General features: G+C 39.5%; 455 protein-coding genes, 2 tRNA genes, 1 other RNA gene, 27 pseudogenes, 1 CRISPR repeat array and 2 riboswitches (2 of these 488 cut by a window edge). Of the genes and pseudogenes, 123 read left to right on the top strand and 362 right to left on the bottom strand.

What is annotated here, in order from left to right:
- The 7 genes and pseudogenes from mef(A) to aroA form a co-directional block, all read right to left on the bottom strand.
- Window positions 1-959 carry the 5' portion of a macrolide efflux MFS transporter Mef(A) gene (gene mef(A), locus D2A30_04280; protein ULL20870.1) on the bottom strand. The gene continues 259 nt to the left of window position 1, outside the view, so the window shows 959 of its 1,218 coding nt (coding positions 1-959); it begins with the start codon at window positions 957-959; its stop codon lies off the left edge, out of view.
- Between the two features lie 535 nt (window positions 960-1,494).
- Window positions 1,495-2,129: pseudogene (locus tag D2A30_04275) on the bottom strand (WYL domain-containing protein).
- Window positions 2,130-2,537: 408 nt separating this feature from the next.
- Window positions 2,538-3,896 (bottom strand): 23S rRNA (uracil(1939)-C(5))-methyltransferase RlmD, encoded by a 1,359-nt coding sequence (gene rlmD, locus D2A30_04270; GenBank protein ULL20869.1) that lies wholly within the window; start codon window positions 3,894-3,896, stop codon window positions 2,538-2,540.
- Window positions 3,897-3,960: 64 nt separating this feature from the next.
- Window positions 3,961-5,280 carry a LytR family transcriptional regulator gene (locus D2A30_04265; GenBank protein ID ULL20868.1) on the bottom strand — a complete coding sequence of 440 codons (1,320 nt, stop codon included), beginning with the start codon at window positions 5,278-5,280 and terminating at the stop codon, window positions 3,961-3,963.
- Window positions 5,281-5,295: 15 nt separating this feature from the next.
- The gene (locus tag D2A30_04260) at window positions 5,296-6,123 is read right to left on the bottom strand and encodes a prephenate dehydratase (GenBank protein ULL20867.1); all 828 of its coding nucleotides are present in this window, start codon (window positions 6,121-6,123) and stop codon (window positions 5,296-5,298) included.
- A complete protein-coding gene (locus D2A30_04255; GenBank protein ULL20866.1) occupies window positions 6,114-6,605 on the bottom strand; it encodes a shikimate kinase in 492 nt (163 codons plus the stop codon). Before D2A30_04255 ends, D2A30_04260 begins: the two co-directional genes overlap by 10 nt.
- 8 nt (window positions 6,606-6,613) lie before the next feature.
- Window positions 6,614-7,894 carry a 3-phosphoshikimate 1-carboxyvinyltransferase gene (gene aroA, locus D2A30_04250; GenBank protein ULL20865.1) on the bottom strand — a complete coding sequence of 427 codons (1,281 nt, stop codon included), beginning with the start codon at window positions 7,892-7,894 and terminating at the stop codon, window positions 6,614-6,616.
- A 341-nt stretch (window positions 7,895-8,235) separates the two neighbouring features.
- Here aroA and D2A30_04245 point away from each other — a divergent pair, with 341 nt between their 5' ends.
- From D2A30_04245 to D2A30_04230, 4 genes are read left to right on the top strand one after another with little or no spacing between them, the layout of a single operon-like run.
- Window positions 8,236-9,273, top strand: a complete 1,038-nt coding sequence (locus D2A30_04245; GenBank protein ULL20864.1) for a 3-deoxy-7-phosphoheptulonate synthase — start codon at window positions 8,236-8,238, stop codon at window positions 9,271-9,273.
- Between the two features lie 9 nt (window positions 9,274-9,282).
- The gene (locus D2A30_04240) at window positions 9,283-10,308 is read left to right on the top strand and encodes a 3-deoxy-7-phosphoheptulonate synthase (protein ULL20863.1); all 1,026 of its coding nucleotides are present in this window, start codon (window positions 9,283-9,285) and stop codon (window positions 10,306-10,308) included.
- Window positions 10,309-10,355: 47 nt separating this feature from the next.
- Entirely contained in the window at window positions 10,356-11,225 is an 870-nt protein-coding gene (locus D2A30_04235) for a shikimate dehydrogenase (protein ULL20862.1), read from the top strand.
- A 12-nt stretch (window positions 11,226-11,237) separates the two neighbouring features.
- Complete coding sequence (locus tag D2A30_04230; GenBank protein ULL20861.1) at window positions 11,238-12,302, top strand: 3-dehydroquinate synthase; 1,065 nt, start codon at window positions 11,238-11,240, stop codon at window positions 12,300-12,302.
- 54 nt (window positions 12,303-12,356) lie between these two features.
- Here D2A30_04230 and D2A30_04225 read toward each other — a convergent pair whose 3' ends face one another.
- The 9 genes from D2A30_04225 to D2A30_04185 all read right to left on the bottom strand — a co-directional run bounded on the left by D2A30_04225 (window position 12,357) and on the right by D2A30_04185 (window position 20,979).
- Window positions 12,357-13,157, bottom strand: a complete 801-nt coding sequence (locus D2A30_04225) for an ATP-binding cassette domain-containing protein (protein ID ULL20860.1) — start codon at window positions 13,155-13,157, stop codon at window positions 12,357-12,359.
- A gap of 9 nt (window positions 13,158-13,166) precedes the next feature.
- The gene (locus D2A30_04220) at window positions 13,167-14,060 is read right to left on the bottom strand and encodes an ABC transporter permease (GenBank protein ID ULL20859.1); all 894 of its coding nucleotides are present in this window, start codon (window positions 14,058-14,060) and stop codon (window positions 13,167-13,169) included.
- A 47-nt stretch (window positions 14,061-14,107) separates the two neighbouring features.
- Entirely contained in the window at window positions 14,108-15,085 is a 978-nt protein-coding gene (locus D2A30_04215; protein ID ULL21984.1) for an ABC transporter substrate-binding protein, read from the bottom strand.
- A gap of 27 nt (window positions 15,086-15,112) precedes the next feature.
- Window positions 15,113-16,075 (bottom strand): ABC transporter substrate-binding protein, encoded by a 963-nt coding sequence (locus D2A30_04210; GenBank protein ULL20858.1) that lies wholly within the window; start codon window positions 16,073-16,075, stop codon window positions 15,113-15,115.
- Window positions 16,076-16,512: 437 nt separating this feature from the next.
- On the bottom strand, window positions 16,513-16,854 hold the full coding sequence (locus D2A30_04205; protein ID ULL20857.1) for a YlbF/YmcA family competence regulator: 342 nt from the start codon (window positions 16,852-16,854) through the stop codon (window positions 16,513-16,515).
- 10 nt (window positions 16,855-16,864) lie between these two features.
- Window positions 16,865-17,968, bottom strand: coding sequence for a prephenate dehydrogenase (locus tag D2A30_04200; protein ID ULL20856.1), 1,104 nt, complete (start codon window positions 17,966-17,968; stop codon window positions 16,865-16,867).
- A gap of 8 nt (window positions 17,969-17,976) precedes the next feature.
- On the bottom strand, window positions 17,977-19,143 hold the full coding sequence (aroC, locus tag D2A30_04195; protein ULL20855.1) for a chorismate synthase: 1,167 nt from the start codon (window positions 19,141-19,143) through the stop codon (window positions 17,977-17,979).
- 1 nt (window position 19,144) lies between these two features.
- The gene (locus D2A30_04190; GenBank protein ULL20854.1) at window positions 19,145-19,819 is read right to left on the bottom strand and encodes a type I 3-dehydroquinate dehydratase; all 675 of its coding nucleotides are present in this window, start codon (window positions 19,817-19,819) and stop codon (window positions 19,145-19,147) included.
- On the bottom strand, window positions 19,816-20,979 hold the full coding sequence (locus D2A30_04185; GenBank protein ULL20853.1) for a class I SAM-dependent rRNA methyltransferase: 1,164 nt from the start codon (window positions 20,977-20,979) through the stop codon (window positions 19,816-19,818). Before D2A30_04185 ends, D2A30_04190 begins: the two co-directional genes overlap by 4 nt.
- Before the next feature lie 122 nt (window positions 20,980-21,101).
- On the opposite strand from D2A30_04185, the gene D2A30_04180 reads away from it, so the two are divergent.
- Entirely contained in the window at window positions 21,102-23,288 is a 2,187-nt protein-coding gene (locus D2A30_04180) for an LTA synthase family protein (protein ID ULL20852.1), read from the top strand.
- Window positions 23,289-23,830: 542 nt separating this feature from the next.
- Here the strand turns inward: D2A30_04180 and D2A30_04175 are convergent.
- From D2A30_04175 to D2A30_04155, 5 genes are all read right to left on the bottom strand, one after another.
- Window positions 23,831-24,190, bottom strand: a complete 360-nt coding sequence (locus D2A30_04175) for a 50S ribosomal protein L20 (protein ULL20851.1) — start codon at window positions 24,188-24,190, stop codon at window positions 23,831-23,833.
- Between the two features lie 39 nt (window positions 24,191-24,229).
- Window positions 24,230-24,430 (bottom strand): 50S ribosomal protein L35, encoded by a 201-nt coding sequence (locus D2A30_04170; protein ID ULL20850.1) that lies wholly within the window; start codon window positions 24,428-24,430, stop codon window positions 24,230-24,232.
- 27 nt (window positions 24,431-24,457) lie between these two features.
- Entirely contained in the window at window positions 24,458-24,964 is a 507-nt protein-coding gene (locus D2A30_04165; protein ID ULL20849.1) for a translation initiation factor IF-3, read from the bottom strand.
- Between the two features lie 195 nt (window positions 24,965-25,159).
- Window positions 25,160-25,837, bottom strand: a complete 678-nt coding sequence (locus D2A30_04160) for a (d)CMP kinase (protein ULL20848.1) — start codon at window positions 25,835-25,837, stop codon at window positions 25,160-25,162.
- Window positions 25,838-25,845: 8 nt separating this feature from the next.
- The gene (locus D2A30_04155) at window positions 25,846-26,325 is read right to left on the bottom strand and encodes a LysM domain-containing protein (GenBank protein ULL20847.1); all 480 of its coding nucleotides are present in this window, start codon (window positions 26,323-26,325) and stop codon (window positions 25,846-25,848) included.
- Between the two features lie 50 nt (window positions 26,326-26,375).
- On the opposite strand from D2A30_04155, the gene D2A30_04150 reads away from it, so the two are divergent.
- Window positions 26,376-26,570 (top strand): ferredoxin, encoded by a 195-nt coding sequence (locus tag D2A30_04150; protein ULL20846.1) that lies wholly within the window; start codon window positions 26,376-26,378, stop codon window positions 26,568-26,570.
- Here the strand turns inward: D2A30_04150 and D2A30_04145 are convergent.
- The 18 genes and pseudogenes from D2A30_04145 to D2A30_04060 form a co-directional block, all read right to left on the bottom strand.
- Window positions 26,562-27,047 (bottom strand): hypothetical protein, encoded by a 486-nt coding sequence (locus D2A30_04145; GenBank protein ULL20845.1) that lies wholly within the window; start codon window positions 27,045-27,047, stop codon window positions 26,562-26,564. The genes D2A30_04150 and D2A30_04145 overlap by 9 nt on opposite strands.
- Window positions 27,048-27,207: 160 nt before the next feature.
- Window positions 27,208-27,864, bottom strand: a complete 657-nt coding sequence (gene phoU / locus D2A30_04140; GenBank protein ULL20844.1) for a phosphate transport system regulatory protein PhoU — start codon at window positions 27,862-27,864, stop codon at window positions 27,208-27,210.
- Between the two features lie 45 nt (window positions 27,865-27,909).
- Window positions 27,910-28,668, bottom strand: a complete 759-nt coding sequence (gene pstB / locus D2A30_04135; GenBank protein ULL20843.1) for a phosphate ABC transporter ATP-binding protein — start codon at window positions 28,666-28,668, stop codon at window positions 27,910-27,912.
- Between the two features lie 11 nt (window positions 28,669-28,679).
- Entirely contained in the window at window positions 28,680-29,483 is an 804-nt protein-coding gene (gene pstB, locus D2A30_04130; GenBank protein ID ULL20842.1) for a phosphate ABC transporter ATP-binding protein, read from the bottom strand.
- 24 nt (window positions 29,484-29,507) lie between these two features.
- Entirely contained in the window at window positions 29,508-30,395 is an 888-nt protein-coding gene (gene pstA, locus D2A30_04125; protein ID ULL20841.1) for a phosphate ABC transporter permease PstA, read from the bottom strand.
- A complete protein-coding gene (pstC, locus tag D2A30_04120; protein ULL20840.1) occupies window positions 30,385-31,302 on the bottom strand; it encodes a phosphate ABC transporter permease subunit PstC in 918 nt (305 codons plus the stop codon). The genes pstA and pstC overlap by 11 nt, the downstream gene beginning before the upstream one ends.
- A gap of 2 nt (window positions 31,303-31,304) precedes the next feature.
- Window positions 31,305-32,174 (bottom strand): phosphate ABC transporter substrate-binding protein PstS family protein, encoded by an 870-nt coding sequence (gene pstS, locus D2A30_04115; GenBank protein ID ULL20839.1) that lies wholly within the window; start codon window positions 32,172-32,174, stop codon window positions 31,305-31,307.
- Between the two features lie 137 nt (window positions 32,175-32,311).
- Window positions 32,312-33,612 (bottom strand): annotated as a pseudogene (locus D2A30_04110) (23S rRNA methyltransferase).
- Window positions 33,612-34,370, bottom strand: a complete 759-nt coding sequence (locus tag D2A30_04105; protein ID ULL20838.1) for an inositol monophosphatase family protein — start codon at window positions 34,368-34,370, stop codon at window positions 33,612-33,614. The pseudogene D2A30_04110 and the gene D2A30_04105 overlap by 1 nt, the downstream one beginning before the upstream one ends.
- Window positions 34,360-34,638 (bottom strand): UPF0223 family protein, encoded by a 279-nt coding sequence (locus tag D2A30_04100; protein ID ULL20837.1) that lies wholly within the window; start codon window positions 34,636-34,638, stop codon window positions 34,360-34,362. The genes D2A30_04105 and D2A30_04100 overlap by 11 nt, the downstream gene beginning before the upstream one ends.
- Before the next feature lie 4 nt (window positions 34,639-34,642).
- Window positions 34,643-35,044 carry a Spx/MgsR family RNA polymerase-binding regulatory protein gene (locus D2A30_04095; protein ULL20836.1) on the bottom strand — a complete coding sequence of 134 codons (402 nt, stop codon included), beginning with the start codon at window positions 35,042-35,044 and terminating at the stop codon, window positions 34,643-34,645.
- Between the two features lie 155 nt (window positions 35,045-35,199).
- Window positions 35,200-36,120 carry a bifunctional riboflavin kinase/FAD synthetase gene (locus tag D2A30_04090; GenBank protein ULL20835.1) on the bottom strand — a complete coding sequence of 307 codons (921 nt, stop codon included), beginning with the start codon at window positions 36,118-36,120 and terminating at the stop codon, window positions 35,200-35,202.
- Window positions 36,121-36,154: 34 nt separating this feature from the next.
- Window positions 36,155-37,033, bottom strand: coding sequence for a tRNA pseudouridine(55) synthase TruB (gene truB, locus D2A30_04085; GenBank protein ULL20834.1), 879 nt, complete (start codon window positions 37,031-37,033; stop codon window positions 36,155-36,157).
- Window positions 37,034-37,082: 49 nt separating this feature from the next.
- A pseudogene (locus tag D2A30_04080) lies at window positions 37,083-37,291 on the bottom strand (hypothetical protein).
- Window positions 37,292-37,423: 132 nt separating this feature from the next.
- Window positions 37,424-38,749 (bottom strand): DUF438 domain-containing protein, encoded by a 1,326-nt coding sequence (locus tag D2A30_04075; GenBank protein ULL20833.1) that lies wholly within the window; start codon window positions 38,747-38,749, stop codon window positions 37,424-37,426.
- The gene (locus D2A30_04070; GenBank protein ID ULL20832.1) at window positions 38,746-38,979 is read right to left on the bottom strand and encodes a DUF1858 domain-containing protein; all 234 of its coding nucleotides are present in this window, start codon (window positions 38,977-38,979) and stop codon (window positions 38,746-38,748) included. The genes D2A30_04075 and D2A30_04070 overlap by 4 nt, the downstream gene beginning before the upstream one ends.
- A complete protein-coding gene (locus D2A30_04065) occupies window positions 38,976-40,238 on the bottom strand; it encodes a DUF2130 domain-containing protein (GenBank protein ID ULL20831.1) in 1,263 nt (420 codons plus the stop codon). Before D2A30_04065 ends, D2A30_04070 begins: the two co-directional genes overlap by 4 nt.
- Window positions 40,239-40,253: 15 nt before the next feature.
- Complete coding sequence (locus tag D2A30_04060; GenBank protein ID ULL20830.1) at window positions 40,254-40,724, bottom strand: ATPase; 471 nt, start codon at window positions 40,722-40,724, stop codon at window positions 40,254-40,256.
- A gap of 417 nt (window positions 40,725-41,141) precedes the next feature.
- On the opposite strand from D2A30_04060, the gene D2A30_04055 reads away from it, so the two are divergent.
- The 3 genes from D2A30_04055 to D2A30_04045 all read left to right on the top strand — a co-directional run bounded on the left by D2A30_04055 (window position 41,142) and on the right by D2A30_04045 (window position 43,720).
- Window positions 41,142-41,957, top strand: coding sequence for an HAD family phosphatase (locus D2A30_04055; protein ID ULL20829.1), 816 nt, complete (start codon window positions 41,142-41,144; stop codon window positions 41,955-41,957).
- Window positions 41,958-41,966: 9 nt separating this feature from the next.
- Complete coding sequence (gene pepT / locus D2A30_04050) at window positions 41,967-43,187, top strand: peptidase T (protein ULL20828.1); 1,221 nt, start codon at window positions 41,967-41,969, stop codon at window positions 43,185-43,187.
- Between the two features lie 134 nt (window positions 43,188-43,321).
- Window positions 43,322-43,720, top strand: coding sequence for a hypothetical protein (locus D2A30_04045; protein ULL20827.1), 399 nt, complete (start codon window positions 43,322-43,324; stop codon window positions 43,718-43,720).
- Between the two features lie 258 nt (window positions 43,721-43,978).
- On the opposite strand, the gene D2A30_04040 is transcribed toward D2A30_04045, so the two are convergent.
- From D2A30_04040 to D2A30_04030, 3 genes are all read right to left on the bottom strand, one after another.
- Entirely contained in the window at window positions 43,979-44,893 is a 915-nt protein-coding gene (locus tag D2A30_04040) for a transporter (protein ID ULL20826.1), read from the bottom strand.
- A gap of 187 nt (window positions 44,894-45,080) precedes the next feature.
- A complete protein-coding gene (locus D2A30_04035; GenBank protein ID ULL20825.1) occupies window positions 45,081-45,440 on the bottom strand; it encodes a DUF1304 domain-containing protein in 360 nt (119 codons plus the stop codon).
- A gap of 19 nt (window positions 45,441-45,459) precedes the next feature.
- Window positions 45,460-45,885 carry a MarR family transcriptional regulator gene (locus tag D2A30_04030; GenBank protein ULL20824.1) on the bottom strand — a complete coding sequence of 142 codons (426 nt, stop codon included), beginning with the start codon at window positions 45,883-45,885 and terminating at the stop codon, window positions 45,460-45,462.
- Window positions 45,886-46,040: 155 nt separating this feature from the next.
- Between D2A30_04030 and D2A30_04025 the strand changes: the two genes are divergently transcribed.
- From D2A30_04025 to D2A30_04015, 3 genes are read left to right on the top strand one after another with little or no spacing between them, the layout of a single operon-like run.
- Window positions 46,041-46,799: a threonine/serine exporter gene (locus D2A30_04025; protein ULL20823.1), complete on the top strand. Its 759-nt coding sequence runs from the start codon at window positions 46,041-46,043 to the stop codon at window positions 46,797-46,799.
- 3 nt (window positions 46,800-46,802) lie between these two features.
- Window positions 46,803-47,255, top strand: a complete 453-nt coding sequence (locus tag D2A30_04020; protein ULL20822.1) for a threonine/serine exporter family protein — start codon at window positions 46,803-46,805, stop codon at window positions 47,253-47,255.
- Between the two features lie 56 nt (window positions 47,256-47,311).
- The gene (locus D2A30_04015; GenBank protein ULL20821.1) at window positions 47,312-48,505 is read left to right on the top strand and encodes a cation transporter; all 1,194 of its coding nucleotides are present in this window, start codon (window positions 47,312-47,314) and stop codon (window positions 48,503-48,505) included.
- A gap of 60 nt (window positions 48,506-48,565) precedes the next feature.
- Here D2A30_04015 and D2A30_04010 read toward each other — a convergent pair whose 3' ends face one another.
- From D2A30_04010 to D2A30_03985, 6 genes are all read right to left on the bottom strand, one after another.
- The gene (locus D2A30_04010; GenBank protein ULL21983.1) at window positions 48,566-49,402 is read right to left on the bottom strand and encodes a glutamine ABC transporter substrate-binding protein; all 837 of its coding nucleotides are present in this window, start codon (window positions 49,400-49,402) and stop codon (window positions 48,566-48,568) included.
- A 13-nt stretch (window positions 49,403-49,415) separates the two neighbouring features.
- Window positions 49,416-50,048, bottom strand: a complete 633-nt coding sequence (locus D2A30_04005; protein ID ULL20820.1) for an amino acid ABC transporter ATP-binding protein — start codon at window positions 50,046-50,048, stop codon at window positions 49,416-49,418.
- A 9-nt stretch (window positions 50,049-50,057) separates the two neighbouring features.
- On the bottom strand, window positions 50,058-50,699 hold the full coding sequence (locus tag D2A30_04000; GenBank protein ID ULL20819.1) for an amino acid ABC transporter permease: 642 nt from the start codon (window positions 50,697-50,699) through the stop codon (window positions 50,058-50,060).
- Window positions 50,700-51,011: 312 nt separating this feature from the next.
- Window positions 51,012-52,823, bottom strand: a complete 1,812-nt coding sequence (gene glmS, locus D2A30_03995; protein ULL20818.1) for a glutamine--fructose-6-phosphate transaminase (isomerizing) — start codon at window positions 52,821-52,823, stop codon at window positions 51,012-51,014.
- A gap of 166 nt (window positions 52,824-52,989) precedes the next feature.
- Complete coding sequence (gene lepB / locus D2A30_03990; protein ID ULL20817.1) at window positions 52,990-53,538, bottom strand: signal peptidase I; 549 nt, start codon at window positions 53,536-53,538, stop codon at window positions 52,990-52,992.
- Window positions 53,539-53,572: 34 nt separating this feature from the next.
- Window positions 53,573-54,199, bottom strand: coding sequence for an esterase (locus D2A30_03985; protein ID ULL20816.1), 627 nt, complete (start codon window positions 54,197-54,199; stop codon window positions 53,573-53,575).
- Window positions 54,200-54,283: 84 nt separating this feature from the next.
- Between D2A30_03985 and D2A30_03980 the strand changes: the two genes are divergently transcribed.
- Window positions 54,284-55,399 (top strand): FAD-binding oxidoreductase, encoded by a 1,116-nt coding sequence (locus D2A30_03980; GenBank protein ULL20815.1) that lies wholly within the window; start codon window positions 54,284-54,286, stop codon window positions 55,397-55,399.
- Between the two features lie 132 nt (window positions 55,400-55,531).
- On the opposite strand, the gene pyk is transcribed toward D2A30_03980, so the two are convergent.
- The 3 genes from pyk to D2A30_03965 all read right to left on the bottom strand — a co-directional run bounded on the left by pyk (window position 55,532) and on the right by D2A30_03965 (window position 61,311).
- On the bottom strand, window positions 55,532-57,037 hold the full coding sequence (pyk, locus tag D2A30_03975; GenBank protein ID ULL20814.1) for a pyruvate kinase: 1,506 nt from the start codon (window positions 57,035-57,037) through the stop codon (window positions 55,532-55,534).
- A 70-nt stretch (window positions 57,038-57,107) separates the two neighbouring features.
- On the bottom strand, window positions 57,108-58,118 hold the full coding sequence (gene pfkA / locus D2A30_03970) for a 6-phosphofructokinase (protein ID ULL20813.1): 1,011 nt from the start codon (window positions 58,116-58,118) through the stop codon (window positions 57,108-57,110).
- Window positions 58,119-58,200: 82 nt separating this feature from the next.
- Window positions 58,201-61,311: a DNA polymerase III subunit alpha gene (locus D2A30_03965; protein ID ULL20812.1), complete on the bottom strand. Its 3,111-nt coding sequence runs from the start codon at window positions 61,309-61,311 to the stop codon at window positions 58,201-58,203.
- A 263-nt stretch (window positions 61,312-61,574) separates the two neighbouring features.
- Here D2A30_03965 and D2A30_03960 point away from each other — a divergent pair, with 263 nt between their 5' ends.
- From D2A30_03960 to D2A30_03950, 3 genes are read left to right on the top strand one after another with little or no spacing between them, the layout of a single operon-like run.
- Entirely contained in the window at window positions 61,575-61,949 is a 375-nt protein-coding gene (locus tag D2A30_03960) for a GntR family transcriptional regulator (GenBank protein ULL20811.1), read from the top strand.
- Complete coding sequence (locus D2A30_03955) at window positions 61,942-62,667, top strand: ABC transporter ATP-binding protein (GenBank protein ID ULL20810.1); 726 nt, start codon at window positions 61,942-61,944, stop codon at window positions 62,665-62,667. Before D2A30_03960 ends, D2A30_03955 begins: the two co-directional genes overlap by 8 nt.
- Window positions 62,667-63,449, top strand: a complete 783-nt coding sequence (locus D2A30_03950) for an ABC transporter permease (protein ULL20809.1) — start codon at window positions 62,667-62,669, stop codon at window positions 63,447-63,449. The genes D2A30_03955 and D2A30_03950 overlap by 1 nt, the downstream gene beginning before the upstream one ends.
- A gap of 33 nt (window positions 63,450-63,482) precedes the next feature.
- On the opposite strand, the gene D2A30_03945 is transcribed toward D2A30_03950, so the two are convergent.
- The 3 genes from D2A30_03945 to ssrA form a co-directional block, all read right to left on the bottom strand.
- On the bottom strand, window positions 63,483-64,514 hold the full coding sequence (locus tag D2A30_03945) for an adenosine deaminase (protein ULL20808.1): 1,032 nt from the start codon (window positions 64,512-64,514) through the stop codon (window positions 63,483-63,485).
- A gap of 145 nt (window positions 64,515-64,659) precedes the next feature.
- A tRNA-Ser gene (locus tag D2A30_03940) sits at window positions 64,660-64,747 on the bottom strand.
- 2 nt (window positions 64,748-64,749) lie between these two features.
- Window positions 64,750-65,097: a transfer-messenger RNA gene (gene ssrA, locus D2A30_03935) on the bottom strand.
- Between the two features lie 108 nt (window positions 65,098-65,205).
- Between ssrA and D2A30_03930 the strand changes: the two genes are divergently transcribed.
- The gene (locus D2A30_03930) at window positions 65,206-65,799 is read left to right on the top strand and encodes a TVP38/TMEM64 family protein (GenBank protein ULL20807.1); all 594 of its coding nucleotides are present in this window, start codon (window positions 65,206-65,208) and stop codon (window positions 65,797-65,799) included.
- A gap of 57 nt (window positions 65,800-65,856) precedes the next feature.
- Here the strand turns inward: D2A30_03930 and aguB are convergent, their stop codons facing one another.
- The 7 genes from aguB to D2A30_03895 all read right to left on the bottom strand — a co-directional run bounded on the left by aguB (window position 65,857) and on the right by D2A30_03895 (window position 73,430).
- A complete protein-coding gene (gene aguB, locus D2A30_03925) occupies window positions 65,857-66,732 on the bottom strand; it encodes an N-carbamoylputrescine amidase (protein ULL20806.1) in 876 nt (291 codons plus the stop codon).
- Between the two features lie 50 nt (window positions 66,733-66,782).
- A complete protein-coding gene (aguA, locus tag D2A30_03920) occupies window positions 66,783-67,886 on the bottom strand; it encodes an agmatine deiminase (protein ULL20805.1) in 1,104 nt (367 codons plus the stop codon).
- Window positions 67,883-69,010 carry a carboxynorspermidine decarboxylase gene (gene nspC, locus D2A30_03915; GenBank protein ID ULL20804.1) on the bottom strand — a complete coding sequence of 376 codons (1,128 nt, stop codon included), beginning with the start codon at window positions 69,008-69,010 and terminating at the stop codon, window positions 67,883-67,885. Before nspC ends, aguA begins: the two co-directional genes overlap by 4 nt.
- Window positions 69,011-70,270 carry a saccharopine dehydrogenase family protein gene (locus D2A30_03910; GenBank protein ID ULL20803.1) on the bottom strand — a complete coding sequence of 420 codons (1,260 nt, stop codon included), beginning with the start codon at window positions 70,268-70,270 and terminating at the stop codon, window positions 69,011-69,013.
- Window positions 70,267-71,127 (bottom strand): polyamine aminopropyltransferase, encoded by an 861-nt coding sequence (locus tag D2A30_03905; protein ID ULL20802.1) that lies wholly within the window; start codon window positions 71,125-71,127, stop codon window positions 70,267-70,269. Before D2A30_03905 ends, D2A30_03910 begins: the two co-directional genes overlap by 4 nt.
- Before the next feature lie 2 nt (window positions 71,128-71,129).
- A complete protein-coding gene (locus tag D2A30_03900; GenBank protein ID ULL20801.1) occupies window positions 71,130-72,578 on the bottom strand; it encodes an aminotransferase class I/II-fold pyridoxal phosphate-dependent enzyme in 1,449 nt (482 codons plus the stop codon).
- A gap of 528 nt (window positions 72,579-73,106) precedes the next feature.
- The gene (locus tag D2A30_03895; GenBank protein ID ULL20800.1) at window positions 73,107-73,430 is read right to left on the bottom strand and encodes a metal-sulfur cluster assembly factor; all 324 of its coding nucleotides are present in this window, start codon (window positions 73,428-73,430) and stop codon (window positions 73,107-73,109) included.
- Window positions 73,431-73,680: 250 nt separating this feature from the next.
- Here D2A30_03895 and D2A30_03890 point away from each other — a divergent pair, with 250 nt between their 5' ends.
- A complete protein-coding gene (locus D2A30_03890) occupies window positions 73,681-73,779 on the top strand; it encodes a hypothetical protein (GenBank protein ID ULL20799.1) in 99 nt (32 codons plus the stop codon).
- Between the two features lie 372 nt (window positions 73,780-74,151).
- Here the strand turns inward: D2A30_03890 and rpoD are convergent, their stop codons facing one another.
- Both rpoD and D2A30_03880 read right to left on the bottom strand, forming a co-directional pair.
- Complete coding sequence (gene rpoD, locus D2A30_03885; protein ID ULL20798.1) at window positions 74,152-75,270, bottom strand: RNA polymerase sigma factor RpoD; 1,119 nt, start codon at window positions 75,268-75,270, stop codon at window positions 74,152-74,154.
- Between the two features lie 2 nt (window positions 75,271-75,272).
- Window positions 75,273-77,060: a DNA primase gene (locus D2A30_03880; protein ID ULL20797.1), complete on the bottom strand. Its 1,788-nt coding sequence runs from the start codon at window positions 77,058-77,060 to the stop codon at window positions 75,273-75,275.
- A gap of 161 nt (window positions 77,061-77,221) precedes the next feature.
- On the opposite strand from D2A30_03880, the gene mscL reads away from it, so the two are divergent.
- Window positions 77,222-77,587, top strand: a complete 366-nt coding sequence (gene mscL, locus D2A30_03875; protein ID ULL20796.1) for a large conductance mechanosensitive channel protein MscL — start codon at window positions 77,222-77,224, stop codon at window positions 77,585-77,587.
- Window positions 77,588-77,688: 101 nt separating this feature from the next.
- Here mscL and galE read toward each other — a convergent pair whose 3' ends face one another.
- From galE to D2A30_03840, 7 genes are all read right to left on the bottom strand, one after another.
- Complete coding sequence (galE, locus tag D2A30_03870; GenBank protein ID ULL20795.1) at window positions 77,689-78,702, bottom strand: UDP-glucose 4-epimerase GalE; 1,014 nt, start codon at window positions 78,700-78,702, stop codon at window positions 77,689-77,691.
- A gap of 114 nt (window positions 78,703-78,816) precedes the next feature.
- Complete coding sequence (locus D2A30_03865; protein ULL20794.1) at window positions 78,817-78,993, bottom strand: 30S ribosomal protein S21; 177 nt, start codon at window positions 78,991-78,993, stop codon at window positions 78,817-78,819.
- A gap of 100 nt (window positions 78,994-79,093) precedes the next feature.
- Window positions 79,094-79,726: a TIGR01906 family membrane protein gene (locus tag D2A30_03860; GenBank protein ULL20793.1), complete on the bottom strand. Its 633-nt coding sequence runs from the start codon at window positions 79,724-79,726 to the stop codon at window positions 79,094-79,096.
- On the bottom strand, window positions 79,716-80,489 hold the full coding sequence (locus D2A30_03855; GenBank protein ULL20792.1) for a TIGR01457 family HAD-type hydrolase: 774 nt from the start codon (window positions 80,487-80,489) through the stop codon (window positions 79,716-79,718). Before D2A30_03855 ends, D2A30_03860 begins: the two co-directional genes overlap by 11 nt.
- 9 nt (window positions 80,490-80,498) lie before the next feature.
- Complete coding sequence (locus tag D2A30_03850; protein ID ULL20791.1) at window positions 80,499-81,116, bottom strand: NUDIX domain-containing protein; 618 nt, start codon at window positions 81,114-81,116, stop codon at window positions 80,499-80,501.
- The gene (locus D2A30_03845) at window positions 81,103-81,843 is read right to left on the bottom strand and encodes an acyl-[acyl-carrier-protein] thioesterase (GenBank protein ULL20790.1); all 741 of its coding nucleotides are present in this window, start codon (window positions 81,841-81,843) and stop codon (window positions 81,103-81,105) included. The genes D2A30_03850 and D2A30_03845 overlap by 14 nt, the downstream gene beginning before the upstream one ends.
- Window positions 81,844-81,856: 13 nt before the next feature.
- Window positions 81,857-82,996 (bottom strand): oxygen-independent coproporphyrinogen III oxidase, encoded by a 1,140-nt coding sequence (locus tag D2A30_03840; protein ID ULL20789.1) that lies wholly within the window; start codon window positions 82,994-82,996, stop codon window positions 81,857-81,859.
- Window positions 82,997-83,095: 99 nt separating this feature from the next.
- On the opposite strand from D2A30_03840, the gene D2A30_03835 reads away from it, so the two are divergent.
- Window positions 83,096-83,668 carry a teicoplanin resistance protein VanZ gene (locus tag D2A30_03835; protein ID ULL20788.1) on the top strand — a complete coding sequence of 191 codons (573 nt, stop codon included), beginning with the start codon at window positions 83,096-83,098 and terminating at the stop codon, window positions 83,666-83,668.
- A 237-nt stretch (window positions 83,669-83,905) separates the two neighbouring features.
- Here D2A30_03835 and glgP read toward each other — a convergent pair.
- The 15 genes and pseudogenes from glgP to cas3 form a co-directional block, all read right to left on the bottom strand.
- Window positions 83,906-86,173: pseudogene (gene glgP, locus D2A30_03830) on the bottom strand (glycogen/starch/alpha-glucan family phosphorylase).
- Window positions 86,174-86,350: 177 nt separating this feature from the next.
- Window positions 86,351-87,067: a purine-nucleoside phosphorylase gene (gene deoD, locus D2A30_03825; protein ULL20787.1), complete on the bottom strand. Its 717-nt coding sequence runs from the start codon at window positions 87,065-87,067 to the stop codon at window positions 86,351-86,353.
- Window positions 87,068-87,176: 109 nt separating this feature from the next.
- Window positions 87,177-87,986, bottom strand: a complete 810-nt coding sequence (locus D2A30_03820; protein ULL20786.1) for a purine-nucleoside phosphorylase — start codon at window positions 87,984-87,986, stop codon at window positions 87,177-87,179.
- A gap of 96 nt (window positions 87,987-88,082) precedes the next feature.
- Window positions 88,083-88,487 carry an arsenate reductase (glutaredoxin) gene (gene arsC / locus D2A30_03815; protein ID ULL20785.1) on the bottom strand — a complete coding sequence of 135 codons (405 nt, stop codon included), beginning with the start codon at window positions 88,485-88,487 and terminating at the stop codon, window positions 88,083-88,085.
- Window positions 88,487-89,698: a phosphopentomutase gene (locus tag D2A30_03810; GenBank protein ID ULL20784.1), complete on the bottom strand. Its 1,212-nt coding sequence runs from the start codon at window positions 89,696-89,698 to the stop codon at window positions 88,487-88,489. Before D2A30_03810 ends, arsC begins: the two co-directional genes overlap by 1 nt.
- A 311-nt stretch (window positions 89,699-90,009) precedes the next feature.
- Window positions 90,010-90,681, bottom strand: coding sequence for a ribose-5-phosphate isomerase RpiA (gene rpiA, locus D2A30_03805; protein ULL20783.1), 672 nt, complete (start codon window positions 90,679-90,681; stop codon window positions 90,010-90,012).
- Window positions 90,682-90,851: 170 nt separating this feature from the next.
- Window positions 90,852-91,766: an IS3 family transposase gene (locus D2A30_03800; protein ID ULL20782.1), complete on the bottom strand. Its 915-nt coding sequence runs from the start codon at window positions 91,764-91,766 to the stop codon at window positions 90,852-90,854.
- Window positions 91,763-92,050: a transposase gene (locus D2A30_03795; protein ID ULL20781.1), complete on the bottom strand. Its 288-nt coding sequence runs from the start codon at window positions 92,048-92,050 to the stop codon at window positions 91,763-91,765. The genes D2A30_03800 and D2A30_03795 overlap by 4 nt, the downstream gene beginning before the upstream one ends.
- Before the next feature lie 162 nt (window positions 92,051-92,212).
- Window positions 92,213-94,282: a CRISPR direct-repeat array (repeat unit 32 nt; unit sequence ATTTCAATCCACGCACCCGTGTAGGGTGCGAC).
- 145 nt (window positions 94,283-94,427) lie between these two features.
- Window positions 94,428-94,721, bottom strand: a complete 294-nt coding sequence (cas2, locus tag D2A30_03790) for a CRISPR-associated endonuclease Cas2 (protein ID ULL20780.1) — start codon at window positions 94,719-94,721, stop codon at window positions 94,428-94,430.
- Between the two features lie 10 nt (window positions 94,722-94,731).
- Window positions 94,732-95,757, bottom strand: coding sequence for a type I-C CRISPR-associated endonuclease Cas1 (cas1c, locus tag D2A30_03785; protein ULL20779.1), 1,026 nt, complete (start codon window positions 95,755-95,757; stop codon window positions 94,732-94,734).
- On the bottom strand, window positions 95,754-96,425 hold the full coding sequence (gene cas4 / locus D2A30_03780) for a CRISPR-associated protein Cas4 (GenBank protein ID ULL20778.1): 672 nt from the start codon (window positions 96,423-96,425) through the stop codon (window positions 95,754-95,756). Before cas4 ends, cas1c begins: the two co-directional genes overlap by 4 nt.
- Before the next feature lies 1 nt (window position 96,426).
- The gene (gene cas7c / locus D2A30_03775; protein ULL20777.1) at window positions 96,427-97,278 is read right to left on the bottom strand and encodes a type I-C CRISPR-associated protein Cas7/Csd2; all 852 of its coding nucleotides are present in this window, start codon (window positions 97,276-97,278) and stop codon (window positions 96,427-96,429) included.
- Between the two features lie 3 nt (window positions 97,279-97,281).
- Window positions 97,282-99,174, bottom strand: a complete 1,893-nt coding sequence (gene cas8c / locus D2A30_03770; GenBank protein ULL20776.1) for a type I-C CRISPR-associated protein Cas8c/Csd1 — start codon at window positions 99,172-99,174, stop codon at window positions 97,282-97,284.
- Complete coding sequence (gene cas5c, locus D2A30_03765) at window positions 99,174-99,911, bottom strand: type I-C CRISPR-associated protein Cas5 (GenBank protein ID ULL21982.1); 738 nt, start codon at window positions 99,909-99,911, stop codon at window positions 99,174-99,176. The genes cas8c and cas5c overlap by 1 nt, the downstream gene beginning before the upstream one ends.
- Before the next feature lie 465 nt (window positions 99,912-100,376).
- On the bottom strand, window positions 100,377-102,812 hold the full coding sequence (gene cas3, locus D2A30_03760) for a CRISPR-associated helicase Cas3' (protein ID ULL20775.1): 2,436 nt from the start codon (window positions 102,810-102,812) through the stop codon (window positions 100,377-100,379).
- Between the two features lie 148 nt (window positions 102,813-102,960).
- On the opposite strand from cas3, the gene mnmE reads away from it, so the two are divergent.
- Window positions 102,961-104,334, top strand: coding sequence for a tRNA uridine-5-carboxymethylaminomethyl(34) synthesis GTPase MnmE (mnmE, locus tag D2A30_03755; GenBank protein ULL20774.1), 1,374 nt, complete (start codon window positions 102,961-102,963; stop codon window positions 104,332-104,334).
- A gap of 125 nt (window positions 104,335-104,459) precedes the next feature.
- Entirely contained in the window at window positions 104,460-104,849 is a 390-nt protein-coding gene (locus tag D2A30_03750) for a hypothetical protein (protein ID ULL20773.1), read from the top strand.
- 71 nt (window positions 104,850-104,920) lie between these two features.
- Here the strand turns inward: D2A30_03750 and D2A30_03745 are convergent, their stop codons facing one another.
- The 9 genes from D2A30_03745 to D2A30_03705 all read right to left on the bottom strand — a co-directional run bounded on the left by D2A30_03745 (window position 104,921) and on the right by D2A30_03705 (window position 112,280).
- Entirely contained in the window at window positions 104,921-105,502 is a 582-nt protein-coding gene (locus tag D2A30_03745; GenBank protein ULL20772.1) for a LemA family protein, read from the bottom strand.
- Between the two features lie 70 nt (window positions 105,503-105,572).
- Window positions 105,573-106,355 (bottom strand): TPM domain-containing protein, encoded by a 783-nt coding sequence (locus D2A30_03740; GenBank protein ULL20771.1) that lies wholly within the window; start codon window positions 106,353-106,355, stop codon window positions 105,573-105,575.
- A gap of 67 nt (window positions 106,356-106,422) precedes the next feature.
- Window positions 106,423-107,004 (bottom strand): uracil-DNA glycosylase family protein, encoded by a 582-nt coding sequence (locus D2A30_03735; GenBank protein ULL20770.1) that lies wholly within the window; start codon window positions 107,002-107,004, stop codon window positions 106,423-106,425.
- A gap of 36 nt (window positions 107,005-107,040) precedes the next feature.
- Complete coding sequence (locus tag D2A30_03730) at window positions 107,041-107,253, bottom strand: hypothetical protein (protein ULL20769.1); 213 nt, start codon at window positions 107,251-107,253, stop codon at window positions 107,041-107,043.
- A 409-nt stretch (window positions 107,254-107,662) separates the two neighbouring features.
- Window positions 107,663-108,631 carry a sugar phosphate isomerase/epimerase gene (locus D2A30_03725; GenBank protein ULL20768.1) on the bottom strand — a complete coding sequence of 323 codons (969 nt, stop codon included), beginning with the start codon at window positions 108,629-108,631 and terminating at the stop codon, window positions 107,663-107,665.
- Window positions 108,632-108,700: 69 nt separating this feature from the next.
- The gene (locus D2A30_03720) at window positions 108,701-109,729 is read right to left on the bottom strand and encodes a gfo/Idh/MocA family oxidoreductase (GenBank protein ID ULL20767.1); all 1,029 of its coding nucleotides are present in this window, start codon (window positions 109,727-109,729) and stop codon (window positions 108,701-108,703) included.
- Between the two features lies 1 nt (window position 109,730).
- Window positions 109,731-110,468, bottom strand: coding sequence for a sugar phosphate isomerase/epimerase (locus D2A30_03715; GenBank protein ULL20766.1), 738 nt, complete (start codon window positions 110,466-110,468; stop codon window positions 109,731-109,733).
- 4 nt (window positions 110,469-110,472) lie between these two features.
- On the bottom strand, window positions 110,473-111,195 hold the full coding sequence (locus tag D2A30_03710) for a trehalose utilization protein ThuA (GenBank protein ULL20765.1): 723 nt from the start codon (window positions 111,193-111,195) through the stop codon (window positions 110,473-110,475).
- A 53-nt stretch (window positions 111,196-111,248) separates the two neighbouring features.
- Window positions 111,249-112,280, bottom strand: a complete 1,032-nt coding sequence (locus tag D2A30_03705) for a gfo/Idh/MocA family oxidoreductase (GenBank protein ULL20764.1) — start codon at window positions 112,278-112,280, stop codon at window positions 111,249-111,251.
- Between the two features lie 153 nt (window positions 112,281-112,433).
- Here D2A30_03705 and D2A30_03700 point away from each other — a divergent pair, with 153 nt between their 5' ends.
- The gene (locus tag D2A30_03700) at window positions 112,434-113,198 is read left to right on the top strand and encodes an AraC family transcriptional regulator (GenBank protein ULL20763.1); all 765 of its coding nucleotides are present in this window, start codon (window positions 112,434-112,436) and stop codon (window positions 113,196-113,198) included.
- Window positions 113,199-113,267: 69 nt separating this feature from the next.
- Here the strand turns inward: D2A30_03700 and D2A30_03695 are convergent.
- The 11 genes and pseudogenes from D2A30_03695 to D2A30_03645 all read right to left on the bottom strand — a co-directional run bounded on the left by D2A30_03695 (window position 113,268) and on the right by D2A30_03645 (window position 123,437).
- Window positions 113,268-113,423, bottom strand: a pseudogene (locus D2A30_03695) (carbohydrate ABC transporter permease).
- Between the two features lie 381 nt (window positions 113,424-113,804).
- The gene (pepV, locus tag D2A30_03690; protein ID ULL20762.1) at window positions 113,805-115,205 is read right to left on the bottom strand and encodes a dipeptidase PepV; all 1,401 of its coding nucleotides are present in this window, start codon (window positions 115,203-115,205) and stop codon (window positions 113,805-113,807) included.
- 97 nt (window positions 115,206-115,302) lie between these two features.
- Window positions 115,303-116,067 carry an iron export ABC transporter permease subunit FetB gene (fetB, locus tag D2A30_03685; GenBank protein ULL20761.1) on the bottom strand — a complete coding sequence of 255 codons (765 nt, stop codon included), beginning with the start codon at window positions 116,065-116,067 and terminating at the stop codon, window positions 115,303-115,305.
- Window positions 116,064-116,714, bottom strand: coding sequence for an ATP-binding cassette domain-containing protein (locus D2A30_03680; GenBank protein ULL20760.1), 651 nt, complete (start codon window positions 116,712-116,714; stop codon window positions 116,064-116,066). Before D2A30_03680 ends, fetB begins: the two co-directional genes overlap by 4 nt.
- On the bottom strand, window positions 116,704-117,132 hold the full coding sequence (locus D2A30_03675; GenBank protein ULL20759.1) for a cupin domain-containing protein: 429 nt from the start codon (window positions 117,130-117,132) through the stop codon (window positions 116,704-116,706). The genes D2A30_03680 and D2A30_03675 overlap by 11 nt, the downstream gene beginning before the upstream one ends.
- A 148-nt stretch (window positions 117,133-117,280) precedes the next feature.
- Window positions 117,281-117,661 (bottom strand): DUF4825 domain-containing protein, encoded by a 381-nt coding sequence (locus tag D2A30_03670; GenBank protein ID ULL20758.1) that lies wholly within the window; start codon window positions 117,659-117,661, stop codon window positions 117,281-117,283.
- A 147-nt stretch (window positions 117,662-117,808) separates the two neighbouring features.
- A complete protein-coding gene (locus D2A30_03665; GenBank protein ID ULL20757.1) occupies window positions 117,809-118,585 on the bottom strand; it encodes a class I SAM-dependent methyltransferase in 777 nt (258 codons plus the stop codon).
- Between the two features lie 342 nt (window positions 118,586-118,927).
- Entirely contained in the window at window positions 118,928-120,472 is a 1,545-nt protein-coding gene (locus D2A30_03660) for an ABC transporter ATP-binding protein (GenBank protein ID ULL20756.1), read from the bottom strand.
- A gap of 50 nt (window positions 120,473-120,522) precedes the next feature.
- Window positions 120,523-121,875 carry a phosphoglucosamine mutase gene (locus D2A30_03655; GenBank protein ULL20755.1) on the bottom strand — a complete coding sequence of 451 codons (1,353 nt, stop codon included), beginning with the start codon at window positions 121,873-121,875 and terminating at the stop codon, window positions 120,523-120,525.
- Between the two features lie 13 nt (window positions 121,876-121,888).
- The gene (locus tag D2A30_03650) at window positions 121,889-122,593 is read right to left on the bottom strand and encodes a hypothetical protein (GenBank protein ID ULL20754.1); all 705 of its coding nucleotides are present in this window, start codon (window positions 122,591-122,593) and stop codon (window positions 121,889-121,891) included.
- Entirely contained in the window at window positions 122,586-123,437 is an 852-nt protein-coding gene (locus D2A30_03645; GenBank protein ID ULL20753.1) for a TIGR00159 family protein, read from the bottom strand. Before D2A30_03645 ends, D2A30_03650 begins: the two co-directional genes overlap by 8 nt.
- A gap of 172 nt (window positions 123,438-123,609) precedes the next feature.
- Between D2A30_03645 and D2A30_03640 the strand changes: the two genes are divergently transcribed.
- On the top strand, window positions 123,610-124,953 hold the full coding sequence (locus D2A30_03640; protein ID ULL20752.1) for a Mur ligase family protein: 1,344 nt from the start codon (window positions 123,610-123,612) through the stop codon (window positions 124,951-124,953).
- Complete coding sequence (locus tag D2A30_03635) at window positions 124,953-125,738, top strand: glutamine amidotransferase (protein ULL20751.1); 786 nt, start codon at window positions 124,953-124,955, stop codon at window positions 125,736-125,738. Before D2A30_03640 ends, D2A30_03635 begins: the two co-directional genes overlap by 1 nt.
- 74 nt (window positions 125,739-125,812) lie before the next feature.
- Here the strand turns inward: D2A30_03635 and D2A30_03630 are convergent.
- From D2A30_03630 to D2A30_03575, 12 genes and pseudogenes are all read right to left on the bottom strand, one after another.
- Window positions 125,813-125,902, bottom strand: a pseudogene (locus D2A30_03630) (hypothetical protein).
- A gap of 775 nt (window positions 125,903-126,677) precedes the next feature.
- Window positions 126,678-126,992, bottom strand: a complete 315-nt coding sequence (hisE, locus tag D2A30_03625) for a phosphoribosyl-ATP diphosphatase (GenBank protein ID ULL20750.1) — start codon at window positions 126,990-126,992, stop codon at window positions 126,678-126,680.
- Between the two features lie 14 nt (window positions 126,993-127,006).
- Window positions 127,007-127,321, bottom strand: coding sequence for a phosphoribosyl-AMP cyclohydrolase (locus D2A30_03620; protein ULL20749.1), 315 nt, complete (start codon window positions 127,319-127,321; stop codon window positions 127,007-127,009).
- On the bottom strand, window positions 127,321-128,079 hold the full coding sequence (gene hisF, locus D2A30_03615) for an imidazole glycerol phosphate synthase subunit HisF (GenBank protein ID ULL20748.1): 759 nt from the start codon (window positions 128,077-128,079) through the stop codon (window positions 127,321-127,323). The genes D2A30_03620 and hisF overlap by 1 nt, the downstream gene beginning before the upstream one ends.
- Before the next feature lies 1 nt (window position 128,080).
- Window positions 128,081-128,800: a 1-(5-phosphoribosyl)-5-[(5-phosphoribosylamino)methylideneamino]imidazole-4-carboxamide isomerase gene (gene hisA / locus D2A30_03610; protein ID ULL20747.1), complete on the bottom strand. Its 720-nt coding sequence runs from the start codon at window positions 128,798-128,800 to the stop codon at window positions 128,081-128,083.
- The gene (gene hisH, locus D2A30_03605; GenBank protein ID ULL20746.1) at window positions 128,797-129,423 is read right to left on the bottom strand and encodes an imidazole glycerol phosphate synthase subunit HisH; all 627 of its coding nucleotides are present in this window, start codon (window positions 129,421-129,423) and stop codon (window positions 128,797-128,799) included. Before hisH ends, hisA begins: the two co-directional genes overlap by 4 nt.
- Before the next feature lies 1 nt (window position 129,424).
- A complete protein-coding gene (gene hisB, locus D2A30_03600) occupies window positions 129,425-130,009 on the bottom strand; it encodes an imidazoleglycerol-phosphate dehydratase HisB (protein ID ULL20745.1) in 585 nt (194 codons plus the stop codon).
- Window positions 130,006-130,653 carry a phosphoserine phosphatase SerB gene (gene serB, locus D2A30_03595; protein ID ULL20744.1) on the bottom strand — a complete coding sequence of 216 codons (648 nt, stop codon included), beginning with the start codon at window positions 130,651-130,653 and terminating at the stop codon, window positions 130,006-130,008. The genes hisB and serB overlap by 4 nt, the downstream gene beginning before the upstream one ends.
- Window positions 130,640-131,923 (bottom strand): histidinol dehydrogenase, encoded by a 1,284-nt coding sequence (gene hisD / locus D2A30_03590; GenBank protein ID ULL20743.1) that lies wholly within the window; start codon window positions 131,921-131,923, stop codon window positions 130,640-130,642. The genes serB and hisD overlap by 14 nt, the downstream gene beginning before the upstream one ends.
- A complete protein-coding gene (locus tag D2A30_03585) occupies window positions 131,920-132,567 on the bottom strand; it encodes an ATP phosphoribosyltransferase (protein ULL20742.1) in 648 nt (215 codons plus the stop codon). Before D2A30_03585 ends, hisD begins: the two co-directional genes overlap by 4 nt.
- Before the next feature lies 1 nt (window position 132,568).
- Entirely contained in the window at window positions 132,569-133,543 is a 975-nt protein-coding gene (locus D2A30_03580) for an ATP phosphoribosyltransferase regulatory subunit (protein ULL20741.1), read from the bottom strand.
- Window positions 133,509-134,591, bottom strand: a complete 1,083-nt coding sequence (locus D2A30_03575; protein ID ULL20740.1) for a histidinol-phosphate transaminase — start codon at window positions 134,589-134,591, stop codon at window positions 133,509-133,511. The genes D2A30_03580 and D2A30_03575 overlap by 35 nt, the downstream gene beginning before the upstream one ends.
- 407 nt (window positions 134,592-134,998) lie before the next feature.
- On the opposite strand from D2A30_03575, the gene D2A30_03570 reads away from it, so the two are divergent.
- The gene (locus D2A30_03570) at window positions 134,999-135,742 is read left to right on the top strand and encodes a hypothetical protein (protein ULL20739.1); all 744 of its coding nucleotides are present in this window, start codon (window positions 134,999-135,001) and stop codon (window positions 135,740-135,742) included.
- Between the two features lie 64 nt (window positions 135,743-135,806).
- On the opposite strand, the gene ezrA is transcribed toward D2A30_03570, so the two are convergent.
- The 7 genes from ezrA to D2A30_03535 form a co-directional block, all read right to left on the bottom strand.
- A complete protein-coding gene (gene ezrA / locus D2A30_03565) occupies window positions 135,807-137,531 on the bottom strand; it encodes a septation ring formation regulator EzrA (GenBank protein ULL20738.1) in 1,725 nt (574 codons plus the stop codon).
- Window positions 137,532-137,619: 88 nt separating this feature from the next.
- A complete protein-coding gene (gyrB, locus tag D2A30_03560; GenBank protein ULL20737.1) occupies window positions 137,620-139,572 on the bottom strand; it encodes a DNA topoisomerase (ATP-hydrolyzing) subunit B in 1,953 nt (650 codons plus the stop codon).
- 122 nt (window positions 139,573-139,694) lie between these two features.
- Window positions 139,695-140,237, bottom strand: a complete 543-nt coding sequence (locus D2A30_03555) for a DJ-1/PfpI family protein (protein ID ULL20736.1) — start codon at window positions 140,235-140,237, stop codon at window positions 139,695-139,697.
- Window positions 140,238-140,244: 7 nt separating this feature from the next.
- Window positions 140,245-141,483, bottom strand: coding sequence for an FtsW/RodA/SpoVE family cell cycle protein (locus tag D2A30_03550; GenBank protein ID ULL20735.1), 1,239 nt, complete (start codon window positions 141,481-141,483; stop codon window positions 140,245-140,247).
- Between the two features lie 332 nt (window positions 141,484-141,815).
- A complete protein-coding gene (locus D2A30_03545; protein ID ULL20734.1) occupies window positions 141,816-142,058 on the bottom strand; it encodes a type B 50S ribosomal protein L31 in 243 nt (80 codons plus the stop codon).
- Window positions 142,059-142,197: 139 nt separating this feature from the next.
- The gene (locus D2A30_03540) at window positions 142,198-143,226 is read right to left on the bottom strand and encodes an FAD:protein FMN transferase (GenBank protein ID ULL20733.1); all 1,029 of its coding nucleotides are present in this window, start codon (window positions 143,224-143,226) and stop codon (window positions 142,198-142,200) included.
- Window positions 143,213-144,157: a bifunctional oligoribonuclease/PAP phosphatase NrnA gene (locus tag D2A30_03535; GenBank protein ID ULL20732.1), complete on the bottom strand. Its 945-nt coding sequence runs from the start codon at window positions 144,155-144,157 to the stop codon at window positions 143,213-143,215. The genes D2A30_03540 and D2A30_03535 overlap by 14 nt, the downstream gene beginning before the upstream one ends.
- Window positions 144,158-144,251: 94 nt before the next feature.
- On the opposite strand from D2A30_03535, the gene D2A30_03530 reads away from it, so the two are divergent.
- From D2A30_03530 to D2A30_03515, 4 genes are all read left to right on the top strand, one after another.
- The gene (locus D2A30_03530; protein ID ULL20731.1) at window positions 144,252-144,713 is read left to right on the top strand and encodes a flavodoxin; all 462 of its coding nucleotides are present in this window, start codon (window positions 144,252-144,254) and stop codon (window positions 144,711-144,713) included.
- Window positions 144,714-144,850: 137 nt separating this feature from the next.
- The gene (locus D2A30_03525) at window positions 144,851-145,120 is read left to right on the top strand and encodes a 30S ribosomal protein S14 (protein ULL20730.1); all 270 of its coding nucleotides are present in this window, start codon (window positions 144,851-144,853) and stop codon (window positions 145,118-145,120) included.
- 81 nt (window positions 145,121-145,201) lie between these two features.
- The gene (locus tag D2A30_03520; GenBank protein ID ULL20729.1) at window positions 145,202-145,477 is read left to right on the top strand and encodes a chorismate mutase; all 276 of its coding nucleotides are present in this window, start codon (window positions 145,202-145,204) and stop codon (window positions 145,475-145,477) included.
- Window positions 145,470-146,654: a voltage-gated chloride channel protein gene (locus D2A30_03515; protein ULL20728.1), complete on the top strand. Its 1,185-nt coding sequence runs from the start codon at window positions 145,470-145,472 to the stop codon at window positions 146,652-146,654. Before D2A30_03520 ends, D2A30_03515 begins: the two co-directional genes overlap by 8 nt.
- 159 nt (window positions 146,655-146,813) lie before the next feature.
- On the opposite strand, the gene D2A30_03510 is transcribed toward D2A30_03515, so the two are convergent.
- Window positions 146,814-147,035: a hypothetical protein gene (locus D2A30_03510; GenBank protein ULL20727.1), complete on the bottom strand. Its 222-nt coding sequence runs from the start codon at window positions 147,033-147,035 to the stop codon at window positions 146,814-146,816.
- Between the two features lie 8 nt (window positions 147,036-147,043).
- Here D2A30_03510 and D2A30_03505 point away from each other — a divergent pair.
- Window positions 147,044-147,871, top strand: a pseudogene (locus D2A30_03505) (site-specific integrase).
- Window positions 147,872-147,908: 37 nt separating this feature from the next.
- On the opposite strand, the gene D2A30_03500 reads toward D2A30_03505, so the two are convergent.
- From D2A30_03500 to D2A30_03455, 10 genes are all read right to left on the bottom strand, one after another.
- A tRNA-Arg gene (locus D2A30_03500) sits at window positions 147,909-147,980 on the bottom strand.
- 53 nt (window positions 147,981-148,033) lie between these two features.
- Window positions 148,034-148,708: a hydrolase gene (locus D2A30_03495; GenBank protein ID ULL21981.1), complete on the bottom strand. Its 675-nt coding sequence runs from the start codon at window positions 148,706-148,708 to the stop codon at window positions 148,034-148,036.
- A gap of 23 nt (window positions 148,709-148,731) precedes the next feature.
- Window positions 148,732-150,477, bottom strand: coding sequence for an ABC transporter ATP-binding protein (locus D2A30_03490; protein ID ULL20726.1), 1,746 nt, complete (start codon window positions 150,475-150,477; stop codon window positions 148,732-148,734).
- A complete protein-coding gene (locus tag D2A30_03485; GenBank protein ULL20725.1) occupies window positions 150,467-152,206 on the bottom strand; it encodes an ATP-binding cassette domain-containing protein in 1,740 nt (579 codons plus the stop codon). The genes D2A30_03490 and D2A30_03485 overlap by 11 nt, the downstream gene beginning before the upstream one ends.
- 272 nt (window positions 152,207-152,478) lie before the next feature.
- On the bottom strand, window positions 152,479-152,826 hold the full coding sequence (locus tag D2A30_03480; GenBank protein ULL20724.1) for a 50S ribosomal protein L19: 348 nt from the start codon (window positions 152,824-152,826) through the stop codon (window positions 152,479-152,481).
- A gap of 201 nt (window positions 152,827-153,027) precedes the next feature.
- The gene (locus D2A30_03475; GenBank protein ID ULL20723.1) at window positions 153,028-153,633 is read right to left on the bottom strand and encodes a superoxide dismutase; all 606 of its coding nucleotides are present in this window, start codon (window positions 153,631-153,633) and stop codon (window positions 153,028-153,030) included.
- Between the two features lie 76 nt (window positions 153,634-153,709).
- The gene (locus D2A30_03470) at window positions 153,710-154,741 is read right to left on the bottom strand and encodes a DNA polymerase III subunit delta (protein ID ULL20722.1); all 1,032 of its coding nucleotides are present in this window, start codon (window positions 154,739-154,741) and stop codon (window positions 153,710-153,712) included.
- Window positions 154,742-154,804: 63 nt separating this feature from the next.
- Window positions 154,805-157,042, bottom strand: coding sequence for a DNA internalization-related competence protein ComEC/Rec2 (locus D2A30_03465; protein ULL20721.1), 2,238 nt, complete (start codon window positions 157,040-157,042; stop codon window positions 154,805-154,807).
- Window positions 157,026-157,703 (bottom strand): ComEA family DNA-binding protein, encoded by a 678-nt coding sequence (locus D2A30_03460; GenBank protein ID ULL20720.1) that lies wholly within the window; start codon window positions 157,701-157,703, stop codon window positions 157,026-157,028. Before D2A30_03460 ends, D2A30_03465 begins: the two co-directional genes overlap by 17 nt.
- A 65-nt stretch (window positions 157,704-157,768) precedes the next feature.
- Window positions 157,769-158,512 carry a 1-acyl-sn-glycerol-3-phosphate acyltransferase gene (locus D2A30_03455; GenBank protein ULL20719.1) on the bottom strand — a complete coding sequence of 248 codons (744 nt, stop codon included), beginning with the start codon at window positions 158,510-158,512 and terminating at the stop codon, window positions 157,769-157,771.
- A 91-nt stretch (window positions 158,513-158,603) separates the two neighbouring features.
- On the opposite strand from D2A30_03455, the gene D2A30_03450 reads away from it, so the two are divergent.
- Window positions 158,604-159,353: a tRNA1(Val) (adenine(37)-N6)-methyltransferase gene (locus D2A30_03450; GenBank protein ULL20718.1), complete on the top strand. Its 750-nt coding sequence runs from the start codon at window positions 158,604-158,606 to the stop codon at window positions 159,351-159,353.
- The gene (locus D2A30_03445) at window positions 159,343-159,615 is read left to right on the top strand and encodes a GIY-YIG nuclease family protein (protein ULL20717.1); all 273 of its coding nucleotides are present in this window, start codon (window positions 159,343-159,345) and stop codon (window positions 159,613-159,615) included. Before D2A30_03450 ends, D2A30_03445 begins: the two co-directional genes overlap by 11 nt.
- 17 nt (window positions 159,616-159,632) lie before the next feature.
- On the opposite strand, the gene D2A30_03440 is transcribed toward D2A30_03445, so the two are convergent.
- The 15 genes from D2A30_03440 to D2A30_03370 all read right to left on the bottom strand — a co-directional run bounded on the left by D2A30_03440 (window position 159,633) and on the right by D2A30_03370 (window position 175,776).
- Window positions 159,633-160,244 (bottom strand): FMN-dependent NADH-azoreductase, encoded by a 612-nt coding sequence (locus tag D2A30_03440; protein ULL20716.1) that lies wholly within the window; start codon window positions 160,242-160,244, stop codon window positions 159,633-159,635.
- A 120-nt stretch (window positions 160,245-160,364) separates the two neighbouring features.
- Window positions 160,365-160,772, bottom strand: a complete 408-nt coding sequence (locus D2A30_03435; protein ULL20715.1) for an N-acetyltransferase — start codon at window positions 160,770-160,772, stop codon at window positions 160,365-160,367.
- Window positions 160,773-160,901: 129 nt separating this feature from the next.
- Entirely contained in the window at window positions 160,902-162,482 is a 1,581-nt protein-coding gene (locus D2A30_03430) for a DEAD/DEAH box helicase (GenBank protein ID ULL20714.1), read from the bottom strand.
- 285 nt (window positions 162,483-162,767) lie between these two features.
- On the bottom strand, window positions 162,768-163,151 hold the full coding sequence (locus tag D2A30_03425) for a PH domain-containing protein (GenBank protein ID ULL20713.1): 384 nt from the start codon (window positions 163,149-163,151) through the stop codon (window positions 162,768-162,770).
- A gap of 276 nt (window positions 163,152-163,427) precedes the next feature.
- Window positions 163,428-164,972 (bottom strand): peptide chain release factor 3, encoded by a 1,545-nt coding sequence (locus tag D2A30_03420; protein ID ULL20712.1) that lies wholly within the window; start codon window positions 164,970-164,972, stop codon window positions 163,428-163,430.
- 169 nt (window positions 164,973-165,141) lie between these two features.
- Window positions 165,142-166,506, bottom strand: coding sequence for a UDP-N-acetylmuramoyl-tripeptide--D-alanyl-D-alanine ligase (locus D2A30_03415; GenBank protein ULL20711.1), 1,365 nt, complete (start codon window positions 166,504-166,506; stop codon window positions 165,142-165,144).
- A 54-nt stretch (window positions 166,507-166,560) separates the two neighbouring features.
- The gene (locus tag D2A30_03410) at window positions 166,561-167,229 is read right to left on the bottom strand and encodes an ABC transporter ATP-binding protein (protein ID ULL20710.1); all 669 of its coding nucleotides are present in this window, start codon (window positions 167,227-167,229) and stop codon (window positions 166,561-166,563) included.
- Between the two features lie 9 nt (window positions 167,230-167,238).
- Window positions 167,239-168,315 carry an ABC transporter permease gene (locus D2A30_03405; protein ULL20709.1) on the bottom strand — a complete coding sequence of 359 codons (1,077 nt, stop codon included), beginning with the start codon at window positions 168,313-168,315 and terminating at the stop codon, window positions 167,239-167,241.
- 1 nt (window position 168,316) lies between these two features.
- Window positions 168,317-168,697: an OsmC family peroxiredoxin gene (locus D2A30_03400; GenBank protein ID ULL20708.1), complete on the bottom strand. Its 381-nt coding sequence runs from the start codon at window positions 168,695-168,697 to the stop codon at window positions 168,317-168,319.
- Between the two features lie 112 nt (window positions 168,698-168,809).
- Window positions 168,810-169,856, bottom strand: a complete 1,047-nt coding sequence (locus tag D2A30_03395) for a D-alanine--D-alanine ligase (GenBank protein ID ULL20707.1) — start codon at window positions 169,854-169,856, stop codon at window positions 168,810-168,812.
- A 108-nt stretch (window positions 169,857-169,964) separates the two neighbouring features.
- Entirely contained in the window at window positions 169,965-170,561 is a 597-nt protein-coding gene (gene recR, locus D2A30_03390) for a recombination protein RecR (GenBank protein ID ULL20706.1), read from the bottom strand.
- 8 nt (window positions 170,562-170,569) lie between these two features.
- Entirely contained in the window at window positions 170,570-172,642 is a 2,073-nt protein-coding gene (locus D2A30_03385) for a penicillin-binding protein 2 (GenBank protein ULL20705.1), read from the bottom strand.
- 277 nt (window positions 172,643-172,919) lie between these two features.
- A complete protein-coding gene (locus tag D2A30_03380; GenBank protein ULL20704.1) occupies window positions 172,920-173,723 on the bottom strand; it encodes an MBL fold metallo-hydrolase in 804 nt (267 codons plus the stop codon).
- A 6-nt stretch (window positions 173,724-173,729) separates the two neighbouring features.
- A complete protein-coding gene (gene vicK / locus D2A30_03375; protein ID ULL20703.1) occupies window positions 173,730-175,079 on the bottom strand; it encodes a cell wall metabolism sensor histidine kinase VicK in 1,350 nt (449 codons plus the stop codon).
- Window positions 175,072-175,776, bottom strand: a complete 705-nt coding sequence (locus D2A30_03370; protein ID ULL20702.1) for a DNA-binding response regulator — start codon at window positions 175,774-175,776, stop codon at window positions 175,072-175,074. Before D2A30_03370 ends, vicK begins: the two co-directional genes overlap by 8 nt.
- A 190-nt stretch (window positions 175,777-175,966) precedes the next feature.
- Here D2A30_03370 and D2A30_03365 point away from each other — a divergent pair, with 190 nt between their 5' ends.
- The 4 genes from D2A30_03365 to D2A30_03350 are packed head-to-tail and all read left to right on the top strand — an operon-like array spanning window position 175,967 to window position 178,964.
- Window positions 175,967-176,728, top strand: coding sequence for an amino acid ABC transporter ATP-binding protein (locus D2A30_03365; protein ULL20701.1), 762 nt, complete (start codon window positions 175,967-175,969; stop codon window positions 176,726-176,728).
- Window positions 176,729-176,737: 9 nt separating this feature from the next.
- Complete coding sequence (locus D2A30_03360) at window positions 176,738-177,577, top strand: glutamine ABC transporter substrate-binding protein (protein ULL20700.1); 840 nt, start codon at window positions 176,738-176,740, stop codon at window positions 177,575-177,577.
- 14 nt (window positions 177,578-177,591) lie between these two features.
- Window positions 177,592-178,290 carry an amino acid ABC transporter permease gene (locus tag D2A30_03355; GenBank protein ULL20699.1) on the top strand — a complete coding sequence of 233 codons (699 nt, stop codon included), beginning with the start codon at window positions 177,592-177,594 and terminating at the stop codon, window positions 178,288-178,290.
- Between the two features lie 14 nt (window positions 178,291-178,304).
- Window positions 178,305-178,964 (top strand): amino acid ABC transporter permease, encoded by a 660-nt coding sequence (locus D2A30_03350; GenBank protein ID ULL20698.1) that lies wholly within the window; start codon window positions 178,305-178,307, stop codon window positions 178,962-178,964.
- A 72-nt stretch (window positions 178,965-179,036) separates the two neighbouring features.
- Here the strand turns inward: D2A30_03350 and D2A30_03345 are convergent, their stop codons facing one another.
- The 6 genes from D2A30_03345 to ccpA form a co-directional block, all read right to left on the bottom strand.
- Window positions 179,037-180,986 (bottom strand): threonine--tRNA ligase, encoded by a 1,950-nt coding sequence (locus tag D2A30_03345; GenBank protein ULL21980.1) that lies wholly within the window; start codon window positions 180,984-180,986, stop codon window positions 179,037-179,039.
- A gap of 155 nt (window positions 180,987-181,141) precedes the next feature.
- On the bottom strand, window positions 181,142-181,327 hold the full coding sequence (locus D2A30_03340) for a MazG-like protein (GenBank protein ID ULL20697.1): 186 nt from the start codon (window positions 181,325-181,327) through the stop codon (window positions 181,142-181,144).
- Between the two features lie 450 nt (window positions 181,328-181,777).
- A complete protein-coding gene (locus tag D2A30_03335; GenBank protein ID ULL20696.1) occupies window positions 181,778-182,152 on the bottom strand; it encodes a hypothetical protein in 375 nt (124 codons plus the stop codon).
- 48 nt (window positions 182,153-182,200) lie between these two features.
- Window positions 182,201-183,514 carry a glycosyltransferase family 4 protein gene (locus D2A30_03330; protein ID ULL20695.1) on the bottom strand — a complete coding sequence of 438 codons (1,314 nt, stop codon included), beginning with the start codon at window positions 183,512-183,514 and terminating at the stop codon, window positions 182,201-182,203.
- Window positions 183,515-183,534: 20 nt separating this feature from the next.
- On the bottom strand, window positions 183,535-184,578 hold the full coding sequence (locus D2A30_03325; protein ULL20694.1) for a glycosyltransferase: 1,044 nt from the start codon (window positions 184,576-184,578) through the stop codon (window positions 183,535-183,537).
- A gap of 116 nt (window positions 184,579-184,694) precedes the next feature.
- Window positions 184,695-185,699 (bottom strand): catabolite control protein A, encoded by a 1,005-nt coding sequence (ccpA, locus tag D2A30_03320; GenBank protein ULL20693.1) that lies wholly within the window; start codon window positions 185,697-185,699, stop codon window positions 184,695-184,697.
- 202 nt (window positions 185,700-185,901) lie between these two features.
- On the opposite strand from ccpA, the gene D2A30_03315 reads away from it, so the two are divergent.
- Complete coding sequence (locus D2A30_03315) at window positions 185,902-186,987, top strand: aminopeptidase P family protein (GenBank protein ULL20692.1); 1,086 nt, start codon at window positions 185,902-185,904, stop codon at window positions 186,985-186,987.
- Window positions 186,988-187,208: 221 nt separating this feature from the next.
- Here D2A30_03315 and D2A30_03310 read toward each other — a convergent pair whose 3' ends face one another.
- The gene (locus tag D2A30_03310) at window positions 187,209-188,351 is read right to left on the bottom strand and encodes a tRNA guanosine(34) transglycosylase Tgt (protein ID ULL20691.1); all 1,143 of its coding nucleotides are present in this window, start codon (window positions 188,349-188,351) and stop codon (window positions 187,209-187,211) included.
- Window positions 188,352-188,618: 267 nt separating this feature from the next.
- Here D2A30_03310 and D2A30_03305 point away from each other — a divergent pair, with 267 nt between their 5' ends.
- Together D2A30_03305 and D2A30_03300 are read left to right on the top strand one after the other, a co-directional pair.
- Entirely contained in the window at window positions 188,619-189,476 is an 858-nt protein-coding gene (locus tag D2A30_03305) for a DUF975 family protein (protein ID ULL20690.1), read from the top strand.
- A gap of 154 nt (window positions 189,477-189,630) precedes the next feature.
- Window positions 189,631-189,729 carry a hypothetical protein gene (locus D2A30_03300; protein ID ULL20689.1) on the top strand — a complete coding sequence of 33 codons (99 nt, stop codon included), beginning with the start codon at window positions 189,631-189,633 and terminating at the stop codon, window positions 189,727-189,729.
- Between the two features lie 61 nt (window positions 189,730-189,790).
- On the opposite strand, the pseudogene glf reads toward D2A30_03300, so the two are convergent.
- Together glf and yaaA are read right to left on the bottom strand one after the other, a co-directional pair.
- Window positions 189,791-190,900: pseudogene (gene glf / locus D2A30_03295) on the bottom strand (UDP-galactopyranose mutase).
- 8 nt (window positions 190,901-190,908) lie between these two features.
- Complete coding sequence (gene yaaA / locus D2A30_03290; protein ID ULL20688.1) at window positions 190,909-191,637, bottom strand: peroxide stress protein YaaA; 729 nt, start codon at window positions 191,635-191,637, stop codon at window positions 190,909-190,911.
- Between the two features lie 115 nt (window positions 191,638-191,752).
- On the opposite strand from yaaA, the gene D2A30_03285 reads away from it, so the two are divergent.
- Window positions 191,753-193,015 (top strand): PLP-dependent aminotransferase family protein, encoded by a 1,263-nt coding sequence (locus D2A30_03285; GenBank protein ULL20687.1) that lies wholly within the window; start codon window positions 191,753-191,755, stop codon window positions 193,013-193,015.
- A 242-nt stretch (window positions 193,016-193,257) separates the two neighbouring features.
- On the opposite strand, the gene D2A30_03280 is transcribed toward D2A30_03285, so the two are convergent.
- On the bottom strand, window positions 193,258-194,118 hold the full coding sequence (locus tag D2A30_03280) for a DegV domain-containing protein (GenBank protein ID ULL20686.1): 861 nt from the start codon (window positions 194,116-194,118) through the stop codon (window positions 193,258-193,260).
- A 127-nt stretch (window positions 194,119-194,245) separates the two neighbouring features.
- Between D2A30_03280 and D2A30_03275 the strand changes: the two genes are divergently transcribed.
- Window positions 194,246-194,650: a TetR/AcrR family transcriptional regulator gene (locus tag D2A30_03275; protein ID ULL20685.1), complete on the top strand. Its 405-nt coding sequence runs from the start codon at window positions 194,246-194,248 to the stop codon at window positions 194,648-194,650.
- Between the two features lie 26 nt (window positions 194,651-194,676).
- Here the strand turns inward: D2A30_03275 and proC are convergent, their stop codons facing one another.
- The 4 genes from proC to D2A30_03255 form a co-directional block, all read right to left on the bottom strand.
- Window positions 194,677-195,462: a pyrroline-5-carboxylate reductase gene (gene proC / locus D2A30_03270; protein ULL20684.1), complete on the bottom strand. Its 786-nt coding sequence runs from the start codon at window positions 195,460-195,462 to the stop codon at window positions 194,677-194,679.
- Window positions 195,463-195,471: 9 nt separating this feature from the next.
- The gene (locus tag D2A30_03265; GenBank protein ULL20683.1) at window positions 195,472-196,710 is read right to left on the bottom strand and encodes a glutamate-5-semialdehyde dehydrogenase; all 1,239 of its coding nucleotides are present in this window, start codon (window positions 196,708-196,710) and stop codon (window positions 195,472-195,474) included.
- Between the two features lie 248 nt (window positions 196,711-196,958).
- On the bottom strand, window positions 196,959-198,035 hold the full coding sequence (locus D2A30_03260) for a glutamate 5-kinase (protein ULL20682.1): 1,077 nt from the start codon (window positions 198,033-198,035) through the stop codon (window positions 196,959-196,961).
- A gap of 330 nt (window positions 198,036-198,365) precedes the next feature.
- The gene (locus tag D2A30_03255) at window positions 198,366-200,828 is read right to left on the bottom strand and encodes a bifunctional DnaQ family exonuclease/ATP-dependent helicase (protein ID ULL20681.1); all 2,463 of its coding nucleotides are present in this window, start codon (window positions 200,826-200,828) and stop codon (window positions 198,366-198,368) included.
- 135 nt (window positions 200,829-200,963) lie between these two features.
- Here D2A30_03255 and D2A30_03250 point away from each other — a divergent pair, with 135 nt between their 5' ends.
- Window positions 200,964-201,602: an MBL fold metallo-hydrolase gene (locus D2A30_03250; GenBank protein ID ULL20680.1), complete on the top strand. Its 639-nt coding sequence runs from the start codon at window positions 200,964-200,966 to the stop codon at window positions 201,600-201,602.
- A gap of 40 nt (window positions 201,603-201,642) precedes the next feature.
- Here D2A30_03250 and D2A30_03245 read toward each other — a convergent pair whose 3' ends face one another.
- The 6 genes from D2A30_03245 to D2A30_03220 all read right to left on the bottom strand — a co-directional run bounded on the left by D2A30_03245 (window position 201,643) and on the right by D2A30_03220 (window position 206,821).
- Window positions 201,643-202,572 carry an ABC transporter permease gene (locus D2A30_03245; protein ID ULL20679.1) on the bottom strand — a complete coding sequence of 310 codons (930 nt, stop codon included), beginning with the start codon at window positions 202,570-202,572 and terminating at the stop codon, window positions 201,643-201,645.
- Window positions 202,565-203,257: a cell division ATP-binding protein FtsE gene (ftsE, locus tag D2A30_03240; GenBank protein ID ULL20678.1), complete on the bottom strand. Its 693-nt coding sequence runs from the start codon at window positions 203,255-203,257 to the stop codon at window positions 202,565-202,567. Before ftsE ends, D2A30_03245 begins: the two co-directional genes overlap by 8 nt.
- A gap of 200 nt (window positions 203,258-203,457) precedes the next feature.
- A protein-coding gene (gene prfB / locus D2A30_03235) for a peptide chain release factor 2 (GenBank protein ULL20677.1) occupies window positions 203,458-204,553 on the bottom strand; the annotation gives its coding sequence in 2 pieces (ribosomal slippage) (window positions 203,458-204,480 and window positions 204,482-204,553; 1,095 coding nt in all).
- 34 nt (window positions 204,554-204,587) lie between these two features.
- Window positions 204,588-205,715 carry a tRNA epoxyqueuosine(34) reductase QueG gene (queG, locus tag D2A30_03230; GenBank protein ULL20676.1) on the bottom strand — a complete coding sequence of 376 codons (1,128 nt, stop codon included), beginning with the start codon at window positions 205,713-205,715 and terminating at the stop codon, window positions 204,588-204,590.
- A 40-nt stretch (window positions 205,716-205,755) separates the two neighbouring features.
- Entirely contained in the window at window positions 205,756-206,244 is a 489-nt protein-coding gene (locus tag D2A30_03225) for a VanZ family protein (protein ULL20675.1), read from the bottom strand.
- 157 nt (window positions 206,245-206,401) lie between these two features.
- Entirely contained in the window at window positions 206,402-206,821 is a 420-nt protein-coding gene (locus D2A30_03220; GenBank protein ID ULL20674.1) for a TM2 domain-containing protein, read from the bottom strand.
- A 136-nt stretch (window positions 206,822-206,957) separates the two neighbouring features.
- Between D2A30_03220 and D2A30_03215 the strand changes: the two genes are divergently transcribed.
- Window positions 206,958-207,347, top strand: coding sequence for a hypothetical protein (locus D2A30_03215; GenBank protein ULL20673.1), 390 nt, complete (start codon window positions 206,958-206,960; stop codon window positions 207,345-207,347).
- 125 nt (window positions 207,348-207,472) lie between these two features.
- On the opposite strand, the gene D2A30_03210 is transcribed toward D2A30_03215, so the two are convergent.
- The 3 genes from D2A30_03210 to D2A30_03200 form a co-directional block, all read right to left on the bottom strand.
- Complete coding sequence (locus D2A30_03210) at window positions 207,473-210,157, bottom strand: cation-translocating P-type ATPase (protein ID ULL20672.1); 2,685 nt, start codon at window positions 210,155-210,157, stop codon at window positions 207,473-207,475.
- 394 nt (window positions 210,158-210,551) lie between these two features.
- Window positions 210,552-210,938: a DUF1934 domain-containing protein gene (locus D2A30_03205; protein ULL20671.1), complete on the bottom strand. Its 387-nt coding sequence runs from the start codon at window positions 210,936-210,938 to the stop codon at window positions 210,552-210,554.
- 9 nt (window positions 210,939-210,947) lie between these two features.
- Entirely contained in the window at window positions 210,948-211,838 is an 891-nt protein-coding gene (locus D2A30_03200; GenBank protein ID ULL21979.1) for a sulfite exporter TauE/SafE family protein, read from the bottom strand.
- A 99-nt stretch (window positions 211,839-211,937) separates the two neighbouring features.
- Here D2A30_03200 and D2A30_03195 point away from each other — a divergent pair, with 99 nt between their 5' ends.
- The 9 genes from D2A30_03195 to D2A30_03155 all read left to right on the top strand — a co-directional run bounded on the left by D2A30_03195 (window position 211,938) and on the right by D2A30_03155 (window position 218,086).
- Entirely contained in the window at window positions 211,938-213,248 is a 1,311-nt protein-coding gene (locus D2A30_03195; GenBank protein ID ULL20670.1) for an HD domain-containing protein, read from the top strand.
- Complete coding sequence (locus D2A30_03190) at window positions 213,245-214,054, top strand: sugar-phosphatase (GenBank protein ID ULL20669.1); 810 nt, start codon at window positions 213,245-213,247, stop codon at window positions 214,052-214,054. Before D2A30_03195 ends, D2A30_03190 begins: the two co-directional genes overlap by 4 nt.
- A 293-nt stretch (window positions 214,055-214,347) precedes the next feature.
- Entirely contained in the window at window positions 214,348-214,683 is a 336-nt protein-coding gene (locus D2A30_03185) for a TnpV protein (GenBank protein ID ULL20668.1), read from the top strand.
- Window positions 214,684-215,053: 370 nt separating this feature from the next.
- Window positions 215,054-215,782: a MerR family transcriptional regulator gene (locus D2A30_03180; GenBank protein ULL20667.1), complete on the top strand. Its 729-nt coding sequence runs from the start codon at window positions 215,054-215,056 to the stop codon at window positions 215,780-215,782.
- Window positions 215,779-215,979: a hypothetical protein gene (locus D2A30_03175; GenBank protein ULL20666.1), complete on the top strand. Its 201-nt coding sequence runs from the start codon at window positions 215,779-215,781 to the stop codon at window positions 215,977-215,979. The genes D2A30_03180 and D2A30_03175 overlap by 4 nt, the downstream gene beginning before the upstream one ends.
- Before the next feature lies 1 nt (window position 215,980).
- Window positions 215,981-216,877: an ABC transporter ATP-binding protein gene (locus D2A30_03170; protein ID ULL20665.1), complete on the top strand. Its 897-nt coding sequence runs from the start codon at window positions 215,981-215,983 to the stop codon at window positions 216,875-216,877.
- A complete protein-coding gene (locus D2A30_03165; GenBank protein ULL20664.1) occupies window positions 216,874-217,644 on the top strand; it encodes an ABC transporter permease in 771 nt (256 codons plus the stop codon). The genes D2A30_03170 and D2A30_03165 overlap by 4 nt, the downstream gene beginning before the upstream one ends.
- Window positions 217,645-217,646: 2 nt before the next feature.
- Window positions 217,647-217,814, top strand: coding sequence for a conjugal transfer protein (locus D2A30_03160; protein ULL20663.1), 168 nt, complete (start codon window positions 217,647-217,649; stop codon window positions 217,812-217,814).
- Window positions 217,815-217,816: 2 nt separating this feature from the next.
- The gene (locus D2A30_03155) at window positions 217,817-218,086 is read left to right on the top strand and encodes a recombinase (protein ULL20662.1); all 270 of its coding nucleotides are present in this window, start codon (window positions 217,817-217,819) and stop codon (window positions 218,084-218,086) included.
- A gap of 86 nt (window positions 218,087-218,172) precedes the next feature.
- Here the strand turns inward: D2A30_03155 and D2A30_03150 are convergent, their stop codons facing one another.
- The 9 genes from D2A30_03150 to D2A30_03110 all read right to left on the bottom strand — a co-directional run bounded on the left by D2A30_03150 (window position 218,173) and on the right by D2A30_03110 (window position 228,895).
- Window positions 218,173-218,925 (bottom strand): triose-phosphate isomerase, encoded by a 753-nt coding sequence (locus D2A30_03150; protein ID ULL20661.1) that lies wholly within the window; start codon window positions 218,923-218,925, stop codon window positions 218,173-218,175.
- 175 nt (window positions 218,926-219,100) lie between these two features.
- A complete protein-coding gene (gene tuf / locus D2A30_03145) occupies window positions 219,101-220,297 on the bottom strand; it encodes an elongation factor Tu (protein ID ULL20660.1) in 1,197 nt (398 codons plus the stop codon).
- Window positions 220,298-220,419: 122 nt separating this feature from the next.
- Complete coding sequence (locus D2A30_03140; GenBank protein ULL21978.1) at window positions 220,420-222,168, bottom strand: alpha-glycosidase; 1,749 nt, start codon at window positions 222,166-222,168, stop codon at window positions 220,420-220,422.
- 235 nt (window positions 222,169-222,403) lie between these two features.
- A complete protein-coding gene (locus D2A30_03135; protein ID ULL20659.1) occupies window positions 222,404-223,375 on the bottom strand; it encodes a hypothetical protein in 972 nt (323 codons plus the stop codon).
- Window positions 223,356-223,859, bottom strand: coding sequence for a sigma-70 family RNA polymerase sigma factor (locus D2A30_03130; protein ID ULL20658.1), 504 nt, complete (start codon window positions 223,857-223,859; stop codon window positions 223,356-223,358). The genes D2A30_03135 and D2A30_03130 overlap by 20 nt, the downstream gene beginning before the upstream one ends.
- A 121-nt stretch (window positions 223,860-223,980) precedes the next feature.
- Window positions 223,981-226,677, bottom strand: coding sequence for a phosphoenolpyruvate carboxylase (locus tag D2A30_03125; GenBank protein ID ULL20657.1), 2,697 nt, complete (start codon window positions 226,675-226,677; stop codon window positions 223,981-223,983).
- A gap of 25 nt (window positions 226,678-226,702) precedes the next feature.
- A complete protein-coding gene (locus D2A30_03120; protein ULL20656.1) occupies window positions 226,703-227,917 on the bottom strand; it encodes an FtsW/RodA/SpoVE family cell cycle protein in 1,215 nt (404 codons plus the stop codon).
- Between the two features lie 151 nt (window positions 227,918-228,068).
- A complete protein-coding gene (locus D2A30_03115; protein ID ULL20655.1) occupies window positions 228,069-228,434 on the bottom strand; it encodes a DUF4430 domain-containing protein in 366 nt (121 codons plus the stop codon).
- On the bottom strand, window positions 228,431-228,895 hold the full coding sequence (locus D2A30_03110) for a hypothetical protein (protein ID ULL21977.1): 465 nt from the start codon (window positions 228,893-228,895) through the stop codon (window positions 228,431-228,433). Before D2A30_03110 ends, D2A30_03115 begins: the two co-directional genes overlap by 4 nt.
- 165 nt (window positions 228,896-229,060) lie before the next feature.
- Here D2A30_03110 and D2A30_03105 point away from each other — a divergent pair, with 165 nt between their 5' ends.
- The 7 genes and pseudogenes from D2A30_03105 to D2A30_03075 all read left to right on the top strand — a co-directional run bounded on the left by D2A30_03105 (window position 229,061) and on the right by D2A30_03075 (window position 234,690).
- Window positions 229,061-229,906, top strand: coding sequence for a glycosyl hydrolase family 25 (locus D2A30_03105; protein ULL21976.1), 846 nt, complete (start codon window positions 229,061-229,063; stop codon window positions 229,904-229,906).
- A gap of 23 nt (window positions 229,907-229,929) precedes the next feature.
- Window positions 229,930-230,026: riboswitch (TPP riboswitch) on the top strand.
- A gap of 58 nt (window positions 230,027-230,084) precedes the next feature.
- Window positions 230,085-230,633 (top strand): energy-coupled thiamine transporter ThiT, encoded by a 549-nt coding sequence (gene thiT, locus D2A30_03100; protein ULL20654.1) that lies wholly within the window; start codon window positions 230,085-230,087, stop codon window positions 230,631-230,633.
- 102 nt (window positions 230,634-230,735) lie between these two features.
- The gene (locus tag D2A30_03095) at window positions 230,736-231,578 is read left to right on the top strand and encodes a DUF368 domain-containing protein (protein ULL20653.1); all 843 of its coding nucleotides are present in this window, start codon (window positions 230,736-230,738) and stop codon (window positions 231,576-231,578) included.
- Window positions 231,578-232,063 carry an aminoacyl-tRNA deacylase gene (locus D2A30_03090; GenBank protein ULL20652.1) on the top strand — a complete coding sequence of 162 codons (486 nt, stop codon included), beginning with the start codon at window positions 231,578-231,580 and terminating at the stop codon, window positions 232,061-232,063. Before D2A30_03095 ends, D2A30_03090 begins: the two co-directional genes overlap by 1 nt.
- Window positions 232,060-232,686, top strand: coding sequence for a histidine phosphatase family protein (locus D2A30_03085; protein ID ULL20651.1), 627 nt, complete (start codon window positions 232,060-232,062; stop codon window positions 232,684-232,686). Before D2A30_03090 ends, D2A30_03085 begins: the two co-directional genes overlap by 4 nt.
- A gap of 101 nt (window positions 232,687-232,787) precedes the next feature.
- Window positions 232,788-234,278, top strand: a complete 1,491-nt coding sequence (gene lysS, locus D2A30_03080) for a lysine--tRNA ligase (protein ID ULL20650.1) — start codon at window positions 232,788-232,790, stop codon at window positions 234,276-234,278.
- Window positions 234,279-234,481: 203 nt separating this feature from the next.
- Window positions 234,482-234,690: pseudogene (locus D2A30_03075) on the top strand (hypothetical protein).
- Between the two features lie 115 nt (window positions 234,691-234,805).
- On the opposite strand, the gene D2A30_03070 reads toward D2A30_03075, so the two are convergent.
- The 4 genes from D2A30_03070 to D2A30_03055 form a co-directional block, all read right to left on the bottom strand.
- Window positions 234,806-235,870: an LLM class flavin-dependent oxidoreductase gene (locus tag D2A30_03070; protein ID ULL20649.1), complete on the bottom strand. Its 1,065-nt coding sequence runs from the start codon at window positions 235,868-235,870 to the stop codon at window positions 234,806-234,808.
- 126 nt (window positions 235,871-235,996) lie between these two features.
- Window positions 235,997-237,247: an ABC transporter permease gene (locus tag D2A30_03065; GenBank protein ULL20648.1), complete on the bottom strand. Its 1,251-nt coding sequence runs from the start codon at window positions 237,245-237,247 to the stop codon at window positions 235,997-235,999.
- Window positions 237,248-237,943 carry an ABC transporter ATP-binding protein gene (locus D2A30_03060; GenBank protein ID ULL20647.1) on the bottom strand — a complete coding sequence of 232 codons (696 nt, stop codon included), beginning with the start codon at window positions 237,941-237,943 and terminating at the stop codon, window positions 237,248-237,250.
- A complete protein-coding gene (locus D2A30_03055; protein ID ULL20646.1) occupies window positions 237,924-239,087 on the bottom strand; it encodes an efflux RND transporter periplasmic adaptor subunit in 1,164 nt (387 codons plus the stop codon). The genes D2A30_03060 and D2A30_03055 overlap by 20 nt, the downstream gene beginning before the upstream one ends.
- Window positions 239,088-239,305: 218 nt before the next feature.
- Between D2A30_03055 and D2A30_03050 the strand changes: the two genes are divergently transcribed.
- On the top strand, window positions 239,306-240,655 hold the full coding sequence (locus tag D2A30_03050) for a glutathione-disulfide reductase (GenBank protein ULL20645.1): 1,350 nt from the start codon (window positions 239,306-239,308) through the stop codon (window positions 240,653-240,655).
- 49 nt (window positions 240,656-240,704) lie between these two features.
- On the opposite strand, the gene D2A30_03045 is transcribed toward D2A30_03050, so the two are convergent.
- Window positions 240,705-241,442 (bottom strand): cyclase family protein, encoded by a 738-nt coding sequence (locus D2A30_03045; protein ULL20644.1) that lies wholly within the window; start codon window positions 241,440-241,442, stop codon window positions 240,705-240,707.
- Between the two features lie 201 nt (window positions 241,443-241,643).
- Here D2A30_03045 and D2A30_03040 point away from each other — a divergent pair, with 201 nt between their 5' ends.
- Window positions 241,644-242,183: a biotin transporter BioY gene (locus tag D2A30_03040; GenBank protein ULL20643.1), complete on the top strand. Its 540-nt coding sequence runs from the start codon at window positions 241,644-241,646 to the stop codon at window positions 242,181-242,183.
- Between the two features lie 11 nt (window positions 242,184-242,194).
- Here the strand turns inward: D2A30_03040 and D2A30_03035 are convergent, their stop codons facing one another.
- Entirely contained in the window at window positions 242,195-242,410 is a 216-nt protein-coding gene (locus D2A30_03035) for a hypothetical protein (protein ULL20642.1), read from the bottom strand.
- Between the two features lie 92 nt (window positions 242,411-242,502).
- Here D2A30_03035 and D2A30_03030 point away from each other — a divergent pair, with 92 nt between their 5' ends.
- Window positions 242,503-242,859, top strand: coding sequence for a hypothetical protein (locus D2A30_03030; protein ULL20641.1), 357 nt, complete (start codon window positions 242,503-242,505; stop codon window positions 242,857-242,859).
- 205 nt (window positions 242,860-243,064) lie between these two features.
- Here D2A30_03030 and D2A30_03025 read toward each other — a convergent pair whose 3' ends face one another.
- Both D2A30_03025 and D2A30_03020 read right to left on the bottom strand, forming a co-directional pair.
- On the bottom strand, window positions 243,065-244,351 hold the full coding sequence (locus D2A30_03025; GenBank protein ULL20640.1) for a U32 family peptidase: 1,287 nt from the start codon (window positions 244,349-244,351) through the stop codon (window positions 243,065-243,067).
- 112 nt (window positions 244,352-244,463) lie between these two features.
- Window positions 244,464-245,393 (bottom strand): U32 family peptidase, encoded by a 930-nt coding sequence (locus D2A30_03020; GenBank protein ID ULL20639.1) that lies wholly within the window; start codon window positions 245,391-245,393, stop codon window positions 244,464-244,466.
- Between the two features lie 159 nt (window positions 245,394-245,552).
- On the opposite strand from D2A30_03020, the gene D2A30_03015 reads away from it, so the two are divergent.
- A complete protein-coding gene (locus D2A30_03015) occupies window positions 245,553-245,858 on the top strand; it encodes a DUF3270 family protein (protein ID ULL20638.1) in 306 nt (101 codons plus the stop codon).
- Window positions 245,859-245,882: 24 nt separating this feature from the next.
- On the opposite strand, the gene D2A30_03010 is transcribed toward D2A30_03015, so the two are convergent.
- The 3 genes from D2A30_03010 to D2A30_03000 all read right to left on the bottom strand — a co-directional run bounded on the left by D2A30_03010 (window position 245,883) and on the right by D2A30_03000 (window position 247,925).
- The gene (locus D2A30_03010; protein ULL20637.1) at window positions 245,883-246,293 is read right to left on the bottom strand and encodes a MerR family transcriptional regulator; all 411 of its coding nucleotides are present in this window, start codon (window positions 246,291-246,293) and stop codon (window positions 245,883-245,885) included.
- Window positions 246,294-246,381: 88 nt separating this feature from the next.
- Window positions 246,382-246,846: a phage tail protein gene (locus D2A30_03005; GenBank protein ULL20636.1), complete on the bottom strand. Its 465-nt coding sequence runs from the start codon at window positions 246,844-246,846 to the stop codon at window positions 246,382-246,384.
- Window positions 246,847-246,989: 143 nt separating this feature from the next.
- The gene (locus D2A30_03000) at window positions 246,990-247,925 is read right to left on the bottom strand and encodes a manganese-dependent inorganic pyrophosphatase (GenBank protein ULL20635.1); all 936 of its coding nucleotides are present in this window, start codon (window positions 247,923-247,925) and stop codon (window positions 246,990-246,992) included.
- A gap of 136 nt (window positions 247,926-248,061) precedes the next feature.
- Here D2A30_03000 and D2A30_02995 point away from each other — a divergent pair, with 136 nt between their 5' ends.
- Window positions 248,062-249,759, top strand: a complete 1,698-nt coding sequence (locus tag D2A30_02995) for a M3 family oligoendopeptidase (protein ID ULL20634.1) — start codon at window positions 248,062-248,064, stop codon at window positions 249,757-249,759.
- A 30-nt stretch (window positions 249,760-249,789) separates the two neighbouring features.
- Here the strand turns inward: D2A30_02995 and D2A30_02990 are convergent, their stop codons facing one another.
- A complete protein-coding gene (locus D2A30_02990) occupies window positions 249,790-250,137 on the bottom strand; it encodes a transcriptional regulator (GenBank protein ID ULL20633.1) in 348 nt (115 codons plus the stop codon).
- Window positions 250,138-250,279: 142 nt separating this feature from the next.
- Here D2A30_02990 and D2A30_02985 point away from each other — a divergent pair, with 142 nt between their 5' ends.
- A complete protein-coding gene (locus tag D2A30_02985) occupies window positions 250,280-251,122 on the top strand; it encodes a VOC family protein (protein ID ULL20632.1) in 843 nt (280 codons plus the stop codon).
- Window positions 251,123-251,164: 42 nt separating this feature from the next.
- On the opposite strand, the gene D2A30_02980 is transcribed toward D2A30_02985, so the two are convergent.
- The 3 genes from D2A30_02980 to D2A30_02970 form a co-directional block, all read right to left on the bottom strand.
- Window positions 251,165-252,307 (bottom strand): beta-hexosaminidase, encoded by a 1,143-nt coding sequence (locus D2A30_02980; protein ID ULL20631.1) that lies wholly within the window; start codon window positions 252,305-252,307, stop codon window positions 251,165-251,167.
- 20 nt (window positions 252,308-252,327) lie between these two features.
- Complete coding sequence (gene pflA / locus D2A30_02975; protein ULL20630.1) at window positions 252,328-253,119, bottom strand: pyruvate formate lyase-activating protein; 792 nt, start codon at window positions 253,117-253,119, stop codon at window positions 252,328-252,330.
- 283 nt (window positions 253,120-253,402) lie between these two features.
- Window positions 253,403-254,740, bottom strand: coding sequence for an HlyC/CorC family transporter (locus tag D2A30_02970; GenBank protein ULL20629.1), 1,338 nt, complete (start codon window positions 254,738-254,740; stop codon window positions 253,403-253,405).
- A 134-nt stretch (window positions 254,741-254,874) separates the two neighbouring features.
- Here D2A30_02970 and D2A30_02965 point away from each other — a divergent pair, with 134 nt between their 5' ends.
- Window positions 254,875-255,657: an ABC transporter ATP-binding protein gene (locus tag D2A30_02965; protein ID ULL20628.1), complete on the top strand. Its 783-nt coding sequence runs from the start codon at window positions 254,875-254,877 to the stop codon at window positions 255,655-255,657.
- A gap of 129 nt (window positions 255,658-255,786) precedes the next feature.
- Here the strand turns inward: D2A30_02965 and D2A30_02960 are convergent, their stop codons facing one another.
- The 3 genes from D2A30_02960 to D2A30_02950 are packed head-to-tail and all read right to left on the bottom strand — an operon-like array spanning window position 255,787 to window position 258,897.
- Window positions 255,787-257,808 carry a sodium:proton antiporter gene (locus tag D2A30_02960; protein ID ULL20627.1) on the bottom strand — a complete coding sequence of 674 codons (2,022 nt, stop codon included), beginning with the start codon at window positions 257,806-257,808 and terminating at the stop codon, window positions 255,787-255,789.
- A 12-nt stretch (window positions 257,809-257,820) separates the two neighbouring features.
- On the bottom strand, window positions 257,821-258,369 hold the full coding sequence (locus D2A30_02955; GenBank protein ID ULL20626.1) for a methyltransferase domain-containing protein: 549 nt from the start codon (window positions 258,367-258,369) through the stop codon (window positions 257,821-257,823).
- Window positions 258,370-258,378: 9 nt separating this feature from the next.
- The gene (locus D2A30_02950; GenBank protein ULL20625.1) at window positions 258,379-258,897 is read right to left on the bottom strand and encodes a TetR/AcrR family transcriptional regulator; all 519 of its coding nucleotides are present in this window, start codon (window positions 258,895-258,897) and stop codon (window positions 258,379-258,381) included.
- Window positions 258,898-259,018: 121 nt separating this feature from the next.
- Between D2A30_02950 and D2A30_02945 the strand changes: the two genes are divergently transcribed.
- The 4 genes from D2A30_02945 to D2A30_02930 all read left to right on the top strand — a co-directional run bounded on the left by D2A30_02945 (window position 259,019) and on the right by D2A30_02930 (window position 262,924).
- Window positions 259,019-259,837 (top strand): cation transporter, encoded by an 819-nt coding sequence (locus D2A30_02945; GenBank protein ID ULL20624.1) that lies wholly within the window; start codon window positions 259,019-259,021, stop codon window positions 259,835-259,837.
- 40 nt (window positions 259,838-259,877) lie between these two features.
- Window positions 259,878-260,522: a prepilin peptidase gene (locus D2A30_02940; protein ID ULL20623.1), complete on the top strand. Its 645-nt coding sequence runs from the start codon at window positions 259,878-259,880 to the stop codon at window positions 260,520-260,522.
- 104 nt (window positions 260,523-260,626) lie between these two features.
- Complete coding sequence (locus D2A30_02935) at window positions 260,627-262,087, top strand: nicotinate phosphoribosyltransferase (protein ULL20622.1); 1,461 nt, start codon at window positions 260,627-260,629, stop codon at window positions 262,085-262,087.
- 12 nt (window positions 262,088-262,099) lie between these two features.
- Window positions 262,100-262,924: an ammonia-dependent NAD(+) synthetase gene (locus D2A30_02930; GenBank protein ID ULL20621.1), complete on the top strand. Its 825-nt coding sequence runs from the start codon at window positions 262,100-262,102 to the stop codon at window positions 262,922-262,924.
- A 435-nt stretch (window positions 262,925-263,359) separates the two neighbouring features.
- Here D2A30_02930 and D2A30_02925 read toward each other — a convergent pair whose 3' ends face one another.
- From D2A30_02925 to D2A30_02865, 13 genes are all read right to left on the bottom strand, one after another.
- On the bottom strand, window positions 263,360-263,872 hold the full coding sequence (locus D2A30_02925; GenBank protein ULL20620.1) for a VanZ family protein: 513 nt from the start codon (window positions 263,870-263,872) through the stop codon (window positions 263,360-263,362).
- The gene (gene rlmN, locus D2A30_02920; GenBank protein ULL20619.1) at window positions 263,869-264,981 is read right to left on the bottom strand and encodes a 23S rRNA (adenine(2503)-C(2))-methyltransferase RlmN; all 1,113 of its coding nucleotides are present in this window, start codon (window positions 264,979-264,981) and stop codon (window positions 263,869-263,871) included. The genes D2A30_02925 and rlmN overlap by 4 nt, the downstream gene beginning before the upstream one ends.
- A gap of 8 nt (window positions 264,982-264,989) precedes the next feature.
- Window positions 264,990-265,643 (bottom strand): DUF1027 domain-containing protein, encoded by a 654-nt coding sequence (locus D2A30_02915; GenBank protein ULL20618.1) that lies wholly within the window; start codon window positions 265,641-265,643, stop codon window positions 264,990-264,992.
- Between the two features lie 283 nt (window positions 265,644-265,926).
- Window positions 265,927-266,976, bottom strand: a complete 1,050-nt coding sequence (locus D2A30_02910; GenBank protein ID ULL20617.1) for a PDZ domain-containing protein — start codon at window positions 266,974-266,976, stop codon at window positions 265,927-265,929.
- A complete protein-coding gene (gene coaD, locus D2A30_02905) occupies window positions 266,963-267,451 on the bottom strand; it encodes a pantetheine-phosphate adenylyltransferase (protein ULL20616.1) in 489 nt (162 codons plus the stop codon). Before coaD ends, D2A30_02910 begins: the two co-directional genes overlap by 14 nt.
- The gene (gene rsmD / locus D2A30_02900; protein ULL20615.1) at window positions 267,441-267,980 is read right to left on the bottom strand and encodes a 16S rRNA (guanine(966)-N(2))-methyltransferase RsmD; all 540 of its coding nucleotides are present in this window, start codon (window positions 267,978-267,980) and stop codon (window positions 267,441-267,443) included. Before rsmD ends, coaD begins: the two co-directional genes overlap by 11 nt.
- Window positions 267,981-268,346: 366 nt before the next feature.
- Complete coding sequence (locus D2A30_02895; protein ULL20614.1) at window positions 268,347-268,799, bottom strand: hypothetical protein; 453 nt, start codon at window positions 268,797-268,799, stop codon at window positions 268,347-268,349.
- A 35-nt stretch (window positions 268,800-268,834) separates the two neighbouring features.
- On the bottom strand, window positions 268,835-269,221 hold the full coding sequence (locus D2A30_02890; GenBank protein ULL20613.1) for a rhodanese-like domain-containing protein: 387 nt from the start codon (window positions 269,219-269,221) through the stop codon (window positions 268,835-268,837).
- A complete protein-coding gene (locus tag D2A30_02885; GenBank protein ID ULL20612.1) occupies window positions 269,218-269,439 on the bottom strand; it encodes a DUF910 family protein in 222 nt (73 codons plus the stop codon). Before D2A30_02885 ends, D2A30_02890 begins: the two co-directional genes overlap by 4 nt.
- Before the next feature lie 117 nt (window positions 269,440-269,556).
- A complete protein-coding gene (locus tag D2A30_02880; GenBank protein ID ULL20611.1) occupies window positions 269,557-270,156 on the bottom strand; it encodes a DNA-binding response regulator in 600 nt (199 codons plus the stop codon).
- Window positions 270,153-271,217 carry a sensor histidine kinase gene (locus D2A30_02875; protein ID ULL20610.1) on the bottom strand — a complete coding sequence of 355 codons (1,065 nt, stop codon included), beginning with the start codon at window positions 271,215-271,217 and terminating at the stop codon, window positions 270,153-270,155. The genes D2A30_02880 and D2A30_02875 overlap by 4 nt, the downstream gene beginning before the upstream one ends.
- A 38-nt stretch (window positions 271,218-271,255) precedes the next feature.
- Entirely contained in the window at window positions 271,256-271,987 is a 732-nt protein-coding gene (locus D2A30_02870; GenBank protein ULL20609.1) for an ABC transporter permease, read from the bottom strand.
- Window positions 271,987-272,862 (bottom strand): ABC transporter ATP-binding protein, encoded by an 876-nt coding sequence (locus D2A30_02865; protein ID ULL20608.1) that lies wholly within the window; start codon window positions 272,860-272,862, stop codon window positions 271,987-271,989. Before D2A30_02865 ends, D2A30_02870 begins: the two co-directional genes overlap by 1 nt.
- Before the next feature lie 88 nt (window positions 272,863-272,950).
- Between D2A30_02865 and D2A30_02860 the strand changes: the two genes are divergently transcribed.
- On the top strand, window positions 272,951-273,136 hold the full coding sequence (locus D2A30_02860) for a hypothetical protein (GenBank protein ULL20607.1): 186 nt from the start codon (window positions 272,951-272,953) through the stop codon (window positions 273,134-273,136).
- Here the strand turns inward: D2A30_02860 and D2A30_02855 are convergent.
- Window positions 273,118-273,642 (bottom strand): DNA starvation/stationary phase protection protein, encoded by a 525-nt coding sequence (locus D2A30_02855; protein ID ULL20606.1) that lies wholly within the window; start codon window positions 273,640-273,642, stop codon window positions 273,118-273,120. The genes D2A30_02860 and D2A30_02855 overlap by 19 nt on opposite strands.
- 211 nt (window positions 273,643-273,853) lie before the next feature.
- Between D2A30_02855 and D2A30_02850 the strand changes: the two genes are divergently transcribed.
- From D2A30_02850 to D2A30_02835, 4 genes are all read left to right on the top strand, one after another.
- The gene (locus tag D2A30_02850) at window positions 273,854-274,066 is read left to right on the top strand and encodes a CsbD family protein (GenBank protein ID ULL20605.1); all 213 of its coding nucleotides are present in this window, start codon (window positions 273,854-273,856) and stop codon (window positions 274,064-274,066) included.
- Window positions 274,067-274,195: 129 nt separating this feature from the next.
- A complete protein-coding gene (locus D2A30_02845; protein ULL20604.1) occupies window positions 274,196-274,612 on the top strand; it encodes a low molecular weight phosphotyrosine protein phosphatase in 417 nt (138 codons plus the stop codon).
- A 139-nt stretch (window positions 274,613-274,751) separates the two neighbouring features.
- Window positions 274,752-275,159: a hypothetical protein gene (locus D2A30_02840; protein ULL20603.1), complete on the top strand. Its 408-nt coding sequence runs from the start codon at window positions 274,752-274,754 to the stop codon at window positions 275,157-275,159.
- Window positions 275,149-276,948, top strand: coding sequence for an acyltransferase (locus D2A30_02835; GenBank protein ULL20602.1), 1,800 nt, complete (start codon window positions 275,149-275,151; stop codon window positions 276,946-276,948). Before D2A30_02840 ends, D2A30_02835 begins: the two co-directional genes overlap by 11 nt.
- Before the next feature lie 99 nt (window positions 276,949-277,047).
- Here D2A30_02835 and D2A30_02830 read toward each other — a convergent pair whose 3' ends face one another.
- The 14 genes from D2A30_02830 to D2A30_02765 form a co-directional block, all read right to left on the bottom strand.
- The gene (locus D2A30_02830) at window positions 277,048-277,701 is read right to left on the bottom strand and encodes a PAP2 family protein (GenBank protein ULL20601.1); all 654 of its coding nucleotides are present in this window, start codon (window positions 277,699-277,701) and stop codon (window positions 277,048-277,050) included.
- A gap of 23 nt (window positions 277,702-277,724) precedes the next feature.
- Window positions 277,725-278,282: an ECF transporter S component gene (locus tag D2A30_02825; protein ID ULL20600.1), complete on the bottom strand. Its 558-nt coding sequence runs from the start codon at window positions 278,280-278,282 to the stop codon at window positions 277,725-277,727.
- 61 nt (window positions 278,283-278,343) lie between these two features.
- A riboswitch (FMN riboswitch) is annotated at window positions 278,344-278,559 on the bottom strand.
- Window positions 278,560-278,625: 66 nt separating this feature from the next.
- Window positions 278,626-279,174, bottom strand: coding sequence for a tRNA (cytidine(34)-2'-O)-methyltransferase (locus D2A30_02820; GenBank protein ID ULL20599.1), 549 nt, complete (start codon window positions 279,172-279,174; stop codon window positions 278,626-278,628).
- An 823-nt stretch (window positions 279,175-279,997) separates the two neighbouring features.
- On the bottom strand, window positions 279,998-280,237 hold the full coding sequence (yidD, locus tag D2A30_02815) for a membrane protein insertion efficiency factor YidD (protein ID ULL20598.1): 240 nt from the start codon (window positions 280,235-280,237) through the stop codon (window positions 279,998-280,000).
- The gene (locus D2A30_02810; GenBank protein ULL20597.1) at window positions 280,237-280,968 is read right to left on the bottom strand and encodes an rRNA pseudouridine synthase; all 732 of its coding nucleotides are present in this window, start codon (window positions 280,966-280,968) and stop codon (window positions 280,237-280,239) included. Before D2A30_02810 ends, yidD begins: the two co-directional genes overlap by 1 nt.
- On the bottom strand, window positions 280,958-281,527 hold the full coding sequence (locus D2A30_02805) for a segregation/condensation protein B (GenBank protein ID ULL20596.1): 570 nt from the start codon (window positions 281,525-281,527) through the stop codon (window positions 280,958-280,960). Before D2A30_02805 ends, D2A30_02810 begins: the two co-directional genes overlap by 11 nt.
- Complete coding sequence (locus D2A30_02800; GenBank protein ULL20595.1) at window positions 281,511-282,230, bottom strand: segregation/condensation protein A; 720 nt, start codon at window positions 282,228-282,230, stop codon at window positions 281,511-281,513. The genes D2A30_02805 and D2A30_02800 overlap by 17 nt, the downstream gene beginning before the upstream one ends.
- Window positions 282,230-282,961 (bottom strand): site-specific tyrosine recombinase XerD, encoded by a 732-nt coding sequence (gene xerD, locus D2A30_02795; GenBank protein ID ULL20594.1) that lies wholly within the window; start codon window positions 282,959-282,961, stop codon window positions 282,230-282,232. The genes D2A30_02800 and xerD overlap by 1 nt, the downstream gene beginning before the upstream one ends.
- Window positions 282,958-283,416, bottom strand: coding sequence for a CBS domain-containing protein (locus D2A30_02790; protein ULL20593.1), 459 nt, complete (start codon window positions 283,414-283,416; stop codon window positions 282,958-282,960). Before D2A30_02790 ends, xerD begins: the two co-directional genes overlap by 4 nt.
- The gene (locus D2A30_02785; protein ID ULL20592.1) at window positions 283,413-283,940 is read right to left on the bottom strand and encodes a metallophosphoesterase; all 528 of its coding nucleotides are present in this window, start codon (window positions 283,938-283,940) and stop codon (window positions 283,413-283,415) included. The genes D2A30_02790 and D2A30_02785 overlap by 4 nt, the downstream gene beginning before the upstream one ends.
- The gene (locus D2A30_02780; protein ID ULL20591.1) at window positions 283,913-284,914 is read right to left on the bottom strand and encodes a nucleoside-triphosphate diphosphatase; all 1,002 of its coding nucleotides are present in this window, start codon (window positions 284,912-284,914) and stop codon (window positions 283,913-283,915) included. Before D2A30_02780 ends, D2A30_02785 begins: the two co-directional genes overlap by 28 nt.
- A complete protein-coding gene (locus D2A30_02775; GenBank protein ID ULL20590.1) occupies window positions 284,911-285,705 on the bottom strand; it encodes a glutamate racemase in 795 nt (264 codons plus the stop codon). Before D2A30_02775 ends, D2A30_02780 begins: the two co-directional genes overlap by 4 nt.
- A 90-nt stretch (window positions 285,706-285,795) precedes the next feature.
- Window positions 285,796-286,032 carry a YneF family protein gene (locus D2A30_02770; GenBank protein ULL20589.1) on the bottom strand — a complete coding sequence of 79 codons (237 nt, stop codon included), beginning with the start codon at window positions 286,030-286,032 and terminating at the stop codon, window positions 285,796-285,798.
- 100 nt (window positions 286,033-286,132) lie between these two features.
- The gene (locus D2A30_02765) at window positions 286,133-287,380 is read right to left on the bottom strand and encodes a diaminopimelate decarboxylase (protein ULL20588.1); all 1,248 of its coding nucleotides are present in this window, start codon (window positions 287,378-287,380) and stop codon (window positions 286,133-286,135) included.
- Window positions 287,381-287,513: 133 nt separating this feature from the next.
- Between D2A30_02765 and pepC the strand changes: the two genes are divergently transcribed.
- Window positions 287,514-288,845 carry an aminopeptidase C gene (pepC, locus tag D2A30_02760; protein ULL20587.1) on the top strand — a complete coding sequence of 444 codons (1,332 nt, stop codon included), beginning with the start codon at window positions 287,514-287,516 and terminating at the stop codon, window positions 288,843-288,845.
- Between the two features lie 44 nt (window positions 288,846-288,889).
- Here the strand turns inward: pepC and D2A30_02755 are convergent, their stop codons facing one another.
- Genes D2A30_02755 through D2A30_02745 form a run of 3 tightly spaced genes read right to left on the bottom strand, consistent with a single transcriptional unit; the run spans window position 288,890 to window position 290,883 of the window.
- A complete protein-coding gene (locus tag D2A30_02755) occupies window positions 288,890-289,591 on the bottom strand; it encodes a Bax inhibitor-1/YccA family protein (GenBank protein ULL20586.1) in 702 nt (233 codons plus the stop codon).
- Window positions 289,592-289,612: 21 nt separating this feature from the next.
- Window positions 289,613-290,095, bottom strand: coding sequence for an HD domain-containing protein (locus D2A30_02750; GenBank protein ULL20585.1), 483 nt, complete (start codon window positions 290,093-290,095; stop codon window positions 289,613-289,615).
- Between the two features lie 47 nt (window positions 290,096-290,142).
- Window positions 290,143-290,883 carry an RNA methyltransferase gene (locus tag D2A30_02745; protein ULL20584.1) on the bottom strand — a complete coding sequence of 247 codons (741 nt, stop codon included), beginning with the start codon at window positions 290,881-290,883 and terminating at the stop codon, window positions 290,143-290,145.
- A 164-nt stretch (window positions 290,884-291,047) separates the two neighbouring features.
- Between D2A30_02745 and D2A30_02740 the strand changes: the two genes are divergently transcribed.
- Both D2A30_02740 and yidC read left to right on the top strand, forming a co-directional pair.
- On the top strand, window positions 291,048-291,329 hold the full coding sequence (locus D2A30_02740; protein ID ULL20583.1) for an acylphosphatase: 282 nt from the start codon (window positions 291,048-291,050) through the stop codon (window positions 291,327-291,329).
- Window positions 291,330-291,399: 70 nt separating this feature from the next.
- Window positions 291,400-292,314, top strand: a complete 915-nt coding sequence (gene yidC / locus D2A30_02735; GenBank protein ULL20582.1) for a membrane protein insertase YidC — start codon at window positions 291,400-291,402, stop codon at window positions 292,312-292,314.
- Window positions 292,315-292,398: 84 nt separating this feature from the next.
- On the opposite strand, the gene greA is transcribed toward yidC, so the two are convergent.
- The 28 genes from greA to rsmH form a co-directional block, all read right to left on the bottom strand.
- Complete coding sequence (gene greA / locus D2A30_02730; protein ID ULL20581.1) at window positions 292,399-292,881, bottom strand: transcription elongation factor GreA; 483 nt, start codon at window positions 292,879-292,881, stop codon at window positions 292,399-292,401.
- Window positions 292,882-292,960: 79 nt separating this feature from the next.
- Complete coding sequence (gene mltG, locus D2A30_02725; protein ID ULL20580.1) at window positions 292,961-294,754, bottom strand: endolytic transglycosylase MltG; 1,794 nt, start codon at window positions 294,752-294,754, stop codon at window positions 292,961-292,963.
- A gap of 71 nt (window positions 294,755-294,825) precedes the next feature.
- A complete protein-coding gene (locus D2A30_02720; protein ID ULL20579.1) occupies window positions 294,826-295,311 on the bottom strand; it encodes a GNAT family N-acetyltransferase in 486 nt (161 codons plus the stop codon).
- Between the two features lie 54 nt (window positions 295,312-295,365).
- Window positions 295,366-296,697, bottom strand: a complete 1,332-nt coding sequence (locus D2A30_02715; GenBank protein ID ULL20578.1) for a UDP-N-acetylmuramate--L-alanine ligase — start codon at window positions 296,695-296,697, stop codon at window positions 295,366-295,368.
- A complete protein-coding gene (locus D2A30_02710) occupies window positions 296,690-297,367 on the bottom strand; it encodes a hypothetical protein (GenBank protein ID ULL20577.1) in 678 nt (225 codons plus the stop codon). The genes D2A30_02715 and D2A30_02710 overlap by 8 nt, the downstream gene beginning before the upstream one ends.
- Window positions 297,368-297,435: 68 nt before the next feature.
- A complete protein-coding gene (locus D2A30_02705; GenBank protein ULL20576.1) occupies window positions 297,436-300,528 on the bottom strand; it encodes an RNA helicase in 3,093 nt (1,030 codons plus the stop codon).
- 506 nt (window positions 300,529-301,034) lie between these two features.
- Entirely contained in the window at window positions 301,035-301,343 is a 309-nt protein-coding gene (locus tag D2A30_02700) for a hypothetical protein (protein ID ULL20575.1), read from the bottom strand.
- Window position 301,344: 1 nt separating this feature from the next.
- Complete coding sequence (locus D2A30_02695; protein ULL20574.1) at window positions 301,345-301,683, bottom strand: MFS transporter; 339 nt, start codon at window positions 301,681-301,683, stop codon at window positions 301,345-301,347.
- 231 nt (window positions 301,684-301,914) lie between these two features.
- The gene (locus D2A30_02690) at window positions 301,915-303,225 is read right to left on the bottom strand and encodes a ribosome biogenesis GTPase Der (protein ID ULL20573.1); all 1,311 of its coding nucleotides are present in this window, start codon (window positions 303,223-303,225) and stop codon (window positions 301,915-301,917) included.
- A gap of 296 nt (window positions 303,226-303,521) precedes the next feature.
- Window positions 303,522-304,049: an NADPH-dependent oxidoreductase gene (locus tag D2A30_02685; GenBank protein ULL20572.1), complete on the bottom strand. Its 528-nt coding sequence runs from the start codon at window positions 304,047-304,049 to the stop codon at window positions 303,522-303,524.
- Between the two features lies 1 nt (window position 304,050).
- On the bottom strand, window positions 304,051-304,236 hold the full coding sequence (locus D2A30_02680) for a hypothetical protein (protein ULL20571.1): 186 nt from the start codon (window positions 304,234-304,236) through the stop codon (window positions 304,051-304,053).
- The gene (gene dnaI / locus D2A30_02675) at window positions 304,233-305,132 is read right to left on the bottom strand and encodes a primosomal protein DnaI (GenBank protein ULL20570.1); all 900 of its coding nucleotides are present in this window, start codon (window positions 305,130-305,132) and stop codon (window positions 304,233-304,235) included. The genes D2A30_02680 and dnaI overlap by 4 nt, the downstream gene beginning before the upstream one ends.
- Window positions 305,132-306,283: a replication initiation/membrane attachment protein gene (locus tag D2A30_02670; GenBank protein ID ULL20569.1), complete on the bottom strand. Its 1,152-nt coding sequence runs from the start codon at window positions 306,281-306,283 to the stop codon at window positions 305,132-305,134. The genes dnaI and D2A30_02670 overlap by 1 nt, the downstream gene beginning before the upstream one ends.
- Window positions 306,270-306,761: a transcriptional repressor NrdR gene (nrdR, locus tag D2A30_02665; GenBank protein ID ULL20568.1), complete on the bottom strand. Its 492-nt coding sequence runs from the start codon at window positions 306,759-306,761 to the stop codon at window positions 306,270-306,272. Before nrdR ends, D2A30_02670 begins: the two co-directional genes overlap by 14 nt.
- A gap of 73 nt (window positions 306,762-306,834) precedes the next feature.
- Window positions 306,835-308,082, bottom strand: a complete 1,248-nt coding sequence (locus D2A30_02660) for an aminoacyltransferase (GenBank protein ULL20567.1) — start codon at window positions 308,080-308,082, stop codon at window positions 306,835-306,837.
- The gene (locus tag D2A30_02655; protein ID ULL20566.1) at window positions 308,060-309,307 is read right to left on the bottom strand and encodes an aminoacyltransferase; all 1,248 of its coding nucleotides are present in this window, start codon (window positions 309,305-309,307) and stop codon (window positions 308,060-308,062) included. The genes D2A30_02660 and D2A30_02655 overlap by 23 nt, the downstream gene beginning before the upstream one ends.
- Before the next feature lie 205 nt (window positions 309,308-309,512).
- Window positions 309,513-310,640 (bottom strand): AI-2E family transporter, encoded by a 1,128-nt coding sequence (locus tag D2A30_02650; protein ID ULL20565.1) that lies wholly within the window; start codon window positions 310,638-310,640, stop codon window positions 309,513-309,515.
- Window positions 310,641-310,719: 79 nt separating this feature from the next.
- Window positions 310,720-311,409, bottom strand: a complete 690-nt coding sequence (locus D2A30_02645; GenBank protein ULL20564.1) for a DNA-binding response regulator — start codon at window positions 311,407-311,409, stop codon at window positions 310,720-310,722.
- A gap of 81 nt (window positions 311,410-311,490) precedes the next feature.
- Entirely contained in the window at window positions 311,491-312,918 is a 1,428-nt protein-coding gene (locus tag D2A30_02640; protein ULL20563.1) for an NADP-dependent phosphogluconate dehydrogenase, read from the bottom strand.
- 95 nt (window positions 312,919-313,013) lie between these two features.
- Window positions 313,014-313,553, bottom strand: coding sequence for a DUF177 domain-containing protein (locus D2A30_02635; GenBank protein ID ULL20562.1), 540 nt, complete (start codon window positions 313,551-313,553; stop codon window positions 313,014-313,016).
- A gap of 9 nt (window positions 313,554-313,562) precedes the next feature.
- Complete coding sequence (trxB, locus tag D2A30_02630; protein ULL20561.1) at window positions 313,563-314,480, bottom strand: thioredoxin-disulfide reductase; 918 nt, start codon at window positions 314,478-314,480, stop codon at window positions 313,563-313,565.
- A 12-nt stretch (window positions 314,481-314,492) separates the two neighbouring features.
- Window positions 314,493-314,717, bottom strand: coding sequence for a DUF4059 family protein (locus D2A30_02625; GenBank protein ID ULL20560.1), 225 nt, complete (start codon window positions 314,715-314,717; stop codon window positions 314,493-314,495).
- Window positions 314,718-314,735: 18 nt separating this feature from the next.
- A complete protein-coding gene (locus D2A30_02620) occupies window positions 314,736-316,079 on the bottom strand; it encodes a DEAD/DEAH box helicase (GenBank protein ULL20559.1) in 1,344 nt (447 codons plus the stop codon).
- Between the two features lie 79 nt (window positions 316,080-316,158).
- Window positions 316,159-316,992, bottom strand: a complete 834-nt coding sequence (locus D2A30_02615; GenBank protein ULL20558.1) for a hypothetical protein — start codon at window positions 316,990-316,992, stop codon at window positions 316,159-316,161.
- 89 nt (window positions 316,993-317,081) lie between these two features.
- Window positions 317,082-318,080: a phospho-N-acetylmuramoyl-pentapeptide-transferase gene (locus tag D2A30_02610; protein ULL20557.1), complete on the bottom strand. Its 999-nt coding sequence runs from the start codon at window positions 318,078-318,080 to the stop codon at window positions 317,082-317,084.
- Between the two features lies 1 nt (window position 318,081).
- A complete protein-coding gene (locus D2A30_02605; GenBank protein ID ULL20556.1) occupies window positions 318,082-320,331 on the bottom strand; it encodes a penicillin-binding protein in 2,250 nt (749 codons plus the stop codon).
- A complete protein-coding gene (gene ftsL, locus D2A30_02600; protein ID ULL20555.1) occupies window positions 320,331-320,654 on the bottom strand; it encodes a cell division protein FtsL in 324 nt (107 codons plus the stop codon). Before ftsL ends, D2A30_02605 begins: the two co-directional genes overlap by 1 nt.
- A 10-nt stretch (window positions 320,655-320,664) precedes the next feature.
- Window positions 320,665-321,615 carry a 16S rRNA (cytosine(1402)-N(4))-methyltransferase RsmH gene (gene rsmH / locus D2A30_02595; protein ID ULL20554.1) on the bottom strand — a complete coding sequence of 317 codons (951 nt, stop codon included), beginning with the start codon at window positions 321,613-321,615 and terminating at the stop codon, window positions 320,665-320,667.
- Between the two features lie 266 nt (window positions 321,616-321,881).
- Here rsmH and D2A30_02590 point away from each other — a divergent pair, with 266 nt between their 5' ends.
- Both D2A30_02590 and D2A30_02585 read left to right on the top strand, forming a co-directional pair.
- Window positions 321,882-322,070 carry a transcriptional regulator gene (locus D2A30_02590; GenBank protein ULL20553.1) on the top strand — a complete coding sequence of 63 codons (189 nt, stop codon included), beginning with the start codon at window positions 321,882-321,884 and terminating at the stop codon, window positions 322,068-322,070.
- Window positions 322,071-322,383: 313 nt separating this feature from the next.
- Window positions 322,384-322,812 (top strand): NusG domain II-containing protein, encoded by a 429-nt coding sequence (locus D2A30_02585; GenBank protein ULL20552.1) that lies wholly within the window; start codon window positions 322,384-322,386, stop codon window positions 322,810-322,812.
- A gap of 53 nt (window positions 322,813-322,865) precedes the next feature.
- Here the strand turns inward: D2A30_02585 and D2A30_02580 are convergent.
- From D2A30_02580 to D2A30_02555, 6 genes are all read right to left on the bottom strand, one after another.
- A protein-coding gene (locus tag D2A30_02580) for an IS3 family transposase (protein ULL21975.1) occupies window positions 322,866-324,217 on the bottom strand; the annotation gives its coding sequence in 2 pieces (ribosomal slippage) (window positions 322,866-323,761 and window positions 323,761-324,217; 1,353 coding nt in all).
- 67 nt (window positions 324,218-324,284) lie between these two features.
- The gene (locus tag D2A30_02575; protein ULL20551.1) at window positions 324,285-325,268 is read right to left on the bottom strand and encodes a 1,4-dihydroxy-2-naphthoate polyprenyltransferase; all 984 of its coding nucleotides are present in this window, start codon (window positions 325,266-325,268) and stop codon (window positions 324,285-324,287) included.
- Entirely contained in the window at window positions 325,240-326,289 is a 1,050-nt protein-coding gene (locus D2A30_02570) for an FAD:protein FMN transferase (GenBank protein ULL20550.1), read from the bottom strand. Before D2A30_02570 ends, D2A30_02575 begins: the two co-directional genes overlap by 29 nt.
- Window positions 326,290-326,362: 73 nt before the next feature.
- Window positions 326,363-326,863: an FMN-binding protein gene (locus D2A30_02565; protein ID ULL20549.1), complete on the bottom strand. Its 501-nt coding sequence runs from the start codon at window positions 326,861-326,863 to the stop codon at window positions 326,363-326,365.
- Window positions 326,864-326,956: 93 nt separating this feature from the next.
- Entirely contained in the window at window positions 326,957-327,946 is a 990-nt protein-coding gene (locus D2A30_02560) for a polyprenyl synthetase family protein (GenBank protein ULL20548.1), read from the bottom strand.
- 19 nt (window positions 327,947-327,965) lie between these two features.
- Window positions 327,966-329,858 (bottom strand): NAD(P)/FAD-dependent oxidoreductase, encoded by a 1,893-nt coding sequence (locus D2A30_02555; GenBank protein ID ULL20547.1) that lies wholly within the window; start codon window positions 329,856-329,858, stop codon window positions 327,966-327,968.
- A gap of 183 nt (window positions 329,859-330,041) precedes the next feature.
- Here D2A30_02555 and D2A30_02550 point away from each other — a divergent pair, with 183 nt between their 5' ends.
- The 4 genes from D2A30_02550 to D2A30_02535 all read left to right on the top strand — a co-directional run bounded on the left by D2A30_02550 (window position 330,042) and on the right by D2A30_02535 (window position 334,368).
- Window positions 330,042-330,581, top strand: a complete 540-nt coding sequence (locus D2A30_02550) for a Gx transporter family protein (GenBank protein ULL21974.1) — start codon at window positions 330,042-330,044, stop codon at window positions 330,579-330,581.
- 351 nt (window positions 330,582-330,932) lie between these two features.
- Window positions 330,933-332,282 (top strand): TrkH family potassium uptake protein, encoded by a 1,350-nt coding sequence (locus tag D2A30_02545; GenBank protein ULL20546.1) that lies wholly within the window; start codon window positions 330,933-330,935, stop codon window positions 332,280-332,282.
- 12 nt (window positions 332,283-332,294) lie between these two features.
- The gene (locus tag D2A30_02540; GenBank protein ID ULL20545.1) at window positions 332,295-332,960 is read left to right on the top strand and encodes a TrkA family potassium uptake protein; all 666 of its coding nucleotides are present in this window, start codon (window positions 332,295-332,297) and stop codon (window positions 332,958-332,960) included.
- 70 nt (window positions 332,961-333,030) lie between these two features.
- Window positions 333,031-334,368, top strand: a complete 1,338-nt coding sequence (locus D2A30_02535; GenBank protein ULL20544.1) for an MATE family efflux transporter — start codon at window positions 333,031-333,033, stop codon at window positions 334,366-334,368.
- Between the two features lie 22 nt (window positions 334,369-334,390).
- On the opposite strand, the gene D2A30_02530 is transcribed toward D2A30_02535, so the two are convergent.
- The 15 genes and pseudogenes from D2A30_02530 to D2A30_02460 form a co-directional block, all read right to left on the bottom strand.
- Complete coding sequence (locus tag D2A30_02530) at window positions 334,391-334,762, bottom strand: hypothetical protein (GenBank protein ULL20543.1); 372 nt, start codon at window positions 334,760-334,762, stop codon at window positions 334,391-334,393.
- A 77-nt stretch (window positions 334,763-334,839) separates the two neighbouring features.
- On the bottom strand, window positions 334,840-335,916 hold the full coding sequence (locus D2A30_02525) for a hypothetical protein (GenBank protein ULL20542.1): 1,077 nt from the start codon (window positions 335,914-335,916) through the stop codon (window positions 334,840-334,842).
- A gap of 132 nt (window positions 335,917-336,048) precedes the next feature.
- Window positions 336,049-337,196, bottom strand: a protein-coding gene (locus tag D2A30_02520) for an IS3 family transposase (protein ULL20541.1) whose coding sequence is annotated in 2 segments (ribosomal slippage) — window positions 336,049-336,944 and window positions 336,944-337,196 — 1,149 coding nt in all. Because the reading frame shifts where the segments join, the coding sequence is not laid out codon by codon here.
- Window positions 337,197-337,239: 43 nt separating this feature from the next.
- Window positions 337,240-338,597, bottom strand: a protein-coding gene (locus D2A30_02515; protein ID ULL21973.1) for an IS3 family transposase whose coding sequence is annotated in 2 segments (ribosomal slippage) — window positions 337,240-338,147 and window positions 338,147-338,597 — 1,359 coding nt in all. Because the reading frame shifts where the segments join, the coding sequence is not laid out codon by codon here.
- 90 nt (window positions 338,598-338,687) lie between these two features.
- Window positions 338,688-338,945: a DUF896 family protein gene (locus D2A30_02510; GenBank protein ULL20540.1), complete on the bottom strand. Its 258-nt coding sequence runs from the start codon at window positions 338,943-338,945 to the stop codon at window positions 338,688-338,690.
- Window positions 338,946-338,954: 9 nt separating this feature from the next.
- Window positions 338,955-340,991, bottom strand: a complete 2,037-nt coding sequence (locus tag D2A30_02505; GenBank protein ULL20539.1) for a glycine--tRNA ligase subunit beta — start codon at window positions 340,989-340,991, stop codon at window positions 338,955-338,957.
- Window positions 340,991-341,908 (bottom strand): glycine--tRNA ligase subunit alpha, encoded by a 918-nt coding sequence (gene glyQ / locus D2A30_02500; protein ID ULL20538.1) that lies wholly within the window; start codon window positions 341,906-341,908, stop codon window positions 340,991-340,993. The genes D2A30_02505 and glyQ overlap by 1 nt, the downstream gene beginning before the upstream one ends.
- Window positions 341,909-342,258: 350 nt before the next feature.
- A complete protein-coding gene (locus D2A30_02495; GenBank protein ULL20537.1) occupies window positions 342,259-342,744 on the bottom strand; it encodes a DUF1398 domain-containing protein in 486 nt (161 codons plus the stop codon).
- Between the two features lie 266 nt (window positions 342,745-343,010).
- Window positions 343,011-343,692, bottom strand: a pseudogene (locus D2A30_02490) (hypothetical protein).
- Window positions 343,693-343,872: 180 nt separating this feature from the next.
- Window positions 343,873-344,565: an ABC transporter permease gene (locus D2A30_02485; GenBank protein ULL20536.1), complete on the bottom strand. Its 693-nt coding sequence runs from the start codon at window positions 344,563-344,565 to the stop codon at window positions 343,873-343,875.
- Window positions 344,566-345,630, bottom strand: coding sequence for a methionine ABC transporter ATP-binding protein (locus tag D2A30_02480; protein ULL20535.1), 1,065 nt, complete (start codon window positions 345,628-345,630; stop codon window positions 344,566-344,568).
- Window positions 345,623-346,990 (bottom strand): M20/M25/M40 family metallo-hydrolase, encoded by a 1,368-nt coding sequence (locus D2A30_02475; protein ID ULL20534.1) that lies wholly within the window; start codon window positions 346,988-346,990, stop codon window positions 345,623-345,625. Before D2A30_02475 ends, D2A30_02480 begins: the two co-directional genes overlap by 8 nt.
- Before the next feature lie 156 nt (window positions 346,991-347,146).
- On the bottom strand, window positions 347,147-348,004 hold the full coding sequence (locus D2A30_02470) for a MetQ/NlpA family ABC transporter substrate-binding protein (GenBank protein ID ULL20533.1): 858 nt from the start codon (window positions 348,002-348,004) through the stop codon (window positions 347,147-347,149).
- A gap of 160 nt (window positions 348,005-348,164) precedes the next feature.
- Window positions 348,165-348,854 (bottom strand): gamma-glutamyl-gamma-aminobutyrate hydrolase family protein, encoded by a 690-nt coding sequence (locus tag D2A30_02465; protein ID ULL20532.1) that lies wholly within the window; start codon window positions 348,852-348,854, stop codon window positions 348,165-348,167.
- 84 nt (window positions 348,855-348,938) lie between these two features.
- Window positions 348,939-349,442: pseudogene (locus D2A30_02460) on the bottom strand (ABC transporter ATP-binding protein).
- Window positions 349,443-349,594: 152 nt separating this feature from the next.
- On the opposite strand from D2A30_02460, the gene D2A30_02455 reads away from it, so the two are divergent.
- Together D2A30_02455 and metF are read left to right on the top strand one after the other, a co-directional pair.
- Window positions 349,595-351,844, top strand: coding sequence for a 5-methyltetrahydropteroyltriglutamate--homocysteine S-methyltransferase (locus tag D2A30_02455; GenBank protein ULL20531.1), 2,250 nt, complete (start codon window positions 349,595-349,597; stop codon window positions 351,842-351,844).
- 3 nt (window positions 351,845-351,847) lie between these two features.
- On the top strand, window positions 351,848-352,708 hold the full coding sequence (gene metF / locus D2A30_02450) for a methylenetetrahydrofolate reductase [NAD(P)H] (GenBank protein ID ULL20530.1): 861 nt from the start codon (window positions 351,848-351,850) through the stop codon (window positions 352,706-352,708).
- 184 nt (window positions 352,709-352,892) lie between these two features.
- Here metF and D2A30_02445 read toward each other — a convergent pair whose 3' ends face one another.
- On the bottom strand, window positions 352,893-354,353 hold the full coding sequence (locus tag D2A30_02445; GenBank protein ULL20529.1) for an NCS2 family permease: 1,461 nt from the start codon (window positions 354,351-354,353) through the stop codon (window positions 352,893-352,895).
- A 257-nt stretch (window positions 354,354-354,610) separates the two neighbouring features.
- On the opposite strand from D2A30_02445, the gene D2A30_02440 reads away from it, so the two are divergent.
- The 7 genes from D2A30_02440 (at window position 354,611) to D2A30_02410 (ending at window position 360,734) form a co-directional block, all read left to right on the top strand.
- Window positions 354,611-355,423, top strand: coding sequence for an HAD family phosphatase (locus D2A30_02440; GenBank protein ULL21972.1), 813 nt, complete (start codon window positions 354,611-354,613; stop codon window positions 355,421-355,423).
- 251 nt (window positions 355,424-355,674) lie between these two features.
- Complete coding sequence (locus D2A30_02435) at window positions 355,675-356,667, top strand: PTS mannose transporter subunit IIAB (protein ULL20528.1); 993 nt, start codon at window positions 355,675-355,677, stop codon at window positions 356,665-356,667.
- A gap of 31 nt (window positions 356,668-356,698) precedes the next feature.
- Complete coding sequence (locus D2A30_02430; protein ULL20527.1) at window positions 356,699-357,508, top strand: PTS mannose/fructose/sorbose transporter subunit IIC; 810 nt, start codon at window positions 356,699-356,701, stop codon at window positions 357,506-357,508.
- An 18-nt stretch (window positions 357,509-357,526) separates the two neighbouring features.
- Window positions 357,527-358,438, top strand: coding sequence for a PTS mannose/fructose/sorbose transporter family subunit IID (locus D2A30_02425; GenBank protein ULL20526.1), 912 nt, complete (start codon window positions 357,527-357,529; stop codon window positions 358,436-358,438).
- Window positions 358,439-358,497: 59 nt separating this feature from the next.
- The gene (locus D2A30_02420) at window positions 358,498-358,869 is read left to right on the top strand and encodes a DUF956 family protein (GenBank protein ID ULL20525.1); all 372 of its coding nucleotides are present in this window, start codon (window positions 358,498-358,500) and stop codon (window positions 358,867-358,869) included.
- 362 nt (window positions 358,870-359,231) lie between these two features.
- Window positions 359,232-360,506 carry a serine--tRNA ligase gene (locus tag D2A30_02415; protein ID ULL20524.1) on the top strand — a complete coding sequence of 425 codons (1,275 nt, stop codon included), beginning with the start codon at window positions 359,232-359,234 and terminating at the stop codon, window positions 360,504-360,506.
- 9 nt (window positions 360,507-360,515) lie between these two features.
- Window positions 360,516-360,734, top strand: coding sequence for a PspC domain-containing protein (locus tag D2A30_02410; protein ULL20523.1), 219 nt, complete (start codon window positions 360,516-360,518; stop codon window positions 360,732-360,734).
- Between the two features lie 58 nt (window positions 360,735-360,792).
- On the opposite strand, the pseudogene D2A30_02405 reads toward D2A30_02410, so the two are convergent.
- The 15 genes and pseudogenes from D2A30_02405 to D2A30_02335 all read right to left on the bottom strand — a co-directional run bounded on the left by D2A30_02405 (window position 360,793) and on the right by D2A30_02335 (window position 373,238).
- Window positions 360,793-361,237: pseudogene (locus tag D2A30_02405) on the bottom strand (GNAT family N-acetyltransferase).
- 62 nt (window positions 361,238-361,299) lie between these two features.
- The gene (locus tag D2A30_02400) at window positions 361,300-362,073 is read right to left on the bottom strand and encodes an acetyl-CoA carboxylase carboxyl transferase subunit alpha (protein ID ULL20522.1); all 774 of its coding nucleotides are present in this window, start codon (window positions 362,071-362,073) and stop codon (window positions 361,300-361,302) included.
- The gene (locus D2A30_02395) at window positions 362,070-362,936 is read right to left on the bottom strand and encodes an acetyl-CoA carboxylase carboxyltransferase subunit beta (GenBank protein ID ULL20521.1); all 867 of its coding nucleotides are present in this window, start codon (window positions 362,934-362,936) and stop codon (window positions 362,070-362,072) included. Before D2A30_02395 ends, D2A30_02400 begins: the two co-directional genes overlap by 4 nt.
- Window positions 362,937-362,950: 14 nt before the next feature.
- Window positions 362,951-364,324: an acetyl-CoA carboxylase biotin carboxylase subunit gene (locus tag D2A30_02390; GenBank protein ULL20520.1), complete on the bottom strand. Its 1,374-nt coding sequence runs from the start codon at window positions 364,322-364,324 to the stop codon at window positions 362,951-362,953.
- A gap of 296 nt (window positions 364,325-364,620) precedes the next feature.
- Window positions 364,621-365,043 (bottom strand): 3-hydroxyacyl-[acyl-carrier-protein] dehydratase FabZ, encoded by a 423-nt coding sequence (gene fabZ, locus D2A30_02385; GenBank protein ULL20519.1) that lies wholly within the window; start codon window positions 365,041-365,043, stop codon window positions 364,621-364,623.
- Window positions 365,040-365,513: an acetyl-CoA carboxylase biotin carboxyl carrier protein gene (locus D2A30_02380; GenBank protein ID ULL20518.1), complete on the bottom strand. Its 474-nt coding sequence runs from the start codon at window positions 365,511-365,513 to the stop codon at window positions 365,040-365,042. The genes fabZ and D2A30_02380 overlap by 4 nt, the downstream gene beginning before the upstream one ends.
- Window positions 365,514-366,749, bottom strand: a complete 1,236-nt coding sequence (gene fabF, locus D2A30_02375; GenBank protein ID ULL20517.1) for a beta-ketoacyl-[acyl-carrier-protein] synthase II — start codon at window positions 366,747-366,749, stop codon at window positions 365,514-365,516.
- Between the two features lie 293 nt (window positions 366,750-367,042).
- Window positions 367,043-367,777: a 3-oxoacyl-[acyl-carrier-protein] reductase gene (gene fabG / locus D2A30_02370; protein ID ULL20516.1), complete on the bottom strand. Its 735-nt coding sequence runs from the start codon at window positions 367,775-367,777 to the stop codon at window positions 367,043-367,045.
- Between the two features lie 9 nt (window positions 367,778-367,786).
- On the bottom strand, window positions 367,787-368,707 hold the full coding sequence (fabD, locus tag D2A30_02365) for a [acyl-carrier-protein] S-malonyltransferase (protein ULL20515.1): 921 nt from the start codon (window positions 368,705-368,707) through the stop codon (window positions 367,787-367,789).
- A gap of 1 nt (window position 368,708) precedes the next feature.
- Complete coding sequence (gene fabK, locus D2A30_02360; GenBank protein ID ULL20514.1) at window positions 368,709-369,674, bottom strand: enoyl-[acyl-carrier-protein] reductase FabK; 966 nt, start codon at window positions 369,672-369,674, stop codon at window positions 368,709-368,711.
- A gap of 165 nt (window positions 369,675-369,839) precedes the next feature.
- Entirely contained in the window at window positions 369,840-370,064 is a 225-nt protein-coding gene (locus tag D2A30_02355; GenBank protein ULL20513.1) for an acyl carrier protein, read from the bottom strand.
- A gap of 59 nt (window positions 370,065-370,123) precedes the next feature.
- The gene (locus D2A30_02350) at window positions 370,124-371,101 is read right to left on the bottom strand and encodes a ketoacyl-ACP synthase III (protein ID ULL20512.1); all 978 of its coding nucleotides are present in this window, start codon (window positions 371,099-371,101) and stop codon (window positions 370,124-370,126) included.
- Window positions 371,098-371,532 carry a MarR family transcriptional regulator gene (locus D2A30_02345; protein ULL20511.1) on the bottom strand — a complete coding sequence of 145 codons (435 nt, stop codon included), beginning with the start codon at window positions 371,530-371,532 and terminating at the stop codon, window positions 371,098-371,100. Before D2A30_02345 ends, D2A30_02350 begins: the two co-directional genes overlap by 4 nt.
- Before the next feature lie 80 nt (window positions 371,533-371,612).
- Window positions 371,613-372,404 (bottom strand): enoyl-CoA hydratase, encoded by a 792-nt coding sequence (locus D2A30_02340; GenBank protein ID ULL20510.1) that lies wholly within the window; start codon window positions 372,402-372,404, stop codon window positions 371,613-371,615.
- A 192-nt stretch (window positions 372,405-372,596) separates the two neighbouring features.
- Window positions 372,597-373,238, bottom strand: coding sequence for an HAD family phosphatase (locus D2A30_02335; GenBank protein ID ULL20509.1), 642 nt, complete (start codon window positions 373,236-373,238; stop codon window positions 372,597-372,599).
- Window positions 373,239-373,414: 176 nt separating this feature from the next.
- Here D2A30_02335 and D2A30_02330 point away from each other — a divergent pair, with 176 nt between their 5' ends.
- Window positions 373,415-374,764 (top strand): aspartate kinase, encoded by a 1,350-nt coding sequence (locus D2A30_02330; GenBank protein ID ULL20508.1) that lies wholly within the window; start codon window positions 373,415-373,417, stop codon window positions 374,762-374,764.
- A 115-nt stretch (window positions 374,765-374,879) separates the two neighbouring features.
- Here D2A30_02330 and D2A30_02325 read toward each other — a convergent pair.
- From D2A30_02325 to D2A30_02295, 7 genes and pseudogenes are all read right to left on the bottom strand, one after another.
- A pseudogene (locus D2A30_02325) lies at window positions 374,880-375,881 on the bottom strand (tagatose 1,6-diphosphate aldolase).
- Window positions 375,882-375,951: 70 nt separating this feature from the next.
- Complete coding sequence (gene nagA, locus D2A30_02320) at window positions 375,952-377,097, bottom strand: N-acetylglucosamine-6-phosphate deacetylase (protein ULL20507.1); 1,146 nt, start codon at window positions 377,095-377,097, stop codon at window positions 375,952-375,954.
- Window positions 377,098-377,443: 346 nt separating this feature from the next.
- Window positions 377,444-378,547, bottom strand: coding sequence for an alanine racemase (locus D2A30_02315; protein ID ULL20506.1), 1,104 nt, complete (start codon window positions 378,545-378,547; stop codon window positions 377,444-377,446).
- Entirely contained in the window at window positions 378,540-378,899 is a 360-nt protein-coding gene (locus D2A30_02310) for a holo-ACP synthase (protein ULL20505.1), read from the bottom strand. The genes D2A30_02315 and D2A30_02310 overlap by 8 nt, the downstream gene beginning before the upstream one ends.
- Window positions 378,900-379,138: 239 nt before the next feature.
- Entirely contained in the window at window positions 379,139-381,661 is a 2,523-nt protein-coding gene (gene secA / locus D2A30_02305; GenBank protein ULL21971.1) for a preprotein translocase subunit SecA, read from the bottom strand.
- Between the two features lie 445 nt (window positions 381,662-382,106).
- Entirely contained in the window at window positions 382,107-382,988 is an 882-nt protein-coding gene (locus D2A30_02300) for an ROK family protein (protein ID ULL20504.1), read from the bottom strand.
- 92 nt (window positions 382,989-383,080) lie between these two features.
- Entirely contained in the window at window positions 383,081-384,970 is a 1,890-nt protein-coding gene (locus tag D2A30_02295) for a PTS beta-glucoside transporter subunit IIBCA (GenBank protein ULL20503.1), read from the bottom strand.
- A 202-nt stretch (window positions 384,971-385,172) separates the two neighbouring features.
- On the opposite strand from D2A30_02295, the gene D2A30_02290 reads away from it, so the two are divergent.
- Both D2A30_02290 and D2A30_02285 read left to right on the top strand, forming a co-directional pair.
- The gene (locus tag D2A30_02290; GenBank protein ULL20502.1) at window positions 385,173-386,627 is read left to right on the top strand and encodes a sucrose-6-phosphate hydrolase; all 1,455 of its coding nucleotides are present in this window, start codon (window positions 385,173-385,175) and stop codon (window positions 386,625-386,627) included.
- Entirely contained in the window at window positions 386,608-387,573 is a 966-nt protein-coding gene (locus tag D2A30_02285; GenBank protein ID ULL20501.1) for a LacI family transcriptional regulator, read from the top strand. The genes D2A30_02290 and D2A30_02285 overlap by 20 nt, the downstream gene beginning before the upstream one ends.
- A 71-nt stretch (window positions 387,574-387,644) precedes the next feature.
- On the opposite strand, the gene nusB is transcribed toward D2A30_02285, so the two are convergent.
- From nusB to uvrA, 5 genes are all read right to left on the bottom strand, one after another.
- Window positions 387,645-388,067: a transcription antitermination factor NusB gene (nusB, locus tag D2A30_02280; protein ULL20500.1), complete on the bottom strand. Its 423-nt coding sequence runs from the start codon at window positions 388,065-388,067 to the stop codon at window positions 387,645-387,647.
- Entirely contained in the window at window positions 388,057-388,449 is a 393-nt protein-coding gene (locus D2A30_02275; protein ID ULL20499.1) for an Asp23/Gls24 family envelope stress response protein, read from the bottom strand. Before D2A30_02275 ends, nusB begins: the two co-directional genes overlap by 11 nt.
- Before the next feature lie 27 nt (window positions 388,450-388,476).
- The gene (efp, locus tag D2A30_02270; GenBank protein ID ULL20498.1) at window positions 388,477-389,034 is read right to left on the bottom strand and encodes an elongation factor P; all 558 of its coding nucleotides are present in this window, start codon (window positions 389,032-389,034) and stop codon (window positions 388,477-388,479) included.
- Between the two features lie 62 nt (window positions 389,035-389,096).
- Window positions 389,097-390,158, bottom strand: a complete 1,062-nt coding sequence (locus D2A30_02265; GenBank protein ID ULL20497.1) for an aminopeptidase P family protein — start codon at window positions 390,156-390,158, stop codon at window positions 389,097-389,099.
- A gap of 127 nt (window positions 390,159-390,285) precedes the next feature.
- Entirely contained in the window at window positions 390,286-393,111 is a 2,826-nt protein-coding gene (uvrA, locus tag D2A30_02260; protein ULL20496.1) for an excinuclease ABC subunit UvrA, read from the bottom strand.
- 760 nt (window positions 393,112-393,871) lie between these two features.
- Between uvrA and D2A30_02255 the strand changes: the two genes are divergently transcribed.
- Together D2A30_02255 and D2A30_02250 are read left to right on the top strand one after the other, a co-directional pair.
- On the top strand, window positions 393,872-394,816 hold the full coding sequence (locus D2A30_02255; protein ULL20495.1) for a magnesium transporter CorA family protein: 945 nt from the start codon (window positions 393,872-393,874) through the stop codon (window positions 394,814-394,816).
- Between the two features lie 15 nt (window positions 394,817-394,831).
- Window positions 394,832-395,488: a DUF1129 family protein gene (locus D2A30_02250; protein ID ULL20494.1), complete on the top strand. Its 657-nt coding sequence runs from the start codon at window positions 394,832-394,834 to the stop codon at window positions 395,486-395,488.
- A 557-nt stretch (window positions 395,489-396,045) separates the two neighbouring features.
- Here the strand turns inward: D2A30_02250 and rpsR are convergent.
- The 17 genes and pseudogenes from rpsR to D2A30_02165 all read right to left on the bottom strand — a co-directional run bounded on the left by rpsR (window position 396,046) and on the right by D2A30_02165 (window position 412,628).
- Complete coding sequence (gene rpsR / locus D2A30_02245; protein ID ULL20493.1) at window positions 396,046-396,285, bottom strand: 30S ribosomal protein S18; 240 nt, start codon at window positions 396,283-396,285, stop codon at window positions 396,046-396,048.
- 32 nt (window positions 396,286-396,317) lie between these two features.
- Complete coding sequence (locus tag D2A30_02240) at window positions 396,318-396,812, bottom strand: single-stranded DNA-binding protein (protein ULL20492.1); 495 nt, start codon at window positions 396,810-396,812, stop codon at window positions 396,318-396,320.
- A gap of 11 nt (window positions 396,813-396,823) precedes the next feature.
- Window positions 396,824-397,114: a 30S ribosomal protein S6 gene (locus tag D2A30_02235; protein ULL20491.1), complete on the bottom strand. Its 291-nt coding sequence runs from the start codon at window positions 397,112-397,114 to the stop codon at window positions 396,824-396,826.
- Window positions 397,115-397,255: 141 nt separating this feature from the next.
- A complete protein-coding gene (locus tag D2A30_02230; GenBank protein ULL20490.1) occupies window positions 397,256-398,245 on the bottom strand; it encodes a lipoate--protein ligase in 990 nt (329 codons plus the stop codon).
- 83 nt (window positions 398,246-398,328) lie between these two features.
- Window positions 398,329-398,658: pseudogene (locus tag D2A30_02225) on the bottom strand (6-phospho-beta-glucosidase).
- A gap of 63 nt (window positions 398,659-398,721) precedes the next feature.
- Entirely contained in the window at window positions 398,722-399,570 is an 849-nt protein-coding gene (locus D2A30_02220; protein ULL20489.1) for an HAD family hydrolase, read from the bottom strand.
- A 406-nt stretch (window positions 399,571-399,976) separates the two neighbouring features.
- A complete protein-coding gene (locus D2A30_02215) occupies window positions 399,977-400,783 on the bottom strand; it encodes a tryptophan synthase subunit alpha (GenBank protein ID ULL20488.1) in 807 nt (268 codons plus the stop codon).
- A gap of 1 nt (window position 400,784) precedes the next feature.
- Window positions 400,785-401,993, bottom strand: coding sequence for a tryptophan synthase subunit beta (gene trpB / locus D2A30_02210; protein ID ULL20487.1), 1,209 nt, complete (start codon window positions 401,991-401,993; stop codon window positions 400,785-400,787).
- Window positions 401,990-402,571, bottom strand: coding sequence for a phosphoribosylanthranilate isomerase (locus D2A30_02205; protein ULL20486.1), 582 nt, complete (start codon window positions 402,569-402,571; stop codon window positions 401,990-401,992). The genes trpB and D2A30_02205 overlap by 4 nt, the downstream gene beginning before the upstream one ends.
- The gene (gene trpC / locus D2A30_02200) at window positions 402,558-403,325 is read right to left on the bottom strand and encodes an indole-3-glycerol phosphate synthase TrpC (GenBank protein ULL20485.1); all 768 of its coding nucleotides are present in this window, start codon (window positions 403,323-403,325) and stop codon (window positions 402,558-402,560) included. Before trpC ends, D2A30_02205 begins: the two co-directional genes overlap by 14 nt.
- A complete protein-coding gene (trpD, locus tag D2A30_02195) occupies window positions 403,322-404,326 on the bottom strand; it encodes an anthranilate phosphoribosyltransferase (protein ID ULL20484.1) in 1,005 nt (334 codons plus the stop codon). Before trpD ends, trpC begins: the two co-directional genes overlap by 4 nt.
- Window positions 404,323-404,889, bottom strand: coding sequence for an aminodeoxychorismate/anthranilate synthase component II (locus tag D2A30_02190; protein ULL20483.1), 567 nt, complete (start codon window positions 404,887-404,889; stop codon window positions 404,323-404,325). Before D2A30_02190 ends, trpD begins: the two co-directional genes overlap by 4 nt.
- On the bottom strand, window positions 404,873-406,243 hold the full coding sequence (locus tag D2A30_02185) for an anthranilate synthase component I (protein ULL20482.1): 1,371 nt from the start codon (window positions 406,241-406,243) through the stop codon (window positions 404,873-404,875). The genes D2A30_02190 and D2A30_02185 overlap by 17 nt, the downstream gene beginning before the upstream one ends.
- Before the next feature lie 603 nt (window positions 406,244-406,846).
- Window positions 406,847-408,607: a dihydrolipoyl dehydrogenase gene (lpdA, locus tag D2A30_02180; GenBank protein ID ULL20481.1), complete on the bottom strand. Its 1,761-nt coding sequence runs from the start codon at window positions 408,605-408,607 to the stop codon at window positions 406,847-406,849.
- Between the two features lie 195 nt (window positions 408,608-408,802).
- Window positions 408,803-410,185 carry a dihydrolipoamide acetyltransferase gene (locus D2A30_02175; protein ULL20480.1) on the bottom strand — a complete coding sequence of 461 codons (1,383 nt, stop codon included), beginning with the start codon at window positions 410,183-410,185 and terminating at the stop codon, window positions 408,803-408,805.
- A gap of 233 nt (window positions 410,186-410,418) precedes the next feature.
- Window positions 410,419-411,414: an alpha-ketoacid dehydrogenase subunit beta gene (locus D2A30_02170; protein ID ULL20479.1), complete on the bottom strand. Its 996-nt coding sequence runs from the start codon at window positions 411,412-411,414 to the stop codon at window positions 410,419-410,421.
- Between the two features lie 245 nt (window positions 411,415-411,659).
- Window positions 411,660-412,628 carry a thiamine pyrophosphate-dependent dehydrogenase E1 component subunit alpha gene (locus D2A30_02165; protein ID ULL21970.1) on the bottom strand — a complete coding sequence of 323 codons (969 nt, stop codon included), beginning with the start codon at window positions 412,626-412,628 and terminating at the stop codon, window positions 411,660-411,662.
- Window positions 412,629-412,862: 234 nt separating this feature from the next.
- Between D2A30_02165 and D2A30_02160 the strand changes: the two genes are divergently transcribed.
- Window positions 412,863-413,522 (top strand): trimeric intracellular cation channel family protein, encoded by a 660-nt coding sequence (locus tag D2A30_02160; protein ULL20478.1) that lies wholly within the window; start codon window positions 412,863-412,865, stop codon window positions 413,520-413,522.
- Between the two features lie 43 nt (window positions 413,523-413,565).
- Here D2A30_02160 and D2A30_02155 read toward each other — a convergent pair whose 3' ends face one another.
- Together D2A30_02155 and D2A30_02150 are read right to left on the bottom strand one after the other, a co-directional pair.
- A complete protein-coding gene (locus tag D2A30_02155) occupies window positions 413,566-414,726 on the bottom strand; it encodes a carbohydrate-binding domain-containing protein (protein ULL20477.1) in 1,161 nt (386 codons plus the stop codon).
- Window positions 414,727-414,894: 168 nt separating this feature from the next.
- The gene (locus tag D2A30_02150; GenBank protein ULL20476.1) at window positions 414,895-415,584 is read right to left on the bottom strand and encodes a colicin lysis protein; all 690 of its coding nucleotides are present in this window, start codon (window positions 415,582-415,584) and stop codon (window positions 414,895-414,897) included.
- Between the two features lie 191 nt (window positions 415,585-415,775).
- On the opposite strand from D2A30_02150, the gene D2A30_02145 reads away from it, so the two are divergent.
- Window positions 415,776-416,339 (top strand): TetR/AcrR family transcriptional regulator, encoded by a 564-nt coding sequence (locus tag D2A30_02145; GenBank protein ULL20475.1) that lies wholly within the window; start codon window positions 415,776-415,778, stop codon window positions 416,337-416,339.
- Between the two features lie 385 nt (window positions 416,340-416,724).
- Here D2A30_02145 and D2A30_02140 read toward each other — a convergent pair whose 3' ends face one another.
- Window positions 416,725-417,117, bottom strand: a complete 393-nt coding sequence (locus tag D2A30_02140; protein ULL20474.1) for a hypothetical protein — start codon at window positions 417,115-417,117, stop codon at window positions 416,725-416,727.
- Window positions 417,118-417,266: 149 nt separating this feature from the next.
- Between D2A30_02140 and D2A30_02135 the strand changes: the two are divergent.
- Window positions 417,267-417,509: pseudogene (locus D2A30_02135) on the top strand (hypothetical protein).
- A 57-nt stretch (window positions 417,510-417,566) separates the two neighbouring features.
- Here D2A30_02135 and rbfA read toward each other — a convergent pair.
- The 7 genes from rbfA to D2A30_02100 form a co-directional block, all read right to left on the bottom strand.
- The gene (gene rbfA / locus D2A30_02130) at window positions 417,567-417,920 is read right to left on the bottom strand and encodes a 30S ribosome-binding factor RbfA (GenBank protein ULL20473.1); all 354 of its coding nucleotides are present in this window, start codon (window positions 417,918-417,920) and stop codon (window positions 417,567-417,569) included.
- A 133-nt stretch (window positions 417,921-418,053) separates the two neighbouring features.
- Window positions 418,054-420,900 carry a translation initiation factor IF-2 gene (locus tag D2A30_02125; GenBank protein ULL20472.1) on the bottom strand — a complete coding sequence of 949 codons (2,847 nt, stop codon included), beginning with the start codon at window positions 420,898-420,900 and terminating at the stop codon, window positions 418,054-418,056.
- Window positions 420,901-420,917: 17 nt separating this feature from the next.
- A complete protein-coding gene (locus D2A30_02120) occupies window positions 420,918-421,256 on the bottom strand; it encodes a YlxQ-related RNA-binding protein (protein ID ULL20471.1) in 339 nt (112 codons plus the stop codon).
- On the bottom strand, window positions 421,213-421,509 hold the full coding sequence (locus D2A30_02115) for a YlxR family protein (protein ID ULL20470.1): 297 nt from the start codon (window positions 421,507-421,509) through the stop codon (window positions 421,213-421,215). Before D2A30_02115 ends, D2A30_02120 begins: the two co-directional genes overlap by 44 nt.
- A 16-nt stretch (window positions 421,510-421,525) precedes the next feature.
- Window positions 421,526-422,668: a transcription termination/antitermination protein NusA gene (nusA, locus tag D2A30_02110; protein ID ULL20469.1), complete on the bottom strand. Its 1,143-nt coding sequence runs from the start codon at window positions 422,666-422,668 to the stop codon at window positions 421,526-421,528.
- Between the two features lie 86 nt (window positions 422,669-422,754).
- The gene (gene rimP, locus D2A30_02105; protein ULL20468.1) at window positions 422,755-423,225 is read right to left on the bottom strand and encodes a ribosome maturation factor RimP; all 471 of its coding nucleotides are present in this window, start codon (window positions 423,223-423,225) and stop codon (window positions 422,755-422,757) included.
- Between the two features lie 277 nt (window positions 423,226-423,502).
- Window positions 423,503-423,928: a sortase gene (locus D2A30_02100; GenBank protein ID ULL20467.1), complete on the bottom strand. Its 426-nt coding sequence runs from the start codon at window positions 423,926-423,928 to the stop codon at window positions 423,503-423,505.
- A 23-nt stretch (window positions 423,929-423,951) separates the two neighbouring features.
- On the opposite strand from D2A30_02100, the pseudogene D2A30_02095 reads away from it, so the two are divergent.
- Window positions 423,952-424,800: pseudogene (locus D2A30_02095) on the top strand (IS630 family transposase).
- A gap of 567 nt (window positions 424,801-425,367) precedes the next feature.
- On the opposite strand, the pseudogene D2A30_02090 reads toward D2A30_02095, so the two are convergent.
- A pseudogene (locus D2A30_02090) lies at window positions 425,368-425,685 on the bottom strand (IS982 family transposase).
- Between the two features lie 93 nt (window positions 425,686-425,778).
- On the opposite strand from D2A30_02090, the pseudogene D2A30_02085 reads away from it, so the two are divergent.
- The 4 genes and pseudogenes from D2A30_02085 to D2A30_02070 all read left to right on the top strand — a co-directional run bounded on the left by D2A30_02085 (window position 425,779) and on the right by D2A30_02070 (window position 427,366).
- A pseudogene (locus D2A30_02085) lies at window positions 425,779-425,901 on the top strand (hypothetical protein).
- A 95-nt stretch (window positions 425,902-425,996) separates the two neighbouring features.
- Complete coding sequence (locus D2A30_02080) at window positions 425,997-426,743, top strand: methyltransferase domain-containing protein (GenBank protein ID ULL20466.1); 747 nt, start codon at window positions 425,997-425,999, stop codon at window positions 426,741-426,743.
- A 58-nt stretch (window positions 426,744-426,801) separates the two neighbouring features.
- Window positions 426,802-427,164: pseudogene (locus D2A30_02075) on the top strand (IS982 family transposase).
- Window position 427,165: 1 nt separating this feature from the next.
- Window positions 427,166-427,366 (top strand): annotated as a pseudogene (locus D2A30_02070) (IS5/IS1182 family transposase).
- 283 nt (window positions 427,367-427,649) lie between these two features.
- On the opposite strand, the gene D2A30_02065 reads toward D2A30_02070, so the two are convergent.
- Together D2A30_02065 and D2A30_02060 are read right to left on the bottom strand one after the other, a co-directional pair.
- Window positions 427,650-428,936 carry an ABC transporter permease gene (locus D2A30_02065; protein ID ULL20465.1) on the bottom strand — a complete coding sequence of 429 codons (1,287 nt, stop codon included), beginning with the start codon at window positions 428,934-428,936 and terminating at the stop codon, window positions 427,650-427,652.
- Window positions 428,863-429,756 (bottom strand): ATP-binding cassette domain-containing protein, encoded by an 894-nt coding sequence (locus D2A30_02060; GenBank protein ULL20464.1) that lies wholly within the window; start codon window positions 429,754-429,756, stop codon window positions 428,863-428,865. Before D2A30_02060 ends, D2A30_02065 begins: the two co-directional genes overlap by 74 nt.
- A gap of 374 nt (window positions 429,757-430,130) precedes the next feature.
- Here D2A30_02060 and D2A30_02055 point away from each other — a divergent pair.
- The 3 genes and pseudogenes from D2A30_02055 (at window position 430,131) to D2A30_02045 (ending at window position 432,129) form a co-directional block, all read left to right on the top strand.
- Window positions 430,131-430,202, top strand: a pseudogene (locus D2A30_02055) (DNA transposition-like protein).
- Window positions 430,202-430,882: an IS6-like element ISS1N family transposase gene (locus D2A30_02050; GenBank protein ID ULL20463.1), complete on the top strand. Its 681-nt coding sequence runs from the start codon at window positions 430,202-430,204 to the stop codon at window positions 430,880-430,882. Before D2A30_02055 ends, D2A30_02050 begins: the two are co-directional and overlap by 1 nt.
- A 99-nt stretch (window positions 430,883-430,981) precedes the next feature.
- A protein-coding gene (locus D2A30_02045; GenBank protein ULL20462.1) for an IS3 family transposase occupies window positions 430,982-432,129 on the top strand; the annotation gives its coding sequence in 2 pieces (ribosomal slippage) (window positions 430,982-431,234 and window positions 431,234-432,129; 1,149 coding nt in all).
- Between the two features lie 55 nt (window positions 432,130-432,184).
- On the opposite strand, the gene D2A30_02040 is transcribed toward D2A30_02045, so the two are convergent.
- From D2A30_02040 to D2A30_02030, 3 genes and pseudogenes are all read right to left on the bottom strand, one after another.
- Window positions 432,185-433,557, bottom strand: a protein-coding gene (locus tag D2A30_02040; protein ULL20461.1) for an IS3 family transposase whose coding sequence is annotated in 2 segments (ribosomal slippage) — window positions 432,185-433,098 and window positions 433,098-433,557 — 1,374 coding nt in all. Because the reading frame shifts where the segments join, the coding sequence is not laid out codon by codon here.
- Window positions 433,539-433,683 (bottom strand): annotated as a pseudogene (locus D2A30_02035) (IS6 family transposase). The gene D2A30_02040 and the pseudogene D2A30_02035 overlap by 19 nt, the downstream one beginning before the upstream one ends.
- A gap of 190 nt (window positions 433,684-433,873) precedes the next feature.
- Window positions 433,874-434,425: a recombinase family protein gene (locus tag D2A30_02030; protein ID ULL20460.1), complete on the bottom strand. Its 552-nt coding sequence runs from the start codon at window positions 434,423-434,425 to the stop codon at window positions 433,874-433,876.
- Window positions 434,426-434,746: 321 nt separating this feature from the next.
- Between D2A30_02030 and D2A30_02025 the strand changes: the two genes are divergently transcribed.
- A complete protein-coding gene (locus tag D2A30_02025) occupies window positions 434,747-434,962 on the top strand; it encodes a transcriptional regulator (protein ID ULL20459.1) in 216 nt (71 codons plus the stop codon).
- 257 nt (window positions 434,963-435,219) lie between these two features.
- Window positions 435,220-436,110: an IS982 family transposase gene (locus D2A30_02020; protein ULL20458.1), complete on the top strand. Its 891-nt coding sequence runs from the start codon at window positions 435,220-435,222 to the stop codon at window positions 436,108-436,110.
- A 94-nt stretch (window positions 436,111-436,204) separates the two neighbouring features.
- Here the strand turns inward: D2A30_02020 and abc-f are convergent, their stop codons facing one another.
- Entirely contained in the window at window positions 436,205-437,785 is a 1,581-nt protein-coding gene (gene abc-f / locus D2A30_02015; GenBank protein ID ULL20457.1) for an ABC-F type ribosomal protection protein, read from the bottom strand.
- Window positions 437,786-438,265: 480 nt separating this feature from the next.
- Here abc-f and D2A30_02010 point away from each other — a divergent pair.
- Both D2A30_02010 and D2A30_02005 read left to right on the top strand, forming a co-directional pair.
- A pseudogene (locus tag D2A30_02010) lies at window positions 438,266-438,337 on the top strand (DNA transposition-like protein).
- Window positions 438,337-439,017 carry an IS6 family transposase gene (locus D2A30_02005; protein ULL20456.1) on the top strand — a complete coding sequence of 227 codons (681 nt, stop codon included), beginning with the start codon at window positions 438,337-438,339 and terminating at the stop codon, window positions 439,015-439,017. The pseudogene D2A30_02010 and the gene D2A30_02005 overlap by 1 nt, the downstream one beginning before the upstream one ends.
- Before the next feature lie 12 nt (window positions 439,018-439,029).
- On the opposite strand, the gene D2A30_02000 is transcribed toward D2A30_02005, so the two are convergent.
- The 5 genes from D2A30_02000 to D2A30_01980 form a co-directional block, all read right to left on the bottom strand.
- Window positions 439,030-439,770 carry a serine protease gene (locus tag D2A30_02000; protein ULL20455.1) on the bottom strand — a complete coding sequence of 247 codons (741 nt, stop codon included), beginning with the start codon at window positions 439,768-439,770 and terminating at the stop codon, window positions 439,030-439,032.
- A gap of 156 nt (window positions 439,771-439,926) precedes the next feature.
- Complete coding sequence (locus tag D2A30_01995; protein ULL21969.1) at window positions 439,927-440,259, bottom strand: DUF1232 domain-containing protein; 333 nt, start codon at window positions 440,257-440,259, stop codon at window positions 439,927-439,929.
- A 258-nt stretch (window positions 440,260-440,517) separates the two neighbouring features.
- Window positions 440,518-440,940 (bottom strand): hypothetical protein, encoded by a 423-nt coding sequence (locus D2A30_01990; protein ID ULL20454.1) that lies wholly within the window; start codon window positions 440,938-440,940, stop codon window positions 440,518-440,520.
- A gap of 398 nt (window positions 440,941-441,338) precedes the next feature.
- Window positions 441,339-442,127 (bottom strand): aminoglycoside nucleotidyltransferase ANT(9), encoded by a 789-nt coding sequence (gene ant(9) / locus D2A30_01985; GenBank protein ID ULL20453.1) that lies wholly within the window; start codon window positions 442,125-442,127, stop codon window positions 441,339-441,341.
- A gap of 131 nt (window positions 442,128-442,258) precedes the next feature.
- On the bottom strand, window positions 442,259-442,786 hold the full coding sequence (locus D2A30_01980; GenBank protein ID ULL20452.1) for an adenine phosphoribosyltransferase: 528 nt from the start codon (window positions 442,784-442,786) through the stop codon (window positions 442,259-442,261).
- Between the two features lie 111 nt (window positions 442,787-442,897).
- Between D2A30_01980 and D2A30_01975 the strand changes: the two genes are divergently transcribed.
- Both D2A30_01975 and D2A30_01970 read left to right on the top strand, forming a co-directional pair.
- The gene (locus tag D2A30_01975) at window positions 442,898-443,584 is read left to right on the top strand and encodes an IS6-like element IS1216 family transposase (protein ULL20451.1); all 687 of its coding nucleotides are present in this window, start codon (window positions 442,898-442,900) and stop codon (window positions 443,582-443,584) included.
- A 41-nt stretch (window positions 443,585-443,625) separates the two neighbouring features.
- Complete coding sequence (locus D2A30_01970; GenBank protein ULL20450.1) at window positions 443,626-444,237, top strand: hypothetical protein; 612 nt, start codon at window positions 443,626-443,628, stop codon at window positions 444,235-444,237.
- A gap of 186 nt (window positions 444,238-444,423) precedes the next feature.
- Here D2A30_01970 and D2A30_01965 read toward each other — a convergent pair whose 3' ends face one another.
- The 4 genes and pseudogenes from D2A30_01965 to D2A30_01950 all read right to left on the bottom strand — a co-directional run bounded on the left by D2A30_01965 (window position 444,424) and on the right by D2A30_01950 (window position 446,383).
- On the bottom strand, window positions 444,424-445,008 hold the full coding sequence (locus D2A30_01965) for a hypothetical protein (protein ULL20449.1): 585 nt from the start codon (window positions 445,006-445,008) through the stop codon (window positions 444,424-444,426).
- A 195-nt stretch (window positions 445,009-445,203) separates the two neighbouring features.
- A pseudogene (locus D2A30_01960) lies at window positions 445,204-445,311 on the bottom strand (JAB domain-containing protein).
- 258 nt (window positions 445,312-445,569) lie between these two features.
- Window positions 445,570-446,232, bottom strand: a complete 663-nt coding sequence (locus D2A30_01955) for a methyltransferase domain-containing protein (protein ID ULL20448.1) — start codon at window positions 446,230-446,232, stop codon at window positions 445,570-445,572.
- A gap of 49 nt (window positions 446,233-446,281) precedes the next feature.
- Window positions 446,282-446,383, bottom strand: a pseudogene (locus D2A30_01950) (zeta toxin).
- Window positions 446,384-446,622: 239 nt separating this feature from the next.
- Here D2A30_01950 and erm(A) point away from each other — a divergent pair.
- Window positions 446,623-447,354, top strand: coding sequence for a 23S rRNA (adenine(2058)-N(6))-methyltransferase Erm(A) (gene erm(A), locus D2A30_01945; GenBank protein ID ULL20447.1), 732 nt, complete (start codon window positions 446,623-446,625; stop codon window positions 447,352-447,354).
- 124 nt (window positions 447,355-447,478) lie between these two features.
- Here the strand turns inward: erm(A) and D2A30_01940 are convergent, their stop codons facing one another.
- The 6 genes and pseudogenes from D2A30_01940 to D2A30_01915 form a co-directional block, all read right to left on the bottom strand.
- Window positions 447,479-447,841 (bottom strand): hypothetical protein, encoded by a 363-nt coding sequence (locus tag D2A30_01940; protein ID ULL20446.1) that lies wholly within the window; start codon window positions 447,839-447,841, stop codon window positions 447,479-447,481.
- 929 nt (window positions 447,842-448,770) lie between these two features.
- A complete protein-coding gene (gene optrA / locus D2A30_01935) occupies window positions 448,771-450,738 on the bottom strand; it encodes an ABC-F type ribosomal protection protein OptrA (protein ID ULL20445.1) in 1,968 nt (655 codons plus the stop codon).
- Window positions 450,739-450,924: 186 nt separating this feature from the next.
- Window positions 450,925-451,037: pseudogene (locus D2A30_01930) on the bottom strand (23S rRNA (adenine(2503)-C(8))-methyltransferase ClbB).
- Window positions 451,038-451,069: 32 nt separating this feature from the next.
- Entirely contained in the window at window positions 451,070-451,918 is an 849-nt protein-coding gene (locus D2A30_01925; GenBank protein ID ULL20444.1) for an AraC family transcriptional regulator, read from the bottom strand.
- A gap of 39 nt (window positions 451,919-451,957) precedes the next feature.
- Complete coding sequence (locus D2A30_01920; GenBank protein ID ULL20443.1) at window positions 451,958-452,539, bottom strand: hypothetical protein; 582 nt, start codon at window positions 452,537-452,539, stop codon at window positions 451,958-451,960.
- Between the two features lie 175 nt (window positions 452,540-452,714).
- A complete protein-coding gene (locus tag D2A30_01915; protein ID ULL20442.1) occupies window positions 452,715-452,975 on the bottom strand; it encodes a hypothetical protein in 261 nt (86 codons plus the stop codon).
- A gap of 563 nt (window positions 452,976-453,538) precedes the next feature.
- On the opposite strand from D2A30_01915, the gene D2A30_01910 reads away from it, so the two are divergent.
- The 3 genes from D2A30_01910 to D2A30_01900 are packed head-to-tail and all read left to right on the top strand — an operon-like array spanning window position 453,539 to window position 455,468.
- Entirely contained in the window at window positions 453,539-453,841 is a 303-nt protein-coding gene (locus D2A30_01910) for a hypothetical protein (protein ID ULL20441.1), read from the top strand.
- A 17-nt stretch (window positions 453,842-453,858) separates the two neighbouring features.
- Complete coding sequence (locus tag D2A30_01905; protein ID ULL20440.1) at window positions 453,859-454,734, top strand: hypothetical protein; 876 nt, start codon at window positions 453,859-453,861, stop codon at window positions 454,732-454,734.
- 53 nt (window positions 454,735-454,787) lie between these two features.
- Window positions 454,788-455,468, top strand: coding sequence for an IS6 family transposase (locus D2A30_01900; protein ID ULL20439.1), 681 nt, complete (start codon window positions 454,788-454,790; stop codon window positions 455,466-455,468).
- 196 nt (window positions 455,469-455,664) lie between these two features.
- On the opposite strand, the gene D2A30_01895 is transcribed toward D2A30_01900, so the two are convergent.
- The 5 genes from D2A30_01895 to D2A30_01875 all read right to left on the bottom strand — a co-directional run bounded on the left by D2A30_01895 (window position 455,665) and on the right by D2A30_01875 (window position 459,138).
- Window positions 455,665-456,495, bottom strand: a complete 831-nt coding sequence (locus D2A30_01895) for an undecaprenyl-diphosphate phosphatase (GenBank protein ID ULL20438.1) — start codon at window positions 456,493-456,495, stop codon at window positions 455,665-455,667.
- Window positions 456,495-457,244, bottom strand: a complete 750-nt coding sequence (locus tag D2A30_01890) for an ABC transporter permease (GenBank protein ID ULL20437.1) — start codon at window positions 457,242-457,244, stop codon at window positions 456,495-456,497. The genes D2A30_01895 and D2A30_01890 overlap by 1 nt, the downstream gene beginning before the upstream one ends.
- Window positions 457,237-458,154, bottom strand: a complete 918-nt coding sequence (locus D2A30_01885; protein ULL20436.1) for an ATP-binding cassette domain-containing protein — start codon at window positions 458,152-458,154, stop codon at window positions 457,237-457,239. Before D2A30_01885 ends, D2A30_01890 begins: the two co-directional genes overlap by 8 nt.
- 182 nt (window positions 458,155-458,336) lie before the next feature.
- Window positions 458,337-458,951, bottom strand: a complete 615-nt coding sequence (locus D2A30_01880; protein ULL20435.1) for an XRE family transcriptional regulator — start codon at window positions 458,949-458,951, stop codon at window positions 458,337-458,339.
- The gene (locus tag D2A30_01875; protein ID ULL20434.1) at window positions 458,941-459,138 is read right to left on the bottom strand and encodes a helix-turn-helix domain-containing protein; all 198 of its coding nucleotides are present in this window, start codon (window positions 459,136-459,138) and stop codon (window positions 458,941-458,943) included. The genes D2A30_01880 and D2A30_01875 overlap by 11 nt, the downstream gene beginning before the upstream one ends.
- 165 nt (window positions 459,139-459,303) lie before the next feature.
- Between D2A30_01875 and D2A30_01870 the strand changes: the two genes are divergently transcribed.
- The 3 genes and pseudogenes from D2A30_01870 to D2A30_01860 all read left to right on the top strand — a co-directional run.
- Window positions 459,304-459,453 carry an XRE family transcriptional regulator gene (locus D2A30_01870; protein ID ULL20433.1) on the top strand — a complete coding sequence of 50 codons (150 nt, stop codon included), beginning with the start codon at window positions 459,304-459,306 and terminating at the stop codon, window positions 459,451-459,453.
- Between the two features lie 47 nt (window positions 459,454-459,500).
- Window positions 459,501-460,187, top strand: a complete 687-nt coding sequence (locus D2A30_01865; protein ID ULL20432.1) for an IS6-like element IS1216 family transposase — start codon at window positions 459,501-459,503, stop codon at window positions 460,185-460,187.
- A 57-nt stretch (window positions 460,188-460,244) separates the two neighbouring features.
- Window positions 460,245-461,373: pseudogene (locus D2A30_01860) on the top strand (DUF87 domain-containing protein) (it continues 734 nt past the right edge of the window).

Below are 461,373 nucleotides of genomic sequence, written 5' to 3'. Positions count from 1 at the left end.
ATTATTGCACAGCAAACTACAAATATTACAAATCCATTTGGAGGAAGTATTCCCGAAACGGCTAAACTGGCCCCCATTATAAAAAATGAACTAGTTATTAGTAATACAGGCTTTTCGAAGCTCCCTAATCTTCCTAACAATAAGCCTCCTGCTAGCATTCCAAATGCAAAGGAAATTTCCGTAATAGAAATATGCACAGGTGTTCCATTAAAGTATTCCATGCTTATTAAAGGGAATAGTGCATTAATTGGCATATAAACAAAAGTATATAGTGTTCCTAAGAGTAATAAGGCAAACAATCCTTTGTTTTGTCTCAGAACGACAATTCCTTCTTTCATTTCTCTTATGAAATTTGGTTCCAAACTTTGCACTTGATTACCCAGCTTAGGTATACGTACAATTGCTACCGTAATAGATGCAATCACAGCACCCAATACGTCGATGGCAATAATAGCATTTAAATCCCAAACGGAGTATAAGAGTGCTGCAACTGCCGGACTAACAATATAGCTTATAGACTGCAAAGACTGACTATAGCCTGCGCATTTCGTTAGCTGTTCTTCTGGTACTAAAAGTGGTGTAACCGCATTGAGCGCTGGGGTATGAAAAGCTGTTCCAATGCTACGGATAAACAATACTATCATAACCATCCAGACAGGTAGCTCCATATAGAATGCAACAATAGCAAGCATTGCACCAGCTGCTGCGATAATTAAATCGGCACCAATCATTATCTTCTTCCTATCATGACGATCCACTAGCACACCAATGGCAGGCCCCAAAATCGCATAGGGTAAAAAACCTACTAATGAAGCCATAGACAAGACCAACGCAGATCCTGTTTTTTCTGTAAGGTAAAAAATAATCGCCATTTGCAGGATGGCACTAGTGATTAATGATACTGCTTGCCCTGCCCATATTGCATAAAATTTTCGTTTCCAATTGTTGTATTTTTCCATTTATATTATCTCCTGCATATTATTTTGCTTAAATTTCTATTTTGAATAGCATTCTAGGCAATAAAAAATGCAGGCCAAACCCCACAATGTGGCTTTTGGTCTGCATACATACAATTTGGAAACATTCATATTAAAGACATAGTTAAATAAAGGTATACTTAAATAACCAATATCCTCACCGTAACTAATGAATGCTCAATATCGTATAAATAAGCACAACAAAAAAGCCTATCATCGGGGATTGATTCTGCTTTTTTTATTGCCAGCTTATCTTAAACGCATTGAGGCTGTCATAGTTTCGGTTCCTCCTACATCTTTATTTATATCAACCTATAGAATAACACAACAAAACGATGTATTCAATACAAAAATAATCAAATGTATCTCATGCTTCCATTTCGAAACCTGATTTGAAGGCTATGACGAAGTGTTTTATCTTCATTATCCATACCTAAATGTCCCTTCTCTTTTTATCATAACATTTTACAGCTCTTATTTCAACCTTTATATGTACTTGAAAGTAATTACTTGTCAGTGGTTTCTTTTCTTTTGATACTTTCCAATCTATTATTCTATCCAATTTTAGGGTCATATACGACTCAAATGTTAAGTTAAATGCCACAACATAAAAATAATGTGCATCATAGTAAAGGAGGTGGGAAGAATCGTATGTTGTTTTTCAGTATTATAAGGCGATTGATATCGAATATCTAGAACTAGCTCTTTTCGTATCATTTCCGACCATTCTCAGATTTTATCAATTCGATTTTGAGTATCAGATAATGGCGAATAATTTAGTAGTTCACTCGCAATAATTTGATAAACCTCTTTTTGTTCCTCTTTAGAAATTAAAGCTAACAAACTATCGATTAGAGACTGATTTTCCTCTTTGTTCAAAGAACGGTTTCCTAATAAAATCTTTTATATAACCAAAATGTCCTTTTTATTAAATAAGGATTTTCCTTTTAGATAACGTGTATGGTATTTTGCATCAGATGCAAGTTTTGCTGCAAGAGTAGTTTGCGTTTCTAAGAAACTACCAAGGAGAGAAAAATCTCTATGTATCGTTTTTTCACTAACTCCAAACTCATCTGCTAGCCGTAACTTAGAAAGATGAGCACCTGACTGCAAACGCAGAAAAATCGTTAGTAAGCATTCTTGATTGTTCATATTCACCTCAATTCTAAAAAAATTATAACATCTCTAACAGTTTATATTCAATTGTTACCACTATTTCCATAGCAACCATTTAGACGACTTTGGATGGTGGGTATATTTCTATTCCCACAAACTCCTTGTCAATGGAAATAAACACATACCCACAGGGTAAATGGAAATAGATTTTGATAATTTCTAGCTATCACTTCTACTCACTCCAAAAATTTACTCACTCTGATACTTCCCCACTATAAAGCAAAAAGCCTTGCAATCAAGGCTTTTCATTATCCCTTTCGTTCAAAGGTTTATAGGCTTTTACGAGCAAAGCAACGCACTCCACATGATGCGTATTTGGGAGTTCAAAGGTCCAGTGGACCTTTGAAGCAGCTTGCCAGAAAACAGGTACGCAAGCTGGACAACCTAAATGCGTTTTTCTAACAAACCGACTACTTCTATATGATGCGTATTCGGAAATAAATCCGTCGGCTGTACTTTGGTTAATCGATACCCTAACTCTTCATAGAGCTTTACATCACGCGCCATCGTGGCTACATTACAGGAAATGTAGACAATTTTTTCAGGCTCAACAGATGCACTGGCACGGATAAAACTATCCGTCAAACCTTTTCTTGGCGGATCAACAAAGATAACAGTCGGTTTAATACCAGCCGTCGCCCATTTTTTCATAGCCGATTCAGCGCTATCACAGACGTAGGTAACATTCTCAATACCATTTCTAGCGGCGTTTTTCTGGCTATCAAGGACAGCCTTTTCAACCATTTCCACTCCATAAATATGCTGGACTTGTCTTGCAAAAGATAGACCGATTGTCCCGATACCAGAATAGGCATCAATTACAACATCATCTGCCGATAGTTCAGCAAAGTCAATAGCCGTTTGATATAGTTTTTCAGCCATTTCAGTATTGACTTGATAGAAAGAAGGGGCTGAAATTTCAAATTCATTGCCCAACATCGTATCAACTATTGTTTCACTACCGTACAAGAGGCGGAAATCTTGACCAAAGATCGCATTGGTGTTCAGATCATTGATATTCTGAATTACAGAGACAAGATTTGGGAACTGACTGGTCAAGCGTTCGATTAAGGTTTCAATACGAAAAATCTTTGGCCTGGTTGTAACGATGATCAACATGAGTTGCCCTGAATAATGGCCACGACGAACGACAATGTTTCTGACCAGACCAGTTTGTTCTATTTCATCGTAAGGCTTTAAATCCAATTGACGCATAAGATTACGAGTAGCCAAAATCAAGGCATCAATTTCCTTGTGCTGAATATAAAAATCTTCAATTGGCACTAAATCGTGAGAATTTTTTCGGAAAAAACCTGTTTCTAATTGGCCGTTGACACGACGAACAGGCACAGCTGCCTTGTTACGGTAAGCCACAGGATGATCCATCCCGATTGTATCGTTCACCTCAATATTTGAGATACCTGCAATCTTTCTCAAACTAGTTTCAACTTGCTTTCTCTTAAATTCAAGTTGAGCAGCATAATTCAAATGACCCAAATCAGCAATACCTGTTCTTAAATAGGTCAAATCAAGGCTCTGATTGCGATTTGGCGAAAAGCTCAGCCATTCTTCCACCTTACCAAACCCAATATTTTTCTTCAGTTTTAAAATTTTCATCCGAATATTTTCACCCGGTAGAGCATTGTCTACAAAAAAGACAAATCCGTCTAATTTTGCGACACCTTGTCCCTCATGGGTCAGGTCAATTATTTCTACTTCAACAATATCATTTTTCTTAAACATAGTTCTACTTTCTATTTTGGGCACTAAAAAAGTGACCGAAGTCACTTCTAGTATACCATATTTCCTAACGCAAGCCCAATTCTGCTAAGTGTTGTTGGTATTTATCAAAATCAATTCGTAAAGCCATACCACCAAACATATCATAATCATCAATCCAATCTCCATTTTCAGGGATGGTCATTCGTTCAATACCATTTGCGGCATCTAAAACAATGCCAGGACCTTGTAACCACATAAAACTTTGTGGAACTGTTGTAGGCGTCATTGCGACAACTTTCCCTATTGCCTCAGAACCAGAAAATAGTTTCATTGGATTTTTTGCCTGTGACATGACGGCTGACAACACCTGCTGCTGACGTCTAGTTCGACCATAGTCCCCCTCATCATCGTAACGATAACGGGCATAGTTTAAAAGTGTTTTTCCGTCCATCTGTTGCACGCCTACTTGAATATTCTGGTAGGCAGGTGCGTTCTCCTCAAGTCCTAAGTCATTAGGAACTTCAACAGAACTGACTTCTTCTCCATCAATTGTAGAGAACTGCGCGTCTATTGTAACTCCCTCAGGGAAAAGTGTATCAATTGTGGTAGCAAATGTTGCAAAATCAACCATTGCATAATATTGAATATCAATGTCAAAATTATCCTTTAAGGTCTTACGTACTTGTTCAGCACCCTGTTGATTATCTTGCTCACCTAGGGTATAGGCGTTATTTAATTTGTATTCGTAACCATCAATATCCACCAAGGTATCACGCATGAAACTGACGAGTTTAACCTTATTGTCCTTATTATTGACGTTCAAGACCATTATGGTATCGGTACGGGTTTCACCAGAATTTTCACCAAGGCGCCCATCAGTCCCCAAAATCAGGATGTTTGTTCCATCAGATGTCTTTACACCATTAAATACTTCAGCAACTGGTTTCTCGCTAACGCTGTTCATACCTTTGAAAAAATTATAGCCCATCGCTCCAATGACAATCAACAAAGCAAGAATCAAATAAAAGAAAAATCGTTTCAACCGACCGCGTTTTCTAGGTTTTTTCTGTTTTTTCAACTTGATTTTAGGTGCTGTTTTTTCTGGTTGTATCCGCTTTTGGGGCTGCTTTCTGCTTCTTGATCTACGTTCAGGATACTGAGGTAGGATAGCTTCCTGTTCAATATCATCATCAAAGTAATCACTCTCAAAGTCATCCTCATAAGCAGATGCTACATGACGTGGCTTCGGTTGTTGAGGAGCTGCATGACGATCTCTAAGCTCTTTTTTATACAGTAAATACTCTAATTCACGACTCTCTTTTTCGTTTAAATAGTGGATATTTTTTTGTAAATAATCTAACCTTAATTGTTCATGATGGGTTAGGATACTATCATTATTATTCATTTGTCTCATTTCATCCTAGCTGGTCATATAAACCAGGTAATTCCCTAGTATTTTACATGATATTCCTAAACTAGTCAATTCATCTTGTGAATAAGCCAGCAATTCATCGGATTGATGATCAATATCTAATATGAAAAAATACTCTCCCAGTGCTGTTTTTAAAGGACGACTTTCTATTTTTGTCAGGTTAATCCCGCGCCATGAAAAAACAGACATTGCTTTATAGAGGGCACCCGGTAAATTATCTGGCAAGGTCAGTGCTAAGCTAACTTTTTGTGCCACCTTTCTCAACTGTACATCTGGAGCTACTGTTCCCAAGATCCAAAAGCGGGTAAAGTTTTCACTAATTTCCTGGATATCTTGTCCAATCACCACCAAACCATACTCATCTGCAGCAGCATGAGGAGCAATGGCAGCGAATGGTTGGTCCGCATGTTCAGCGACAAATCGAGCCGCGTAAGCAGTACTTGCCGTAACTTCAATCCGAGCCTGAGGAAAATGCTCCTGAATGTATTTTTTCCCCTGAGCAATAGCTTGAGGATGGGAATAAATCACTTCAATTGATTTATGTGCATCGGTTGCCAATAACTGCTGAGCAATTGGCTGAACAATTTCTGCAACTGCATGTATTTCTGCCTGATGAAAAAGATAGTCTATGGTCTCATGAACACTTCCTTCAATCGAGTTTTCTACTGGAATGACGGAATAGGTAACTTTTCCATTTTCATAAGCTTTAATCACTTCTGTAATCGTACCGAAGGCCTTCAAATCAGCAGTTGGAAATGCCTCCTGGGCAACTTGATGGGTGAAGGAACCACGAGGTCCCAAATAGGCTACTTGCATAGAATTTTCCTTGCTACTTGTTCTGGACGTACATGATCTGTATCAATAACTGTTGTTGCCAATCCTTGATAAAGTGACATCCGCTCTTGATAAATGGCTTTAAATTCATCTTTGCTATGTTGCAAAAAGAGTGGCCTTGGAGATTGGTCATCCATGCTAATTCTCTGATAAGCAACCTCAAAGGAGGCTGTAAGAAGTACATTATTATCCTTATTTTCCAGCAATAACTTCCTGTTTACTTCAGATTTTACAACACCACCACCCGTTGAAACAATGCAATCTGCTGGTAATGTTAATAATTCTTTTAGCACCTCTGTCTCGATCTGTCGAAAAGCCATTTCTCCCTTCAGACTAAAATAATCAGCGATTGACATACCAATCCGTTCCTCTATGATCTGGTCCATATCATAGACTGGGAGTTCTAACAAACTGGCAGTTGTAGTTTTCCCAACCCCCATAAATCCTAGCAATACGATTGGCATATTTACTCCTAATCAATCAAACTATTTAAGTGTTCAAAGAAAGCAGGGTAGCTTGTATTGATCGCTTCCGCTCTCTCTAACTCAACTTCTCCATTTTTAGCCAACAATGCAGCGATAGCTGTCATCATACCAATACGATGATCACCAAAGGTATTGACTGCAGCACCATGTAAAGATGTTGGTCCATGAATAATCATACCATCCTCAGTCGGCTCAATATTCGCACCCATGCTATTCAAAGCATCCGCAACTACTTGAATTCGATCTGTTTCTTTAACCTTGAGTTCTTCAGCATCCCGAATCACAGTTGTACCATTTACTTGAGTTGCTAATAAGGCAATGATAGGCAGTTCATCTATTAAACGTGGAATTAATTCACCACCAATTTCTGTGGCATGTAGGTCTGAATATTCAACTGTAATGTTGGCAGATTTAGCGAGTTCATCAACATTCGACAAGGTCATTTTCCCGCGCATGGCCTTAATGACATCTAAAATTCCTGTACGCGTCTCGTTAATACCAACATTTTCTAGTGTAATCTTTGATCCTGGAACAACTAACCCAGCAACCAACCAGAATGCTGCACTTGAAATGTCACCTGGAACTGTGATTTCTTGCGGTGTAAACTCCTGACCACCTTGAATGCGAATTTCTTTTCCATGAACATCCAATTGCCCACCAAATTGAACAATCATATCTTCCGTATGATTTCGTGTCAGCTCCTTCTCAACTATGACGGATTCCCCATCTGCCTGTAAGGCAGCAAATAGCAGAGCTGACTTAACTTGAGCTGAAGCTACAGGAAGTTTGTAATGAATCGGTTTTAAATGCTTACTACCTTTTATTGTTAAAGGTGGCAAATCACGGTCAGTTTGTCCTGAAATCTCCACACCCATTTGACTGAGTGGAGCAGTTACACGATCCATTGGACGTTTAGACAGAGAATCATCACCAAACATGGTTGCCTCGAAGTCCTGACCAGCTAAAACACCTGATATCAAGCGAATCGATGTTCCCGAATTTCCCATGTCCAAATCATTTTTGGGAGCCTGAAAGCCATCAAAACCAACACCATGAATCTCCACAGTGTCCCCTTTATCTTCAATTTCAACCCCAAGATCACGGAAAACTTGCATAGTCGATAGGACGTCTTCTCCTCGAAGAATATCGTGAACTGTTGTGACACCCTTAGCCAAGCTTCCAAAAATAATCGAACGGTGACTAATTGATTTATCACCTGGAACACGAATGGTCCCCTTTAATTGCCCTACATTGCTTCTTAATCTCATATCCTTACCTCAAAATAGTTTCATTTCCATTTTACCATACTTACAGAATATTTTCTGATTTTTTTGACAATTCGTAGGAAAAATACGATTATTCGTGATTTAAAACAAACGTTAAAATGTATAAATAGTAGCTGATCAAGTCTATTTTTATCGGTTTTAGACATCGTTTACCAAACTACATGTTTTAAATCTTCATTTCGAAATCGATTCAAAATCGGTCAGTATCTCAGATTTTCATAATCTAGAAAAGAAATATTCTGAATTTGCTGTAAATTTACCGTAAATTCACTAATCTATATTTAAAAATCGTCAGAATAATGATATAATTAGAAAATCTACTAATGAAAGAGGAAGATCTATTGTTTACTCCAATCAGCGAAAAAATTAATATCGAACAGGTTCGAGAACATTCTAAATTAGCACCTGAAACACTTGCAAAAAAACAAGCACGAGACCGTGAGCTCGAAGCAATTCTCAAAGGTGAAGACGATCGTCTATTATTGGTCATCGGTCCTTGTTCATCTGATAATGAGGAAGCTGTTCTTGATTATGCGCATCGCTTGGCTAAACTCCAAGAGGAAGTCAAGGATAAAATCTTCATGGTCATGCGTGTATATACTGCCAAGCCACGTACTAATGGAGATGGCTACAAGGGACTCATGCATCAGCCTGATACAGATGCCGCCCCTAGTCTTATTAATGGAATTAAAGCCGTTCGTAACCTGCACTATCGTGTGATTACGGAAACTGGTTTAACGACCGCTGACGAAATGCTGTATCCTGAAAATCTCCCGCTTGTAGATGATCTAGTTTCCTATATTGCGATTGGTGCTCGCTCTGTTGAAAACCAGCAACACCGCTTTGTTGCTTCTGGTATTGATGTTCCAACTGGCTTGAAAAATCCAACATCTGGAAACCTAAAAGTTATGTTTAATGGAATCTTTGCAGCTCAGAAAAAGCAGTCCTTCCTTTTCAATAATACGGAAGTTGAAACTTCTGGTAACCCACTTGCCCATGTTATTCTCCGCGGAGCAGTGAACGAAAATGGAAAATACCTGCCGAACTACTACTATGATAACCTTTTGGAAACGATTGAGATTTATCAACAATTCGGCTTAAAAAATCCATTTATTTTGATTGATACAAACCATGATAACTCTGGTAAAAACTATTTAGAACAAATACGAATCGTACGCCAAACCTTGATCAACCGAGACTGGAACGAGTCCATCCGCAACTATGTCCGTGGATTTATGATTGAATCCTATATTGAGGACGGTCGTCAGGACAATCCAGACATTTATGGAAAATCAATCACTGATCCATGTTTAGGATGGGAAAAAACACAAGAATTAATCCAAGAAATATATAATAGATAGGAAATAATGATGGGAATACATAGAAAAGGTACTAGTATTGATGTAGAACAAATTAAAGAACTTTCAAAACTTGAAGGCGAATTTTTAGTAGCAAAAAACCAGCGTGATGAAGAACTAAAACGAGTGATTAGGGGGGAAGATCAACGTCTTCTCCTCGTCATCGGACCTTGCTCTTCTGATAATGAAGATGCTGTTTTAGATTATGCACACCGTTTGTCAAAACTCCAGGAAGAGGTTAAAGATAAAATCTTTATCGTCATGCGTGTCTATACAGCCAAACCTCGAACAAATGGCGAGGGATACAAGGGTTTGATGCATCAACCAGATACGTCTAAACTACCTGATTTAATTAATGGTATTGCTGCTGTACGTCATCTGCATTACCGTGTTATTACTGAGACAGGTTTGACAACGGCGGACGAAATGCTTTATTCCGCAAATTATCCATTGGTAGAAGATTTGGTATCTTATCATGCCATCGGAGCTCGCTCCGTCGAAGACCAAGAACACCGTTTCGTTGCTTCTGGAATCGATATGCCTACAGGCATGAAAAACCCGACTTCAGGCAATTTGACTGTCATGTTCAATGGTATCTATGCTGCACAAAATAAACAAAATTTTATCTACCGAGATGCGGAAGTTGATACGGACGGCAATCCACTTGCCCACGCTATTCTTCGCGGTGCCAATACTGAAAAAGGTGGTTATGAACCGAACTACTACTATGACATTCTTTTGAAAACCATCAAGCAATATGAGCAATTTGGTCTTGAAAATCCATTCATTGTCATCGATACTAACCATGATAATTCTGGTAAAAATTACTTGGAGCAAATTCGCATCGTTCGCCAAACGCTTATTAATCGTGATTGGAACGAATCCATTCGTAAATACGTCCGTGGTTTCATGATTGAATCCTACTTAGAAGACGGCCGTCAAGATAGCCCCGAAGTCTATGGCAAATCCATCACTGATCCTTGCTTGGGATGGGAAAAAACCGAAGCACTCATCCGTGAAATTCATCAGACACTATAATTATTTTATAATTGCAACGCAAGATTGATTAGAATTGGAGACATTTTGTGAATATTGATGGATATACTCGCCTAGCAGCTGTAGTTGCAAAGCCAATAAAACATTCCATTTCACCCTTCATCCACAATCTTGCTTTTGAGGAAACGGGTGTAAATGGAGTCTACCTAGCATGGGAAATTCCAGAAGATGATCTAGCAGTCACACTTGAAAATATCAAACGATATAACATGTTTGGAATTAATCTTTCCATGCCTTATAAACAGGCTGTAATACCCTACCTAGATGATTTAACAGAGTCTGCTCGCTTGATTGGTGCCGTTAATACTGTTCTTCATCAAGACGGCCTGCTTATTGGTCACAATACAGACGGCATCGGATTTTTTAAAAGTTTGGAAACTCTTAGAGCATTCCATGTAAGAAACAAACGGCTGACAATCTTAGGTGGAGGTGGTGCTTCAACTGCCATTGTCGCCCAAGCTGCAATAGATGGCGCAAAGGAAATCACCATTTTTTGTCGCCCACAAAGTGTGGAAAGGACTGTTGTAACAGTCCAAACTATTGCACAATCTACTGGAGTTTCCCTACAAGTACTCCCCAACAATGATAGCCAGTTACTCGCAGAGCACATAAACAATTCAGACTTACTCATCAATGGAACCAGTGTGGGAATGGATGGCACTTCCCTACCACTCCCAGCTACCATTCGTTTTCCAGAGGAACTATTGGTCGCGGATGTGATATATCAACCATTTGAAACACCTTTATTGAAAATGGCAAATTCACAAGGAAATCCCACCATCAACGGTCTGGGTATGCTACTCTTTCAAGCAGCGGAAGCCTTTGAACTCTGGACGGGAAAAGAAATGCCGACAGATTTGATTTGGCAACTATTAGTACAGAAATACGACATCAAATAGAGAGGAACGGGTATGAAACTAACTGTTAACCTTCCCCACAATCCATATGACATCCTCATTGAAAGAGGTAGCTTGTCACAGGTTGGTTCCTGGGTCAAAGGACTCTGGAACCCTCAAAAAATTGCCATCATTACAGATGACCTGGTTGGTAGACTGTATAGTCAAACGGTCCAAGCTAGTTTAGAACAAGCTGGTTTTGACACTATTGTATTTGAATTCCCAGAAGGTGAAGCATCAAAAAATCTTGAAACTGTTTATCAAGCCTACGAATTTCTCGTAAAAAATGGGATGACACGGAGTGATGGAATTTTAGCTCTTGGTGGTGGTGTGGTTGGAGATTTAGCTGGCTACGTTGCTTCAACTTATATGCGGGGTATCCATTTTCTCCAGGTTCCAACGAGTCTAACTGCCCAAGTTGATTCTTCAATTGGTGGGAAAACTGGCGTGAATACACCATTCGCTAAGAATATGGTCGGTAGCTTCTACCAACCTGATGGCGTCCTCATTGACCCTAATACCCTAAAAACACTTGGCAAACGTGAATTGATTGAAGGAATGGGCGAAGTCGTTAAATATGGCTTGATCGATGATGTGGAACTCTGGGATACACTTGACCGATTAGATGGATCTGTAGAAAGTATTTTGGAGAATGCCGACTATATCATCTACCACTCCTGCGAAGTTAAACGCAAGGTTGTAGTCGAAGATGAGTTGGACAATGGAGTCCGCTTATATCTAAACTTTGGACACACAATCGGTCATGCGATTGAAGCTACCGCTGGCTATGGTCAAGTCATGCACGGTGAAGCTGTCGCTATCGGAATGGTTCAAATCTCACGTGCTTCTGAGAAAAAAGGATTGATGCCAGCAGGTATAACTGAAAAAATTATCGCTATGTGTGAGAAGTTTGGTTTACCAACTGCACATCAACCTTGGAATAGCGAGGAATTATATACAGCCTTAACTCACGATAAGAAAGCAAGAGGAAAAACTATTAAGCTTGTTATCGTGCCACAGCTTGGACAGGCTGCAATCCATCACATTCCATTAGAAGAAATGAAAGAGTTCTTGCAATAGAACATATAACAAAAGGCTACTGAGTTGAAGCAATAAACTCAGTAGCCTTTTTTTTTATAATATCATATCATCATCAGTCAATTTTTCGCCACTATTCTGGTAGAAAAGATCCATCAAGTCTTTAACAGTTAAATTCTTCTTCTCTTCACCCTCAACATCAACAACGATTTGACCACGATGCAACATCACTAATCGATTGCCATATACAATAGCGTTTTCCATATTGTGCGTAATCATCAACGCCGTTAATTGGTGTCCTTCAACGATTTTCTTCGTCAATTCCATTACCATATCACTGGTTTTTGGATCAAGAGCAGCAGTATGTTCATCTAGCAAGAGTACCTTGGGCTTAACAAGTGAAGCCATCATCAAAGTCAAAGCTTGACGTTGGCCACCTGAAAGAAATTGAGTATCAATTTTCATACGGTTTTCCAATCCCAGACCAAGCTCTTTCAATGCTTCCTTAAAAATAGCACGTTCACTATCTTTTACACCCCAACCGAGACCACGTGATAATCCACGACGATAAGCAATGGCCATGTTTTCTTCAATAGTTAGGCGAGAAGCAGTTCCCATCTTCGGATCTTGGAAAACACGGCTAATGTCCTTAGAACGTTTTGCAGCTGAGACATGCTTGATGGATTTCCCTTCAAGTAAAATATCACCCGAATCAACCGTTAGTGCTCCAGCAAGTGAGTTCATAAATGTTGACTTACCAGCACCATTACCACCGATAATAGAGATAAAGTCTCCTTCTTTCACATCTATGCTTAACCCACGAAGAACATGATTTTCATTGACAGTCCCTGCTTCGAAGGTTTTATGAATATTTTCTATTGATAAAATTGTTGTCATTATTTCCTCCTAAGCATGTCCATTTAATTTGGGACGACGAATATTGAGTTTTTTCTGTAATTCAGGAACATAAAGTACAGTTGCCAATAGAATTGCAGAGAAGAGTTTAACAAGGTCCGCATCCATCCCAGGTATTTCCAAAATCGCAAGAATAATCAAGCGGTATACGACTGCACCCAGTACAATTGACAGTAATCTCCAACCCAAACGGAGATTCCGTAATATGACTTCAGCAATAATGACAGATGCCAAACCGATAACGATAGTTCCCGTACCAGAGTTCAAATCTGCATAACCATTATTTTGGGTCAACAAGGCACCACAGAGAGCAATTAACCCATTTGATATCATATAGCCATAGATTTTCATTCTGTCTACGTTAATGCCATTTGCTTCACTCATTGGAATATTATCCCCTGTTGAACGAATAGCCAAACCAATTTGTGTATTGAGTAAAAGCGTTAACACTCCGACAACTGCTAAAACAAAGATGATACCAATCACCAGTACAGCATTCGTTTTAGCCAAACCAAAATCCTGCAATTGAGTGACCAAGGTCTCCTGCTTAAGCAAAGCCACATTGGCCTTACCTAATATTTTCAAGTTAATCGAATAAAGACCTGTCAAGGTGACAATACCTGTCAAGAGAGCAGGAATTTTTAACTTTGTGTGGAGTAAGCCAGAAATTAATCCAGCTCCCATACCAGCTATCATTGCAAGGAAAGTTGCAAGTAAAGGGTTTAGACCATTTACAATTCCTGTTGCACAAACAGCGGCTCCAAGGGGATAAGATCCCTCTGCTGTCATATCTGCGATATCCAAAATACGAAAAGTCAAGTAAACACCAATCGCCATGACTGACCAAAGCAAGCCTTGCGAAATACTTGATAAAATAATATCCACGATTTTCTCCTTTGTAGGTTATTGAAGAATCTCTCTTCTTGCACCGTTTACTCAGATATAGAAAGTTTGCTAGTATCAATTCCGAGTTGTTTGGCAATGTCCTCATTTATATGAAGACTAACTGTTTCAGGGTATTCCACTGCGGTTTCAGAAACATCCGCACCCTCAATAATTTTGATTGCCATTTTTGCGGTTTGACGTCCTAAAGCCTCATAATTAGTACCATAAGTTAGTAAACCACCTTCATCCACCATATCTGTTGAACCACCTATAACTGGTATTTGATGCTCAACAGACAATTCACCAATCATGGTCATTGTTGAGGCAATAGTGTTATCAGTTGGAACAAAAATAGCATCTACATCCTTCATCAAGCTTTTAGTGGCATCTTGCACTTCATTTGTTGAAGTGATTCCCTTTACAACCACCTTATAGCCTGCTTTTTCAAACAATTCTTTAGCTTGTTCTACTTGAACCTCAGAGTTCCGCTCGCTAGTGGTATATAGGATACCAACTGTTTTCGCATCTGGAACGGCCTGGCCTAATAATTCAACTTGTTTATCAATTGGAGCTTGGTCTGAGGTTCCAGTCAAGAGTCCCCCTGGTTTTTCAATAGACTCTACCAAATCCGCTGATAATGGATCCGTAACGGCAGTGAATAGGATGGGAGTTTCAGTTGATACGGTTGCCAAACTTTGTGCAGCAGGTGTTGCAATAGCTAACACAATATCATTTCCATCGATTAATTGTTCTGATATAGTTTGTAGGTTTGCTTGATCACCTTGTGCATTCTGATAATCTAAGACTAATTTTTCTCCTTCTTTGTAGCCGTTCGCCTCTAACTCTGCTACAAATCCTTCACGCGCTGCAGTCAAGGATTCATGTTCCATATATTGTAGAATCCCAACTTTAACTGTTTCAGAAGAAGATTTGTCTGAACTTGCGGAAGAGCAAGCTGCAAGCGTCAAAATTCCTACACTAACCAGGGAAATCGCAGCTATTTTTTTCATGAATTTAGTTTTCATCATATGATACTCCTATCTTTCCAACTTTTATTTTTCCAATGCTTTAATAGTTTCAGCATCAAAACCGAGAGCTGTCGCCATTTCTTCATTCACAGTAACAGCAGCTGTATTTGGTTTTTCAACTGGCAAGTCAGCTGGCTTATCACCTTTCAAGATTTTCACAGCTAGTTCACCAGCCTGTACACCAATTGCATGATAGTCAACTCCATAAGTAAATAGAGTAGCATCAATAACTGCGGCATCACTTCCCATTGCTGGAACTTTTGCTTCTTGTAAAATTTCACCAATCGTTGAAGCAGTTGAAGCAACTGTATTATCTGTCGGGAGATAGATAGCATCGACCTTAGCTGCCAAAGAGGTCATTGTTTGTTGAACGTCATTTGTTGAAGTAACAGTTGCTACCTCTACTTTGACTCCTTTCGCTTCAAGGGCTTGTTTAGCTTGGTCAGCTTGCACCTCAGAATTAACTTCACTTGAATTGTAGAAGATACCAACCGTTTTAGCTGAAGGAACCACTTTGAGTAACATGTCAATTTGCCCTTCTACATCTGTTGCATCAGTAGATCCTGTCATAGAACCGCCGGGTGCATCCAAACTTTCAACCAGTCCTGCTTCAACTGGATCCGTTACAGCTGTAAACACACTTGGTGTCTCACCATCCGCATTTAACAATGCTTGGGCAGCAGGTGTTGCAATTGCAAAGTTCAAATCATTTTTCCCTGCAAGCTGTCCTACCATTGTTTGTAAATTGGCTTGATCTCCTTGGGAATTTTGTAAATCAATTGTCAGATTCTCGCCTTCCTTGTATCCCGCATCTTCCAATGCTTCTATAAATCCTTCACGAGCTGACGTTAATGCCTCATGTTCTGCATATTGGATAATACCAACCCGAACTGATCCAGAATCTTCACTATTAGAACTACATGCTGCCAATGTTAGCGCTGATAGTGCTACAACCGAGCTAAGAATAATTTTTTTAAATCTAAACACTTCAATCTCCTTTAAATGTATAAGTAGTTAAGCCAAAAAGAAAGGGACCGTCTAGAAGATGACATTCTAAACGACCCCAATGCTTCAACTGTATAATAAAAACAGACTGAACAACTCGCGCCATTTAGATGTATTCATCTATGAGGCACATGTCAAAATGACTACAGCCACATAGATACAAACTTTACGTTCCCGTGTTTGCATCCATGTCTTCCATGCCTACAAACACTATCTAAAATAGCTGTAGAAATATGTACGAGTAACTGTTTGTTTTCGACACATACGTGGCATATCTGTTTTCCTTTCATTTTTTGATTTGTAACTATGATAACTGTTTTAAAATCATTTGTCAATAGATAATTGCGTAAATTTTCAGATTTTTCAATAAAATTCATACAATTGATGAAATTCAAAAAATAAACGACTACTTGAGCCGTTTATTGAAGCAATTCATTTAATGGTTTAAAGATAATCCGTTCCAAATCTGCCACATAGGTTCCTAATTGTTGTTGCTTCGTAAAATACTCTGTCAACAATGGATTGGCTTGAACCTTTTTATTGAAATCAACCATTTTCTTTTGGTCAGCTTCAGTTGGAATTTCACCTGCTTGCAATTTTTCCTGAATATCTTTTTGGAAAGAAATATAGGCATCTAGGGTACTTTTAGCTTCTGCATTCGCTTCAACAGATACTTTCACTGCTTCTACTGCCTTATATTCCGGTAGATTGCGAATAGCGCGCTCCAATTGATTGGCAATATCATAGATATTTGTGGTCATAAACAACCTCCTAATTTAAGTATATTTGATAAGAAGTCTGCGCAGTTAAACGCTTTGCAGCTTCATCTAAATGTTCCTTATTTTTAAATGTGATCTGTAAGATACCATATGTGTCTTCACGGTTTTCTTCGTTAATACGAATATTTACGATAGAGATTCCTCTCAGGACCTCTAAAACTTTTAGAACAGAGTCCTCTTCGTCAGGCACATTGATAAATATATCGAAAAATGAATCAATACCACCACGCTTATGGATTTCCATCTCTTTACGTGTTTGACCACCTCTAGCAAAAAAGTCCCAAATATCATCCTGTCGTTTTTCTATTAAAAGTTGACTAATATAAGTTAGCCGATCTTTAAAATCTTCTATACGTTCAATAATTGGCTCTGCATTTGTCATCAAGATACTCGTCCACATACCTGGTTCACTCTCTGCAATTCGAGTCATATCTCGAAATCCACCTGCTGCAAAGTTATTTGTAAAGGGGTGTTCTAAGGCATAATCACCCGCCTGATTCATCAGGCTTGAAGCTAGCACATGGGGAAAATGCGATATTTGACTCGTTACAAAATCATGTTCCCGGGCATCAATCTGTACGAATCGCGCACCAGTTCCCGAAAGGAGGTCAGTTAGTCTAGGAACTGCGTCTGCCTGGGTCAATGAACAAGGTGTCATAATGTAATATGCATTTTCAAATAATAAAATATCTCCAGCTTCCGCACCAGATTTATGACTACCAGCCATTGGATGACTTCCGATAAAGTTAATTCTTTTTTCTGAGAGATAAGCCTCCGCAGCTTGAATAATCTCTGTTTTGGTGGAACCAGCATCTGTCACCAATACGTTTGGTTTTAAATCGATTTGACCTAACTGTTTGATAAACTCAATGGTTTGCTGAATTGGCACGCATAAAATGATAACATCTGCACGACCCGCAAATAGTGAGAAATCATCAGTCACCTCATCTACCATATTTCTTTGTAAAGCTATATGACGAGATTTTTCTCCTCGATTATAACCAAGTATGGTGTAATCTGGATGGTATTTTCGTATACCGAGTGCTAGAGAGCCACCGATTAGACCGAGACCGGCAATATATACTGTCTTAGTCATCTTATCACCTAGAAATTCTTAACATAGTCACGGTGACTAGCAACCGCAGCTTTTAATTCCTCTAAATTATCTGAAGAGAATTTTTCCAACATTTCATTTGCAATAACCGTTGCAACAACAGATTCCATCACAACACCCGCAGCAGGTAGAGCTGTTGGATCCGAGCGCTCTACAGTAGCTTTATAAGGCTCGTGAGTATCAATATCGACTGACATAAGCGGTTTGTAAAGGGTTGGAATTGGTTTCATCACCCCTCTGATAATTAATGGTTGACCGTTTGTCATACCACCTTCAAAACCACCCAAATGGTTTGTCCGTCGTGTATAGCCATCCTCTTCTGTCCAAAGTATTTCGTCCATTACTTGACTACCTTGGAGATAGCCAGTTTTAAAACCAAGACCAAATTCGGCACCTTTAAAGGCATTAATTGACACAACAGCCTGTGCTAGTTTCGCATCTAGTTTCCGGTCCCATTGTACATAGGAACCCAAACCAGCTGGAACACCGCCAACGATTGTTTCAACGACTCCACCAATCGTATCACCATCACGTTTCACTTGGTCAATGTAAGCCTTGATTTCCTCTTCACGCTCTTGATTGACAATGGAAACTTCTGATGCGGCCGCGCGGTCACGAATCTGAGCAATAGTTAATCCATCTGGTACATCAATTTCTTTCCCACCAAAAACAACAACATGATTTGCAATCTCAATATCAAGTTCTTCCAAAATACGTTTTGCCACAGCCCCAACTGCCACTCTCATTGTGGTTTCACGGGCACTTGAACGCTCTAAAGAGTTTCGTAAATCACTAAAACGGTATTTCATCCCACCGACCAAATCGGCATGTCCTGGACGTGGGTGTTTGATGCGACGCTTGCTTTTGAGTTTCTCTTCAATATCCTCAACAGCCATAATATCCAACCACTTCTGATGATCTTTGTTTGTTACATTAAGAGTGATTGGTGCACCTGTTGTTTTACCATGACGAACTCCAGCAGTAATTTCCACACGGTCCGTTTCAATTTGCATACGACTTCCTCGACCATAACCACCTTGACGGCGTTTCAAGTCTTTATTAATATCTTCAGCTGTTAAAGGAAGACCTGCTGGAACTCCCTCAATGATGGCTGTTAAACGTGGGCCATGCGACTCGCCTGCTGTTAAATACCTCATACTAGTTCTCCAATATATCTAAAAATTTTCGTGTATTGGCCAATGAGATCTGGCCAGGGGCAGAAGCTTCATCTAAACTTGCAAAAGTCCAACTTGAACCCGTTACAAATCCTGATATCCGAGATAATTTTCCTAATGCCCCCATTGAAATTGTAGCAAACTCTTGCTCAGAATTCAATGTTTTAAACCCACGAGTATAATTCATCACATCAAGTACATCCTGCTCGGAGTTTGCCATAACAGCAATTTTCACAACCGCAGGAGATAGACGTGTAAGCTCAGAAATGATTTCCAAATAATTGGAAGGTGTTTCCGTGAAATTGTGGTAACTTAAAACTAAGTTAGGGAAATCCAACATTTGATCAAATACAGACTGAAAAGAATAGTACTCAAAATCAATATAGTCTGGTTGGTAAATTGCTGCAACTTCCTTAATTAGATTGACATATTCTTGATCTTCTAAATCTAGGTGTCCACCCTCACGTGTGGTTCGAAGCGTAAATAATACCTCTTTACCATTACATACTTCAAAAACGGCAGGTGCAACTTTCAATATCTCAGCTTTTGGAAGAAAATCAGCTCTCCATTCAACAATGTCAGCTTCAGATAATCGTTCTCTATCAATTGCTTCTATTTCTTCTAAATTTTTAGGAATTATTGGAACAACAATTTTCATTTTTGCACCTGTATTGTAAAGACCTTAAGGTAATTACTACTTTCATCATTTTTATTAACTGTAAAATCGTTTGGCAAGCGATAAGTTTGTAAAAAGCGATACTTAACTTTTCCAAGTCCCTTCTGAACTTGCTGTTTAAACTTGTCTATCGAAATGTTTGCAGCATTGGTTGAGGCAATAATCATGCCATCTGAATGTAAGATTTCAAGTGATTGTTCAATCAGTTTGTAATAATCTTTTGCCACTGTGAATGTATGCTTTTTATTTCGAGCAAAGCTAGGTGGATCCAGAATGATCATATCAAACTTCAATCCCTTTCTCTTTGCATAATTAAAATATTCAAAAACATCCATTACAACGAATTGATGGTGATCAAGAGGTAAACCATTTGCCATAAAATGAGCTTTAGATAGATCACGTGATCGTTTCGCCAAATCAACTGAGACAGTCTCACTCGCACCACCCATAGCTGCCGCAACCGAAAAAGCAGCTGTATATGAAAACATATTTAGCACTTTTTTACCGCTAGCAAGTCCATCAACCAGTGAAGCTCTAACATCATGTTGATCCAAGAAAATTCCAGTCATCAATCCATCATTTAAAAATACCTGATAAGCAACACCATTTTCGTAAACAGTGAATGTTTCCGGGGCCTGATCTCCATACAGGAAATTAGAATCTCTTAATTCTGACTGAAAACGAATTTTCTCGTAAGCTCCAACTACCTCAGGAAATACAATTTGAAAGGCCTCAATAACTAACTGCCTAATGGAATAGACAAAAGTATTATACCAAGAAAAAACAGCGTAATCTCCATATAAATCAATTGTCAATCCACCAAAACCGTCACCATCTTGGTTAAATAAGCGAAAAGCTGTTGTCAAATTTGAATGGTAGAACGGCTGGCGTACTGTTTTTGCCTTTTTAAAGAGATTAGTAAAAAAATCAACAGACAATGCTATTTTATTACGACTAAAAAGCCAACCAATTCCCTTATTTTGTGGAGACAAGTAAGCCTCGCCTAAATATCTTCTACTCTTGGAAAACAATGACACTTGACCATCAGGTAGGTTTTGGTTTTCCTTGAAATCTGAACTGTCTAAAAGGCTGATTCCTTTATTAATCTTTTTTTCTGCAATGGTACTAACTATTATTTTCATACATTTTCTATTATATCATGAATTAAACTATATGCCAAAAAAACTCGTATTATTGCAGTTTATTTTATAAAATATGATATAATGTACAAAGATTTTAGAAAGGAATGTGGAGACTACTACTTGTGAAAAAACTAATTGATATCATAAAAAAGAACTATCAGACTCGTATTGGATTCATAGTTTTACTATTATTAAGTTATTGGACAAAATCCCTTTGGGCCTATTTTGTTGATTTCCATTTGGATTTATCTAGTTTATTGCAATATTTAATTGCTATTTTTAATCCAATTCCACTAGCTTTTCTTTTACTCGGACTAGCACTTTATATAAAAAATACTAAGCTATTTTATGGAATTGCCATAACCATCTATCTTGTTTTGTTCCTATGGCTTTTCTCAAATGTCGTCTATTATAGAGAATTTGCTGATTACATTTCAGTTTCTACAATGATGGCAACTTCGAGTGTTTCCACTGGTCTTGGTGAAACAGCACTCGAGTTATTCAATTTATGGGATTTAGTCTATTTTGCGGATTTTATTATCATTGCAATAGTATTAAGAAAAAAACAATACAAACTAAACCCTAAACCTTTCTCAAAAAGAGCTAGTTTTGCAGTCTCTTCTTTAGCAATTTTATTATTTTCAGTAAACCTTTTTACTGCTGAGATTGATCGCCCAGAATTACTAACTCGTGGATTTTCAAATACGTATATCGTACGGGCTTTAGGTTTACCTGCATTCTTTACTTATAATGCACATCAGACTTACACTACGGAAAAGGATCGTTCTGATGCAACAGCAGAGGACCTTGTTCCTGTAGAAGAGTACGTTCAAGAACATTACGCCTCACCCAATAGTGACTATTTTGGAATCGCAAAAGGACGGAATGTTATTTATCTACACTTAGAAAGTTTGCAACAATTTGTAATTGATTATAAACTGAATGTTGATGGCGTTGAATATGAAGTAACACCATTTCTCAACTCTCTCTACCATTCACAGTCTACTTTGGCCTTTTCAAATTTCTTTAATCAAGTTAAAGCAGGAAAGACTTCTGATGCTGAAATTATGATTGAGACATCACTTTTTGGTCTCAATCAAGGCTCATTCATGGTTCAATATGGAGGAAGCAATACACAGCAGGCTGCGCCTTATATCCTTTCTCAGAATGGAGGCTATACTTCCGCTGTTTTCCACGGTAACTCAGCCAGCTTCTGGAACCGAAATAATACCTATAAACAATGGGGCTACAATTACTTCTTTGACCAGTCATATTTCTCTGAGGCGACTGCTGAAAACTCATTCCAGTATGGTTTGAATGATAAAATCATGTTCGCAGACTCGATTCAGTATCTCGAACATTTGCAACAACCTTTCTACGCAAAATTTATCACGGTGTCAAACCACTATCCCTACACTTCCAGTCTAATTGGCGATGAAATTGGCTTCCCTTTGGCAGATACACCTGATGAAACTATCAACGGGTACTTTGCTACAGCTAACTATTTAGATGACTCAATCAAGGCATTCTTTGACTATTTGAAAGCTACTGGTTTGTATGAAAATTCAATCATTGTTCTATATGGCGACCACTACGGGATTTCAAATTCTCGCAACCCTGACTTAGCTCCATTAATCGGAAAAGATTCTCAAACTTGGTCAGATTTTGACAATGCAATGATGCAACGAGTTCCATATATGATTGTAGTACCTGGAATGACAAATGGCGGAATTAGCGATACTTTTGGTGGTGAAATAGATGCCTTACCAACTCTCGAACACCTCTTAGGAATTGAAGCAAACAATTATCTTCAAGTTGGACAAGATATGCTCTCTAGCGAACACAGTCAAGTCGTTGCTCTCAGAACCGCAGGAAACTTTATCACACCAAAATATACCAGTTATGGCGGAAAAATATACTATACTGAAACTGGAGTTGAAATAACCAATCCAGATGAAGTTACTCAAAAAGAAATTGATGATATAAAAGCCTCTGCTGCGGCGCAATTATCTGCTAGTGACGCCATTCAAACTGGGGATCTTATCCGATTCTATGACAATGGTTTAACTGCCTTAGATGCAAGTCAATACAATTACTTAGAATCACTCGCAACTGAATTAGCTTTAGAAAAAGAACTTGGAACCAAATCAACAAGCTTATATAGCAAAAACAATAATCAATCAACTGTTGACCTCTTTAAAGCTCCAAGTTATCTGGAATTACACAGTAGTTCATCATCCAGTGATGCCTCGAGCTCAAGCACTACTACTTCCACAAGTTCATCAACAAAGACTAGCTCTAGTGAATAATAAAAATAGGACATTGACCAATCACACGTCAGTGTCCTTTTGCTTCTAGAATAATTTCTCATTACCTTGACAACCTCACGCATACTCATAAAATGAAAAGCAGTTTAGCTTCAAACAGCATCACTCTCACAGACTAATAAACCCCCTATCAAGCATATCGCTATGTTGTGCCATATACTCTGAGAAGTTATACTAATGCTTTTTGCTCAACCTCGTCCCCATGCAGAGAATAGGCCAATATTTGTTTTATATTTCAATAAAATGCTTGAAAACTCCACTATGAACCTTCAATCAGCATTGCGGTGACACTGAAAAATATTGAATTTTTAAAAGTATGGTCATTTGAATTAGCTTTGATACATCGTCATTTTCAGCTTGCCCTACTCTACGAAAGTGACTTGTTTCGCAAGTCTTATTTCCAACCTAGAACAGCCTTTAGGCTGTTCTAGCTACCTGCACCTCCTCCATTATCTTCAAAATGTACAAAAAAATGTAAAGAAAAAACTTGGAAGTTTTCCAAGCTTTTTTCAAATCCTATATGCTTATTTAGCAAGTTTTGCTTTAGCAGCATCTGCAAGAGCTGTGAAAGCTGCTGCATCGTTTACTGCTAAATCAGCAAGCATTTTACGGTTCACTTCAATTTCAGCCAATTTCAAACCGTGCATCAATTGTGAGTAAGACAAACCATTCAAACGAGCAGCCGCATTGATACGAGTGATCCACAATTTACGGAAATCACGTTTTTTCTGACGGCGGTCACGGTATGCATAGTAGTAAGAGTTCATAACTTGTTCTTTCGCAGTGCGGAACAAGAGATGTTTAGCTCCATAGTAACCTTTAGATAATTTTAAAATACGTTTACGGCGTTTACGAGAAACAACGCCACCTTTAACACGTGCCATTTAATTTTCCTCCAAATAATTTAAATTCTAGTAATCGGCTTATTTCAAACCAGTAAGCATTGATTTTATACGCTTAAAGTCACCAGAATGCACCAAACCTGCTTTACGAAGGTGACGACGTTGTTTTTTAGTTTTACCGTGGAAACGGTGTGAAGTATAAGCGCGGAAGCGTTTCAATCCACCAGAACCTGTACGTTTAAAACGTTTAGCTGATGCGCGGTGAGTTTTTTGTTTTGGCATTTTAATTCTCCTTTTAGCGTAAAAAGCTTATTTTTTTTCTGAAGCTGGGGCCAATTGCATAAACATTTGACGACCGTCCATCTTAGCACGTTGTTCAATAATCGCAATATCTTGGGTTGCTTCGGCGAACTCAGCTAATACTTTCGCTCCAACTTCTTTGTGGGTAATCATACGACCCTTAAAACGGATCGAAACCTTGACTTTATTTCCTTTTTCAAGGAATTTACGGGCATTACGAAGTTTTGTCTCAAAATCCCCTTTATCAATTACTGGACTTAGACGTACTTCTTTTACAGTAACAACACTTTGTTTCTTGCGTTGGTCTTTCTGTTTTTTCTGATATTCAAACTTAAACTTACCGTAGTCCATGACTTTAGCTACTGGCGGTTTAGCTTGTGGTTGAATCAATACTAAATCCACATTTGAATTATCAGCAATGGCCTGAGCCTCATTGAGCGGTTTGATTCCCAACTGTTCACCCTCAAGACCGATAAGACGAACTTCACGCACTCGAATTTCATCATTGATGAACAAATCTTGCTTTGCTATGGCTTTTCACCTCATTTTATTTTTTTCGAGAAAAACAAAACGGACCTGCTAAACAAGTCCGCACTACACAATTATTCTTTCCGAAGAAATCTTAAATCGTAGAGCCAGACAACGTTAGTCGCAAGGCGAGAAGCTCTCACTTCTGCTTTTCTCAATACGACTATTTTATCATCTCTCCAACTACTTGTCAAGCATTTCTTTCGCTTTTTCTGAAATAAATTTCACAACACCTTCAATGGATACACCGGTCGTATCAAAAGTGATTGCATCATCTGCTGCTTTTAATGGCGAAATTGCTCGGTTTGAATCTTTAAAATCACGAGCTGCAATCTCCTCCTTTAAGGTTTCCAAATCAGTTTCGATGCCACGTTCCGTATTTTCCTTAAAACGACGTAAAGCCCGTTCCTCAACCGATGCAATGAGAAAGATTTTTAACTCCGCTTGAGGAAGTACAACAGTGCCAATATCACGACCATCCATGACGATACCACCAGCTTGTGCAATTTCCTGTTGTAAATGAACCATTTTTTCCCTTACCAAAGGAAGTGCCGCTACTGCCGAAACATTATTAGTCACTTGGTTATCGCGTATAGGTAACGTCACGTCACATTCACCAACAAATACAAGTTGCACTCCATTCTCATCCCTGCCAAATCGAATCGGATTGGATTCAAGCAACTCAACGATTTTCTCTTGATTTGACACCTCTATACCATTCTTCAACGCTAGAAATGTAGCTGAACGATACATGGCCCCAGTGTCTAAATAGGTATATCCTAATTGTTTTGCAATAATTTTAGCTACTGTTGATTTCCCGCTCGAAGCAGGACCATCAATAGCGATTTGAATTGATTTCATAACTCCTCTTATCTAATACGAACAATGTCACCAGGATTGGCCCACCATGTTCCACCAGGTCCGACCATTTTATCCGGATTTAAACGTTCTAGCTCTGAAATTGAAATACCAGCACGGGCCGCGATACTCCCAATTCCTTCTCCAGCTTCAACAGTAATGGTTGAACCATCTCCTGCTTCTGACGAAGTCGTCGTTTCAGTGCTAGAATCTGTAGTACTTTCAGATGTTGTACTTTCCTCACTCGTTGTTGAAGAAGAGGAAACGGCACTACTAGCATTGCTTGCATTGTAAAATTCTTGATTTGAATTAGTTGAACTACCACCTGTTGATAGGTAGATGGCAATCACTAAAACAACAAGCATAATGATAAAGAAAATAATAGCCAGTACTGTGAAAATTCGCGTACTCGCAACACCATTTTTTATTCGATCTTTGCGACTCGCAGATTGTGAGGTATAAACTTCTTCATTCCATGGTTCTTTTGACATGAGCCTAGTTTCTCCTTGTGTTTTTAGTACAATACGATTAAAATATCAATATGAATATAAAATTAATTCCGGAAAGATGTATTGCATGTGGTCTTTGCCAAACCTACTCAGAACTTTTTGATTACAATGATGACGGTATTGTCATCTTTTCTGATAGCGAAGCTTTAGAAAAAGAACACCCACTAACAGATAGCATCTTGAAAGCAGCAAAATCATGTCCCACTAAAGCGATTCGATTAGACTGAGGTTGCTTGCTTACTATAATATTCCTCAAAATAGTCCTGTTTGATTAGGTGATCAACTAATACTACCTCCCCTGAAAACTCTGGATGTAGTGCTATGTGATTCACAAAATATTTTTTTGGCCATTTACGCATATGATAGAGTTCTCCCTCAGGAGAGGTTATTGTATAAATACGAATCGCCAAATAGGACACTTCGATTCTACTGATATCCTTCATCAGTAGTTTTTTTGTTTTAAAAGGATTAGCTGTGGAAATTCTTAAATGATATTCTTTTATTTCAAAATACCGTCTTGTCCCAAGAAGGCACATTAAAACAGAAAGGCTGACTAACACAAAAAATAAGGTGGACATTTTTAGCTTTTCTAATAGAAGCGACAAAGCGATAAATAGCGGGGTAAATGCCATTGTCCAATATATGATTCCCCACGAAAATTCTGGTTGCCAGTGATAACGTATTTTCCCAAAAATTTTTATCATTGCTATCCTCCAACTATTATTCTAGCATAAAAAAAGAGATTTTCCTATGAAAATCTCCAACATTTGGTAATTTTTATTACATTTTCATTACAAATTTTAGCATAAATGTAACCAATTAGTAACATTTTTCCTTCTTTAACTTCTTGAAGAATAACTGGTTTTACAACTCAGTGATATCACCAGTACGAAGATACACAACCCATTCACAAATGTTTTTCGCATAGTCACCAATACGTTCCAAATAAGTTATCACTTGGAAGTAATCTCTACCTGCAATAAGTGAATCTGGATTCTTTTTAATCTCTTCAGTTGTCAATTCTTGAATTTTAGAATAATATTCATTGATAATTTCGTCACTGGCCGCAACTTCGTAAGCAGTTTCAATATCACCAGAATTTAAATACAAATCGAGTGAGGACTCAACTAAACGACGGGCTTCTTTGCCCATATTCTTAATTTCTTCCTCGACTATAGGAATACGAATTTCACCTTTCATCCGAATGGCTGCTTTTGCAATTGAAACAGCATGATCGCCCATTCTTTCTATATCACTGGTTGCTTTTAAGACTGTAATCACTCGACGTAGGTCAGTTGAAACGGGTTGTTGAAGCGCAATAATCTCAAGAGATTTTTTCTCGAGTTTTACTTCAAACTCATTAATTTTTTTGTCTGCTTCAATTACTTCCTTCGCTAATTCGCGATCATGAGTCGTGAATGCACGAACAGTATTGTTAATCTGTCCTAATACTTCATTACCCATAGCATAAAATTGATTGTGAAGCTTGCCTAGTTCTACTTCAAATTGTGTTCTTAGCATATGAATCTCTTTTCTATATCTTTTTAAACGCTCTGGTTAGATGGTTTATCCAAATTTACCTGTGATATAATCTTCAGTCTCTTTGTGAATAGGGTTTAGGAACATTTCTTTGGTGTCATTGTACTCAATTAAGTCGCCATCTAAGAAGAAGCCTGTACGATCTGAAACACGTGAAGCTTGTTGCATAGAACGCGTCACTAAAATCATTGTATACCGTTCTTTCAATCCGTAGAGTGTATCTTCAATCTTACCTGCTGAAATAGGGTCTAGGGCTGAAGTCGGTTCATCTAACAAAATGATTTTGGGACTAGTTGCCAATACACGAGCAACACATACACGCTGCTGCTGACCACCTGAAAGACCTAATGCTGAATCATGGAGACGATCCTTTACCTCATCCCAAATGGATGCACCAATCAAGGATTTTTCAACAGCTTCGTCTAAAACATGCTTGTCTTTAATACCATTGATTCTAAGCCCATAGACAACGTTCTCATAAATTGACATTGGAAATGGGTTTGGCTGTTGGAAAACCATTCCAATTTCCTTACGCAAATCAACAGTATCTGTACGTGGACTATAGATGTTTTTCCCATTATAATCAATCGCACCCGTCAGAGTCACTTCAGGATTTAAATCTCCCATACGGTTTACAGACCGTAAAAGTGTTGATTTTCCTGAACCAGAAGGACCAATCAAGGCTGTAATTTCATTTGGATAGAAGTCAATTGAAACACTATTTAAGGCCTTTTTCTTATTGTAGTAAACAGACAAATCTTTTACTTGTAAAATAGGGGATGTCATAGTTTTCCTTTCTATCCGAAATGACCTGAAACATAGTCGCTAGTAGATTTAAGTTTCGCATTTTGAAAGATATTTGCCGTCTTATCATACTCAATTAAATCGCCTAAATAGAAGAACGCTGTATAATCACTCGCACGTGCTGCTTGTTGCATGTTGTGTGTCACGATAATAATGGTATAATTCTTCTTCAACTCGAACATGGTTTCTTCCAATTGCATTGTCGCTATCGGATCAAGTGCTGACGCCGGTTCATCCATGAGCAAAATTTGAGGCTTCACTGAGATAGCTCGGGCAATACACAAACGTTGTTGTTGACCACCTGATAAGGTGAAGGCTGACTTGTGCAAATCATCTTTTACCTGATCCCAAAGTGCAGCTTGTTTCAATGATGTCTCAACAATTTCATCCAAAACTTTCTTATCTTTTACACCTGCACGCTCATGTGCAAAAGTGATATTACGATAAATGGATTTCGCAAAAGGATTTGGACGTTGGAAAACCATTCCAACATGCTTACGAATCTCGTAGACATTCATGTTTGGTTTATTGATATCAATTCCCTCATAGAGGATTTGACCAGTTACTTTTGCAATATCAATCGTATCATTCATTCGATTCAAACTGCGAAGATAAGTTGATTTCCCACAACCCGATGGTCCAATCAAAGCTGTGATTTTATTTTTCTCGAACTGCATATCAATGCCCTTGATTGCTTCATTTTTACCATAGTAAACATGAACATCTTTTGTTGAAAGGGCTATTTTTTCCTCTGGAAATGTAATGATATGGCGTTCATTCCAGTTGTAATCTGCCATTTTTTCTCCTTATTATGCCAACTTCTACGCTGCAGAAGTCATTTTCGCATGAAGTTTTTTACCGATATATCGTGCAGAGAGGTTAAAGAGTAAGATGAAAATCAAGAGAATTGCTGCAGATCCAGCAGAAACTTGAGTCGCATCAGGAATTGTACCCTCACTGTTTACCTTCCAAATATGTACCGCTAGGGTTTCTGATTGACGGAAGATTGAAATCGGACTTGTAACACTTAATGGATTCCAGTTAGACCAGTCAAGAGCTGGTGCAGACTGACCAGCTGTGTAAATTAGAGCAGCAGCTTCACCAAAAATACGACCAGATGCCAATACGATACCTGTAACGATACCTGGAAGGGCTTCTGGGATAACAACATGAAGTACAGTTTCCCAACGAGATAAGCCGAGTGCTAATCCTGCTTCACGTTGTGTATGATGCACATGACGAAGGCTATCCTCTACATTACGTGTCATCTGTGGTAAATTAAAGACTGTTAGTGCCAAAGCGCCTGATAAAATAGAGAAACCATATTCAAATTGTACAACAAAGATTAAGTAACCAAACAAACCAACTACTACAGATGGCAGAGAAGACAAAATCTCAATACAGGTGCGAATAAAGTTTGTCAAAAGTCCTTTTTTTGCATATTCAGCTAAATAGATACCTGCTCCAGTTGATAGAGGCACAGAAATCAACAGCGTAATGATTAAGAGGAAAAATGAGTTGTATAACTGAATTCCAACCCCTCCTCCAGCTTTATAGGAAGATGACTTGCTTGTCAAAAAATGCCAGTTGACATGTGGCAACCCTCTCACAAGGATAAAGAGGATAAGCGCTGTTAAGATAATAACAATCACTGTTGCGATTGAGTATAGAACTCCTGTCGCAAGTTTATCCATTTTCTTAGCGTGCATAGTTTTTCTTACCCTCTCTTGTAATAAATTTCATAATCATGTTAAAGACAAGGCTCATCAAGAGCAAGACAAGAGCCAATGACCAGAGCACATTATTTTGGACGGTACCCATAACAGTGTTACCGATACCCATCGTTAAGACTGAGGTCAATGTCGCTGCTGGTGTAGTCAATGACGTAGGAATAACTGCTGAGTTACCAACTACCATTTGAATTGCAAGAGCCTCACCGAATGCACGAGCCATACCAAAAATAACAGCGGTAAAAATACCTGGCTTAGCTGCATTCAAGATAACACGCCAAATTGTTTGCCAACGCGTCGCACCCATCGCAAGACTAGCTTCACGATAATGACGAGGTACAGCTCGCAAACTATCAACGGTCATAAATGTTACTGTCGGTAAAATCATAACAAAGAGAACACATACCCCTGATAAGATACCAAAACCAGTACCACCAAAAATAGAACGTACAAATGGTACAACAACTTGGAGTCCAATGAAACCATAGACTACTGATGGAATACCTACCAAAAGTTCAATAACAGGTTGTAAAATTTTTGCACCACGCTTTGGAGAAATTTCAATCATAAAAACAGCTGCTCCAATCGCTATCGGAGTAGCGATAATGGCTGATAAGATGGTAACGATGAATGAACCAGCAATCATGGGTAAGGCACCAAAAGTTTTAGAGTTTGGTTCCCACTTATCACCAAATAAAAAATCTGTTATGTTTACACCATCTACAAAGAAAGTTGACAGCCCGCGTTGAGCTACAAAAATTAAAATCATAGCCACAATAAATACAATCAAACTAAGGCAAAGAAACGTCAATACCTGTCCAAACTTTTCCAAACGAGAGTTTTTGGAAGGCGCCGATAATTCTTTTTCGAGTTGTTCGTTTTTCATCCCTACTCCTTCACTGTTACCACACCATCAGCAGATTTTTCTACTTTCATTTGGTTGATGGAAATATAGCCCATGCTCACAACAATACTTTCTTGCACTTCATCCGAGTACATGTAATCAAGAAATTCCTTGGTTAAACCATCAGCTTCACCCTTCGTATACATGTGTTCGTAGGACCAAATCGGCCAATCATTTGTTGATACATTTTCAGTCGTTGGCTCAAAACCATTCAACTTTATTGTTTTGATAGAATCATCCAAATAGGCAAAAGCCAAGTAGGAAATAGCTCCTGGTGTTTGAGCTACAATTGATTTGACCATCCCATTTGAATCTTGTTCTTGACTTTGAATAGCTTGTTCACCATTCATGATAATGGCATCAAAGGTTGCTCGAGACCCTGAACTAGCTGCACGGTTAATGATTGAAATTGGTAGAGCACTACCACCCAACTCTTTCCAGTTCGTAATTTCACCAGTGAAAATCTTACGAAGATTTTCCGTTGAAATGTCATCAACTGTTACTTGCTCATTAACAATAACTGCTAGACCTGCAACAGCAACTTGGTGATCTACGAGCTGACTAGCGTCAATTCCTTCTTTTTCCTCTGCGAAGACATCTGAGTTCCCAATCTGAACCGCACCAGATTGAACTTGCGAAAGACCAGTACCAGACCCCCCACCTTGGACGTTAATCGTTTTTCCTAGGTTTGTCGAACCGAACTCATCGGCTGCTGCTTCAACCAAGGGTTGCAGTGCTGTTGATCCAACTGCGGTAATGGATTCTCCACGATCAATCCAAGCAGAGCAGGCAGATAAAGCCATGCTAGAGATGAGAAATAAAGCTGCAATTCCTAGCTTATGCTTTGTTTTCATATCAAATATTCCTTTACGTTTTTCAGTGGAATTCCTAGTTTTTTACTTGATTTTTACATAGTATTTACAAGAAATTTCCACTTATCCACTATAACATATAACAAGATAAGTTGCAAAAATAATTTGCTTCTTCCGACTTAAAATCTTAGTCCTTTGGGGAAGCTATTTTTCAATACTTCAGAAACGATTTTTGAAAAGCCTAGCCCATTTCCAGCAACGGCAACTTGATACCAACCATTTGGTAATTCTTTAGGCACCACAATCGTCTGACCTGCAGTATATTTTTAAAAATCTTCCGCTGAAATTTCAACTCGCTTCATCACTTTATCACTCTGTAATGCAAGGCCGAGAGCAAAACTGGGTTCAAAACGCTTTTTCTTAAACACACCCAGATGTAAACCATTACGTGCAATTTAAATTTTAGATAAATTAGGAAGCTCTTTAGGTAATAAATAGAGATTATCTCCAAACGCTTGTAGAACACCGTAAAACTGTATTGTCAGGTGTTCTTGTTTGAAAGACTGCCATAATTGTTGCTGTTCACGATTTAAATTTGACTTCCCAAATTTCCTTTTTTTCGTGGAACCTTCCCCTTTATATCGAAATTTCGCTACAAACTGTCCTTCTCCTTTAAAACGATGAGGATACATCCGAGCCGTCTCAGGATAGCCAATACCTTCAACCATACCATTTTGTTTCGGAATATCAATTAATTCTAAAGCATATTGCTCCAATAACCATCGAACAATATCTTCATTTTCTTCAAGCGACCACGTACAGGTAGAGTAGATGAGTTGTCCATTAGGTGCAAGCATTTCAAGAGCTGATTCCAAGATTTCCTTTTGCAACTGCGATCACAGAGCAAGATAGTTTTTAGACCAATACTGAATAGCATCCGGGTCTTTTCTAAACATTCCTTCGCTAGAACAAGGTGCACCCAAGACAATCATATCAAAATAATCTGAAAAAACGCTTGCTAATCGCTGAGCTGACTCATTTGTGACAACCACATTCCTTGCTCCGAATCTCTCGATATTATCGGCAAGAATTTTGGATCTTGTGGCTGAAATCTAATTACTAACTAAAATCCCTGTATTCTCTAAATATGAAAGTAAATGGGTGGTCTTTCCTCCAGGAGCCGCTGCTAAATCCAGTACCTTCATCCCTTTTTCAGGAGCAGCAACTTGCCCAACAATCTGTGCAGCGGGTTCTTGAGAATAAACCAAACCTGTCACATGTTCGATGGACTTTCCAGAAACCTTACCGTAGTAAGACCAAGGCATATTCGGTATTGCATCTGGGAATTCCTTCTGTTGTTCTTTTAAAGGATTCGTACGAAAGCCAGAAACTGCAGAAGATTCAAAACTCTCAAAAAATGCTTGGCATCAGGGCCAAGCAAGTGCGTATATTTTTCAATAAATTCCTGTGGTAATTGTATCAATGGATAAACCTCTTAATCTCACTCAAACTAGCTTTTGGGACCAACATCACATGTTCTCTACCAGAAAACTGGGGAGCATCACCTTCTAAGCTCAATAACTGACAATCTAAAGCTTCCCCTAAGATGCTCGCCGCCGCATAATCCCATGGATAAAGATTCGAAGCATAAGCTAATAAGCGTCCTTCTAAGACGTGAGAGAAACCAATTCCAGCACTACCAACAGAACGAGTCCCTAATGAATGATTGGCCAAGTCACCTAAGCCATACTGATTTGTAGCATATAAGGTTGCATTTAAACCAATCAAGCTTCTTATCAAAGATGTAGCTGTGGGAATCTCAAGTAGTTGATGATTGAGATAAACTGGAAATTGCCCTCCACCATGAAATAATTTATCTTGCATCACATCATATATGATTGCGAATTGACCTACACCATCTTCAAAATATGCCAAAAGTATGGAAAAGTCATTCTTTTGAGCGATAAAATTCGTTGTCCCATCAATCGGATCCAGCACCCATACCTTTCCCTCTTTTATGGAACCAGTTTGTCCACCTTCTTCACCAAATACGCTATCCATTGGAAATTCCGAAAGAATCTTTTGGCTCAATTGGTCTTGTACCTGTTTATCTAAGTGCGTGACTAAATCTTGAGGATTGGTTTTTTCATCTATAACAAGAGGGTCATCTAAATGATCACGTAAGAACTCACCCGCTTCAAGAATAATCTGCTTAGCAAAATGATATTTAGTTTCCAAATCGGATCATTCCTTTCTGTTTTTCTTGGGCAGCCTTTACAACTCGATAGCTAGAGTAACCTGACGCTTCCTCGAAATCTCGATCAATTTGTCTTTCTTGCCCTTTGCTTCTTACAACTTCTTTAAACTTTTTATACTGTTCAAGAACGAGTCTTGCTTCTACACCCTTTTCATATGCTTCTTCCACTCTATTCAAAAAAGAAAGCACTGAGGAAATTTCCTCTGTGCTCCATGAAAAATCAAGCGGATATGAGTATTGTTTATCCATGTCTCTATCCTATTTCTGCTCGTAATGTTGCATTCTTTAATTCTTGCTTGCGATAGTTTCGCGGTAGAAATGCCCGAATTTCATCCTCATTAAACCCTATCTGCATCCGTTTTTCATCAAGGATAATCGGACGCCGAAGTAAACTCGGATATAGCTCGATTAACTCAATGAGCTGTCTCACGGACAGTTCATCCAGGTCAATATCTAACTTTTGAAACACTTTTGATCGTGTTGAAATTAAATCATCGGTGCCATTTTCTGTCAGTGATAAAATTTGCTGTAATTCATCTGCAGTTAACGGACTAGTCATAATGTTATGCTCATTAAAAGGCACCTCGTGGCTAGTCAGCCATGCTCTAGCCTTACGACAACTCGTACAACTTGGTGACAAAAATAAGGTTATCATGCCCGTCCATTCCCTTCTATGCAAGCTTTTCTAATATATTATATCTTATTTTGTTGTTTTTTTCAATAGGGAATCAAAGGGATTATATTAATTTTTCATAAAATTTAATGACTTTTAACACAAATTTATTAGCAAATTCTTTGAAATCTATAGGTTTACTTACTTGTCCAATGCAAGGCGTAGCTTTCATCGGACTTCATCTGCTCCATCAAACCTTCAATCCCATCAAACTTGACCATATCTCGAATTTTTTCAAGCCAAAAAATCGTCATTTTTTCTCCGTAGATAAAGCGGTCAAACCCAAAAATATGGGCTTCTATCCGCAGCTCAGTTCCATCAAAGGTCACATTTTTCCCAACGCTTGTCATAGCTCGATAGCGTTTTCCATCTACTTCGACTTCAGCGACGTAGACTCCCTCAGATGGTAAATGGACACGGTCAAAAGGAGCCAGATTTGCAGTCGGATAACCAATAGTGCGTCCTCTGGCATCTCCATGAACAACAATTCCCTCCGTCATAAATGGATAACCTAAAAGTTGATTAGCTAGAGAGACATCCCCTGACTGGATAGCCTGACGAATACGAGTTGAAGAAACTTTTTCTCCCCTTAAGCTCACTTCACTTACAATTTCTACCTGACCATCAAACAGTTCCATCAAGTCCTGAACATCTGCTCTGCAATTTCCAAAATGATAATCAAATCCAGCAACCAAGGCCTGAGCATTTAACCCTTTCACATACCGCTCAATAAATTCTTCTGGAGTATTACTGGCAAATTCGCTAGTAAATGGCGTCATAACCAGTTGATCCACACCATTTTTCTCCAATAAGAGATAGCGCTGTTCCTGACTTGTTAAATGTAGCAATAGTTCTGGAGTAAAACGAGAAAATGCCAACCTAGGCGATTCTGGATAGGTCAAAACAGTTACCGTCAGCCCTCGCTCATCTGCAACCTTTCGTGCACGTTCAAAAAGGGCTTTATGCCCCAGGTGAATTCCGTCAAAATAGCCAAGTACCAAAACAGTTGGTTCTTCTTTTTGCAATTCGTTAAAATCTTTAATTATTCTTATATTCATGTCTTTTATTTTATCACAGTTATTGAGAAATTTCTTAGACCAAAACCTTGCTCGGTTTGTACAGCTGGTCGCGTTTTTCAAAAATAGCAATCAACTGACCATCATGAAAGCCTGCTAAGCGCTCTGCTTCTGCATTCAATTCTACAAATCGACCAAATGTAGCATCTTGCACCTGCTCTTCTTTCAATTCTACAACAGGTAAATCCCCGATACCACGTTCAATAGGTTGGAGAAATGAAAAATCATTTTCAGCTACCATCGAAGAAATTTCTTCCAAAGTCAAGGCGTCCGCTAGGTCCATTCCTGCTGAACCAGTTCGTTCCAGCTTGGACATGTGGCTGGCGTAGCCTAACTTAGCCCCTAAGTCAACAGAAAGAGTACGGACATAGGTGCCCTTTCCACAACGAACTCGGAAGGTAAAACGTGCACAGTCATCTGCCAACTCAATTTGGCTGGTACGTTCAAAACTGTAAATCTCAATTTGGCGTTGAGGACGCTCAACTTCTTCACCTGCCCGTGCGTATTCGTAGAGTTTGCGGCCATTGACCTTGACAGCTGAATACATAGGCGGAATCTGGGTAATCCTTCCGACAAAACTGGCCATAGCCTCATCCACTGCCTGCTCTGCTATGTCCAAAACAGGCGTCCGCTCAACAAGGTCGCCCGACGCATCTTCGGTCGTGGTTGAGTAGCCGAGGGTAATCTCCCCCTCGTAAATCTTGCCCTCTTCCTGCATATACTCAATCATACGCGTGGCCTTGCCGACTGCGATGGGCAGAACGCCTGTCACATCTGGGTCCAAGGTCCCCCCGTGACCAATCTTCTTCTCCTGCAAAATCTTGCGGAGCTTAAAAACAACATCGTGCGAGGTCATACCTGCTTCTTTATTAACGTTAATAATTCCTGAAATCATGTTCTCATTATAACACAAAAGACCGCTCTAGTGGGCGGTCCGCTATCAATCACTCATCGTAGAAACGATAACTACCAAAGGTTGTACCTATCAAATTCTCAAGTTCCTTGTGAATACGTCGCATGGTTCCAGAAGGTGCTGCTTCATATGTAACCGCCTCATCAATACCGACCTCTTCCTCTTCATCATATCATAAGAGAATATCAACGGCGCGTCATGATAATCTTTATCTCCTAATTTTAGAGTAGAGCATTCCAATAATTTAATTTCTTTCAAAAACTCTCTATATTTATTCACCTTGCTTTTACGAATGGGAGTAAAATCTACTGAATCCTCAACTAGTCCATCTTTACCTATTTTTCTCCTCAATGATGATAAAAACTAGATATACTAAATATCCCGATGAAAATCGCTATCAATCTCAAAAAATGGTTGAATATCCTGGACATACTCCAAAACGCCTTGAAACTCTCCTTGGTCATCACGCACTGCCTTATAGACCACATAGACAAACTTGCCCATGCTCTCGGACTTGAACCACATGGTGACCTGGTCTTTTTGCCCTGTGCGGAGCAATTCAAAAATCTTCTTGACCTTGTCTAAGATTTTGGGTGGATGGCAGAGCTCCACACGGCGTCCAATCTGGCTTGGCGTTCGTTTGAAAATCATGTCTTCAACAGGGTGGCTGTCATTATAGTATTGGAAAATGTCGTCCTTGTTGACAAAGGTAAGTTCCAGCGGTAAATGGTTGAGAATGAGATTGGCCTGCTCGACAGACAAGTAACCATTGCCAAAGGTCTGCGGGCTGGTCCTATCCTGAACAGTTTCCGATTTCTCCTTGGGTGTGAAGGTAATGGTGAAGTGGCCTTCTGGTGTATCAATAATCTGCTGGTTTGACCCTGCTGGCTGCGGAGAAACTCTGTCTGCTGCCTGCTCTGCTATTTCCCCAAAAGTCTCCCGATGGGGCACCCACTTGGCTGTCGGCTTGACAATGGCGTAGCCGTAGGCGTCGCTGTCCGCTGCCACTTGGAGCCAGTCGTCCTGAGTGAAAATCTCCAGCAGAATCATGAGGAGAATGGCCTCTTCCTTGAAAATCATCTCTTCAAATTCCTTGGTAAAGACTTCAAAATGGGCCTTTGTTGCCACTAGGTCGCCGCTTTCGAGAGTTTTTCGAGCCGTCTTGAAGAGATCGCGAATCTCGTCGTCCACACCCCACATGACCTTAGGCGGTGAATCATGACCGTACCGCTCCATAATCGGAAAGAAGACCTTTTCCTTGCGCGTGTAGTGGTTTTCAAACTGCCCCAAAAGGTCAAACTGGCGTGTCAAACCTTGCAGAAGCTGGTCTTTCAGCTCCGCATCCTCTGTCTGCCCATACTGGTCGATGATACGGCGAATACGTAAAAGAGCTGCCCGCAGTGCCAGGTTTTCCTGCTTAAAGACATAGACAGGGTGCCCCTCCTGGTCCATATCCGCCACTTCCACATCCGCAATGGCTCCTTTGAAGAGGTTAGCGTGGATATTGCAAAGGCCCATGACATCTTCAAAGGTGATCCCCGTGTCGCTGGACATAAGTTCATGCTCCATCATGGATATTTCCAGGGCAGAAACTCCCGTGAAATGCTGATTAAACTGGTCTTGAACAGACTCCGGACTGGCACCATTGTGCAGTTCTAAGAGAATATTCTTCAAAATATCAATCCGTTGGTCTTTCATACTTCTCCTCCTATTACCTCATAGCCGTTGCATTCCAAGACCTGTTGAATACGGTCTAGCGAAATCTTGGTCATCTTAGATCCTGTCCTCAGACTAGTCACCTTACCAACTGTGTTGAGCATGGCTGGATTAGCCAAGGGCTTGAAACCAAGCTCTAGCAGAATCTCCTTGACTTCTGGGTGCTGGTTGATAATCTCTGCAACAGGCAGATTTAGGTCAATGGTGTTCATTTATGTTCTCCTTTCAACGCCTCAAACTTAGCTTTCATGGTTGGGTTATTGCGGGTTAGTTTTTTGACGGAGACGTCGTCTAGTTTATTATTGGCTAGGCGAAGCTGGTTTTCGCTGGTGGTCAGGGCTGCCTTGACAGCTTCCATTCGCTTGATTGCCTTGTCGATTTCATCAATAGCTTTTTGGAAATTGTTGCTGGCCGATTGATAGTTTTTTGCAAAAGCATTCTTGAATATTTCCAAATCTTCTTCAAAATGAGTAATATCGATATTCTGCTCCTTAACCAAGGCTAACTCCTGCTGGTATTGCAGACTATTAAGCGCAGCATTTCGTAAAATTCCGATTAATTGGATAAAGAACTGTGGTCGAATAACATACATCTTCTCATATTCATGACTAACATCCACAATCCCTGTATTGTAATAGTCATTGTCCGCCTCTAACATGCTAACTAATACAGCATATTCGCATTTTTTCTCCCTACGGTCCTTATCCAACTCCTTAAAGAAATCAGCGTTTTTATGCTTGGTCTTGGTCGTATCCGCCTCATTTTTCATTTCGAACATGATGGAAATAAATTCCAAACCCGACTCGTCAAAATCACGGAAGATGAAATCTCCTTTTGAACCGGACACTGATACATCGTTGTCCTTCGCAAATTTGGCTCGAGGAAAAGCATAGGAACGAACCTTGTTAAACTCCGCCTCAGCAAATTGCTCCAAGCTCTCTCCAATTGCCTTTGTAGACTGCTGGGCCTTGAAATTTTTGTAAAATTCCACCTGCTCATCCGCGGCCTTAAGCCGTACTTCGTACTCCTGACGAGTGGTTGCCAGGGCTAACTCTTGCTTTTGTTCCTGCAAAACCAAAGCATTTTGCGCCGCATCCCGCTCCTTCTCCACCTGAGCTACCGCCTGCTGCAACTCCAAGTCCTTGGCAAGACCGATTTGCCCCAACTGAGCCTTAAGTTCTTGGATTTCTTGGTCTTTTTTAGAAATGGCAGAGCTGAGTTCGAGTTCCGTCTGACTAGCAAATGTATCAAGTTTTGCGGTCAGTTCCAGAATCTCCTTATCCTTATCACTCAATCTAGCCTGCAAATCATTTTCAGCCCGCTGAGCCAATAGTTCTGTCTCACGCGCCAATCGTTCATGGATTTCTTTATCAAATTCCGCACCACGCACCTGAGCTAAGAGTTGACTGTATTCTGTTTCATTGACCTGAAAGGCCGTCCCACAATGAGGGCAGGTAATATTATGAGTCATCTTTTTCTCCTCTAATCAGTAATCTTTCAATTTTTCTTCTAAAAACAATATCCACTTCTCCCGTAAGTTTTTGCGCTCAGGTAAGTCCTCTAGATGTAAGAGCGCCTGTATGCATTCGTTCTGAACGAGCCAACCAGTCATGTCTTTTTGAGCGTTCGCAAATTCATTACCAAAATCTTCTGGAATTCGTTCCTCAAAAGAAATCAAGGTCCGATTTTCTAGTTGAGACATTGTAAATGAAACAATTGCTGAATCCCACGTGTAGGCAATTTTCTGGTTTTCTCGATAGTCAAGAAGAACCATCACTTCACAGAATCCTTCCATTTCAAAAACCATCTTATCGCCCTCAACTCTCAACTGTGGAAACCAGCGTACAAAACCAGAATCGGTCGCTAGCAGATTCCACGTTTCAGCCAAACCAGCTGGAACAATATAAGAGATAGTTAGTAAATAGGTATCTAATTCTTTCTGGACATTAATCTTCAAACGTGACTCCTCTTCTATTTTCTTATTATACCAAAAAACACCGGCCAATAACCGATGTTCATTAGCTGTCTATAATTTTTTAATCATGTCCAAACAAGGGAGCTATTCATTCCAAAGGATTGAAGAAATAATATCTTGATAAAAGCGACAATCTGTTCTCTTTCCTTCATCAACTATTTCTACCTATTGAAACACGGTTTACGTGGCCCATGCTCCAAGATTTGTTTTCCAAGTGAAGCTAGATTCTCTTGGCACACAATGAACATTGCTATCTTTGCTATAGCTCTATTTATTAATACTTTTATTTCAATCATTTATCACCTAATCTATTTTACTATACAGAATAGGATTAACTATTTCAATCATTCCTCTCCCGATTTGTGCTATACTAGTCTTATTGAATACAAGGAGGATATTATGATAAAACTCATCGCCCTTGATATGGACGGAACGCTTTTAAATGAAAAAAAAGAGTTGAAACAAGCAGAGATTGACGCTATACATAAAGCTGTTAAAGCTGGTGTCACAGTGGTTTTATGCACAGGACGTCCTTTAGTTGGCGTCAAACCCTTTGTCAAACAACTAGGGTTTGATACGGAAGAAGAATATATCATTGTCAATAATGGTTGTTCGACACATGCTACAAAAAATTGGGCCTTAGTTGACTGGGAGGAATTAGCTATTTCAGACGTTGAATATCTCAGTACCTTCACAACTAGTGATGCTGTCCAAATCTCCCTTTTTGATGAAGAGGATTACTTTGTATTAGCAGGACAAGCAAATGCGACAGTGTCCTTAGATGCTGGATTAGTTGGTATGAAACCATTACCAATTGATCTTACAGAGGCTACATCAGGTAAACATCGTTTCTTCCAAGCCATGTTTGTTGGTGAAAAAAATGCCATTGATGCATTTGAAAATCAATATCACACTTTGCTCAGCCAACGCTATTCCACCGTTCGTTCACAGGACTATCTCTTGGAAATTCTACCAGATGGAGCAAGCAAAGCATCTGGTTTGAAAAAGCTAGCGGACCGCCTCAGTATTCTTCCTGAGGAAATTATGGCAATAGGTGATGCCAACAACGACCTTGAAATGATAGCATTTGCAGGTCTGGGAATCGCCATGGGCAACGCCAATGAACAAGTCAAGGCTACTGCCCAAGACATTACAGATACCAATGAAAACAATGGTGTAGCAAAAGCCATTGAAAAACATATTTTGAACAAATAAGGAGACAACATGAAATACCCTACACTTTTAGACCGTTTTTTAGTTTATGTCAAAGAAAATACACGCTCTGATGAAAGCTCAACAACTACACCTTCTACCTATAATCAAGTTGAGTTTGCACAAAACATTCTCTTGCCTGAAATGGAACGCATTGGTTTACAGAATGTTCACTATCTACCAAATGGTTTTGCGGTAGGAACACTACCTGCCACTGATCCAAGTTTAACACGCAAAATTGGTTTCATTGCCCACATGGATACGGCTGATTTCAACGCAGAAGGTGTCAACCCACAAATCATCGAAAACTACGACGGCAATTCAATTGCCTTGGGCACTTCTGGCTATGAATTGCATCCAAAAGACTTCCCACAACTTGCCAACTACCAGGGTCAAACCCTGATTACCACAGACGGTACTACCTTGCTAGGATCTGATGACAAGTCAGGAATTGCAGAAATCATGACAGCAATTGAGTACTTGGTGCAGAACCCTGACATCAAACACTGTGAAATCCGTGTCGGATTTGGTCCTGACGAAGAAATCGGTGTCGGTGCAGACAAGTTTGATGTGGAAGATTTTGATGTAGACTTCGCCTATACGATGGATGGTGGACCGCTAGGCGAGCTCCAGTACGAGACCTTCTCAGCTGCAGCTGCTAAAGTTGATTTTCTAGGACGCAATGTGCACCCAGGTTCAGCCAAAGATCAAATGATCAACGCTTTCCAACTAGCTATCGACTTCCACAATGCTCTTCCTGAAGAAGACCGCCCTGAAAAAACGGAAGGCTATCAAGGCTTCTTCCACTTGATGAACATGGAAGGTAGTGTTGACACCGCTTCAACTAGCTACATCATCCGTGACTTTGAGGAAAAAGATTTTAAGGCACGTAAACAACTCATGCTGGACATTGCTGAGGAAATGAATGCCAACTTTGACACTCCACGCGTCATTGTCCACTTGCATGATCAGTACTATAATATGAAGAAAATCATCGAAAAAGACATGACTCCAATCAACATTGCTAAAGAAGTTATGGAAAATCTTGGTATCAAACCTCTCATTGAACCTGTTCGCGGGGGAACAGATGGGTCTAAGATTTCTTTCATGGGCATTCCAACGCCAAATATCTTCGCAGGTGGTGAAAACATGCATGGCCGTTTCGAATTCGTTAGTCTTGAAACCATGGAACAAGCTGTTGACGTCATCCTTGGAATTGTTACTTCTAAATAAGATTTAAATCGGTTATCAAATGATAGCCGATTTTTTAAAATGTTTAAAAAAATATATAAAAAATGCAAAAATATATTGTATTATTGAACTAATACTATTATAATGGAATTATCAAATAGAAATGGAGAATTATTATGACAGACGAAACATTACTACAAGGTATTCTTATCGGTATTTGGGGAACAGCACTTCTTTTCTCAGTTATTTGGTATATCTTGGTTGCTATTTCAAACTACCTCCTTTTTAAAAAAGCAGGCTATGCAGGTTGGAAATCATTGATTCCATTTTACAATCTCTATATCCAACAATGTATCACATTTGGCTATGAAAAAAGATGGTTCATCCTCCTTTTACTGATTCCACTAGTAGGACCTCTATACGGCATCTATCTGGTTTACTCTTTTGGCCGTAGTTTTGGACTATCAGCCCTACAAGCTGTCTTGTATGTTTTCTTTACACCAATCTTCAACCTCTTCCTAGCCTTCAATGACGGAAGTCGTTACCAAGGCCCGCAGGAATTCTTTATTGATTAATATATTGGAAATAAGACTTGCGAAACAAGTCACTATCGTAGAGTACGACAAGCCGAAAGTGACGATGTATCAAAGCCAAATCAAATGACTAAACCTTGAAATGAGAAAGTAACAGAGCTATATCTATAGCTTAATGACGCAAACACAGTTCTCCCTATTTCCAACCTTCAAGATCTCCCAGATAGCTGAAACTAGGCTACTTTTGATTTTCATTGAGTACAAGATAGATTTTAAGCCCTCGCACAAGCAAAGGCTTTTTTATACGAATAGAAAAATCAGAAGTACCATCACAGCAAGACTAACCAGTATAGATAAGGAATTGACATTCGCAGGTTCTGCAGAACGGCTTCCTAATTTTAATGCATAAATTGGTGACATGACCGAAATTGGAGATGCTAAGCACACCAGAAGCATCATTTTCATAGACTGCTCAATTGGGAATAGAAAATAGATGAGGGCCCCCATCAAGATATTGGCCCCTACTCGCAGAAACAAGAGGTAGGACAATCGACCAATTTCCTTCCAATTCAGTTTTAAATCAAGGAGGATTCCCAACATCAGCATCGCTAAAAATGGATTGGCATTGCTAGCAATCGTCAAAGTAGAGAGAATTTCTTGTGGAAGTTGTATGGATAAACTAGCTAGTAAAAGACTGACTAAGTATACCATTAGCGGAATTGAGCGAGTAATGTTTTTTATAAATGATGTAACAGACATCCCTTCTTTTTCTACATCAATTCCAGTTGCAATACTGTAATTTCCTCCTAAAACCATAATTGCATTTCCTGCATCAAAGACGATAACACTTAGCAAACTGCTCGCTGGAAAGAAGGCTTGAACAAAAGGTAGGGTGAAAGTACCTATATTGTATCCAGATAATTGCATTAGCCCGACTGAGGCTTGATGTCCAGAGTGTTTAGCGTCCCAGTATCCCACTAGATTCAAAAGAAGATTACACAAAATTCCTAAAAGGAATGGGAGATAGAGACTGAGTGATACTTGTGCTGTTGAGGAGGCGATGAATAAGGAAGCTGGCAAAGTTACATTCATGACCAGAGTGGAAAAAATAGTGGCATCTTCTCTTCGGACTATTCCCTGGATTTTTAAAATGTAACCGAGACCTATTACGCAAATAAAACTAAAAGCGCGTGTTAATAATTCAAGTTCTTTCATGGATATAGTATAGCATAGAGAAGTTCATTCTGATAATATATAAACACTTGATTTAGGAAATGATAGAAATTGACCTTCCAAACTATTATATTCCAAAAGCCACAGATTACCTCTACATCTCTACACTAGATGAAGAACTGACTATTCGATAATTGCAAAAAGCCCTCCTCACGGAAGGCTTTTTAGCTTAGTTGAATAATAAGATTGAAATGAGGGTTAGGATTGCTGGCCCTCCCTGGGTCAAAAGGATTTTAGGACTAGAAGTCGCTGCTCCGTAGCCTGCCGCTCCAATAACAAACAAGACAAAAATAGTTGTCACTTCAAGGTTGCCTGTGAAAATTCCATACAAGAGAAAGACAGCTAATAAACCATTATAGATTCCTTGATTCTTAAATAGAGTGGTCACAGATTTACGTTGCAACTCATCCTTGGCCATATTGAAGACACGGCTTGTAGAATTTGAATGGGTCGCAAAGGTTTCCAAATACATGATATATAAATGTTCAATAGCTACGATACTAGCTAGAATAATGGTAAAAATAGACATAATGTCTCCTCTATAAAAATTAAATAGGTAACTCTTGCAAGCCAATTAGTAGTTTGTCAAGCATGGCAAGAAATTGATTCCTCTCTTCGAGAGTCAGTACTTGGTTCATTGCTTCCTTGATCTCAAGATGATGCGCTGGAGGGGCAGAAATCAGTGCTTCTCGAGCCTGCTCAGTCGGCCATACAAGTACTTCTCTCTGATTCTTAGGATTTCGTTCACGACTAATATAGCCTTGTTCTTCTAACAATTTCAGATGCCTAGTAATGGCTGCCCGATCAATCTGAAGTCGCTGCTGTAATGCTAATTGATGCATCGGGGCATCCTCCAACAATATCCCTAATATCGTGTAGCGTGTCAAGCTGATTCCCAATTGCTTTTCAAATAGATTAGAAATCGATTCATCAGCCACTTTCAATCTGTATAACAAATCTTCCATTTCTTGCATAGATTTACCTCATTTGATTGATTCGTCAATCATTGATAAATCAATTATACTACAATCCGACTAATTTGCAATTTATTTGCTTATCTATCAAAAAAATGTGTTTCCTATACCTATATTTTGTTATAATGAAGGAAAACAAGCGGAAGGATGCATTGATGGAAAACACTCCTAGACTAAATTTGGTCATAGATGTACTCATGCTTGCTGGTGCTATTTTAGCGCAAAGCGGAGCTGAAATTCATCGAGTAGAGGATACAATGATTCGGATTGCACATTCACAAGGAATTGAACAGGCAAATGTACTAGCTATACCAGCCGCAATCTTTTTCTCCATTGATCATACAAACATTTCCCGCATGAAACGTATTGTCAAATCACAATACGATATGCAGAAAGTTTGTGATGTCAATCAGGTCTCTCGCTCTCTTGCCAATGAAGAAATTAGTTTGGAAGAGGCTTGGCAAGAGCTAAATCGAATTAAACAACAAAAACCACCATATAATAAAATCCAAGTAACCTTGGCTGCAGTGGTCGCTGCTCCTTTTTTTACTATTATGTTTGGTGGATCGCTTTTAGATGCTGCAGGCGCGGTCCTTGCTACAGCCCTAGCTTTTCCTCTTTCTCTCATAGTAGATCGCTATATTAGTATTGACTTTGTCACAACTTTTGTTGGCGCTTTTGTGTTCTCGCTCACATCCTACATACTAAGTAGCCATACGAACCTTGCCATCAATCCAAACCTGATTAACGCTGGTGCGGTCATGCCATTTGTACCTGGCATTGCATTCACAAATGCTGTGAGGGACCTGATGACCAACCATATTAATACTGGTATGACTAAGTTCTTTCAAACTGCGCTGATTATTTTATCACTTGGTGCTGGAACTACAGTCGCCCTGATGCTTGTGAGGTAAGGTATGACTTCCATTAATTTTTTATTTCAGGCGATTGCATCTTATATCGCTATTGCTACTTTTTTAGTTGTTCTCAATGTTCAAAAGAATATGTTGATTCCGGGTGGTCTTCTAGGTATGCTTGTTTGGCTTATTTATCTTTTACTATTGGAACCAACAAATGTCTTGATTGCTACCTTTTTCGCAGCAATTATCGGATCCTGTGTCAGTCAGATCATGAGTATTTGGTTAAAAACACCCTCCGTCATCTTTTCATTGGCTATACTTGCTCCACTTGTTCCGGGTTACCACGCATACATGTCTACTACCTATTTTGTATCAGGCGAATATGCTCAAGCCCTCACCAATATTACAACCGTATTAACACTAGCTTTGGTTATACCAATTGGTATGGCAAGTGGCACTATCTTATTACGCCTTTATAAGGTCATGAATGCTCATAAAAATTTAATCTAACTCCTTGAAAACAGGGGGGCTTTTTGTTACAATGAAAACTTATTAAAGGAGATGCCATGAACCAAACTGTTTCCAATCTAAAACTTGCCGAACGTGGTGCCTTACTATCGATAGGTACCTATATTGTCTTGTCAATCATCAAACTGACTGCAGGTCAAGTCTTTCATTCAGATGCCCTGCGAGCAGATGCCTTCAATAATATTTCCGATATTATTGGAAATGTCGCCGTACTGGTTGGATTGAAAATGGCCCAAAAACCTGCTGACACTGACCATAAATTCGGACATTGGAAAATGGAAGACCTTGCTAGTTTGATGACTTCTTTCATCATGTTCGTCGTTGGTTTTCAAGTCCTCTATGATACCTTACAAAAAATAATTAGTAATTCTCCAGTCGAGGTAGACATAATGGGGGCAATAGTAGGTATTTTCTCCGCACTCGTTATGTTGGCCGTATATTTTTATAATAATCGCCTAGCGAAAAGAGTTCATTCTAAAGCACTTGAAGCTGCTGCTAAGGACAATCTATCTGACGCTGTCACCTCCATTGGAACTTCTATGGCAATCTTTGCTGCAGCCTTTAACTTCCCAATTGTTGATAAAATTGCTGCTATCATCATCACCTTTTTCATTCTAAAAACTGCATATGATATTTTTATGGAGAGCTTCTTCACACTCTCAGATGGTTTTGATGAAAACTTATTGAAAAAATACGAAGAGGATGTTCTCAAACTTCCTAAAATTGTTTCTGTCAATTCACAACGTGGTCGCACCTATGGTGCAAATATCTATCTGGATATTGTCCTCGAAATGAATCCGGATCTGTCAGTTTATGAAAGTCATGAAATAACCGAACAGGTTGAGCAACTCCTAACATTCAAACATGGTGTTTTTGATGTAGATATACACGTAGAACCATCTGAAATTCCACACGATGAGATGTATGAACACGTCTATGATAAACTCTTCCGATTTGAAACAGAGATACAAGCACATGCAACTGGATATGAGACTTTAATTGATGAGAACTACCTTCTCATCGATGCCAAAGGTCGGTATCAAGATAAAACTCAAATGCTTGAAAGTCACCCTATTCAAACAAACTATCTTTCCAACTATCAGATGATTTCTATTAGTCAAAAGTCTAAACTAGTTACATTTGAAATTGGCGACTTTGTTCACGCATCCCTCTGGCGTCGTCATGAAAATTGGACTGTCATATTCCACCAGATTTCAAAGAAACAAGCCTAGTCGAACGACTGGCTTTTCTTTTGCACCAAAAAAGAGCACTAGGCTCTTTTATTTATATTTTTAGTTTTTTACTGCATCAGTTGCCACATCATCTCCAAACCATTTTTGAGAGATTTCTTGGAACTGACCTTCTTTGTACAATTCAGTAAATGCTTTATTGATATTTTCTACAAGTGTCGTATCTGACTGACGAGCTCCGACAGCGAATGCTTCATTTTCAAAACCAGCATCAATGATATTATAGTCATCAATGATTCCCTCTTGTTGCAAGTAATAATTAGCATATACTCGGTCAATCAAGAGACCATCAATACGATCATTTTTCAAGTCAATCAAGGCTTCATTGAATGTTGCATATTGGCTCGCATCATTATTTTGCACAATATCTTTTAGGAAAGCAGGCTGGCCTTCAAATACTGAATATCCTGAGGAACCGGCTTGCGCACCCAACACCTTGTCTTTCATATCAGATACCTTACTGATGTTGGAAGATTTTTTGGTGACAAGAACTTGTTGATTGTCCATGTAAGGATTGGTGAAAAGAACTTTATCTTTCCGTTCGTCAGTAATTGAATACCCATTCCAAATTAAATCGATATTGCCATTCGTTAATTCCGTTTCCTTCAAGTCCCAGTCAATTGGCTGCCATTCAACAGTTATTCCATATTTTTCAAAAACAGCATTTGCTAAATCAATATCAAAACCTGTGTAAGAACCATCTGTTTGTTCAAATCCCATAGGAACGAAGGTTTTATCAAACCCAATCGTAATAGATTTTTCAGATTCGTAGGTAGACCAGTTATCTGATTTGGTTGCTGAGTCGCTAGACCCACATGCTACTAAAGCGAGACTCGATACGAGAGCAACTGCTCCTAAAACAATCTTTTTCATATTCATCATTTTAATTACCTCAATGTTTTGGTTCAATTTTGATGATTTCATCTGCGATATTTTCAGCAAACTGCATATCGTGAGTCACCACGATTTGCGTTATACCTGTCGCCCGATTTTCAAGAATCAGTTTTTCAACTTCTTTTCTCAATTCGGGGTCCAAGGCTGAAGTTGGTTCATCATAACCAATAATCTCAGGATCAATCATCATAGCACGGGCTAGGGCCACTCGTTGCTTTTGTCCACCCGATAAGGAAAATGGATAAGCAGTCGCATGGTTGGCCAACCCAAGAGTATCCAATAGTTTACGGGCCTTGTCTTCCGCATCTGAACGAGACATGTTCTGTGTCTTTATTGGTGAAAGAATCAAATTTTCCAAAACGGATAAGTGTGGAAAAAGCTGGAAATCTTGAAAGACAAAGCCCAGCAAATGTCGTTTCTCTAATTCTTCAAGCGGTAGAGTTTGACCATTGTAAATCAATGTTCCTGAATCAATTGTTTCCAATCCTGCCAACATCCTCAATAAGGTCGTTTTACCACCACCTGATTGACCAACAACAGCTACAATTTTCCCCTCAGGAATAACTAAATCATAGTTGGAGAAAATCTGTTTGTTACCAAAACGTTTTGTAAGATTACGTAATTCTAACATGGCTTCCTCCTATCTATAGTAGTCAAATTTCTTTTCTACCTGTTTAGAAACGAGAGTCACAACTCCAATCATCAAAAGGTAGATAGCACCTGCAATAAACATTGGTGCTAGGCTAGCATCTCGGTTGGCAGCCGTTCGACTAGCTAGCAAGAGATCGCTCACCCCAAGAGCATAAACCAATGAAGTGTCCTTCACTAATGTCATTACTTCATTGAAAACACTAGGTAGTACTATTTTTACTACCTGTGGTAAAACAATATATCGAATCGTCTGAACGGGTGTAAATTTTAATACTTTAGCGGCTTCGTATTGGCCGGCAGGGATGGCTTCAATCCCCCCTCGGAAAATTTCTGAGAAATAAGCCGCATAATTTAGGGTGAAAGCAAGAATAACCGCTGGCATTCGATCAAAAGTAATACCCACACTTGGTAAAACGTAGTAAACAAAGATTAATTGTAACAGCAATGGTGTTCCACGCATAATTAGTACATAGATATGCAATAACCACTGCAAGGGTTTAAATCGAATCTGCATCAAAAACGCAAAAACTGCTCCTAAAGGCAGGGATAAAATTAATACGAAAAAAAATACCTGCAAGGAGACAACCGCCCCACTCAATAGGCTGGGTAGGACTTCCAAAACATAATCCATAGAGCTCTCCTAAAAGAATTAGTAGGTTCTAGTATATCAAAAAATATCCTTTATTTCAAAGAATTTTTAATAAATTCTCCATCGGATTGTATATTTTTGCAAAAAGAGCCTGAAAACTTTAAAAAACGGATTTTGATTGCTTTGAACAGTGAAAAGGGCTGCGGAGAGCCCTTTTCAGCTTATCTCCTAAAAACAAGAAAGAGATAAAGAAAGAGAGAACGAAGTTCGTCCTCTCTAGGTGTTAGCTTTTCATCTACCCACTACAGTTGACAAAGAGCCGAAGATTTGGATTCACCAAACCTCCTCTACAAATTATTCAACTGTTACTGATTTCGCCAAATTACGTGGTTTATCGACGTCCAAACCGCGCTGTAATGTTGCATAGTAAGCAATCAACTGTGTTGGAACGACCATAGCAATCGCTGACAAGAATGGATGAACAGTTGTAACAGTGATGTCATCTTCTTCCTTAGCTACTGCTTCATCTACTATTGTCAAGACATTGGCACCACGCGCCACTACTTCCTGGATATTGCCTCGAGTATGACTTGCGAGATGTGGATGATTTGAAATCAAGGCCAAAACTGGAACACCATCTTCAATCAATGAAATGGTACCGTGTTTCAATTCACCTGCCGCAAAACCTTCACATTGGATGTATGAAATTTCTTTCAATTTCAAGCTTGCTTCCATAGAAACGTAATAGTCACTTCCACGTCCAATGTAAAATGCATTACGAGTTGTAGCTAACAATTTTTCCACTTTTTCAGCAATCACATCTTTTTCTGACAAGCTAGCCTCGATGGATTGTGCAACGATTGACAATTCATGTACCAAATCAAAATCTTTTGCGTAGGCATTGCCATTTGCATCACCGACAGCCTTAGCCAAAACTGCCAAGGTAGCAATTTGGGCAGTATAGGCTTTTGTAGAAGCTACCGCAATTTCTGGACCTGCATGGAGCAACATAGTGTAAGTTGCTTCGCGTGACAGTGTTGATCCTGGTACATTGGTTACTGTCAAGCTTGGAATGCCCATTTCATTAGCTTTAACCAATACCTGACGGCTATCAGCAGTTTCCCCTGACTGGCTAATCATGACAAAGAGCGGCTTTTTACTCAAAAGCGGCATATTGTAGCCCCACTCTGATGAAATTCCAAGCTCTACTGGTGTATCCGTCAATTTTTCCAAGAAGTCTTTTGAGGCAAATCCTGCGTGATAGGAAGTTCCAGCAGCCAATATATAGATACGGTCAGCTTCTTGTACTGCCTTTATAATATCCGCATCAACCGTTACCTGACCAGCTTCATTAGTATATGCGCTAATCAATTTACGCATAACAGTTGGTTGCTCATCAATTTCCTTGAGCATATAGTATGGATAAGTTCCCTTACCAATATCTGACAAATCAAGCTCAGCTGTATAACTTCCACGTTCAATCGTATTGCCATCATAGTCCATGACTTCAACACTATCTTTTTTCACGACAACCAATTCCTTATCGTGAATTTCCATATATTCACTTGTCTCACGAATCATAGCCATGGCATCTGAGCAAACCATGTTATAGTCATCGCCCAATCCAATCAAAAGCGGAGATTTATTTTTGGCAACATAGATAGTATCTGCATCCGTAGCATCAATCAAGGCAAAGGCATATGAACCTTGAATAATCTTCAATGCTTTTTTGAAGGCTTCTAGAGTTGACAAACCTTCCTCAACAAATTGACCAATCAAGTGGACAGCAATCTCAGTATCTGTTTGTCCTTTGAAACTGTGGCCTTCTAAAAAATCATTCTTCATTTCTAGATAGTTTTCAATCACACCATTGTGTACGAGAACAAAACGACCAGTTTGTGATGTATGAGGGTGAGCATTGTCTTCAGTCGGTTTTCCATGTGTTGCCCAACGTGTATGACCAATTCCTGTTGTTCCTTCAGTCTTATCGCCAAGCTTTGCTGATAGTTCAGCAATACGGCCGACTGCTTTTACAAGATGCGCTTGGTCCCCATCTGCTACAAAAATACCTGCTGAATCATAACCGCGATATTCCAATTTTTCAAGACCTTGGATTAAGATATCAGTTGCATTTGCATTACCCACGACACCAACGATTCCACACATATTATTTACCTAAGATGTTTACTAACATATTCTTTCATTATCAATAAAATTGGTATAGCCCTATTTCAGGTCAATAAACCAGTAAAAACAGTATACAATAAGCGTTTCTTTTTGTCAACACAAAAATTGGTATAGCCCTTTTCTTTATGTAAGCAAAAAAATAGGACTAGTTTTCGTTTACTAATCCTGTTTTTATAAAACCAAAATCTGAAAGCGGACTAATCCTAAACGTTAATCGACCAATAACATTTTTTTTAGGAATCAATCCAAAAGTCCTACTATCATCTTTATTCGTGCGATTATCATTCAAAACCAAAAAATAATCCCTTGGAATTACTTGAAACTTTCCATCTGTGATGGTAGCCACCGTTAAATCCTCCGTATAATATTCTTGAAATTGAGGATCATCCAAATAAGTTTCATCCACTACGACATCATTTCGATATAATACATCATCCATATAAGTAACTCTCTCATTAGTCATCGCAATGACTCTGCTGACATATTCGTGACCATCAATCTCATACAAAATGAAATCTCCATGTTCAATCGTTGCATTTTTAAATGCAATAATGGAATCATTTTCATGTAAATAAGTGTTTGATTCATCTTTGGTAATTGTTACTGGCTCAAAAAACCAAACACGTAAACCAATGATTCCCGTTAGTAACAATAATAACAATACAATGTGTTTTACAAAATCTCTTTTAACCATAATCTCACCCTTTCACTTAACATTATATCATATTTCAAACTATTTCATTGACGAGATGACGGTAAATTTCAGAAGCAATTACTTGGTTTCCTAGTGGATTCAAATGGAGCCCATCACTATAATACTCATTATGACCTTTTGTTACCGAATAGAGATTTATAACTGGAAGATCCAATTGATTCCCTATTTCAGCAATAATTGTTTGAAGTTCTGCTTCAACAATTTGATTATTCAATCCAAAGCGACTGGTTGGAACGAAAGGTGGAATAACAAGATATACATCTGGCTGACTTGAGAGATTAGCATAACGCTCTGCCATTTCTTTATACTCCCGGACAAACTGTTCTCTATTCCAATAAGGCGCTCGGCTATCATTACTGCCTATCATGATGATCACAATATCCGCTTCGCTATCCAAAGATAACTGAGCATTTTTCTCATTAAAATAAGGAAAATCTGCAGTTGACTGAAGTGAACGCCCACTCAAACCATAATTTGAAACTTGATAATGTGAGCCAAGTTTCTCAGCTAGAATAAAAGGATAGGCATCTTTTTCACGATTCTCTAAGCCATATCCATAAGTCAAACTATCTCCGACTGTTGCAACTTTTACGGCCCCACTTCCAACGGTTAGGACCTCAGGATACATTATATCTGACACACGAACTCCTCAATTTTTCTTATTTCCTATTGTATCATGTTGAAAAAAATAAATAAACTTATGAATTTGTGATATAATTAACTTATGAAAAAACAAGTTATTATTATAGGCGGAGGAATAGTCGGTTCAACAGCTGCCTTCTATCTCTCCCAAGAAGAACAAATTGAGCTTACACTAATAGACTTTGGAGTAGGAACAGCTACTCGAGCTGCTGCTGGTATCATTTGCCCATGGATGGCTCAAAAGAAAAATAAAGACTGGTATAAGTTAACATCCGATGGTGCTGTTTTCTACCGTCAATTGGTAGCCGATTTGGAAAAATCGGGTGCTGCTGAGATTCCCTTCAAACAGACTGGAACTATCGGCCTAAAAAGCAAGCCTGAACTACTTGATAAAATCCAAAAAATAGCGGAGGACCGTCGTGTTGACACTCCAACTATTGGGAAAATCACCCCTTTAATTGGCGCAGAAATCAGCCAGTACCTTCCACCGCTCAAACCCGATTTTTTTGGAATTCATTTAGAAGGTGGCGGTCGTATAGATGGCGGTCGTTTAATCGATATCCTTCAAGAGCAAGTGTTAAAAAATGGCGGAGCGCTTCTACAGGGACAGGCAAAACTGTTAGATGCTAATACAGTCGAAGTAGAACATCAAGTGCTTAGTGCTGACCATATAATCTTAGCCACAGGGGCCTGGTTGCCACATATTCTTGAACCTCTTGGTTATCAAGTGGATGTTCGACCACAAAAAGGACAATTGTTAGAATTAGATACTGAATTCGATACAGATGATTGGCCAGTTTGTATGCCTTACGGAGAGATTGACATCCTACCATTTGAAAATGGAAAAATCATTATTGGTGCAACTCATGAAGATGATATGGGGTACGATTTAGAACTAGACCCTGAAAAAATCCAAGCCATGCATGATAAAATAGCCGAATTCATGCCTGATTTGGCAAATTATCCTGTAGCAAGAACTCGCATTGGAACGCGAGCCTATACTTCAACTTATTCTCCATTCTACGGAAATATTGAGGATATGCCTAATGTCTGGGTTGCTAGCGGTCTAGGTTCGACTGGTTTAACAAATGGGCCAATTATCGGTTGGCAAATCGCAAATGAAATTCTTGGATACGAAACAAACTTTGATCGTACACCATACTCACCTAATAATTATATAAAAAGAGTCAAAAGCTAGCCTTTGACTCTTTTATTTTTCCCTTTATTTAATATATTTGAGAACTGATTCATACTACTTAAAATTGCTAAACATATAAAAACCTACTGTACAACGAATAATCGTTGATACAATAGGCTTTTTCTTTATAGATTATTTTACAGTGCGAACACGCATTGTATTTGTTGAACCTGATACACCAACTGGTACACCAGCAACAATCACAATATTATCTCCGGATTCAACAAGACCTTGCTCTAAAGCAACTTGTTCTGCCAATTCAAACATATCATCAGTTGAGTCTGGTCTTTCAGTTACTACTGGAATAACACCCCAGTTTACCATCAATGATTTTTGAACTTTCTCTGTGAAAGTAATTGCAAGAATGTCTGCATCTGGGCGGTATTTAGAAATTTGACGAGCTGAGAAACCAGTTTCTGTCACAGTTACCACCAATTTGATGTTCATTGAATGACAAGCATCTTTAACTGCAGATGCGATAACTTCAGTTTTAGAAGCACGGTTAAAGTGATCTGAAGTCAAACGACCGTATTCATTCAACAATGTTTGAGCATTCTTAGCAATAGTTGCCATTGTGTGTACTGATTCAACAGGGTATTTACCATTTGCTGACTCCCCAGAAAGCATTGTGGCATCTGTACCATCGATAACTGCGTTGAACACGTCTGAAACTTCTGAACGAGTTGCACGTGGTTTTTCAGTCATTGTTTCCAACATGTTTGTTGCCGTAATAACTGCTTTACCAGCCGCATTCACTTTAGTGATAATCATTTTTTGGTACACTGGAACCATTTCAAACGGTACTTCAATACCCATGTCACCACGCGCAATCATAATACCATCAGCTGCTTCGATGATTTCATCAATATTATCGATACCTTGTTGGTTTTCAATTTTTGCGAACAATTGAACATGATCGTTACCAGTTTCTTTACAGATGTTACGAACTTCTTCAACGTCTTTTGCAGTACGTACAAATGAAATTGCGATGAAGTTCAAACCTTGCTCAAGACCAAAACGAATATCTGCATTATCACGATCTGCAAGAGCTGGGAAAGGAATTTTAGTGTAAGGAATGTTTACACCTTTTTGTTTTGCGATAACACCATCATTTTCAACACCAACGATGAATTCACGAGTTTCTTCGTCTTTTGCGATAACAGTCAATCCAAGCTTACCATCATCAACAAGAATTTGTTTACCAACTTCAACGTCGTCGAACACATCCAAACCACCTGCAACGTTCAAAGCAATCACTTCTTTAGTTGATTTAATACCTTGTTTTGTTGCTACACGCAGTTGGTCACCAGTGGTATAAGAATACTCTTTTGCATCACCTTCGAATAACTCAGTACGGATTTCAGGACCTTTTGTATCCAACAAGAAAGCTACTTTTTTACCAGCAATTTCTTCAGCTCGACGTACAGTTGCCATACGTTCCCCTTGCTCTTGGTGGTCACCATGTGAGAAGTTGAAACGGAATACGTTAGCACCTTCAGTAATCAATTGGGCAATTTTTTGAGCAGATGCTTCAACATCTAATTTTTCGCCCCAGTAACCATCGTCACCAAATTTTTTACCACCGCGGATTTCAACCGCAGGACCAAGAGTTGCAACGATTTTGACACGTTTGTTCATGATAAATAAAACTCCTTTTATAAATAACTGGTCTTATGACCCTTGTTTACAATCTATGATGTGTGACTTATTAGATTGAGATGTCACGATTTAACTTTGCAAGTCCCAAATCGGCTTTATGTGGATTATTGACAATAATCTTTCCATCTTCAGCCAAGCTAAATAATGCACCTTCTTCTGCAGTCCCTAGAATTGGATTTTCAACCATTTCTTCATTTCGAATTCCGACCGCTAAACCACCACGGCCTGCTTTCAATAATTTAACTGCATGTGAGCCCATACGAGATGCGAGCACACGATCACGAGCTGTTGGTGAACCGCCACGTTGGATATGACCAAGTTCAGCTACACGAAGATCACTAACGTCACCAGCTGCTTTCAATTCTTTAGCGAATTGACTAGCCGGCATAACACCTTCTGCCAATACAATGATACTGTGTTTCTTACCATTTTCATAGTCAGATTTAACTTTTTCAACAACATCTTGAATGTCAAATCCTTCTTCTGGGATAATGATAACATCTGCACCAGATGCAATACCTGACCACAACGCAATATCCCCAGCGTTACGTCCCATTACTTCAACAACGAAAGTACGGCGGTGACTTGAAGAAGTGTCACGAATTTTATCGATAGCTTCCATGGCTGTTGTAACAGCAGTATCAAAACCAATAGTGAAATCAGTTCCTACAATATCGTTATCAATCGTACCAGGTAATCCAATTGCTGGGAAACCATGTTCAGTAAGACGCATAGCTCCATGATAAGAGCCGTCGCCACCAATAACTACAACACCTTCAATTCCGTGTTTTTTCAATTGCTCGATCCCTTTTAGTTGACCTTCCAACTTGGCAAATTCTGGATAACGAGCAGAACCAAGGAATGTACCACCACGAGAGATGATATCTCCAACGGAACGGACAGTTAATGGGTGAATTTCTCCAGCTACCATTCCAGCATAGCCATCATTGATACCATATACTTCCATTCCTTCTGAAATTGCTTGGCGAACAACGGCACGAATGGCAGCATTCATACCAGGTGCGTCTCCACCACTGGTTAAAACACCAATACGCTTCATTTCATTTGCTCCTTTAAAATTTCATTTTAACTGCCTTATTATAACATACTTGCAAGGAAGATGCTTGACTTTTTGCTATTTTTCAATGAAAAACCGTTTTCATAACAAATTCTGCCAACTCTTCTACTAATTGTGGTGACTTTACAACGCTAAATTGCTCAACTTTTATTGTTTCGTTCCGATCTTGATAGTGTAATATAACTGGGATGGGGCCTTTGTATCTGTCTAAGATTCGAGCAATCGCAAAATCATTTTCCCGATTTTCTATCAAAATCCAACATTTTTCCTGAGAAACCAATTCCAACTGGTCTAGTACAAGTTGGTGCTGTCCCTCTCTTTCTTGAACCCTTCCCGTGATATAACAGAAACTATTTTCCTTTAATAATGACTGATACTTCCTGTAAGTTTCAGGAAACAAGGTAACATCTAATTTCTGTTTCGTATCAGTCACCTGTAAAAAGGCCATCTGCTCCCCAGTTTTTTTGGTTCGAATAACACGCACAGATTGAATTTGAACCAAAACTGTTGCCTTGCTTTCAGTTTCTAAATCTACAATGTCAGTAAGTCGTTGGGAAGATTGTTTTCGTAATTGAATGAGAGGGTGTGGACTAATTCCCAAACCAATTATTTCTTGTTCCATGTTGTATTTCTCTATATTGGAATAGTCATCCACATGCTTCCAACTATAGGCTTCCTCCGCAAAAAATGTCCCAAATGCTTCCGCAAAAACGAACAGATTTTCAAGATTCTCAACTATTTTCTTCCGATTCGACTCAATCTCATCAAATAAACCAAGTTGTATCAACGGCAATAACTGTTCTTTTTTTCTATATTGATGAGGTAGTCGTAGAATAAAATCTTCGAATGTAATGAATGGTCGATTTTCTATTATCCAAATAGCGAAATCTTTAGATAATCCTTTAATAGTTTTTAGACCCATGTAGATTTTATCTTTCTCAAATTTATCATGGTAGGGAATGGTATTGATGTACAATGGGGCAATCTGAAATTCAAATTGCAAGGCATCATGAATATAACCTACATTCGAATAATTCAACATTACTTCAAAAAATACATCTGGATAATGAGTTTTAAAAAAGGCCATCTGAAAGGCAAGGGCTGAATACGCATAGGCATGACTTCTATTAAAACCATAGCCAGCAAACTTGGCCATCATCGCAAAAATATCTTTGGTTTTTGACTTCTCATGGCCATTCTTTTCAGCTCCTATTAAAAAATCAGCCTCCATCGCTTGCATCTCCTGAGCATTTTTCTTAGACATGGCTCGACGGAGCAAGTCGGCTTTCCCAAGTGTAAATCCAGCATACACTTGAGCAATCTGCATGACCTGTTCTTGATAAAGCATAATCCCGTAGGTCGGTTCAAGAATGGAAGCAATTGATGGATCTAACAAGACGACTGCTTCTTTGCCCTGTTTTCGTTGAACAAAATTCTCTGAATAATCACTCGCACCAGGGCGGTTCAAACTTGTAGTAGCTACGATATCCTCAAAACGAGTAGGTTTTACACGTTTTAATAAGCTAATAGCACCTGGCTGTTCAAATTGAAAAATACCTTTGGTCAGCCCTTTGGCAAATAATTCTAAAGTTGCCGAATCCTCCAAATCAATTGCAGCAATATCAATCGTTTTATTATATTTCTTCTTTACCAATTCCGCCATTTTCTGAACAAATGTCAGGTTTCTTAACCCCAGAAAATCCATCTTTAGAAGTCCATTAGCTTCTACCGCGTGAGCATCATACTGCGTTATCAGCATATCGTCGCCGATTTTTAATGGAATAGTATCCGTCAAGTCCTCGTCACTAACCACAACACCCGCAGCATGAATTGATGTTTGCCTTGGCTGGCCTTCAATTTGTCTTGCAATAGCAAAGGCTTTTTGATACTCTATTTTACTATTGATGATTTGGCGAAATGCGGCGTTTCTCTGATAAGCGGACTCCAGACTATCACGAAAAGAAATTTTTTTAGTAATATTGGTCAGTTCATATTCCGGTGTTCCAAAACGCTTAAAGACATCGCGGATAGCTTGCTTGGCTCCAAAAGTAGAATAGGTCACAATTTGAGCTGCATGCGTCGTACCATAGCGATCACGAACATAACGGATAAAATCCGAGCGATGGACATCCGGTATATCAATATCTATATCAGGCATAGAATACCGTTCACTATTTAGAAACCGTTCAAATAGCAAGTTGTGTTTGACAGGATCAATACCTGTAATATTTAATGCATAAGCAACCAAACTTCCTACAGCTGATCCTCGTCCCATTCCCATATAGTAACCCTGGGTACGACCAAATCGAAGTAAGTCCCATACAATCAGGAAATAATCATCAAATCCCATCTGATGTATGATGGCCAATTCCTTATCCAAACGTTCTTGATAAAGGGGGAAATCCAATTGTTTTTCCACTAAGCCTGCCTGTGCTTTTTCTCTCAATTCCTCAACTGCAGGTCGCTGACGATTAAATCGAGGAAGTTTAACTTTTTTATCAAGATGATAAGAAACATTCTCCACTAATTGTGCAAGATTGGAGATTGCCTGAGGATATCGGCCCATGAAGCTCATCGTCAATCTTTCAGCAGATAGTAAAACTTGTTGGTGTTCAATTTCGTTTACTTGATTAAGAGGAATGTTGTCTTTGATAGCACGTAAAACTTGTAGACTCTCTAGTTGATTTTCTTGAAAATAACGCACTGTATGTAACGGAAGGACAGGATGGTCAAAAGACTGAACTGGTGTATCTGAATAAATACCTATATAATAGTCTACCCCTAAATCAAGTTTATCGACACCATCTTTAAAAGGGACAATAACTGCAATATCTTGAAGGAATTGACGAATCGAATCAAAATCATCTTGACCGGTCATTTTTGCGGTAGAAATTTTCATCAGGTTTTGGTAACCCTTTGTCGATAATGCAATCAGTTTCGTTAAAATTTCTGACTGGCCATTATTATATTTCCAGTCCAATTCACAACCAATGATGGGTCTGAGCCCTTCTTTTTGACAGGCTTCCAAAAATCCATATGCAGCGTACAAAGAATGAATATCCATGATTCCTATAGTTTGATAGCCGAGATTTTTTGCACGTTTAACGTATTCTTCAATTGTAACCATGCTATCCATAAAGGTATAGACGGTTTTTGTATCTAATTGCGCTAGCATGGTGTTCTCCTTTTATTATTATATACATTATACCAAAAATATCGATAGCACGCATTGCGTGGTTCGGTAATTCCAAAATTCAGAGTTCAAGTTTTACAACCTATCTTCACCTGATTTTCAATTCAAAAATCATTCTAACCTCATATTTTTTGTCAAAAATACATCTTGATGTAACATTTCTCTTGCAGTCCAAGAATTTTTATTGTATTATGTATATAGAACAAAAATACAAACACAACCTAACCTATAGAAAGGCACAAATCATGGCTTGGAAATTTGATAATAACATCCCAATATACATCCAGATAAGTAATACCATAAAATTGCAAATAGTAACAAACCAATTAAAATCAGGAGACAAACTTCCTACTGTCCGAGATTTAGCTGAGACTGCTGGTGTAAACCCGAACACAGTCCAACGGGCCTTGTCTGACCTAGAAATAGAGGGATTCGTTTACTCCGTTAGAACCACTGGCAGATATGTGACAGATAACGAAGAACTAATCCGACGAACTCGTCTCCAATTAGCACAGAATGAATTAGATAATTTTGTTACAAATATGCTTGATTTAGGTTTCAAGCAAGACGAATTAGTTAAACAACTAGATGATTTCTTGAAGGGAGTTTCTTATGAATAATGCGTTTACACTGGTCGAGTTACAACAAGTTTCCAAGTCATATGGAGGTGCTGTCGCACTGAACAATGTTAACTTGAAATTACCAGCTGGAAAAATAATTGGCTTGTTAGGTCCAAATGGTTCAGGAAAAACAACTATGATTAAGATTATCAACGGCTTACTTCAACCTGAGTATGGTCAAGTTCTCATTAATGGGCTTACCCCCTCACCAGAAACAAAAGCTATCGTTTCCTATCTTCCAGATACAACCTATTTGGACGAACAAATGAAAGTAATTGAAGCTGTACATTTTTTTGCAGATTTTTACAAAGATTTTGATATAGAACGTGCCTGCACCCTCTTAACGGAGTTGCAAATTGATTTGAATAGTCGAATGAAACATCTCTCAAAAGGGAACAAAGAAAAAGTTCAATTGATATTAGTTATGAGTCGACAAGCGCAATTGTATGTATTAGATGAACCAATTGGCGGAGTTGATCCTGCAGCACGTGATTATATTTTACGTACGATTATCAATAATTATTCTCCAATGGCTTCCGTTATCATCTCTACTCATTTAATTGCTGATGTTGAACAAATATTAGATGAAGTCATTTTCCTACAGTACGGTAGTGTTATCCGACAAGGGAACGTAGATGATTTGAGAATTGAAACAGGAGAATCTATTGATTCACTCTTCCGTCAAGATTTTAAAGCAGAACATGTAAGGGGATTGTAATGTTTAAAAAACTATTAAAATATGAATTCAAATCCGTTGGAAAATGGTATTTAGGAATCTACTTGGGAGTCATTATTCTTTCAGTCGTATTAGGTTTTTGGATACAGGCTTTGGTATTAAAATCAACTACATCTGCTGTGAGTACTGCAAACGCAGAAATGTTCCTTTTCGGCACTTCATCAATGGTATTCGGTATTCTAATTGCAGCACTCTTTCTATCAACTTTCGTTCTGGTCATCAACCGTTTTAGAAGCAATATTTACGGAAGACAAGGATACTTAACCATGACCCTTCCAGTCAATAGTCACCAACTGATCCTTAGTAAACTAGTCGCCTCTTTAGTATGGTACTTCTTGGCAGGAATAACTGCTCTCCTAGCTATTGGAATAGTAATCAGTTTCGTACTTATGTCAACGAATGAATTATTAATTCCTGAACTGCAATACGTGTTTCAGCAAGTTGATATCGGTGTATTCATCGCATATGCTCTTAGTACATTGATTGAGAGTATAAGGGGAATCCTACTTATCTACTTCTCTATTTCAGTTGGTCAACTATTTCGAGATCATCGATTACTATTTGCCATTTTAACTTACATCGGTATCAGTGTTTTGTCAGGCTCAATCAGTATGTTCAATTATATTAACCAAGGAGATGTATATGCAGATACCATTAGCTCTTTATATCCAAATCCGTTCTTTGTATTATTAAATATTGTTTTGGCCTTTGGGTATTACTTTGGTACCCATTATATCATGACCAAGAAGTTGAACCTACAATAATAAAAAGCTCTTCCCATGTCACTCGGACGTGGTCTAGAGCTTTCTTTTTACAGGTAATTGTTGGTAGGCTAGCGAAAGAATGCGTAACAATTTTTCCTTTTCTTTCTCGCTAGCAAAACTTGCATGAATGGCGTGACGATTAAATTGATAAAAATCTTCTTTAGTTGTACCGAAATGTTCGACAAACAGTTGGTACTCTTTATTTAAGTTTGTATTTGAAACGGTTCGATTATCGGTATTGATTGTGATTTTTGCTCCCGCCTCTATCAGTTGAGAATAAGGAAAGCTTGCTAGTGATGAGGCAGCTCCAGTTTGGAGGTTTGATGTTAGACACATTTCGACCGTTGCTCCACTATGAATAAGTCCCTGAATAACCTCCGGGTTCTTATAGAGGGCGGTTCCGTGTCCAATCCTCTTAATACCAAGTGCCAGAGCATGAGCAACATTGGTCACACAGCCACATTCACCAGCATGAAATGTGATAGGGTAGCCCAAGGATTGTGTAAATTGGATGAGCTCTTCTAAATCCTCCGTTGGATATTCAGCCTCATTTCCTGCAAAATCAAAACCAGCTAAGCCTTTAAGAGCCAAATCTGCAATGGCTGAAAAGATTTCTTTAGTCTGACTTGGATTGGTTTGTTTTAATCCACAGACCAATAATTTAGCCATTATATGAAAATCTTTCTGAGCGCGCTCTAATCCTGCCAAAACTGCTTCTACGGCCTCTAAGACAGTGAGACCTCCATCAGTTGATAACTCGGGTGCAAAACGAATTTCAATATACAAAATATTATCCATTGCAGCTTGTTGCACAACATCGTACGCAGATAATTCGAGAGCCTCAAAACTTTGTAACAGTGGACGAGTATAATCAAACTTTTTCAAATAGGTCATCAAACTATCCACCTTGCCATCAACACTGACTAACTGACGTAAATCACTATCTTCTTCTGGGAGAGAGAGATTAGCTAATTGAGCAAGTTTTCGAATAAGTGAAAGCGACAATGAACCATCTAGATGACAATGCAACTCGGTTTTGGCTAATTTCTGAACATTCAATAGTATTTACATCTCTTTCATGAGTATATTGTCACTTATCATACAACATTTTCCTTAAAAATCAAGTTGTATGTGCCTTAAAATGAACGTCATTGATGGAAAGACTCGTTTGAAAAATAAAAAAGAACGATTTTAAATCGTTCTTGCAATACGGAAGACATGGGATTCGAACCCACGCACGCTGTTACACGCCTACCGCGTTTCCAACACGGCCTCTTGAGCCTCTTGAGTAATCTTCCATATATGGAGTTGGTGGGAGTCGAACCCACGTCCAAACATCTGCTAACTTATTCGTCTACAACCATAGGTTATGTCTTACTTTAACTTGGACTTGATACATAACTCAAACCGAGTACAAGCGAGTCAGTAAATCTCTTTTGGAACAGCCTGACTCAATTCCAACGTAGCTTGTAAAATTAAGACCAATAAACAAACACAAGCAATTTGCGAATGGTCACGCTAGCAGGTTATTAAGCTGCTAATGCGTAAGAATTTGTATTTTTTGCAGTTATATTTAACTGGCATTTTTACATCTGCCGATGGGTTGCAGAACAAGCCTCATAATGCCTGTCGAATCCGTAACAACCCCGTGGGTTAGATACGAGAGTTATTATATCAGATTCTTGAATGAATTGCAAAGAATATTTATTTATGTTCCTGAAATTTAATTACAAAAGAAATATGGTAGAATGAAATTATGTATAAATTCTTTCAAAAAGTTATACAAGTTCTAAGTGTGCTTGTATTGATCGGCACAGCTATATTCCTTTTTTGGCTTTACAAAATCGGAATATTAAATGATCAGAATGCATTATCCAATTTATTACAAAATCAAGGTGTCTATGGCAGCTTAACTTTCATAGGATTACAAATTATTCAAGTTGTTTTCCCTATCATTCCTGGCGGGGTAACAACTGTCGTTGGTTTCCTTGTCTTTAAATTTTGGTGGGGTTTCATCCTAAATTACATTGGAATAAATATTGGAAGTATTATTTTATTCTGGCTCGCTCGGAGATATGGTAAAAAATTCTGTCTCTTATTTATGAACGAAGAAACGTTCGATAAACATGAAAAGAAAGTTGACAATAAGCGAGGTTATGAAATATTCTTCGTTTTCTGTATGTTATTCCCTTTCACTCCAGCCGATATTGTTGTGATGATTTCTGGACTGACAAGTATGAGCTATCGGAAGTTCATTTCGATTATCCTAATCTGTCGACCATTTTCTATCATTGCATACAGCTATTTTTGGATTTACGGTAGCTACTGGCTAAATCATTTTATGAAATAAAAAACTTGGTTCAATCAACCAAGTTTTTTTAGTGTTTTGAAGAATTCTTTCTGCTTCTTATTCCGAAATACGTCGATACATATGAGGTCTGCGGTCTCTAAATAGTCCCCAATCCAAACGTTCGCGCGCTCCCTTATCCAAATCATACATTGCAAGCAAGACAACTTCTTCCTCACGTCCCGCCTTTGTTAAAAGTTCTCCTGTCTCATCAGTCAAGAAAGAGGAACCATAGAAACATAAGCTAGAAGACTGTCCACCATTTTCGTCAGATGGCTGGACTTCTTCCAAGCCAATACGGTTAGCTGCAATAACTGGCATGATATTGGCCGCAGCATGCCCTTGCATGGTCCGTTGCCAATGTCCTTGGCTATCTGTATCCAAAATCGGCTCTGAGCCGATAGCTGTTGGGTAAAAAAGCAATTCTGCCCCATTTAGAGCCAAACAGCGAGCAGTTTCTGGAAACCATTGGTCCCAACAGATACCAATACCAATCTTGGCATAGCGAGTTTCCCAGACCTTAAACCCAGTATTTCCCGGTGTGAAGTAAAACTTCTCCTGATAATAATGGTCGTCAGGAATATGAGTCTTACGGTAAACTCCCAAAACACTACCATCCGCATCAATAACCGCAATGGAATTATAGAGGCTATTTCCATCTTTTTCATAAAAAGAAATGGGTATAACCACCTGTAATTCTTTGGCAATGGGAATAAATTGCTGAACAGCATCATTTTCCTCTACAGATTTAGCGTAGCTATAATAGTCATATTGGCGTTCTTGACAAAAATAAGGACGCTCAAAGAGTTCAGGCAGGAGAATAATCTGCGCTCCCTGACCAGCAGCCTGTCTGACCAAACGCTCTGCAGTCGCCAGATTTTCAGCTAAAATATGACTGCATTGCATTTGAACAGCAGCAACAGTAACATTTCTCATTTTTTTGATCCTTTTCATAAATTCATGATGGGCAATTCAACGACGTCGTATCAGGGACATTTAGCACCATAAAGTGGGATTTGCTGGGTGATACAGTGAATATTTCCACCTCCTAGCAGGATGTCGCGGGCTGGTATGCCGACGACTTTTCTGGTTGGAAAAAGCTGCGCTAGGAGATGCAGTGCATGAGCGTCATGCTCATCATCAAACTGGGGCACTAATACCGCACCGTTGCTGACGTAAAAATTCACATAGGAAGCTGCCAAGCGTTCGCCAGCAGTCCGTTCTTCTTCCCCTTCTTCATAGACATAGCCTGGCAAATCCTCTTCTGTTACTAGAATAGGATCTTTTGGAATAGGCAGTTTATGTACGCTAAACTTTCTGCCCTTAGCATCTACTTGCTCTTCCAAGTAGTCCAAATCAGCCTTGGACATGGCATATTGGGGGTCTGCCTCATCATCTGTCCAGGCTAAAACTATCTCAGCTGGACCAACAAAGGCCGCAACATTGTCCACATGTTCATTGGTTTCATCATTGAAAATTCCGTATGGAAGCCAGAGAACCTTTTCAGCACCTAGACTATCTAGAAGCACTTGCTCAATCTGGTCCTTGGTTAGATGAGGATTGCGGCCTGGGCTCAGTAAACAGGATTCTGTCACCAAGATGGTTCCCTCACCGTCGCTATGGATGGCTCCGCCTTCTAGGACAAAGGGGTGGGCATCGTAGACTGGCAGACCGATGGCTTGACTAAATCGACTAGCCACCTGATCATCTGACTCATAGTCCTGATAAAGACCATCATAGTTTCCGCCCCAAGCGTTAAAGGCCCAATCGACAGACAAGGCTCTGCCATTTTCACGGACCAAAACCGTCGGACCTGTGTCACGCGCCCAAGCATCGTTGGTGGGGATGTCCAGGTAGGTGATGTCAGCCCCCAACATGGATTGAGCCTCCTCACGGTGTGCCTCATCCACCAAGAGATAGACCTGCTCGCTTTCAGCAATGGTTTTAATGACCTGGTTAAAGGCTTTTTTCGCCCCCTGACCATCAAAGGGCCAGGATCCTGGGCGAGTCGGCCACACCATGAGGGTACCATGATGAGGCTCATACTCAGCAGGCATGCGGTAGCCAGCCACTTTTGGACTTTCTATCATGACAACCTCCCTTTGAAATCTTCATATCCAAAACTCTTAACAATTCGGCAGTCACCAGTCTTGTCCATCAAGACCAGACTTGGCAGACCAATGCCATTGAAGGTATTGTTTTTTACAAAGGAATAAATAGCCATATCTTCAAAGTAGAGCTTGTCGCCAATCTCCACAGGTTTTTCAAAGGAATAATCGCCAATGATGTCGCCCGTCAGACAGGTATTGGAAGATAGTCTGTATGTATAGGCCTTTTCACCTGCCTCAAAGCCATGACGAAGCGGTGGGCGATAGGGCATTTCCAAGACATCAGGCATATGGCAGGTGGCTGATGCGTCTAACACTAGCGTTTCAATACCATTTTCAAAGATATCTAAAACTTCTGTCACCAAATAACCCGCATTGAGGGCAATGGCTTCACCAGGCTCAATGTAGACTTCTAATCCATAGGTTTCCTGCATGTGCTGGATAGAGGAAATCAGCAAGTCCAGATCATAATCTTCTCTGGTCACATGATGGCCTCCGCCCATATTGAGCCATTTAATACGGTGTAGATAAGGACCGAATTTGGCCTCAACAGCATCCAAGGTCGTTTTCAAATCATCCGAATTTTGCTCACAGAGTGTATGGAAATGCAGACCATCCACCAAGTCCACCAGGTCTTCTGAAAACTGGTCAATACGAACACCGAAGCGAGAACCTGCTGCGCAGGGATCATAGAGGGCATGGTCACCTTGGGTGGAGCACTCTGGATTAATACGCAGGCCAACACTGACTCCAACTGCTCGGCATTTGTCCACGTGCTTGCGGAGTTGGCGCTCTGAGTTAAAGACGATATGGTCCGCAATCTCCAAAATCTCCTCCAAATCCGCATCCTTGAAGGCTGGAGCAAAGACATGGACTTCGCCCCCAAACTCCTCACGACCCAGCTTGGCTTCATAGAGGCCTGATGCAGTTGTTCCAGCTAGGTATTGGCTGATGAGCGGATAGGTGGCATACATGGAGAAGGCTTTTTGGGCCAAAAGGACCTTACAGCCTGTTCGCTCTTGGACCGACTTGAGAATTTCTAAATTGTTGACCAGCTTAGCTTCATCAATGACATAAGCTGGTGTTGGGACTTGATCAATTCTCATCTAGTCCACCAAAACTGGATTTTCTACCACTTGCCAAGGCAATCCGTATTGATTGAGCAAGTCCATGAATGGATCTGGATCCAATTCTTCCAAGTTGTATACACCTGGTTTTTTCCAAGTTCCGTCCATGACAAGCTTGGTTCCAATCATAGCAGGAACACCAGTTGTGTAAGAAATAGCCTGTGAACCCACTTCCTTATAGCACTCTTGGTGGTCACATACGTTGTAGATGTAGATGGTCTTCTCCACACCGTCTTTGACCCCTGTGAAAATACAGCCGATGTTGGTTTTCCCAACAGTACGTGGACCAAGGCTGGCTGGATCAGGCAAGAGGGCTTTGAGGAATTGGATAGGCACTACTTCTTGTCCATTAAAGTTGATTGGGTCAGTCCGTAAGAGACCAACATTTTCCAAGCATTTCATATGAGTCAAGTAGGATTGACCGAAAGTCATAAAGAAGCGAATCCGCTTCACACCTGGAATGTTTTTAGCTAGGGATTCAATTTCTTCATGGTGGAGAAGATACATGTCTTTCTGACCCACTTCTGGGAAATCATATTCTCGCTTGATAGACATGGCTTCAACTTCCACCCATTTGCCATTTTCCCAGTAGGAACCTGGTGCTGAAACCTCACGCAAGTTGATTTCAGGGTTAAAGTTGGTCGCAAATGGATAACCATGGTCTCCCCCATTACAATCTAAGATATCTATATAGTGGATTTCATCGAAATAGTGTTTCAATGCGTAAGCAGAAAATACACTGGTCACACCTGGATCAAACCCGGATCCCAAAAGCGCTGTCAGCCCTGCTTTTTCAAAACGCTCCTTATAATCCCACTGCCATGAGTAATCAAAGTAGGCTGTAAATCCTTCTTCTTCACAACGTTTTTCGTAAATAGCACGCCATTCAGGATTTTCAGTATCTTCACTTTCATAATTGGCTGTATCAATGTAGTCCACACCAGTCGCCAAACAAGCGTCCATAATGGTCAAATCTTGGTATGGGAGGGCAACGTTTAAAACGGCTTTTGGCTGGTAGCTTTCAATCAAGGCAATCACTTCTTCTACCTTGTCCGCATCCACTTGTGCAGTTTCGATTTTTACCGAAGTTTTTCCTTCTAAGGCAGCCTTCAAATCATCACACTTGGACTTGGTACGGCTGGCAATCATGACCTCCTTGAAAGTATCTTCTGCCTGACACACCTTGCTGATGGCAACCTGGGCTACGCCACCGCAACCAATGACTAATAAACGACTCATTTTCTTTTCTCCTCCTCTTCTAAAATGTCTTCTACATATCGGGGCAAGAGAAATGCTCCCACATGAAGGTTAGCTGTATAATATTCTGTAAAAAGCTCGCGCGCTTTCCATTTTTCCTTATCATAATCTTCAATTGGATGGTATTTTTTAGAAGCAAATCCAAATAACCAATAACCTGCAGCTGAAGTTGGAATATGGGCTTGATAGACACGACTAATTGGAAATGATTGACTAGCCTTGCGATGCATGGAACGAAAAGCCGACTCATCCTCATCATAAAATGGCGAACCATGTTGGTAGACCATAATGCCATCTTCCTTCAAAGCCCTGTATGCATTACCGTAAAATTCCTTGGTAAACAACCCTTCCGTGTGTCCAAATGGATCTGTCGCATCATTGATGATAATGTCATATTCATTTTCACAATTGCGCAAGAACCGCAAGCTGTCCTGCAAATAAACCTCTACACGCTCATCTTCAAGTCCTGATGCATAGTCTGGGAAATACTGACGACACACTTCAACCAACAACTCATCTGGCTCTACTACGTCAATGCGTTCGATTTCAGGATACATACTGAGAACTTGAGCAACTCCTCCATCTCCACCACCTAAAATCAAGATTTTCTTAGGATTTGGATGAACTGCCATTGGTACATGTACTGCCATCTCATTGTAGACAAAGTCATCTGCGTCCGAGAATAAAACACGACCATTAAGGGTTAATATTTTTCCAAAGGCTGGCGAGTCCAACACAGCTATATCTTGGTATTCGCTTTTTCCAGCATAAAGTTGTTGACTGGTGCGAATGGACAATTTTACATCAGGTGTTTGAACTTCTGAAAACCACATTTCCATGCCTATTTCTCCTTAATTACATTGATAAAATTAACATCTGGATCCTCTGTTCCTTGAACAGAACAGCCACGTTCCTTGGCAAAAATAATATAATCTACAATTTCTTGGGTCACTCGTTCACCTGGTGCCAAAAGCGGAATGCCAGGCGGGTAGCACATAACAAATTCCCCACAAACCTGTCCAACAGCATTTTGTAGCGAGAGACTGTCACGTTCTGCATAAAATGCTTGCTGAGGGGATAAGACCAATTGAGGCTGGATGTATTCCCCTGAAATTAAATCAGAACCATCACGTGAATACAAGCGCTTAATATCCGCTAAAGCACCCACCAACCGCTCAATATCTTGCAAACGGTCACCAATTGAAATATATGCCAAGATATTTCCAATATCACCAAATTCAATCTGAATATCGTATTCATCTCGCAGAAGATCGTAGACTTCGATACCAGTTAAGCCAATGCCTTGTGTGTAAATAGAAAGTTTCGTCACATCAAAATCATACACAGACTGTCCATCAATCAATTCTTTTGAATAGGCATAATAACCACCAATTGCATTGATTTCTCTACGGGCATATTCAGCCATTTCAATGACTTTTTCAAAAGACTCTTTCCCACGGAGAGCTAGATTTCTCCTTGAAATATCTAAGCTAGACAAGAGTAAGTAAGATGCTGAGGTAGACTGAGTTAAGTTGATAATTTGACGAACATATTCAACATTCATTTCAGAACCTACCAACAAAAGGGAACTCTGTGTCAAACTACCACCTGATTTATGCATGGAAACAGCGGCCATATCGGCACCAGCATCCATAGCGGATAAAGGAAGTTGATCAGAAAAATGCAAGTGAGCCCCATGAGCCTCATCTACTAGAACTTTCATACCAGCTTTATGGGCCATCTCAGTGAGAGTTTTAACATCCGAACAAATACCATAATAAGTTGGATTATTTATCAAAACTGCAACTGCATCTGGATGCTCAACAATCGCCCGTGCAAAAGCGTCGTTCTCCAGTCCAAGAGCAATTCCAATCCTTGGCTGAACGGTCATATCAACATAAACAGGAATAGCCCCACATAAAACCAAGGCATTCAAGGCAGATTTATGAACATTTCGAGGAAGGATAATTTTATCCCCTGCCTTACATGTTGCTAAAATCATAGTCTGGACAGAAGACGTAGTTCCTCCAACCATAAGAAAAGCATGACTGGCCCCAAAAGCTTCTGCTGCCAATTCTTCTGCTTCACGAATGATCGAAACAGGATGCCCTAAATTATCTAAGGGTTTCATGGAATTGACATCAATGCTAACACACTTTTCACCTAGAAGCTCAACAAGCTCTGCATTTCCGCGTCCCCGTTTATGACCCGGAACATCAAAAGGAACTATCCGTTTGCGTCTTAATTTAACCAATCCCTCATAAATAGGGGCCTGGTGTTGATTTTTCATGTAGAAAAACTCCTTTGCTTTTACTTATAGTACAACATCTTATCTTTGCCCTTTTTAAACATGTAAAAAGAGCAGGGTAAAATCCTGCTCTACAATCGTTATTGACGTTTTTTATTCTTCTCTTGAGTTTATGTGCCTACCGTTTCCTACTCTCCAGTGCAAATATATACGTACTTTATTGACCGTTTCACAAGATGACGTGTGCTTTCACCACACTAAAATTTGATGTAAGAATTAGGGTAAATCCTAAAATCAACTTATAAAATTTGAGCTTTTAACTCAATCAATAATGTGGCTTTCGCCACGCTTCGGCATTCGACCCGCCTGTCCGTAGGCTTTGGTTATGACAATGTTCTGTCCCATATAGGTCTGATATTTGCTAGAATAGGTATCGCTACTTTTCCTAGGCCTGTTTATTGTAACACGGAAATGGTCCTTTGACAAGTAGAATTTGTAATATTTTATTCAAAAACAACAAACATTCTTTAAAAAATGGTTTCGATTGTTCGAAACCATCACATATTTATATTACTTAATTCCTAATGCAATACGAGCATAACGACTCATTTTTTGAACAGTCCAAGCCGGTGACCAGACAAGTCTCACATCCACTTCAGTCACTTCTGGGACATCTTTTAAAACATCATGTATTTGATCTGTAATCAAATCGGCTAAGGGACAGCCCATTGTTGTCAAAGTCATATCAATTTCAGCTTTGCCATCAATAAAACGAATTTCATAAACTAGTCCTAGATTGATAATATCTATCCCTAGTTCAGGGTCAATCACATCTTCAAGAGCTTGAAAAATACGCTCCTGGATATCTTTAATTTGATCTTCTGTATACGCCATTTTTCAATCACTCTCTTTCTAATGTTAAAAATGCTATGAAATTTTACTTGTTAATTATCTTTCCAAAACTTGGCTATAATAGGAAAATAAGTTATTCGTTCTTTATATCAAATAGTTAGCGGGGAATAGGACTGACGGAAGTCAGCTTCAACAGTCCCGGGGACTGTTGAAGGCTGGAGATGAAGAGACTGGGCAAAAAGCTCAGCACCGCTTCTCAAAGTTAGTGTCAACATCTCAGCGCAGTGGTTGATTGGCAGATCTGTTCGTTTTTTACACTCCAAATCTGACTATCATGACTGTTGCAAACAAAGTTCGCTCCATTTCAAACCTCCAACAGTCACTACTCTGACTGTTGAAGCTGTGCGGGGGTAGGAGTGAAACAACTTAAAACGAAAAATTGTTGACAAACCCTTCTATGAATGGTTGAGTTCTTTCCCACTCCCGTCAAAACAAGTCACTGAACCTTGCCTGCTTTCCGATTTCTCGGCAGGCTTCAACAGTCTGGGAGACTGTTAAAGGTTGGAGATGAAACAAACGAAGTTTGTGTCAAAACCTCCCCCATACCTTCGCTCGTTTCCTGTTTTCAGCGAGCGGTTAAAAAGGTTCCCCGGAGGTTACGCTCCCTTTCTAATTTCAAGGGGAGCGGTTAAAAAGGTTCCCCGAACCTTGGCCGCTTTCATGTTTCTAGGCGGACGTTGAGAAAGCCTATCCGTAGGCTTTCTCAATCCTCAATAAAGTCTCTGAGTGGTTTACTGCGGGATGGGTGGCGGAGTTTGCGGAGGGCTTTGGCTTCAATTTGGCGGATGCGTTCACGGGTTACGTTAAAGACCTTACCAACATCTTCTAACGTGCGCATTTTACCATCATCTAAACCAAAACGAAGACGCAATACGTTTTCTTCACGATCAGTAAGAGTATCCAATACCTCATCTAGTTGCTCACGTAGTACGACACGTGTGGTGTAGTCAACAGGATTTTCAATGACTTCGTCTTCAATAAAATCTCCTAAATGGCTATCATCCTCTTCACCAATAGGTGTTTCAAGTGAAACAGGCTCTTGTGCAATCTTAAGAATTTCACGAACTTTTTCAGGTGTCATGTCCATACGTTCTGCAATTTGTTCCGGAGTCGGATCTTGACCTAATTCTTGGAGAAGATTACGTTGTTCACGGACCAATTTGTTGATTGTTTCCACCATGTGTACTGGAATACGAATGGTACGAGCCTGATCTGCGATAGCACGAGTAATGGCCTGACGGATCCACCATGTCGCATATGTTGAAAATTTGAATCCTTTTGAGTAATCAAATTTGTCAACGGCTTTCATCAAGCCCATATTTCCTTCTTGGATCAAATCAAGAAACTGCATACCACGACCAACATATCGCTTCGCAATAGAAACAACTAAACGTAAGTTAGCTTCTGCCAGACGTTGTTTTGCTTCTGGATCACCAGCTTCTACTGCCAAGGCTAATTCCTGTTCCTCTTCGTTGGTCAAAAGTGGAACAACACCAATCTCTTTCAAATACATCCGAACAGGATCATTTACTTTTGCCGAATTACTTCCTAGCAATTCTTCGTCAGATAATTCTGGTTCTTCTTCAACTCGTAATACCCGTGCCGATGGATTACCTTCTTTATCAACAATCGAAATTCCAGCATCTTGAATACGCTGAAGCAAATCGTCAATACCATCCGCATCCAATGTAAAGGGAATGACTAATTGGTCATTGATCTCATCGTCGGCAGCAGACCCTTGCTTCTTATGGTTGCGAATAAATTCTGCAACTTGGACGTCAAAGGTTGTTACTTCAGTTTTTTTATCTTTATTATTTGTCATGCTTACTCCATTAGTTTTCTTTTATCCAGCAACTGTTGCAACTCATTAAGTGCAACATCACTATTTCCCATATGAGAGTATTCACGAATATTTCGTGAAATTAATTGATTTTCTTTTTTTAAAAGCTCCTTATCTCGCTTATTCTCCAATTCTTCTATTTCACCCTGAGCAACTTCTTCTGGCAAACGTTCTTCCAGCATCCGATACCAGGCTTGTTGAACCGAGGCATCCATTTGAGACAATTCATAACTTGTAATTTCGCCCTGTTCACGCAATGTTTCATAAATAACTTGAAGTTCTGGTGTAACAAAATAAAAATCATCTCGTAGTCGAAATTCATTTAAAATATAAGCGTGTTCAACCATCCTATATAATAAATGGTTCTCTGTCCGAATAAGACTTGTAGTACGAAGGAAAGGTTGTTCAGGAAGCAGCTTTCTTGGAACAACTTGCTCATTTCCTCTACCAACTCTTGTCTGCCGTTGTTGCAGTCGTGCATTGTTGACCGCTAACTCAACTTGTGTGTAGTCAAAATCAGACAATAAATCTGCCACTTTGTATATATAAGAATTTTGAGCAGTAATGGATGGTGTTTTTGCAATAATCGGTGCAATCTTATCAACAAATTCAATTTGCATTTGCAAGTTATCAGGATTTTCAGGTTTGAGGTACTGAATTAAAAACTCAACATCACTCATCCTTGATTTTTCCAATATCTGTTGCAGTGCCTCTGGAGAATTTTTCTGTAAAAATTCATCCGGGTCCATATTATCAGGAAGCTTCACAATATCTATCTGAAAATTTTGCAATTCATCCAGTGCTTTCATAGTTGCAGCCTGGCCAGCTTTATCTCCATCGTATGTAAGGACAACTTTTTTACAAAATTTAGAAAGGTGACCAACATGCTCTTGTGTCAATGATGTTCCCATGGAGGCAACTGCATTTTCGATACCAGCCCGATGCGCCGCAATGACATCCAAGAAACCTTCCATTAGATACACTTCCCGTTGCTTTTTGATAGTAGCCTTAGCCTGATCCAAATGATACAGCTCATAGCTCTTATTAAAAATCGGCGTGCTGCGAGAGTTTTTATATTTGGCTAGTTGCTTATTTTCTTGGTCTTTTTTCGTCCAAATACGACCCGAGAATGCGATAACTCGACCATATTCATCACTCAAAGGAAAAATAATACGCCCTTGAAACGCATCGTAGATCATTTCGCCTTCACTTGGGTTAAATAAGCCCGACTGTAGTAAGTTTGCCTCATTGTACTCTGCTGATAATTTTTGATAAAGGATATTTTGCTCAGGTGGTGAGAGACCGATTTGAAAAGTTTGAATCACTTCATCAGTCAAACCACGTTGATGCAAGTATCTCCTTGCCTCTTCACCCATCTTCGTCGTCATTAAGAAGGCATGGTAAAATTTTGCGGCATCCTTGTGTATATCAAAGAGAACCTGATGGGGATGCTGTCTTGATTCCGCCTGCTGATTAGTGGGGATGAATTCGGTTTGAAAACCAGCTTTTTCAGCAATAATTGCCACGGCATCAGCAAATGAAACGCCACGAAACTCCTCAATAAATTTGAAAACATCTCCTGATTTACCGCAACCGAAACAATGATAAAACTGCTTATCTTCAACTACGTTAAAAGAAGGTGTTTTTTCCCCATGAAAAGGACACAAACCTAAATAATTTCGCCCCGCTTTGGTAAGCGCAACCGATTCACCAATAATATCTACAATGTTAACCGATTGCTTAAGCTCATTTATTTTTTCTTTTGCTAACATCGGTTACCTCCATAAAATTCAGGGAATCTGCACATTTTAACATTCTATATTGTATAATAAATTTCTTGAAAAGTAAAACTTTCAAGTCGTTATAATTGAAAAAAAAATAAAAGCGGTTATAATAGAAAGTGAGAATATTTATGAAAGGACATATTTAGGATATGTTAAAAGATTTAAAAGCATTTTTGTTCCAAGGCAATGTTATTGACCTTGCAATCGCAGTTATCTTCGGTGCTGCATTCAAATCCATCATTGACTCATTCGTAGCTGATTTAATCACACCTTTGTTGTTAAATCCAGCTTTAAAAGCTGCAGGTGCAGATAAAATTTCAGAATTGAGCTGGAATGGTGTTACTTATGGTAACTTCTTGAGCGCAGTAATCAACTTCCTCATCATTGGCACTATCCTCTTCTTTATTGTTAAAGCTGCTGAAAAAGCTTTCCCTAAAAAAGTTGAAGAACCAGCTCCTGCTGGACCAACTCAGGAAGAATTGCTTACTGAAATCCGTGATTTATTGAAAAAATAATTCTTGATTGGAGAGACAGGTGAATCACCTGTCTTTTTTTGTTACCCAAAAAAGAAGATGTGAGCACTACGCGCACACCTTTATATTTTTAAAAATCAACATTAACCCTTGTAACCATTTGGATTTTTAGATTGCCAATTCCATGTGTCTCGGCACATATCTTCAATTGTTTTTTCGGTTTTCCAATTGAGTTCAGCCAGAGCCTTGTCAGCATTTGCATAACAAGTTGCTACATCCCCAGGACGACGATCAACAATTTTATAAGGTACCGGAACTCCATTTACCTTTTCAAAAGCTTGTACGAGTTCTAATACACTTGTTCCTTGTCCTGAACCTAAATTATAAGTATATACACCTGTCGTATCCGAAATCTTTTCAAGTGCTTTAATGTGCCCAAGTGCTAAGTCAACTACGTGAATGTAGTCACGAACACCTGTACCATCTACAGTATCATAGTCATTCCCAAATACACTCAACTCTGCCCGTTTACCAACAGCTACTTGTGCAATAAATGGCATAAGGTTGTTTGGAATACCAGCAGGATCTTCACCAATCAATCCTGATTCATGAGCACCAATTGGGTTGAAATAACGAAGAAGAGCAACACTCCATTCTTTATCAGAAACTTCGAGATCGCGCAAAATCTGTTCCAACATCACCTTTGTATAACCATAAGGGTTAGTCGCACTTGTTGGCATATTTTCCACCAATGGTGATGGATTGTTCAATCCATATACAGTAGCACTGGATGAAAAGACCATTTTCTTAACTCCAAATTCAGCCATCACCTCTACCAGAGCAAGCGTTGACATGATATTATTTTCATAATACATTACTGGTTTTTCTACAGACTCACCAACAGCCTTGTATCCTGCAAAATGGATTGCTGCTTCAATCGATTCTTTTTCAAAAACCGAACGGAGAGCCGCCTTATCAGCTACATCCAATTCATAAAAAATCGGTCTCTTTCCTGTAATCTCCTCAATACGATCCAAAACCAGAATACTTGAATTAGAAAGATTATCAACAATGACAACCTCTTTGCCCAATTTTATCAATTCAACAACTGTATGGCTACCAATATACCCAGCACCACCTGTTACTAAAATACTCATGCAAAACTCCTTTTTTCATGAACAATATGACTTGACTCAATTCTACATACCTATTATAAGTTAGATAAGGTAAAATGTAAATAAAAAACAGCCCTAAAGCTGTTTTAAATTCAATTAGAATTTTTTACGCTTGCGAGCTGCTTCTGATTTACGTTTACGTTTTACAGATGGTTTTTCGTAGAATTCACGTTTACGTGTTTCTTGAAGAGTACCAGCTTTAGTAACCGCACGTTTGAAACGACGAAGAGCATCATCAAGTGATTCGTTCTTGCGTACTACTGTTTTTGACATTTTTTTCACTCCCCTCAATTTCAAAGTCTTTATCATTTTACTATGAATGCATCCGTTTGTCAATCTTTTTTGATTTTAAATCATAAAAATCTGTCCTAGGTCAACTTGTCAATCGATTGCTTTTTCGAGACCACGCAAGCATTGCCCAAAAGAACACTTCGTAAAGAACAAAAAATAAAATAAAGCAATGCAAGAAAAATTCCTCAGGTAAAATATAAATGACAGGATCCTTGACTGGATCAAATAACCAAGTAGAATCACCAGGAAAAAGGGCCGTATGAAAAAGAACAAAGAATTGGTCAAATCCCATAAGAAGCCCCATTAAGCCGATGACAACCGGTGCAAGTATCATCCACAAGAAGGTTTTTTGAACCAACCAGCCATGGCCTTTTAAAAGAATCTGTTTGATGAACAAGAAAAAAGCGGGAAAACTTAGAACAAACACACCTTGCGCTAAATGAAATAGTTTTTTCACATCAGCGAAATGTTTGAGACCATCAACTGAGGAAGAAAAGTTAGGCATGTCTAAAACTGTCTGAAATGGATTGGTTAAATAGTTCATCAAAATATTGAAATTATATGAGATGTCTGCCGATTTCATATAGACGATTTTTTCCAGCCCTAGATAAGAAATTTCAACAGGAAACACTAGCCATGCCAAATAAATGGTAGCAAGGATTGCACCCGACAGCACAAATAAAACCGTTCCGAATACTTGTAGTTTAGTTTTCATCAAAGCTCCATTCATCTAAACTATTCAACACATGGGTTGGCGCAATTGGTAAATGAGCTACTTCTTCTGGCTTCGTAAAACCAGTAAGTACCAAAAGTGTTGAAAAACCATTATCAATACCTGCCCGAATATCTGTTAAATAATTATCACCAACCATAATTGTCTGACTCTTTTCAGTTCCCAGTATCTCCAAGGCCTTATCCATAATGATGGATTTTGGTTTTCCAATGATGGCTGGTTTGATCCGAGTTGCAGCTTCTAATAGCGCCAATAATGAACCTGCTCCCGGTAAATGCCCACGCTCAGTTGGAATATTCAAATCTGGATTGGTGCCAATAAAGGTTGCTCCTTTTTGGATCGCTAATGTAGCAATCGTGAGTTTTTCATAAGTCAAATCAGTGTCTAGCCCAACAACGACATAGGCAGGATTATTTGTATCCTCAACGTAACCTGCCTCATAAATAGCTGATTTTAGCCCATCTTCACCGATTACATAAACGGTCTTGTCTTTACCAAAATCATTCATATAGTCGATGGTAGCAAGACTTGCAGTGTAGATGGTTTCGAGTGGCGTCACAATATTGAATTGCTCAGCCAGCATGGCCTGCACCGTTTCAGGTCTGCGGGTGGTATTATTGGTCACAAATAAATAGGGAATTTGTCGTTCCTGCAATCGATGTACAAATCGTTCCCCAGCTGGTATGCGCTTTTTCCCTTCATAAATTGTCCCATCTAAATCAATCAAGTATCCTTGGTACGTCATTTTTCCTCCTTAATCAAATCGTGTTTCCCAATGTTTGGCATGACAAGCTTCAAAACAAAGGGCTATTTGTTCTGGTGTATTTTTCCCTAAAGATAGCTGTGGCAAGTCGTTAAGTTCAAAATAAGCTGAGCCGATTGTTTCCAAATTTGGTTGAAATTCCCCACTAATAACCTTGCAAAGAATAAATACCTTTGTTACACGGTGTGCAGACTTGGCTGGATTATTCTTATGTTTGTCCAAAATCGCCACAACCCGTTTTGCTTCAACCTCGAGTCCCGCTTCTTCTTTTACTTCTTTAATCACATTATCCTTAACCGATTGATCTACGTCACACCAACCGCCAGGCAAAGACCAAAGTCCATCATTTTCCTGAACCAACAAAATTTTGTTATCCTGAAAAATGGCTGCGCGAGTATCAAGTTTCGGTGTCTGATAGCCAGATTCATTACAAAATAGCTCTTTCACTACTTCCAAAGGTTGCCCTGAAGGCTCCACTAACATTTCTGCCGCAATTTGCCGCACTTCTTCAAAACGTTCAATATCATAAACATCTTTCCCATAGGCTAAACCTGTTTGAGCGATGGCTTGTAGACGCACAGCCCAGTCCAACCACTTATCTTGCGTCATCTCTTTTCCTCCATTCAATTGTAGCTTGTGCATGAATATGCCCCTCTACAACGATTTCATGTTGGCTATGTAATGCTGTTGTAACCAATCGAGAACTCACTTGACTTGTAGGAGCTACTTCCTTGATGTATTTTAATTGAATTTTTTTAGGAACATGGCAGAGTAGAAAATCGTATCCTAGCGATTCACACATCCATTCTAAGTACTTACTATTGTTGACATGACCATTCATATCCAAATCAAAATAACGAACCGAAAACTCCTGAACAAATGGTGCATCCAGTTCATGGTATTTGGGTGCCCGTGGTAATTTTTTGACCTGTTCAGATTGAAATGGCTCAATCAATACTTCTGGAACTGGAGCTACCTTTCGAGTTTCAAAATCAATCAACACAAAATAGCAGAGAATATCGAGTAAAAGATTGCCATTTTCATCATAAATATAGAACATCCGATGGCAGAAAAATTTATTATAGGCAATCGCTTCTGTCACAATGGTGATGGTCTCATTATAAGTTGGTAAGCGATGAATGTTCAGCTCATAATCAGTCACTACCCAGATTAATCCAAATTCTTCAAAAATAAATACATCACTTCTTCCAACTGACTCTGATTGACGTCCGGACACTCCCAGACAATATGAAATAAAAGCTGGTAATTTAATTTCATGTTGCACATCACACATATCAAATGGAATAGTTACATTTTCTTGGTATTTTAATCCCATTTAGCTCCCCCCACTACAACTCTTCAATAATAAACCGTTCAGCTACTGTATCGCCAAGAAATAATCCTTTTTTCGTCATTCTAAGCCAATGGTTCTCCTCCTGTAAGAGACCTTCATTTATTAAGTCTCTAACAACCTGACCATATCGTTCTTCAAATGAGATACCAAATTTTTCTTCAAATCGTTCAATCGAGACACCCGTTTTCTTTCTCAGGCCTAAAAACATCTCTTCTTCCATCTGCTCCGTTTTACTGAGAAATTCCTCATGTAAACGTGAATGACCTTTCTCACGAATTGATTTGAGATAGTGCTGAATCGGGCCTCGGTTACGATAACGCATGCCATCCAAATAGCCTGAAGCCCCTGCCCCTAATCCATAATACTCTGCATTATCCCAGTACATGAGATTATGACGACTTTCAAATCCTGGTTTGGTAAAATTAGAAATCTCATAGTGCTCAAAACCATTTTTTTCTAACTCCCGAAGGATGTAATCAAACATATCAGATTCTACGTCCTCATTGGGCAGATGAAGATTTCCACGGCGTTGGCGATTCATAAAGACCGTATGATTTTCCAAAATCAAGCTATAGAGACTCATATGGGGTATATCCAATTCTAAGGCCTTTGCAACATTGTCTTTGACTTGCTCCATGGTCTGACCAGGTAACGCATAGATAAAATCTATGGAAATATTATGAAAACCTGCTGCTTTTAGTGAAGCAATGGTTTCATAAATTTGCGCTTGATTATGACTACGACCAATTTTTTTTAACATACGGTCATCAAAGGTTTGAACCCCCAGTGATACACGGTTACACTTAGATTTTTTTAGAACTTCAATTTTGTCTGCTGTCAGGTCACCAGGGTTAGCCTCAATAGTAAATTCCTCCAGTTGAGATAAATCCAACAAATTCTCAAGATTGGTCAAGAGGTAGTCTAATTGATTTGCTGATAAAGCCGAAGGTGTTCCGCCACCAATATATAGGGTCCGAAGGGCTGGGAGGTCGTAAAACTTGACCTCTTCCATGAGGGCGGACAAATACTCATCGACAGGTTGGTTTTTAATAAATACCTTGGAAAAGTCACAATAGTAACAAATTTGAGTGCAAAATGGAATGTGAATGTAGGCTGATGTCGGTCGATTATTCATAAAATCTATTATAGCACATTGTCAATGAAAACTTTTTTTGGAGCCACACTTTACTTCTCTCTAAAATATTTGTATAATAAAGATGAAAGGAGACTTTTAATGAACAAAGAAAGAATATACGATAGCATCAATCTCATCCTGTCATTTTTAGTCTGCCGCTGGATTTTTATGACTTTTCTATTTTTCCAGTTTTCGACTATATTTATGACCTATGAAGTCATTCCGACACTTGCGGCAATCCTGTTGATGACAGCGTTTTGCTTTAACATTTTACGATTAATCTATAAACCAAAAATTTCTAGACCAACTCTCTACTTTTTCTATTGTAGCTATATACTTCTCCTCATTTATCTCCTATTTTTCAAAAGTATTGGTGTCCAAGGTTTCAACTGGAATCTCTTTTCCACCTTCACACAAGACCTTTTTCTCAACCCAGCTGTCTTAGTCTTTAACCTCTTATTATTTTTCCCCCTAGGATTGCTCGTTCCCTTTTCATGGAAAAAAATAACTCTTTTTATTGGTGCAATTCTGATAATTGAAGTCTGCCAGTACGCTTTCTCATTAGGTTTCTTTGATCTTGGTGACATCCTGCTCAATACAATCGGTTTTGTCCTTGGAAATTTCATTGGACGATCAGTAATTGGTCAATTCTTCAAAAATATAGTCATTTGAATTAACTTTGATACATCGTCGCTTTCGCCTTGCCGTACTCTAGTACAGCCTGCGTCTCAGCTCCTTGTCTGAAAGTTAATTCATTCGACTATAAAATTCAAAAAAATAAATCTGGATAACTAGTCTTTAACATAAAAAATAGCTTAGAAGGACGCCATCAGCAACGTTGATTCTAAGCTATTTTTTTCTAATGTTGTTCAGAGTGAGATTTTTTTAGATTATCTGTCTACTTTTATGCTATTTAGCTTCCAAATGCCAGATATCTTCATTGTACTGTTGAATCGTACGGTCTGATGAGAAGAATCCAGATTTGGCAATGTTGACAATCACTTTTTCAAGCCAGCTATTACGGTCTTCATAATCTGTCAACATGCGTTCCTTGGTTAGAATGTAATCTTCCAAGTCTAAGAGGGTCATAAAGTGGTCATTGTGTTTCAAGTTATCTTGTAAGCGCCATAGACGTTCATCGATACCACCAGCATGACGTACAACATCACTAGTAATGAAATCAATCAATGGACGGATTGTATCGCGTTCGTAGTAAGCGGATGGGTGGTAGGTTCCATTTGCATAATGATTAATAACAGTTTGACTATCTTGACCAAAAATGTAGATGTTTTCATCACCAACCAATTCATGGATTTCTACATTGGCACCATCATCCGTACCAATTGTCAACGCACCATTCAACATGAATTTCATATTGCCAGTACCTGATGCTTCCTTAGATGCAAGAGAAATCTGTTCGGAAATATCTGCTGCTGGGATAATATAACTCGCCTCGGTTACATTATAATTTTCAATCATCACCACTTGCAAATGTGGGGCCACATCAGGGTCATTTTGAATAACTTGTGACAATACTAATATTAAGTGAATAATATCTTGGGCAGTTGTATAGGCTGGTGCCGCTTTTCCTCCGAAGAATACGGTTAATGGTCGGGTTGGGATATTTCCAGCTTTGATATCCAGATATTTGTAAATGACATATAATACGTTCATTTGTTGCCGTTTGTACTCATGCATGCGCTTGATTTGCACATCAAAAATGGATTCAGGGTTAACCTCTACACCTTGAGTTTTCGCAATATGACGTTGCAATTTACGTTTATTATGTTGTTTGGTTTCTTCTAACCAGTCTTTAAGTTCCTTGTTTCCCTTGAAATCCAAAAGTTTTTCCAATTCACTCGCATCATGGTGATAGCCATGTCCGATTAAGCCATCAAAGTAGCTTGCCAGACTTGGATTCGCATGCATCAGCCAACGTCAGAAGGTAATCCCGTTTGTTTTGTTGTTGAATTTCTCAGGATAAAGCTCGTAAAAAGCCTTCAATTCTGAAGTCTTCAGGATTTCTGTGTGAAGGGCCGCCACTCCATTGATGGAATAGCCATAATGAATATCCATGTGAGCCATATGAACACGGCCTTGTTCATCAATAATGTTCACCGCTGGATCGTTCTTGACAGCTTTCGCACGACGGTCCAATTCTTCGATAAATGGTACCAGATGTGGCACAACACGGTTTAAGAAATCAAGTGGCCATTTTTCCAAAGCCTCTGATAAAATGGTATGGTTGGTATAGGCCGTCATCTTTTTCACGATCTCAACCGCTTCATCAAATGAAATACCACGAAGTTCTAACAAACGAATCAATTCAGGAATGACCAATGAAGGATGGGTATCATTGATTTGAACGACAGCGTAATCAGGCAAATCATGCAGATTAGAACCTTTGGCAATCGCCTCATCAATCAAGAGTTGCGCAGCATTGGACACCATGAAATATTGTTGAAAAATCCGAAGGACTTTTCCTTCATCTGTCGAATCATCTGGGTAAAGGAAGAGAGTCAAATTGCGAAAAATGTCTTCTTTATCAAATTCTATACCATCATAAATGATATTATCATCTACTGAGCCTAGGTCAAACAAGCGCAGACGGTTTTTCCGTTCTACTTTATAACCTGGTACATCAATATCATAGAGCTTTGAAGTCAGTGTGAAGTGAGCAAATGGCACCTGATAAGAAATCGGTGATTCCGTTAACCATGAATGCGGAGTAATCCACTCATTTGGAACGGCAGTCTGTTGATGGTAGGCAAATAATTGACGAAAGAGACCAAAATGATAGTTGAGGCCAACACCATCACCATTTAAACCAAGACTTGCAATCGAGTCTAAGAAACAGGCAGCTAAACGACCTAAACCACCATTGCCAAGTGATGGTTCTAATTCCATATCTTCAATGGTAATCAAATCTTTGCCAGCTGCAACCAACTGACTTTTCACTTCATCATAAAGTCCAAGATTGATTAGGTTATTAGATAATAATTTACCAATCAAGAATTCAGCTGAAATGTAGTAAACTTTTTTCTTCTGATCGTTGGTATACTTGGCTTCACTTTGTTGTTTAGTAAAGGCTAATAAAGCATAATAGAGTTGTTGGTCTGTGCAATCTTCGATACGTTTGGCATACATAGACTGGACAAAGTTTTGTAAGTTGATCATTCTTTTCCTCCTTTAGGAAACTTATTTATGTAAGTATCCACGAATGTTTCTGTTAAAAAATGTAACCGCTTTCTTTATTATACCTTATTCAACAAAAAAAGACAAGCCAAGTTCCGTACAAATAGAAATTGGTTCGCCTTTCAAACGATTGCGTTTTATAGCAATCTAGATTTTTTATCATTCATCAGCAATCAGAGTTTCCAAACCAACCTTCATCATATCAGTGAATGTGTTTTGACGCTCTTCAGCTGTAGTGTCTTCTTCTGGATTCACCAAACTATCAGAAATTGTCATAATAGCAAGGGTTTGAACACCAAACTTAGCACCCAAATAGTAAAGTGCGGCTGCTTCCATTTCTACAGCTTTCACACCCAATTTCCCTAATTCTAAGTTCCGACTGAATAGCTTTGGAGAATAGAAACTATCTGATGACAAGACATTGCCGACATGGATTGTCAAGTTAAGTTCCTTAGCAATATGATAAGCCTTATCCAACAATTCAAAATCAGCAATTTGGGGCAAATCATATTCTGGCCAGTCAATATTCATCATTTTTGAATTAGTAGCTGCCCCTTGAGCAAGTACCAATTCACGGACATGAACATCCTTATTTAAAGAACCGGCTGTTCCCACACGTATCAATTTTTTTACGCCATATTCGGTAATCAGTTCATGTGCATAAATAGAAATAGATGGCATACCCATTCCTGTTCCCATCACAGAAACACGATGACCTTTGTACGTACCTGTATAGCCAAACATATTGCGGACTTCATTGAAACAAACAGCATCTTCAAGGAAGTTTTCAGCGATAAATTTAGCACGAAGTGGATCACCAGGCAGTAAAATCTTATCAGCGATTTCACCTGGTTTTGCGGAGATATGGATAGACATGTAGAGCCTTACCTTTCTTGATAATTATTCTTCTTATTAGATTGGAAAACGATAAAAGTACTGAAGTAAGAGTGTGAAATGTGATCATTGTACTCTCACTTACACCAATTTACAACTCAGCCAAGATAGCTTTCACCAAGCCCTTGAAGTTGTCCTTGATTTGCTCGGTTACTTCTACAACTTCTTCGTGATTGAGTTCAGATTGGAAACCAGCCGCAAAGTTTGTAATAGCAGAAATGCCCAAGACTTTCATACCTGAGTGAGCAGCCAAGATAACTTCTGGTACTGTCGACATACCGACTGCATGTGCACCCATAGTCTTGAAGGCCAAGATTTCAGCAGGTGTTTCATATGTAGGACCTGTCACACCTAGATAGACACCATCGTCCAACTTGATGCCCAATTTTTCCGCAATGGTATGGGCTTTTTCACGGTATTCTTTAGTGTAGGCATTGGACATATCTGGGAAACGTGGACCAAATTCTTCCAAGTTTGCACCAATCAATGGGTTTTGACCTGTCATGTTGATGTGGTCAGTAATTGCCATCAAGGTACCTGGACCATAACCGATACCGCCTGCGGCATTTGTCACAATCACTCCTTCGCAACCGAGAGCTTTCATGACACGGACAGGGAAGGTCACGACCTCCATAGGATTTCCTTCATAAAAGTGGAAACGACCTTGAAGAGCTAAGACCTTACGTCCTGCCAAATCACCGTAAACCAACTTACCAGCATGACCAACAACCGTTGATTTGCCCCAGTTCGGAATATCTGCATAGTCGATGACAATGGCGTTTTCAACTTCTTGAGCTAATTCACCCAAGCCAGATCCCAAGATCAAACCGAATTCAGGTTTCACTAGACCTTTTTCTTCCAAGAACGCTTTTGTTTCATAAATTTTTTCTACTAATGTCATAAGTTCAATGATACTGGACTGTCGTCCAAATTCAATTAGCCTAGCTAATTAAACTTCCTTTCTATAATCTTTGATAAACCCATAGAATATAAATTTTTATAGAGGCAAAACTACTTCACCATCTTCTTTAACATAGGGTGTTTTCATTGGTGGCAATAATTCCAAAACTGTCTCTGAAGGACGACATAATTTAACACCCTTTGAGCTCACAACAATTGGTCGATTGATAAGAATTGGTTCAACAACCATTGCCGAAATGATAGTATCCTCAGATGCACTCTCCCAATCAATCCCCATTTCATGATATGGTGGTACATTGGTTCGTAACAAATCTCTAGCTGTTATTCCCATTTTGGACAATAAATCATGCAATTCTTCCTCACTCGGTGGGGTATCCAAATAATGAACAATTTCAGGTTCAATTCCAACATGTCGGATAATAGCAAGGACGTTGCGCGATGTTCCACATGCAGGATTATGATAAATTACAACTTTTTCCATTAAACTAAACCTCCTAAAAAACTTTCACCTATCATGGCTGTCTCCACACCAAAGTTTTCAGCAACAGTGGCTGAAATATCCGCAAAGTGACCGACTGGCAAGATACCATTTCCTTTGAAAGCCTTGCTGTATGCCAAGAGAGGCACATATTCACGTGTATGGTCTGTCCCAACATAAGATGGATCATTGCCGTGGTCTGCAGTAATCAAGAGCAGGTCATCTTCACGCATATTGTCAATAATCTCTGGAATACGTGCATCAAACTCTTGCAAGCAGTCGCGGTAACCTTCTATATTGCGACGGTGACCATAGACAGCATCAAAGTCAACTAGGTTTGTAAAAGTAAATCCTTCCTCGAAGTCTGATAACTTCAGAGTATCAATCAACACATCGACACCGTGCTTGTTGGACTTGGTGTGACCCATATCATTTGTAATACCTGAACCATTGAAAATATCACTGATTTTACCAACTGAGTAAGTTGGTACACCCGCATCTGCCAGTTTGTTGAGGACAGTTGCTTCAAACGGTGACACCGCATAGTCATGACGGTTTGCAGTCCGTGAGAAATTCCCTGGTTCACCAACATATGGACGTGCGATGATACGACCTAGAAGAGCAGGGCGTTCAAGGGTAATCGAGCGAGCATATTCACAGATACGATACAACTCATCAAGTGGAATAATGTCTTCATGGGCTGCAATCTGAAGCACAGGATCTGCGGAGGTATAGACGATTAACTCCCCTGTTTCCATTTGGCGAGGTCCAAAGTCATCAATAACAGCTGTACCTGAATACGGCTTGTTTGCTTCGCGAATGATTTTACGACCTGAGAATTCTTCGATTTTTGTCAAAATCTCTTCAGGGAAACCATCCCAGAATGTATCAAAAGGCTCAGTAATATTGAGACCCATAATTTCCCAGTGTCCTGTCATGGTGTCTTTCCCAAGCGAAACCTCTTCCAATTTGGTTACATAACCAGTTGGATGGCTTTCAGCAGGAACTGTCGCAAGCGCTGTATCACGAGGAATATTGCCAAGACCAATTTTTGCCATGTTTGGCACATCAAGCCCAGCTTTTTCAGAAATGTGACCGAGTGTATCAGACTCTGTATCTGCTACAGCTGCATTGAAAAATTTATCTGAGTCTGGTGCTGCGCCGATTCCGACAGAATCCATAACAACCAAGTGAACACGTTTAAATTTAGGCATAATTGTCTCCTTTTGAATCATGAGTTACAGAAAATTTATTTCCAACCATAATACCAGTAAAATATCTGGAATTTCATCTTTTAATAAATGCATTATCTGTTACCTTCTTCGTGCTCGGACCATCCCCGAACACCTAGAGCATAGATTCATTCTAGAAAATCTATACTTATTCATAGGGCTTGCAAACAATGGATAGCAAAATACATCTATAAAATTGTAAATAAATTCTCATTAACTTCAAACGTTCGTGTTTTCATTATACCATAAAAACGCTTCTCATTGTTAGTAATTGAGAAGCGTTTTCATGTTATTTATTTTTCAACTATTTGAGGACCGTCAGGCGTACCAACGATTACCTTGGAAATCAAACCAATAAAGAGACCATGTTCAACAACTCCAACTGTTCGATCCAATTCTTCCGCCAATGCAACTGAATCTTCAATCCGTTGTAAATCGAGGTCAATAATGTAATTTTTCATATCCGTCACAAGTTTTTCACCATCACTCATTCGGAAACTTGGTCGATATCCTTTTGATTCGAACAAGCGAAATAGATTTTCAGAACCGTATTGAACCACTTCTACTGGCAATTTAAATGCTCCTAGCGTTTCAACTACTTTGGATTCATCAACAATCCAGATGCAATCTTTACTATTGACCGCAACAATTTTCTCCATTAATAAAGCTGCACCGCCACCTTTGATTCCGTTAAAGGCTCCATCTACTTCATCAGCCCCATCTACCGTTAAGTCTACATACTCAACTTCATCGATATTTTTTAGGGGAATCCCAAGGGACGCAGCATGCTCTGCCGTAGCATGAGAGGTCGTTACACCAATAATTTGCAACCCCTGCTCCGCAACCCGACGGCCAATTTCTTTAACAAAATAGTAGGCTGTAGACCCAGTCCCTAGACCAACAACCATACCATCCGTTACAAATTCCGCCGCCTTAATACCAACCTGCTCTTTTAAGTTTGACATTTCATGCTCCTTTTAAAAACTCATATAACTATTATAGCATGAAGTGTGTAAGTTATTATAAGAAAATTTAAAAAGAGGGGAAGAAAAATTAGAAAACATTACCAAAAATATTAGAAGATGGTCCTATGTCAAGATTTAGTACACATTAAAATGAGAATTTTATCCTTTTTTTAACTTGCTAATTGCTCATTGTCTTTTTGTGCTTCTGCATACAACTTTTCAAAATCATTCGGCGACATAAAATCACAGTGGCCGTGAATTCTTTTCGTATTGTAAAAGCATTCAATATATTCAAATACGAGTTTATGTGCATGAGCATGATTCTGGATTTTGAAGCGATGGAGCCATTCCCGTTTAATCAAGGAGTGAAAGGATTCTATGCAGGCATTATCCCAAGGAAAGGCTTTCTTGGAGTAGCTTAGTTGCATTTTATCGGTTGCTTTGCGATATTCCTTGGAAACGTATTGACTTCCGCGATCGCTATGAAGAATCAAAGGTAAATCCGTTTGACGTCTTGCTTTAGCTTTGGTTATAGTTTCAATTACACAGGATACTTCCATTGTTTTGGAGAGCGTCCAGGCAATGATTTTTCGGGAGAATAGGTCCATGATGCTAGTTAGATAGGCGAAGCCTTCGGCTGTCCAAATGTAGGTGATATCACTACACCAAACGGCATTGGGGCGGTCAGGGTTGAATTGTTCGTCAAGGATATTTTGAAGTTCCTTACTAAAGTCGGAGTCTTTGGTGGTAATGGTCCAGGGTTTTATCCACTGGGCTTTGATGCCCATTTCTCGCATATATTTGCCCACCGTTCGTTCAGCGATGATTTCACCATCCTTTTGTAGTTCCTTGGTGATTTTGGGGGCTCCGTAGTTTTGTTTTGATTCGTTGTAAATATCCTTTATTTTGGTTTTAACCGCTTCCTTACGCTTTTGCATATTGGAAGGTACATGTTTTAGCCATGCATGATAACCAGATCTTGATACGCCTAAGATTTTCAGCATTCCAGAGACAGAAACTCGGCGGTTTTGCTTTTTAGCTATTTCTGTCTTTTCAGAAACCTCAAGATAAATGGCTTCTGTTATTTTCCCAGAATGCTGATGGCTTTTTTTAATACATCTAGTGCATCCTGGGTGTCGCGTAGCTCCCGCTTTAATTTAGCAATTTCTTTTTCCTCATCAGAAGAGTAATTGCCGGAACCACGGTGTTCTATATTCCCAGTATCGTTTAGCTCTTTCTTCCATCTGGAAAGAGTTTGCTGGCTGATACCTAAATTCGATGCGCAGCCTTGTAGACCAAGATTCTTGTGATCTTGATAATATTGCACTGCGTCCAATTTGAACTGCTTGTCATAATGTTTTGCCATAATGAGTCCTCCTGTAGTACGATGTTTTTATTGTATCATGTTTTTGCTTCTAGGATTTTCTCATTTTGACTTGTACTATTTATATTCTAACACCAAGAATCTTATAATTTTCTCTGAGTTCTCTGACAAAAGATTTTATTGAGGAAATGATTATTAGAGTATCACTCTATAATCCACGCACCCATGTGGGGTGCGACCAAATATAAGCGGACAAGTAGAGCAACAGACAAATTTCAATCCACGCACCCATGTGGGGTGCGACGTGACCAGGAAAAAAACAAAGGAGGAAAAAAATATTTCAATCCACGCACCCATGTGGGGTGCGACGGGAACGTCCTTGATGGTTTAGCAACATTTTTCAAATTTCAATCCACGCACCCATGTGGGGTGCGACATGACACCAACCACAGGACAACCAATGGTGCAAATTTCAATCCACGCACCCATGTGGGGTGCGACATGACACCAACCACAGGACAACCAATGGTGCAAATTTCAATCCACGCACCCGTGTAGGGTGCGACAGGAGTCTTGGGTTAGTCGTAAATAAAAGGAGTATTTCAATCCACGCACCCGTGTAGGGTGCGACTTGTCGGGCGTTTTGTAAAATTGCCGTTTTAGAATTTCAATCCACGCACCCGTGTAGGGTGCGACTTTCTACAAAGTCGAATCTGCTTGCCGAGATCGAATTTCAATCCACGCACCCGTGTAGGGTGCGACCCTCGTTCACAGAAGAGTTTGAGTTCACTCTACGATTTCAATCCACGCACCCGTGTAGGGTGCGACTGTATAAATTAAAACTTACCCCCGATTGTCTGCTAATTTCAATCCACGCACCCGTGTAGGGTGCGACTCAAACGAGTGTACTGCAGAGTTGTTAGAAAATGATTTCAATCCACGCACCCGTGTAGGGTGCGACGTCCAGTTTTTGGATCACGTAAGATACGTGAGAATATTTCAATCCACGCACCCGTGTAGGGTGCGACTTCTCAAGGCTTCAAGTTGTTTAGCACACATGTTATTTCAATCCACGCACCCGTGTAGGGTGCGACAATGGTATTTTATATAGTTCAGATTATAAGGTAATTTCAATCCACGCACCCGTGTAGGGTGCGACTGACGTGTATTGGCGAGTTGGATTGGCGCAGTTGATTTCAATCCACGCACCCGTGTAGGGTGCGACACACTACCGGATTAAAAACTCTCAAAATGCTCAAGAATTTCAATCCACGCACCCGTGTAGGGTGCGACGTAGCATAAATATTAAGACTTTAAATATAAAATATTTCAATCCACGCACCCGTGTAGGGTGCGACCTTGCTTTCGTCCTCTCTTGCCATAGCTGACACTATTTCAATCCACGCACCCGTGTAGGGTGCGACTCATCCACCTTGCCAATATGGATCTGCTCGACTATTTCAATCCACGCACCCGTGTAGGGTGCGACTCAGGTATTTTTTCAGTGATAAAATCATAAAATATTTCAATCCACGCACCCGTGTAGGGTGCGACTGGACGTCTAGCCCAACAGCAAAACAATAGATTGATTTCAATCCACGCACCCGTGTAGGGTGCGACCCTATTTTAAACTAAAAAGAAAGACGACAAAGAATTTCAATCCACGCACCCGTGTAGGGTGCGACCTGTCCTAGTGATCGTCATAGCCCGACGATATCTTTCAATCCACGCACCCGTGTAGGGTGCGACTCGCGACGTCTGTTGGTCTCGTTATCGTTACCATATTTCAATCCACGCACCCGTGTAGGGTGCGACGAACACATGACTGATGACGGTATAGATATTGTAATTTCAATCCACGCACCCGTGTAGGGTGCGACATGAGGCATCTTAAGATGAGGCCAGCTAAATTGATTTCAATCCACGCACCCGTGTAGGGTGCGACACGCTTTTGGCGTGGTGCTTAAAATGTTATTAAATATTTCAATCCACGCACCCGTGTAGGGTGCGACAATCGTCTTACTTTAAAAATTCCGATAACTACTTATTTCAATCCACGCACCCGTGTAGGGTGCGACGGTCTTGATTGTGGTCTGGGTTCAAATGGTATTAAATTTCAATCCACGCACCCGTGTAGGGTGCGACAAGCTTATTAGGATTTTCCCGAGTCCTTAGAACTTATTTCAATCCACGCACCCGTGTAGGGTGCGACGGGAAGAAATAGCTGATATGCTACACGTTTCAAATTTCAATCCACGCACCCGTGTAGGGTGCGACAGCGCTATTTGACACTGTTTTGTAAAAATAAAGTTTCTACAGATATAGAATATACCATAAATTCACTCTATTTTCACTTTTTTTCATATGCTTTTCACGCGAATCTCCTCACATTTAATGAGTAAGCCCGATTCGCAGAGATAATCTATAACAGGAGGACTCCTTGATCAGGATCATAACTAGTATCTCGTCCAATCGTTTCCACACGATTTTGCCAGTTTTTTCCTAGCAAATAAAAGCGGATACTATCCTGTTCCTTGTCAATGATTTCCAGCAACTTATTCTTTAACTCAACAAATTCTGCTGGAGCGACTGAACATTCGAAGACAGAATGTTGCACACGTTGACCAAAGTCAACGCACAGCTTGGCTACTTGTCTCAATCGCTTTCGTCCAGCTACTGTTTCTGTATTGACATCATAGGTCACTAATACCATCATAATATAGCTCCTATATCATAAACGGAGGATAACTGTCCAACTCGCCTCGAACAGCCTTTGCAAGCAATTGTGCCTGAACGTAGGGCAATAACATCAATTTGACTTTTTCCTGGGTAAATGGATGCTCAACTTCTGTATGTTTTCGCTTTTGCCAGGCTTCAATGAAAACTGCTCTGCCTTTTTCAGTCAACAAAACACTTCCATTTTCTTTGATATCAAAATGCTTTTTCGTTAACTGTCCTCTATTGATTAAGGAAAATACAAACCGATCAACAATGAAGGAACGAAATTCCTCAACTAAATCCAAAGCCAGACTCGCACGACCAGGACGGTCTGTATGGAAAAATCCAACATAACTATCCAGACCAACCGCTTCAATTGCTGATTGGCATTCATAGGTCAACAGACTGTAACCGAAGGAAAGCAAGGCATTCACACAGTCCAACGGAGGTCTTCTACTGCGACCATTGAACTGAAACGTCTCCTTATCAGCCAAAACCATTTCATTGAATAAGCGGAAATAGTGATTCGCTGCTTGCCCCTCAATTCCAAGTAGTGTCTCCTTATCTAAAGCTGTTTGAACCATTTCCACTGCCCAAGTCAGCTCTGAATTGACCTCTTCAAATAGATTCCCATCCACCCTATCTTTATGATCTCTACGAAATCGCAATAGGTATTTTCTGGAATTAGAGATTTTAGACAGAATAAAACGTTTGGCAAATTCCAGAGACAAATCATCATCAGCTAGGCGATACTGTTGCCGTCTTAACAGAACATTTCCATTCGTCGGACCTACAAACCGGCCACAAAATCGCCCTTGAGGTGTATGGAAAGAAAGGTTAATCTGATGTTCCGCACACAGTTCAATTAATGACGGAGAGGCTCCTAGATAGGAAAAACACACAATACCGTCTATAATGCGATAGGGAAAGCGGTGAACAGCAACGCCATTTTGCTTAATGACAATGTTGTCCCGCTCTCTAGTCAAATAAAAATCTTCCTGAGTCAGATAGAGTGTATTCAGCAGTTTCTTCATAACCCCTCCTCGCTTGCCATGGATTGTTGGATATAATGAGCAACACTACGCGATTTTTTACTCAATCTAGGCATACAAATATCTACCAGTGAGCAAAGTTGGCAATTCTTAAAATACTCAGCCTTTGGCAAATCTCTTTTCTGATAAAGTTCATGCATTTGTCTAGCTAATTCAACAACCAGCTGCCTCAATTCAGCACTAATGCTAATTTCTACTTTTTTATTGACACTATGATAGTACAGATAGCCCGTATCAATTTTGCAAGCCAGTGTTTCCTCTAAACACATGGTCTGTGCCACCAATTGAACAATATCCCGTTCATCTTTTTTCGGCTTACCACGCTTGTATTCAACGATAGTTGGAATCCATTTACCACGTTTTCCACTCAGTGAAATACCTGCCTCATCTTTATGGAATTCCACAACATCCAAAATCCCGTAAAGCCCTAACTCCTTAGACGATACCTGCATCGCCCTAGAAATCAAGAAATCCTTACGTTTTTCTTTGATATAGGGATTGTCAGCTTTTTGATGAAGAAACTGACCGTGAGTGGTTGCCTCATTTTCAGCCCATTCTTGATAAATATGGATCAAGGCCCATTGACGTTTGCAGAACTGAAAATGTTGAATACCAGACAACATCAAATAATCATCTTCTGCATAGGCCATCTTACAATCCTTCTAAAATATCAACTTTCAATCCCTTAGCCTGAAACTCAGCCAGCTCTTTCTGCTTCAGTCCAATCGCATACTCTTCATAGCTTGACTTGTCTTGCTTTTCCTTATCAAATTCTAACAAGTCGAAGATGCGTGCACTAGAAACATTGCCCAGTTTATTGGAATGAGTGAACCAGAAAACTTCACGAACACGCATTGAACCTTCTGGGCGAGCTGATGATGCATCATTTTCAAATAGGGTAATTAGAGTTTCTTTCAAGACCTCCGCATCTTCCGCCGTAAAGCCTGTCTTCTCTGCAAAATAAGCATTGATAGACCCTTTTACAATATATACACCGTAATCTACAAAATGCTTGGTTCCCATGGTGTCAGAAGAACGACCTCCTGCTTTCTTAGGTTCCACACCATTTGTACTTCTAGTAATCTGCAAACTAGAAATGATAATAGGTTCTAACGAATGAGCCATGCTAACAGAAACTGGTCCACGGATAGCAAAAGAGCGATCCTTCAAATACGTGAAGACCTGACCAAATGAGCGTACATCTAGCCAGATTTGATTAGCTTTTTCATTGATTTCCTCATCTGATTCTTTTCCAGAAAATTGAGCTTTGAAGCGTTTTTCTAAAGAATTTAAGCCATCTTCAATCCGATCATTTGCCTGGACAAAAATAGAATGCCCCATATCCTGCATACGATTGCGAATTTTTCGCTTAATAGCAACATCACTAATAATCCCTTGGTTATTTGCATTCGTACGTGGCATATTTCCTGATAAGGGATCGCCATTAGCATTGGCCTCACGCACCTCAATGGTTACCATAAAATCAATTTTCTGTTCCAACATTCTTTATTCCTCACTTTCAATTTTTTCTTGTTTTGTGTAGAAGTATTGCTTCTCAGCATAATAACCAAATATAAAGCGATAGTCTAATGGGTCATTGATTCCACGTTCTTGCATCAAAGGCCCTAATAACACCATGATTTCTTCCCGTTCTTTTTCTAATTTATTAAAAATACCAGGACTGTTTAACTTTACTGCTTCTTCGTAAGGTTTGATTTTATTGGTTAAATTCATCATCAGCTTAGCTGGCTGACTTGTATAGGCATTCCAATAACGTTCCGCATTCGTGATGCGATCATTTTTTGAACCGTCTAACTGATACCGTTGAAGCTCTAACAATTCAAAAATCGCCAATAATCGTCCAAACAAATAGGAACGATCCTTATTCTCGTGGTCTAACATCGGTGTAAACTCCTCCTTATTAGTTTTATGTAAAAGGGCCAAGGAAACAAATAATACCTTGTTCCATGTGTTCCCATATCTCTGACGTTGCTTGATATTGTCTTTTAATTTACCAAGAATCGTATCCGGAATATCTTTCCCATCAATCATGCTTGTAGCTAACTTTTGGAACTGATCACTCTTGAACTTGTCGTTGTCTAGTTCCAAGAATCGACCTCTATCTACACCATAGGCCGCTAAAACAATATCCTGGTAACTCGGTGGACACTCCGCATACTCTCCATTTTGCTTCTTAAATTGCCAAGAATACCTGTCCTGCCATTTATTGAGATTATCTAGTAGTTGAGAGGCAGCTAGCTGTCTAAAGTATTTAAGGGCAACACGACCATCATTGGTCTTGTTAACGATAGCAACATAGTAAGTCGCTCCGTCACCAAATTCTTTTTTACCATGGATAAAGGCAGAGCGGATTTTCTTATTTACCTCTGTTACTTGAAATTTTGGGCTATCATCTGAAGACGTTTCTCCAAAATCAAACATTCCATTATCTTCCACTTTTGGACTGGTGATATCTAATTGTGTCTCATTGGACAAATCATCACTAAACCAGTTGATTAAATGCTGTCCTGACCCTAGCCATGCGTGGGTATGTTCATTCTCCAACAAAAATTTTGCCATTAAATGAATTTTTTCCGAAGTCTGATTCCCAACGGTAAAGACATCCTCTCGTTGCTTGAAGCGTCCCTTATAGGTTTCAATGTTATTGCTGACGGAAATCAATTTGGCATTTCCTATCAATCCGCGGTGCTTGGCAGCCAGCACTTCTTGTTTCCCACTAATATTACAGATGATATCTGCTTGCTGATTCGATTCCACATAGGAAATGTAAGCCTTATGTAAGTCCAAATAGTTGGTAACAGAAACGGTTTGATACCCTATGAATTGATCAATTTTAAATTCCAGAAAAGCAGTCGATAGGTCAATAGTCTTTTCACTATCATCACTGTTCAGAAAAGTTACTTTTAATCCCTCTCTACTGGTTACTCTACCATAGAGGGACTGGACAATCTTCTCTATAAAGTCATCCTGTAACAGAAAACGCTGGATATGACTCAAAAATCTTTTAACTTCTTGTTCCTGACACTGGGAAATCCATTCATCTAACTGACGATGATAGGCATCATACTGTCCTTGGTCTATTTCTGAAAGATAGTAAGTCAATTTATCAACCAACGGGTGCGGAGCTGGATTTTTCCCCGAACGAGCCACCGAGTCAGAAGTCACCGGAAAGATGATACTCTCGCCATCAGCCATAAAGTCTGCCTTCATGAAGTTTCCTTCATTGTCTAGTAGAATAGCTATCGTGTCCTTCCCATTTGAACGACGACTGGTATGGTAAATCGGTAGGAGGGGACTAGTTGATTTTTGAGCATTGTCTACCCATCCCGTGTCCTCGGCTGCTTCATAAGCCCGTAAAAGTGCTGTAAAGAAATCCATTAGCGACCTCCTTCCTCATTTTCTTGATCTCGTGAGTATATCTCAAATTCTTCTTCTACTAACTTGATATCTCCCGAAGTCTTGAAAACATAATTTGAAAGTGTGTTCACAATCTCGCAGTCTTCTTGCTCCTTAAACCGTATGACACTGTTTTCCATGACGGTCCTTGTAAAATAGGAACGAAGCGGTTGATTAGACTCTGTTGGATAGGCAAATGAATGAAACATAATTCCAAAGTCGATGGTGACATCTCCATATTTGACATCAGCTGTTTCATAATCTTCCTGGCTAATGGCTTCAACTAAACCAAGACATTCCCTGGTTCCAAGAAAGACATCTCGTCGCCCGCCTTTTTTGATAGACCTTTCCATAATCGCCTCATGTTTGTTGGGCAAACGATCGTGTACTAAATCTGGGCGATTTTCATTCCAGATAAAGTGAAATTTGACCAGGTATTCCACTTTGCTAAGGTAAGAAACATAACTTAAGTCAGCTCCATAATTAGCCAACAAGGCTCGGACTCCGTGAAGCTCCGTTTGAATTTGATTGACAATCTTCACTTCTGTCACAACATTTGTAATGGTTGGTTTATAGTAAACCGCATCCACCACACCTTTTAAGGCCTGTCGAGTAGGAACGGCATAGCTTGACCTTTCTCCACCACCCTTGGTCGCAGGATTCGTAAAGAGAGCCAGATCACCCTTCACCCGCAGGTAAAAATTCCGTGAACGATACAAAATCAAGTTCCTCCTTTTCTTTTTAAATATAGTAAAGATAGACTACAACAGAAATGTACAACCTAACTAACAGGATAGCCAGCGGTGGTCACTATAGCCTTCAACTACAGTAACCACTGACTAACTCTTAAAAGTAATTTTTTAATGACAAAAACTACTTGTTCTTATTTCCCGATTGAAAGGCAACAACCAGATAAGCTACGGCCGTTAGAATACCTGGTAAGCGCTCCAACAATTTGTATATTAGTTGAATCATATACTTCTATAGAAGTTCCTCCTTAATGTTATATCTATATATTACCACTTTTACTATTCATAGTAAAGTGTTATTTTTATTAAAGGTCTTCATTTTTTGAAAGGGACTATTATCTGTGGTATAATCAAGTCATCATGGTATGTGTCCATGTGGATTGAAATATAGTTAAGTGTTATAGCACAAAGACTGGCAGATCTTTCTATCTTACCTTACAAGATAGGAAGGTTTGCCTCTTTTTTTAATCCAAGCTTTTCGTCATCATAATACTCTTCTTGCAGTATTAAGACCTTTCCCTCCAAATAATATCGGATTGCTTGTAGCCGACTGTCATACTTTCTCAGATTGACTGTAAAAGGCTGCAAACTCTTGAGAATTTGTTTAATCTCAACTAAATCCTGGCCTCTTGGATAGGGAGTATCTACCAAAAGTTCTTCCAAGTCAGCGATTATATCCACTCCGTCACCATATGGAACTAGGACACCAATACTATCATCTTTGATTAAATCCATTTTCTGCCCTGCAGTCTTGAACGACTGTCTGACTTTGCAGTTCGGACTTCCTTTGAAGCTACTTAAGCTGAGATAGTCATAGACAGATTCATTGGTAGACAGTGGGTAATCAAATTGTTTTGTATTGTCGGCATAGTAACGTTCAAAAAATAGAAGATTTAAGGCCCCAACTTCAATTGGTGACGTTTCTTTTATCAAAATATTCTCAGTCGCCTCTTTTTTATGCTTGATTTCTTTAAGATAGGTGAGGCTTTCTTCTTCCTTGGATAAATTTATCAATGTTACCTGACCTACATCACGTTTTCCTTCACGATTACAACGGCCAGCTGCTTGAACAATTGAATCTAGTCCAGCATAAGATCGAACCACTCGCTCAAAATCAACATCCACTCCTGCTTCAATCAATTGCGTACTAATACAAATTATAGGAACATCGTCTTTCAACTGCTTTTTGATTTCTTGGATAACATCAAGACGGTGCTGGGCACACATATTGGTTGAGAGGTGATAAAGTGGTCTGTCTGTTTGGAATTCTAATAGGCTATATAGTTTTTCTACTGCTGGTTTGGTATTGAGAATGACAAGCGTAGAAGTTTCTTCTTCCAAGATAAAACTTGCCAGGTCAGTCAATCGGGAAATTGCATTGCTTTCATCAAACTTGCGGAGTTCTGTCCTCTTAAAGACCTCTTGTTCTTCAGCGGTTAAGGTGACAATGTCTGCCTGCTCTGCTATTTCCCCACCATATAATAGTCGGTGGCTTATGGAAACCGAATCATAGGCAGGTTGAGTCGCAGTACAGAGAACAACTGTAGCCCCCATGACACGACTCAAAAAATTCATGGTCAGATTAAAAAGCGTAGTGACCTCAATGGGGAGGGATTGGACTTCATCTAAAATCAAGACGCTGTTTGCTAAGTTGGAGAAGCGTCTGATATTAGCTGACTTGGTCTTAAAGAGGGTTTGAAAGAACTGAACCATGGTGGTAAGGACAACTGGGCTATCCCAGGTATCAATCAGGTAATCTGTCATTAGACTATTGACAGTTTCCTCTCCATACTCCTCATTTTGAGGTGTGGCATCTTGTTGTTCTCTGACTAGATTAGAATGGTGCTCCAAGACACCTTCTTTGCCAATAATCTCCTGAATCGCTGCTGCATTTTGTTCTAAAACGGACAAAAAGGGCGTCATGTAGAAGAAACGATTTTTACCTTTCTGTGTCAGTTGATGAATAGCGTAACGAAGCGACAGATTAGTTTTACCTGTACCCGTCGGAAGATTGAGGCGATAAATGCCTGAAGAATCCGTAGCACCACGATGTTTAACACGCTCTCCCAAGGCCGTTCGAATACGGTTAAGTTCGGTAGTTGGATTTCCAAAACCTGCATAAACTTCTTCTACTGATTGAAAATACTTCTGAACAAGTTCACTATTTTCCTCAGTAGTTTTTGGCTCGATAACAAGGTCATAGGCATTAATCGTATCCAAAATATCCGCATTCTTCAAATAAGACAGGTAGAGCCGAATAAAACAAGAACTATAAAAAGCCGATTCGCTATCATCATTGATGCATAACTTCGCCCAAGCGGTTTGAAAATTTTCAAATGATTTCATAACTAAATCATCTACATTTTGATAGCCAAAGCTAGGTAGCTGTTCTTCCAATAACTTGGCATAGGCCTTTATATCTTCTTCATAATGATAGTCTGCTCGTGGCTGGCCAATCCGATAGAATAACTTACTATACCGATATCTACCTGCTCCTTCCATATCCTCAGGTAGAGGGACGTCATACACACCGTGGTGGGCAGATATAATGTAGGCTATTATTTCACGAAAAAGCTGGGCATCGTTTGGGTTTCTCCCCGATCGTTGAAAGACTTGCTCAATCTCTTGAAATAGGTAACGGGCTCCTGCATACGAATGATCGACGTGTAGATTTGGCTCCTCTTTCATTTTTTTCTGAAAAAGTCTTTCACTCTTGCCCAAATCATGATAAAGTCCTAGTAAGAACAAAATATCCCCTTGGCCAATCGTATCTGTAAGGACTTTGGCCCCCATCGCAACATTGAACAGGTGGTCCTCTAGATATTGAAACCGACTTTCTATGTCTCTTTTTTCAAGATGTGCTAACCTCATCTATTACCTCCTGTTTTTAGTAATATTCTACCATTTTTCAATAGGTTTAGAAAGCGTTTTCTGTCTTTTTTTTGTCTCATTTTTACCATCGAATATTACACAACATGCTATAATAGTTTTATTATAATCCTACAGAAAGCCAAACTCTATGATCACAAAAGAATTCGATACAATAACTGCTATTTCGACTCCTCTCGGAGAGGGAGCAATTGGGATTGTTCGTCTGTCTGGTACAGATGCATTTTCCATTGCAAGCAAAGTTTTTAAAGGAAAGGACTTAGCGACTGTGCCAAGTCATAGTCTGAACTATGGACATATTATTGATCCAGCGACTGGACAGGTACTGGATGAAGTGATGCTCGGTGCCATGCGATCTCCAAAGACCTTTACGCGAGAAGATGTTATTGAAATCAATACACATGGGGGTATCGCCGTCACGAATGAAATTCTTCAATTGTTGATTAGACAAGGTGCCCGAATGGCTGAGCCTGGTGAGTTTACCAAGCGGGCCTTTCTCAACGGACGTGTGGATTTGACCCAGGCAGAGGCTGTCATGGATGTCATCCGTGCCAAGACCGACAAGGCTATGCACAACGCAGTCCGTCAGTTGGATGGCTCTCTCTCCCAACTGATTAATGAAACACGTCAGGAAATCCTCAATACTTTGGCTCAAGTCGAAGTGAATATTGATTATCCAGAGTATGATGATGTTGAAGAGGCAACCACAGACTTAGTCCGTGAGAAGACTCTCCAGTTTCAAGCTCTTTTGGAAAATCTTCTCCGAACCGCTCGTCGAGGTAAGATTTTACGTGAAGGTATCGCAACAGCTATTATCGGCCGACCAAATGTGGGAAAATCCAGCCTACTCAATAATCTCCTCCGTGAGGAAAAAGCCATCGTTACAGATATAGCAGGGACAACTCGCGACGTTATCGAAGAATACGTCAACATCAAAGGCGTCCCCCTCAAGCTGATTGATACCGCTGGTATCCGTGAAACAGATGACATCGTTGAAAAAATTGGTGTGGAACGGTCTAAAAAAGCGCTTGAGGAGGCCGACCTGGTCCTACTTGTCCTCAACGCATCTGAGCCACTTACCGAACAAGACCGAAATCTATTAGCCATTTCAAACATGGCTAATCGCATTATCTTGCTCAATAAAACAGACCTAGAAGAAAAAATTGAAGCTGATCAACTACCTGAGGATGTCATTCGCATCTCTGTCTTAGAAAACCAAAACATTGATCAAATCGAAGAAAAAATCAATCAACTTTTCTTTGAAAATGCAGGTTTGGTAGAACAAGATGCTACTTACTTATCTAATTCAAGACATATATCCTTGATTGAACAAGCTGTCCAAAGTCTTCAGGCAGTTAATGATGGATTGGAAATGGGTATGCCTGTCGACTTGTTACAGGTAGACCTAACACGTTGTTGGCAAATACTGGGCGAAATCACAGGAGATGCCGCTCCAGATGAATTAATCACACAACTCTTTAGCCAATTTTGTCTTGGAAAATAAATATAGTCATGCAAAAAAATTTGCATGACTTTTATATATAAAAAATCAAAAAATACTTGTTGATTGCTGTAAATTATATAATGCTAAAAAATAGAAAGGAGACACTACGATGAAAAAATGAAAGAATGTCTCAACTCCTGACCTTTGACACATCAAAACGGACATTTTCATCAATTACATTAGAACATTCTTCAATTACATTAGAACATTCTTCACCGAGCGCAATCTATCCACTAAAAGATAAAAATTTGCTTTTTATCGAACACACTAATTACCAATTCAGTCCCATCTCATTTACCATTTACAATGCAGAAACTGGGGAACAAGTTTTTCATTCATTGAAGGAGTTAAATCCTCGACCCCACTATCTTGAACATGTCCGTCAAATAGACAATCGTCGTCTGATGATGATTCTTTCGGATACTCTTATCATTTATGATTTGCAGACTAAAAAGATAACCAATAAAACGACCTTATCAGAAGATTATGTGAGTGGTATTTGGGTCAATCCATAACAAAATAGAACTCGGTTTTTTGCCGAGTTCTATTTTGTTATTTTTTATCTAATGAAAACAAGAATCTTATTCTACTCTTCGTCACTCAAATCAACACTTGGCACAGTCGTTGCTGCATCATTTGTTGCTTGGAAGAGTTCAACTTTTTCATATCCGAATAGACCTGCATAGATTGATGTTGGGAAGCGTTTGATTTTTTTATTGTAAGATGTTGCCACTGCGTTATAATCTTTACGGGCAACTAAGATTCGATTCTCAGTACCTTCAAGCTCTGTAATCAAGTCTGAAACCTGTTGATTAGCTGTCAATTGTGGATAGTTTTCTGCCACTACCAATAGTCGAGAAACTGCAGAATCCAACTGACTTTGAGCTTGGTTATATTCACCCGTTCCCTGTTGACTGGAGCCAATTTTAGCACGCGCTTCTGCAATAGCAGTAAATATTTCTTCCTCGTGTTCCATGGCTCCTTTGACAGCTGCGACTACATTAGGTATCAAGTCATAGCGTCGTTGCAACTGTGTGTCTACATTGGCTTGCGCGTTTTCAACTTCAGCAAAACTGTCCACCAAGCCATTGTATTGCCCGACTGCTCCCAATCCTAAAAATAGCAGAGCTAGGACTGGAATGAGGAGAACCAACCATTTCTTTTTCATATGATTTCCTTTCTAACAATGAGTAAACATTCTAAAAAACGAATAGCTATCAGAATCTTTACAAGATTCCTTACCAACCGGAAGAGGAACCTCCACCTCCTCCGCCACCACCGGACCAACCACCGCCACCGAAGCCGGACGATGAGGAATTAGACGAGTGATGATTGCGGTGGTGATGCTGATCATCCACCAACATCCAGAGCAAATTGCCTGGTCCACCACCACCACGACTGGATTTTTCAATTATCACAAAAATAATAATCACAACGACAACAGTTAAGAAAGCGAAAAAGCCCTCCTCCTCTTCCGATGTTCTCTCATCTAAGGTGGCTAACTGGCTCTGACCAACGCTGGTACCATAAAACTGATCACCAATGGATTGAACAATATAGGTCACACCGCCATTGTAATCTTCCTGTCGAAAGAATTCTCTTGCATTTTCGAGAATTTCTTTTGATTCTACATCTGTCAAGACTGTCGCAGCATTATCTGACGTTTCAATCCGAAATTCCCTATCTTCTATTGCAATAACCAGAAGTATCCCATTATTTGTGCCTGAAAATCCAACTTGCCACTGACGAAATGTCTCATTGGCCAAACTTTCGATATCTGTCCAAAGACTATTCGTCATATAGACACCGACCTGTAAACCTTGTTCGGTTGTTGACCAATTGAGATTAAGCTGATCAATTTCTGCAATGGTCTCGCTAGAAAGTAATTGAGTATCATCTACTACTGTTGTATCTATCGGCCGATCGGGAATCTGGTTTGCATTTACCAAGGCAGGTGGAATTAACAAACAAACCGCTAAAATAGTTAGACCAGTGACAATCAGTGTTTTCCATTTTCTCATCAGACACCTCCTTCGATGAACAAAGATAAGAAAAATTTTCTAGGTATATATATACAATTATATCATGTTAGTTTTGCTTTATCAATATATTTATGTTATTTTTCAGCAGTGGCAAAATCTCTTCAACAAACCAAGGATGTTTAGCTTGCCATATATTGTTCCTTGGCGATGGGTGAGGTAGGGGAAAATAGGTGGGTAGGTAATCAGCTGCATTCTCCACTCTCTCGGTCAAAGTCCTATGGGATTCTCCTAAATAATAGTCCTGGGCATACTTACCGATCAACAAGGTCAGCTCAATCTGGGGTAGTTGATTCATAATGAGTGGGTGCCATTTGGGCGCAAAATCCTTGCGAGGCGGCAAATCCCCAGACTTCCCTTTTCCTGGATAATAGAAATCCATAGGAAGAATAGCAAAATGACCAGATGCATAGAAGAATTCCCTGTCTACTCCCAACCATTTCCGCAGATTCTCTCCACTAGCATCATCAAATAAGCGACCTTTTTCTTGTGTTTTTAATCCCGGTGCCTGTCCAATAATGAGAATTTTTGCGGTAGACGATGCTTGGAAAAGCGGCTTTATCCCTTTTTTCGTAAAAGCTTGATTGGTTAAATCCTCCATAATCGCCTGACGAATATCAGCAAGTTCCATGATGTCCTACTTTCTTGACCATTGTTACATCTGCTTCTAGAGCATGAAAACCACATTTTTTATACCTTCCTCGACTAACTGATTAATACCTTTAGCAGCTGTTGCAGGATTAATCTTGTGATATTTTGCAAATTCATTTGTTGAGGGGACTCGGCCAGTTTCTGAAATAGTGTCGTTCATAATCATATCTTCAATTTGTTCTTTGATCTGTTGAAAAATTGGTTTACTGTTGTCTATAGTTTGCGTCACATTTCATCACCTAACTTATTTGGTTAGTTACTTATGTAATTAACTATATAACCATTAGTTTTAAAAGTCAATGTATTTTTACATATTGAAGCTGGGGCAAAGGCAAATAAGATATTAAAATAACCGAACCATAATTGACTAACGCCAATTATGGCTCGGTTATTTTTTTGCTAGGAAGCCTAAGTTAGCAACTGAAATATGCGAGACTCCTGTGGGAACAACGAAAGTTTCTGTTGGGGCGAGTAATCGCAGTCCCTTGAGCTAAAGATCCATTCAGAAAGCAAGTATATTTCAGTTGCGGTAATCTTATTCTTATTTAGAGAAAAAATATTCACATTTTGAGAAAATGGATTTTTTTATCCCAGTCTCTTTCTCCCTATTATTTTTAGCTCATCTGAGTCTTGATGTATTATGCCCACCACATATCAGCTGGTTGGTCATAAATCAACACAGATTTTAAGTTCTCAACCGCACGCATAAACCCTTCATCAATCGACATAATGGGATCCTCATGTTCAATACTAATGACATGATCATACCCATACGTACGCAGAGCGCTAATAATATCACTCCATACTTTCACTGAGTGACCATAGCCAACAGAACGGAATGTCCAAGCGCGTGATTGCACCTCACTATATGGCTGCATATCCGTTAAACCGTACATATTCACATGTTCCTGGTCAATATACGTATCTTTTGCGTGGAAGTGATGAATCGCATTGGCTTTTCCAAGGATCTTAATGGCCGCGACAGGGTCAATCCCTTGCCACCATAAGTGACTTGGGTCAAGGTTAGCTCCAATCGCATTCCCTGTCTGTTCACGTAATTTTAACATCGTATGCGGCGTATGAACTAAGAAGCCCGCATGCAGTTCTAAACCAATCTTAACGTTATTTTCTTCTGCAATCGTGTTTATTTCTTTCCAGTAAGGCACGAGTTTTTCTTCCCATTGCCACTTAAGTACGGTACTGTATTCTTCTGGCCACGGTGTTACGGGCCAGTTTGGATATTTACCATCTTCCGAATCTCCCGGTGTACCAGAGAAGGTATTGACCACTGGAATGTTTAATAGTCCTGCAAGTTTGATCGTTTTGACTAACGTTTCGTGTGAGTCTTTTCTAAAAGCTTCATCTGGTGAGACGGGATTCCCGTGGCAACTAAGGGCACTGATTGTTAAACCACGTGAATTGACCTTTTCTAAAAAGGTTTGTCTTTCTGCTTCGCTATTTAGTAACACATCGAGTTTTAAGTGCGCATCACCTGGATAGCCACCTGTACCAATTTCAACCGCATCTAACCCTGCATTTTTCACATAATCTAACATCTCTTCGAGATTTTTATCCGCAAATAATACGGTAAAGACACCTAATTTCATTCTATTCGCTCCTTTTCATTCACTATTCATAATCATCACACCGATTCTAATCAAACACAATCTGATTATTTAGTTTAATTTAATCGTTCGACCTGTTTGACTTGATTCCATCGCCGCAAGAATAATACCTAATGACTTCTTACCTTCCACACCATCGATTAAAGGCTTTGTATTCGTTCTCACCGATTCAACAAAGTGACTTACGACACCCGTAGATGTTTGTTGACCTTCTTCGTTCGTTTGGATTTTTCCAAGTTCATAGTTGACTTTACTGCCATCCGTATACGTGGCAATCAAGCTATAATTTGGATCATCTTCAAGACGTAACACACCTTTTTCCCCGTAAATAACAGTGGCATTACTTTCGTTAACTTTATATGCCCAACTCGCTGTTAATGTGCCAATCACACCGGAAGTACTCTTTAAGAGACACACAGCGTTATCATCGACACTGATATTCTCTTTCGCATTCGTTTCAACCATCGCTGATACTTCAGTAAACTCTTCACCTAAAATATAGCGAATCAGGTCGGCCTTATGCACACCTAAGTCACCCATTGCCCCGATTACCGCATCGTCTTTTCTAAAGAACCATGAGTTTTCGCCGTCAACACTCCAGCCTTCTGGTCCACCATGACCAAATGTCGTACGGAAGCTATATACTTTTCCGATTGCTCCTTCTGCGATCAATTCTTTTGCCTTTTGGTGTGAACGTACAAACCGCTGATTATGCGCGATCATTAACGTTTTTCCGCTTTTCTCGCTTGCTTCAATCATCGCTTCTGCTTCAGCTTGTGTTGTTGCCATCGGCTTTTCACATAACACGTGAGCACCACTTTCAAGTGCAGCAATTGAGACCGGCGCATGGAGCGCGTTCGGTAGGCAGACACTCACAAGGTCAACCGTTTCATTTTTTAAAAGTTCCTCATAATCTGTATAGACCGCACCACCATAAAGTTCTTGCATCGCTTCAGCACGTGAAGCGACAATATCGCACAAGGCGACAATTTCTACTGCCTCATTTTGATGATATTCAGGTAAGTGACGATATTTACTAATACTCCCACAACCAATGACTGCTACTTTTAATTTACTCATCTTAAATCACTCCTTCATTTTTTAAAAACGTCATACTTGTTTGAATCGAATCAAACGGATCACCATCGGTTTGGTCTTGTTCCACAATCCAGTAAGCAGGTGTCGCTGTATTTAGAATCGTTGATAAATCTGTACGCCCTGTCCCTAATGGCGCAAAGGTCGCTCGCTCATCTTTCGTCATATCTTTTAAGTGAACAAGTGCAAGTTGGTCTTTATACTTATTGATCCACGTAATCGGATCTTCCCCAGCTTTTTGAATCCAGTACACGTCTAACTCTAGTTTTAAACCGTCAACTGTTCTGAGTAGGTACTCAAGCACATTTTCATCATCACTATAAGGTTCTAATTCAAAATCATGGTGATGATACAGTAAGTCCATTCCATGTGATTGTAGTTCTAGTTGAATCGACTGTAAGACAGACGGTAAATCTTGATAAAATTCATGCGTCCGGTCTTCTGGTAAGATAAAAGGACATACCACCCGTGTATTACCTAACAATTTTTGTTCGTTAATTACCTCATCTAACCGGTTAATTAAGTCTGTGAGTGGTACATGACTACCGGCGACGGTTAAATCAAGCGCATCTAGGATAGCTCTAACTTCCTCCACCGTTAAATTGCCATAGCCGGCCAGTTCAACACCTTGAAAGCCGATGGCTTTCACTCGCTCTAATGTTTGTTTCATATCTTGTTGACACGCTTCACGTAAAGTGAAGAGCTGAATCGCTACCGGTATCATATCTTCATCCCTTCTTTGAAATAGTTTCTAGTGGCCTGCTATTGCCGTAGGTCGGCTGATTTGTTTGGGTTACTTTTAACCAGTTAACAGCATTTTTAATCACCGTTTGAATCTCTTGATTATGATACGTTGGGTACGTTTCATGACCCGGTCTAAAGTAAAAGACTTTCCCGCGTCCGCGTTTATATGTTGCCCCACTTCTAAAGACTTCGCCGCCTTCAAACCAACTGACAAAGACCAATTCATCAGGGGCTGGAATATCAAAATGTTCCCCGTACATTTCTTCCTTTTCAAGCTCAATATAACTCCCTAACCCAGAAACAATCGGGTGAGTCGGATCAATAACCCATAAACGTTCTTTATCATCCGCTTCACGCCACTTTAAATCACAACTGGTTCCCATAAGCTTTTTAAAGATTTTAGAGAAGTGACCTGAGTGAAGGACTAATAAGCCCATACCATCTAATACACGTTGTTGAATCTTTTCTACCCACTCATCTTTTACTTCATCGTGCGCCAGGTGGCCCCACCAAATTAATACATCGGTTTGATTTAATAAATGATCAGATAGACCATGGTTTTCTTCATCCAAGGTTGCCGTTGTCACCTCGTGACCTGCCTCTGTCAAAAAGCTTTTAATTGCCCCATGAATACCTTCCGGGTAAATCTCACTGACTTTTGGATTTTTTTGTTCATGTCTGTTTTCGTTCCACACTAAAATATTCATTCTAATAGCCTCCCTTTATCTCCTCTTGCTTAATATTGTACAAATGATTGTCTTTAGAAATGTACACGTTGTTTTTCTTTTCCTGATTGATAGACAGCATTAATCATTTGTTGGGTTTTAAGTGCTTCTTCAGCTGGGATATCAAGTGCATCCACTTTACCTTGAAGTACGTCATAATAATTATTGATTTGTTTCACATGACTCACACCCCAGTACCCTTTCACTCCTGAGTCATAAGTGAATGTTTCAAGCGGGTTATGATCCGCAATAAAGGTGCGCCCGTCATTTAATATAACCGTCGCTTTGTCTGCCACCATCTTCGCCAGTCCATTTTCACAGTGTAATTCAATTTCGACTGGGGCATCATACGTATAGTAATTAATCGCATGGAAGGCCGTTACGACACCATTTTTATAAGCAATCACACCTTCGGCTGCATCTTCTACTTCAATGATTTCGTGGGCACGGTTACTGATTGAGGCATCGACATAGTTTAACTCACTATCAACGAACCAGCGCATTAAATCCATTGTATGAATCGCTTGGTCAATAATGACACCGCCGCCTTCTTTATCCCAAGTCCCTTTCCAATCACTGTTTTGATAGTATTCATCTGATCGGTCCCATGCGACTTGTAATTTACCCGACTTCACGGCGCCTAGTTCACCCGAGGTCAACATATTCTTAATTAATTGTGAACCTGGATTGTAGCGGTTTTGGAAAATAACACCTAGTGTCACGCCGTTTTCCTTTGCGCCGTCAATCATCGCTTTGGCATCATCATAGTTAATCGCCATCGGTTTTTCTGTCATCACGTGAATCTGCCGTTTCGTTGCGGCGGCTGTTGCTGGTGCGTGTAAGTAGTGCGGTAAACAAATATGCACAACGTCTAGCTGTTCTGTGTCCATCATCTCTTCGTAATCATAATAAGATTTTGTATCTAATTGCTCTGCTTTTTCATCAGCACGATCTTTCTTTACGTCACAGACAGCGACGAGTTCAGCATCGTCTCTTTCCATAACACTTGCCGCGTGCATCGGAAAAATATTCCCGCAACCAATGATGCCTACTTTTAATGTTTTCATGTGTATTTGCTCCTTTATTATAAAACGTTTTCATTATCTTATTTCACTTACGTTTTATTTGATTAACTTTATCTTACCGTCTCTTTCTCTTTTTTAAAATATATGATATGATGAATTCATATCCTATCTTGCTACAAATGGAGGAAACTTTTAATGAATATTGATTACTGCAGTTACTCATCACATACCGATGGTTATCACGACTTACGTCGTAACGGGTTTAATCACTTTTTAATTCGTGTACAAATTGAAGGAAGAGGTAAAGCGACTATTCAAAGTAAAACATATCAATTAGAACAAGGATCGATTATCTTTGTCCCTCCAGGCACACACTATGAACTGACGATTGAAACGAATCAATTAAGCGGGGATTATCATTTACTTATCACCGGGGATTGGTTAGAGGATTGGTGGGAAAAACTTGATTGTCCCGATTTTGCCGCGCTTTCATCAACCGATACGATTGTGACATTGTGGCGACTATTATCAACAGAAAAGCTCCGTCCCAGTCATGAACAAAACCATGACTTGAACACGCATCTATTGAAAAGCATTATGTTGATGATTGAAACAGAAATAAATGCCCGTCACTCAATTCAACGCCCCTTCATTGTGACTCGAATGATGCGTTATATTGAAGAACATGCACTCGAGCGACTAACACTTGAAGATGTTGCGAATGAAGTCGATTTAAGTGTCTCCCGTGCGAGTCATTTGTTTAAAGACCATACCGATAAGACGATAATTCAGTACGCTCAGCACATCAAATTAGAGGCGGCTATCAATCAAATGAAATATACCAATATGACCCTCGAACAAATCGCTTTTACGTGCGGCTTCGGTAACTATCCTTATTTTCACCGCCTATTCACCCGAGAGTATCAGATGTCACCGAGTCAGTATCGTAAAATTAATTAAAAAGACATGGAGCGGGTTTTCGCTTACTCCATGTCTTTTGGTTGTTATTTTTTTATTCATCACCACACGTTACTTCACAGCACCATCGGCCACACCTTTAATAATGTGTTTTTGGGCAAAGAAGTAACTGAGAATGACCGGAATAATCGCAATCGTTAAGCCCGCAAGTGCTAAGTGCCACTGTTTCGTATATTGTCCAAAGAAGAAGAACATACGAAGTGGAAGATGAGTGGAAAGCTCCAGTGGAGGTTTCCAGCCTGTCACTTGACAATAATAAAGTGACAGAGTTCTATCTGCATCTGCGTCGCCTAATCTGATTTTTATTTTCATTGACTATAAATACAGATAAGAAGAGCTGTTTGACCATTTCCATACCTGCAACTGTGAGTTCTGTCAGTTCCATTCTCCCTCCTAAAAAAGATGGGCGAACCCATCTTGATAAGAACCTACATTCACAAGTAAAGTACTTTGATATAAGAGATAGTTTTTCAGCTAATCAAGGCAGTTTTTTGAAGGAATACCAACTGTAATTTGAAAAAAACGAACGATGAGTAGCTGAAGAACTAGCTTTAGATAAAAGTGCAGTACTGTAAATATGGGTTCGTACTATTTGATTAATTCATAGATAGCTTCTGCGTAAATGGCAGCTGCACGGTAGAGTTGCTCCACTTCGATAAATTCGTTGGCTTGGTGCATGGTATTGACATCACCTGGGAACATAGCTCCGTAGGCAACACCACGTTTGAGCAAGCGGCCGAATGTTCCGCCACCGATTACTTGTTCGTGACCTTTCAAGCCTGTGTGTTTTTCATAAACAGACAAGAGGGTTGCGACCATTGGGTCATCGATCGGGCAATAATGTGGAGTATGACCGTGCTCAGACAGGCTAACAGCTTCCACGCCCAGTTTTTCCAAACCAGCCTTGATGGTTTCTGGGTTGGTATTTTTTGGATAACGGAAGTTGAGGGCAATGGTGTTATCAGATGAGGTTTCATCAAACTTAAAGACACCAGCGTTCATTGAAAGAGCTCCCATTTGCTCATCGTAGATGGCTACGCCGAGTTTTTGTCCATCGTGGTCTTCCAGAAGGACTTGACCAGCCAAATCAAGATAGGCTTTAGCTGCTCCGTCAAAGGCGAATTGGCTGAGGAATTTTGCCAAATAGGTTGCTCCGTTGACACCTTCTTCTGGGGTTGAACCGTGGGCTGATTTTCCGATGACGGTGACTTGAACTTGACCATTTTCAAGGGTTTCCGCGTCAGCATTTAGGCCATAAGCAGCTGTGAATGCTGCCAACTTGCTGTCCAGATCTGCTAGGTCGCCAGAGATAATAGCTGTCGCAGATTCAGGCACCATGTTCTCACGCAAACCACCAGTGAAAGAATGCAGTTTAGCAGCTCCGCTATTTTCCCCCGCAAAATGAAGATAAGCTGTGATATTGCCCTTTTCCCCGTTGATAATCGGGAACTCAGCATCTGGAGAAAATCCGAAATCTGGCAAAGGAAGGCCGACGTGCTCGAAGTAGTAATCCATGTCCGCCCAGCCAGACTCTTCATCGGTACCAACGATGAAACGGACTTTTTTAGAGGTCGGAAAACCCAACTCCTTGATGATTTTCAAGCCGTAGTAACAAGCCATGGTTGGTCCCTTGTCGTCAGAAGATCCGCGGGCAAAGAGCTTACCATCGATGATTTGTGGCTCGTATGGGTCAGTGTTCCAACCGCTTCCTGCTGGCACCACGTCCAAATGACCGAAAATACCAAGGACTTCGTCGCCTTCACCAAACTCAAAGTGACCTGCATAGTTATCGACATTTTTAGTCGGATAGCCGTCACGCTCTGCGATTTCAAGGAACTTGTCCAAGGCACGCACTGGTCCAGGTCCAAATGGATGCTGGGCATCTGCCTGGCTGTCGTCACGCTCAGAATTGATGCGTAAGAGGTCAAAGAGGTCCGCTAAAAACTCATCTTTGCGTTTGTCAAACTCTGCTCTAAAATCTACTGTCATATGTTCTCCTTTTCAGTATCAAAGTAAGTCTATTTTATCATATTTTCGCAGACTTCACCGATAAAAAAAGACCTTTCACACAGAAAGATCATTTTCCTTATTCAAAATCTAACTGCGTCCTATCTGTAAAATAAGTCTTATAGGCCGCATATGAGGCTATAACAGATGCGAGACTGGTTGCTGATAGCAGCATGAACATGACCATAATCTGATAGCGAATGGCTTGGACAGGGTCTACTCCTGCAAAAATCAGTCCAGACATCATTCCTGGTAAACTGACTAAACCAACAGTTTTGGCTGAGTCAATTGTCGGTTGCATACCAGTCCGAATGGATTCTCGCAAAATTTCCTGTGAAGCCAATTTACTCGTTGCCCCTAGACTTAATTTTTCCAACACCTGTTGGCGGTTATCAGTAAAGGACCGGTACATTGCTCGATAGGATAGACCGATTGCTGTCATTGCATTACTAGCCAACATCCCTGAAATTGGAATGACTTGAGAAGGTATTAATTGGATGGCACCTGATAACAGTAACAATCCTAAAGTGATACTAGTGGAAGTAAGCAAAGCAAGAAAAGGATAAATCAGCTTTTTGTTCTTGTTTGGATTGCGTTTATTTGCTTGTACACTGGCATTATAAAGAATAATCAACACCATACCCAAACTGAGGAAAACATTCGAAACTTGAAAAATAAATTTTAAAATATAGCCAACAACGAATAGTTGAACAATCGTACGGACAACCGCTACCAAAATATCTTTTGTCAGCCCTAGTTTCTCTTTTTGGCTTATCCCCATCGCAAGTAAAACTAAGCCGAAAATTAAGACTAGGGATAAGTTATCTACTGAAACAGAGTTCATGCTTGCATCCTCCCATCTTTCATTCTCAAAATATGCTTAGCCCCATCAATTTCTGATTGGTCATGCGTCACTTCAATTAATGTTTTTCCAGAAATGTGGTAATCAGTAAGTAATTGATTCACAATAGCTTTGGTCTCCGCATCTAACCCTGCACTAACTTCGTCTAATAGCAAAACTTGAGGTTCAAAAAGTAAATTGCGTATAAGAGCGACACGTTGTTTTTCACCACCTGATAATTCTGTAATCCCTTGGGTAAGAAAATCTTCACCTAAATTTACATTTTTTAAGGCTGTAATCGCTTTTGATTTATCAAATTCTAACTGTCTCACTGTGAATGGAAAACGCAGATTGTCTTCGACTGTATTTCCAAAAAGTACTGGTTGTTGAAAGCAATAGGAAACTTCTCTTCGATAGGTGGGCATATCCAGCTTCTCTATTTCCTTTCCTCTAAAAAGAATCTGTCCTTGAGTCGCTGAAGTAAGCCCTGCTAATAATTTTAAGATGCTACTTTTTCCGCTACCCGAAGGCCCAACCAAGGTTAGACGCTCACCTTCACTAACAGAAAAATGAATATCAGTCAAAATCGACTTATCTTTATCAGATAAGCCGACGGATTTTAGTTCAAAAATCGGTGTATTAGTGACCATGTTCTTCAGCTTCTTCCGCAGCAAGTGCAATAGCTTGTGTTTCATGAACCGTACCATGAGCGTGATGGGCTGGTCCATAGATAGAATAGATTTTGAGGTCTTCTTGGCCAATATTGATGACATTATGGTAGGTACCGTTTGGAATCAAGATAACATCTTCTGGTCCAACTTCTCTATCCAAGGTAATCTTTTCAGCAGATTCTCCCATGATAACTCGGCCATGACCTTGTTCAATGCGGAGGAACTGATCGTTTTCATTGTGCACTTCCGCACCAATATCTTCTCCGACTGGAATGGACATCAAGGTCACTTGAAGCAATTCACCAGTCCAAATTGCTGTTCGATAGTTTGTATTTTCTAGCGTAGCAGTTTCAATATTGGTTACAAATGGATCTTTTCCATAATCTTTCATTGTCATATTTATCGCCTCCAATTTATAATGATTCTAAATTTTGTTTAGAATAATTCTAATTATACTCCTATCTATCAATATGTCAAGTATTTTGAAACTATCTAATAAAATTCAGACGATACTCATAATTGAGAAATAACCTACATAAGGCAGGTCATTCTTTATTATATGAAACTATTTCTTTTTGGGTTTCTTCATTGACAAAGGTTATCTTTCCTAAATTAGCAATCAAGTCAAAAATGGAGTTACTATTCTGCTCTAACTCTAAATAGTCAGAGTCAGGCATTTCAGTTACATTCAAATAGATGATAAGCTCATATGGTTCTTCATCTGAACGTATTTCAATATGATCATACGTGTAACCTGTTGGGTAATCCTGTAAACTTGCAATCTTAATTACATTGTTATTATCTCCGATATATTCGGTCCTATACTGCTCAAGAGAATCCATTTCGTTTTTAGCTGGCTGGCATGCAGATAAGAATATTGTAGTTAGAATTGTCAACAACATAATCCGTTTAAATTGGTACTTCATGATATATCTTCCTTTCAATCCTTTATTATCAGTTACATTACTATCAAATATATAATAATATATTTTGATTAATCTGTCAAAATATTTGAGATCTTATTGTGAAACACTCAATCATCTATAAAAAAACTACCTTTCGGTAGCTTAACTCTATAATTTTATTGACAAATTCGCCAGATAATCTGAACCAAATTGGGACAGGCGATTGCGATGATCCTTTGATTCGTAAAAATCAATCATGGCAAAACCAGCTCGAAATTGCCCAGCAATCTGTTCTTCTAAGGTGTGGCTAAATTCATAGCCATATTCTGGGTCAATCGCAATTTGTCCTGCTTCTTCTAATTTTCGTGCATTGAAAGGCAGGCTGTACTTCGGTATCAAGGTCTTGTCTGGCTGATCCCAGACCTCGTCAGCATCAAAGACATAAATCCAAGGATTCATGTAGCCCACCATGAGCAGTCCGCCCTTTTTCAAGATCCGATAGGATTCCTGCCACATATTGGTTAGGTCTTCAATATAGACATTTGAAACAGGGCAAAAAATAATGTCAAAAGTTTCATCCTCAAAAGGAAAAGCTTGTGTCATATCTGCCTGGATCGTCTGTAAATCTAAATTTTCTCGCTCTGCAACGAACCTATCTTTTTCCAACTGTTTCAGAGAAAAATCCATTATAGTCGTTTCATAACCATGAGCTGCAAAAATCGGTCCCTGTTGACCACCTCCACAAGCTAGTCCCAATAATTTTTTTCCTCTAGCCTTTTCAAACCAGTTAAGTGGAACTGTCTTTCCAACTGTCAAAGCGACGGTGAGGGAATTTGCCTTTGCATGTTCAAATTCCTCATGACTAAGAGGAATTGTATAGGGATTACCTTGTCTACTTGATACCCTATTCCATCTATCTTGATTGAAGTCTACATATTTTGTCATTCTTTTTTCCTCTGGAGAGGTCTAGCCATTGTGACCTCGTTCTATTCTTTTCATGTTTTTACCTCCTTTACTATGTTCATTCTATTATAGTATGCATACAAAGAAAAAGCTACCTTTCGGCAGCCTATACTCTTCGAAAATCAAAATCAGACGTTGTTGACTTAATTTGATGACTGTAAAGCGCTCCTGAGGAGGTTTTCAGCCTGTTCCCTTGAAATAGAAAAGGAACAGAGTTCTATCTGCATCAGAGCGAAACGAACTAGGTTCGCCTATTTCCAACCTTCAAAGGTTCCCCGGACAATTGGAGCAAGTCGGATTTTGGTTTTCATTGAGTATTACTTCTTAAGTCAGGTCATTAAAATCCCAAACATCGTCAACCCAGCCCTCATAGAAATCAGGCTCATGGCAGACCATGAGAATAGAACCCTTGTAGGCTTTGAGAGCTCGTTGAAGTTCATCTTTGGCATCCACATCTAAATGGTTGGTCGGCTCGTCAAGGATAAGTACATTGTTTTCACGGTTCATAAGCAAACAGAAACGAACCTTAGCCTGTTCTCCACCTGAAAGGACTTGAATCTGGCTTTCGATATGTTTAGACGTTAAACCGCAGCGAGCCAAGGCAGCACGGACTTCAGCTTGATTAAGTGCAGGAAAGGCATCCCATACCGCTTCAAGTGGCGTCTGACGATTACCAGCAGCAACTTCCTGTTCAAAATAACCTAATTCTAAATACTCCCCACGCTCAACAGTTCCTCCTAGCGGTGGAATAATGCCTAGAAGACTTTTGAGAAGGGTGGATTTACCAATACCGTTGGCACCGACAATGGCAATCTTTTGGTTACGCTCAAAGGTTAAATTGAGCGGTTTACGTGTTAAAACGCGATCGTATCCTATTTCTAAATTATTGGTCTGGAAGATAAATCGACTTGGTGTGCGTGCCATTTTGAAGTCGAAGGATGGCTTTGGTTTTTCGGATTGAAGTTCAATAATCTCCATCTTATCCAACTTCTTCTGACGAGACATGGCCATATTTCGAGTAGCAACTCGAGCCTTATTTCGATTCACAAAATCCTGCAAATCAGCGATTTCTTTCTGTTGACGTTCATAGGCCGCTTCCAATTGTGCACGCTTCATGGCATGGACTTCTTGGAATTGATAATAGTCACCGGTATAGCGAGTTAAAAGTTGGTTTTCAACATGATAAACAATATTGATCACATCATTCAAGAATGGAATATCATGGGAAATTAAAACAAATGCATTTTCATAGTTCTGCAAATATCGTTTGAGCCAATCAATATGCTCAGCATCCAAGTAGTTGGTTGGTTCATCTAAGAGCAAAATATCTGGCTTCTCTAAGAGCAACTTAGCCAAGAGTACCTTGGTCCGTTGACCTCCAGACAATTCCGTCACATCCTTGTCCATACCGTATTCCATGACACCAAGAGCACGAGCTACTTCATCAATTTTAGCATCTAAAGTATAGAAATCACGACTTTCCAAGCGATCTTGGAGTTCTCCAACCTCTTCCATAAGAGCATCAATATCAACCCCATCTTCAGCCATTGACATATATATATCATTGATACGAGCTTCGGTTTTGAATAATTCATCAAAGGCTGTGCGTAAGACGTCACGGACCGATTGACCCTTTTCTAATTTAGCATGCTGGTCTAAATAACCTGCCGTTACATAACGTGACCATTCAACCTTACCTTCATCTGGCTGCAATTGACCTGTCACGATGGACATGAAGGTCGATTTCCCTTCACCATTGGCACCGACAAGTCCGATATGTTCCCCTTTCAAGAGACGGAAGGAGACATTTTCAAAAATTGCACGGTCACCAAAGCCATGGCTCAAATTCTTTACTTCTAAAATACTCATAAATTCCTCACAAAAGAGGCTGGAAATGCTTCCAGTCTCTGTTTACTCTTTTAATCTAAACCGATTTCAGCACGAACCACATCTGCGATTGTATCTACATAATAGTGAACCTCAGCATCTGTTGGGGCTTCCGCCATAACACGCAATAGTGGCTCAGTCCCACTTGGACGAACTAAGATACGGCCATTCCCTGCCATCTCTGCCTCCATCTTTTCAATGATAGCTGCGATAGCAGGAACCTCCATAGATTTATCCTTCATGCTGTTTTCAACACGAATATTGACTAATTTTTGTGGATAAATCGTAACTTCTGCTGCCAACTCTGACAAGGTTTTACCTGTTTCTTTCATGATTTTAGTCAGTTGCACAGCGGTCAATTGGCCATCACCTGTGGTGTTATAATCCATAAGAATTACGTGACCAGATTGTTCACCACCAATATTGTAACCTTCTTTGCGCATTTCCTCGACCACATAACGGTCTCCAACTGCGGTCACAGCTTTTTCAATTCCTTCGCGATCCAAGGCCTTATGGAATCCGAGATTGGACATAACTGTGGTCACAATTGTATTTTTGGCCAATAGACCACGATCAGCAAGGTATTTACCAATGATATACATGATGCGATCGCCATCTACTAAATCACCATTTTCGTCTACAGCAATCAGGCGATCGCTATCTCCATCAAAGGCAAGGCCAATTTGACTACCGGTTTCCTTAACTAATTCTTGCAATTTTTCAGGATGCGTAGAACCAACGCCCTCATTGATATTCAAACCGTCTGGATTTTCAGCGATAACCGTCAAATCTGCACCTAGGTCTGCAAAAATTTGGCGAGCAGAAGTTGCCGCTGCACCATTAGCTGTATCCAAAGCAACTTTCATACCTTCTAATTCAGTACCAGTTGATACTAAAAATTGTTGATACTTGCGTAGACCTTCTGGATACTCCACTACATCACCCAAACCTTGAGCAGACGGACGTGGTAATGTATCTTCTTCCGCATCAAGAAGGGCTTCTATCTCTGCTTCCAATGCATCATCTAATTTGAAACCATCACCAGCAAAGAACTTAATTCCATTATCCTGTGCTGGATTGTGGCTTGCAGAAATCATAACCCCCGCGCTAGCTTTTTCTGCTTTGACTAAGTGGGCAACACCAGGTGTTGCGAGCACACCAAGTTTATATACATGAATACCTACTGATAAAAGACCTGCAACCAAAGCAGACTCAAGCATTTGTCCTGAAATACGTGTGTCACGCGCCACGAAAACTCGAGGTACATCCGTTTCATGTTGACTAAGGACATAGCCACCAAAACGACCTAGTTTAAATGCCAATTCTGGCGTCAATTCTACGTTTGCTTCTCCACGGACACCGTCCGTACCAAAATATTTACCCATTTTTATTCATTCCTTATTTTGTTTGTGTAACAACGACTTGAATATTTGCTTCTGTTTCAGATAAAACCACTGGCAAGGCATTTCCCTCACTATCAACTGCTTGTAGCTTGGCTGTACCACTATAATTTGAGTCTAAATTACTAATATCAACTGCAACTGCTTCCACATGATCAATTTTTGCCATGGTTTCTGCATCGGTAGTCACCTTTACAGAGCTGACATCCACAGTGACTTTAGACACACTATATCCACTTGCCAATTGATTGCTATAAATGACCCCTTCAACGGCTAAACTCTGACTAACTTTTTTCCCGATTTTAACAGTAATAGCATCTGGTGCCAATGTAGCACTGACGCCCGCTGGTAAATTAGCTAATTGTAATGTAACTGTTTGCGTGCCATCCGTAAGCTCTCTTAAATCTGCAATAACTTGAAAAGTGCGAGTCGATTCATCAGATTCTCGTTGTAGAAGTACACGGTTGGATCCTCGTAACTCGACAGCCACAGTTGAGGAGAAACCAGATATAAAATACTTATTCGTGTCGTATTCAATGTCAATTGGGACGCCACTTAAAGTATGAACATAGGTTTCTGATTCGTTATTACTCGCAGATGACTCTGAATTTTTATAATTGGTTGTCGTAGCATAGAAAAAGAGTAAGAGGGCTAAAAAAATAGATAGGGTGAGATGACCAACTGTTCTAAACTTTTTATTCATTCTTGCCTCCCCTCAATCGTTTCCATACAGATTGTTTGATATCAGGTTCTCGAATAAAAGTAGCCCGTAACTCTGCTTCAAACTCTTCTAAGGTCAGATCATGTTTGAAAACGCCATTATGTGCAATAGAGATATTGCCCGTTTCCTCTGAAACAATAAAGACAAAGGCGTCTGACACTTCCGATAATCCAATCGCAGCGCGGTGTCGTGTCCCAAATTCCTTGGAAATCCCTGCACTTTCAGACAAAGGCAAATAGGCACAAGCTACTGCGATTTTGTCCTCCTTAACGATAACTGCCCCATCATGCAAAGGAGTATTGGGAATAAAAATATTAATTAAAAGTTCCCTGGACACATCTGCATTTAACGGAATTCCGGTAGATCGATACTCCTGCAAGGTTTGAGCTTGCTCAACCGCCACTAAGGCTCCGATTTTCCGTGGGGACATGTAAGCAACCGACTGAAGAAAGGCAACTATTAATTTTTCTTCCGCACTGACGGTATTTGTCGTAAAAATCTGAGTTGTTCGCCCGAGCTTTTCCAACATAGCTCGAAATTCAGGAGCAAAGATAACAACTGCTGCAATGACCCCATAAGTGATAACCTGGTTAATCAACCAAGCTATCGTTTGTAAGCCAAAAATACTTGCTACAATTTGAGCAATAATAAAAAGAAATACTCCTCGAATGAGGGTCATAATCTTAGTACCAGCGATGGCCTTACTAAAATTATAAATCAAATAAGCAACAATACTAATATCTATTAGGTGAAGAAGAGCAGTCCATGGACTTGCTATCAAACTTGACCAATAGCCTGAATCTAATAATTGGTTTACGTTTAACATGTATACCTCACACTTTCTAAAGTATAACACAATAGTGGTTCTATTATATCACAAAATAGTCACAAATATGAGTTCGAGCTCTCTTTAACTGATAAAAAAAGTGACATATCATTGTGAAGTATCTCATAGTTCCATAATAGATAAACAGTTTATTTTATGTTAAAATAGTTCCATGAAAATAAATACATTACTAGGGATTGCAGCAGGGAAGTCCAGTCAATTTATCTTGAAAAAACTTGGACGAGGAACGACCCTTCCTGGCAAAATCGCCCTCAAATTCGACAAACATATTTTAGACAGTTTAGCTAAGGATTATGAAGTTGTCGTCATTACCGGAACAAATGGCAAGACGTTGACAACCGCATTAACAGTTGGAATTCTCCAAGAAGCATTTGGAGAAATCACAACCAACACTAGTGGTGCCAATATGATTACCGGGATTACAGCCACTTTTTTATCAGCTAAGAAAAATAAGAATGGCAAAAAAATAGCTGTCTTGGAAATTGACGAAGCCAGCCTTGCTAGTATTACAGATTTTATTAAACCTAGCTTAATAGTCTTCACCAATATCTTTCGTGATCAAATGGATCGCTACGGTGAAATTTATACCACCTATCAGATGATTTTGGACGGGGCATCCAAAGCTCCTCAAGCAACTATATTGGCGAATGGTGATAGCCCGCTCTTCAATTCAACTTCTGTTATCAATCCAGTTAAATACTACGGTTTTGCAACGGAAGAACATGAACCACGACTGGCCCATTACAATACTGAAGGCATTCTTTGCCCACATTGCCACCAGATTATCCAGTACAAGCTCAATACATATGCTAACTTAGGGAGCTATATTTGTACCAACTGTGGCTTTAGCAGACCTGAGCTGGACTACAAGTTGACTGAGTTGAAGGAAATTACCAATACTTCTTCTACTTTCGTGATTGATGGCCAAGATTATAAAATCAATATCGGTGGTCTCTACAACATTTATAATGCTCTTGCAGCAGTCAGTGTCGCTGAATTCTTCGGAGTTTCACCTGAAGAAATCAAAGCCGGTTTTGATAAATCTAAGGCAGTTTTTGGTCGCCAAGAATCCTTTAAATTAGGGGATAAGGATTGCACACTTGTCCTTATCAAAAATCCAGTAGGTGCAACTCAAGCCATTGAAATGATGAAATTGGCTCCATATGACTTTAGTTTGTCAGTCCTACTTAACGCCAACTACGCTGACGGTATTGATACCAGCTGGATTTGGGATGCAGACTTTGAGCAAATAACCCAAATGGACATTCCACAAGTGTTTGCTGGTGGGGTCCGTTCATCAGAGATTGCCCGTCGCCTTCGTGTGACTGGTTTTCCTGAAAACCAGATTGTTGAAACACCTAAACTGGAGGACATCATGAGCTTAATAGAGCAATCTAGCAGCCAACACGCCTATATATTGGCTACATATACAGCTATGTTGGAATTTCGTGACTTACTCGCTCAGCGTCAAGCCGTTGGAAAGGAGATGAAATAATGGTCTATACCTCTTTAAAAAGCCCTGATAAAGACTATCAATACGATCTCCATATCGCTCACCTTTACGGTGACTTGATGAATACCTATGGTGATAATGGCAATGTCCTTATGCTCAAATATGTTGCTGAAAAGCTGGGGGCGCGAGTTCAAGTGGACATTGTTTCGCTGACAGACCGTTTTGACAAAGACTTATATGACATCGTCTTTTTCGGGGGCGGTCAAGATTATGAGCAATCTGTTCTAGCCAAAGATTTGCCAACAAAAAAAGAAAATCTGGCTGACTACATTGAAAATGGAGGTGTTATGCTAGCCATCTGTGGAGGATTCCAATTACTTGGTAAATATTATATTGAAGCAGGTGGACGTAAAATTGACGGTTTAGGCATTTTAGGTCACTATACACTCAACCAGACTAATAACCGCTATATTGGGGATATCAAAATTCATAATGATGAATTTAATGAGACCTACTATGGATTTGAAAACCACCAAGGCCGAACTTTCTTGGCTGATAATCAGAAACCGCTAGGTAATGTTGTCTATGGTAATGGGAACAACAAGGAAGATGGAGGAGAGGGTATGCACTACAAAAATACCTTTGGTAGCTACTTCCATGGTCCCATCTTGTCTCGCAATGCCAACTTAGCGTATCGGTTAGTCACAACAGCTCTCCGTAAAAAATATGGTCAAGACATCCCACTTGCAAGCTACGCAGACATTCTCAGTAAAGAAGTTGCTGAAGAATACGACGATGTTAAAAGCAAAGCAAAATTTGAAAAGTAATGGGAGTGGGAAAGAACTCGACTAAGATAAAAAGAGTTCGTCTTCCCACCCCCGCACAGCTCAAACTGTCTGGTAGACAGTTTGAGGTTGGAGATAAAGCGAACTTTGTTCGCAACAGTCGTAATGGTTAGATTTGGAGTGTAAAACACGAACAAATCTGCCAATCAACCACTGCGCTGAGATGTTGACGCGAACTCTGAGAAGCGACCCTGGGCTTTATGCCCAGCCTCCTTTAGATATTAGACTCGAGAATTTTTTTCAACTAAAAAAATCAGATGCTCACATTACAATGAACATCTGATTTTTATTTCCATCAACATTCTAATACTTTTTAATACTCTATGAAAATCGAAAGTACCCTAGCTTCAACTATCTGATAGATAGTTGAAGTCTGGAAATATTGCAATCTGTCTTCGGGACATGAAGCCGAAGATATTACTCTGTTACTTTCTCATTCGACTATAACAAGACGAGGCTTGCTTCAAGCCCAGGGCCACTTCTCAGAGTTCGTGTCAAAATCTCAGATTACTCTAACAATCTGGGATATTATTAGCGGTAGGAAAAAAACAAACGAAGTTTGTGTCAAAACAGTCCAGTGGAGTGGATTAAAACAGTCAGGGAAGTGACTGTTTTAACCCGAGCTAAAAAAATAAAAGCGAGGCTTGTTTGGGAAACTGTTTCAGCTAGTCACCGTAAAATTAGAAGGTGACCATAGAAGCCCGAACCTACATATTTGGAAGTGAGGGGAACTCTTTTTGACCTGGTCAATGTCTTTCCCACTCCACTCATCAAGGCTCTTGTCAACGGAAAATTTTGATTTTCGAAGAGTGTAAGTCAAAGATTTACTACCCTACCCTAGCCTAACTTAAACATATTGGTTAACTGGAAGTAACGGAAATCAAAGATATTAATTTCTTTCGATTAGTTCCCCTAAATTCACTAGTAATTGGTGATTTCTTTTCTGTCGGTTGTTTTACTTATTTTTCCTTGACGTTCAATTAATACAGCTTCTACATCCTGAGGTGATACTTCTGTTTCCACTAAAAGTACTGCTAAATGGTAGAGCAAATCAGCAACTTCTTGAGAAATTTCATCTTTATCTGCATTTTTTGCAGCGAGTACAACTTCTGTCGATTCTTCTCCGACTTTTTTCAAGATTTTATCCAAGCCTTTGGTATAAAGGTAATTGGTATAAGAACCCTCTATGGGGTTGGTTTTACGATCTAGAGCTTCTTGATATAGGGTATTGAGCATCTTTTTTCCTTTCATTACAAAATATCATTAAAGAAACAACTGTATGCACCTGTGTGGCAGGCAGCAACTGTTTGTCGAACGGATACAAGGAGAGTATCATTGTCACAATCCGTTTTTATGGAGACTACCTCTTGAAAATGTCCACTCGTTGCGCCTTTATGCCAAATCTCCTGGCGAGAACGACTCCAGTAGTGCATTTGCCTGGTACTTAGTGTTTTTTCATAGGCATCTTGATTCATGTAAGCAAGCATGAGGACCTGACCTGTTTGGTAGTCTGTAACAATCACAGGTATCAGTCCTCCCTGCTTTTCAAAATTTAACTGCACCATCACACTCTTACCTCTATTCCACTTTGTCGCATAGCCTGCTTAGTATCAGCAATGCTCACTTCACCATAGTGAAATATAGAAGCAGCCAACGCTCCAGTAGCAGGAGTTTGTTCAAAAACCTCTAAGATATGTTGGCTATTGCCCGCACCACCTGAAGCAATGATCGGAACCGTCACTACATTAGCCACAGCATTGAGCATTTCGATATCAAAACCAGACTTGGTGCCATCCTTATCCATGCTGGTTAAAAGGATTTCACCAGCACCGAGGTAAACTACCTTTTTGGCCCAGTCAAGTAGGTCAATACCTGTATCTTTTCTACCACCTGCTACAAAGACATGCCAGGAACCATCCTCTACTTTTTTTGCATCTATTGCCACCACCACACATTGATTACCAAACTTTTCTGCACAGTCTGCAATGAGTTGTGGATTTGCAACAGCTGATGAATTTACAGAAACCTTGTCGGCACCAGCCTTTAGCATCTTATTCATATCTTCGACCGACCGAATACCTCCACCAACTGTAAAAGGAATAAAAACCTGCTCTGCAACTCGGCGTACCATATCAACAGTCGTATCTCGTTCTTCATGGGTTGCTGTAATATCAAGGAAAACTAGTTCATCACAACCAGCTTCATAATAGGCTTTGGCAGCATCAACAGGATCCCCCACATCAGTTAAATTGACAAAATTAACGCCTTTAACCACTCGGCCGTCTTTGACATCAAGGCAAGGTATAATGCGTTTCGCTAACATATTATTCCTCCACTTCAACCAGTTCAGCGAGGCTAATTCTTCCACTATAATAAGCCTTGCCTACGATTGTACCGTAAACACCAATTGCTTTTAATTGTTCCAAATCACTGAGAGCATGAATACCACCAGAAGCAATTACTTTAGCACTTGTGAGTTTTGCAATTAACTCTTTGTAATGAGCAAAGTTGGGGCCTGTCAGCGTTCCATCGCGATCTACATCTGTATAAACAAATAGACGGACACCAATTTTTTCCATTTCTAAAGCAAGCTGAACAAAGTCTACATCACTGGTTTCAAGCCACCCTTCCGTTGCGACACGACCAAATTTTGCATCAATCCCTACAACGATTCTATCACTGCCAAAATGAGCTAGTGCCTCTTGCACAAAAGAAGGATTTTTGACTGCCATAGAACCAATGATCACACGATCAATACCAACTTCCAAATAGTCCGCAATCTGCTCAATGGTGCGAATTCCCCCACCAACCTGTATGTTCAAATCGGTCTCCTGTTTTAACTGAGCAATTAAATCACGGTTGGCAGCCCGCCCTTCCAAAGCTCCGTCCAAATCCACAACATGGATAAAATCAATACCAGCTTCTTTGAATAGTTTAGCTTGTCCAATCACATCTGGATTAACAACTGTCTCTTGACGAAAGTCTCCTTTGAACAGACGAACAGCGCGACCTTCTCTTATATCTATGGCTGGATAAATCTTCATATCCCACCTCTACTTTCTAGTTGACAAACTTGAGCAAAATTCCGCAAAATACCTAGGCCAATCTCGCCTGATTTTTCAGGGTGAAATTGTGCACCATACACTTTTTCTTTGGATATCATAGCTGGAATTTCTTGGCTATAAGAGGCAGTTACATCCAAATATTCATTGGGAATATCTGTAAAATAACTATGGACAAAATAGACAGATTCTCCATCTAAATCACTAGTGAGTGGATTCTGTTGTCTCGTCTGCAAAACATTCCATCCCATGTGGGGGACAGGATATCCAGCCTCTGGTAGGATTGCCCGACACGTTCCAGGAATCAGTCCTAATCCTTGAGTTGGCTGGTGTTCCAACCCTTCTTCAAGAAGCAACTGCATCCCGAGACAAATTCCCAAGAGTGGTGTTCCACCAGCTACAGCCTCCTTAATGGCTGGGATGAGTTGGCGTTTTTCCAACTCCGCCATTGCAGAAGGAAAGGCTCCTACTCCAGGCAATATTAGTCCATGGGCCTTCCGAATTTTCTCTGGATTTGCAGACAATACTGCTTCTACTCCAATACTCTTTAAAGCTCGCAATACATTTGCAGTATTGCCAGCATCATAATCAATTACAATCATCATCTTACAAGATCCCTTTTGTTGAGTTAACCCCTTGAATCTCAGGGTTTATCGTGATTGCTTCTCGTAAAGCACGACCAGTAGCCTTGAATAAACTTTCTGACTTGTGATGACTATTCTTTCCATGTAATATTTTTAAGTGGAGGTTCATTTGTAGATTGAAGGCCAACGCTTGAAAGAATTCTTCCACTAATTCAGTATCAAAAACTCCTAATTTTGGATTGTCAAAATGAGCATCAAAAACCAGGTAAGAACGACCAGAAAGATCAAGACTAGCCATTCCAAGCGTTTCATCCATGGGTACAAAGCTAGTTCCATAGCGGTTTATTCCTTCTTTTTTACCTAAGGCTTCTCTTATAGCTTGTCCTAAAACAATTCCCACATCCTCAACAGTATGGTGACTATCCACCCAAGTATCTCCATCTACAGTAACAAGGAGTGAAATGCGGCTATGACGGGCGAAGAGCGTCAGCATATGGTCAAAAAAACCTACACCTGTTGCAATCTCAACAGGTTCTTGTTGATCCAGATTTACCGTCAACTTGATTTTTGTTTCAAAAGTGTTTCGTTCAATACTTGCTTGTCTCATGTAGTTACCTCATCAATGATTTCAATTGCCTTATAGAGATTTTTTTCGGTGATACGGTAAGGAGCGGCTTGTTCAACAATTGGTTTCGCACAAAAAGCAATTCCAATACCCGCCTCCTGAATCATAGGTAGGTCATTGGCCCCATCTCCCATGGCAACCGTATCCTTCAGTTCTAAGTCATTGTCTAAAGCCCAAGCTTTCAACTGAGCTTTTTTTACATCCTTAGTCACAATTTCACCAAGAACACGACCTGTTAATTTACCATTGATAATTTCCAAGTGGTTAGCTTTAACATAATCGAGATTGAGTCGCTCCGCTAGGATATCCACCGTTTGATGGAAGCCGCCTGAAACAACTGCAACCTTATAACCTCGCTTGTGCAACTCTGCTACCAGTTCTTCTGCCCCAGGTGTGAAATGAATACGTCCTAAGATAGTATCCAGAACTGTTTCTGGCAAGCCTTTTAACAGGGCAACACGTTCTCGAAGTGCTTCTTCAAAATCTAACTCACCCCGCATGGCACGCTCGGTAATACTTGCAACCTGTTCGCCTACCCCTGCTTCCTCGCCTAATAAATCAATTCCTTCTTCCATGATCAAGGTGCTATCCACATCCATGACCAATAATCCTTCAACTTTCTTCATTTCTCACCTCAATTGCACGTGCATGAGCAGCCAAACCTTCTGAATATGCCAAGGTTGTAATGGCCTGACTGGCTGCTTGTACAGCTTCCTTACTATATTGTGTATACTGAATACGCTTGATAAAATCATGAACTCCCAATGCTGAATAAAAACGGCTGGTTCCAGATGTAGGAAGGACGTGATTGGTCCCTGCAAAATAATCTCCAATAGGCTCGCTAGTAAAATGACCTAAAAAGATAGAGCCTGCATGTTTGACAAATGGTAGATATTCATAGGCATTTTCCATTGCAATTTCCAAATGCTCTGGAGCAACCAAATTCATCAGCTCAAACATTTCATCTACTGTTTCTGTGAGGATAATTCGTCCATTATCAGCAATTGATGCTGCTGCAATTTCCTTTCTCGGTAGTGATTCAAGCTGCCGTTCAATTTCTTGTTCTACTTGTTGAGCCAGTTTGGCCGAATTAGTCACTAAAATAGCTCGTGCCAATTTATCATGTTCAGCTTGTGATAATAAGTCCGCAGCAACATAAACAGGGTTAGCTGTTTCATCTGCGATCACCCCAATTTCGGATGGTCCAGCTATCATATCAATCCCAACCAAACCATAAACTAGTTTTTTTGCCGTTGCTACATAAATATTTCCAGGACCTGTTATCTTATCTACCTTGGGAATAGACTCCGTTCCATATGCAAGAGCAGCAATGCCATGAGCCCCACCCACCTGATAAATCTTATCTACACCAGCTAGTTTTGCTGCAACCAATATAGCTGGATGATAGGTTTCCTGTGGAGGAGTAATCATTACAATTTCTGAAACACCAGCAATTTTAGCTGGAACAACGTTCATTAGAACAGATGAAGGATAGGCAGCAGTACCACCTGGTACGTAGACTCCAACCCTCTCCAATGGACGAATCAACTGACCACGGATAACACCAGTTGATGGTTGATCTTCAAATCCCTTTTCAACCTGTTGCAGATGGTAGGATTCAATATTCGCCTTCGCTTTTTGTAAGGCAGAAAGGATTTGCGGATCAATAGCCGCAAAGGCTTCATCAATCATCTCATCAGAAACAGCCAGTTGTTCCACATAAATACCATCAAACTGTTGATTGTAACGTATAAGAGCCTCATCACCATTTTGAGCAACATCGGCCACGATGTCTTTAACAACTTCCTCAACCGATACAGTTTCTGCATTTAGTGCAATCTGTTCTTCATAGAGAAGCTGTGCAATTTCTTGACTTTTTCCACTTAATCGTTTCATGTAAAGGGTACCTCCTCATTTCCAACAATCGTTTCCAATTTTTCAATAAACTCACGAATTTGGGGCTTGTTCTTAATACTTGCCTTATTAACAATCAACCTTGTCGAAATGCGACAAATATCTTCGAAAACTACGAGACCATTAGCAACTAAGGTATTTCCAGTTTCCACAATATCCACAATAGCATCTGCCAACCCTAATACTGGTGCAATTTCCACACTGCCTTGTATAGAAATGATTTCAACATCTTCACCTTTTTTATTAAAATATTCCATGGCAACAGTTGGATATTTGGTCGCAATACGCTTGCGCTTATGGTCACTTGGATTGTATGTAGGAATGGAAGCTACTGAAAATTTACAAAGTCCAAAATTTAAATCTAACATTTCAAGAAAACCAGTTGGGTGCTCAATCAGCACATCCTTACCAACAATCCCTAAATCTGCCACCCCATGTCGAACATAGGTCGTTACATCAGGAGCCTTGACCAATAAAAAACGAAACTGCCCATCTGGACTTTCAAAAATCAAGTTTCTCCCTTTTTCCATCATAAAGGACATATCAAATCCAGCTTTTTCAAGTAAAGCAAGCGTTTCTTTCTCAATCCGCCCTTTGGTTAGAGCAATGGTTACTTGTTCCACCATCTTACTGGCCTCCTTCATAATCAATATTCTTACGGATTGCCTGATAAACCGCATCAATCTCTAAAGCCCACCCAACTGCCGTCAGTTTCTGAGCACCAAATCGCTCAAATAATTTATCATATCGCCCTCCAGATAAGAAGGCATCCGGTACCTGTTGATCAAAAACCTTGAACATCATACCAGTATAGTATGGAACCGTTGAAAGTTGCGCTAAATCTACAGTTACGATACCTAAGTCTTTCTCAATGAAGGTAATCAATTCTTCTAATTGATCAAAGGCCTTGAGTAATTGAGAATTGGTCACCACTTCCCGAGCTTGTCTCAAGACCGTCTCACTCTCTCCAAATAAATAAGGAAGCCTACGAATAAAGCCATCAAATTCACTAGGGTGTCGCTTGGTAAATTCATTCAACTTAGTGATGTTTTTATCGCGAATATGGAGAGAGAGTTCATTCGCAAGTTCACCAGTCAATTCAAGATGATCGAAGATGGTCCTTAAAATTGCCGCATGAGAAAACTCAAATTTATATCCCTTTAATCCAAGCTTATCAAGAGCTTCCTTCGCACTAGAAATGGCATACTGATATGCTACTTGAGCAGGAAAGCCAATAATTTCGATACCAGCCTGAGTTCGCTCATTTTCCAACCCCCGCATCAACTCCTGACTTTGAAAAACCTTGCCAGAGTATGAAAATTTAATTGGTGTGTGCACCCGTGTTGAGGCAATAACTCTGGCAATTTGACTGGTAATATCTGGGCGCAGGCTAAGTAATTGACCTTCTTTATCAAATAAATGGTAATTATCTCTATTTACCTGATCAGAAAAAACTTCAAAATGTTCCAATGTTGGTGTCTCAATCCGATGAAATCCTCGTTCCATTAAGAGATCACTAACCGTTCTTTCAATTTCATAAGTTGCTTTGGCCCGTTTAAACAGTTTATCATGTAAGCCCTGTGGCAATGTTCGTTTGTTCATGACAATATTCCTTTATTTTTAATAGGACAGTTTCCATTTCCTTCTGCGTTCCAATGGAAATACGAAGCCAATCCTGAATTCGTTCCTGGGAAGGAAAATAGCGAATATAAATATTTTCTTTTTCTAAATAGGCAAACAGCTCCTCCGCCTTAACCAATGAGGGTTTGACTAAAAGAAAATTTGTTGATGAAGGTAAGACATCGAAGTTTAAGCCCTCTAATTCATTTGCAAACCAATCACGTGTTTCCATAATGGCTTGGCAAGACTGTTGATAATATGACCAATCTTCCACTGCTGCAAGTGCAAGTGTTTCTGAAATCGCATCAACATTATAGGGATTGATCGAATTGCGAACGGCTTGAATCACACTTATGAGTTGCTTAGAACCTACACCGTATCCAACTCGCAATCCTGCTAGAGAAGCATCTTTAGAAAATGTACGAGTAATAAATAAATTCGGATATTTATCAAGAAGCCCCAATGCTGACTGTCCACCAAAATTGACGTAGGCTTCATCAATTATAACCACTACTTGTGAATTGGCTTTCAATACAGCCTCGATCTCATCTAAGGTCTGAAAACGCCCTGTCGGTGCATTTGGATTGGTTAGAATAATACCTCCACATTCCCTCTGATAGTCAGCTACATGCCAGCTAAAATCAGTTCTCAAAGGAACCTCCTCATAAGGAACACCATAGAGTTGAGCCCATACCTTATAGAACCCATAGGTTAGATCTGGAAATAACACAGGCGATTCGGTTTGAAAAAAAGCAAGGAAAGCCATGGAAAGAATATCATCTGAACCATTTCCTATCACAAACTGCTCCGGATCCAATCCATGCTGATGCGCAAGTGCCTGACGCAAATCAGCCTGATCTAAGCTAGAGTAGCGCCGGAGGTGTTTTCCTTCAAATTTCGCCAATGCATCTATAACAGCCGGACTTGGACCATAGGCATTTTCATTTGTATTAAGCTTAATCATATTTTCTACCTTTGGCTGTTTTCCAGCTATGTAAGGTTCAATCTTTCTCAGTCCTTTTAGTTCCATTTTATCCTCCAAAATCAAAAAACCACATGCGAAGTCCTTGTATCAGGACGTTTGCACGTGGTTCCACCTTCATTCAGATATATGTCGCCACATATCCCTCAGGAAGTCTAAGACTTCAGCTCGTAACGTGAGCAGACGTCAATTGCTATTGAGTCTTTCAACCGTTCACAACTGCACTCAAGAATGTGTGCCCAAATCATTGTATCCTTTCAGCAACTAGATACTCTCTGCAGGTGATTTGGGATTGTTTCTATCTTCGATTTTCTATTTTGTACTATTTTACCAAATTTTTAAGAAATTGCAAGAATTATCAGAATTTTTTATGATAATCTTAACCTTCGCCTTTAAAGTAAGTCTTGCTCAAGATTCTAGCTTCTGTTACAATAGAAAAAAAAAGGAGGTTTGCCATGCGAGATAACCATTTGCACACTCATCATTCCTATGACTCAGAAACAGATTTTAGAGATTATTTGAATCAGTACGATGGCGAAATTGTGACAACAGAACATTTTGACTTATCCAACCCTTACAGCAAACAGGACGATGTACCCGACTATGAAGCCTATTCTAAAGAAATAGCTGAGCTAAACAAACAATACAATAACCGCATCAAAAAAGGAATTGAAATTGGCTACTTCCAGCCACGCGAAGCAGACATTCTTTCTTATCTGGCTGATAAAGAGTTTGATCTAAAACTACTCTCCGTCCACCATAATGGAGTAAATGACTACCTAGACGATGAAGTAGCTGACATGGATATGCATACCATCATAAGTGACTACTTAGATCGACTAGAATACGCTATCGGGCGCGTTGAGGCTGATGTTCTTGCCCATTTTGACTATGGATTTCGTCTCTTCGACTTATCTGTCAAGGATTTACAGATATATGAACCACAGTTAATTCGTATTTTTCAAAAAATGATCGAAAATAATCTTGCATTTGAATTAAATGCAAAGAGTATCTACCTCTACCATCACGAAGATCTTTATCGTTATGCACTTTCTCTGGTTCAACAATTGGGGTGCCATCGCTATTCAATTGGATCTGATGGTCATAAACTGGCCCATTTCAGATTAGGCTTTGATCAGCTCGAATCCTTATTAGAAGAATACTCTATTTCTAAAGAAGAAGTCATCAATTACCGATAGGACTTACAAAAAAGACCAGTATATCGCTTTTCCTAATGCGATATACTGGTCTTTTCGTCTTTGTTTAATAGCGAATGGCTTCGCGAGTTTTTTCATATGAACGAACGAAACGTTCTGTTACACCAGGCTCAACTGTCTCCAATGCAAATGAAATTTCTTCAAAAGAGGCTTGATAATCAAACTCTTTTTCAAAAATAGCTAAAGAACGATTAAAAGCTTTTTGAACACTCTCATCGAATGAGCGGTAACGATTAGAATATTGTAAGAGTTGCTCTGTCAAAGTTGCATTTTGTACAATTAAATAAGCTAACTCTTCCAGTTGATTCATATCGTAAGTAGCATTTTCTAATAAACGGTTAACCACTTCGATGTTAATTCGTTTATAGTCCAATTCAGAAATCAATGCCTCAACATGATCGCTTGTTCTGAAGAAACTTGTTAAGAACTCACCAGGAATGCCTGGCATATTGCGTTTTTCCATGTAGCGTTTCAAGGTATGAAGCTTATTGATATAAAGTGTAGCTTTTTTACGCGCTGCATTTTCTGAAATTTCTTGTGACTTCAGATACTCTGCAAGTACCAATTGCTCTTCTTCGATTTCTTTCAATGTTGATAAAGCATGTTCTAGACGCTCTTGTACAATTGAATAAGCAACTTGTGGAGTCTCAATTTCATCAACACTTTCAGTCACAACTATTTCAATGGACTCCAAACGTTTTTTCAATTGATTAATACGAGACAATTTACTTTCTGCCAATAAATAACTTGCATTTAAACGAGAAGCTTCTTCGTCGAGTTTCGCAGTATTTTCTCTGACATGTGCCAAGAATTTTGGCAAGGTATTACTAATCTTCACAACTGCTTTATGTGCTTCGACTTCACGAGTGAACAATTGATAAAGGTCTTCCAGTTTAGCTTGAATCTTTTCATTTTCATCTTCAGCTGCATCCAAATCAAAAGATACAACCAAGGCTGTATTTTCACGAATAGAGACACGAATATTCTGGAATTGAGATTCTACATCATTATCTGTAAACAAATAGTTTTGTTCTACTAATTTGCGATAACCAGTCTCCAAATCATCTAATTGATCTGGGAATGATTTTTCAAGCTTTTCAATCAAATTAGGAATACGATCCATAATTTGATTCAGGGCAATCATATGCTCTTCCGTCTTATCAAGAATTTCAGACGCCTCGATTGGGTCCCCAGATGAATTTAACATGACAAACTCAGAGAATTCGACTTCAATATTCTTCAACTGTTTCTCTAATTCTGGCAAGGTTTCACCAAAACTATCAGCATTATCTCGAACTGTTTCCTGTAAACTATCGAAGAGATTCAATGCATGTTTCACGCGACCTGAATTTTTCTCCTCTTGTTCTTTTAACTCAACAAGTCCGTGGCGAATAGCTTCAATATCTTCCTCAACCAAATTAATCTGGCTATCAATACTATCAATTGCGTTTTTTGCGCTAATGAATCGGAAAGAATTGTTAAAACCTTCAGCTTCAAAAATATGATTTTCAATATCAGCAAATGAGTTGAGTGATAAATCCACCCATTTTTGATTCCACTCACGGAATGTAACTTGGCTTTGACCAATCAAATGAAGCGCCTTAACGGCCTCCACTTCCTGATTCACTGGCAGATTAAATAAATCTTCCTTGCGCTCTTCTAATGCAACCAAAAGGTTATCATTACGTTTGCGAACAATCAGACAGGCTACATAGGCAATGATTAAAATAATAACAATCGAAATGATTAAAATGATTGTTCCAGTAGGCATGTAAATCTCCTTAGTTTCATAATGATTACGAGTAAATATCGCTTAATTATACCATATCTTACTAGCAATTGCACTATTTTTTTCATTTTTACACATCTAGTGTTGAATACACGGCATTTTCTTCGATAAACTCTCGACGAGGTTCAACCTTATCCCCCATCAGCATATCAAATATCTTGTCAGCTTCTGCAGCATCATCAACTGAAACACGCGCCATTAAACGGTTTTCTGGATTCATAGTTGTCTCCCATAATTGATGATCATCCATCTCTCCCAAACCTTTATAACGCTGAATAGTTGGCTTAGAGCGTCCTGTACTATGTCTCTCTAAAGCGTCTTGTAATTCCTGCTCTTGATTGACACCTGGTTGAATATACTCTTTAATATCGCTTCCAACCTTAATACCATAGATAGGTGGTTGTGCAATGTAGACATATCCTGCTTCAACAATCGGACGCATGTAGCGGTAGAATAAAGTCAAAAGGAGAGTACGAATATGAGCACCATCGACATCGGCATCCGTCATGATGACTAATTTTTGGTAACGAGCCTTGGTAACATCAAAATCCGCTCCAAACCCAGTCCCCATAGCAGTAAATAAGCTACGGATTTCTTCATTAGCCAAAATCTTATCCATGCTCGCTTTTTCAACGTTCAAGATTTTACCACGAATTGGCAAGATTGCCTGAAACTCACGATTTCGTCCAGATTTTGCTGATCCACCGGCTGAATCCCCCTCAACGATAAACAACTCTGTCTTTGTTGCATCATTCGATGAACAATCAGCTAACTTACCAGGAAGGTTGGAAATCTCAAGACCTGATTTCTTACGAGTTACTTCACGCGCACGTTTGGCTGCAATACGAGCCTTGCTCGCCAGAATCCCTTTCTCAACAATCCGTCGAGCAATCTGTGGATTTTCCAACAGAAACTCTGCAAAAGCATCAGAAAAGAGGCGGTTTGTAATCTTTACAACTTCGCTATTTCCAAGTTTTGTCTTTGTTTGTCCTTCAAATTGCGGTACAGGATGCTTAATAGAAATGACTGCTGTCAAACCTTCTCGAACATCTTCACCAGATAGATTGTCTTCATTTTCCTTTAGGATTTTGTTCTTTTTAGCGTAATCATTGATGACACGAGTCAATGCTGTACGGAAACCTTGTTCGTGAGTACCGCCTTCATGAGTATGGATATTATTGGCGAAACTGATGACATTTTCATGATAACTTGTTGTATATTGCATAGCAACCTCAACAGTGATATCCTCCATCTCACCCTCAGTGTAAATTGGTGTCTCAAAAATCACATCTTTATTTTCATTGAGGTATTCAACATAAGAGGCAATCCCGCCTTCATAATGGTATTCCTTGGTTTGTTCCAAGCCCTCCCGTTTGTCAGTAATCGAAAGATTTAAACCACGGTTTAGAAATGCAAGTTCTTGAATCCGCTTGTTTAATATAGTAAATTCAAATTCAGTTGTTTCAGTAAAAATCTCAGGGTCTGGTGTGAAATGAACAGTTGTACCAGAACGGTCTGTTTCACCTATTACTTTCAAATCTGCAACAACTTCACCTCTTCGGTATTCTTGGTAATAAACCTGACCGTTTTTATAGACTCGTACATCCAATTGAGCAGACAAAGCATTTACAACAGAAGAACCAACGCCGTGCAAACCACCAGATACCTTGTAGCCACCTCCGCCAAATTTACCTCCGGCATGGAGCACTGTAAAGACCGTCTCAACAGCTGGGCGGCCCGTTCTTTCCTGAATATCAACAGGAATACCGCGTCCATTATCAATAACGGTAATAGAATTATCTGTCTCAATGAAAACTTCAATTTTATTCGCAAATCCCGCCAACGCCTCGTCAATCGAGTTATCGACAATTTCCCACACCAAATGATGTAAACCCTCTTTAGATGTGGAACCAATATACATCCCTGGACGCATACGAACAGCTTCAAGACCTTCTAGAACTTGGATTTGACTGGCATCATACTCTTGAGCTTTTTCTTGTAAATCTTTGATTTCTTCTGTCATTTTTCTTCCTTTATCGCTATTAAAAACATTCTAGTGAATACCTTTCATTATAGCATATTTTTTACTAATTTAACAGTAAAAAAGAAAGGTAGATGACTCTCATTCTACCTTTCTCGTTCTACTTAATTACGTCGATAAACCATCTTCTTAGCTAATTCATGCCCATCATTGCCAAACATATCTACCAACGTATAAGCAAATTCTAGACTGGTTCCTGCCCCACGACTTGTAACGATTGGACCATCAACTACAACTACTTCTTCAATATGATTCCCTGATTGAATATCCTGTTCCATACCTGGATAGCAAGTGTAGTTTCTGTTCTCCAATAAGCCTGCTCTATCCAGCACAATAGGAGCAGCACAGATAGCAGCAACAAATTTACCAGTGTCAACAACAGCCTGTAAGTCCGCGATCAATTCACTATGATCACGAAGGTTTGTAGCACCTGGCATCCCTCCCGGCAATACAACAAGATCATAGGAAGTTAATTGTCCCGAAAACCTTGTATCAGCTTCCACACGAATTCCATGAGAACCTTCAACGGTTCGATCCAGCAATCCTATCATATGACAGTCAAATCCAGCCCTACGAAAAACATCAACAGGTGCCAAAGCCTCGATTTCTTCAAAACCCGGCGCCAACATTACTGCAACTTTTACCATATGAAACCTATCTTTCTAAACGTTTGATTGTAATTTTTTTAAATTTACGTGAATGATCATTGTCTCTTTCATTCGACAAATGATACTGGTAACCCATGGATAAAATCAATCCTATACCAATTAAGTTGGCTACCATTGATGATCCACCTTGTGAAATAAAAGGTAAAGGAATACCTGTCAAAGGCAATAATCCAGTTGCTGCACCAATATTCTCAAAAACGTGGAACAAAAGCATCATGATATAGCCTGTAGATATGTAGGTATAGTATTTGTTGTTCGATTTCAAGGTAACCCGTAACATTCTATAAATTAACAATAAATATAGACCAATCAATACACTACCACCTATAAAACCAAAATCCTCAGCAATAACAGTAAAAATCATGTCACTTTCACGAACTGGGATGAGTAAATTAGTCTGATTAAATCCAATCCCTTTTAAACCACCACTTCCAATCGCAATGAGACTTTGTGCCTGTTGATAGGTCGTAGTTTGAGCATTTTTAAAAGGATCCAACCAAGCGGAAATCCGGTTGATTTGATACGTGTCCATTCCCAAATTATGCAATAGAGTTGTTCCACCAGGTGAAATAAAAATCAATATAAAGCCAGTCACCAAAACGAATGCAACAAGGCTAATGGGCACCAATATTTTCCATGATACTCCTGATAAAAGAACCATTCCGCAAAAAATTGCAATGAAAACCAAAGATGTACCCAAATCACTTTGTAAGGCCAATAATGCCAAAACAGGAATCGTAAAGAGTGTCAAATATCCTATTAATTTGAAATCATTCTTTATGGACTGTTCTTCATGGTACTTGTGAAATGTAACAATCACTCTTGCTAACATGATGATGTATGAGATTTTCACAAATTCAGAAGGTTGAAACAGCGTTGTATCTCCAATCGTAACCCAGTTTTTAGCACCTGTTGAAGCAAATAAATCCGGACTGTAGAAAAATAATGGAAGAACCATCAATCCTAAACCCAAAACATAGAGAAACGGTGTAATTTGCCATAAGAACTTGGTAGAAAAAAACATAACGATTAAGGCAGCAATAACTCCAATTCCTATCCATGCAACCTGTTGCCCAACCATCTGAAGTACAATATCAGGATAATCCTGACTAACTGCTATATACAATGAGAGTATGCCTACAACTAGTAAAAAAAAGACGGGTAGAATAAGTGAATAATCTATTCGACTATCAATTGTTCCTCTGTTATTCATGAATGACCTCATACTTTCAACTCAAATACTAACTCTTTCCATTATAGCAAAAAAAGACTGGTCATTGAAATCAAAAGTTGAAATGTATAGCCAAAATCGTATAAGTACAAACTAGTTCAATCTCATCAAGGCATTATAAAACAATTGACGGAACAACCACTACTTTAAACAGTAATACATCCATAAAACGAAAATACAAAAGAAAAGCGGCTGAAAAGTTTGCCCAATTTTTGAGAATGTAGCGCCCAGCCGTTACTTTTCCCGTTACTTTTTCAAAAAGAAAACCACTCCCACTGCACGGGAATGGCTTAAAATCAACGTTTCTGACGATTTTATAACGATGATTATTTGAGACCGTATTTTTTGTTGAAACGATCCACACGTCCATCTGCTTGAGTGAACTTTTGACGTCCAGTATAGAATGGGTGTGAGTCTGATGAAATTTCCACACGGATCAATGGGTATGTTTCACCTTCGAATTCAACTGTTTCGTTTGATTTCTTAGTTGAACCACTAAGGAACTTGTAGCCAGTAGTTGTGTCCATGAAGACAACAGTGCGATATTCTGGATGGATATCTTTTTTCATTATAAAAATTCCTTTCTGCCATGGTCTCTTTTTCGAGCCATAGATTATAACCATTTAATTCTACCAAAAATTTTTCCTTCTGGCAAGTCTTTTAAACCAATTTTTAACTATTTTAGGTTATTCCAAAAACTCCCAAAAACTAAAGTGCTGATGCACCCGAAGCTACATCAGAAGTGACCCTTGCCCCAAATCCCCCTCTTGAAGGACTGCCCAAGCTATCAGAAACCCTTTCTTTACCGGCAAGAACTTTCTCAGAAAGCCCTGAAGTCACTAGAATCCTGCCATCAAGCCCAATCAAAACCGCCTCGATACCATCAGTTTCCTCTACCATCTTATAAATCCGAGTCATTTCTTGACCAAACAGTCGAGTTGTCCAAATCTCACCATCAACGGATCGTTTGGACACAATGGTCAAACTAGCCAGCTGCGACTCGATTGGATAGCCAGTCTCAGGACTCAAAATATGATGATAGGTCTTTCCATTCACGGTTAGGGTTCTTTCGTAAATACCAGAGGTGACAACCGATTCTTCTCCTATTTTTAGAACGAGGGCATTTTCACCACGTGGTTTCTGAGGATCCTGTATACCAATTCGCCAATATCCATCTGGATTGTGAGAAGCTTGACCAAAGGTCAGGACATTGCCACCCAGGTTAATCAATCCAGCTTCCACACCTATTCTTTTCAAGAAGTCGACAATCTTATCTGCTACATATCCTTTAGCAAGAGCACCCAAATCAATCGCCATGCCTTCTTTTCTTAAATAGACTGTGTGCTCTTGGTCATCCAATTCAATGTCCCTTGGATTGATGAGTTGGAGTTTTTCACTGATCATTTCTTGAGTTGGAAGTTTGGCATCGCTAAAACCAATCCGCCAGCTTTGCACAAGGGGACCAATGGTAATATTCAAAAAAGATCCCTGAGCCAGACTATGTTCTTTGCCCAATGTAATCAATTCATACAGGTCATCGGCAACAGGAACCGCCTGAACACCAGCATTGAGGTTGACCTCCATTAATTCAGAGGTCAAGTCATTAGCAGAAAAACGATCCTTGTAGAGATAGAGAAGCTCTTCTACCTGATCCAAAATCGGTTGTGCCTGAGGATGCCATATTCTGGTTTCAATGATGGTTCCCATAAGCCGAAGGGAGCGACTACTTGCTTGCATTCCTCACTACCTCTTGGATTTCTTGGTATATTTGCTCATTTTCGGAGAGTGAATAAGAGTTAGCACCACTTGCTAGTGGGTGGCCACCGCCATCGTGGCGTTTGGCAATCTCGTTGATTGGAAGATACTTACTGCGCAAACGGACTCTGTAATTTCCGTCAGTTTGTTCCACAAAAATCCCCCAAGATTGAACGACTCCAATTCGTCCTGGTGCACCTACGATAAAGGAAGTATCCGCATCGGTCACCCCATATTTTTCGAGAATATCCTGTGTCAAAACGACACGTGCCGCACCATGTTCATCCACTTCCAAGTTGTCGTAGACGTAACCTGTCAACTTGGCAATCTTGAAATCAATGGTATCCATCTGGCGAGACATCCTTGCAAAGTCAAAATCTTCTTGGCGGAGACGAGCAACAATTTCAAAGGTGCGCGAGCTGGTTGCTGGATAGAGAAAGCGGCCTGTATCGCCCACAATGCCTGCATAGAGTAGACGAGCAATCTCTCCATCGAGTTCAAGTTGGCTTTGGATGGCTAGTTCCGTAATCATTTCACTGCATGAGCTGGCTTCCGTATTGACCCAGAGCAGGTCACCATAAGGCTCTTCATTGGGGTGATGATCGATTTTTATCAAGAAATCTCCTTGAGTATAACGGTCGTCATCCACACGCGCCGTATTGGCAGTGTCTGTCACGATTACTAAGACTCCTTGATAGTCTTGGTCTGCAACTACGTCCATTCCTGCCATCCAAGCAAGATTCGGTTCCTCAAAACCGGTTACCTTGATGGTTTTTTCAGGAAAATTCTTCTGCAAGAGTTTTTGTAAGCCAACTTGACTACCTATTGCATCCGGATCTGGTCTTTTATGTCGATGAATAATAATCGTGTCATATTCGTGAATTTTTTCAATAATTTTACTGTAAATTGTCATAGCAACTCCTTTTCATCATTTTAGCATAAACTTCCCCTTTTGAAAATGATGGGTGTGTGGTATAATGGAATTACTATGTAATTTGGAGGAAATTATGGCACTAGCAAAAATAGTTTACGCTAGTATGACTGGTAACACAGAAGAAATTGCTGACATCGTCGCCAGTAAGCTAGAAGAGTTGGGCGTTGAAGTACAGGTACATGAATGTACGACTATTGAAACAGAAGATATTTTGGATGCAGACCTTATTGTTGTAGCTAGCTATACCTATTCGTATGGTGGTGATGGTGAACTTCCAGATGAAATTGTTGATTTCTATGCTGACCTAGCTGACTTAGATTTGACTGGTAAGGTCTACGGTGTTTGCGGTTCTGGTGATACCTTCTATGATGACTTCTGTAGTGCAGTAGATGACTTTGATGTCATGTTGGGTTCACGTGGTGCAACTAAGGGTGCTGAAAATGTCAAGGTAGACCTTGCAGCTGAAGATGAGGATATTGTTAATCTTGAGCAATTTGCAACAGACCTTGCTGCAAAATTAGATACTTTGAATTAATTGACAAACAGACTGGCTTATCAATAGGTCTGGTCTGTTTTTTTAGCCTATTAATAAGATTGTACACCTATTGTTTGCAATCTTTATTTTTTTGATATATAATTAACTGGTTAAGTTTTTAGGAAAAGGAGAATTTTATGGCTAAAAAATCAAAAATGGCCCGCTATCAGAGGCAGTTGGAACTAATCGAACGTTATGCAGATTTGCGAAAAAGTCTCAAAGAAAAAGGTGACTACCAAGCACTCAGAAAATTGCCTCGCGACTCAAATCCAAATCGACTGAAATACCGAGACCGGACAGATGGCCGTCCGCATGCTTATATGCGAAAATTCGGTGTGAGTCGAATTACTTTCCGTGAAATAGCCCATCTTGGTCAACTCCCTGGGGTTAAAAAAGCAAGTTGGTAAACATTCTTAACAAGGCTGGTTTTTCGCCTTGTTTTTTGCTATACTAAAAACCAACTGAAACAATCTCTGGAGGAGTAAATAATGGATTTAGATATGATTCGTTCACAAATTAATCAGCTTGATGAGGAACTTGTTGCACTATTGGAAAAACGAATGGAGCTTGTTGATCAAGTCGCAGCCTACAAACGAGCAACAGGTAAGCCTGTTTTGGATACCAACCGAGAAAAAGCTGTTCTTGAAAGAGTTGGAAAATTAGTCCAAAAGGATGATTACCGCTCTGCTATTCAAGCGACCTTTAGTGATATGATAGCCCAATCAAGAGCATATCAATCTTCCAAATTAGCGAATCATGAGTAATAAGATGAAACATGCCATCCAACTCCTTTTCTTTTCTTGCTTAATTGGAGTCGGTGCAGGAATTATCACCACACTTTTTGGGAAAATTCTACTAGGGGTTGGAGACTTACGATCTGAATATTTTATATATCTAATCCCCTTTCTGCCACTTGTAGGGGTGCTGATTATTTTCATTTATCAAAAATGGGGGAGGGAAGTTCAAGCAGGTATGGGCTTAGTATTCAAAGCTGGACAAGGGGAGATAGTACAAATTTCTCCAGTTCTCATTCCGCTCATCATCGCTACAACTTGGCTCAGTCATCTTTTTGGCGCTTCCGTTGGTCGCGAGGGGGTAGCTGTCCAACTTGGAGCCAGTCTCTCACACTGGTTAAAAAAACATGGTTTCACACACTTGCCAAAAGACATGATAACAAAGATTGGTATGGCCGCAGGTTTTGCAGGGCTATTTCAAACACCATTGGCTGCTGGTTTCTTTGCCATTGAGGTTTTAATCGTTGGCCAATATTCTTGGACTAGTCTCCCCTATTGTCTAGTTGCCGCCTTCACAGCTTCTACTACTTCCCATTTATTGGGATTAGAGAAATTTTCCCACACTATTTCATCTTTTTCATTCCAGTTTACAGATAGTTTTAAATGGCTATTTATTGCCCTTTGCTTCGGTTTCATCGGCAATTTATTCGCCTGGTTTTTGACGCAATCAAAAAGCATCTCAACTCGATGGCTTCCAAATCCTTACATTAAAATAGCTATCATGGGAGTTGGACTGACCGTTCTACTATTTTTCTTCCATCAAGGTCGTTATACTGGTTTAGGAACCAATTTGATCGATGCAAGTTTAGCTGGGGAACAGGTGTTTGCTTACGATTGGCTACTAAAACTCCTACTCACCTGTCTTTGTTTGGCTGCAGGTTTTCAAGGGGGCGAAGTTACCCCACTCTTTGCGATTGGAGCAAGTTCTGGGGCTGTTTTAGCAGGATTACTAGGTCTACCAACTGAACTTGCTGCAGCCCTTGGGTATTGTGCCGTATTTGGAACAGCCACCAATACCTTACTAGCTCCTATTTTTATTGGATACGAAGTGTTCGGAAGTAGTATCATCCAATACGCAATACCCGTACTTATCATAGCGTATTTTGTCAATCGAAAGCAAACCATTTATGGAATGCAAGTGAGATAAATGGAAGAGAATACATATTATATGCATTAACACCAAATATGCATAAATACCAAGTTCCCAAAATAAGCTGATATTGCCATGAAAAGTAAAACGCATAAAATCGTCTTCCAACCAAGCTTGATTTTATGCGTTTTTTGTAGTTTTATTATATATATAGTATTATGAATTCGCTTCAATGGTAACCTCTAGGCGGTTAACCACTTTTTGAATATTTATTGTGCCCTTGTAAATGCAATAGCCAATGATTAGCATTCCTGAAAGACCTAGTATGACCAAAGCGAAAGCGCAGGAGTATACAATGAAAAAAATTACCACTATAAGCCTACTGATTTTATCTGCTGCAACTCTGGCATCTTGTTCATCATCATATCCCACAACCAATGTCTCGACAACTAATTACTAAATATTTCCCTGAAACGAAACTCTCAAAGATAAATGCTACTTCCTATCAAAACATTATAAACGAACTGGCAAAATGTTATGTGAAAGATAGTGTCAAAAGGTTCAATTCGCATATAAGGGCATCAATTTAAGTTGCTTTCCATCAAGGTATTTTAAAAAAAGATTTTACCGAAATTGTCAAAGTTTTCTCCGATATCGAGTCCAAAAGAGAAGAAGACAATTATTTAGAACTAGATGAATATGAACAATTAATCACAGATTATCGAAAGACAATCAAGTACCAGTCCCACTTCTTCCTGTACACAATTGGAAAGACGGGTTTGCGATTTTCGGAAGCAACCGGCATTACAGAACCTATCGTTGACCGCGAAAATATGTGTTTACAAATCCGCAGGACTTACAAAGTTTACGGAAAGAAGAAAGGTTGGGGACCTACTAAGAATCCGCAATCAGAACGAGATATGCCGTTTGATAGCGAGTGGCTGAAAGTATACGACGAGTACATGAAAGTTGGATATATAGACAATCCAGATAAAAGATTATTTACCAAATTGACCGGGACTGGCGAAAATAAAATTTTAAAGAAAAAGACACGTCAAACATTTAATGTACATGGCTTGCGTCATACCTACGTTAGCTGGCTAATCTATCATGATGTGGACGTTGTGACCATTGTCAAGTTAGTTGGACACAAGGATGCAACTGAAACATTGAAAACATATTCGCACTTATTTAAGGCCAAACAAGAACAATCATTCGACAAAGTCAGAAATTTAATGGAAAAATTTGGGGCGAATTCGGGGCAAGAAAGTTAAAAACCCTTGTGTATCAAGGGTTTTTTCTGTATTTCTATCTCCCCTGCAGGAATCGAACCTGCAACTAATTCTTAGGAGGAATTTGTTATATCCATTTAACTAAGGGAAGTCTGCCTTTCTATTGTAACTCAGAAAAGGACAGAATGCAAGACTGAGACTGTTTTAGTCTGCTGCATGTTTACGGTATTTTTCCATTTTTCCTTTGAACAATTCCCCATTACTTGGGGCGGTATAGGTAATGGCATTTGCTCCAGCTGCTATAACTTGACGAATGCATTCTTCGGTTGGTCCACCAGTTGCCATGATAGGAAAATCGGGATACTCTTTCCGAATTTTTTCTACAACTTTCGGGGTTTCAACACCACATGAAACATTCAAGATATCAACCCCCGCTTCAATCCGAGATTTGATATCAGATTTATCTGAAACAACTGTATAAATAATGGGAATATCGATGACCTTATTGATTTCCTCAATTGTTTCAACAGTAGTTGGGCCATTTACAACAACAGCATAGGCTCCCTCTGATTCAGACAATAAGCTCATATTAGCCGAACGCACACCAGTTGTTAAGCCACCACCCACGCCAGCCAGAACAGGTACAGAAGCAACCATCATGATACTCTTAATAATGGCAGGAACTGGAGTAAAGGGATAAACCGCTAGAATGGCATCCGCATTATGATTCGCAATAATTGAAACATCGGTGGTAAATAAGATGGAACGAATGCGACGACCATAAATGCGAATGCCACTACATTCTTTTATGACTTCGGGCATTTGAACAATATCTTGTCGTAAATCAGACATGACTGATGGGATATGTGGTTGAGTCATCATAATACCTCCTACGGATTTAATTACAGTGCCAATTGGCCAGCCTGAAGCTCATACATCCGATGATAGGTTCCCTTGAGGGCTAGTAATTCTTCATGGCTACCTGATTCAATAATTTTGCCTTTATCTAAAACGTAAATACAATCTGCATCTTGAATCGTTGATAACCTGTGCGCAATTGCAATGGTTGTACGTCCTTTTCTCATTTTTTCAAGTGAATGCTGAACAGTCTGTTCTGTTTCAGAATCAATATTAGCAGTCGCTTCGTCTAGAATCAAAATCTTGGGCTGGCTAGCCATGGTTCTTGCAAACGCAAGTAACTGCCGTTGCCCAGTTGAAAAGGAAGAACCCCTCTCTGTAACAAGCTGTTGGTAACCATTAGGTAATTTTTCAATAAATGGTGCTGCATCAACAAAACGAGCAGCTTCAATAATGTCATCCTGACTGATATCTTGATACATTTGAATGTTGGAAGCAATTGTTCCATGATACAAGAACGGTTCCTGCAATACAAGCCCAATATTAGAACGCAATTCGTGAGGTGCGAATTGACGTATATCTTGTCCATCAATAAGGATGCGGCCCGATTGAAATTCATAAAAACGCATAAATACATTTATTATGGAAGATTTTCCAGATCCTGTAGCCCCAACAAAAGCAATGGTTTGTCCTTTTTTTACTTCGAATGAAACATGATCCAAAATTTTCCGCTTGCCATCATAAGAAAATGACACATCTTCAAAGACAATATCACCTTTAATGATTCGCACATCCGTACTCTCTTGCCTTGGCTCCTCAATCGTTTGATCCATTAGAGTAAACACGCGCCCCGCAGACACCATAGAAGTCTGAAGGGTTGAAAAGTGTTGGGTAACTTCTAAAAGAGGATCAAATAAACGATTGGCATATTGGATAAAAGCATAAATGAGTCCTGCGGAAACCGGTGCATCTGACCAATCCAAGCCAAAATAGGTCATTAGAAAAGCATAGGCTAGTATTTTTATCAGCGAAAGAGCAGGTCGCAAAAACAGGCTATCCAAAGCCATTGACCGACTGGCAAAGGCTAGATGTTCTTGATTAATAGCTTCAAACTCATCAGATAAACGTTCCTCTTGTCTAAAGGCCTGAATAATCCGAATTCCCTCAATACTCTCAGCAAGTTTACTATTGATTTGACTCAATAAACTCCGTGTTTTTTCCACAACGGGTGCTGCTTTTTTTCGATACATATTCACCAATATAAAAATGATTGGTAAAAAGAGGACAATGAGGCTGGTTAATTTCCACTCAAGAGCAAACATGGTATACAAAGTGACAGCTACGACAAAAATAGCGGAAATGAAGCTGGACAGTATCCCAGAAAACATCTCTGAAATACTCTCCGTATCATTTGTCAATCGAGATACAATCGAACCACTCGGTGTTTGATCAAAATAGGCCATCCCCAAAGATTCCATTTTAGAAAAGGCATCCTGGCGAATATCTCGAACAATACTGTAAGAAACCTTAGCAAACCAAAAATTACCAATATACTGAAACAACATCTGGAGGATATACAGACCAAAATAGCCACCTAAAACCAACAAAACCCCATCTGTTACTTGATGGACATAATGATCAATGAAATAAGATGCCAGCAAGGGAATGATACTACGAATAACTGTGGTTAACAATAAAAAACTTAAGGCAGCGATGGTTAGAAATAGATAAGGTTTGACATAGGACAATAGCCGCCAAAAGACATTTTGTGGTGCTTTCTTATTCATCATACTCCTCCATTTCCAATTGCTGCATCCTATATGTATTATAGTACCAACCTTTCTTCTCAAGTAATTCTTGGTGACGTCCCCGTTCAGTAATACGCCCATTCTCTAATACCAAAATCATATCTGCATGGACTACTGCCGATAAACGATGGGCTGTGATAATGGTTGTTTTACCTCGTCTGCCCTCCTTGACATTTTCAATAATAGCATGTTCCGTCTTGGCATCAACTGCTGATAAGGAATCATCTAACAATAGGATTTCTGGATTTAAAATCATTGCGCGTGCCATAGCCAATCGCTGCTTTTGTCCACCAGATAAGGCAATACCTTTTTCTCCCACAACGGTGTCAAATTTTTCAGGCATATCCATTATATCATCATACACATGAACAATTTTAGCAGCTTCCTCAATCTCCTCTTCTCCCAAATTGGGATGTCCAAAGCGGATATTTTCTGAAATACTTGTTGCAAATAGAAACTGATCTTGGGGAACATAGCCCAGCAGACTCCTCAAATCTGCTAAACGATAGTCTTTTACATTTTCATTGTTCAATAAAATACGACCATCTTCCACATCATATTCACGCAAGATTAATTTTAATAAAGTAGTTTTCCCAGACCCTGTAGGACCTACTAGACCAACCGTCTGCCCTTTTTCAATAGTGAAATAGATGTCTTCAAGTGTCGGTTGTTCTTCATATGAAAATACATCAATTTCATAACGAATGTCTCCATTTTCAGGTGCAGGTAAAGGATTCTGTGGATTTTCAACATCTGAACGAATATCTAATAATCGTTGGATACGCTCATAAGAAACAGCGCCACGTTGTGTAATATTAAATAAGAATCCTATCGCCATTAATGGCCAAACCAGTAAATCCAAATAGGTCATAAAGGTTACGAGTTGCCCAACTGTCACCTGACCTTGTCGAATAAATTGAGCACCAACGAACAAGGTCAATACGTAAGAAAGACCAACAAAGAATAAAACGGCTGGATCAAACATGGCATCATACCGCATGGTCTTAATATTTTGTAAATAGGCTGCTTGATTGACTTCTTGGAATGCATGAGTTTCCTTTTCCTGATAACCAAATGACTTGGTCACTTTGATACCTGATACCGATTCTTGAACCTTGTTATTTAATTCTGAGAAAGCTGCCTGAGAAGCCTTAAAATTCTCATGTGTCCTTCTGCCCAAAAAACTAGTTGTCATGGCCATAAAAGGCAAGGGCAGAATGGCAACTAGGGTCATTTTCCAAGAAATCATGAAACACATCGTCACCAAGGTCATGAGGGCCGTTACCGTCGCGTCGACAAATGACATCACTCCTCCACCTGCTAATCGTGTCAAAGCATTGATATCGTTAGTAGCGTGCGCCATCAAATCACCTGTTCGGTGATTTTGAAAAAAGGGTGGAGACATTTTCATAAAATGTTCAAATAGCCTAGCACGCATAATTTTGCCAAGCCGAAAGGAAGTCGCTAGAATATTCATTCTCCAAATATAACGCAATACATACATACCGATTGCAGAGAGAACCAAACCAACTACCCCAATCAGAAGTTGATTGCCTGATAAACGGTTCCCTGCAATCTGATCAATAATTTCTCCCATGATATAGGGCGGAAGCAAGTTCAATGCACTTACCAAGCACAAGGAAACAATCCCCATTACATACCGTTTTTTCTCTAGCCTAAAAAACCACCAAAGTTGTTTTATTATTTTCATTTCTGACTTTCTAAAAGATGAAACAAGTATTGGCAGTATTAGAAAACTGCCAACCATATGATATTATATTTAGTTTATCACAATTAATGATGAATAGAAAGATTGCGAGACGTCTGTCTCATATTTTTCCAGATATCTCTTCTCAGTATTCTACCAAACCGCCCGTCTTTTTCGATATCATCATAGACTGTTGCTGAATAAATGTCTAGAACGAAAAAAGACAGCTAACGCTGCCTCTTCTCATTCCGACTACGTCAGTCCAAGGGACTATATTAACGACGGATTTCTTTGATACGTGCTGCTTTACCTTGCAATGCACGTAGGTAGTACAATTTAGCACGACGAACTTTACCGTAACGAACGACTTCAATCTTATCAACACGTGGAGTGTGGATTGGGAAAGTACGCTCAACACCAACACCACCAGAAATTTTACGTACAGTGTACATTTCTGAGATGCCTTGGCCTTTACGAGAGATAACAACACCCTCGAAAATCTGGATACGTTCGCGGTTACCTTCGACAACCTTAGCGTGAACACGTACAGTGTCACCAGGACGGAATGAAGGAATGTCAGTACGAAGTTGACCTTCAGTCAAACTTTGGATTAATGGATTCATTTTATTCTCCTATCTTTGTCAATCTTAGGTGCTTTTAAACCCAGCGGATAAACTGTATTTTCGTGTGTCCATTACACACAGACTATATTATACCCTAACTAACAACCTATGTAAAGCATTTTGATGAATTTTCTACCGTGGCTAAGGTAGGGCTAGAGTCTATTTACATAAAAAACTCTCCCCAATGGAAGAGTAAATAGTTTATTTTGCAGCTTTATAAAGTTCGTTAACCTTGTTCCAATTTATCACTTCAAAGAAGGCTTTGATGTAATTTGGTCGAACGTTGCGGTAGTTTAGGTAGTATGCATGTTCCCAAACATCGAGAGCCAAGATTGGCTTCAATCCTTGCATGATTGGTGTATCTTGGTTAGCGGTTGAAAGAATTTCTAATTTTCCTTCTTTATTAACTACCAAGAAAGCCCAACCTGAACCAAAGCGTGTTGTTGCAGCTGTAGTAAATGCTTCCTTAAAGGCATCAAAAGAGCCGAATGTCGCATCGATTTCTGCAGCCAACTCTTCAGAAATTTCAGTTTTCTCTGGAGAAAGTAATTCCCAAAAGAGAGCGTGGTTAAGATGTCCGCCACCATTGTTGATCAAGGCCTGACGAATATCTGCTGGAATTTGTTCAACATCTGAAAGGAGAGCCTCTAAATCTTCGCCAATTTCAGGATGCTTTTCAAGTGCTGCATTGGCATTTGCTACATAAGTTGCATGGTGCTTATCATGGTGCAAAGTCATTGTTTCCGCATCAATATGTGGTTCCAAAGCGTCATAAGCATAAGGTAAATCTGGTAAAATAATCGCCATAATTCTGTTCTCCTATAAATTTGATAGTTCTATTGTATCCCTTTCTGAGAGCCTTTTCAATTTATTTGTCTGAAAATTACGATGTTGCGATTCTTAGCAAGGCAATGTCAAATAGATAATCTTTATCAAATTGTCCTGTTTTAATTTGGTAATCTGTTTCAATTAATAGCTTGACGACCTTTTTCAAAAAACCAACCGACAGATTTCTTGAATCACGCAAGGCATATTTTACCTGATAGGGATTAATCTTGCGACCAGATAAATCTGACAACGCAGTAACAATCTGCTGTTCACCACGACCTTGCTCATGTAGTATTTGCACTTGAAGATAGGTGCGAAACTGAGTTAACATAATCGCAATCAACTTGATTTCGTCCTCTCCTTGCAATCGTAAATCCCGAACAAGATGGCTTGCTTCATCCATTTTAGTTTGAAGGACAAGTTGAGTTAAATCAAAGATATTATCTTGAAGAGTCTTTGGGATTGCCACATCTATATCGGCCAGCGAAATTTCATTCTGTCCTCTATAGGATTGTAGAAAGACCAAATTTTTACTAACTTCTGCAAAATCAAAGTTGGATTTTACCATAAGATAGTGAAAAACATCTGGATCCATCCGCAACCCAAGTCGACCGACTTCATTCTGGAAATGATTCTTCAGCTCCATTTCCTTTAGAGGATTTGCTTCTAAAACCAATCCATCTCTTTTCAGAAGTTTGACAAGTCGACGCTTACTATCCAACTTACCAGGTGCTAGAATAATCAAGCGCGTGGTCTCAACTGGATTTTCCAAATAAGCCTCAAATTGCTTCAGTTCGTCGTCCGTCAAGTAGCGCTTCTTATCCGTTGTTAAATCTGCGAAATAATCAAGAATCACTACTTTTTCATCAGAAAAGAAAGGAAGAGAAACTAAATCCAAATCCACCTGATGATAGTCAGCCTCTGACATATCAAAATAGGCAAAACCCAAGTCCGAAGTATCAAATTCCAGTTGCTTCATCAGTAAGTCTTTCGCAATGTGATATTGACCAACATCTTCACCACACAAAATGGTCAATAAACCTAAGTTCCCTTTTTTTATTTGTTCAATCTGTTCAATTACTGTCATAATCTCTCCGTATTCTTCTCTCCATTATACCATGCAAAAAAGAAAACAGCTACAGAGAGAGCGTCACTCTTTTACCGTTTCAATACTCCACTGTTTCCAACCTCGGAAACGGATTGCTCCTTGCAGATCCGTTCGGTAAACCTGCATATTTTGACTGTCGAGACGTTCCAGAGTTTCCTTGTGTGGATGTTGATAGCGATTATTTTCACCAGCAGAAATCAGAGCAATTTTTGCTCCAATATGGTCTAAAAATTCTGGATATGAAGAGCCCTTGGAACCATGGTGACCTGCTTTCAGCACATCGACTGGTAGCTGCGGATAAGAAGTGATTAAATCTAATTCCCCTTGCTCCAAGTCACCGGTAAAGAGGAAATTCGTTTTTAACAAACGACCATAGAGTACAATCGAATCATTATTGCCACCATCTCCGATTCCATTGGGATATAGAACTTCTAGATAGGAATCAAAAATGGGCAATCGATCTCCAGGATTTACAACATGAACAGGGACATTTATTTTCCTCAAAGTCGCAACAAAATCTGGTACAGTCAAACTACCTGGAGAAACGTAAATCTTACCGATCTGAATCTGCTTAGCCACTTCTAGCACATCACCCACATGATCTGCATCGGTATGGGTCAAGACTAAGCTATCAATCCTATCCACACCTCGACTATGCAGGTAAGGAATCAGAGTTCGCTCCGCATTTGCTTCCCTAGACCGCTCCCGCCAAGCTTCCTTTGCAGCAAAGTCAACCCGACCACCCACATCAATCAGAACCGTCCGCCCCCGCATGTCCCGCAAAAAGATACTATCCCCCTGCCCTACGTCTACCACCGTCACCTCGTTTTCCAGCGGGTGTTTGGTTATGAAAAATAGCAGAGCAAGCATCAGGCTCAGTCCTAGGAGGCATTTCTTCTCTCTGTGAAAATCATAAAGCAAGAAAAGGCAGACCAGCAAGAGCAAAAAGACAAGGCCCGTAGGTTTTCCTAAAATCCAAGGGCTAATCCCCAATTCTGCCACCCATACAATAATCTTTTCCATAAGGATAAAGAATCCGTTGACCCACGTAATTTTAATGAAGGGCGATAGTAAAAGAATGACAGATAGCCCAGGTAACAACAACACATCAAAAACAAAGGAAAAAACAAACGTTAAAAGGATAGATAAGGGCTGAAAGGCAAAAAAATAGGACATCAAGACCGGTAAAATTCCAAGAGAAATACTCAGACTCTCCACTGCTACCTTCTTAAGTTGCCTTAGCTCTTCAAAATCAAAGACTGTCAATAACAAAGCATAGGTAAATGTTAGCACACCGCCTGCAGTCAGAAGAAACCGTGGCATAAGCAAGAGACAAACAAAGACTGTTGCTGCAAAATTATCCAATTTTCGTAGTCCAAGATTACCCAGAATTTTCTGGACCAAGGACCGCACGACTGAGACTGAAAATCCTGTCAATCCTGCATAAACAAGAGAAAACGGAATTTGAAGCTTATCGACAGTTTCCTTTGTTAAACCCAAACGCAATAAAAGCCAGCGAAATTTGTCAATGAAAAAACCAACCTGCATCCCAGACAGGGCAAAGAGATGAATGATCCCTAAACTAGAATAGAGGTCACTCATTTGGTCAAAGTCACTATCTAACTCTCCCAATAGTAATCCAGTCATGTAGTGGCTCATTGGAGCAGGAAAATGAGATTTGATATAAACGAGAGCCTGCCTCCGCCAGGTTGACAACCAGTCAAAGATATTCCAAGAATGAATAGGGAGAATATTGTTAATGGTACTTATTTTTACTGTCCGATAGATGCCCTGGGTTTTGAGATAAGCCTGATAATCAAAACCATTGAAATTACGTTGACCTGCTGGTTGGCTAACTTCTGCATCTACCTCTAACTGCACCAAGTCCGTAAGCTCCTGAAAATAGGTTTGTTCTTCCTGACTTGCAAGTTTATAGAAAACCTGAAAAACTTGACCTTCAGCCCGACCACGAAAAGATAGACTGTCTCCGTTGACATCAATGGTATCAGGAATAACCTGCACAGTTGTTACTTGCTCTGGAGCCCATAGATTTGTCCGCTCCCATTGTATCTTCTGACATTCGAAGAAGAGACCACATAAGGCTAGAAGCGGTAGCGTTTTGATGAAGACCACCTTTCCTTGCCGAAGCCCAAAGACTGCTAGTAACAGACTCAGCAGGCTCATTGTCAAAAGGGAAAAAGAGTGAACTGCAAAGTAGGTTAACACCGCCAAAACTGCAAAGTGAATGGGCTTACAGGGGAGTCTAATCAACCGTGACATATGGTCGGATACTTTCCATCGTTTTATCACCAATTCCTGAAACATTATTCAGATCATCAACCGATTTGAAACCACCATTGGCTTCACGGTAAGCAATGATATCCGTCGCTCTCTTTGCACCTATACCTGAAATGGTTTGTAAATCTGCCTCGGTGGCAGTATTTAAATTGACCAAAGAAGATTGGCTCTCCTCTTGAGTTTGAGTAGCTACAACACTTGAATTTGGTGCTGTTATTACTGAAATATCCTCATCCTTGTGTGCGACGTAAATAATCTCTTCATCTGCCAATTTTTGAGCTAAATTGACTGATTTTTGATTTGCTTCTGCTGTAAAACCACCAGCCGCAACAATCGCATCATTGACGCGACTCTCGAACTTAAGCGTGTAAAGTCCAGGTCTCTCTACTTCTCCTTTAACATCTACCACAACCAGTTGGATTTCTTGTTCAGTATCTCTTGTTTTGCTTTCTGTACTGGATTCTTCAACCTCTTCTGGAACACTACTTGCTTGGTTCTCCTGTGAAAATGCTGCCAAACCCGTTTGATCTGCAGGCTGAGGAGGCTGGTTGAGCAATAGAACACTCACAACCACTACTGTCATCATACTTGCAATTACACAAAACCACTTATGTTCCTTTACTATGTTTAACATTTCTTCCATAAATTTACCTCCATCCTTTTATTCGAAAATAAAAAAGAAAAACCCGCAGAAACGAGTTTTTCAATTCATTTTTTTAATTCTACCGATGGATTCCAAAAGAAGCTTGCTATGTAACTAAAAACATAGGTTAATCCTAAAATAATTGCTACTAGGATAAGGATAGGGAGACGGTAAATATAAGTTAATATATTTGGTTTTTTCTTAGTTTGGAAGGATGCTGCGTAATCATTCAAACGTTTAAATTCAGTTTCGATTCGATGAGTTACTTCAGCCGTCCCTGCATCGTCCAAGCGCTTGATGTCTGAAACATCGATAGGATTTCCAAAAGCCACATCGATTCGCTCACCAGCCAAGAGCCCATTGATGCTCATCGGTCCCACATAGGTTGCAGGCATGAGTTTAACCTTGGCTGACTTGGCAATGACCGCTACACCACCTTTTATTTCTGAAGAATGACGACTTCCAGAAGGAAACATGACCAAAGAACGATTGCTTTTTTTCAACATGTTGACAGGGTATTTAATAGCTGCCATCCCAGGATTTTCACGATCAATTGGGAAGGCTCCACATTTGCGAATCCACCAGCCAAAACCGCGATCCTTGAAGAGTTCTTTTTTAGCCATAAAAATAAACTGTTTTGGCGCAGCAGCAAATCCTAAAAAAACAGGATCCCAGAAGGTCTTATGTGGAGCGATTAAAATATAATTCTCCTCTTGTGGCAATATTTTTTCTTTATCATGATAATGGATATTTCCATTAATTGCCCAAAGTAAAAAAGATAGTAAGGTACGTAAATAGGCGTAAAACATAGTCATCTCCTTTTCAGTCCTTACATTATACCATATTTTATCTCCGAAAAAAATCTGAAGTTCTGTTCTTACAATATGCTATAATTATCATATGCATAAAATAGAATTACAAGATGGGGAGCGGATTGACCAGCTCTTCTCAACAGATGTTCAAATTATTCAAAATCGGGAAGTTTTTAGTTATTCAATTGATAGCGTCCTCCTATCGCGTTTTCCGAAAATGCCAGCTAAAAAAGGATTGATTGTCGACCTTTGTAGCGGAAATGGGGCGGTGGGCCTCTTTGCCTCCACACGTACAAAGGCTCAGATTGTCCAGGTTGAATTACAGGAACGCTTAGCGGACATGAATCGGCGATCCATCGAACTCAATGATTTAGAGGAACAGTTAACAGTGATTAACGACGATTTGGCAAACTTACCTCATTATGATTTACGATCAAAAGTTGATTTAATGCTCTGCAATCCTCCTTACTTTAAAGTAGATGAATCTTCTAACCTCAATGAAAGCGAGCATTACCTTTTAGCCAGACACGAGATTGCGACCAACCTTGACAATATTTGCCAGGTAGCACAACAAGTACTCAAATCCAATGGTCGCTTGGCCATGGTCCATAGACCAGATCGATTTTTGGATATTTTAGATAAGCTACGTATCTACAAACTGGCTCCAAAACGCATCCAGTTTGTCTATCCCAAGGCCAGTAAGGAAGCGAATATGTTACTGATTGAGGCTATCAAAGATGGTTCTGTAGATGGATTACATATCCTACCACCTCTGGTTGTTCACGAGGAAAACGGCGACTATACTCCTGCTATTCATGAGATTTATTATGGAAAATAAAGCCTATTTTTATGTTTTAGAATGTGCTGATGACAGCCTCTATACCGGTTATACAACAAATGTGGAAAAAAGACTTGCTACTCATAATCGTGGAAAAGGTGCTAAATATACACGTGGTCGTTTGCCTGTCAAACTACTCTATCAAGAAGCTTTTGGCAGTAAGCAGGAAGCCATGTCTGCCGAAGCCTTGTTTAAAAAACGTAGCCGGCAGAGCAAGTTAAATTATATTGCAGAAATGCAAAAAAAGTCATGCTCCAAATGAAGCGTGGCTATTTTTTATTAGAAATGTAGTAAAATATTATCAATTTTCCCCATAGCTTCTTCAAATATCGCTTGAGCCTGGCTTGGATCAGCTGATTGTCCTTCGATGAAGACTTGCTGAATGTCTTTAAAGCCCAAAAACTCAAAGATAGACTTGATGTACTGGGCAGCTGGATCTTGACCTGCATAAACACCACCATTGGACTGGATGTGCAGGAGCTTTTTGTCCTTGATCAATCCGATAGAGCCTTCTGGGCCATACTTAAAGGTCAGGCCTGCTACATTAATTGTATTTATCCATGAAACAAGCTGACTTGGTACATTGAGGTTCCAAAGGGGATTGACGACCACAATCTTATCCGCCGACAAAAACTGCTGAGTAAAAGCATTGTACCGTTCCAACCGCTCGGCTTGTTCAGATGCAATCTCCTCCCCCTTCTTTGCAGCTGCCATCGCTTCCAACAAAGGTTTATCTAGGGTAGGAATCTCGTCTTCAAAAACATCTACTATTTCAATCATATCTTCTGGATGCAAACTGGCGAATCGAGTTTCAAATTCTTCCAATGCCCTCAAAGCATAGGACTTTTGTGGGTCAAGGGGGTGGGCCTTTACAATTAATACAGTTGCCATTGTTCATCTCCTTTGTTACTAATTATTGATAAATATATTCTACTCTTTTTAATTTGAAATTCAAATCATCTGCTCAAAGCAGAGGCTGGTCAACCAGCCTCTGCTTTTCTTGTTTGTTTCTTATTTTAAATAAGTATAAGCAACACAGCCTAAACTATCAACAGCCGTAAAACCGAGTGCTTCATAGAATGACCTTGTTTTCTCAGTATTATCCGTCAAAAGATGAAGCTGATAAATACCTGGAAAGTGTGAAATAGCTTGCTCTAAAAGATTTCGACCAATTCCCTGACGCTGATAGGCGGGGAGGACCAAAATATCCTGAATGAAGATGATAGAATAACCATCACCAACTGCCCGCAAAAGACCAACTAGACGGTCACCGTCAACGGCAGCAAGAACGAGCAGACTATGTTCCAAGGCCTTCTCTAGCATTTCTGGATGGCTACTATAGCCTGTCCAACCCACAGAAGCATAGAGGTCTAGGACAGCTTGAAAATCGAGTTGAGGATTTTGTTTGTAAGTAATCATGATGTTCTCCTTTGTATTGTTTTTTAGAATACAAAGGCTTTGTCCATTGTTAAAACACCCATGGTCTTACCTCCTGTTTGCTACTTCTAGTATAACAAAAACCGCTCCAATTATGAAGCGGTTTTGAACTTATCTCTCACCCTTATTTCGGATAACAAATCCTGTTTTCTTTTCACTTGATGTACGTTGGTGTGATTTTTTGTTGTCCTGACGGTGGTTGTCGCGTTTAAACTTGTCATCACGACGGTCGCGGTCAGTGCGGTCACTACGGCGTCCTCCACGATCACGATTGCGGTCTCCATCACGACGGCCACCACGATCACGGTCGCGGCCACCACGTCCACCCTTGCCCTTGGCTTGTCCAGGAGCAAATTTAAATGGTAATGGTTTTTCACGCGCAATTTCTACCTCTGGCAGGCTATCCGGATCTTGAACAGTCAAAGTTAAGACATAAAGTGCTAATTCTTCAGGGGTAAATTCAGCCGCTAACTGGATAGCATCTTTCTTGAACTTGTCAAAATTGCTACGGATGGTGTCGTCAGCCATATCACGTTCAATCTTTTTCAAAGCAATTTTTTTCTTAGCTTCAAAAGCTTCTTGTGCAGTCGCAGACTTGAGCCCCTTCATACGCTTCTTGGTTAGATCTTCGATGATAGCTAAGTAGCCCATCTCATTTGGCGAAACAAAGGTAATAGATTGACCTGATAGACCCGCGCGCCCGGTACGGCCAATACGGTGAACATAGCTTTCTGGATCTTGAGGAATGTCGTAGTTATAGACATGAGTTACACCTGATATATCCAAACCACGGGCTGCAACGTCTGTCGCAACAAGGACATCAATCTGATCATTTTTAAAATCACGAATGACACGGAGACGTTTATTCTGGTCCAAATCACCATGAATACCTTCAGCACGGAACCCACGCAATTTTAATCCACGGGTCAACTCATCGACACGGCGTTTGGTACGACCAAAAACAATGGATAATTCTGGCTGGTCAACATCCATCAAACGTGTCATCGTATCAAACTTTTCATGCTCTTTAACACGAATAAAGTACTGTTCAACGTTGACATTGGTTAATTCCTTGGCTGCAATCTTAACATGCTCTGGTTCTTTCATGAACTTGACACCAATGCGCTTAATTGGTTCAGGCATAGTTGCAGAAAATAGAAGTGTTTGGCGACTCACAGGTACACGTTCGATGATTGCTTCAATATCATCTAAGAAACCCATGTTGAGCATTTCGTCAGCTTCATCAAGAATAAGAGTTTCAACTCCATCCAAACGTAAAGCTTTACGTTTAATTAAATCTAATAGACGTCCTGGTGTACCGACAACTATGTGGGCACCTGATCGAAGGGCCTTTATTTGCTTATCAATACTAGAACCACCGTAAACCGAGCGAACTTTTACGCCTTTATCACGACCAAATTTGAATAACTCTTCCTGACTTTGAACTGCCAATTCTCGCGTAGGAGCAATAACTAAAGCTTGAACAGTTGGATTACTTGTGTCGATTTTATTTAGAGTAGGTAGCCCAAAGGCTGCAGTTTTTCCCGTACCTGTCTGGGCTTGACCAATCACATCTTTTCCCTCCAAAGCAAGCGGAATCGTTTGCTCTTGGATTGGTGATGGCGTTTCAAAACCTGCCCTCTCAACAGCAAGTAAAATATCTTCGGATAAGTTTAATTCGGTAAATTTCAATTTTTTCTCTTTTCTAAAAGGCAGTGCGAAGCTACCTTATCTCACGTTATTTGTAACAATTATTTCCACTGGCAGCGAACTAACCAGTATCAGACTTGCAACTTACCTAGTATAACACAATCTAGGAATAATCGTTAGTAAATACTTTTAAAATAAAAATAATACGTTTTCATAAAAAGCAGATTCCACTACTCTGCTTTTTTAATATGTCATTCTATAAAAAATTTATTACTAAATTCATTTTTCAAAACGAAATACCATCTATTGGAATCTTCGAATCAGTAACTATTTTTCTAAAACGGCAGTAGCTAAGGCTTTTTGAATGGCAATCACACTTTTATCACTCTTAAATTGAAGAATTTCAGCAGGTTCTGTAGCCGAAGAAATCCAAATTTTGAGCTCGGCATCCAAATCAAAATGTCCTGATGTTTCTACTGTAAAGCGCGAAATAGAGCGATAAGGAATAGACTTATAGGATACTTTCTTCCCAGTCACCCCTTGTTTATCCACCAAAATTAAACGATATTCCGTAAACACAATCAAGTCACGAACCAAGCTGAAAGCCATCTCAACCTGTTCATTGTCCAACAATACATGTTCTAATTCCTGCTCAATTTTGTCATTATTTAATTGCGAAGCATTACCAAGCAAACCTGAAAATAGTCCCATTATTTGACTCCTTTGTTGATTTTTATCTATTTTACCTAAAAACTGGTAATAAAAAAAGCAAAAACCTCTAGGAAGTTTTTGCCATCATATATAGTAAGCTAGTTTTATATAAACGCGAAAGTTCGAAATTAGGTAAGCCGACTCCCGTTGGCTCTCATCTCCAACCTTTCACCTCGCTTTATCATCTATGGGCTCGGGTTTCTATGGTCACTTTTTCGTTTTAAGGTGACCAGCTGAAACAGTTTCCCAAACTGTTTCACTCCTCCCAGACTGTTGTTACATTTTCTCTCCCAACTCCACATCAGGATATTTGTCCGCGAACCAGCGGAGGGCGAAGTCGTTTTCAAAGAGGAAAACTGGTTGGTCAAAGCGGTCTTTGGCCAAGATGTTGCGACTTGATGACATACGCTCATCTAGGTCTTCTGGCTTGATCCAGCGGACAGTCTTTTTACCCATTGGGGTCATGACTACATCAGCATTGTATTCACCTTCCATGCGGTGTTTAAAAACTTCAAATTGGAGCTGTCCAACGGCACCCAGCATATACTCGCCTGTCTGGTAGCTCTTGTAGAGCTGGATAGCACCTTCTTGCACTAGTTGCTCGATTCCTTTGTGGAAGGATTTTTGTTTCATGACGTTTTTGGCAGAAACTTTCATAAAAATTTCAGGTGTGAAAGTCGGTAGCGGTTCGAATTCAAACTTGTTCTTGCCTACGGTCAAGGTATCCCCTACCTGAAAGGTTCCTGTGTCGTAAACCCCAATAATGTCACCGGCAACTGCATTTTCTACATTCTCACGGGACTCGGCCATGAACTGCGTCACGTTGGACAACTTAGCTCCCTTGCCTGTACGAGGCAGGTTAACCGCCATACCGCGTTCAAATTCACCTGAAACCACACGGACAAAGGCAATACGGTCGCGGTGACGCGGGTCCATGTTGGCTTGAATTTTGAAAACAAAACCTGAAAAGTCTTTGTTGAGTGGGTCAATAACGTCCCCTGTCGTTGTCTTGTGACCATGTGGCTCTGGAGCAAATTCCAAGAAGGTATCAAGGAAGGTCTGAACACCAAAGTTTGTCAAGGCTGAACCGAAGAAAACAGGTGTCAAATCACCGTCCAAAATGGCCTGCTCTGAAAATTCATTTCCAGCTTCCGCCAAGAGCTCGATATCGTCCAGAACTTGGGCATAGAATGGGTTAGATCCAAAGAGCCTGTCACCCTCGTCCAAACTTGCAAAACGCTCTTCACCACGGTAGAGCTCCAAACGTTTATTGTGAAGGTCATAGAGTCCCTCAAAGGATTTTCCCATTCCGATTGGCCAGTTCATTGGATAGCTGGCAATACCCAAGACTTCTTCCAACTCCTGCAATAAATCAAGTGGCTCTCGGCCATCACGGTCCAACTTGTTGATAAAGGTGAAAACGGGAATATTGCGGTGCTTAACAACCTCGAAGAGCTTTTTGGTCTGGGCCTCGATACCTTTGGCAGAGTCCACCACCATGACAGCCGCATCCACCGCCATCAAAGTACGATAAGTATCTTCTGAGAAGTCTTCGTGCCCTGGTGTATCCAAGATATTGACACGCTTACCTGCATAGTCAAACTGCATAACAGATGAGGTAACAGAGATACCACGTTGTTTCTCAATATCCATCCAGTCAGACTTAGCAAAGTTACCAGTCTTTTTCCCCTTGACTGTACCTGCCTCACGAATCTCTCCACCAAAATAAAGCAATTGCTCGGTAATAGTGGTTTTACCAGCGTCCGGGTGAGAGATAATCGCAAAGGTGCGGCGTTTCTTAATTTCTTCTTGTAGTGACATCTTTTTTCCTTTTCATTTTCTTTTTTTGATACATAGCAGAGCTTGGCCCTGATTTCATACAGTCTACATTGGATAATCCTCATTCTTTGATTGAGCAACTCTAATGTAAAAGAGCTGCTACTGCAACTCTCTTATTATATCTGAAATAAAAGGAATTTTCAAATCAAGTCTATTTAACTTCTAATGCCTCCACCACTTTTCCAAGTTTCATGGAATTGGAGCCTTTAAAGAGGATTTGGTCTTGCCCACAAAGAACTTCCTTAACTTGTTTCACCAGATCTTCAAATTGGTCCTGCTCAGCATTTTTCCTAAAGAAATAGACTTTTCCAATTGGAAACATCTGACTAGCCAGCTGGGCTAACTCTTCAATATCCTGACCGTAGAAAATGACGGTATCTAGCACATCAGGCGATAGGCTTAGAATCATCTGATTGTGGAGATTGACGGACTGGCTACCCAGTTCTTTCATATCTGCTAAAACTGCGATTTTCTTGCCACCTTCATTTGCTGGAATGCTAGAGAAGGTTTCCAAAATCAATCGCATGGCAGTTGGATTGGCATTATATACATCGCTGAGAATGTCTGCTCCGTTTGTTGCCTTCTTCCATTCGGTGCGGTTGCGAGTCAAGTTAAGATTGGCTAGGGCTGAGGTGATTGCCTCATCGGACACACCCAAGATTTTGCCCACATAGCTTGCTACCATGGCATTGGTGGCATTGTACTTGCCCGTTACTGGGAGGAAAATGTCTCCTTCCATAAAGTTTACGGTAAAGGTCAGGCTATCCTTCGATTCAACCAAACTTGTTACTTGCAAATCTCCCTCTTCACCAAAACGAACGAGATCCACATGGCTCGGCAAGAGCTTATCCGCAATCGGATCTGCTGGGATCAAGAGTTTACTACCTGGCTCCATTCCATCCGCAATCTGTAATTTTCCTTTGGCAATCTCTTTCCGTGAGCCGAAAAATTCTAGATGGGCTTCTCCAAAAAGGGTAATAACTGATAGACTTGGTTTGGCAATTTCAGATAGGAGATGAATGTCTCCCAAGTGGTCCTGCCCCATTTCCAATACCAGTTTTTCTGTTTCATCTGGCATATGGAGAATAGTGTAAGGCAGACCGATTTCGTTGTTATAGTTGCCTTGTGTTTTGTAAGTCTTGTATGTAGTTGCAAGGATATCATGAATCATATCCTTGGTGGTTGTTTTACCGTTTGAGCCTGTCACAGCAATGACTTCTACCTCCGTTTTCTCTAGGTAGTAGGCCGCTAATTGTTGAAGCGCAGCCAAGCAGTCATCTACTAGGATGTGGGGAACATCAAGGCTGACTTCAGACAGGGTTACCGCACAGCCATTTTCAAAAGCCACAGGAATAAAGTCATGACCGTCACGCGCTCCCTTGAGGGGAACAAAGAGGTCACCAGTTGTGACGAATCGGCTATCGAACTCGACCTTGTTGAGTGCTGTATCGGGATAAAGACTAATATCGTTTTTTGCGCCCAAGACCTGAGCGACTTCGTGTAGGGTTAATTTCATGGTTTTCTCCAATAAACTAAAAAAGAGCTTTCGCTCTTTTCATTATACCACTTTTTACCGAACTTGAGTGAGGACACCATCTTTCATCTCATATACCTTGTCGCATTTTTCTATCATGCGCTGGTCATGTGTCACCATGATGATGGATTTATTTCGTTCCTTTGCTTCTTTAGCTAGAAGTTCCACTACTTCAAAGGACCGGTTACTATCTAGGCTGGCTGTCGGTTCATCAGCTAGAATCAAGGCTGGGTCATTGTAGAGTGCACGTGCAATTGCTACCCTCTGACGTTCTCCACCTGACAAATCCTTAGGGAACTTGTTTTTAAGATGGGCCACTCCCAAATCTGCCAGAAGTTTTTGATGTTTGTTTGGGTCGGTTTTCTTATTGACCTTATCAACCAAGGTTAATTGCTTTTCGACTGTCAAAAATGGAATCAAATTAGAAGCCTGCAAGACAAAGCCAATATCCTTATAGCGTAGTTGAGCACGTTTCTTTTCTGGTAGATCAGAGTAGTCTGATTGATTGATTAACACACGACCTGTTGTTGGTGTTTGTAGACCTCCTGCCAAGGTCAAAAAAGTTGATTTCCCAGACCCGGACGGTCCGATGATTGCAACAAACTCGCCTTCTTCAATACTAAAATTAGTCGGTTTGAGAGCTGTAATAGTTTGACTACCGTCTTGGAAGGTTTTACTAATACTTTCAAAAATGAGTGTTTTCATAACAACCTCCTAAGATAAATTTTGTAATGGATCTACCTTAAAGATAGAACGTACAGAGAAACTAGCACCTAATAGGGCAAATATAACAAGAGCTAGACCGATTACGATATAGAAGGTCCAGTTATTTTCAAATGGCACAGCGCTTGGCAAGACAAGGGACGATAAATACGTTCCAGCCAATCCAACGACAGTTCCCAAACCAGCCAGAAGGAAGGTTTGAGCCAGTACAGAACCTGAGATATAGCCATTTGAAAGACCTTGAATTTTCATCAAACCAAAAATCGGAGATTTCTGTGTTGTCAAAACAAAGATAAAAATACCAATCACAATAGCAGAAATGACGACCAAGAAACCAATCATAAAGCCGAATGTTATATTTTGAGCCTTATATCCTGGCAGATATTCAATGAAATCTGCAATGGCAACTTTTTCCAACTCATCCGGTACTGAGGAGACATCTCCACGAATGACAATGGCACTGGCCAGACTACTAGTAGCTGCCTGTTGCTTATCTGCCTGTATTAATTCTGAAAATGCATCAAAACCCATATAAACGACAGGTGCCACACCAAAATAAGCATTATCTGTATACCCAACAATAGTCACTTTTTCATCAGAACCTGACAGATAGATTTGATCTCCAATTCCAAAATCTTCTACCTCTGACAAGGTTTTGTCTACAACGACTTCTCCAGTTTTTTCATACAAACGACCTTCTACAATATTCGGTACGATAAAACTATCTGTTTCAACCGCAAAGATATTGACTTTCTCTTTTTCATCAGTTGCAGCATCTTTATCCACATATGCAACTCCTGCCTGTTGGCGAATCAATGCCTTGTCACCAGCATCTACTTGGTCAAGCAAAGCTGTATCAATTTTTGACGCTGTAATCAAGCGATTGCTTTCTGAATCAAGCAAGACATAATCTGCCTGCCATTTATCAACTGCTGTTTTATTTTCCTGCATGAGACCATAAGCCAAACCAGTCAGGAAAAAGACAAGGTAGAAAATTAGAATTAACAATCCTAAAATCAAGCCATAACGCAGCTTATTCTGCCGCATCTCTTCAATTGCTAAAAACATCTTACTCCACACTTTCTAGGACATAAAATTTTGCCTCAAATATAATACTTTCTTTTAAAAGAGCTTTAACTTTACACTTTTGTTCAACGTATGCAAGAATCTTTTCCTGCTTTTCCGAAGAGACCTCCTCTCCGATTCCAACCAAGACTTCAATGTGCTCATTATCCAAACGACTCTCCACCTGAACAGGCATAGTTTTATTGCCTTCTTTGCTGGCATAATAACCCTGGACACACATGGTGACGCAGGCAGCTAAGCCAATGTTGACTAGACTAACGGGAGTCTCCCCCTTCTCCGTCACTCCAAAGGTATGAATCGTTTCACCATAACCTTGAGAAATTGCCTGAAACAGACCTTTCCCTTTTACTGTCGTTTGATACATAAACACCTCCAGAACATGTCCCATTTTATTCCATTTTGCAATCCTTTGCAAGAAAAAGGTTTAGAAAATGAAATAAAAAAAGATTGGTAAAGTTTCCAATCTTTTCCTTGTTTTATATTAAATGACTTTCACGTTTTTCAAACATTTCTTTGGCCAATCGAACAAGCTCTTCAATCAAATCTGGGTAAGCTAAGCCCATATTGTCCCAAAGGAGTGGATACATGGACCACTGGGTAAAGCCTGGCATGGTGTTGAGCTCGTTGAGGAAGATGTCGCCGTCTTCTGTCAAGAAGAAATCACAGCGAGAAAGTCCACAACCACCGATTGCACGAAAGGCCTTGGCAGCATTTTCTCGCATGATAGCCATAATTGATTCGTCAATTTGGGCTGGAATATCCATTGTGATTTTGTTATCAATGTACTTGGCATCATAGTCATAAAAGGCAACGTCTTTGACTACTTCGCCAGGAAGTGTGGTTTTCACGTCAGCATTTCCCAAAAGACCAACTTCAACCTCACGGGCGTTGACACCTTGCTCAACAAGGATACGACTATCATACTTAAATGCTAAGTCTAGAGCTGCATGTAAGCCAGCTAAATCTTCAGCTTTAGAGATACCAACGCTGGAACCCATATTAGCAGGTTTTACAAAGACCGGATAAGTCAACTTTTCTTCAATCTCTGCAATCTTTTCCGCAATATTCTCACCTTCGATAACTGCCACATAAGGTACTTGGGCAATACCAGCTGATTCTAGTACGCGCTTGGTTGTAATCTTATCCATGGCAACGCTAGAAGATAAAATATTGGTGCCAACATAAGACATACGAAGCACTTCCAAGAAGCCTTGAATAGAGCCATCTTCTCCCATTGGCCCATGAAGAACTGGGAAAACGACTGCCTTTTCTTCATAGATATCGCTCGGACGGATTTTTTGTTCTTCAATAATTGTCGCATTTGTCATGAGTTTTTCATCGGCAGACGGTGTTTGAGAAAACTCTTGCGTCTTAATAAAGTCCCCTGTCTGACTAATGAAATAGGTTTTGACAAAAAAATTATCATAATTGATGGCGCGCATAACGCTTTCTGCGGATAAAACAGATACTTCACGTTCTGCTGAACGTCCACCATAAAGTAAAATCAAGGTTTCTTTTGACATATTCAATCCTTCCTGTGTCAATATTTTCTCTATTAGTATAGCATATTTTAACCACTCGAAATTGACCTAAGGTAAATTCGAATGATTATGAGTCAACCAGCCATTCGTCTACAACTCTGTTCTATTTTCGATTGCTCGCAGTAGAGTAACTTCATCTGCATATTCAATATCACTTCCAACTGCTAGACCTCGAGCTAATCGGGTTACTTTTATTCCAGCAGGTTTAAGCACACGAGAAATATACATTGAAGTCGCCTCACCATCCGCAGTTGCATTTGTCGCCACAATAACTTCTGTAACCTCATTGTCCATCAGACGAGTGAGGAGGGATTTCAAATTAATATCATCTGGTCCGATACCATTCATTGGCGAAATCAAGCCATGCAAAACATGATAGAGACCGTGGTATTCTTGAATATTTTCCAAAGCCGTAACATCCCGACTATCCTCTACAATCAAAATTGTAGATTGATCTCTCGTTGAGTCCTGACAAATAGCACAAGGGTCTTGGTCCGTCAGATTACCACAAATCGAGCAATAAGATAAATCTCGCTTGGCTGCCAATAAATTTTTGGCGAATTCATTAACGACATCATCCTCCATACCAATTGTATAAAATGCTAGACGAGTGGCAGTTTTGATACCAATACCGGGTAATTTAGAATAACTATCAATTAACTTGGCAATAGGTGTAGGGTAAAGCATAAGCCTCCTTAATTCATTGGGTGAAGTGATTGATATAGATTGATAATTTCTTGAGTAATTGTATTAGTAGTTGTTGAACTTTGATTGGTCAAGTTTGGTAGGACAACTGCTACCGCAATTTGAGGATTATCACTAGGCGCATAAGCAACAACGTTGGTATTGACCGCAGTAACCACATCACCAGAAGCTGTCGTTGTATAGGTTTCGGCTCTACCAGTCTTGGCACTGATGGTCACGGCCGCACCACGACCGATAGCACTACCTGTATTAAAGCGCCCACTACCATTGACAACTTGGTAGAAACCTTGACGAAGAAGAGACATTTCCTCAGCGGAAATATTAACCTGATTCATCTCCTTACCAGATACGGTTTCAATTAATTCTCCCAAACCACCTTGGGCATTATTCCCATAAATTCCCTCAACGAGGTGTGGAGAAATCCGTGTCCCGTTATTCGCAATGGTCGCTGCATACTGTGCCATCTGCATCGGTGTATAGTTATCAAACTGTCCAAAAGCATTGGTAATAAAATTGGCTGTCGAATACTCTTCCGGTAAAAATCCTATAGATTCGAGTGGAAGGTCAATACCTGTTGACGCACCTAAACCATACTCTGCAAAAGTCGAACGAAGCTTAGTCATGGCATTTGTCAATGTATCGCCATCATTCAAATACATGTTAGCTGAGTAGGTCTGACCAAGTAGTCCCAAAGCAATCTTAACCATGTAGGCGTTAGAAGAATATTCTAGAGCCTCTGTCGCATCAATATTAAAACTACCATAGGCCCACCAAGATGTAATTGGTGCTGAACCTGCAAAATAGATTGGTTCGTCTAACTGCACTTGATTGCCACTGATAACTCCATTTTCCCAACCAGAGCTGATTGTCGCTCCTTTGACGATGGAACCTGGTGTGAAAACACTTGTAATAGTACCGAGGGCATCTTCTGTTATACTACCTGCTCCTTTTTCATGACTGTATCCAGACATGGCAAGCACCGCACCTGTTGAAGGTTCCAATGCGACTGCATAAACTCCTTCCGAGTAAAGTGCACTACCAGTAGCCAGCTCACTTTCAAAGTATTTTTTCAAAATAGCATTGACCCCATCTTGAAAGGCTAAATCAATAGTCAGTTTAATATTATTTCCTTGCTGCCCTTCTTGGATTGTCTCAATACTTTCGACATTGCCATTTCTATCAAGGTTGATTTGTTTTTTCTCACGTTGACCTTGCAATACTTCTTCATATTGTTTCTCGAGGTAGGCAGTTCCCACACGGTCATTTGATGAGTAGCCCTTGGAGAGATAGTATTCCGCATCTTCAGCAGGCAAACCAGCCTGTTCACTTGTTACAGTACCAATAATTGAGCTAAGTGAAGTATCTAGAATACTCCGTTGCCAGTTATTTGTAGTTGAGATTCCTTCAAGTTGGTCAGAATTTGCTACAATCAAAGCCACTTGTTCAGCCGTAAGGCTGTCTGTGACAAGATTAACTGTTTCAAAATAGGAAGCGGCATTCATCTGCGTAAATAGTTCAATTGCTTTCAACTCTTCATCAGAGTAGTTTAACTGTTCAGGCGTTAAACTAGCAACAGCATTTGTATAGATTTCTGATTCACTTAAATAATTGCCATCTGCATCGAATCGCTGCTCTTTAGGAAGTTTATTTAGCACTTCCTGGTAGACTGCTTGATCTGCCAGATAGTAGTCAGCTTTATCCCGATCTGAAACACTGACATCCGAAACTGTGACCCATTGAAGTAAATTTTTAGCAACCTGCTTCATTTCCTCAGCAGTCATTTTATTGGAGCGCGTAAAAGACACTACTTGTTGTATCTGATTTTCAACCAAAGGCTTTCCTTTGGCATCGTAAATCAGTCCTCGAACAGAACTTTTAGTGACTACTTTCTGACTAGCAGTTGCTAATTTATTACTATAAAAATCATGATTCACAATCTGCATATCTGCCAACCGAACAATCAGCACTGTAAATAATAAAATGACGACTCCAAATAAAATATTTAATCGAATTTGAATCATATTTCTTGCATTACCAGTTGATTGATGATTCTTTTTTTTCAAAAGACAAACCTCATTCTAGAAATATTCTTCTTATTATACCACAGGAAAATCATAATTTTTAGCCTTAGCCTCCCTTTCAAGAAATATTTTCTCCATACAATAATCTTCCTCCACAATAAAATCATCTCCAATAATAAGTCTTTTCAATTCTAATAGTAACAGTGAATAAATTTGAAATAATAACGCGAATTATTATATCATTTCTCCTCTTTTCACTTCATCGCAAAAAAACAAAAAAAGCCGTGCGAACACGACCTTTTACGGATCTTTCTATCTATCAAATCTTGGTCAATACAGTCGCTGTATCTGGCGAAGTATCATAAATTTGAAAATCTGTACCAACACCTAAATCAGCTTGTGCCAATTGGTTAACCATAGTCATATGTGCCAGTTCCTTAATATTATTTTCCTTTGATAGATGCCCTAGGTAAATCTTATTGGTCCGATTTCCGAGCGAACGAATCATGGCATCTGCACCATCTTCGTTACAAAGATGCCCTTTATCCGACAAAATCCGTTGCTTCAAATTCCAAGAATATGAACCCGAACGAAGGATTTCAACATCATGATTGGATTCAATCAAATAGGCATCTGCATTTTCCACAATACCCACCATTCGGTCACTAACATAACCAGTATCCGTCAACATAACAAAGGATTTATCATCTTTCATAAAGCGGTAGAACTGCGGACAAGCAGCATCGTGGCTGACACCAAATGACTCAATATCCAGGTCTCCAAAAGTTTTCATTGAGCCCAATTCAAAAATGTGTTTTTGGGCGACATCAATTTTGCCCAGCTTGCTTTCCATTGCCTGCCAGGTCAATTCATTGGCATAAATATCCATACCATATTTACGAGCTAACACTCCTATACCATGGATATGATCGCTATGTTCATGGGTGACTAAAATGGCATCAATATCATCTGGTTTTCGGTCAATTTCTGCCAAAAGACTAGTGATTTTTTTTCCCGATAAACCTGCATCCACTAAAATTTTCTTTTTATCCGTTTCCAAATAAAAACAATTTCCACTAGACCCGGATGCTAAAATACTATAATTAAAACCTGTTCCGATCATACTCTCCTATTCTTCCTCAACAACCTCTTCCCACTCATCCAGTGCAATATCCTTACTATATGGTAAGACAATCGTAAATGTCGAACCATGTCCATACTCACTTTTAGCCCAAATGAAACCTTTGTGTTGCTTTACAATCTCTTTTGCAATCGCCAAACCTAAACCTGTGCCTCCTTGGGCTCTCGAACGCGCTTTATCAACTCGATAGAAACGGTCAAATATTTTAGGTAAATCAGCTTTAGGAATACCCAAACCTTCATCTGAAATAGAAAGAATAAGCTGACTATCTGTCGTTTTCATACTAAAGGTAATGTTTCCCCCATCTGGAGAATACTTGATAGCATTATTCAAAATATTATCAACTACCTGCGTCATCTTATCGGTATCAATTTCAACCCAAATTGGACTAATCTGGTAATCACGAATAATAGCGTAGGTCTTACCAACATCAGAATTCTTCATCTGATCAAAGCGATTCAAGATAAAAGTGATAAAGGCTGTAAAATTGATTAACTCTACATCTATCTCTCCAACCTGATTATCAATGCGAGATAAACTTAAAAGATCTGTAATCATCCGCATCATCCGGTTGGTTTCATCTAAGGATACCTTGACAAAACTTGGGGCAACCGATTCAGTCAGAGCTCCCTCATCCAAGGCTTCCAAATATGATTTAACCGAGGTCAACGGTGTACGCAATTCGTGACTGACATTAGAAACAAACAGTCTGCGCTCACGTTCCTCCTTGGCCTGCTCCGTCATATCATGTAGGACAACAACCAACCCTGATATGAGCCCACTTTCACTCCTAATCGTTGCAAAATTAGCTCGTAAGGTCAGTAATTCTTGATTCTCATTAACTTTTTCTAAGACGATTTCAGGTGTTTGAGATAACAACTCACGCAGACTATATTTGTCTTGAAGTTCTAGAACATCAAGTAAAAAATATTGCTCCTGTTTATGATCTTTTAACCCCAGTTGTTTCTGCGCCATATCATTGACCATGATAATTCGGCCAATACGATCTGTAGCAATGACTCCATCACTCATGTAGGAAAGAATGGAACTGAGCCGGATTTTTTCTTGTTCTAGGTGATCGTGCGTTAAACGGATTACTTCTGACAAATCATTCAGTAAATTTGCCATTTCAGTAATCTCTGGACTTCCTCGCAAATCCAATACATCAGAGTAATTACCATCTATCAAGTCGCCAACTTTTTTATTGAGTAATTGAATCTGCTTATTGTCACGATAGTTTTCTATCAACAATACTGTCAACGCCATTAGAAAGCCGACCAAAATAACAACAAACCAAAATTCAGCTGTTGTAATTAGATAGCGTAATTGATTAATCATAAGCTTTTATAAAATAACCTACTCCCCTGCGTGTCAAGATGTATTCCGGACGACTTGGAGTGTCTTCAATTTTTTCGCGCAAGCGTCGAACCGTCACGTCCACAGTACGTACATCTCCAAAATAATCATATCCCCAAACAGTCTCAAGTAGATGCTCTCGCGTCATGACTTGCCCAATGTGCTTGGCCAAATGATACAATAATTCAAATTCACGGTGTGTTAGTTCAAGTTCTTTTCCATGTTTCTTAGCTACAAAAGCATCTGGAACAATTACCAAATCACCGATTACCAATTCTGGAGTACCAGATGATTCAACTGCTCCTTGCGTCTCAGCCAATTCACTTCGACGAAGAAGAGCTTTTACACGCGCCTGTAATTCACGGTTTGAGAATGGCTTTGTCACATAGTCATCCGCACCAATTTCAAGCCCAATAACTTTATCAAACTCACTATCTTTAGCTGACAACATTAAAATAGGAACATTACTTGTTTTTCGAATCGTCCGTGCTACTTCTAATCCATCTATTTCTGGAAGCATTAAATCTAAAATAACAATGTCTGGAAACTCTGCTTCAAAAATATCAAGCGCCTCACGTCCATCAAACGCAGTAACTACCTCATATCCTTCACGTGTCATATTGAACTTAATAATATCCGAGATTGGTTTCTCATCATCAACAATTAAAATTTTCTTCATTTTTTATTACCTTTATTATCTTTTATCTATTATATCAAACTTATTTAAAAATTTCATTTTACAAGATGTGTACATAATCTTATGTTGCATTTTATGATATGCTAATTATTAAATTGTCTGAATTTACTTGACATTTAATAATTGCAATGATATGATGCTAATACCCTATTTTTTCTTGAAGGAGACACTTATGGCATTAGTAGATTTTAAAAATGTAAATAAATACTACGGCGACTACCACGCCTTACGCAATATAAACTTGGAATTTGAACCTGGACAGGTTGTCGTATTGCTCGGACCATCTGGTTCAGGAAAATCGACACTCATCCGAACTATCATTGGTTTAGAAGCAATCGATGAAGGTCAATTGGTCGTCAATGGTCATGATATTTCTTCTACGTCCATCAAAGAATTAGTTGCCTTACGTAAAGAAGTTGGTATGGTCTTCCAGCATTTTAATCTCTATCCACACAAGACAGTTTTAGAAAATGTTACCCTAGCTCCGACAAAGGTCTTAGGTATTGATAAGGCAACTGCTGAAAAAACTGCTCAAAAATACCTCGAGTTTGTTAACCTTTGGGATAGAAAAGATTCCTATCCTGCTATGCTATCTGGCGGACAAAAACAACGTGTCGCAATTGCACGTGGATTGGCTATGCAACCTGAACTTTTGTTGTTTGATGAACCAACTTCTGCCCTCGATCCAGAAACCATCGGTGATGTTTTAGCGGTAATGCAAAAATTAGCGCGAGATGGGATGAACATGATTGTTGTAACGCATGAAATGAGCTTTGCACGTGAGGTTGCTGACCGTATTATCTTTATGGCTGAGGGAGAGGTTTTGGTAGACACGACCGATGTCAATGGATTCTTTGAAAACCCAACCGAACCAAGAGCTAAGCAATTCCTCAGTAAGATCATCAACCACGAATCTGATAACGTAAAGTTATAGGAGGTACCTATGAAAAAGAAGAATCGTACTCTCTTTCTGACATTTCCACTACTAGTCCTAGTAGCCATACTCCTATTCGTAGTTAAACAGCCCATTGCGCAAACAGATACCCCTACAGAATTATCGAACAGTGACCAAGTTCAGGCAATAATCGAGAGAGGTGTTCTCCGAGTTGGTGTCAAACAGGATGTTCCAAACTTTGGCTACAAGAACCCAGATTCTGGTGAATTTGAAGGATTGGAGATTGACATTGCTCGCAAAATCGCAGACGAATTAGGTGTAGATATTGAATTCACTCCGGTTACTGCCCAAACACGTGGACCACTTCTCGATAATGGTCAAGTAGATTTGGTCATCGCAACCTTCACCATCACAGAAGAACGCACGTTACTCTACAATTTCACAACTCCTTACTACACAGATGCCGTTGGCTTCTTGGTCAATAAGGATAGTGGAATTAAGACCTTTACCGACCTAAACGGAAAGACAATCGGAGTAGCTCAGGGTTCCATTACACGTACCCTCATCTCTGAATTGGCAGATAAGTATGGCATTGCAGTAAACTTTGCTGAACTCGGTTCCTATCCGGAACTCTCCGTATCCCTTAGAGCACATAGAACTGATGCCTTCTCTGTTGACCAATCCATTCTATCCGGTTACATTGGCTCAAAATCAGAACTAATGGACTTTAGCTTCTCAGCTTCTGATTATGGAATTGTTACTAAATTATCTAACAAAGACCTTAACAACTACTTAAACAGCCTTGTTGAAAAATGGACTTCCGATGGTAGTCTTCAGGCCATCTATGATGCCAATGGTCTAGAACCAGTGACAGAAACTGACGAATAGAAAGGTGAAACAATATGACAGTTTTAACAACTAGTCCTTACGCTTGGGAGAATTGGGTCAGTTATTTCAAGGATTTTCCAACTTTTTTCCAAGGATTTCTCTTTACCTTAGCCATTTCTGTCGGAGCCTTTATCATGGCCATGTTTTTAGGAATTGTCTTTGGTAGTCTCTCTTCAAGTAAAAATAAAGTTTTAAAAATCATCGCACGTGTCTATGTTGAATACTATCAGAATACGCCGCTTTTGGTTCAGTTCATGATTGTTTATTATGGACTTCCGCTGATTTCAAATTATGTTCTCATGCCGTCCATCTACTGGACAGCTGTTATCTGCGTGGGACTCTATCACGGTGCCTATATTGCAGAGGTCATTCGTGCAGGGATTGAAGCTGTGCCAACTGGTCAAACAGAAGCTGCACTTTCACAAGGATTTACTCAAGCTGAAACCATGTGGATTATCATTTTGCCACAGGCCGTTCCGACCATTCTGCCACCTTTGACCAACCAAGTCGTGAACTTGATTAAGAATACTGCCACTGTTGCCATCATCTCAGGAGCTGATATTATGTTTATGTCAAAATCTTGGTCTGCCATGAATGCTAACTACATCCCAGCATTTGCTGGTGCTGCTTTCCTTTACTTCATCATGTGCTTCCCTGTTGCAAGCTGGGGCCGACGCATTGAGGAAAGGAATAAGTCAGCCTTTTCACACTAAAAGGAGGTTGAACGATGAATTATGTTTTAGAATTACTCAAACCTTCAACCTTCCAACTCTTGTGGAGTGGTTTGAAGTTAACAGTCTATATTTCAAGTATTTCGGTAATCCTATCCATTCTTTTCGGAATGGTTTTAGCCATCATGCGTAATGGGAAAAATCCAATTTTCAAGTGGATTGCAACCATCTATATTGAATTTGTGCGTAATGTCCCAAACTTGCTGTGGATTTTCACAGTTTTCCTAGTCTTCCAAATGAAGTCAACGCCTGCTGGTATTACTTCTTTTACTATTTTTACCACGGCAGCCATGGCCGAGATTATCCGCGGTGGTCTAAACGCCATCGGACCGGGCCAGACCGAAGCTGGTTTGTCACAGGGTTTTACCCCTGTACAAATCATGGTCTATATCATTATGCCTCAGGCTATTCGCAAAATGCTGCCAGCCATCATCTCGCAGATTGTAACGGTCATCAAGGACACTAGTTTTCTCTATTCCGTTATCGCCCTGCAAGAACTCTTTGGTTCTAGTCAAATCCTCATGGGACGCTACTTTGAGGCAGAACAAGTTTTTGCCCTTTACCTCATGGTTGCTCTCATCTACTTTGTTATCAATTTTGCCATTTCAAGTCTGTCACGTTATGTGGCTAAGTCTTGGGCGAGCAGCATAGAGTAAGATTTCTCCCAGCCAGTTGGTTGGGATTTTTTTGCTGTCAAAAAAGAAGCCCATTCGGACTTCTTGCTTTATTTATTCTTCTTCAGCTGGTCTTGACTTACGAGCAATATCTGCTAGGATATGGTCCACAAATTCTGCAACAGACTGAGTTTGCGTTGCCTTACTTCCGTAGCGTCGAACGTTGACAGCATTATCTTCCATTTCCTTGTCACCAACGATGAGCTGGTATGGAATCTTGCTGGTCTGACTCTGACGAATCTTGTACTGCATCTTCTCGTTACGTTCATCTACGTGTACGCGAACACCACGGTCTTGCAATTCTTTTGCAACCTTCCAAGCGTAATCCAAGTGAGCCTCCACAGAGATTGGAATCATAGTCACTTGGGTTGGAGCTAACCAAGTTGGGAAGGCGCCCTTGTAGGTTTCAATCAAAATGGCTGTGAAGCGTTCCATAGTTGAGATAACACCACGGTGAATCATAACCGGGCGGTGTTCTTCACCATCAGCACCAATGTAGGTCAAAGCAAAACGTTCTGGCAAGAGGAAGTCCAACTGAATGGTTGACAGTGTCTCCTCATTACCTAAGGCAGTTCTCACCTGGATATCTAATTTTGGACCGTAAAAGGCTGCTTCCCCCTCTGCCTCGAAGTAGTCCACGCCCATTTCATCCATAGCATCTTTCAACATACGCTGGGCATTTTCCCACATCTCATCGTTGTCATAGTACTTCTCTTTGTCCTCTGGGTCACGATATGACAGACGGAAACGGTAGTCGTTTAAGTTGAAATCTGCGTACACTTCGATAATCAACTGAAGTGCTTTTTTGAACTCTTCTTGGATTTGCTCAGGTGTCACGAAAATATGACCGTCGTTAAGAGTCATCTCACGTACCCGTTGCAAACCTGTAAGAGCACCAGATTTCTCATAGCGGTGCATCATCCCAAGCTCAGCGATACGCACTGGCAATTCGCGGTAAGAACGCACATGATTTTTATAAACTTGAATGTGGTGCGGACAGTTCATCGGACGAAGCACAAACTCCTCACCGTCACCCATGTCCATAGTTGGAAACATGTCTTCTGAATAATGATCCCAGTGACCTGAGGTCTTGTAGAGTTCGACAGAAGCCAAAGGTGGCGTATAAACGTGCTGGTAACCTGAAGCTAATTCCTTGTCTGTGATGTAACGCTCCAAGGTACGACGGATGGTCGCTCCATTTGGCAACCAGAATGGCAAACCTTGACCAACTTCTTGGCTAATCATGAAAAGATCCAATTCCTTACCAAGTTTACGGTGGTCACGTTCTTTGGCCTCTTCACGCATTTGCAGGTATGCTTTGAGATCTTTTTTGTCAAACCAAGCTGTACCATACACACGTTGCATCATTGGATTTTCGCTCTTACCACGCCAGTATGCACCAGCTACGTTGAGCAATTCAAAAATCTGGATACGGCCTGTTGACGGAACGTGTGGGCCACGGCAGAGGTCAACGTATTCACCCTGGGTATAAATGGTCAAACCGCCCTCATCATCAGAATGTTCCTGAATCAATTCCAACTTGTATGGATCATTTTTGAAAATTTCAAGAGCTTCTTCCTTAGTCACCTCACGACGTTCTGAAGGGAAGTTTTCCTTGACAATCTTCATCATTTCTTCCTGAATGCGTGGCAGATCATCATTTGAAATCTGACCAGCCGCATTGTCCGTATCATAGTAGAAACCATCTTGAATAGCTGGACCAACCCCCAACTTGATTTCAGGGAAAAGACGCCGAGACGCCTGAGCAAACAAGTGGGCAGCTGAGTGACGCAAGATGTCCAAGGCATCCTCATGATCGGGCGTTACGATTTCAAGCGTACCTTCCTCTTCAATGGCACGAGTTGTGTCAATCAATTTACCATTAAACTTACCAGCAAGAGCCTTTTTCGCCAAAGACTTGCTGATGCTCTCCGCAATTTCAAAAGTAGTCACACCAGCTTGGTACTCACGAACAGCACCATCTGGGAAAGTAATGTTAATCATAATATAAGATATAAAGGGTGTTAAGCGGACACAGACAAAATAGGAAACAAAACGACGACGCAAGCGTCTAGTTCTCGTTTATCTTTTTGGCCCAGTCCGTAGCCCGTATTCAGTTCAACCAAATACGGAGGCCCTAGTCCTTTCTATTTTTTTATTTATTTTTTAATCCCCAATAACTCCTCTTTCTGAGTTAAAAAGGTTTCCATTTCTTTTTGAATATCAATATCCAGGCGGTCAGCCAGTTCAATCAACCACCAGATATTTTCAGCCATTTTATGCTCTAAGCTATAGGGTGTTTCATCATAGTAACGACCCTGCTTGGTCATAATCAGACGGTTCATGTTACCAATATCGTTGGTCAACAATTCTTTATTTTAAGTTGTTGAGCTGAAACAGTCTATCCCCAAACTGTTTCACTCCTCAATGGACCACTCTTTATCGTGGTACTTGACTTCCAATTCTCTGTAAGCCTTGCGAATGGCTAGGCAACGGTCAATCGTTTCTTGTGGAATGCTGATCAACTTCACCTCCTTGTTTTGTCAAAAAAGAAAATACGACGTCCTTGCAAAAAGGACGTCGTAACGTGGTTCCACCTTCATTTATCTACGACAAAAAAGTGTCATAGACCTCATGGTTGGCGATAAGGGAACCACCCTTTTATGTTTGCATAAAATCATACCGAGTAGTGTCAATTCTATCCTCTGTGCACTTTCACCAACCGCCCACTCTCTCAAAGATTTCCTAGAATTGATAAGTCTCTAACAGCTATTATAACAGGATTTCCTGATTTTTCAAGGATTTTTCTTCATTTTCTTCTTTTGTGTAAATAGCAGAGCTCCTATCCCATTTCCAATCAGAGCACATAAGGTGTAGACAATCTGATAGAGAATAATCCATTCCTTAAAGAAAAAGATGGTTACAGGATAAAGCAGTAAAACCAAGGCAAGAAGGCTAGGAGAGAAGCCGTTAAAAAATCCATAAAGAAGACCCGTTAGGAACAACACAATGGGAGTATAGAGCAATATATTACCGACCACCAGCTCCTTAGAAAGCATGGTGTCACTAATCAGATGAAAGGCAATCAGGTAAATACCTGCATACATGAATAGTATAATAAGGGCTACTACAGCCAGACTCTTCCAACTTTTCTTTTGTAAACTTTCCATTTGAACCCTCCAAATTAATCAAAGAAATTCCGAATTGAACCCTCCAAATTAATCAAAGAAATTCCGAATAGACTTCACCTGCTCAACAGATTTTTTTAGCATCCTTGCTGTAGTATCTGTTGATTTGACTACTGCTTTACGTGGTAAATAAATGGCTTCTTTTAACAATACTTCAGCCACACTATCTTGATTTGTATGATTTTTTCTGAAATCATATGAAATTTTCAAATCGAGATAGTATTCAAACACTCTGCGTCCGAAATTAGTCGCGGAAATTTCATATAATTTTTTTTCCAAAACATGAGGATTCATAGGAGGGGTCATGACAATCGCTTCAATGACCGCATCTGAAAGTTCCTCTTCATGTAAAAATAGCGTTCCAAACATCTTATCAGTGATAACATTAGACAAATAGGGATTTGAGTGAGCGATAATGGGGGTTCCCGTTGCCAAGCTCTCTAAGAAGGTCAACCCTTGGGTCTCACTCGTTGAAGCCGAAATAAAGAAATCGGCAGCTTTATAATACAGAGCTGTATCACTTGGTGCAACCATTCCCGTCATCTGAACAGAATCTGTCAGTCCCAATTCAACAATCATATCCTGCAAAGCTGTCTCATATGGCCCACCACCAACAATAACTAGTTTTACCTTTGGATTGTCCGCCAAAATGTTCGGCATTGCTTTAATAACAGCCTGAATATTCTTTTCATGTGAGATACGAGATAGGCTTAGTAACATGGTTTCATCTGGTCCAATGCCCAGTTGTTCCCTTAATTCCTCAATGTCCGAAGGACAGATTTCAGGGCGATCAAATTTTGCCAAGTCAATCCCTGTTGGTATGACCCTTTTTGAAACAGGAACATTGTATCGTACTAATAGTTCCTCAACAATTTCACTCGGACAAATCACACCGTCCAAATCATGCAGGAACGAGCGAGCAAAATATTTTATCATTCCAGGACGAATCAACCGTCCCTTAGCGATATAGTGTACATAATCCTCATATTGAGTATGATAGGTATGCACAACAGGAACTTGTAGTTCTTTTGCAACCATCTTACCTAGAATACCTAAGGTAAATTCTGTATGGGTGTGAACCAAGTCCAACCTATAGCGACTAGCTATCTTTAAGGCATCTTTAAAACCAGCATAGGCTACTCGCCGGTCTTTAAATGCGAAAAATGGAACACTTGGGATACGTATAATATCCCAATCCTCGTAGCGATTGACACCCTCATCTGTTGTGGTAAAAATAAATACTGTATGACCTAATTTTTCAAGCTCAGTTTTGAGAGTTCGAATCGAAGTTGCCACACCCGAAACTTGTGGAAAATAGGTGTCTGTAAATAATCCAATCCGCATGCTTTCTCCTATTTTATGTATTATGATTTAGCTAAATCAGCCTGCTCTTGGTAAAAGGCAAGCCACTTTTCAAGCAAGGATTCCGGAGAATAATAGTTAGAAATTTCTCTCGCTTTATTTGTCAATTCAATCAGCTGATTTGGTTGATTCTGCAATGTTTCTATAGCCGTTTTCATTTCATACATATTTTTTACTGGCAAATACATTCCCTCGAGAATAACCTTGTACAAATCAATGTCTCGCAACATGATGGCTGTACCACAACTGGCTGCTTCTAAAATCGTCATTGGGAACAATTCACTATAACTAGGTAAAAAGAAAACATCAGCCATGTTATACAATTTTAGCATTTCTTCTGCTTCAACAATCCCTGTGAAAACGAGATTTTTAGGAGGCTGCTCCATTAATTTTTTATATTCTGCATGTCCATTAGTCATATTACCAAATGAAAAACCACCTGCCCAAACAAAGGTCACATCTGGACATTCTCTTGCTAATTGTGCAAAGTCATCAATTCCTTTTCGTCTCTGCACTTGCCCTGCACCTAATACAACAAATTGATCTGGAGAAATTGCGTAGTGTTTTCGAACATCTTGCACTTCTTCTGTAGAAAGAGGATGCCACTGATCACGATTTACAAAGTTTGGTAAATAAGTGATTTTATCGCGTGAAATCCCATACTCCACTAAATCATCTATGAAACTCGGATTGACGACCACTAACTGGTCCATACGATTATAAAAGGTAATCACATACCAAGATACAAGAGGATCAAGAAAACGTGGAATTTGTAAGCTACCTTCAAGAGTATCAGGAAGAAAATGCACATAACCAACTCGTCGCCCTGTTCTTTTTTTGAAAAATGTCGTCAAAAAAAAGATGGGATCGATGGTATGGTAATGGGTTACATCCGCCTTAACAAATAGTTTTTCTTGAATGTCTAGCTTAGTTGTTCCACGTTCTCGCAATAAGTGCATCAGCTCTCTATAGGCCCCTGATACCCCTTGTCCCTTTACTTTTTCGCTAGAACTTAACATGTTTATGACTAATTTCTTTGTACTCATATATGTATTATACACTACTTTTTCAAATAGTGAAACCGTAAACAGATAGGGAAATCCCTTACCAATTTTCTGAAAAAGTAAAAAGAAGCCGACTGATTAGTTCGACTTCTGAATCCTTATTTTGTAGATTTACGTTCCTTGATACCATGATTCAAGATAACTTCGCGATTATCCAATTCTTCCTTGTGCATAATTTTTGTCAACATACGCATGGCAATTGCGCCGATATCGTAAATCGGTTGATTGATGGACGTCAGATTTGGACGAGTATATTTTGTTACCTGTGAATCATCACTTGTAATGATTTCAAATTCTTCAGGAACCTTTATACCACGATCACTGATACCATTTAACAAACCGGCAGCGATTTCATCTTCAGCAATATATGCTGCAGTTGCTCCCGCATTCAAGACACGTTCCGCCAAGACATAGCCTTCTTCATATTTGTATTTTGATTCAAAGACAAGACCTTCATTAAACTCTAAACCATTCGCTTGGAGTCCTTCTTTGTAACCAGAAAAACGAACTTTCCCGTTGATGTCATCAACCAATGGACCTGAAACAAAGGCGATTTTTTTGTTATTTTTAGCAAGCAATTTTACTGCATCACTACTTGCAGTTGCGTAGTCAATATTGACACTTGGCAATTGGTGTTCCAAATCGACAGTACCTGCTAATACAATCGGAGTGCGTGAACGTGAAAATTCTGCACGAATCTTATCTGTCAGATGATAGCCCATGAAGATAATACCATCGACTTGCTTAGAAAACAATGTATTAATAACATTAATTTCTTTCTCGTCATTTTCATCACTGTTTGCCAATACGATATTATACTTATACATATCAGCAATGTCATCAATCCCCTTAGCCAAGGTTGCAAAATAGGCATTGGCAATATTTGGAATCACAACCCCCACAGTTGTCGTTTTTTTACTTGCCAAACCACGCGCAACAGCATTTGGGCGATAATCTAATCGATCAATCACCTCTAACACTTTTTTACGAGTGTTTTCCTTGACATTTTTATTACCATTGACTACACGACTGACTGTAGCCATTGACACACCAGCTTCACGCGCAACGTCATAAATCGTCACGGTATCGTCTGTATTCATCATCTATTTACACTTCCTTTCTTAAATCAAATTTCTATGAAAATTACGCTTTCACTCAATCATAGTGTATCATTTTTTGTAACCACTTTCAAGAGAAAATCGTATTTTTTTCCTTTGTACTTGCAAATTTTTTGATTTTTTGAAACAATAGTCTATATAATAAAAGAAAATTTCAAAATGATTTCCAAATTTGAAAGGAAAAGCCATGTCAAAATTGCAACACGTCCAAAATTACCTCGATTCAAATAAATTAGATTTAGCAATCTTTTCAGATCCAATTAGTATTTATTATCTGACTGGTTACCTTAGTGATCCGCATGAGCGCCATATGTTGCTCTTTGTCATGCCTGATCACGAATCACTCCTTTTCCTTCCTGGCTTGGATGTGGAGCGTGCAGTTGCCACAGTTGATTTTCCAGTCGCTGGATATATGGATTCAGAAAATCCATGGCAAATCATCAAAAATAAACTTCCTCAAAAGCATTTCTCAGCGATTGGTGCTGAATTTGACAACCTAAACCTAACACGTTATCATGGTCTTCAATCCATCTTCAATCAACCATTCTCTGATATTACACCATTAATCAATACTATGAAATTGATCAAGTCGCGTGATGAAATAGAAAAAATGTTGGTTGCTGGTGAATTTGCAGATAAAGCAATGCAAGTTGGCTTTGATAATATCTCACTCAACGTAACAGAAACTGATATCATTGCTCAGATTGAATTTGAAATGAAAAAACAAGGCATTTCAAAAATGAGCTTTGATACCATGGTCTTAACAGGAGATAATGCCGCTAACCCACACGGAATTCCATCAACAAACAAAATCGAAAATGACGCTCTGCTATTGTTCGACCTAGGTGTAGAAACTTTGGGATATACTTCCGATATGACGCGCACAGTCGCTGTCGGTAAGCCAGACCAGTTTAAACAGGATATTTACAACTTAACTTTAGAGGCTCATATGACTGCAGTTAATATGATCAAGCCTGGTGTGACCGCTAGTGAAATTGACTATGCCGCACGATCAGTGATTGAAAAAGCTGGTTATGGTGAGTATTTCAACCATCGTCTTGGACATGGTTTGGGCATGAGTGTCCACGAATTTCCATCTATTATGGAAGGCAACGACCTGGTTATCAAAGAAGGCATGTGCTTCTCAGTTGAACCTGGTATTTATATTCCAGGAAAAGTTGGTGTCCGGATTGAAGACTGCGGTTATGTCACAGAAACTGGATTTGAACTCTTCACAAAAACACCAAAAGAACTCTTGTATTTTGAAGGTTAATGGGAACCAATCGTTTCTTCACTCCTCAAAGCTCGTTGGCAACAGTTCCTTTTGATGTTAAATAGAAGTGCTTTAAAGCCGATTATTAAAATAAAAGCATACGATTATGTTACCGAAGAGTTTCATAATCGTATGCTTTATTTATTTGTATGCGTGTCTAACAAAATTGTAAGAAAGTGTAACTATAAAATGTCTTAGTCCAATCAAGAAAGCTTTTTATCTTAAAAATTTCGTCCGTTTTTACCGTAACCATATTTTTCCATAAAGTCTTGACGGAATTCCAAAAGGTTGTCATCCATGATTGCTTGACGGACATTTTTCATTAGGTTAATCAAGAAAAATAGATTGTGATAACTGGTCAAACGAATACCAAATGTCTCGTCGGCCTTAAGTAAATGACGGAGATACGCACGTGTGTAGTTTTTACATGTGTAGCAATCGCACTCTGGATCTAATGGTGTAAAGTCCTCAGCGAACTGAGCGTTTTTAACCACAAGACGTCCTTGACTGGTCATGCAAGTTCCATTACGTGCAATGCGTGTTGGTAGTACACAGTCAAACATATCAACCCCACGAATCACACCATCAATCAAGCTATCTGGTGCTCCGACACCCATGAGGTAACGAGGCTTATTCTCTGGCAATAGTGGGGTGGTGAAATCCAGTACAGCATTCATTTCATCATGTGTCTCCCCAACAGCCAATCCCCCAATAGAGTATCCTGGAAAATCCATGCTAACCAAATCATGAGCTGATTGGCGACGAAGATCCTCAAAACCAGCACCCTGTACAATACCAAATAAGCCTTGGTCATGGGGACGAAGATGAGCCTTAAGACCACGTTCTGCCCAACGACTGGTTCTTTCAATCGATTTTTTTACATAGTCGTAAGGTTGATAGAACTGCGGACACTCGTCGAAACTCATCATAATATCCGAACCAAGATTGTTCTGAATTGAGATAGCTTTTTCAGGTGACAAGAACATTTTACTACCATTGAGATGGTTTTTAAATGTAACACCTTCTTCAGTAATATTTCGGCTATCTGCTAGAGAGTATACTTGGAAACCGCCTGAGTCAGTCAGAATTGGTTGATCCCAATTCATAAACTTGTGCAAACCACCTGCACGAGCCACTAAGTCATCACCTGGGCGGAGCCACAGATGATAGGTATTGGATAGGATAATCCCTGATCCCATCTCTTTCAATTCTTCAGGCGACATGGTCTTTACCGTTGCCTGAGTCCCAACTGGCATAAACATCGGGGTTGGAAAGGTCCCGTGTGGGGTAATAATTTCACCCAAACGAGCACCTGTATGCTTTTCTTTCTTAATCAAGCGATACTTGATTGGAACATCTGTCATCTTTTATTTACCTCCCGCTAGGAAAAACAGTCCTAGGAATTTAATCTTGCATGGTCTAATCGATTGGTCTGTCATATGAAAAATAAACAAGTATCATTTCCATGTGTATCCGACGAATCGTTTTGAAAGTTGAGAAGAACAAAACTTACTCTAACTATCTTGAAATAAGGAATCGATTAATTTCCACAGCACCTTCCAGTCTATCAAAAAAAATCTAGCTTGTCATCTAGAATTATGTTACAATGTCTATCAAAGGAGACCCTATCTATGTTGACTATTGCTACAATCACTGACAAGGCTAGAAAAACATTACAAGATACTCCCAACATCTTTCAAATTGCACTTATTCCAGTGCTCATATCCGTCAGTGTCCAACTTTTCTCATCCACTCGTCAATCTATTCTTGAGGTATACTTGTCACAAGATGGATCCAATCTACATTTCAGTTACCTACTGTCTAGCATACTATTTCCTATCTTTTATGGACTCTTAATGAGCCTTTTATATCTATCTATAACGTGGGCTCTTTTCAAAGGCATTAAACAGGGAGCGAATGAGTACAGAGTGAGCAGTTCATTGGCTATTTTTCAACATGAACATTTTAAAAAGATTTTCTTTACTTTCATCTTAAAGCGCATTTTGTTATTTCTTTGGGGCCTTATTTTCTACATCGGTCTAGTATGTTTTTTAGGCTCAATTATCTATTTATCGAGTTTTCTCCTTTCACAAGGGAGCGTTACAGAGGTTCAAATTCCCTATGACATTCTCAGTGTGACAGGCATGCTGTTTTTCATCGGATTTTTGCTGATGATCATTGGATTGATTATTTATCTACCTCAAATCTACGCCTATTCGCAAGTTGAGACAGTTTTATTTGATCAATTAACCACGAATGACTACCGCAATCCTCTTTCTACCGTTAAATACAGTCGGAACCTAATGAAAGGATACAAAAGGAAACGCTTTCTGTTGGACCTGCATTTCATCGGATGGTTCCTACTTTCTACTATCACCTTCGGTATAGTTGGCATTTATGTGTTGCCTTATTATCATGCTGCGCAAATCCACTTTTACATTGCACTATTAGAAGATCAGCATTATTCATTTTCAACGAAACAAATATAGATTGGGTTCATTCCTATTTTCTACAAAAGATAATCGGATTTAAAAACCATTCTATTTCTTGAAGCCAGACGCATAAGACATTACTTTCTTATTTTCTGGTTGTTGACTCAAATCAATCCCCTATGGTGATTTCTAAAATGACATTTAATACTCAATGAAAGTCAAAATCAGTCTAGATGACGCAGACGCAGATAGAACTGAAGTTCATCAAATCAAGTCAACTCCGTCTACTTTTGATTTTCGAAGAGTATAAAAGTACCCTTTTCGTGTTTCCAACGGTAATCGCGAACTGGGTACTTTTTTATTTGTCAAATTTACTCAACTTCACTTCTCACACACTGCAAGGCAGCTCCGATGACTTGATGCATATCATAGTACCGATAATGACCAAGACGTCCACCAAATATAAGATTCTCTTGTTGTTCTGCGAGGCGTTTATAAGCAGTATAGAGTTTGTTGTTACAATCATTGTTCACTGGATAATACGGCTCATCGCCTCGTTTCCAGGTCTTCGAATACTCACGTGTAATAATGGTTTTCGGTTGTGTACCAAATTCAAAATGTTTGTGTTCGATGATTCGAGTAAATGGTGTTTCACTATCTGTGTAGTTCACAACTGCATTCCCTTGATAGTTTTCCATATCCAATACTTCTGTCTCAAATCGAAGGCTACGATATTCCAATTCACCAAGTTGGTAATCAAAAAACTCGTCAATCATTCCTGTAAAGACAATCTTCGGATAGGTCGCTAAATAGTCTTCTTTATTGGCAAAGAAATCAACATTTGTCTCCACATCAATATTGTCATGGTCCAACATTTTTTCAACAATCTGCGTGTAACCACCAATGGGAATACCTTGAAATGTATCATTAAAATAGTTATTGTCGTAAGTCAAACGCACGGGCAAACGACGAATGATAAAGGCTGGCAACTCCGTACATGGTTTTTCCCATTGTTTCTCGGTGTATGGCTTGATCAATTTTTCATAGATGTCTGTACCAACTAGTGAGATGGCTTGTTTTTCCAAGTTCTCAGGTGTTTTTCCTCCCAAAACAGCACGTTGCTCAGCAATCTTTGCCTCTGCCTCCGCTGGAGTAACCACACCCCACAGTTTATTGAAGGTATTCATGTTGAATGGAAGGTTGTAGATTTCACCCTTGTAGTTGGCGACCGGTGTGTTTGTATAGCGGTTGAACTCAGCAAACTGATTCACATAGTCCCAAATTTCCTTCTCAGAAGTGTGGAAAATATGAGCTCCATATTCATGGACCTGAATTCCTTCTACTTCTTTTGTATAGATGTTACCTGCAATGTGGTCTCGTTTTTCGATAACCTTGATTTTTTTACCCTATTTAGCTGCCTCATGAGCAAAGACTGCACCGAACAGACCAGCACCTACAACTAGATAATCGTAATTGTTCATTTATTTGATCAAACCTTTCTTACAAAACAAAGTTGTCTATCAGTGGAAGCCATAGCATCAAACTGAAAACCGTCGACCCTTGCTTCCTTTAATTGTTCCAAGGTCACACAATTTGTCTCTGCCATCCATGACAAAAATCTGCCTCTCCCTTTTTTGGATATTGTGGAATGTATTTTCCTCTTGCCATTCTTTTCTTCCACAAACAGCACCCTTACCATTCTCTTTTGAATTTCAGGAGAAAAAACTTGTTCAAATTCCGAAGATGCCAAAGAAATAATGACATCTTCGTTTTGCAGACAAGCATCATAATAAGGACGCCAAAATTGCTTCAATGATTTTCCCATCACTTTTAAACTCCCTTGAAAATCCAAACGATGAGGTGCAATGAGGGAGAAAGGAGATATCAATCCATAAAAACCAGTTGCAATATAAACATGATTTTTCATGTAAGACAGTTCCTGGTCAGAAAGGTCAGTTCGATGCATATAACGATACATCAATCCATCATACAAGAGCCAAGCAGGATATGTTTTTGCTTGACCATGCACTATCCTTGTCCAACGATCTTTCTCCAGCTCCGCTCTTTCCAGTGGCAATTTATAAAAATCTGCTAACTGCTGAGAATCTTTACTTCCAAGCTCAGATAAAACTTGCAAACTTTCTGGAGATAAATCCTGAAAAGCTTGTGGGTCCATATTTGTATTTAATTCTTTAGCATTTGGTAAAATAATCTTCATGCCTTTCATTATAACACAGGCCTCGCTTCTCTGCCTACTCTGCACACTTTGTTCTTGTCTTACTTGAAACAATGCTATATACTAATAGTAAATCATCTGTAAGGGGACAGTTGACATGACAAAATACCAGCAAATTATCTCAGACATTAACCAAGCTATTGAAAACCATACTTATAAACGTGGGCAAAAACTCCCATCAGTACGGCAACTTAGTCAAGCTTATCAGTGCAGCAAAGACACTGTACAAAAGGCCTTGGTCGAACTTAAATACCAAAAGAAAATCTATTCTGTCAAAAAAAGTGGATACTATATCCTGGAAGACCAACATTTCAAGGAAGATATGGTCGATTTAAATCCAGCCGATTTTCAGGAATTACCATACGAAGATTTCCGCATTTGTCTTCATGAAAGCCTCATTGGAAGAGAAAACTATCTCTTTAACTACTACCACCAACAAGAAGGACTGGCAGAATTGATTTCATCTGTCCAGAGCCTTCTAATGGATTACCATGTCTATACAAAAAAAGACCAGTTGGTGATTACCGCTGGTAGCCAACAGGCTTTGTATATTCTAACGCAAATGACATTTACCAATGACAAATCTGATATATTAATTGAAAAGCCTACCTATTCACGGATGGTCGAACTCGTTCAACACCAAGGGATTCCTTATCAAACCATTGAACGCAACCTTGATGGCATTGACCTTAAAGAATTAGAATCCATTTTCAAAAAAGGAAAAATCAAATTTTTCTATACTATTCCTCGCTTGCATAACCCTCTCGGTTCAACTTATGACCTGGCCACTAAAACAGCCATTGTAAAACTTGCTCACCAATACAACGTCTACATCATTGAAGATGATTATTTAGCAGATTTTGACTCCAGCCACAGTCTTCCATTGCATTACCTTGATACAGATAATCGTGTCATCTATATCAAATCCTTCACCCCTACACTCTTTCCTGCACTACGAATTGGTGCAATTAGCCTTCCCAGCCAATTACGCGATGCTTTTATACAACACAAAAGCTTGATTGACTACGATACCAACCTCATCATGCAAAAGGCACTTTCACTGTATATTGATAATGGTATGTTTTCACGAAATACACAGCACCTTCATCAAATACATCACGTACAGTGGAATAAAACGAAAGAATACCTCAATCAACATTCTCTATCCGTTCCATATCGTATTTCAAAAGGAAGTGTAACCTTTCAACTTGAAAAAGGAACCGTGACGCCTGCCATTCAACAGCACATCAGAATGAGTCATTTTTTTGAAGGCGAAAAGCATGATTTCCTCCAATTGCACTATGGGGAGGATCTCCCAGAGAGGTTGGACATGCTTCAGCAACGATTGCAATCCAAATAAATCGAATAAACAAATCCCCTTCAGCTTTTGTGCCGAAGGGGAATTTGGTTACATCATATTATAGTCGAATGAACGAGTTGTCAGACAAGGAACTGAGGTGCAGGTAGCTAGAACAGCCTAAAGGTTGTTCTAGCTTGGAAATAAGACAAGCGAAACAAGTCACTTTCGTAGAGTAGGGCAAACCGAAAGTGACGATGTATCAAAGCTACAAATTCAAATGACTATAAATATTTGATTGAAAACTATTGGACGGAGGCCTCAATTTCATAGCCCATCAGTAATCCTCCGTCTTCTGCATAAAAACTGCACAATCCAGACGTTGCAACCTCATCAATGATGGCGGCAGGAAAACTATGTCGGACCAACTCTGCAAATTCTTGGAAAAACTTCACATTGTTACGGTGTGCCATCACAATGCGCCCTCCTTGATACCCTGCTTTCTTCATTTCTTCGAAAGCCGCTTTGACAGATTTTTTATGACCTCGCGCTTTTTGAAGCAACTCAAGTTTGCCCTCAGCACTTGCTTCACCAACCATTCGAATATTTAGCAGTCCAACAACTGTCCCAACCAGTTTGCTCAGACGACCATTCTTAACAAGGTTATCCACCTTAGCCAATACGAAGAGAAGCTTACTATGGTTTTGGTAATGGGTGATGGCCTCTACTACTTGTGGGAAATCCAAACCTGTTCCAATCAACCGGTTGATTTCATCCACCAAAAGGTCCATTTCTCCACCGGCTGACAAGCTATCAATCAGGTGAATTTGAACTTGTGGATGCTCCTCCAAATACATATCTCTTGCTATCCGAGCTGCATTAAAGCTTCCTGACAAGCCACCAGTAATTGTCAAGACAATAATATGATCAGCTCCTTCAAAAGCGGACTGATATGCCTGAGGACTCGGACATGCTGAACCTGCTGCAACCTTAGAAGTTTCCATCACATGCATCATATGGTCAATATCCAAGCCTGCATCGTCAACGAATGCTTCATCTCCCACCTGAATTGTAAGTGGCACGCTAATAAATTCAGTATTTGGCGCCAGATTCGCTAATTGACGGTAATCACAGCCTGAATCTGCGACAATTTTCCATTTTGACATAGGATTCTCATTTCTAGTTTTACTTTTTTATTTGACAATAAATCTCTATTTACTTACAATTATATCATTAAACAATCCCAGCTGAAAGCATTTACTTTCAGACGTCACACAAGTGGAAAGGATGAATATGACCGAGCGTAAGATTTCACCCAAATCATTAAAAAATCTCTATCAATCTAATAAAGAAGCCAATCAGCTAACCAAGGAATCTATCGAAACTGCTCTGCTATTTCTCCTAGAGAAAAAAGAACTCAAGCAAATTTCGGTTTCCGAGTTAGTACGAAAAGCAGGGGTTTCTCGAAATGCATTCTATCGGAACTACAAATCAAAAGAAGAGATTCTAGAAGCCTATTACGAGCGAACTTCCATCAACCTTAAAAAGAAATGGCATGATTTGCAGGACAAGGTTCAAAAAGACGGCGTCAAGCAAAGTTTTGCGGATTTTGTACAAGATCAAAAACGTAAAGCGGAGCAAAGCAAAACTATATCCAATGTCAGCCAATGGATCAAAGAAAAAACAAAGCGGGATTAAAAGTCCCGTTTTTTGTTGTTTTCTCTCTATTTTTTGCCTAATTTTCTAGTCTTTTTGAGGGCGGCGGCGACTGCCTTGATAACGGCGTAACGGAAGCCTTCTTTTTCAAGAGCCACCACGCCTGCAATAGTCGATCCACCCGGAGAGGTCACTTCTTGCCTCAACTGGGCTGGATGCTTGTCGCTGTATAATACCATTTGAGCAGTTCCAGCCAAGGTTTGTGCAGACAAAATTTTCGCATCCTCCGCTGTAAGACCATTCTGCACACCCGCATCTGTCAGGGCCTCAATCATCTGATAGACGAAGGCAGGTCCACAGCCCGCGATAGCCGTCGCAGCATCTATCAACTTCTCTGGCACTTGCTGTACCTTGCCAGATTTTTCTAAAATTTGTTCCAATAGCGGAGCGAGTTCTTGATTGACCACGCTATAGGTTGTCATGCCTTGGCCGATAGCGACAGGTGTATTGGGCATGATACGAATGAGTTTATCTGCAGACACAAATTCTTCCAGGCTGTTAAGGGTCACTCCTGCTGCCATGGAAATCCAGATAGCTGATGGATTCTGGCTAATCTGGTCCTGTAAGCCTGATAAGACTGACTGAATCAGGTGAGGCTTGACCCCAAGGAAAATGACCTCAGCCTGCTCTGCTATTTCCCCATTAGAAAAAAGTTGACCGCCCACCTTCTCTTGAAGAGCATGGGCTTTTACTGGGTTGTGGTTGCTGAGGAGGAGCTGAGTGTCTGCCTGCTGGCTGACCGCTTGAGCTAGAGCCGCTCCCATATTGCCCAGTCCAATAAATCCAATCTTCATCTTGTCCTCCTAACGAATATGGCCGTCGCCTGTGATGATGTACTTGTAAGTTGTCATTTCACGCAGTCCCATTGGACCACGAGCATGCATCTTCTGGGTAGAAATGCCCAGCTCGCAGCCCAGACCAAACTCGCCACCGTCAGTAAAACGGGTCGAGGCATTGACATAAACAGCCGCCGAATCCACATAGAGTGTGAAATGCTCTGCCATCTGGCTATTTTCCGTCACAATGGCCTCGCTATGTCCAGTCGAATGTTGGCCAATGTGTCTGATGGCTTCTTCTACACTTGAAACGACTTTGACTGCCAAGACATAATCCAGAAACTCGGTATCAAAATCTCGATCGCCTGCTGGTCTGGCTTGCTTGAGAAGAGCCTGGGCCTGACTGTCGGCACGTAATTCCACCTGACCAGCCAGAGCTTCTTCCAAGCGAGGTAGGAATTGGCTGGCAATTTCTTCATGGACCAACAAGACTTCCGCCGCATTGCAGACTGAGGGACGACTGGTTTTAGCGTTGACTACAATCTGAAGAGCCTTATCCAAATCCGCATCCTTATCTACATAGACATGGCAGATACCAGTGCCTGTTTCGATAACAGGAACTGTTGCATTTTCAACAACAGCTTGAATCAAACCTGCGCCACCACGAGGCACCAATAGGTCAATCTTACCTTTGGCAGTCATCAATTCCGTCGCAGAGGCACGGCTGGTATCTTGGACTAACTCGATGACCTTTGACGAAAGACCGACTTGCTCCAAACCTGCCTTGAGGGCTATGACAATGGCCTGGGCCGAATGAAAAGCTTCCTTGCCACCACGCAAGATGACTGCATTTCCGCTCTTGATTGCCAAGGCTGCGGCGTCTGATGTCACATTTGGACGGCTTTCGTAAATCATCCCTACCAAGCCAAAGGGAATAGACTTCTTGCTAATCTTCAACCCATCTGCCCGAGTGAATTCTTCCAAGGTCAAGCCAACTGGATCTGGCAAACCTATCAAGGCACGAATACCGTTCGCCATCGCTTCAATCCGTTCAGCAGTCAAGAGCAATCTATCTTGCATCACTTGGCTAATCTTGCCTTTGGCATTTTCCATATCGATGGCATTGCCGGCTAAAATTGCCTCAGTCTGAGCAACCAACTGGTCTGCCATTGCTGATAGGGCCTGATTTTTTTGTTCTGTTGTCGCTAGGTTAATAGAGGCTTTGTGAGCCAATAAACTGTCTAATAAAGCTTGTGTTGTTGCCATTTTATTCTCCTTGTAAGTCTTTCAGTTTGATTTTTGAGTAGCCCCGACTATACGAAAGATAGTTGGAAACTGGAGATAGAACGAATGTGGTTTATATCAGATAGAAAGTGGGACTGGTTGATGAAGGTAGTTTAACCAGTCGAGTCCATTCACCCACGTAATTACAAGTCTTTTATTGTAAAAAGTGGGGCTGAAAACCTCGCCTGAAACTTTTCACTCGACGAAGCAATAAAAGATAAATTATTTGACTATAAACTAACCCAATCGTTTCGGTGAATCAACACACCTTCTGCTCTGCCATTTTTCAACTTGTTCTTCAAGTCTTCGGACGATAGTTTGACCCGACCTTTGCCAATCAAGCGATGTTCACTTTGGCTATATACTTCGACAACCTGCCCTACACCAAAATCACCTTCGATAGCTTTGACACCAGCTACTAACAAACTTCGACCTTGATGCAACATAGCTTCAACAGCCCCTGCATCCACTTCAACAGTCGCATCAGTCCGAGCATAGAAAGCCATCCACTGTTTTCGTTGATTCATGGCATGTTCATCTGCTAAGAACAAGGTCCCTCTATTAGCCTGACTAACAGCCTGAAGCAAAGCGGTATCTTCTTTGGAAGAACAAATAAATACAGGCACACCTGACTTGGTTGCAATCTGAGCTGCTTGTAGTTTAGTAGTCATGCCTCCTGTCCCATTAGACGAACCAGCCCCTGCAGCCATGGCAAATAGGTCTTCCGTGATTTCTTTAATTTCAGGTAAATGCTCTGCTGTGGGATCACTATTGGGGTTTGCAGTATATAGCCCGTCCACATCTGTCAACAAGACCAGAAGATCTGCCTTTAAGAGAGAGGCAACTTGAGCAGACAAAGTATCATTATCCCCCACCTTAATCTCCTCAATAGCAATGGTGTCATTTTCATTAATAATGGGAATCGCACGTTGTTTAAGTAAGACTTGCAAGGCCTGAGAAGCATTCCGATATCGTCGTGCGTCAGCAAAATCATCTTGCGTTAATAGAATTTGCGCTGATACAATGCCATCTTTCATCAAATTTTGCGTATATTCCTCAATCAAAAGCCCTTGTCCCACTGCCGCAGAAGCCTGTTTTTCTGCAATTTTCGTCGGTCGCTTATCAAACCCCAATCTTCTAAATCCTGCAGCAATAGAACCTGAGGTTACCAATACGATTTGATAGCCCTTTTGATGGAGTTGAGCCAATTGATTGGTAATGCGAGCTATTTTAATTCGATCCAGACTTCCATTGTCTTGTGTCAGGGAACTAGTTCCCACCTTAAATACTATTGTTTTTTCAGTCATCGTAGCTTCTCTCACAAAGTAATATTTGAAAAATTATACCATAGAATCAAATATTTTTCTATATTAACGGAAAAAAGAGCACGCCATACGTATGAAGAAAATGCATGTAACTGTTTTCTAGCTACAAGCATTTTTCAAAATATTTTCACATAATATACATACTTGCATTGGTATATCCTCATTTCACCTACTTTATTACAAAATTTCATGATAAAATATAACTTTGCATGAAAAATAGTTATCTGAAAACAAAGTTTTCTTCATGCGTATATCATGAAAAAAGGCTAGACTAATCACGTCTAGCGCTCTTATTATTTGTCAATCCGCAACTCATTCTTCAAAATATTGCCGCAAGGTTCCACAAATTTCTTTTTCATCTATTTTCGTTAGTTGATATTCTTTCTGTAAAAAGGAAAGAATTTGGTGTCCATATCGTTTTGTATAGACCCTGTTATCTAAAACCAATACAATCGATTCTTGAGTTGACTGTCGATTGGTCCTTCCAATAGCCTGTTTTAATTTGATCATCATCATTGGCAAGTTATAATCGTAAAAAGGATTCTTCCCTTCATTTCTCAAATGATCATTAATTTTCTGGACAAAACGATCCTTCGGATTTTCAAAAGGTAACCGAGTGATTACTTGAATCAATTGATTATGGCTTGAAAAGTCTACACCCTCCCAGAACATTCCTGTTCCAAGCAAGAGTTGACATTCTCCACGCTCAAATTTTCGTTTTAATGTTATTTCCTGACCATGTTTATGTTGAGCCAAATGAGGAAGATCGTACTGATCTAGTAAATCAGAAACCTGTAACAATAAAGAAATGGAGGTAAATAAAACCAAGATTGGTTTACCCAGCTCTGCCATTTCAACTAAATGACGCGCCAGATAATCAGCGTGCTCGACTTTTGACAATTTTATGATGTCTGGAAGATTCATTGGAAAAATAATTTCTTGATTTTCCACTTTTTTGGTTGGCAATAAATCCATTGTAGCCTGTTCAAAGCCCAATAGGTCAGATAGATTTACCTGATTGCTGATAACCAAGGTAGCACTAATACAAAAGATCTTGGACTTTGGTAAGAGACTTGCTACATTTAGCAAGCTATCCTTAGCTCCTCTCAAATAAGCAACACGCTTTTCCTCTAACACCTTTTCTTCCAGCCAAAATGCATCATAATCATCCAAAAACTGCGCTAATTCACGCAAATCACTATCCTGTAATTCAGTCAAATTTTGACGAACCTGCGCTAGTTCCTCTTTATGAATTTCTCGGTAACCACTCTGTCGAAAACGAGTCAAAAAATGACTGAGTTCAAACTGACTCGATTCAAACAAGCGCTGTTCCAATATCGAATCAGCCTTGTCCTTTTTGCTTTGCAAGAGCTGTAAAGTAACTCCCAATTCTTGTGAATCAGTCGCTAAGTTTTCAGCAGCCAGTAGAAATTTCTGCGCCTCGTCAATCACCACGATACGGTGAGCCATGAGAGGATCTTGATCCTTGAGATGATGAAGGAAATAGGCATGATTCGTGATGAGCAATCGACATGACTGTGCTTGTTGATTCAGTCTTCTCCAAAAATCCCACTCCCAAAACAAACTCTCGGAATCTATTGTTCCATCATGGCTAATTTCGTCAAAATAAGCCTGATAACGCTGTTTTTGCTTCAACTCATCTAAGTCACCTGAATGAGTTTCAGTCAGCCAAACCAGCACTTGCATTTTGAATAAATTGACAAGTCGATTGCTTTCCTTTTTTTGCAAAGATTTCCAAAATTTATCCAAATCTATAAAATGCTTTGGGGATTTTATAGAGACGATTGGGATATGAAATATTTCTTGTAATTTACAACCTTCATTTTCTATGATTTGCTCTTGGAGGAGTTTCGTTGGAACAGTCACTAATAATGGCTGATCTGTTTTGGCAAGAAGAGGAAGCAGATAGCCATAAGTCTTCCCTAGTCCTGCTTGTGCCTGAATAAAATGCACACTTTCTTGATCATCCAATCGTTTTTCAACAACTGTTGCAAAAGCTGTTTGGTTTTTCCGTTCGTGCAAGCCTAGTAGAGCGATGTTGGTCAAAAAATCTTCGGACAGATGATAAGCCTGCTTTGTTTCAAGTGGTCTTTTAAGTACCAATCCATGAACTACCTCGAAACTTTCTGACAGATTATCTGACAAATATGGAACCATCTCATCAATAACCAATCGACTCTCAAAAAGCAACTGATCAGCTAAGAGCAAGAGATTCTCCACCATGAAAGTGGGGAGACTTTTAATTTTCTCTTGAATTTTGATGAGCAATCGAGCGGTTGCCAAGGCATCAGAAATGGCCGTATGAGCCTGTTCTAAACCCAAATCCAAATATTCCGCCAAATTCCCCAGACTATATTTATCAAAGGTTGGAAAGAAAAGTTGGGATAACTCAACCGTATCTACCCTTGGAGACAACAAATCATAGCCCTCAAAAAAGAGAGCCTCAGCCAACAAGTTTGCATCAAATTTAACATTATGAGCTACAAAAATTGCATCACCAATCAGCTCATAGATTTGTCCAGCAACTTGTCCAAAGTCAGGTGCAATGGCCAACTGCTGGTCCGTAATCCCTGTTAAATTTTTTATATGGTCATCTAATAATTCATAGGGATTAATATCTGTGGAATAGGTCTCTACTATTTCCCTATTTTCAACGATAACAATCCCGATTTGAATAATTTTTGCATCAATACCAGTCCCCGTAGCTTCCAAATCTACTACTGCGTATCGATTGCTTGTACTAGTTATATCCATAATGACATTATAGCATATTCCATTTATAGGCAAAAGCTCCAAACAAAATCCATGAAGAATACCATTTTTTTTGTTACACTAATACCGTCTTTGATTTTGTATAGACTAATATGAATGAAAATTAGGGGAGCGAACATGAAAATCCATAAAACAATCAATCCAGTGGCCGTCCAAAATACCTATTATCTTGAAAGTGATACCCATCTGATTGTAGTAGATCCTGGTAGCGATTGGAACAAGATTCATGATAAGATTGAACAAATTGGAAAACCAATTACTGCAATACTCTTAACCCATACTCATTACGATCATATTATGAGTTTGGACATTCTACGTGAAACCTACCACTTTCCACCAGTATATGTTGCAGAAAGTGAAGCTAGCTGGCTTTACACACCAGAAATGAACCTGTCCGGACTACCTCGTCATGACGATATGGAAAATGTCATTTGCAAACCCGCAGAACAAATCTTTCAGTTTGAAAAAGAATACAAATTTGATGGATTTCATTTTATAGTGGTTCCCACACCTGGCCATTCGATTGGTGGTGTATCCTTCATCTTCCCTGAAGAAGAATGCGTGATTACAGGTGATGCCCTATTTCGTGAATCCATTGGTCGGACAGACCTTCCTACAAGTAATTTTGAAGACTTGATTTATGGAATCCAAAATAATTTATTTACTCTGCCAAATCACTATACTGTTTACCCTGGTCATGGACAAAATACGACCATTGCCCATGAAAAAAATTTCAACCCATTTTTTAAGCGATAAAAAAATCCTGAGAAGCAATTTCTCGGGATTTTTTCTAAATTTAAATCTTTAAATAACGGTTCATTGAAATGAGAGAGCCTAAAGAACCTATGAGAATTCCGATAACGAATAAAGTACCAATCATAGCTGGAATGAACATATTTAAGCTAATTAAAGAAAGATCTTGACTAGCTAAACTAGTGTTTACAGAAGTATAAATTAACTTATATAAGAAATATACAATTACAGATGGGATAACGGCTCCTAGCAAACCGACCCATGCACCTTCCCATAAAAAAGGGCCACGAATGTAACTATTTTTTGCCCCCACTAAACGCATGATTTGAATTTCACGACTACGTGAAATAATCGTAATACGAATCGTATTCGAAATTAGGAAGACAGCGGTGAATAATAACAGTCCTGTTGCAGCTAAGCCCCATGTACGAACCATATCAGCCAATTTAAAGATTCGTTCTGTTTCCACTTCACCATCACGTACTTCAGTTACACCATCAATTTTTGCAATTTCAGCAGCGACTGATTTAACATACTGAGGTTCCGTCGTATCAATAACATAAGCATCATAAAGTGGATTAGCATCCCCTTGGAACAAGTTCCACGTTTCACCTAAGGTTTCCGTTAGTTTTTTCAACTGGTCATCTTTACTTGAATATGTTACAGTTTCGACATTTTTAAGTGCTGTAATTTTATTGTATACTGTCTTGTAATCTGGATTAGCAACTGTTTGTCCCTCATCATTTACAATCGTTTCAGCTTGATCAGTAGAATTTGCACGAAGATAGACATTTATACGAACATTTTGCTCCAAATCAGAAGCAAGTTTAGCTGTATTTAAAATGACAGAAGCAAACAGTCCCACTAAAGTAAGGGTAATGGTTACGGAAGAAATAGCGGCAATCGTCATCCAACCATTTCGTTTTAGGCTTTTCAATGACTCAATAAAGTGTCTAAAAAATCGATTATTCATCGTATCCGTACGCTCCTTCTACTTCATCACGTACCACATGACCATCTTCGATAGCTATAACACGGTGACGAAGTGTGTTTACGATTTGGCTATTATGTGTCGCCATTAAAATCGTTGTCCCTTGTAAGTTAATTCTTTCTAAAAGATTCATTATCTCCCATGAGTTTTCGGGATCCAAGTTACCAGTTGGTTCATCAGCAATCAATACCTTAGGATTATTTACAATTGCACGTGCAATTGCAATCCGTTGTTGCTCACCACCCGAAAGTTCATTTGGAAATGAACGAATCTTATGCTTCAAACCAACCAAATCCAATACTTCCATCACACGCTTTTTGATATTACGAGGTTTTTCCCCGATTACCTCCATTGCATAAGCAATATTTTCAAAAACTGTTTTTTTAGGTAGAAGTTTATAATCTTGGAAGACAACCCCCACACTACGACGTAAAAGAGGGACATCCCTTTTCTTAATCGTAGCTAAATCAAATTTACCAACTTTAAGACTCCCTTTGTCAAGCTTTTCCTCACGATACAAAAGTTTGATAAAAGTCGACTTACCAGCACCAGAAGGACCCACAATGTATGCGAATTCTCCTGCTTCAACACTGACCGACACACCACGTAGGGCTGTCGTTCCGTTACCATATTTCTTGGTAACATCCTTCATTTCTATTATTCCCATAGGATCTCCTGTCTTAGACAGACCTTTCTTTAGATTTGAGAACCAGTATTCACTGTTCAGCACTTCCATCTAAGTCTAGTTTTTCAGCTACTTATAGTTCGTTATTTTCAAAATACAGTCAGCATTCTCTCAAAAAACTTCCTTGATTAGCTGAAAACCTACCTCTTAAATATAAGAACTTTACTTGTAAATACAAATTCTTAGCTAATTCGCCATTTTAAATATGCGTCTATAAAGCCGTCCAAGTCACCGTCCATCACTTTGTCAACTTGAGCCACTTCATAACCAGTACGATGATCTTTTACCATTGTATAGGGGGTAAAGACATAGGAACGAATCTGACTTCCCCAAGTAATTTCTTTCTTATCACCCTTGAGTGAATCCACTTCGGCCGCCTTCTTCTCCTGCTCCAATTGATACAATTTAGCCTGCAAGAGTTTCATTGCGCGGTCTCGGTTCCCATATTGGGTACGGTCAACAGTTGACTGTGTGACAATACCTGTTGGAATGTGAGTTAATCGAACACCTGTTGAAACCTTATTGACGTTCTGACCACCTGCACCACCTGAACGGAAGGTATCCATTTTCACTTCATCATCTCGGATTTCAATTTCAATGGTATCATCCAATTCTGGCATCACCTCTACAGATGTAAAAGAAGTATGCCGACGCTTTGCCGAGTCAAATGGCGAGATACGTACCAAACGGTGAACTCCCATTTCTGACTTCAGCAAACCATATGCATTGGGACCGGTAAAGCTAAGGGTTACAGATTTAATACCTGCCTCATCACCAGCTTGATAATCCAATGTTTCTACGGTAAAACCTTTGGCATTTCCATAACGCTGATACATCCGTAAGAGCATTTCTCCCCAGTCTTGTGCCTCAGTCCCACCAGAGCCTGGATGAATTTCCAAAATCGCATTATTGTGGTCGTAGGGTTCTGACAACAATAGGGTCATCTCATAAGCAGTCATGGCTTTGTCCAATTCTGCCAACTTTTCAACTAGTTCATCCCGAACAGACTCATCTTCCACAAGAAAGTCTAGCAAAATTTCAGATTCATCATATAAATCCAACATCTGATGGAAATTTCCATAGGTATTTTTTAATTCATTCAACTCCTGAGACGTCTTCTGGGCTGCCAAATTATCATTCCAGAAGTCTGGCTCCGTCATCTTATTCTCAAGAATAGCAATCTCTTCTTCTAAACCTTCTAAGTCAAAGAGACCCCCTAAAAGAAGTTAATTTTTTGCCAAGTTCTTCAATCTTTTGGCGAAATTCTGCTGTTTCCATATACACCTCATTTTGATTCATAATCTTTATTATATCACATTTGCAAGTCCTTGACCATGTTGAGAAAGGCTGCTTGCTCCGCTAATACTTCGTCATTATCTGACGAAAGTCCTGCGATAAAAGCAATCATCTCTTCATTAGGTTGTTTCACTAACTGTCCCAGAGCCCAGATTGCCGTCGCCATGTGGATTGGATTTTGCTTCTTATCAATAATTTCTAGGAGTTTGGGAATAGCAGAGCGATCATTACTATTGGCCAAGGCTATGATGGCATTGCGCTGGAGAATGTTTTTCCCCCGCCAAGAGCCAGCAATCATGCCAAATTTTTCCTTAAATTGTCCATTTGATAACTCTAAGAACGGAATTAACTCCGGCTCGGCCAAATCTGGATCGATTTCTACAACAGGTGGACTTGAAATTCCCTTGTTGTAAGGACAACAAATCTGGCAGATATCACAACCATAGATGACCGTCTTGATTTTCTTACGAAACTCCAAGTCCATCATCCCCTTATCCTGGGTCTGAAAGGACAGACAGCGACGGGCATTCATGGTCGTGTCACCTAATAGACAAGACGTCGGACATGCTGCAACACAGCGATTGCAGTCACCGCAATCGTAATCTACTGGTTGATCTGGTTCGATGTCAAGGTTGGTCACTAATTCCCCTAGAAACATATAGGAACCAAATTCCTTAGAAATGACCAGCCCATTCTTACCGATAAAGCCAATTCCTGCACGACGAGCGACCGCTGTATCCACCAAAGCTCCTGTATCTACCATAGCCTTGTATTCCAAACCATCCGTTAGTTTCTCAATTCCCCGTGCCAAACGTTCCATCTTATCTTGCAAGATATAGTGGTAATCAAGTCCCCATGAATTAGGGGTAATCTTCCCACGTTTGTATGCAGTTTTCTGGGGCTTGGTAGACAGATGGCGTGGATAAGCAACGGCTATAGAAATAATCGTCTTAGCAGACTCCAAAGAGAGTTTAGGACGAATCCTTTCTTCAATGTTCTTATGTTCAAAACCTGACGAACGCCCTTCCTCTTGACTGGCTCGTAAAGATTTCTCTAGGTAATCAAAATCATCTGCAGTCGTAAAACCAATCTTCGAGATTCCGATTTCCTTAGATAATTTAATAACCTCTTCTTTTATATTCATTATCTTCATTTTAGCAAACCACAGACATATTTGGCAAGACTTACAGAGTTAAATAAGTTATTAATATGACAAAAACAGTTGCCGACAAACAAAGGATATTTACACGTGAATAAGCCTTTTCTCTCCAGATACTTGTCAATACATACATAATATTAATCCCTATAGCACCACCAAATCCATTAGCTAATAAATCAGTAATGTCAGCAATTCCCAATAAAAAAACAAACTGCCACACTTCAAACACAAGACTAACCAATAAGATTATGCCTAGATTTGTAAACCAAGACGCCTTTCTAAAGAGCATCTCCATATACATACCAAATGGAATAAAACTGATTACATTGAATAGTATTTCTGGATAATTTAATACACCATTATAAACGGCTGTGCCTGCTAATGGGATGAGGTTCAGACTTCCACTTTCATAACGCCCATACAAAACGGAAAGGTCCATTTTGTAAACAATCACCCACGTAAGCAAAAGGAGGTAGGTAATAAATAAAAATAGACTCATCTTTTTATCCTTCATAGCACCTCTCCTCACGGACATATTTTATCATTATACCATAAAATTAAGCTAAAAAAATGTCACTTCTATGACAAAACACAAGACATGTTACATCACCTTTACAGTTGTGTGCATATGTAAAGAAGGAAGGTTTCTTCAAACTCTCCTTTCATTCCCATTATGAAAAAGTCTTATTGTTGTACTGAAAAGTCTTATATTGATGGATTTGCAACATCAATCGTTCAAAATTCGCTTGCTTACAAGCCCGCATAATAAAGAAACAATCAATAAATTTCCACAAGTACAAACCAATAAAAAATAAGAAACCTATCAAAATAAATAGCGTTACAAACGAAATGATAAATGTGATTAATTTTGCAAACCCCAGTCCCTTATTTCCAGCATAAAACCGATCCACTCCAAATTCACCGAAAAAAATAGCTAAAATAAGAGCAACTAGAGGCTGACGCATTTCAACCATCATGAGAGCATTTAAGGCTCCTTCGTCCAAATCTTCCAACTCCTGTTGAAGAATCAGCAACTTATCTGAAGGTAAATAACTACTTTTACTAAAAACATACTGCTGAAGATCATTCATATACTTTCTCACCTCATAAAAATTATAGCAGTTTCTTTCTTCTCAAACAAGCATTGAAAGGACAACCATTCCAGAATATATTTGCATGTTTTTTTCATTTTTTGCTATAATGAAACTGGATTACAAGGAGGTTCATATGAGAGTTATTATTGATTATCCAAAACCTATCAAACAACTATCCTCCCAAAAACTTCCACTTCTGGTAGATGGAAAAATTGCTGGGACAGTTACTCAAGGTAAAATTCTAAGCTTACCAATTACACAAGCGTCTGTTTCACTAAGCGTTCGAGGGGATAAAAAGTCAGCCATTCAAGTTAAAGAAGGCGATAGGGTTCAAATAGTGGAAAACAGCAAATACTTCACTCTCTACTATTTGAGTCTGGCAATCCTTCCAATTGTCTTTCTATTTGACTTACCAACTCTTGTCAAAACCATCCTCCTCATACTAGCACTAGCCATTACTTTGTTAGGACAACTAATCTTTCCAAAATACATTATCCGTAGAGAAAAAAGCTCAGACCACTAAATCTGAGCTTTTTCAAATGATATAGTCTTCAGTTTGCTTTTAGTACAAGGCAACGAGTCACAGGCTGTACTGAAGTACGGCAAGGCGAGTTAACGAAGTAATAAAAGATAAGCTGAATAACTATATTAGATAGCTTTTTCATCCAATCCCATCTTACGTTGAACAAATTTAACAATCTCTACAATAACAATCATAAGGCCTGAACCAATGATTGCTACTAACCATTGTGTCACACTTAGATGTGTCACATGGAAGAATGTATTAAATCCTGGAATGACAATCGTTGCCATTAGTAGCAAGAAGGCTGCCACGATAGACCAGTTAAAGAGTCTGTTTTTAAATGGTCCAACTGTGAAGATTGATTGATACACTGATTTCACGTTAAATGCATGCACCAATTGAATCAAACCAAGAGTCAAGTAAGACAAAGTCAACGCATCTGCATGGATTTCTTCATATGTGCTATGTTCAGGGAAAAGTAGCGCAAAACCATATACACCTAAAACTAACGCAGTTTGAAGAATTCCTTGGTAAATAATAGAACTCATAACACCGCCTGAGAAGAAACTTGAGTTACGTCCACGAGGCTTGTGTTGCATCACACCAGGTTCAGCTGGTTCAACACCAAGGGCAATAGCTGGAAGAGTATCCGTTACCAAGTTAATCCATAACAGGTGAACTGGATCAAGTACATCCCAACCAAAGAGAGTTGCAAGGAAAATACACAATACTTCTGCAGTATTTGCTGACAAAAGGTACTGAATTGTCTTTTGAATATTTGAGAAGACCTTACGTCCTTCTTCAACCGCTACGATGATAGTAGCAAAGTTGTCATCTGCAAGAACCATATCAGATGCACCTTTAGAAACTTCTGTACCCGTAATACCCATCCCAATACCGATATCAGCAGTCTTAAGAGATGGCGCATCATTCACACCATCACCAGTCATAGCAACGACCTTGCCTTCGTTTTGCCATGCTTTTACAATACGAACCTTGTGTTCTGGGGAAACACGAGCATAAACTGAATATTGTTTGAAAACTTTTTGGAATTCTTCATCTGTCAACTCATTGAGCTCAGCACCTGTGAATACATAGTCTTCAGTATCATTTGGATCAATAATACCAAGACGTCTCGCAATTGCTTCAGCAGTATCTTGGTGGTCACCAGTAATCATGATTGGACGGATGCCAGCTTCCTTAGCAACACGGACTGCTTCAGCCGCTTCAGGACGCTCAGGGTCAATCATACCAACCAAGCCTGAGAAGACAAGATCATTTTCAACAATGTCTGATTCCATAGTAGGCACATCATCTACATACTTGTAAGCCATCATCAAGACACGAAGTGCTTGTTTAGCCAAGTCCTTGTTAGTCGCAAGAATAGCCTTTTTATCTGCATCTGTGATTGGACGGATTGTTCCATTTTCTTCGATTTGCGTTACACGTTTCAATAACTGGTCTGGAGCACCTTTGACAGCTACAAAGAAATTACCTGCAGCTTGTTGGTGAACTGTTGACATCAACTTACGTGTTGAGTCAAATGGTAATTCTGCCACACGAGGCTCAGAAACCAATACTTCACGAACGTCAAAGTTTTGATCCAAACCAAATTGAACAAGTGCCGTTTCAGTTGGATCACCAATCAATTTGCCTGTTGGGTCAACTTTTGTATCGTTGGCAAAGTTCATAACACGAAGCGTTGTATTGCTTGCATCCAAAGCTTCTTTAGCATCAATCAATTGACCGTTTGTATAGACTTTCTCAACAGTCATTTGGTTCATGGTCAATGTACCAGTCTTATCTGATGCAATGATTTCAGTTGAACCAAGAGTCTCAACGGCTGGCAATTTACGAATGATAGAGTTCCGTTTAGCCAATACTTGAGTACCAAGTGAAAGGACAACTGTTACAATGGCAGGCAAACCTTCAGGAATGGCTGCAACCGCAAGGGCAACAGATGTCATAAGGGCTTGCATGATTCCTTCACCACGTACAAAAACTGAAACAGCCATAGTAATGGCAGCAATTGCAAGAACGGCATAGGTCAATACCTTGGACAATTGGTTCAGATTTTGTTTCAACGGTGTGTCTGTTTCATCAGCGTTAGCCAGCATTCCGGCGATGTGACCAACTTCAGTATACATACCAGTATTCGTTACAACACCCAAACCACGACCATAGGTAACGTTTGAGTTTTGGTAGGCCATATTAACACGGTCACCGATCGGTGCATCTTCTGCTAGAACTGCTGATAAATCTTTATCAACCGGTACAGATTCACCTGTAAGAGCTGCCTCTTCAATTTTGAGGGAGTTAGCTTCCAACAAACGCATATCAGCTGGGACAACATCACCTGCTTCAAGCAAAACGATGTCCCCTGGTACTAAGTCTTTAGAATCCACTTCGACTACATGGTTGTCACGAAGCGCACGCGCCACTGGACTTGACATGTTTTTCAGCGCTTCAATGGCCGCCTCTGCTTGACCTTCTTGATAAACACCAAAAGCAGCGTTCAAAACAACTACGGCCAAGATGATGATGGCATCCGTCAAACCGTGAGAGCCTTCTGTAATCACCGTCAAGATAGATGCAGCAATCAAAATAATAATCATCAAGTCTTTGAACTGATCTAAGAATTTAGCTAGAAGGGTACGCTTTTCACCCTCTTCCAATTCGTTACGACCATAGTCTGCTAGACGTTTGCTTGCCTCATCACTAGACAAACCGTCTAAAGAAGACCCCATGCTTGACAATACTTGCTCTTCGCTCTGTGTATAAAACAAATCGCGTTTTTGTTCTTTTGACAATTTCCTTCTCCTTCTCGGTCCCTTTTTTACTAACAAATAAAAAAAGAGACCTGTTTAATGAGAACCTCTCTTCACAGCTCGTCACCTCTATCTAAGGCTAGTTTTCCGTCGCTCATCGTTAGTTTTTTTAGAAATACAGTCAGTATTCCTTCAAAAAAACTGCCTTGATAGACAAAAAACTATCTCTTATCTAAAAATACCTTACTTGCGAAGACAGGTTCTAAAACAAGTCTCGCTATTTAATATATTGCCGGAAACAAGTCGGATTGACGACAATATCACGGATGAATCCGCTAGCTACTCCCTCGATTTGATTTCTATTATACCAAAAATCCTCAGGAATTCAAGAAATATTTTCTTAAAAAAATAGAATCATATGACAATTTTTCCCGACTTATTTCCATGAAATCGCCATATCATAGGAAGCAAACCGCTGTTGATTTTCCAATCCCATTAAATCATATTGCAGACGCAAGTGTTGTTCCGAGCGATTCAGTTGATAATTTTTAGTATTGGTTACAAAATGCTGAATCCCCATCGGTGTGGGAATGGTCACAATAGCCTCTTTGTTAGAAATAAATCGCATGATAGACTTAGGAGTTGAAAAACGTGTCATGACAAGTTCCTCGTCATCACATTTGATAACAACTTTTTCTGCCTCGTCATTTACGAAAACTAGATAAAGATGCCCATCTTTTTCCTTAACTTCTACTTGAAATCGCTGATCAATGATTTCAACCTGTCCATCTAAATCAATTTCATTTTGTAATCGAATATGCATGTGTTCCTCCTACTCTTTATTTATTCTTGGAACAAAGGACGAGCGCAATAATGTAAATCCTGTATAGGAAGCAATGAAAACTACCAAAATTTTCAAATGGTTTATATCTAAATTTGACAGGAAAAAGGCTGCTGTCAGAACACCTAATACCCCACCGACGATAATCCCAGGTACACCAGGCCAATTGACTCGACCAGATTGGATAAACTGCTTGGCACCAGCTGTCATAATCATAGCAGCATTAAGCATCATAACAGGAAGAGCAACAGCGGGACTGATTCCCATCAATGAGAAGAAGATTAATTCCGGTGCATAGTTCCCAAGTCCCATACTCATCAACATCCCTACCATGAAGTCAAAGACCATCCCAAGTGCTAATTTCAACCCTGTTAAGCCCCTCACTTCATTTGTCAGGTCCGCACCCGGATTGGTTAACATACGATAAACCATGAAACCTGCTGCAAGCACAAGTAAAATCCCCAAAATCCGTTGTACCTTCTGAGTATTCCAGGTCTGAGTAACCTTTGCCCCAACAAACGCTCCAGTAAAAGCTGCCGCTGCCATTGCAATAAGTGTCACAATGTCAACCTCGACAATTGTTATAAAAAGCAAGGCTTCTACTAAGACTGGGATAATATGAGCTGTTGTCATCGTGGCTGGAATTCTTCGGTCATCCTCCACCAACTTTGTTAGCTTAAACATGGTTGTAGTCGTCGCAAATGTACCAATCCCCAAGGTGTCTAGCAGATCTGTGACATACCCAATGCCAAATCCTGTCCAAAATTTTTCAGTTAGAGAAATCTTATGTTTTTTTGCATAAGATAAAATGGTAAAGAGCATCCAAATAATCAAACCGATAATGAGTATTTGGATGGCCCATAATATTAATTGATATTTCATTCCTCCATTATACTGAAAAAAGAAGACTTGGTACATAACAATATCCTTGTGTTTTAGAAAAATAAGGAAAATATTAGCTTTTTCTGCTATAATGAAAGTATGATTGAAAAAGTATTTCGTGACCCCGTTCACAACTATGTTCACGTCGAGCAAGAACTTATTTATCATCTGATTAATACAAAAGAATTTCAACGACTACGACGCATCAAGCAGTTAGGAACAACTTCCTATACCTTCCATGGTGGTGAGCATAGTCGCTTTTCACATTGTCTCGGTGCCTATGAAATTGCCAGAAGAATCACTCAAAAATTTGAAGATAAATACCCAGATACTTGGGATTCAAATGAATCACTTTTGACCATGATTGCGGCTCTATTACATGACGTTGGTCATGGTGCTTATTCTCATACCTTTGAGCGCCTATTTGATACTGACCATGAGGAAATGACGTGCACTATCATAACTAGCCCTGAAACTGAAATCAATGCATTACTGAAGCAAGTATCCCCTGATTTTCCAGAAAGAGTAGCTAGTGTGATTAACCATACTTACCCAAATAAACAGGTCGTTCAATTGATTTCTAGTCAAATTGACGTTGACCGCATGGATTATCTGCTACGAGATTCATATTTTACAGGTGCCAGCTACGGTGAATTTGACCTGACTAGAATATTGCGTGTTATTCGTCCTACAGAAAATGGCATTGCCTTTAAAGAATCTGGTATGCATGCGGTTGAGGATTACGTACTCAGTCGATACCAAATGTATATGCAAGTCTATTTCCATCCAGCTAGTCGCTCAATGGAGGTTTTGTTACAAAACTTACTCAATCGGGCAAAACTTCTGTATACTAGCGAGCAAGACTTCTTTGCGCGCACTTCCCCTCGCCTCTTGCCATTCTTTGAACATCGTATTCGTCTAACAGACTATCTCGCACTTGATGATGGCGTGATGAACACCTATTTTCAGTCTTGGATAGATGGCCCTGACCGTATTTTATCTGATTTAGCACAACGATATATCAATCGAAAGGTATTTAAATCTATTACATTTAAGAGCAATCAAGAAAATCAGTTGGATATTCTACGAAGTATTGTCGCTGAAGTAGGTTTTGATCCAGAATACTATACCGCAATCCACCATAATTTTGATTTGCCTTATGATATATACAGACCAAATGCCGAAAAGAAACGAACACAAATTGAAATCTATCGTAAAGACGAAAGTTTGGTAGAGCTTTCTACTCTATCACCAATTGTCCACTCCCTATCTGGGACTATCCATGGCGACAGCCGATTTTATTTCCCAAAAGAAATGTTAGTGGATACAGGTATATTTGCCGAACAAAATGCTACTTTCCTTAGCTATATACATAATGATCATTTTAACATAGGAGACCTTTCTTCATGAGTATTAAACTTGTTGCTATCGATATTGATGGTACTCTTTTAAATAGCCAACGCCAAATTACGACCGAAGTGCATGCAGCCATTCAAGAGGCCAAAAAAGCGGGTGTAAAAATTGTTATTGCTACAGGCCGCCCTATTTCTGGAGTCCGTGCCATCTTGGAAGAGCTCAACTTAACAGACACTGGTGACTATGTCATCACCTTTAATGGGGGACTGGTACAGGATGCCGCAACTGGTGAAGATATTGTAAAAGATACATTAAGCTATGATGACTATTTAGATATTGAATTGGTTGCTCGTAAATTTAACCTTCCCATGCATGCAAGTACAAAAGAAGGAATCTACACGGCCAACCGCAATATCGGAAAATACACTATCTACGAATCAACACTTGTAAGTGCTCCTATTTTCTACCGCACTCCTGAAGAAATGGTTGGTAAAGAGATTATCAAGACAATGATGGTAGACGAACCTGAAATCCTTGACGCTGCTATCCCACTACTTCCAACTAGTTTGACGGAGAAGTACAATGTGGCAAAATCAGCACCATTTTATTTGGAAATCACCCCTAAAACTGTTAACAAGGGACAAGCTATCATTCATCTAGCGGAGAAACTTGGTTTAACTATGGATCAAACGATGGCTATTGGTGATCAAGAAAATGATCGTCCAATGTTGGAGGTTGTTGGAAATCCAGTAGTCATGGAAAATGGTAATCCTGAACTGAAGAAAATCGCCAAGTATATCACCAAGTCAAACGATGAAGACGGTGTCGCATATGCATTAAGAGAATGGGTTCTAAAATAGTCTTGACTCTCATCTCTTTATCTCATAAATTAGAATTTTAAAACTATGATTTTATAAGTGGTTACGGCTACTCATAGGGCGTTAATAAAATCCTCCAAAAACCTTGAAAATAAAAAATTTATTGCAATGTGTTCGCCTTATCCCTTTATATGATTTCACACAAGTTTGCTCTTTCCTCGACTGCTTATAAGGGCAAAATCAAGGGAAAGAAAATCTCATAACATGATATAACAAAGTGTAGCAATCGGAAATCTGTGACATATGTGCGAATATATTATAATGGAGGATTTTTTATGGACAAGTATATTTATGATGAAAGCAACGGTTTGTGGTATGAATTGCAGGGAGATTATTATATTCCTTGCCTTACTTTGCCAGTCGAAAAAGAACATAAGCCTATCAGCTTATGGGGACACCGGCACAAACGCTATTTACAGGAACATAAACGGGCAGTTTACACCACGCTACTCACAAGTGGAAAATTGAACTGTTATCTTGCTGATATTGACGAACAGGCAATAGAAATGATGTTCCGATTGATTGAACAAATGGCTGATAAGGAGGGTGTGACAGAACAACTCAAAGCAGGAAACTCGATGTTGTGGGTTGGAAGAATGAACGAGATATAAGCAAGGGCAAGAGAAATCGTCAATATGAAAATTATTTACACCTAAAATAAAGGCGGCAGTGATTTCTTTCTGTCGCCTTTATTTGTAAAATTGTATTGAGTTATGTCGTATTACAAAGTTGATATTCTTTGTTTAAGCGAATAAAATATATATAATCTGTAATAAGGGGCATTATACTTGAATATAATTCGAGAGTATCCTGTTCTTAAAAATTCAAAAAATATTGCACAGAAGGCTGAAAGCAAACAAAAAACAGATTAGAAGAACTGAAAATGAATAAATTTTGAAATTTGTAAAAATCCCCCTGCGTAACATATTGCTTATGACGCTGCGTAATGAAATAAGATAGTGATGAAAGGAGGTGGAGGCTATGTCAAAATATACAACTGGAGAAATTGCAAAGCTATGCGGTATATCTGTCAGAACGGTACAGTATTATGATACCCGTAACATTCTAACACCCAGCGAGTTAACAGAAGGCGGAAGGAGACTTTATTCAGAAGAGGATTTAAAGCGGATGAAGATTATCTGCTTTCTTCGTGCTGCTGGTATTTCAATAAACAGCATAGGAGAATTGTTGTCTGAACATGACCCTAGTAGTGTTATTTCCGTTTTGCTTGAACAACAAGAAAATATTCTGAAAGAAGAAATGCATGAAAGACAAGCAAAACTTGAAATGCTCAACGGTATTAAACAAGAATTAAAAACCATAGAAAATTTCTCCATTGAATCTATTGGTGATATAGCTTATGCGATGGAAAATAAAAAGAAAATGAGGAAACTGCATGCTACCTTGTTGATTACAGGTCTTCCTATTAACATAATCCAATGGACATCTATTATTCTTTGGATAATTACAGGAATTTGGTGGCCGTTTGCTCTTTATGTTTTGGTAGCCATCCTGTATGGAATTTGGGTCACTAAATTCTATTTCAAAAAAGTAGCATATATCTGTCCGCAATGCCATGAGGTTTTTAAGCCGAAGCTAAAGGAGGCTATTTTTGCAAGGCATACTCCTACTCTTAGAAACCTGACATGTACTTGCTGTGGGTATAAAGGCTTGTGTGTGGAAACCTATGGAGAGGAGGAAAAAGAATGAGTGAATTTATGGAATTACTTCCGTTTTTGCTTCCGTTAGCAATCGCAGAAATTGTTTTGTTGGGTTATACAATCTATCACATTTTAACCCATAAGAACTATAAAAGAGGCAATCGTACTTTGTGGCTTATTGTTGTGATTATTGGTATGCAGTTTATCGGACCAATTCTCTATTTCTTGCTTGGCAAGGAGGAATAAGATGAATGTACTAACAATACAAAACCTAATTAAGAGTTTTGGCAGTAAAAAAGTGCTTTGCAGACTTGAATTATCTGTTCAGGAACACAGCATTTTTGGGTTTATCGGTAAAAACGGAGCTGGAAAAACGACAACAATGAAAGCAATCCTTGGTCTTACAAAATGTGATAGTGGTGCGATCTATGTTATGGGAGAAAAAGTGCATTTTGGACAGACTAACACCAATAGGTATATCGGCTATTTGCCTGATGTTCCAGAGTTTTATTCCTATATGACAGCGACAGAATATTTAACTCTCTGCGGTAATTTATGTGGAATGGATAAAGCAGATATTGTAGCGAGAAGTACTGAGTTGTTGAAACTAGTTGGTCTTGGTCAGGAAAAACAGCGTATAAAAGGATTTTCAAGAGGAATGAAACAACGCTTGGGAATTGCACAAGCACTCCTAAATCGTCCAAAACTTTTAATCTGCGATGAACCGACATCAGCACTTGATCCAGCAGGGCGCAAGGAGATTTTAGATATACTTCTTGCAGCTAAAGAACAGACGACAATACTTTTTTCCACGCATATTCTTTCTGATGTAGAGCGTATCTGCACTGAGGTAGCTTTTTTGAACAACGGAAAAATTACTATGCAAGGAACTATTGCAGAACTACGAAACAAGCAATCATGTGGCGGATTTATTATTGAAATAGAGAAAAAAGAAGTTGCTAATATGCTTGCAGAGGCATTTAATGAACTTCAACATGCAGAGGAAAATGCGCTCATTTTTCAGGGAGACGATAATCGTTTTTTTGATATGATGCAATATATTTCTGAAAACAGAATCCCTATACAAAAAATTGAACGATTAGAGCCTACGCTTGAAACTCTGTTTTTGGAGGTGACAAAATGAAATCTCTGTTAGCTCTTATGAGAAAAGAATATATGGAAGCTACACGAACAGGTAAAATTATGATTATTATATTACTATTTGTACTGTTCGGTATTATGAGTCCTGCGGTTGCGAAGCTAACACCATGGATGATGAAAATGTTATCTGACTCAATGTCAGAAAGTGGGTTGATTGTCACAAATATTCAAGTGACTGCTTTGACTTCATGGACACAATTTTTTAAGAACATTCCGATTGCGCTGATTGCGTTTGTACTTATATTTAGCGATATATTTACTAAAGAATATAAATCTGGAACATTATTACTTGTGCTGACAAAAGGCTTGTCACGATATAAAGTTGTGCTTGCAAAAACTGTGCTGTTGCTGTCAATTTGGACAGTTGGATATGGGATATGTTTTACCATTACTTATGGATACAATGAGTATTTTTGGGATAACAGTATTGCGATTAACTTATTTTTTTCAGCAACTATGTGGTGGATGTTTGGCGTGTGGGTTATATGCCTTATTACTCTATTTTCATCATTGTTGAAGAATAACACAAGCGTTTCTTTGTGTATCGGAGGGACGGTACTATTAGCATATTTATTGAGTGTCCTACCTAAAGAAAAGTGGTATTCTCCTACTTTATTAATGAATAGCAACTCACTTTTGATGGGCGTAGAGGAAATAGACGCATATATAAAAGCTATAGTTATCACTGTTTTCTTGTGTATAGTATGCGTTGCTTTAAGTATTCCGATTATAAACAAGAGGCAGATTTAAGTATGTGTAGAAGTAAATGGATACTTTGCCCTGTCTGCGGCAATAAAACCCGTACTATGATACGAGAAAATACCGAGATGAAAAACTTTCCTCTCTACTGTCCGAAGTGCAGGAAAGAAACACTCATCAATGTTAAGGATATGAAAATCACGCTTGCAGTCATTAAGTGATTATGTGCAGGACAGCGAGAAAAAAGCTGGAGGGATTGGAGGATTTCCACTTCCATATGCTCAGACACACTTATACAAGCAATCTGCTTTCAAACGGTGCAGCACCTAAAGATGTGCAGGAACTTATCGCACACGCTGATGTAAGTACTACAATGAACATTTACGCTCACGCTACAAGGGAAGCGAAGCGTACTTCTGCAAGACTGCTGCTGGATAAGGTAATCGGCGGAAAATACATAGGGTTTGAACATTTAACAGGCGATATGCCTTGAAAATACAGGGTTTATAGAGGACTGAATAGATAAATTAGAATTTTAAAAGGACTTAGATTTTCAAATCTAAAGTCCTTTTTCATATATTAGAAGTTCAACAAAGCCAAGAAGCTTTCTGCTTCGAGTGATGCACCACCTACAAGGGCACCGTCAACGTCTGGACAAGCCATATACTCAGCAACATTTTCAGGTTTTACTGAACCGCCGTATTGAACACGTACTTTGTCAGCAACTTCTTGACCAAAGTCAGCTGCAACAACATCGCGAACTGCTTTACACATTGTTTGCGCATCATCTTGAGTAGCTGATTTACCAGTACCGATTGCCCAGATTGGTTCGTAAGCAATTACCAATGAAGCGACTTGCTCAGCTGACAAACCTTTCAAAGCTGCAGAAACTTGAGCTCCTACGAATTCAACTGCTTTACCAGCTTCGTAAGTTTCAAGAGATTCACCACAACAGATGATTGGAGTCAATCCATTACGGAAAATTGCATGGGCTTTCTTGTTAATATCTTCGTCTGTTTCATGGAAGTAATCACGACGTTCAGAGTGACCGATAACAACATAGTTAACGCCCATTTCAGCTAATACTTTTGGAGAAGTTTCACCAGTGAAGGCACCTGCATCTTCAAAGTAGCAGTTTTGAGCAGCAACTTTCAATTCAGAATCTTTAGCAAACCACAAGAGAGCGTTCAAATCTACAGCTGGAGCTGCGATAGCTGCTTCAATTTTATCGCCTGCAGGCAATTTTCCTGCAATCGCCTCAACGAAAGCTTGTGCTTCTTGAGGGTTTTTATTCATTTTCCAGTTACCGGCAATGATTGGTTTACGTGACATTACACATACCTCTTCTTTTTTATTTTACAAGGTTCATTATAGCATAAACTCAGCGAAGATTAAAGAATTTCTGTGTATTTTATGAATACTTACAGAAAAACTCTCTACCACCTGGTAGAGAGTTACAATTTTTGTTGTCTGACAAATAATTGTTAAATCTGGGAACTCAATCGAATTAAGCTTCGATTTCTGTAACCATACCTGAACCAACAGTACGTCCACCTTCACGGATAGAGAAAGTAGTACCTTGTTCAACGGCGATTGGGTGGATCAATTCAACGTCGATAGTAACGTTATCACCAGGCATTACCATTTCAATACCTTCTGGCAATTTGATTGAACCAGTTACGTCAGTTGTACGGAAGTAGAACTGTGGACGGTAGTTGTCGAAGAATGGAGTGTGACGTCCACCTTCTTCTTTAGTAAGGATGTAAACTTCACCTTTAAATTTAGAGTGTGGGTTGATTGAACCTGGTTTAGAGATAACTTGACCACGTTCGATTTCATCACGTTGTACACCACGAAGAAGCACACCAACGTTATCGCCGGCAAGACCTTCGTCAAGTTGTTTACGGAACATTTCAACACCAGTAACAATTGCTTTAGATTTTTCTTCTTTAAGACCAACGATTTCAATTTCGTCGTTAACACGAACTGTACCACGGTCGATACGTCCTGATGCTACAGTACCACGACCAGTGATTGAGAATACGTCTTCGACTGGAAGCAACAATGGTTTGTCAGTGTCGCGTTCTGGTTCTGGAATGTACTCATCAACAGTGTTCATCAATTCCATAACGATGTCTTCGTACTTAGTGTCACCTTCAAGGGCTTTAAGAGCTGAACCTTGGATAACTGGAAGATCATCACCTGGGAAATCGTATTCTGAAAGAAGGTCACGGATTTCCATTTCAACCAATTCAAGCAATTCTTCATCGTCAACCAAGTCAATTTTGTTCATGAAGACGATAAGGTGTTTAACACCAACCTGACGTGAAAGAAGGATGTGCTCACGAGTTTGTGGCATTGGACCGTCAGTTGAAGCTACTACAAGGATCGCACCGTCCATTTGGGCAGCACCAGTGATCATGTTTTTAACGTAGTCCGCGTGTCCTGGAGCGTCGATGTGAGCATAGTGACGTTTTTCAGTTTCGTACTCAACGTGTGAAGTGTTGATAGTGATACCACGTTCACGTTCTTCTGGAGCAGCATCGATAGACGCATAATCTTTAGGTGTGTTTACTGATGAAGGCAAGCGACGTGCCAATACAGTTGTGATAGCTGCAGTCAAAGTAGTTTTACCGTGGTCAACGTGTCCAATTGTACCAATGTTAACGTGGGGTTTACTACGATCGTATTTTTCTTTTGCCATTTTGGTAAAAGCCTCCAATAAAATATATTTTATAGATAGACAGTAGGCAATACGGTCTAACTTTACCTTACTATTCTATCAAATTGTAGCAGAATTGCAAGCATTTTCTATCGTTTTTTAATTTATACCCCTTCTACAAGGGCTACTCCCCCCGCTTGTAACACTTTTTTTAGTCCAGTTCCCTCTATACCATTGGCTAAAATGACTTGCTGATCTCCTGACAGGGGCACTGACTTTTCCCCTTGGTTGAAATAGATCGTAAGTGACTGATTGCCATCCTTATAAGTCATGAGAAGTAACTGATCTTCCGTAGACTGAAGTGAGAATGTTCCCGTCAAAATAAGATGTTGATAAGACTTCCTTAGGTGAATCATTTCTTTCACAAATGCTTGTAACTCTTTGTCCTGCTGTTCTTCTTTCCAAGGCATAACCCTACGACAATCTGGATCTTCCCCACCAATCATCCCAACTTCTGTTCCATAATAGATGCACGGGCTTCCTACTTGGAAGAACAGAGCAACCAAGGCTGATTTTACTGCATCCGTATTTCCATTGGCTGTCGTCAAAATGCGTTCTGTATCATGTGAATCCAAAAGATTAAATAACACTTCTCTTGACTGTTGACGATAGGTGAACCGCTGACTATTCAAGGAAGCGAGGAATTCATCACATGTTTGTTCTCCCTTGAGGAAGAATGTTTTTATTGCGTTGGCAAGCGGATAATTCATTACTGAATGGTACTCGTCTCCAACCAGCCATGATTGAGCACTATGCCAAATTTCTCCCAGGATAAACAAATCGGATTTGACAGATAGAACTGTCTTACGGAATTCTTTCCAAAATTGATGATCAATCTCATTAGCTACATCCAAGCGCCAGGCATCGATGTCACATTCCTCAATCCAATACCGGGCAACACCCAAAAGATAATTCCTCACTTCGGGGTTTGATGTATTTAGCTTGGGCATTTTTCCTTGAAAGGCAAAGGTCTCATAATGCAGATTTTCTTTACCATCATGAACTTCAACCAATGGAAACCGATCAATGTGAAACCAATCTCGATAAACTGATTGCTCTCCATTTTTAAGCACATCCTGCCACTGCTTAGATTGATAACCAATATGATTAAACACAGCATCTAACATGACCTTAATGCCACGCTTATGAGCTTCCTTAATCAGCTCCTTCAAGTCGTCTGTAGTACCAAATTGAGGATCAATTTGATAGTAGTCACTCGTATCGTACTTATGATTGCTCGGCGCTATAAAAATAGGACAAAGATACAAACCTGTGATGCCCAAGTCTTGTAGATAGTCTAAATGCTCAGTAATTCCTGCTAAATCACCACCAAAAAAATCACTTGTAGTGGGAGCCAAGTCTGGATTCCAATCTCTATACTCCTGTTTATTAGTATTTTTCTTTCCTCTAGCGAACCGTTCAGGAAAAATCTGATACCAAATTGTTTCCGAAACCCAACTTGGTACTTGACATCGATCAGCTTCATGCAAGTAAGGCAACTTGAAACCGTTCATAAATTGACTAATGTTATTACTTGTAGCATCCAGTGGACCAACATCTCCAAATAGAATCTGTTGCCCATTATACCCCGTCAATTCAAACAAGTACTGCAATCTGGCAAAGTCAGCTCCGACTTCCACTTGCCAATAATCAAATAGCTGATCACTAGCTACAATTTCCATTTCTGTTTGGTATTGATAGCCTTGTTGGTAAAAAATAAAGGGGTCTCCATGGTGTACACGTATTGACTGTACATTATTCCTTTTGGTTCTAAAACGAAGATGAACCACATTTTTCTTATATAAATATGCATATTCTGAATCAGGACGATGAAAAAGAGCTGTCAATTCTATCATAATTGCTACCTCCTAGCCTACCTATTTTAACATTCTTCCAATATTCATGCAAACGTTTTCTTTGTCTGGTGGTAACTATCGCATCAAAAAATATTCCCACGAAATGAAAAAAGGCATCCGTATAATTTCCTTACGGACGCCGATTCTATGTCTTTTTTGGAAGGTATGCAATTTCATACTTGAAGAAAGCTTTCCTTGCTTTCGATACATTCAAATTCCTATCAACTAATACTCAATAGTCAAGTTGATAATAGGGTTGCATGGGTATAGTGGCCCCAATACTCGAAGCATATACCCACTGTTTCCCTTCCAATTGTCCGAAATCTTCTGCTTTACCTGTAAGGATAATTCCAGCAAATTCAAGTTTATTGATATCTTCTTGCTTAGTAAAATCAGTTTCTCCGAATTTGTCTACATAGCTCTCTAAGATTCCTCTTGCTGAAGGAGACAGGCTATAGTTACCATTATATTCCAGCAAAGTTTTCATAGCATTAATTGGACTTTTATATGGAAATTGCATATCTGAATATTCCTCTTGCGTTACTGCAACTACATCATCAGAATCCATTCCAAATATGCTGACCAAAGGCAGGTCTTCTACTCTTGTTTGACTGCTATTTGCTCCTATCCAATACCAATTTTTTTTGAGATTGCTAGGAATCATATCTTTTATTTCCCTAAAAGTGTATTTCCTATCAAATGTAATAGCTATCTCGACCAATTGGCCCTGCATCTCTTTAACAAATGATAATTCATTTCCTGCACGATTGTCAAGGCATTCGGTATTATAGAAAACTGGAATTTTGGAATTACTATCTTGATGATACTGATAGTCACCAGAGGTTAGCGGAAAGTATTGTCCAAAATTTGAAAAGATTCCATAAATACTATACTCTACCTCCAAATGCCCAAATGCAATTGGGACACCTGCAAGATTTTTCAATAATGAATAATCGATGTAGCCTGAGACAATACCTGTCTGGTTCACGAAGGTCATGTTTGGTTCTACATTGGGATATGCCACTTGAAAAGTTGCATCAAATAATTCCTCTGCTTGCTTACTACGATAATCAGAAAAAATACGTAATGCAAAAATTCCACTTACCAATAAAGTAAATACTAAGCAACTAGCGAGGAGAACTGTTTTCCACAGTTGTTTTCGTTTATTTTTCTTCGTTGCTATTTCAAAAGATATCATCTTCATACCCTCTCTCTTTTAATGATTTCGCCACTTGTTTTCTAGCTCTAAACAGATGAATTTTTACCCAACTCTGACTGTAACCTAAAATATGCCCTATCTCCTTGACACTCATATTTTGAAAATAGTAAAGGTCAATCACAACCTTGTCTTGACTAGGCAACTCATTCACTGCTTGATAGAGCTCCTCATAGTTTTCTTGATCATATAGAACAAGCATATCTTGTCTGAAAAAATCTCTCTGAAGAATTTCATGATAGCGTTTGTCACGTCTGTACTTGTCAATATATGTACGGACTGCTGAACGATACAGCCAAGCTCGCATCTTTTCAAAAGGAAGGACAATATCTGATTCTAGAATTTTTACAAGCACATCTTGAGCAATATCCTGGCTATCCGCACGTGTTGCCCCTGATTTTTGCAGATAAAAGGAAATCTCCTCTGCAATGGCAACAACTTCTTTTTCATATTCATCTAGTTTGATGATCATCTCCTCCTTTCACTTATATAACGAATATCATCCGAAATGGTTACACACTTCCAAATTTTATTATACATTTTTAGAGCAGTAAAAAACAACCTCCGAAGAAGTTGTTTTCAATCAGTTAACATTAACCTGAATTACGAAGTCCTGTTGCGACACCGTTAATCGTAATATGGATGAGACTCTCTTGCTCCTTACTAAACTCTCCACGACGGAGACGGCGAATCAATTCAATCTGAATATAATTCAACACATTAAAGTATGGCATACGATAGTCAAGACTGGCTTTAAGGAAAGGCAACTCTGCCAATAGTTCCTCATTTTGTTCAATAGATAGAATCATATTCTTGGTCAATTGCCATTCATCTAAAATGGTGTGGAAAACACTTCGCACTTCATCGCTTTCACACATTTTGGTATATTCAAAAGCAATATTCATATTAGATTTTGACAGTACCATATCAACATTCGATAAGAGCGAACGGAAGAAAGGCCAAGATTCATACATTTTTTGTAATTTTGCCAAATTATTTGGGTCTTTATCCACAAAGCGTTTGAAACTAGAACCAACTCCATACCATCCTGGCAACATTACACGGTTTTGAGACCATGAGAATACCCAAGGAATCGCACGGAGACCATCTATTTCAGTAATTGTCTTTCGCGCCGCTGGACGAGAACCAATATTTAAACTAGAGACTTCTCGAATCGGACTGGCCGTAAAGAAATAATCATAAAAATGCGGATTATTGAAAACAAGGTCACGATAGATTGTGTAACTTTCAGAAACAATTTCATCCATTGTTTCACGATAGTTACCAATCTCATTAGGATCAGTAATCATTTGTGTTACCATACGATCCAAGGTTGCTGATACCAACATTTCTAGGTTATAGTAAGCTGCATCCTTATTTCCGTACTTATTACCAATGACTTCCCCTTGTTCAGTCAAACGAATCCGGTCTTTAATGGAACCGAATGGTTGAGAGGTAATCGCATCATATGATGGACCACCACCACGTCCAACTGTACCACCACGTCCATGGAAAAACGTAATATTGACTCCATTTTCTTGACCAATTTTCGTCAGTTCATTTTGAGCCTTGTATAATGTCCAACCAGAAGAAAGGTAACCACCATCCTTATTTGAATCAGAATAACCCAACATAATTTCTTGATAGTGTTTATTGCCTGCAATCCAGCGTTTTGCCAAGTCCAATTGCAAGTACTGGCGCATGGTATCTGAGGCATTATCTAAGTCTTCAATTGTTTCAAAAAGTGGAACAATCTGAACACGCGCCTTATCTGAATCAACCAATCCAACTTCTTTCAATAATACAGCTAATTCCAATAAATCAGATACACTTTCTGAGTGTGAAATAATATGTTGTTTGATAACTTCCTCACCCAGCTTATCCTTTAACTCCCTAGCTGTAGAGAAAATAGCCAATTCCTTCTCTAATTGCTCGGATTTTGGAACATAGGTTGCCGAGAGAATACGTGGATCTGTTTCTAGTTGTTTTAATAGGACATGACATTTTGCCTCTTCAGATAGACTAGAATAATCTTCAACGATGCGTGCAGATGCAAGTAATTCAGCAACACAAGCTTCATTGATAGAAGAATCTTGGCGCATATCAATTGTAGCTAAATAGAAACCAAACGCCTCTATCGCCTCCAATAACTCAGCCAAGTCACCTTTGATTAATGCTGCAGACTTGTTGTCAATTAATGATTGTTTAATCGCTAGAACATCTGCTTTAAACTCACCAACATTTGCGTAGCGCACATCTGAAGCCTTATTGTAAACAAAGTAATCTTTTGTATTTGCCAGTTTCATCTGAATGTAGTGGAAGGCCCGACGATAAGGTTCATTTTCACGATAGACCGAAGCATCCTCAGACAAATCAGCAAGATATTGCACAGCAGGACTAACCTTAGTGATGGTTGTAGAAAGTGAAAAATTACGATACAACTTTTCCAATTGCTGGTCATAGTAATTCATGATCACTTCGCACTGTGTTAAGGCTGATAGTGTCAAGGTTTCAGCCGTAACAAATGGATTTCCATCACGGTCACCACCAATCCACATTCCCATTGTAATGGGGCGAGGATTCATCAACTGAATTCCTTTTTCAGCGGCCAGACGTTTATATTCTAGTTGTAGTTTTGTAACTGCTTTGATGAATGAGGAATTGTAATACTCCATTACATTGGTAATTTCATTGGTTACCTTTAGTTTTTTCTCACGCGTCATTTCTGTCTGCATGATAATTTCAACATAGCAACGCAATTCATCTTCCCATTTTGTACGATTCAATAATCCCATCTTAACATCGCGGTAGCGACGCAAGAGTTCATGAATGTGTTTAGTTAAATCTAACATAGACTGACGTTGAACTTGTGTCGGATGGGCAGTTAATACAGGAACAACATTTAGTTTTTCTAAGATCTCGGCAGCATCTTCATGTTGAGATACCATATCAATAGTGGCTGAAATTTTCCCTAGATAATCTTGTCCAAGATTGTTTTGGTGATTAATTTCAAAAGCTAAATCGACATCTTCGGAAATATTGATTAATAAAGGTAGAACAGCAAAATACCTTGAAATATCTGTCAACTCATCATTTGTCAATTGTCCAATAATCTGAATCAACTTAGAGTAATCATCTTTGACAGATAATTCTTCTAGCTGGCAAATAGCTGCAAATGTATCCTCAGACATCATTTCACGAGCCACATCTTGTAAGATATTCGTCAAAATCGTCACTTCTTCACGGATAGCTTCTTTATTGTTATAATTTTCTAGCTTTTGGGTAGACATCTTTTCACCTCATGTTTTTCATAAATTAGACAAATGTTCTTTCAACTTCTTCTTCAATCAAACGACGTTTTTCTGTCGCATCAATATTTAAAACAAACCCAATTCCGATGGAAATAATCAAGAGACTAGAACCACCCTGCGACAAGAATGGGAAAGTTACACCCGTAGCGGGAATCAATCCAGAAATTCCTCCTATGTTGATAAATGTCTGAATTAAAAGCATTCCTGCCATACCAAGCGCCATCATCGAATTGAATGGACTGCGAGCACGAACACCAACTACAATGATGCGGACAATCAAAAAGAATAGTATAGCCAAAATGAGACTTGCTCCTACAAAACCAAGTTCTTCTATGACAATAGAAAAGGCAAAGTCTGTATGAGCCTCAGGCAGATAGCCTTTTTTCTCAATTGAGTTTCCTAAGCCAAGCCCAAGCCAACCACCATTACTCATCGCATAGTATGAATGAGTTAATTGCAAACCTGAACTGGTAGCATTACCAAAGGGATCGAAATAAGCTGCAAACCGTCGAGCTATATAACCAAAAAGTGGAATTTTCTCAACAGTTTCTAATCCAAGAATACGAATGGCCCCAAGTACAACTCCGGAAGCAGCAACAATTCCTATTAAAGCGGTTGAGAACCATCGATAAGCGATGCCACTTACACTAATCATAACAACAATAATCAGGGTGATAATTGTAGCATTTCCCAAATCCGGCAGAGTGGCAACCAATCCAAGAAGTAGAAGGCTAATAACTCTCCAATCTGTAAACTCTCTTGGAATCCATCTTCCCTTAATCAAAGACAGGTAATCATATGTCCGAATATCAGATTGTTTCTTAGCAAATTCATGTGCCAAATACCAAATGATAATCAACTTCAAATATTCAGCTGGTTGGAGACTACCTATACCAGGAACTGGTATCCAACCATGAGCCCCATTTATGGGAGTAAACAAACGAGAAATAGCAAGTAGAACAATTTCAATAAAGATAACGGAATAGATAACTGCTTTTTTCCGTAAAAAACTAAGTTTCATACGATAAATCGTATAAATCGCAATCAAGCTAACAACCCAAAAGGCCGATTGGTTAATCACCGTTCTAAATGGATTTCCCCCATTAATAATCTGTGTGGCACTAGTTGTTGAGTAGACCATAACCAACCCTATTATCGATAAAATAAAGTAGGGAATGAGTATAGAATAATTCAACAAGTGCCGCTTATCAATTTTCATTTATATTCCAACCTTTTCTGGAGTATGCTTATTATTATAGCATACTTTGTATAAAAATACTTATCACTTTCTATAAGATAAACAGTAAACATTCGGAACTAGACTATTGAATAATAAAATTGAATAATAAAATGGCCGAAGCCATTATGAATTATTCAAACGTTTCAAGATAGAACTCAATCTCATCTCCGTCAGACACCTTTAGGTCATTTGCACCTTTTTCAGCTAACTTTCCATTAACCTTATACATCCAATAGGTATTGGTACTGGTATCTTGACTGATACCGTCAATCTTGGTTATTAAACCATTGTCTTCTTCAATGTCATGGTGAGCTTTTAAAATATTCATCAGGCTATCACCTTGATTTGCCGTTACTTCTTGACGATTCACCTGATCTTTATTTGTAATTTGTAATGTGATATCAATTGTAGACCCGGATGTCTGGGACGATGTATTTGCACAAGCCCCCAACAAAAAGGTCAAGAAAAGAGTGAGTAAAATACTAATTTTTTTCATTTGTAAAATCTCCTAAAAACATGATAGATGATGGGATAAAATAATACGGTAGAGATCATGTGTAGAAAATCAAAAACTATTCCATTTAACCAATAGATTATCGGATGAATTCCGAATTGAATTGCAGTGAGCAAACTAATGGACATGCCATAAACAAAAACAAAGCAACCAGCTAATAGGCTCTGCAGCCATAACGGAGTTCTCTCTTTTAAGATTTGAGGGCGAATCAAAATCCACCAAATCAACTGAACGAGACCAAAACTGAGAACCTGCCATAGAACAACGACACCGAAACCAAACAATAAACCACTACCAATCATTGTCAGCCCCATCAAAATCCATCCTTCAAATAAGGTAAAATGGGAAAGACTCACTAAAAAAATAGCTGTTAAGGGTTTTATGTTGGGAAATGCTCCAAATACTATTCTCAAAACAATTGCTACCGCTGATAAAACAACCAATCGGGTTAATTTTTTTGTTGAGTACACCTCTTCCACCTATCTCATTTTGTTCTAAATATTAGCCTATCGTTTTCCTGTCTATAAGTCAAGAAAATCCTTTAAATACAATCTATCTTCAAACTATTTTTTTTGATTTTTCCAATGATTTACGGTAAAATTGGTTTGATGAGAAAGAAATTAAATCCAATCGTTGTTATCGGTTTCTTCCTGACCTTTTTTACCATCATTTTTATTTCTGGTGTGTATGGTAACAGAGCGACCGCCGGTAAAGAAACTACTATTACACAGTCAAATACTAATCCAACATCAATTGAGACAATTCCTAGTTCAAGCTACTATATTACCAACGCTCTTGAGATGAAACCTATTATTGATGTCTCGGCTTGGCAAAGACCGTCTGAAATTGACTACAAAACCCTTAGCAAAAACATTTCTGGCGCAATCGTCCGTATTCAAAGTGGCTCACACACTAAAAACGAAAATACAGCGACTGATAAAAATGGGTTAGATAAAGCATTTCATACTCACATTAAAGAATTTCAGGCTAGAAATGTCCCTGTTGCTGTTTACGCCTACGTTACTGGGAATAGTATTGATAGCATGAAAGAGGAAGCTCGTAGTTTTTACGAAGCAGCCAATAAATACAACCCCACCTTTTATTGGTTGGATGTTGAAGAACATACCATGGATGATATGAATGGTGGTGTCGAGGCTTTCAGACAAGAATTAGAATCTCTCGGTGCTAAAAACATTGGTATCTATGTCGGCACCTATTTTATGGAAGATCACAGTATCAATGTTGATAAATTTGATGCTGTATGGATTCCCACTTATGGCGATGATTCTGGCTACTATAATGCTGCACCAAATACTGATTTGGACTATGACCTCCATCAATATACCTCTCGAGGCTATGTGAATGGATTCGAGAATTATCTCGATTTAAATATTATTACTACTTTGAAAGATCCAAATGAAGTTTATCAAAAACTATTTACAACATCAGAATAAAATGGTACAATTTCACTAATTACATATACACAAAGGAGTGCTTCGGCTGAGATCGCAATATGCGAAATCCTCGAACCTGATCTAGTTAACACTAGCGTAGGGATTGTGTGATTTATAGAATGATATTCTAGTTCGCTATAAACACTCCTTTGTCTACTATCTACAAAGGAGTATTTTTATGTCACAATCCAAATTACGTGTTCTCACTGAAATAGCTATTTTTTCTGCCATTGCTCTTGTCTTTGACAAATTTCCACTCTTTACAATGCCACAAGGTGGATCGGTATCCTTAGTCATGCTTCCGATTCTACTTCTTTCTCTACGTCATGGATTGGGTATCGGAATACTTACAGGTGGTATAGTTGGAACAATTCAACTTTTTTATGGTGGTTATTTTCTAAATGCATTACAAGTTTTTCTTGATTATGTCCTCTCTTACGCAGGAATTGGTTTTGCAGGAATTGCCGCTACATCTCTACATAAACAAAGCAAATTGTCTCAAGCCAGTCTATTCATCAGCCTAGCTAGCCTACTTGGAGGAAGCATTCGATTATTAGCTACCTATTTGTCTGGAATTATTTTCTATGCTGACTACGCTCCTTCTGACAAACCCGTTTGGATTTATTCCTTTACCTACAATATCAGTTATATACTTCCTTCAACAGCAATTGCTTGCATTTTACTGATTCTCCTTTATAAAGCAAGACCAAATTTCTTTCGTGGTTAATAGATAATGCCTGTTAGATTGCTCTAGCAGGCGTTCTTTTTAATGATTTTCACTGGTTTTATGCTATAATGAGAACATTATAAATACATTTTGGAGGACAACATGACTTCTTGGATATCAAGAATAATTAAAGGTATGATTATTGCCCTTGGCTTTATCTTACCAGGTGTTTCTGGGGGCGTACTAGCTGCGATCCTCGGGATTTACGAACGAATAATAGGCTTTTTAGCAAATATTCGAAAAGATTTCAAAGAAAACTTTCTCTACTTTGTTCCTGTAGGGATCGGTGGAATCTTGGGAATTGCCCTCTTCTCTTTCCCTGTTGAATACCTCTTACAACATTTCCAAGTTCCTGTTTTATGGGCATTTGCAGGTGCAATTGTTGGTACAATTCCTAGCTTACTAAAAGAATCCACTCAGAAAAGCAAACGGGATCGTATTGATTTGGCTTGGTTGATTGGTACCTTCATCATTTCTGGACTCTTACTCTACAACTTGAGTGATCTTGTCGGAACACTTCCTGCAAACTTCGCAAGTTTTGTATTGGCAGGCGCCTTGATTGCATTAGGCGTACTTGTTCCCGGACTCAGTCCTTCAAACTTGCTATTGATTTTGGGTATCTACACGCCAATGCTCAATGGTTTCAAATCACTTGATCTATTTGGAACATTCCTACCTATCGCAATTGGTGGAGTCCTTGCAATGGTTGCCTTCTCAAAAGCAATGGATCATGCTCTTAAAGTCTACCACTCACGAGTTTATCACTTTATTATTGGTATCGTCTCATCATCTACTCTCTTAATTTTGATTCCACAGGCTAGCAACAAAGAATCCATCTCCTATGCTGGATCTAACTTTATTACATGGATTGCTGCCCTTGTTCTATTTGTCCTGGGAGTATGGTTGGGACTTTGGATGAGCAAATTAGAGGAAAAATATAAATAATGGCAAAAAAGGTCAAAATAAAGAAAACCTTAGTTGACCAAATTTTAGACAAGGCTAAGATCGATCATGATAGCCTTGTTTTAAATGCTCTTGAAGGTCAACTTCCACAAGGTATTGAAGAAAACAATATTTATAAAACCCTGGCACTGACTGGAGATAAAACTGGGCCGGTTATTGGAATTGTCCCAATCACTGAGCACCTGTCTGAGAAAAAATTAGCCAAGATCTCTGGCAATAAAAAAGTGAGTATGATTCCGCAAAAGGACTTGGAAAAGACAACTGGCTACATACATGGTGCCAACAACCCCTTGGGCATTCGTCAAAAACACAATTTTCCAATCTATATCGATCAATCTGCACTTGAAAAAGGCAAGATGATTGTTTCAGCTGGTGAAATTGGTCGGTCGATTCGAATTGACAGTCAGGTATTAGCTGATTTCGTGAAAGCTAATTTTGCAGATATTATTGAAGGGAAGAACGAGTGAAAATCTATTTTGTCCGTCACGGTAAAACCGAGTGGAATCTTGAGGGACGCTTTCAAGGCTACTCTGGAGATTCTAAGCTTTTGGAGGAAGCTTTCCTTGATTTAGAGTCACTTGGGGAATATTTAGCTACCGTTCCTTTTGACAAGATTTACTCTAGCGATTTACAAAGAGCTCATATCACAGCCGAGCGAATTGCTGACCTGAACCATTACTGTAAATCAGTAGAAACAAAAGCTGGTTTTCGAGAATGGAATTTCGGTCGATTGGAAGGAACAAAAATTGGACTTTTCCACGATATCTATCCCAAGCAGTACCATGCATTTAAACAGAATGTGGCCATCTTCCGAGCAGATATGTTCGAAGGGGAGACTGTTTCACAAGCTACCTCACGCTTCATCACTACTTTGAAAGAATCTATTCACGAGACAGATCAAACGATACTTGTCGTAAGCCACGGAGCTATTCTAACAGCTTCAATCCGAACCCTGTTAGGCTATCCACCAGCGCTCTTACGCCATCGAGGTGGTTTAGACAATGCATCTGTAACCATTTTAGAGACAGATGATTTTGAAAACTTTACCGAACTGGTATGGAATGACACGAGTTATCAAGAAAAACAGTAGATTTTTCTGCTGTTTTTCCCATTCTACTCGTGATTTATGCTGATTTTTTACCTCTTCTATGATAAAATAGAAGGAACAGACTTTGGAGGAATGAATTTTTTATGTCAACTGAATATTTTGAAGAACTAAATGACCAACAGATTGTCCGTCGTGAAAAAATGACGGCATTGGCTGAACAGGGTATTGACCCATTCGGTAAACGTTTTGACCGTTCTACTAACTCTGCTGAATTGAAAGCACAATATGAAGATAAAGAAAAAGAAGAGTTGGAAGAATTGGCACAAACTGCAACCATTGCGGGTCGTATTATGACCAAACGCGGTAAGGGTAAAGCAGGTTTTGCTCATATCCAAGACCGCGAAGGACAAATTCAGATTTACGTTCGTAAGGATGACGTTGGCGAAGAAAACTATGAAATCTTCAAAAAAGCAGACCTTGGAGACTTTGTTGGTGTCGAAGGTGATGTCATGAAGACTAATGTTGGTGAATTGACCATTCATGCTCGTAAATTAACTCACTTGTCTAAAGCGCTCCGCCCGTTGCCAGAAAAATTCCATGGTTTGACTGACGTTGAAACTCGCTACCGAAAACGATATTTAGACTTAATTACCAATCGCGAAAGTTTTGAACGCTTTGTAACACGTTCAAAAATCATTTCAGAAATCCGTCGTTACCTTGATGGACTTGGTTTCTTGGAAGTTGAAACACCTGTCCTTCATAATGAAGCTGGTGGTGCCGCGGCTCGTCCATTCATCACTCACCACAATGCCCAAAACATTGATATGGTACTTCGTATTGCAACGGAACTTCACCTCAAGCGGTTGATTGTCGGTGGTATGGAACGCGTTTATGAAATTGGCCGTATCTTCCGTAATGAAGGAATGGATGCGACCCACAACCCAGAATTCACTTCTATCGAGGTTTACCAAGCCTACGCTGACTACCAAGACATTATGGACTTGACCGAGGGTATTATCCAACATACCGCTAAGGCAGTTGTCGGCGACGGTCCTGTAACCTATCAAGGTACTGAAATTGCTATCCACGAGCCATTCAAGCGTATCCACATCGTCGATGCTATTAAGGAACAAACTGGTGTGGACTTCTGGCAGGAAATGAGCTTAGAAGAAGCTATTGCCCTGGCAAATGAACACAACGTTACTGTAGAAAAACACCACACAGAGGTAGGACAAATTATCAACAGCTTCTTTGAAGAATTCGTAGAGGAAACATTAATCCAACCAACCTTTGTATACGGCCATCCAGTAGCTGTTTCCCCATTGGCTAAGAAAAACGATGAAGATCCACGCTTTACGGATCGCTTTGAGCTCTTCATCATGACCAAGGAATACGGAAATGCCTTTACCGAATTGAACGACCCAATCGACCAATTGGAACGCTTTGAAACCCAAGCCAAAGCCAAAGAATTGGGTGACGACGAAGCGACAGGCGTTGACTACGACTACATCGAAGCCCTAGAGTACGGTATGCCACCAACAGGTGGCCTCGGAATCGGTATCGACCGACTCTGCATGCTCTTGACAGATACTACTACTATTCGAGATGTGCTCCTATTTCCGACTATGAAATAGGAGATTGGCTGAAATGGCCTACCAGACCTTAACACTCCCAACGTTGAAATAAGAAACATTAACCTTCTAGTATTGTCTTCACTAGGAAATACCAATCGCTTTCCAGTTTCTTAGCGATTGGCTGAAAAGGTCTACTAGACTTTTTCACTCCCGATGATGAAGTAAAAATAATAAACTGTTTAACACAGTTACGTAAAACACTCTTGGCAATTCCGAGAGTGTTTTTGCCTGCAAAAAAAGCCTAGCCAACTGACCAAGCTTTTAAGGAGATTATGAAAAATATTTAGGATTGGGAGTGGGACAGAACTCAAATAATCATAGAGAGTTCGTCAACAAGTTCATATTTCCAGTTGTTGAGCTGAAACAGTCTATCCCCAGACTGTTTCACTCCCACCCCCGCACAGTTGATTAGGAAGATGTGGAGTGTAAAACACGAACAAATCTTCCAATCAACCACTGCGCTGAGATGTTGAATCCACTTTAGAGAAGTGAGGCTATTATTATAACGTCCCCTCCTTTTTATCTCATCAGTCTTGGGACTGATTCTCTTCTTTCTTAGCAAAATAATCTCGGACAATTGGCGCAACTTCTTTTCCATAGAGTTCGATGGCATGGAGGACATCCTCATGTGGCATTGATCCGATTGGGAGATGGAGGAAGAAACGGTCCAAGTCAAGTGTTTCAATGGTCTTAATGATTTTAGCTGCAACATGTGTTGGATCTCCGACGATGGTCGCTCCCTCATCTGTAAGGGAGTAGAGATATTGCGCCTTGGTCATTTCGCTCCAATGCGGTCTGTCTTTTGCAATATTATTGGTCACAACTTTAGTAGGATGGAAATAATCTTCTACTGCTTTGTCATGGTCGTCTGCAATCCAACCCCAAGAATGGGCTGCAACTTTCGTTTTCTTTGGATCATGACCTGAGTTGCGAGCAACCTTGCGATAAGCATCGACTAAAGGTTTAAAGCGATGAGCACCTGCACCAATGACAGCATACACGATAGGCAAGCCTTTCTTAGCAATCTTGATAGTAGATTCTACATTGCCTCCAGTTGCGACCCAAATTGGAAAATCTTCCTGAACAGGACGTGGATAAACTGGCTTATTATTGACGGACTGAGTGAAATGCCCATCCCACTTGAGATTTGTTTCCTTGTCAATTTCCAAAAGCATATCCAACTTTTCATCGAAGAGTTCTTCATAGTCATAGAGGTCATAGCCAAACAAGGGGAATGACTCCGTAAAGGAACCACGACCAGCCATGATTTCCGCTCTGCCATTTGACAAAGCATCGATTGTGGCATATTGCTGGTAAAGTCTCACAGGGTCCATAGAGGAAAGGATAGAAACTGCTGATGTTAGCTTGATCTGCTTGGTATTGACGGCACCAGCTGCCAGCACAATCTCAGGTGCAGAAACCGCAAAATCTTCTCGGTGATGCTCCCCAATTCCATAAACATCTAGCCCCACCGCATCGGCTAGCTCAATCTCTTTAACAAGTTGACGGATCCGCTCGTCGTGGCTGTAAATTTCCCCTGTTTTTTCTAGTGGAGTTGTTTCGCCAAATGTTGAAATACCTAATTCTACCATGATGTGTTCTCCTTTGAACTCATTATTTTCTTAATTGATGCGTTTATTTTATCTCTAATTAGTGATATAGTCAATTGATTTGCTCAAAAAATAAAACGACTAGGAAAACCTAATCGTTTCAATAGATTATTCATAGCGCAAAGCTTCAATTGGATCAAGCTTAGATGCTTTGTTAGCAGGTAGTACACCAAATACTATACCAACAACTGCAGAAAAGGCAAGGCTACCAAGTACAACTGGTATGGAGATTTCTGCCGTCATATTTTCCCCCATCACCTTTGTAGCGTTGAGAATAAACACGATTGTTTGGGCAATAGCTAAACCGATTGCTCCCCCCAAAGTAGTCAGCACCATCGCTTCAATCAAGAATTGCAAGAGAATATTTCCTCGGGTTGCTCCCAGTGCTTTTCGGAGACCAATTTCACGAGTTCGCTCAGTGACAGAAACCAACATAATGTTCATGACACCAATACCACCAACAAGCAAAGAGATCCCTGCAACTGCACCAATAAACATTGTGACACCAGCCATCTCACTTCTAAAGGAATCCAGCATAGCTGACATATCATAAATGTCATATCTTGCTTCTTTCAAGCCAGTAACTTTCGTTAAATAATCTGCTGCTGCTTGACCAACTTCCCCTGCACGACTAACATCATCTACGTGAAGATATAGACCTCGATTCTCATTTACTCCCATTTCGGTAGCCAATTGAGTGTTGGTCATAATGGCATTCCCACCAGAGTTCATTCCGTAAAGGGCTGAACCAGCTTGTGGATCTTTATAGACACCAACGACAAGGTAAACGTTTTGATTCACACTAACTGTCTGGTTGAGGGCTGCATCCATACTACCAAAAAGTTTTTCAGCTAAACTGACATCTAACATCATAATGCGCGAATATCGAGAATAATCATTTGGCATAAACTTTCTACCAGCCAATATCTCTAACTCTTTCACATCAAAATAGGATTGGCTAACACCATTTATAAAGACATTTTCAGCTTTCTTACTTCCTGCAGATACTTCAGCAGTATTTGAAAAACTAATATAATAATTACTAATGCCATCAATTTCTAATAACCCTTGAAGCATCGCGTCTGTCAAGTCAGGCTCTTCTTCCATCGACATTTCCCCGCCAGTTGTATAGAAAAAGCCACCACTATTGACTTCCTCTTCTCCAAAAATCGGGGAAAAGTAGACCTGTACATTGTCCTGATCACCAGCCAGAGCTTTTTCAATACTCTTACTCATGCCAGTTCCCAAGGCAACGATAATAACAACGGCTGCCACACCAATAATAATCCCCAACATGGTCAGTAAAGAACGCATTTTATGTGCGAGGATTGATTTTAAGGCAAATTTCCAATTTTCCATTTAAATCTCCTCTCTACGTCTATCTTCAGTAATGACACCATCTCGTAAAACAATTGTTCGTTTCGCATATGCAGCGATTTCAGGTTCATGAGTTACCATAATGATTGTCTTACCTTCATTATTGAGTTCTATTAATAATTCCATAATCTGCTGACCGGTCTTCGTATCCAAAGCACCTGTTGGCTCATCAGCAAGAATAATCGCAGGAGTATTTACTAAGGCACGCGCAATAGCTACCCGCTGTTTTTGACCACCTGATAATTCAGACGGTAAGTGGGTCATACGTTCTGCCAATTCGACCTTCTCCAGGTATTGCTTGGCCAATTTTTTTCGTTTTGCTGAGGGAACACCTGCATATATCAACGGTAATTCAACATTTTGTAATGCATTTAATTTAGACAACAAAAAGAATTGTTGAAAGACAAAACCGATTTGATCATTTCGAACTGAAGCTAATTTTTTCTCAGATAACTGACTAACTTCCTCCCCCTCCAACCAATAATTGCCTGAACTAGAGCGATCTAATAAACCTATTATGTTCATTAAAGTGGATTTACCAGAGCCCGATGGCCCCATAATAGCTAGAAATTCACCTTCTTCTACCTCTAAGTCAATATCTTTAAGGACTCGAAGTTCTTGATCACCATTTCTATAGGACTTATTGATATTGGTCAGCTTAATTAGCTGGTTCTTCATAGGCTTCTACCTCTTTTCCATCTTCTAAGTCCAATGTTGGGAATGAAATGACATGATCTCCAACTGCCAATCCTGTCTTCACTTCCTGATTAGTAGCATCAGCATTCCCTAAAGTAACTTCTACTTTTTTAGCCTTCCCATCTACAATTGTCCAAACAAATGTCTTATCTTCCTCATAAACAACTGCTGTCACAGGAACTAATATATTTTTGCTTGTATTCACTACTTCAATATTCACAGTGAACCCTTGTTTCAAATCCCCAACTTCACTCGTAAGAGCAACCTTGAAAGGATATTTTGCACTAGTTCCGCTTGTTGCACCGGCAACAGCACTAGCTTCTTGGTCTGTCGCAGGATAATTTGAAATATAGGAGATTTTCCCATCCCAAGTTTGGTCTGGATATACTTTTGTAGTCAATTTGACTGCTTGATCAGTAGCGATATTTGCCAAATCATACTCAGTTAAGTTGCCTTTTACTTCTAGGCTAGTTTGGTTCACGATGTGAATGACTGTTTGACTACCTGTTGCATTTTTAGAAACAGATTTATTCACTTCCACAACGGTTCCTGAAACTGTACTGGTTACAGTCGCCTCTAAAACGGCTGTGTAAGCTTTATCAACAGCCGCCTGCGCATCGGCATAGGCATCGTTAAGATCAGCTAGCTGTGAATCATATGATTGTTGGGAAGTTGACTGCGTGTCTTCGCCTGTTGTAGCATCAGCTGGAACGGTTACAGTTTGATAATTCTGTTGTAACTCATCAATTTGACGCCCAACCTTATCTCGTGCACGAACAGCTGAATCAAGAGCAGATTGTAGTTCTGTACTGTCGTAACGAAGTAGGGCTGTTCCTGCCTCAACTTGGCTACCTGGCTCAACTAGAATCTCACTAATGTCACCCTTAGAAGGATCGTAATAAACATATTGTTCCTCAGCTGCTGAAACCACACCAGTCAATAGGGTAGATGAAGCAATTGAACCCTCTTGAACGACTTGATAACTAAGACTTGTTGGCATCGTTTCATCACCAACAGTCGACCCACCCATGACACCTGAGAACAATAATGCTCCTCCAACAAGTGCAACTGCTGCAACACCCAATCCAGAAAATAAAGCAATTTTAGCCTTTTTTGACTTTAACATAGATCTCTCCTTTTAGTTTGCGAAAAACATACTTATTTTGTGTTAAAACTATAATACACAAATACATCAATTTATGCAAGTGTTCTCCTAATTATTTTACAAAAAAGTGAAGATATGCCCACTTACACTTTTGTAAGAAATCCGTAGTGAATTTTTGATTGACACTCACAAAAACGTTACAATGAATGTAGTAAAACAATTGAGTTGGGAGGATATTCATGAAAGAATTCGATATTATTTCTATTGGTGGAGGTAGCGGAGGTATTGCAACAATGAACCGTGCTGCAATGTATGGTGCCAAGGCTGCAGTCATTGAGGCTGGTTACCTAGGAGGTACCTGTGTCAATCTTGGCTGTGTCCCTAAAAAGATTATGTGGTACGGATCTCAAATAGCAGAGGCCATTCAAAACTATGGCCCAGAATATGGCTTTACTAGTCAAGAAGTCACCTTTGATTTCTCTACCTTACGAAAAAATCGTGAGGCCTATATTGAACGTTCACGCATATCCTATGGTAATACTTTTAATAAGAATGGAGTAGAAGTAATCAACGGTTTCGCACGTTTTGTGGATAATCAAACCGTTGAAGTTAATGGCGAATTGATACGTGCCAAACATATCGTCATCGCTACAGGCGCTAGGCCTGATGTACCATCAATACCAGGGAGTGAGTTGGGAATCGTATCCGATGATGTCTTTGCTTGGGAAGAATTACCATCTTCAGTAGCGGTATTAGGGGCTGGTTATATTGCTGTTGAAATGGCTGGACTCCTTCATGGACTAGGTGTTCAAACAGACCTATTTGTTCGAGGAAACCGTCCGCTTCGGAGTTTTGATACCTATATTGTCGAGGCATTAATGGAAGAAATGAATCGGACTAATTTCCCACTTCATACTGGAAAAACATCTATTAGCCTTGAAAAAACACAGGATGGTCACATCCAAATTCATTTTGAAGACGGTAGTAGCCATGTTGCTCAGCAAGTTCTCTGGGCTATCGGTCGTAAACCAAATGTAGATAAGCTCAATCTTGAAGCAACCGGTGTTCAACTCACTCCATCTGGGCATATTGCAGTCAATGAATTTCAGGAGACTAGTATTTCCGGCATTTATGCCCTCGGTGATGTAACTGGTGAAAAAGAATTGACACCTGTAGCCATCAAGGCCGGTCGCCTTCTGGCTGAACGTCTGTTTAATAATAAACCAACTGCTAAGATGGATTACAATACTATTCCAACCGTTGTCTTTTCTCATCCAGCAATCGGAACTGTTGGTCTAACTGAAGACGAAGCAATTTCCCAATACGGAAAAGATAATGTAAAAGTTTATACATCAGCCTTTACCTCTATGTACACTGCCCTAGAAAAACATCGACAAATGGCGAAATTCAAATTAGTAACCGCTGGAGAAAACGAGCAGGTTGTTGGTTTACATGGTATCGGATATGGTGTTGATGAAATGATTCAAGGGTTTGCAGTGGCTATCAAAATGGGGGCTACAAAAGAAGAATTTGATGCTGTTGTTGCAATTCACCCTACAGGATCAGAAGAATTTGTTACCATGCGTTAATTCAAAAAAATCCAGACAAGGAAGATTTGATCCGTGTCTGGATTTTTTCTTAAGGTAAAATAGCTACAGCACGCACTGGTGAACCGGATGCTTTCTCCCAATGTGGAAAGGCAATTGAAATCAAGGCACCTGAGGGTGGCACCTGATCAAGATTAGTCAGTACTTCCAATTGGTAAATATCTTTGGACAAGAGGTAGTATTCCTCCACTAGATTTCCATTATTTTTAGTAGCTAAAGCACCTGAGTCAGTATCTAATGTTTCATGCCCCACTGCTTTCACATGACGCTCTTCAATCAGATATTCCAAAGCTTCGTGACTCCAACCTGGTGTGTGTTGAATACCCTGTTGATCTAAGTTTCGAATTGCATCTTGGCTAGGCCAACGTTTTGACCAGTCGGAACGAAAAGCAATAAATGAATCTGGTGCAATAGCGCCATAGACAGCCTCAAAGTCTAAAATATCTTGTTTCGTAATCTCATAATCATGATTAGCTGCCACCGCATCCGACTTATCAATGACATAAAGAGGGAGTAGGAAATCTTTCAAATCAATTTCATCAAGATAACGGGCACCTTCAACAAAATGAACTGGAGCATCAATGTGCGTTCCATATTGTCCGACTACTGTAAATTGCTGAACAAAGAATCCGTCTTTATGTGTAAAAATTGGTCGTTTTTCTAAAGCTGGCAGAGCTGGAAAATGTGGACTTGCTTCATCAATCTGATGAGTAAGATCAACCCACTTTTTTGACTTTAGGATACGATAAATATCAAGTAATTCGGTCATAAGGAATCTCGCTTTCTTTTTTAGAATTGTAACACAACAAAAAGTAAAATAATATTAATAAATATGTTTTTACTTATATAAATTTTATATACTTAGATATAAAAAAACTATATTGCTGTTACAGCCGATGAAATTCCATTGACTTTCTTTTAGATTCTCACTATAATTTTGTTAACCATAAAAAATAAAGGGGATAACAAAATGAGCAAAACATCAACAAAATCACTTGTTTATATCGCTATCGGAACAGCTTTGATTGCTGCACTTTCGCAAATTAGTTTATCTATTGGCCCAGTTCCATTTACTCTCCAAACATTAGCTATTGGCTTGGTTGCTTGTCTTTACAAACCTAAAGATGCCCTTGCTAGCGTTGGATTATATCTAGTACTTGGCGCTATTGGTTTGCCTGTTTTTGCTGGTTTTTCTGGTGGATTTGCTGCACTGGTGGGTCCAACAGCTGGATTCCTCTGGGGCTTCCTACTTTATGCAGGATTAACCTCAATGGCTACCAAGGCAAATTCATCCTCTGTAAATGTATTCCTAGCTTGTTTACTTGGATCCGTAGCATGCTTTTTTCCTGGAGTGCTTATTTTTAAAATAGTATCTGGTGCTACTTGGTCTGACACCATTGCTTGGACTGTTCTTCCATTCATTCTTCCTGATTTAGCAAAAATTGCACTGGTAACCATCTGCCACCGCTTATTACAACCGATCACAAAAAATGAAGCCTTCTTCGCGTAGGCTTCATTCGTTTATTTATTGGCAAATGCGTCTAGAAGAACCTGGAATTCTTCATTGCTTAGAGTAATCCCTTTTCCCATCTTGCTATGGTCCGGACTCCAAGTCCGAATATCGTATTTTGCAGGTGTACCATTAAAAGATACACGATTCAACTCTTTGGTCCATCCCTTCTCGTTTTCAGATAGGACCAATAATTTTTCTTCAATTTCAAAAGTAAATGTTGCCATTTGTGACCTCCTTCAATCATCTATTCGAAAAAACTTGTCATTTTTAAAAAAATTGGATAATATGATTATATCAAGTTTGAAAGGATTATGCCATGAAGAGATTTATCGAAGTCATTTTGGAACATGCCTCTATCTTTTTAGGCAATAGCAGAGCTTCAAAGGCTATTGAACCAGATAGCAAGGAAGAAATAAAAAATAACATAGAACTTGCCTTGTACAAGAATGCTTCAATCCATGTCATTTACGGGAACCGCAGTTTTACTGGAGACATCGTCAAACACGATACGGAACGCCAACGTATTATTATGAAAAATTTCAAGCGCCAGGTGACCAGCATTATAAATCTAGAAGACATCCAGAAAATTACCCTTGTTCCAGAAAGTGTAAAAACGTCCCAGCAACAAGAGAAAAAAACTGAGCAACATACCAGAAATAGAAAAAACGCATAAAATCATGTAGGAAAACGTTGATGATATGCGTTTTTTTTTGTTAATTTATCTAATGCTCAACGAACATCAAAAGTAGAGAACAGGTCATTTTGATGAACTCTCCCATTCCCACTAGACAATGATTCGGATGGAAATCCACAACGATGCTCGATGGACACACCCTAAATCTCGAAACTGGAATGATTGCGGATCTTTTTTGAATGATTTATGCTCTAATAGTTAATGACTGGCCATCTTCTTGATAAAGATTGATCAAACCTGATTTGCAAGCACGAATCATGTCACCAGGATAGATTTCACGGTCTAGTTTAATGGTCAATAATTCCATTGGTTTATTGGCACGGTCGATTTTATTACCACTTGAATCATGCAGATCTTGAATCGTTGATTCAAAATGTCTGAAGCCAGGTCCATAAAATTCCACCTGGTCACCTTCATTGATCACATTACGTTGACGAATAGTTGCAGTCATCGTATCCTTATCAAATGCAACGACTTCACCAATAAACTTATACTCTGGAATTTTACGACGAGCTCCAAAGAGTTGCTCATTTTCACTTGGTGGACTGTAGTAAAATCCAGTCGCCAATTCACGCTGTGCAACCTTCCACATCTCATCAATCAAGTCTTGTTTGATGGCTTCGAATTTCTCTGGACTTTCTAGGTAAGCATCGACTGCTGCTTTATAGCAGTTTGTAACAGTTGATACATAATGAACTGATTTCATTCGGCCTTCAATCTTCAAGCTATCGACACCATTTTCAATCATGTCTGGGATATGGTCAATCATACACATATCCACCGCAGACATGGAGAACTCCTCTGGTATTTCGCCCTTAATCGAACGACGTTCTTCACCAAACGGTAAGTCATAGAGATTGTATTTCCAACGACATGACTGAGAACAGCCACCACGGTTTGCATCTCGCTTGCTCATGTGGTTAGATAGGACACAACGGCCTGAATAAGAAATACACATAGCACCATGGACAAAGGCTTCGATTTCAACATCTGTGCGTTTGCGAATTTCCGCTACTTCTTCCATTGTTACCTCGCGAGCCAAAACAACGCGGGTCAAGCCCAACTCTTTCCAGAACTCAAAGGTTTCGTAGTTGGTCGACGAAGCTTGGGTAGACAAATGAATTTCAAGACCCGGTGCCTCTGTTGCACAGATCACGATGAGGGCGGGATCAGATACAATGACAGCATCCAAGCCCATATCCCGCAATTCACGGAACCAAGCTCCTGCACCTGCTTCATTTCCTTCATGAGTTACCATGTTGGCAGCCACATAAACCTTGGCTCCACGAGCATGGGCATATTCAATCCCTTCCCGCATCTGTTCCATACTAAAGTTCCCAGCGCGGCTCCGCAAACCATAGGCTTGACCGCCAACGAAAACAGCATCAGCACCATAATCAATGGCTACCTTCAATTTTTCCAAAGTCCCAGCAGGTGACAAGACCTCAGGACGTTTCAGTGTTTTTGACATAATTAACTTCTTTCTATTAACGATGGTTTATGATTGAAAATCTATGCAGAGATTAGATCACCGCTTATTAGATTTATCCGTCTCTGTCAGGATAGGAAATAAAATCTTAAATTTATTTGACTTTATTGCGATCAAATTCATAGAAACCAGTATCCAAACCACGTTCAGCTGGATGGAGTTTGCGAACTTGTTCATCCAAAAGAAAGGCCTGATCGTAAGTAAAAGTTCCTTGCTCTAGCAACTCTCTCGCTTGAACAAACAATTTCGCGATTTCAACAAAGTTTTGTCCCGGGCAAAAAATACCATCTAATTTCCAATTGCAATAACCATGTGTATAAAGTTCTGCTAACTTAGGCATCATATCAATATCATTGTTGATAAAAATATGAGTACCATGTTTGTCCTCAAAAATAGAATAATGACTCTCTGGATCAGCAGGTTCTGCTAAAAACAAACCACGTTGACGCGATAAATCAGTCTCATCAGCCTTTGTAAAATTATAATAATTTCGTAACAGAGTTCGTTTAGAATGGTGGATGACTGACGCACCATAAACCAGTACTTCCGCTGGAATTTCCAAATTTTTAGAAATATCAAAAAGCTCTTCAGATGGAATTTCACGTGCCAAAACGGCTTCTACAGCTCCGTGATCTTTCCAAAAATTAATTTGACGACTAGAGGTAACGAAAACTGATGTATCATAGATTAGTTTAAAATTGTAGCCATCGCGTTTATTAATATAAAACAAACCCGCATCACCAACTACTAAATAATCAACCTTTATCTCACGCATGAGCTCCATAAAAGGCTTGATATGATCCATCATATCTTGGTGCATCAATGCATTGGCAGCGACTGTTAATTCTTTGCCCGCTCCATGAACAAGCTCTGCAATTTCCCTCAGTTCATCATATGAAAAATTTGTTGGAATACGAAGAGCGTGATTCTCTTCACCTACATAAATACGATCAATGCCTGCTACTAACAGTCCTTTGACCTGTTCAATACTTTCAGCTGTTGCTGTAATGGTAATTTTCTTCATAAAGATAATTATATCAAAAATGAAAATTTCTGATAACCAACTAGTTGATTTTAATATTCAGACTTTTCTAATTTGTTCCTTGTAATATTTTTGTAACATAAATGTCATAAAAACACAGTAATGTTATGGTATGCTTGTTGAAGCAGTAAAGGAGACGATATGGCACAAAGACACTATCAGTCCCATGAATACCAGTACGAAGAGTATATCCCGAAAGAGAAACAAGCTAGTTACCAAACTTATCAAGCAAGAAATACTAAGAATTATCGCGTTAAAGAGTTAGTATTTTTTATCAATATTGTTTTGTTTAGCTTACTAACAGTGATTTCAAGCTATATTTACCTATCTTTAGGTATGCCAGTTTTTATCGCACTTACCTTAGCAAGTGTAACAGGCTTTATCGGGCTTCGTTTAATTCAGATTGGACTTAAAAAGAAATTTAGACCGAAACAGACACATAAATAGAACAAAAAATAGTAGAGCGGAGGATTATTCCCCGCTCTTTTTGCTTGCCCTTCTCCCCTCATCAAACAATTCACTTTCTTTTCCTCTTAAAATGGTTTGATAATTTTCAATTTTATAATCCAAACGGTCTAAAGCTTCCTGAATTTCCACCAATCGTGACCGCAATTCTTCCTGCTCTTCTTTTAGTAAATCGATCCGAGCTTCCACTGTACTATTTCCAGCCTGCACCAAGCCCATATACTCAATCAAGCGCTCAATCGACATACCCGCACTCCTAAAACAGCGAACAAATTCCAAGATGGCTATATCATTTTCCGCAAAGTCCCTCACTCCAGAAGATTTTCGTGCAATTTTGGGAACAAGCCCTATCCGCTCATAATAACGAATGGTATCAGCTGATAGACCAGTCACTTCACAAACTTCTTTAAAGTTCATAGTCATTCTCCCTTAGTTTTGTATATCTATTATATACCTTTAAGTCAAGTATGTGAGAAAAAATCTGGGTTTCCCCAGATTTTCTACCCTATAAATAATCACCCTTGACAATAAAGAAAGTGCCACGAATCTCGCCTGCTAGTTTGGAGCGTTGGCGGGCAAACTTGAATTTTCCTTCAAATTCTTTGGGTATTTCAATGCCGTTTGACAATTTGAAACCGACCGCTCGTTTGCCACCTTCTTCAAGCGTATAGAGGACATTAACTGCCAAGCCATTGTCATAAAAAATAAAAGACCAGAGTATACCATCTACTTCAAGTTGGGCTACATTGAGTGGAGTATAAGGAAAAACCATGTCCCGCTCTGCTAATACTTTCTCGATAATGGTCAGGATTTCAGGTTTCTCATCTGGTGTGTAAACCACATACTCCTGTTTGTATTTGTTCCAGAAGTAGCGAGCTTCACTGGCCGGCAATCCTGCAAGAACATCTGCCACTATACTTGCCTCTATGCCTGTCGTCTCTACTTCTTTAAAATTCACTGTATATGAAATGAGTTTCCTTTCAATAAAGAAAGCACCCGAAGGTGCTAGGCAATGCCAATTACCGAATCAATATGGAAGCAATGTACTGTAAGCATAGGTTTAGTAATGCAAATCAGGGCAAACAACCACAAAGATAATCGGTAAGCGGGCAATTATGCATTAAAAGCATCTGTTAATTGCGGTACAACTTGCTTCTTCCGTGAAACGGCACCTGCAAGGAAAGCGTGGTTGTTTTCCAACTTGAAGTTGAAGGCAGCTTCTACCTTGTCCATGTTACTACCGAGCGCAACGATTTCAGAGTTTGAGTTTACGATGTCCGTAATCATCAATACGAAATCACTGTATCCTTCTGAAACGATTGCCGCTGTCATGGCAACTTCGATTTCTTCTTGACGCTCCAAAACTTCTGCAATATCAACTGTATTGACTTGGGCTACACGCACATCGCTTCCATTTAAAGCAAATGTTTTTGCATCAATATCAATCAATTCTTCTGCTGATTTGCTGGCTAGGTTGGTGCCTGCTTTCAAGAGTGACAAGCCGTATTCCTCCAAGTTCACACCAGCAATTTCAGCCAACTCAGCCGCAACTTGTGGATCTGTTGCATGAGTAGTTGGAGATTTGAGCAAGAGTGTGTCTGAAATCAAACCTGATAAAAGAAGTCCAGCTACTTCTTTTGGAGGTGTTACTCCGTTTTCTTTAAAGGCACGGTAAACGATTGATGATGCTGAACCTACTGGCTCCAAACGCATATATAATGGATTTGCAGTTTCAAAGTTTGCAACACGGTGGTGATCAATAACAGCTGCTACTTCCACTTCCTTAATGTCTGCGATCGATTGTTGGAATTCATTATGGTCTGTCAAGATGACTTGGTTAACACCTTCTGCCTTAGCAGACTCAACCACGCGCGGTGCAGTAACTCCAAAATACTCAAGCGCAAAAGCAGTTTCTTCATTTGGTGTTCCTAATGCTACAGCTTCCGCATCACGACCAAACACTTCACGCTCCAAATGAGCCCACCCGTATGATGATGCAATGGCATCTGTATCAGGATTTTGGTGACCAAAAACTAATAATTTAGACATGTCTACAACCTCATTTTCTAATAATCTTCTACATTTTACCATAAATAGAAAGACTTGTGAACATGGACGGGTCGGGATTTGCCAAACGTTTTCAAAAAGAGTAAGATAAAAGGTAACAATTTAAAAGGAGAACTATATGAAATTTTCAGACTATACCTACATACGTCTTGATTATACAGCGATTAAAGCGCAATTTTCTGACCTAACAGAACAGTTAGCTCAAGCTAGTGATTTGGAAACGACTCGCACACTTGTGATAGCTACTACAAAATTGCTCAACTTAATCGATACCCAGTACAATCTTTGGATGATCCGTCATACCATTGACATGAACGATGAGTTTTACAACGAAGAAACTAAATTTTGGAACGAGTATTATCCTTTATTTGAAGAATTGACAACCAACTACTATCGTGTCATTGTCCAAACACCGTACAAGGTTGAATTGGCAGATATTTTACCTGAAACTTTCTTCATGCAGGCAGAGAACAAGCTCAAGACTTTCTCATCTGATGTGATTCCCTTGTTCCAAAAGGAAAACGAATTGACCGATGAATACAGTAAATTGATTGCTGGTGCAGAGATCGATTTCCAAGGTCAGACCTACAACCTGGCCCAAATGGGGCCATTCGGTCAATCAACCGACCGTGATGTCCGCAAGGCTGCTTCTGCTGCTACAACCGCTTTCTTTGAAAGCAAGGAAGCTGATTTCGACCGCGTTTACGATGAATTAGTCAAAGTCCGCACGGAAATTGCCCACAAACTTGGCTTCAAGGACTATGTGGAATACGGCTACCTCAAGATGAACCGTTTTGATTACAATCGTGATATGGTCAAGGTTTACCGTGAAGAAATCCTCAAACATATCGTACCGATTGTGCAAGATCTTCGTCAACGCCAAGCCAATCGATTGCAGGTGCCAAGCCTCAAACACTACGACCTCAACCTTGAGTTCTTGGACGGAAATGCTGTTCCTCAGGGTGACCCTGACTTTATCGTCAGCCAAGCCCAAGACATGTACCGCGAATTATCCGCAGAAACAGGCGAATTCTTTGATTTCATGATTGAGCATGAACTCTTGGACTTGAACGCAAAACCAGGCAAAAACAGCGGTGGCTACTGTACCTATATCCCTGACTACAAGAGCCCATTCATCTTCTCTAACTTCAACGGAACAAGCGGTGATATTGATGTTTTGACCCACGAAGCAGGTCACGCTTTCCAAGTCTATCGTTCCCGTTGGATCCAAAGTCCAGAAGTTGTCTGGCCGACCTATGAAACCTGTGAAATCCACTCTATGTCTATGGAATTTATGACCTGGCCGTGGATGGACCGTTTCTTCAAGGAACAAGTCGATAAATATAAATTTACCCACTTGGCAAGCGCCCTGCTCTTCTTGCCTTACGGTGTCTTGGTGGACCACTTCCAGCACGAAGTCTATGAACATCCCGAAATGACACCAGCAGAACGTAAGGCGACTTGGAAAAAACTCCAAGACCTCTACTTGCCAGACCGTGATTATTCTGAGTCAGAAGCCCTCAACCGTGGTATCTTCTGGTACCGTCAAGGGCACATCTTTGCTAGCCCATTCTACTATATTGACTACACCTTGGCCCAAGTCTGTGCCCTACAATTCTGGAAACGTACGCAGGTAGATCACGATGAAAATGCTTGGGAAGACTACATCCGCATCTGTGATTTGGGCGGCACCAAGTCCTTCTTGCAAGTGGTTGAAGCCGCAAACCTCCAATCACCGTTCAAAGAAGGTGCCCTTGAAAGCACAGCCAAAGCTGCCGCTGATTGGTTAGTTGCAGTTAAGGATACCGACTTATAAAAATACAAAAATCTGAATGAATCAAGTGGCTCATTCAGATTTTTTTGATTTGACAAAGTTGATGTATTTATCCCCGAAAGTTTCAATTTGCTCCAAGACCAATCTAAATTCCTGACCAATTTCACTCAGTTCATATTCAACTTTTGGTGGTACCTGGGCATATACTTTGCGCGTAATTAAGCCGTCTTCTTCTAATTGACGCAACTGCTTAGTCAAGGTTGCCTGAGAAATTCCATCCAATCTACGATGCAATTCATTAAACCGAATCGGTCCGTCCTCAATATGATGCAATAACAAAATATTCCATTTCCCAGACAAAACAGTTTGTGTAGCCAAATAAGGACAGGCATAGACATTATTGGTATGATAATCTGGCATCAAACTCCCCCTTCTTTCCATTGAATAGTCCTATTACTTCATAAAAAGATAGTGACTATTTAAAAAAATCGTACTTGTATTTTTTAATGTATCTGTTACAATCATACCATAAACTAATAGAATAAGAAAGTCAGGATTTACGATGTACAACTCACATTTTGAACTGGGCCATGTGGCCCTCAATGTCCGCGATTTAGAACTCCAAAGCTTGTTTTACCAACAAGTCTTGGGACTGCAAGTCCTCTTCCAAAGCCCTAAACAGATTGACCTTGGCGTTGGAAAAAATACCCTTGTCCGCCTGATTCAGACCGAACAGAAAGATGAAGTCCACCACAGCTACGGACTCTACCACTTGGCCATTGTCCTACCTAGCCGCGAGGACCTTGGTACCATTTTCCGCCACTTTATCGACAATAAGATTCCCCTCCAAGGCGCCAGCGACCACGGTTACAGCGAAGCCATTTACCTAGCCGACACCGAAGGCAATGGCATCGAGATTTACCGCGATCTGCCTCAAGACACTTGGGATGTCCGCCCAGACGGCCGCATCGTCGGCATTACTGAGCCTATGGATGCTGAAACGATCTATGCTTTAGGGAAAAAAGCTGACGCAGCCTATCAGATGCCAACTGGTAGTCGCATGGGCCATGTCCATCTATCTGTCCGAGAAATCGCAGCTTCTAGCCGATTTTACCAAGAGGTCCTAGCTATCGAGGATAAATTCTCCGTTCCATCTGCATCCTGGTTAGCTTCTGGCGACTACCATCACCACCTAGCTATCAACGAATGGGGAGGAAAAAATCTGAAAGCCAGACAAGAAGGCATGCCAGGACTTGCCTACTATACGGTCATCTATTCCAATCCAGAAGCTTTTGAAGCAACTTTGAATCGGGCCATTGTTGCAAACCTAAACCTTCAAAGACTAGACAATACCGCAGCTTTTGTTGATGTGGATGGCATTAAAACGAAAATCATCTTAGAATAGAAATAAGAAAAGGAAATGCCTGAGCACTTCCTTTTTCTCTGTTTATTTGATTAGACCTAGATCGTATTTCATTCCCAAAATCCGTTTGACGGATTGGTCAATTCGTTCCTCTGTAATAGTTCCAGCCTTTACTTGTTCGATAATATAAGGAATTTGACTGGCATAACTTGAAGACAATATCATATCTGTCCCAGCTTGAATGGTCTGCAAGGCACCTGTATCTTGATCAACAAATTGGACCAAGCCCTGCATATCAAAATCATCCGTCATAATGACACCCTCAAAACCAAGCTCATTCCTAAGGATTATATTGATTTCAGGTGAAATGGATGATGGGACATCATCAATGGCAGGTACGATATTGTGGCTAACCATGATAGAGTCTGCACCAGCCTCAATCCCAGCCTTAAAGGGAAGAAAATCATTGGCACGCAATTCTTCTAAACTACGATTGTCATAGACCAAATCCGTATGCGAATCCGCATTATCCCCATAACCTGGGAAATGCTTCAAAGTCGAAGCAAATTGTTCCTCTTTCAATAATGTAACCAATTGACCAATATAGTCTGAAGTGGTTTTCGCATCCTGTCCAATGGTCCTATCGTAGATAAAAGAGGATGGATCAGTGGATAAATCCGCAACAGGGAAGAAACCTGCATAGATTCCTTCTTCCTTTAAAAGACTTGTCTTCTGCTTGGCATCCGACAAAATCACCTCAATGCCGCCAGATTGGTACAGTTCCAAAGGCGATGCAAAAGGTGTTTCCAGAAGTTGACTAATCCTCGTTACCGTCCCACCTTCCTCATCTGAAGCCATTAATAGCGGCACTTTTGAAAGTGATTGATAAGAAGCAATCTCTTCTTTAACTTGCTCCAGTGTCTTACCTTCAAAATCACTTGCAAATAATATATAGCCCCCAAAATGATAAGTTTCCAATGCCTCAGCTTGTCCTGCAGATGGCATTCGAGCAAAAATCATTTGTCCGACTTTTTCTTCTAGAGTCATCTGGTTCAGATAAGCTGAGACAGCTTTTTCCCTAGCAGAAATTTCATAACTGGACGCCACTGTTGTAACCTTTGTCTGCTCTTGCTCTGTCCTATCCCCTAGGAAAAACAGACCCAATAAAATCCCTACAAATAAGAGACAAGTTAAGCCCGTCCCTATAATACTAAATCTTTTTCTCATAATCTCCTACTTTATCAATATTATCCCTTAATTCGATTCAGATATTCTTGATAAGTTTCAGTCTCCATCAAGGCTTTAGCATTTTCCACTCTAGCTCGTGTTGGAGGTTTTGTTCCCTCAAGTGGATATGGACGACCAAGTTCACGCCACTTAAATTCACCAAGATTGTGGTATGGCAATACCTCAAAACGTTCTACATTGTTTAAAGTTTTAACAAATTTACCAAGCTCAATCAAATCTTCATCTCGATCAGTTAAATTTGGTACCAAAACGTGACGAATCCAAACAGGTTTTCCAATGTCGGATAAATAACGAGCACATTCCAAAATGGTTTTATTACTGTGTCCAGTCACAACTCGGTGTTGTTCAGGATTTATTTCCTTAATATCAAGAAGCACCAAATCTGTCACTTCCATGAGACGATTGTATTTTTCCAAATATCGCTCCGTTGAACGGAAGGTTAAGGCACAGGTATCCAATGTGGTATGGATGTCTTTTTCTTTTGCAAGTGTGAATAAGGCAATCAAAAAATCAATCTGAATGGTAGCTTCACCACCAGAAACAGTTATTCCGCCTTCCTTTCCCCAAAACATACGAAAGCGAAGTGCCTCGTTTAACACATCCTCTGCTGTACGCTCCGTCGCAGCAGGGTTGACCAAATCCCATGTATCTGGATTGTGGCAATATTGGCAACGCATATGGCAACCTTGCATAAAGACAACAAAACGTACACCAGGACCATCAACGGAACCAAAACTTTCTGTTGAATGAACCAAACCAGTTACTTTGCGATAATCAACCTCTGTCATAATCTTTTCCTCACAACTTTATGCCTCTAGTATAACACAAAAATGGAAACGCTTCTATTATTGACTATCTGCTTCATTCGACAACTCTCTATCCTTTCGTATCCGATATGTCAGTCCAAGCACTCCCTATTCCATTATTTGAGTGTCTACTAATTCAAGGTGCTCTTCTATCCCTTCAAACAATCGTAGGCCACTCCTAACTCTATATTAGAGTGTAACATATTTACAAGACGATGCTCAATGATAATGTTGATCTTAGAAAAGTATAAAAAAAGAAAGACCAAAACTAGTCCTTCTCCTCGTTCTCATCATGAATTGGGGTGATGAGAATTTTCAATTTTGTTACACGGCCATTTTTCACTTTGTCATTGACCATCACAATGTGGAAACCATTGTTGTCTAATTCGTAGGCTTCTTTTTCATCCTGACTTGGAATGGTTCCAAGCCCTGTCAAGTAAAATCCTGCAATGGTATCAACATCATCACTACTCAAATCCAAATCAAAGTGTTCATTGAAATCATTCAAGGTCATACTGCCTTGGACAATGAACGTATTCTCCGCAATTTCACGCACAAAGATTTCTGTTTTGTCAGTTTCATCATCTATTTCCCCGACAATTTCTTCAAGCAGGTCTTCGAGGGTAACAATCCCTGATACGCCACCATACTCATCTAGTAAGATGGCCATTTGATTTTGAGTATTTCGCAAAGACTTCAGCAAATCATCCACAAAAATCGTCTCAGGAACAAATAGTGGTTCCTGCATAATACGGCGAATATTTAACTGATCGAATCCATTTGTGAAACTTTCAGCAAGAATTTTTTTGGTATGAATGAGGCCAATGATATTGTCTTTATCTCCTTCGTAAACAGGTATTCGAGAAAAATTTTGGCGAAGAATTTCTGGCATGATGACGTTAATATCATCTTCGATATCTACCATGAAAGCATCTGTACGCGGTACCATGACTTCACGAGCCATCATTTCATCCAAATTGAATATTCCCTGAAGCATTTCGATTTCTTCAGCATCTAAGGTTTGTTCGCTCTTGGTTAAAATATACTCAATCTCATCTCGAGTCATTTGCTCATCTGCATCATCGAAATTCATAGGCGTAATACGACTAATCAAGTTTGTAGCAGCTGATAACAACCACACAAAAGGACTTACAATTTTTCCAAGAAAAATAATAACTGGTGCTGTGACAACTGCCAAGTTTTCTTTCATATTCATGGCAATTCGCTTCGGATACAATTCACCAAGAACAATTGATACAAATGTCAGCATCGCCAGAGCTAGCCAGTAACCAGCTGTCTGAGCTGTCGCAGAATTTCCCATCCATTTTGCAAACACAGCCCCTAAATCATTGGCCAAGCTAGCACCAGAAAGGATTGAAATAAAGGTGATTCCGACCTGAATCGTAGATAAGAAATTGTTTGGATTTTCTAACACCGTCAAAAGACGAACAAACTTCTTCTCCCCTTCTGCGGCTTTTTGTTCAACTCTCGAACGATTAAGAGAAACTAGAGCCATTTCAGATGCTGAGAAAAAGGCATTGAACAAGGTCAATAAGAATAAAATAAATAGTTGTAAATAGATGGTCTGACTACCAGGGTCTTCCATGATGTTCTCCTATAATAAAATTTATAACATTTCAATTATACCATAAAATCTGAAATATACCATATGTCTTGTTAGAAATCCTCAATTGCCGACAGTTTTATGATACAATAATCAAAAGGAATAGGAGATAAGCAATGATTCTTTCATTAAAACATGTCTATTATAAGAGACAGGGTAAAATAATTTTAGAAGATATAAACTGGGAATTTCAACCAGGAGAACGTTGGGCAATTTTGGGTCTCAACGGTGCTGGAAAGTCAACACTCCTGCGTATTCTAATGGCAGAATTTTGGAAAACCTCTGGTGATTTGACAGTATTAGGGGTTGAATTTGGTAAAGGTGACATACCCAGTCTTCGTACGAAAATTGGTGTTGTCGGTTCTTTTCTTGCAGAACGATTTCCCATTGACCTAACTGCAGAACAAATCGTATTGACAGGTAAATATAAGTCCTCCATCCTATATCGTGAATATGGGCAAGCGGAGCTCGACGAAGCAAAAGCTATGCTTAAGTCTATTAAGGCTAGTCACCTAATTGGTCGGACTTATGCGAGCCTTTCACAGGGTGAACGCCAACTCCTGCTCATTGCCCGAAGCCTCATGGAAAATCCAGCTATTTTGATATTAGATGAAGCAACCGTTGGACTTGACCTATTGGCACGCGAGCGCCTCCTTCATCATATCGATTCTATCTGTCAACTCCCAAATGCTCCTGCCATCATCTATGTCACCCACCACGCAGAAGAAATCACAAACAACTTTACTCACGTCCTCCTTCTAAAAGAGGGGAAAGTCTTGGCACAGGGACCAAAACAAGAAATTCTAACTCCTGCCCTGCTCAGTGATTTTTATGGTAATCAAGTTGAATTGATTGAACTAGGAGATGAGCGATTGTTCATCAAGCCAATTCTTAACTAGCACAATTCAAATGAATCAGATAAGAAAAGACCTAGAATGTTGGAAATTCACTCACTGGTTCTAGGCCTTTTCTTATACTCTTATTTATCTTTTTATCACCCGCTCGAGTCTGATTCAATATCCATACATTTAAAAATAATCAAACTCCGTCAGCGCATAACTTTCTAGTTGGTTAATATTGCGCCGCATTTGCTTGGCTGCCATTTGTGATAAATGACCATACTTTTCATATTCTGCAACCACTTTTCTTTCTAAATAATACCCTCGTAACAGATCATCTAAACTTTCGGGTTTCATCCGTCCGATAACATCTTCCACCTTGATTCCTGCATGAATCAATTGAGCTTGGTATAGGTAGAATTCTTTTAGCTGCTGAATGTATTCAGCAGAGAACCTCAACTGATTTTTTTCTAAAAATTGAATAATCACTGCGGTATTGGCCAAGAATAGTTCAGACAATGCTGGATCATACTCATTCTTTTGAGCAGTCGCATCCTGATTCCTTTTCCGTAAACTAGTTCCGATACTAATCCATTCATGATACCACTTATTGATGACCCTTCGACTGATTAGCCATAAGTATTTGAAGGTTGGAACTAGGTCGCGATTAATATCCTGTTCCAATGTTCTTAAATAGTTTTGATAGTGACGGTAGGACGACAAACTAAGGTGTTCTTTCGCAAATGCAGTCTCTAACCCCTTCTGTTCAATTTCTACCAATTTCAACCTTAAACTGGCCACCTCTTTCAGCATGTCTACAGACATCAGCTGACGATGAAGATGTTCTATCCGCCTATAATATTGACCAATTACAATATAAATACCATTTGGATTTGCGGCATCCTCAATATCCAGTTCCAATTCGTTGACCACCACTTGCAGAATAGAGATTCGGACAGAACCTTCTAAAATTGGAGACTCGTTCTTCTGTTTTGCAATCCTTGGTAAAACGAATAAGCCCGCCAAAAAACTCAACAGGGTCACCATTCCGACAGTAAATAGAATCAGACTGTAAATCAAACTATCAAATTCTGGTAACAACAAAATCGTAGCAATAGAGACCGACCCTTTTATCCCTGAAAATGTTAGAATCCCCAGCTCATGCACACTATAAACACTCTTAGAAGACCTTGCTTTTCGATAAGCATTCAAGCAGAGTAAACCAATAAAGCGTAGCAGAAACAGACTAATGGTTAAGAGAATAACTATCCCTAACAAGTGACCATTACTAATCAATGGATTCCTCAAAGCAGGCTGAATGATTCGAGTAAATTCGTACCCAAAAACAAGAAAAACCAACCCATTCAATGAGAAATTTAGAGTATCCCAAACAATTTGGTTCACACGATTCACACGCGCATCAAACAAAGTCATTTTTTTCAACTGCTTCGATTGAAACAGACCTGCAATGACCACTGCAATAATTCCAGAACCACCAATATAGGTAGCCACAAAATAAGCCAGTAAGGGTAATGAAAGTTCGAGCAACAGGACTCCAGGAATATCGGCTGCATCCAGTTTTTCAAGTAATGAAACCAAACCACGATGACCAAAAGCAAGGAAGAAACCTGCCAGCATTCCTCCAACAAGTGCCCATACAAACTGAGTACCTGCGCTCACGAAGGAAAAACTACCAGTTGTTAAAGCCAAAATAGCAAATTGAAAAACAACAAGTCCACTCGCATCATTCAGCAAGCCCTCTAGGGTCAAAATGGTTTCTAATCGTTTTGGAAAAGCAAAGCGATTTGATAACACTAAAAAGGCTACAGCATCAGTCGGCGCAAGTGCAGCCCCAAGGGCAAAACTTGCAGAGAGAGGAACCTCTACTGGTAATAAGTAGCCAGCCAACGTTCCGATTCCCAAGGCTGTTAAAAAGACCAACGGAAAAATTAGGAAGGCAATAACTTTCCAATTTTCCATCAAGTCATCGACATTACTTTGCTGACCCTCTCTAAAGTTTAAGGGAGCAATAACTAAAGCAAGGAACAATGAAGGATCTAGGGTGAGATTCCCGACTCCAAATAGTAGACCTGCACCAACTCCCAATAAAACTTGAATAAATGGAAGTGGAAATTTGGGATTTAATCGATAAATGGTATTGGAAATAACTAATAGGATTAAAAATATAATGATTTGAACAAAACTTGTAATACAATCACCTCCTTAATTGTTGTTGATACGTTCTATCATCACCAAAAACGGTGGAGTATTGACTTGGTTCAGCGGTTTATAAAGCATGGCAGTAAAGACGGCCTGGTCCAGCTGGCTGACAAAGTCTAAGACCGCATCCTTTTCTACTGCTCCACCCTCGTGGCCATAATAAATCATGATAGCAAGACGACCACCAACAACCAGTCGATCTAGGACTTTTTTGATGGCTTGAAGGGTGGTTTCAGGCAAGGTAATGACTGACTTATCCGCTGAAGGTAGGTAGCCAAGATTAAAAATAGCTGCCTTACATTGATCCACAAACTGATCTAGGCTTTCGTGTCCTGTCAAAACCAATTGGGCATTGGTCAAGCCAGCTTTTTCTAGTTTTTCAGCCGTTGTGTTCAAGGCTTGTTCCTGAATATCAAATGCCACGACCTTTCCTGCTCGCTGAGCTAAAAATAAGGTGTCATGTCCATTTCCCATAGTCCCATCGACAGCAAGGTCTTGGTCTGTTAAAATCTCATCTAAAAAGGCATGTGCCATATGTAATGGTCTAAGCATATTTTCTCCTTAGGCTAATAATTTCAAAAAGTAAGTTGTCAAGGTCACTTCATCTACCTTTTTACGTTGTTTTAGCCACCAGCTGACGGTTTCCACAAAAGTAGTGACAACAAAATGCAGCAATAGGTCCTCTGGAAGACTCCGTTTATCCTGCATGTAATCTTCCATCACTTTTGGATAAATATCGTGTTTGAGCTCTGTCTCTAATTCCTTTAAAAAATAGGTATTGCGTGATAACAAGAGGCTAGCTACTCGGTCTTGATTTGTCCGAAAATGTTTGAAAATATGCGCCAGCAAAACTGTTACATCACTATCTTCACGACCTGTAAACAAATGATGAAATAGGTCATGACAGAGTTCTTCCAAAAGAGCTTCCTTACTGGCATAATGGGCGTAAAAAGTAGAACGGCCAACATCTGCCTTATCAATGACATCCTGCACACGCATGTCATCGTACCCTTTTTCGTTTAATAGGCTCAAAAACGCCTGAAAAATCGCCTTTCGTGTTTTTGCAATTCGTCTATCCATCTCTCGTACATTTCAAACATTATGTTCAAAAACAAACAAAATGTTTTACTTGTTTCTAGTTATTTGGCTCATTTAATAGCATAATGAACCTATAAACAGTATAACATAGAAAGGGTTTGTCATGTCGTCTAGTAAAAATACTTTCATTGCTTTTTTGCTGAATCTTTGTTTTTCTATCATTGAATTTATCTTTGGAGCTCTCTTTCACTCCAGCGCCATTTTAGCAGATGCTGTCCATGATTTTGGGGATGCTCTAGCCATTGGCAGCTCCGCATTGATGCAGACCTTCGCAAATAAACCAGCTGATCGCGCCTATCCCCTTGGTTACAAGAGATGGAATATTTTGGCAGCACTCTTGACCTCAAGCATTCTGATTATCGGTTCTAGCCTAATTCTTGTGGAAAACATTCCCAATCTTTTCCATCCCCAACCTGTCAACCAAGATGGAATGCTAGTACTTGGAGTGATCGCTATCATCATCAATTTCGCCGCTTCCCGTATTGTAAAAAATGGCCATAGCCATAATGAATCCATTCTTAGTTTGCACTTTCTAGAGGATATTTTAGGATGGCTGGCGGTCATTCTTGTCTCCATTATTCTCCAATTCACTGATTGGTACTTCCTTGATCCCCTGCTTTCAATCATTATTTCTCTATTTATCCTTAGTCAGGCCCTCCCTAAGGCATGGAATAATCTGAAAATCTTTCTTGAACAAACTCCGTCTGGAATAAAGAGTGATGAACTGGCTCTTGAGTTGTTGTCTATACCAAATGTGGAATCCATCGTTCAACTTAAAGTATGGACAATGGATGGATATGAACATTGTGCTACACTGACTGTTAAACTTACTAACCATGCTTTGGCAGGAAAGACCAAAGAAAGAATACGGAATTCTCTTATCACCTATGGAATTCTCCAAATTACCATTGAAACGGTGTAACTTTCTCTTCATTTTCCAAATTGATTACGAATAAATAGGTATGAAGATCTGTATCCTATTTTTCCTCGGAGCTTCAATTGGCTCCTTTTTGGGACTGGTCATTGACCGGTTCCCTGAACAATCCATTATCCGACCATCTAGTCATTGTAGTTCTTGTAAGAAGCGACTCAAGGTTTGGGACCTGATTCCCATTCTTTCTCAGCTTTCAACCGCATCCAAATGTCGTTATTGCAAGGTAAATATTCCCTATTGGTATGCTGGACTAGAATTCTTAACTGGTCTTACTGTCCTGCTCTGCCATTTTCAACTTCTAAGCCCAACTGAAACCATACTCATCCTTGCAGGGCTGGTTTTGACCATTTACGACATCAAGCATCAGGAATATCCTTTTGCCGTCTGGCTCGTTTTTACTTTTGTAGCTTTGTTACTCTCCCAGCTTAACTGGCTCTTTTGTTGCTTTTTAGCCTTGGCTTTTTTGACAGAGAAATGGCAGCTCAATATCGGTTCGGGTGATTTTCTATATCTGGCTAGTCTGTCCCTAATTTGTGGCTTGACTGAAATCCTATGGATTATTCAAATCAGCTCACTCTTAGGCTTACTCGTCTTTACAATATACAAGCCAAGATCCATTCCTTACATACCATTCCTTTTTCTTGCGAGTATTTTCGTCATTCTGTGCATCTAAATCGAGTTTTTCTCGATTTTTTTGTTATAATAGTAGGCATATTAGCGTTCAGTTTCAATAGTAACTGAATCGTCTTCACTTAGGAAGGCAAGAGGAGAAATCTTATGACACTATTTCAGGATGACAGTTTGATACTGCACACCGACCTTTATCAAATCAATATGATGCAGGTCTATTTTGACCAAAATATTCACAATAGAAATGCCGTTTTCGAAGTATACTTCCGTTCTCAACCCTTTAAAAATGGTTATGCGGTCTTTGCAGGCTTGGAGCGCGTGGTGGACTACCTTAATAATCTTCGTTTTAGTCAAACAGATATTGACTACCTAACAGAATTGGGATATCCTCAAGATTTCCTAGATTATTTGGCTCAATTAGAAATGACCTTAACCGTCCGATCTGCAAAAGAAGGTGATTTGGTTTATGCGAACGAACCTATTCTCCAAATCGAAGGTCCTTTGGCACAATGCCAATTGATTGAAACAGCCTTGTTAAACATCGTCAACTACCAAACACTCATTGCTACAAAAGCTCGTCGTATCAAGGCAGTTATTGAAGATGAGCCATTGATGGAATTTGGAACCCGTCGTGCTCAAGAAATGGATGCTGCAATTTGGGGTACACGGGCAGCCTTTATTGGTGGAGCATCTGCGACTTCCAATGTTCGAGCAGGAAAAATCTTTGGCATACCTGTAGCTGGTACCCATGCTCATGCCTTGGTTCAAACCTATGGTGATGATTACAAAGCATTCAAAGCCTATGCGGAAACACATAAAGACTGTGTCTTCTTAGTAGACACCTATGATACACTACGCGTTGGTGTTCCAGCAGCCATCCGAGTTGCAAAAGAGATGGGAGACAAGATAAACTTTAGAGGAGTCCGTATCGACTCTGGGGACATGGCTTACATTTCTAAAAAAGTTCGTCAACAATTAGACGATGCTGGATTTACAGATGCAAAAATTTATGCCTCCAATGATCTTGATGAAAATACCATTTTGAACCTAAAAATGCAAAAAGCAAAAATTGATGTCTGGGGTGTGGGCACAAAACTCATTACTGCTTATGATCAACCAGCATTGGGAGCAGTCTATAAGATTGTATCCATTGAAGACGAAAGCGGAAATATGCGCGATACCATTAAGTTGTCTTCCAATGCTGAAAAAGTATCTACTCCAGGTAAAAAACAAGTGTGGCGAATCACCTCTAAAGAAAAAGGGAAATCTGAAGGAGATTTCATTACTTTCGCTGATACAGATGTCACTCATCTAGACAGTATCTACATGTTCCATCCAACCTACACCTACATCAATAAAACCATTGAAAACTTTGAAGCACGTCCACTTCTCGTTCCTATTTTTGAGAATGGCAAACAAGTTTACGAGTTGCCAAGTTTGGCAGAAATTCAAGACTACGCCAACCAGGAGATTGAAAAACTCTGGGATGAGTACAAGCGCGTACTTAATCCACAACTCTATCCAGTAGACTTGGCTCAAGACGTTTGGGATAATAAGATGAAGCTCATCAACAGTATCCGTCAACAAAGCCAGGCAAAATCGATTTAAGGGGACTGACTCATGACTTTACAAGAAACAATCATCAATGAATTAGGCGTTAAACCTACTATTGACCCTAAAGAAGAAATTCGTCGCTCCATCAACTTTCTCAAAGACTACCTCAAAAAGCATCCTTTTTTAAAAACCTATGTTTTAGGAATCTCGGGTGGACAAGATTCAACCTTGGCCGGTCGCTTAGCTCAGCTGACTATGGAAGAAATGCGCGCAGAAACAGGTGACGGTAGCTACCAATTCATCGCTATCCGCCTACCTTATGGTGTGCAAGCTGATGAGACGGACGCCCAAGCAGCACTATCTTTTATCAAACCAGATGTCAGCCTAACCATCAACATCAAGGAATCAACAGATGCAATGGTATCTGCAGTCAATGCAAATGGACTAGAAATGTCTGATTTTAATAAGGGAAATGCTAAAGCCCGCATGCGCATGATTGCCCAATATGCCATCGCTGGTGAACGCAAGGGAGCTGTCATTGGTACTGACCATGCGGCTGAAAACATTACTGGCTTCTTCACCAAGCACGGTGATGGTGGTGCAGACATCCTACCCCTCTACCGCCTTAACAAACGCCAAGGCAAGCAACTGCTCGCTGAATTGGGGGCTGATGAAAAACTCTACCTCAAAGTTCCTACTGCTGACTTGGAGGAAAACAAACCAGGCCTTGCTGACGAGGTCGCACTTGGTGTCACATACAATCAAATTGATGATTTCCTTGAGGGAAAGACCATTGATGCTCAAGCGCAAACCATTATCGAAGGCTGGTGGAATAAGACAGCTCATAAGCGCCACTTGCCAATTACTATTTTTGATGACTTTTGGAAATAAACGAATTGCCCCTGACGATAGTGAAACCGTCAGGGGTCATTTGTTACACTTATACTCTTCGAAAATCAAAACCAGACGCTGTTAACTTGATTTGATGACTGAAAAGCTCATGTAGAGGTTTTCAGCCTGTTCCCTTGAAATATAAAAGGAACAGAGTTCTATCTGCATCTGCGTCGCCTAGTCTGATTGTGATTATCATTGAGTATTAATAGTAAAGTCTTCTTGCATTTTCCACCAACTGCTAGAATCGTACTGCTTTAACCGAGCTATTTAAAATATAGTCGAATGAATTAGCTTCCAGACAAGAAACTGAGGTGCAGGTTGCTAGAAGAGGCTAAAGGCTGTTCTAGGTTGGAAATAAGACTTGCGAAACAAGTCACTTTCCTAGAGTAAGGCAAGCCGAAAGTGATGATGTATCAAAGCTAATACATTCGACTATACTTTCCAGCCTTTAACAATCAGACGATAAAGCCCATAGGCTAATACTCCTCCTAAGGTATTGGTCCAGAGGTCGTCCACTTCAAAAACACGTTGAGCATCAATCAGCAAGTCAAGTAACAATTGTGTACATTCAATAAACAGACTGAAACAAAATGTATAAGAAAGAACTGCTTTAAGGCTCCGCCATTCCTCCCGAAGAAAAAGAAGCAGAAAAACGAGAGGAAAGAGAAGAAAAATATTAGTCGCATTTTGTAGGATAATCCAACCAAAGTCTCCTAGACTATCTACCTTGTTTCCATTGACAATACTATTAAACGGAGTTGGCAAAAGATACAGTCGGCCAATTTGAATAATTCCTGGGGTTGAGAAATCCTTATACTGTGGATACCAAGTCTGGGGCAGAAAACAGAGTAAAACAATAGCCAGAGCGTAAACCCCAGCTAAAGTTGTACAAGTCCGTCTTCCAAGCTTGGTGAGGTTGCCGTCTGCTTGGAATAATTTTCTCATGCACGAATACCTGCCTTAGCTTTTGCGGTTGCAATACGAGCACGCGCTTTTTCACGGTCTTTTTTGAGCGTATTGGAACGCAACTGACCACAGGCTGCATCAATATCTGTACCATGTTCCTGACGAACGACACAGTTGACCCCATTTTTCTTCAAAACATCAAAGAATGCCAAGGTGCGTTCCTTGGTTGAACGACTATATTGGTCATGCTCACTAACAGGGTTATACGGAATCAAGTTGATATAAGACAATTTACGAATATTCTTGGTCAAATCAGCCAATTCTTGAGCCTGTTCCACACCATCATTGACCTCGTTCAGCATTATATATTCAAATGTAACACGACGATTGGTTGTCTGAATATAATCTTCAATTGCCTCAAACAATACCTCAATGGGGAATTTACGGTTAATCCGCATAATGCTCGAACGAAGGTCATTATTTGGCGCATGTAGAGATACTGCCAAGTTCACTTGAACTCCCTCACGTGCGAAATCACGAATTTTTGGTGCTAAGCCAGAAGTAGATACCGTAATGTGACGGGCACCAATTGCCAAGCCCTTGTCATCATTCACAACACGTAAGAAGGTCATAACATTATCGTAGTTGTCAAGTGGCTCACCAATCCCCATCACGACAATATGGCTAACACGTTCATTTTGATTGCGCTCATCTAAGTATTTTTGTACCAACATAATCTGTGCTACAATCTCACCACTCGTCAAATCTCTTTGCTTAGGAATCAATCCAGATGCGCAGAAGGTACAGCCGATATTACAACCAACTTGAGTCGTTACACAGACTGAAAGTCCATAATGTTGATTCATCAACACCGTCTCAATCAGCATTCCATCAGGTAATTCAAATAAGTATTTGATAGTACCATCTTTAGACTCTTGTACAATTCGTTGTTTGAGTGGATTGACGACAAATTCTTCTTCAAGCTTTTCGATTAAAGATTTTGGTAAGTTAGTCATTTCTGCGAACGATTGGACACGGGACCGGTAGAGCCATTCCCAAATTTGAGTGGCCCTGAATTTCTTTTCTCCATTTTCAATAATCCAATCAACTAGATTGGCTTGTGTAAAGGCATAAATTGATGGTTTCATGTTTCTCCCTATTTTTGGCGGATGACAAATCCACGTTTGGCTTCATTCATTTCACGATGGTGCTGTTTCTTATCGTGTTTTTGAGCTCGCTCTTGTTTCTGTTGCTTACCTGTGGACGGTTTATTGTTTTTTACGGTAAAATGACGGCCCTGTTCTTTTGAAATATCTGAAGTTGACTTAGATCGTTTTGGTTCATTACGGATGACTTTCTTTTCCTTCGATACCAATTCTTCTGTACGTTGTTTTTGTCGGTTTCGATTTCGACTACGGTGACGTTTGCGACTTGTTTTTTCTTCAGGTTCTTCTTCTAACTCTTGTGGATTTGGATTTTCAAGAACAAAGTAGGCACATCCAAAATTACAATATTCTGTTAAATAATCATCTAACCGCCCAATTTTTAAATCAGACTTGACTGGTTTCTCGTCACGATAAAACCCTTTTAACCGAAGTTGTTCATTTCCCCAATCTCCAAGAATATAATCAAATTTCAACATGATGGGCGAAAAGCGTTGTCCAAAAGCCGTTTGATCAAAAGCATCTTTGAAATCATCAACAACATTGAGTTCAATATTCTCTGAAACAACCTTATTCCCAATACGTGCAAAACTCGGACCTGGAAATTTATTGTAATTATACATTTCTGGTGAAATTTCTTTCTTCATTGTTCCTCCTATCTAATGAAATATTCGTATATCTAACCTCATTATTATAACATGAAACCAGCTGAAATAGCACTCTTCAACCATTTCAGAGAAATTTCAGACGATTTTAATTTTAGCATGGTTGAATGAATTTGCTTTCCTGGGTGCCGTTAGCCAGAACAGCCTCTAGTATGTTCTGGGGTGGAAATATGACATGCAGTGCAAGTCACTTTCGTAGAGTACGGCAAGCCGAAAGGACGATGTATCAAAGCTAATTCAAATGCCCGATGCAAAAAAGAGCGACTTACTCGCTCTTAGTACTCTTCAAATAATCAATGGCTTCTTGAACAGTCGTCACTGGTACGATTTTAATATCAGCATTGGCCTTTTCTGCTGCTTCTTTTGCCTCTTCATAGTTTGTCTTAGCTGTTGGATTCTTTTTCAAAATTTCTGGGTCCACTGGATTATTTGGAACAAAGAAAACACTTGCACCAGCATTAATCGCAGATAATACTTTTTTATCTGCTCCTCCGATGTCTCCAACGGAACCATCTTGTTCAATCGTTCCTGTTCCTGCAATAACACGGCCATCACGCAAGTCTGGCTCTGCCAGCTGTGTATAAATAGCTAATGTAAACATCATACCAGCACTTGGACCACCAATTCCTCCTGTTTGGAAATCAATTGGGACAGAACTTTTTACCTCAGTATGGTCTACTAGCGTGATACCAATCCCGTTTTTACCATTTGATAATTTGATAATTTTTCCGTCGGCAGTCTTTTCTTCTCCATCACTAACATAGCCAACTGTTACATCACTATCAAGTTCTAAGCCTGAAACATATTTAATTAGTCCCTGAGAAGATTCAAACGTTTGACCATTTATACTAACAACCGTATCAGCGATATTCAAAACATTTTTAAAAGTAGAGTCTTCTGCTAAATCCAACACATATACCCCAAAGAAATCCATCTCCACATCCCTGTCAGCCAAGGTTAGTCCTTGATATTTAGCCATGTTTTGAGAGGTTTCCATATAAAATTGAGCTATCCGATAGTATTCTTCACTGTCAGCACCACCCGTCATTTCTTCTGCAGAAACAATATCTGCGTAGGGGTTAAACTGAGCAATCAGCAACTGTAAGGCTGTTGCCTGCAAGACCGATACATAGGTAAAATTATAAGAACCTGGCTCCTCATCTTCTTCATTGTTGACTGTCAATACTTCCCGAATATCCGAAGCCCCTCCAGGACTCTCAATATAATATGGTAGACGTACAAAAACGGAAAACCATATCAATAACGTCCCCATAATAATTGAAACAATCAATAGCCATTTCTTATTTTTCTTCATACTTTTTTATCTCCTCATTTACATCTGTAGGTACATATAAACCAATATCTTGTTTAAAATAGATTAACTCTCGAACCTGGCTGGATGATACAAACTTGAGCTCTGGCTTTGCAATCAAATAGATCGTTTCCAAATCTGGTGCTAGCTGACGGTTGTAAAAATCAAAACTAGATTCATATTCTAAGTCCGTTGCATTACGCAAACCCCTTACCAGATGAGTCACACCATATCTTTTGGCAACATCGACCACTAATTCATTTTCAACAAGAATGACCTCGATGTTTTCTAAGCCGGCAAAAAGTCTTTCCAAAATAACCAATCGTTCCTCACCCGTCATCAAGCCAGACTTTTTCGGATTGGTAAACACTCCGACATATAATTTTTCAAACAAGCCACTTGCTCGCTCAATGAGGTCCATATGTCCATTTGTAATCGGGTCAAAAGACCCTGTAAACATTCCAATTCTATCTGACATATACAGTTACCTTACTAATTCCATATACTTTTTCTTTCCAAATTCCGAGCTCTGCAATCTCTTCAGGAAGCTGGATGTTTTTATCCGTCTCACAGACAACCATCACATCCTCTGCCAATAAGTGACGACGACAAAGCTCAGAGATGACTGCCTCAATTTCCTGCTCTGCATATGGCGGATCCAGAAAAACAAGGTCAAAAGTTCCACTCAATGTCACCAAGGCTTGCCTAGCATCCATTTGCAAGAGTTGAAATTTATCTGAATCCTTAGTCATCTGAATGTTTTCTTTGATAACAGCTTGTGCTTTCCGGTCACGTTCTACTAAGACTGCCTGATTCATCCCTCTTGATATCGCTTCAATAGACAAGCCACCGCTACCAGCGTATAAATCTAAGACTCGCCCACCCTCAAAATATGGACCAATCATATTAAACATGGCACCGCGAACTTTATCAGAAGTAGGACGTGTTACCTTCCCATCTAATGTTTTGAGCGGTCTTCCACCATAGATACCTGATACAATTCTCATAAACACCATTATAGCACAAATCAAATGAAAATCACTTAACTTTGGGAAAATAAAAAAGAGGAGAAATATCTCTCTCCACATTCATTTTTACCTCTGGGATTGGTCTTCTATTATCATTGAAGAATCTGCTGGAACCTCGGTTTCAGTAGAACTAGATGGCTCTACTGGTGTTGGCGTGCTCGGAACAACTACTTCCGAACTGCTTGGAGGAACGACTTCTGTTGGCGTAGAAGAACTCGAAGATTCCACTGTAGAAGAACTGCTTGGAGGAGTATAAACAGACGAATTCCCTGGATCAACATAATTATAGGAAGGTTGGTAGTTATAGGTATCTTCCTGATAGCTTTCTGTACCTCCTGTAGTAGTTTAACCCAAGGTTGTAACTGTGGAGCTATCAGAAGTTTCCAAATTCTTCTGCTCTTCCGCTAATTTCTTCGCTGCTTCTGCTCGAACTAATTCAGCCTTCAATTTTGCCTTCTTAATCTCCTCAGCTTTTTTCTTCATGGCCTTATCAACAACATCTACGCGCTTTTGAAGTTCCTCTTTTACAGTCCCACCTGACAATTGATTAATCGCATCTTTTGCATGTTGGAGATTATCTTCTGTATTGGAAGACTCAAGCATAGCTACTGCTTCTTCAGCTACTTTTACATTTTCTTGGATAGTCGTTGGAACTATTGTTTTTGTTTGATTGGTGGAATTTAAGTGAACACCTACAAACCATACTATTCCAATACTAACGAGTAAAATTACCGAAATAAAAGTAAATACACGCTCAGCAAGACTGGCATTTCTTAACAGTTCTTGGAATCTTTTCATCATTGTCCCTCACATATTTATAAAACGACGAAGGTTTATCTTCCAGCTTTCACTTTCCCATTCCAACCATTCAAACCATAGCTCAAAATATAGATTTCATTAAAGCCCTGTTTCTTCAAATGAAGGGCTGCTGGTGTTACCAACTGACCACGGTCATTTTCATAAATCAAAACAGGTTTATCTTTACGGAGAGCAGCTGTGCTCATTTTCAACTGTTGATAAGGAATATTACGAGCTCCGAGAATGTGTTTTCTATTAAACTCACTTGGATCGCGTAAATCAATCAACTGACCACCATGGATTTTATCTGCAAATTCTGCATTATCAATTACAGATGCCGCACGGCGTAGTCGCCAATAATTAAAGCCCATCCAGGCTCCCAAAACAATTAAAAATACTAAAAATACCCACAATGACTTCATTTTCTACTCTCCTTCAATTTCTGATACTCTAACTCCAAACGATGTTCACGCCTCAAAACAAGTTCAGCTTCCAAATAGTCCAATCGATCAAGTAAACCTGCCTGATAGACTCGATTGAGCTCAATCTGCATCATTTCAATGTCGTACAGACGGTTTCCCATATAAACAACGATACCAAAACGTTTGAGCAATTGTTGTACATCATAAAGTCTTTTCATAGAAAAATTGTAGCAGAATTTTAGGAGATTTTCAATAGAAAATTGAAGGCAGCTGGCTTTGTCAACAAGAAAAAACTGCCATTCGACAGTCCTTCCACATATATTAAAGTACCTTACTTATAAATACCCCTTTTCCTGCGCAATTCTGACAGCAGCTGTACGATTTTCTGCACCCAGCTTGGACAGTATAGAGGTCATGTAATTACGGACCGTCCCGTCAGACAGGTAGAGCTTGCTAGCAATTTCCTTATTGGACAATCCATTCGCCACCAATTTAAGTAGGTGACACTCTTGTTCCGTCAAGGGACTGCGTTGGGTCAGGAGAATATCCATTAGTTCTGGCGAGTACTTCTTTCGCCCTGCCAAGACCGTTTCAATCGTCCGCATAAGGTCCGAGATGGAGCGCTCTTTGAGCACATAGGCATCCACATCCGCCTTAACCGCCCGCTCAAAATAGCCTGGTCGCTTGAAGGTGGTCATGATGACTACCTTCACGGGCAGGGATTTCTCACGCACCCATTCCAGGACATCCAGCCCCGTCTTCTCAGGCATTTCTATATCTAATAGCACCACATCTACTGGCTCTTTTTCCAAAAGAGCAATGGCCTGGCTGCCATTTTCTGCCTGTAAAACAGCCTCAACCGCATCTTGAAAGCCCAAGAGTTGACAGAGGGCGTCCCGCAGCATTGCTTGGTCTTCTGCGACTAAGATTCTCATTCTACCACCTCCTCAAGCGGAATTCGGATGGACAGGCGGGTAGGCTTGGCCAGAGAAAGAAATTCCAAACTTCCTTTCACTGTTATCAACCTGTCCTTTATGGTATGCAATTCCTGACCAGTCAACTGGGCAAAGCCCACACCGTTGTCTTCGTAGTGTAAAACCAATTCTTGCTGGTCATTTTCAAAAACCAAACGACATTTGCTAGCCTGGCTGTGTTTGAGCAGGTTGTTGGCCAACTCTCTCAGCACCATAGCCAGCTTGTTCTGGACGGGCAAGCTGAGCTGCTCAGCTATTTCCCCGCCCAAGACAACTAAGCGCACTCCTGCCAAGTCCAACATCTGCTGTAAAATCTGGAGTTCCTCTGCCACGGTGTGCTGCTTGAGGGACTGGACAATCTGGCGGACCTCCTGCATGGAGTCCTTGGCCAAGGTCTGAAGGTCTGCCACCTCTTTCTTGGCCTGGTCAATCTGTTCGTGAACCAAGAGAGTCTGGACCAGCTCGGCCTTGACAGACAGCATGGCAAAGACATGACCCAATGTGTCGTGCAAGTCCTGACCGATACGGTTCCGTTCATTCTCAGCCAGCAGGAGATTGATGGACGCATTCTGCTCCTGTAGGCGTTGCTGAAGGGCTTCCCGCTTGGTCTCAATCCAGCTGAAAATCAGCAAGGCCAAGCCGAAAAAGTGAATGACGAGGGCAAAGGCTCGCATTTCAAAGGGAACAGGTCCAAAGAGGGCCCATAGGATGATAGCTAGCAACAAAAGCCCGTAGGACACCGTCCGATAGGTCGGTCGATTCTCTTTATAATACCAGCCCAGCATATTGGACAGGTTGAAGATAAAGAGGGAAAATTGCAGATTGCCCCAAAAGCTCATGACGCCGATATAGCCAATCAGGTAAAACCAACCCAGCAGGGAATAGAGCTTGTGGTCGGTGTAAAAGAGGGAGCAATAGACCAAGGCAAAGAGAATGGTCGCTAGGACAACTGCCGTCGGATTGGGACTATACTGGGCATAGTAAAAGGGAAAATAGAGAAAGACCATGCCCACGAAGAACATGAGCGGTACCTTTCTTTTTTCAAATATCATCTGTCACCTCACTGCTGCTCGGATTTTCTATTCATAACCAGAGTAATTCCTAAGAAAATTATGACATATCCTAGGACAATTAGCAAGGATTTCCAGAGAAAATCTCCCTCTTGGGCATAGGTGGTCACTAGCTGGTTGACATGGTAGCTGGGCATGAGTTTACATATCCGTTGCACCCAGTCAGGAAAGAGAGAGACAGGCATCCAAGATCCGCCCATGATAGCAAGGACAAAATAGAGTAGATTGGCTACCACCGACATGGTTTGTTCCGACTGAATTTGCACCAAAAGCAAGCCAATAGCTAGAAATACGATAGAGGTTACTAAAAGTAAGAGAGCCGAGATCACCCATTCCTGAGCGGTCATTTCAACTCCCTTGACCAAGCCACCCACCGCAAAGACAATGGCAATGGAAGACACAAAACAGAGCAAGACCCGCACAATTTTAGAGAAGTAGTATTGCCAGATTGGCAGAGGAGAATGCTGAATAAAGGTCAACCAACTATTGTTTCTATCCTCCGCCAGCATCATGGGAAAGGTAAAGAGGGCAAAGCCCGACATGGAAAATCCTGTCATGGTCAGCATATAGGACTGGATGAAGGCCTTTTGCATGGCCGCATCGTCAAACTGGACCGTTGATGAAAAAATCAAGAAAAAGATAACGGGCATACCGATAGACAGGAGAAAAACTCCCAAACTTCTGGATAATTTAATGCTTTCTACTTGAATCAATGCTTTCATTACTCTTTCTCCCTTGTCTTGTCAAATAGGCTGTTGAGTAGGGTCTTGTTCTGCACTTCTAAGTCTGAAATCCGACAGCCTGCTTCCTGCAAATTTGCCCAAACCTGCTCAATAGCTCGGGTCTTGAAGCTGACTGTGTCCTGCTTATAGCTTATATTATCAATCGCGTCCAAGTCCTCCACCACCACCGCAAAGGCAATCGGCAAAGTCACTTCTTTTTCCTGCTCCTCACTCCGCATGGCAAACGGCGTCGTATCCCGCAAGAGTCGGCCTTGATGTAAGACTAAAATGCGCTCCGCCGTATGCTCCACTTCCTCGATGTAGTGGCTGGTATAAAAAATAGTCACTCCCTTTTCCTTCAAGTCATGGACAATCTCCCAAAAACGCTGACGGGTCGACGTATCCATGCCCGCCGTTGGCTCATCCAAAAAGAGCAACTTGGGCTTGCCAATCAGGCAGATGACAAAGGCCAAGAGCCGCTTCTGACCACCCGATAGCTTGCCGGCCAGTTGATTTTTTTGCTCTGGGGAAAAGCAGAGCAGGCTGTCGATTTCTACATCTGTCAGACTATCTTTGTAAATAGCTTGGAAAAAGCGAAGTAATTCCTTGACCTTCAGGTCTGTGGGGATAGCATTTTCTTGTGGTAAGACTGCCACCTTTTCCTTATTAGACTGAGCCTGTGGAGCCAGACCATCCAACAAAACCTGCCCTTTCGTCGCCTTCCTATCTCCCAACAAACACGACAGGAGGGTCGTCTTTCCAGCCCCGTTTGGACCAATCAAGGCCACACATTCTCCAGACTTGATTTCAAAGGAAATATTGGACAAGATTGTCCGACCTTTGATAGCCTTGTCTAGTGCTCGTACTTCTATCATCTTTCTACCCCCTATTTCCTAAATATCTTACATAGTCAGTATATCTCGAAAAAGGAGGCACTACCAGAAGACTTTGTCATGGACTCATGTGACAAATGTCATATTATATTCAATGAAAATCAAAAGTAGCCTAGGAAACGAAGTCGAAAATAGAACTGGAGTTCATCAAGGCAAGTTGACAACGGATAATTTTGATTTTCGAAGAGTATTAAATAATGAAGCAAAAAAGAGCCCTACTGTGGACCCTTCATCTATTTACAACTTAGGTGATTGACCAAGTTCTGCCTGTAGCATCCAAATATGTTTTTCAATACTAGCCTTAGCCACATTGAAAATGTCGTTGGTTACGCTGTCACCTTCTTCATTACTGACATCAAATCCCTTTTGGAAAAGAGCAGCCAGATAGCGGAACACCTCTACCACACGCGCCAATTGATCTTCAATCGTTACATTGTAATCACCAGGAACTTCCTTGAGCTGACTATTTTCACTAAACTCTTTAAGGGTAGAAAATGGTGCCCCACCCAAGGTGATGAGTCGCTCACTCATCTCATCCAAATAACCATCGATTTCTTCCATATAGTCATCCATCTTTGGATGCCAAGTCATAAAGCCACGACCACGCATATACCAATGAACTTGATGGAGGATGGAATGGGCAACTGATAAGTCAGCTACAGCTTGATTCAATACAGCCTTTGAATCAACTAACAATTTAGATTGACGTGGAGAAAGAGTTGCAACTTCTGCTGGAGTTTGATAATAATTTTGTTTCATCATTTACTATCCTTTCTATTTCTTAATATAAGAATATATGATAATCAAAAAATATTCAAGTAAAAACGTTTATTTATAAGATGTTAATCTATTAACAAGTATATCCCTTGCTATATATGTGAATATAGGTTAGACTAATGATAGTATAACTATGTGATTTTTCATATTCACTTGAAAATCACCGCATTCATCTATTCAAAGAGGAGGGATTCTTATGTCAGAAGACAAAATCAGTGCAAAATTGGAACAATTATCAGGCTCAGTAAAAGAAGGTTTTGGTAAATTAACAGGTGACAAGGAAATCGAAGTCGAAGGAATTGTCGAAAAGGGAATCGGAAAAGCTAAAGAACTGGTTGAAGATGCAAAAGACAGTATCGAAGGTGCAGTGCAGGGCATTAAAAATGCATTTGACAAGGAAGACAAATAACATATAATTCATATAGGTTGACTTCCTATAGTTAATTACTCAAGGTGAAAATAAGGGGTTGTGGGGAATTCAGACAATTAGTATGAATTCTATCCAACTCCTTTTTCTTCTGTAGCGAAAGGAAATAGTATGCAAAAAATAGTTTTTGTCTGCCTTGGAAATATTTGTCGCAGTCCAATGGCAGAGTTTGTTATGAAAGATTTAACAAATCAAGTATATATTGAAAGTCGAGCAACATCTAGCTGGGAACACGGAAATCCCATTCATCCTGGAACGCAAAATATTTTCAGAAAACACAATATCAGCTATGATAGCACAAAAACATCGCAACAAATCAGTCAGAAAGACTTTGAGACATTTGACCTTATCATTGGAATGGACAGTCAGAATATCCAAGACCTGAAAAGAATGGCCCCTTCTTCTGTCCAAGAAAAAATTTTCCAATTTACTGATAAATCGGTTCCAGATCCATGGTACACTGGTGATTTCGATGAAACCTATGAGATAGTAAAAAATGGCTGTTCCAGATGGCTAGATAGATTGTAAAACAGAAACCTATAACAATTTCCGCTGTGTAATATTTTTGTAATATTTGTAGAAAAATGGTAAACTATGTTTGATTCTATCGGCATCTTATTCCTGTATGATTAAAGTTCGGAATCAAATATATTGAAAGAGAATTTCTATGAAAGAGTTACAATTATCATCAATGAAACCACATATAACACGCAAGAATCTTGAAATCGCGACTGTTGTACTGCTCGCCTTGTGTGCAGTATTTACCTTTATTGGACGAATGAATAGCAAGGAAGTCCTAACCCTAGATAATGGAAAAATCAAGTATGAAGGGTATGTTGTCGCCTCTAAAATGAATGGTCAAGGAAAACTTACCTTTGAAAATGGAGATGCATATGAAGGGGAATTCTCCAATGGAATTTTCAATGGAAAAGGAACCTATAAGTCAGCTCAAGGCTGGACCTACACTGGTCAATTCAAAAATGGCTATGCGGATGGAAAAGGAAAACTAACCACCGAAGGACAAGCAACATACGAAGGAACATTTAAACAGGGGATTTATCAACATGCGAATTAAATGGTTATCGGTTATTAGGGTCATTGGACTTTTATTTGTCTTACTTTATCACTATTTTATTAAACAATTTCCAGGTGGCTTTGTTGGGGTAGACCTATTCTTTACCCTGTCTGGTTATCTGACAACTGCAATGCTTATTGATGAATTTGCAGCACACAAAAAAATTGACATCATTGCCTTTTTCCGTCGTAGAATCTATCGCATTTTACCGCCTTTAGTACTGACTATCTTGCTCGTCGTACCACTTGCTCTGACCATTCGGAATGACTTCATCGCTAATATCGGTAGTCAAATCACTGCTGCTTTAGGTTTTGTAACAAACTTTTTTGAAATCCTATCTGGTGGAAGCTATGAAAATCAGTTTTCTCCTCATTTGTTCGTACACACTTGGACGCTCGCTATTGAGATGCAATTCTATATCATCTGGGCAGGATTCATTTGGTTCATGGCAAGGACTGCTCGAACAATTGGACAATTGAGAGGAACCATTTTCCTAAGTTCAAGCATTCTATTTCTCTTCAGTTTCTTGGGAATGTTCATTTCGGCTTTCTTTATCAGCAACTATTCAGCAATCTACTACTCAACCTTTACACATATATTTCCATTCTTTATCGGAAGCATATTAGCTACAATAGTTGGTGTAAAACAAACAACGCACTCCTTCCACAAACTAGTTGAACAATTCTCTATCCGAAATCTATTACTCATTTTTGCAGGTGGTTTCGGCATTGAATTACTCCTTCTATTTTTCCTTCAATTCAGCTCTATTTGGACTTACCTTTTTGGTTTCCTCTTGTCCGGTTTGGCAACAGCTGCAATGATCTTCTCAGCTCGAATCCTTCATGAGAAAACACCTCATATTACTGAGCCAAAGACCATCTTGTTCATTGCCAACATTTCTTATGGAATGTATCTCTTCCATTGGCCATTTCTCATCATCTTTTCTCAATTACTCCCAAGTATCGTGGCTGTTATCCTATCTCTCATTTTTTCTACTATCCTATCAACCATTTCCTTCTATGTTTTGGAACCATATGTTGTAGGTAAAGTAGGAAAATTATTTGGTCTAGCGGTCGACTTAAAGCCCTATAAGAAACATATTACCATCGGTTTTTCACTACTAACTGTTCTGAATATCGCGATCTGCTTATTTGCGCCGAAACTAGGAAATTTTGATAAAGAAAATATGATCAGCTCACTTTACCAAGCTCAAACGCAATTGGCCACCACTCGAGCTGGTGTAGAAAATGCTCAAGCAACCAGTTATGAGATTCAAGAGGGGGTAACCATTTTCGGTGACTCTGTTACTGTCCGTGCTAGCACAGCTGTTCAAACAGCTTTACCTGACGCACAAATCGATGGAACTGTTAGCCGGCATCTAACTGAGATTTCCGGTCTAATCAGCTTATACAAGAAAAATAATATCCTGAAACAAACTGTTGTAGTTGCATTAGGGACCAATACAAGTGATAATTATCAAGAATTATTAGATCAGCTTGTCAAAGAATTTCCTAAAGGGCACAGACTCATCTTTGTCACACCCTATGATGGTAATTATACTCCAAGCAATTCACTTGCTTATCAGACAGGCCAATACGAAAAAGAATTGGCAAACCAATATGATTATATTTCGATTGCTGACTGGTATCAAGCTGCGAAAGACAGCCCAAACATCTGGATCAATACAGACCTTGTGCATTTCAATCTCGAAACAGATGGAGCAACAATCTTTGCAACAACCATTAAGGATGCTGTAGAAGCCAGTGCAAATGGACCAATTAAAAATTGAATAAGTATCCAGGAAAATAGAATTAGTATTAGATGGATGTAATAATCTTATACACTCAAAAAATAACAAAATAAGAGCCACGACGTGGCTCTTATTTTGTTATTTCTGCTTGCTTTGGAATCGCCATTCAAACCGTTTCTGATCATAAAATGGGTACATGGCTTGTAAAAGTGTGATAGCCAGTAACCAACCTCCGATAATATCGGTTGGGTAGTGTACCCCAATATAGATACGAGATATGGCAACCAATATAGAAATGAAAACAAGAAGGGCTTGCACAGCAGTTCGGGCCAATCCCTTTTTCATACGTTGTTGTAGCACGATGACAATTGCTCCTGCAATCATCATAGTTGACGCTGCGTGCCAACTTGGAAACGAATAGCCAATTGTATCAATTAACCATTGGATGCTCGGGCGAGGACGTTGGTAGACATATTTCAGGGCTGTTGATGCTACCCCCATCGCTGCAAAGCTAGCAAGTAAAAAATACGCTTCAATCTTCCACTTCTTATAGAAATAAAAGAATGCCGCCACAAGCAAGGTAATGGCTAAAATAATAACTGTATTTCCTAAAATGGTAATAGACGTCCAAAACTGGGTTACTCCATTCGGTAGATTACCACGAATGGCTGTTTGAATGGTTGAATCAAACCCCGCTAAAGATGTCTGGAAAAATTTTGCCGTATAGCCTAAGATAACAAATGCTAGGGCAAAAAAGGATGCGTTTCGTAAATGGATTTGTTTATTCTTCATACATATAGTTTACCTTAAAAAGGTTAAACTTTCTTTAAAATTGGCTGAGCAGCTTTTTGGCAAATATAAAATACCGCTGATAAGACAATCCCTTGTAACAGATTAAATGGTAATACCATCATCAATAGGTAATTCCACAAGCCTAAAATTTCTTTAATATCAAAGTTTGCAAATGCAGCATAGACTGGCACTGCATAAACATAGTTCAGTAACAACATGACTAAGGTCGAACCAATGGTTGCAACGATTGCTGTTTTGATGTAATTTTTAATAGTCTGATCTTTTTTCCAGAAATATGCCACCGCTAAAATAAAGATTGACATAGCAGCGATATTCATCGGTAAACCAATAATGGTTGATGGCCCCTGATTGTTTAAAATCAGTTTGAGCAAGGTTCGAACCAAAAGGATAGCAAAACTAGCCTTGGTATCTAAAATTAACAGACCAAACAAGATTGGTACTAGTGAAAAATCCACCTCTAAGAAATTCGCCGTTGGAATAAGGGGAAATTTCAAGTACATGAGCAGAAAAGATACTGCTGAAAGAATGGCGATAATCGTCATTTTGCGTGTGTTTGTCATAAAGGTTCCTCCAATTATTGAAAATTGAAGAAGTCCAAAAGAGCAGGCTAAAAACCGTGCACTTCGTCTTCTCCCATCCAGACTATACTGTCGGTTGTGGAATTGCACCACATCAGCTTTCGCTCGCAGACTACCAACGGTCTATTTTGTTCTAATACTGTGTTAGCTCATCTTGACATACATTCAGTATGGTCTTCGATTCGCTGTCTAGTCTTAAAACAAAATAGCCACGTTTTTCACTGCCGGTCGGGAATCACACCCTGCCCTGAAGACTCTACCATCATACCAAAAAAGCCTTGCAAATGCAAGACATTAAGATGTATTATTTAATATTATGATTTCTTTATGATTTCAATTTATCTTGTTCATAGGTATGGAGCAACTCAAGACCAACAAATTTTTGTTGACGCAGTGCTTCATAAACAATCATACATACCGTATTCGAAACGTTCAGACTCCGCACATGTTCATCATTCATCGGTATGCGAATTGCTTTATCTGGATGTTTTCGCATAAACTCCTCAGGTAACCCCTTGTCTTCTCTACCAAAAAGAAAATAATGGATTTTTCCATCATCATACTGTTCAGCTGAGTATGTTTTATCTGCAAATTTTGACACCAGGTGCACTACTCCCTGTTGACTGGCATACCGCATAAATTCTTCCAGATTATCATAAAAGCGAACATCTAATTTATCCCAATAATCCAACCCTGCTCGCTTCATTTTACGATCATCAATTGGAAAACCCATCGGTTTTATGATATGTAATGGACTGTTTGTCGCAGCACAAGTCCGAGCAATATTTCCTGTATTTTGTGGAATCTGTGGTTCAAACAAAACCACATGATTTTTTGCAGTTTCTTCAATATAATCTAATTCTTCTATATTCATGATAGCCTCTCTAACTTGACAACGATTGGTTGACTTCAATAAAAAACAATTCAGTCTATTCTTTTCAATATTGAAAGAAGACAAAAAAATAGCCACACTGCCCGGAGTCACGCTCAGCAAACAGCATGGTGAATGATGATTCATTCACTTAACTCACAACAGGTTTGAGGTAAATAAATGAAATCGTGATATTATTGTAGCTCAATTAGCTGTGAAAATCAAGCGTTTTGCCCATTTTTTTTCAATTTTTCGCAGAAAATTTGGGAGAAAATGTGAAAGTTGCAAATCTATACATCCCCTGCTCGGGTGTGTATGCAATGATGAACTATGAAATTCTGTGAGAATGATAACTAGTAAGTGACACTTGATATTCTAATCATAAAGGAGGACAGCGACTAAACATTCTCAGAATCCTAGGTACTCAGACAGATTACCTCTACAATCTTGAAAACCCCTTAAAAATAGTATTTCAACAGAACAACCACTATAAAAAACAGAAAAACGCATAAGATCAATACTCTTGTAAAAGAAATCGATTTTATGCGTTTTATTCTGTGGAAGACCTCATACCAATGAAAAACAATCTGAATCAAAAGCCAAAGCCACTTCATTTGTTTTTTCTTTCGATTGACATGCTGCAAATACAGCGATTGACAAAAAGCTAATTCCAGCCAAAGTCAGTTTTTTCATCCTTTTCATATCTCTACCTCACTTTTTTATTTTGAATAGTACAACATGAAAAAGAATAATTATGCAATATTTTCTGAAAAAACATTCGTCTTTTACAAAAGACCGTGAAGCCTGAAAAAAACAAGCAAATAACCTACATATGCTTGTTTCTTCGTAAACTAAACGTATCTGGAACTGGATCATCGCCACCTTCTACAAAGGGATGACAGCGACCAATTCGAGCTAGTCCCATTAATAAGCCCTTGAGTCCATGTTTATTTAAAGCTTCAATCATGTAATTTGAACAGGTCGGCTGATAGCGACAAGATGGGGGAAAGAGGGGAGAAATGAATGTTTGATAAAGCCGAACCAAGCCGATGAAGAGCTTGACCATTATTTTTTAACAGTCTTAGCAACAGCAAGTGTGTGGAGCTTACTAATATCTTTCTTATTCAGCTTGCGATATTCCCCAGGACGTAAGCCAGTCAAATCCAGATTGCCAAAACGGGTTCGAGATAGTTTATCCACCTGCAAGCCCACAGCTTCAAACATCTTCTTCACTTGATGATTGCGTCCTTCATGAATTGTCAACTCAACTACAGAACGGTTTTTTACAGGATCCACCTTAATGATTTCATAGACAGCTGGCTTGGTTTTCTTACCGTCAATGACCACCCCACGAGTTAAGGGACGTAAGACTTCCTTATTGGCGATGCCTTTCACACGCGCCAAATATACCTTATCAATCTCATTTCGTGGGTGAATCATTTCATCGGTAAAGTCCCCATCGTTGGTCAATATCAAGACCCCAGACGTATCCCAGTCTAGCCGACCAACAGGATAGATGCGTTCCTTGACCATAGGCAGTAAGTCTATGACAGTCTTACGGCCCTTGTCATCAGATACACTAGAAATAACACCACGTGGTTTATTTAGTAAGTAATAAACCTTTTCTTCATTATAAATTGGCTGTCCTTCCACTTCAACCTTATCACCTGACTTGATAAGGGTCCCTAGCTCTCGAACCACCTGACCATTGACAGTAACTTGCCCTTGCTTAATCAGTTCTTCCGCCTTTCGACGACTGGCTACACCAGCATGGGCAATGTATTTATTAATTCTCATTTTCTAACTCATTTCTTTCTAAGAACAACTCAGTCTCCTCTTGGACAATTTCCAAATCAGATACATCTGGCAATTCTTCTAAGCTGTTTATTCCCATGTAATCAAGGAAATAATCCGTTGTTACATAAAGATTGGGTCTTCCAAGCACTTCCTTCTTGCCGTTCTCACGAATCAAATCAAAGGCTTGTAATTTACTAATCGCACCGCTCGAATTAACCCCTCGAATATCATCAACTTCTATCCGTGTAATCGGCTGCTTATAGGCAACAATAGACAATGTTTCTAAAAGTGCTCGCGACATAGTCTGATTGATCGGTGTTTTGGCATAGATTCTTAGAAGCTCAGCATATTCTTTTTTGGTAACCAATTTAAATCGGTTAGATGATTCCAAGAGAGCTAAGCCTGAATCGGGATCCGCTTGGTATTTCTCGCTGAGTTTCTCTAATTGCTGATTAACCGCTGTTGGTTGTAATTCCAACATCTCTGCAAGATTGCGTAAGGTCAACCCTTCTTCTCCAGCCACAAAGAGCAGGACTTCGATTTCAGCTAAGCGATTCATTTTCTCTCCTTACTAGATAAATATCCCCAAATATTTCAGCCTGTTCCAATACAATTTCATGAACCTTGACCAATTCCAGGGTTGCGAGAAACATCGTAATCACTTCGTTAATATCTTGACTTTCCAGAAACAGCTGACGAAGTTCGATGCGTGGATGACTCTGGAAACGATTACGTACAAAGTCCATCATATCTTCAATTTTGTATTCATCCCGTGCAATTGTTGCATGAGACTGGCGCAAACTGGCTTGTTTTTCTGCCATTACTTTTGAAAATGCTAGGAAAATATCAATCACCGTTTTATCTTGCGCTAGTTGGACATCCTCACAGATTAAATCTAGCTTTGGTTTTGAAAAATAATGTGCCCGTTCATTATGTTGCTCCCCCATTTTTTCACTGAGAAGCTTAAAATTCCGGTATTCTTCTAATTGGTCCAAGAGATCCATTTCCGGATCATCTTCAGGATCTGCCTGTTCAACGACCTTTGGCAATAAACGACGGCTTTTTATCACCATCAATTGGCTAGCCATTAGCATATATTCTCCCGCTACTTCTAACCGCATGGCCTGTAAGGTCGCAATGTAGGCTAAATATTGCTCAATAACTTCCGTAATTGGAACCTCGTAAATATCTACCTGATACTTGGATACCAAGTGGAGTAAGAGATCTAAGGGTCCTTCAAAATCTTTTAATTTAATATCCATTATCTAAATTTATCCAAACTCACGCTTGTTTTCAGTCCTAACTCCTTGGCGATTTGGTCCAAAGATTTTCCTTCGTCTATCTGTTGTAGAATAAATTGTTCTCGCAATTTTTGGGCAGTCCAATCGGTTTTTCCTATAGATTGTAAATATTCACTCAACCGATTAAAGAACCATTGACGAGAGTATGGGTACCCCTTCTTATCGAATACATATTTTCCAGTTAGGTGGTTTTCTACATAGGAAAGAAGTTCCTTCGGCAAACTAAGAACCCGCTTGGTAGCTCCCTTCTCAACTGTCATAACTTGAAAGTTCAGGTTCATCTGCTCACTCTTTAGCTCTGCTATTTCACTAGGCGTAAGCCCTAGCAATGCAATCAAAAGTGCAATAAGCTGTCCATCAAGAAATGGTGATTCCCGAAAAAGCAGTGATAAATCTTCACGTTCCATCCGCTTTTTGACACGACCAGAGCTTGCCATTGCCTGCAGTTTATAGAAACGATCCATGTACCCACTTTCATAAAGGAAATAGAGAAATTGATTGATAGTTGATACTTTTCTTTTCTGAGCAGCAGGTTTCAGATCCAAGAGAAACTGTTGATAGAGCAGTAGGGACTGTTGGGAAATCTCTGCCTTGGTCACGGTCAAAAATTGCTGTAAATCATAGGTATAGGATTTTTGGCTATTTAGGCTGATTTTTTTGCTCTTGATAAAGGTTTCAATCGCTTGTTTCATTTCTTTCCTTCTTTTGACGCGAGTGGAAAATTATGTAGAAGAGCATTGATTGCTTTTAAGATGGATTTTCGAGTAATGATACCTACGAATTTCCTGTTTTCTCCAAGAACAGGTAAGAAAGATTGATCTACCAATTTTCGCATTACTTCCGTTAAGTCATAATCTAGGCCAACGGTTTCTTCATCCGTTTTTGCAATGAGGGAGATATCTACATTTAATTCATCATCGGTCAGTTCATTATCTGACTGGTATTTGATAATTTCAGTTAAACCAATTGTTCCAAAATAGTTTCCATCTTCTGTCACTACAGGTACACGCGAGTAGGTTGTGTGGCTAAGCAACAGTTTTGCATGGTCAATATTGTGACTCTCCACCAAAACTGCCAATTTTTCAGCAGGAGTAAGGAAGGTTTCTTCCTGTTCTAACAAGAAGGCTTCAAATTCACGTGCAATCATCTTGAAATATCCTTTGTCAATGCTGGGTAGAGTTGGTGCTGTCGGTTATAATAATCAATATGAAAATAATCATCAGAGATGGTTACAAGGGCATAGAGACATTCTCTGACCAGACCACGTGGTTGGCTAACGGAGCCAGGATTGAGAAAGAGCGTCTTGCCTCGAACTTCAGCATCAGGTACATGCAGATGCCCATACAAACAAATATCCGCATCAACTTCCTGTGCCCAATAATCCAACCGCTGCCAGCCGTAATTAATGCCATAAAGATGACCATGAGTCTGTGCAATGGTCACATCGTCGAAATTGGTAACCAATTGGTCTGGGTAACCACCAAAGTAGTCACAATTCCCGTTGACAACGTAAACTCCATCCCAAATACTATCTTGACTATCTAGTTCAGAATCTCCATTATGAAAGATTGCAGCGACCTTACCAAAATAACGGTTTTTAATTTCTTCAACGATCTGTCTATCCCCATGAGAATCACTCATGACTAAGATTGTTTTGCTTGCTCCTGCCATACAGGAAATGCCTCCACTAATTTTTCTAATGCTTGCGCACGATGAGAAATTTGATTTTTTTCTTCTAAGCTCAATTCTGCCGCAGTCTTACCTGTTTCACCGACAAGAAAGAGTGGATCATAGCCAAACCCATTTTCACCGCGTCGCTCCATTCCGATATATCCATCCCAGTCAGCTTCAACAACCAAACTCTCACGATTTGGAGCAGCCATAACTAGGGTACAATGGAATTGTGCAGAACGATCCTTTATTTCAAATACCATCGCCAACTCGTGCAACAATTTAGAATTATTGCCTTCATCCGTTGCTTCTGGTCCTGAAAAACGGGCAGACCAAACTCCTGGCAAGCCACCTAAAGCATCAACTTTCAGACCTGAATCATCTGCCAAGACCATCTTGCCTGTCAGCTCTGCTATGGTTTCAGCCTTCAAGCGTGCATTTTCCTCAAAAGTCATACCTGTTTCTGCTACATCTGGAAGATCTGGATAGTTGTTGAGGTTCTCGACCTGATAGCCAAATCGCTCAAAAAACTTGCGAAATTCCCTGGTCTTGCCTTCATTCTTTGTCGCAATAAGGATAGTATCCCCAACACCAGCAAGTCCCTTATCTTGTCCGAAGAAGGTTGCCATCTCAATTCCTTCTTTTGGTAAATGAACCAAGAGAAGCTTGTCATTTTCTGTTACCAGAATAGCTCCTTGATGTTGAAGAACCTGCAAGTCACGACCTGTTTCTGTCTTGATGATTTCCACTATAAAGCGAAAAAGCTGGAAATCAGATTGTTTCCTTACGATTGTCACATCATAGCCCGAAAGAACATCATTATCAGTTGGAGGGTTTAGGCGAGTCAAAAGCCTATTGAGGTAAAAATGTTCTTCATCACTCACATTTCCAATACCAGCAATCGAGTTAAAACCCTCCCACTTTCCAATAAACCAATTATGCTCATCTCTGTATTCATAAATTTTTTCTGTCATAATGATACGTGCTCCACATGAATATCAATGCCCATCCAGCTTTCAGCAATTTCCTTAAAGGCCGCTGGGCTGGCAGTTGTGTAAAAACGGTGCTGAATATCCTTTTCTGTGCGGCTATGGTTGATTTCAAAATAATTTAACAATACAGAAATATCCCGCGCACACTCTGCCCCACTGTCAATCAGTTTAACGTCTTTCCCAATCGCATTCTGAATAATCGGACACAACAATGGAAAATGAGTACAGCCCAAAACCAATGTATCCACCTTTCCTAAGAGCGGACGCAAGGTCTCATAAACAACTTTCTTTGCTAGGCTAGACTGATGACTATTGGACTCAACCAGAGGGACGAACTTTGGACATGCCAAACTTTCTACCTGTGTCTCTGGAGATAACGTTTGAATTTTTTCTCGATAAATATCAGACTGAATGGTCATAACAGTCCCCAAGACGCCTATTTTGCCAGCTTTTGTTGCCTTAATGGCCGCCGACGTCCCTGGTAAAATAACCCCCAAAACAGGAATATCTAATTTTTCTTTGACTTCTTCCCAAGCTACTGCAGTCGCCGTGTTACATGCAAAAACAATCATTTTCACATTCTTTGTCAATAGAAAATTGACCAACTGCCAAGTATATTCTCTGATTTGTTCCGCTGGACGGGGTCCATAAGGTGCCCGTGCCGAGTCCCCGATATAAACGATTTCTTCGTGAGGAAGCTGGCGCATCAATTCACGCGCAACCGTTAATCCTCCCACACCTGAATCTAAAAAACCAATTGGTCGATTATCCATAATACTGAGAATAGCCAGATAATCTGACTAGCCTTTCTTTTCCTACTCAAAAAATGGGATCTGGGAATGAATATCCCAGTCCCAGTTTGATTATTTTTTCTTGCTTGCTACTTTTTGTTGGCTCTTAATTTGGCGAAGCACTTGTTGAACTTTTGCTTCACTCGGTTTTTGACCCATTTGGCTCATCATCAAACGTAAAGCATTCTCATCCAAAATTGGTTTATCAGCAATGTAGTTTTCTACCTGTCTACGTGACAAGTAAATACCCAAGGCCACACCACCTGCAAATGCCAATACAATAAGTAAAATAGCTAAACCTAAGTTCATCTGTCAATCTCCTGACTCTTCAAAAAAGTATAATTATGGATTGTTTTTAACAATCTTTCAATATTCCTATTATACCAAATTCCCTAGTCTTTTCCAAGACTTACCTGTCAAAATCAAAACCGTAAATGGTTGCGAAATAATCCTCAGGTCTTTCTGCACGACGAATCATGCGCACTGTGCCATCTTCCTGCAAAAGTATTTCAGAGGAACGCAGACGACCGTTGTAGTTGTAGCCCATAGAGAAGCCGTGGGCACCACTGTCATGAATGACCAAGGTGTCACCTACTTCTGCACGTGGTAATTCACGATTAACTGCAAACTTGTCGTTATTTTCACAGAGGGAACCTGCCACATCCACCACCTCGATTGGGGCATCTGGACGTGTCACATTTGTGATGTGATGATAAGCTCCGTAAAAGGCTGGACGCATGAGATTGGCAGCTGATGCATCGACACCAATATAAGTCCGATAGGTTTCCTTACGATGGAGCACCTTTGTAATCAAGTGACCGTGTGGCGCCAACATAAAGCGACCCAATTCTGTAAAGATTTTAACATGTCCCATACCAGCTGGTGTGAGAATTTCCTCGTAAACCTTACGAACACCCTCACCAATGACAGCAATGTCGTTTGGTTCTTGATCAGGACGATAGTTGACCCCAATCCCACCTGATAGGTTGACGAAGTCCAAGGTCACACCTGTTTCCTTACGAATTTCCAAGGCCAATTCAAAGAGTTGACGAGCTAAGATAGGATAGTAGTCATTGGTAACAGTATTTGAAGCCAGAAAGGCATGAATACCAAACTGCTTTACACCCAGTTCTTTTAACTTCTTATATCCTTTCATCAACTGTTCCTTGGTCATCCCAAACTTAGACTCTTCTGGGTGGTCCATAATATCTGTTCCCAGCGAGAAGACTCCTCCAGGATTGTAACGGAGGCAGACCGTTTCTGGGATACCAGCTACATTTTTCAAAAATTCAATGTGTTCATATGCATCAAGGTTAATGGTCGCCCTAACTTTTCGAGCATAGACAAATTCTTTCGCTTGGGTATCATTGGATGTAAACATGATGTCTTTGAAGCCTAATTTTTCACTCATCAGCACTTCTACATCTGTTGCACAGTCCACTCCACAGCCTTCTTCTTGAAGAATTTTCAAAATAGCTGGAGTTGGAGTCGCCTTGACCGCAAAATACTCCTTAAAGCCTTTGTTCCATGCAAATGCTGCATTGAGGGCACGCGCCTTCTCACGAATGCCTTTTTCATCATATAAATGAAATGGAGTTGGAAATTGCTCTGTGATTATCTCTAAAACTTCTTTACTAACAAATGGTGTCTTTGTCATATCGCTACCTCATCAAATATTTTTCCTATTATATCACAAATATGTGAGGAACTGTAGCTTTCAACTCCACCAAATACTTGCAAAATAAATTACGAGCGCTATAATGTGAATATCATTAAAAAAGGAGCAATATATGTCAACATTAGATTTTGATTTTGCAGAACGCTTGTATGCCGATTATCTAGCTAACCCAAGTTTACAAGCAACCGAAAATGCCGTTAGTCACAACGGACTTTTGAAATCCTTGGAAACACGCCAAAGCGCCATCGACAATGACTATGTCTTTTCAATCGATTTGACCACGGACGCCGTTTCAAACCAAAAGGCTTCTGGACGTTGCTGGATGTTTGCTGCATTGAATACTTTCCGCCACAAGCTCATCTCTGACTTCAAACTGGAGAATTTCGAGTTATCACAGGCCCACACCTTCTTTTGGGATAAATATGAAAAATCCAACTGGTTCATGGAACAAATCATTGCTACAGCTGACCTAGAAATTGGTAGCCGTAAGGTAAAATTCTTATTGGACACCCCTCAACAAGATGGCGGTCAATGGGATATGGTTGTTGCCTTATTTGAAAAATATGGTGTGGTACCGAAATCCGTCTATCCAGAATCTATCTCATCCAGTGCCAGCCGTGAGCTCAATCAGTACCTTAACAAATTGCTCCGTCAAGATGCACAAATCTTGCGTGACCTCCTTGCCAAAGGAGCATCTCCGGAAGAGCTTCAAACACAAAAAGAAAACTTGCTTCAAGAAATTTTTAACTTCCTAGCCGTTAACCTTGGACTCCCTCCCCGCAGTTTTGATTTTGCATATAGAGATAAAGACAATGTCTATCACCGTGATACAAATGTCACACCTCAGGCATTCTACGAGAAATACGTTGGTTTAAAACTATCTGACTATGTCGCCATTATCAATGCTCCTACAACTGACAAACCTTACAATAAATCTTATACAGTCGAATTATTGGGGAACGTCATTGGCGCCCCTGCTATCCGCTATCTCAATGTAGAAATGAACCGTTTCAAAGAATTGGCTATTGCCCAACTCAAAGCTGGTGAGTCCGTTTGGTTTGGTTCCGATGTCGGTCAAAGTAGCAACCGTCAAACTGGTATTATGGCAACCAACACCTACGACTTCACTTCAGGTCTGGGTATCCAATTCCATCAAGACAAGGCTGGAAGATTAGACTACTCCGAAAGTCTGATGACCCACGCTATGGTCTTAACTGGTGTTGATTTAGATGACAATGAGCAACCTCTCAAATGGAAAGTAGAAAACTCTTGGGGAGACAAAGTTGGTGACAAGGGATACTTCGTCGCATCAGATAGCTGGATGGACGAGTATACTTATCAGATTGTTGTCCGAAAAGAATTCCTCACACCAGAAGAATTAGCAACTTATCAAGCTCAACCACAAGTCCTTGCTCCATGGGATCCAATGGGAGCTCTAGCATAAGGCATACAAAAAAAGAGGCTAGGCCTCTTTTTTATTTGTCATAATTAGTCTCTACTCAAACCACCAAAGATACGAAGCAAGTTGAGGAAAAGGTTGATAAAGTCAAGATAGAGCTGAAGCGCCATGGATACGACCCAACCTTGGCCAACATTACCACCAGTTTGTTCGAAAACGTTGCGGATACGTTGGTTGTCATAAGCAATCAAACCTGAGAATACCAAAACAGAAATGATAGACATCATAAAGCTTAGACCTGAGCTACGAAGGAAGATATTAATAAAACTTGCAATAATAATTCCCCATAGAGCTGCACGCAATGCCTGAGCCATACCAGAAAGGTTTTTCTTCGTTGTCATCCCAATTACAGCCATGATAGCAAACATGAGAGCCGCTGACACAAAGGCAAGCACAACTGTTTCGCTAGTATAGAACATCAAAATCATGCTAATAGTGATACCATTGGTCACTGAGTAAGCAAGAAACATTGGTAAAGCCATTGGACTATTTTTAGCTGCCATCGTTGAAGCCGAAACGACCAAAGCAAGTTGTCCAATCATGATTAACATCATAATGAGTGAACCTGCACTAATCAAGCTAAGTAATAATGGTTGAAAGACTGTAACAGCTAGGAATGATACAAATGCTGATAGACCAATTCCCATAGCAACCACTCCGTAAATCTTGCCAAAGAAACGGTTGAGGGCGGTGTTATCCACCTGATTAATAATAAATGAATCGTTATTCATGATATTCTCCTTTAAATCATCTTATTGAAAACGAAAGACCTTGCTTTTTTTCCACTTGTGTTGCATAGGCAGACTCCATTCTCTTACTGCCCAATACTTATCAACACAAGTCACAATCCAAGACTCTTTATAGCGAGGAGGAGAAATTGTTGCACCAAACATATGCTTCACAATAATATCTTCTTCTAATTTATTAAGTTGAATGAGTTTCTGAGCATTGCGCTTAGCAATCCGTGGATGAACCCAAGCATGACTTTTATTAAACTTAGTATCTCTCCAGTCATAGAAAAATAGATCGTGTAACAGCCCACCACGAGCGGTCGATTTTGCATCCCATCCGAACTTTCTCGCAATTTTATAGCTTGTATAAGACACGTTAATGGAATGTTCCAACCGTGTGGAGTAATAATGATGAGGAATCTTCCCCAATTTTTGAACTTTAGGTGTAGCAATTAAATGCCCCACATAGTCCATGTATTCTTTATCTTGTTTATATGCAACCATTCTTTAAACCTCGTTGGATTATTATACCACACTATAGTACAATTGGCTTAAATAAAGCTAAATAGTAAAATTCCTGCTGCAATCGCCACATTGAGACTTTCAGCCTGTCCTGGCATGGTGATGTGAACAAGTTGATCCGCCTCATCAGCCACTAAATCAGAAATTCCCTGACCTTCGTTTCCCATGACCAAGGCAAAACTCGAATTTGACGTAATTTCCTTATAGTCAACCGACTGACTAGAGAGGGTCGTTGCCAAGATTTGTATCTGATTGCTTTTAAGAGCTGTAAGAATGGAGAAAATTGACATCCGATAAACTGGCAAATGGAAGTGACTCCCCTGCATGGAACGAAGCACTTTCATATTATAAATATCAGCCGACTTATCCGATAGAAATACTCCATCAAAACCAGCTGCATCAGCTGTACGAATCATTGTCCCAACATTTCCAGGATCCTGCACATCTTCCAGAACCAAAAATTTTCCATCCAAAGTCTCAGGTAAAAGTTGGCTCGGCAAAGCAAGTTGAGCTACTACCCCCTGAGGTGTCTTAGAATCAGCTAAATCTTGCATAATTTCAGGACTGACAACTGTCACATTGGCTAAACCTGCAACCTTTTCAAAATACTCTTCCTCCACAAAAATATGCTCAATTTTGGCTCCAGCCTCCATCGCTTCCTCCAGCAAATGCCAGCCTTCAATCAGATAAGAAGATGTCCGATATTTTTTCTGTTGTAATTTTTTAACTTGTTTGACCAAATTGTTAGTCTTTGAGCGAATGATGTCCATGTTTGTTCCTTTTCTTTTACTGTTCAACAACTTTATTAATAAAATACCAGGTACTCTTGATACCAAATATATCTTATTCCGTTAAGAAATCATCATCAAGATGGTGAACAGGATTACCCAACCATGATATAATAAAGTAAAGGTCTTGTCAAAAGGAGAAACTTATGCGTAAGGTAAAAATGATTGCATCTGGTATTGTCCAAGGAGTTGGTTTTCGATGGTCTGTCCAATACCTTGCTATGGAAATTGGTGATATAACTGGCAGGGTCTGGAACAATGAAGATGGTACTGTAACCATCCTCGCCCAATCAGAAAATGCTGAGAAGCTCAGCCATTTTATTCATGAAATACGAAAAGGGCCCTCTCGTATGGCCAAAGTGACCTATCTAGATGTTACCCTGGCCAATTTTGAGGACTATAAGGATTTTCAGGTTAGCTATAGATAAAACTTGTATATTTCCGTCAAAAAAAGTAAAATAGAGAGTATACTGAAAAAAAACAAAGGAACGAAAAAAATTGAAAAATAAACGTCTACTCATGTTGTCAGGCATGGCCTTATCAACTCTTCTTTTCTTATCCGGATGTGTACAAACTGATAAAAGCGGAAATCCTACAGGTTTCATTTGGGATTGGTTGGGGCAACCAATGTCCAACTTGATTCGCTTTTTTGCAGAGGATCAAGCTCTAGGATTTGGTCTTGCTATTATCATCGTTACCTTATTGGTTCGATTCATCATCCTCCCATTGGGAATTTACCAATCTTGGAAAGCTGCTATCCAATCTGAGAAGATGAATTATCTCAAACCGATTTTAGGCCCAATCCAGGAGCGCATGAAAAATGCAAGCTCTAAAGAAGAGCAACTTGCTGCGCAACAAGAGTATTTTGCAACTCAAAAACAATACGGTGTGAGCATGCTCGGCGGAATCGGTTGTTTGCCGATGCTGATTCAAATGCCATTCTTCTCTGCAATCTACTTTGCGGCTCGCCACACACCAGGAATTTCTGAAGCTACTTTCCTTGGTATTAATTTAGGTTCAACTAGCCTGATTTTGACAGTCGTTGCTGGTATTTTATACTATGCCCAATCGCTCTTAATGCAAGTCGGCATGGATGAAGAACAGAAAAAACAAATGAAAACCATGGCTCTGATGAATCCAATTATGATCATGATGTTCTCATTTGGGTCTCCTGCTGGAGTGACTCTCTACTGGGTTGTCGGTGGTCTCTTCGGTATTCTTCAACAAGCTATTACAAACTTCATTTTGAAACCTCGTATTCGTAAACAAGTGGAAGAGGAATTCAAAAATATCACAGTGACAGCAACTCCTCGTAAAACAAAGGATGTTACTCCAACTGCTTCAGCAGTCATTGAAGGAAAAACAAACAATAAGAAGAAAAATCGTAATTCTGGAAAACAACGTTCTAGATAATAAGCACTAAAAGATTGGGATTCCCAATCTTTTTTAGTACCTTCGTGAATAAAAAAAGAGAATCTTACGACTCTCTCCACACTATTATTTAGTTTTTTCAACACCTAGAATTTTCACATCATAGCTACCTGCTGGTGTTTCAATTGTAGCTAAATCCCCTGTCTTCTTACCAATCAAGGCTCTGCCAATTGGACTTTCGTTAGAAATTTTATTGGCAAAAGCATCAGCTCCAGCTGCACCGACAATATAGTAAACTTCTTCTTCTGTCTCACCAACTTCTTGAACTGTTACTGTTCTACCAATTGCCACTTCGTCTGCAGCAACAGCATCACTATTTACAATTTCAGCATAGCGAATTTTTGTTTCAATTGTTGAAATTTGACCTTCAACAAAAGCTTGTTCATCTTTTGCCGCTTCATATTCAGAGTTCTCTGAAAGGTCCCCATATGAACGTGCAATTTTAATGCGTTCCACAATTTCTGGACGACGAACGAGTTTTAATTCTTCTAACTCTTTTTCTAATTTTTCTTTTTCTTCCAAGGTCATTGGATATGTTTTTTCTGCCATGTTTTTTTCCTTTTTCATTTTTTTCAAGAAAACAAAATTATGTGGAATACCACATAATTTTGTTCTAGTAAAGACTAATTTATTCTAAATGCGCATTGACATATGTAGCAACATTCTGATCATGTTCCTCAATTGTATTAGCAAAGTAAACTGTTCCAGTAGTAACATCCGCCACAAAATAATAATAATCCGTTGCATTTGCATTTAAAACAGCTTCTATTGCCGACAAACTAGGACTATCAACCGGACCAGGCATCAGGCCTGCTCTCCAATAGATATTATAAGGAGATTCGATTGAAGTGTCAATATTCGTATCCTCGGCCAAAGTTGTTTCCTCACCTAGTTTACCTTGGGCATAGAGAATTGCAATATTGGACTGAAGAGGCATTTCTGCATTTAAGCGATTAAAGAATACACTTGCAATATTACGACGATCTTCATCTGTTGATCCTTCTTTTTCAACAAGGGACGCAAGTGTCAGTACTTCATTTACAGTTAGGTTTTTATTAGCAATCGCTTCATAATAAGGTTGAAGGCGAGCATCTGTTGTTGAAATCATTTGCTCAACCAAGTCTTCGATTGTTGCATCGTCATAATAATCATAAACAGCTGGGAAGAGGTAACCCTCTAATCTGTAAATAACTCCACTATCCGCAGCAGGTAGGCTAGCAAATAAGTTTGGATAGGTTGCAACCATTCGATCAATGAATTCTTGATTTGTTACTGTAGCTAAAAATTCCTCACTGGTAAATGGTGTTTTATCAGTTTTATCATCCGTTTTAGCATTCAATGTAACTGAATTCGCAATTTGTGTAAGTGTATAACCTTCAACGATTAACACTTTTCCTGCAGGTTCCTCTTGAGCAGTCGGTGTTCCACTTTCTTGCAAAGCTTTCGCAAGATCATCTACTGACATACTTTGCGATAGGTTATAAAATCCACTCTGGTAATTATTATAACTCTTAATTTTTGAGTAATAATTAAAAACAGTAGCATTTTTTATTAGGTCATTCTCAAAGAGAATATTTGCGATTTCCTTAGTAGAGGATCCTTCAGGAATCTCCACTTGAATCGTTTTTGTGGCTTCAGTATTAATAGGCTCCAAGCTTGATTTTACCCAGAAGAAACCAAATGTACAAGTAGCTAAAAAGAAGACAACTACCAATGACATAACCACCGCAACAATTCTTTTTGCCGTTCTGTCCTGTTTCTTTCGTTTTTGCTTATTTTTACTATGTGTACGGCGTCTTGGTTGACTTTCTTCGACTTTTATTGGCTCTTTTGAAACTGCCACTGAAGGGGCTATCAAAGTCGCTTCCAGTGGAATAATTTCTGTATCACCAGTAACAGTCGAAACGTCTTCTTTAGGGAAGTCGATAAATGTGTCTTCTAACGATGGACTTGTTGAATGAGCATCAAAACTCCCTTCAGACTGAACTGAAGCAGAACCCATTTTTTCAGATTCAAGCAACTGATCTCCTAAAAGTTCTGGATTAGCTGAAATGAAATTTCTAAGTTCTTCCAAATTACGCTCAACTGTATCTTGTAATACAGGTTGTGGTTGATCTCCCACGTTGCTATCAGTTTGTTTTTCATCCAATACTGTTATTTCTTCTGAAATACTCTCATCAGCACGCTCTTCTAATACTTTTGGAAGCTCTTCTGGTTCGTATTCAGCGACTTCACTATGATCAATTTCATTTTTCGCAACAGAAGCGATTGCCTCAATCTCCTCAACAACTTTATCATTTACTTGAGACAAGGTCTCTTCCGGTTGTCCTTCAAGGCGCTGGGCTTTCAATTCTTCGAGTTCACGTAAAATTTGATCACGAAAACTTGAAGGCTGTGCATTGTTGTCATTCTCTTTTGTCACAATTACACTCCTTTCACACAGTTATCATTCATTATAACTTAAAGCATTTATAAATGCAAGAAATTCCTGTTTTAGGGAGCATTCCAGTACATATCAAACCATGAAGTACCACCAAATTCAGACTCAGAAGGTCCGAAATCTGTAAAATGATTTATTTCATAATAACCGACTAAAACTTCTTTACAAGTTAAAGCAATTCCCACATAACCTTCTTGAAGAGCAACTTCTTTCAACGCTGCTATTAATAGTGTTCCAATTCCCTGTCCTTGATAATTTTTCGACACAGATAAACTAGCAATAGCCAGATAATTACCAACTGGAATCGTATCAGAAGATAAATAAAAAATCGCATCTGTCACCTTAGGAGTGGTGCATGGGCATGAGAGGATAAAGCCCACTAATTCACCATTGTTTTCCATTACAAGACATGTTTTTTGAAGCCTGTCAAGATAGGTAGCAAGGACAGCTTCCGAAATTTGTTCCTGGCTTGAAAAATTAGCTTGTTCAAGCTCCACTACTTGCTCTAAATCTGAGAATTTTGCAAAACGAATTTCCATACATTTTCCCTTAAATAGCGGAAAAACAGGGGCTAAAAGCCTCCGTCTTCCACTTTATTGAACATTATTTGTAAGGTTGGACAAAAGTCTTTCAAATGAGTACTCATATGACTGAATGTCACCTGCTCCCATAAATACAAAGACTGCGTTGTCATGATCCAACAGCGGTGATGTATTTTCAACAGTAAGTAAGCCACCTTTTTTATTGATTTTAGCCGCCAAATCTTCTACCTTGACCTGACCATTATCTGTTTCACGTGCTGAACCATAAATTTGAGCAAGGTATACTGCATCAGCACCATTCAAAGCGTCTGCAAATTCATCCAAGAGGGCAATGGTGCGAGTAAAGGTATGTGGTTGGAAAATGGCAACCAATTCTTTACTAGGATATTTTTGACGTGCGGCATCAATCGTCGCAATGATTTCAGTTGGATGGTGAGCAAAGTCATCAATAATGACTGTGTTATTAACCACTTTTTCAGTGAAGCGACGTTTTACACCACCAAAAGTCTTCAAATGCTCTGCAACCAACTGCAAATCGAAACCAGCGACATAAAGGGTAGCAATAACAGCTGTTGCATTCATCACATTATGCTTACCAAATGTCGGAATTTGGAATTCACCCAACTCTTCCTCGCCGTGACGCACCTTAAACTGTGATCCTGTAGTAGAAGGTTTGAGGTCATAGGCAATAAAATCATTGTTTTCGTTTAAACCATAGTAAAAGATGGGAGCATTTGCAGTGACTCTTCGAAGTTGCTCGTCTTCACCATATACAAAGAGACCTTTTTTTACTTGTTTTGCATAATCATTGAAAGCGTTAAATACATCTTCAAGACTTGTAAAGTAATCAGGGTGGTCAAAGTCAATATTTGTGATGATGCTATACTCCGGATTGTAGGGTGCAAAATGACGTTCATATTCATCTGACTCAAATACAAAATACTGAGCATTTGCTGAACCACGGCCAGTACCATCACCAATTAGAAACGATGTATCCGTAATATTACGCATAACATGCGCTAAGAGCCCTGTTGTTGAGGTCTTACCATGGGCACCTGCAATACCAAGACTTGTAAAGTCTTTCATAAATTCTCCCAAGAATTCATGGTAGCGTTTATAGGTATACCCATGTTCATCAGCAAATGCGATTTCAACATTATTGTCTGGACGGAAGGCGTTACCTGCAATTAATTCAACATCCGCTGTGATGTTTTTTTCATCAAATGGAAAGATTGGAATGCCAGCTTGTTCCAGCCCTCTTTGAGTAAAGTAATACTTTTCTACATCACTCCCCTGTACCTTGTGCCCCATTTGATGTAACATCAAAGCGAGCGCACTCATACCAGACCCTTTTATTCCAATAAAATGATAGACTTTAGACATTTCGTTCCTCTTCTATATGTGTTAAATTCAATTCCTGTGCAAGCTGACGTTCTCTCTGAATAGTCCGTTCTGGATAATTATAGACTTGGCTTTTTTTCAAAAAATCGTAAGAATTCTTTTTTACAGATTGAACTTGTTCACGATCCTCTTTCTTGAGCGAATAGACAGTTGGCATATCCGCTAAAATATACTCTGACTGACGCAGATTATTAGCCAAGCGAGTCAGTCTATCCACTTTTGTTCCAACTGTAGTTTCAGATGGAACAACAACTGGTCGGACACGAGATGGTTGAATCACAGTCTTCTCATCTCTCAAATAACCAGCCGACCGCTTTTTCTTTAAATCCTCTCTTGCTTTTTCGCGAGCCAGTTGTCCTTGAGTTTTTTCAGCAGGTAATTTGGCCCTTAGTAACTGTTGCCGATCTTTTCTTGAGTATCGACTCGGTGTAGCTTCAAAAAGTGGTGGTAATAGCTCGTCTTCTGACTGGGAGCTAGAACTATCTTGAGCCGACTTCTTTTTTTCTGTAGCCATTACGAAATCTCGCTCCTGATACGGCCCTTTAATATTACTGATTAAATCACTTTCATCATATAAACTCATTACAGGGTTAGCACCAATCAGAATCTCGTTATCTGCAACTAATGGAAATCTTCTCGCTTTTCGAATCATAAGTCATTCCTTTCAAAGACATATTATACCACATTTTTGTAAATTTTCCTTATCCTGTATATATCCACCTATTGGATTCCTAAAATCTCGCGGATATCCTCTGCAGTTAATTGTGAGCGGCTTTCATTTCCATCAAGTACTGTCTTTACAAGATTTCTTTTATGCTCTTGTAGCTCTAGAATTTTTTCTTCAATAGTCCCACGAGTAATCAATCGGTAACATTCAACCATCTCTGTTTGACCCATTCTGTGGGCACGACTGATGGCTTGTGCTTCAACAGCTGGATTCCACCATAAGTCTACTAAAATAACTGTATCAGCTCCTGTTAAATTCAGTCCAACACCGCCTGCTTTCAATGAAATAAGAAAGGCATCTCGGCTACCTGCATTAAATGCTCGAGTCATTTCCTGTCGTTGATTTGCAGGAGTTGAGCCAGTTAAGGTATAGGATGTCAATCCAATTTCTTCCAGTTGAGACTCAATTTGCTCTAACATATTTCGAAACTGAGAAAAAATAAGAACTCGCCGATTTCCTTCTTTTAATTGAATTAATAATTCTCTCAAACTATTTAACTTGCCACTTTCCCCCTTGTAGGAATCCAAAAATAGGCTTGGAGTATCGCAAATCTGCCTTAATCGAGTGATTCCCGACAGAATTTCGATTTTACTTCGATTAATTTGCGCATCAGTTGCACCAAGAACTTGTGATTGCATTTGTTGAAGTTGTGCTAAATAAACTGTCTTTTGTTCATCAGTTAATTCATTCAGAACATTGACTTCAATTAAATCTGGTAACTCTCTGAGAACATCTTCTTTATGACGCCTCAACACAAATGGTTGTATCGTTCGAGCTAATTCTTTAGCTGTCATCTTACTAAAGGCTTGCTTATTGGGTAACAATCCTGGAAGAACGATTTGGAAAATAGACCATAATTCTGTTAAGTGATTTTCAATCGGTGTTCCAGATAAGGCAAAACAGTTCCCTACTTCAAATTCACGAAGTAATTGGGCAATTTTTGATTGGGCATTTTTCATGACCTGAGCCTCATCCAAAATGAGGTAATCAAATCTCTCCTGCTTGTATAGCTCTACATCTTGCCTAAAAGACGGATAAGATGTCACTAAAATTTGCTTTCTATTTGCAATAATCTCTTCACGTTGTTCTCTGGTACCATGAACAACAGCCACATCAAGTTCAGGTGCAAATCTGTTACACTCCTCTAACCAATTGTAAATGAGACTGGAAGGTGCCAATATCAATACTTTTGAGTCTTCACTTAGTCGACTAGTCAGAAAAGAGATAGTTTGTAAGGTCTTTCCTAATCCCATATCATCAGCTAGAATCCCTCCAAAACCATAAGTATCTAACATAGATAACCATTTAACACCAATCTGTTGATAATCTCTAAGCGGGGTAGTGACTCTCAATTCAGGAAGTGGGAAACGTTCTGGCTGAGCGAGATAGGTCGCCATTTCTAAAAACTCTTTCGTAAATTGGACTTGTTCAAAGTTTGCAAAAGATTGAGACAATTGGTATCCCACTAAAGCATGGACCTGAAGTTGTCCAGTTTGATTGTGGCGGGCTCGTAAGTTAATAAGTGTTTGACTAATTTTCTTTGTGTCTTCATCAAAGACTAAGACCTTTCCACTGGTACTAGTATAATAGTCTTCTTGATTTAATAAAGCCTGAATAGCCTGATCAACTTCAATCGGATCAACTTCGGACAAATCAAAAGAAATATCCAAAAGTGAACCATTACGAGTCACCTCTATTTGTGGCTTAGCTTCAATGAGTAAATCTTGAATATCATCTGATAAGACCACTTTCCCCATTTTTTGCAAAGCTGGTACTTGCTGACTGAAAAAAGGATATAACTCTGTTTGACTAAGCGAAGCCCTATAAGCCTTATAGGTTCCATGAAAACCAGCCAGGTGGATTGTTTGAAAAACAGCCTCCAAGTGTTGGAAATGGCTCGCAAATGGTAATAGAGCTAATTCCTCTTCACTGCTTACCATTCTACCACCAAAGTTTAACAGCAATTGCAAACATAGACGACCATCTGCTTCCATATTAATGTAAAACTCTGGCTTAAAATCATGTATCCTAAACCGTTTTGGAGCTGACACACTACCAATCGTTTGCAAATCTATTAAACTCAGTGCCAGTCGATCTTGATCGCTGAAATCAACTTGAACTTTTTTATGGCCAGATTCAGTTGGGACTAATTCTGATAGATAGCGAATCAGATTTTCTTGCCAGCGATTGACACTGTAAACAATCCCATCCACCAATAGAAAACGCCCTTGAAATAGCTGTCGATAAGATTTCTCATGAATGGCCATTTCAATCATGTGCGTGTGGACCGTTACATCAAAGTGAAACAAACCTGCATCTTCACTCAATGGAAAAACGTTCATAGAACGATAAGATTGCTGCTGATACGAAAATTCAAATACAGCTAGCTGGTTCAGCAATTCCAGCCCTTCTTCAAAATAGGCCTGAGGTAAGCGAAAATGTCTTCCAAAATGTATAAGAATATCTGAGTCCAATCCAACTTTCTCTGGTACCAAATTCCATAGAAATTCTATTAAAGCCTGACTCGGCTCATCAAAATTTTCATACGCAACCAGCTCATAATAATTTTTCCCAATTTGGTAATAACCATTAACTTTTACCAGACGCAAAAATGCACCAATATCTCTTACAATATAAGAACGACTATCTGGCAGACGGGAAATTTTCAAAGTCCAATCAATCTGGCGATCAAAAGGCAACAAACTTCCTTCCACAGATAACTGATACTTAATCCCCATTTCTGGCTTTGGACGAAGAATCTCATCTAAAAATAGACCACCAAAATAGGTTCGACGAACGGTTTCTTTATGTTCATCCCCTTCTTCTTTCATGGATTGACTTATATCCTTGCCCGACCTATCATTTTTCAAGAAATACTCCGTGGCAGCTAAATGTTGGCAGTAACCCTTGCTCTGAAATAATTGACAGCTACATTGTAGATCGCTATCGTCATCTCCATACACAAAGTGTTCTCCGGCAATTTCAAGCTCCATTTTGCCATTCTTACTTTGAAGAACTGTCAATTGTCCAGCCTCGTATAAATCAATTCCTTCTTGGCGAATCCGCCCCGGCATCATACGACCCATTCAAGCTCCTTTTCTTTTTGTCATTTGTTTTTTTATTAATGCAAAGTGTGACAAGCTAGAAATCCGATTTCCGTAGCAAATATTTGCAATCCTGCTTCTCACTGCAAGTCTGACCATTACAACTATTGTGAACTACACTCCCTATTTTCAACCTCAAAAGGTCATCCAAACCTTCTTGTAAACTACATGACAATACTAATACTCTTCAAAAATCAAAATTAACCATTGTCAAAAGCCTTGATGAGTGAAAAGCTACAAATGGAGTTTTTCAGCCTGTTACCTTGAAATAAGAAAGTGACAGAGTTTTGTCTTCGGCTTAATGTCACGAACAGCATTCTCTATATTTCCAACCCTCAACTATCTCCAAGATAGTTGAAGCTAGGCTACTTTTGATGTTCATTGAGTATTGTCTATATCAAAATCATTATCATTCCATTATAGCAGATTATAAGGGAATTTTCCCCGACTAGGCATCAAAAAAAACACCAGCTGTAAATCTGATGTCTCTAATGAATAGCTAAATAATAAATCGTTGCTTGCCACATTTTCAAGATTGTTTTTCCGCATTTCCAAAGCCAAAATAGAGCAAACAACAAGAAAACAATTGCCACTACTCCGTGAATCAAGCCTTTTCCTTCCAAGAAAAATATGAAAAAGAAGACGGTCACACAAGTAAGCAAGGCAAAGAGTAAGACATGAATCAGAACTCCTAACCAACCTAGCCAATAGCGAATTCCAAAGGGAGGGTGTTTCCTTTCATCGAAATCTGCTAGCCCAGTCAAAAACTCAACTAGCAACTCACCAAAAAATTCCATACTAGTCTTCCTTTCTGACCTGTCGGTAATACTTTGTTCGTCGGACGAGGGTTTTAATCGTATGTAGGGATAGGAAGCTAAGGCCAATTGCACATAACAAAAAGAAGATGAAAAGCAAAACCGTAGGCTGTTCAAATCGATTATAGACCATGGTTGAACCACATGTAAAAGCAATAAAATAGGAAATCAAGGTCGCAAAAGTAACCCAAAGACAGGCGACCAGACCCAGCCAATACCGAAGACCGAAAGGTTTGTATTGACTGTCTTCATAAAATACAAGAAAAAATGATGAAAAAGAAAGCAATATCAAAAAAGAACGCCAAATCGGAACCGCTACCATACCAACACCTCCAAGTGCATTCTAGCATATTTACGAATAGGTGTAAAGAAAAAAGAGGTTGCCCTCTTTTCGAACCTGTATTCACAAGTGAAGTGTTTGTATATAAGAGATAGTTTTTTCGCTAATCAAGGCAGTTATTTGGGGAATACTGACTGTATTTTGAAAAAAACAAACGATGAGTAGCTGAAAAACTAGCCTTGAATGGAAGTGCTGAACTGTGAATGCAGGTTCTTATTTCCGTTTCCGTGCAATCAAATGAATCGGTGTCCCTTCAAAGACAAAGGCTTTGCGGATTTGATTTTCCAAGAACCGCATGTAAGAAAAATGCATGAGTTCTTCTTCATTGACAAAGACCACAAATGTCGGTGGCTTGGTCGCAACTTGAGTCGCGTAGAAAATCTTGAGGCGTTTACCCTTATCAGTTGGTGTTGGATTGATAGCAATAGCATCCATGATGACATCGTTGAGAATAGCCGATGGAATACGGGTATTCTGGCTTTCACTAATGGCTTTAATCATCTCAGGTAACTTATTCAAACGTTGTTTTGTTAAAGCCGATACAAAGATAATCGGTGCATAGGACAAGTATTGGAATTGGTCACGAATGTCGTCTTCCCACTGCTTCATGGTATGATTGTCTTTTTCAAGCGTATCCCACTTGTTGACCACGATAATCATTCCCTTGCCAGCTTCATGGGCAAAACCTGCGATGCGTTTGTCATACTCACGAATACCCTCTTCAGCATTGATGACCATCAATATGACGTCCGAACGTTCAATGGCACGCATGGCACGCATAACAGAATATTTCTCTGTATTTTCATAGACCTTACCAGACTTGCGCATCCCTGCGGTATCAATCATGGTAAATTCTTGACCTTCTGGGTCTGTAAAGTGCGTATCAATGGCATCACGAGTCGTTCCAGCTACTGGAGAAGCAATCACGCGCTCTTCGCCCAAAATAGCATTAATCAAGCTGGATTTACCAACATTCGGACGACCAATCAAGCTGAACTTGATAATATCTGGATTTTCTTCTGCTTCCTGAGCTGGTAGGTTTTCAATGATAGCATCCAAGACATCCCCTGTTCCGATACCGTGAACAGAAGATACTGGATAAGGTTCTCCAAGACCGAGTGAATAGAAATCGTAGATGTCATTACGCATTTCAGGGTTATCAACTTTATTGACAACCAAAATAACTGGTTTGTTCGTCTTATAAAGGATACGAGATACATACTCATCTGCATCTGTCACACCTTCCTTGCCTGATACAACAAAGACGATGACATCGGCTTCATCCATGGCAATCTCAGCCTGATGTTTGATTTGTTCCATAAAAGGTGCATCCACATCATCAATACCACCTGTATCAATCAAGGAAAACTTACGATTCAGCCACTCACCAGTAGCATAGATACGGTCACGGGTCACACCTTCCACGTCTTCTACGATAGAAATACGTTCCCCTGCAATACGGTTAAATAAGGTTGATTTACCAACGTTGGGACGTCCAACGATGGCGATAGTTGGTAGAGCCATAGCTCCTCCTCTTCTAATATGGTCATTTTTGTTTGTCTTTTATAAGGTCGACGCATGAGGAAACTTCGTTTCCCTATTTCCAACTTCAAATAATGTCATCATTATTTGAACTCGCTTTGCCGTACTTTGCGTAAGAGGCTTGCTATCGCAAGTATCATTTCTAGCCTTTTACAGTTCGCTAAACTGTACAAGCTGTCTACAGCTTTTGATGTGAACTTGGTTCACTTTATCAACAACCTCAAACTGTCTCCCAGACAGTTTGAGCGAGTACTGAAAGCAAACAAAAAGACTATAACTTACAATAGTTTATTTTTTTCTAGTACAGCCCTCGTTTCAGGCTGCTCTGGCTGACCAAATTGAGCAATTAGGCGCTCAGACCAGGTTTCTGTTTGGCGAGCTCCTGCATATTCAGTCTGTACTAGGTCATATGATTCAATTGCTTCCACGCCTTGTTCCACATATTCTTCATGGAAAACAATGGCTTCTTTTGCCAAACGTGGTTTAACTGGATGATGTTGAGCAGGCCGCCCTAGAGCAATACAGAAAACGGGATAGGTATAATCCGGCAAATTGAACAGCTCCGCTACTGCTAAAGCCTTGTGGCGAATCAGTCCAATAAACACTCCGCCGTAGCCCAAGCTTTCTGCCGCTAATAAGGTATTCTGACCGGCCAAAGAAGCATCAACTGATGAAATCAAGAGGTTCTCTGGTCCTTTGGCATCAAAGTCTGAACCATGAAGCTCCGCCGCCTTGCTGGCACGATTGTGGTCCCCAACAAAAACAAGAATTGCCTGAGCTTGAAGAATGGCAGGCTGTGGTACCAAGTCATATAGTGCTTGTTTTTTTTGCTTCTGTTTGGACGACAACAATGGAATAGGACTGAAAATTTTTCCAGCTAGAGGCAGCTCGCCCAGCTGCGATGATTGCTTCAAGATCTTCTGCTACAAGAGGCTCCTCCGTAAAACGACGAACAGAGCTATGGTTCAACATTAAATCAATCGTTTCATTCATCGGCGGTTATTTCCTTTCAAATGTAAATCACGTGCTAAATAACGAATCCGCTCCATAACCCGCTTGGCCTGCCAGGTCTCATCACCAGACTTGCCGGATGCAAAATGACGTTCCAAATCATCAAAGGAGAAATTGGAAGTAAAGAAGGTCGGCAGATTTTCCTGCATACGGTACTGAAGAATGACCTGTAAAACATCATCACGCACCCACGGGCTATGTTGCTCCGCTCCGATATCGTCTAATACCAAGACTTGTGCCAACTTGATTTCGTCAATTCGCTCCTTGACAGAACCATCTTTGATGGCATTTTTTATATCGACAACAAAGGTTGGATAATGGAGCATGGTGGTTGATTGAAGATGGGTTTTGGATAACAAATTAGCTAAATAGGCCATCAAATAGCTTTTACCAATACCGAAGTTACCATAGATATAAAGACCTTTTGGTTTTTCTTCAAAGCGTTTGACAAAATCCGTTATGGCTAGCATGACTTCCACACGATTTTCATCATTCTTATCAATATCTGCCACAGTGACATTTTTCAAACTTGCCGGCATATTTATAAGCTGAATTCGGTTCTTGATAGCTTCCAAACGGCGGTATTCGACCAATTCTTCTGTTTCGAGATAGGAAACATCCGCATAGCCTTCATTCATCACCAAAACAGGTTGGTAACCTTTGGCGATATAGGCCTCATCTTGTTTTACAAACAAATCACGCTGGCTGATATATTCCAAAAATTTGGAAATGGACAGGGTAATCTCCTTTTGAGTCAACCCTTCTTTCTTAATAAAGGCAGCAACTTCAGTATCACTCACTATCTCTTGATAGAGTTGCTGATAAGATTTTGGGCTAGGGTTAGTTGCCTGCGACAACTTATCTTGAACTGATTTCATCAGCTACCTCCTTTATTTTCCATTTCTTCTAACTCACGATAAAGAGCAGCCAACTTGGCTTGTCCTTCTTGTGTATGTTCTTGTTGAACCTCTTCCTTACTCCAGTCAGGCACATTGCTTTTCTTTGGCTGGCTCGGCTTGGTGACAGCTTGACCTGTCTTCAACTCTCTTAGGTAAAGAACAGCTGCCTCTGCACTGCCAATTCCCTTGTAAGAAAAATCATTTCCAAGCTTCATTGCATACTTTTCATTGAGATTGGCAGAGTCAATCTTATTGAAAGTATAGAGAACCAAGATATTAATCACCTCATCAAGCAACCCTATGTTTACCAAATCCGTTAAGCATTTCCGCTCAGCCATGGTTATAGTTGCCTTACGCTGATCCTTTAAAATAGATAGAAATACAAGACTGGATTTCGATTTCGCCTCCCGAACAATAGCTCTTTCCTGGCCAGTGAGGTCGTTTTTTTCTTTTGGCAATGACTGACGTGACTGCTGCAATCGTTTAGTTGAGATTGTATGTCCAATAGCTGTTATTTTAGCCTGACGATAGGTTTCCAACCAGGTCCAACCTGCCTGCTCTGCTATGTAACTTAGTGCGATAATATCCTCAGTTTCATCTTGAAAATACAGTTTATCTTTAGCCATCAGAGCTTTAAATGCTGACCAATCAAAATCCCGATTGGATTCAAAAACAAGAGGAACCTGTCCATCCATTGTAAACACTTGTGAAAAATTTTTGGAAATATTTTGTTCCTGTTTTGGAATATGGACAAGTAAGCTATCCACACTAGCTTCACCAATCTTTTTAGCCAACAAATTCTTATACAAGGGCTTGGCTAAAAAGTTTTTTACAGTTAAAGGAGCTTTTACAGCTATTCCAGTCAACTCATCCGCACGATAGAGTTGCAAAAGTTCCATAGCTGTCAAGACATCTAAGGCCTTTTCCAATCGATTCATACCAAAATCCATATGGTTGAGAATCGAAGTCCATTTAAAACGTCCTTGCCCCTGGTCGGAAAAACTATAAAAGTAATAATAAAGCGCTAAAGCATCAAACCCAATGATGGGTTGGTAACATTGACTCAAACTGACAACATCTGGAATGAAGGCATTTGTTTTTATATAGGTAAATAAATCATTTGGCTTCATCTATTATTCCCGTTTTTACCTTGCTCCCTTTCGAAATCATTTGTTTGAGCAGATTTTCTAATTCACCAACATCCTTGAACGAACGATAGACTGAAGCAAAACGTACATAGGTAATTTCATCTAATTCAACCAATTCTTCCATCACAAAATTACCAATTACGTCACTTTCAATTTCAGCATCACTAATTGATCGGACCTTTTGTTCTACGCGGTTAACCACTTCGTCTATATCACTGGTTGATACAGGACGCTTTTGGGCAGAACGAATAATTCCATTAAAGATTTTTTCGCGAGAAAATTGTTCTCTGGTACCATCTTTTTTAACAACAACTAATGTTTTTTCCTCAATCCGTTCATATGTGGTAAAACGTTGACCACATTGGTCACACGAGCGACGACGACGAATTGTGTTGCCATCTTCTGCTTGACGGCTGTCTATTACACTTGATTTTAAACTATGACATTTTGGACAACGCATACTCACTCTCCTACGAAAACTTTATCATCTCAGTATAGCATAATTTGCACAAAAACAAAAGAAAGCGAATAAATCACTTTCCTGTCAATGTAAATACTATTTTTTTGATTACTTGTATTATTTTGTAGCGAACAGGATGTGGGAAGTAATGAAACGTTCCTGGTTTTCGCAAAATATACCCATTAAAATTTTGCTTAAAGCGAAGAACACCATCCGAGCCATCGAATAAGCCCGTAATCCCTAAGAAATTATAAAACTTGATAGATTTTTTTATTGCCTTCTTCATTGCGAATTCTTGTAAAATGATTGGAGCATAGAAACTACTGAACTCCTCAAGTGAACCACTAAATAAATACACCAATTCTTGTTTAGTATATATAAACAAACTAGCAGCAATATCTATATCAGATGTTCCATATTTATTGATCCATTGTTCAGCATTTTGTTTTCGTTGCTCAAAACTCTCTATTTGACTTTCGATTTCGCGTAGTTCATTCCCTTTTTTTCTAGATTTCGGATTTATACTCAAATCTTGCACTAAATTCTCTGCTATTTTTTTCAATTTATCTTCTTGAGAATGTAATAAATCTAGATAGGTAGTCAGATTCAAACTTGCAATCAAGAAATCTGCTCCATCACTAAATGTATCAAATAGATCTTGATAATATTCTAACGGTTTATCTGTATAATCTCTTCTGTTTGAAGTAGCTTCTGTTATAGCTTTAAATCGTGGTAGTTCATCCTTTGTTAATCTAGTAATATTCAGTCCAAAGCTATTAGCCTTCTTACTAAGAACTTTCCCTTTTTTACTAAAGGAGGATACTAAGGTATCTTCAGTAATCCCCTCCAAATCCTTCACATAATGCCAAACTGGCTCTCCATTTGGATAACCCGTTTGTAAACCATCATACTGAAAATCATTCTTAGTCAACATCTCAATCAAATGAGTATCCTCAAAACCTAACGGCTGACCATTACTATCGAAAGTTTGATAGGTTTGAGAAGGTTTAACGACCAGCTCCAAAACACCCTCATGTTTTGCATAATCTCTTAACGACTGAAAAAATTTGTCCAGATAACTGTTATCACTAACGACTGGACCAGAGTTTAACTCCATATAGAGACCGCCAAACATCTTCTTACAGAACACTAGACTTGAAATAACGATAGTAGAACTGTTATCTCGATACCCAACAAATCGAACATCGTAACCTCGTTTAGTTAGAAGTTCTCCCATTTCAAGGGATTGAAAAAACGATTTTTCACTTACGAGCTTGCAGTGCTGAACAAATTCATTCTTACTTATCTGAGAAAATGTCATGTTTAATGTTCCTCAACTTCTTTATTTTTTTCAGGATAGCTTGAAGAATATTATAGAGAATGGGCGAAAGTATCAGATCAAATTCTCCAATATACTCCTCAATAGTAGGATTAAATTGTGACTTAAACTGATATAATCCACCATCCAATTTTGGTTCAATTCCACCCAAGTTTTGCCAACTTGCACCACGTTCAAATGCTTGCTTAGCTGTCTCTACCCAAGTTAGAAGAGCTGGCTGATAACGTTTAAAATCTTCATCCATCCCAGCATAAATGTTTTCAGATGTTGTTCCAAAATTGATGGTCAATGTTCCTGCCAATGGAACAAAACTTCCCTTCGTTTCCATCAAGGAAGATAAGAAATCTAATTCAGTGTTCAATCTATTCAATTCTTTTAAATTATTATCAACTTTAGTTTGACGTGTTTTTGAAGTAAATGTATTTTTTTCTTCTATTAATTTTTCAACTTGCTGCGTGATGTGATCAGATCGATCAACTACATTTAAATATGCCACAGTCAAATAAGAATCTTCTGGGTATGCTGTTAAAATTCGGTGATAGTACTCTTTTCCACGTAAGTGGATAGCTTTTCGCTTCTCAGTTTTTTTCAACAACTCAGAAAAATCATCTAACAATTCTTCTCGACCAATGCTAATCTCAAGTCCTTTATTTCTCGCAGTGCGAATGTTTTGACGAACCCGTTTATGTAAGGAATTTTCTGAAAAAACATCCTTATATAAAACCGCATGATGGGTTGGTTGAATTGTATCACCCATCATTTTAGAGCGACCTGACCAGTTACAGCCTAAGTCAACCAACAAATCTTTTATCTCAAATGTCTGTTGACTATCTTCTATTTTTCCATCCATATCCCGTTTTGAAAGGAGCAAGAATGGATCAAACTTAATAAAAATACTTCGATGTAGGTTTCCAAACTCCTTTAAAGAAGTTAGGACAAAAGAAACCAGCTCTTTGTCTTGATAGTCCATCACTGGACCCCTTGGTATGTAAATGACTGTAAAGCTTGCTGGAGAAAGCAGTTTTCGGATCAACACAGAGGCGACTGCAACCAATTTACCATCCTTGTAAAAACCTAGTCTCTCATTTTGCCAACCAACTTTTACATCAGCCCAAGAACTACTTTGCAAGAGATTTGCCTGATGAGAATTCTTTACAAATGTATCATGCTCTTCCACAGTTATACCAATTGTATATGTGTAACTCATTTATTATGTACTTCCAATCTAGTCACTCTAAGACTAACTCCTAAAGAATGTAACACATCTACCTGGTCACATTCCTTTCATTAATATCCTGTTAATCTATTAAATCCTTACTACAGAATAGCAATATTCTCTGTTTAGTATTTCAACATTTTTCTTCTTGTTTGTCAAATCATAACAATGTAACAAAAAAAAGAAAGCGAATAAATCACTTTCCTTCAACAATCTGATTTTTTGTTTTTAGTCGACTATATACCCATTCTTTTACCAATCGATAAATAACTGCAAAGATCGGTGTGAAGAAGACCATACCTAACAGACCAAATAAATTACCACCTATCAATGCTGCTGCCAAAGTAAATACAGTAGGAAGTCCTACAGACTGCCCGACAACACGGGGGTAGATCACATTTCCTTCAATTAATTGTATAATTTGGAAGAGTACAATAGACCACAGAGCCAGCAATGGATTTTGAACAGCAACAAAGAGAGCACTGATTAGACATGCTGAAAATGGACCAATATAGGGCACAAAGGACAATACACCTGCTAAGATCCCAGCCATGCTTGCATAAGGGATTCCTGAAACAGAGTAACTTACAAATACCAAAACCCCGATGATACACGCTTCGACAATCTGGCTCATCAAGAATCGATCATAGGTATCAATAATCACTTCTCCAATATAATTGACTACCTTGACAGCTTTTGTCGGTAGGATAGCTTGTAATAATTTTTGTGTCATAGATAGTAAGTGTTCCTTGCTACCCAAAATGGCTAAGGTAAAGAAGAAAGCCATGGCTAACGTCATTGTATTCGAGAAAATCCCTGTCACATTTGAGACGAGTCCAGAAAGTATCGGCGTCACGAGACTGGATACAAAGGTCAAATTCTTCAATTGATCCAATAGACTCGTAACTTGTTCACCAATCTGACCAGATAGCAGGCCATAAGACTGTAAAAATGCTGTAAAAGCATTGATCGATTTCGGAACGGCTGTACTGCTAACGGAAACTAATTCCGATACAGTTGTTACAAGCGTTGGTAGAACAATAAGAACCAGTCCTGTGACGATTAAGATGAAGGCAATGAGTACACCCAAGATGGCAAGAGCTCGCTTGGATTTTTTTAAAAAAGAAACTTTTTCAATCAAGTCCTCTATTTTTTTCATTGGAACATTTAATATAAAGGCAAAAAGTCCACCAATAAGAAGTGAGTTCATGCTCCCAAGTACCGTTAAGATTCCGCTATAAACTGTTGACCAATTTAAAACTGTTAATAAGACCATTCCAGCAAAAATGAGCAAAATCAACTGCTCTTTCAATTTCAAATTCATAGATTCATACTCCTTACAATCTATACCATTCTAACATAGGTAGAAACAAAAAGAAAGAGCTTTACACTCTCTCTTGTCTCTAATCTCTCATGGTATAGCCAAAACCACGTACCGTCCGAATATAGGAAGCCTGTCCTGGAACATCTAATTTTCCACGAAGATAACGGATATAGACATCCACAACATTGGTTTCAGAGGCCGCTTCATACTTCCAGACCCGTTCAAGAAGCTGTTCTCGGCTAACTGGTTCCGGACTATTCATCAACGTCGCCAGCAAATCATATTCTCGCCGTGTCAAGTTGATTAACTCATCTCCCCGAGTGACCGTTCGGTTTTGAAAATCAACTTTTAAATCTCGATAGGCCGCATGCAAATGAACTTGTTTACAATTTGTTTCAATAAAATCTCTACCACGGAAAATATCGGAAATTTGTTCCACCAAGTCACTAATAACAAATGGCTTCACAACGTAAAATACCGCATACGTCAATACATCTTCCCCATGGTCAGCCACTTCTGTTGGTTCGACAACTACAATCATCACCGTAGCAGGTTTGATTGCAAGAAGCTCCTTAGCCAACTCCTTGCTGGACATATCGGATAATTGGAAACTCATCAAAACCAAATCAAAGTCTGTCTCATGAGCTAGTGATAAAGCTTCTTTCCCTGTTGAAGCATAATCAACGATATACTCCTTCTTCTGAAGTTCCATGGAAACAAAATGTGAAAGATTACGCTCTTTCCCAGCAATCAAAATTTTCTTAGCCATTGTTCATCCTTTTTCTATAGTTGCATGGTTTAGGAATCGAATCATGACTAGAAAGAAGGGCGCTCTAACGCCCATCTATTCTTACTTTGATTCGCTATACCAGTCGTAATGGAAGACACCTTCTTTGTCTTTACGGTTATATGTGTGAGCACCAAAATAGTCACGTTGTGCTTGAATCAAGTTGGCTGGTAAGTTTTCAGCACGATAGCTATCAAAGTATGTAATCGCTGCAGAAAAAGTTGGTACAGGAACTCCTGCTTGAACTGCCAAAGCAACAACATCACGAACAGCCTGTTGGTATTTCGCTGTTACATCAAGGAAGTATTCATCCAAAAGCAAGTTTGCCAAATCTTCATCACGGCCGTATGCATCTGTAATTTTTTGCAAGAAGCGAGCACGAATGATACAACCCGCACGCCAGATTTTTGCGATTTCACCAAATGGTAGGTTCCAGTTGTTTTCTTTAGATGCTACGCGTAATTGTGCAAAGCCTTGTGCATAAGACATAATTTTTGAAAAGTAGAGGGCTTGACGGATTTTTTCGACCAATTCAGCCGTATCCCCTTCATAGGCAAACGGAGCTGGTTTTGGAAGAACATTACTTGCAGCCACACGTTCTTCTTTGTATGTAGAAATATACCGAGCAAATACAGACTCTGTGATCAATGATAATGGCACACCCAAATCAAGTGATGATTGGCTAGTCCATTTACCAGTACCCTTGTTACCAGCAGCATCCAAAATATAATCAACGATTGGTCCATCTTGACCTTCATCATCTTTGCGTTTCAAGATATCCGCAGTGATTTCAATCAGGTAGCTATCTAATTCACCCTTATTCCACTCAGTGAAAATATCAGCCATTTCATCAACAGACAAGCCGAGCAAATGTTGCATCAAATCATATGATTCAGCGATCAATTGCATATCTCCATACTCGATACCATTGTGAACCATTTTAACATAATGACCAGCACCATCCGGACCAATGTATGTAACACATGGCGCACCATCTTCTGGGGCTTTTGCTGAAATTTCTTCTAAAACGTCTGCTACCAACTCATAGGCTTCTTTTTGACCGCCAGGCATGATAGAAGGACCCTCAAGAGCACCTTTTTCACCACCAGATACACCTGTTCCGATAAAGTTAATTCCTGAGTTTGCTAATTCTTTAGAACGACGAATTGTGTCTTCATAGAAAGTGTTACCGCCATCAATCAAGATATCACCTTCATCCAAGTGTGGTAACAATGCTTGGATTGTTGCATCTGTACCAGGTCCAGCTTGAACCATCAACATGATACGGCGAGGTTTTTCAATAGAAGCAACAAAGCTTTCTACATCATAACTAGGTACCAAGTTTTTTCCAGGGTTGCTTGCCACAACATCCTCAGTCTTATTAGCAGAACGGTTATAAATGGCTACTGTATAGCCACGCGACTCAACGTTAAGCGCAAGGTTGCGGCCCATAACAGCCATCCCTACAACACCAAAATTTGCTTTTGTCATTAGTTTACTCCTCTTGTTAGTATCTTTTTCATTATACACCGAAAATCCAAAATTGACAAGAATTTTCTGATAATTTAACCATCCAAAGGCTTGGACTATTCATCCTCTTCAAATAGTCCTTGCAATTGAGCAAAGGGGCTATTAGCCTCTTTCTTTTCTTGTGCTTGCTGCTGGAAGGTTTCTTCTGTCATCAATGTCCATGATTGACCTGCCGGCAAGTCCTTTTCAGCTTCTTCATCAGGTGACAATACCTTGATTGGAATAGCTAGCAATATATTATCCGCCACGCTTTCATCTAGGACAATCTGATCATTCTCCACCACTAAAACCATATCTTCATCGATCAAATCTTGTTCTTTGAGTACGGCTTCGTTAGCTACAAACAGCTCATTGACCTCTTGAGTCTCATGTAAAACCACTGGTTGTAGTGAACGACTAGAAGCCAAGGTGATATCATAGGTCATCTGATAATCTAAGAAAAAAAAGCCTGACTCAAATCGAACATTACCAGATACTTGTACAGGTGACAATCCTAGAACTTCACTATTTCGTGCCTGCAATTCTTCATGTAAATCCAAGGTCTTTTCGAAGGAAATACCATCTGGATTTTTCTGAATATCATAAATATGAAACATTGTATTCCCCTATTCAACTAGTTCTGTGATGTAGTTGTAAACTTCTTGTCCAGCAACTGCTCCATTTCCAACTGCAGTTGCAATTTGACGAAGTTGATTTTGGCGAATATCGCCGATGGCATAAATACCAGCTTTGCTCGTTTCCATTTTTTCATTTGTAACGACCCAGCCAGCTTCATCCGTAATTCCTAAATCTGCAACCGATTCTGTCATCGGATTCAAACCAACATAGATAAAGACGCCACCAAAATCAAGTTCACTGAATTCTTCTGTTTTTACATTTTTAATAACAACACTTTGCACACGAAGATCATCACCCTTGATTTCTTCCACTACGCTATCCCAGATAAAATTTATTTTTTCGTTGGCAAATGCACGGTCTTGAATAACCTTTTGAGCACGAAGCTGGTCTCTTCGGTGAACAATGGTCACTGACTCGGCAAATTGAGTCAAGAATAAAGCTTCTTCTACCGCAGAATCGCCACCTCCGACAACCAAGAGTTTTTGACCCCTAAAGAAAGCACCGTCACAAACTGCACAGTATGAAACACCACGGCTATTGTAAGTATCTTCTCCAGGCACACCAAGCAAGCGATGTTTTGCACCCATAGCCAGAATGATTGACTTGGTTTCCAAAACGCCATCTTCAGTGATAACTTTTTTAATAGGACCATCCTCTTCAATTCGAATCAAGGTTCCAAAAATATGATCCACTCCAAATTTTTCCAGAGGCTCAAACATCTTTTCCGCCAAGGCAGGACCTGAGATATGGTCGTAACCCGGATAGTTTTCGATTTCAGCGGTATTGTTCATCTGTCCGCCATAAATACCACGTTCTAATAAGGCCACTTTTAGATTGCTCCGCCCCGCATACAGCGCTGCTGTCATCCCGGCTGGGCCTGCACCAATTACAATTGTATCGTACATGATTCTTTCCCTCTATACTTTTATCATCAAAATGATACTGACGACTCCAAAAGCCACAATCGGAATCGTCATAACATTAATCATCAGTAAATCAAATAAAAAGTCGTGTCGTTCTTGTAAGGTCTTATCTACGCTCTTGCTAGCGCGGATTAAAAACCAAATAAAACTAATCACAATAACAAAAATCGTTGCAATCAAGAGTCCTTGTAAATAAAAGCTTAAAATATTTTGTAACATTATATTCCCTCAGTACTCTTAAAAGGTTTGATGTTTCGCCTTCCGTTCCGCACGGCCTTTAGCACGCGCTTCAACCCGTTTGTTTTTCCGACGCTTCTCATCAACAGCCCACTGAATTTTCTTTTTGTAGCCGGGTTTGACTTTTTTCTTTTTCTTCTTGACCAAACCAATCATTTCCAAATCTAGTTTTTCACGAGACTTTTCACGGTTTACACGACGATCACGGTCATAGGTATCAACAAACTCACCATTTTTCATTTCTTTAGGCAAGAATTTGATATTTAGTTTTTCTAATTCTCGAATATCTTCATCATCACTCGGTTGATAAAGGGTAATGGCAATACCCGGTAAACCGTTACGTCCTGTACGACCGACACGGTGTACAAAGAAAGAAAGGTCCTGAGGAATGGTATCATTAATGACATGGCTGACACCCTCAATATCTATACCACGAGCAGCCAAGTCGGTCGCTACAATGTATTGATAGTCTAAGTTTTTCACTTGATTCATGATTCGTTTCCGCTCACGTGGCGGAACGTCCCCATGAATCTTTGCAACACGAAGACCGTTTTCTGTCAGATAGCTATGCAATTCATCCGCACGCGTCTTAGTATTCACAAATATCATTGCCAAATAAGGTTGCATGAGCTTGGTTGCCTCTAAAACCTGAGCATTACGGTCACGACCTTTTGTCGAAATCAACCAATTTTCAATCGTATCAGAAATCACAGTGTGGGTCTTGATTTGTTCCATAACTGGGTTGGACAAGTATTTTTTCAAAAATGGTTGCAGTTTTTGAGGAATAGTCGCTGAGAAGACCATAAATTGAAGATCTTTAGGCAAACTTCCAGCAATTTTATCCACTGTTTCTAAAAAACCCATATCCAGTGTCATATCAGCCTCATCCACTACAAAGATTTTCGTCTTGTGAATAGCAAGATTTCCAGATTGCACCAAATCATAAATCCGACCCGGTGTTCCAACGACTATATGGGGTTGCCCAGCTTGGAGCTTGTCAATCTGACGATTCTTGTCTGTACCACCTACATAATTGCTGACTCGAATTTCGGTTTCAGAATGACTAGCCAGCTGACGAGCTGCCTGATAGATTTGGGTTGCCAATTCGCGCGATGGTGCCGTAATAACTGCTTGAACTTGGTCTACTTCTTCATCTAATTTTTGAAAAATTGGAATCAAAAAGGTATGGGTTTTCCCTGATCCTGTCTTTGATTCTCCAATCAAGTCACGCCCTGACAAAACAACCGGTATCAATTTTTCCTGAACTTCTGTCGGCTGGACAAAGTTTATTTCTTTCAATGCCTCTTGAAGATAAGGCTTGAGCTTCATATCTGTAAATTTCATAGTTTCCTCTTTAGTTGTATTTCCCCCTATTATAGCACGATTTAGGTGGACAAGCAAAAAGGACGGATACCCGCCCTCATTAACTCTCAATTACTTCAGTAAATTCTGCCTCGATAATACCTAGTTCTTTTTCCTCTGCCAAACTAGCCTTGAAGGCTTCGCTGAGTTCTAGTTCGCTATCGAAATCACCATTTATTTTTTTCACAAATGTGTCTGCCAACATCCCTCCCATGGGTTGGAAAGTAAAATAGGTCAAACCTCCTGAAATCAGACCACCCAAAATCGGAACTGCATTGGCAATGGTCTTTTCAACAGTCTTTTTGGTAATTTTCACACCAATCACTGCGGCTACCTTTTTCACCAAGGGATACCAAGTTGTCTTGGTCAAAGCCTGCATAGCTACTTTTTTACCGATATTAGTTCCGACTGTCTTGGATACTTTATTGAGAAGAACTGCTGAACCAGCTGCTCCAAACATGACACCAATGTAGGCAATAATGCGGATTTGAACCTCTTCTGAAATTTCCTTCCCTTCACCAACAAATAATTCATCTTCACCAAAAAGATAAGCGATTTGTTGCGACAAATTCAAGGCAAAACCAAAATACTGAACTATATCAGCAGTACCTGCCGCCACCGCTGTAAATGGGTTCCCCGGTAAACCAGCTGCGAAAGAAATCAAAGATGTTTTCATAGTCATATCATTAATGATTTTTTCAGCTTCTTTACGCAAAGCTTTTGTAGTGAAGACCGCCGTTGGTCCATCCGCAATAATTTTATCTAGATAGGGACTATCTTTAAAACGAGTCTTCAAAAATTCTTCCCGATTGACTTTAACCATAGGAAGTCGACTAGCAGCTGTCATGGTTTGAATAACCACTCCATATAACTGTTCTTGATTGAATTGTTCCATTTCTATCCTCCACCAATTCTCTCACCATTTTACCCCCCCCGACCATATTTGTCAAGGTAAAAAACAGCATTTCTGCTGTTTCTGACATTTTATAGATAAAGAATAGCTAGGGTAATCAAGCTCATGATGAGACCGACTGACCAGAGGAAAAAGTCAACTTTCCATTCGCTCCATTTTTTAGCTTTTCCGGTCAATCCTCCAAGCTCCAAATGGTGATGGAAAGGAGTCATACGGAAAATACGACGACCTTCTCCAAAGCGTTTTTTGGTGTATTTAAAATATGAAACTTGCAACATAACAGAGGACGTTTCAATGACATAGACCAGGCCAATAAGGAGGAGAGTCCATTCTTGACGGAGGGCGATCGAAATTGTCGCCAACATACCTCCGAGCGCTAAACTTCCTACGTCTCCCATGAATATTTTGGCAGGTTTGTGGTTGTAAACAAAGAATCCAAGCAAACCACCAATCATGGTCAAGCAGACTAAAAGAATATCAAACTTCTGTTCTTTATAAGCAATAACAGAATATGCTAATAAACTAATGACAACTGAGATAGAGGCAAGTCCATCAATACCATCGGTCAAGTTGACAGCATTTGAAAAGCCAACCAACCAAAATAGTACAAAAGGAAAATAGAGAACTCCCAGATTTAGCATATAGCCAAATACGTTTAGTTCACCCCCACCAGCTCCTCGCACATGCACAAAGTAGAAGACAATGCCACCAAGGATTTGCAAGGCAAGCTTTTGCTTCGGATTCAAGCCTTCGTTAATTTTACGGAAAATTTTCAGAAAATCATCCAAGAATCCCACCAAACCATAAAGGGCTAAAATGAATAGAATGGCAATAACGCCACCAGTCAACATGTGAGTCGTTGCTGCGAAGATAAAACTAACCAGAATCGCAACTACTAGAAAAACAGTTCCCCCCATCGTCGGAGTTCCTGCCTTAAATTGATGTTGCTTGACATCTTCATGCATCTGTTGGCCTTCAATGCGTTTAGCTTGATAAAAAGTAATAAATCGAGGGATTAAGACTACTGTTGCCAAAAAAGCAACCAATCCTGACATAAGTGCAAATTGCATGTTAGTCTCCTAAAGTAATTGTAATTTTCTTTGTATTCATCAAAGCAGTTCCAACTTCAACACTCTGATCAACCACTTTTGAACCAGTACCCTTATAGGTCACCTCAATACCCGTCCATTCTGCAAAAAGATCCATATTCTCTTTGGTTAAGGCATAAAGGTCAGGCATTTCTTCAAATTTATTGGTTAACAAGAGAATCTGTTGATTCGCTGCGACCACGCTTCCTTTTTCCACAGAAACATTCTTGATTTCAGAACCGTTTCCTAGAATAACAGGTTGAACTAACTCCCGACGAAGTTCTTCAGCAGTTTCCCCTGGAGATTTACCGATCAGATCCGGTAATTTGTATTCAGTCTCTGTCGTTACTTGTGACAAAGCAGGAGCTGCAGAATCGAGATTCAAGCTATCTTTTAGTAACATTGCCTCTTTTAAAGTCGGATTGACAATATCACGCCACGACATAACATTAAGTGATTCCGGTTGTCGAATAGTTACATACATGATAAATTCTGGATCTTCGGCAGGTACCATTGCCACAACGGAGTTAATATAGGCACCCTTAATATACCCTTGCCCATCTTCACCGGCAATCTCCGCCGAACCAGATTTGACTGCAACATCATATCCATCAACAACAATTGAAGGTCCCTGCAAATCGTATGAATAGAGTGACCCAAATACAGGATCCGTTCCGACATTAATCATATATCCAAGAGTATCGTCCGCCGCTTTTTCTGAAACAGGATTTCCAACTTCTTCCACTTTAGAAAGTCGAGCTGTATCCGTGTTCGGATCATATAGAGCTGAGATAAATTTTGGTTCCAACATGATACCGTTATTAGCAATTGCTGTAAAACTGCGAAGCATCTGTGTTTGGGTGGCCGATATACCTTGTCCAAAAGTTGACATGGCAATCGTTACAATATTATCCTCTGGAATCAATCCTGGCGCCTCATCACCCATACCAAAACGAGTTGGATAGCCATAGCGGAATTTGGTTAAATAATTCAACCATTTCTCGTCACCCATTTTTTGTTGAAGCAGTGTCATTCCAACGTTACTGGACAGAGAGAAGCCTTGTGCAAAGTTTAGTGTGACCGCAGAGTATCCAGCATTGAGTGTCCAGTCATTAATTTTTGCGTCTGCAATCACATATTCATTGTTGGTATAAGTTTCATTTGGATCGAAAGTTCCGTTATCAATAGACGACGCTACAGTAAGAACTTTCATAGTCGATCCTGGTTCATAAGCTTCTTGATATAGCAAGGAGCGTTCTAGCAGTCCTTCAGCACCAAGCCCTTCTTTTGTATCTGGGTCATAACTTGGGCGTTGTGTTGTAGCTAAAATTTCACCTGTTTTCGCAGAAACTAAGGTAGCATTTGCATACTTACCTTTAGCATTGTTAAAGAAAGTATCCATATTTGTTTCAAGCGATCTTTGCAAATCTGCAGACAGAGTAGTGTACACATCTTGACCATCAATTGTCTCAGTCACGACCTCTTCAGTTCCTGGAAGAACACGGCCCTGACTATCTTTTTCATACACAACTTTACCGTCTTGTCCAGCCAAAATATCATTTAAATAATATTCTAACCCACTTACTCCTTGCAAACTATTGCTTCCATCAGAGTTTTCAACCGGATTGGCTAATCCAACAAATATGGAAGCAAAGTTTCCATTTGGATACATTCGACCAGGACTGGCGTTAAAATGAATTCCTTCAATTCCAGCAGCTTTCATCTTTTCTTGAATCGTAGTCATAGTATTATAGGAAATGTTTTTTCCTAAAGTACCAAAATAGACTTGATTCAAATCTTGTTGATTTAATTGCTTAAGAACATAATCCTCCTCCATTCCAAGGTACTGATTAAATACTTGTGCCACTTGATTAAATTGGGACGACTGGACATACAAGATTTCTTTTAACTCAGAAACATATTCCTTGTCAATAATCGCATAAACCGTATAGGTTGTTGAATCTTCTGCAATTGGAACCCCTGTGCGATCATAAATGGTTCCACGTTTCGCCTGTACAGTAACCTCTTTCTGATGAACTGCTTGCGCTCCTTCAGAAAGATCAACACCAAATTTCGAATCTGTACCTATAATAATCGCAAAGTTAATCAGGAAAATAAAAAATACAAAAATCGACACTATCAGTAAACTTTGTCCAACTCTCCGCCGATTTTTGGAAGGAATATAGCGATTTTTCAAGACATATCGCAAGAGTTTATTGTTTCTTCTGGGCATTACTCTGCTACTCCAATATTATCATTATTAAAAGATAGTCCTGCCTTCTCAGCAATCTCCATCAATCTTGCCGAACGGAGTAATTCGTTGGCAGCTTGTTTTGCATCATTAATTTCAACTTGCTTTTGACTAATTTCTTGGTTGACCTTAGCCATTTCTGATTGAACTTGTAAGAGCCTTGTTTGCAAAAAGACAATTCCAATCGCTAAAACAATACCCGACATAATAATACTAGTATAGAAAGCTTTTTCAACGCGATCAAATGTTTTTATCTTATCACCGATAACTCGCATAGTGGCTTCTCTACGTTTTTCTTGCAACATAGACTCTCTCCTATTTATGTACTTTCTTAGCAACACGCAGTTTGGCTGAATGCGCGCGATTATTTGCCTCTAATTCTTCTTGACTCGGTAAGATAGGCTTACGATTGACCAATTCAAGTGGCGCCTTCAAGTCATCTGGAATAAATGGCAAACCTTTTGGAACATCAATCGTACTTGCTTCTTTGAAGAGTTGTTTGGTCAACCGATCTTCTAAAGAATGGAAAGTAATAACCGAAATCCGTCCATCCAGAGCCAATAAGTCAATGGCCTGCTGGATAGATTCGTCTGCCGCTCCCAACTCATCGTTGACCTCAATCCGAATAGCTTGGAAAATCTGCTTGGCAGGGTGCCCCTTTTTCTTTAGCTCTTTCGCAGGCTTAGCTGATTTGATTAATTCAGCCAACTCTGTCGTTGTTTCGATTGGTTTTATTGCACGCGCTTGCTCAATTTTACGAGCAATCTGCTTGGAAAACTTATCTTCTCCATACTTGAAGAAGATTTTGACCAATTCATGATAGTCATATGTATTGACCACATCATAAGCTGTCAAATGTCCCTCACGATTCATCCGCATATCGAGCGGAGCATCTTGTTTGTAAGAAAATCCACGCTCCCGCTCATCCAACTGTGGACTAGATACTCCTAAATCATAACAAATTCCATCAATCTCTGTTACACCTAACTCTGCCAAGCGCACTTTGAGGTGACGGAAATTATCCTTAATAAAAGTAACCTGTCCTTTTTCAATATAGGATGCTAAGCGAATGTGAGCATGATCAATAGCAGTCTGATCCTGATCGAAAGCATATAGATGCCCCCCATCCGTCAACTGACTCAGCAAGTACTCACTGTGACCAGCCCCGCCCAGCGTTGCATCTACATAAATTCCGTTTGGTTTGATGTCTAACATATCGACTGTCTCATGCAAGAGAACAGTTGTGTGATTAAATTCCTTGGTCATATCTTTTCTATTGTACCACAAATTAAATCAAAAAGATGTTGCAAACTTTTTACAAAAAATATGTCAAATATAGTTGACAACTTATATGAACAGGTATATACTAACAGTAAAGAAATATGTCGCATATAGTTGACATCAATAGAGAGGTCTCCCTCATTTTTTACAACCAACCGTCGCATATAATTGACATCGTGCATAAGGATAGCTAGTCTATCCTCTCTCTTTACAATAGAATGTCGCATATATTTTACACGAAAGGAGAACCCATGAACCGTGTCAAAGATTATCGCCTACTGCTAGGTATTTCCCAGCTGGAACTAGCCAAAGCCATCGGCGTATCCAGGCAAACCATTAACATGATTGAAAACAACAAATACAATCCCTCGCTAGACCTCTGTATCAACCTAGCCAAAGCTTTACAGACTGATCTCAATAGCCTCTTTTGGAATGAATAGAAAGGAAAATATCATGAAAAAGAATACACGCAAAAACTTTAACTCTACCCTTATTTTTATCCTCCTCTTTGTCCTCTTTCAGCTTTGGGGCAATAGCAGAGCAGACATCTGGCAAATCATCAACCACTCCTCTGGTTTCTCTTTGCAGGTTTTGTCCTAACTTTCTCCATTGTATTTTTCGCTGGGAAAATACAGCCACTTCATGCTGGATTTTGGGGAATGTCAGCCATCCTACTCTTCTATAAACAATTGAAAAAGTAATCTGTATCCAACATTTTACAAAGTAAGTTTTTTTCTATACAATAGACTGTATATGACATTCAAATCCATTCTCAAACAATTCAAATTATTTGACTATCTATTAATTGGACTGACCCTTCTATTATCCTTTGTCCCAGCATTTTTTACATACACGCATTTAACGTCACAGTCAAATGAAACTAAAATCATTGCATATGTTAGGATAAACGGGGAGGTCGTCGATCAATTTGAATTGTCAAAAGATACTCCACATCAAGAAATTACCTATTATCCAAACGAAGGACAATACAACATCATTGAAGTTGATGGCGAACGGATTCGTGACAAAGAGGACAATAGTCCTGACCAGATTGCTGTGATGACTGGCTGGATTAGCCAACCAGGTGAACTTTCCGTTTGCCTGCCTCACAATCTCCTGATTGAAATTAAAGCTGTCGGTGGGGACAACTCTGAGGAAGAAGAACTCATTTTACCATTATAATAAATAAGACACAGTCAATAGTGTACTGACCCCAAAAAGTTAGACAAAAAATATTAGTGAAAGGATTTAGTTCTGTACTGAACAGGACTAAGTCCTTTTAGTTTTGCTTTAATGCGTTTATTGTTGTAGTAAAAAATATAATCAGTGATAGCTTGCTCTAGTTGGTCCAGTGACTTGAAATTCTTCTCAAATCCGTAAAACATTTCTGTTTTCAAAATGCCAAAGAAGGACTCCATCATGCCATTATCCGTGCTAGTTCCCTTGCGAGACATGGACGGACGTATGCCTTTACTGGCAAGAAAACGATGATAAGCTTCATGTTGGTATTGCCAACCTTGGTCGCTATGGAGAATGGTATTTGGGTAAGTTTCCTCAGGAAAGGCTTTATCAAGCATAGTCTTGACTTGTATGAGGTTGGGAGAACGTGACAAGGCAAAAGCAATAATTTCGCTATTATAGCCATCCAGAACAGGTGATAGATAGAGTTTTTCAGAACAAATTGGCAGAGTGAACTCAGTCACATCTGTATAGCACTTCTCAAAAGGCTTAGCTCCTTCAAAGATTTTTTCAATGAGATTGGGAGATTTCTTGCCCACATCCCCCTTGTAAGACTTGTATTTCTTACGTCGACGAATACGAGCAGTCAATCCTAGCTCCTTCATCAGCCGTTGTACTTTCTTATGATTGACAGAAAATCCACGATTTCTTAACTCAAGGTGAATGCGACGGTAACCATAGTTTCCCTTATGTTCATCGTAAATGGCTTGAATTTCAGCTTTTAACTCCTTATCTTTATCTGGTTTATCCAGTTGCTTGACTTGATAGTAATAGGTAGAAGGAGCTAATTGAGAAATAACCAGCAGTATATCTAGTCGGAATCCTTCTGCGACCATCTCTCTAACTGTTTGAGCCTTTCTTGCTCTCTGGCTTCGTCCCTTAAACGAAGCTCCCTCAACTTTTTTAGGTAAGCCACCTCAGTGCGTAAGCGCTCATTTTCCTCCTGAAGTCGCTCTAACTCCGTCATCTCTTCCCAGGTTTTCTTTGGTTTACGCCCCATCTTTGGTGGCCTCCCTCTTGTTTTCTCAACAATAGTATACCCGTTTTTCTTGTATTGTGCTATCCAGTTTGGAAGAGTTCCACGATTTGGCAGGGCGTAGTCAAGCGAGACGGAGAGGACTGACTGCTTATCAAGAAGTACTTTATCAATCATTTCCTGCTTGAGTTCTGGAGAATAATAGGTATTCTTTCCTTTCTTGACAATGTTTATTCCATACCTATCGATCAGTCGAAGCATATATTGGATAACAGATTCTGCAATATTAAACTGTTTTGACAAGTTCTTGATAGACTGACCACTTTGACGTAGTTCATAGATTTCGATTTTGTCTTCATAGCTCAATTTCATAAAAATAGCACCCCAAAAGTTAGATTTTTTCTGTCTAACTTTTGGGGTGCGGTTCATAGGCTGTGTCTTATTTATTAAATATAAGGGCTACTAGCAGCGTAAGCACATATACTCCTGAAAAGAGAACAAAACTTTTTACTGCTTCAATAAAAGTTTCGCGTTTCACTTGCTTTTTCAAGAATCGTTCCAAACTATGATAAGCAGGCACTAGACCAAGCAAACCAATCAATGCCCAGAATGGCAAGAAACCTGTCAAACAGTACAACAGCCACAGCAACCATGGTAAACTTGCCAAGACAAAGTATAGTTTCAAAGCATTTTTCTTACCGATGTAGTAGACCAAGGTGTAGCGATGGTTGCGAATATCTTCTTCCAAATCACAGGTATTGTTTGCCAACATGATATTAGCAATCAAAGTAACTAACGGAATAGACATTAAAATGATTTCCAATATCCTTGTCCAAGAGAATTGTACAGTCATCCACTGACCGCTCACCTGGCTTGTCAATAGCAAATCTGGTTGCTGAATAAATACAGCGAAAAAGAAAATTCCAAATCCCATAGTTATTCCAGAAAAGACTTCCCCCAGTGGCATTCTCGACAATGGAATAGGACCAAATGTATAAAAGATTCCAATGAGAAAGCATAGCGCCCCCATTGGCAAGAGTAGCCAGCTTGTACGCCAGACAAGCAATAAAGAAATCAGGATGGAAAAAATAAGTAAGGTAAAAATAATACCAATCATTTGCTGAAAATCAAGCGAAAACTTCCCAATCACATTACTTTCTTGACGATAGGCTTCATCTTTTGCCTTATGATAATCCATACTATTGTTTATTGCGGTCGTGCACATATCAAAACTCAGTACTGCCAGGACAAACAACAGCGTATTCAACCAATTAAAAGTCTGATAGCGATAAGCTGCCCATAGAAGCCCCAGTGTCATAGGAAAGACACTGGCAACCTTTGTTTTGATTTCGACAAATTCTAGAAATACGGGTAAACTAAGCCCGTTCTTTGATTTATTCACTGACAAGATGATACTCCTCATTCGTTAATTCAAAGCTATCTTTAAGTCCATCGCTCAGATGAACACCGTGCTCCTTATCAATAAAGACCGCTTCAACTCCATCCATTTGGTTGATGAAATCAAGTCCTTTTTCAACACCGAGCAAGAAAAGAGTTGTAGACAAGGCATCTCCTTGAACCGAGGTTTTTGAAAAAACTGTGACTCCTGAAATGTCATTTTCTACAGGATAACCTGTTTTAGGATCTAAAATATGGTGATATTTTACACCATCTACCTCAATATACCGTTCATAAATACCAGATGTAACGACTGAATCATGTGTCTCTGGAACTGAGCCAACCGTTGTCCCTCGAACTTGATCCGGATCTTGAACGCCAACGTTCCATCCTTTTTGTGTTTTCGGTGAGTCACCCATGACTACAACATTCCCACCAAGGTTGATAATGGCTGTAGTAATCCCTTTACTTTCAAACAACTCTCTAACTTTATCCGCAATATATCCTTTTGAAATAGCCCCGAGTTCTAAGGTCATTCCTTTCTTGATATAGACTGTTTGTTTTTCCTTATCCAGAGTGATATCCTTGTAGTTTATATATGGCAAAGCAGCCTGTATTTCTTCATCGCTGGGTTTACGTGCATCTTCATCCCCAATTTTCCAGAGATTAGTCACAGCACCGATTGAAATATCAAATAAACCATCACTCTCTTCACTGGTCTCGATAGCTTTCTCAATTACTTCAAAAGTCCGATCATCTACTTTGACAGCTTCTTTTCCAGCCGCCTGATTGATCCGATAAACATCTGAACCATCCAAATTCGTTGACAGCAGACTTTCCATTTCCTTGATATAGACGATTGCCTCATCCATCACTTTCTCTTGATCATCGTGATAGATACTCAATTGCACTACTGTATGTAGTAGACTTTCGCTACGAGTCAATGGAGTTTTTATGACAGGTAACGTTTCCGTTTTCTTAGCTCCGCATGCTACTAGGAAAAATGCAGCAATATAAATTACAAATAAACGGATTCCCTTTTTCATTAACTCATCCTTTCTAATAGAAAAAACACAGTAGCCAGATTGGGCTACTGTGCCTTCATTTTACTGACAGATATTACTCAAATGTAAGTGTGATTGTATCTGTATTTCCTTCTTCAGCAGCTTTCAAAAGTGCTTCAGTTGATTTTTTGAAGTTTTCAGAAGTATGAGTTGCACCTGAAACTACTTCTACATCTGCACTTTGTGCTGCAAGAAGTTCTTCATCAAGTTTATCTGTAGATTCTGCAGAAGATACACCTGATTTTTCTTTCATTGTTGCATTGTATTCAGCATTTTCTGATTTCAAATTGCCATCTTTGTCCTCGTAATCAGCAGTTGAAGCTGTAATTTTACCACCTTCGATAGTGATTTCGTGAACAAATTTCCAACCGCGTTCATCAAATCCTGACTCAGCTTTGTAAGTACCATCTTTCCAAGCTGATGCTGATGAAGATTCAGAAGTAGTTGTTTCTGCTGTTGATGATGTTGTTGATTCTTCTTTAGCACCACATGCTACCAAAGTTACAGCAGCACCGAGAACCAACAAACTTTTCAACATCCATTTTGTCTTTTTCATGATAAAACTCCTTTGTTTTATGTTAATAACTATACTATAATGATATAACTTTTTCTTCTATCTGTCTAGTCAAATTGACAAAAAAATCACAAATTAGAAGTATTTTTTGAATACGTTTTCTATGATTCGATCAAATGATTCTTTTTCTGAAATTTGCATTCTATTTGCAAAATTGTTGCATTTAATAAGGTAGGAAGAAATCAAGCTTTCCGTTTTTTCAATAGCACCTGTAGCCTTGATTTTTATTGCCAACTTATCCAGAGCTTCAGTCTGTGGATTTTCAATATACGCTTTTAAATCCTGACGAATTTCCTTTCTTTCTCTTAAAGCAAGTAACAATGGGGCAGTATAAATACCATTTTGAAGATCCTGCAATTGAGGCTTACCAGATACTCTAACATCCAATTGGTAATCAATTAAATCATCTCGGATCTGGAATGCCATACCAAGGGCTTGACCTGTTCGAAAAGCTAGTCCACTTTCTTTCTTCGACTGTCCTGGCACAAAAGCTCCCAATTGGCATGACAAACCAAAGAGAAATGCTGTCTTCCCTTGTATTTGTTTGAGATAGGCTTTCATAGTCATTTCTGTATCAAACTGATTCATTAATTGAGACAGCTCTCCTCTTAAAATGGTTTCCATGAGTTTATCATTGCCTAAATTCATATCTTCCTGAGATAGATCTTGTAACCGTAACCCCTTGGCCAACAAACGGCCTGAATAGGCCAAAAGATAATCACCAGTATAGATTGCAATCCGATTTGAAAATTGCTGATGGACCGTGATAACTCCCCGTCTTTTATCTGCCCCATCAATCACGTCATCATGTATAAGGGTTGCTAGATGTAAAACTTCAAGATAAGCAGCAAAATACAACTTAGATTGATGAATTTGCCCTTCTTTCATCTGTGCAAAGAGCAGACAAAGGCCAGCACGCAAGTATTTACCCGGTGCCTCTACATACTCAACAATCTTTGTTTTTACTGCTGGATGCAGAACCATCATCTCTGATAAGATGATGGTTTTAACCTCTTCAAGCCCCCTCTTAATGTCTGGGTGGGCATCCCAAATTTGATGTACCACTTAACTGTTGAAATTTCCTTTATTTATTATCCTTGATTCTGTAAATATGCTTGGGCTTCCCATAAATGGTCTTATCAAGGAAGCGACCTAACCATGGCATAATCCAATAATCTAATCCAAATGCTCTACCTGCACCATTCATTAATGAAATTGCTGCTGGGATAAACCAAATATTTACCCAGTAGAACATACCCGATAAGCTGAACATAACTACTAAAGCTACTGTTGCAGCAGATACAATCCATACAAATGCTCCTGCAATCAAGGCTAAACCAATTCCGATTTCTGCAATAGTCATGAATTTTTGCATAAAGAGCGCAACTTCTTGGTTCGGCATCATGAATTCCATAATTGACGCAAACCAGTCAGGCATTTTTTCTAAAACGGTCATCGGTGTTTCACCATAGGCGTAGCTCAATCCAAAAATTGGTTCTGCTACTTCCGCTGCGGTAGTAGCAGCTTGTGAAGCGCTTGAAACTGTCTCCGCTGCAGAAGCTCCAGAAACTGGATCAGCTAACCATGGGAATGGGAAGACAACTTGATCACCAAACCATGACGTTGTTCCAAATAGTCCAAACCCTTTTTTCACACCTTCATAGAGCCAAACTGATCCATACAATAAGCGCATCGGTACTGACCATAAAAGATTGCCCTTACCAGAAGTATGTCCACCAAAGATGTTCCGTTTATTTTTAATATCAAAGAACTCATGACGCACATAAGATCCCATGTAGAAGAAACTTCGGATAGTAAAGAAGTATAGCAAGTTAACCATATGCTTCATTGCCATAGCAAAGAAACCAGACATATGGTATTTATCCATCAAGAAAGCAACACCATAGCGTGATCCGATAGATACCATAAAACCATCATACTTGCCTTTATAACTGTGCTTTTCTCCGCCGTTAATCGCTGCAATGATATTGCTTGCTGCAGTATGACCAGTTTGTTCAGCTGCTTGAACGATTTGAGGGGTCGGTTTTCCTTCTGATTCTTCAAAGTAAACCAAGTCACCAGCCACATAGACATTTTCTTTGCCTTTGGCTTCCATAAATTCATTGGCAATTAGGCGACCTGCACGTGCTTTTTCAATACCGAATTCACTAGAATCAGAATTTGCTTGAACACCTGCAGTCCAAATAGAAGTGTAGGTTGGGATTTGACGGCCAGATGCCAATGTTAAGCTATCTTCTTGAACACTCGCAACACCATCACCAAGTACTAATTCAACGCCTTTTTTCTCAAGGTATTTACAAGCCTTGACTTGTTCTTTTTCAGTAACCATAGCCAAGATATTTGGCGCTGCTTCAACAACCTTGAGTGAGAATTCTTTCGGATCCAACTTGAACTCACGCGCCAAAATTGGTACCCAATCAATTAACTCACCGATCATCTCAATACCAGTAAAGCCAGCACCGATAACTGTAAAGGTCAGAAGGGCACGTCGTTTTGCTTCATCATGTTCACGCATGGCAAGGTAGCAAGCATCAATGATGTGGTCATGCAAACGCTCAGCTGCCTCAATAGACCATAAAGTGAAACCATGTTCCTTGACACCTTTGACACCAAAGTCATTCGCCTCACCACCCATAGAAAGTAGCAAATAATCAAATGCCAAGGTTTGGTGTTCAGCAACGACTTGTTTCTTGTCGTAGTCAATCTCTACAACCTTATCAGTCACCAACTGAACCTTTGGATATTTTTTGAAGATACGTTGTAGGTCATACTTGATTGCATTAGCTTCCACTCGTCCTGCAGCTACTTCATGCAACTCTGTCATGTAAGTATGGAAAGAGTTTTTATCGATCAAGGTAACGCTTACATCTTCGTTTTTCTTAAACGTTTTCCCTAATAGTCGAGCTGCTGCAATCCCTGCGTAGCCAGCACCGACAATCACAATATTTTTCGTCACAATTAATCCTCCTTGTGAAAATAGCAACAATTTATAACAAAATCATTATATCTTAATATCTTATACATTTCAAGCGTTTTTCAATAATTAGTGGTATATCTGCATACTTGCATGGTAACGAAAAAAAATGTAAGATAACTAGTAAGAAAATAATGCCAAGAAAGAATATTTCAAAAGTCAATGATGAATTCCAAACGTAAAACCTTAAATTTTATTACGATGTTAGCTGCACAAGCTGTCGTAATTTCGGTAGTTGAACGATTAATCCCCACACCTTTCTCTTTTGCCCCTGGCGCTAAACTAGGCCTTGGCAACCTCATCAGCTTGATTGCAATATTTACACTCCCTGCGAAAGATAGTGTAAAAGTGGTCTCGTTACGCTTACTTATTTCAACTTTTCTAGGTGGTTCTTTCTCCACTTTTCTCTATAGTTTTGCAGGAGTGACTCTAAGCTATATTGTAATGTTATCTGCAAAACAACTCGGTCCTCGTCGGGTCAGCCCAATTGGCATTTCAATACTGGGAGGTATGATGCACAACGTCGGTCAATTGATTGTTTTCGCTACCATCGCTCGCTCTTTTTATGTATTAAACTACCTTCCGATACTCTCTTTTAGCGGAATACTTTCTGGATTTTTGGTAGGATTAGCCGCCACTTACTTGCTTGAAAAAGTGGGTCCTCTTCGTTACTATCACCAAAAAATATTAGCTGAGTGGAAATAGCTCTCTTCTTTTTTAATCTGAATACAAAAAATCTAATGCATATAGATTAGCCAATAGTATATATTCAATTACTTGATAATCAGATCCGATTAATATGATACAAAGTCAGCTCACAAAATGAATTGACTTTTTTTGTTATGAAGCCGTCTATTATTACTATTTTAGCAGAATAATCGACAATCTATCGTCTGAATTTTCTGCATGTAACCCTTTACAAAACTGGTATTCATCAGGTAATAAAATCCCTTGATTTTCTTGATAATTTCATAAACATTTTAATTCATTATTTCTTACCTTTTTCCACTATTTGTGCTACAATAGCTTCATATTTAATTATCAAAAGGGAATATCATGTCTTTTTTACCTATCAAGTTGACACCGAGTCGACGAATTATATTCAGTTTTTTGCTGGTAATTCTGATCGGTTCTATCTTACTCAGCTTACCGATTTCACAAGCTGATAGCTCCGTCGCCACCTATTGGGATCATCTTTTTACAGCTGTTTCTATGGTCTGTGTGACAGGCCTGTTCACTCAAGCTGTCTCCGAATCATATTCTACCTTTGGACAGATTATCTGTATGTTGTTGATTCAAATCGGTGGACTTAGTCTTATGGGTTTCATTGGTTTGTTTGCTCTTCGTAGCGGTCGAAAGATGGATTTCATGAATATGGCTACGCTCCAAGAAGCATTATCTCGTTCTGATACCAAGCACTTTCGTAGCTTTATCAAATCTGCCTTCGGTTTCACTTTGGCCATTGAATCTCTTGGCGCTTTGATTCTATCATTTCAATTTGTTCCAGATTTTGGCTGGCAACGCGGCCTTTTCAGCTCTGCATTTTTAGCAGTTTCAGCTTTCTGTAACGCAGGCTTTGATAACTTTGGTGCTACTAGTATTGTCCGCTATGTTGACAATCCACTAGTCAATCTGACTTTAGCCGCCTTAATTATCATGGGGGGACTGGGATTTTCTGTTTGGTTTGACTTTCAAACACAGATTGTAACCAAAGGACACTTTAAAAAATTACGTTTTCACACGAAGGTAGTTCTTGCTTTAACCATTACTATTCTATCAATTGGGACACTTCTTACTATTATTACGGAATGGAACAACCCAGATACTATTGGAAATCTCCCGTTTTGGGAAAAATTACTGGTTAGTTTCTTCCAAACTGTTACCATGCGAACCGCTGGTTTTGCAAGTATTGATTATACAAAGGCTGAACCAGTCACACTTCTCATTTATATTTTTCAAATGATGCTTGGTGGTGCACCTGGAGGGACTGCTGGCGGGATAAAGATTACTGCATTTCTTACCATCATTCTCTATGCACGTAGCGAAATTTTAGGTCTGCCTCATACAAACTTTATGTCTCATACTATCGACAATCTAACAATACGAAAAGCAATCGCAACGTTTTCTGTCTTTCTAATGATCTTTTTAACCGGCCTTTTTGCAATAACGGTAACTGATGCGACTCAACCTCTGATTTATCTTATGTTTGAAGTCATGTCGGCTCTAGCAACTGTAGGAGTTACTGCTAACTTAACTCCAAATCTTAGTATGGCTGGTCAGGCCATTATCATGGCTCTCATGTTTTTTGGACGGATCGGACCATTATCCATTTTAGCAAGTCTCTCTATTCGCCGCATTTCAAAAACAGAAAGCTTGCAATACGCAAAATCATCATTGTTAGTTTAATAGGGGAAAATTATGTCAACTTACACTATCGGAATTTTAGGTCTCGGTGTATTCGGGACTACCATTGCTAAAACACTTCATAAATACGATTGCAATATCATTGCTGTTGATAACCATGAGCATCAAATCAATCAGCTTGAATCCATTTTAACAAGGGGGGTTGTCGGAGATATTACAGACCGCTCTCTTTTAAGGGCCGCAGGTATCGAAAGCTGTGATGCTGTCGTCGTTGCCACTGGTAACAATCTCGAGTCAAGTGTCCTCGCGGTGATGCACAGTAAAATGTTAGGCGTGCCTAAGATCATTGCCAAAGTTAAAGGTACCACTACAAAAGAAATCTTATTACGTATCGGTGCGGACAAGGTAATCTCACCAGAAAGAGAAACAGGTATCTCTCTTGCTAAACATTTAATTCACCGCAATACTACTAGTGTTTTTGAATTAGGTGGTAACGCTTCTATTGTTGAATTCAGACCACCCAAAAAATGGTTTGGAAAAACATTGGCGGAATTGCAATTACGTCAAAACTACAAAATGAATATCATCGGCTACCGTTGTGGTGAGAATCAGGAACTGAATATCCAATTAACACCAGATTATGTTTTCAATGAAGATGAGCTGATTACAGCAGTTACAGACCACAATACCATTGACCACTTTGAAGATTTAACCGACTAAACCTAGCCCACTAACCCAGCTTTGTCGGAATGTTAGTGGGCTTATACTTTGCACCTTTTCAGGAGATTTTATGAATGATTTAACTAAAGGAAGACCAATCATTGTTATTTTGCGTTTCACTCTTCCTCTCTTAATCGGTTCTTTTTTTCAACTAGCTTATAATTTTGCCGATTCCATGATTGTCGGCCACACCCTGGGTGAGGAAGCTTTTGCCAGTGTAGGGACGGCCGGTAGCCTTATCTTTCTAATTGTAGGTTTTGCTCAAGGATTGACCAGTGGGCTAGCCATTGTTACCGCACAGCGTTTTGGGGCTAAGGATACTGTTGGCCTCCGCCATAGTTTTGTCCATGGGCTTTTCTACTCCATTCTTGTTAGCCTAGTATTAACTGTCCTTTCGCTCATTTTTCTACGACCTATTCTAGAATTGTTACAAACACCAGTAAATTTAATCGAGCATTCTTATGCATTTATGGTTGCTATATTTGGTGGAATGGTGTTTACCATTTTATATAACTATTTGTCCGCTGCAATTCGGAGTTTAGGTGATTCAACCACTCCACTTATAGCTCTCATACTGGCTTGTATCATCAATATTATTCTCGACTTTTTCTTTATTTTAAATGTTGGGTGGGGTGTATTTGGCGCTGGTTTTGCTACCGTTACCGCTCAAGCAGTTTCTGTCCTCTACCTTCTCTTTCATATTAAACGAAAAATTCCTCAGTTTCATCTTACAAAATCTGATTGGAAGTTAGATAAAGATAATTTGAAAAAACATGCACAGGTTGGTTTCCCCATGGGATTTCAGGCAAGTATCATTGCAATTGGAGCTCTTACCCTTCAAGCAATGCTCAATCAGCTAGGAACTCAAGCCATTGCTGCTCAAGCCATTGCTAGTAAAACCGACCAGTTAGCTATGCTGCCTATGATTAATTTAGGTCTAGCTGTCTCCACTTTCACTGCTCAAAACTATGGTGCAAAAGAGTACAACAGGATTTTAGAAGGACTCAAACAAGCGCTTTGGATTGATATTGCCTGGTCGATTGTTTATGCAATACTACTGGTTATCTTCCATAGTTTCTTCTCTAGTTTGTTTTTGCCTGATGCTAGTTTAGAAGTTCGCTCGCTCGCATTGAGCTACTTCATAATCAATGGCAGTTGTTATTGGATTTTGGCCATTCTCTTCATTATTCGTAGCTTCGTTCAAGGTTTAGGTAAAGGTTTCATTCCAACCTTAGCCGGATTTGGTGAACTTATCATGCGAGCAGGGGTGGCAATTATCGGGCTCCAATTATTTGGATTCTATGGAGTTGCCGCCGCCAACCCGGCAGCTTGGATAGGAAGTATTTTAGTTCTCATCCCAAGCACAATTATCCTCTCCCGCAAACTAAAAAAAGGAGAGACTGTTTAATCTAAAAAACGCATGACCTATGTCATGCGTTTTTAAAATAGCATTTTCGTAGAAATTGGATAGGAAGGACTCTCCAAAGCGCACTATAGCTAAGCCCAACCAAGAAAGCCATCCCGACTTGCACATTGGACACTGGTAGCAGATTAACAAAAAGAATTAGTCCCAAAATAACCACTAATAGAATAGCTGTCGTTGTCTTATCCCACTTAAAATAAGCCGACAAGGCTTTGTCAGGAAAAGCTTGTACTTCCTTGAACTGTTTGTAACTAGCACCAAGACTAGCTCCTGCCGCCCCCATAATCGCACCAAAATAATAGTGTGGAAGGACATAGACCAACAAATAAGCGACTATAACATAGGTAAGCACCAACAAGGTGTACATCATTTTTTTCATGACCAACCTCCCTATCTATTTGTTTCCATACATATTTTAACAAGAATTTTATAGCAAATACAAGTTAACACAATCTACTATGATAGTTGGCTTTCTAACTCAAGTTCTATCAAGAGCTTTCTATAATAATCCTGCTCATCAGCTAAGAGTGGGCTGTTGGGCAGCATTTTTTTAGCCTGAGCCAGAGATTTTTTCAAAGCCTTGCTATCTTCCGTAATTCGCTGGTGGTAGAGAGCCGCGATGACTTGGTAATTTCCCATAGGATACTTGAGCAGAGCCTTGAGCTGCTTGTCCTGCCCTAATACTCTAGCCTCTTCCTCTAAGCCTTGTAAGATATAGACTTCCAACAATACAAGTTTTGCCAGCTTCACCATATAGTCATTATCAGATGCCGCTATCACTTTTTCCAAGCGTTCTTGGGCTTCTTGATACTCCCCTTGGAAAATCAGCACTTCCGTCCAGTTTAGATAGTGAATCTGTGACAAATGCCCAGGCAAGATTGGTAGGTCCAAAACAAAATCGCTTAAGTTTGCTGCAGTTGGGTCCACCATGACTTGAGAGGTGTGTCTAAGTGCTTGATAGACCAATCGGCTATAGTCTGGATGAGCACGCAACTCTTGTATCTTAGCACCATCCACCATTCCAGAAGGATTGGCATTGAGGATAAACAAGGATAGATTGAGGAGAATTTGCGAGAGAGGTAGGCTCCAATGCCCTGTTAAGAACCCAATCAAAACAGAAACAAGGATGAGACTGAGATGGACAATCAAGCCACCTGCAAACATCAGAATCGCTCGAGGGTCATCCTCATCTCTTTTGACTCCGATATACTGAGCAGCTGCCCCTTGCACAATCACGGTTTTCTTCCATTTCCATCCTTGGTCAGTCTTGACCAACAAGTGATTGCCCAAGCCAAGCGCCACCAAGTCAAAACCCGTCAGCCAACCAAAGAAGGCATGCCCTAATTCGTGGAGAATGAGGGTTAGGTAAAAAGTACCTAGAAACCAGACATAACCTAGACCAAACACCCACAGTCCATAGAAGGAATCATTTTCTGGTAAAAGTTGAGCCATCCCATAAGTCGAATACATGGCACTCGCAAAACCACAAAGAACAGAAACACCTATAACAATCCAATTCCATACTTTCTTCATACCAAACCTCCTTTTTTAATAGTATAACAAAAAAAGACTAGGAAACCTAGTGAACCGCACCCCAAAAGTTAGACAGAAAAAATCTAACTTTTTGGAAAGTCAACGAAAAACTAGACACGGAGTTAAGAGAATTTAAGAATTATATTTTTCAAAGTCTTTTGGAGACTTGTAATCAAGACCTGAATGCATCCTTTTTGTATTGTAATAGGTCTCAATGTATTTAAATATTTCTTGAGTAGCCTCAGCTCTTGTCTCAAAATGAGCATCATTAATAAGCTCCCTCTTTAGCGTCTTATAAAAAGACTCCATCATTGCATTGTCATAGGGATTTCCTTTACGACTCATGCTAGATTGAGCACCGACTTGACGAAGAGTAGATTGATAACGAGAGCTTGTATATTGACTCCCTTGATCAGTATGGACAATCAAGCCAGGCTGAGGATGTTCTTTCCCACAAGCTTGTAAGAAGCAATCCCTCACCAGTTTATCTTGCATCCGTGAAGACATTGACCAGCCTACAATCTTACGTGAAAAAACGTCGATATTCACGGCTAAGTATAAGGTGCCTTCTTTGGTAGGGATATAGGTCATGTCTCCCAGCCATACTTTATTAGGAGCTGTTGCTTTAAAGATCTGATTAATTAAATTGGGTCTTGAAAGCGAAGCTCCTTTTCTGTTGTAATGTTTATATCTATAACGGCTTCCCTTGGCATAAAGTCCCATCAAGTGCATCAGTTTTCCAACACGTTTCGTGTTGGTCATAATACCAGTATTATGAAGTACCTTGGTAATTCTGACCGCACCATAGCGTCCCTTATGCTCATGAAAGACAGCTTTTATCTTCTCTGAGAGAATTTCTCTCTCCACTTGTTGTTTTGAAGGACGACGATGCATGTATTCATAGAAACCTGAGCGAGAAACCTTAAGAACTTTTACTGCATGCTTAATTTTTATCTTCCCATGATGTTTCAAGAGAAATTCAAAACGTTTTACTTGCTTCGCTTCAAGAAGACCCGGAACTTTTTTAGAAGTTCAAGTTCCTCCTGAAGATAACGATTTTCTTTCTCTAACAATTTAATCTTATGTTGGGCATTAGCTAGGGCTGTCCCATTGCCTGGAAAAGCACTTTCTCCATATTCTTCAACTTCTTGAACCCAGCGATAAAGACTATTGGCATGAACCTCAAGCTCTTGGCTGACTTCTTTAACAGAGTAACCCTCTTCAAGAATGAGTTTTACTGCAGAATTTTTAAATTGTTTATCGAATTTTCTTCTTGCCATAATAAACCTTTCCACGATTTCTCTTAACTTTGTGTCTAGTTTATTATAACCTTTCCAAGGATTTAGTTCTGTACTGAACAGGACTAAGTCCTTTTAGTTTTGCTTTAATGCGTTTATTGTTGTAGTAAAAAATATAATCAGTGATAGCTTGCTCTAGTTGGTCCAGTGACTTGAAATTCTTCTCAAATCCGTAAAACATTTCTGTTTTCAAAATGCCAAAGAAGGACTCCATCATGCCATTATCCGTGCTAGTTCCCTTGCGAGACATGGACGGACGTATGCCTTTACTGGCAAGAAAACGATGATAAGCTTCATGTTGGTATTGCCAACCTTGGTCGCTATGGAGAATGGTATTTGGGTAAGTTTCCTCAGGAAAGGCTTTATCAAGCATAGTCTTGACTTGTATGAGGTTGGGAGAACGTGACAAGGCAAAAGCAATAATTTCGCTATTATAGCCATCCAGAACAGGTGATAGATAGAGTTTTTCAGAACAAATTGGCAGAGTGAACTCAGTCACATCTGTATAGCACTTCTCAAAAGGCTTAGCTCCTTCAAAGATTTTTTCAATGAGATTGGGAGATTTCTTGCCCACATCCCCCTTGTAAGACTTGTATTTCTTACGTCGACGAATACGAGCAGTTAATCCTAGCTCCTTCATCAGCCGTTGTACTTTCTTATGATTGACAGAAAATCCACGATTTCTTAACTCAAGGTGAATGCGACGGTAACCATAGTTTCCTTTATGTTCATCGTAAATGGCTTGAATTTCAGCTTTTAACTCCTTATCTTTATCTGGTTTATCCAGTTGCTTGACTTGATAGTAATAGGTAGAAGGAGCTAATTGAGAAATAACCAGCAGTATATCTAGTCGGAATCCTTCTGCGACCATCTCTCTAACTGTTTGAGCCTTTCTTGCTCTCTGGCTTCGTCCCTTAAACGAAGCTCCCTCAACTTTTTTAGGTAAGCCACCTCAGTGCGTAAGCGCTCATTTTCCTCCTGAAGTCGCTCTAACTCCGTCATCTCTTCCCAGGTTTTCTTTGGTTTACGCCCCATCTTTGGTGGCCTCCCTCTTGTTTTCTCAACAATAGTATACCCGTTTTTCTTGTATTGTGCTATCCAGTTTGGAAGAGTTCCACGATTTGGCAGGGCGTAGTCAAGCGAGACGGAGAGGACTGACTGCTTATCAAGAAGTACTTTATCAATCATTTTCTGCTTGAGTTCTGGAGAATAATAGGTATTCTTTCCTTTCTTGACAATGTTTATTCCATACCTATCAATCAGTCGAAGCATATATTGGATAACAGATTCTGCAATATTAAACTGTTTTGACAAGTTCTTGATAGACTGACCACTTTGACGTAGTTCATAGATTTCGATTTTGTCTTCATAGCTCAATTTCATAAAAATAGCACCCCAAAAGTTAGATTTTTTCTGTCTAACTTTTGGGGTGCGGTTCATAGTCTTTCACTTGTTTTTTTTGGCAATTCAAGTTTAGGAATTTGGATTATCTAAACTACGGCCATGCAAGCCTTTTTCACGTTGGACTTGACGAAGTTTCTCTGGCGTCACATCGTTGCCATCTTCATCAACCAGCTTAATCCCCTCAATATGATGACGGATTGCTCGACGATATCCCTCGATGTATTCTTCCCTGAGCTGAGCCTGTTCAACATTTTCCTCTGGTGTCAAGGTACCAGCTTTTTTCTTTTTAGCCAATTCATTGATCCGATTGATTTTTGCTTGTTCCATCTTTTCCCCCTACTTACTATTCAAGAGATTGAAAACTGCCACTACTGAAGCCTTGTCTGCCAAGGCTTTTAAGAGGGCTAAGCGGTTGGCTTTTACGGCCACATCATCTGCCATGACCATGGTATTGTCGAAGAAGGCTGCGATGACTGGGCTCAATGCAAAGAGCTTGTCCAAGTTGCCTGCCATGTCTTCAGTCAACTCCAAGCCAGCCACTGCTGCAGCAAGAGTTTTCTCCTGCACGTTTTCAAAAAGTGCCTCGTCAATCGCAGTCGCCTCCGCCTTTTCAGCCAAGTTGAAGACCCGTGACAAGTTTTCCACGGCCTGCTTGTAGTCAGCCTCTTTTGATTTTTGGAAAATTGCAGAGCTGGCTGCCAGTTGCAGTCTGACCACAAAGGTTGAGCTGGCAAGTACAGCCTCACGGATGTCTTTCGGAATCGCCTTATCCATCATCTTCTCTACACGGGCACGAATAAAGTCCATCACAGCTGACTGGTTGTCATAGGTCAAGCTGGCAAAGTTCAAACTGTAGAGCTCCGCAATCAACTGATCCAATGGAATTTCCCAACCAAATGCTTCCAAGATCCGTACGATGCCTTGTGTTGCACGACGAAGAGCGTAAGGGTCGTTTGAACCAGACGGAATCAGGCCAACTGAGAAGAAGGATAGAAGGGTATCAAATTTGTCAGCCAGTGCCAAGACCGCACCGACCTTGCTCTCAGGCAATTCGCCTTCTGCTGAATTTGGCAAGTAGTGCTCACGGATTGCCGCTGCCACCGCAGGTTTTTCCCCTGCAAGAAGGGCATACTTCTCACCCATAATCCCTTGCAATTCATCAAACTCACCGACCATACCTGTCAAGAGGTCAAACTTGTAGATGTCTGACGCACGTGCCACATCCGCTTTTTCATCCGCGGACAAGCCAGCTAAGTCAGCCAGTTTTTCTGCGATAACTTTGGTACGTTCCATATGCTCGTAAAGTGAGCCGATTTTCTCATGGAAGGTCACGACTTTGAGGCGTTCTACCAAGTCGGCAATCTTGAGTTTTTGGTCCTCACGCCAGAAGAACTCACCATCTTCCAAACGGGCCACTAAGACTTTCTCATTTCCTTTGATAACATTGTCAAGGTGTTGGTCGTTACCATTCCGGACTGAGATGAAGTTTGGCAAGAGCTTGCCAGCCTTATCACGCACCACGAAGTAACGTTGGTGATTTTTCATGGAAGTGACCAAAACTTCTTCTGGTACCTCCAAGTATTTGGTGTCAAAGGAGCCCATAAAGGCAGTTGGGAACTCAACCAGATTGAGAACTTCATTAAGTAGGCCTTCGTCGATCTCAACGGTCACATTATGTTTGTCCTCGATAGCCTTGATTTGCTCGACGATCATATGTTGACGCTCTGCGGGATCTGTAATGACAAACTGTGCACGCAAGTCTGTCTCGTAAGAATCTGCACTTGCAATCTCAGTTTCATTTCCAAGGAAACGATGACCACGGCTGATGCGAGCTGATGAAATGTCCAAGAAATTCATATCCAATGCTTCATTGTCCAAGAGAACGGTCAGGGTGTGGACAGGACGGATGTAGGCGAATTTGTTGGACGCCCAGTTCATGCTGACAGGGAAGGTCATAGCCTTCAAGACCTCTGGAATGCCCGCCAAAACTGCCTTTGCTGGCTGACCAGCTTCATGTTTGGTCACGTAGACATACTCTTCACCCTTAATCTCGCGGAATACGATGTCCGCTGTCGTCAAGCCTTTGCCACGGACAAAACCTTCTGCCGCCTTGGTGAAGTTTCCGTCTGCGTCCAAGGCAATCTTCTTAGCAGGCCCCTTGAAATCTTCCGTCAAGTCAGTCTGCTGGTCCGCCAAACCACGGACACGAACAGCCAAACGGCGTGGTGTTGAAAAGACATCGATGCTATCAAAAGCCAAACGGTTGTCTGTCAAAAAAGTCGCCATGCGGTCACGCAACTGGTGCATGGCTGGGGTTACGATATAGGCAGGAATCTCTTCCAAGCCAAGTTCAACAAGTAAATTCTTTGTCATTATTCTGCGTCCTCCTTCAACAATTCTGCTCGTGTTGCTTCGTCTAGAAGTGGGAAGCCTAGTTTCTTCCGCTCTGCCACAAAGGTTTTGGCAACGACACGAGCAAGGTTACGGATACGGGCAATGTAGCCAGCACGCTCGGTTACAGACACAGCTCCGCGGGCATCGAGCAGGTTAAAGGTGTGAGAACATTTGAGCACATAGTCAAAGGCTGGGTGAACCAAGCCTTCTTCCAAAGCCCGCTCTGCTTCTTTTTCAAACTTAGTGAAGTTTTCAAGGAGCATATCTTGGTCCGATACTTCAAAGGAGTATTTTGAATGCTCATATTCTGGCTGGATAAAAATTTCGCCATATTTAACGCCGTCTGCCCATTCGATGTCGTAAACGGAGCCAACTTCTTGGATATAGGATGCCAAACGTTCCAAACCATAAGTTACTTCGGCTGTGACTGGACCTGTCGCCAAACCACCAACCTGTTGGAAATAGGTAAACTGCGTGATTTCCATACCATCCAACCAAACTTCCCAGCCCAGACCAGCTGAACCTGTTGACGGGTTTTCCCAGTTGTCCTCAACGAAACGAATGTCGTGCTCCAAAGGATTGATGCCCAAACGCTTCAAAGACTCCAAGTAAAGTTCTTGAATATTAGAAGGCGATGGTTTCATAACCACTTGGAATTGGTGGTGCTGATAGAGACGGTTTGGGTTTTCCCCGTAACGACCATCCGCAGGACGACGACTTGGCTCAACATAAGCCGCATTCCATGGCTCAGGACCGATAGCACGCAAAAAAGTGTAGGGACTCATAGTACCCGCACCTTTCTCCGTATCATAAGCCTGCATGAGCAAGCACCCCTGCTCATTCCAAAATTGTTGTAAGGTCAGGATAATTTCCTGGAAAGTAAGTTTTTTTGACATATTTTTCCTTCTTTCTTTAAATCTAAGTCTTTTAGTTTACTTTTAGTACTAGGCAACGAGCTGCAGGCAGTACTGAGGTACGGCAAAGCGAGTTAACGACGTAATAAAAGATAGACTAAATGACGATGTTCTTGCGACGTGAGCCTTCCTAGCCCATACCGCTAGGAAATGCGAACTAGTACAGCGTCTAGCTCAGTCGCCCTAGCGATGAGCGTGTGGCAATTCGACTGAAAGGAGACTATGCCACTGACACTGTGGAAAGTAAGTTTTTTTGACATATTTTTCCTTTTTCTATGAATAGTTGCGCGACTTTTCACTCCTTAAAACGATGTCTTTTTGAGTGAAATCAACTAGTGGATGTTCGTGCTATTAGGTACCGTCTCCACAAAAACAGCCTGCTCTGCTTTGTCCATGTAGGAACAGGTCATGGCTTCGAGGTCAATGACCCACTTGTAAATGCCTGCTTCTGCTGTTTCTTGGCAGAAGGTAGGGAAATCTGTTTGCCCAGCCTGATGATTGCGTAATATGGTCACAAACTGGTCCAGATTGACTCGGTCCGAAACAGGTATCGTCACTTGATAGCCTTGCTTTTCCAGAGTTTGACCTGCCTTCGAACAATAGACAACCTGGCCAGACTGGATATCCACAGTATTTTCCACCATTTCCCAGTCCTTAAAATAGGCAATCAGTTTGGGAAAATCAGGCCCAGTAAACTGTTCATAACCGCGATTGATATTTTCTAAGGTGAAAATTGATCTCCTTTCTTTATAATAGCTGTCTTCCAACTTGAGATGAAAAACAAGAAATACTCGGTCGGCAGACAAAAAGAACCACATTCTCTTCCCCTGTCAACTGACATAGGGGCGTTGAGAACGCGGTTCCACCCTAATTTATTACTTCATTTGTATATTTTTGATTAAGTAGGATAAGTTCACGACTGGGAAAGCGCCAATTATTTCAAGACTGGCTTGGCTTTCACTCTCCCAAGCTCGCTAGACAGGCTTTTGAAACAACCTTCTTTCATGCTTAGTATTGTAGCAAAAAAATCAGTGTTTGTCTAGAAAGACCACTATTTATCCGAACACAATCCCACTGACAAATCCTACAAGGCTATTGCAGGCCTATCGCAATCTAGTAGATATTTTCTGGTACTACTCCCAAGAATTTTTCTGCGTGTTGACTGATAAAATCTAGGGCACTTTCCAAATCTTCTACTCTATCAGAATTGACCAACTCCATAACTCTGTAATCATGGTTCGCTCGCCATCGCGCCAATTGAAACAGCGACAAACTGCTCCTTTATCATCCTTATAGCAAACTTCACCTGGTAAAGTTGGAGTGTTGGTTTCATCACCAATGAGATAGAATTCATCCCCACCCTCAGTGACCGTTAGTTGGAGATTGCCTACAAATGTATCTAAATCTTCAGCACCACATGGAAGACCAAAACGCAAACTCGCAGCATTATAAATGTCCACTAATGGAGAAATTGTTGTGACTGGACGGTCACTAGTTGAACGTTTCAAAAGGGCTTCGATACTAGAACGCGCGCCTTTTTTTGTTTTAAATTTTTGATAGGCTTGACGATATGTACGAATGACCTCGTTCTCACTAAAGGTATCTTCCGTAAGAAATTTCTGGGCAATTCCGTTGCTTTCTTCCAGTATTTTCACTAATTCACCAGGCGATTGCACCGGCGTTTTATAATCTTTCTATAATAGAACTCCAATTTTTGCATCTGGAAATAGACTCCAGAAAGATGAATCGACAATAAATTGTGACATATTCCTACTCCTTTTATAGAAAAATCAGCACCCTATGAACACCTTCAAAGACTTAACGACGTTCATAAAATGCTGTTGCATGACTACCCGGTGGCAGTGTTTATTTAATTATATTTATTGTATAAAGATGCTTTCAATAACACAAGGACTATCCAAAATTTGAAAAACACAGCTAAAAAACTATCTATGACTAATCTTCCTGGTCAAGAAATCACCAATGAATTGAATGGCAAAGATGATAACCAAAATCAAAAGAGTTGCTAAAAAGGTCACATCATCATTATAGCGCAAGTAACCATAGGATAGTGCAACTTGTCCCAAACCACCTGCTCCTATGGCTCCAGCCATGGCAGTGTAGCCCACCAATGAAACCAAAGCAAAAGTTGTCACACGAATTAAGTCTGGTAGCCCCTCACGCAGATAGACAAGGACAATATCCCAGAAAGTCGCACCTGATGCCTGAGCAGCCTCAATGACACCACGGTCCAATTCTGACAAGACCACTTCAACCTGACGGGCAAAGAATGGAAATACTGAAAGAGCAAGGGGCACCAAAGCCGCGTCTGTACCAATGGTTTTTCCAACAATAATTTTTGTCAAAGGAGCAATAGCTGCCAACAAGATAATAAATGGAATGGCCCGGAAGATAGAAGCCACCTTGTCCAAAATCCAATATGCAGTCTTATTGGCAATAACCCCACGTGGACCTGTCAAAACCAAGAATAAACCAGACACCAAGCCCATAAATCCACCGAAAGCAAAGGAAACAAAGGTCATATAGAGGGTCAAATTAAAATGTGTTAACCAACCTGTCTGACCATCCCAGCCCAATTTATAAATATCTGGAAAATTCGTTTGAATCCATTCTAACATCTAGTTCGCTCCTTTCAAAATCGTCACTTCTACACGGGCCTCCGTCACTGCCTCAATCGCACGGTGCAACTGACCAGGTTCTCCTGATAAGATCACTACCATCTCACCGACTGGCGTATGGTCCAAAATTTCAATATTGCCATAAAGAATATTGGCAGATACTTGATAGAATTTATACAAATCATTGACAATTGCCGTATCCGTGTTGGAACCAGCGTACTTGAGTTGCACTAAAATGCTATTCTCAGGCAAATTCTTAACAATATCCTGCTGATAAATTTTTACCAAGGCCTCATCAATTCCTGTTGCTATTTTGATGAAATCCTGTGTCAATTCTTCTTTTGGATGAGAGAAGATTTCTAAAACTGAACCCTCTTCAATCAAGCGACCATCCTGCATAACAGCCACACGGTTACAAATGTCTTTCACAATCTGCATCTCGTGGGTAATCATGACAATGGTCAAGCCCAATTTTTCATTCAATTCCTGCAAGAGGGCCAAAATCTGCTTGGTCGTTTTCGGATCCAAGGCAGAAGTTGACTCATCTGAAATCAAGATTTTAGGGTCATTGGCCAAGGCACGCGCAATGGCAACACGTTGCTTTTGACCACCAGATAATTGGGCTGGATAGTTTTCAGCACGGTCAGAAAGCCCAACCAAGTCCAAGAGTTTGGCTACTTTTTCCTTCTTCTCTTCCTTGCTCAAACCCGAATGCTTAAGGGCAAAGGCGACGTTTTCTTCTGCCGTCATCTGCGCCATCAGATTGAAATGTTGGAAAATCATGCCAATCTCACGGCGTTTGCTCCGCAATTGAGCTGGGGTAAGTGTGACCTTTTCTCCCTCGTAAATTACATCCTCATCGATAGTAATTTTACCCGCTGTCGGCATCTGCAATAAATTAATCACTCGAACAAGGGTAGATTTCCCTGCTCCAGAATAACCTACGATACCGTAAATATCCCCTTGATTGATATGGATGGTCACATCCTTTACCGCTTCGATCGTACGTTTTTTCTGCTGGAAAGTTACATCAATGTTATCTAGCTTAATCATTTCCTTACTCATAACTTGCTATTAACTCCTCTACTAATTCAACATGGCTATAGTAGTCATCGATGCTGACATTTTCATCTCCTGCATGATCGCGACTGTTGGCATTACCCAGACCAAAGCCCACAATTGGTACACCTAAAGCGTGAAAGACCGTATGCATGGGACCTGTCCCCGGTGACGTCGGCAAGACAGCAACTCCTTCTGGTGTCAATTTTTTGGCCAATTCAATCACATTGACAATGGCAGGGTGGGACATGTCACTTCGATAGCTCATTTCCCCCAAAGTGAAGATAACCTCAATTTTGTCAAAACCATGTTTGTCCAAATGCTGTCGAATCTTATCTAATACATCATGCGGCTCCAACCCAGGTACCAAACGGACTTCCATCTTAGCAGAAGCCTGAGCTGGTATGATGGTCTTGACACCTTGACCAAGATAGCCAGTTGACAAGCCTTCAATGGTAATCGATGGTTCAAAATACAAACGCTTCAGAAACTCACGACGATCTTCTACCAAGGTTGGAAGAGTCAAGCCATAAATATCTTTCATAGACTGACTGGTCGCCAGTGCAAATTCCTCCACCAAGGCAAATTCACGCTCATTTGGCTCTTGCACTTGCTCGTAAATGCCATCTACCAGGATTCGTCCATCTGCAGCCCGCATGGATTGAAGTGCTGATAATAAATACCAGCTTGCCGAATCAATGACACCTCCATAGGAAGAATGAATATCCAAGTCAGCTGATTTGACCTGAAGATCAAAGGTCACAATTCCTTTATTTCCCCCAGCAATTTCTAGCTGATGTAGGCTATTGCGATGCCCCTGCTCCCAGACAAGTAAATCAGCACCGATTAAATGTTCTTTATATTTTGAAAGGTATTTGTCCAAGTCGACAGAAGCTGACTCTTCTGCCCCTTCCATAATAAAAATCACATTGACTGGTAGCTGACCATCTTGTCTAGCCTGATATTTTTTCAAGGCCGATAGACGAGCTGTGATATGGCCCTTATCATCATCTACCCCCCGACCATAGATATAACCTTCAGAAATAGTCAATTCAAAGGGGTTGCCCTTCTCCCAGACCTGATCCGCATCTGCTGGAACAGTGTCATAGTGATTGTAAAAAATCAAGGTTTTAGCATTTGGAACAGTTGCCTCAAACCTAGCCATGACAAATGGTGCTGCATAGCTGTCGTCTAAAACAACATCTGCCCCAGCCTCTTCAAACATTTCTTTCAAATAAGTCGCCACATCCAACAAACCAATCTGCTGAGCAAAAATGGATTTCTTTGAAATCAAGACCTTCAACTTTTCAAAATATTTTTGAATAATCGCATCATTTTCAAATGCTTGAACTTTACTATCTGCCATACTTTCTCCTCATACTCAATGAAAACCAATTAAATCTACTAACCAAAATCAAATATTCTCCCGCATTTCTGACTTTGGTTAAGAGATTTTTTCTTATCTCTATAAAAACAGATAGAGGGCTGAACAATGCTGCCCAGTCCTCAACCTATTTACATTTTACCAAACTGGCTCATCCATACCGTCTGAAGTCTCTTCAATAACTTTTTTCACTTCATCCGTTTGGTACGCTTCGATAATCTTCTTAATCGATGCTGCTTGCTCTGATTTTTCCCAATCGCTACGAGCTGCAATCAAGTTGTACCATTGTTTTGAATTTTCATCTTTTTGCTCTTTGTAAAGGGCATTTTTGTAATCCAAACCAGCTTCCAACACAAATGTGTTGTTTACAACTGCTGCATCAACTGAGCTAAGTGAGCTTGCTGTTTGGCTTGCATCCAACTCAGTGATTTTCAAGTTTTTCTTGTTTTCAGTAATATCAGCAATAGTTGCCAATTCTGTACCAGATACACCAACCTTGATCAAACCAGCTGTTTGAAGAAGGTAAAGAGCACGACTTTCGTTTGTTGGGTCGTTTGGAACCGCAATTTCTGCACCATCTGGAATTTCTTCCACTTTAGTGTACTTGTTTTTTCCATCAGCTGTACCTGAGTAAAGACGGATTGGTGCGATATAAGTATCCGCAATAGCAACCAAATCCTCACCATTTTCTTGATTCCAGTTGTTCAAGAAGTTGTAGTGTTGGAAAGCATTGATGTCTACTTCATTTTCAGCTACTGCCTTGTTTGGCTGTGAGTAATCTGTAAATTGAGTGAACTCCAATTTCACTTCATCATCAAGAATTTCTTGAACTTTATCCCAACGAGCTTGCTCAGAATCGCTCAAACTCATCACACCCACACGAACAGTTGTTGCTGAAGAATCAGATGAAGAGCTAGAGGACGAGCTACCACATGCAGCAAGTACACCTACTGACAAGGCAGCTGCTGCTAAACTAAATAATTTTTTTAATTTCATAATAAATATCTCCTTAAAATTAGAACTGTATCTATCTTAACACAGAAATTCAGTTCTGACCAATTGGTTTTTTTTATAAATGGCTATTGGTTTTCACTATAGCAAATACAAATGCAATTATAACAATTGATAATAATAAAAGAGGGAACCACTTCCCTCTTTAAAACACATCTATCAAATAGTGAAATAGCTCTCTGTGCTGTTTACAGTCATTGTACAAAAATTCTGGATGCCACTGTAGGCCAAACAGAGCCTGTTTGCCTTTACTTTCATAAGCCTCAATCGTACCATCTCTTGGATCTAGACCAGTCGCGACTAATCCGGGTGCCAAGTCTTTGATCCGCTGATGATGAAAGGAATTGATTTGACTTCCTTGAGCAAATAACTTACCGACACGACTTTGTGGTTTGACTTGCAAACGATGGGAGGTGCCCACCAGATCAGTTTGCCAATGATTAGCAACTTCTTGCTCCAAGCTACCACCAAGTGCAACATTCAGTAACTGCATCCCACGGCAGACCGCAAAAATCGGTTTTCCCTGACGTAAGGCTTCAGCAATCAAAGCCAACTCAAATTCGTCACGCTCCAATAGATAATCATCACTGTCAATTAAACATTCCTGCCCATACAGACTTGGGTCAACATGCTGACCTCCTGATAAAATCAACTTATCAATCATGTCAATGTAATCTTTGGCTAAATCAGGAGTTCCCATAGGAATAACCATTGGTACACCACCAGCCTGACGAACACCGTCTGCCAATTCACGCGCAACTGTCACGTAAACTCGACCAGATTTTGTTGGAAATTCTTGTTCATTTCCTGAAATTCCAATAATCACTTTTCCCATAAAAAGCTCCTTTCATTTATTTCGTTCATTGTAGCACGGCTCACTCGCCTTGTCTAATATAGAAGATTTATAGACTGATAAAAATTATTTATCAGCAGCCTCTAATACGTAATGCTCCCCGCTGATTTCTTTCCATTCGCCTTCCGTAATGAAATCCTTTAGGAGACCTGTCTGTGACAACTCCTGCAATTGAGCTCGTGCCTGATTAGGATCTAAACTTAAATTGGATTGCAAAAGATAGCGGGTGTAGGGATGTTGGGGATCTTGAAAAATATCCTGCGCAGGCCCAATTTCAACCAAACTACCCTTGTACATGACCGCAATCCTATCAGCAAAATGCCGCACCAAGTTTAGGTCATGAGAAATGAAAAGATAGGTCAAACCTAAATCTACTTGAAGCTGGTTAAGCAAATCCAATATGGTTGCCTGAATCGAAACATCCAGAGCAGAAGTCGGTTCGTCACACACGATAAATTGCGGATTGGATACAACTGCCCGAGCGATTCCAATACGCTGACGTTGGCCTCCACTAAAAGATTTTGGGCGTTTATGTACAGCATCCCCCTGTATACCTACCTTTTCCAACATTTTTAAGTTATTAATATTATAGAAAAAAATTAAGCTTGGTCTCTTAAAAAAGGTATAGCTAAAAACTATAGCTTCCTCTAATTTTTTACAATTATACAAGTGTTCTTTTTTTTGTTAGTATAGGTGCATAAAAATATTTTGGAGGAACTACCATGACGACTACCATTATCGGCTTCCCACGAATCGGAGAACACCGCGAATTAAAATTTATTACCGAAAAATACTTTAGAAATGAAATTCCACAGGAAGAACTTTTGCTTGCTGCCAAAGAATTGCGCGCTAAACATTGGAATATTGTAAAAGAGGCAGGTATTACTGAAATCCCAAGCAACGACTTCTCACACTATGACAATGTTTTGGATGCAGCAGTACTATTCAACATCGTACCTAAAGCAGCACAAAACCTTGATTTGACTGACCTTGAAAAATACTTCGCTTTGGCGCGTGGCTATCAAGGAGAAAAAGGGGACGTTCGTGCTAGACCGATGAAAAAATGGTTCAACACCAACTACCACTATATCGTTCCAGCTATTGAAAAAGACACAGAAATCAAACTAGCTGGTCAAAAGATTTTCGATGAATTCCAAGAAGCAAAAGACTTAGGTATCTCAACTCGACCAGTCTTAATCGGACCATTTACTCTCTTACAATTAACTGATTTTGAAGAAGGTTTAACTGCTACTGATTTCGCTGACAGCTTAGTTGCAGCCTATGGACAAGTTTTTGAAAAATTGGCAGAACTTGGCGCTGAAAAAATCCAGCTGGACGAACCGAGCTTGGTCAAGGATTTGACTGCAGATGAAAAAGCCCTGTTCCTAAATATCTATCAAACTCTCTTGGCAGACAAAAAAGGCTTGCAAGTCCTCATCCAAACCTACTTCGGTGATGTTCGTGATATTTACACAGAATTGACTAATCTACCAGTCGATGCCATCGGTCTTGACTTTGTAGAAGGTAAGGAAACTGCTGCACTTGTTGCAACAGGCTTCCCAGCTGACAAGACCCTTTACGCTGGTATCGTCAACGGTAAAAATATCTGGCGTAACCATTATGAAAAGAGCTTGGCTATTCTGGATGCTATTCCAGCTGAAAATGTCGTCCTAACAACTTCTTGCTCTCTTCTTCACGTGCCTTTCACAACAGCAAATGAAGAGTTTGAACCCGCAATTCTCAACCACTTTGCCTTTGCAGTTGAAAAATTGAACGAATTGCGTGATTTGGATGCCATTCGCAATGGACAAGGCGAGACAGCCCTAGCAGCAAACAAGGAACTTTTCTCCCTTGAACGAGTTGGTCGTGACAAAGTGCTCGCAGACCGTCTTGCAGGACTGACAGACGCTGACTATACACGCCTACCAGTCTTTGCAGAACGTGAAGCCATTCAACGTGAGAAATTGAACTTACCACTTCTTCCAACAACAACGATTGGATCTTTCCCTCAAACAAAAGAAATTCGCAGCACACGCTTGGCTTTCCGCAAAGGAAATATCTCAGAAGAAGAATACGATACATTTGTTAAAGCTCAAACAGACGAATGGATTGCATGGCAGGAAGAAGTTGACTTCGATGTCTTGGTTCATGGTGAGTTTGAACGAAACGACATGGTAGAATACTTCGGTGAAAACCTTTCTGGTTATCTCTTCAGTAAGAACGGATGGGTCCAATCATATGGTATGCGTGGGGTAAAACCACCAATCATCTGGGGGGATGTGACGCGCTTGAACCCAATCACTGTTAAATGGTCAAGCTATGCACAAAGCCGTACAAACAAACCAGTTAAAGGTATGTTGACAGGGCCAGTAACCATCCTCAACTGGTCATTCCCTCGTGAAGATATTTCTATTAAAGAATCAACTCTTCAAATCGCCCTTGCTATCAAGGAAGAAGTTCTTGACCTTGAAGCAGCGGGTATCAAGATTATCCAAATTGACGAAGCAGCTTTACGTGAAAAATTACCACTTCGTCGTAGCGACTGGCACAGTGAATATTTGGATTGGGCGATTCCAGCCTTCCGATTAGTTCACTCAACTGTTGCACCAGATACGCAAATTCACACTCACATGTGCTATAGCGAATTTACAGACATCATTCCTGCCATCGACAATATGGATGCGGACGTTATCTCCTTTGAAGCCAGCCGTTCAAATCTCGTTATCCTAGATGAACTCAAGGCTAAGAATTTCCAAACTCAGGTAGGTCCTGGTGTCTATGATATCCACTCCCCACGTGTTCCATCTGTAGAAGAAATTTCTCATACGATAGAAGCCATTCTTGCTAAAGTACCAAAAGAAAAAGTGTGGATTAACCCCGACTGCGGTCTTAAAACTCGTGGTGAAAAAGAAACAAAAGTCAGCCTTATCCACTTGACTCAAGCAGCTAAGGCAGCCAGAAAGGAACTCTAATTTATGATTGGTCAAACCCCAAGTCTCTCATTTGAAATTTTTCCTCCAAAACCAGAAGTAGGCAATGAAAAAATTATCCACGCGCTTAATGAGATGCAGGGTTTGGCCCCTCACTTTATTAGTGTGACTTGTAGCAACAACAATTTGAATGTTGAAGAAACAACTGTTAAGTTAGCAAACCATGTGCACAATGAGTTACATATTCCAACCATTGCACACTTACCTGCGGCTTATCTAACAAAGGAAAAAGTTCGGTCTGTTCTTCATTCTCTCGACAAAATTGGTGTCCATCAGATTTTAGCCCTGCGTGGAGACATTATCAATGGACTTTCTCCAAAGGAGGATTTCAAATATGCAACTGATTTAGTTTCCTTTATCAAGGAAGAAGCTCCTCAATTTGATATCATCGGAGCTTGCTATCCAGAAGGACATCCTGAATCGCCAAACGCAGTATCAGATATCAAGAACCTAAAAAAGAAAGTGGACGCAGGTTGTTCGACATTAGTATCACAACTCTTCTTCGATAATGAAGCCTTCTACAATTTTCAAGAGAAATGCATTCTAGCAGACATCGAAGTACCTATTATTGCAGGTATCATGCCTATTATCAACAGGAATCAGGCACTTCGACTCTTGAAAACATGTGAAAACATACGCTTGCCCCGTAAGTTTAAAGCCATTTTAGAAAAATATGAGCACGATCCTGAATCACTTCGGGCTGCAGGTCTTGCCTATGCTGTGGATCAAATTGTTGATTTGGTCACTAATGATGCGGCTGGTGTCCATCTTTATACAATGAATAATGCTGAGACAGCCAGGACTATTCACGAAGCAACTCATGCCTTATTCAAACATTATAGTTAACGCATTCCCCCTTGGACTTTTCGTTTAAGGGGTCTTCTATTTACAAATTTCCTCATACAGCTAATACAAACCCTTTTACATTTCTTCAATTTGTCTCAAATTAGTCGTAACCCGCTTCCTACATTCTATATATTTGACAAAAAACCTGGTTTCTTAGAAACCAGGTTGATGTATATAAACCATGTTAGATAATGGCCAAAATGATAAAGTTTAAAATAAACAGTGCTGTAGCACCCCAAAGAATTGGGTGAATTTCTTTAGCCTTACCTGTTGAAACTTTTACCAAGCAATAGAAGATAAAGGCTGCTGCAATACCGTAAGAGATAGAGAAGCATAGTGCCATAAAGAAGGCTGCAAAGAAGGCTGGAAGCGCATCTTCAAATCGGCTCCAATCCACATCAAGGAATGAGGATACCATCATGACACCGACAATAATCAAGGCTGGAGATGTCGCTGCCGCTGGCACGATTCCAACAAATGGCAAAATAAGAATAGAAAGAAGGAAGAGAACTGCTGTTGTGACAGCTGTCAAACCTGTACGCCCACCTGCTGAGATACCTGCAGCAGACTCAACATAGGTTGTGGTATTTGAAGTACCAAAGATGGCACCAATAGATGTACCAATTGCATCTGCAAAGAGCGCTCTATCCATTTTTGAATTGAAACCTGTGCCATTTTCAAGTGCTTTTTCATCTTCAGCAGAGAAGATACCAGTCTTACGACCTGTACCAATGAACGTACCCAAAGTATCGAATGTATCTGACAAACTGAATGCAAAAATGGTCATCAATACTAATGGTAAACGGCTTGAATCAGCAAATAGTGAGCCGATTCCTCCAAAGGCTGCAAGGAAGGTTGTCCCTAATTCTCCAAATGCTGAACCAATATGATTATCTGCAAAACTAATAGAAGATAAATCAACTACACCTGCTGGGATACCTGCTAAAGTTGTCGCGATAATACCAATCAAGATAGCACCACGTACATTTTTAATAACCAAAACAGCTGTAAGAATCAGACCAAATACAGTAAGAAGTACACTTGGATCAGTGAAGGTTGTGATAGAAGGAACTACACCACCGCCAGCTAAGACAGAGAAAACACCATTTGAGAATGTTTCTGCTGTTGCATCCGCCGGGGCAACACCATTGACTGTAATGATATCTGAACCAGATGTTAGGAAAGTAATCAAGTTAGAATTTTTGAAACCAAGGTAGGCTACAAATACCCCAATACCTCCACCAATAGCATGTTGCAAGCTAACAGGAATCGCCTTAATAATACTTTTACGAACTTTTGTAACTGTGATAAAGATATTAAACAAACCACACAAGAATACCATACCAAGTGCTTCTTGCCATGTGAAGCCCAAACCAATAACTACTGTATAGGTGAAAAAGGCATTCAACCCCATACCTGGTGCCAAAGCATAAGGTACATTTGCAAATAGCCCCATTACTAATGTAGAGACCGCACTGGCAATAATGGTCGCCAAGAAAACAGCTTGTGTTGGCATACCCGCAACACTCAAAATGCTTGGGTTAACAAATAAAATATATGACATTGCAAAGAATGTCGTAAGCCCTGCCATAATCTCTGTCGAAACAGTCGTATTATGTTCTTTTAGTTTAAAAAACTTGTCCATTTTTCATTTTTCTCCTTTATTCACGAACAATAAACTTATTATACCGGAAATAAAATAATATTTCAATAGAAATGAACGCTTTTTCCAGTAATTTTTACAGAATCCTCTTAAATATTTGTTGAAACGTTCGTTTTTTGTGAACTATATTGCATTCTCTACTATTAAATAGCTGAACTATTAATTTTTTGATTATCTTACTGGTTTTTGATATACTGTCACTTATTAGCTATAAAATGGAGTAATATAAACATTAAATGATGAAGAAAAAAATGATAGCAATTGATTTGGATGGAACGCTTTTAAATCAAGAAAGCCAATTATCCGAGTACACAATCTCTACAATTAAAAAAGTAAGAAAACAGGGACACCTAGTTTTAATTGCTACTGGACGCCCCTATCGGATGGCTGAAACATTCTATCAACAACTGGAGTTAGATACACCGATGATTAATTTTAACGGGTCATTGGTACATATTCCAAATCGAAGATGGGAATGGGAAAAGAATGTTTTAATCGATAAAAGCTATCTATTAGAATTTTTAAAATCTGAAGATACATTTGAAGCCGAGTTTATTGCTGGTGAGTATAAAAATAAATTCTTTATTACACAAAATCATCTGGACCGAGTTGATCCTAGCTTGATGGGAGTTGAACAAATAACACCTGATACACTTATTAAACCTGAATTAATCACTTCTGACCCACATTCAATCCTCATGCAGACAAGAGCAACTGATAAATACGCACTTGCGGAAGAAATGAGATCTTATTTCAAGAATGAATTAGAAATCAATACCTGGGGTGGACCTCTCAATGTATTGGAAACCTGTGCAAAAGGTGTTACTAAGGCTTCAGCTTTGATTTATTTATTGGATATATTTCAATTAGATGCAAAAGATTTGATTGCATTTGGGGATGAACATAATGATGTAGAAATGCTTGACCTCGCTGGAAAAGCATATGGCATGAAAAACTGTAGTGACACACTTCGCCCCCATGCTGATCAGATGACTGAATTTGCCAATTTTGAAGATGGTGTCGCAAAAGAATTAGAAAAATTATTTTTATAAAAAATTATATGCTCTGAAAAATTATTTTCAGAGTTTTTGTTTTGTACAAAAGTGATGATATCAGGAGTTCTTCGGCCAATAAAACATATGCGAAGCAGTATTATTTTATAGTTTTTCTGAAAGTTTTCCCAAACTTATTTACATATATACTTGACATTTTTATGTAAGCGTTTTATAATATACACGTTACAAGGAATATGAAGGCCTTTTCAGACTTTCATAGGATCTAAAAAAATTTAGGAGGATCAATAATGAGTATTGGAATCATTATTGCAAGTCATGGCGAATTTGCTGCTGGTATTCATCAGTCAGGTTCAATGATCTTTGGCGAACAAGAAAAAGTACAAGTCGTTACTTTTATGCCAAGCGAAGGTCCTGATGATTTATATGCCAAGCTGAATGCAGCCGTTGACGCATTCGATGCCGATGATGAAGTTTTGGTTTTGGCTGACCTTTGGAGTGGTTCACCATTTAACCAAGCAAGCCGCGTAGCTGGTGAAAATCCAGACCGCAAGGTAGTAATCATCACAGGTCTAAACTTGCCAATGCTTATCCAAGCATACACAGAACGTATGATTAATGCTTCTGCTGGTGTGGAAGAAGTTGCGGCAAACATTATTAAGGAAGCCAAGGATGGAGTGAAGGTTCTTCCAGAAGAACTTCAACCAGCTGAGGCTACTCCTGTGGCAACTGCCACTCCTGCTGCACCTCAAGGTGCTATCCCTCCAGGAACTGTTATTGGTGACGGCAAGTTGAAAATCAACTTGGCTCGTATCGATTCGCGTCTCTTGCATGGTCAAGTGGCAACTGGTTGGACTCCTGCTTCTAAAGTAGATCGTATTATCGTTGCATCTGATACGGTTGCAAAAGATGAATTGCGCAAACAGCTCATCAAACAGGCTGCACCTGGTAACGTAAAAGCGAACGTTGTACCAATCAAGAAATTGATTGAGGTATCAAAAGACCCTCGCTTTGGTAATACACATGCCTTGATTCTTTTCGAAACGCCTCAAGAAGCTCTTGAAGCGATTGAAGGCGGACTTGAAATCAAAGAATTGAACGTCGGTTCTATGGCTCACTCAACTGGTAAAACAATGGTCAACAACGTATTATCAATGGATAAAGATGACGTTGCAACATTTGAAAAATTGCGTGACCTTGGAGTGAAATTTGACGTTCGTAAAGTACCAAACGATTCGAAAAAAGACTTATTTGAACTTATCAACAAGGCAAACGTTCAATAAATCGATCTGTTAGTATAGAAAGGATTACAACATGTCAGATATTACATTTATTTCTGCAATTCTCGTTGTCATCGTCGCCTTCTTTGCTGGTCTTGAAGGTATCCTTGACGAATTCCAATTCCATCAACCATTGGTTGCTTGTACCCTTATCGGTCTCGTTACTGGTAACTTAGCTGCAGGTGTTATGCTTGGTGGTTCTCTACAAATGATTGCCCTTGGTTGGGCTAACATTGGTGCAGCTGTTGCTCCTGACGCCGCTCTCGCTTCAGTTGCTGCTGCTATCATCATGATTAAAGGTGGAGACTTCACAACTGAAGGTATTGCCGTTGCTACTACAACTTCTATCCCTCTTGCAGTAGCTGGTCTTTTCCTTACTATGATTGTACGTACAATCTCAGTCGGTCTTGTACACGGTGCTGATAATGCTGCTAAAAGTGCTAACTTTGCTGCAGTAGAACGTTACCACTTATTTGCTCTCCTTCTCCAAGGTTTGCGTATTGCCATTCCTGCTGCTCTTCTTCTTGCAATTCCTGCAGAAGCTGTTCAATCAGTACTTGAAGCAATGCCGGCATGGTTGTCAGGTGGTATGGCCGTTGGTGGTGGTATGGTTGTTGCGGTTGGTTATGCAATGGTTATCAACATGATGGCAACTCGTGAAGTTTGGCCATTCTTCGCACTTGGTTTTGCATTTGCTGCAATTAGCCAATTGACTCTTATCGCACTTGGTGTTATCGGTGTTGCAATTGCCATTATCTACCTTAACTTGTCTAAACAAGGTGGTTCTGGTAACGGTGGTGCTTCATCTAACGACCCAATCGGCGATATTCTTGAAGACTACTAAGAGAAGGGAGATTTAACCATGTCAGAAAAAATTCAACTTTCCGTAAGCGATCGTAAAAAAGTTTGGTGGCGTTCAACCTTCCTTCAAGGTTCTTGGAACTACGAGCGTATGCAAAACTTAGGTTGGGCATATGCAATGATTCCAGCTATCAAAAAACTCTACACTAAAAAAGAAGATCAAGCTGCTGCCCTTGAGCGCCACTTGGAATTCTTCAACACACACCCATATGTTGCTTCTCCAATCCTTGGTGTAACACTTGCCCTAGAAGAAGAACGTGCTAATGGTGCTGAAATCGATGACACAGCAATCCAAGGTGTGAAAATCGGTATGATGGGACCTCTTGCAGGTATCGGTGACCCAGTTTTCTGGTTTACTGTTCGTCCGATTCTCGGTGCCCTTGGTGCTTCACTTGCAATGACTGGTAACATCGTTGGTCCACTTCTATTCTTTATCGGATGGAATGCTATCCGTATGGCCTTCCTCTGGTATACTCAAGAATTTGGTTACAAAGCTGGTAGTGAAATCACTAAAGACATGTCAGGTGGTATCCTACAAGATATTACAAAAGGTGCTTCTATCCTTGGTATGTTCATTCTTGCTGTACTTGTTCAACGTTGGGTTTCTATTACTTTCTCTGTAAACCTTCCTGCTAAACAATTGTCAGAAGGTGCCTACATTGTCTTCCCAGAAGGTACAGTTACTGGTACTGAGTTGAAAGGTATTCTTGGTCAAGCTCTTGGCGGATTTAGCCTTGAACCAACTCAAGCACAAACTTTACAAGGCCAGTTGGACAGTTTGATTCCAGGTTTGATGGGACTTCTCCTTACTTTCCTCTGCATGTACTTGCTTAAGAAAAAAGTAACACCAATCACAATGATTATCGGTCTCTTCATCGTAGGTATTCTTGCTCGTTTCTTCGGAATTATGTAATCAATTACCCCGCAAATGCGGGGTTTTATGATATAATGAATATCTAAGAAGGGAACACTATGGCACAATCACAAAATACAAGCATTGAGCTACAAACCACAGGAGTTTCTTACATGGGATTTGGTGGTAAGGTTGGCAAATTTTTACTTGGTGACAAGGCTCTAGAATTCTATCCTGATAGCAACGTTGAGCGTTATATCCAGATTCCTTGGTCAGAGATGACTAGCATTGGTGCAAATGTTTCTGGAAAAACAATCAGTCGACATTTTGAAATTTACACCAAAAAAAGTCGATTCCTGTTTGCTTCCAAAGACTCTGGTAAAATTCTCAAAGTTGCTCGTGAGCATATCGGTAATGAGAAAGTCGTCAAATTACCAACCCTCATTCAAACAATTGGAAGAAAAATTTTTAATCTATTTGCCAAAAAATAGAAAATCAAGTATAATAAGACAAACGGATAAGTAATTAGTTTAGCTTTTCAGAAAGTCTGCGGTTGCTGTGAGCAGATAAGTAAAATTAATGAAATTCTACCGTTGCTACTAAAATTAAATATTAAAAAGTGCACACATGTGAAACTGGATGGAACCGCGGTAAATATCGCTCCAGTAGTTACTCATGTGTGCGTTTTATTTTAAAAAAAGAAAGGAAAGTTCAATTTCATCGTCACTCAAGATGCTAAAAATTGAACTAGAGCATTGGGCTCTGTCAAAGTAAAAAGCCACCTAAAAAATCTAAACTTTCTAGTAACTTTCTACTTTGACTTGTACCTACTCTGCTCTTGGTATCCATAGTTATGTTAGATATAAAACGTATTCGTACAGATTTTGACGGAGTAGCTTCTAAATTAGCTACACGTGGTGTAACTGCTGAAAGCTTGGAAAATATCAAAGAATTGGATGCAAAACGCCGTGAAATCTTGGTTACTGTAGAAGAATTAAAAGCTGAACGTAACACAGTTTCTGCAGAAATTGCCCAAGCAAAACGTAACAAAGAAAATGTAGATGATAAGATTGCTGCTATGCAAAAATTGTCTGCAGAAGTGAAAAATTTAGATGCAGAACTCTTGGAAATTGATGAAAATCTAAATGCCATCCTTGCAGTTCTTCCAAATACTCCTCATGATTCTGTTCCAGTTGGGGCAGACGAAGAGGAAAACGTGGAAGTTCGCCGTTGGGGAACCCCCCGTGAATTTACTTTCGAGCCAAAAGCTCACTGGGATTTGGGTGAAGACCTTGACATTCTGGACTGGGAACGTGGTGCAAAAGTAACTGGTGCCCGCTTCCTCTTCTACAAAAACTTAGGTGCTCGTTTGGAGCGTGCCCTTTATAACTTCATGTTGGATGAGCATATCGCAGAAGGCTACCAAGAAATTATCACGCCTTACATGGTTAACCATGACTCAATGTATGGTACCGGTCAATATCCAAAATTTAAAGAAGATACGTTTGAGTTGGCTGATACTAACTATGTCCTCATTCCAACTGCGGAGGTACCATTGACCAACTACTACCGCAACGAGATTTTGGAAGAAAAAGACCTGCCAATCTACTTCACAGCTATGAGCCCATCTTTCCGCTCTGAAGCAGGTTCTGCTGGTCGTGATACCCGCGGTCTTATCCGCCTCCACCAATTCCACAAGGTTGAAATGGTCAAATTTGCCACACCAGAGCAATCTTATGATGAATTGGAAAAAATGACAGCAAACGCAGAAAATATCCTTCAAAAATTAGGCTTGCCTTACCGCGTTTTGTCCCTCTGTACAGGGGATATGGGCTTCTCAGCAGCCAAAACCTATGACTTAGAAGTCTGGATTCCTGCCCAAAATGCCTACCGTGAAATCTCAAGCTGTTCAAATACCGAGGATTTCCAAGCCCGTCGTGCCCAAATCCGCTACCGCGATGCTGCTGAAGGCAAGGTCAAATTGCTCCACACCCTCAATGGGTCTGGTTTGGCAGTTGGTCGTACCGTGGCTGCCGTCCTTGAAAACTACCAAAATGAAGACGGCTCTGTTACTATTCCCGAAGTACTCCGTCCATACATGGGTGGGATAGAAGTTATTAAACCATAGGAGTGAGATATGAAGCCAAAGAAATGGTATAAAGATAAAAGTCGTAAAGAAATTGCTGGTGTTATCGCTGGACTATATGACTATTTTGACCTGTATGAAAACTATGGTTGGAAGTTAGAAAACGTTCGATTGGTTGTCATCTTCTTGGCCATTATCACTAATTTACCTTTTTTAACTGCCTATATCGTTCTGGCCATACTTTTACCTGATAAATCAGAATTAAATTAAAATAAAAAACGTTTCCGTTATCCAACTGACTAACAGAAACGTTTTTTTTTGGCTCCAAAATCCATTTCTCCATGTAGACCATGTCCATAGCCTCTTGTTCAGGTTCGGTTTTGACAAGTTTTTCATAGAAAGCGACTAATCTAGGCTCCTGTAAGACGGTACAGAGCACCCAACGGATAACTTGTCGGATATAGGCTTTCTAATTCTAGCATAGCCTTGTGACCATAGCCTTTTCCTCTGTGGTCTGGATCAATGCCAATCAAGCCTAACCAGACCTGGTCAGCATCTTCAGTGACCATTGTTCGTACTAAACTGACTGTGTGCCCCTCCTCGACAATCTTGTAGTAGGTGCAATTTGGTCGTGCAAATCGTGATTGAAAATAGTCCATAGCTTCAATAGCAGGGTTGTACTGGTCCTGATAGGTCTCATACAAAGCTGCAAATGCTCGGTGCTGAATAGGTAGCAATTCTTCTGCGTTTGATAGATCTGCTTTTACTAACATGGAAAACCTCCTGAAATGATTTTATCCATTGTATCAATCTAGCAAAAAAATACTAGGTCTTCCTAGTACTTTCTAAAGCGTTGATAGCGGTTTTCAAGCAGTTGTTCAAGTGACAGGGCTTGCAGTTGAGCCAACTGACTAATTAAGTTTTCCTTGATGTCAATCAAGACTTCCTTGGTCGCTCTGCCATTTTCCAAAACCACCCGATCGACCACTTGGAGTTTCTCCAACTCATAAGAAGTGATCTTCATCAGTTCTGCTGCTTCCATGGCCCGACTGCCGTCTTTCCAGAGGATAGAGGCAAAACCTTCAGGGCTGAGGACGGCGTACATAGAGTTTTCCAGCATCCAGACCTGGTCTGCGACTGCTAGAGCAAGAGCCCCACCAGATCCTCCCTCACCGATGATAATGGCGATAATGGGCACCTTGAGGTCGCTCATCTCCATGAGGTTTCGGGCAATAGCCTCGCCCTGTCCACGCTCCTCTGCACCGACTCCTGGATATGCTCCTGCAGTATTAATAAATGTGACAACTGGGCGACCAAACTTCTCCGCCTGCTTCATGAGGCGAAGGGCCTTGCGGTAGCCTTCTGGGTGAGGCTGACCGAAGTTTCGTTTGAGGTTGTCCTGAAGATTCTTCCCTTTTTGGATACCAATGACTGTCACCGGCTGACCTGCTAGAAAGCCGATGCCACCCACTACAGCTCCGTCATCGCGGAAATTCCGATCGCCGTGCAGTTCGATAAAGTCATCAAAGAGTTGTGTGGCATAGTCCAAGGTCGTCAAGCGAGCTTGGTCACGTGCCAAACGGATCATACGTGCTACATCACTGGTCATCTGACACCTCCATGCATTCTCAACAAGCGACCAATGGTCGTTGGCAAGTCCTGACGTTTGACAATAGCATCGACAAAGCCGTGTTCTTGTAAAAATTCAGCCTTCTGGAAATTGTCTGGCAGATTTTCACGCACTGTTGACTCAATCACGCGCCGCCCTGCGAATCCAACCAGGGTCTGTGGCTCAGCCAAGATAATATCACCTTCCATAGCAAAACTAGCCGTCACACCTCCTGTTGTCGGGTCTGTCAAGACCGTCAGGTAAAAGAGGCCAGCGTTGGAATGGCGTTTCACAGCTGCGGAAATCTTAGCCATTTGCATCAGGCTCATAATACCTTCCTGCATCCGAGCACCGCCAGATGCGGTAAAGAGTACAACTGGGAGTCGCTCTTCCATAGCGAGTTCGAAAAGACGAGTGATTTTCTCACCGACCACCGTTCCCATAGAGGCCATGATAAAGTTTGAGTCCAAAATCCCCAAAGCTACTGAATGACCACCAATTTTCGCCCTACCAGTCAAGACTGCCTCATCTAGTCCCGTTTTCTGACGATTTTCAGACAACTTTTCAAGATAATTTGGAAAATCGAGCGGATTTTTCGTGTCAATTCCTGTAAATAATTCCTCAAATGTTCCCTCATCTATCGTCAAATTCAGACGTTCATAGGCTGTAATTCGAAAGTTATATGAACAATGGTGACAGACTTTTTCTGGTCCAAGATCTCGTTTGTACAAAATCTCTTTACAAGCAGGACATTTCGAAAAGAGTTCATCTGGCACTTCCGGCTTTGTTTGAATTGCCTTTTCTGTCCGTGAACGATTGGGACTGATGCGAATATACTTATCCTTTTTACGAAACAAAGCCATACTTCTCTCCTAATTTACTTTTTTAATTCTTCCTGATAGTGCGGTAAAAACTCTTCCATAAGATAGGCTGTATCATAATCACCAGCCACAACACGTTTGTCAGAAATCAAGTCCAACTGGAAGTCCGTATTGGTTACCACTCCTTCAATTTCTAGTTCATAAAGCGCACGTTGCATTTTCATTAGAGCTTCGAAACGATTTTCTCCATGCACAATAACCTTAGCAATCATAGAATCATAGTATGGTGGAATCGTGTAGCCCGGATAAACTGCCGAGTCCACACGCAAACCAACGCCACCACTTGGCAGATAAAGATTGGAGATTTTTCCCGGGCTTGGGGCGAAGTTGAAGGCTGGATTTTCGGCATTGATACGGCATTCAATAGCATGACCTGTAATCTGCACATCTTCTTGACGGACACTGAGTTCCTGACCAGCTGCTATTTTAATCTGCTCCTTGACAATATCCACACCAGTCACAAACTCGGTTACAGGATGTTCTACCTGCACCCGTGTGTTCATTTCCATGAAGTAAAATTCGCCTTTGGCTTCATCCAGGAGGAACTCAATGGTCCCTGCATTTTCATAACCAACTGACTGGGCAGCCCGCACAGCTGCTTGACCGATACGGTCCCGCATGGTCTGGCCGATAGCAATAGACGGAGCTTCTTCTAAAACTTTTTGGTTATTGCGTTGAAGGGAACAATCCCGTTCTCCCAGATGAATGACATGACCATGCTGATCCGCCAAGATCTGTACTTCGATATGGCGAGCTGGATAAACGACCCGCTCTATATACATAGCGCCATTACCAAAGGCTGCCTTGGCTTCGCTGGAAGCCGATTCGAAGGCAGGCACTAAGTCTTCAGCTTTTTCCACCTTACGAATCCCCTTACCGCCACCACCTGCCGATGCCTTGAGCATGACAGGGTAGCCAATCTTTTCAGCGATTTCAAGGGCTTCTTGGATTGTTAAGACTTCACCGTCTGATCCTGGAATAACAGGCACTTGAGCCTTAATCATCTCCGCCCGCGCGTTGATTTTATCCCCCATGGTATCCATAACCGTTTCGGATGGCCCGATAAACTTGATGCCGACCTCTTCACAGAGGGTGGCAAATTTGGAGTTTTCACTCAAAAATCCAAAACCAGGGTGAATAGCCTGAGCACCTGTCACAACAGCCGCCGAGATGACCGCCTGCATATTGAGATAGGAGTCTGTCGAACGTGCTGGTCCAATACAAACTGCCTCATCTGCCAACATGGTATGGAGTGCTTCCTTGTCGGCTTCTGAATAGACAGCTACTGTCGCTATCCCCAATTCCCTGGCCGCACGAATAATCCGCACCGCAATCTCACCACGATTGGCAATCAAAATCTTCTCAAACATGATGAATCCTATCTCCTTTTTAACATAGAATAATCGTTATAACAATCTCAAGATGAGAATATTAAATAATGGTTATCAATAGCAGTTCTTCATTTTACTTTTAGTGCTTGCTCCAAAGGTTTGGGAAACCTTTGGAGGTTGGAAATGAGACGAATAAAATTCGTATCAATTGTTGTAGACAGTACTTGGGTACGGCAAAACGAGTTCAAATAATGATGAAATTATTTGAAGTTGGAAATAAGGAAACGAAGTTTCCTCGTTCGTCGACGCAATAAAAGATAAAATGGAGAACTGATTTATTTTCCGATAGCAAAAGTCAATACCCCCGATGCAGCCAATTTCCCGTCCACCTCTGCCTTTGCCTCAACGACCGCAATGGTTCCACGGCGTTTGACAAATTTAGCTGTCATGATTAACTGGTCTCCAGGTACAACTTGCTTCTTAAATTTAACTTTGTCCATGCCGGCATAAAAGACCAGGTTGCCCTTGTTTTCTTCCTTGGACAATTCCAAGACACCTGCGGTTTGTGCCAAAGCCTCCATGATGAGAACACCTGGCATGACAGGATAGTCTGGAAAATGCCCGTTGAAGAAGGGCTCGTTAATGGTCACATTTTTGAGGGCCACAATCTCATCTTCCGATACTTCAAGGACACGATCGACCAAGAGCATAGGATAGCGATGAGGAAGAGCCTCTTTAATTTTCAAAATATCAATCATTTGATCCGTACCAATCCTTGTCCATATTCTACAACGTCTTGGTTGGCCACCAAAATCTCTGTGACAACACCGTCACGGTCAGCTGGCACTTCATTCATGACCTTCATGGCTTCAATAATCATGAGGGTCTGCCCTTTTTTGACTGTATCGCCAACTGCTACGAAGGCTGGCTTGTCAGGCGATGGAGACAAATAAGCTACACCAACTAAAGGACTCTCCACCACTGCACCTTCTGCCACAGGGCTTACACTTGCTTCTGCTGGAGCTGGCTCACTGGTTTCAGCTGCTGGCACGGCTGGGCTTGCAGGAGCTACTGGAGCAAGCGGAGCTTCTAGCTTTGGACTCGGAGCCGCTATCGCCTGCTGATTTTTACTGAAATGCAAGGTTTCCCCAGCATTGCTATATGAAAATTCTCGCAGACTTGACTGGTCAAACTGACTCATCAAGTCCTTTATTTCTGTAATATTCACTTAAGCCTCCCAACGTTTGAAAGCAATCACCGAGTTGTGACCTCCAAAGCCGAATGTATTTGAAATGGCATGACGGATTTCCATATCACGGCCTTGACCAAAGATGACATCCGCCTCGATGTAGTCAGACAATTCTGTCGTACCAGCTGTCTTTGGTGCGTAAGAGTGCCGCATAGCCTCAATGACAGCTGCCGCCTCAACTGCACCCGCTGCCCCCAACAAGTGGCCTGTGAAGGACTTGGTGGAAGAAACTGGCGTATTCTTGCCGAAGACGGATACGATAGCTTGGCTTTCCCCTTTTTCATTAGCCGGTGTCGAAGTGCCATGGGCATTGATGTAGTCAATATCTGCTGGCTCTAAACCTGCTTCTGAAATGGCTAACTTCATGGCCTTAATAGCACCCAGACCTTCTGGATGTGGAGAAGTCATGTGGTAAGCATCGCAGGTATTTCCATAACCAACGATTTCAGCCAAAATCGTCGCCCCACGCGCCTCTGCGTGTTCCAAACTTTCCAATACTAAAACCGCGGAACCCTCTCCCATGACAAAACCATTGCGTTCCTTGTCAAATGGAATAGACGCACGTTCTGGATCCTCAGTAGTCGACATAGCTGTCAAAGCTTGGAAACCACCGATTGCAAATGGAGTAATGGCTGCCTCTGCTCCACCAGCCAACATGACATCTTGGAAACCAAACTTGATTTCACGGAAGGCCTCTCCTAAGGCATCATTTGACGAAGCACAGGCTGTGATGACACACTTGCAGACACCATTTGCACCGACCTGCATGGCAATATTACCAGCCGCCATGTTTGGTAAGGCCTTTGGAAGAGCCATGGGACGAATTCGTTTTGGCCCCTTTTCGTTCATACGAGCCACTTGCTCTTCAATTTCCAAAATACCACCGATACCTGTTGATAAGATAACGCCAAAACGGTCACTATCAACCGCTTCTGTATCGAGATTGGCATTGGCTACGGCCTCTCGAGCCGCATAAAGAGCATAGAGTGAGTAGTTATCGTAGCGATTTGTATCTTTTTTTACAAAGTATTTATCAAAAGGAAAATCCTTAATTTCGGCCGCATTATGAACAGAGTATTCACTAGTATCAAACTTGGTAATCTTTCCGATACCAATCTTACCATTGACCAAGCTATCCCAGAATTCCTCTGGCGTATTTCCGATTGGAGATGTCAGACCGTAGCCTGTTACTACTACACGATTTAATTTTTTCATTTTCAAACCTCTCTTAAAACAACACACAAAACAATATTAAATTCACAGTGCGTTATCGCAGTCTTTCCGTTTGCTTTTAGTACTACGAACAAAGTTTATTTCAACAAGTTACAGACAGCTTCAATAGTCCAGTGGACTATTGAAGATTGGAAATCGTACTTACTAAAGTAAGTAACGCTCCATTAGTACGGCAAAGCGAGTTCAAACAATCCAATAAATTGTTTGAAACTGGAAAACTGGAAACCAAGTTTCCTCGCTCTTCGAAGTAATAAAAGATAAACTGGAAGACTGGTTTACTGCATTGTCAAGCCACCGTCAACAGCAATCACCTGTCCTGTTAGATATTCTTGCTTGGCAAGGAATACAGCAACATCAGCTACTTCTTCTGGTGCCCCAAACCGTTTCATAGGAATTTGTGCAATCATAGCTTCTTTAATCTTGTCAGATAGTACGTCTGTCATATCAGACTGGATAAAACCCGGCGCAATCGCATTGACACGAACATTTCGCCCAGCAACCTCACGGGCAATGGCTTTGGTAAATCCAATCACACCTGCCTTTGATGCAGCATAATTGGCCTGTCCAGCATTTCCAATCAAGCCAGATACACTTGATAGGTTGATAATAGCACCCTCTCGAGCCTTTGTCATTGGTTTCAAAACAGCCTGCGTCATATTAAAAGTTCCAGTAAGATTTACCTTCAGAACCCTATCAAAATCCTCTTCTGTCATACGAAGAGCCATTCCATCTTTGGTAATCCCTGCATTGTTGACCAAAATATCGACGCTACCGAGTGTTTCGATGGCTTCTGCCACCATTCGTTTGGCATCTTGCGCGCTTGAAATATCTCCTGAAATAGCTAGGACTTTCACACCATAACCTGCAAAGCTATCCAGCAAGTCCTGGCCTAGCTGACCACGACCGTTCAGCACCACATTAGCACCAAGACTAGCAAACTTATGGGCAATGGCCAAGCCAATTCCTCGACTTGAACCTGTTACAAAAACATTTTTATTTGTTAATTCCATGATTCCTCCTCATGATTTATTCAATACTATTTGTAACCCCTCTATATCTTCAATGGCTACAACATGCGCCGTCTTATCGATTTTCTTGACAAATCCTGATAATATTTTACCTGGACCGATTTCAATAAAATTAGTCACACCAGCTTCCTGCATGGTTGCAATTGACTCATAGAAACGAACTGGTTCCATCACTTGACGGGTTAGAAGTAATCTTATCTCATCTTTTTTCATCACTGTAGCTTGGGTATTTCCCACCAATGGTACTCGAAAATCTGCGAAATCTACCTGTTCCAAAGCTAAGGCTAACTGATCTGATGCTGGTTTTAAAAGTGCTGTATGAAAGGGGCCAGATACATTGAGCGGAATCATCCGTTTGACACCTGCTTCCTTCAGCAATTCAACTGCCTCATCCACAGCAGCCACCTCCCCACCGATGACGATTTGGGCCGGTGTGTTGTAGTTGGCTGGGGAAACAATACCAGAGGTAACTGTTGAGCAAATTTCTTCAATCAAGTTGACATCTGTGTTTAGAACAGCAACCATTTTACCAGTCCCTGCTGGCGCAGCCGTTTCCATATATTCACCACGCTTAGCAATCAGGGCAATCGCATCTTCAAAGGCCAAAGCTCCCGATGCCACCAGAGCTGAATATTCTCCCAAGGATAGACCAGCTACCATATCAGGTTGTACTCCCTCTTCTTCCAGTAGTCGAAAAATAGCCACAGAAGTGGTCAAAATAGCAGGTTGGGTATAGCGAGTCTGATGTAATTTATTCTCTTGATTGTCAATTAGGGCACGAATGTCATACCCCAGAATCTGACTAGCCTGGTCAAACGTTTCTCTAACTATCGGGTAATATTCGTAAAGGTCGCGAACCATACCCACTGTCTGAGACCCTTGACCTGCAAAAAGAAAAGCTGTCTTTGTCATCCTATTCTCCAACCGAAGCCCAACGGCTTGCCTCTTCTTTAATCACTTTGGCTGCTCCATAATAAATATCTTTCAAAATATCTTCACAAGATTCTTCTTTAGAAACTAGACCAGCAATTTGACCAGCCATTACTGAGCCATTTATTACATCACCATCAACAACTGCATTACGGAGCGCTCCTGCACCAAGTTCTTCAATAGCATCTGCCGAAATTTTACCTGCCAAGAAATCTTTCTCTGCAGCTGCATAGGCAGATGACAACTTATTCTTGATGGCTCTCACAGGATGTCCAACAATGGATGCAGATACTGTTGTATCAATATCCTTAGCTTTTAAAACTTTTTCCTTATAAGCCTGATGGGCATTAGACTCTGTAGCTACTACAAAACGAGTTCCAACTTGCACCGCTTCTGCACCCAACATGAATGCTGCTGCTGCACCTGCACCATCTGCAATACCTCCAGCAGCAATAACAGGAATAGATACAGCTTCAACAACCTGACGAACCAAGGTCATGGTGGTCAATTTACCAATATGGCCTCCGGCTTCCATTCCTTCAGCAATAACAGCATCTACCCCTAATTTTTCCATGCGTTTAGCAAGGGCTACACTCGGTACAACAGGAATAACTGTAATCCCTGCAGCATGGAGACGCTCCATATACTTCCCTGGATTTCCAGCTCCTGTAGTGACAACTTTCACACCTTCTTCGATGACCAAGTCAACAATGTCATCCGCAAAAGGAGACAAAAGCATGATATTAACACCGAAAGGCCTATCCGTGATAGATTTAACCTTGTCTATGTTAGCCTTGACCACCTCTTTGGGAGCATTCCCTCCACCGATGATTCCTAGACCACCTGCATTAGATACGGCACCAGCCAAATCTCCATCAGCTACCCAAGCCATACCACCTTGAAAAATTGGATACTGAATATCGAGCAATTCTGTTATTTTCGTCTTCATAATTCCCTCTTTTTTTCTTGCTTACCTAATCATTTGAATATCAAACCATTAGCTAAACAAGCGAGGGCAAAGCCCTCACTAAAAATTAGTTTGATGTTTCAACGTTTTGAACATCAAACTATATATTCAAAGAAAAATGCTAAACAGCACTTTCCTTAACAGTCATTATTTTGTTTTTTCTTCAACATAAGCAACCAAATCGCCTACAGTTGTCAAACCTTCTTCAGTATCGATTTGAATATCGAATGCATCTTCGATTTCAGAGATGACTTGGAAAAGATCCAATGAATCTGCATCCAAATCTTCAAAGGTTGTTGTAAGGGTCACTTCTTCAGCATCCTTACCCAATTCTTCAACGATGATTTCCTGTACTTTTTCAAATACTGCCATGATATGTGTCTCCTTTTGGAAAATAAAATATTTTAATCTTGCCTAGGGCAAGGAATTAACTAAAGTTGTAAGAGTAGAGTTCCCCATGTGAGGCCTCCACCGAAACCAGCCATGAGAACAGTCTGGCTTCCATCCAATCGCAACATTCCGCTCTCTACACATTCTGATAAGAGAATAGGAAGACTTGCTGCGCTGGTATTGCCATATTTATCCATATTTGCTGGAAATTTTTCACGCGCCACTCCCAATTTACGAGCCATCTTATCTAGGATACGTATATTGGCTTGATGTAGCAAGAAATAATCAACGCAATCCACAGTCATATCAGCTTGTTCTAGCAGCTCTGCCATGGTTGCCGTAACATCCCTCGTAGCAAATTCAAATATAGCTCTGCCCTCCATTTGGATAAAGGGTTGCTGACGGCTTTGTGTAGAGAATGGCGTCTCTTTCTGGTCTATCCCTGCTGTCAGACTAGCACCTCGACCGCCATCTGTTCGCAAGATTTCTGCTAAAAAGCTCGGTTGTTCACACGCTTCCAGCAAAACTCCTCCAGCACCATCTCCAAATAAAACTGCCGTTGATCGATCTGACCAGTCGACAGACCTTGATAGGGTCTCTGCTCCAATGACAAGTCCTCTCTTATAGACTCCTGAAGCAAGCATTTTTTCCGCTGTTGATAGCGCAAAAACAAATCCTGAACAAGCTGCAACGAGATCATAGGCAAAAGCCTTTTTCGCACCAATTGCTGCTTGAACCATAGCTGCCGTTGATGGCATGGATGCATCTGGAGTAATCGTTGCGACGATGATGAAATCAATATCAGAAGCATCTAGTTGAGACTTTTCTAATAATTTCTTTGCTACCTGACTAGCTAATTCACTAGTTGTCTCGTCCGTAGCAACATGTCGTTGTCTGATACCTGTACGGCTACGAATCCATTCATCACTGGTATCCATTTGCTGGACTAAATCATCATTGGTCACAATCTTCTTCGGAAGGTAGTGGGCTACCTGACTGATTTTAGCATAGGTTCTCATTTCAAATCCTCCAAGAAGTGATAGAGTTTCATGAGTCCTTTCTTCATTACTTGGTATTCCGTATCATCCATTCCATCCGTGATTTGTTTCACCATTTCATTATGAAATCTTTGATGCAATCGATAGACTAATCGGCCCTTCTTTGTTAAATAGATATGCACCACACGCCTGTCTTTGGTCGAACGAATCCGTTCCACGTATCCTTTTCGTTCCAAATTATTCAGGCTGGTTGTCACGGTTCCCAAAGTAACCATCAAAGTCCGAGCTACATCACTCGGTGTAGCCCCATCAATATTTCCAATCACATCAATCGTGTGCATTTCTTTTATGGAAATGTCATTAAATCGGCTACTACGCAGACTTGTTTCTTCAATCACTAACACATTATTAAAAATGGCCGTTAAATAGTCATTCACTTTTGGATCTTTCAAAACAGGCCTCCTTTACTTTGATAGTCAAAGTATAAACCATAAAACTTTGAATGTCAAACATTTTTTTGAACAATCTGTCATTATTTCCCGATAAATATCGGTCTCCGACGTTCAGCATGTGCCCGAACACCTTCTTTAAAATCCTCTTTATAAGCTAGAGATTCTTGCATGGCTAACTCCAATTGACGATATGACTCCCAGTCCTTAAACTGACTTTCCCAAACCAATTGTTTAATGGCAGCATAGGAGTTAACAGAGCCACGCAAGAGTTTTTTTACCACTTGGGCAACTATCTTCTCTAATTTTTCTGGCTCAGCCAGTTTATAAACAATACCATATTCCAGGGCCTTATCAGCGGATAACCCTTCTCCAGTAATGGCTAATTGACTAGCACGATTGCTACCAATCGCCCGACTAAGCAAGAAGATGCCACCCGCATCTGGGGCTAGCCCAACACCTACAAAGGCTTGAATGAACTTTGTTTTACTTGATGCAATAACAAAGTCTGCCGCTACTGCCATATTGGCAGCTGCTCCAGCAACCGCACCATTTGTTACCATTAAAACAATTTTAGGTATTTTCTTCAGCGCAAACGAAATATTATTGACGAGCTCAGCAATTTTGACGAGCGAACCAATATCATCTTCATCTACGGCACGCTTCATCTCCACCAGATCTCCCCCTACTGAGAAAACGGAGCCCTCTGCTTGAATTTGTAAGATTTTTACAGTTTCATCATTTTCTGCAAGTTGAATGGCATTTAATATTTCCTCACACATGGGAATATTAAACCCATTTGACACATCAGGTCTATCGAGAGTCAAAATAGCAATTGAATCGATTACTTCATAGCGAATAGTTTGGTAGGCCATACCATCCTCCTTCTAAAATAATTTGATATTTAAAAGGTTTGAATATCAAATTTCAAATTCTTGTTTTCCATTGTAACATAGTTTTTGACAGACTTACTATTTTCTTTACACGAAAGTGTGACAGCTGAAAAAAAGCTGGCAAAGCCAACTTTTAAAAGATATTTGGTTATGACGGGTAAGTAGGAATTGGTATTAAAGTTGTAGCCATTCCAAGGCCTGTTCAAGGCTATCAACCAACTTATCCGCTTTGGATTGATCCATTCCAAACTGTTGATCACGAATAGCCCATACAGTTAAACCAGCTGCTTTTGCGGCCTCAATCCCTTTGGCGCTATCTTCAAAAACCAAAATGTCCGATTTTGGAACCCCTGTTGCTTTTGCAGCTTGTTCATAAACAGCTGGATCTGGTTTGGGTGCTACACAATCCATTGCTGAATAGATTTGACTGAAATACGAGCGAATTCCCGTTTCTTTCAAGGCTCTCTCAATATCAATTCGATCAGTATTTGATGCCAGAACAAGCGGGACAGGATGTAAACTGAGTCGCTCTAAGACAGACTTGACATCTGGAAATACTCGTTCAGCGTAAGGTGTGGGACGATTCTCCTTATAAATTCGGTACTCCTCCTCCAACACAGGAACATCCCATTTTTCGTAATCATCTCCTAAAATACGTTGCCATACTTGACCAGCACGCCCTCCAATAAAAAAGGATGGTTTCAGATGACTCACTGACAACCCTTTCGTCAGCAAGAAATCTATACGCCGCTGAAAATAAAATGATTCTGTATCAAAAATTACTCCATCCATGTCAAAAATAATTGCTTTTACCATTCTGGCCTCCTAACTCCTCTATTGTATCATAGTCAATAAGGATTTTCGATTTTCTGAAATTTTTCAACAACAAACCTTGTTCGTATTTATTAGGTTTCTCACCAAGATTTTTCTGAACATACTGACAATTCCGCCTTATTCTGCTATAATAGAAAAAAATATTCAAGGAGATTAGAATGAAAGTGGTAAAATTTGGTGGAAGTTCCCTTGCTTCTGCCGGTCAATTAGAAAAAGTATTCAACATTGTTCAATCGGATTCTGAACGCCGTTTTGTTGTTGTTTCAGCACCTGGAAAACGCAATGCCGAAGATACAAAGGTTACAGATGCATTAATTAAGTATTACAGAGAATATGTTGATGGGAAAGATGTAACAGCAAGCCAAGAGTGGATTATCAACCGTTACCAGGCAATGGTCGATGAACTTGGTTTTTCAGCTAATAGCATGAAGAAAATTGCTGAAAACATCATTTCTCTTGCCAACTTACCAATTAATGATAACGAATTCCTTTACGATACTTTTTTATCCGCTGGGGAAGATAACAATGCAAAATTAATCGCTGAATACTTTACTTTTAGAGGGTTACCAGCACGCTATGTTCATCCGAAAAAGGCTGGCATTATTGTAAGTTCTGAACCAGGAAATGCACGAATTCTTCCTTCGAGCTATGATAAAATTGAAGAATTGCGAAATGCAGAGGAAGTTTTGGTCATCCCTGGATTCTTTGGGGTGACTGTTGACAATCAAATTTGTACCTTCTCACGGGGTGGATCTGATATCACAGGATCCATCGTTGCTGCAGGGGTTAAGGCAGATCTGTATGAAAATTTTACAGATGTAGATGGGATCTTTGCTGCTCACCCTGGAATTATCAAACACCCACACTCTATCAAAGAACTAACCTATCGTGAGATGCGTGAATTAGCATATGCAGGTTTCTCCGTTCTTCATGATGAGGCCCTTCTTCCTGCTTATCGCGGTCGTATTCCATTGGTTATTAAAAATACCAATAACCCTAGCCACCCAGGTACTAGAATTGTTCTTGATCATACAGATCAAACCCTCCCTGTCGTTGGGATTGCTGCAGATGATGGTTTTGTCAGCATCAATATTTCTAAATACCTCATGAACCGTGAAGTCGGATTCGGGCGCAAAGTCCTTCAAATTTTAGAGGATTTAAACATTCGTTTTGAACATATGCCAACTGGTATTGATGATTTGTCCATCGTACTTAGAAATAGAGAATTGACACCAATCAAAGAAGCTGAAATTCTACGTCAATTGAAAACAAAAATGGAAGTTGATAAGGCTGAAATCGAACACGGCTTGTCTATTATCATGATCGTCGGTGAAAATATGAAGAGCCATGTCGGTGTAACTGCGACCGCAACTAGTGCCTTATCCGACCAAAATATTAATTTAGCTATGATTTCACAAGGTGCTAGTGAAGTTTCTGTCATGTTCGTAGTCAAAACAGAAGAAAAAGAAAAAGCTTTACAGGCATTATATGCAGCCTTTTTTAACTAAAAACGTCTTCATATCTTTAGAAGTTTTTCAGTGCCAGGTCATGAATCCAAAAAAACCAGAGTTATTAAAAGCTCTGGTTTTTTCTTATTAAGCTATCATTAGAAAAGTTTATGAATTAGTTCACTTCAACCTTTTCAGTCCATGGACTTGCTTTTGTTACAAGGACGTCATTTAATTCTTCAACATTTCGGCGACCTTGATCTGCTAACCAAGCCTTAGCAGCTTCTTCACCTTCTTTGGCAAAAATAGCCACTGCATCTTTCCATGTCGCACGACCACAGAGCACACCATTAAAGGATGACCCTGATTCTTTTGAAAAGACAAGAGTTTCTTGGAAAAGTTTAGCTGAGACACCTGCACTCAAATATATAAATGGCAAATGAGTAGCTTCCGATTGCTCTTTGAAATAGGCTCTTGCTTCATCTGCAGTATAAACAGGTTCTTCACTTGTATGGCCTTCGACAAAATTCATATTTACAGGCACTTCTACCTTAAGAACGTCTGCATTATACTGTGGTTTGCTGAATTCACGCATTGCACCATTTACCTTATGAGGTTTTAAGCTTGCATACTCCCGTGAAGTTACATCCATGTCACTTGCATCATAGGTTAGAATTTCTACAAAATAAGGAATATCTTCCGCAATACATCCACTACCAATCCGTTCAACCAAAGCATGTTTAATATCATTAATTTCAGGTTTGTCGTCTACGTCATAGTACAACAAAATTTTAACCGCATCTGCACCTAATTCTTTGATACGTTTTGCTGACCAAATTGGAAGAAGATCTGGTAAACGTCCTGGTGTCGAAGCATCATATTCGGCTTTTTCATAGGCAGCGATAAACCCACAATCTGCATGACGCAGTTCAGACGCAGTCACTCCATACTCTGCATCAAGAAGAATGGAACTGGCATATGGGGTTAGTTCGCTAGAAATGACTTTTTTGAAGTCCACCAAAATATCATTAGCAAAATCTTCACCACCAGCGGTTGCTGCCAACAACCCTTTCAAGGCACCTCGTTGGTCAATCGCAAGTGCTGCGATAACCTGATTTCCATTTGACAAGCGAGTCATATGTTCATACTTAGTTTGTTATAGTTGCAATTTAGTCATTAGAATCCTCCTTAAGAATACATAATAGACAATTATTAACCAAGTTATTTTAGATGATTTTTTCGGTTGATTAGCCGAACCGTTTCACACCATCTAAATAAGTAGCTTTCAGATGACCTGCATCATCTACTACAATAAAATCAGCTGCACGACCTTCAGCAATTAGGCCACAAATATGATCAATGTTGACAGAACGTGCTGGTGCTAATGAAGCCATACGTAATGCATCGGGAAGGCTGACCAATCCCCAGCTCACCACATTTTGTACAGCTTCAATCAATTCCAAAATAGAACCTGCTAAACTTCCACTTTCTTTGAGGCGAGCCGTTCCATCTTTAACAATGACTTCAAATTCCCCAAGTCTTGATTCACCCTCGCCCATACCTCCGGCTCTCATACAGTCAGTGATTAGAACTGTCTCTTTTGCTCCACGGGCCTTAACCACAATTTCCGCTGCTGCTGGATGAACATGATGTCCGTCACAAATCATTTCTGCATAAACATCATGTAAACTTAAAGCTGCACCGACCATGCCAGGTTCACGATGATGAAGTCCACTCATACCATTATAGACATGAACAAAAACATTAGCACCTGCTTCAACCGCAGCCTGCGCCTGAGCAAAGGTTGCATCACTGTGTGCTAAAGCGGTATGAATAGCTTTGCTATTTGCAAATTCAATGAATTCTTTAACTCCTTCTCGTTCTGGAGCAATAGCAATCTTATTCACCAAACCATTCGATAGACTATGCCAGCGGTCTAACTTCTCAATAGAAGGATCACTCATATACTTAGGATTTTGAGCGCCCTTGTATTTTTCTGTAAAGAATGGCCCTTCCAAAAAGATACCTTGAATTTTAGCCCCTGTTTCTTCACCTGCATGTTGACCAATCGTTTCACAGACTGCATCTAAATTTTCAGTCGAATCTGTCAGTGTTGTCGGCAGCCAAGAAGTAACACCACAGGCTAGCAAGCCATCTGAAATAACTTTAATTCCTTCAAAATCATTATCCATCACATCATGTGACGCATAGCCGTGGATATGCGTATCCACCAAGCCCGGTGCAATATGATAGTCTGAGTAATCTATTATATTTCCATCTGGTTTTTCGGTAATAATGTGACCGAACTGCCCATCATCAGTAATTTCCAAATATGCATCAACTTTCTCACTATCTGCAAGAATAATTGATTTTGCTTTGATGTAGCTAACCATATTGGCCCCCTTATATTTCATATATATTTTCTTGAACTGGTTATAACCATATATGATTGTATTGTAGACCGATTCTCTTTAAATGTCAAGTAATTACTAGCATTCATTAGACCTCAATCATTAACATAAAATACTATAGGTACTTTCTTTGGAATAGACCTCCGTTTGCCCTTTACCGCTTCCACTCATTAATTCATGTAACATCAGATTACTACACATTTTTGAACCATGAGTGTGACATTTCCCTCAGTCAGGAGATAGGGAACAAAAAAATCTATCATTTTCTGGTAGATTCGCTTACCACCAGAAAATGATAGATTTTTGATTAAAAGTTGATTTATTTATCTTATTGATGTTTACGAGGCAAACGATCTGTCAATAAACATACAATCTCATAATTTATCGTGCCAACATAATCAGCCCATTCTTGAACCGTTATTTCCTTGTCTTCTTCACGGCCTATCAAGGTTACTTTTGTTCCAACTTGATATGATTTCGGCAAACGGATCGTCATTTGATCCATGGAAATACGTCCAATAATTTCACAATATTGACCATCGACCAGAACATGGAAACCTTGGAGTCTTCGCACTACACCATCAGCGTATCCAACAGGAATAGTACCTATCCACTCAGTCTCAGAACTCTGATACGTTGACCCATATCCAAGAAAGGTACCAGCCTCGACTTGCTTAACATGTACGAGTTCAGAGTACAATCCCAGTGCAGGTTGGAGCTTGAATGGTAGGTCTAAGGTACGTCCACTAGGATTTAGACCATACAGAACATCCCCTAATCGAACCATGTTAAACACCGTATCTGCATGCCAGATACTTGTAGCTGAATTACTTGCATGTATCCAACGAGGCAATTCCGGTAACCTATCTAACCATTCCTTAAAACGTGTCAATTGCTCGTGGAAGTAATGTGCATCTTCTTCATCTGCTGTTGCAAAATGAGTAAAAATACCCTCAAATTCAAGATCCATCTCACTCATAAGATCAAGCACTTTCTCCAACTCAGACCAGTCTCTGAATCCAATTCTCCCCATTCCAGTATCTAGTTTAACATGAACAGCTAAACCAGCTAGATCCTGACCAGATGCTTTAACCAGCTCTAACCACTCTAAACTTGCAAGAGTGACACTGATATTTAACTTCAATGCTAAATGCAGATCGTCAACAGGTATAACTCCCAAAATCAAGATTGGGTGCTCTATTCCAGCCTGACGTAATTCGAACGCTTCATCCAGGTTTGAAACACAAAAACCTGCTACTTGGCTCGCTAACCGTCGAGATACTGCAACAGCACCATGTCCATAAGCATTTGCTTTAATAACTGCAAATGCTTGTGTCTTTCTAGGCAAAGGTTCAATCACTTGTTCAAGATTAGCTGCTATAGCATCTAATTGAACCTCAATATAACTGGGTCGATGGTCACTTTCAATCATTATTTTCCTCCAAAATCACGCTTGCTTGCACAAATTCTCCAGAATGACTAATGCTCAGCCAAATTTTTCCACTAAACGGACTCTTCGCAATGTAGGGAGCCCCTTGGCGATTATTTAATACTTCAATATCTTGAAAACCCACTATTCCAATACCGACTCCTAATGCCTTAGAAAATGCTTCTTTGACAGCCCAACGACCAGCCAAATATTCCAACTGTCGTCGTCCTTGCAAATCCTGATAGCGTTCAAATTCTTTTGAAGTCAGTACTTTTTTGGGGAACCCCTGATGTTTTTCGCGAGCACGCTCGATAGCCTTTATATCTTGAAGGTCAATCCCATGTCCAACAATCATGAATCGTGCTCCTTCTTTATACAATATTTTAAATACTTCAAAAGACTGGACAGCCGTCCAGTCCTTCATTCATCCCTAGACCTTGTATTCACCGGTCATACTTCCATCTTAGACCTAGTTTCTAAGTCAGTCATCGTTCGTTTTTTCAAAACACAGGAGTATTCCAGTCAAAAAACTGCCTTGATGAGCGAAAACCATTTCTTAAATAAAAGCAGATTACTTGTGAATACAAGTTCTTATTAACGGCCGTGACAATTTTTAAATTTCTTACCAGACTGACATGGACATGGATCATTCCGATCAACACCTTCAAATGAAACAGCATCTTTAGTTTGGACAGGTTGGTTTGGCATAATGTTCTTAACTGCCGTTGTACGTGATTCTTGTACTGAGCGTTCCCGTTCAATATTGTCATGAATCTGCGCTTTCATCATGAGTCGTGTAACTTCAAACTCAATTGCACCAATCATATCATTAAACATATTAAATGATTCTGACTGATATTCGACGATTGGATTATTCTGAGCATATCCACGTAAGCTTACTGCATTGCGTAACTGATCCATCGCATCAATATGATCTGTCCATTTATTGTCTACAACACGTAGAATGAGTACCTTCTGGAATTCGCGAATTCGATCTTCATCACGAAGCTTCTTCACTTGTGAATCATAGACTCTCAAAGCTAGTTCATACAATTCATCAATGATTTCTTTTTTATTCATTGATTTAAAGGACTCCGCATGCAATGTACCATCTTCAACCAATGTTGTATGAGCAAACTTAATAATCCCATCAATGGCTTCATCTTTTGAACCCAAGAAATGACCTTCCACTTGACGCTCAATGGTCCGCTTCATCATTGCCTTGATTTCAGGTGCCAAATCACGATCCGCTGTAATCACATCTTGACGTTGTTTGTAGATGATTTCACGTTGTTCACGCATAACGTCATCATATTGTAGAACTTGTTTACGTGAATCGTAGTTATTTCCTTCTACACGTTTCTGTGCTGATTCAACTTGACGTGTGAGCATTTTCGATTTGATTACAGACTCTTCTTCTGAAAGGTTCATACGTTGCATAAACACCTTGATCCGTTCTGAACCAAAACGTTTCATCAAATCATCTTCGAGTGATAAGTAGAACTGAGATTCCCCTGGATCACCCTGACGACCTGAACGTCCACGAAGCTGATTATCAATACGGCGACTCTCATGACGTTCTGTACCAATCACACATAGTCCACCTAATTCTCGCACACCAGGACCTAACTTAATATCTGTACCACGTCCAGCCATGTTTGTTGCAATCGTAACAGCTCCACGCTGACCAGCATTCATGATGATTTGGGCCTCGCGATAATGGTTTTTAGCATTCAATACCTCATGCGGAACGCCTGCAGCAACTAATTTTTGTGAAATCAAATCAGATGTTTCAACCGAAACTGTACCAACCAGTACTGGTTGACCTTTTTCATAACGGCGCTTCACATCAGCGATAACGGCGTTGAATTTGTACTCTAAGCTTGGATACAGCAAATCTTCATGGTCAACACGAGCAATAGGTCGGTTGGTTGGAATTGGTACAACACGGATATTATAGACTTCACGAAACTCTTCTTCTTCTGTCTTACCTGTACCCGTCATACCTGCCAATTTTTTATACATACGGAAGAGGTTTTGGTAGGTGATCGAAGCACTGGTTTTCGATTCATTTTGAACAGGCACACCCTCTTTAGCTTCGATTGCTTGGTGTAGACCATCAGAATAGCGACGACCTTCCATAGTACGTCCTGTAAATGGATCGATAATCATGACTTCGTGATCTTCATTTACCAAATAATCAACATCATAGGTCATGATGTAATTAGCACGAAGGGCATTGTCTAAGAAGTGAGTGATGGCTACATTTTCAATATCATATAGATTATTTAATTTGAAGAATTTTTCAGCCTTATCAATACCTGTATCAGATAAACCAATTGTTTTTGAAGGAACGTCAATAATATAGTCTTCCTTATCCAATGATTTAACCAAGTTATCCGCCAAGAAATATAATTGATTTGTTTCAGAACCTTGAGGACCAGAAACAATCAGAGGAGTACGAGCTTCGTCAATCAGGATAGAGTCCACTTCATCGATCAAGGCATAGTTTAATGGACGTTGCACCATATCTTCTGCACGAACGACCATATTATCTCTAAGGTAATCAAAACCGATTTCTGAGTTGGTAGAGTAGGTAATATCGCAGTTATAGGCTTCACGTTTTTCTAGCGGTGATTTAGCTGCCAGGTTAATTCCGACTGATAGTCCAAGCCAAGAATATAACTCACCCATTTCGGTCGCATCACGGGTTGTCAAATATTCATTTACCGTAACTACGTGAACACCTTTTCCTGAAAGGGCGTTCAAATAAACAGGCATAGTCGCAGTCAACGTTTTTCCTTCACCAGTACGCATTTCTGGTACATCACCATTGTGAAGAACGATCCCCCCCATAACCTGAACTTTATATGGATAAAGACCTAATATACGTCTAGCTCCTTCTCGAACAACTGCATACGCTTCATACAAAAGGTCATCTAAGGATTCTCCCTTGCTGTAACGTTCTTTAAATTCAGTAGTTTTTGCTTGCAATTGCTCGTCACTGAGCGCAGCCATTTCATCAGCATAAGAAAATACTCTGTCTGCCATTTTTTCAAGTTTTCTTTGCTCTCCCTTGTCATTTTCAATGAGAGAACGAAGCACATTTGTTACCATACTATTCATCCTATTTTCTCGTTTTAGTTCAATAATATATTATACCTTGAATATGCTGTTTTTGCAAGAATACGGCTAAAAGTCAATCAAATAAAGAGAGTTTATGAAAACCAATAAAAATAATAAAAGAAAAATAAGTTCATAACACAGCATTTCAAAGTTTTTTAACTATCCTAACACCTGCCTATCTAAATGTGTAAAATTTTAATATTGAAACACTTGTACTTGGGAAAGTCACTTACATTTTTTGCATGCCTTAAAATGGGGAAACTAACTTTCACATTCTATATAGAATATCCAGTCACTAATACTCAATGAAAATCAGGTCAACAAGTTCTGTTTTAAATTTCGAAGAGTATAAGATTTATCTTTCCAATATAACTTCTTATTCTGAAAAAAAGCAACCCTTTCATTAACAGGGTTGCCATTTCAACTTTTCTCACTTTTATTTTTCAGATACTTTTCTTGCTAAGGCAAAATTACCAAGAGTTGCAGAACCATTTTCAGCAACAGCTGGCGTTACGATATATTCTTTGACATCTGGTGTTGGGAGATAATCGTTCATCAAACCGACAAACTTCTCACGTACACGATTAAGCATGTGCTCTTGAGCCATAACTCCTCCACCAAATACAATTACTTGCGGACGATAAAGCAAGGTTGCCTGTACGGCTGCTTGAGCAATGTAGTAAGCCTGCACATCCCAAACTTCTGAATTCAACTCTATCAATTCACCTCGAATACCTGTCCGTCCTTCAAGTGAAGGACCTGCTGCTAAGCCTTCCAAACACCCATTGTGGAATGGGCATATTCCCTTAAATTCATTTTTAACATCGTAAGGGTGTAAGGCAACGTAAGTATGACCAGCTTCAGTATGACCCAAGCCACCTATAAACTCACCATTCTGAATAGCACCTGCCCCAATACCTGTACCGATTGTATAGTAAACTAAGCTCTTTACCCCTTTACGAACCAGGGTTTCACCAAAAGCTGATGAATTCACATCTGTCGTGAAGTAGAATGGAATATTAAATTCCTTAGCAATCAGACCAAGTAAATCAATATTTGACCAATGAGGTTTTGGAGTTGAAGTTATGTATCCATATGTCGACGAGTTTTGATCAATATCAATTGGACCAAATGAACCTATCGCAATACCTGCCAAACGATCTTCATAGCGTTTGAAGAATTCGACTGTTCGTTCAATCGTTTCATAAGGAGTTGTCGTAGGAAATTGTGTTTTTTCAACAACTTGGAATTGTTCATCGCCTACGGCACAAACAAACTTTGTACCACCCGCTTCCAAGCTACCATATAATTTTGTCATATTATTTTCTCCCATTGTTTTATCTGTTTCATTATACCATAGAAAAAAGTAGAAGAAAAAGGCCTAATGCCTTTTCCTTTCAATTTTCTATACTATTTTACTACTTTCATGAAGTTATCACCATGAGCGATTGTTCCTTCAGCAAGTGGTGAAACTTCAGCAAAGTCTGCTGTATTTGTTACGATTATCATCGTAGTATCATCTAGACCTGCTTCAGCAATTTTCGCAGCATCGAATTTAGCGATTGGAGTACCAGCTTTTACTTTATCGCCAGCTGCTACTAATTTTTCAAATCCGTTACCGTTCATTGAAACAGTGTCAATACCAATGTGGATAAGAATTTCAGCACCAGAAGCTGTTTTCAATCCGTAAGCATGACCTGTTTCAAAAGCAATTGTTACTTCTGCATCTGCTGGTGCATAAACAACACCCTCAGAAGGTTTAATAGCCAAACCTTTACCCATAGCTCCTGATGAGAAGACTGGGTCATTAACATTTTCAAGAGTAACTACATTACCTGAAAGTGGAGAAACAAGAGTTTCTTCAGAAAGAAAAGCTGTTGTAGCTTCATTTGCTAGAGCCGCTGTTTCCTTTGCAACAGCAGAAGGTTTACCAGCAACTGGCTCTTCATCTTCATAACCGAAGAGGTAAGTAAGAGCAAAACCAAGAGCAAATGATACAGCAACCATAAGGATGTATGGAAGAATTTGACCATTACCTGCGTAAAGTGTCAAACCTGGGATGATAGTAACACCCATACCTGTACCGGCAAGACCAAGAAGAGATGCTACAGCACCACCGATGGCACCCGCAACCAATGAAAGAAGGAATGGTTTGCGGAAACGCAAGTTAACACCGAAGATAGCTGGCTCAGTAATACCGAGGAAGGCAGAAAGAGCTGCTGGGAAAGCAAGAGCTTTCAATTTAGGATTCTTAGTTTTCACACCAACCGCTACTGTAGCAGCACCTTGTGCTGTCATAGCTGCAGTGATGATAGCGTTGAATGGGTTAGCACCAGTGTTTGCTACCAATTGAGCTTCCAAGAAGTTAAAGATATGGTGAACACCTGATACAACGATAACTTGGTGAACACCACCGATAAGGAAACCACCAAGACCCATTGGCAAGTTCAAGATAGCTTGTGTACCAGCCAAGATGTAGTTTTCAACCACGTGGAAGACTGGACCGATGACAAACAAGCCAAGAATAGACATTACAAACAAGGTTACGAATGGTGTTACCAAGAGGTCAAGAACTTCTGGAACAACCTTGCGGACAGCTTTTTCAAATTTAGCACCGATCAAACCGATGATGAAGGCTGGCAATACTGAACCTTGCAAACCTACAACTGGGATGAAACCGAAGAAGATAGTTGGTTTCACATCGCCACCTGATGCTACAACCCAAGCGTTTGGCAACTGACCCGCAATGAGCATCATACCAAGAACGATACCGATTGTTTGGTTACCACCGAATACACGGAATGTTGACCATACTACCAAGGCTGGCAATACGATGAAGGCTGTATCTGTCAAGATTTGTGAGTAAACGTTCAAATCTTCTGGAAGAGTATAACCAAGAGCTCCAAGAAGACCACGAAGACCCATGAAAAGACCAGTTGCTACGATAGCAGGAATGATTGGAACGAATACATCACCAAATGTACGAATGGCACGTTGGAACCAATTACCTTGTTTTGCTGCTTCTGCTTTTTGTTCAGAACTTGTAGAGGTTGGAAGACCAAGGGCTACTACTTCATCATAGATTTTGTTTACTGTACCAGTCCCAAAGATGATTTGGTATTGACCAGAGTTGAAGAAAGCACCTTGTACTTTTTCGATGTCTTCTACTGTATCCTTGTCGATTTTTCCTTCATCAACAACCATAACACGAAGGCGAGTCGCACAGTGGGCAACGCTACGTACGTTTTCGCGTCCGCCAAGAGCGTCAATGACTTTTTTTGCAATTTCTGTATTGTTCATCTTGCAAAAATCTCCTTATAAATATTTTTTGTTTTTGAAAGTGTTTTCAAACTTTCGATGCTTTAATTATATCATTTTCCATCTATATGTCAAACGTTTATCATATTTTTTTTTGAATTTGTTAAAACCACTGTTAAAACTTGATTTTTTACAAGATAACGTTTACTATAATAATTGAAAAAATAGAATTTTGGAGAAAATTATGGCATTCACAACTGAGGAACGTTACAGAGCTTACGCTGACTGGACACCCGAATACATTGAAAAAATTAAAAAGAATACTGAAAGTTCACCTTGGAGGACCAACTTCCATATCGAAACACCGCACGGACTCTTGAACGATCCCAATGGGTTCTCTTATTTCAATGGAAAATGGACTTTATTTTATCAATACTTTCCTTTTGGTGCAGCCCACGGCCTAAAATCATGGGTACATGCTGAATCAACCGATCTGGTTCATTTTGAAGAAACAGGTACTGTTCTTTATCCAGATACTCCTTTAGACAGTCACGGTGCCTACTCTGGCTCTGCCATGGAATTTGGCGACAAGCTCTTCCTCTTCTATACTGGAAATGTCCGCGATAAAAATTGGGTTCGCCATCCATACCAAATCGGTGCCTTGATGGACAAGGACGGTAAAATTGAAAAGATTGATAAAGTCTTGATTGAGCAACCAGAAGATACCACCGACCATTTCCGCGATCCACAAATTTTCAACTATAAAGGGCAATATTACGCTATCGTCGGTGGACAAAATCTGGATAAAAAAGGAATTGTCAAACTTTATAAAGCTGAAAATAATGACTACCTCAACTGGTCCTATGTTGGTGACCTAGATTTTGCCAATGATATGACCGCTTATATGATGGAGTGCCCAAATATTGCGTTCGTCGGTGATCAACCCATCCTACTTTACTGTCCTCAAGGCTTGGACAAAAAAGTGTTGGACTACGGCAATATCTATCCAAATATGTACAAGATTGGTCAGAGTTTCGATCCTGAAACAGCTACTATTGTAGAACCAGGTGAATTGACCAATTTGGACTATGGTTTTGAGTGCTACGCAACCCAGGTCTTTAATGCACCGGACGGTCGCACACTCTCTGTAAGCTGGTTGGCTCTTCCTGATGTGGAATACCCAACAGATGCTTATGACTATCAAGGCTGTCTGTCATTGGTTAAAGAATTAACCATCAAGGACGGTAAGCTCTACCAATATCCAGTCGATGCTATTACCAGTCTTCGTAAAGAAGCTCAGCCGTTTTCAGCCCAAAAAGAAACCAATAATGTTTACGAATTGGAACTTGATTTTTCAGCGGGCACGAAGCACGAAATCGTATTGTTCGCAAATGAAGAAGAAAAAGGCTTGGTCTTGTCTGTAGACACTGAACAAGGCCAGATTACATTAGACCGTGGCAACTGTGGTCAGCCATTTGCTTTGGACTTTGGGACAACTCGTTCATGTGAAATTGAGCCTGGAGCAATAACTGCAAATATCTTCATCGATAAGTCAGTCTTTGAAATTTTTATTAATAAAGGAGAAAAAGTATTTTCTGGTCGCGTCTTCCCAGATGCCAATCAAAACGGAATTGTCATCCGAACAGGGGCACCGACTGGAACCTACTATCACTTAGATTATGGTCGCAAAACTAACTGATGTAGCACAGTTAGCTGGGGTTAGCCCCACCACTGTCTCACGCGTTGTCAATAAAAAAGGATACCTATCTGAAAAAACCATTCGCAATGTCGAGGAAGCCATGCGTGAACTAGGTTACAAACCGAACAACCTGGCACGTAGCTTACAAGGTAAATCCGCAAAATTAGTTGGTCTCATCTTTCCAACCATCAACAATATTTTCTATTCTGAGCTAATAGGACATCTGGAAAAAGAACTTTTTGATCGAGGTTATAAAACCATTATTTGTAATAGCCAACATGAATCCGATAAGGAACGTGAATATCTAGAAATGCTAGCAGCAAACCAAGTTGATGGTATTATTTCAGGCAGTCACAATTTGGGAATTCAAGACTACGATCGTGTCGTCGCACCAATTATTGCTTTTGACCGCAACCTCTCTCCTTCCATTCCCATTGTCTCCTCCGATAATTTTGCTGGCGGGATATTAGCTGCCCAAACCTTACAAAAAGCGGGATGTCACAATCCATTAATGATCACGGGAAATGACGACTCTAATTCTCCAACTGGACTACGACAAGTGGGCTTCACTTCTATTTTAGATGAAGCTAAAGTTTTTAAAATCGCAAGCGACTTATCCCCAGTAAGAAAAGAAATGGAGATTCGCTCAATACTTGAAAAATACAAACCAGATGGCATTTTTGTTTCCGGCGATGCGACAGCTATGCTGGTTTGGAATGTGGCTCGTTCTTTAAAATTATCCATTCCAGAGGATATCAAATTAATTGGTTATGACGGTACGAGTTTTATTGAGAGTTATTATCCTCAATTAACAACCATCAAACAGCCATTGGTCGAGATCGCACGGTTGTTAGTCGATTTACTGATTGATAAGATTGAGGGAAAGAAACTCCCAAAAACAGACTATATTTTACCAGTCACCCTCTTAGCTGGGGCGAGTGTATAAAAAAGACTGTACTTGAGTTGCCATCAAGTACAGTCTTTTTCACTTTTCATTCTACAATAAAAGAAGAAACCTTATTTGGCTTCTTCTTTTATAAACTGGCTTAGTACACCGTTGACAAATTTAGCAGATGCATCATCTGAAAATTCTTTGGCTAGTTCAACTGCTTCATTGACTGCAACACGACCTGGCGTTTCTTCAAAATATAAAATTTCAAATAATCCTAATCGCATGATATTCTTATCAATTAAAGTCAAACGATCCAAGGTCCAGCCTGATTTTAGTCGAGTGGATAATTCTTTATCCAACTCCTCACGATAATCCTCTACACCATTGACAAGATTAAGAAGGAAAAGTGGAATTTCAATTCCTTCTTGCTCATCTTCTTTATCATAAAGGTAAGAAAACTGAGCAGCTTGAACGGGTTCTTGTCCAAATTCAAGCGATAAGATTGCCTGCAACGCACATTTCCGCAAGGCATGTCTATTATTCTTCATCAAGGAAATCCTCTCCGAATAAATCTTTCAATGCTGGTTTTGGTGTCTTATCAGGAACAATGCCATTGACATGGATATTGACAGCATCAACTTGTACATCTGCATAATTAAGAACTGCTGTTTTAACAGCACGTTGAATATCCATAGATACGGCAGGTACATTGACACCATACTCTAAATAAACATAAATATCTGCAGTTACTCGACCTTCTTCATCCGTCTCAAGGTAAATTCCTTTATTTAGAGATGTTTTCGACCAGCTATCCGCTACTCTTTTGTTCTGGAGGGAATGTACCCCATCCACTTTAGCGGCAGCAATGCCTGTAATTACTTCAAGAACGCGTGGCGCAATAACAATTTCGCCCTGATATTCTACTGTCATAGGCTCTCCTTTCCTAAGAGGAAACGCTTAAGCGCGTGAAACGTAAGTTCCCTCTGCTGTATTAATAACAAGTTTTTGACCTGCTTCAATAAAATCTGGTACGTTAACAACAAGACCAGTCTCCATAGTCGCTGGCTTACCAGAACCTGTCACTGTTGCACCTTTGATAGATGGTTGTGTTTCAGCAACAACCAATTCAACAGTTGTTGGGACAGTGACACCAATCACTTCTGTTCCATAGAATTGAATTTTTACATCTGAGTTTTCTAACATGTATAGTAATTCTTCTTGGATTGTAGCTACTGGAATTTCATATTGATCATACGTTTCAGTATTCATGAAATAAGCAGTGTCATCCATTTGGTAAAGATATTGAGCTGGAACAGTCTCGATAATAGCTTGTTCAAATTTTTCATCGGGACGGTAAGTTGTATCGAAAGTAGATCCTGTACGCACATCGCGCAATTTCATACGCATGATGGTGTTGCCTTTACCAGGCTTGTGATGACTTGCTTCCAAGACCTTAATCAACTTACCTTCGGCTTCAAAGGTCATACCTGCTCTAAGTTTACTTGCTTCAATCATTTGAATGTTTACCTCTTAAAAATAATTTATTCGTTTTATTTTACCACAAATCAGCAAATTTCTCAAATGACAATCAATTCTTTTGGAGCTAGCGTCAAAACTTCACACCCTGTTTCAGTGATTAATAAGTCATCTTCGATCCGAACACCATATTTGTCATCCAAATAGATTCCAGGCTCATCCGTCAAGACCATACCTGCCTTGATGGCTTCATCAGATTTTCCAAAATACGGATACTCATGAATATCCAGACCGATACCGTGACCGATGCCATGTGTAAAGTTGGCTCCGTACCCCGCCGTATTGATAATCTCACGAGGAATAGCATCAAACTCGCGGTAGGTGACACCTTCCTTGGCCTGCTCAATTAAAGCCTTATTGGCACGCAAGACCACATCATAAATCTCACGCTCTTGATCTGTCACATGACCGATATGGATGGTCCGCGTCATATCGCTAACATAATGCTGATAATAGCAACCAAAATCCAGCGTCAAGGTCTCACCAGTTTGGATAACCTTTTCAGACGCTCTTCCATGAGGCATAGCAGAGCGGTAGCCAGATGCCACGATAAACTCAAATGATGCCCCTTCTGCACCGAGTTGACGCATGCGGTGGTCAAGAAAATGATTGACGTCCATCTCAGTCGTCTGACCTGGTTTGATAATGTCAAGAACATCAATAAAAGCCTGATCCGAAATTTGACATGCACGGCGAATGGTCGCAATCTCCGTCTCATCCTTGATCATGCGCAAATCCTCGATAAAATTAGACATGGCAACCAATTGGTAATCCGCAAAGAGGGCAGACAATCCTTGGTAAAAACCATAGGTCACCTGACTGTCAAAGCCAATCTTGGTAAGACCATCTTCTTTGATGATATTAGCAATTTCTTCCAAGGCCTTACGACTTTCAATAATGTCAAAACCTTTTACTGATGCCTTGGCTATCAAGGTATAACGCGAATCAGTCACAAACAAGCGACGCTTGCCACTGATGAAGACAGTCGCCTCTGTCCCCCAAAAACCAGTTAAATAATAAATATTATTTTGCCCTGTCACTAAGATTCCATCAACCTCTGATTGAGCTAATTTTGCTTCAAATTTCCCAAGTCTTTTTTGCATTCTACACCTCCGAAGATTTTGTAACTATTATAGCAGAAATGAAGATATATAGCAGAAATGAAGATAATTACCAATAAATTCTTAGCAGGACAAGCAAAAAGCCGCTAGAGCGACTTTATAAACTTGCTTATTTCAACTTCATTTTCAGATATTGGCCTGTAAAGCTGGCTGGATTTTGAGCAACTTCTTCTGGTGTTCCTGTCGCGACAACGGTACCGCCACCGACACCACCTTCTGGCCCCATGTCGATAATGTAGTCTGCTGTTTTGATCACATCCAGATTGTGCTCAATGACCAGAACAGTATTACCATCATCAACAAAACGAGCTAAAACCTTTAACAATTGAGCAATATCTTCGGTATGCAGGCCAGTCGTTGGCTCATCCAAAATATAGAGAGATTTACCAGTTGATCGCTTGTGAAGCTCAGATGCCAATTTCATCCGTTGGGCTTCACCACCTGACAAGGTTGTCGCAGGTTGTCCAAGAGTAACATAGCCCAATCCCACATCTTGAATGGTGCGGAGCTTCCGTTCAATTTTTGGAATATGTTTAAAGAATTCCACCGCATCATTGACCGTCATATCAAGGACCTGAGCAATATTTTTCTCCTTGTAGTGTACTTCCAAGGTTTCAGAATTATAGCGTTGACCATAGCAGACCTCACATGGGACAAATACGTCTGGAAGGAAGTGCATTTCGATCTTGATGATTCCGTCACCAGAACAAGCTTCACATCGACCACCTTTGACGTTAAAGGAGAAGCGTCCCTTCTTGTAGCCACGGATTTTGGCTTCATTGGTCTGGGCAAAGAGGTCTCGAATGTCATCAAATACACCTGTGTAAGTGGCTGGGTTGGAACGCGGTGTCCGTCCAATAGGGCTTTGATCAATATCAATCAGGCGATCCAAATGTTCAATTCCAGAAATGGACTTGAACTTGCCTGGCTTGTCCGAATTGCGATTGAGTTTCTGTGCAATAGCTTTTTTCAAAATGGAATTGACCAGAGTTGACTTACCAGAGCCAGACACTCCTGTCACCGCCACAAATTTTCCAAGTGGGAAACGGACCGTTACATCTTGCAAGTTGTTTTCCTTGGCACCTATCACCTCTAAGAAGCGACCATTTCCAACACGACGCTCTAAAGGAACTGGAATTTGGCGCTTCCCAGAAAGGTACTGACCTGTAATAGACTTTTTATTTTTAGCAACTTGATCCGGAGTCCCGGAAGCAACAACTTCTCCACCAAACACACCAGCACCAGGTCCAATATCGATTAACCAATCTGCCTCACGCATGGTGTCCTCATCATGCTCCACCACAATCAATGTATTGCCCAAATCACGCATTTTCTTAAGACTAGCAATCAGACGGTCATTGTCCCGCTGGTGCAGACCAATTGACGGCTCATCCAAGATGTAAAGGACACCAGACAGGTTTGAGCCAATCTGAGTCGCCAAACGAATCCGCTGACTCTCACCACCTGATAGGGTTCCAGCTGCTCGGGACAGCGTCAGGTAGTTAAGACCAACGTTGTTAAGGAAGGTCAGGCGATCCTTGATTTCCTTGACAATAGGCGTAGCAATCGTCGCTTCGTTTTCAGACAAGGTCAGATTTTCAATGACTTGCAAATGATCCGCTACGGACAAGTCAGACAACTGCCCGATATGAAGTCCCTGCTCGCCACCTACTTTAACAGAAAGGGCTTGGCCATTGAGGCGATAGCCGTGGCAGGTCCCACAGGTCAATTCATTCATGTAAGTCTTCATGACTGTTCGTGTATAATCACTATTGGTTTCACGGTAGCGGCGGTTTATATTAGTAATCAAGCCTTCAAATGGAATATCAATATCCCGCACCCCACCAAATTCATTTTCATAGTGGAAATGGAATTCCTTCCCATCAGAGCCGTTGAAAATCAGATTTTTTTCAACCTCAGTTAGCTGCTCGAATGGCGTATCCATATCTATCCCAAAGTGATTCATGGCCTGCTCCAACATTTGAGGATAATAATTCGATGAAATTGGATTCCAAGGGGCTAAAGCACCTTCACGCAAGGTCTTGCTGGCATCTGGGACTATCAAATCTGTATCCACTTCGAGCTTCATGCCAAGTCCATCACAATCACTACAAGACCCAAAAGGCGCATTGAAGGAGAAAAGACGTGGTTCTAACTCTGGCACCGTAAAACCACAAACTGGACAGGCATAGTATTCGGAGAATAGCATTTCCTTGTCGTCCATGGTATCGATGATAACATAGCCGTCCGCAATTCGAAGTGCCGCCTCAACCGAATCAAACAAGCGAGAACGAATGCCCTCTTTGATGACAATCCGATCGACTACAACCTCAATATTATGTGCCTTACTCTTTGACAACTCAGGAACTTCCGACACATCATAGACATCTCCATTGACACGGACCCGAACATAGCCATCCTTCTGAATTTTTTCAAAAATTGTCTTATGTTGCCCTTTTTTCTTACGTACAATCGGCGCCAAGATTTGTAACCGCTGGCGTTCAGGCAATTCCAAAACCTCATCAACAATTTGTTCTACTGAAGATGCCGCAATTGTACCGTGACCATTGATACAGTAAGGCACCCCAACACGCGCATAGAGCAAACGGAGATAATCATTGATTTCCGTAGCCGTCCCCACTGTCGAGCGTGGGTTACGCGAGGTTGTTTTTTGGTCTATGGAAATAGCAGGGCTAAGACCTTCAATAGAATCGACATCTGGCTTATCCATATTGCCCAAGAACTGACGAGCATAGGCAGACAACGATTCAACATAACGACGTTGACCTTCAGCATACAATGTATCAAAAGCCAAACTCGACTTTCCAGAGCCAGATAAACCAGTTACTACCACCAATTTCTCACGCGGAATGGTCACATCAATGTTTTTTAAATTATGGGCACGCGCCCCATGAATCACAATATTTTCTTGCATAATTTAAGATACAGAGCCCGTAAAACGCACGGTGAAAATAGGAAATTTGACGAAGAGCGTTAACGCTCTAGGAGAATTTGTCTTTTTCACACAGCGTTTAGGGCGTGTTCAATTCCTTTCTAGATATAAGTGCGTTAAGAAAGCGAGAAGAAAATAGGAAAATGTGATGTCACTTCGTGACAAAACATTTTGTCTTTTTCTCGACGCTTTTAGCACACGTTCAAATCCTTTCTAAGATACAGAGGGCGTTGTAACAGTCTGGGAGACTGTTGAAATCAGGAAATAGGGAAAACGGAGTTTTCCTCATTACACCAACATTATTAGCCCGTGTTCATTTCCTTTCTAAAGATACAAAGCCCGTAAAACGCAAGGTGAAAATAGGCGGTAAGTCCGAAATCTTTGATTTCGAAGACGCACCCCCGTCAAGACAAATAGTGCCTTCACAGGTTGAAAACCGAAGAAAGCACAGATGTCTACGACGCAAAAGCCAGTTTCCATGCTGAAACAGGAGGCAACTAGCACTTTTTCACCCAGTGTTTAGGGCGTGTTCATTTCCTTTCTTCAAGGACTTTCATTAGTTGAAAGAGAAAAAGGTTTGGACTAGATTTTTCAATCATTCAACCCCTTAAAAATCCGTATAACTTACTTATTAAACGTCTTCATATTATATCACATTTATTCAGAAAACCTTTCCGTTATGGTACTTTTTTGGTATAATAGAGGTTGCGTTAACGAATCAAATCAAAAGGAGGGCAAAGATATGAAACAGATTTTTCTATCAACAATGACTGATTTAGAAGAAATCCAAACCTTTGAACCAGGGGCTTGGATTAATTTGGTTAACCCCTCCCAGAGCGAATCTACGGAAGTAGCTGAGCACTACAAGATTGACATCGCCGATTTACGGGCTCCACTCGATGCGGAAGAATCTTCTCGTATTACAGTTGAAGATGATTATACATTAATTATCGTAGACGTTCCCATTTTGGAAGAACGGAATAATAAAACCTACTATATCACTATTCCTCTCGGAATCATCTTAACAGATGAAGCAATTATCACCACTTGTTTAGAAGAACTACCATTATTTGAACAATTTATTCATCGTCGCATACGAAATTTCTTTACCTTTATGAAATCTCGTTTTGTTTTCCAAATTCTTTATCGCAATGCCCAGCTATATCTTTCTGCCCTACGTACAATTGACAGAAAGAGCGAAGAAATTGAAAAACAACTGCATGAAGCTACGCGAAATGAAGAACTAATCGTACTGATGGAATTGGAAAAAACAATCGTCTACTTCAAAGCTTCCCTAAAAACCAATGAACGATTGGTTAAAAAACTGGCAAGTTCTACACGCTTACTTCGGAAATATGAAGAAGATGAAGATTTGTTGGAAGATACACTAGTTGAAACGCAACAGGCTATTGAGATGGCAGATATCTATGGTTCCATCTTGAATTCGATGACACATGCCTTTGCTTCCGTTATTTCCAATAACCAGAATACAATCATGAAGACATTGGCTCTCATGACCATTGTTATGTCTATTCCAACCATGGTATTTTCTGCCTACGGTATGAACTTCAAGGATAATATTATCCCATTTAATGATATTCCATATGCATTTTGGTGGATTATCCTATTTGCCTTTGCTATTAGCTTATCACTTACCTTCTACTTCATTCGTAAGAGATGGTTTTAACTTAAGGAGATGAATATGTCATTTACAGAAATCAACGGATTGACGAAGAAAAATCAAGAATTTATACATATTGCTACTAACCAACTGATTAAAGATGGAAAATCGGATAGCGAGATTAAAGAGTTATTAGAAGAGATTCTACCGACTATCATCGAGAATCAAAAAAATGGTATTACTGCACGTAACTTGTATGGGGCACCTAGTGAATGGGCAGCTAGTAAATCTACTTCTGCTAAAGAGAAGAACGACCAAGTAGAATACAATGAAAATCCATGGCTCATGTGGGTCGATTCTAGTTTGCTTATGTTAGCAATTATCGCTGGCGTCAATGGATTGATGAACCTCTTCGGTCAAGGTGCTCAATACGGTCTAGTTACTTTATTAGTTATTGGTTTTGGAGTCGGCGCTGGTATGTACTTTATGTACCACTTCGTTTATAGAGAGCAAATCAAAACTGGTCAACGCCCTAAATTATTGAAGGCCATCGCTTTCCTTGGACTCGCTACCATGGCTTGGTCAGTCGTCTTCATTCTAGCTGCATTGATTCCATCATCACTCAATCCCATTTTACACCCTATTGTTACTATCCTTATCGGATCAGCAGCATTCGGTATTCGTTATCTTTTGAAAAAGAAATACAATATCCGAAGTGCTATGACACCTGTTCAATAATAAACAAAGCGATTGGATTCCCCAGTCGCTTTTGTTTATCTATACAGTCCAGCAATCAAATAATCTGATACTCAATGAAAATCAAAATCAGACTTGCTCCAAAGGTTCGGGGAACCTTTGGAGGTTGGAAATAGGCGAACCTAGTTCGTTTCGCTCTGATGCAGATAGAACTGAAGTTCCCCAGACCAAGTCAACAACGTATGATTTTGATTTTCGAAGAGCATGAGCAATCAACCACTGTGCTGAGATGTTGACACAAACTTTGAGAATCGGTGCTGTGCTTGAGCCCAGTCTCAATTCGCTTTCTCATTTTCATGCTCGTGAAAAAACAGTCCATTCTGTCATTGCGCTTTTCACATTTCTATAGCGCAAGAAAAAATGACCCGTTGGGATCTTGATTCGCCTTCTAATTTCCGAGCTCATGAAAAAACAGTCCATTCTGTCATTGCGCTTTTCACATTTCTATAGCGCAAGCTAAAAAGACCCGTCAGGGTCTTGATTCGCCTTCTAATTTCCGAGCTCATGAAAAAACAGTCCATTCAAGGACTGTTTTTTTACTAATCTTCGTTTACGAATGGCAAAAGAGCCATAACGCGAGCACGTTTGATAGCTGTTGTTACTTTACGTTGGTTTTTAGCTGAAGTTCCAGTTACACGGCGTGGAAGGATTTTTCCACGTTCAGAAATGAAACGGCTAAGAAGCTCAGTATCTTTGTAATCAACATATTCAATTTTATTAGCTGCGATATAGTCAACTTTTTTACGGCGTTTGAAACCGCCACGACGTTGTTGAGCCATGTGTGTTCTCCTTTATATTATTAGTTTCAGACCTAGAATGGTAGGTCATCGTCTGATATATCCATTGGATTGTTTGCTCCAAATGGACTTTCTTCTCGAGCGAAGTTCGGTGTAGATTGCGCAGGCGCTTGATAAGGCGAGTTATAATCATTGCCACCAGCAAAGGAATTGCCAGCTGAATAACCGCCACCTTGGCCTTCACGGGCAGTACGGCTTTCCAATAGTTGGAAACTTTCTGCAACTACCTCTGTAACGTAGACACGTTGCCCCTGTTGGTTATCATAGCTACGAGTCTGAATACGACCTGTAACACCAATCAGCGCACCTTTTTTAGCCCAATTCGCCAAATTTTCAGCTTGTTGGCGCCAAATGACTACGTTAATAAAGTCCGCTTCCCGTTCACCATTTTGATTTTTAAAATTGCGGTTAACCGCCAAGGTAAAAGTCGCAACAGCCTGGTTAGACGGAGTATAACGAAGTTCTGCATCACGGGTCATACGACCAACCAATACTACATTATTAATCATACAATACCTTCTTACGCGTCAAGTTTGACAATCATGTGACGAAGAATATCGCCGTTGATTTTTGACAAACGGTCAAACTCTTTAAGAGCTACATCGTTGTTTGCTTCAACGTTAACGATGTGGTACAAACCTTCGCGGAAATCTTTGATTTCGTATGCAAGGCGACGTTTTTCCCATACTTTTGATTCAACGATAGTTGCACCGTTGTCAGTCAAGATAGAGTCAAAGCGTGCTACCAAAGCGTTTTTAGCTTCTTCTTCAATGTTTGGACGAATAATATAAAGAATTTCGTATTTAGCCATTGATATGTTCCTCCTTTTGGTCTAATGACTCATGGTCTAGCCACGAGTAAGTGAGGGATACTCACAGAAAATAATTATACCATAATATAGAAAATGTGCAAGTAAAAATACTTTGCTGAAAACAATTTCACACTCAATAATCTATGCAACAATCGCTTTTGCGACTTCTTCTGTTGTCATACGCGAGAAATAATGAGTAGTATCAATCTCTTGAAGTTTAGCAAGTACATCCGCATATTCATAACGTGTACCAACGAGTAAGTCCTCAACATCAGAGACATCACCAATACCGAAGAAATCCCCGTAAATCTTAATAGATTCAATGATAGATTTTTCAGTCTTAATGTAGGTTGTAATTTTACCAGCTGGGTAACGGACATTGCGCTCAACTGTGTATTCTGGTGTTTGACCATAAGTCCAATCCCATGTTGCAAACTGCGTATCACGGATTTCTTGGATTCGAGCTAAATCATCCTCAGTCAACACATATTCATCCATTTCTGGATATTCTTGCTTCATTTGATTGAGAATGGCATCTTTAAATTCCAGAACAGTCATTTTTTCTGGTAACTCACTGTTAATGTTGGTCACGCGGGCACGAACGGATTTAACACCTTTGGACTCGATTTTGTCTTTGCTGACTTTAAGAGCACTTGCTAGGACAGACATATCAACATCAAAGAGCAAGCAACCGTGGTGCATCATACGACCTTTTGCATATGCTTGGGCATTACCACAAATTTTCTTGCCGTCAATTTCAAGGTCATTACGACCAGTAAAGTTAGCCTCTACGCCGAGTGTTGCAAGAGTATCGATAACGGGCTTAGAGAAAGTTTTAAAGTCAAATGCACCTTCTTCAGATTTATTTGAAATAATGGTGTAGTTGAGATTGTTTAAATCATGGTAAACCGCTCCACCACCAGACAAACGGCGAACGACATGGATACCATGAGCATCTGTATATTCCTTGTTAATTTCTTGGATAGCATTTTGATGCTTTCCAATGATGATAGCTGGTTCATTAATCCAAAGAATGAAAATTTCATCAATATCAGTTAATTCTTTGAATGCATAGGCTTCTAAGGCAATGTTGTTAGCTGGGTCATTGCTGTTATTTACGATATACTTCATGCAAAACTCCTTTATTGTTAACTAATTTTTATTATAGTGGAAACGATAACAAAAGACAAGTCCGAAGACCTGTCTTTCAAACATTATTCCACGTCAGCTCCATTTGTAGCGATGACTTTTTTATACCAATCAAATGATTTTTTCTTAGAGCGTTTGAGTGTGCCATTCCCCTCATTGTCACGGTCAACATAAATGAAGCCGTAGCGTTTTTTCATTTCGCCAGTTCCAGCAGAAACTAGGTCAATACAGCCCCAAGTAGTGTATCCCAAGAGCTCAACGCCGTCTTCTACAATAGCATCTCTCATTGTCAGGACGTGTTGACGGAGGTAGTCGATACGGTAATCATCTTCTACATAGCCATTTTCATCTGGAGTGTCAACTGCTCCCAGACCATTTACTATCCACTTAGGTTTTGCCTGCTAATCAGTAACAATCCTTATCATTATCATATCAGATTGAAAACGCTTTTTCAAGTGCTATTGGATTGATAGTAGCCCCAATTTTTCGAAAGCATGATAAAGACCATCATGTTCTACATCGTCTGTCACCATATCAGCCATAGCCAAGATTTCCGCTCCGCCATTTCCCATAGCGACCCCAACTGCACAATACTCTAGCATTGGAATATCAATTTTGGCATCTCCAAATGCGATGGTGTCCTCTTTTTTAGCACCTAAATGTTCCAATAGAACTTCGATCGCATGTGCCTTGTCAATGTCTTTCACACCTAAATCCCCAAACAGGGCTGTCTCTCCGCGACCACCCCAGGTATTAGCTACTAACTGTGGAAACGCATATTTTGAGTCCAAATGATCCTGATAGGAATCTAGCACAAAACTGATTTTATTCAAATCATCTCGATACAATTCTCCATCAAAAACCAATCCATGCAAGACATCTTCAACTTCTTGGTGAGCAACTTCTTCGGCTGTTTTCCCCCTATTCATTGCATAAATTTTCATGGTTTCGCGAGCTCGTTCACGGAAGTTTTCACTCGCAAAAAGACCATTGTTGCTTTCCAAGTAAAACTCTAGGCCTCGTCCATGGAGCCAATCTACAACAGCTTTGGCATCTTCCTTAGAAATGAGTTGGTGCATGACGACTTTTCCTTGATGCTCTACATAGGATCCATTTCCACCAATCATTCCATCAAGCCCAATTTCCCACAATGCTGGCTGCATTTCTGCTCGACTGCGACCAGTACAGAAATAGACCAAGTGCCCATTTTCACGAGCTTGTCGAATAGCACGAATCGCCGATTCGGGAATCCGATTATGGTAGTCTACTAAGGTCCCATCCACATCTAAAAATATAATCTTGCGCATCTGTTTTCTCCTTGTTTCTTATTACTATTATTATAATTCGTTCTAAGCTCAAAAGCAGACAAAAAAATGCGAAAAATTGATACTATTGTATGAAAAAGGTTGCTGATGTGGGAGATTAACTAACTTAGACTCAATGAAAATCAACTTTCGCCTAGCTTCAACTATCTGGGAGATAGTTAGAGGCTGGAAATATTGCGAACTGAGTTCGCGTCATTAAGCCGACGATAGAACTCTGAACTTTCTCATTTCAGTGTAACAGGCTTAGGCTAGGCTCAAGACCAGGACCACTCATCCAGGCTCTTGACTACGGAAATATTTGATGTTCAAAAAGTATTATAACTCGTATGCACTGCACAGCACCTTTATAAGCAATGTGCAAATGAATACAGATTTAAAAAATATATCACTAATAAAATTTGTAATTACTATGAGTTTTATCAACTCCACATCCAAATGTTACTAACTTTTGAACATCATTTTGCTGTCCGTTAAACAAGCCTGCCACTATTTTTGATCCAACAATAACACCGTCAGAAACACGATTGAAACGTAGGATATCTTCTTGACTAGAGACACCAAAACCTGTAAGAACTGGCACAGGTGACAGTTCTGTTAATTCGTGCAAATGATAATCTAAATTATCTGTGTATTGGTTAGATTTCCCTGTGACCCCATTAATAGCCACAGCATAAACAAATCCTTGAGCATCTTGCACCAACTGCCTTTGTCTATCCTCACCAGTCGTCAAACTAACCAAACGAATCAGGCAAATATCTCTTTCTTGCAAATAAGCTTTCAAAATTGATTCTTGCTCATAAGGCAAATCTGGAATGATCAAGCCTTTCACACAGGTTTGTTCTAAATCATCAAAAAAACGCTCCAAGCCATATTGAAATACGGGATTAAAATAGGACATAATAATCAATGGAACTTGACTAGTCTCTTCTTTCAATTTTTGGACAATTTCAGTCAAGGTCACACCCTTTGCTAGGCTTCGTTGCCCAGCTGCTTCGATAACAGGCCCATCAGCTACAGGGTCTGAAAAGGGTACACCTATTTCGATTGCTGAAACACCCGATTGTTCAAGGAATTGAATGGTTTCGAATAACCCATCCAACCCCTGATTATGATCACCAGCCATAATGTAAGGAATAAAAATTCCTTTTTGAGCATTCTTTATTTCCTGTAAACGAACTTGTAAGGTTTTGGTCATATTAGTTCTCCTTTTTTTCTGCTTGTAGCCTTTCTCGAACTTGTGCAACATCTTTATCCCCTCGACCTGAAAGACAAACAATGATGGATTTATCTGGCCCTAATTCTTTTGCCAGGGTTGGCAAATATGCAATAGCGTGACTGGACTCTAGGGCAGGAATAATACCTTCTAAACGGGATAAGAGTTTAAAGCCTTCTAATGCCTCTTCATCTGTTACTGAAACGTAGGTAGCGCGATCAATTGTATTAAAGTAACTATGTTCTGGACCAATGCCAGGATAATCAAGACCAGCCGAAATAGAGAATGCTTCTAAAATTTGACCATTTTCATCCTGTAGAACATCCATTAAAGCCCCATGAAGAACTCCTGGTCGTCCCTTAGCAAAAGTTGCTGCATGGAAGTCTGTCTCCAATCCAAGTCCTGCAGCCTCAACACCATACATTGCAACAGAGGTATCATCCACAAAAGGATAGAAAAGGCCCATTGCATTAGATCCTCCACCAATACATGCCAAGAGAGCATCTGGTAACTGACCACCAGAAATCTCTGCAAATTGACGTTTTGCCTCTTTTCCAATTACGCTCTGAAAGTCACGGACAATTTCTGGAAATGGTGCTGGTCCAAGGACAGATCCCATAACATAATGGGTATCCTCAACTTGAGCAACCCAAGCTCGAAGAGCTGCATTTACCGCATCTTTTAGCACGCGTGACCCATCCGTTACGGCATGAACCTTTGCACCTAATAATTCCATACGAAAAACGTTGAGAGCCTGACGTTTAACATCTTCTTCCCCCATATAAATGGTACATTCCATATCAAAGAGGGCTGCTGCGGTAGCTGTTGCAACACCGTGCTGCCCCGCGCCAGTTTCAGCAATAATTTTTTTCTTTCCCATCCGTTTCGCAAGCAATACCTGCCCCAACGAATTGTTAATTTTATGGGCACCCGTATGATTCAGATCTTCGCGTTTTAGATAGATTTTAGCACCTCCGCAGTAATCTGTAAGGCGTTTGGCAAAGTAGAGGGGATTTTCTCGCCCAACATACTGGACAAGCAATTCTTCAAATTCCGCCTGAAACTCTGGATCTTCTTTGGCAGTTCGGTAGGTCTGTTCTAGTTCTAATACAGCAGTCATCAATGTCTCTGGTACGAATCGACCGCCGTATTCTCCAAAGAATCCGTCTTTATTTGGTTGTTGGTAAGTCATAGTTTCACTCTTTCTATAAATGCTTTTATTTTTTCAACATCCTTTTGCCCATTTGTCTCAACACCCGAGGAGACATCTACGGCATAAGGAGTAAATAAGGATTGCGCTTCTGCTACATTATCCACTGTCAAGCCCCCCGCAATGAAAAATGGTTTTTCAAGGTTATGATGGGCTAATAGTTTCCAATCAAAAAGTTGACCCGATCCTGCATTTGGAGCATCAAAGAGAAGGTAGTCTGCATTTGTATTCAACTCCTCTAGGGTATTGTCCAGTTGAATGGCTCGAATGATTGGAACTGAAATGTGATGCGATAGACATTCATCCCAGTTGCCATGGATCTGAATCAAGTCCAATGGAACCACCGAAATAGCCGTTTCTAGTTCTTTCAAACTTGGTTGGACAAATACCCCTACTATTTTTACTGTAGGAGGAATCAACTGGGCCAACTCATGTGCTTTTTCAAAGCTCACTCGCCGCTTACTTGGTGCAAATACAAATCCAATATAATCCGCTCCTGCTTCAACTGCAGCATACACCGCCTCCTTAGTAGAAAGCCCACAAATTTTAACCTTTGTCAATCGATAACTCCTTTACTTTTTGCGCAACATCTTCCGACTGCATCAGTGCTGTTCCGACTAAGAGTGCATGAAAGTAGGGAGCAAGGAGTTCAGCTTGTTCATTTGTAAAAATGCCTGATTCTGATACATACACTCTGTCCGGTAGAAAATGAGGTGCTAAGTCAAGACTAGTTTGAAGGGAAACTTCAAATGTTGTTAGGTTCCGATTGTTGACACCAATTATCTTTGCGCCAATGCGATGAGCAATGTCTAATTCTGAAAGATTATGAGTCTCAACCAATACTTCCAGACCTAAACGGGTTGCAAATTTAAACAATTCTTTGAGCCTGTCTTCGGACAAAGCCGCCACAATCAATAGTATCACTGTAGCACCTGCATTAAGACTGCGAATAATTTGTTTTTCATCAATGATAAAATCTTTCGCTAATGTCGGAATTGAAACCAAATCTGAGATTTGACGAAGAAACTGTACATCCCCCTTAAAGAAAATTTGGTCAGTCAATACTGAAATCATAGCAGCCCCTGCTGCTTCGTATTGGCGTGCTTGCTCAGTAATATCCACCGTCAGATTGATATCTCCCATACTAGGGCTAGCTTTTTTTACCTCAGTAATCAGTTGTAATTGACCCTTCTGCTTGGTAAGAAAATCAAATAACGAATAGGTTGAACGAACAGATTCTACTGGCTCATTTACCAGCTGAGCAACCTCTGCCTCCTTTTGCTTTAAAATTGTCTGTAAAAAATCCTGACTCATATCTGAACCTCCCTTAGTTCTTCCAATTTTCTCAGAGCAGAACCGTCCGCAAGTAGACTTCGAGCCAATTCAACTCCTTCACGGATACTTGAAACCTTACCATTTGCATAAAAGCCTAGACCTGCATTTAAAACCGTCGTTTCTAAGTAAGGACTTGCTTGATTTTGTAGAACTGACAACAAAATTTCTGCATTCTCCACAGCATCTCCACCTTGAATATCCGCGAGTTCTAATGGATTCAGATCCACATCAGCAAAGGTAAATCTTCCCTGATGGATATTTCCATCTGTAAGCAAAGTGTAGTGATTCTCTCCAAATAAGGCCGCTTCATCCATATGGTTTGGTCCTGTGATAAGTAACGCCCGTCGTCTTCCCAATTTTTTCATAACATGGGCCAGATCCAACTGGAGGTCTTCTCGATAAACTCCCATCAATTGACTATCTAATGATAGGGGATTGGCTAAAGGACCAACAATATTCATAATTGTTGGAACTCCCAATGCCCGTCTGGCTGGACCAATAAAGCGCATGGCTGGATGCATGGTTTGAGCAAAGACAAAAGCCAATCCAACCTCTGACAATGCTTTTGATACTACTTCTGGATTCGCTGCAATATTTATCCCTAATTCTTCAAGTACATCTGCAGAACCTGACTTCGATGAAATAGATCGATTTCCCGCCTTCGCTAAACGAATACCTCCAGCTGACAAGATAAAGCAAGCCGTCGTCGAAATATTAAAACTATACGATTGATCCCCACCCGTACCGCAGTTGCACATTGCGTCCGAATATGTTTGAGGCAATTGTACAGCATGTTTTTTCAAAGACTTTACTACACCTGCAATTTCATCAACTGTTTCACCCTTCATTTTCAAGCCTAGTAACAGAGCTGCAATCTGACTTTCTGTCAATTCTCCATTTAGAATACGATTAAAAACTCCTTCGATTTCTCCCTCAGATAAGTCTTGTTTTGTAGCTAATTTTTCAAAAATTTCTTTCATCTTACTACCTCTCTAACAAACTGTTCAATCATTTGTAAGCCTTCCGGACTCCCTATACTTTCTGGATGAAATTGCAAACCAAAAATCGGTAATTGCTTATGTTGGATAGCCATAATTTCGTCATCATCTGTTGTACGAGCAGTCACTATAAAATCTTTTGGCATTTCATCAATGACAATCGAGTGATAACGCATGATTTCTACATCTCCCTGAAAACCATTGAAAATTGGAGAGTTTCCTTCCACTCGCATCTGACTCTGCTTCCCATGCATAACCGTTTTGGCTAATCTCAACTGCCCTCCAAAAACTTCAGCGATTGCTTGATGCCCCAAACAAATACCCAATATTGGTTTTTTATCTGCAAAAATCTGTATCAGTTCTTCCATTTTTCCAGCATCTGCTGGCCAACCTGGTCCTGGAGAAAAAACCAAACCTTTCGCTTTATTTGCTTCATCGAATAGATTCTCCGCATCATTTCTCAATACCTGCACAGGTGAAAACTGTCCTAGATATTGGGCTAAGTTATAGGTAAATGAATCATAGTTATCAATTAAAAGAATCATAGCACTCTCCTATTTTCGTCATCGCCTTTGCCTTGTTCAGCGTTTCTTGGTATTCATTTTCTGGAACACTATCATATACAATTCCTGCACCTGCTTGCACATAGGCTTTGCCATTTTTCACTACCATGGTGCGAATAGCAATCGCAAAATCCATATCTCCTGTAGCAGATAGATAGCCAATTGCTCCTGCATATATGCCGCGCTTTTCCTTTTCTAATTCATAGATGCGTTGCATGGCTCTAATTTTCGGTGCTCCTGAGACAGTTCCAGCAGGTAGGGTAGCTTTTAATGCATCTAATACAGTCAAATTCTCCAATAATTGTCCTTTGACAATACTTGTTAAGTGCATCACATATCGAAAATATTCAACTTCCATATACTTAGTAACTTCGACAGTTCCAATTTGTGCAATTCGACCAATATCATTTCGCCCCAAATCAACCAACATTCTATGTTCAGCAACTTCTTTCGTATCTGTTGATAAATCAGCCGCCAATCGTTGGTCCTCCTCCTCATCATCTCCACGAGGCCGAGTTCCAGCAATTGGATTAGTTGTCACGATTCCATCTTTTACAGACACAAGACTTTCTGGACTAGCGCCGATTATTTGGTAATCTCCAAAATCATAAAAATATAAATAGTTCGATGGATTGGTAACCCGTAAATTACGGTAATAATCAAAAGGGTTGCCAGAAATATCTGATGAAAAACGTTGACTGAGGACACATTGAAACATATCGCCTTGCCGAATCAATTGTTTTGCTGACCTAACCATATTTTCGAATTCTTCTTTTTCAAGATGACTCTTGAAGGATAATGATTGAAGATCATGGGGTGCAAATTCATCGGGTGCTGGATTTTTTAATTCGGCTAAAACACTTGCTAGAGCATTCTCCATCTCACTCGAACTACGGCCACTATAGGTATTATCTTCATAAATGGAGAGAATCTCCTTCTTATGATCAAATACTAAATATGATTCATAAATAAAGAAATGCATATCCGGTGTTCCAATGGTGTCCTTGGGGATATGACCAATGGGTTCATAGAGACTAATCAAGTCATATCCAACAAATCCAATCGCCCCTCCTTGAAAGGGAGCCTCTCCAGTCAAATTCGAACCTTCCACCACAGATTGTAGGTATTCCAATGGATCACCTTCCACCACTTCTCCATTGTTGGTCAACACACCATGGTCATATTTGATTTCATAGACAGGATTATAGGCAATAATGGAAAAACGAGCGTTTCCCTTTTCTCTCGGAATGGATTCTAGGATAATCTTATGCTTACCTTTTAGTCGCATAAAGGCTAGAATGGGGGTTAAAATATCTGCTGGTAGTACGTTGTGCATGGGGAACTCCTTTTGTGAAAACAAAAAGCCCTCACACAGAAAAAAATCTGTGCGAGGGCGTCTAATCAAAGCTAGCGCGGTGCCACCTCCATTAACAAGGGTACACAAAAAACCTTGTCATCTCAAACTCCTCCAACAAGGAGTCGCACGGTAAGGGGTGCCAACCGGAAGGATATTGATTACCTTCTCATATCAAACATCAGCCCATTTCATCTTCGTTTGCTACTGACTCGCAACAACCGTCAGTTTTCTGAAAACAAACTTGAAGATTACTTCTTCTGATTAGTATTCATTTTATACTATTTTCAAAATATGTCAAGTATATTTTTATAAATTTTCAGAATATTCGGTTTTTACAACCAATTTTTCTGTAGAGTATTATCTTTACCAAGTAGAGAAGGTAATACTCTTGGATAATCAACAGGATTTCTTGCCAACAGACTTGTTACGAAAAAATCTGCAACAAAGCTTGCAAACATTACCAGGAATAGAAATGCACAGAAATTGATTTATGACCAAATTTCAAGTATTGTTCTCCAAACCCTTCCTATTTCATTATTTAAAAAAAAGAAAGCCAATCGGACTTTCTTTTGATTCATTATATTATTTCCGTTTTGGTGGGTTGTGGATCGCAACACCAAGAACATCAAGGAAGGCCTCATACATAACTTCTGAGAAGGTTGGGTGACCATGGATAGAAGCTGCCACATCGTCAACAGTCAATTCAGATTCCATGATAGTTGCTGCTTCGTTGATCATTTCAGCTGCAACTGGACCGATGATATGAACACCAAGGATTTCATGGTATTTCTTATCAGCGATAACTTTTACGAAACCATGTGCTTCGTTAGAAGCAATCGCACGACCATTACCAGTGAAGCTGTTGCGACCGATCAGGATATTTTCTTTACCGTATTTCTCGATTGCTTGGTCTTCAGTCAAACCAACCATCGCAATTTCAGGGTGTGTGTAAACCGCTGCTGGTGTGAAGTCCAATTTAGCCTTGTGGTGGTTACCGTTGATAGCATTCTCAGCAGCAACTTCACCCATACGATAAGCAGCGTGTGCCAACATTTTAGTACCATTAACGTCACCAGGTGCATAAATTCCTGGGATAGAAGTTTCTTGGTATGCATTAACCTTGATACGACCGCGATCCAACTCAAGGTTAAGATTTTCAAGACCAGCCAATTGAGGTACACGTCCAATTGAAAGAAGAGCTTTTTCAGAAATAATTTCTGAACCATCGTTCAATTTAATTGTCAATTGATTGTTGGCTTCAACAATCTCAGATACACCAACAGAGGTCAAGAATTTCATACCTTTCTTAGAAAGGACTTTTTGCAATTCAACAGACACTTCACGGTCCATACCAGGAATGATACGGTCAGCCATTTCAACAACTGTTACTTCAGTACCGTAAGACGCGTAAACCAAACCAAGTTCCACACCGACTACGCCACCACCCATAACAGTGAGTGACTTAGGAATCTCACGCAAGTCAAGGATATCATCAGAAGTTAACACCAATTTAGAATCAATACCTGGGATGTTGATACGAGAAACCTTAGAACCAGTTGCAAGTACGATGCTGCGACCTTTAATCACTTTATCACCAATCACAACTGTCTTATCAGGGTTTACTTGTCCAAGACCATTGAAGATGGTTACCTTGTTGGCTTTCAAGAGACCCGCTACACCACCAGTCAAAGTCTTCACAACCTTGTTCTTGAAGTCAACTGTTTTATCCATATCTACTGTGTAGTTTGTAGATGCAAGATTGATACCACGCTCTGCCGCAATCTTCAATCCATCAAGAATTTCAGCATTTTTGAGGTAGGTCTTAGTTGGGATACATCCTTTGTTCAAGCAAGTCCCACCAAATTCTGATTTTTCAACGATTGCGATTTTACCACCTAGTTGGGCACCACGAATCGCTGCATAGTAGCCAGCAGGACCACCACCAACAACAATCATATCGTACTCGTCTGCTGCCAATTCAGCCTTAGGAGCTTGTGGAGCTACAGCAGGAGCTGCAGGCACTTCCAAACCAGCTGCTTTCAAGTCTGCAGTTGCTTGTGCAACTTCTGCTGGAGCCGGTGTGGCACCTGCTTCAACTGTTTCACCTTCTGCACCAAGGTAAGCAATAACTTCTGTTACAGGAACTGTTGCACCGTTACCGTGAACGATTTTCAAAAGAACACCTGATTCTTCCGCTTCCAACTCCATGCTTGTTTTATCTGACATCATCTCTAAGATAACATCACCTTCATTGACAAAATCACCCTCTTGTTTTTTCCATTCGATGATTTCACCTTCTTGCATGTCTACACCAAGTTTCGGCATAATAATTTCAATTGCCATAATTATGATACAAAGAACGTCAAATGCGACAGAATTTTAGGAGTCCAACGCAGGATGCTTACATCCAAGGCGGACTATCTAAATTCCGAAGCATTTAGTTCGTGTTCAAATGTCACGAACTCGTTCTACATCCTTTCTTTATTTTCTATTCAGAAATCTAATTCTTTTATTTTTTAACCAACGATAAAATCATTATCAAATCAACAATTCCAATGGGTTTTCCAGCAAGTTCTTCAAGTCAACCATGAACTTAGCACCATTCATACCATCAATGATACGGTGGTCAATGGTCAAGCAAAGTGCCATAATTGGACGGATTTTGATTTCACCATCAATAACTACTGGAGTTTGAACAGTTGCTGCTACACCAAGGATTGCTGAGTTTGGTTGGTTGATAATTGGGTTAAAGGTTTTGGTACCAAACATACCCAAGTTGGTGATAGAGAAGGTAGATCCTGACATTTCAGCTCCCTTCAACTTACCAGATTGAGCTTTCTTGATAACATCTTTTGATGCCACAACAAATTCAGACAAGCTCATCTTATCTGCGCCATGAACAACTGGCACCACCAAGCCATCATCTAGACCTACTGCGATACCAAGGTTGACAAACTTGTGTAATTCGATTTCTTGTGCATCGTTAATCAAAGATGCGTTCATGTAACGGTGTTCTTCTTTCATCAAAGTACGAACAACCGCAAGACCAATCAAGTCTGTAAAGGTCACTTTCAGACCAGTCTTGTTCATAATTGGCTCAAGGACTTGCTTACGAAGCGCCATGAGGTTGGTCATGTCGATATCGTAATTAAGCGTAAAGGTTGGAGCAGTCAAGTAAGAGTTGACCATACCTTTTGAAATCGCCTTACGCATTGGGCTCATCTTAATGATTTCAACGCCTTCTGGCAATTCTTTAGCTGGTTTCTCTTCCACTTTAGGAGCTGGAGCCACAACTTCTGCTTCTACAGGAGCAAGAACAGCAAGTACATCTTCCTTAACAATTTTACCATTGACACCTGTTCCTGTGATTGTTGACAAATCAACACCATGGTCAGCTGCTATACGGGCTGCGAGCGGAGTTGCCTTAGGCGCTGCACCCTTGAAGTCTTCTACGTCAACCTTGTGGACACGGCCATTTGCACCAGTTCCTGGAACAAGACCCAAATCAATGCCCAATTCCCCAGCCAACTTACGTGCCGCTGGAGTTGCACGCACCTTGCCGCCACCTTGTGGTTTCGCTGCAACAGTAGGTGCCACAATCACCGGTGCACGGCCCGCTGGTACTTCTTCAATAGCTGCAGCTGGCTCAACAGCAGGAGCACTACCTGCTTCAACTGTTTCACCTTCTGCACCGATGTAGGCAATGACCTCTGTCACAGGAACAGTTGCACCGTTGCCATGAACAATTTTCAATAGTACGCCTGACTCTTCTGCTTCCAACTCCATGCTGGTCTTGTCAGACATCATTTCCAAGAGAACATCGCCTTCGTTGACGACATCGCCCTCTTGTTTTTTCCACTCGATGATTTCACCTTCTTGCATGTCAACACCGAGTTTAGGCATAATAATTTCTACTGCCATTTTTTAGATACCAAGTCCGAACAGAAAACAATTGAATATAGGAAATCGTAGAAAATATTGATTTTCAATCGATTCATACATTTTTAAGTTTTCCGAACGGGTTCAATTCCTTTCTCTCAATTTCTTACGTTATCAAAGAACCGACCCCAATGATATTCATTGAACCAGGTCAATTCTTTTCATACATTCCTTCAAACAGGGTTAGGACGGTTGCCCGTCCTTCCATTTTGTCTTTAGCCCTTATTTACTTGCTTATAAATTGCCGCTTTGATTTTCTCTACGTTTGGCAATACTGCATTTTCAAGAATGTTAGCGTAAGGAACTGGTACATCGTCTGAAGCGATACGGATGATCGGTGCATCCAAGTAGTCAAAAGCTTCGCTTTCTGTGATGATTGATGCGATTTCACCGATGAAACCACCTGTTTTGTAAGCATCGTTGACCAAGATAACCTTACCAGTTTTCTTCACAGATTCGATGATTAATTCTTTATCCAATGGGATAAGGGTACGTGGATCTACCACTTCTACGCTGATGCCTTCTGCAGCCACTTCTTCAGCCGCTTTCAACACACGTTCCAACATACGACCGTATGAAATGATAGTTACATCAGTACCTTCACGTTTGATTTCGCCTTTACCAAGTGGAATGTAGAAATCAGGATCCAAGTTCACTTCTTCTTTTTTACCGTAAAGAGCTTTTGGTTCCAAGAAGATAACTGGGTTGTTGTCAAGGATAGATGATTTCAAAAGACCTTTTGCATCGTTAGCAGTACCAGGTGCAACAACTTTGATACCTGGAATGTGAGTCAACCAAGCTTCAAGAGATTGTGAGTGCTGTGCTGCTGAACCAATACCTGACCCAGATGCCACACGGAAGGTTACAGGTGTTTTCAAACCGCCACCAAACATATAGTTGGTTTTGGCCGCTTGGTTAACAATCGCATCAAGGGCAATTGTGATGAAGTCCATGAAAGTCAAGTCAACGATTGGACGAAGACCTGTTTGAGCCGCACCAACCGCAGAACCAGCGATTGCAGCCTCAGAGATAGGCGTATCGCGAACACGTTTTGGACCGAATTCGTCCAACATACCAACAGATGTACCGAAGTCACCGCCGTAGATACCGACGTCTTCCCCCATTAAGAATACTTTTTCATCCTTACGCATTTCTTCGCTCTGAGCCAAGTTAATCGCTTCACGCAAGGCCATTACTTTTGTTTCAGCCATTTTTACAATTTCTCCTACTTATATCAATTTACTTTTACTGTACTAAGGAAAATCAATCAATTACCACATTGTAATCAACCATCATACCTGCCTAGTTTGACTAAACTCTAAAGAGCAAAGTCAAACTTCTGACGTTAATAGTTGGGTTCAGACTAGAGGCTTGGAAAAATAGATGAGCCATTAGCGATGTCCGCATCACTAGCTGACTCCCTAATTTTTCTGTGCCTCTTTAACGTCTTCACACCCTAGTCCACAAACACGTCTTCGTATGCGATTGAAATATCTGGATCTGGACTTTCTTGTGCAAATTTCACAGCAGCCTCAACTTGTTCAGCGACTTGTGTTTCAATTGCATCTAATTCTTCATCTGTTGCAATCTTGTTTTCAGTCAAATATGTACGGTATTTCTTAAGTGGATCCTTTGCTTTCCAAGCTGCAACTTCTTCTTTTGTACGGTAGGCTCCGGCATCAGCTGTCGAATGTCCAAACCAGCGATAAGATTCAACCTCCACCATCGCTGGGCCATTTCCTGCACGAACATACTCAATTACTTCTTGCATTTTTTCATAAACAGCAATGACGTCATTACCATCTTCAACATAGTGACCTGGAATACCGTATGCTGCCGCACGTTGGTAGAGGTGAGGAATTTTTGTTGAATAAGAAATGTCTGTTGAGATACCATATCGGTTATTTGTAATAAAGAAAATAACTGGTAAATTCCAGACAGCCGCCAGGTTCATTGACTCATGGAATGAGCCTTCATTTGTTGCTGAGTCACCTGAGAAGGCGATAACGATATTATCTGTCCCAAGGTATTGTTGTGTGAGAGCCGCTCCTACTGCAAGAGCATAACCACCACCGACGATACCGTTTGAACCAAAGTTTCCTTTTTCAACATTAGCCAAGTGCATGGAGCCACCACGGCCCTTGGATGTACCAGTTGCCTTACCAGCAAGTTCAGCCATCATACCGTTGATGTCAATACCTTTTGCAATAACATGACCATGACCACGGTGATGTGAAAAGATAATATCTTGATCAGTCAAACCAACGATTGGTCCAACAGCAGCTGCTTCTTCACCAACTGAGAAGTGGGTCATTCCTTGTACAAAGCCACGACGCACCAATTTATTTAATTTCATATCAACATCACGAATCAGTTGCATTTTCAAGAACATATCCAAGTGTTGTTCTTTTGAGATAGATACCATAATTTCCTCCAAAGGTTTTTCTCTTTCTGTATTATGATAGACCAATATTTCACAAATGGCAAGTATTTGAACCGTTTTCTTTTTGCAGAAATTTTCGTGAAAAACCTTTATTTCGTGCTTTTTTTCACAAATTCCAACAAATGACAAACCGTCTCGTTTGAAACTTTTTTCACAAACTTAAAAAGAGTCTTGTCAGTCATTTTCCTTTCTGTTAATATAGAAAAGGAGGTGCTTATGGAATTCGATTTGTTTCTTATGATGTGCAACTATATTGGCACAATTGCCTTTGCTGTATCGGGTGCAGTAAAAGGTTTCAAGAAAAAGTTAGATATTTTTGGAATTAGTCTCCTCAGCATCATTACTGCTGTTGGTGGTGGCATCATTCGTGATATAATGGCAAATAGGATTCCGACTGCCTTGACCGACCTGACTGCAGTCTACTTATCTCTTGTTGTGGCTATTGTGATGTACTTGATTGTTATCAATCTAAAGCAGGACAAACCTCTTGATAAGAAGATGATTCATTTCCTTTCCCAGACAAACCTTATCTTTGATGCAATCGGTCTAGCCATCTTCGCCCTTATTGGAGCAAGTACAGGAGTTGAACTTCAACTAAATGCCGTAACGAGTGGTATTTTAGCAGCACTAACAGGAGTTGGTGGCGGAATTGCTCGTGATTTATTAGTTAATGAGACACCGATTGTCCTAAAGGAAGATGTCTATGCAGTGTTAGCACTCTTTTCTGGTATCTTATACCATCTCTGTGTTGTGGATTGGAGATTACCACAAATTCCCGTATTCATTACCATCTTCAGCCTTGCTTTGCTCATTCGACTTTTGGTCATTAAATATAAAATTAACCTTCCGAACATGGAAACAAAACGAAAGGTCTGAGTTTCTCAAGACTTAGACCTTTTTATTATAATTTGACGATCAATTACCAGCCACCGTGGCCACCTGCACCTGGTCCTGTTGCTGTGATTTGTGTAATCTGCTCACCGTTAACTGTCACAGTACCTCCTGTCAATTCAGCGGTTCCATCGAAGTCAAAAGCAGATTGAGCTGTTACATCGATTGTACCTCCGGAGATATAGATATCTCCATTAGCATCAAAGGCATCCGTATCCCCACTACCTACAGCGACTGTCAAGTCACCGCCAGTTACCTTGATAAAGATATCTGAAGACATTGTACTTGCCGCATTAATAGCATCATCCGATCCGTAGACATCGATAGTACCACCATTTATTGTGATATTGGTTCCTTCCAAGGCTTCTACTGATTCTGGTACAGAAATTGTACCGCCGTTAATTGTCAAGGCTGTTTCTGCTTTGATACCATCATCTCCTGCTTTTACAGTAATTTCACCACCTGTAATAGTTGTATAACCTTTGGTAGTATCTGTATCATTTGTAGACTTGATACCATCACCACCTGCTGTTACATTGATTGTACCACCATTGATTGTCAATGAATCCTTACCACGGATACCATCATCCACTGCTGTCACAGTGATATTTCCTGCATCAATAACTAAATCATCAGTTGAGACAATACCATCTTGGAAGTTTCCTTCTACTGTCAGGCTACCATTCCCCGTAATAGTTAAATCCGCCTCAACATGAATAGCACCTTCAATATTTGTATCAGTGTGATTGCTCGTGTCTTTCACAGTGTTTGTCGTTCCATCTTGAAGTTCCAACTCAACATTATCCGCACTAATAACATTGATTGCGGCAGTATCTGAGCTTGAAATCTCGGCACCTGCTAAAATGATACGGACATTTGCATCTGTTTCAACCGTTATACCTGCAGTTGTTGAACCTGTTAGAATATAGGTTCCACCTTCCGTTATTTTCAATCCATCATTTGAAAGCGTTACTTCTGTAGTAGGAAGGGCTGACCAGTCAATAGAAGATGATGATGAACTTGAGTCAGATGATGTGCTATTGCTGGAAGTAGTTGCTGCACTTGATTGACTTGTAGCTGTAGAACTTGATGTTGTCGTTGAACTAGAAGTTGATGAACAAGCCGCCAAGACACCGATACTCATCAACGTGACACCTGAATAAAGTAGTTTTTTAAAATTTGTTTTCATAAATAGATTCCTTTTCTTTCTTAGAAGGTTTTGGGATGCCTTCCTGATATGCTCTTAGTTTACCTTCTCTACCTAAATGAAAGATTAAAGATTACCAAAAGAAAACTTAAAGTACTACTTAAATAAAAAAAGCTGGAAACCCCAGCTTCTATCCATTCTTATTTTACACTATAATTTAACCCAATTTAAACTTGATAAATCAAGTAAAGGGGATGTTTCAGGATTAGTATCTGATTCAGAAATCCGTTTCAATCCTGGAATCATTGCATTGTACTGATAAATCCGGTATACTCCACCCCCTTCAAATAAATAGGTTCCATCCTGTAAAGGACGAAGAATTGCATCCGGGCCAATTTCAAAACCAATATTTCGGAAATTATCTACTAAACGGAGATTCTCCCCAGTTAGCTGTGTGTAAAGATCAATGAGGGTATAGTCACCAGATTTATTCAAGGCTAAGAGCAATTCCTCTGTCCCATCTTGATCAATATCGTATAGGCTATAAAATGCTCCGCTGTATTCTTGGCCTTGACTCGTCAGTAAACTTAGATAACTACTAACCTCGTCCTGATTGATCGCTTCAGAAACCTGACCTAAATTAGCTTGGTAACGATCGATAACGGACTGGTACACAGTCGGTATCGTCTGAGTATTTGTAGACGATGCTTCGGTTTGTGAATCTGAACTAGATGTAGGCTCTGAGGAAGACTCTGGGATAGATTGTTGGTCCGAACTAGTTGTAACTTGGCTCGATGAACTAGTATGGGAAGTTTCGTCTTCCTTGGTTTGAGTGGATTGACATGCTGCTAATAACACAACCGTGGATACCAACATTATACGACTAATAAGCTTTTTCATAACTTCCTCCTACGCAATCTCTTTTATATTAGTATATCATCTTTAGAAAAGCTTGTAAACGCTCACCATTTTTTTCCCATCTCGATTAGTCGAAACCATGCTCTATCTAGTATACAATTAGAACTATATTACTACTAAAAAAATAATGCGTTTTTAGGTAATATATAATGAAAAGAGTAAGGAGCTGACCCATGAATGATTCTGCCAAAACAAAACAACAACAAGCATTGATTCTCCTTTTAGACAAAGAGGAATTCGACCGCATTTCTGTCAGTAAAATTTGTAAAGAAGCCGGCGTTCACTGCTCGACTTTCTATAGTTATTACGATAATCAATTTGATTTATTAGAAGATACCTATCAATACCTGACCCAACTGTTTTTCGCAGAATTTCAACTTTATCATGAAAATTCTTCTGCGTATCTTGAGAGCAATTTGCTGAGTAATACTCACCTCATTCCTTACTTGCAATTTGTTAAAGATTATCAAAAAATTTACAAGATTTATCTGAGTCATGAATTGGAATTTCATCATCAGGAACGCTTTGACAGCTTAGTGAGTAGGATTTTCACACCGCGTTACCAGGCACAGGGCATCCAAGATGAAACCCGCATTGCCTATATGTCTAGTTTCTTCTTAGCGGGAATCACGCAAGTGATTTCCAAATGGTTGAGGAATGATTGTGATAAGTCCATTGAAGAAATATCCGATATTATACAAACCTGTATCCCTAAAAAATATAGTCATTTAAATTAGCTTTGATACATCATCACTTTCGGCATGCCGTACTCTACGAAATGACTTGTTTCGCAAGTCTTATTTCCAACCTAGAGCAACCTCTAGGCTGTTCTAGCTACCTGCACCTCAGCTCCTTGTCTGAAAGCTAATTCATTCGACTATACTACTCTTCGAAAATCAAAATTATCCCTTGTCTCAGCCTTGATGAGTGAAAAGATCCAATGAAGATTTCAGACTGATACCTTGAACTGAGAAAGTGACAGAGTTCTATCTTTGGTCTAATGTCGCGAACACAGCCCTCTATATTTCCAGCCTTCACCTATCTCCCAGATAGTCGAAGCTAAGTTACTTTTGATTTTCATTGATATAAATCGCAGAAAAACTGAGTCTCTCTCAGCTTTTTTTAATTTTTCAAGCCCACAGTTACTGGAATAATCCCAATTATCAAAACAAGTCCTATTAGCCCCAATGCCAGACCAAGTACAAAGTTTCCAGCTGTAATAAGGGCAAAGCCCCCACCAAAGATTAATAAGGCAACGACACTATATACAACTTTTGCAACGAACCGAAAATCAATATTTGGTGCTCCTTTACCAGCTAACCGTCTTTGCAAAACCCATGATAGCAGAACAAGCTCAAGTCCAACTATAGCCAGTGGCATCCCAATAGAAGCCATCCCCCAATCTGGCAAGGTATAAAAACACATTCCTAATGCCAAGACTAATAAACTAACGGTATAGGCAATCAAACTCATAAAATCTCTTTTTTCATCTTGTATCCTCTTTCTACAATTCATTTTTCGATGTGAATTTTATCTCAATCATCGTGCTCTGTTTATTCTTCATCACTCTTAGATAAGGAAGAATTTTTTGAACTAGCTGCGGCAGATAAACGAGCTTTAGCTTCTTCAATCGTTTCATTATCTTTGGTAAAAAAGTCTCAATAATTTTATCCGATACTTTATTAAAACCAGAAACCGCAGAGGCTGGGCAGAAAGTCCAGCCTCAGCCTTATTACCTTGAAACAAAATAGTAACAGGGTTCTATCTGCATCAGAGCGAAATGAACTACGTTCGCCTATTTCCAACCTCCAAAGGTTCCCCGAACCTTTGGAGCAAGTCATATTTTGATTTTCATTGAGTATAAATGGTTGTCGGCAAACTATTTTAATTTTCTTCAAATATTTTAGGTCGTTGAAATCATTTCAGTAGAGCCCAAAAAAGCCGAATGTTTCCATTCGACTTTCTTAATCTTTCTGTTCGAGAGCACGGAGCATTTGATCAATTTTGTTTCCATACTCTATTGATTGATCTTTTTCAAAGACCAAATCAGGAATCTTATAAAGTGTCAACTTACGACCAAGTTCCCTTTTAATCGTTCCTGTTGCTTTTTCCAAACCAATCTGTGCTTTTTGATTATCGGAAGCCAAATCACTCATTATTGTGTAGTACACTTTGGCCATCGATAAATCACCAACCATCTGAACATCAGTGACGGTTACACCTTGCACACGGGGATCACGGACTTTCTTTTGTAAAATCTCATTGACTTCACGCTTGATTTCCATCCCAACACGGTCTGTACGAAAATGGTTTGCCATATTTTTTTCCTTTCTAACAGGATAGAAAATCTGAGTTGCCTCAGCTTGAATAATCCAAGTAAGACGAGGCTAGGCAGAAGCTCAGTCTAATAAAAATCAAGATGAATAAATCATGAACTGTTCTTCAATGATCTTATTTTTTGATTTCTTCCATGATATAGGCTTCAATCGTATCATCAACTCTCAAGTCATTGTAATTTTCAATCATCAATCCACCTTCTTGAGCATTACCGACTTCTTTCACATCATCTTTATAATGCTTCAAGCTTGCTAATTGACCATCGAATACAACAACTCCATCACGAATAACACGAACACTTGAATCACGGGTAACTTTACCACGAATGACCATGAAACCACCGATTGTTCCAACTTTGGATACCTTAAAGGTTTCACGTATGATCGCTTCACCAATGATTTTTTCTTCGTATTCAGGATCAAGCATCCCTTTCATCGCATCTTCCATCTCTTCGATGACCTTGTAGATAATGCTATGAAGGCGTACTTCAACATCGTCAGTTTCGGCTTGACTGCGCGCTTCTGCGGTTGGACGAACGTTGAAACCAATAATTAATGCATTGGATGCCGCAGCCAAAGTGACATCTGATTCATTAATGGCACCAACTGCTGAATGGACGATATTCACTTTGACACCTTCTACTTCAATTTTTTGAAGTGATGATGCGAGTGCTTCTACAGAACCCTGTACGTCAGCTTTAATGATAACATTAACAGACTTAACTTCACCTGCTTTAAGTGTATCAAAAAGGTTTTCAAGACTAACACGTTGTGTTGCTTGACGTTGCTTGAGAAGGGCACGTTTTGCGCGTTCTTCACCAGCTGCACGAGCAGATTTCTCATCTTCATAGACTGCAAAATGATCACCAGCCATTGGTGCTTCATTCAATCCTGTGATAGAGACAGGTGTAGATGGACCAGCAACCTTCACACGACGTCCAAGGTCATTGGTCATGGCACGAACACGACCAAAGGTATTCCCTGCAACAATTGGATCCTGCACATTCAATGTTCCTTGTTGGACTAGTAGGGTAGCAACCGCACCTTTTCCTTTATCCAAGTGAGCTTCAATAACTGTACCGATTGCGCGTACAGTTGTATCTGCCTTCAGTTCTTGAATTTCAGCAACTAACAGAACTGTTTCCAACAACTCATCAATATTTTGATTGAATTTGGCAGAGATTTCTACAAATTCAGATTCACCACCCCATGCAGTTGAGATAACTCCATGTTCTGCCAATTCACCAATCACGCGCTCAGGATTAGCACCTGGTTTATCAATCTTGTTGATGGCAACAATAATTGGAACATTCGCAGCTTTTGAGTGATTGATTGCTTCAATCGTTTGTGGCATAACACCATCATCTGCAGCAACGACTAGAATAGTCAAGTCTGTAACAGATGCTCCACGCGCACGCATAGAAGTAAAGGCCGCGTGTCCTGGAGTATCTAAGAAGGTGATTTTCTTACCAGCTTCCTCAATTTGGTAGGCACCGATATGCTGTGTGATGCCACCAGCTTCCCCTGTAGCCACACGAGAATTACGTAGGGTATCCAACAAGGTTGTTTTACCATGGTCAACGTGTCCCATAATGGTCACAACCGGTGGACGTTCTGTCATTGCGTCCTCATTAAGATAGCCTTCTTCTACGAAGAAACGCTCGATATCTGAGTTATCGACCTCAACCTTTTCTTTCGCTTCAATACCATAATTAAGCATGAGGAGCTCAATAGTATCTCCATCAAGAGATTGGTTCTGAGTTGCCATTACGCCCATAAGGAAGAGCTTTTTCACGATTTCAGCAGGCTCACGTTTGATCCGTTTAGCAATCTCAGCAACGGTCATGCCAGCTGTATATTCAAACTCTGTTGGCAATTCATGGAACTTGCGTTCTGTGACAGGCTTAATAGGCTGATTTGTCTTGCCTTTTTTGTTTTTCTTGTTGTTATTCCAGTTACTTGTTCTTTGATTTCTCACTTGATTTTGACTATTTCGATTTCTTTGTTGTTTTCTAGGACCATCTTCTTCGTCACCAATGAAGTCACGTTTTTTATTTGGTCGAGCATGTTTCTTAGGACGGGTATCTACAGTAGTTTCTGCCACTTGCTCTGATACTGTTGCAACTGGTGTAGGTTTCACAAATGGTTTGCTTTCTACAACCGGTTCTTCGAACTTAACTTCTTTTGGCTTCTTAGGTTGCTTCTTAGCTTCTTGAGCCTGACGGAATCGTTCTTCACTTGTACGAGCAAAATCTGCATTCTGCTCTGCTTTTAGAGCAGCTGCACGGGCTTTGAAATCAATCTTAGGTTTCTCAACCTTTTTGACTTCTTGTTTACGGCCAAACCCATTCTGTTGACCGGACCGGTTGTCCTGACGACGGTTATCTCGTCCTTCACGTCGGTCAGCAAAACGGTTTTCCTTCCGATCTTCTGTTCGCTTGTCGCGACGTGGTTCGCGGGGATCATTTCGTTCATTTCGATCATTATTTGGTCGTCCTTGACCCTGTTGACGGTTATCACGACGTTCTTGACCATTCTTAGCTTGATGACCAGCTTTTCCTTGTTGGCCTTGAGCTCGTTTAGCTGCCTGTTCTTTGGCACGTGCTTCACGCTCAGCTTTAAAGTTGCGACTCTGTGGTCGGTGCGCAGTAGTTTGTGTCCCTGTTACTTTAGGCACTTCTTTTGATACTGGTTCTGAAGTAGCGACTTTTTCTACTTTTGCAGTTTCTACTTTTGCAGTTTCTACTTTTGGTGCTTCCGCAACTCGAGTAACTGCTTCTACAGAATTAGCTTGGACTGGTTGCTTCGCTCCAAAACTTTCCGCCAGACGCTTTGCACTTGCATCATCCACACTAGAAGCGTGGCTTTTTACATCAAATCCCAATTCTTGAGCCTTAGCAACAACTTCCTTGCTACTGACGCCTATTTCTCGGGCGATTTCATTCAATCTCTTCTTAGACAATGCCTTGTCCTCCTGTTCTATTCCATAATAGACCTCATCTTCTTTGTAAATCCAGCGTCTGTCACTGCAATGACTTTTCTAGCCTTGCCGACAGCTGCACTCAATTCCAGTGTTGAAAACATTGTTACAACTTCTACTTGATAGGTATGACTTTTATCTGTTACTTTTTTACTTAAATTTTCAGCCGCATCGTTGGCTAAAAACACCAACTTTGCCTGCCCTTTTTGGATTGCTTCAACAACCAAGTCCTCACCAGAGGTGAGACGACCAGCACGCTGCGCCAATCCCAATAGATTTAAGATTTTCCATCTCTTATTCGAGTCCAAGTTCTCTCCTCTTGACCTTATGATCAACATAGGCAATCAACTCATCATAAAACTCCTCAGCTACTTCCATACTGAAGGAACGGTCGAAAACATGACGTTTTTTCGCCTGAATTGCTTCCTCATTATCGAGCTTAATATAGGCTCCACGCCCATTTGCCTTGCCAGTTGGATCGATAAATACTTGGCCTTCTTTATTTTTTACAATACGGAGCAAATCCCGTTTGTCGATGATTTCACCGGACACCACAGACTTGCGCAAGGGTATTTTTCTAGCTTTTGCCATGGTTGCTCCTTTTGCCTTATTCTTGTTCTTCTGCGACTTCTTCTACAACTTCGTCCGTCGCATATTGCTCAGCTTCAAATGCTTCGTATTCTGATGCTGACTTGATGTCGATACGGAATCCTGTCAAATGTGCTGCCAAACGAACGTTCTGGCCACGACGACCAATTGCCAATGATAACTTATCATCTGGTACAACGACTGTAGCATGTTTTCCATCTTCAGTATCAAACAATACTTGATCAACTTCAGCAGGTGCAAGCGCATTGTAGATGAACTCAGCTTCGTCAGCTACCCACTCGATAACGTCAATATTTTCCTCAGTAGGAATCATGCGGTCATTCTTAGCATCATAACGAGCTGGATGGAATTTGCTAGTGATTTTCTTAATATTTGAACCACCACGACCAACGATAGTACCAATAGCATCTACATTTGGATTATGGCTACGAACAGCCACTTTCGTACGGTCTCCAGCTTCACGGGCAACACTCATGATTTCAACTGTTCCATCGTATACTTCTGGAATTTCCTGTTCCATGAGGCGTTTGATCATTTCTGGATGGCTACGACTGACAAATACGTTAACACCACGACCATTGTCTTCTACCTTGTAGACATAGACTTCGATGCGATCATGAGATTGGAAAACCTCACCAGGAATTTGATCCTGTTTTGATAACTGAGCTTCAATTGTACCAAGGTTGACATAGATAAAGCGATTGTCGAAACGCTCTACCGTACCTGACATGATTTCATTTTCATGTTGCTTGTAAGTATTGAAGGTAATGGCACGCTTTTGTTTGCGCATTTTTTCCATGATGGTTTGTTTAGCTGATTGAGCAGCCACACGCCCAAATTCCGCTGGGTCTTCTTGGAATTTAATTTTGTCACCCATTTCATAAGCTGATGAAATAGCCAAGGCATCTTTTAGACTAATTTCTAGTCGGCTATCAAATACTTCATCTACTACTTCACGAACAGTAAATACATGGAAATCGCCTTTTTTCTCGTCAAATTCAATCACTGCTGATTCTGATTGACCATAACGGCGTTTATAAGCTGAACGAAGTGATTCTGTTACAGCATCAATGATGTCCGCTTTGTTAATACCCATGTCTTCCTCTAAAATACTGAAGGCTTCTAGCATTTCTTTACTCATGTTGTTTTCCTTTTGCGCTCAAAAGGTCCTTTCTTAAAGTCTAAAATCCATTAACATACTCTAATACGATTGAGTATCGCAACCTATTACAATTTGACAGCCAATCGGGCCTTAGCCACCGTCTGGTAAGGAATCGTCACTTCCTTCTTGCGGGTTTTATCCATATATTCCATAATCAGGTCTGTTCCATCAAAGGAGAGCAAAGTCCCTTCGAAAACCTTGATTTTATCAATTGCCTGATAGAGCTTGACATGGATGTACTTTCCAACTGCCTTTTTAACAGCATCTGCCGTTTTTAAAGGACGTTCCAAACCTGGACTTGTTACTTCCAACATATACTGCTCCGGAAATGGGTCCGGCTTAATCGTATCCAAAATTGGACTAATGACTTCTGACAAATCTGCCGTATCTTGAAGAGAAATCCCTCCCTCTTTATCGACAAAAATGGATAAAATGTAGTCACCGCCCATCTTACCATATTCCACATCTACCAACTCATGCGGAGCTTGAATTGCGGGGGTAATTGCTGCTGTGACCAAATCAATAATTGATGACATAAACACCTCCTATTTCTGCAGTAGGTAGAAATAGGTTTCCAAATAATCATCTCTACCATTGGATAACCATATTCCTTGTTTACCACACCCTATACACACACAACACCTTCTATTTACATGTAGAAATCAGTGTATAGGGAAAGGGTTGACTAACGCCAACCCCCCTTCTCATTATTAACTCCTAACATTCTAACATATCTCTCATTACTTGTAAAGGAAAACGATGGAAATGATCTAATCTGCTATTCATTTTCACTCCTCAAAATCTTTTCTTTCTTTATATCCTCTTCATATCCTCTCCCATAGCAGATACTACCTGTGCATGAAGTCCATCCATTCTATAATTTAGCCCATCATATTCTTCAAAATTTACTTTCCGCTTTTGGATAAATGAACTGGTCGAAACATAGGTAAACAAAATCAAACCGAGCAAAACAGGTATCGCTAAAATCAGTGCTACAAGAAGTGGCTTAATTTGTAAAGCATCAGCTACTAGCTTCACATCCCCATCGACATTAGAAATACGATGACCACGAACTAGCAGTCGGTGAGCATTAATTTCATAAGGAGTACAAGTTACCCACGTACAATAATCCTCATCATTCACCATCGCCAAATCGGTTAAATTTGTCGGAAAAACAACTCTTATTTGATCAACCTCATATGTCAAGGTCTCATTTATAGTAAAATGAAACAAAAACAGTACATCTGTGGTATAATGTACTTATGGCATATTCATTAGATTTTCGTAAAAAAGTTCTCGCATACTATGAGAAAACTAGCAGTATTACTGAAGCATCTGTTGTTTTCGATATTTCACGCAACACCATCTATCAATGGCTAAAATTAAAGGAGACTACAGGCGAGCTTCATCACCAAGTTAAGGGAACCAAACCGAGAAAAGTTGATAGAGAAAAATTAAAGAACTATCTTGATGCTCATCCAGATGCTTTTTTGACTGAAATAGCTTCCGAATTTGGCTGTCATCCAACAGCTATTCATTACGCTCTCAAAGCTATGGGATATACTCGAAAAAAAGGAGCTGCACCTACTATAAACAAGACCCTGAGAAAGTAAATCAGTTTCTTAAAGAATTTAATAACTTAAGTCACCTGACACATGTTTATATTGACGAAACAGGGTCTGAGACATATTTTCATCGAGAATATAGTCGATCTTTGAAAGGTCAGTTAATCACAGGTCAAATCTCTGGAAGAATATTCCAGCGGATATCTTTAGTTGCAGGTCTAATAAACGGTGAGATTATAGCCCCGATGACCTACAAAGAAACCATGACTAGTGACTTTTTCGAAGTTTGGTTTAAAATATTTTTACTACCCACTTTAGATAAACCATCTGTTATCATTATGTATAATGCAACATAGGATGAATAAGCTAAAAGAGTTATGCAAGGAGCGGGGTCATAGACTTTTACCGCTTCCACCTTACTCACCTGAGTATAATCCTATTGAGAAAACATGGGCTCAAATCAAAAAACACCTCAGAAAAGTATTGCCAAATTGCGATACTTTTCTTGAGGCACTTCTGTCCTGTTCTTGTTTCAATCGACAATAGTAATCAGGCTTGTTAGAAAGTTCTATTGACTTCCCCTGTAGGCAGGTGGCCATGGAGGACTTTCGCCTTTGATACACAACATACACGCCACGCAACAAAAAAACCTAGCATTTCGCTAGGTTAGAGATGTAAAACGAATTAAGCTTTGTTTGCTGAATATAATTTAAATATTCTTGGTTCTTCCTTAAGCATCTTAATACCCATTATTAAAGGATTCTTAATTATTAGTAATATAACTTAGTATCACTAAAATTCTTCATGTTTCCTCAAAATTGGGGGCCAATTCGGGGCAAGAATCCTAGTTATGGATACTTCATTTCTTAAGACTTGGTTTGTCGAACCTACTAACTAAACTAGCTCAAATACCTTTAATCAAGTCACTATTAACTACCAATTATTTACAAAGTTTCAACTAAATAGGGTAAATTTTTCTAGAAAATAAACTAATGCGAGTCAGATATATCATAAATCTGCCCTATGTCGCAACAACTGTGATTAAATTAATAAAACATAGCACCATCTCTACTTTCAAAAGTAATGATGGTATTTTATATAGAGCAAACATCTAATTCCTTCAACCTCTTTAAAGACGAGTGCTTGGCGAATGACTTGGATACTCGGTAAGAGGGCATTACAACGGCGGACAAAGCGAGAATATTCTAGGAAATTAGGAAATAAACTTTGGGCCAATTGGTGCTTAGCTTTAAGCGTTTCACTAAAATGCAGTACGCCCCACAGGTAACAAGCGATAACTAAGCAATCTGATGTTGCGAGATGGACGTTCTTTCGGTTTTGAACCTCAAGGGGAACACTCGTTTGATAAAGCGTCTCAATGGTTGTCAGTAAATAAACAAAAACTTTTGGAAGTGTGCTATTATAAGTCATATAAGTCGTGCGCTTTCTAATGCTTAGTGGCTTAAGATTAGGATAGCACGACTTATTTATTTTCCAATGAAATTAACTAGCAATTCGGGTTCAACTTATAGCTATTATCCTAAAGAAGTTTTGGCTGACTTTAAAGAGGATGTTGAGACATTTGCAAAATCAGAAGGATTGACGGCTCATGCTAAATCAATTTCTGTGAGATTTGATGAAATGTAATACTTGAGACAAGATTTTCAAAATTTATTGGTCAAGGCGTGAGGAACCACATGGATTTTAAAATATTGAATAAGAAAAATAGTAGGTAGAAAAACATGACAAAACAAGAAAATTATTACGCAGAAGTTTTCGAAAAACCATGGGGTCGGATGTTCTATGACTTACTTTTTCCACAGCTCCTACCAAATTTGACAAAAGATTCAAAAATTCTGAGTTTCGGCTCTGGATTTGGTCGGACTGAAACATTTTTGATGGAACAGGGATTTGAAGTCACGGGCTATGAGCCTGACGTAGAAAAACTCGAGATGATGTCTGACCAAACTTTTCGTCAGTTGACAGGAACTTTTGACGACTTTGCAGAAACTGTTAAAAATGAGCGTTACGACGTAATTCTCATTCACAATGTCCTAGAATACGTCCCTGACCGAAAAGTCGTGTTGGAATTACTCTTGCCACTTTTGACAGATGGCGGCACGCTTTCTATTGTCAAGCACAGTAAGTACGGTAGCATGATAGAAATGGCAGCAGGACGTGATAATCCGCAGGCAGCGCTTGATGTTTATGAAAATGAATCTGTCGCTTCTCACAACCACGGCGATATCCTAGTTTATGACGATGATTGGCTGACAGATTTTGTGGCAAATTACAAACTGAAACTCCAAGAAAAATTTGGAATTCGTCATTTTTACGGTATTTCACAAAACGCAGAAATCAAAGAAACAGACAACTGGTATCAACCCATGCTTAAGTTAGAACAAAAAGTAGCGAAAGACCAAACGCTGTATCCAGTCGCACGATTACATCATTTGATATTTAAAAAAACTAAGGAGAATCTGTTATGACACGCATATCACACATCACGCGTAAGACCAAAGAAACACAAATCGAACTTTCCATCATGCAACATCTGACTGTTTAGTGATTACTTGTTACCTGTGGGGAGTGCTTCATTTTAGTGAAACACTTAAAGCAAAGCACCAATTGGCTCAAAGTCTATTCCCTAATTTTCTAGAATATTCTCGCTTTGTTCGTCGTTGTAATGCACTCTTACCGAGTATTCAACTCATTCGCCAAGCTCTCGTCTTTAAAGAAGTTGAAGGGATTGATGTGTCTATTATTGACAGCTTTCCCATTCCTTTGTGTCAGCCGATTCGTAATTTTAGAAGCAAAGTTTTGGGCGACTATGCAAATATTGGCTACAATGCTACCAAAGGTCAGTACTTTTATGGCTGTAAATGTCATGCTTTAGTCAGTGAATCAGGCTAAAATGTTTAATAAAATCATTTCGAAAATACGTGTCCGTATTGAACATGTATTTGGCTTTGTTGAAAATTCAATGCATGGTTCTAGTTTACGTTCTATTGGATTCGATCGAGCTGTTTTAAATACTGACCTTACAAATCTGACTTATAACTTATTGAGGTACGAACAAGTTAAACGTTTAAATCTCAAAACATGGCGGTAATCTGTCTAAAATAAGAATAAACAGTCAAGCGGCGTCTGTAACATAAAGAAAAACACAGTAGACTATGCTTAGTTTTCTGTGTTTTTTTCTAATTTCATTTAGAGGTGAATTAATTGGTAGTTATTAGAGGTGCCCTAAAAAAAGACGCCCAAAATCAGGATAAGCCCGATGCCAATCACGAGTTTCACGTGTTCTTTTAACTGTGCGATTATTGTTTGCCAATTCATATTTTCACCTCACTTATATATACGCAAAAAATCCCCGTTTGTCACAGGGATTTTGCTTATTTTTTAAGATTTTGAATAAATTGCTTAAAGATTTTTTCATCGGAATAACTTAAAACATTCTTGGCGTAAATATGTTCGCCGAATTTGGCCACGAACACAAGCGCAACCAGCTGCAAGGCCAGCGCGATATAAGCTTGTGTCAACGTCGACATTTCCATGGCCAAACGGCCCGGCATCAAGGTTGGCGAAACAAAAGGCAGATAACTCAAGATTTTGATCACGATATTATTGGGTACATTGGCCCCAAAAATACTGGCCATATAGCCAACCAAAGAAAGATAAGAAATCGGCGCGATGGCTTGCTGAACCTGACTTTGGTCATTAACCAAACTAGCGATAATCGCTGTCAAGAAGAGGTAAGCCATGAGTCCCACGATCAACATCAAGACCGCATAGACCAAGAAACTCATATCGACGCCACCGACCATGCCCTTGACGCTTTCGACCATGTCGTTGCCTTTTAGGGCAATGGCTGCAGCCACCCCTAAGATGACATAAAAAACGATATGGGTCAGAACCAATAAACCAATCCCTAGGATTTTACCAAAATATTGGACTTTGGTGCTGGTTGCTGCTAGCAAGGTCTCCATAATCCGATTGGATTTTTCATTGGCAATCTCTTGCGCCAACATATTAGAGTAAATCATCAGCAACATGAAGATAACGATGGCCACACCAACAGAAACGAGAGAATTGGCCGCATTTTTAGCCTCACCCCCACTAGATTCCCCTTTTTTGCTCAGGGTTTTCATGGTCAGATCAGCAGGCGTTTGCAGACTGATCAATTCCTCAGGACTTAATTTAAGATGCGTGGCTTTTTCTGCTAGTTCAATCTGCGACAAGGCGGTTTTAACCGTCGTCTCATTGAATTTTGTCGTGCTATCCGTCGACGCCACTAAGGTATATTTGCCATCTTCTTTGACGAGATAGCCATCTATTTTCTCATCCAGTATCTTTTGCTTAGCCGTTTTAACATCTGCCACGGCTGAGATTTTAGCGTCTAAGACTTTATCGGTTTTAAGGGTTTGAACCAGAGCTGCATTGTCAACAACAGCCAATCGCGCCGGTGAATCATCACTCGTCTTAGCAATTACGAAACCAATGATTAACCCAACCAATGGCAATAAGAGTGGCGTCAACACCGTCAACCAGAAACTCGGTGTCTTAATTTTTGTCCGGTAAACTTGACCCGCGACTAATTTCATTTGTTTAAACATTTTCAGCGACCTCCTTACGGAAAATTTCATCGAGCGTTGGTGGCGCTTGAACAAAAGCTTGGACATAGCCAGATTGACTCACGCGTGTGAAAATCTCATGACCAACAGCTGCATCATTGACATGAATCATCCGGCCAGCACCTTGTTTCTCAATCGTCTCAACACCTGAAATGGCTGACAAATCCGCATCTGGCACATCACTTTCAACATAGATTTGGGTGCGCCCAAAACTATCCCGAATCCCATAAATGTCGCCTTGCAAGACAACTTTACCTTTTTTGAGCATGGTTAACTGATCACTGAGCAACTCTACCCCACTCATATTATGACTGGAGAAAATAATCGCTGCACCATTTGCCTTGAGCGTTTTGATTTCCGACATCAGGAGACTGGTATTGACTGGGTCAAGGCCTGTAAAAGGTTCATCCAAAATCAGAAAATCAGGGCGGTGAATCAAGGTCGCGATGAACTGTACTTTTTGGGCGTTCCCTTTGGAAAGGGTCTGCACCTTGTCTGTAATTTTTCCGACAACTTCTAACTTGTCCATCCAGCGCACGAGCTCATCTCTTGCCTCAGCCCGTTTCATGCCATGGAGTTCAGCAAAATACAAGATTTGTTCTTCAATCGTCAATTTTTGATAAAGGCCACGCTCTTCAGGTAGAAAGCCTATTTTTTGCTTAATCTCCTGAGTAATGGGCGCGCCCTGCCACGTAATCTGACCGCTATCCGGTTTAATAAAGTCCAAAATCATCCGAAAAGTTGTCGTCTTCCCAGCACCATTTTGACCAATCAGCCCCATAATCTCGCCCGGTTTGACGGTCATGTCTAGCTGATCAACAGCGATTTTATCACCAAATTGTTTGGTGAGGTTTTCTAGTTTTAACACATCTACTCTCCTCTTAACTCTAGTTGCTTAGCAACGCCAACACAAGGCCATCCCCCTACTGATCATTTGAATACTTATAATAACAATTCAATTTTATCACAATTTTCTGAAGATACCAGACTTTAACTGGCTGATCCTCTTATTTTCTGATGCGATAGGCAAGATAGAGGACAAACAGTGCGAGTAAACCAACAATGTAAGCCACTGGTATGATCACTGTTTCCTCATTTATTGAAAATATAACGATACCACAACATAAAATCAGCGATACAAGGCCAATATGTGACAAAGCCTGTTGATGACTTTGTTTTTTACGTTCATCTGTTGCTTCAATTCTTTTGGCATGCAATTTTTCGGGGCTTTTAACCTGTCGGTTCTGTTGCAAAGTTTTCCAAAAAATCTATTTTAGTGTAAAATTGAGAAAAAAGACAGAGAGGACAGAGTAATGAATCATTTTAAAGGCAAACAATTCAAAAAAGACGTCATTATTGTCGCTGTTGGTTACTACCTGCGTTACAATCTAAGCTATCGTGAAGTTCAGGAATTGTTATATGATCGTGGAATAAATGTTTGTCATACTACGATTTATCGTTGGGTGCAAGAGTACAGCAAAGTCCTCTATTATCTTTGGAAGAAGAAAAATAGACAATCCTTCTATTCATGGAAAATGGACGAAACCTATATCAAAATTAAGGGACGTTGGCATTATCTTTATCGTGCAATTGATGCGGACGGCCTAACCTTAGATATCTGGTTACGAAAGAAACGGGATACGCAAGCAGCCTATGCTTTCTTAAAACGACTCCATAAACAGTTTGGTGAGCCGAAAGCAATTGTGACCGATAAAGCACCTTCTCTTGGATCAGCCTTTAGAAAGTTACAGAGTGTGGGTTTATATACTAAGACAGAGCACCGAACTGTGAAGTATCTTAACAATTTAATAGAACAAGACCATCGACCTATTAAACGACGGAATAAATTTTATCAAAGTCTCCGTACAGCCTCTTCCACGATTAAGGGCATGGAGACCCTTCGAGGAATATATAAAAAGAACCGAAGAAATGGAACGCTCTTCGGCTTTTCGGTGTCTACTGAAATCAAGGTATTAATGGGAATACCAGCCTAAGATATTTGGAGTTCAGAGAGGGCTCGTTTGATTTTCAAACTTTGGAAAGGTTATAATAAACTAGACACAAAGTTAAGAGAAATCGTGGAAAGGTTTATTATGGCAAGAAGAAAATTCGATAAACAATTTAAAAATTCTGCAGTAAAACTCATTCTTGAAGAGGGTTACTCTGTTAAAGAAGTCAGCCAAGAGCTTGAGGTTCATGCCAATAGTCTTTATCGCTGGGTTCAAGAAGTTGAAGAATATGGAGAAAGTGCTTTTCCAGGCAATGGGACAGCCCTAGCTAATGCCCAACATAAGATTAAATTGTTAGAGAAAGAAAATCGTTATCTTCAGGAGGAACTTGAACTTCTAAAAAAGTTCCGGGTCTTCTTGAAGCGAAGCAAGTAAAACGTTTTGAATTTCTCTTGAAACATCATGGGAAGATAAAAATTAAGCATGCAGTAAAAGTTCTTAAGGTTTCTCGCTCAGGTTTCTATGAATACATGCATCGTCGTCCTTCAAAACAACAAGTGGAGAGAGAAATTCTCTCAGAGAAGATAAAAGCTGTCTTTCATGAGCATAAGGGACGCTATGGTGCGGTCAGAATTACCAAGGTACTTCATAATACTGGTATTATGACCAACACGAAACGTGTTGGAAAACTGATGCACTTGATGGGACTTTATGCCAAGGGAAGCCGTTATAGATATAAACATTACAACAGAAAAGGAGCTTCGCTTTCAAGACCCAATTTAATTAATCAGATCTTTAAAGCAACAGCTCCTAATAAAGTATGGCTGGGAGACATGACCTATATCCCTACCAAAGAAGGCACCTTATACTTAGCCGTGAATATCGACGTTTTTTCACGTAAGATTGTAGGCTGGTCAATGTCTTCACGGATGCAAGATAAACTGGTGAGGGATTGCTTCTTACAAGCTTGTGGGAAAGAACATCCTCAGCCTGGCTTGATTGTCCATACTGATCAAGGGAGTCAATATACAAGCTCTCGTTATCAATCTACTCTTCGTCAAGTCGGTGCTCAATCTAGCATGAGTCGTAAAGGAAATCCCTATGACAATGCAATGATGGAGTCTTTTTATAAGACGCTAAAGAGGGAGCTTATTAATGATGCTCATTTTGAGACAAGAGCTGAGGCTACTCAAGAAATATTTAAATACATTGAGACCTATTACAATACAAAAAGGATGCATTCAGGTCTTGATTACAAGTCTCCAAAAGACTTTGAAAAATATAATTCTTAAATTCTCTTAACTCCGTGTCTAGTTTTTCGTTGACTTTCCAAATACTTGGATTTTTTTAATTGTTTTGGTAATTCAAGCGAAATTGAATTGGACTCATCCAGTTCAATTTTTGTTTGATTCGTTTTGTATTATAGTACCTAATCCAGATTACAATAACCTGTTCAAGTTCTTCGAAAGACGAGAAGATATGTCCGTAGTAAATTTCTTGTTTAAGTAGCCCAAAGAAATTCTCCATAACTGAATTATCATGACAGTTTCCTTTACGGCTCATAGACTGAAAAATTCTATGAGATTTTAATTTAGAAACATAGTCTCTCATTTGGTATCCCCATCCTTGATCTGAGTGGAAAGTACGTCGATAAGGACAATCAGATGTCACAGCTACGGCTTGATTTAGAGCAATATCAATGGATTGATAAGAGGGTTGTTGAGAGATATGATAACTAATCACCTCGCTATTAAATAAATCAATGTAAGGATTGAGATAACACTTTTTCTGAATTCCATCTTCATAATATTTGAATTCTGTCGTATCTGTTGTGATTTTTTGATGAGGAATGGAAGTTCTGAATCGTCTGTGCAATTTATTTTTAGCTACCGTCCCTACTTTTCCTTTATATGAATAATATTTACGTGATTTGTGCCAATAAGACGTCACACGAAGCCCTAGTTTCTTCATTAAGCGCTGTACCTTCTTGTGGTTGACGTGATAGCCACGTTGCTTAAGTAATTCACTCATTGGAAGATAACCTGCATTGGCATGTTCTTGACGTATTTTAAGCATTTCTTTTTCGATAAGCTCATCTTTGTTTACCCGTTCAAAACAGTTAACCCAATAATAATAAGTGGCTTTAGGGAATCCTGTAACTTTCAAGATTTCTTTGAGTTTGAAGGTTTTACGGAGACTGTAGATGAGTCTTGATTTTTGTTCATTAGAGCATTTTTCTCCAATCTCCGAAGTCCTTTTAAATAAGCTACCTCAATTTGCGCATAACGTAATTCTTGTTCAAGTTCTTTAATTCGTTGAGAATCATTTGGGTTCTGAGTCATAGACGATGCAATGCTTTCTAGTTTTTTACGACGTCCTCTCTTTTTGCTTATTGGGACTTCTCCATAAATTTTGAAATGATTAACCCAGCTTGCAAGTAAGGTAAAATTAGTAATTTCGAATTTTCTTGCCACAGCTTCATACGTTAAATCAGTTGTTAAATAACATTGTACCGCATTTTCTTTCAACTCCATAGAATAATTTTTATTGACTTTGGAGTGAGCTGTAGGAAGTCCCTCTGCTCGATAATTGCGAATCCAGTGTCTAACCTGACTAGATGAACCTACGTTGTGCAGTTTAGCAAGATAGGTAGAGCCTCCCTTGCCAGATAAATAATCTTGAATAACGCGTTGTTTTAATTCTATGGAATATTTGACCATAAGAAAAGACCTCCGAAATATAGATTTGAAAAGTCTATATTTCGGAGGTCACTACATTCTTCGGTTCTTTTTGTATATGCCTCTCAATGCTTCTATGCCCTTAATCGTACTACTCTGTGTTATCAATTAAATAATTTTCTATAATAAATAATGCTTGGTACAGATAACCCTTTAGATTGTCTTTATTTATTCCTCGGATAAAATGAAGAAATCATTGAATAGTTTGCCTTCAATTTTATATTCTGGAATCATAAGTTTATCTGAAATTTTTTGTAAGATATTTATCATCATCTCCTGATTTTACTTTAAATATATACTATTTATTAATATATCGATAAATAGTTGTTCTCGAAACACCCCAAGACTCCGCAATATTCTTTATTGGTGTTCCACTATCTACAAGTGTTTTAAGTAGCTCTATATCTTTCTCAGAGAATTTCTCAGGTCGACCACCTAATCTTCCTCTAGCACGTGCTGCAGCTCTCCCCGCAGCCGAGCGTTCAAGAATAAGGTTACGTTCAAACTCCGCAAATGCTGCAAATAAATGAAACATAAGCTGTCCAGTAGAACTTGATTTGTCCATCGTGATATTTTCTTGCAAACTATGGAAACTTACTCCTTTATCGTTTAGTGAGTTGACTATGCTGATTAAATCCTCCATATTTCTTCCCAATCGATCCAATCGCCAAACGACAATTGTGTCTCCGGGCCGAGAAAATTCTATTGCTGATTTTAACCCTGGTCTATCTTTTTTACTTCCAGACATGTGATCAGTAAATATTTTCTCACAGTCATATTTTCCAAGACTGTCTTTTTGTAAATCTAAATTTTGTAGTCCAGTTGAAACTCGTGCATATCCAATATTCAAATTTCTGTACCTCCGTTAGTTTAATTGTACCATAACTTAAAACAATATATATAAATGGACATAGATTAAATCATGGGTTAATGAACACAAAATATAAAAGATATTGACGAAAATTGTAGAAAATAAAAAGTGTCCAGAAAATGACCATTTTCTGAACACTAAAATATCAAAGAACATTGGGCTAAGAAGATGTATCTCATTTTGTGTCTAATTATTTGACATTAGTCCAAAGAAGAGGTCGATGACTAACATCATAGTAATTGTAGTATTATTAGTTGCTGTTTCTGTGATGGGCTGGAATTTAATGAGTGGAATTTTTAAATGAGGGATAAAGGAAAACTTGAGTTAAAGAATAGGTTAAAAGTGGCTCGTGCTGAAAAACAAATAAACCAGAGTAATTTGGCTAAAATTGTTGGTGTTTCGAGACAGACAATTAGCAATATAGAAACCTATGAGTACGTTCCATCTGCTAAATTAGCATTATTACTTTGTATAGCGTTGGATATAGAATTTGAAAAATTATTCTATTTTGAGTAGTGAAGACTTAAGGGCACCTCTTTTCATACGTTTTTAGAGGTGCCCTATATTCTATACGCATTCACTTCAAATCTAATTTATATCTCTATTCTAAGTTATAATTACAAGTTTTGGGAAGAAAAGGTTCATAACTTAACAGTTATGGGCTATTTTTTTATATACTATAAACCCGAATTGCTAGTTAATTTCATTGGAAAATAAATAAGTCGTGCTATCCTAATCTTAAACCACTAAGCATTAGAAAGCGCACGACTTATATGACTTATAATAGCACACTTCCAAAAGTTTTTGTTTATTTACTGACAACCATTGAGACGCTTTATCAAACGAGTGTTCCCCTTGAGGTTCAAAACCGAAAGAACGTCCATCTCGCAACATCAGATTGCTTAGTTATCGCTTGTTACCTCTGGGGCGTACTGCATTTTAGTGAAACGCTTAAAGCTAAGCACCAATTGGCTCAAAGTTTATTTCTTAATTTCCTAGAATATTCTCGCTTTGTCCGCCGTTGTAATGCCCTCTTACCGAGTATCCAAGTCATTCGCCAAGCACTCGTCTTTAAAGAGGTTGAAGGAATTAGTGTATCCATTATTGACAGCTTCCCCATTCCTTTGTGTCAGCCTATTCGTAATTTCAGAAGCAAAGTTCTTGGAGATTATGCAAATGTTGGCTACAATGCTACAAAGGGACAGTACTTCTATGGATGTAAATGTCATGCTTTAGTCAGTGAATCAGGCTATGTCATAGACTACACAATTACTCCTGCTTCAATAGCTGACAGTACAATGGCCGAGGAAGTGTTGAGTCAATTTGGGACACCAACAGTCCTTGGAGATATGGGATATTTAGGTCAGTCACTGCATGATAGGCTGGAATTAAAAGGGATTGATCTAATTACACCTGTCAGGAAGAACATGAAGCAAAAGAAAATCCTTTTCCCTAATTTTTCAAAACGTAGAAAAGTGATTGAGCGAGTTTTCTCTTTTTTGACAAATCTAGGAGCTGAGCGTTGTAAAAGTCGTTCGCCTCAAGGTTTTCAATTGAAATTAGAGATGATACTTTTAGCGTATTCTTTACTGTTAAAATCAGCTAAATCACTGGAACCAGAGACTTTAAGATATTCTATCGGGTATCAAGTCATGGCTAAATAATCAACTAGCAATTCGGGTATGAATTACTATTTCCTATTATATGATAGTATTCTAAAAAAGTAGAGTAAAATCACTCTACTTTTATTTTTTAAAGTTATGTATCTTTTAGATTAATAATTTGGTTAGAAATTCTTTCAATAAAGTCTTGGTCATGTTCAACTAAAAGCATTGTGGGATGACTAGTTTCTAGAAGTTTAATAATCTGTTCATGATTAAAAACATCAAGATAATTAAGAGGTTCATCCCAAAGATAAAGCTCTGCTTCTTGTGATAAGCTTCGTGCTAATTCAACTTTTTTCTGCTGCCCTTGACTCATTGTTTCTATTTTTTGAGTAAACTGCTTACGTTCCATGCCTAGTTTTCTGAGATTAGAAAGAAATAACTCATAATCCAACTGATGTTCAGTTGCAAAATCTTTTAGGTATCCGCGATTATCATAAATCTGACGAACAATTGATATTTTTATCCCTTGCGGAAGTTGAACAAACCCGCTGTGTTTACCCCCAAAATTTCCAGACAAATATTTGATAATACTTGATTTTCCCTGACCATTTGGTCCAACAACAGCCGCAATTTCTCCTTCTTTCAAAGAAAAATCAATCGGTTGAAATAGTGGTTTTTTATCAAATACAAGCGAAAATTTTTCAAATTGTATCAGTATTTTATGGTGTGAAGCATGGTATTTCAAAGATAGAGGTTCAGTTTTTTCGATATTTTTGAGTAACTTCTCTTTATCAAAGATTTCCTGATTCATCCTCTTCTCTAAATTTTTGGATTTTTGCATCATATTTGCAGCTTTTCGACCGACGAACCCTTTATCAATGCCTTTAGTTTCACTATCAAAACCACGTTTTTTTCTAGATTTTGTAGCTTCTAGATTTCTCGACCAATCTTCTTTTTCTCTGGCTGACTTTTTCAATCGTGATATATCTTTACGTAATTTTTCATCTTCAGCGAGCTCAAAATCATCACGCAACTGTTTTTCTTGTTCATAAGTTGAAAAATTCCCCTGATAAAGAATTATTTGCTGACGTTCAATCGCTAAAATATGATCACAAACCTGATCAAGAAAATGTCGATCATGCGATACAACGATAAATCCTGATTTCTTTTTAAGATAGGCCGCAACTATTTTTCTGCTTTCCATATCTAGATGGTTTGTTGGTTCATCAATTAGTGGAAAATTGGCCTCATCTAAAAATAAAATTGCCAAGAGACACTTGGTTTGTTCCCCACCTGATAAACTTTCAAAAGGGCGCCAAAGGATTTCTAAATCAACTTTCAATAAAGATAATTCACGTTCTAATTTCCATTGTTCAAATTCAGCTAATTCATTTAGCACATAATAAGTTAATTGTGACTTTCTGTCAGTAATTTTTACTGACAGACTTTCTACAGAAGGGTCATCATGGACATTTTGATTTTTGAAGTTATTTTCATCAATTAATTCTTCCTCTGTCAGTAACTGCGGAAAGTAAACAAAGTTTTTGTCAGTAAGTATCGTGCTGTCAGTAGTTAGTTTTCCTTGTAATAAGTTTAAAAGGGTTGATTTTCCACGTCCATTTCGACCTACTAATCCTAATTTCCAACGGTCATCAATATTTATTTGGGCATGATTGAAAATCAGGTTATCCCCATAGCCAAAGGTTAAGTCTTTAAATTCAATATTTGACATTTAATTCTCCTCTCATTTGTGAGAATTATGAAATCTAATTTGAGTAGAAAAACTCAGAGTGAGTTCCTCTAAATGTTCATAAATCTCAAATTCCCGCTTTTCTTGGAGCATTAATTTTTGCTCCGTGTTGATTTTGCTTGGTTGCTTTTACCGCTGTCATCCCATTAGTATTTTTCCCAGCAAATTGCGGTTTATTTTTCTTAATTTGTTCTAGTTTAGCTTGCATTTCTTTTTGTTTTTGATTCATTATTTTCTCCTTAAATTAAAAAAACTCTTTTCACAACTTAGGTGAACAGAGCTTTAAAAGATACAAATTTCGACAAATCGCCCAATCTGTAAACATAATAAAAGCCTATTTTATCTAAGTTATGAATACAACAAAAACACTCGATATTTACGAATATTTTTAAAGTTCAAAACTTAGATTTTCAATAGACCTTACCTCGTTCATTTATTTAAGACAATTATAACATAAAACGGTTCTGTTGCAAAGTTTTCCAAAAAATCTATTTTTGTGTAAAATTGAGAAAAAAGACAGAGAGGACAGAGTAATGAATCATTTTAAAGGCAAACAATTCAAAAAAGACGTCATTATTGTCGCTGTTGGTTACTACCTGCGTTACAATCTAAGCTATCGTGAAGTTCAGGAATTGTTATATGATCGTGGAATAAATGTTTGTCATACTACGATTTATCGTTGGGTGCAAGAGTACAGCAAAGTCCTCTATTATCTTTGGAAGAAGAAAAATAGACAGTCCTTCTATTCATGGAAAATGGACGAAACCTATATCAAAATTAAGGGACGTTGGCATTATCTTTATCGTGCAATTGATGCGGACGGCCTAACCTTAGATATCTGGTTACGAAAGAAAAGAGATACTCAGGCGGCGTATGCTTTCTTAAAGCGACTCCATAAACAATTTGGACAACCTAGAGTCATCGTAACAGATAAAGCACCCTCTATAGGATCTGCATTTAGAAAGTTACAGAGAAACGGATTATACACCAAAACAGAGCACAGAACTGTGAAGTATCTTAACAATTTAATAGAACAAGACCATCGACCTATTAAACGACGAAATAAATTTTATCAAAGTCTCCGTACAGCCTCTTCCACGATTAAGGGCATGGAGACCCTTCGAGGAATATATAAAAAGAACCGAAGAAACGGAACGCTCTTCGGCTTTTCGGTGTCTACTGAAATCAAGGTATTAATGGGAATACCAGCCTAAGATATTTGGAGTTCAGAAAGGGCGAGTTTGATTTTCAAACTTCGCAACAGAACCGATACCAACTAGCTCTAATTTTTCATTCAGCAGAGCACTCCCACTACTTCCTACGGAAATCAGGGCGGTATGTTCAACGACTAGGTCCACCGTACTTTCCTCATTATCACTAAAAGTTACGTATTCTTTACTCTTTATTTTTCCGGCTGTGACTTTATTTCGTTCACCATGTGGATTGCTCATTGTTACAGCCATATCTTTATGCATAGGTGATTCGTTACTTATCTCAACAACTGGATATTCCTTATCCGTTGTAAAACTTACAACAGCTAAATCATGAATCTTACTGGTGTATTCGATAGACATGCTTGGAAGTGATTTATAATAGTCGGCGACATCCATAACGAAACCTTTCTCCTCAACAACATCACTAAAATCTAAAGTATCATGACCTAAAACGACATAGGTTGTTTGATCTAAATCAGTTTCACTTGTCACAACATGGTTTGCTGTTAAAGCATAATATGTTTGACCTTCCCTTTTAAAGATCACGCCACTTGCCCCCGCTAAGCCCCTGGTACCTTTAGTAAGAGCAACGATTTTGATATTGGCAGATAGTATTTCCTCTTCAACTGTTTCTAGTAATTCTTGATATCTCGCTTGATTAAATAGCGCTCTCATATCAGAAAAGAAAATGCTAGTAACCAAAATAATGAGACTTGCCACAATGACCATCAACAACTTAGAATGCTTGTTCATGTATTTCCTCCTTCTGAACAATTAATAATTCCTATATTACTTTTTATGTAAATGCAGTTTAATCATACTATAACCATTTATCTTATACCAGCGTTATCAAAAACATTAAATTAAATAAGATGCACAAAGCCATCTAGCTTTGTACGTCTTATTTAATTACTCATCCTCTAGAACACGTTTCCCATTAGCTTTTTGCCATTGTTTATATTCTGCTACATCATCTTCTACCAATTGCCAGACCAAGGCAATGATAGCCGCATCATCTAAATAGCCCGTAACCGGGATAAAGTCAGGAATTAAATCCACTGGTGAACCAAAATAAAGCAGTGCACTTACAACCGCAATCATACTACCGATGGGGATCTCGCGGTATTCTTTTTTAATATAGGCTCGAACTAGCGAAATTAACATCGGAATACTCGATAGTTTATTACCTACCATCGGTACTTTCTGAAGCTTTCGCTCCATGTGCTCTAAGAATTTTTCCATCTTATCTTCATCATTCAGTAATCGCTCTGCTTCTTTTGAATGACCAGTCAGTTGACTTTTCAATTCTTTATCCTAAAATTCTTGTGTCATAAAACTCCCCTTATCTCTTGTGAAAAGTATTCCTCTTCAACTGGCGTAATTTACCTACTTCGTGTTAGCAGTTAAAGCTAACTATAATTAGACGATTTTAGTTAAAATAACAATTTTCATTTTGGTTAGACATTATTATTGTTGATATATAATGAGTCATTATACCAATTAGTACTTTAATGGCCGGGTTAGAATAACATATAACAACAGATTGATTGCCCAAATAATCATAAGTATAACAATATATTGATGCTTACTAACATATAGTATAAATAATTCCATCAGACTTATTCCGGTACATACAGGAGCCCACCTTAGCTGACGTTCTCTTACTTTTTCCCAATCAAACAGATTCTCCACACCCCAGATTTTACGCACTTTATAATCTCGGCTAATACTAAACATGGTATCCAAGCCTTTCATTGCTGCACGGTATTGGATGACGCAAAAAAGGATCGTAAGCAACAATATTACAACTAGGGCATTATAGCGATTTAACTCAAGGATATCAAAAATATCTGCTATGAGTGAGAAACCACCGATGATTGCTAACAATATGTAGACTTTATATTTAAAATTCATTTTTTTCATGTTCGCTCCCTTTATAAAACAAAATTATTCATTCTATATCTCCCCCACATTAATCTTACTAGTTTATTACCCACTTTTTTACCGTGCTAACTCGATATGCTCATCTATCTAGCTCTAGAATTGATAAAAAAGCTTCTAAAAAAATGGATTTCCCCACTTGACTAGAAGCTCTTTCTATTACTTATTCACTTTATGTCTATTTACGCTCTAACAAACAAATCGTCTCCACATGGCTCGAGTTGATGGCATTGATGTCATATTACTTTGCCCGTCTGTGGAAACATATCAGCAGCATTTTTGGAACTATCGGTAGACGGGAACATATCCAGCGGTTTTTGACCATTTTAAGAAATTTCGGTATGAGAGAACCTATCAATGGAATTCTCAACACCAGCCTTTTAGATATTAAGGGAAGACTCTATAGACTTTTTCATATGATTAACGAGTTCAGCCACCTCAGATTCCATTCCTTCCCACTTGTCAACACACTCTCCTAAATAAGCCTCTCTCGCTTTGTTGAGTAAAGTAGCATGCTCATCGGGTAATTGAGGTATCGCCCATTCAGCTGCCAGATCTTTTGAGCGAATTTCACCAGTAGATGCTGTCAGCCACATTCTGGCTAAAGTTAAAATCACATTGCGTTCGTCACCGTTAATGCTAGCTATCAACCCGGGCAACGATTCTTTAATTGCTTTTCGAATATCTGTCATTGGCACAGGCTCAATTACTTCTGTTGCCTTTGGTCCCAAAAGGTTAATACTATTTTTTCTTAGTTGTGCTAAAAGTATTGCTAAATCCGGATCATAAGTCGACTCAGGAATTTCTCCCTTTTCAAACTGCTCTCTTAGCCACTCGCCATACATAAATTCATATTTGGGGGGGAAATGCCAAGGGACAATATCCTTTTGATTTATGACCGTAACTTCAAGAGGCCTCATATCTTTTATGTTTCCTATTTTCCCAGATATAAGCATTAACCTATTTGTAAGATTCCTTCGAGTTTTTTCAGATAAACTTTGATTTGTTATTACCAAAATATCTACATCGCTATTCATACGTAAACCACCCATTACTGCCGAACCATACAAATACACCCCAATTAACATATTATCAAGTAGTTCCGCTATAGTTTTTAATGCTTGAATTGCTTCTTTCGGAATTTTTTTGTTACTTAAATCTATACTCAACTTCGATCTCCTTTCGTCTGAAAACTGTTTTTTAACGCCTCTTAAAATTTATAAAAAAAGAGTAAACATCTTTCGTTGTATTGTAAATTAACGCCATCCAAAATTTTGATTCAAGATTTTCTTTCGGTTTATTATATGTTTGAGCCAATATAAGCTACAAAACTGCTGTCTATCCATTTTTGAGTAACCTCATTTATATCAATCCCAATAGTAGCCAACCCAATAATGCTGCAATCCAATTTCTCTAACAAAGCTATTAAAGCCTTCATTTGAGAACCTGTCTCTATCCAATCATCTACAATCAAAACTCTTTTGTTCCTCACAATAGAACTCTTAGATATTTCAAAGCTTTTATCTTGACCTGAATAGTCGGTAAAATGTGTCGAAATAATCTCTTCTTTTGCGTATGGCAGCTTATCACCTTTTCTTACTCCAATAAACCCCACTCCAAGTTCTTTGGCTATGGCAGTGCCTAGTATCCATCCAATTGCTTCTGGGGCAGCCACATAATCTACTTTATTTTGAAAATCCAATGATAGTACTTTTACAATTTTATCAAAAACGGTTTTATGTGTAAAAATAGTTAGTAAATCATATTTTCCAATTGAGTTACGAGGTAATATACCTCTAATTTCATTTATAACATCAGTACTTTCCATACATTTACACCCCTTGCTTATGGTTAATAATCTTTGCTAATCTGGTTCTGTTGCAAAGTTTTAAATCTACTATCAAATAAGGTAGAATAATAGAAAAAGATAGCAGGAGGAATGACGATGAATCATTTTAAAGGAAAGCAATTTCAGCAGGATGTGATTATTGTAGCCGTGGGCTACTATCTTCGTTATAACCTTAGCTATCGTGAAGTTCAAGAAATCTTATATGATCGTGGCATTAACGTTTCTCATACGACGATTTATCGTTGGGTGCAAGAATATGGCAAACTACTCTATCAAATTTGGAAAAAGAAAAATAAAAAATCCTTTTATTCATGGAAAATGGATGAAACGTACATCAAAATTAAAGGAAAATGGCATTATTTGTATCGAGCCATCGATGCAGATGGTTTAACCTTGGATATTTGGTTACGTAAAAAACGGGACACACAAGCAGCCTATGCTTTTCTTAAGCGGTTAGTGAAGCAGTTTGATGAACCGAAGGTTGTAGTCACAGATAAAGCCCCCTCTATTACAAGTGCCTTTAAGAAACTAAAAGAATACGGCTTTTATCAAGGGACAGAACATCGTACCATTAAATACCTGAATAATTTGATTGAACAAGACCATCGTCCAGTAAAGAGACGCAATAAATTCTATCGAAGTTTACGCACTGCCTCTACCACGATTAAAGGTATGGAAGCCATCCGAGGATTATATAAGAAAACCCGAAAAGAAGGCACTCTCTTCGGGTTTTCGGTCTGTACTGAAATCAAGGTATTATTGGGAATCCCAGCTTAAATCATAGATACCGTAAGGGATTTTATTCTTTATTTAAAACTTTGCAACAGAACCATTCATTCTATCAAGAGCAAGAAAATCTAAATACAGTAGATGAAGATCATCTGGAAGAAAAAGAACTTGATATAAGAGAGATTGAAAGACTGAACCCAAATAAATTAAAAGAATTTATTAAAAAAGATTTAAAAGAAAAAGGAACAATACCTTACAGATATACTCAAAGTAATAGAGTTATGGAAGCAACTATTAAAATTTTAACTGAATATGATCGCCATATGAATTGGTATAAAGAAAACAAAGATAATGGAAATACAGATAGTTTTTATACAGAAGCTTTAAAGCTATTCAATGAAGCACTTTCAGAAATGCTAACAACACAAGGCAATATGTTTTTAAAAGGATCAGTAGTAACTTACTCTAAAATTTACGATAGAATAGTTGAAGGAATAGAAATAAACGAAAACTATATGAGTATAGGTAGTGTATTGGATAATTCAATAACAGATTATAGAGAAGCTTCAAGTCAAGAAGAAATATATAGTCCATTAAATTACATGAAATCAGTAATATGGAACGCATTGCTAGTAGGAGATATTAAAATGACATCAGACATAGAAAGGACTTTTGGAAATGGAAGAACAAACTTTTATTAAAGAAAAAAAGCTTATTAGTCTGGCAACTAATAAACTTTTCAAAAGTAAAACTATTTAGCTCTTGGCTTAACATAATGACACAAAACAACTGAACGCCCTTCGGTTGTTTGACTACCAGCAAAGATAAGGAAAAAAGAATTTCTTATCTTTACTGGTAGTTTATTATGTTTATTTTTGTGTTTTTTACTAGAGAGAACGAGATTTTTTTCTTTTTTCTACTTGTTTGTTTTGAGTAGAAGATTTTGTTTTATTTTTTAATTCTTCTACATTAAATTTTGGTTTTTCTTTTTTTACTTTTTCTCTAGTTTTAGCTTTATATTTTTCTTTAGGCTCTAATAAATGGCTACCTTTGTAAGATAAGCTAGAAAGATTATTAACTGCAACATTATCAATTAAATTTATGCCTACTAGATCAGCAAGTTGTTTAATATTAGAAACTCTATCAATACTTTCTTCACTATATCTTATGTGTGAAGCATTAGTTTTAGTCGATAAAGCAAATGACTTGCTATCATGTAATATAGCTTTTTCAATGATATGTTTAGCTTCTTCTTTTGAAGTTAAGTTTTCTGGCAAGATCTCACTTTCTATAATAGTATTTTTAGTGTCTAAATATAAAGCCACATTAATATTATCATAATTATCATATCTTGTCATTATGAAGTCTTGTATATCATCTGGACTTTTAATTCTGGTATTTTCTATACTAAATTTATTTGCCTTGCTAAAATATTGATTTTGCAGTTCTTTTAATTTATTTATTTTTTGCAAATTATCTTTATCGCTAATATATTCTTCTGGATTTTTAATAAAATTTTTAATAGAAGTATCTTTTAAAATATTTTTCAGTTCAGTTTTAGTAATCTTAGTAAATTTATTTAAAAGATTTATATGCTGATCTGTATCTTTTTTTAATATATTTTTATGTGATAAGGTATTTGTTTTTTCTATTTCATAATTTACAGTTATATCCCCTTCTTCTCTAAATGAATAATAGTCATTTCTTCCAATGATAATATGATCTATTATTTTTTTATCTAAAGCTTTTGCTACTTCTTCTAGTCTATGTGTTATGTTTCTATCTGCATTACTAGGTGCAGGATTTTATCAAGAGTAAATTACAAAAGAATCATTTAAATCAATACTTTCACTTTGAATACATGTATTTGAAGTGGAAGGTACTTATTTCAAAAATAGTAAAACCTGTATCTTAAATTACTTAATAGTAACATAAGATACAGGCTGATTTTTTATTCATTGTTATTTATACTAAAGCACCCGATAGCTCTGAAAACAATCACAAATTCAACTTTTCAAAGCCACAGCTTTAAGTTATTTTGTCCAGACAACCCCCATTGCCCAACCCATTTTATGGAATTGGCATCCAGGCAACAACTTTTCATATAAATCGTAATAATTTTGTTCAGATAGGTACTTATCTGAAGCTAAATGCTCAAGCCATGATTTAGATGTGTTGTGATTATAAATTCTAATCGCATTTTTTATTCCAAATTTGAAACAATGCGGTAAAAACTCTTGGATTGCCCCTAATTTATAAACATAGGTAGGCGGTGTCTCGACTTCAGATACATTATCAAGAATAACTATTCTTCCTTCCTCATTCAACAGTTCCTTCATTTGCTGTATTACGCTGGCTATATCATCCAAATGATGAAAGGTTGTTCGGCTTACAATAAAATCAAACTTCTCATTAAAATTAAGTTGTTCTGCATTCATATTCAGATAGACCGTATTTGTTAGTTGACGTTTAGATTTGGCAAGATCGAGCATTTGATTAGAAATATCAATCCCTACCACTTCATCATAATAACTTGCTAATTTCTCCACTAACAAACCCGAGCCACATCCGATATCTAATGCTCTGCCTTTCTTTGGAGACATATTAGACACAAAGAATGAATAATCATTCAAAAGCTCATTCACGAAATCGTAATCTTCTGCAACCTTATCAAACTGTGATTCTATTGTATTCAAAAAGATCCCCCATTCCTACTTTATCGACATTCTTTCATTACTTACCACTTTAGATGTTTTTTCGTTGGGGATAAAACTTCCCTTTAGACAATTTTATCCAAAGACAATACAACAGTGCAACTTTATTAAAGTCACTGTCCTTTATCGCAGCCTTTACTTTTTAGTAAAGACAGTGGCTTCTCTTATCAAGTTTCAAAACATATTATTTTGAAGAAAACGTCCAACTGAAGTGTCAAGTGCAAAATTACATATAGAGCTTTATTCTAAAAAGTAAACAGAAATGATATAATCAGTTACGTAAGGAGGTTTCAAGTATGTGCACTAGTATCGCAGTAGTAGATATTACTTTATCTCATTCATAATGAAAAAAATGGCAAGGAGAAGGTTATAATGAACCAGAAAAACCCAAAGGACACTCAAAATTTTATTACTTCTAAAAAGCATGTAAAAGAGATATTGAATCATACGAATATAAATAAACAAGATAATGTAATAGAAATTGGATCAGGAAAAGGTCATTTTACCAAAGAACTTGTCAAAATGAGTCGGTGGGTGGATTCTATAGAAATTGATGAGGACTTGTGTCAAGTCACCCAAAAAGTCGTGAAGCCTTTTCAGAATATAAAAGTTATCCATACGGATATTCTGAAATTTAACTTCCCCAAAAACAAAGACTATAAAATATTTGGTAATATCCCCTTTAACATCAGTACTGATATTGTCAAAAAAATTGCTTTTGAAAGCAATTCGAAATATAGTTACCTTATTGTGGAGAATGGTTTTGCAAAAAGATTACAAAATACGAAACGAGCTTTAGGTTTGCTATTGATGGTGGAATTGGACATAAGAGTTCTCAAAAAAGTGCCACGAGCATATTTTCACCCTAAACCGAATGTAGACTCTGTATTGATTGTTCTTGAACGACATCAACCATTGATTTTAAAGAAGGACTACAAAGAGTATCAATCTTTTGTTTATAAGTGGGTAAACCGTGAATATCGCGTTCTTTTTACTAAAAACCAATTCCGACAGGCTTTGAAGCATGCAAATGTCACTAATATTAATAAACTATCGAAGGAACAATTTCTTTCTATTTTCAATAGTTACAAATTGTTTCAGTAAATTAAAGTAATAAAGCGTTCTCTAATTTCACAAGAGAACGCTTTATTCTTCCTAAAAATTTTCAATATTTATTAATAAATCGGTTGTTTTAAAAGTAGGCACCTGTTATTGCAATAAAATTAGCCTAATTGAGAGAAGTTTCTATAGAATTTTTCATATACTTAACGATTTGTATATTATTTATATAATTGGCTGGTATTGAACGTTTGTCTAAAATCTTTTTCACTTCATCTGCAGTTGAACCTGCATATTCTCCATATGTTGCAATAACAAATAGATATTTGCAATTAAAAATAGAGCGTTCTAAAAAATCTCTAATATATGGCGGGATATTAACGTGAAAAACCGGGAATACAATACCTATCCTCTCGTCTGAGAACTCATATTTATTCTCTTTTATCATTTGTGGGATGGATATTAGTTTTCCACCAAGTCTTTTCGCAACATAAAGACTGTTTCCTGTTGCGGTAAAATACAAAATTGTCATTTCTGCTACCTCTCTTTAACTAATTAGGATTCAAAATTGATTTTTGATGCAGTTACACTTGCATCGGGTTTGAATTGTTATCTAGGTGTCATCATAATGAGTATTATACTTAAGAAAATTCAAAATGTAAGTACGCACATTTGTGACGTATACTATCCCAACGGATAGTGTAAAGGATGAACTAGATTTTGTTTAAACGTTAAATTTCTCAATTCCCTGTACAAATCTATCTTTATCCTCATCTCTCATTAATGGAATAACTGTAACACAGGATACATTCCTCATTTTTTACAGTGGCAATAATCAGTCTACTATGTTCAACTTCTATGAGAAAATATACTTCGTTTGGCTCTTTTTAACGAACAATACAAGAAAAATATCCTAATTATCTGTTGCTTTTTTACTACAAAACAATCGATTAGTACATTATTACCATACCTATTTAGCACCAAGGCAAGCAATTCTACAAATCACAATATAATCTGATTTATCACCCTATATCTAAATACTATTGTTGAACTTCAGTTTCTCTTATCTTAACCTTCCTTTCTGCTGTATTTGAGACGTCATAACCTCTTGAACATTTTCAAATTCTTTACTTATGACATATTCATCAAATACTTCAGTCCCATATTTAGAATCTGGTTCTGCAACGACAGAAACCACCTGCTCAATCCTCCTGTTATATACAGAGGGCTACTGGAAGAACAACTTCTGGCAGCATAACAATCAAAGGAAATTTAGTGAGTTTATACGACTACACTTTTCTTGACAATTCCAAAGTATAGATAATAAAAACCGCTATGCGGCAAACTCAAAAGGTCTTCACATAGCGATTATATCTAATAAAAATTCATTAATTTTTTTACATTTTCAACAACCAGAATGTATCATTAACACTTTTACATCCTTATTGCATAACTCAAAAATTACATAACTTCCAATTCTCTCATCAACTGTTCCCATTCATTAAAATAATTACCCTGACACCTTTTAACATCATCAATTGATTTTTGTATTTCCGTCAGTACTATATAATCAGAAGAATTGTTTGGTTCAGAAATGATTTTATTCAATCTTTCTAATTCTTCATCATATTGATTTATTAACACTTCAAGCTTTTCAATTCGTTTCTCCTTCTTAACCTTCTCCTTCTCAATGGAGTTACGATCGCCTTTTACTGTGTTATTTTTCTCTACTTTCTGCTCAACTTTAATGTTATTAAATGGCTTTTCAGAATTCATCCTTTTTTTCTCGTACTCACCATAAGTAGATTGTACAAACTCTACACCATCCTTATCAAAAACAAGTAATCTGTCAGCAATCTTATTAGTAAAATATCTATCATGTGACACAAAAATAATTGTACCTTGATAACTGCATAAGATATTCTCTAAATTCTCTTTTCCAATAATATCCATGTGGTTTGTCGGTTCATCTAAGATTAAAACATTAGTACGTTTATATAATAATTTACATAATGTCAATCTAACCTTTTCTCCACCTGACAAAGAGGACACCGGTCTAAAAACATCATCTCCACTAAACTGAAATGAGCCAAGAGCAGTTCTGACCTCTGTGTCATTTAGCTCAGGGTATTCGCTTTGAAAAATTTCGAATAGTGTATCATCTCCACTGATTTGAGCAAGCTGTTGGTCAAAATAGCTAATTTCAACATTGTATCCGAATTTAAAATCTCCAGACAATGCTGCCACACCATCCATAAGTGTTTTAAGCAACGTGGATTTACCAATACCATTACTCCCAACAATTCCAAGCTTCTGTCCCCTTTCAAGGTTGAAATTAACCTTTGCAAGAGGAGTATCATAGCCTATCACAAGTTCTGAAGCACTTAATACTTGCCTTGAACTACTGATTCTCGGTTGAAATTTAGACATATAAGTTTTTGTATCGTATTGGTCTGGTGCATTTAATATTTGCATACGCTGTAATAATTTAATTTTAGATTGCACCATTTTAGCTTTCGTAGGTTTATAACGAAAACGTTCAATCAAGCGTGTAATCCTTTCAATTTCTATCTGTTGCAAGTCGTAATCTTTTTGCTGTTTGATATGATTTTCTCGTTTTTGCTCCTCAAAGGCTGAATAATTACCTTTATAACATTTGGTCTCTCCCCATTCGATTTCATAAACCTTATCCACAATTCGATTAAGAAACATTCTATCATGGGAAATAATAACCAATGTAGATTTATAACTTCTCAAATAACTCTCCAACCATTGTATTGTTTCTATATCAAGGTGGTTAGTAGGTTCATCAAGTAATAGAATGTCTGGCTTTGTTAAAAGTATTTTTATAAAAGCTATCTTAGTTCGCTGACCACCTGAAAATTCAGAAATGGGTTTTTTATCATCTGCTTCAGTAAAACCCATACTACGAATCATCGTTTCATATTCTTTTTGGTAGGTTAGACCTCCAAGAGCCATATACCTTTCACTGATATCAGAGTATTCATTGATGATTTTATCATCATATTGATTCTCCATTTTATCTATCAGCTGTTTCATCTTGTTTTCCATATCAATAAGCGTCTTAAATACCGTACGGACTTCATCCACCATTGATATACTTTCATCTTCAAAAGGCATCTGTCTTAAATAGCTAATATAAGGGTTACCGGTCTTTATTACTTGAAACTCACTTTCACCAGTTCCTTCTTCTAATTCAATTTCGCCTATAATAGCTTTTAGCAAGGTTGTTTTTCCACATCCATTTCTACCAACAATAGCAATCTTTTCATTATCATTGATTTCAATACCGATGTTTTCCAACACCATATTACCATCATAGTAAACGGCACCATTAATTATTTTGTATTGCATTTTCATATCCTCCTTTGCGTTAGTACTAGCAATTGCAAAGGTGGCTTTGGACAATAATTATTCTACTCCATGTAAAGCTTGTCACAGCCACCTATACATGGAGTTCTTTAAATGTTACTATAGTTGTAGATTTCATTTGCTTCTACCTCCTATCGATTATTAATATAATTCAATTGCCACCTTATTGTACCAAGTCGCTAGCGCAATGGCTAGCCTAAGTTTTAGCTTACACCCTTTCTGGTAAAAGTAAAGTAACTGATCTGTTATCTCATCTGGCACCAGATTCCCGATAAACCCTGCTGTTCCCGTCAACAGAAACCGCAGCCACACTGGAAAAAGATACAAAAGGATTGCCGCAATTGATTCTTTGCATTAGCCATCAGCTTTACAAATCACTCTTTCTATATTCAAAAGGCGTTTTTCCTGTTTCTTTTTTAAACACGGATGTGAAGTAACTTTGTGAGTTAAATATAAGATATTCACTAATTTCTGATATTGACTGATTCGTATATACCAATAGAAATTTGGCATATGCTATTTTCTCCTTCTTAATGTATGCACCAACAGTCATACCTATATCTATCTTGAATTTACGCATGAAGTGATACTGACTTAGACCAATTTCTGTGCATATTGACTGAATGGTGAGCTGACGGTTGATATTTCTTTTAATCATCCTGACTGCTTTTGCTATGTCTGAAGAGACACCAGATACTCTATAATCTGCAGTACTTAAAGCGAAATGCTCCAAAATACTGTTATACATAGCAACGGACTCTTCTCTTTTTCTCAGAGAACTAAAGCGATTTCCGTAATAGCTACTGATTGCACCTGACATTTCAATAGGAAGACCGCCAGCAATAGCATAGTACATCGATAGATACAGACAGAATGTCAGCATGGATTTTGTTGATTGTTCATTATTACAAAATTCAAAAAGTGCATTAAGGTAATCTTGATCCCGGTTCAGCTGTTTAAGTGTAGTTATATCACCATTTTGGACAAGCTCAAGTCTTGTTCGTAAGTCCTGATAACTTTGTTCAATCGTCCGCTTTGAAAGCTCAGACGTTTGTAGTCCCATGATATCAGTCGAAAAAAATTGTACCAGTTTATTCACTAAACTCTCAATAGAAAAAGATAAATTCTTATCTAATGCAAAGTAATACATCATCACACATATTTCACTAAACTTTCTGATATCGAGCACAGTCCAAGGCTTCCACCATGTAGCCATTATATACACTATTTCACCCACTATCTTTTATATGTTTTGTTATTTAATATCAAAATAAACTTCATCTCCATTTATCACAGTTCTAAACTGCAATCCCTTTTTTACAACATCATTTCTAATTATTGTTATAATTTTAAGATCTTCGTATGTTTCTCCATAAATTATATCTTCATCAGTACCTTCTTTTTTTCCTATAAGGTTAGTCTTGTTTTCATAATTTAAAATTTGATATAGTTTTTCTAAAACTTTTTCATCATTTAAAATAAAATAAGAATTATCTTCATCAAACTTTATAAAGGATTTATTTTTAAACACCCTTTCAACTTTTCCAAAATCAAATTCTACTGCTGAATAATTTTCTTCTAAAGCAACTTTAGAAGTTGTTTTTATTCTTTCAGAAAATCTTTTACTTTCTTCATCTGTTAGATCACGAACTTCTATATTTCTTAATGTTTGATTATCTTTATGTTCTTCTTTAGTGCTAATGTTTTCTATTTTTACTATTTCTTCATTAACCACTTCATAAGGTATTTTTAGTGAAGGGTATGTTTTAGTGGAAGTGGAACAAGAAGTTAATAATATTAATGCTAGTGCTGATCCTATTATCGCTTTTCGTTTCATTAGTTACACTCCTTTCTATGATTGTTTAGATAACCATAGTTCAATAGCTTCTTTAACCGACTGCTTATAAGTTTTACTATTTTTTTTAGAGATCAATTTAAATTCATCTAATAATTTATTGTTTATTGTAAAAGTTCTTTTTACTTCTTTTACTTCTTTCATAATATCCCCCCTATTAATAAAAGTTAGAATCTTGAAGATCTTCATTATTTACAGAATTCTTTTTTCTTGTAACTTCTTTAAATTCTCTTGTAAGTTGATTTAACTTTGTATTTTCTTCTTGCTGATCTTTAACTTCTAGCCAGAAGATTTTATTTTTTAAGAGTTGATTTTTTCTTTTTAACCTATAATTTTTTATGATTAATAAAATAATAAAAAACAAAGAAAAGGATAATAATTTTTCTTGTAAAATTAAAGAAATTATTTTTTCTAACATATAGATCTCTCCTTATAACTATATTATATCACTTCTGGACTTAAAAAACCATAAATAACTTTAAATAGCTTTAAATAGCTTTAAGTATAAATAAAAAAAAACGAGTTTTCTTTTTTTTATTTATACTTATTTTTTTTTTTTTCTTTTAACCATAATCTTATAGCTTCTTCTAAAGATAAATTAAATTGTTTGCCTTGTTTTCTTACTTCTTCTCTAAATTGTTTATCTAGATCTTCTGGTATTTTTACTACTAAAACATCTTTACTCATCTGCCTTCCTTTCCTTCCTATTATTTTTCGCTATAACAACGCCATTATATCATAAAGTGCTAGTTTTATTAATTGCAACTTTTAAGGCTTCTATTTCGGTTTTAAGAGCTTTTTATAGCTTGTATAGTATTTAGTGTATCAGTAGTGCTAATACCCCTTAAAAAGCTTTCTATCTTGTTATAGCGACAAGATAGAAAGCTTTTATATAAATATACCCAGATAATAATATGTAATCATATATTTTTGAGATATGTTATAAAAATGTTAAGTAAATGTTGATTTTGTGTGTGGCAAATGATACCATGTAAATATACAAAAAAAGGAGTGATTATTTTGTCTAGTATTTTTGATAAATATGAATATGTAGCTTATCCTGCAACAGTATTAACTTTAACATCAGAACTACGAGTAATTATTGATGATTACAGAGAAGGTAAATTAGATAATCGAGAAATTGAAGAAATTATTCTTTTCTATGCTGATAACAATAAGGACAAGTTATTTGATGAAGATGAATTAAACATAACTGTTCAAAGAAAGTTAGGTAAACAGAGATTAAATATTTTAAGAAACATTTTAAAAAATAACCAAAAATAAAGAAAGGAGTTTTTAAAATGATAGATAAAGAGTTTAAAGATCAATTACGAATTGAAGGAATATTATCTAAAGGCTTCGGTCATATCGCTAAATTTGTAGCAACAGATACAGATTTAACCATAGAAGCATTAGCAATCTATGGATATTTTTCAAGTTTTGCAGGTGGTGGCAATACAGCCTTTCCTTCCAGAAGTAAAATACTTAGTGATTTAAACATAAGTAAAGATAGATATTATAATCACTATAACCTTTTACTAAAAGAAGGATATATAACAACAGAAAGAGAAAGATATTATCATGAAGAAAAAAAGAAGTGGGTTTTAGGAAATAATATTTATACTTTAATATCAAATCCTAAAAAGTTTCAAGAACAAGCATTAAAGGAAAATGATGATGATAAAGGACATTCAAGAATAAGAAATAGTGGAATGAAATCTTTAGGTTATGGAACAGTACCTAAAGCTGTAATGTTAGATAGAAGATTAGATATTCAAGCAAAAGGAATTTATGTTTATTTTTGTGGTTTTGCAGGTAGTGGGAATAGTGCTTTCCCTAAACTAAAAAATATTTTATATCATCTTCAAATATCAGAAAAGACATATTATAAATACTACAATCAATTAGTGAAAGCTAATTATATTGAAGTTGAACAAAGACAAATAAACGGAAGATTAGGAGTAAATGATTATTATTTAACTGAAAATCCAGATGAAGAAATTGCTAAAGAAATAGCTAAAAAACGAGTAAAGGTTGATATTAAGCCAATCCTACCGTTCAGTAAAAATCAGGACATTCAAAAACAGGACATTCAAAAACAGGACATCTATAATACTAACAGAACTAATACTAACAGAACTAATATTAATAGTTTTGGTTCTGTTGCAAAGTTTTAAATCTACTATCAAATAAGGTAGAATAATAGAAAAAGATAGCAGGAGGAATGACGATGAATCATTTTAAAGGAAAGCAATTTCAGCAGGATGTGATTATTGTAGCCGTGGGCTACTATCTTCGTTATAACCTTAGCTATCGTGAAGTTCAAGAAATCTTATATGATCGTGGCATTAACGTTTCTCATACGACGATTTATCGTTGGGTGCAAGAATATGGCAAACTACTCTATCAAATTTGGAAAAAGAAAAACAAACAGTCCTTTTATTCATGGAAAATGGACGAGACTTATATCAAAATTAAAGGAAAGTGGCATTATTTATATCGCGCTATCGATGTAGATGGCTTAACCTTAGATATCTGGTTACGGAAAAAGCGCGACACACAGGCTGCGTATGCTTTTCTAAAACGACTGAAGAACCAGTTTGGAGAACCAAAGGTTCTAGTAACGGATAAAGCACCCTCTATTAAGAGTGCCTTCAGAAAGCTTCAGAAAAATGGACTGTATATAACAACAGAACATCGAACAATCAAGTATCTGAATAATCTGATTGAACAAGACCATCGTCCAATTAAGCGAAGAAACAAATTTTACCAAAGTTTGCGAACAGCCTCAACCACGATTAAAGGCATGGAAGCGATTCGAGGAATTTATAAAAAAAGCCGAAAAGAAGGGTCTCTTTTTGGCTTTTCCGTCTGTACAGAAATCAAAGGACTATTAGGAATCCCTGCTTAAATAAGAATCATCTTGAAAAACTAATGACCTTTTTGAGACTTTGCAACAGAACCCATTGGTTTGTGTAAACGCAAAGAAACGGCGGCTCTGAAAATCAAAGCCACCGTTTCATAGGCGTGAAAATATGTCTGCTGTACGACGGCTTTTTTCTTTTGCCGTCGTGCGGCAGATTATTGCTTATGGAATTGTTTTTCTATCACATTACTGTTATAAGTACAACAAGTATACCAAGCACAATTCGATACCAACCAAACACCTTAAAATCATGTTTTTTGATAAAGTTCATTAGGAATTTAATTACTAAGACAGATACCGCAAATGCCACAGCCATACCGAGAACAAGAGCGAGCAGTTCTGCACTTGTAAAATCAAACCCGAATTTTAACAGCTTAAAAGCACTTGCTCCAAGCATAGTAGGTACTGCGAGGAAAAAAGTAAACTCTGCTGCTGCCACTCGTGAAACTCCTATGAGTAAAGCACCTATAATCGTTGCTCCCGACCGTGATGTGCCGGGTATAAGTGATAACACTTGAAATGCCCCTATCAAGATTGCTGTTTTATAGCTGATGTCAGAAAGTGCCATAGTAGTAGGAGTACGCTTTTTATTCCAATTTTCTATGAGAATGAATAACAAACCATAAAAGATTAACATGATTGAAATCACAATGGGGGTTTGGAGGTAAGCATCCAAATAATCATCAAATAAAATCCCCATAATACCTGACGGTATACAAGCCACTGCAACCTTGAACCACAACGAGAAAGTATCCTTTTTAACAAGTGGCTGCGATTTATCCTTTAGCTGAAATGGAAACATCTTGTTCCAAAACATTACAACCACTGCGAGTATAGCTCCAAGTTGAATAACAACAAAAAACATTTCTTTAAATGCTTCGCTCATATTAAGTGTGATAAATTTGTCCGCAAGAATCATATGTCCTGTGCTGCTGATAGGTAGCCACTCAGTAATACCCTCAACAATTCCAAGAAAAATAACTTTTAAAATTTCTATAAAATCAAGTACCATTATTTCAAATCCTCCTTTTTAAAATGATGAAAGGTCATAAGAAAACCAACTGCTGATACAAGAATAATAATAGATACAGACAGCAGTGTAGGATAGCCGGTACTCTGAAGTTTACCCTGCACCAAGAAATAGGTGGCTGTCCACGGATACAACGCTCCCCATTCTTGATTTGAAAGTGCGGCACTTCCCATGACAATCACGGCAGAGCCAATCATCGGGGCGACAAATCCTTTTGTTTTCATAGCAACAAACACAAAAGGAGAAACTGTTAAAAACATCAGGATACTGCCAAACAAAAACTTGGGGAGCCATACTATTGCCACTAGTAAGCTATATCCCTCCAATGTAAAGACAGCGTGATATAGCCCACAAGCGATAAATATACCTGCCCATGTTACAAGGGTGAGCATAACAATCCAAAGAAGCAGGGTGCAAAATTTTCCAATTAATAGTTTTGTCCTTGAAATGGGTATGGGCAATATGGTTTTGAGTGTGCTTTCTGTGTACTCTCTGCTAAACAAGTAAGCTGCAATTGCCACATATATCATAATGTTTACCAGCAGCATGATATACAGTACACTGTCGCTGTATATGTCAGACAAGGTAAAGATAATCTCCGGCTTATCAAAATGTGTTTGCAAGGCTTCTATTAACATCAAAAGTGGGGTAGATAATACCCCTGCCACACTAATTAGCACCATTTTTGAACGCTTTAGTTTTAATAATTCACAAGAAATAAGATTAAGCAATACCGCCACCTCCAATCAGTTTAGAAAAGTAGTCCTCTAAGTTTTCCTCACTATCATCTATCCTTGTCACGAGCAGTCCATTTCGTGCAAATTCTCGATTGATTTCTCCAACACTTTGGCTAAAGTCATAAATTCTCACCGTACCGTCCTGCACTGTAAAATCCGTCATGTGGTAGTGGCTTTCTAAAATCTTTCCAGCTATCTCACTGTCAGATAAATCAAATTGAATGTATTTTCGATTCCTTTTGTGAAGCTCGGATATATTCACTTCCTCTACTAAATGCCCCTCGTGCATAACGCCGATAATATCTGCTATCTGTTCAATCTCGCTTAAAACATGGCTTGAAATAAAAATGGTAATGCCATGATTGTGACTAAGTTCAGATAAAAATGAGCGTATTTCAACTATTCCAATGGGGTCAAGTCCGTTAATCGGTTCGTCAAGTATTAAAAGCTCCGGCTCGTGCATAATGGCGGCGGCAATACCAAGCCGTTGCTTCATTCCGAGGGAATAATCGGAAAAGACTTTTCTTTTCTCTTTATGCAGCCCCACAACTTCAAGAGCTTTTTCTACTCCACTTTTAGATACTCCCCCTCGCAGTTTAGCGAGAATTTGCAAATTCTCATACCCTGTTAAATTACTGTAAAATCCCGGTGTTTCGATAATAGAGCCTACTTTGCTATAAAGGGTATGGATATTTTCCTTATAGTTTGTGCCAAACAAGCGTACCGTTCCATCCGTTGGGAGAGCAAGCTGCAACATCATTTTCATTGCTGTGGTTTTGCCTGCTCCGTTTCTGCCGAGCAAACCATAAATTTTGCCCGTTGGCACATGAAGATTGACCTTATCGACAACGGTGGCTGTTCCGTATCGCTTCGTAAGATTTTCTGTTTCAATGATATAATCCATATTTGATTTTCCTTTCCGTTGGTTGCTGTTCTTGTTTTCACTGACCACAATTTTATTATCACAGGAGCTATATCAAAAGCCAAGAAACCTACCGTCACATCGCCTACATCTATCATGTCAACATGAAAAAAAGCCCCGACACTTATCGTGTCAGAGCCTATTTCAAGGGATTTATATCGTTTTTACTTTGTTCCGTTCTGCTTAATCCAAACAACTATTTTTGCGACAAACAGCAGAAACATAAGTGCTGTTATATATGGTTCTCTTGCTGCTGCTAAGAAACAGATAGCCAAAGCAGTGAGTCCAAGGGAGCATTTTGTAGCAATGCCGCCCCATGTTTCTTTATCTAAATGGGTAAGTATTATTTTAGCAATCCCTATTACAATCAAGGCGGCAAAAGCACTCCAGTAGACTGCAAGATTGAATGGTGTGGTGGCTGTAAATGATAGTAGATTGACCGCATAAACATAACCGCCAACAGAGTTTCCATATAACGGAAGAAATATAAACGCAACTGCCATCATATCCAATATTCCATAAATATAGTTGTAAATCTTTTTCAAGTTGGAACGATTTTCAGTTTCGGCAAGTGTAATCAGTTCTTCGCCCGATAGTAGTTCATCTATGGTCACAGAAAAGAATTTAGAAATACACTTGAGCGACTCAATGTTAGGGTAACCCTTGCCGCTTTCCCATTTTGAAATGGCTGTTCTTGATACATATAATTGCTCCGCAAGTTGTTCCTGCGTTAAGTTCTTTCCAGTCCTAAGCTGTTGTAGCTTTTCATTAAATTCCATGATTCTCCTCCTGTTTGTTCCTTGTTTTCATACGTCCATCAACGGGTTTTTCTGCATCTTTTGGTATCATCCATGCACGACCAAATTTTTCAGTTCCGTCAATGCGATTTTCCTCACATAATTTTTGTATCCGTCTTTCCGATATGCCCCATTTTTCAGAAGCGGCTTTCACAGAAATGTAATCCATAATATCAACTTCCTTTCGCAAAGAGTATATAATTATTATATACGGAATGACGAATAATAGCAAGTTTCTCTCCACTAATACGAAATTATACACTACTAAACATAAAATCATACTTCGTTCAAATATCATCACCCGAAATGTACAATGATATAGGGTTATATTAAAATGTACCAAGATGAAAGAAAACTTGATTTTAAGCCGTTAGGTATAGCGATAAAAAAAGCTCGGGAAGCAAAAGGGTGGACACAGGAATATCTTGCCCAACTGGTAGACCTTACGCCACGCTCTATTATGGGTTCTGTTGCAAAGTTTTAAATCTACTATCAGATAAGGTAGAATAATAGAAAAAGATAGCAGGAGGAATGACGATGAGTCATTTTAAAGGAAAGCAATTTCAGCAGGATGTGATTATTGTAGCCGTGGGCTACTATCTTCGTTATAACCTTAGCTATCGTGAAGTTCAAGAAATCTTATATGATCGTGGCATTAACGTTTCTCATACGACGATTTATCGTTGGGTGCAAGAATATGGCAAACTATTCTATCAAATTTGGAAAAAGAAAAATAAAAAATCCTTTTATTCATGGAAAATGGATGAAACGTACATCAAAATTAAAGGAAAATGGCATTATTTGTATCGAGCCATCGATGCAGATGGTTTAACCTTGGATATTTGGTTACGTAAAAAACGGGACACACAAGCAGCCTATGCTTTTCTTAAGCGGTTAGTGAAGCAGTTTGATGAACCGAAGGTTGTAGTCACAGATAAAGCCCCCTCTATTACAAGTGCCTTTAAGAAACTAAAAGAATACGGCTTTTATCAAGGGACAGAACATCGTACCATTAAATACCTGAATAATTTGATTGAACAAGACCATCGTCCAGTAAAGAGACGCAATAAATTCTATCGAAGTTTACGCACTGCCTCTACCACGATTAAAGGCATGGAAGCCATTCGAGGATTATATAAGAAAACCCGAAAAGAAGGCACTCTCTTCGGGTTTTCGGTATGTACTGAAATCAAGGTATTATTGGGAATCCCAGCTTAAATCATAGATACCGTAAGGGATTTTATTCTTTATTTAAAACTTTGCAACAGAACCACTAACTCTATAGAAAATCTTGATGAGACCAACATTGAGTTTGAACATATCAATATCCTCAAGTTAAACAACCTAGGAGAAAGTTCTTATGTCGCTTTTTTGCCAATCAACAGTCTGCCTGAGAATATGTCTTACTTACACCTTCAAGAAGAGTTACAAGCACTTCGCTTTCCGGTTGAGTCGGATTTTAAAATTCAATTCTCTTTACCTAAAGGCGTCTTCTCACTGTTAGGAAAGGCAAAGCGTGCAAGACAACGACTAAAAAACACTATCTCAGAAGCAGAGGAAGTTGAGGACGTTCAAAAAGGATCTGTCATTAAGAGTAAATTCCTCTTAGAAGACCTACAAGGAAAATTTGATAAGAACGAACCATTAGTAACTTATTTACACACTCTAACAATCACTGCTTCTACTTTAGATGAGTTGAGAGCCAAATACGACCTTCTCTATGCGACTTTAAACCAACTTTCTGTTGAAGTTGTTCGGGCAAATGCAGATCAAGTCTATCTGTTTTATAAGAATCGAATGACTGAAACTTTATCCAGTGAAGATAGAAACTTCCTCCAGGCGATGTCCTTGGAAGCTTTTTGCGAAAATCTTTTCTTTATGACAAAGAAGGTAGGTACAGATATTGGGTTTTCTATTGGGCGTATCGACAACCAAATCGATTCCTGGCAAGGAGATTACAAAAAAGCTATTGAAGCATCTTCAATACCTGTCTTTACAAACCTTCTTCAAGCCAATAAATTAGGAGTCAAAGATAAGTCTACAAATAACCCACATGTAGCCATCATCGGTGAAACAGGTACAGGAAAGTCCTTCTTGACCAAATTACTATTCACCTATCATTCATTTCTAAAAACGAAAATCCTCTACATTGATCCCAAAGCAGAAATGCGGAAACAATATGAAAAAGTTCTAAAAGAACATGAGGAATCAGGCGATTTTGAAGAACTTCAGAATTACATCAAATCAATTAACTTTATTACTTTGGATGCTCGCTATGAAAAGAACCACGGTGTCTTAGATCCAATTGTCTTTCTAAAAGGTCAAGAGGCTCGTGACCTAGCAGACTCTATGATCGATACCCTTCTAGGCAAAGACAATAGCTTACGAATCCGAAATGCTTATT

This window comes from Streptococcus suis (assembly GCA_022354845.1).
Classification (GTDB): Bacteria; Bacillota; Bacilli; order Lactobacillales; family Streptococcaceae; genus Streptococcus; species Streptococcus suis_AA.
Note: the sequence above shows the minus strand (reverse complement) of the source record. Positions and strands in the feature narration are given on the sequence as shown.

Excerpts from the sequence above, each read along its gene's own strand:
- rlmD (ULL20869.1), bottom strand. The coding sequence starts at position 3,896 with ATGTTTAAGAAAAATGATATTGTTGAAGTAGAAATAATTGACCTGACC.
- D2A30_04265 (ULL20868.1), bottom strand. The coding sequence starts at position 5,280 with ATGAATAATAATGATAGTATCCTAACCCATCATGAACAATTAAGGTTA.
- D2A30_04260 (ULL20867.1), bottom strand. The coding sequence starts at position 6,123 with ATGCAAGTAGCCTATTTGGGACCTCGTGGTTCCTTCACCCATCAAGTT.
- D2A30_04255 (ULL20866.1), bottom strand. The coding sequence starts at position 6,605 with ATGCCAATCGTATTGCTAGGATTTATGGGGGTTGGGAAAACTACAACT.
- aroA (ULL20865.1), bottom strand. The coding sequence starts at position 7,894 with ATGAGATTAAGAAGCAATGTAGGGCAATTAAAGGGGACCATTCGTGTT.
- D2A30_04245 (ULL20864.1), top strand. The coding sequence starts at position 8,236 with ATGAAAGAGGAAGATCTATTGTTTACTCCAATCAGCGAAAAAATTAAT.
- D2A30_04240 (ULL20863.1), top strand. The coding sequence starts at position 9,283 with ATGGGAATACATAGAAAAGGTACTAGTATTGATGTAGAACAAATTAAA.
- D2A30_04230 (ULL20861.1), top strand. The coding sequence starts at position 11,238 with ATGAAACTAACTGTTAACCTTCCCCACAATCCATATGACATCCTCATT.
- D2A30_04225 (ULL20860.1), bottom strand. The coding sequence starts at position 13,157 with ATGACAACAATTTTATCAATAGAAAATATTCATAAAACCTTCGAAGCA.
- D2A30_04215 (ULL21984.1), bottom strand. The coding sequence starts at position 15,085 with ATGAAAACTAAATTCATGAAAAAAATAGCTGCGATTTCCCTGGTTAGT.
- D2A30_04205 (ULL20857.1), bottom strand. The coding sequence starts at position 16,854 with ATGACCACAAATATCTATGATATTGCCAATCAATTGGAGCGCGCTATT.
- D2A30_04200 (ULL20856.1), bottom strand. The coding sequence starts at position 17,968 with ATGACTAAGACAGTATATATTGCCGGTCTCGGTCTAATCGGTGGCTCT.
- aroC (ULL20855.1), bottom strand. The coding sequence starts at position 19,143 with ATGAGGTATTTAACAGCAGGCGAGTCGCATGGCCCACGTTTAACAGCC.
- D2A30_04190 (ULL20854.1), bottom strand. The coding sequence starts at position 19,819 with ATGAAAATTGTTGTTCCAATAATTCCTAAAAATTTAGAAGAAATAGAA.
- D2A30_04185 (ULL20853.1), bottom strand. The coding sequence starts at position 20,979 with ATGAAAATAATAGTTAGTACCATTGCAGAAAAAAAGATTAATAAAGGA.
- D2A30_04175 (ULL20851.1), bottom strand. The coding sequence starts at position 24,190 with ATGGCACGTGTTAAAGGTGGCGTTGTTTCTCGTAAACGCCGTAAACGT.
- D2A30_04170 (ULL20850.1), bottom strand. The coding sequence starts at position 24,430 with ATGCCAAAACAAAAAACTCACCGCGCATCAGCTAAACGTTTTAAACGT.
- D2A30_04160 (ULL20848.1), bottom strand. The coding sequence starts at position 25,837 with ATGAAATCAATTCAAATCGCTATTGATGGTCCTGCTTCGAGCGGGAAA.
- D2A30_04155 (ULL20847.1), bottom strand. The coding sequence starts at position 26,325 with ATGTCAAAAGAACCATGGAATGAAGAAGTTTATACCTCACAATCTGCG.
- D2A30_04150 (ULL20846.1), top strand. The coding sequence starts at position 26,376 with ATGAATATAAAATTAATTCCGGAAAGATGTATTGCATGTGGTCTTTGC.
- D2A30_04145 (ULL20845.1), bottom strand. The coding sequence starts at position 27,047 with ATGATAAAAATTTTTGGGAAAATACGTTATCACTGGCAACCAGAATTT.
- phoU (ULL20844.1), bottom strand. The coding sequence starts at position 27,864 with ATGCTAAGAACACAATTTGAAGTAGAACTAGGCAAGCTTCACAATCAA.
- pstB (ULL20843.1), bottom strand. The coding sequence starts at position 28,668 with ATGACATCCCCTATTTTACAAGTAAAAGATTTGTCTGTTTACTACAAT.
- pstB (ULL20842.1), bottom strand. The coding sequence starts at position 29,483 with ATGGCAGATTACAACTGGAATGAACGCCATATCATTACATTTCCAGAG.
- pstA (ULL20841.1), bottom strand. The coding sequence starts at position 30,395 with ATGCACGCTAAGAAAATGGATAAACTTGCGACAGGAGTTCTATACTCA.
- pstC (ULL20840.1), bottom strand. The coding sequence starts at position 31,302 with ATGAAAAACGAACAACTCGAAAAAGAATTATCGGCGCCTTCCAAAAAC.
- pstS (ULL20839.1), bottom strand. The coding sequence starts at position 32,174 with ATGAAAACAAAGCATAAGCTAGGAATTGCAGCTTTATTTCTCATCTCT.
- D2A30_04100 (ULL20837.1), bottom strand. The coding sequence starts at position 34,638 with ATGGATAAACAATACTCATATCCGCTTGATTTTTCATGGAGCACAGAG.
- D2A30_04095 (ULL20836.1), bottom strand. The coding sequence starts at position 35,044 with ATGATAACCTTATTTTTGTCACCAAGTTGTACGAGTTGTCGTAAGGCT.
- D2A30_04090 (ULL20835.1), bottom strand. The coding sequence starts at position 36,120 with ATGAATATAAGAATAATTAAAGATTTTAACGAATTGCAAAAAGAAGAA.
- truB (ULL20834.1), bottom strand. The coding sequence starts at position 37,033 with ATGATTTCAGGAATTATTAACGTTAATAAAGAAGCAGGTATGACCTCG.
- D2A30_04075 (ULL20833.1), bottom strand. The coding sequence starts at position 38,749 with ATGAAAGACCAACGGATTGATATTTTGAAGAATATTCTCTTAGAACTG.
- D2A30_04070 (ULL20832.1), bottom strand. The coding sequence starts at position 38,979 with ATGAACACCATTGACCTAAATCTGCCTGTTGCAGAGATTATCAACCAG.
- D2A30_04065 (ULL20831.1), bottom strand. The coding sequence starts at position 40,238 with ATGACTCATAATATTACCTGCCCTCATTGTGGGACGGCCTTTCAGGTC.
- D2A30_04055 (ULL20829.1), top strand. The coding sequence starts at position 41,142 with ATGATAAAACTCATCGCCCTTGATATGGACGGAACGCTTTTAAATGAA.
- pepT (ULL20828.1), top strand. The coding sequence starts at position 41,967 with ATGAAATACCCTACACTTTTAGACCGTTTTTTAGTTTATGTCAAAGAA.
- D2A30_04045 (ULL20827.1), top strand. The coding sequence starts at position 43,322 with ATGACAGACGAAACATTACTACAAGGTATTCTTATCGGTATTTGGGGA.
- D2A30_04040 (ULL20826.1), bottom strand. The coding sequence starts at position 44,893 with ATGAAAGAACTTGAATTATTAACACGCGCTTTTAGTTTTATTTGCGTA.
- D2A30_04035 (ULL20825.1), bottom strand. The coding sequence starts at position 45,440 with ATGTCTATTTTTACCATTATTCTAGCTAGTATCGTAGCTATTGAACAT.
- D2A30_04030 (ULL20824.1), bottom strand. The coding sequence starts at position 45,885 with ATGCAAGAAATGGAAGATTTGTTATACAGATTGAAAGTGGCTGATGAA.
- D2A30_04025 (ULL20823.1), top strand. The coding sequence starts at position 46,041 with ATGGAAAACACTCCTAGACTAAATTTGGTCATAGATGTACTCATGCTT.
- D2A30_04020 (ULL20822.1), top strand. The coding sequence starts at position 46,803 with ATGACTTCCATTAATTTTTTATTTCAGGCGATTGCATCTTATATCGCT.
- D2A30_04015 (ULL20821.1), top strand. The coding sequence starts at position 47,312 with ATGAACCAAACTGTTTCCAATCTAAAACTTGCCGAACGTGGTGCCTTA.
- D2A30_04010 (ULL21983.1), bottom strand. The coding sequence starts at position 49,402 with ATGAATATGAAAAAGATTGTTTTAGGAGCAGTTGCTCTCGTATCGAGT.
- D2A30_04005 (ULL20820.1), bottom strand. The coding sequence starts at position 50,048 with ATGTTAGAATTACGTAATCTTACAAAACGTTTTGGTAACAAACAGATT.
- D2A30_04000 (ULL20819.1), bottom strand. The coding sequence starts at position 50,699 with ATGGATTATGTTTTGGAAGTCCTACCCAGCCTATTGAGTGGGGCGGTT.
- glmS (ULL20818.1), bottom strand. The coding sequence starts at position 52,823 with ATGTGTGGAATCGTTGGTGTCGTGGGTAATGCAAATGCAACTGATATC.
- lepB (ULL20817.1), bottom strand. The coding sequence starts at position 53,538 with ATGGTTAAAAGAGATTTTGTAAAACACATTGTATTGTTATTATTGTTA.
- D2A30_03980 (ULL20815.1), top strand. The coding sequence starts at position 54,284 with ATGAAAAAACAAGTTATTATTATAGGCGGAGGAATAGTCGGTTCAACA.
- pyk (ULL20814.1), bottom strand. The coding sequence starts at position 57,037 with ATGAACAAACGTGTCAAAATCGTTGCAACTCTTGGTCCTGCGGTTGAA.
- pfkA (ULL20813.1), bottom strand. The coding sequence starts at position 58,118 with ATGAAGCGTATTGGTGTTTTAACCAGTGGTGGAGACGCACCTGGTATG.
- D2A30_03965 (ULL20812.1), bottom strand. The coding sequence starts at position 61,311 with ATGCTAGCGCAATTAGATACAAAAACCGTCTATACCTTTATGGATAGC.
- D2A30_03960 (ULL20811.1), top strand. The coding sequence starts at position 61,575 with ATGGCTTGGAAATTTGATAATAACATCCCAATATACATCCAGATAAGT.
- D2A30_03955 (ULL20810.1), top strand. The coding sequence starts at position 61,942 with ATGAATAATGCGTTTACACTGGTCGAGTTACAACAAGTTTCCAAGTCA.
- D2A30_03950 (ULL20809.1), top strand. The coding sequence starts at position 62,667 with ATGTTTAAAAAACTATTAAAATATGAATTCAAATCCGTTGGAAAATGG.
- D2A30_03930 (ULL20807.1), top strand. The coding sequence starts at position 65,206 with ATGTATAAATTCTTTCAAAAAGTTATACAAGTTCTAAGTGTGCTTGTA.
- aguB (ULL20806.1), bottom strand. The coding sequence starts at position 66,732 with ATGAGAAATGTTACTGTTGCTGCTGTTCAAATGCAATGCAGTCATATT.
- aguA (ULL20805.1), bottom strand. The coding sequence starts at position 67,886 with ATGATAGAAAGTCCAAAAGTGGCTGGCTACCGCATGCCTGCTGAGTAT.
- nspC (ULL20804.1), bottom strand. The coding sequence starts at position 69,010 with ATGAGAATTGATCAAGTCCCAACACCAGCTTATGTCATTGATGAAGCT.
- D2A30_03910 (ULL20803.1), bottom strand. The coding sequence starts at position 70,270 with ATGAGTCGTTTATTAGTCATTGGTTGCGGTGGCGTAGCCCAGGTTGCC.
- D2A30_03905 (ULL20802.1), bottom strand. The coding sequence starts at position 71,127 with ATGGAAATGTGGTTTTCAGAAGTTCAAACACCTGATGTAAAATTGTCC.
- D2A30_03900 (ULL20801.1), bottom strand. The coding sequence starts at position 72,578 with ATGAAAAATCAACACCAGGCCCCTATTTATGAGGGATTGGTTAAATTA.
- D2A30_03895 (ULL20800.1), bottom strand. The coding sequence starts at position 73,430 with ATGGCGTATACAGAAGATCAAATTAAAGATATCCAGGAGCGTATTTTT.
- rpoD (ULL20798.1), bottom strand. The coding sequence starts at position 75,270 with ATGACAAATAATAAAGATAAAAAAACTGAAGTAACAACCTTTGACGTC.
- D2A30_03880 (ULL20797.1), bottom strand. The coding sequence starts at position 77,060 with ATGTTAGCAAAAGAAAAAATAAATGAGCTTAAGCAATCGGTTAACATT.
- mscL (ULL20796.1), top strand. The coding sequence starts at position 77,222 with ATGTTAAAAGATTTAAAAGCATTTTTGTTCCAAGGCAATGTTATTGAC.
- galE (ULL20795.1), bottom strand. The coding sequence starts at position 78,702 with ATGAGTATTTTAGTAACAGGTGGTGCTGGGTATATTGGTAGCCATACA.
- D2A30_03865 (ULL20794.1), bottom strand. The coding sequence starts at position 78,993 with ATGTCAAAAACAGTAGTACGCAAGAACGAATCACTTGATGATGCTCTT.
- D2A30_03860 (ULL20793.1), bottom strand. The coding sequence starts at position 79,726 with ATGAAAACTAAACTACAAGTATTCGGAACGGTTTTATTTGTGCTGTCG.
- D2A30_03855 (ULL20792.1), bottom strand. The coding sequence starts at position 80,489 with ATGACGTACCAAGGATACTTGATTGATTTAGATGGGACAATTTATGAA.
- D2A30_03850 (ULL20791.1), bottom strand. The coding sequence starts at position 81,116 with ATGACGCAAGATAAGTGGTTGGACTGGGCTGTGCGTCTACAAGCCATC.
- D2A30_03845 (ULL20790.1), bottom strand. The coding sequence starts at position 81,843 with ATGGGATTAAAATACCAAGAAAATGTAACTATTCCATTTGATATGTGT.
- D2A30_03840 (ULL20789.1), bottom strand. The coding sequence starts at position 82,996 with ATGAATAATCGACCGACATCAGCCTACATTCACATTCCATTTTGCACT.
- D2A30_03835 (ULL20788.1), top strand. The coding sequence starts at position 83,096 with ATGAACAAAGAAAGAATATACGATAGCATCAATCTCATCCTGTCATTT.
- deoD (ULL20787.1), bottom strand. The coding sequence starts at position 87,067 with ATGTCTATCCATATCTCCGCAAAACCAGGTGAAATCGCTGATAAGATT.
- D2A30_03820 (ULL20786.1), bottom strand. The coding sequence starts at position 87,986 with ATGACATTAGTAGAAAAAATTTATGAAACAAAAGCGTTCTTGGAAGAA.
- arsC (ULL20785.1), bottom strand. The coding sequence starts at position 88,487 with ATGGAAAAAGTTGTAATTTATCATAATCCTGCATGTGGAACATCGCGC.
- D2A30_03810 (ULL20784.1), bottom strand. The coding sequence starts at position 89,698 with ATGCCTAAATTTAAACGTGTTCACTTGGTTGTTATGGATTCTGTCGGA.
- rpiA (ULL20783.1), bottom strand. The coding sequence starts at position 90,681 with ATGTCAAACTTAAAAGAGCAGGTTGGTATTAAGGCGGCGGAATTTGTA.
- cas2 (ULL20780.1), bottom strand. The coding sequence starts at position 94,721 with ATGATGGTATTAGTGACCTATGATGTCAATACAGAAACAGTAGCTGGA.
- cas1c (ULL20779.1), bottom strand. The coding sequence starts at position 95,757 with ATGAAGAAACTGCTGAATACACTCTATCTGACTCAGGAAGATTTTTAT.
- cas4 (ULL20778.1), bottom strand. The coding sequence starts at position 96,425 with ATGGCCTATGCAGAAGATGATTATTTGATGTTGTCTGGTATTCAACAT.
- cas7c (ULL20777.1), bottom strand. The coding sequence starts at position 97,278 with ATGTTGGAACAGAAAATTGATTTTATGGTAACCATTGAGGTGCGTGAG.
- cas8c (ULL20776.1), bottom strand. The coding sequence starts at position 99,174 with ATGGATTTCTTTACAGCACTTTTACGGGCTTATGAAGCAGCCGAGGAC.
- cas3 (ULL20775.1), bottom strand. The coding sequence starts at position 102,812 with ATGAGGTTAGCACATCTTGAAAAAAGAGACATAGAAAGTCGGTTTCAA.
- mnmE (ULL20774.1), top strand. The coding sequence starts at position 102,961 with ATGATCACAAAAGAATTCGATACAATAACTGCTATTTCGACTCCTCTC.
- D2A30_03750 (ULL20773.1), top strand. The coding sequence starts at position 104,460 with ATGTCTCAACTCCTGACCTTTGACACATCAAAACGGACATTTTCATCA.
- D2A30_03745 (ULL20772.1), bottom strand. The coding sequence starts at position 105,502 with ATGAAAAAGAAATGGTTGGTTCTCCTCATTCCAGTCCTAGCTCTGCTA.
- D2A30_03740 (ULL20771.1), bottom strand. The coding sequence starts at position 106,355 with ATGAGAAAATGGAAAACACTGATTGTCACTGGTCTAACTATTTTAGCG.
- D2A30_03735 (ULL20770.1), bottom strand. The coding sequence starts at position 107,004 with ATGGAACTTGCTGATATTCGTCAGGCGATTATGGAGGATTTAACCAAT.
- D2A30_03725 (ULL20768.1), bottom strand. The coding sequence starts at position 108,631 with ATGAAATTAGGTGTCTTTACCGTATTATTTGCGGATAAAAATCTCGAA.
- D2A30_03720 (ULL20767.1), bottom strand. The coding sequence starts at position 109,729 with ATGAGTAAATTAAAAGTAGCAGTCATTGGTTGTGGGAGTATTAGTAAA.
- D2A30_03715 (ULL20766.1), bottom strand. The coding sequence starts at position 110,468 with ATGATACCGGTAGCGATTCAGCTCTTCACTTTACGTGAAGCGTGTCAA.
- D2A30_03710 (ULL20765.1), bottom strand. The coding sequence starts at position 111,195 with ATGAATATTTTAGTGTGGAACGAAAACAGACATGAACAAAAAAATCCA.
- D2A30_03705 (ULL20764.1), bottom strand. The coding sequence starts at position 112,280 with ATGAAAACATTAAAAGTAGGCATCATTGGTTGCGGGAATATTTTTCCG.
- D2A30_03700 (ULL20763.1), top strand. The coding sequence starts at position 112,434 with ATGAATATTGATTACTGCAGTTACTCATCACATACCGATGGTTATCAC.
- pepV (ULL20762.1), bottom strand. The coding sequence starts at position 115,205 with ATGACAGTAGATTTTAGAGCAGAGTTTGACAAACGCAAAGATGAGTTT.
- fetB (ULL20761.1), bottom strand. The coding sequence starts at position 116,067 with ATGAACTCTGTTTCAGTAGATAACTTATCCCTAGTCTTAATTTTCGGC.
- D2A30_03680 (ULL20760.1), bottom strand. The coding sequence starts at position 116,714 with ATGGTCACTAATACACCGATTTTTGAACTAAAATCCGTCGGCTTATCT.
- D2A30_03675 (ULL20759.1), bottom strand. The coding sequence starts at position 117,132 with ATGACAATGAAAGATTATGGAAAAGATCCATTTGTAACCAATATTGAA.
- D2A30_03670 (ULL20758.1), bottom strand. The coding sequence starts at position 117,661 with ATGAAGTACCAATTTAAACGGATTATGTTGTTGACAATTCTAACTACA.
- D2A30_03665 (ULL20757.1), bottom strand. The coding sequence starts at position 118,585 with ATGACAAAATATGTAGACTTCAATCAAGATAGATGGAATAGGGTATCA.
- D2A30_03660 (ULL20756.1), bottom strand. The coding sequence starts at position 120,472 with ATGAGTATTTTAGAAGTAAAGAATTTGAGCCATGGCTTTGGTGACCGT.
- D2A30_03655 (ULL20755.1), bottom strand. The coding sequence starts at position 121,875 with ATGGGTAAATATTTTGGTACGGACGGTGTCCGTGGAGAAGCAAACGTA.
- D2A30_03650 (ULL20754.1), bottom strand. The coding sequence starts at position 122,593 with ATGAATAAAAAGTTTAGAACAGTTGGTCATCTCACCCTATCTATTTTT.
- D2A30_03645 (ULL20753.1), bottom strand. The coding sequence starts at position 123,437 with ATGTTAAACGTAAACCAATTATTAGATTCAGGCTATTGGTCAAGTTTG.
- D2A30_03640 (ULL20752.1), top strand. The coding sequence starts at position 123,610 with ATGAAAATAAATACATTACTAGGGATTGCAGCAGGGAAGTCCAGTCAA.
- D2A30_03635 (ULL20751.1), top strand. The coding sequence starts at position 124,953 with ATGGTCTATACCTCTTTAAAAAGCCCTGATAAAGACTATCAATACGAT.
- hisE (ULL20750.1), bottom strand. The coding sequence starts at position 126,992 with ATGCTCAATACCCTATATCAAGAAGCTCTAGATCGTAAAACCAACCCC.
- D2A30_03620 (ULL20749.1), bottom strand. The coding sequence starts at position 127,321 with ATGGTGCAGTTAAATTTTGAAAAGCAGGGAGGACTGATACCTGTGATT.
- hisF (ULL20748.1), bottom strand. The coding sequence starts at position 128,079 with ATGTTAGCGAAACGCATTATACCTTGCCTTGATGTCAAAGACGGCCGA.
- hisA (ULL20747.1), bottom strand. The coding sequence starts at position 128,800 with ATGAAGATTTATCCAGCCATAGATATAAGAGAAGGTCGCGCTGTTCGT.
- hisH (ULL20746.1), bottom strand. The coding sequence starts at position 129,423 with ATGATGATTGTAATTGATTATGATGCTGGCAATACTGCAAATGTATTG.
- hisB (ULL20745.1), bottom strand. The coding sequence starts at position 130,009 with ATGAGACAAGCAAGTATTGAACGAAACACTTTTGAAACAAAAATCAAG.
- serB (ULL20744.1), bottom strand. The coding sequence starts at position 130,653 with ATGAAGAAAGTTGAAGGATTATTGGTCATGGATGTGGATAGCACCTTG.
- hisD (ULL20743.1), bottom strand. The coding sequence starts at position 131,923 with ATGAAACGATTAAGTGGAAAAAGTCAAGAAATTGCACAGCTTCTCTAT.
- D2A30_03585 (ULL20742.1), bottom strand. The coding sequence starts at position 132,567 with ATGGTGGAACAAGTAACCATTGCTCTAACCAAAGGGCGGATTGAGAAA.
- D2A30_03580 (ULL20741.1), bottom strand. The coding sequence starts at position 133,543 with ATGAACAAACGAACATTGCCACAGGGCTTACATGATAAACTGTTTAAA.
- D2A30_03575 (ULL20740.1), bottom strand. The coding sequence starts at position 134,591 with ATGGAACTAAAAGGACTGAGAAAGATTGAACCTTACATAGCTGGAAAA.
- D2A30_03570 (ULL20739.1), top strand. The coding sequence starts at position 134,999 with ATGCGAGATAACCATTTGCACACTCATCATTCCTATGACTCAGAAACA.
- ezrA (ULL20738.1), bottom strand. The coding sequence starts at position 137,531 with ATGCCTACTGGAACAATCATTTTAATCATTTCGATTGTTATTATTTTA.
- gyrB (ULL20737.1), bottom strand. The coding sequence starts at position 139,572 with ATGACAGAAGAAATCAAAGATTTACAAGAAAAAGCTCAAGAGTATGAT.
- D2A30_03555 (ULL20736.1), bottom strand. The coding sequence starts at position 140,237 with ATGGTAAAAGTTGCAGTAATGTTGGCGCCGGGTTTTGAAGAAATCGAG.
- D2A30_03550 (ULL20735.1), bottom strand. The coding sequence starts at position 141,483 with ATGAGGTCATTCATGAATAACAGAGGAACAATTGATAGTCGAATAGAT.
- D2A30_03545 (ULL20734.1), bottom strand. The coding sequence starts at position 142,058 with ATGAAAAAAGATATCCATCCAGAATATCGCACTGTTGTCTTCATGGAC.
- D2A30_03540 (ULL20733.1), bottom strand. The coding sequence starts at position 143,226 with ATGCAAGCAAGTAGTCGCTCCCTTCGGCTTATGGGAACCATCATTGAA.
- D2A30_03535 (ULL20732.1), bottom strand. The coding sequence starts at position 144,157 with ATGACAATTTACAGTAAAATTATTGAAAAAATTCACGAATATGACACG.
- D2A30_03530 (ULL20731.1), top strand. The coding sequence starts at position 144,252 with ATGGCACTAGCAAAAATAGTTTACGCTAGTATGACTGGTAACACAGAA.
- D2A30_03525 (ULL20730.1), top strand. The coding sequence starts at position 144,851 with ATGGCTAAAAAATCAAAAATGGCCCGCTATCAGAGGCAGTTGGAACTA.
- D2A30_03520 (ULL20729.1), top strand. The coding sequence starts at position 145,202 with ATGGATTTAGATATGATTCGTTCACAAATTAATCAGCTTGATGAGGAA.
- D2A30_03515 (ULL20728.1), top strand. The coding sequence starts at position 145,470 with ATGAGTAATAAGATGAAACATGCCATCCAACTCCTTTTCTTTTCTTGC.
- D2A30_03495 (ULL21981.1), bottom strand. The coding sequence starts at position 148,708 with ATGACTCAACCACATATCCCATCAGTCATGTCTGATTTACGACAAGAT.
- D2A30_03490 (ULL20726.1), bottom strand. The coding sequence starts at position 150,477 with ATGATGAATAAGAAAGCACCACAAAATGTCTTTTGGCGGCTATTGTCC.
- D2A30_03485 (ULL20725.1), bottom strand. The coding sequence starts at position 152,206 with ATGAAAATAATAAAACAACTTTGGTGGTTTTTTAGGCTAGAGAAAAAA.
- D2A30_03480 (ULL20724.1), bottom strand. The coding sequence starts at position 152,826 with ATGAATCCATTAATCCAAAGTTTGACTGAAGGTCAACTTCGTACTGAC.
- D2A30_03475 (ULL20723.1), bottom strand. The coding sequence starts at position 153,633 with ATGGCGATTATTTTACCAGATTTACCTTATGCTTATGACGCTTTGGAA.
- D2A30_03470 (ULL20722.1), bottom strand. The coding sequence starts at position 154,741 with ATGACAGTAATTGAACAGATTGAACAAATAAAAAAAGGGAACTTAGGT.
- D2A30_03465 (ULL20721.1), bottom strand. The coding sequence starts at position 157,042 with ATGTCACGGTTGATTAGACTCCCCTGTAAGCCCATTCACTTTGCAGTT.
- D2A30_03460 (ULL20720.1), bottom strand. The coding sequence starts at position 157,703 with ATGGAAGAAATGTTAAACATAGTAAAGGAACATAAGTGGTTTTGTGTA.
- D2A30_03455 (ULL20719.1), bottom strand. The coding sequence starts at position 158,512 with ATGTTTTACGCCTATTTACGTACCTTACTATCTTTTTTACTTTGGGCA.
- D2A30_03450 (ULL20718.1), top strand. The coding sequence starts at position 158,604 with ATGCATAAAATAGAATTACAAGATGGGGAGCGGATTGACCAGCTCTTC.
- D2A30_03445 (ULL20717.1), top strand. The coding sequence starts at position 159,343 with ATGGAAAATAAAGCCTATTTTTATGTTTTAGAATGTGCTGATGACAGC.
- D2A30_03440 (ULL20716.1), bottom strand. The coding sequence starts at position 160,244 with ATGGCAACTGTATTAATTGTAAAGGCCCACCCCCTTGACCCACAAAAG.
- D2A30_03435 (ULL20715.1), bottom strand. The coding sequence starts at position 160,772 with ATGATTACTTACAAACAAAATCCTCAACTCGATTTTCAAGCTGTCCTA.
- D2A30_03425 (ULL20713.1), bottom strand. The coding sequence starts at position 163,151 with ATGGGACTATTTTCAGGTTTGCTTGGTAATGCTTCGCAATTAAATAAT.
- D2A30_03420 (ULL20712.1), bottom strand. The coding sequence starts at position 164,972 with ATGTCACTACAAGAAGAAATTAAGAAACGCCGCACCTTTGCGATTATC.
- D2A30_03415 (ULL20711.1), bottom strand. The coding sequence starts at position 166,506 with ATGAAATTAACCCTACACGAAGTCGCTCAGGTCTTGGGCGCAAAAAAC.
- D2A30_03410 (ULL20710.1), bottom strand. The coding sequence starts at position 167,229 with ATGAAAACACTCATTTTTGAAAGTATTAGTAAAACCTTCCAAGACGGT.
- D2A30_03405 (ULL20709.1), bottom strand. The coding sequence starts at position 168,315 with ATGTTTTTAGCAATTGAAGAGATGCGGCAGAATAAGCTGCGTTATGGC.
- D2A30_03400 (ULL20708.1), bottom strand. The coding sequence starts at position 168,697 with ATGTATCAAACGACAGTAAAAGGGAAAGGTCTGTTTCAGGCAATTTCT.
- D2A30_03395 (ULL20707.1), bottom strand. The coding sequence starts at position 169,856 with ATGTCAAAAGAAACCTTGATTTTACTTTATGGTGGACGTTCAGCAGAA.
- recR (ULL20706.1), bottom strand. The coding sequence starts at position 170,561 with ATGCTTTACCCTACACCTATTGCCAAGTTAATTGATAGTTATTCTAAA.
- D2A30_03380 (ULL20704.1), bottom strand. The coding sequence starts at position 173,723 with ATGATCGGAACAGGTTTTAATTATAGTATTTTAGCATCCGGGTCTAGT.
- vicK (ULL20703.1), bottom strand. The coding sequence starts at position 175,079 with ATGATTAATCAATTACGCTATCTAATTACAACAGCTGAATTTTGGTTT.
- D2A30_03370 (ULL20702.1), bottom strand. The coding sequence starts at position 175,776 with ATGAAGAAAATTTTAATTGTTGATGATGAGAAACCAATCTCGGATATT.
- D2A30_03365 (ULL20701.1), top strand. The coding sequence starts at position 175,967 with ATGGCATTAGTAGATTTTAAAAATGTAAATAAATACTACGGCGACTAC.
- D2A30_03360 (ULL20700.1), top strand. The coding sequence starts at position 176,738 with ATGAAAAAGAAGAATCGTACTCTCTTTCTGACATTTCCACTACTAGTC.
- D2A30_03355 (ULL20699.1), top strand. The coding sequence starts at position 177,592 with ATGACAGTTTTAACAACTAGTCCTTACGCTTGGGAGAATTGGGTCAGT.
- D2A30_03350 (ULL20698.1), top strand. The coding sequence starts at position 178,305 with ATGAATTATGTTTTAGAATTACTCAAACCTTCAACCTTCCAACTCTTG.
- D2A30_03345 (ULL21980.1), bottom strand. The coding sequence starts at position 180,986 with ATGATTAACATTACTTTCCCAGATGGTGCTGTTCGTGAGTACCAAGCT.
- D2A30_03340 (ULL20697.1), bottom strand. The coding sequence starts at position 181,327 with ATGAACCGTCTGATTATGACCAAGCAGGGTCGTTACTATGATGAAACA.
- D2A30_03335 (ULL20696.1), bottom strand. The coding sequence starts at position 182,152 with ATGGAAAGTTTACAAAAGAAAAGTTGGAAGAGTCTGGCTGTAGTAGCC.
- D2A30_03330 (ULL20695.1), bottom strand. The coding sequence starts at position 183,514 with ATGCGGATTGGATTATTTACAGACACCTATTTTCCACAAGTTTCGGGT.
- D2A30_03325 (ULL20694.1), bottom strand. The coding sequence starts at position 184,578 with ATGAGTACAAAGAAATTAGTCATAAACATGTTAAGTTCTAGCGAAAAA.
- ccpA (ULL20693.1), bottom strand. The coding sequence starts at position 185,699 with ATGATGAATACAGACGATACCGTGACGATTTATGACGTTGCGCGTGAA.
- D2A30_03315 (ULL20692.1), top strand. The coding sequence starts at position 185,902 with ATGTCAAAATTGCAACACGTCCAAAATTACCTCGATTCAAATAAATTA.
- D2A30_03310 (ULL20691.1), bottom strand. The coding sequence starts at position 188,351 with ATGACAGATGTTCCAATCAAGTATCGCTTGATTAAGAAAGAAAAGCAT.
- D2A30_03305 (ULL20690.1), top strand. The coding sequence starts at position 188,619 with ATGTTGACTATTGCTACAATCACTGACAAGGCTAGAAAAACATTACAA.
- D2A30_03300 (ULL20689.1), top strand. The coding sequence starts at position 189,631 with ATGAAAGTCAAAATCAGTCTAGATGACGCAGACGCAGATAGAACTGAA.
- yaaA (ULL20688.1), bottom strand. The coding sequence starts at position 191,637 with ATGAAGATTATTTTACCAAATGCTAAAGAATTAAATACAAATATGGAC.
- D2A30_03285 (ULL20687.1), top strand. The coding sequence starts at position 191,753 with ATGACAAAATACCAGCAAATTATCTCAGACATTAACCAAGCTATTGAA.
- D2A30_03280 (ULL20686.1), bottom strand. The coding sequence starts at position 194,118 with ATGTCAAAATGGAAAATTGTCGCAGATTCAGGCTGTGATTACCGTCAA.
- D2A30_03275 (ULL20685.1), top strand. The coding sequence starts at position 194,246 with ATGACCGAGCGTAAGATTTCACCCAAATCATTAAAAAATCTCTATCAA.
- proC (ULL20684.1), bottom strand. The coding sequence starts at position 195,462 with ATGAAGATTGGATTTATTGGACTGGGCAATATGGGAGCGGCTCTAGCT.
- D2A30_03265 (ULL20683.1), bottom strand. The coding sequence starts at position 196,710 with ATGGCAACAACACAAGCTTTATTAGACAGTTTATTGGCTCACAAAGCC.
- D2A30_03260 (ULL20682.1), bottom strand. The coding sequence starts at position 198,035 with ATGACTGAAAAAACAATAGTATTTAAGGTGGGAACTAGTTCCCTGACA.
- D2A30_03255 (ULL20681.1), bottom strand. The coding sequence starts at position 200,828 with ATGGATATAACTAGTACAAGCAATCGATACGCAGTAGTAGATTTGGAA.
- D2A30_03250 (ULL20680.1), top strand. The coding sequence starts at position 200,964 with ATGAAAATCCATAAAACAATCAATCCAGTGGCCGTCCAAAATACCTAT.
- D2A30_03245 (ULL20679.1), bottom strand. The coding sequence starts at position 202,572 with ATGAATAATCGATTTTTTAGACACTTTATTGAGTCATTGAAAAGCCTA.
- ftsE (ULL20678.1), bottom strand. The coding sequence starts at position 203,257 with ATGGGAATAATAGAAATGAAGGATGTTACCAAGAAATATGGTAACGGA.
- queG (ULL20676.1), bottom strand. The coding sequence starts at position 205,715 with ATGAATATAAAAGAAGAGGTTATTAAATTATCTAAGGAAATCGGAATC.
- D2A30_03225 (ULL20675.1), bottom strand. The coding sequence starts at position 206,244 with ATGAAGGATAAAAAGATGAGTCTATTTTTATTTATTACCTACCTCCTT.
- D2A30_03220 (ULL20674.1), bottom strand. The coding sequence starts at position 206,821 with ATGAATGATCTTCAGCAGTATGTTTTTAGTAAAAGTAGTTATTTACCT.
- D2A30_03215 (ULL20673.1), top strand. The coding sequence starts at position 206,958 with ATGAGAGTTATTATTGATTATCCAAAACCTATCAAACAACTATCCTCC.
- D2A30_03205 (ULL20671.1), bottom strand. The coding sequence starts at position 210,938 with ATGCATATTCGATTACAAAATGAAATTGATTTAGATGGACAGGTTGAA.
- D2A30_03200 (ULL21979.1), bottom strand. The coding sequence starts at position 211,838 with ATGAAATATCAATTAATATTATGGGCCATCCAAATACTCATTATCGGT.
- D2A30_03195 (ULL20670.1), top strand. The coding sequence starts at position 211,938 with ATGATTGAAAAAGTATTTCGTGACCCCGTTCACAACTATGTTCACGTC.
- D2A30_03190 (ULL20669.1), top strand. The coding sequence starts at position 213,245 with ATGAGTATTAAACTTGTTGCTATCGATATTGATGGTACTCTTTTAAAT.
- D2A30_03185 (ULL20668.1), top strand. The coding sequence starts at position 214,348 with ATGGACAAGTATATTTATGATGAAAGCAACGGTTTGTGGTATGAATTG.
- D2A30_03180 (ULL20667.1), top strand. The coding sequence starts at position 215,054 with ATGTCAAAATATACAACTGGAGAAATTGCAAAGCTATGCGGTATATCT.
- D2A30_03175 (ULL20666.1), top strand. The coding sequence starts at position 215,779 with ATGAGTGAATTTATGGAATTACTTCCGTTTTTGCTTCCGTTAGCAATC.
- D2A30_03170 (ULL20665.1), top strand. The coding sequence starts at position 215,981 with ATGAATGTACTAACAATACAAAACCTAATTAAGAGTTTTGGCAGTAAA.
- D2A30_03165 (ULL20664.1), top strand. The coding sequence starts at position 216,874 with ATGAAATCTCTGTTAGCTCTTATGAGAAAAGAATATATGGAAGCTACA.
- D2A30_03160 (ULL20663.1), top strand. The coding sequence starts at position 217,647 with ATGTGTAGAAGTAAATGGATACTTTGCCCTGTCTGCGGCAATAAAACC.
- D2A30_03155 (ULL20662.1), top strand. The coding sequence starts at position 217,817 with ATGTGCAGGACAGCGAGAAAAAAGCTGGAGGGATTGGAGGATTTCCAC.
- D2A30_03150 (ULL20661.1), bottom strand. The coding sequence starts at position 218,925 with ATGTCACGTAAACCAATCATTGCCGGTAACTGGAAAATGAATAAAAAC.
- tuf (ULL20660.1), bottom strand. The coding sequence starts at position 220,297 with ATGGCAAAAGAAAAATACGATCGTAGTAAACCCCACGTTAACATTGGT.
- D2A30_03135 (ULL20659.1), bottom strand. The coding sequence starts at position 223,375 with ATGAAGATGATATCTTTTGAAATAGCAACGAAGAAAAATAAACGAAAA.
- D2A30_03130 (ULL20658.1), bottom strand. The coding sequence starts at position 223,859 with ATGATCATCAAACTAGATGAATATGAAAAAGAAGTTGTTGCCATTGCA.
- D2A30_03125 (ULL20657.1), bottom strand. The coding sequence starts at position 226,677 with ATGTCTACCCAAAAGCTAGAAAATTATAACAATAAAGAAGCTATCCGT.
- D2A30_03120 (ULL20656.1), bottom strand. The coding sequence starts at position 227,917 with ATGAAAATTGATAAGCGGCACTTGTTGAATTATTCTATACTCATTCCC.
- D2A30_03115 (ULL20655.1), bottom strand. The coding sequence starts at position 228,434 with ATGAAAAAAATTAGTATTTTACTCACTCTTTTCTTGACCTTTTTGTTG.
- D2A30_03105 (ULL21976.1), top strand. The coding sequence starts at position 229,061 with ATGAGAAAGAAATTAAATCCAATCGTTGTTATCGGTTTCTTCCTGACC.
- thiT (ULL20654.1), top strand. The coding sequence starts at position 230,085 with ATGTCACAATCCAAATTACGTGTTCTCACTGAAATAGCTATTTTTTCT.
- D2A30_03095 (ULL20653.1), top strand. The coding sequence starts at position 230,736 with ATGACTTCTTGGATATCAAGAATAATTAAAGGTATGATTATTGCCCTT.
- D2A30_03090 (ULL20652.1), top strand. The coding sequence starts at position 231,578 with ATGGCAAAAAAGGTCAAAATAAAGAAAACCTTAGTTGACCAAATTTTA.
- lysS (ULL20650.1), top strand. The coding sequence starts at position 232,788 with ATGTCAACTGAATATTTTGAAGAACTAAATGACCAACAGATTGTCCGT.
- D2A30_03070 (ULL20649.1), bottom strand. The coding sequence starts at position 235,870 with ATGGTAGAATTAGGTATTTCAACATTTGGCGAAACAACTCCACTAGAA.
- D2A30_03065 (ULL20648.1), bottom strand. The coding sequence starts at position 237,247 with ATGGAAAATTGGAAATTTGCCTTAAAATCAATCCTCGCACATAAAATG.
- D2A30_03060 (ULL20647.1), bottom strand. The coding sequence starts at position 237,943 with ATGAAGAACCAGCTAATTAAGCTGACCAATATCAATAAGTCCTATAGA.
- D2A30_03055 (ULL20646.1), bottom strand. The coding sequence starts at position 239,087 with ATGTTAAAGTCAAAAAAGGCTAAAATTGCTTTATTTTCTGGATTGGGT.
- D2A30_03050 (ULL20645.1), top strand. The coding sequence starts at position 239,306 with ATGAAAGAATTCGATATTATTTCTATTGGTGGAGGTAGCGGAGGTATT.
- D2A30_03045 (ULL20644.1), bottom strand. The coding sequence starts at position 241,442 with ATGACCGAATTACTTGATATTTATCGTATCCTAAAGTCAAAAAAGTGG.
- D2A30_03040 (ULL20643.1), top strand. The coding sequence starts at position 241,644 with ATGAGCAAAACATCAACAAAATCACTTGTTTATATCGCTATCGGAACA.
- D2A30_03035 (ULL20642.1), bottom strand. The coding sequence starts at position 242,410 with ATGGCAACATTTACTTTTGAAATTGAAGAAAAATTATTGGTCCTATCT.
- D2A30_03030 (ULL20641.1), top strand. The coding sequence starts at position 242,503 with ATGAAGAGATTTATCGAAGTCATTTTGGAACATGCCTCTATCTTTTTA.
- D2A30_03025 (ULL20640.1), bottom strand. The coding sequence starts at position 244,351 with ATGTCAAAAACACTGAAACGTCCTGAGGTCTTGTCACCTGCTGGGACT.
- D2A30_03020 (ULL20639.1), bottom strand. The coding sequence starts at position 245,393 with ATGAAGAAAATTACCATTACAGCAACAGCTGAAAGTATTGAACAGGTC.
- D2A30_03015 (ULL20638.1), top strand. The coding sequence starts at position 245,553 with ATGGCACAAAGACACTATCAGTCCCATGAATACCAGTACGAAGAGTAT.
- D2A30_03010 (ULL20637.1), bottom strand. The coding sequence starts at position 246,293 with ATGAACTTTAAAGAAGTTTGTGAAGTGACTGGTCTATCAGCTGATACC.
- D2A30_03000 (ULL20635.1), bottom strand. The coding sequence starts at position 247,925 with ATGTCTAAATTATTAGTTTTTGGTCACCAAAATCCTGATACAGATGCC.
- D2A30_02995 (ULL20634.1), top strand. The coding sequence starts at position 248,062 with ATGAAATTTTCAGACTATACCTACATACGTCTTGATTATACAGCGATT.
- D2A30_02990 (ULL20633.1), bottom strand. The coding sequence starts at position 250,137 with ATGCCAGATTATCATACCAATAATGTCTATGCCTGTCCTTATTTGGCT.
- D2A30_02985 (ULL20632.1), top strand. The coding sequence starts at position 250,280 with ATGTACAACTCACATTTTGAACTGGGCCATGTGGCCCTCAATGTCCGC.
- D2A30_02980 (ULL20631.1), bottom strand. The coding sequence starts at position 252,307 with ATGAGAAAAAGATTTAGTATTATAGGGACGGGCTTAACTTGTCTCTTA.
- D2A30_02970 (ULL20629.1), bottom strand. The coding sequence starts at position 254,740 with ATGGAAGACCCTGGTAGTCAGACCATCTATTTACAACTATTTATTTTA.
- D2A30_02965 (ULL20628.1), top strand. The coding sequence starts at position 254,875 with ATGATTCTTTCATTAAAACATGTCTATTATAAGAGACAGGGTAAAATA.
- D2A30_02955 (ULL20626.1), bottom strand. The coding sequence starts at position 258,369 with ATGCTTAGACCATTACATATGGCACATGCCTTTTTAGATGAGATTTTA.
- D2A30_02950 (ULL20625.1), bottom strand. The coding sequence starts at position 258,897 with ATGGATAGACGAATTGCAAAAACACGAAAGGCGATTTTTCAGGCGTTT.
- D2A30_02945 (ULL20624.1), top strand. The coding sequence starts at position 259,019 with ATGTCGTCTAGTAAAAATACTTTCATTGCTTTTTTGCTGAATCTTTGT.
- D2A30_02940 (ULL20623.1), top strand. The coding sequence starts at position 259,878 with ATGAAGATCTGTATCCTATTTTTCCTCGGAGCTTCAATTGGCTCCTTT.
- D2A30_02935 (ULL20622.1), top strand. The coding sequence starts at position 260,627 with ATGACACTATTTCAGGATGACAGTTTGATACTGCACACCGACCTTTAT.
- D2A30_02930 (ULL20621.1), top strand. The coding sequence starts at position 262,100 with ATGACTTTACAAGAAACAATCATCAATGAATTAGGCGTTAAACCTACT.
- D2A30_02925 (ULL20620.1), bottom strand. The coding sequence starts at position 263,872 with ATGAGAAAATTATTCCAAGCAGACGGCAACCTCACCAAGCTTGGAAGA.
- rlmN (ULL20619.1), bottom strand. The coding sequence starts at position 264,981 with ATGAAACCATCAATTTATGCCTTTACACAAGCCAATCTAGTTGATTGG.
- D2A30_02915 (ULL20618.1), bottom strand. The coding sequence starts at position 265,643 with ATGAAGAAAGAAATTTCACCAGAAATGTATAATTACAATAAATTTCCA.
- D2A30_02910 (ULL20617.1), bottom strand. The coding sequence starts at position 266,976 with ATGAAGAAAAATAAGAAATGGCTATTGATTGTTTCAATTATTATGGGG.
- coaD (ULL20616.1), bottom strand. The coding sequence starts at position 267,451 with ATGTCAGATAGAATTGGAATGTTTACAGGGTCTTTTGACCCGATTACA.
- rsmD (ULL20615.1), bottom strand. The coding sequence starts at position 267,980 with ATGAGAATTGTATCAGGTATCTATGGTGGAAGACCGCTCAAAACATTA.
- D2A30_02895 (ULL20614.1), bottom strand. The coding sequence starts at position 268,799 with ATGAAAAGATTCCAAGAACTGTTAAGAAATGCCAGTCTTGCTGAGCGT.
- D2A30_02890 (ULL20613.1), bottom strand. The coding sequence starts at position 269,221 with ATGAAGTCATTGTGGGTATTTTTAGTATTTTTAATTGTTTTGGGAGCC.
- D2A30_02885 (ULL20612.1), bottom strand. The coding sequence starts at position 269,439 with ATGAAAAGACTTTATGATGTACAACAATTGCTCAAACGTTTTGGTATC.
- D2A30_02880 (ULL20611.1), bottom strand. The coding sequence starts at position 270,156 with ATGAGAATCTTAGTCGCAGAAGACCAAGCAATGCTGCGGGACGCCCTC.
- D2A30_02875 (ULL20610.1), bottom strand. The coding sequence starts at position 271,217 with ATGTTCTTCGTGGGCATGGTCTTTCTCTATTTTCCCTTTTACTATGCC.
- D2A30_02870 (ULL20609.1), bottom strand. The coding sequence starts at position 271,987 with ATGAAAGCATTGATTCAAGTAGAAAGCATTAAATTATCCAGAAGTTTG.
- D2A30_02865 (ULL20608.1), bottom strand. The coding sequence starts at position 272,862 with ATGATAGAAGTACGAGCACTAGACAAGGCTATCAAAGGTCGGACAATC.
- D2A30_02855 (ULL20606.1), bottom strand. The coding sequence starts at position 273,642 with ATGATGAAACAAAATTATTATCAAACTCCAGCAGAAGTTGCAACTCTT.
- D2A30_02850 (ULL20605.1), top strand. The coding sequence starts at position 273,854 with ATGTCAGAAGACAAAATCAGTGCAAAATTGGAACAATTATCAGGCTCA.
- D2A30_02845 (ULL20604.1), top strand. The coding sequence starts at position 274,196 with ATGCAAAAAATAGTTTTTGTCTGCCTTGGAAATATTTGTCGCAGTCCA.
- D2A30_02840 (ULL20603.1), top strand. The coding sequence starts at position 274,752 with ATGAAAGAGTTACAATTATCATCAATGAAACCACATATAACACGCAAG.
- D2A30_02835 (ULL20602.1), top strand. The coding sequence starts at position 275,149 with ATGCGAATTAAATGGTTATCGGTTATTAGGGTCATTGGACTTTTATTT.
- D2A30_02830 (ULL20601.1), bottom strand. The coding sequence starts at position 277,701 with ATGAAGAATAAACAAATCCATTTACGAAACGCATCCTTTTTTGCCCTA.
- D2A30_02825 (ULL20600.1), bottom strand. The coding sequence starts at position 278,282 with ATGACAAACACACGCAAAATGACGATTATCGCCATTCTTTCAGCAGTA.
- D2A30_02820 (ULL20599.1), bottom strand. The coding sequence starts at position 279,174 with ATGAATATAGAAGAATTAGATTATATTGAAGAAACTGCAAAAAATCAT.
- yidD (ULL20598.1), bottom strand. The coding sequence starts at position 280,237 with ATGGTCAAGCTCTTCATCGGCTTGGTTCGGCTTTATCAAACATTCATT.
- D2A30_02810 (ULL20597.1), bottom strand. The coding sequence starts at position 280,968 with ATGAGAATTAATAAATACATTGCCCATGCTGGTGTAGCCAGTCGTCGA.
- D2A30_02805 (ULL20596.1), bottom strand. The coding sequence starts at position 281,527 with ATGAATCGCTTAGCTGAAATCGAAGTCCTGCTCTTTGTGGCTGGAGAA.
- D2A30_02800 (ULL20595.1), bottom strand. The coding sequence starts at position 282,230 with ATGGATATTAAATTAAAAGATTTTGAAGGACCCTTAGATCTCTTACTC.
- xerD (ULL20594.1), bottom strand. The coding sequence starts at position 282,961 with ATGAAACAAGCGATTGAAACCTTTATCAAGAGCAAAAAAATCAGCCTA.
- D2A30_02790 (ULL20593.1), bottom strand. The coding sequence starts at position 283,416 with ATGATTGCACGTGAATTTGAAGCCTTCTTGTTAGAACAGGAAGAAACC.
- D2A30_02785 (ULL20592.1), bottom strand. The coding sequence starts at position 283,940 with ATGGCAGGAGCAAGCAAAACAATCTTAGTCATGAGTGATTCTCATGGG.
- D2A30_02780 (ULL20591.1), bottom strand. The coding sequence starts at position 284,914 with ATGACAGAAAAAATTTATGAATACAGAGATGAGCATAATTGGTTTATT.
- D2A30_02775 (ULL20590.1), bottom strand. The coding sequence starts at position 285,705 with ATGGATAATCGACCAATTGGTTTTTTAGATTCAGGTGTGGGAGGATTA.
- D2A30_02770 (ULL20589.1), bottom strand. The coding sequence starts at position 286,032 with ATGAACTTAGGTTTAGCTATTTTACTTATTGTATTGGCATTTGCAGGT.
- D2A30_02765 (ULL20588.1), bottom strand. The coding sequence starts at position 287,380 with ATGACAAAGACACCATTTGTTAGTAAAGAAGTTTTAGAGATAATCACA.
- pepC (ULL20587.1), top strand. The coding sequence starts at position 287,514 with ATGTCAACATTAGATTTTGATTTTGCAGAACGCTTGTATGCCGATTAT.
- D2A30_02755 (ULL20586.1), bottom strand. The coding sequence starts at position 289,591 with ATGAATAACGATTCATTTATTATTAATCAGGTGGATAACACCGCCCTC.
- D2A30_02750 (ULL20585.1), bottom strand. The coding sequence starts at position 290,095 with ATGGTTGCATATAAACAAGATAAAGAATACATGGACTATGTGGGGCAT.
- D2A30_02745 (ULL20584.1), bottom strand. The coding sequence starts at position 290,883 with ATGGACATCATTCGCTCAAAGACTAACAATTTGGTCAAACAAGTTAAA.
- D2A30_02740 (ULL20583.1), top strand. The coding sequence starts at position 291,048 with ATGCGTAAGGTAAAAATGATTGCATCTGGTATTGTCCAAGGAGTTGGT.
- greA (ULL20581.1), bottom strand. The coding sequence starts at position 292,881 with ATGGCAGAAAAAACATATCCAATGACCTTGGAAGAAAAAGAAAAATTA.
- D2A30_02720 (ULL20579.1), bottom strand. The coding sequence starts at position 295,311 with ATGGAAATTCGTTTTGCAAAATTCTCAGATTTAGAGCAAGTAGTGGAG.
- D2A30_02715 (ULL20578.1), bottom strand. The coding sequence starts at position 296,697 with ATGTCTAAAGTCTATCATTTTATTGGAATAAAAGGGTCTGGTATGAGT.
- D2A30_02710 (ULL20577.1), bottom strand. The coding sequence starts at position 297,367 with ATGATTCGAAAAGCGAGAAGATTTCCATTAGTTGCAGATAACGAGATT.
- D2A30_02705 (ULL20576.1), bottom strand. The coding sequence starts at position 300,528 with ATGGGTCGTATGATGCCGGGGCGGATTCGCCAAGAAGGAATTGATTTA.
- D2A30_02700 (ULL20575.1), bottom strand. The coding sequence starts at position 301,343 with ATGGAATTTTTTGGTGAGTTGCTAGTTGAGTTTTTGACTGGGCTAGCA.
- D2A30_02695 (ULL20574.1), bottom strand. The coding sequence starts at position 301,683 with ATGGTAGCGGTTCCGATTTGGCGTTCTTTTTTGATATTGCTTTCTTTT.
- D2A30_02690 (ULL20573.1), bottom strand. The coding sequence starts at position 303,225 with ATGGCTCTACCAACTATCGCCATCGTTGGACGTCCCAACGTTGGTAAA.
- D2A30_02680 (ULL20571.1), bottom strand. The coding sequence starts at position 304,236 with ATGAATGAAACGATTGATTTAATGTTGAACCATAGCTCTGTTCGTCGT.
- dnaI (ULL20570.1), bottom strand. The coding sequence starts at position 305,132 with ATGAAATCAGTTCAAGATAAGTTGTCGCAGGCAACTAACCCTAGCCCA.
- D2A30_02670 (ULL20569.1), bottom strand. The coding sequence starts at position 306,283 with ATGAAGCCAAATGATTTATTTACCTATATAAAAACAAATGCCTTCATT.
- nrdR (ULL20568.1), bottom strand. The coding sequence starts at position 306,761 with ATGCGTTGTCCAAAATGTCATAGTTTAAAATCAAGTGTAATAGACAGC.
- D2A30_02660 (ULL20567.1), bottom strand. The coding sequence starts at position 308,082 with ATGACATTTTCTCAGATAAGTAAGAATGAATTTGTTCAGCACTGCAAG.
- D2A30_02655 (ULL20566.1), bottom strand. The coding sequence starts at position 309,307 with ATGAGTTACACATATACAATTGGTATAACTGTGGAAGAGCATGATACA.
- D2A30_02650 (ULL20565.1), bottom strand. The coding sequence starts at position 310,640 with ATGAATTTGAAATTGAAAGAGCAGTTGATTTTGCTCATTTTTGCTGGA.
- D2A30_02645 (ULL20564.1), bottom strand. The coding sequence starts at position 311,409 with ATGGCTAAGAAAATTTTGATTGCTGGGAAAGAGCGTAATCTTTCACAT.
- D2A30_02640 (ULL20563.1), bottom strand. The coding sequence starts at position 312,918 with ATGACAAAAGCAAATTTTGGTGTTGTAGGGATGGCTGTTATGGGCCGC.
- D2A30_02635 (ULL20562.1), bottom strand. The coding sequence starts at position 313,553 with ATGTTTCATATTTATGATATTCAGAAAAATCCAGATGGTATTTCCTTC.
- trxB (ULL20561.1), bottom strand. The coding sequence starts at position 314,480 with ATGTACGATACAATTGTAATTGGTGCAGGCCCAGCCGGGATGACAGCA.
- D2A30_02625 (ULL20560.1), bottom strand. The coding sequence starts at position 314,717 with ATGTTACAAAATATTTTAAGCTTTTATTTACAAGGACTCTTGATTGCA.
- D2A30_02620 (ULL20559.1), bottom strand. The coding sequence starts at position 316,079 with ATGAAATTTACAGATATGAAGCTCAAGCCTTATCTTCAAGAGGCATTG.
- D2A30_02615 (ULL20558.1), bottom strand. The coding sequence starts at position 316,992 with ATGGAACAATTCAATCAAGAACAGTTATATGGAGTGGTTATTCAAACC.
- D2A30_02610 (ULL20557.1), bottom strand. The coding sequence starts at position 318,080 with ATGCAATTTGCACTTATGTCAGGATTGGTTGCTTTTTTGGCAACAGTA.
- D2A30_02605 (ULL20556.1), bottom strand. The coding sequence starts at position 320,331 with ATGCCCAGAAGAAACAATAAACTCTTGCGATATGTCTTGAAAAATCGC.
- ftsL (ULL20555.1), bottom strand. The coding sequence starts at position 320,654 with ATGTTGCAAGAAAAACGTAGAGAAGCCACTATGCGAGTTATCGGTGAT.
- rsmH (ULL20554.1), bottom strand. The coding sequence starts at position 321,615 with ATGACCAAGGAATTTAATCACACAACTGTTCTCTTGCATGAGACAGTC.
- D2A30_02590 (ULL20553.1), top strand. The coding sequence starts at position 321,882 with ATGAACCGTGTCAAAGATTATCGCCTACTGCTAGGTATTTCCCAGCTG.
- D2A30_02585 (ULL20552.1), top strand. The coding sequence starts at position 322,384 with ATGACATTCAAATCCATTCTCAAACAATTCAAATTATTTGACTATCTA.
- D2A30_02575 (ULL20551.1), bottom strand. The coding sequence starts at position 325,268 with ATGAGGAGTATCATCTTGTCAGTGAATAAATCAAAGAACGGGCTTAGT.
- D2A30_02570 (ULL20550.1), bottom strand. The coding sequence starts at position 326,289 with ATGAAAAAGGGAATCCGTTTATTTGTAATTTATATTGCTGCATTTTTC.
- D2A30_02565 (ULL20549.1), bottom strand. The coding sequence starts at position 326,863 with ATGAAAAAGACAAAATGGATGTTGAAAAGTTTGTTGGTTCTCGGTGCT.
- D2A30_02550 (ULL21974.1), top strand. The coding sequence starts at position 330,042 with ATGAATTCCAAACGTAAAACCTTAAATTTTATTACGATGTTAGCTGCA.
- D2A30_02545 (ULL20546.1), top strand. The coding sequence starts at position 330,933 with ATGTCTTTTTTACCTATCAAGTTGACACCGAGTCGACGAATTATATTC.
- D2A30_02540 (ULL20545.1), top strand. The coding sequence starts at position 332,295 with ATGTCAACTTACACTATCGGAATTTTAGGTCTCGGTGTATTCGGGACT.
- D2A30_02535 (ULL20544.1), top strand. The coding sequence starts at position 333,031 with ATGAATGATTTAACTAAAGGAAGACCAATCATTGTTATTTTGCGTTTC.
- D2A30_02530 (ULL20543.1), bottom strand. The coding sequence starts at position 334,762 with ATGAAAAAAATGATGTACACCTTGTTGGTGCTTACCTATGTTATAGTC.
- D2A30_02525 (ULL20542.1), bottom strand. The coding sequence starts at position 335,916 with ATGAAGAAAGTATGGAATTGGATTGTTATAGGTGTTTCTGTTCTTTGT.
- D2A30_02510 (ULL20540.1), bottom strand. The coding sequence starts at position 338,945 with ATGGAACAAGCAAAAATCAATCGGATCAATGAATTGGCTAAAAAGAAA.
- D2A30_02505 (ULL20539.1), bottom strand. The coding sequence starts at position 340,991 with ATGACAAAGAATTTACTTGTTGAACTTGGCTTGGAAGAGATTCCTGCC.
- glyQ (ULL20538.1), bottom strand. The coding sequence starts at position 341,908 with ATGTCAAAAAAACTTACTTTCCAGGAAATTATCCTGACCTTACAACAA.
- D2A30_02495 (ULL20537.1), bottom strand. The coding sequence starts at position 342,744 with ATGTGGTTCTTTTTGTCTGCCGACCGAGTATTTCTTGTTTTTCATCTC.
- D2A30_02485 (ULL20536.1), bottom strand. The coding sequence starts at position 344,565 with ATGTTAGAATGGATTCAAACGAATTTTCCAGATATTTATAAATTGGGC.
- D2A30_02480 (ULL20535.1), bottom strand. The coding sequence starts at position 345,630 with ATGAGTAAGGAAATGATTAAGCTAGATAACATTGATGTAACTTTCCAG.
- D2A30_02475 (ULL20534.1), bottom strand. The coding sequence starts at position 346,990 with ATGGCAGATAGTAAAGTTCAAGCATTTGAAAATGATGCGATTATTCAA.
- D2A30_02470 (ULL20533.1), bottom strand. The coding sequence starts at position 348,004 with ATGAAATTAAAAAAATTATTTAGTTTAGCAGCAGCTGCCTTGTCAGTA.
- D2A30_02465 (ULL20532.1), bottom strand. The coding sequence starts at position 348,854 with ATGGGAAAAGTGATTATTGGAATTTCAGGAAATGAACAAGAATTTCCA.
- D2A30_02455 (ULL20531.1), top strand. The coding sequence starts at position 349,595 with ATGACGACTACCATTATCGGCTTCCCACGAATCGGAGAACACCGCGAA.
- metF (ULL20530.1), top strand. The coding sequence starts at position 351,848 with ATGATTGGTCAAACCCCAAGTCTCTCATTTGAAATTTTTCCTCCAAAA.
- D2A30_02445 (ULL20529.1), bottom strand. The coding sequence starts at position 354,353 with ATGGACAAGTTTTTTAAACTAAAAGAACATAATACGACTGTTTCGACA.
- D2A30_02440 (ULL21972.1), top strand. The coding sequence starts at position 354,611 with ATGAAGAAAAAAATGATAGCAATTGATTTGGATGGAACGCTTTTAAAT.
- D2A30_02435 (ULL20528.1), top strand. The coding sequence starts at position 355,675 with ATGAGTATTGGAATCATTATTGCAAGTCATGGCGAATTTGCTGCTGGT.
- D2A30_02430 (ULL20527.1), top strand. The coding sequence starts at position 356,699 with ATGTCAGATATTACATTTATTTCTGCAATTCTCGTTGTCATCGTCGCC.
- D2A30_02425 (ULL20526.1), top strand. The coding sequence starts at position 357,527 with ATGTCAGAAAAAATTCAACTTTCCGTAAGCGATCGTAAAAAAGTTTGG.
- D2A30_02420 (ULL20525.1), top strand. The coding sequence starts at position 358,498 with ATGGCACAATCACAAAATACAAGCATTGAGCTACAAACCACAGGAGTT.
- D2A30_02415 (ULL20524.1), top strand. The coding sequence starts at position 359,232 with ATGTTAGATATAAAACGTATTCGTACAGATTTTGACGGAGTAGCTTCT.
- D2A30_02410 (ULL20523.1), top strand. The coding sequence starts at position 360,516 with ATGAAGCCAAAGAAATGGTATAAAGATAAAAGTCGTAAAGAAATTGCT.
- D2A30_02400 (ULL20522.1), bottom strand. The coding sequence starts at position 362,073 with ATGACCAGTGATGTAGCACGTATGATCCGTTTGGCACGTGACCAAGCT.
- D2A30_02395 (ULL20521.1), bottom strand. The coding sequence starts at position 362,936 with ATGGCTTTGTTTCGTAAAAAGGATAAGTATATTCGCATCAGTCCCAAT.
- D2A30_02390 (ULL20520.1), bottom strand. The coding sequence starts at position 364,324 with ATGTTTGAGAAGATTTTGATTGCCAATCGTGGTGAGATTGCGGTGCGG.
- fabZ (ULL20519.1), bottom strand. The coding sequence starts at position 365,043 with ATGATTGATATTTTGAAAATTAAAGAGGCTCTTCCTCATCGCTATCCT.
- fabF (ULL20517.1), bottom strand. The coding sequence starts at position 366,749 with ATGAAAAAATTAAATCGTGTAGTAGTAACAGGCTACGGTCTGACATCT.
- fabG (ULL20516.1), bottom strand. The coding sequence starts at position 367,777 with ATGGAATTAACAAATAAAAATGTTTTTGTAACAGGTTCAAGTCGAGGA.
- fabD (ULL20515.1), bottom strand. The coding sequence starts at position 368,707 with ATGACAAAGACAGCTTTTCTTTTTGCAGGTCAAGGGTCTCAGACAGTG.
- fabK (ULL20514.1), bottom strand. The coding sequence starts at position 369,674 with ATGAAGACGAAAATAACAGAATTGCTCGATATTCAGTATCCAATTTTT.
- D2A30_02355 (ULL20513.1), bottom strand. The coding sequence starts at position 370,064 with ATGGCAGTATTTGAAAAAGTACAGGAAATCATCGTTGAAGAATTGGGT.
- D2A30_02350 (ULL20512.1), bottom strand. The coding sequence starts at position 371,101 with ATGAGAACCTATGCTAAAATCAGTCAGGTAGCCCACTACCTTCCGAAG.
- D2A30_02340 (ULL20510.1), bottom strand. The coding sequence starts at position 372,404 with ATGGCCTACCAAACTATTCGCTATGAAGTAATCGATTCAATTGCTATT.
- D2A30_02335 (ULL20509.1), bottom strand. The coding sequence starts at position 373,238 with ATGGTAAAAGCAATTATTTTTGACATGGATGGAGTAATTTTTGATACA.
- D2A30_02330 (ULL20508.1), top strand. The coding sequence starts at position 373,415 with ATGAAAGTGGTAAAATTTGGTGGAAGTTCCCTTGCTTCTGCCGGTCAA.
- nagA (ULL20507.1), bottom strand. The coding sequence starts at position 377,097 with ATGGTTAGCTACATCAAAGCAAAATCAATTATTCTTGCAGATAGTGAG.
- D2A30_02315 (ULL20506.1), bottom strand. The coding sequence starts at position 378,547 with ATGATTGAAAGTGACCATCGACCCAGTTATATTGAGGTTCAATTAGAT.
- D2A30_02310 (ULL20505.1), bottom strand. The coding sequence starts at position 378,899 with ATGATTGTTGGACATGGGATTGACCTTCAAGATATAAAGGCTATCGAG.
- secA (ULL21971.1), bottom strand. The coding sequence starts at position 381,661 with ATGGTAACAAATGTGCTTCGTTCTCTCATTGAAAATGACAAGGGAGAG.
- D2A30_02300 (ULL20504.1), bottom strand. The coding sequence starts at position 382,988 with ATGACAAAATTATATGGTAGCTTGGAAGCGGGTGGTACAAAGTTTGTT.
- D2A30_02295 (ULL20503.1), bottom strand. The coding sequence starts at position 384,970 with ATGAACAATACAGAAATTGCAAAAAAAGTCATTGACGCTCTTGGCGGA.
- D2A30_02290 (ULL20502.1), top strand. The coding sequence starts at position 385,173 with ATGGCATTCACAACTGAGGAACGTTACAGAGCTTACGCTGACTGGACA.
- D2A30_02285 (ULL20501.1), top strand. The coding sequence starts at position 386,608 with ATGGTCGCAAAACTAACTGATGTAGCACAGTTAGCTGGGGTTAGCCCC.
- nusB (ULL20500.1), bottom strand. The coding sequence starts at position 388,067 with ATGAAGAATAATAGACATGCCTTGCGGAAATGTGCGTTGCAGGCAATC.
- D2A30_02275 (ULL20499.1), bottom strand. The coding sequence starts at position 388,449 with ATGACAGTAGAATATCAGGGCGAAATTGTTATTGCGCCACGCGTTCTT.
- efp (ULL20498.1), bottom strand. The coding sequence starts at position 389,034 with ATGATTGAAGCAAGTAAACTTAGAGCAGGTATGACCTTTGAAGCCGAA.
- D2A30_02265 (ULL20497.1), bottom strand. The coding sequence starts at position 390,158 with ATGCAAAAAAGACTTGGGAAATTTGAAGCAAAATTAGCTCAATCAGAG.
- uvrA (ULL20496.1), bottom strand. The coding sequence starts at position 393,111 with ATGCAAGAAAATATTGTGATTCATGGGGCGCGTGCCCATAATTTAAAA.
- D2A30_02255 (ULL20495.1), top strand. The coding sequence starts at position 393,872 with ATGAAACAGATTTTTCTATCAACAATGACTGATTTAGAAGAAATCCAA.
- D2A30_02250 (ULL20494.1), top strand. The coding sequence starts at position 394,832 with ATGTCATTTACAGAAATCAACGGATTGACGAAGAAAAATCAAGAATTT.
- rpsR (ULL20493.1), bottom strand. The coding sequence starts at position 396,285 with ATGGCTCAACAACGTCGTGGCGGTTTCAAACGCCGTAAAAAAGTTGAC.
- D2A30_02240 (ULL20492.1), bottom strand. The coding sequence starts at position 396,812 with ATGATTAATAATGTAGTATTGGTTGGTCGTATGACCCGTGATGCAGAA.
- D2A30_02235 (ULL20491.1), bottom strand. The coding sequence starts at position 397,114 with ATGGCTAAATACGAAATTCTTTATATTATTCGTCCAAACATTGAAGAA.
- D2A30_02230 (ULL20490.1), bottom strand. The coding sequence starts at position 398,245 with ATGAAGTATATCGTAAATAACAGCAATGACCCAGCTAACAACATTGCC.
- D2A30_02220 (ULL20489.1), bottom strand. The coding sequence starts at position 399,570 with ATGCGCAAGATTATATTTTTAGATGTGGATGGGACCTTAGTAGACTAC.
- D2A30_02215 (ULL20488.1), bottom strand. The coding sequence starts at position 400,783 with ATGACCAAAACCTTACAAGTTCGTTTACAGGAAATAAAGAATGCTCAA.
- trpB (ULL20487.1), bottom strand. The coding sequence starts at position 401,993 with ATGACTTACCAACAACCAAATAAAGACGGATTCTTTGGAGAATACGGC.
- trpC (ULL20485.1), bottom strand. The coding sequence starts at position 403,325 with ATGAGTCAGGATTTTTTACAGACAATTTTAAAGCAAAAGGAGGCAGAG.
- trpD (ULL20484.1), bottom strand. The coding sequence starts at position 404,326 with ATGAAAGAAATTTTTGAAAAATTAGCTACAAAACAAGACTTATCTGAG.
- D2A30_02190 (ULL20483.1), bottom strand. The coding sequence starts at position 404,889 with ATGATTCTTTTAATTGATAACTATGATTCATTTACCTATAACTTAGCC.
- D2A30_02185 (ULL20482.1), bottom strand. The coding sequence starts at position 406,243 with ATGCACAACGTACTACCAGCAGATATTTTAACCCCCATTCTAGCCTTT.
- lpdA (ULL20481.1), bottom strand. The coding sequence starts at position 408,607 with ATGGCAATTGAAATTATTATGCCGAAACTTGGTGTAGACATGCAAGAA.
- D2A30_02175 (ULL20480.1), bottom strand. The coding sequence starts at position 410,185 with ATGGCAGTAGAAATTATTATGCCTAAACTCGGTGTTGACATGCAAGAA.
- D2A30_02170 (ULL20479.1), bottom strand. The coding sequence starts at position 411,414 with ATGGCTGAAACAAAAGTAATGGCCTTGCGTGAAGCGATTAACTTGGCT.
- D2A30_02165 (ULL21970.1), bottom strand. The coding sequence starts at position 412,628 with ATGGTATCTATCTCAAAAGAACAACACTTGGATATGTTCTTGAAAATG.
- D2A30_02160 (ULL20478.1), top strand. The coding sequence starts at position 412,863 with ATGGAATTCGATTTGTTTCTTATGATGTGCAACTATATTGGCACAATT.
- D2A30_02155 (ULL20477.1), bottom strand. The coding sequence starts at position 414,726 with ATGAAAACAAATTTTAAAAAACTACTTTATTCAGGTGTCACGTTGATG.
- D2A30_02150 (ULL20476.1), bottom strand. The coding sequence starts at position 415,584 with ATGAAAAAGCTTATTAGTCGTATAATGTTGGTATCCACGGTTGTGTTA.
- D2A30_02145 (ULL20475.1), top strand. The coding sequence starts at position 415,776 with ATGAATGATTCTGCCAAAACAAAACAACAACAAGCATTGATTCTCCTT.
- D2A30_02140 (ULL20474.1), bottom strand. The coding sequence starts at position 417,117 with ATGAATTGTAGAAAGAGGATACAAGATGAAAAAAGAGATTTTATGAGT.
- rbfA (ULL20473.1), bottom strand. The coding sequence starts at position 417,920 with ATGGCAAACCATTTTCGTACAGACCGTGTTGGGATGGAAATCAAGCGT.
- D2A30_02120 (ULL20471.1), bottom strand. The coding sequence starts at position 421,256 with ATGTTGATCATAAGGTCAAGAGGAGAGAACTTGGACTCGAATAAGAGA.
- D2A30_02115 (ULL20470.1), bottom strand. The coding sequence starts at position 421,509 with ATGGCAAAAGCTAGAAAAATACCCTTGCGCAAGTCTGTGGTGTCCGGT.
- nusA (ULL20469.1), bottom strand. The coding sequence starts at position 422,668 with ATGAGTAAAGAAATGCTAGAAGCCTTCAGTATTTTAGAGGAAGACATG.
- rimP (ULL20468.1), bottom strand. The coding sequence starts at position 423,225 with ATGTCATCAATTATTGATTTGGTCACAGCAGCAATTACCCCCGCAATT.
- D2A30_02080 (ULL20466.1), top strand. The coding sequence starts at position 425,997 with ATGACAAAACAAGAAAATTATTACGCAGAAGTTTTCGAAAAACCATGG.
- D2A30_02065 (ULL20465.1), bottom strand. The coding sequence starts at position 428,936 with ATGTCCAAGCTTTTGTTCAAGCGCCACCAACGCTCGATGAAATTTTCC.
- D2A30_02050 (ULL20463.1), top strand. The coding sequence starts at position 430,202 with ATGAATCATTTTAAAGGCAAACAATTCAAAAAAGACGTCATTATTGTC.
- D2A30_02025 (ULL20459.1), top strand. The coding sequence starts at position 434,747 with ATGAGGGATAAAGGAAAACTTGAGTTAAAGAATAGGTTAAAAGTGGCT.
- D2A30_02020 (ULL20458.1), top strand. The coding sequence starts at position 435,220 with ATGACTTATAATAGCACACTTCCAAAAGTTTTTGTTTATTTACTGACA.
- abc-f (ULL20457.1), bottom strand. The coding sequence starts at position 437,785 with ATGTCAAATATTGAATTTAAAGACTTAACCTTTGGCTATGGGGATAAC.
- D2A30_02005 (ULL20456.1), top strand. The coding sequence starts at position 438,337 with ATGAATCATTTTAAAGGCAAACAATTCAAAAAAGACGTCATTATTGTC.
- D2A30_02000 (ULL20455.1), bottom strand. The coding sequence starts at position 439,770 with ATGAACAAGCATTCTAAGTTGTTGATGGTCATTGTGGCAAGTCTCATT.
- D2A30_01995 (ULL21969.1), bottom strand. The coding sequence starts at position 440,259 with ATGGAAAAATTCTTAGAGCACATGGAGCGAAAGCTTCAGAAAGTACCG.
- D2A30_01990 (ULL20454.1), bottom strand. The coding sequence starts at position 440,940 with ATGAAAAAAATGAATTTTAAATATAAAGTCTACATATTGTTAGCAATC.
- D2A30_01980 (ULL20452.1), bottom strand. The coding sequence starts at position 442,786 with ATGGAAAGTACTGATGTTATAAATGAAATTAGAGGTATATTACCTCGT.
- D2A30_01975 (ULL20451.1), top strand. The coding sequence starts at position 442,898 with ATGACGATGAATCATTTTAAAGGAAAGCAATTTCAGCAGGATGTGATT.
- D2A30_01940 (ULL20446.1), bottom strand. The coding sequence starts at position 447,841 with ATGACAATTTTGTATTTTACCGCAACAGGAAACAGTCTTTATGTTGCG.
- D2A30_01925 (ULL20444.1), bottom strand. The coding sequence starts at position 451,918 with ATGGCTACATGGTGGAAGCCTTGGACTGTGCTCGATATCAGAAAGTTT.
- D2A30_01920 (ULL20443.1), bottom strand. The coding sequence starts at position 452,539 with ATGAAACGAAAAGCGATAATAGGATCAGCACTAGCATTAATATTATTA.
- D2A30_01915 (ULL20442.1), bottom strand. The coding sequence starts at position 452,975 with ATGTTAGAAAAAATAATTTCTTTAATTTTACAAGAAAAATTATTATCC.
- D2A30_01910 (ULL20441.1), top strand. The coding sequence starts at position 453,539 with ATGATACCATGTAAATATACAAAAAAAGGAGTGATTATTTTGTCTAGT.
- D2A30_01905 (ULL20440.1), top strand. The coding sequence starts at position 453,859 with ATGATAGATAAAGAGTTTAAAGATCAATTACGAATTGAAGGAATATTA.
- D2A30_01900 (ULL20439.1), top strand. The coding sequence starts at position 454,788 with ATGAATCATTTTAAAGGAAAGCAATTTCAGCAGGATGTGATTATTGTA.
- D2A30_01895 (ULL20438.1), bottom strand. The coding sequence starts at position 456,495 with ATGGTACTTGATTTTATAGAAATTTTAAAAGTTATTTTTCTTGGAATT.
- D2A30_01885 (ULL20436.1), bottom strand. The coding sequence starts at position 458,154 with ATGGATTATATCATTGAAACAGAAAATCTTACGAAGCGATACGGAACA.
- D2A30_01880 (ULL20435.1), bottom strand. The coding sequence starts at position 458,951 with ATGGAATTTAATGAAAAGCTACAACAGCTTAGGACTGGAAAGAACTTA.
- D2A30_01875 (ULL20434.1), bottom strand. The coding sequence starts at position 459,138 with ATGGATTACATTTCTGTGAAAGCCGCTTCTGAAAAATGGGGCATATCG.
- D2A30_01870 (ULL20433.1), top strand. The coding sequence starts at position 459,304 with ATGTACCAAGATGAAAGAAAACTTGATTTTAAGCCGTTAGGTATAGCG.
- D2A30_01865 (ULL20432.1), top strand. The coding sequence starts at position 459,501 with ATGACGATGAGTCATTTTAAAGGAAAGCAATTTCAGCAGGATGTGATT.